General features: G+C 71.3%; 429 protein-coding genes, 2 tRNA genes, 1 other RNA gene, 6 pseudogenes and 2 riboswitches (2 of these 440 cut by a window edge). Of the genes and pseudogenes, 216 read left to right on the top strand and 222 right to left on the bottom strand.

From position 1 onward, the window contains the following. Nucleotides 1-80, top strand: the end of a protein-coding gene (locus H288_RS0104070; RefSeq protein WP_020091318.1) for a haloacid dehalogenase type II. Its footprint begins 598 nt before the window's first position; the window shows 80 of its 678 coding nt (coding positions 599-678); the start codon falls outside the window, past its left edge; its stop codon occupies nt 78-80. Nucleotides 81-346: 266 nt separating this feature from the next. Beyond that, the gene (locus tag H288_RS0104065; protein ID WP_091676443.1) at nt 347-694 is read left to right on the top strand and encodes a hypothetical protein; all 348 of its coding nucleotides are present in this window, start codon (nt 347-349) and stop codon (nt 692-694) included. A 54-nt stretch (nt 695-748) separates the two neighbouring features. Here the strand turns inward: H288_RS0104065 and H288_RS0104060 are convergent, their stop codons facing one another. The 3 genes from H288_RS0104060 to H288_RS0104050 form a co-directional block, all read right to left on the bottom strand. Beyond that, nucleotides 749-2506 carry a carbamoyltransferase C-terminal domain-containing protein gene (locus H288_RS0104060; protein WP_020091316.1) on the bottom strand — a complete coding sequence of 586 codons (1758 nt, stop codon included), beginning with the start codon at nt 2504-2506 and terminating at the stop codon, nt 749-751. 177 nt (nt 2507-2683) lie between these two features. Then, on the bottom strand, nt 2684-3886 hold the full coding sequence (gene nhaA / locus H288_RS0104055; RefSeq protein WP_020091315.1) for a Na+/H+ antiporter NhaA: 1203 nt from the start codon (nt 3884-3886) through the stop codon (nt 2684-2686). Nucleotides 3887-3940: 54 nt separating this feature from the next. Continuing rightward, complete coding sequence (locus H288_RS0104050; RefSeq protein WP_020091314.1) at nt 3941-4582, bottom strand: TlpA disulfide reductase family protein; 642 nt, start codon at nt 4580-4582, stop codon at nt 3941-3943. Between the two features lie 42 nt (nt 4583-4624). Between H288_RS0104050 and argH the strand changes: the two genes are divergently transcribed. From argH to H288_RS0104035, 3 genes are all read left to right on the top strand, one after another. Beyond that, nucleotides 4625-6004, top strand: coding sequence for an argininosuccinate lyase (gene argH, locus H288_RS0104045; protein ID WP_020091313.1), 1380 nt, complete (start codon nt 4625-4627; stop codon nt 6002-6004). A gap of 250 nt (nt 6005-6254) precedes the next feature. Next, the gene (locus H288_RS0104040) at nt 6255-6536 is read left to right on the top strand and encodes a hypothetical protein (RefSeq protein WP_020091312.1); all 282 of its coding nucleotides are present in this window, start codon (nt 6255-6257) and stop codon (nt 6534-6536) included. A gap of 108 nt (nt 6537-6644) precedes the next feature. Then, complete coding sequence (locus tag H288_RS0104035; RefSeq protein ID WP_020091311.1) at nt 6645-7373, top strand: hypothetical protein; 729 nt, start codon at nt 6645-6647, stop codon at nt 7371-7373. Between the two features lie 8 nt (nt 7374-7381). Here the strand turns inward: H288_RS0104035 and H288_RS0104030 are convergent, their stop codons facing one another. Together H288_RS0104030 and H288_RS0104025 are read right to left on the bottom strand one after the other, a co-directional pair. Beyond that, a complete protein-coding gene (locus H288_RS0104030) occupies nt 7382-7669 on the bottom strand; it encodes a hypothetical protein (protein WP_020091310.1) in 288 nt (95 codons plus the stop codon). A gap of 407 nt (nt 7670-8076) precedes the next feature. After that, nucleotides 8077-8754 (bottom strand): HAD family hydrolase, encoded by a 678-nt coding sequence (locus H288_RS0104025; protein WP_020091309.1) that lies wholly within the window; start codon nt 8752-8754, stop codon nt 8077-8079. Between the two features lie 199 nt (nt 8755-8953). On the opposite strand from H288_RS0104025, the gene H288_RS0104020 reads away from it, so the two are divergent. Beyond that, the gene (locus H288_RS0104020) at nt 8954-9274 is read left to right on the top strand and encodes a hypothetical protein (RefSeq protein ID WP_020091308.1); all 321 of its coding nucleotides are present in this window, start codon (nt 8954-8956) and stop codon (nt 9272-9274) included. Nucleotides 9275-9315: 41 nt separating this feature from the next. Here H288_RS0104020 and H288_RS0104015 read toward each other — a convergent pair. The 3 genes and pseudogenes from H288_RS0104015 to H288_RS0104005 all read right to left on the bottom strand — a co-directional run. Beyond that, a pseudogene (locus H288_RS0104015) lies at nt 9316-9798 on the bottom strand (PAS domain-containing protein); the annotation flags it as partial. Between the two features lie 333 nt (nt 9799-10131). Further along, nucleotides 10132-10296: a hypothetical protein gene (locus H288_RS35550; protein WP_020091306.1), complete on the bottom strand. Its 165-nt coding sequence runs from the start codon at nt 10294-10296 to the stop codon at nt 10132-10134. Nucleotides 10297-10305: 9 nt separating this feature from the next. Then, nucleotides 10306-11832 carry an FAD-dependent monooxygenase gene (locus H288_RS0104005; protein WP_020091305.1) on the bottom strand — a complete coding sequence of 509 codons (1527 nt, stop codon included), beginning with the start codon at nt 11830-11832 and terminating at the stop codon, nt 10306-10308. Between the two features lie 55 nt (nt 11833-11887). Between H288_RS0104005 and H288_RS0104000 the strand changes: the two are divergent. Beyond that, nucleotides 11888-12542: pseudogene (locus H288_RS0104000) on the top strand (helix-turn-helix domain-containing protein). A gap of 26 nt (nt 12543-12568) precedes the next feature. Here H288_RS0104000 and mepA read toward each other — a convergent pair. After that, nucleotides 12569-13489: a penicillin-insensitive murein endopeptidase gene (gene mepA, locus H288_RS0103995; protein WP_020091303.1), complete on the bottom strand. Its 921-nt coding sequence runs from the start codon at nt 13487-13489 to the stop codon at nt 12569-12571. Nucleotides 13490-13609: 120 nt separating this feature from the next. Here mepA and H288_RS0103990 point away from each other — a divergent pair, with 120 nt between their 5' ends. Beyond that, nucleotides 13610-14026: a PRC-barrel domain-containing protein gene (locus H288_RS0103990; protein ID WP_020091302.1), complete on the top strand. Its 417-nt coding sequence runs from the start codon at nt 13610-13612 to the stop codon at nt 14024-14026. A 25-nt stretch (nt 14027-14051) separates the two neighbouring features. On the opposite strand, the gene H288_RS0103985 is transcribed toward H288_RS0103990, so the two are convergent. From H288_RS0103985 to fumC (H288_RS0103970), 4 genes are all read right to left on the bottom strand, one after another. After that, nucleotides 14052-14678: a ParB-like protein gene (locus H288_RS0103985; RefSeq protein WP_020091301.1), complete on the bottom strand. Its 627-nt coding sequence runs from the start codon at nt 14676-14678 to the stop codon at nt 14052-14054. Nucleotides 14679-14760: 82 nt separating this feature from the next. Further along, nucleotides 14761-14985, bottom strand: a complete 225-nt coding sequence (locus H288_RS0103980) for a ribbon-helix-helix domain-containing protein (RefSeq protein WP_020091300.1) — start codon at nt 14983-14985, stop codon at nt 14761-14763. 137 nt (nt 14986-15122) lie between these two features. Next, nucleotides 15123-15320 (bottom strand): DUF4169 family protein, encoded by a 198-nt coding sequence (locus tag H288_RS0103975; RefSeq protein ID WP_020091299.1) that lies wholly within the window; start codon nt 15318-15320, stop codon nt 15123-15125. A gap of 62 nt (nt 15321-15382) precedes the next feature. Beyond that, nucleotides 15383-16792: a class II fumarate hydratase gene (gene fumC / locus H288_RS0103970; RefSeq protein ID WP_020091298.1), complete on the bottom strand. Its 1410-nt coding sequence runs from the start codon at nt 16790-16792 to the stop codon at nt 15383-15385. A gap of 122 nt (nt 16793-16914) precedes the next feature. Between fumC (H288_RS0103970) and H288_RS0103965 the strand changes: the two genes are divergently transcribed. Further along, nucleotides 16915-18309 (top strand): cytochrome P450, encoded by a 1395-nt coding sequence (locus H288_RS0103965; protein ID WP_026604646.1) that lies wholly within the window; start codon nt 16915-16917, stop codon nt 18307-18309. Here H288_RS0103965 and H288_RS36215 read toward each other — a convergent pair. The 4 genes from H288_RS36215 to ssrA form a co-directional block, all read right to left on the bottom strand. Next, nucleotides 18306-18440: a hypothetical protein gene (locus H288_RS36215; protein WP_020091296.1), complete on the bottom strand. Its 135-nt coding sequence runs from the start codon at nt 18438-18440 to the stop codon at nt 18306-18308. The two genes, H288_RS0103965 and H288_RS36215, sit on opposite strands and share 4 nt — an antisense overlap. 4 nt (nt 18441-18444) lie before the next feature. Beyond that, nucleotides 18445-18705: a hypothetical protein gene (locus tag H288_RS0103955; RefSeq protein ID WP_020091295.1), complete on the bottom strand. Its 261-nt coding sequence runs from the start codon at nt 18703-18705 to the stop codon at nt 18445-18447. A 40-nt stretch (nt 18706-18745) separates the two neighbouring features. Then, complete coding sequence (locus tag H288_RS0103950) at nt 18746-19372, bottom strand: SspB family protein (protein ID WP_020091294.1); 627 nt, start codon at nt 19370-19372, stop codon at nt 18746-18748. A 64-nt stretch (nt 19373-19436) separates the two neighbouring features. Next, nucleotides 19437-19818: a transfer-messenger RNA gene (gene ssrA / locus H288_RS33775) on the bottom strand. Between ssrA and H288_RS0103945 the strand changes: the two genes are divergently transcribed. The 7 genes from H288_RS0103945 (at nt 19810) to H288_RS0103915 (ending at nt 26852) form a co-directional block, all read left to right on the top strand. Further along, on the top strand, nt 19810-20667 hold the full coding sequence (locus H288_RS0103945; RefSeq protein ID WP_043711994.1) for a type II CAAX endopeptidase family protein: 858 nt from the start codon (nt 19810-19812) through the stop codon (nt 20665-20667). The genes ssrA and H288_RS0103945 overlap by 9 nt on opposite strands. Before the next feature lie 146 nt (nt 20668-20813). Continuing rightward, entirely contained in the window at nt 20814-21608 is a 795-nt protein-coding gene (locus H288_RS0103940) for a thymidylate synthase (protein ID WP_020091292.1), read from the top strand. Further along, nucleotides 21605-22093: a dihydrofolate reductase gene (locus H288_RS0103935; RefSeq protein WP_020091291.1), complete on the top strand. Its 489-nt coding sequence runs from the start codon at nt 21605-21607 to the stop codon at nt 22091-22093. The genes H288_RS0103940 and H288_RS0103935 overlap by 4 nt, the downstream gene beginning before the upstream one ends. Nucleotides 22094-22375: 282 nt before the next feature. Beyond that, nucleotides 22376-23566: an FtsH protease activity modulator HflK gene (gene hflK / locus H288_RS0103930; protein ID WP_020091290.1), complete on the top strand. Its 1191-nt coding sequence runs from the start codon at nt 22376-22378 to the stop codon at nt 23564-23566. Continuing rightward, nucleotides 23563-24540: a protease modulator HflC gene (locus H288_RS0103925; RefSeq protein ID WP_020091289.1), complete on the top strand. Its 978-nt coding sequence runs from the start codon at nt 23563-23565 to the stop codon at nt 24538-24540. Before hflK ends, H288_RS0103925 begins: the two co-directional genes overlap by 4 nt. A gap of 113 nt (nt 24541-24653) precedes the next feature. Beyond that, nucleotides 24654-26204 carry a DegQ family serine endoprotease gene (locus H288_RS0103920; protein WP_020091288.1) on the top strand — a complete coding sequence of 517 codons (1551 nt, stop codon included), beginning with the start codon at nt 24654-24656 and terminating at the stop codon, nt 26202-26204. Nucleotides 26205-26345: 141 nt separating this feature from the next. After that, complete coding sequence (locus H288_RS0103915) at nt 26346-26852, top strand: coiled-coil domain-containing protein (protein ID WP_020091287.1); 507 nt, start codon at nt 26346-26348, stop codon at nt 26850-26852. A gap of 3 nt (nt 26853-26855) precedes the next feature. Here H288_RS0103915 and serB read toward each other — a convergent pair whose 3' ends face one another. After that, complete coding sequence (gene serB, locus H288_RS0103910) at nt 26856-27749, bottom strand: phosphoserine phosphatase SerB (RefSeq protein WP_020091286.1); 894 nt, start codon at nt 27747-27749, stop codon at nt 26856-26858. A gap of 14 nt (nt 27750-27763) precedes the next feature. Here serB and miaA point away from each other — a divergent pair, with 14 nt between their 5' ends. Further along, on the top strand, nt 27764-28690 hold the full coding sequence (gene miaA, locus H288_RS0103905) for a tRNA (adenosine(37)-N6)-dimethylallyltransferase MiaA (protein ID WP_020091285.1): 927 nt from the start codon (nt 27764-27766) through the stop codon (nt 28688-28690). 133 nt (nt 28691-28823) lie between these two features. Here the strand turns inward: miaA and H288_RS0103900 are convergent, their stop codons facing one another. After that, nucleotides 28824-29693, bottom strand: coding sequence for an NAD(P)-dependent oxidoreductase (locus tag H288_RS0103900; protein WP_020091284.1), 870 nt, complete (start codon nt 29691-29693; stop codon nt 28824-28826). A 289-nt stretch (nt 29694-29982) separates the two neighbouring features. On the opposite strand from H288_RS0103900, the gene H288_RS0103895 reads away from it, so the two are divergent. The 5 genes from H288_RS0103895 (at nt 29983) to H288_RS0103875 (ending at nt 36748) form a co-directional block, all read left to right on the top strand. Beyond that, nucleotides 29983-32043: a carbon starvation CstA family protein gene (locus H288_RS0103895; protein ID WP_020091283.1), complete on the top strand. Its 2061-nt coding sequence runs from the start codon at nt 29983-29985 to the stop codon at nt 32041-32043. An 8-nt stretch (nt 32044-32051) separates the two neighbouring features. Beyond that, complete coding sequence (locus H288_RS0103890; protein ID WP_020091282.1) at nt 32052-32273, top strand: YbdD/YjiX family protein; 222 nt, start codon at nt 32052-32054, stop codon at nt 32271-32273. A gap of 164 nt (nt 32274-32437) precedes the next feature. After that, a complete protein-coding gene (locus tag H288_RS0103885; RefSeq protein ID WP_020091281.1) occupies nt 32438-32638 on the top strand; it encodes a DUF3606 domain-containing protein in 201 nt (66 codons plus the stop codon). A 106-nt stretch (nt 32639-32744) separates the two neighbouring features. Continuing rightward, nucleotides 32745-33179 (top strand): tellurite resistance TerB family protein, encoded by a 435-nt coding sequence (locus H288_RS0103880; protein WP_020091280.1) that lies wholly within the window; start codon nt 32745-32747, stop codon nt 33177-33179. A 272-nt stretch (nt 33180-33451) separates the two neighbouring features. After that, nucleotides 33452-36748 (top strand): efflux RND transporter permease subunit, encoded by a 3297-nt coding sequence (locus tag H288_RS0103875; protein WP_020091279.1) that lies wholly within the window; start codon nt 33452-33454, stop codon nt 36746-36748. 97 nt (nt 36749-36845) lie between these two features. Here H288_RS0103875 and cynS read toward each other — a convergent pair whose 3' ends face one another. Then, the gene (cynS, locus tag H288_RS32100; protein WP_029358676.1) at nt 36846-37334 is read right to left on the bottom strand and encodes a cyanase; all 489 of its coding nucleotides are present in this window, start codon (nt 37332-37334) and stop codon (nt 36846-36848) included. A 306-nt stretch (nt 37335-37640) separates the two neighbouring features. Here cynS and H288_RS0103865 point away from each other — a divergent pair, with 306 nt between their 5' ends. The 5 genes from H288_RS0103865 to H288_RS0103845 all read left to right on the top strand — a co-directional run bounded on the left by H288_RS0103865 (nt 37641) and on the right by H288_RS0103845 (nt 43613). Further along, nucleotides 37641-39533 (top strand): sigma 54-interacting transcriptional regulator, encoded by a 1893-nt coding sequence (locus H288_RS0103865; RefSeq protein WP_026604645.1) that lies wholly within the window; start codon nt 37641-37643, stop codon nt 39531-39533. Nucleotides 39534-39619: 86 nt separating this feature from the next. Next, the gene (locus tag H288_RS0103860; RefSeq protein ID WP_020091276.1) at nt 39620-40900 is read left to right on the top strand and encodes an EAL domain-containing protein; all 1281 of its coding nucleotides are present in this window, start codon (nt 39620-39622) and stop codon (nt 40898-40900) included. 177 nt (nt 40901-41077) lie between these two features. Next, complete coding sequence (locus H288_RS0103855) at nt 41078-42640, top strand: bifunctional tRNA (adenosine(37)-N6)-threonylcarbamoyltransferase complex ATPase subunit type 1 TsaE/phosphotransferase (RefSeq protein ID WP_020091275.1); 1563 nt, start codon at nt 41078-41080, stop codon at nt 42638-42640. 19 nt (nt 42641-42659) lie between these two features. Beyond that, on the top strand, nt 42660-43412 hold the full coding sequence (locus H288_RS0103850) for a nucleotidyltransferase family protein (protein ID WP_020091274.1): 753 nt from the start codon (nt 42660-42662) through the stop codon (nt 43410-43412). 124 nt (nt 43413-43536) lie between these two features. Next, nucleotides 43537-43613, top strand: a tRNA-Arg gene (locus H288_RS0103845). Nucleotides 43614-43625: 12 nt separating this feature from the next. Here the strand turns inward: H288_RS0103845 and H288_RS32095 are convergent. The 5 genes from H288_RS32095 to H288_RS32090 form a co-directional block, all read right to left on the bottom strand. Further along, nucleotides 43626-44777: a tyrosine-type recombinase/integrase gene (locus H288_RS32095; protein ID WP_020091273.1), complete on the bottom strand. Its 1152-nt coding sequence runs from the start codon at nt 44775-44777 to the stop codon at nt 43626-43628. A gap of 180 nt (nt 44778-44957) precedes the next feature. Continuing rightward, nucleotides 44958-45509, bottom strand: a complete 552-nt coding sequence (locus H288_RS0103830) for a hypothetical protein (protein WP_020091271.1) — start codon at nt 45507-45509, stop codon at nt 44958-44960. A gap of 255 nt (nt 45510-45764) precedes the next feature. Next, nucleotides 45765-46019: a hypothetical protein gene (locus H288_RS0103825; protein ID WP_020091270.1), complete on the bottom strand. Its 255-nt coding sequence runs from the start codon at nt 46017-46019 to the stop codon at nt 45765-45767. Nucleotides 46020-46022: 3 nt separating this feature from the next. Further along, nucleotides 46023-46448 carry a hypothetical protein gene (locus tag H288_RS0103820; RefSeq protein WP_158684196.1) on the bottom strand — a complete coding sequence of 142 codons (426 nt, stop codon included), beginning with the start codon at nt 46446-46448 and terminating at the stop codon, nt 46023-46025. A 10-nt stretch (nt 46449-46458) separates the two neighbouring features. Next, a complete protein-coding gene (locus H288_RS32090; RefSeq protein ID WP_020091268.1) occupies nt 46459-46698 on the bottom strand; it encodes a hypothetical protein in 240 nt (79 codons plus the stop codon). Nucleotides 46699-46852: 154 nt separating this feature from the next. Between H288_RS32090 and H288_RS0103810 the strand changes: the two genes are divergently transcribed. The 3 genes from H288_RS0103810 (at nt 46853) to H288_RS33765 (ending at nt 48355) form a co-directional block, all read left to right on the top strand. Continuing rightward, complete coding sequence (locus H288_RS0103810) at nt 46853-47119, top strand: helix-turn-helix transcriptional regulator (protein ID WP_020091267.1); 267 nt, start codon at nt 46853-46855, stop codon at nt 47117-47119. Continuing rightward, nucleotides 47116-47361, top strand: a complete 246-nt coding sequence (locus tag H288_RS33770) for a hypothetical protein (protein WP_081636432.1) — start codon at nt 47116-47118, stop codon at nt 47359-47361. Before H288_RS0103810 ends, H288_RS33770 begins: the two co-directional genes overlap by 4 nt. Before the next feature lie 304 nt (nt 47362-47665). Then, a complete protein-coding gene (locus H288_RS33765) occupies nt 47666-48355 on the top strand; it encodes a sce7726 family protein (protein WP_158684197.1) in 690 nt (229 codons plus the stop codon). Here the strand turns inward: H288_RS33765 and H288_RS33760 are convergent. The 3 genes from H288_RS33760 to H288_RS33750 are packed head-to-tail and all read right to left on the bottom strand — an operon-like array spanning nt 48321 to nt 51152. Beyond that, entirely contained in the window at nt 48321-49412 is a 1092-nt protein-coding gene (locus H288_RS33760) for a beta family protein (RefSeq protein ID WP_081636431.1), read from the bottom strand. The genes H288_RS33765 and H288_RS33760 overlap by 35 nt on opposite strands. Beyond that, the gene (locus H288_RS33755) at nt 49399-50676 is read right to left on the bottom strand and encodes an XRE family transcriptional regulator (protein ID WP_081636430.1); all 1278 of its coding nucleotides are present in this window, start codon (nt 50674-50676) and stop codon (nt 49399-49401) included. Before H288_RS33755 ends, H288_RS33760 begins: the two co-directional genes overlap by 14 nt. A gap of 14 nt (nt 50677-50690) precedes the next feature. Continuing rightward, on the bottom strand, nt 50691-51152 hold the full coding sequence (locus tag H288_RS33750) for a hypothetical protein (RefSeq protein WP_026604642.1): 462 nt from the start codon (nt 51150-51152) through the stop codon (nt 50691-50693). A gap of 101 nt (nt 51153-51253) precedes the next feature. Between H288_RS33750 and H288_RS0103800 the strand changes: the two genes are divergently transcribed. Further along, entirely contained in the window at nt 51254-51970 is a 717-nt protein-coding gene (locus tag H288_RS0103800) for a thermonuclease family protein (protein ID WP_020091265.1), read from the top strand. A 100-nt stretch (nt 51971-52070) separates the two neighbouring features. On the opposite strand, the gene H288_RS0103795 is transcribed toward H288_RS0103800, so the two are convergent. Continuing rightward, nucleotides 52071-52322: a hypothetical protein gene (locus H288_RS0103795; RefSeq protein WP_158684195.1), complete on the bottom strand. Its 252-nt coding sequence runs from the start codon at nt 52320-52322 to the stop codon at nt 52071-52073. A 300-nt stretch (nt 52323-52622) separates the two neighbouring features. On the opposite strand from H288_RS0103795, the gene H288_RS0103790 reads away from it, so the two are divergent. After that, entirely contained in the window at nt 52623-52901 is a 279-nt protein-coding gene (locus tag H288_RS0103790; RefSeq protein ID WP_020091263.1) for a hypothetical protein, read from the top strand. On the opposite strand, the gene H288_RS32085 is transcribed toward H288_RS0103790, so the two are convergent. From H288_RS32085 to H288_RS0103690, 21 genes and pseudogenes are all read right to left on the bottom strand, one after another. Then, nucleotides 52898-53176: a hypothetical protein gene (locus tag H288_RS32085; protein ID WP_043712111.1), complete on the bottom strand. Its 279-nt coding sequence runs from the start codon at nt 53174-53176 to the stop codon at nt 52898-52900. The two genes, H288_RS0103790 and H288_RS32085, sit on opposite strands and share 4 nt — an antisense overlap. Before the next feature lie 274 nt (nt 53177-53450). Further along, entirely contained in the window at nt 53451-54017 is a 567-nt protein-coding gene (locus H288_RS0103780) for a MucR family transcriptional regulator (RefSeq protein WP_020091261.1), read from the bottom strand. 142 nt (nt 54018-54159) lie between these two features. After that, nucleotides 54160-57579, bottom strand: coding sequence for a phage tail tape measure protein (locus H288_RS0103775; protein ID WP_020091260.1), 3420 nt, complete (start codon nt 57577-57579; stop codon nt 54160-54162). A gap of 12 nt (nt 57580-57591) precedes the next feature. Beyond that, nucleotides 57592-58008, bottom strand: coding sequence for a hypothetical protein (locus tag H288_RS0103770; protein WP_106735894.1), 417 nt, complete (start codon nt 58006-58008; stop codon nt 57592-57594). After that, nucleotides 58005-58280, bottom strand: coding sequence for a hypothetical protein (locus H288_RS0103765; RefSeq protein ID WP_020091258.1), 276 nt, complete (start codon nt 58278-58280; stop codon nt 58005-58007). Before H288_RS0103765 ends, H288_RS0103770 begins: the two co-directional genes overlap by 4 nt. After that, nucleotides 58277-58744, bottom strand: coding sequence for a hypothetical protein (locus tag H288_RS0103760; RefSeq protein WP_020091257.1), 468 nt, complete (start codon nt 58742-58744; stop codon nt 58277-58279). The genes H288_RS0103765 and H288_RS0103760 overlap by 4 nt, the downstream gene beginning before the upstream one ends. After that, entirely contained in the window at nt 58741-59145 is a 405-nt protein-coding gene (locus H288_RS32080; protein ID WP_158684194.1) for a hypothetical protein, read from the bottom strand. The genes H288_RS0103760 and H288_RS32080 overlap by 4 nt, the downstream gene beginning before the upstream one ends. A gap of 117 nt (nt 59146-59262) precedes the next feature. After that, entirely contained in the window at nt 59263-60324 is a 1062-nt protein-coding gene (locus tag H288_RS0103750; RefSeq protein ID WP_020091255.1) for a hypothetical protein, read from the bottom strand. A gap of 11 nt (nt 60325-60335) precedes the next feature. Then, nucleotides 60336-60554, bottom strand: a complete 219-nt coding sequence (locus H288_RS0103745) for a hypothetical protein (RefSeq protein WP_020091254.1) — start codon at nt 60552-60554, stop codon at nt 60336-60338. A 139-nt stretch (nt 60555-60693) separates the two neighbouring features. Next, nucleotides 60694-60957 carry a hypothetical protein gene (locus H288_RS0103740; protein ID WP_020091253.1) on the bottom strand — a complete coding sequence of 88 codons (264 nt, stop codon included), beginning with the start codon at nt 60955-60957 and terminating at the stop codon, nt 60694-60696. Then, nucleotides 60954-61616 carry a hypothetical protein gene (locus H288_RS0103735; protein WP_026604639.1) on the bottom strand — a complete coding sequence of 221 codons (663 nt, stop codon included), beginning with the start codon at nt 61614-61616 and terminating at the stop codon, nt 60954-60956. The genes H288_RS0103740 and H288_RS0103735 overlap by 4 nt, the downstream gene beginning before the upstream one ends. A gap of 354 nt (nt 61617-61970) precedes the next feature. Further along, the gene (locus H288_RS0103730; protein ID WP_158684193.1) at nt 61971-63095 is read right to left on the bottom strand and encodes a hypothetical protein; all 1125 of its coding nucleotides are present in this window, start codon (nt 63093-63095) and stop codon (nt 61971-61973) included. Further along, nucleotides 63092-63865, bottom strand: a complete 774-nt coding sequence (locus H288_RS0103725) for a hypothetical protein (protein ID WP_020091250.1) — start codon at nt 63863-63865, stop codon at nt 63092-63094. The genes H288_RS0103730 and H288_RS0103725 overlap by 4 nt, the downstream gene beginning before the upstream one ends. Before the next feature lie 547 nt (nt 63866-64412). Next, nucleotides 64413-64535 (bottom strand): annotated as a pseudogene (locus H288_RS35840) (IS481 family transposase); the annotation flags it as partial. Nucleotides 64536-64755: 220 nt separating this feature from the next. Further along, on the bottom strand, nt 64756-65700 hold the full coding sequence (locus H288_RS0103720; RefSeq protein ID WP_020091249.1) for a family 16 glycosylhydrolase: 945 nt from the start codon (nt 65698-65700) through the stop codon (nt 64756-64758). A gap of 132 nt (nt 65701-65832) precedes the next feature. Next, entirely contained in the window at nt 65833-68463 is a 2631-nt protein-coding gene (locus H288_RS0103715; RefSeq protein ID WP_026604638.1) for an FAD-dependent oxidoreductase, read from the bottom strand. 552 nt (nt 68464-69015) lie between these two features. Further along, nucleotides 69016-70128, bottom strand: a complete 1113-nt coding sequence (locus H288_RS0103710) for a glycosyltransferase (RefSeq protein WP_020091247.1) — start codon at nt 70126-70128, stop codon at nt 69016-69018. 71 nt (nt 70129-70199) lie between these two features. Then, the gene (locus H288_RS0103705; protein WP_020091246.1) at nt 70200-71864 is read right to left on the bottom strand and encodes a Wzz/FepE/Etk N-terminal domain-containing protein; all 1665 of its coding nucleotides are present in this window, start codon (nt 71862-71864) and stop codon (nt 70200-70202) included. Nucleotide 71865: 1 nt separating this feature from the next. Next, nucleotides 71866-73896 (bottom strand): glycosyltransferase, encoded by a 2031-nt coding sequence (locus H288_RS0103700; protein ID WP_020091245.1) that lies wholly within the window; start codon nt 73894-73896, stop codon nt 71866-71868. 269 nt (nt 73897-74165) lie between these two features. Further along, nucleotides 74166-75473, bottom strand: a complete 1308-nt coding sequence (locus H288_RS0103695; protein ID WP_026604637.1) for a glycosyl transferase — start codon at nt 75471-75473, stop codon at nt 74166-74168. Then, nucleotides 75470-76315, bottom strand: a complete 846-nt coding sequence (locus H288_RS0103690; protein ID WP_245274464.1) for a hydrolase — start codon at nt 76313-76315, stop codon at nt 75470-75472. The genes H288_RS0103695 and H288_RS0103690 overlap by 4 nt, the downstream gene beginning before the upstream one ends. Before the next feature lie 625 nt (nt 76316-76940). Here H288_RS0103690 and H288_RS0103685 point away from each other — a divergent pair. The 6 genes from H288_RS0103685 to H288_RS0103660 all read left to right on the top strand — a co-directional run bounded on the left by H288_RS0103685 (nt 76941) and on the right by H288_RS0103660 (nt 86039). Continuing rightward, the gene (locus H288_RS0103685; RefSeq protein ID WP_020091244.1) at nt 76941-77963 is read left to right on the top strand and encodes a glycosyltransferase family 2 protein; all 1023 of its coding nucleotides are present in this window, start codon (nt 76941-76943) and stop codon (nt 77961-77963) included. 182 nt (nt 77964-78145) lie between these two features. Then, complete coding sequence (locus H288_RS0103680; RefSeq protein ID WP_020091243.1) at nt 78146-79207, top strand: glycosyltransferase family 4 protein; 1062 nt, start codon at nt 78146-78148, stop codon at nt 79205-79207. Nucleotides 79208-79451: 244 nt separating this feature from the next. Continuing rightward, on the top strand, nt 79452-80867 hold the full coding sequence (locus tag H288_RS0103675; protein ID WP_020091242.1) for a lipopolysaccharide biosynthesis protein: 1416 nt from the start codon (nt 79452-79454) through the stop codon (nt 80865-80867). A gap of 279 nt (nt 80868-81146) precedes the next feature. Further along, entirely contained in the window at nt 81147-82505 is a 1359-nt protein-coding gene (locus tag H288_RS0103670; RefSeq protein ID WP_026604635.1) for a polysaccharide biosynthesis/export family protein, read from the top strand. 150 nt (nt 82506-82655) lie between these two features. Further along, nucleotides 82656-84131, top strand: coding sequence for a hypothetical protein (locus H288_RS0103665; protein ID WP_020091239.1), 1476 nt, complete (start codon nt 82656-82658; stop codon nt 84129-84131). 564 nt (nt 84132-84695) lie between these two features. Continuing rightward, on the top strand, nt 84696-86039 hold the full coding sequence (locus H288_RS0103660) for an NAD(P)-binding protein (protein ID WP_026604634.1): 1344 nt from the start codon (nt 84696-84698) through the stop codon (nt 86037-86039). Nucleotides 86040-86157: 118 nt separating this feature from the next. On the opposite strand, the gene H288_RS0103655 is transcribed toward H288_RS0103660, so the two are convergent. Beyond that, complete coding sequence (locus H288_RS0103655; RefSeq protein ID WP_020091237.1) at nt 86158-87303, bottom strand: glycosyltransferase; 1146 nt, start codon at nt 87301-87303, stop codon at nt 86158-86160. Between the two features lie 1192 nt (nt 87304-88495). Between H288_RS0103655 and H288_RS0103650 the strand changes: the two genes are divergently transcribed. The 3 genes from H288_RS0103650 to H288_RS0103640 all read left to right on the top strand — a co-directional run bounded on the left by H288_RS0103650 (nt 88496) and on the right by H288_RS0103640 (nt 91282). After that, entirely contained in the window at nt 88496-89254 is a 759-nt protein-coding gene (locus tag H288_RS0103650) for a sugar transferase (RefSeq protein WP_020091236.1), read from the top strand. A 156-nt stretch (nt 89255-89410) separates the two neighbouring features. Continuing rightward, nucleotides 89411-89635: a hypothetical protein gene (locus tag H288_RS0103645; RefSeq protein WP_020091235.1), complete on the top strand. Its 225-nt coding sequence runs from the start codon at nt 89411-89413 to the stop codon at nt 89633-89635. 1134 nt (nt 89636-90769) lie between these two features. Beyond that, nucleotides 90770-91282 carry a hypothetical protein gene (locus H288_RS0103640; protein ID WP_026604632.1) on the top strand — a complete coding sequence of 171 codons (513 nt, stop codon included), beginning with the start codon at nt 90770-90772 and terminating at the stop codon, nt 91280-91282. 248 nt (nt 91283-91530) lie between these two features. Here H288_RS0103640 and H288_RS0103635 read toward each other — a convergent pair whose 3' ends face one another. From H288_RS0103635 to H288_RS0103605, 7 genes are all read right to left on the bottom strand, one after another. Beyond that, the gene (locus tag H288_RS0103635) at nt 91531-92058 is read right to left on the bottom strand and encodes a hypothetical protein (RefSeq protein ID WP_081636429.1); all 528 of its coding nucleotides are present in this window, start codon (nt 92056-92058) and stop codon (nt 91531-91533) included. Between the two features lie 676 nt (nt 92059-92734). Further along, nucleotides 92735-93742: a dienelactone hydrolase family protein gene (locus tag H288_RS0103630; protein WP_020091233.1), complete on the bottom strand. Its 1008-nt coding sequence runs from the start codon at nt 93740-93742 to the stop codon at nt 92735-92737. 115 nt (nt 93743-93857) lie between these two features. Then, nucleotides 93858-95669, bottom strand: a complete 1812-nt coding sequence (atzF, locus tag H288_RS0103625) for an allophanate hydrolase (protein WP_020091232.1) — start codon at nt 95667-95669, stop codon at nt 93858-93860. A 15-nt stretch (nt 95670-95684) separates the two neighbouring features. Continuing rightward, on the bottom strand, nt 95685-96599 hold the full coding sequence (locus H288_RS0103620) for a polysaccharide deacetylase family protein (protein WP_020091231.1): 915 nt from the start codon (nt 96597-96599) through the stop codon (nt 95685-95687). Then, the gene (locus tag H288_RS0103615; RefSeq protein ID WP_020091230.1) at nt 96599-97381 is read right to left on the bottom strand and encodes an ABC transporter ATP-binding protein; all 783 of its coding nucleotides are present in this window, start codon (nt 97379-97381) and stop codon (nt 96599-96601) included. The genes H288_RS0103620 and H288_RS0103615 overlap by 1 nt, the downstream gene beginning before the upstream one ends. Next, nucleotides 97374-98234, bottom strand: a complete 861-nt coding sequence (locus H288_RS0103610) for an ABC transporter permease (protein ID WP_020091229.1) — start codon at nt 98232-98234, stop codon at nt 97374-97376. The genes H288_RS0103615 and H288_RS0103610 overlap by 8 nt, the downstream gene beginning before the upstream one ends. Then, entirely contained in the window at nt 98231-99181 is a 951-nt protein-coding gene (locus tag H288_RS0103605; protein ID WP_020091228.1) for an ABC transporter substrate-binding protein, read from the bottom strand. The genes H288_RS0103610 and H288_RS0103605 overlap by 4 nt, the downstream gene beginning before the upstream one ends. 117 nt (nt 99182-99298) lie before the next feature. Between H288_RS0103605 and H288_RS0103600 the strand changes: the two genes are divergently transcribed. Continuing rightward, complete coding sequence (locus H288_RS0103600) at nt 99299-100195, top strand: LysR family transcriptional regulator (protein ID WP_020091227.1); 897 nt, start codon at nt 99299-99301, stop codon at nt 100193-100195. Between the two features lie 12 nt (nt 100196-100207). Here H288_RS0103600 and H288_RS0103595 read toward each other — a convergent pair whose 3' ends face one another. Then, nucleotides 100208-101785, bottom strand: coding sequence for a winged helix-turn-helix domain-containing tetratricopeptide repeat protein (locus H288_RS0103595; protein WP_020091226.1), 1578 nt, complete (start codon nt 101783-101785; stop codon nt 100208-100210). Between the two features lie 203 nt (nt 101786-101988). Here H288_RS0103595 and H288_RS0103590 point away from each other — a divergent pair, with 203 nt between their 5' ends. From H288_RS0103590 to phnE (H288_RS0103565), 6 genes are all read left to right on the top strand, one after another. Continuing rightward, nucleotides 101989-103038, top strand: a complete 1050-nt coding sequence (locus tag H288_RS0103590) for an alpha/beta hydrolase (protein ID WP_020091225.1) — start codon at nt 101989-101991, stop codon at nt 103036-103038. Nucleotides 103039-103103: 65 nt separating this feature from the next. Beyond that, nucleotides 103104-103616 carry a cytochrome P460 family protein gene (locus tag H288_RS0103585; protein WP_103984688.1) on the top strand — a complete coding sequence of 171 codons (513 nt, stop codon included), beginning with the start codon at nt 103104-103106 and terminating at the stop codon, nt 103614-103616. Nucleotides 103617-103806: 190 nt separating this feature from the next. Next, complete coding sequence (gene phnD / locus H288_RS0103580) at nt 103807-104829, top strand: phosphate/phosphite/phosphonate ABC transporter substrate-binding protein (RefSeq protein WP_020091223.1); 1023 nt, start codon at nt 103807-103809, stop codon at nt 104827-104829. Between the two features lie 8 nt (nt 104830-104837). Then, nucleotides 104838-105671 (top strand): phosphonate ABC transporter ATP-binding protein, encoded by an 834-nt coding sequence (gene phnC / locus H288_RS0103575; protein WP_199778761.1) that lies wholly within the window; start codon nt 104838-104840, stop codon nt 105669-105671. Beyond that, entirely contained in the window at nt 105668-106477 is an 810-nt protein-coding gene (phnE, locus tag H288_RS0103570) for a phosphonate ABC transporter, permease protein PhnE (protein WP_020091221.1), read from the top strand. The genes phnC and phnE (H288_RS0103570) overlap by 4 nt, the downstream gene beginning before the upstream one ends. After that, nucleotides 106474-107289, top strand: a complete 816-nt coding sequence (gene phnE, locus H288_RS0103565; protein WP_020091220.1) for a phosphonate ABC transporter, permease protein PhnE — start codon at nt 106474-106476, stop codon at nt 107287-107289. Before phnE (H288_RS0103570) ends, phnE (H288_RS0103565) begins: the two co-directional genes overlap by 4 nt. A 12-nt stretch (nt 107290-107301) precedes the next feature. Here phnE (H288_RS0103565) and H288_RS0103560 read toward each other — a convergent pair whose 3' ends face one another. Next, nucleotides 107302-108723, bottom strand: coding sequence for a M20 family metallopeptidase (locus H288_RS0103560; protein WP_020091219.1), 1422 nt, complete (start codon nt 108721-108723; stop codon nt 107302-107304). 321 nt (nt 108724-109044) lie between these two features. On the opposite strand from H288_RS0103560, the gene H288_RS0103555 reads away from it, so the two are divergent. The 12 genes from H288_RS0103555 to H288_RS0103495 all read left to right on the top strand — a co-directional run bounded on the left by H288_RS0103555 (nt 109045) and on the right by H288_RS0103495 (nt 123179). Beyond that, entirely contained in the window at nt 109045-110835 is a 1791-nt protein-coding gene (locus H288_RS0103555) for a peptide ABC transporter substrate-binding protein (protein WP_020091218.1), read from the top strand. A 16-nt stretch (nt 110836-110851) separates the two neighbouring features. Next, on the top strand, nt 110852-111811 hold the full coding sequence (locus H288_RS0103550; protein WP_020091217.1) for an ABC transporter permease: 960 nt from the start codon (nt 110852-110854) through the stop codon (nt 111809-111811). Further along, nucleotides 111777-112709 (top strand): ABC transporter permease, encoded by a 933-nt coding sequence (locus tag H288_RS0103545; RefSeq protein WP_012321500.1) that lies wholly within the window; start codon nt 111777-111779, stop codon nt 112707-112709. The genes H288_RS0103550 and H288_RS0103545 overlap by 35 nt, the downstream gene beginning before the upstream one ends. 2 nt (nt 112710-112711) lie before the next feature. Next, the gene (locus tag H288_RS0103540; protein ID WP_043711987.1) at nt 112712-114571 is read left to right on the top strand and encodes an ABC transporter ATP-binding protein; all 1860 of its coding nucleotides are present in this window, start codon (nt 112712-112714) and stop codon (nt 114569-114571) included. A gap of 200 nt (nt 114572-114771) precedes the next feature. Beyond that, entirely contained in the window at nt 114772-115326 is a 555-nt protein-coding gene (locus tag H288_RS0103535) for a SiaB family protein kinase (protein ID WP_020091215.1), read from the top strand. A gap of 13 nt (nt 115327-115339) precedes the next feature. Beyond that, nucleotides 115340-115729 carry a DUF1987 domain-containing protein gene (locus tag H288_RS0103530; RefSeq protein ID WP_012321503.1) on the top strand — a complete coding sequence of 130 codons (390 nt, stop codon included), beginning with the start codon at nt 115340-115342 and terminating at the stop codon, nt 115727-115729. Beyond that, the gene (locus tag H288_RS0103525) at nt 115726-116571 is read left to right on the top strand and encodes a GGDEF domain-containing protein (protein WP_020091214.1); all 846 of its coding nucleotides are present in this window, start codon (nt 115726-115728) and stop codon (nt 116569-116571) included. The genes H288_RS0103530 and H288_RS0103525 overlap by 4 nt, the downstream gene beginning before the upstream one ends. Nucleotides 116572-116625: 54 nt before the next feature. Next, nucleotides 116626-118434 carry a SpoIIE family protein phosphatase gene (locus H288_RS0103520; RefSeq protein ID WP_020091213.1) on the top strand — a complete coding sequence of 603 codons (1809 nt, stop codon included), beginning with the start codon at nt 116626-116628 and terminating at the stop codon, nt 118432-118434. Nucleotides 118435-118632: 198 nt separating this feature from the next. After that, nucleotides 118633-119763 carry a mandelate racemase/muconate lactonizing enzyme family protein gene (locus tag H288_RS0103515; RefSeq protein WP_020091212.1) on the top strand — a complete coding sequence of 377 codons (1131 nt, stop codon included), beginning with the start codon at nt 118633-118635 and terminating at the stop codon, nt 119761-119763. A gap of 635 nt (nt 119764-120398) precedes the next feature. Further along, on the top strand, nt 120399-121277 hold the full coding sequence (locus tag H288_RS0103505) for an ABC transporter substrate-binding protein (RefSeq protein WP_020091210.1): 879 nt from the start codon (nt 120399-120401) through the stop codon (nt 121275-121277). 24 nt (nt 121278-121301) lie between these two features. Then, on the top strand, nt 121302-122345 hold the full coding sequence (locus tag H288_RS0103500; protein ID WP_020091209.1) for an iron ABC transporter permease: 1044 nt from the start codon (nt 121302-121304) through the stop codon (nt 122343-122345). A 12-nt stretch (nt 122346-122357) separates the two neighbouring features. Then, nucleotides 122358-123179, top strand: coding sequence for a heme ABC transporter ATP-binding protein (locus H288_RS0103495; RefSeq protein WP_020091208.1), 822 nt, complete (start codon nt 122358-122360; stop codon nt 123177-123179). Here the strand turns inward: H288_RS0103495 and H288_RS0103490 are convergent. Both H288_RS0103490 and H288_RS32075 read right to left on the bottom strand, forming a co-directional pair. Next, nucleotides 123176-124108, bottom strand: coding sequence for a glycosyltransferase (locus H288_RS0103490; protein WP_020091207.1), 933 nt, complete (start codon nt 124106-124108; stop codon nt 123176-123178). The two genes, H288_RS0103495 and H288_RS0103490, sit on opposite strands and share 4 nt — an antisense overlap. 4 nt (nt 124109-124112) lie before the next feature. Further along, entirely contained in the window at nt 124113-125132 is a 1020-nt protein-coding gene (locus H288_RS32075) for a glycosyltransferase (protein ID WP_020091206.1), read from the bottom strand. A gap of 555 nt (nt 125133-125687) precedes the next feature. On the opposite strand from H288_RS32075, the gene H288_RS0103480 reads away from it, so the two are divergent. Next, complete coding sequence (locus H288_RS0103480) at nt 125688-125909, top strand: hypothetical protein (RefSeq protein ID WP_020091205.1); 222 nt, start codon at nt 125688-125690, stop codon at nt 125907-125909. A gap of 20 nt (nt 125910-125929) precedes the next feature. Here H288_RS0103480 and H288_RS0103475 read toward each other — a convergent pair whose 3' ends face one another. Next, nucleotides 125930-127006, bottom strand: a complete 1077-nt coding sequence (locus H288_RS0103475) for an acyltransferase (RefSeq protein ID WP_020091204.1) — start codon at nt 127004-127006, stop codon at nt 125930-125932. A gap of 174 nt (nt 127007-127180) precedes the next feature. After that, entirely contained in the window at nt 127181-127333 is a 153-nt protein-coding gene (locus H288_RS35545; RefSeq protein WP_020091203.1) for a hypothetical protein, read from the bottom strand. Nucleotides 127334-127544: 211 nt separating this feature from the next. Here H288_RS35545 and H288_RS32070 point away from each other — a divergent pair, with 211 nt between their 5' ends. Together H288_RS32070 and H288_RS0103460 are read left to right on the top strand one after the other, a co-directional pair. Further along, nucleotides 127545-128282, top strand: a complete 738-nt coding sequence (locus tag H288_RS32070; RefSeq protein WP_020091202.1) for a sugar transferase — start codon at nt 127545-127547, stop codon at nt 128280-128282. 54 nt (nt 128283-128336) lie between these two features. Further along, nucleotides 128337-128567 (top strand): hypothetical protein, encoded by a 231-nt coding sequence (locus H288_RS0103460; RefSeq protein WP_020091201.1) that lies wholly within the window; start codon nt 128337-128339, stop codon nt 128565-128567. 323 nt (nt 128568-128890) lie between these two features. Here the strand turns inward: H288_RS0103460 and H288_RS0103450 are convergent, their stop codons facing one another. After that, nucleotides 128891-129757, bottom strand: coding sequence for a glycoside hydrolase family 16 protein (locus H288_RS0103450; protein ID WP_020091200.1), 867 nt, complete (start codon nt 129755-129757; stop codon nt 128891-128893). A gap of 206 nt (nt 129758-129963) precedes the next feature. Between H288_RS0103450 and H288_RS0103445 the strand changes: the two genes are divergently transcribed. Then, entirely contained in the window at nt 129964-130989 is a 1026-nt protein-coding gene (locus tag H288_RS0103445; RefSeq protein WP_020091199.1) for a glycosyltransferase, read from the top strand. 31 nt (nt 130990-131020) lie between these two features. On the opposite strand, the gene H288_RS0103440 is transcribed toward H288_RS0103445, so the two are convergent. From H288_RS0103440 to H288_RS0103425, 4 genes are all read right to left on the bottom strand, one after another. Then, nucleotides 131021-131323 (bottom strand): hypothetical protein, encoded by a 303-nt coding sequence (locus H288_RS0103440; protein WP_234081760.1) that lies wholly within the window; start codon nt 131321-131323, stop codon nt 131021-131023. Between the two features lie 172 nt (nt 131324-131495). Next, nucleotides 131496-131801 carry a hypothetical protein gene (locus H288_RS0103435; RefSeq protein WP_020091197.1) on the bottom strand — a complete coding sequence of 102 codons (306 nt, stop codon included), beginning with the start codon at nt 131799-131801 and terminating at the stop codon, nt 131496-131498. Nucleotides 131802-132119: 318 nt separating this feature from the next. Next, nucleotides 132120-132347 (bottom strand): hypothetical protein, encoded by a 228-nt coding sequence (locus tag H288_RS0103430; RefSeq protein ID WP_020091196.1) that lies wholly within the window; start codon nt 132345-132347, stop codon nt 132120-132122. Nucleotides 132348-132447: 100 nt separating this feature from the next. After that, nucleotides 132448-132669, bottom strand: coding sequence for a hypothetical protein (locus H288_RS0103425; protein WP_020091195.1), 222 nt, complete (start codon nt 132667-132669; stop codon nt 132448-132450). Nucleotides 132670-133075: 406 nt separating this feature from the next. On the opposite strand from H288_RS0103425, the gene H288_RS0103420 reads away from it, so the two are divergent. Then, nucleotides 133076-134461, top strand: a complete 1386-nt coding sequence (locus H288_RS0103420) for a UDP-glucose/GDP-mannose dehydrogenase family protein (RefSeq protein ID WP_020091194.1) — start codon at nt 133076-133078, stop codon at nt 134459-134461. 369 nt (nt 134462-134830) lie between these two features. Here the strand turns inward: H288_RS0103420 and H288_RS0103415 are convergent, their stop codons facing one another. From H288_RS0103415 to H288_RS0103400, 4 genes are all read right to left on the bottom strand, one after another. After that, a complete protein-coding gene (locus tag H288_RS0103415) occupies nt 134831-135658 on the bottom strand; it encodes a response regulator transcription factor (RefSeq protein ID WP_020091193.1) in 828 nt (275 codons plus the stop codon). A gap of 785 nt (nt 135659-136443) precedes the next feature. Beyond that, entirely contained in the window at nt 136444-137682 is a 1239-nt protein-coding gene (locus H288_RS0103410) for a glycosyltransferase (RefSeq protein ID WP_020091192.1), read from the bottom strand. Beyond that, nucleotides 137679-140051, bottom strand: a complete 2373-nt coding sequence (locus H288_RS0103405; protein ID WP_020091191.1) for a polysaccharide biosynthesis tyrosine autokinase — start codon at nt 140049-140051, stop codon at nt 137679-137681. The genes H288_RS0103410 and H288_RS0103405 overlap by 4 nt, the downstream gene beginning before the upstream one ends. A 98-nt stretch (nt 140052-140149) precedes the next feature. Next, nucleotides 140150-141439 (bottom strand): polysaccharide biosynthesis/export family protein, encoded by a 1290-nt coding sequence (locus tag H288_RS0103400; RefSeq protein WP_020091190.1) that lies wholly within the window; start codon nt 141437-141439, stop codon nt 140150-140152. 354 nt (nt 141440-141793) lie between these two features. Between H288_RS0103400 and H288_RS0103395 the strand changes: the two genes are divergently transcribed. The 7 genes from H288_RS0103395 to H288_RS0103365 are packed head-to-tail and all read left to right on the top strand — an operon-like array spanning nt 141794 to nt 148406. After that, nucleotides 141794-142342: an acyltransferase gene (locus H288_RS0103395; protein ID WP_026604627.1), complete on the top strand. Its 549-nt coding sequence runs from the start codon at nt 141794-141796 to the stop codon at nt 142340-142342. Nucleotides 142343-142355: 13 nt separating this feature from the next. After that, complete coding sequence (locus H288_RS0103390; RefSeq protein ID WP_020091188.1) at nt 142356-143384, top strand: Gfo/Idh/MocA family oxidoreductase; 1029 nt, start codon at nt 142356-142358, stop codon at nt 143382-143384. Continuing rightward, nucleotides 143381-144496: a DegT/DnrJ/EryC1/StrS family aminotransferase gene (locus H288_RS0103385; RefSeq protein WP_020091187.1), complete on the top strand. Its 1116-nt coding sequence runs from the start codon at nt 143381-143383 to the stop codon at nt 144494-144496. Before H288_RS0103390 ends, H288_RS0103385 begins: the two co-directional genes overlap by 4 nt. Then, complete coding sequence (locus H288_RS0103380; RefSeq protein WP_020091186.1) at nt 144480-145511, top strand: NAD-dependent epimerase/dehydratase family protein; 1032 nt, start codon at nt 144480-144482, stop codon at nt 145509-145511. Before H288_RS0103385 ends, H288_RS0103380 begins: the two co-directional genes overlap by 17 nt. Then, complete coding sequence (locus tag H288_RS0103375) at nt 145508-146644, top strand: DegT/DnrJ/EryC1/StrS family aminotransferase (RefSeq protein ID WP_020091185.1); 1137 nt, start codon at nt 145508-145510, stop codon at nt 146642-146644. Before H288_RS0103380 ends, H288_RS0103375 begins: the two co-directional genes overlap by 4 nt. Then, nucleotides 146641-147441: a polysaccharide deacetylase family protein gene (locus H288_RS0103370; protein ID WP_020091184.1), complete on the top strand. Its 801-nt coding sequence runs from the start codon at nt 146641-146643 to the stop codon at nt 147439-147441. The genes H288_RS0103375 and H288_RS0103370 overlap by 4 nt, the downstream gene beginning before the upstream one ends. Then, complete coding sequence (locus H288_RS0103365) at nt 147438-148406, top strand: glycosyltransferase family A protein (RefSeq protein ID WP_020091183.1); 969 nt, start codon at nt 147438-147440, stop codon at nt 148404-148406. The genes H288_RS0103370 and H288_RS0103365 overlap by 4 nt, the downstream gene beginning before the upstream one ends. 285 nt (nt 148407-148691) lie before the next feature. Here the strand turns inward: H288_RS0103365 and H288_RS0103360 are convergent, their stop codons facing one another. From H288_RS0103360 to H288_RS0103350, 3 genes are read right to left on the bottom strand one after another with little or no spacing between them, the layout of a single operon-like run. Beyond that, nucleotides 148692-150380, bottom strand: coding sequence for a glycosyltransferase (locus H288_RS0103360; RefSeq protein ID WP_020091182.1), 1689 nt, complete (start codon nt 150378-150380; stop codon nt 148692-148694). Nucleotides 150381-150395: 15 nt separating this feature from the next. After that, nucleotides 150396-151631: an ABC transporter ATP-binding protein gene (locus tag H288_RS0103355; RefSeq protein ID WP_020091181.1), complete on the bottom strand. Its 1236-nt coding sequence runs from the start codon at nt 151629-151631 to the stop codon at nt 150396-150398. Then, nucleotides 151631-152524 (bottom strand): ABC transporter permease, encoded by an 894-nt coding sequence (locus H288_RS0103350; RefSeq protein ID WP_234082931.1) that lies wholly within the window; start codon nt 152522-152524, stop codon nt 151631-151633. The genes H288_RS0103355 and H288_RS0103350 overlap by 1 nt, the downstream gene beginning before the upstream one ends. 305 nt (nt 152525-152829) lie before the next feature. On the opposite strand from H288_RS0103350, the gene H288_RS0103345 reads away from it, so the two are divergent. The 4 genes from H288_RS0103345 to H288_RS0103330 all read left to right on the top strand — a co-directional run bounded on the left by H288_RS0103345 (nt 152830) and on the right by H288_RS0103330 (nt 158503). Next, nucleotides 152830-153897: a glycosyltransferase family 2 protein gene (locus tag H288_RS0103345; RefSeq protein ID WP_020091179.1), complete on the top strand. Its 1068-nt coding sequence runs from the start codon at nt 152830-152832 to the stop codon at nt 153895-153897. A gap of 270 nt (nt 153898-154167) precedes the next feature. After that, nucleotides 154168-155679: a 2,3-bisphosphoglycerate-independent phosphoglycerate mutase gene (gpmI, locus tag H288_RS0103340; RefSeq protein WP_020091178.1), complete on the top strand. Its 1512-nt coding sequence runs from the start codon at nt 154168-154170 to the stop codon at nt 155677-155679. A gap of 132 nt (nt 155680-155811) precedes the next feature. Then, a complete protein-coding gene (locus tag H288_RS0103335) occupies nt 155812-157227 on the top strand; it encodes an oligosaccharide flippase family protein (protein WP_020091177.1) in 1416 nt (471 codons plus the stop codon). A gap of 10 nt (nt 157228-157237) precedes the next feature. Continuing rightward, on the top strand, nt 157238-158503 hold the full coding sequence (locus H288_RS0103330) for a GNAT family N-acetyltransferase (RefSeq protein WP_020091176.1): 1266 nt from the start codon (nt 157238-157240) through the stop codon (nt 158501-158503). Here the strand turns inward: H288_RS0103330 and H288_RS0103325 are convergent. From H288_RS0103325 to H288_RS0103310, 4 genes are all read right to left on the bottom strand, one after another. Continuing rightward, entirely contained in the window at nt 158439-158795 is a 357-nt protein-coding gene (locus H288_RS0103325; protein ID WP_020091175.1) for a hypothetical protein, read from the bottom strand. The two genes, H288_RS0103330 and H288_RS0103325, sit on opposite strands and share 65 nt — an antisense overlap. An 18-nt stretch (nt 158796-158813) precedes the next feature. After that, nucleotides 158814-159041: a hypothetical protein gene (locus H288_RS0103320; protein WP_020091174.1), complete on the bottom strand. Its 228-nt coding sequence runs from the start codon at nt 159039-159041 to the stop codon at nt 158814-158816. Between the two features lie 364 nt (nt 159042-159405). Beyond that, nucleotides 159406-160833 (bottom strand): protein adenylyltransferase SelO, encoded by a 1428-nt coding sequence (locus H288_RS0103315; RefSeq protein WP_020091173.1) that lies wholly within the window; start codon nt 160831-160833, stop codon nt 159406-159408. 193 nt (nt 160834-161026) lie between these two features. After that, entirely contained in the window at nt 161027-161497 is a 471-nt protein-coding gene (locus H288_RS0103310) for a tRNA (cytidine(34)-2'-O)-methyltransferase (RefSeq protein ID WP_020091172.1), read from the bottom strand. Nucleotides 161498-161677: 180 nt separating this feature from the next. Here H288_RS0103310 and H288_RS0103305 point away from each other — a divergent pair, with 180 nt between their 5' ends. Beyond that, nucleotides 161678-162196 (top strand): PRC-barrel domain-containing protein, encoded by a 519-nt coding sequence (locus H288_RS0103305; protein ID WP_020091171.1) that lies wholly within the window; start codon nt 161678-161680, stop codon nt 162194-162196. Between the two features lie 108 nt (nt 162197-162304). Then, on the top strand, nt 162305-162886 hold the full coding sequence (locus H288_RS0103300) for an SCO family protein (RefSeq protein WP_020091170.1): 582 nt from the start codon (nt 162305-162307) through the stop codon (nt 162884-162886). A 27-nt stretch (nt 162887-162913) separates the two neighbouring features. Here the strand turns inward: H288_RS0103300 and H288_RS0103295 are convergent, their stop codons facing one another. Continuing rightward, nucleotides 162914-163555 carry a PilZ domain-containing protein gene (locus H288_RS0103295; protein ID WP_020091169.1) on the bottom strand — a complete coding sequence of 214 codons (642 nt, stop codon included), beginning with the start codon at nt 163553-163555 and terminating at the stop codon, nt 162914-162916. 229 nt (nt 163556-163784) lie between these two features. Then, entirely contained in the window at nt 163785-164384 is a 600-nt protein-coding gene (locus tag H288_RS0103290) for a PAS domain-containing protein (RefSeq protein WP_020091168.1), read from the bottom strand. A gap of 348 nt (nt 164385-164732) precedes the next feature. Here H288_RS0103290 and H288_RS0103285 point away from each other — a divergent pair, with 348 nt between their 5' ends. Both H288_RS0103285 and H288_RS0103275 read left to right on the top strand, forming a co-directional pair. Next, nucleotides 164733-165554 (top strand): rhomboid family intramembrane serine protease, encoded by an 822-nt coding sequence (locus H288_RS0103285; protein WP_020091167.1) that lies wholly within the window; start codon nt 164733-164735, stop codon nt 165552-165554. 151 nt (nt 165555-165705) lie between these two features. Next, nucleotides 165706-166137 (top strand): CBS domain-containing protein, encoded by a 432-nt coding sequence (locus H288_RS0103275; protein ID WP_020091165.1) that lies wholly within the window; start codon nt 165706-165708, stop codon nt 166135-166137. 171 nt (nt 166138-166308) lie between these two features. Here the strand turns inward: H288_RS0103275 and H288_RS0103270 are convergent, their stop codons facing one another. The 4 genes from H288_RS0103270 to folE form a co-directional block, all read right to left on the bottom strand. Further along, the gene (locus H288_RS0103270) at nt 166309-167880 is read right to left on the bottom strand and encodes an alkaline phosphatase D family protein (RefSeq protein ID WP_020091164.1); all 1572 of its coding nucleotides are present in this window, start codon (nt 167878-167880) and stop codon (nt 166309-166311) included. Between the two features lie 90 nt (nt 167881-167970). Beyond that, nucleotides 167971-168957 carry a patatin-like phospholipase family protein gene (locus H288_RS0103265; protein ID WP_020091163.1) on the bottom strand — a complete coding sequence of 329 codons (987 nt, stop codon included), beginning with the start codon at nt 168955-168957 and terminating at the stop codon, nt 167971-167973. Continuing rightward, nucleotides 168954-169376 carry a phosphoribosyl-AMP cyclohydrolase gene (hisI, locus tag H288_RS0103260; protein WP_020091162.1) on the bottom strand — a complete coding sequence of 141 codons (423 nt, stop codon included), beginning with the start codon at nt 169374-169376 and terminating at the stop codon, nt 168954-168956. Before hisI ends, H288_RS0103265 begins: the two co-directional genes overlap by 4 nt. Before the next feature lie 20 nt (nt 169377-169396). Then, entirely contained in the window at nt 169397-170215 is an 819-nt protein-coding gene (folE, locus tag H288_RS0103255) for a GTP cyclohydrolase I FolE (RefSeq protein ID WP_020091161.1), read from the bottom strand. Between the two features lie 240 nt (nt 170216-170455). Between folE and H288_RS0103250 the strand changes: the two genes are divergently transcribed. Beyond that, nucleotides 170456-170899, top strand: a complete 444-nt coding sequence (locus H288_RS0103250) for an iron-sulfur cluster assembly scaffold protein (protein ID WP_020091160.1) — start codon at nt 170456-170458, stop codon at nt 170897-170899. Between the two features lie 4 nt (nt 170900-170903). Beyond that, on the top strand, nt 170904-171236 hold the full coding sequence (yidD, locus tag H288_RS0103245) for a membrane protein insertion efficiency factor YidD (RefSeq protein WP_020091159.1): 333 nt from the start codon (nt 170904-170906) through the stop codon (nt 171234-171236). A 100-nt stretch (nt 171237-171336) separates the two neighbouring features. On the opposite strand, the gene pdxA is transcribed toward yidD, so the two are convergent. Together pdxA and H288_RS0103235 are read right to left on the bottom strand one after the other, a co-directional pair. Next, nucleotides 171337-172365 carry a 4-hydroxythreonine-4-phosphate dehydrogenase PdxA gene (gene pdxA / locus H288_RS0103240; protein ID WP_020091158.1) on the bottom strand — a complete coding sequence of 343 codons (1029 nt, stop codon included), beginning with the start codon at nt 172363-172365 and terminating at the stop codon, nt 171337-171339. After that, entirely contained in the window at nt 172362-173465 is a 1104-nt protein-coding gene (locus tag H288_RS0103235) for a four-carbon acid sugar kinase family protein (RefSeq protein ID WP_020091157.1), read from the bottom strand. Before H288_RS0103235 ends, pdxA begins: the two co-directional genes overlap by 4 nt. A 381-nt stretch (nt 173466-173846) precedes the next feature. On the opposite strand from H288_RS0103235, the gene H288_RS0103230 reads away from it, so the two are divergent. From H288_RS0103230 to H288_RS36385, 3 genes are all read left to right on the top strand, one after another. Further along, nucleotides 173847-174851 carry a 2-keto-3-deoxygluconate permease gene (locus tag H288_RS0103230; RefSeq protein WP_020091156.1) on the top strand — a complete coding sequence of 335 codons (1005 nt, stop codon included), beginning with the start codon at nt 173847-173849 and terminating at the stop codon, nt 174849-174851. 122 nt (nt 174852-174973) lie between these two features. Beyond that, on the top strand, nt 174974-175144 hold the full coding sequence (locus H288_RS33745) for a DUF3606 domain-containing protein (protein WP_020091155.1): 171 nt from the start codon (nt 174974-174976) through the stop codon (nt 175142-175144). A gap of 52 nt (nt 175145-175196) precedes the next feature. Then, complete coding sequence (locus H288_RS36385; RefSeq protein WP_020091154.1) at nt 175197-175496, top strand: DUF2934 domain-containing protein; 300 nt, start codon at nt 175197-175199, stop codon at nt 175494-175496. A 61-nt stretch (nt 175497-175557) separates the two neighbouring features. Here H288_RS36385 and H288_RS0103215 read toward each other — a convergent pair whose 3' ends face one another. From H288_RS0103215 to H288_RS0103185, 7 genes are all read right to left on the bottom strand, one after another. Beyond that, nucleotides 175558-176802, bottom strand: a complete 1245-nt coding sequence (locus tag H288_RS0103215) for a methyl-accepting chemotaxis protein (RefSeq protein ID WP_026604623.1) — start codon at nt 176800-176802, stop codon at nt 175558-175560. Nucleotides 176803-176972: 170 nt separating this feature from the next. Further along, nucleotides 176973-180119, bottom strand: a complete 3147-nt coding sequence (locus tag H288_RS0103210; protein WP_020091152.1) for a ribonuclease E/G — start codon at nt 180117-180119, stop codon at nt 176973-176975. A 590-nt stretch (nt 180120-180709) separates the two neighbouring features. Next, nucleotides 180710-182050, bottom strand: a complete 1341-nt coding sequence (gene glcF / locus H288_RS0103205) for a glycolate oxidase subunit GlcF (protein WP_020091151.1) — start codon at nt 182048-182050, stop codon at nt 180710-180712. Nucleotides 182051-182108: 58 nt separating this feature from the next. Beyond that, nucleotides 182109-183296, bottom strand: a complete 1188-nt coding sequence (locus tag H288_RS0103200; RefSeq protein ID WP_020091150.1) for an FAD-binding protein — start codon at nt 183294-183296, stop codon at nt 182109-182111. Nucleotides 183297-183425: 129 nt separating this feature from the next. After that, nucleotides 183426-184868 (bottom strand): polysaccharide biosynthesis C-terminal domain-containing protein, encoded by a 1443-nt coding sequence (locus H288_RS0103195; RefSeq protein WP_020091149.1) that lies wholly within the window; start codon nt 184866-184868, stop codon nt 183426-183428. 126 nt (nt 184869-184994) lie between these two features. Beyond that, nucleotides 184995-187094: a methyl-accepting chemotaxis protein gene (locus tag H288_RS0103190; RefSeq protein WP_026604622.1), complete on the bottom strand. Its 2100-nt coding sequence runs from the start codon at nt 187092-187094 to the stop codon at nt 184995-184997. Nucleotides 187095-187521: 427 nt separating this feature from the next. Then, nucleotides 187522-188028 carry a GNAT family N-acetyltransferase gene (locus tag H288_RS0103185; protein WP_042672356.1) on the bottom strand — a complete coding sequence of 169 codons (507 nt, stop codon included), beginning with the start codon at nt 188026-188028 and terminating at the stop codon, nt 187522-187524. 758 nt (nt 188029-188786) lie between these two features. Here H288_RS0103185 and H288_RS0103180 point away from each other — a divergent pair. The 5 genes from H288_RS0103180 to H288_RS0103160 all read left to right on the top strand — a co-directional run bounded on the left by H288_RS0103180 (nt 188787) and on the right by H288_RS0103160 (nt 194506). Then, nucleotides 188787-189953, top strand: coding sequence for a type III PLP-dependent enzyme (locus H288_RS0103180; protein WP_020091146.1), 1167 nt, complete (start codon nt 188787-188789; stop codon nt 189951-189953). Between the two features lie 253 nt (nt 189954-190206). Further along, on the top strand, nt 190207-190758 hold the full coding sequence (locus tag H288_RS0103175; protein ID WP_020091145.1) for an N-acetyltransferase: 552 nt from the start codon (nt 190207-190209) through the stop codon (nt 190756-190758). Nucleotides 190759-191016: 258 nt separating this feature from the next. Beyond that, nucleotides 191017-192030 carry an N-acetyltransferase DgcN gene (gene dgcN, locus H288_RS0103170; protein WP_020091144.1) on the top strand — a complete coding sequence of 338 codons (1014 nt, stop codon included), beginning with the start codon at nt 191017-191019 and terminating at the stop codon, nt 192028-192030. A 163-nt stretch (nt 192031-192193) separates the two neighbouring features. Next, the gene (gene dgcA, locus H288_RS0103165) at nt 192194-193177 is read left to right on the top strand and encodes an N-acetyl-D-Glu racemase DgcA (RefSeq protein ID WP_020091143.1); all 984 of its coding nucleotides are present in this window, start codon (nt 192194-192196) and stop codon (nt 193175-193177) included. A 279-nt stretch (nt 193178-193456) separates the two neighbouring features. Next, nucleotides 193457-194506 carry a 2-dehydropantoate 2-reductase N-terminal domain-containing protein gene (locus H288_RS0103160; protein WP_026604621.1) on the top strand — a complete coding sequence of 350 codons (1050 nt, stop codon included), beginning with the start codon at nt 193457-193459 and terminating at the stop codon, nt 194504-194506. A 141-nt stretch (nt 194507-194647) separates the two neighbouring features. Here H288_RS0103160 and H288_RS0103155 read toward each other — a convergent pair whose 3' ends face one another. After that, the gene (locus tag H288_RS0103155) at nt 194648-194986 is read right to left on the bottom strand and encodes a DUF1491 family protein (protein WP_020091141.1); all 339 of its coding nucleotides are present in this window, start codon (nt 194984-194986) and stop codon (nt 194648-194650) included. A 326-nt stretch (nt 194987-195312) separates the two neighbouring features. Between H288_RS0103155 and H288_RS0103150 the strand changes: the two genes are divergently transcribed. Then, nucleotides 195313-195603, top strand: coding sequence for a hypothetical protein (locus H288_RS0103150; RefSeq protein WP_026604620.1), 291 nt, complete (start codon nt 195313-195315; stop codon nt 195601-195603). Between the two features lie 66 nt (nt 195604-195669). Here the strand turns inward: H288_RS0103150 and H288_RS0103145 are convergent, their stop codons facing one another. Then, nucleotides 195670-196383, bottom strand: a complete 714-nt coding sequence (locus H288_RS0103145; protein WP_020091139.1) for a peptidoglycan-binding domain-containing protein — start codon at nt 196381-196383, stop codon at nt 195670-195672. Between the two features lie 23 nt (nt 196384-196406). Next, the gene (locus H288_RS0103140) at nt 196407-198299 is read right to left on the bottom strand and encodes a PAS domain-containing sensor histidine kinase (RefSeq protein ID WP_026604618.1); all 1893 of its coding nucleotides are present in this window, start codon (nt 198297-198299) and stop codon (nt 196407-196409) included. A gap of 252 nt (nt 198300-198551) precedes the next feature. Between H288_RS0103140 and H288_RS0103135 the strand changes: the two genes are divergently transcribed. Then, nucleotides 198552-198890, top strand: a complete 339-nt coding sequence (locus H288_RS0103135) for a hypothetical protein (RefSeq protein ID WP_020091137.1) — start codon at nt 198552-198554, stop codon at nt 198888-198890. Nucleotides 198891-198901: 11 nt separating this feature from the next. On the opposite strand, the gene H288_RS0103130 is transcribed toward H288_RS0103135, so the two are convergent. From H288_RS0103130 to H288_RS0103120, 3 genes are all read right to left on the bottom strand, one after another. After that, entirely contained in the window at nt 198902-200032 is a 1131-nt protein-coding gene (locus tag H288_RS0103130) for a DUF2336 domain-containing protein (RefSeq protein ID WP_020091136.1), read from the bottom strand. A gap of 148 nt (nt 200033-200180) precedes the next feature. Then, on the bottom strand, nt 200181-200537 hold the full coding sequence (locus H288_RS0103125) for a hypothetical protein (RefSeq protein ID WP_020091135.1): 357 nt from the start codon (nt 200535-200537) through the stop codon (nt 200181-200183). Nucleotides 200538-200606: 69 nt separating this feature from the next. Beyond that, nucleotides 200607-201068, bottom strand: coding sequence for a GNAT family N-acetyltransferase (locus H288_RS0103120; protein WP_020091134.1), 462 nt, complete (start codon nt 201066-201068; stop codon nt 200607-200609). Nucleotides 201069-201303: 235 nt separating this feature from the next. On the opposite strand from H288_RS0103120, the gene H288_RS0103110 reads away from it, so the two are divergent. Further along, complete coding sequence (locus H288_RS0103110; RefSeq protein ID WP_020091132.1) at nt 201304-201522, top strand: hypothetical protein; 219 nt, start codon at nt 201304-201306, stop codon at nt 201520-201522. Nucleotides 201523-201591: 69 nt separating this feature from the next. On the opposite strand, the gene H288_RS0103105 is transcribed toward H288_RS0103110, so the two are convergent. Beyond that, the gene (locus H288_RS0103105) at nt 201592-202101 is read right to left on the bottom strand and encodes a MucR family transcriptional regulator (RefSeq protein ID WP_020091131.1); all 510 of its coding nucleotides are present in this window, start codon (nt 202099-202101) and stop codon (nt 201592-201594) included. A gap of 472 nt (nt 202102-202573) precedes the next feature. On the opposite strand from H288_RS0103105, the gene H288_RS0103100 reads away from it, so the two are divergent. The 5 genes from H288_RS0103100 (at nt 202574) to H288_RS0103080 (ending at nt 207026) form a co-directional block, all read left to right on the top strand. Continuing rightward, nucleotides 202574-202987, top strand: coding sequence for a PaaI family thioesterase (locus H288_RS0103100; protein WP_020091130.1), 414 nt, complete (start codon nt 202574-202576; stop codon nt 202985-202987). A gap of 137 nt (nt 202988-203124) precedes the next feature. Continuing rightward, complete coding sequence (gene hemF / locus H288_RS0103095; protein WP_020091129.1) at nt 203125-204057, top strand: oxygen-dependent coproporphyrinogen oxidase; 933 nt, start codon at nt 203125-203127, stop codon at nt 204055-204057. After that, the gene (locus H288_RS0103090) at nt 204054-205172 is read left to right on the top strand and encodes an ATP-dependent RecD-like DNA helicase (protein ID WP_012321591.1); all 1119 of its coding nucleotides are present in this window, start codon (nt 204054-204056) and stop codon (nt 205170-205172) included. The genes hemF and H288_RS0103090 overlap by 4 nt, the downstream gene beginning before the upstream one ends. A 78-nt stretch (nt 205173-205250) precedes the next feature. Beyond that, nucleotides 205251-205340: transfer RNA gene (locus H288_RS0103085), tRNA-Ser, on the top strand. Between the two features lie 99 nt (nt 205341-205439). Beyond that, nucleotides 205440-207026, top strand: coding sequence for a DUF6538 domain-containing protein (locus H288_RS0103080; RefSeq protein ID WP_020091128.1), 1587 nt, complete (start codon nt 205440-205442; stop codon nt 207024-207026). A 101-nt stretch (nt 207027-207127) separates the two neighbouring features. On the opposite strand, the gene H288_RS35025 is transcribed toward H288_RS0103080, so the two are convergent. The 4 genes from H288_RS35025 to H288_RS0103070 all read right to left on the bottom strand — a co-directional run bounded on the left by H288_RS35025 (nt 207128) and on the right by H288_RS0103070 (nt 211457). Beyond that, nucleotides 207128-207640, bottom strand: a complete 513-nt coding sequence (locus tag H288_RS35025) for a hypothetical protein (protein ID WP_158684192.1) — start codon at nt 207638-207640, stop codon at nt 207128-207130. 8 nt (nt 207641-207648) lie between these two features. After that, nucleotides 207649-208686 (bottom strand): YaaC family protein, encoded by a 1038-nt coding sequence (locus H288_RS33740; protein ID WP_158684191.1) that lies wholly within the window; start codon nt 208684-208686, stop codon nt 207649-207651. Nucleotides 208687-208780: 94 nt separating this feature from the next. Continuing rightward, nucleotides 208781-210199 carry a reverse transcriptase domain-containing protein gene (locus H288_RS32065; protein ID WP_020091127.1) on the bottom strand — a complete coding sequence of 473 codons (1419 nt, stop codon included), beginning with the start codon at nt 210197-210199 and terminating at the stop codon, nt 208781-208783. Nucleotides 210200-210716: 517 nt separating this feature from the next. Then, nucleotides 210717-211457, bottom strand: coding sequence for a DNA-binding protein (locus H288_RS0103070; protein WP_020091126.1), 741 nt, complete (start codon nt 211455-211457; stop codon nt 210717-210719). 281 nt (nt 211458-211738) lie between these two features. On the opposite strand from H288_RS0103070, the gene umuD reads away from it, so the two are divergent. From umuD to H288_RS32060, 6 genes are all read left to right on the top strand, one after another. Beyond that, the gene (gene umuD / locus H288_RS0103065; protein WP_020091125.1) at nt 211739-212167 is read left to right on the top strand and encodes a translesion error-prone DNA polymerase V autoproteolytic subunit; all 429 of its coding nucleotides are present in this window, start codon (nt 211739-211741) and stop codon (nt 212165-212167) included. Beyond that, the gene (locus tag H288_RS0103060; RefSeq protein ID WP_020091124.1) at nt 212164-213450 is read left to right on the top strand and encodes a Y-family DNA polymerase; all 1287 of its coding nucleotides are present in this window, start codon (nt 212164-212166) and stop codon (nt 213448-213450) included. The genes umuD and H288_RS0103060 overlap by 4 nt, the downstream gene beginning before the upstream one ends. A gap of 145 nt (nt 213451-213595) precedes the next feature. Next, nucleotides 213596-214699 (top strand): hypothetical protein, encoded by a 1104-nt coding sequence (locus H288_RS0103055; protein ID WP_020091123.1) that lies wholly within the window; start codon nt 213596-213598, stop codon nt 214697-214699. Between the two features lie 143 nt (nt 214700-214842). Then, nucleotides 214843-215847: an ABC-three component system protein gene (locus tag H288_RS0103050; protein ID WP_020091122.1), complete on the top strand. Its 1005-nt coding sequence runs from the start codon at nt 214843-214845 to the stop codon at nt 215845-215847. Further along, nucleotides 215835-216344 carry an ABC-three component system middle component 2 gene (locus tag H288_RS0103045; protein ID WP_020091121.1) on the top strand — a complete coding sequence of 170 codons (510 nt, stop codon included), beginning with the start codon at nt 215835-215837 and terminating at the stop codon, nt 216342-216344. The genes H288_RS0103050 and H288_RS0103045 overlap by 13 nt, the downstream gene beginning before the upstream one ends. Then, nucleotides 216341-218242, top strand: a complete 1902-nt coding sequence (locus H288_RS32060) for a hypothetical protein (RefSeq protein ID WP_020091120.1) — start codon at nt 216341-216343, stop codon at nt 218240-218242. The genes H288_RS0103045 and H288_RS32060 overlap by 4 nt, the downstream gene beginning before the upstream one ends. Nucleotides 218243-218298: 56 nt before the next feature. Here the strand turns inward: H288_RS32060 and H288_RS35020 are convergent, their stop codons facing one another. After that, nucleotides 218299-218727: a hypothetical protein gene (locus H288_RS35020; protein ID WP_158684190.1), complete on the bottom strand. Its 429-nt coding sequence runs from the start codon at nt 218725-218727 to the stop codon at nt 218299-218301. A gap of 3 nt (nt 218728-218730) precedes the next feature. After that, complete coding sequence (locus H288_RS0103035; RefSeq protein ID WP_020091119.1) at nt 218731-219000, bottom strand: hypothetical protein; 270 nt, start codon at nt 218998-219000, stop codon at nt 218731-218733. A gap of 261 nt (nt 219001-219261) precedes the next feature. On the opposite strand from H288_RS0103035, the gene H288_RS0103030 reads away from it, so the two are divergent. The 3 genes from H288_RS0103030 to H288_RS0103020 all read left to right on the top strand — a co-directional run bounded on the left by H288_RS0103030 (nt 219262) and on the right by H288_RS0103020 (nt 222156). Next, on the top strand, nt 219262-219822 hold the full coding sequence (locus H288_RS0103030; RefSeq protein ID WP_245274463.1) for a metallophosphoesterase: 561 nt from the start codon (nt 219262-219264) through the stop codon (nt 219820-219822). Beyond that, on the top strand, nt 219819-220661 hold the full coding sequence (locus H288_RS0103025; RefSeq protein WP_051123707.1) for a metallophosphoesterase: 843 nt from the start codon (nt 219819-219821) through the stop codon (nt 220659-220661). The genes H288_RS0103030 and H288_RS0103025 overlap by 4 nt, the downstream gene beginning before the upstream one ends. Nucleotides 220662-221052: 391 nt before the next feature. Then, nucleotides 221053-222156 (top strand): metallophosphoesterase, encoded by a 1104-nt coding sequence (locus H288_RS0103020; RefSeq protein ID WP_158684189.1) that lies wholly within the window; start codon nt 221053-221055, stop codon nt 222154-222156. 169 nt (nt 222157-222325) lie between these two features. Here H288_RS0103020 and H288_RS0103015 read toward each other — a convergent pair whose 3' ends face one another. Further along, nucleotides 222326-224050: a sigma-70 family RNA polymerase sigma factor gene (locus tag H288_RS0103015; protein ID WP_158684188.1), complete on the bottom strand. Its 1725-nt coding sequence runs from the start codon at nt 224048-224050 to the stop codon at nt 222326-222328. 303 nt (nt 224051-224353) lie between these two features. Beyond that, nucleotides 224354-224479, bottom strand: a complete 126-nt coding sequence (locus H288_RS36210) for a hypothetical protein (RefSeq protein ID WP_020091114.1) — start codon at nt 224477-224479, stop codon at nt 224354-224356. Nucleotides 224480-225099: 620 nt separating this feature from the next. Here H288_RS36210 and H288_RS0103005 point away from each other — a divergent pair. From H288_RS0103005 to H288_RS35015, 3 genes are all read left to right on the top strand, one after another. Then, complete coding sequence (locus tag H288_RS0103005) at nt 225100-227061, top strand: AAA family ATPase (protein ID WP_020091113.1); 1962 nt, start codon at nt 225100-225102, stop codon at nt 227059-227061. Beyond that, entirely contained in the window at nt 227054-227281 is a 228-nt protein-coding gene (locus H288_RS0103000; RefSeq protein ID WP_081636437.1) for a hypothetical protein, read from the top strand. Before H288_RS0103005 ends, H288_RS0103000 begins: the two co-directional genes overlap by 8 nt. 2051 nt (nt 227282-229332) lie before the next feature. After that, the gene (locus H288_RS35015) at nt 229333-230952 is read left to right on the top strand and encodes a hypothetical protein (protein WP_158684187.1); all 1620 of its coding nucleotides are present in this window, start codon (nt 229333-229335) and stop codon (nt 230950-230952) included. Here the strand turns inward: H288_RS35015 and H288_RS35010 are convergent. Next, nucleotides 230949-232121 carry a hypothetical protein gene (locus tag H288_RS35010; RefSeq protein ID WP_158684186.1) on the bottom strand — a complete coding sequence of 391 codons (1173 nt, stop codon included), beginning with the start codon at nt 232119-232121 and terminating at the stop codon, nt 230949-230951. The two genes, H288_RS35015 and H288_RS35010, sit on opposite strands and share 4 nt — an antisense overlap. Before the next feature lie 398 nt (nt 232122-232519). Between H288_RS35010 and H288_RS0102990 the strand changes: the two genes are divergently transcribed. Further along, nucleotides 232520-233512, top strand: coding sequence for a hypothetical protein (locus H288_RS0102990; RefSeq protein WP_020091110.1), 993 nt, complete (start codon nt 232520-232522; stop codon nt 233510-233512). On the opposite strand, the gene H288_RS0102985 is transcribed toward H288_RS0102990, so the two are convergent. The 8 genes from H288_RS0102985 to H288_RS0102950 all read right to left on the bottom strand — a co-directional run bounded on the left by H288_RS0102985 (nt 233488) and on the right by H288_RS0102950 (nt 243847). Further along, nucleotides 233488-234018 carry an AAA family ATPase gene (locus tag H288_RS0102985; RefSeq protein WP_020091109.1) on the bottom strand — a complete coding sequence of 177 codons (531 nt, stop codon included), beginning with the start codon at nt 234016-234018 and terminating at the stop codon, nt 233488-233490. The genes H288_RS0102990 and H288_RS0102985 overlap by 25 nt on opposite strands. Before the next feature lie 11 nt (nt 234019-234029). Then, entirely contained in the window at nt 234030-234995 is a 966-nt protein-coding gene (locus H288_RS0102980; RefSeq protein WP_026604616.1) for a hypothetical protein, read from the bottom strand. Beyond that, on the bottom strand, nt 234973-235788 hold the full coding sequence (locus H288_RS0102975; RefSeq protein WP_020091107.1) for an ABC transporter ATP-binding protein: 816 nt from the start codon (nt 235786-235788) through the stop codon (nt 234973-234975). The genes H288_RS0102980 and H288_RS0102975 overlap by 23 nt, the downstream gene beginning before the upstream one ends. Next, nucleotides 235785-236831, bottom strand: a complete 1047-nt coding sequence (locus H288_RS0102970) for an iron ABC transporter permease (RefSeq protein ID WP_020091106.1) — start codon at nt 236829-236831, stop codon at nt 235785-235787. The genes H288_RS0102975 and H288_RS0102970 overlap by 4 nt, the downstream gene beginning before the upstream one ends. After that, nucleotides 236828-237661, bottom strand: coding sequence for an ABC transporter substrate-binding protein (locus H288_RS0102965; protein ID WP_026604615.1), 834 nt, complete (start codon nt 237659-237661; stop codon nt 236828-236830). The genes H288_RS0102970 and H288_RS0102965 overlap by 4 nt, the downstream gene beginning before the upstream one ends. 8 nt (nt 237662-237669) lie before the next feature. Then, the gene (locus H288_RS0102960) at nt 237670-239640 is read right to left on the bottom strand and encodes a TonB-dependent receptor (RefSeq protein ID WP_020091104.1); all 1971 of its coding nucleotides are present in this window, start codon (nt 239638-239640) and stop codon (nt 237670-237672) included. A 118-nt stretch (nt 239641-239758) separates the two neighbouring features. After that, a riboswitch (cobalamin riboswitch) is annotated at nt 239759-239968 on the bottom strand. Between the two features lie 640 nt (nt 239969-240608). After that, nucleotides 240609-241790, bottom strand: coding sequence for a heparan-alpha-glucosaminide N-acetyltransferase domain-containing protein (locus tag H288_RS0102955; protein ID WP_020091103.1), 1182 nt, complete (start codon nt 241788-241790; stop codon nt 240609-240611). Next, nucleotides 241790-243847, bottom strand: a complete 2058-nt coding sequence (locus H288_RS0102950; RefSeq protein ID WP_106735893.1) for a TonB-dependent siderophore receptor — start codon at nt 243845-243847, stop codon at nt 241790-241792. The genes H288_RS0102955 and H288_RS0102950 overlap by 1 nt, the downstream gene beginning before the upstream one ends. Before the next feature lie 181 nt (nt 243848-244028). Next, a riboswitch (cobalamin riboswitch) is annotated at nt 244029-244224 on the bottom strand. A gap of 821 nt (nt 244225-245045) precedes the next feature. Here H288_RS0102950 and H288_RS32055 point away from each other — a divergent pair. Then, nucleotides 245046-246222: pseudogene (locus tag H288_RS32055) on the top strand (IS3 family transposase). Between the two features lie 318 nt (nt 246223-246540). Here H288_RS32055 and H288_RS0102930 read toward each other — a convergent pair. The 3 genes from H288_RS0102930 to H288_RS0102920 all read right to left on the bottom strand — a co-directional run bounded on the left by H288_RS0102930 (nt 246541) and on the right by H288_RS0102920 (nt 251287). After that, complete coding sequence (locus H288_RS0102930; RefSeq protein WP_020091099.1) at nt 246541-249690, bottom strand: CusA/CzcA family heavy metal efflux RND transporter; 3150 nt, start codon at nt 249688-249690, stop codon at nt 246541-246543. 9 nt (nt 249691-249699) lie between these two features. Next, the gene (locus H288_RS0102925) at nt 249700-250938 is read right to left on the bottom strand and encodes an efflux RND transporter periplasmic adaptor subunit (protein ID WP_245274461.1); all 1239 of its coding nucleotides are present in this window, start codon (nt 250936-250938) and stop codon (nt 249700-249702) included. Between the two features lie 151 nt (nt 250939-251089). Continuing rightward, entirely contained in the window at nt 251090-251287 is a 198-nt protein-coding gene (locus tag H288_RS0102920; protein ID WP_020091097.1) for a polyhydroxyalkanoate synthesis regulator DNA-binding domain-containing protein, read from the bottom strand. 246 nt (nt 251288-251533) lie between these two features. On the opposite strand from H288_RS0102920, the gene H288_RS0102915 reads away from it, so the two are divergent. Both H288_RS0102915 and H288_RS0102910 read left to right on the top strand, forming a co-directional pair. Next, entirely contained in the window at nt 251534-252211 is a 678-nt protein-coding gene (locus H288_RS0102915; RefSeq protein WP_020091096.1) for a response regulator transcription factor, read from the top strand. Further along, nucleotides 252204-253622, top strand: a complete 1419-nt coding sequence (locus H288_RS0102910) for an ATP-binding protein (protein ID WP_020091095.1) — start codon at nt 252204-252206, stop codon at nt 253620-253622. Before H288_RS0102915 ends, H288_RS0102910 begins: the two co-directional genes overlap by 8 nt. 516 nt (nt 253623-254138) lie before the next feature. Here the strand turns inward: H288_RS0102910 and H288_RS0102905 are convergent. Beyond that, nucleotides 254139-255755 carry an FAD-dependent oxidoreductase gene (locus H288_RS0102905; RefSeq protein WP_026604614.1) on the bottom strand — a complete coding sequence of 539 codons (1617 nt, stop codon included), beginning with the start codon at nt 255753-255755 and terminating at the stop codon, nt 254139-254141. A 76-nt stretch (nt 255756-255831) separates the two neighbouring features. On the opposite strand from H288_RS0102905, the pseudogene H288_RS35540 reads away from it, so the two are divergent. After that, nucleotides 255832-256317 (top strand): annotated as a pseudogene (locus H288_RS35540) (IS481 family transposase); the annotation flags it as partial. Nucleotides 256318-256778: 461 nt separating this feature from the next. Here H288_RS35540 and H288_RS35535 read toward each other — a convergent pair. Together H288_RS35535 and H288_RS0102895 are read right to left on the bottom strand one after the other, a co-directional pair. Beyond that, the gene (locus tag H288_RS35535; RefSeq protein ID WP_165923179.1) at nt 256779-256952 is read right to left on the bottom strand and encodes a hypothetical protein; all 174 of its coding nucleotides are present in this window, start codon (nt 256950-256952) and stop codon (nt 256779-256781) included. A gap of 79 nt (nt 256953-257031) precedes the next feature. Continuing rightward, complete coding sequence (locus tag H288_RS0102895; protein ID WP_020091092.1) at nt 257032-257298, bottom strand: hypothetical protein; 267 nt, start codon at nt 257296-257298, stop codon at nt 257032-257034. Between the two features lie 984 nt (nt 257299-258282). On the opposite strand from H288_RS0102895, the gene H288_RS0102885 reads away from it, so the two are divergent. Then, nucleotides 258283-258507 (top strand): hypothetical protein, encoded by a 225-nt coding sequence (locus H288_RS0102885; protein ID WP_020091090.1) that lies wholly within the window; start codon nt 258283-258285, stop codon nt 258505-258507. A gap of 499 nt (nt 258508-259006) precedes the next feature. Here H288_RS0102885 and H288_RS0102880 read toward each other — a convergent pair whose 3' ends face one another. From H288_RS0102880 to H288_RS0102870, 3 genes are all read right to left on the bottom strand, one after another. Continuing rightward, a complete protein-coding gene (locus H288_RS0102880; protein WP_020091089.1) occupies nt 259007-260335 on the bottom strand; it encodes an HlyD family type I secretion periplasmic adaptor subunit in 1329 nt (442 codons plus the stop codon). Further along, nucleotides 260332-262056, bottom strand: coding sequence for a type I secretion system permease/ATPase (locus H288_RS0102875; RefSeq protein ID WP_020091088.1), 1725 nt, complete (start codon nt 262054-262056; stop codon nt 260332-260334). Before H288_RS0102875 ends, H288_RS0102880 begins: the two co-directional genes overlap by 4 nt. A 105-nt stretch (nt 262057-262161) precedes the next feature. Next, complete coding sequence (locus H288_RS0102870) at nt 262162-264750, bottom strand: hypothetical protein (protein WP_026604613.1); 2589 nt, start codon at nt 264748-264750, stop codon at nt 262162-262164. A 482-nt stretch (nt 264751-265232) separates the two neighbouring features. Between H288_RS0102870 and H288_RS0102865 the strand changes: the two genes are divergently transcribed. Next, nucleotides 265233-266513: a family 16 glycosylhydrolase gene (locus H288_RS0102865; protein ID WP_020091085.1), complete on the top strand. Its 1281-nt coding sequence runs from the start codon at nt 265233-265235 to the stop codon at nt 266511-266513. A gap of 202 nt (nt 266514-266715) precedes the next feature. Here the strand turns inward: H288_RS0102865 and H288_RS0102860 are convergent, their stop codons facing one another. From H288_RS0102860 to H288_RS0102830, 7 genes are all read right to left on the bottom strand, one after another. Continuing rightward, complete coding sequence (locus H288_RS0102860) at nt 266716-267663, bottom strand: hypothetical protein (RefSeq protein WP_026604612.1); 948 nt, start codon at nt 267661-267663, stop codon at nt 266716-266718. Between the two features lie 190 nt (nt 267664-267853). Beyond that, nucleotides 267854-271042, bottom strand: coding sequence for a multidrug efflux RND transporter permease subunit (locus tag H288_RS0102855; protein WP_020091083.1), 3189 nt, complete (start codon nt 271040-271042; stop codon nt 267854-267856). Nucleotides 271043-271173: 131 nt separating this feature from the next. Then, a complete protein-coding gene (locus H288_RS32050; protein WP_042672342.1) occupies nt 271174-272346 on the bottom strand; it encodes an efflux RND transporter periplasmic adaptor subunit in 1173 nt (390 codons plus the stop codon). A 65-nt stretch (nt 272347-272411) separates the two neighbouring features. Then, the gene (locus tag H288_RS0102845; protein WP_234081793.1) at nt 272412-272690 is read right to left on the bottom strand and encodes a hypothetical protein; all 279 of its coding nucleotides are present in this window, start codon (nt 272688-272690) and stop codon (nt 272412-272414) included. Between the two features lie 567 nt (nt 272691-273257). After that, nucleotides 273258-273533: a CsbD family protein gene (locus H288_RS0102840; protein ID WP_020091080.1), complete on the bottom strand. Its 276-nt coding sequence runs from the start codon at nt 273531-273533 to the stop codon at nt 273258-273260. 175 nt (nt 273534-273708) lie between these two features. Next, nucleotides 273709-274224, bottom strand: coding sequence for a hypothetical protein (locus H288_RS0102835; protein ID WP_020091079.1), 516 nt, complete (start codon nt 274222-274224; stop codon nt 273709-273711). Nucleotides 274225-274231: 7 nt separating this feature from the next. Next, the gene (locus tag H288_RS0102830) at nt 274232-276352 is read right to left on the bottom strand and encodes a M48 family metallopeptidase (protein ID WP_020091078.1); all 2121 of its coding nucleotides are present in this window, start codon (nt 276350-276352) and stop codon (nt 274232-274234) included. Between the two features lie 459 nt (nt 276353-276811). On the opposite strand from H288_RS0102830, the gene H288_RS0102825 reads away from it, so the two are divergent. Next, nucleotides 276812-277906: a DUF4272 domain-containing protein gene (locus H288_RS0102825; protein ID WP_020091077.1), complete on the top strand. Its 1095-nt coding sequence runs from the start codon at nt 276812-276814 to the stop codon at nt 277904-277906. Nucleotides 277907-277918: 12 nt separating this feature from the next. On the opposite strand, the gene H288_RS0102820 is transcribed toward H288_RS0102825, so the two are convergent. Beyond that, nucleotides 277919-279307, bottom strand: coding sequence for an FAD-dependent oxidoreductase (locus H288_RS0102820; RefSeq protein WP_020091076.1), 1389 nt, complete (start codon nt 279305-279307; stop codon nt 277919-277921). Nucleotides 279308-279394: 87 nt separating this feature from the next. Then, entirely contained in the window at nt 279395-279877 is a 483-nt protein-coding gene (locus H288_RS0102815) for a nucleoside deaminase (RefSeq protein ID WP_026604608.1), read from the bottom strand. Between the two features lie 1201 nt (nt 279878-281078). Between H288_RS0102815 and H288_RS0102810 the strand changes: the two genes are divergently transcribed. Next, nucleotides 281079-282035, top strand: coding sequence for an antibiotic biosynthesis monooxygenase (locus H288_RS0102810; RefSeq protein WP_020091074.1), 957 nt, complete (start codon nt 281079-281081; stop codon nt 282033-282035). 77 nt (nt 282036-282112) lie between these two features. Beyond that, nucleotides 282113-283237, top strand: coding sequence for a hypothetical protein (locus tag H288_RS0102805; RefSeq protein ID WP_020091073.1), 1125 nt, complete (start codon nt 282113-282115; stop codon nt 283235-283237). Between the two features lie 64 nt (nt 283238-283301). Here the strand turns inward: H288_RS0102805 and H288_RS0102800 are convergent, their stop codons facing one another. Both H288_RS0102800 and H288_RS0102795 read right to left on the bottom strand, forming a co-directional pair. Beyond that, nucleotides 283302-283667 carry a response regulator gene (locus H288_RS0102800; protein WP_020091072.1) on the bottom strand — a complete coding sequence of 122 codons (366 nt, stop codon included), beginning with the start codon at nt 283665-283667 and terminating at the stop codon, nt 283302-283304. A gap of 33 nt (nt 283668-283700) precedes the next feature. Then, nucleotides 283701-283982, bottom strand: a complete 282-nt coding sequence (locus H288_RS0102795; RefSeq protein ID WP_020091071.1) for an STAS domain-containing protein — start codon at nt 283980-283982, stop codon at nt 283701-283703. 319 nt (nt 283983-284301) lie between these two features. Here H288_RS0102795 and H288_RS0102790 point away from each other — a divergent pair, with 319 nt between their 5' ends. The 8 genes from H288_RS0102790 to H288_RS35005 all read left to right on the top strand — a co-directional run bounded on the left by H288_RS0102790 (nt 284302) and on the right by H288_RS35005 (nt 294059). After that, nucleotides 284302-285549 carry a methyl-accepting chemotaxis protein gene (locus H288_RS0102790; RefSeq protein WP_020091070.1) on the top strand — a complete coding sequence of 416 codons (1248 nt, stop codon included), beginning with the start codon at nt 284302-284304 and terminating at the stop codon, nt 285547-285549. 620 nt (nt 285550-286169) lie between these two features. Next, nucleotides 286170-288269: a chemotaxis protein CheA gene (locus H288_RS0102785; protein WP_020091069.1), complete on the top strand. Its 2100-nt coding sequence runs from the start codon at nt 286170-286172 to the stop codon at nt 288267-288269. A 98-nt stretch (nt 288270-288367) separates the two neighbouring features. Beyond that, nucleotides 288368-288778, top strand: a complete 411-nt coding sequence (locus H288_RS0102780; protein ID WP_234082945.1) for a chemotaxis protein CheW — start codon at nt 288368-288370, stop codon at nt 288776-288778. A gap of 63 nt (nt 288779-288841) precedes the next feature. Continuing rightward, nucleotides 288842-291034: a methyl-accepting chemotaxis protein gene (locus tag H288_RS0102775; protein WP_020091067.1), complete on the top strand. Its 2193-nt coding sequence runs from the start codon at nt 288842-288844 to the stop codon at nt 291032-291034. 128 nt (nt 291035-291162) lie between these two features. Next, nucleotides 291163-291636, top strand: a complete 474-nt coding sequence (locus tag H288_RS0102770) for a chemotaxis protein CheW (RefSeq protein ID WP_026604606.1) — start codon at nt 291163-291165, stop codon at nt 291634-291636. Nucleotides 291637-291649: 13 nt separating this feature from the next. Further along, nucleotides 291650-292498 carry a CheR family methyltransferase gene (locus H288_RS0102765; RefSeq protein ID WP_020091065.1) on the top strand — a complete coding sequence of 283 codons (849 nt, stop codon included), beginning with the start codon at nt 291650-291652 and terminating at the stop codon, nt 292496-292498. Next, nucleotides 292495-293580 carry a chemotaxis response regulator protein-glutamate methylesterase gene (locus tag H288_RS0102760; protein WP_020091064.1) on the top strand — a complete coding sequence of 362 codons (1086 nt, stop codon included), beginning with the start codon at nt 292495-292497 and terminating at the stop codon, nt 293578-293580. Before H288_RS0102765 ends, H288_RS0102760 begins: the two co-directional genes overlap by 4 nt. Nucleotides 293581-293621: 41 nt before the next feature. Then, complete coding sequence (locus tag H288_RS35005; RefSeq protein ID WP_158684185.1) at nt 293622-294059, top strand: hypothetical protein; 438 nt, start codon at nt 293622-293624, stop codon at nt 294057-294059. 226 nt (nt 294060-294285) lie between these two features. On the opposite strand, the gene H288_RS0102750 is transcribed toward H288_RS35005, so the two are convergent. Together H288_RS0102750 and alr are read right to left on the bottom strand one after the other, a co-directional pair. Continuing rightward, nucleotides 294286-295545 (bottom strand): D-amino acid dehydrogenase, encoded by a 1260-nt coding sequence (locus H288_RS0102750; protein WP_020091062.1) that lies wholly within the window; start codon nt 295543-295545, stop codon nt 294286-294288. 8 nt (nt 295546-295553) lie between these two features. Next, a complete protein-coding gene (gene alr, locus H288_RS0102745) occupies nt 295554-296687 on the bottom strand; it encodes an alanine racemase (protein WP_020091061.1) in 1134 nt (377 codons plus the stop codon). 147 nt (nt 296688-296834) lie between these two features. On the opposite strand from alr, the gene H288_RS0102740 reads away from it, so the two are divergent. The 7 genes from H288_RS0102740 (at nt 296835) to H288_RS0102710 (ending at nt 304682) form a co-directional block, all read left to right on the top strand. Further along, a complete protein-coding gene (locus H288_RS0102740) occupies nt 296835-297284 on the top strand; it encodes an Lrp/AsnC family transcriptional regulator (RefSeq protein ID WP_020091060.1) in 450 nt (149 codons plus the stop codon). A 13-nt stretch (nt 297285-297297) separates the two neighbouring features. After that, nucleotides 297298-298539: an amidohydrolase gene (locus H288_RS0102735; protein WP_020091059.1), complete on the top strand. Its 1242-nt coding sequence runs from the start codon at nt 297298-297300 to the stop codon at nt 298537-298539. Continuing rightward, complete coding sequence (locus H288_RS0102730) at nt 298536-299447, top strand: LysR family transcriptional regulator (protein ID WP_020091058.1); 912 nt, start codon at nt 298536-298538, stop codon at nt 299445-299447. The genes H288_RS0102735 and H288_RS0102730 overlap by 4 nt, the downstream gene beginning before the upstream one ends. Nucleotides 299448-299548: 101 nt before the next feature. Further along, nucleotides 299549-300433, top strand: a complete 885-nt coding sequence (locus H288_RS0102725; protein WP_020091057.1) for an NAD(P)-dependent oxidoreductase — start codon at nt 299549-299551, stop codon at nt 300431-300433. After that, nucleotides 300433-301971: an aldehyde dehydrogenase family protein gene (locus H288_RS0102720; RefSeq protein ID WP_020091056.1), complete on the top strand. Its 1539-nt coding sequence runs from the start codon at nt 300433-300435 to the stop codon at nt 301969-301971. The genes H288_RS0102725 and H288_RS0102720 overlap by 1 nt, the downstream gene beginning before the upstream one ends. Nucleotides 301972-302078: 107 nt before the next feature. Then, entirely contained in the window at nt 302079-303449 is a 1371-nt protein-coding gene (locus H288_RS0102715) for a DUF3100 domain-containing protein (protein WP_245274460.1), read from the top strand. 78 nt (nt 303450-303527) lie between these two features. Then, nucleotides 303528-304682 (top strand): M20 aminoacylase family protein, encoded by a 1155-nt coding sequence (locus H288_RS0102710; protein WP_020091054.1) that lies wholly within the window; start codon nt 303528-303530, stop codon nt 304680-304682. A gap of 61 nt (nt 304683-304743) precedes the next feature. On the opposite strand, the gene katG is transcribed toward H288_RS0102710, so the two are convergent. Together katG and H288_RS32045 are read right to left on the bottom strand one after the other, a co-directional pair. Beyond that, complete coding sequence (gene katG, locus H288_RS0102705; RefSeq protein WP_020091053.1) at nt 304744-307062, bottom strand: catalase/peroxidase HPI; 2319 nt, start codon at nt 307060-307062, stop codon at nt 304744-304746. A gap of 398 nt (nt 307063-307460) precedes the next feature. Further along, the gene (locus H288_RS32045) at nt 307461-307640 is read right to left on the bottom strand and encodes a hypothetical protein (protein ID WP_234081819.1); all 180 of its coding nucleotides are present in this window, start codon (nt 307638-307640) and stop codon (nt 307461-307463) included. Between the two features lie 223 nt (nt 307641-307863). Here H288_RS32045 and H288_RS0102695 point away from each other — a divergent pair, with 223 nt between their 5' ends. From H288_RS0102695 to H288_RS0102680, 4 genes are all read left to right on the top strand, one after another. Continuing rightward, complete coding sequence (locus H288_RS0102695) at nt 307864-308604, top strand: GntR family transcriptional regulator (RefSeq protein WP_020091051.1); 741 nt, start codon at nt 307864-307866, stop codon at nt 308602-308604. An 86-nt stretch (nt 308605-308690) separates the two neighbouring features. Then, on the top strand, nt 308691-309926 hold the full coding sequence (locus tag H288_RS0102690) for an MFS transporter (RefSeq protein WP_020091050.1): 1236 nt from the start codon (nt 308691-308693) through the stop codon (nt 309924-309926). Nucleotides 309927-309930: 4 nt separating this feature from the next. Next, nucleotides 309931-310836: an amidohydrolase family protein gene (locus H288_RS0102685; protein ID WP_020091049.1), complete on the top strand. Its 906-nt coding sequence runs from the start codon at nt 309931-309933 to the stop codon at nt 310834-310836. A 40-nt stretch (nt 310837-310876) separates the two neighbouring features. Beyond that, entirely contained in the window at nt 310877-312235 is a 1359-nt protein-coding gene (locus tag H288_RS0102680; RefSeq protein WP_020091048.1) for an MFS transporter, read from the top strand. A 12-nt stretch (nt 312236-312247) separates the two neighbouring features. On the opposite strand, the gene H288_RS0102675 is transcribed toward H288_RS0102680, so the two are convergent. Genes H288_RS0102675 through H288_RS0102665 form a run of 3 tightly spaced genes read right to left on the bottom strand, consistent with a single transcriptional unit; the run spans nt 312248 to nt 315146 of the window. After that, nucleotides 312248-313039 (bottom strand): ABC transporter ATP-binding protein, encoded by a 792-nt coding sequence (locus H288_RS0102675; protein WP_020091047.1) that lies wholly within the window; start codon nt 313037-313039, stop codon nt 312248-312250. Beyond that, a complete protein-coding gene (locus tag H288_RS0102670) occupies nt 313033-314037 on the bottom strand; it encodes an ABC transporter permease subunit (protein WP_020091046.1) in 1005 nt (334 codons plus the stop codon). The genes H288_RS0102675 and H288_RS0102670 overlap by 7 nt, the downstream gene beginning before the upstream one ends. A gap of 8 nt (nt 314038-314045) precedes the next feature. Continuing rightward, the gene (locus tag H288_RS0102665) at nt 314046-315146 is read right to left on the bottom strand and encodes an ABC transporter substrate-binding protein (protein WP_020091045.1); all 1101 of its coding nucleotides are present in this window, start codon (nt 315144-315146) and stop codon (nt 314046-314048) included. A gap of 489 nt (nt 315147-315635) precedes the next feature. Here H288_RS0102665 and H288_RS0102660 point away from each other — a divergent pair, with 489 nt between their 5' ends. From H288_RS0102660 to H288_RS0102635, 6 genes are all read left to right on the top strand, one after another. Then, nucleotides 315636-316781 carry an acyl-CoA dehydrogenase gene (locus H288_RS0102660; RefSeq protein ID WP_020091044.1) on the top strand — a complete coding sequence of 382 codons (1146 nt, stop codon included), beginning with the start codon at nt 315636-315638 and terminating at the stop codon, nt 316779-316781. 27 nt (nt 316782-316808) lie between these two features. Further along, on the top strand, nt 316809-317903 hold the full coding sequence (locus H288_RS0102655) for an LLM class flavin-dependent oxidoreductase (RefSeq protein ID WP_020091043.1): 1095 nt from the start codon (nt 316809-316811) through the stop codon (nt 317901-317903). Then, nucleotides 317903-318841, top strand: coding sequence for an ABC transporter substrate-binding protein (locus H288_RS0102650; RefSeq protein ID WP_020091042.1), 939 nt, complete (start codon nt 317903-317905; stop codon nt 318839-318841). Before H288_RS0102655 ends, H288_RS0102650 begins: the two co-directional genes overlap by 1 nt. Nucleotides 318842-318860: 19 nt before the next feature. Continuing rightward, nucleotides 318861-319409, top strand: a complete 549-nt coding sequence (locus tag H288_RS0102645) for a cupin domain-containing protein (protein WP_020091041.1) — start codon at nt 318861-318863, stop codon at nt 319407-319409. A 19-nt stretch (nt 319410-319428) separates the two neighbouring features. Beyond that, nucleotides 319429-320805, top strand: a complete 1377-nt coding sequence (locus tag H288_RS0102640; protein ID WP_020091040.1) for an LLM class flavin-dependent oxidoreductase — start codon at nt 319429-319431, stop codon at nt 320803-320805. A 128-nt stretch (nt 320806-320933) separates the two neighbouring features. Further along, nucleotides 320934-321314 (top strand): response regulator, encoded by a 381-nt coding sequence (locus H288_RS0102635; protein WP_020091039.1) that lies wholly within the window; start codon nt 320934-320936, stop codon nt 321312-321314. A gap of 15 nt (nt 321315-321329) precedes the next feature. On the opposite strand, the gene H288_RS0102630 is transcribed toward H288_RS0102635, so the two are convergent. Then, nucleotides 321330-322190, bottom strand: a complete 861-nt coding sequence (locus H288_RS0102630) for a hypothetical protein (protein WP_020091038.1) — start codon at nt 322188-322190, stop codon at nt 321330-321332. A gap of 57 nt (nt 322191-322247) precedes the next feature. Beyond that, complete coding sequence (locus H288_RS0102625) at nt 322248-322523, bottom strand: hypothetical protein (protein WP_020091037.1); 276 nt, start codon at nt 322521-322523, stop codon at nt 322248-322250. A gap of 154 nt (nt 322524-322677) precedes the next feature. Here H288_RS0102625 and ppk2 point away from each other — a divergent pair, with 154 nt between their 5' ends. The 3 genes from ppk2 to H288_RS0102605 all read left to right on the top strand — a co-directional run bounded on the left by ppk2 (nt 322678) and on the right by H288_RS0102605 (nt 324741). Continuing rightward, nucleotides 322678-323625, top strand: a complete 948-nt coding sequence (gene ppk2 / locus H288_RS0102620; RefSeq protein ID WP_020091036.1) for a polyphosphate kinase 2 — start codon at nt 322678-322680, stop codon at nt 323623-323625. A 78-nt stretch (nt 323626-323703) separates the two neighbouring features. Beyond that, entirely contained in the window at nt 323704-323952 is a 249-nt protein-coding gene (locus H288_RS0102615) for a hypothetical protein (RefSeq protein ID WP_128083267.1), read from the top strand. A 561-nt stretch (nt 323953-324513) separates the two neighbouring features. Next, nucleotides 324514-324741, top strand: coding sequence for a hypothetical protein (locus H288_RS0102605; protein WP_020091033.1), 228 nt, complete (start codon nt 324514-324516; stop codon nt 324739-324741). A gap of 7 nt (nt 324742-324748) precedes the next feature. Here the strand turns inward: H288_RS0102605 and H288_RS0102600 are convergent, their stop codons facing one another. Then, complete coding sequence (locus H288_RS0102600) at nt 324749-325717, bottom strand: helix-turn-helix domain-containing protein (RefSeq protein WP_026604602.1); 969 nt, start codon at nt 325715-325717, stop codon at nt 324749-324751. A gap of 121 nt (nt 325718-325838) precedes the next feature. Between H288_RS0102600 and H288_RS0102595 the strand changes: the two genes are divergently transcribed. Next, on the top strand, nt 325839-326282 hold the full coding sequence (locus H288_RS0102595; RefSeq protein WP_020091031.1) for a MucR family transcriptional regulator: 444 nt from the start codon (nt 325839-325841) through the stop codon (nt 326280-326282). Between the two features lie 51 nt (nt 326283-326333). Here the strand turns inward: H288_RS0102595 and H288_RS0102590 are convergent, their stop codons facing one another. From H288_RS0102590 to H288_RS0102525, 14 genes are all read right to left on the bottom strand, one after another. After that, nucleotides 326334-326852 carry a hypothetical protein gene (locus H288_RS0102590; RefSeq protein WP_020091030.1) on the bottom strand — a complete coding sequence of 173 codons (519 nt, stop codon included), beginning with the start codon at nt 326850-326852 and terminating at the stop codon, nt 326334-326336. Between the two features lie 31 nt (nt 326853-326883). Beyond that, nucleotides 326884-327420 carry a hypothetical protein gene (locus H288_RS32040; protein WP_020091029.1) on the bottom strand — a complete coding sequence of 179 codons (537 nt, stop codon included), beginning with the start codon at nt 327418-327420 and terminating at the stop codon, nt 326884-326886. A 165-nt stretch (nt 327421-327585) separates the two neighbouring features. Beyond that, nucleotides 327586-328524 carry a pirin family protein gene (locus H288_RS0102580; protein ID WP_020091028.1) on the bottom strand — a complete coding sequence of 313 codons (939 nt, stop codon included), beginning with the start codon at nt 328522-328524 and terminating at the stop codon, nt 327586-327588. A gap of 135 nt (nt 328525-328659) precedes the next feature. Beyond that, nucleotides 328660-329691, bottom strand: a complete 1032-nt coding sequence (locus H288_RS0102575; RefSeq protein ID WP_020091027.1) for an aldo/keto reductase — start codon at nt 329689-329691, stop codon at nt 328660-328662. A 92-nt stretch (nt 329692-329783) separates the two neighbouring features. Further along, a complete protein-coding gene (locus H288_RS0102570; RefSeq protein WP_020091026.1) occupies nt 329784-330779 on the bottom strand; it encodes an HlyD family secretion protein in 996 nt (331 codons plus the stop codon). A 1-nt stretch (nt 330780) separates the two neighbouring features. Then, nucleotides 330781-331005 (bottom strand): DUF1656 domain-containing protein, encoded by a 225-nt coding sequence (locus tag H288_RS0102565; RefSeq protein WP_020091025.1) that lies wholly within the window; start codon nt 331003-331005, stop codon nt 330781-330783. After that, nucleotides 331002-332858 carry an FUSC family protein gene (locus tag H288_RS0102560; protein WP_020091024.1) on the bottom strand — a complete coding sequence of 619 codons (1857 nt, stop codon included), beginning with the start codon at nt 332856-332858 and terminating at the stop codon, nt 331002-331004. The genes H288_RS0102565 and H288_RS0102560 overlap by 4 nt, the downstream gene beginning before the upstream one ends. A 47-nt stretch (nt 332859-332905) precedes the next feature. Then, entirely contained in the window at nt 332906-333892 is a 987-nt protein-coding gene (gene cydB, locus H288_RS0102555; RefSeq protein ID WP_020091023.1) for a cytochrome d ubiquinol oxidase subunit II, read from the bottom strand. A gap of 6 nt (nt 333893-333898) precedes the next feature. Continuing rightward, a complete protein-coding gene (locus H288_RS0102550; RefSeq protein WP_020091022.1) occupies nt 333899-335311 on the bottom strand; it encodes a cytochrome ubiquinol oxidase subunit I in 1413 nt (470 codons plus the stop codon). 107 nt (nt 335312-335418) lie between these two features. Continuing rightward, nucleotides 335419-336930, bottom strand: a complete 1512-nt coding sequence (mqo, locus tag H288_RS0102545) for a malate dehydrogenase (quinone) (RefSeq protein WP_020091021.1) — start codon at nt 336928-336930, stop codon at nt 335419-335421. A gap of 11 nt (nt 336931-336941) precedes the next feature. Next, nucleotides 336942-337340: a hypothetical protein gene (locus H288_RS0102540; protein WP_020091020.1), complete on the bottom strand. Its 399-nt coding sequence runs from the start codon at nt 337338-337340 to the stop codon at nt 336942-336944. 30 nt (nt 337341-337370) lie between these two features. Beyond that, on the bottom strand, nt 337371-339098 hold the full coding sequence (gene poxB, locus H288_RS0102535) for a ubiquinone-dependent pyruvate dehydrogenase (RefSeq protein WP_020091019.1): 1728 nt from the start codon (nt 339096-339098) through the stop codon (nt 337371-337373). Nucleotides 339099-339144: 46 nt separating this feature from the next. Further along, complete coding sequence (fumC, locus tag H288_RS0102530; protein WP_026604601.1) at nt 339145-340602, bottom strand: class II fumarate hydratase; 1458 nt, start codon at nt 340600-340602, stop codon at nt 339145-339147. A 269-nt stretch (nt 340603-340871) separates the two neighbouring features. After that, nucleotides 340872-342326: a CoA transferase gene (locus H288_RS0102525; RefSeq protein ID WP_020091017.1), complete on the bottom strand. Its 1455-nt coding sequence runs from the start codon at nt 342324-342326 to the stop codon at nt 340872-340874. A gap of 75 nt (nt 342327-342401) precedes the next feature. Between H288_RS0102525 and H288_RS0102520 the strand changes: the two genes are divergently transcribed. Further along, nucleotides 342402-343535, top strand: coding sequence for a citrate synthase (locus H288_RS0102520; protein WP_020091016.1), 1134 nt, complete (start codon nt 342402-342404; stop codon nt 343533-343535). A 67-nt stretch (nt 343536-343602) separates the two neighbouring features. Here H288_RS0102520 and H288_RS0102515 read toward each other — a convergent pair whose 3' ends face one another. Further along, nucleotides 343603-344466, bottom strand: a complete 864-nt coding sequence (locus tag H288_RS0102515; protein ID WP_020091015.1) for a class II aldolase/adducin family protein — start codon at nt 344464-344466, stop codon at nt 343603-343605. A gap of 129 nt (nt 344467-344595) precedes the next feature. Here H288_RS0102515 and H288_RS0102510 point away from each other — a divergent pair, with 129 nt between their 5' ends. Both H288_RS0102510 and H288_RS0102505 read left to right on the top strand, forming a co-directional pair. After that, on the top strand, nt 344596-345504 hold the full coding sequence (locus H288_RS0102510; RefSeq protein WP_020091014.1) for a LysR substrate-binding domain-containing protein: 909 nt from the start codon (nt 344596-344598) through the stop codon (nt 345502-345504). Nucleotides 345505-345722: 218 nt separating this feature from the next. After that, nucleotides 345723-347084, top strand: a complete 1362-nt coding sequence (locus H288_RS0102505) for an SAF domain-containing protein (protein ID WP_020091013.1) — start codon at nt 345723-345725, stop codon at nt 347082-347084. Nucleotides 347085-347088: 4 nt separating this feature from the next. Here the strand turns inward: H288_RS0102505 and H288_RS0102500 are convergent, their stop codons facing one another. Beyond that, complete coding sequence (locus H288_RS0102500; protein WP_020091012.1) at nt 347089-348003, bottom strand: AraC family transcriptional regulator; 915 nt, start codon at nt 348001-348003, stop codon at nt 347089-347091. A gap of 85 nt (nt 348004-348088) precedes the next feature. Further along, nucleotides 348089-348319, bottom strand: coding sequence for a hypothetical protein (locus tag H288_RS0102495; RefSeq protein WP_012321783.1), 231 nt, complete (start codon nt 348317-348319; stop codon nt 348089-348091). Nucleotides 348320-348871: 552 nt separating this feature from the next. Here H288_RS0102495 and H288_RS0102490 point away from each other — a divergent pair. Further along, the gene (locus H288_RS0102490; protein ID WP_026604600.1) at nt 348872-350188 is read left to right on the top strand and encodes an HlyD family efflux transporter periplasmic adaptor subunit; all 1317 of its coding nucleotides are present in this window, start codon (nt 348872-348874) and stop codon (nt 350186-350188) included. Then, nucleotides 350185-352329 (top strand): peptidase domain-containing ABC transporter, encoded by a 2145-nt coding sequence (locus H288_RS0102485; protein WP_020091010.1) that lies wholly within the window; start codon nt 350185-350187, stop codon nt 352327-352329. The genes H288_RS0102490 and H288_RS0102485 overlap by 4 nt, the downstream gene beginning before the upstream one ends. Before the next feature lie 19 nt (nt 352330-352348). Here the strand turns inward: H288_RS0102485 and H288_RS0102480 are convergent, their stop codons facing one another. Further along, nucleotides 352349-353308, bottom strand: coding sequence for a helix-turn-helix domain-containing protein (locus H288_RS0102480; RefSeq protein ID WP_026604599.1), 960 nt, complete (start codon nt 353306-353308; stop codon nt 352349-352351). 134 nt (nt 353309-353442) lie between these two features. Continuing rightward, nucleotides 353443-354741, bottom strand: coding sequence for an MFS transporter (locus tag H288_RS0102475; protein WP_245274458.1), 1299 nt, complete (start codon nt 354739-354741; stop codon nt 353443-353445). Nucleotides 354742-355121: 380 nt separating this feature from the next. Here H288_RS0102475 and H288_RS0102470 point away from each other — a divergent pair, with 380 nt between their 5' ends. Further along, the gene (locus H288_RS0102470; protein ID WP_020091007.1) at nt 355122-355583 is read left to right on the top strand and encodes a GNAT family N-acetyltransferase; all 462 of its coding nucleotides are present in this window, start codon (nt 355122-355124) and stop codon (nt 355581-355583) included. A gap of 160 nt (nt 355584-355743) precedes the next feature. Here H288_RS0102470 and H288_RS0102465 read toward each other — a convergent pair whose 3' ends face one another. The 4 genes from H288_RS0102465 to H288_RS35000 form a co-directional block, all read right to left on the bottom strand. Then, on the bottom strand, nt 355744-356583 hold the full coding sequence (locus H288_RS0102465) for an alpha/beta hydrolase (protein WP_020091006.1): 840 nt from the start codon (nt 356581-356583) through the stop codon (nt 355744-355746). Nucleotides 356584-356805: 222 nt separating this feature from the next. Further along, a complete protein-coding gene (locus tag H288_RS0102460) occupies nt 356806-357048 on the bottom strand; it encodes a hypothetical protein (RefSeq protein WP_020091005.1) in 243 nt (80 codons plus the stop codon). A 137-nt stretch (nt 357049-357185) separates the two neighbouring features. Beyond that, nucleotides 357186-357599, bottom strand: coding sequence for a MucR family transcriptional regulator (locus H288_RS0102455; protein WP_020091004.1), 414 nt, complete (start codon nt 357597-357599; stop codon nt 357186-357188). A gap of 70 nt (nt 357600-357669) precedes the next feature. Next, nucleotides 357670-357912, bottom strand: coding sequence for a hypothetical protein (locus H288_RS35000; RefSeq protein ID WP_199778762.1), 243 nt, complete (start codon nt 357910-357912; stop codon nt 357670-357672). A 73-nt stretch (nt 357913-357985) separates the two neighbouring features. Here H288_RS35000 and H288_RS0102450 point away from each other — a divergent pair, with 73 nt between their 5' ends. The 4 genes from H288_RS0102450 (at nt 357986) to H288_RS0102435 (ending at nt 359529) form a co-directional block, all read left to right on the top strand. Continuing rightward, nucleotides 357986-358336, top strand: a complete 351-nt coding sequence (locus H288_RS0102450; protein ID WP_020091003.1) for a hypothetical protein — start codon at nt 357986-357988, stop codon at nt 358334-358336. A gap of 129 nt (nt 358337-358465) precedes the next feature. Continuing rightward, entirely contained in the window at nt 358466-358726 is a 261-nt protein-coding gene (locus tag H288_RS0102445; RefSeq protein ID WP_042671974.1) for a hypothetical protein, read from the top strand. Continuing rightward, complete coding sequence (locus H288_RS0102440) at nt 358726-359133, top strand: hypothetical protein (protein WP_020091001.1); 408 nt, start codon at nt 358726-358728, stop codon at nt 359131-359133. Before H288_RS0102445 ends, H288_RS0102440 begins: the two co-directional genes overlap by 1 nt. Nucleotides 359134-359217: 84 nt before the next feature. Beyond that, nucleotides 359218-359529, top strand: a complete 312-nt coding sequence (locus H288_RS0102435) for a hypothetical protein (protein WP_026604598.1) — start codon at nt 359218-359220, stop codon at nt 359527-359529. Between the two features lie 16 nt (nt 359530-359545). Here the strand turns inward: H288_RS0102435 and H288_RS0102430 are convergent, their stop codons facing one another. The 6 genes from H288_RS0102430 to H288_RS0102400 form a co-directional block, all read right to left on the bottom strand. Beyond that, nucleotides 359546-360010 carry a hypothetical protein gene (locus tag H288_RS0102430; protein WP_020090999.1) on the bottom strand — a complete coding sequence of 155 codons (465 nt, stop codon included), beginning with the start codon at nt 360008-360010 and terminating at the stop codon, nt 359546-359548. Nucleotides 360011-360149: 139 nt separating this feature from the next. Then, nucleotides 360150-360368 carry a hypothetical protein gene (locus H288_RS0102425; protein WP_020090998.1) on the bottom strand — a complete coding sequence of 73 codons (219 nt, stop codon included), beginning with the start codon at nt 360366-360368 and terminating at the stop codon, nt 360150-360152. Nucleotides 360369-360625: 257 nt separating this feature from the next. After that, nucleotides 360626-361366 carry an ABC transporter permease gene (locus tag H288_RS0102415; protein WP_026604597.1) on the bottom strand — a complete coding sequence of 247 codons (741 nt, stop codon included), beginning with the start codon at nt 361364-361366 and terminating at the stop codon, nt 360626-360628. Beyond that, entirely contained in the window at nt 361366-362298 is a 933-nt protein-coding gene (locus H288_RS0102410; RefSeq protein WP_020090996.1) for an ABC transporter ATP-binding protein, read from the bottom strand. The genes H288_RS0102415 and H288_RS0102410 overlap by 1 nt, the downstream gene beginning before the upstream one ends. Beyond that, nucleotides 362295-363485, bottom strand: coding sequence for an ABC transporter permease (locus H288_RS0102405; protein WP_020090995.1), 1191 nt, complete (start codon nt 363483-363485; stop codon nt 362295-362297). Before H288_RS0102405 ends, H288_RS0102410 begins: the two co-directional genes overlap by 4 nt. Before the next feature lie 207 nt (nt 363486-363692). Next, nucleotides 363693-364625 (bottom strand): ABC transporter substrate-binding protein, encoded by a 933-nt coding sequence (locus tag H288_RS0102400; RefSeq protein WP_020090994.1) that lies wholly within the window; start codon nt 364623-364625, stop codon nt 363693-363695. Between the two features lie 442 nt (nt 364626-365067). Here H288_RS0102400 and H288_RS0102395 point away from each other — a divergent pair, with 442 nt between their 5' ends. Continuing rightward, nucleotides 365068-365283 (top strand): hypothetical protein, encoded by a 216-nt coding sequence (locus H288_RS0102395; RefSeq protein WP_026604595.1) that lies wholly within the window; start codon nt 365068-365070, stop codon nt 365281-365283. Between the two features lie 16 nt (nt 365284-365299). On the opposite strand, the gene H288_RS0102390 is transcribed toward H288_RS0102395, so the two are convergent. The 6 genes from H288_RS0102390 to H288_RS0102365 all read right to left on the bottom strand — a co-directional run bounded on the left by H288_RS0102390 (nt 365300) and on the right by H288_RS0102365 (nt 370403). Then, nucleotides 365300-366775, bottom strand: a complete 1476-nt coding sequence (locus H288_RS0102390; protein WP_020090992.1) for a protein adenylyltransferase SelO family protein — start codon at nt 366773-366775, stop codon at nt 365300-365302. A gap of 221 nt (nt 366776-366996) precedes the next feature. After that, nucleotides 366997-368055 carry a phosphatase PAP2 family protein gene (locus H288_RS0102385; protein WP_043712067.1) on the bottom strand — a complete coding sequence of 353 codons (1059 nt, stop codon included), beginning with the start codon at nt 368053-368055 and terminating at the stop codon, nt 366997-366999. Nucleotides 368056-368180: 125 nt separating this feature from the next. After that, the gene (locus tag H288_RS0102380; protein WP_020090990.1) at nt 368181-368441 is read right to left on the bottom strand and encodes a hypothetical protein; all 261 of its coding nucleotides are present in this window, start codon (nt 368439-368441) and stop codon (nt 368181-368183) included. A 192-nt stretch (nt 368442-368633) separates the two neighbouring features. Further along, on the bottom strand, nt 368634-369164 hold the full coding sequence (locus tag H288_RS0102375; RefSeq protein ID WP_020090989.1) for a MucR family transcriptional regulator: 531 nt from the start codon (nt 369162-369164) through the stop codon (nt 368634-368636). Nucleotides 369165-369525: 361 nt separating this feature from the next. Next, nucleotides 369526-369828, bottom strand: a complete 303-nt coding sequence (locus tag H288_RS0102370; RefSeq protein ID WP_020090988.1) for a hypothetical protein — start codon at nt 369826-369828, stop codon at nt 369526-369528. Between the two features lie 134 nt (nt 369829-369962). Continuing rightward, the gene (locus H288_RS0102365) at nt 369963-370403 is read right to left on the bottom strand and encodes a hypothetical protein (protein WP_020090987.1); all 441 of its coding nucleotides are present in this window, start codon (nt 370401-370403) and stop codon (nt 369963-369965) included. Nucleotides 370404-370499: 96 nt separating this feature from the next. Here H288_RS0102365 and H288_RS0102360 point away from each other — a divergent pair, with 96 nt between their 5' ends. Both H288_RS0102360 and H288_RS0102355 read left to right on the top strand, forming a co-directional pair. Further along, on the top strand, nt 370500-371258 hold the full coding sequence (locus tag H288_RS0102360) for a CDP-diacylglycerol diphosphatase (RefSeq protein ID WP_020090986.1): 759 nt from the start codon (nt 370500-370502) through the stop codon (nt 371256-371258). Between the two features lie 95 nt (nt 371259-371353). Continuing rightward, nucleotides 371354-371683 carry a hypothetical protein gene (locus H288_RS0102355; protein WP_244491794.1) on the top strand — a complete coding sequence of 110 codons (330 nt, stop codon included), beginning with the start codon at nt 371354-371356 and terminating at the stop codon, nt 371681-371683. A 43-nt stretch (nt 371684-371726) separates the two neighbouring features. On the opposite strand, the gene H288_RS35530 is transcribed toward H288_RS0102355, so the two are convergent. Then, entirely contained in the window at nt 371727-371894 is a 168-nt protein-coding gene (locus tag H288_RS35530) for a hypothetical protein (protein WP_020090984.1), read from the bottom strand. A gap of 154 nt (nt 371895-372048) precedes the next feature. Between H288_RS35530 and H288_RS32035 the strand changes: the two genes are divergently transcribed. Next, nucleotides 372049-372294: a hypothetical protein gene (locus H288_RS32035; RefSeq protein WP_020090983.1), complete on the top strand. Its 246-nt coding sequence runs from the start codon at nt 372049-372051 to the stop codon at nt 372292-372294. A gap of 15 nt (nt 372295-372309) precedes the next feature. On the opposite strand, the gene H288_RS0102340 is transcribed toward H288_RS32035, so the two are convergent. After that, entirely contained in the window at nt 372310-372498 is a 189-nt protein-coding gene (locus H288_RS0102340) for a hypothetical protein (RefSeq protein ID WP_020090982.1), read from the bottom strand. Between the two features lie 168 nt (nt 372499-372666). Continuing rightward, nucleotides 372667-372930, bottom strand: coding sequence for a hypothetical protein (locus tag H288_RS0102335; RefSeq protein ID WP_026604594.1), 264 nt, complete (start codon nt 372928-372930; stop codon nt 372667-372669). 217 nt (nt 372931-373147) lie between these two features. Between H288_RS0102335 and H288_RS0102330 the strand changes: the two genes are divergently transcribed. The 3 genes from H288_RS0102330 to H288_RS0102320 all read left to right on the top strand — a co-directional run bounded on the left by H288_RS0102330 (nt 373148) and on the right by H288_RS0102320 (nt 374130). Then, complete coding sequence (locus H288_RS0102330) at nt 373148-373537, top strand: hypothetical protein (RefSeq protein ID WP_020090980.1); 390 nt, start codon at nt 373148-373150, stop codon at nt 373535-373537. Between the two features lie 21 nt (nt 373538-373558). Further along, nucleotides 373559-373759 (top strand): hypothetical protein, encoded by a 201-nt coding sequence (locus H288_RS0102325; RefSeq protein ID WP_020090979.1) that lies wholly within the window; start codon nt 373559-373561, stop codon nt 373757-373759. 65 nt (nt 373760-373824) lie between these two features. Further along, a complete protein-coding gene (locus H288_RS0102320) occupies nt 373825-374130 on the top strand; it encodes a hypothetical protein (protein WP_020090978.1) in 306 nt (101 codons plus the stop codon). A 58-nt stretch (nt 374131-374188) separates the two neighbouring features. Here H288_RS0102320 and H288_RS0102315 read toward each other — a convergent pair whose 3' ends face one another. Next, nucleotides 374189-374593 (bottom strand): hypothetical protein, encoded by a 405-nt coding sequence (locus H288_RS0102315; protein ID WP_020090977.1) that lies wholly within the window; start codon nt 374591-374593, stop codon nt 374189-374191. Between the two features lie 208 nt (nt 374594-374801). Between H288_RS0102315 and H288_RS0102310 the strand changes: the two genes are divergently transcribed. Continuing rightward, nucleotides 374802-375047, top strand: a complete 246-nt coding sequence (locus tag H288_RS0102310) for a hypothetical protein (RefSeq protein WP_020090976.1) — start codon at nt 374802-374804, stop codon at nt 375045-375047. A gap of 42 nt (nt 375048-375089) precedes the next feature. Here H288_RS0102310 and H288_RS0102305 read toward each other — a convergent pair whose 3' ends face one another. Together H288_RS0102305 and H288_RS0102300 are read right to left on the bottom strand one after the other, a co-directional pair. Beyond that, nucleotides 375090-375830 (bottom strand): DUF4336 domain-containing protein, encoded by a 741-nt coding sequence (locus H288_RS0102305; protein ID WP_020090975.1) that lies wholly within the window; start codon nt 375828-375830, stop codon nt 375090-375092. A 103-nt stretch (nt 375831-375933) separates the two neighbouring features. Continuing rightward, nucleotides 375934-376518, bottom strand: coding sequence for a YgjV family protein (locus H288_RS0102300; protein WP_020090974.1), 585 nt, complete (start codon nt 376516-376518; stop codon nt 375934-375936). Between the two features lie 646 nt (nt 376519-377164). Between H288_RS0102300 and H288_RS0102295 the strand changes: the two genes are divergently transcribed. Beyond that, a complete protein-coding gene (locus tag H288_RS0102295) occupies nt 377165-378139 on the top strand; it encodes a methyltransferase (protein ID WP_026604593.1) in 975 nt (324 codons plus the stop codon). Then, entirely contained in the window at nt 378136-379095 is a 960-nt protein-coding gene (gene egtD / locus H288_RS0102290; protein ID WP_020090972.1) for an L-histidine N(alpha)-methyltransferase, read from the top strand. Before H288_RS0102295 ends, egtD begins: the two co-directional genes overlap by 4 nt. Nucleotides 379096-379165: 70 nt before the next feature. Here the strand turns inward: egtD and H288_RS0102285 are convergent, their stop codons facing one another. Beyond that, entirely contained in the window at nt 379166-379390 is a 225-nt protein-coding gene (locus tag H288_RS0102285) for a hypothetical protein (RefSeq protein WP_020090971.1), read from the bottom strand. A gap of 205 nt (nt 379391-379595) precedes the next feature. Between H288_RS0102285 and H288_RS0102280 the strand changes: the two genes are divergently transcribed. Beyond that, nucleotides 379596-380324: an SDR family oxidoreductase gene (locus tag H288_RS0102280; RefSeq protein WP_020090970.1), complete on the top strand. Its 729-nt coding sequence runs from the start codon at nt 379596-379598 to the stop codon at nt 380322-380324. 16 nt (nt 380325-380340) lie between these two features. Here the strand turns inward: H288_RS0102280 and H288_RS0102275 are convergent, their stop codons facing one another. Next, nucleotides 380341-380784 carry a DMT family transporter gene (locus tag H288_RS0102275; protein ID WP_020090969.1) on the bottom strand — a complete coding sequence of 148 codons (444 nt, stop codon included), beginning with the start codon at nt 380782-380784 and terminating at the stop codon, nt 380341-380343. A gap of 43 nt (nt 380785-380827) precedes the next feature. Continuing rightward, nucleotides 380828-381277 (bottom strand): DMT family transporter, encoded by a 450-nt coding sequence (locus H288_RS0102270; RefSeq protein WP_020090968.1) that lies wholly within the window; start codon nt 381275-381277, stop codon nt 380828-380830. A 216-nt stretch (nt 381278-381493) separates the two neighbouring features. On the opposite strand from H288_RS0102270, the gene H288_RS0102265 reads away from it, so the two are divergent. From H288_RS0102265 to H288_RS35525, 3 genes are all read left to right on the top strand, one after another. Further along, nucleotides 381494-383503 carry an oligopeptide transporter, OPT family gene (locus tag H288_RS0102265; RefSeq protein WP_020090967.1) on the top strand — a complete coding sequence of 670 codons (2010 nt, stop codon included), beginning with the start codon at nt 381494-381496 and terminating at the stop codon, nt 383501-383503. A gap of 83 nt (nt 383504-383586) precedes the next feature. Further along, complete coding sequence (locus tag H288_RS34720; RefSeq protein WP_234081888.1) at nt 383587-384144, top strand: DUF2243 domain-containing protein; 558 nt, start codon at nt 383587-383589, stop codon at nt 384142-384144. Next, entirely contained in the window at nt 384141-384296 is a 156-nt protein-coding gene (locus H288_RS35525; protein ID WP_020090965.1) for a hypothetical protein, read from the top strand. Before H288_RS34720 ends, H288_RS35525 begins: the two co-directional genes overlap by 4 nt. Nucleotides 384297-384330: 34 nt before the next feature. Here H288_RS35525 and H288_RS0102250 read toward each other — a convergent pair whose 3' ends face one another. From H288_RS0102250 to H288_RS0102240, 3 genes are all read right to left on the bottom strand, one after another. Beyond that, nucleotides 384331-385092, bottom strand: coding sequence for an amino acid ABC transporter ATP-binding protein (locus H288_RS0102250; protein ID WP_020090964.1), 762 nt, complete (start codon nt 385090-385092; stop codon nt 384331-384333). Further along, nucleotides 385089-385769 carry an amino acid ABC transporter permease gene (locus H288_RS0102245; RefSeq protein WP_020090963.1) on the bottom strand — a complete coding sequence of 227 codons (681 nt, stop codon included), beginning with the start codon at nt 385767-385769 and terminating at the stop codon, nt 385089-385091. Before H288_RS0102245 ends, H288_RS0102250 begins: the two co-directional genes overlap by 4 nt. Before the next feature lie 92 nt (nt 385770-385861). Beyond that, a complete protein-coding gene (locus H288_RS0102240) occupies nt 385862-386647 on the bottom strand; it encodes an amino acid ABC transporter substrate-binding protein (RefSeq protein ID WP_020090962.1) in 786 nt (261 codons plus the stop codon). 236 nt (nt 386648-386883) lie between these two features. Between H288_RS0102240 and H288_RS0102235 the strand changes: the two genes are divergently transcribed. Next, entirely contained in the window at nt 386884-387810 is a 927-nt protein-coding gene (locus H288_RS0102235; RefSeq protein ID WP_020090961.1) for a dihydrodipicolinate synthase family protein, read from the top strand. A 16-nt stretch (nt 387811-387826) separates the two neighbouring features. Here H288_RS0102235 and H288_RS0102230 read toward each other — a convergent pair whose 3' ends face one another. Continuing rightward, nucleotides 387827-389047: a pyridoxal phosphate-dependent aminotransferase gene (locus tag H288_RS0102230; protein WP_020090960.1), complete on the bottom strand. Its 1221-nt coding sequence runs from the start codon at nt 389045-389047 to the stop codon at nt 387827-387829. 258 nt (nt 389048-389305) lie between these two features. Here H288_RS0102230 and H288_RS0102225 point away from each other — a divergent pair, with 258 nt between their 5' ends. Genes H288_RS0102225 through H288_RS0102210 form a run of 4 tightly spaced genes read left to right on the top strand, consistent with a single transcriptional unit; the run spans nt 389306 to nt 392488 of the window. Then, on the top strand, nt 389306-390724 hold the full coding sequence (locus tag H288_RS0102225) for a cytochrome ubiquinol oxidase subunit I (RefSeq protein ID WP_020090959.1): 1419 nt from the start codon (nt 389306-389308) through the stop codon (nt 390722-390724). Between the two features lie 7 nt (nt 390725-390731). Continuing rightward, entirely contained in the window at nt 390732-391739 is a 1008-nt protein-coding gene (cydB, locus tag H288_RS0102220; RefSeq protein WP_020090958.1) for a cytochrome d ubiquinol oxidase subunit II, read from the top strand. Further along, nucleotides 391739-391861, top strand: coding sequence for a DUF2474 family protein (locus H288_RS0102215; protein WP_020090957.1), 123 nt, complete (start codon nt 391739-391741; stop codon nt 391859-391861). Before cydB (H288_RS0102220) ends, H288_RS0102215 begins: the two co-directional genes overlap by 1 nt. Nucleotides 391862-391909: 48 nt before the next feature. After that, the gene (locus H288_RS0102210; protein ID WP_020090956.1) at nt 391910-392488 is read left to right on the top strand and encodes a GbsR/MarR family transcriptional regulator; all 579 of its coding nucleotides are present in this window, start codon (nt 391910-391912) and stop codon (nt 392486-392488) included. A gap of 16 nt (nt 392489-392504) precedes the next feature. Here H288_RS0102210 and H288_RS0102205 read toward each other — a convergent pair whose 3' ends face one another. Further along, nucleotides 392505-393200 (bottom strand): GntR family transcriptional regulator, encoded by a 696-nt coding sequence (locus tag H288_RS0102205; protein ID WP_026604591.1) that lies wholly within the window; start codon nt 393198-393200, stop codon nt 392505-392507. 272 nt (nt 393201-393472) lie between these two features. Next, nucleotides 393473-394411, bottom strand: a complete 939-nt coding sequence (locus tag H288_RS0102200; protein ID WP_020090954.1) for a LysR family transcriptional regulator — start codon at nt 394409-394411, stop codon at nt 393473-393475. Between the two features lie 119 nt (nt 394412-394530). Between H288_RS0102200 and H288_RS0102195 the strand changes: the two genes are divergently transcribed. The 5 genes from H288_RS0102195 to H288_RS0102175 all read left to right on the top strand — a co-directional run bounded on the left by H288_RS0102195 (nt 394531) and on the right by H288_RS0102175 (nt 398580). Beyond that, the gene (locus H288_RS0102195) at nt 394531-395454 is read left to right on the top strand and encodes a ring-cleaving dioxygenase (RefSeq protein ID WP_020090953.1); all 924 of its coding nucleotides are present in this window, start codon (nt 394531-394533) and stop codon (nt 395452-395454) included. Between the two features lie 71 nt (nt 395455-395525). Beyond that, nucleotides 395526-396158, top strand: a complete 633-nt coding sequence (locus tag H288_RS0102190; protein WP_020090952.1) for an alpha/beta hydrolase — start codon at nt 395526-395528, stop codon at nt 396156-396158. 34 nt (nt 396159-396192) lie between these two features. Continuing rightward, nucleotides 396193-396603 carry a DoxX family protein gene (locus tag H288_RS0102185; protein ID WP_020090951.1) on the top strand — a complete coding sequence of 137 codons (411 nt, stop codon included), beginning with the start codon at nt 396193-396195 and terminating at the stop codon, nt 396601-396603. Between the two features lie 66 nt (nt 396604-396669). Next, entirely contained in the window at nt 396670-397491 is an 822-nt protein-coding gene (locus H288_RS0102180) for an alpha/beta hydrolase (RefSeq protein ID WP_020090950.1), read from the top strand. 111 nt (nt 397492-397602) lie between these two features. After that, nucleotides 397603-398580 carry a Gfo/Idh/MocA family oxidoreductase gene (locus H288_RS0102175; RefSeq protein WP_020090949.1) on the top strand — a complete coding sequence of 326 codons (978 nt, stop codon included), beginning with the start codon at nt 397603-397605 and terminating at the stop codon, nt 398578-398580. Nucleotides 398581-398598: 18 nt separating this feature from the next. Here the strand turns inward: H288_RS0102175 and H288_RS0102170 are convergent, their stop codons facing one another. The 3 genes from H288_RS0102170 to argJ are packed head-to-tail and all read right to left on the bottom strand — an operon-like array spanning nt 398599 to nt 401014. After that, nucleotides 398599-399051, bottom strand: coding sequence for a (deoxy)nucleoside triphosphate pyrophosphohydrolase (locus tag H288_RS0102170; protein ID WP_020090948.1), 453 nt, complete (start codon nt 399049-399051; stop codon nt 398599-398601). Beyond that, nucleotides 399048-399767: an SIMPL domain-containing protein gene (locus tag H288_RS0102165; RefSeq protein ID WP_020090947.1), complete on the bottom strand. Its 720-nt coding sequence runs from the start codon at nt 399765-399767 to the stop codon at nt 399048-399050. The genes H288_RS0102170 and H288_RS0102165 overlap by 4 nt, the downstream gene beginning before the upstream one ends. Next, nucleotides 399764-401014 (bottom strand): bifunctional glutamate N-acetyltransferase/amino-acid acetyltransferase ArgJ, encoded by a 1251-nt coding sequence (gene argJ, locus H288_RS0102160; protein ID WP_026604589.1) that lies wholly within the window; start codon nt 401012-401014, stop codon nt 399764-399766. The genes H288_RS0102165 and argJ overlap by 4 nt, the downstream gene beginning before the upstream one ends. 230 nt (nt 401015-401244) lie before the next feature. On the opposite strand from argJ, the gene H288_RS0102155 reads away from it, so the two are divergent. From H288_RS0102155 to H288_RS36380, 3 genes are all read left to right on the top strand, one after another. Beyond that, complete coding sequence (locus tag H288_RS0102155; RefSeq protein ID WP_020090945.1) at nt 401245-401679, top strand: histidine kinase; 435 nt, start codon at nt 401245-401247, stop codon at nt 401677-401679. A 552-nt stretch (nt 401680-402231) separates the two neighbouring features. Further along, complete coding sequence (locus H288_RS32025) at nt 402232-403695, top strand: HAMP domain-containing protein (protein WP_348529232.1); 1464 nt, start codon at nt 402232-402234, stop codon at nt 403693-403695. Beyond that, nucleotides 403695-404189, top strand: a complete 495-nt coding sequence (locus H288_RS36380; protein ID WP_348529237.1) for a methyl-accepting chemotaxis protein — start codon at nt 403695-403697, stop codon at nt 404187-404189. Before H288_RS32025 ends, H288_RS36380 begins: the two co-directional genes overlap by 1 nt. A gap of 9 nt (nt 404190-404198) precedes the next feature. Here H288_RS36380 and H288_RS0102145 read toward each other — a convergent pair whose 3' ends face one another. The 7 genes from H288_RS0102145 to H288_RS0102115 all read right to left on the bottom strand — a co-directional run bounded on the left by H288_RS0102145 (nt 404199) and on the right by H288_RS0102115 (nt 411148). Beyond that, nucleotides 404199-405047 (bottom strand): hypothetical protein, encoded by an 849-nt coding sequence (locus H288_RS0102145; protein ID WP_020090944.1) that lies wholly within the window; start codon nt 405045-405047, stop codon nt 404199-404201. A gap of 129 nt (nt 405048-405176) precedes the next feature. Next, the gene (gene proC / locus H288_RS0102140) at nt 405177-405980 is read right to left on the bottom strand and encodes a pyrroline-5-carboxylate reductase (RefSeq protein ID WP_043712057.1); all 804 of its coding nucleotides are present in this window, start codon (nt 405978-405980) and stop codon (nt 405177-405179) included. 26 nt (nt 405981-406006) lie between these two features. Further along, nucleotides 406007-406516 (bottom strand): YbjN domain-containing protein, encoded by a 510-nt coding sequence (locus tag H288_RS0102135; protein WP_020090942.1) that lies wholly within the window; start codon nt 406514-406516, stop codon nt 406007-406009. A gap of 290 nt (nt 406517-406806) precedes the next feature. Further along, nucleotides 406807-407091: an accessory factor UbiK family protein gene (locus tag H288_RS0102130; RefSeq protein WP_020090941.1), complete on the bottom strand. Its 285-nt coding sequence runs from the start codon at nt 407089-407091 to the stop codon at nt 406807-406809. A 148-nt stretch (nt 407092-407239) separates the two neighbouring features. Continuing rightward, a complete protein-coding gene (locus tag H288_RS0102125; RefSeq protein ID WP_020090940.1) occupies nt 407240-407485 on the bottom strand; it encodes a hypothetical protein in 246 nt (81 codons plus the stop codon). A 133-nt stretch (nt 407486-407618) separates the two neighbouring features. Continuing rightward, nucleotides 407619-408335 (bottom strand): PhoH family protein, encoded by a 717-nt coding sequence (locus H288_RS0102120; protein ID WP_012321860.1) that lies wholly within the window; start codon nt 408333-408335, stop codon nt 407619-407621. A 413-nt stretch (nt 408336-408748) separates the two neighbouring features. Continuing rightward, entirely contained in the window at nt 408749-411148 is a 2400-nt protein-coding gene (locus H288_RS0102115) for a UvrD-helicase domain-containing protein (RefSeq protein ID WP_026604588.1), read from the bottom strand. A 335-nt stretch (nt 411149-411483) separates the two neighbouring features. Between H288_RS0102115 and H288_RS0102110 the strand changes: the two genes are divergently transcribed. Then, the gene (locus tag H288_RS0102110; protein ID WP_020090938.1) at nt 411484-414924 is read left to right on the top strand and encodes an AsmA-like C-terminal region-containing protein; all 3441 of its coding nucleotides are present in this window, start codon (nt 411484-411486) and stop codon (nt 414922-414924) included. 96 nt (nt 414925-415020) lie between these two features. On the opposite strand, the gene H288_RS0102105 is transcribed toward H288_RS0102110, so the two are convergent. Then, complete coding sequence (locus H288_RS0102105) at nt 415021-417156, bottom strand: S9 family peptidase (RefSeq protein ID WP_020090937.1); 2136 nt, start codon at nt 417154-417156, stop codon at nt 415021-415023. 554 nt (nt 417157-417710) lie between these two features. Here H288_RS0102105 and H288_RS0102100 point away from each other — a divergent pair. The 3 genes from H288_RS0102100 (at nt 417711) to H288_RS0102090 (ending at nt 420625) form a co-directional block, all read left to right on the top strand. Continuing rightward, nucleotides 417711-419318 (top strand): porin, encoded by a 1608-nt coding sequence (locus H288_RS0102100; protein ID WP_020090936.1) that lies wholly within the window; start codon nt 417711-417713, stop codon nt 419316-419318. A 137-nt stretch (nt 419319-419455) separates the two neighbouring features. Then, the gene (locus H288_RS0102095; RefSeq protein WP_020090935.1) at nt 419456-419683 is read left to right on the top strand and encodes a hypothetical protein; all 228 of its coding nucleotides are present in this window, start codon (nt 419456-419458) and stop codon (nt 419681-419683) included. 93 nt (nt 419684-419776) lie between these two features. Beyond that, nucleotides 419777-420625, top strand: coding sequence for a DUF6456 domain-containing protein (locus tag H288_RS0102090; protein ID WP_020090934.1), 849 nt, complete (start codon nt 419777-419779; stop codon nt 420623-420625). A gap of 6 nt (nt 420626-420631) precedes the next feature. Here the strand turns inward: H288_RS0102090 and H288_RS0102085 are convergent, their stop codons facing one another. Both H288_RS0102085 and H288_RS0102080 read right to left on the bottom strand, forming a co-directional pair. Continuing rightward, nucleotides 420632-421060, bottom strand: coding sequence for a SufE family protein (locus H288_RS0102085; protein ID WP_020090933.1), 429 nt, complete (start codon nt 421058-421060; stop codon nt 420632-420634). Nucleotides 421061-421140: 80 nt separating this feature from the next. Further along, nucleotides 421141-422232 (bottom strand): PAS domain-containing protein, encoded by a 1092-nt coding sequence (locus H288_RS0102080; RefSeq protein ID WP_026604585.1) that lies wholly within the window; start codon nt 422230-422232, stop codon nt 421141-421143. A gap of 359 nt (nt 422233-422591) precedes the next feature. On the opposite strand from H288_RS0102080, the gene H288_RS0102075 reads away from it, so the two are divergent. The 3 genes from H288_RS0102075 (at nt 422592) to H288_RS0102065 (ending at nt 424957) form a co-directional block, all read left to right on the top strand. Then, nucleotides 422592-422894, top strand: coding sequence for a DUF3761 domain-containing protein (locus H288_RS0102075; protein WP_020090931.1), 303 nt, complete (start codon nt 422592-422594; stop codon nt 422892-422894). 115 nt (nt 422895-423009) lie between these two features. Further along, a complete protein-coding gene (locus tag H288_RS0102070; protein ID WP_020090930.1) occupies nt 423010-423684 on the top strand; it encodes a helix-turn-helix domain-containing protein in 675 nt (224 codons plus the stop codon). Next, nucleotides 423659-424957: a terminase family protein gene (locus tag H288_RS0102065; protein ID WP_020090929.1), complete on the top strand. Its 1299-nt coding sequence runs from the start codon at nt 423659-423661 to the stop codon at nt 424955-424957. The genes H288_RS0102070 and H288_RS0102065 overlap by 26 nt, the downstream gene beginning before the upstream one ends. A 378-nt stretch (nt 424958-425335) precedes the next feature. On the opposite strand, the gene H288_RS0102060 is transcribed toward H288_RS0102065, so the two are convergent. Together H288_RS0102060 and H288_RS34995 are read right to left on the bottom strand one after the other, a co-directional pair. Next, complete coding sequence (locus H288_RS0102060) at nt 425336-425578, bottom strand: hypothetical protein (protein WP_106735896.1); 243 nt, start codon at nt 425576-425578, stop codon at nt 425336-425338. A gap of 58 nt (nt 425579-425636) precedes the next feature. Then, a complete protein-coding gene (locus H288_RS34995) occupies nt 425637-426395 on the bottom strand; it encodes a hypothetical protein (RefSeq protein ID WP_026604584.1) in 759 nt (252 codons plus the stop codon). A gap of 390 nt (nt 426396-426785) precedes the next feature. On the opposite strand from H288_RS34995, the gene H288_RS0102050 reads away from it, so the two are divergent. From H288_RS0102050 to H288_RS0102040, 3 genes are read left to right on the top strand one after another with little or no spacing between them, the layout of a single operon-like run. Continuing rightward, on the top strand, nt 426786-427979 hold the full coding sequence (locus tag H288_RS0102050) for a phage portal protein (protein WP_020090927.1): 1194 nt from the start codon (nt 426786-426788) through the stop codon (nt 427977-427979). Nucleotides 427980-428020: 41 nt separating this feature from the next. Further along, nucleotides 428021-428575 (top strand): HK97 family phage prohead protease, encoded by a 555-nt coding sequence (locus H288_RS0102045; RefSeq protein WP_020090926.1) that lies wholly within the window; start codon nt 428021-428023, stop codon nt 428573-428575. Nucleotides 428576-428599: 24 nt separating this feature from the next. Next, nucleotides 428600-429886, top strand: a complete 1287-nt coding sequence (locus H288_RS0102040; RefSeq protein WP_020090925.1) for a phage major capsid protein — start codon at nt 428600-428602, stop codon at nt 429884-429886. A 15-nt stretch (nt 429887-429901) separates the two neighbouring features. Here H288_RS0102040 and H288_RS0102035 read toward each other — a convergent pair whose 3' ends face one another. Then, nucleotides 429902-430474: a hypothetical protein gene (locus H288_RS0102035; RefSeq protein WP_020090924.1), complete on the bottom strand. Its 573-nt coding sequence runs from the start codon at nt 430472-430474 to the stop codon at nt 429902-429904. A gap of 702 nt (nt 430475-431176) precedes the next feature. Between H288_RS0102035 and H288_RS0102030 the strand changes: the two genes are divergently transcribed. Continuing rightward, on the top strand, nt 431177-432832 hold the full coding sequence (locus H288_RS0102030; protein WP_026604583.1) for a porin: 1656 nt from the start codon (nt 431177-431179) through the stop codon (nt 432830-432832). 152 nt (nt 432833-432984) lie between these two features. Here the strand turns inward: H288_RS0102030 and dps are convergent, their stop codons facing one another. The 3 genes from dps to H288_RS0102015 all read right to left on the bottom strand — a co-directional run bounded on the left by dps (nt 432985) and on the right by H288_RS0102015 (nt 435501). Further along, nucleotides 432985-433530: a DNA starvation/stationary phase protection protein Dps gene (gene dps, locus H288_RS0102025; protein ID WP_012321876.1), complete on the bottom strand. Its 546-nt coding sequence runs from the start codon at nt 433528-433530 to the stop codon at nt 432985-432987. Nucleotides 433531-433678: 148 nt separating this feature from the next. After that, entirely contained in the window at nt 433679-434590 is a 912-nt protein-coding gene (locus H288_RS0102020) for a trypsin-like serine protease (RefSeq protein WP_020090922.1), read from the bottom strand. A 149-nt stretch (nt 434591-434739) separates the two neighbouring features. Further along, a complete protein-coding gene (locus H288_RS0102015; RefSeq protein ID WP_020090921.1) occupies nt 434740-435501 on the bottom strand; it encodes a S1 family peptidase in 762 nt (253 codons plus the stop codon). A gap of 25 nt (nt 435502-435526) precedes the next feature. Here H288_RS0102015 and H288_RS0102010 point away from each other — a divergent pair, with 25 nt between their 5' ends. The 7 genes and pseudogenes from H288_RS0102010 to H288_RS0101985 all read left to right on the top strand — a co-directional run bounded on the left by H288_RS0102010 (nt 435527) and on the right by H288_RS0101985 (nt 438488). Continuing rightward, a complete protein-coding gene (locus H288_RS0102010) occupies nt 435527-436090 on the top strand; it encodes a phiE125 gp8 family protein (RefSeq protein WP_020090920.1) in 564 nt (187 codons plus the stop codon). A gap of 23 nt (nt 436091-436113) precedes the next feature. Beyond that, nucleotides 436114-436467 carry a head-tail adaptor protein gene (locus H288_RS0102005; protein ID WP_020090919.1) on the top strand — a complete coding sequence of 118 codons (354 nt, stop codon included), beginning with the start codon at nt 436114-436116 and terminating at the stop codon, nt 436465-436467. Next, nucleotides 436464-436892, top strand: coding sequence for a DUF3168 domain-containing protein (locus tag H288_RS0102000; protein ID WP_020090918.1), 429 nt, complete (start codon nt 436464-436466; stop codon nt 436890-436892). Before H288_RS0102005 ends, H288_RS0102000 begins: the two co-directional genes overlap by 4 nt. Before the next feature lie 11 nt (nt 436893-436903). Continuing rightward, nucleotides 436904-437314: a phage major tail protein, TP901-1 family gene (locus H288_RS0101995; RefSeq protein ID WP_020090917.1), complete on the top strand. Its 411-nt coding sequence runs from the start codon at nt 436904-436906 to the stop codon at nt 437312-437314. A 5-nt stretch (nt 437315-437319) separates the two neighbouring features. After that, nucleotides 437320-437682 (top strand): gene transfer agent family protein, encoded by a 363-nt coding sequence (locus H288_RS0101990; RefSeq protein ID WP_020090916.1) that lies wholly within the window; start codon nt 437320-437322, stop codon nt 437680-437682. Between the two features lie 53 nt (nt 437683-437735). Then, a pseudogene (locus tag H288_RS33715) lies at nt 437736-437900 on the top strand (phage tail assembly chaperone); the annotation flags it as partial. A 9-nt stretch (nt 437901-437909) separates the two neighbouring features. Beyond that, nucleotides 437910-438488: a phage tail tape measure protein gene (locus tag H288_RS0101985; RefSeq protein ID WP_020090915.1), complete on the top strand. Its 579-nt coding sequence runs from the start codon at nt 437910-437912 to the stop codon at nt 438486-438488. A gap of 18 nt (nt 438489-438506) precedes the next feature. Here H288_RS0101985 and H288_RS0101980 read toward each other — a convergent pair whose 3' ends face one another. Next, the gene (locus H288_RS0101980; protein ID WP_020090914.1) at nt 438507-439424 is read right to left on the bottom strand and encodes a TauD/TfdA family dioxygenase; all 918 of its coding nucleotides are present in this window, start codon (nt 439422-439424) and stop codon (nt 438507-438509) included. A 384-nt stretch (nt 439425-439808) separates the two neighbouring features. Between H288_RS0101980 and H288_RS0101975 the strand changes: the two genes are divergently transcribed. Genes H288_RS0101975 through H288_RS32020 form a run of 3 tightly spaced genes read left to right on the top strand, consistent with a single transcriptional unit; the run spans nt 439809 to nt 441885 of the window. Beyond that, a complete protein-coding gene (locus H288_RS0101975; RefSeq protein ID WP_020090913.1) occupies nt 439809-440450 on the top strand; it encodes a DUF2460 domain-containing protein in 642 nt (213 codons plus the stop codon). Between the two features lie 14 nt (nt 440451-440464). After that, nucleotides 440465-441340 carry a DUF2163 domain-containing protein gene (locus tag H288_RS0101970; RefSeq protein WP_020090912.1) on the top strand — a complete coding sequence of 292 codons (876 nt, stop codon included), beginning with the start codon at nt 440465-440467 and terminating at the stop codon, nt 441338-441340. Beyond that, nucleotides 441337-441885: an NlpC/P60 family protein gene (locus tag H288_RS32020; protein ID WP_020090911.1), complete on the top strand. Its 549-nt coding sequence runs from the start codon at nt 441337-441339 to the stop codon at nt 441883-441885. Before H288_RS0101970 ends, H288_RS32020 begins: the two co-directional genes overlap by 4 nt. Here H288_RS32020 and H288_RS0101960 read toward each other — a convergent pair. Continuing rightward, on the bottom strand, nt 441816-442100 hold the full coding sequence (locus H288_RS0101960; protein ID WP_020090910.1) for an addiction module antidote protein: 285 nt from the start codon (nt 442098-442100) through the stop codon (nt 441816-441818). The genes H288_RS32020 and H288_RS0101960 overlap by 70 nt on opposite strands. Then, nucleotides 442100-442402: a type II toxin-antitoxin system RelE/ParE family toxin gene (locus H288_RS0101955; protein WP_020090909.1), complete on the bottom strand. Its 303-nt coding sequence runs from the start codon at nt 442400-442402 to the stop codon at nt 442100-442102. Before H288_RS0101955 ends, H288_RS0101960 begins: the two co-directional genes overlap by 1 nt. 75 nt (nt 442403-442477) lie before the next feature. On the opposite strand from H288_RS0101955, the gene H288_RS0101950 reads away from it, so the two are divergent. After that, entirely contained in the window at nt 442478-446386 is a 3909-nt protein-coding gene (locus tag H288_RS0101950; RefSeq protein WP_020090908.1) for a glycoside hydrolase/phage tail family protein, read from the top strand. 31 nt (nt 446387-446417) lie between these two features. Next, nucleotides 446418-447674: a DUF2793 domain-containing protein gene (locus tag H288_RS0101945; protein ID WP_020090907.1), complete on the top strand. Its 1257-nt coding sequence runs from the start codon at nt 446418-446420 to the stop codon at nt 447672-447674. 37 nt (nt 447675-447711) lie between these two features. Here the strand turns inward: H288_RS0101945 and H288_RS0101940 are convergent, their stop codons facing one another. Then, on the bottom strand, nt 447712-448272 hold the full coding sequence (locus H288_RS0101940; RefSeq protein ID WP_026604582.1) for a GDSL-type esterase/lipase family protein: 561 nt from the start codon (nt 448270-448272) through the stop codon (nt 447712-447714). 79 nt (nt 448273-448351) lie between these two features. On the opposite strand from H288_RS0101940, the gene H288_RS0101935 reads away from it, so the two are divergent. The 7 genes from H288_RS0101935 to H288_RS0101905 all read left to right on the top strand — a co-directional run. Beyond that, nucleotides 448352-448858 (top strand): phage tail tip lysozyme, encoded by a 507-nt coding sequence (locus H288_RS0101935; RefSeq protein ID WP_020090905.1) that lies wholly within the window; start codon nt 448352-448354, stop codon nt 448856-448858. Nucleotides 448859-448918: 60 nt separating this feature from the next. Beyond that, nucleotides 448919-449455, top strand: coding sequence for a hypothetical protein (locus tag H288_RS0101930; RefSeq protein ID WP_020090904.1), 537 nt, complete (start codon nt 448919-448921; stop codon nt 449453-449455). 54 nt (nt 449456-449509) lie between these two features. Continuing rightward, a complete protein-coding gene (locus H288_RS0101925) occupies nt 449510-449854 on the top strand; it encodes a hypothetical protein (protein ID WP_020090903.1) in 345 nt (114 codons plus the stop codon). Between the two features lies 1 nt (nt 449855). After that, entirely contained in the window at nt 449856-450074 is a 219-nt protein-coding gene (locus H288_RS0101920; RefSeq protein ID WP_020090902.1) for a hypothetical protein, read from the top strand. 197 nt (nt 450075-450271) lie between these two features. Beyond that, nucleotides 450272-450643: a PepSY domain-containing protein gene (locus H288_RS0101915; protein ID WP_020090901.1), complete on the top strand. Its 372-nt coding sequence runs from the start codon at nt 450272-450274 to the stop codon at nt 450641-450643. Between the two features lie 35 nt (nt 450644-450678). Beyond that, the gene (locus tag H288_RS0101910) at nt 450679-451356 is read left to right on the top strand and encodes a response regulator transcription factor (RefSeq protein WP_012321897.1); all 678 of its coding nucleotides are present in this window, start codon (nt 450679-450681) and stop codon (nt 451354-451356) included. After that, nucleotides 451353-451540 carry the start of a PrpF domain-containing protein gene (locus tag H288_RS0101905; protein WP_020090900.1) on the top strand. The gene runs 973 nt beyond the window's last position, so the window shows 188 of its 1161 coding nt (coding positions 1-188); its start codon is at nt 451353-451355; its stop codon lies off the right edge, out of view. The genes H288_RS0101910 and H288_RS0101905 overlap by 4 nt, the downstream gene beginning before the upstream one ends.

Raw genomic sequence — 451540 nt, 5'->3', positions numbered from 1 at the left:
TCAACCGCAGGGGCCTGCCCGACGAGTACGCGGATCTGGCGCCCACGACGGTGGTGGGATCTCTCGACGGGCTGCTCTGAAGGGGGATCTGCGGCAGCCGCGTCCGGCGCGGGAAATGCCCATTCCGTCCTTGCGAGCGCAGCGAAGCAATCCAGGGACACGGCTGCATCCGGGCAAAGCGCGCTGCCCTGGGTTGCTTCGCTGCGCTCGCAAGGACGAAGCGGATATCGCGCCGCCACGGGCCTCCGCCGCGGCTTATCTGGTACACGATCGAATTGGCCCACTTCGCGGATTCTTAATCCTCCCGGTGTTGGATCATCCTCAACACGAACGGGAGATGTTTCGCGTGTCCTTGAACGGTTCCTTCACGACGATCCGCGCTGGGGCCGCAGCCCTCGCGGTCACCCTGGTGCTCGGGGCGGTCGCCCCGGCCACCGCCCGCGACCAGACCGGCGCCATCGTCGGCGGCCTCGCGGCCGGCGTCGTCGGCGGCATGGTCGGCAGCGCCCTCGTCAACGGCGCGAACCAGCCGCCCCCGCCGCCGCCGGAGTACCGCCCGCGCCGGGTCGTGGTCGAGGAGCCCGAGACCATCGTGGTGCGCGAGCGCCGCGGCCCGATCTGCCACTACGAGCGCCGCAAGGAGTGGCTCGGCGACGGCGAGTTCACCTACCGCCGCGTCGAGGTCTGCGAGTAAATCGCGTCCGCGGTTATCGGACCGGCGCCGCGTCCCCCGGGGGCGCGGCGCGTCTCATTTCACGACCAGCCAGTCCTCGACCACGAGGGCGTCGAGGCCGGTGGTATAGAACATCAGGATCGCGTCCTCCGCGCCGTGGAGGATCGGCTTGCCCATCACGTTGAAGCTCGTGTTGAGCAGGATCGGCACGCCGGTGATCGCCGCGAAGGCGCCGATCAGGGCCGCGTAGGCCGGGTTGCGCGCCGCCGTGACGCTCTGGAGCCGGCCGGTGCCGTCTTCGTGCACCACCGCCGGCACCCGGGCGCGGACCGCCTCGCGCCAGACCAGGGTACGCTCCATGTAGGGGCTGTCGGCGTAATCCTCGAACCAGTCCGGCCCGGCCTCCGCCAGGATCGACGGCGCGAACGGCCGGAACGCCTCCCGGTACTTCACCTTGGCGTTGAGCGCGTCCTTGGCGCCTTCCGGCCGCGGATCGGCCAGGATCGACCGGTTGCCGAGCGCCCGGGGCCCGAACTCCGCCCGGCCCTGCACCCAGCCGACGAGGCCGCCCTCGGCCAGGATCCGCGCCGCCGCGCGGGTCGCCTCCGCGTGGCCGACGCGCCGGGCCCGGGGCTCCTGCTCGGCGAGCCGCTCCATCGGCGCCGTGGAGACCCGCGAGCCGAGATAGGGCGTGAGCGGCCGGGCGGCGGGCGGCGGACCGGCCCAGCCCGGATTGTCCTCCGCGTAGGCGAGCCACGCGGCGCCGACCGCGTTGCCGTCGTCCGCCGGGGCCGAGGGCACGTGCAGCCGGGTGAAGCCGGACCGGCCGAGCACCCGGCCGTTGTAGGAGGAGTTCAGCCCGCAGCCGCCCGCGATCACGAGGTTCTCTGACGGCGCCAGCGCGTGGGCCTCGGCCACCAGCGCGTCCATCAAAGTCGCGAACAGGTCCTGGCCGCAGCGGGCGAGGTCGGGCCAGCCGTTCTCCAGGGCATCGGCCGGGCGGCGGGCGCGGATCTCCGCGGCGACCGCCCGGATCGTCTCCGCGTCGGCGTAGCGCAGGCGGTGGCCCTCGACCGTGCAGAGCCGGCCGAGCAGGGCGGCGAGGTCCGGGTCGGGCCGGCCGTAGGGGGCGAGCCCCATGATCTTCCACTCCTCGCCCTTCACCTGATCGAAGCCGGCGAGGTCGGTGATCAGCCCGTACAGGAAGCCCAGCGAGCCGCGCCCGCGGTGGCGGCGCAGCTCCGTGATCCGGCCGCCCTCCAGGCGGTAGATCGCCGCCGCACCGGTCTCGCCCATGCCGTCGACCACCAGGGCAGTGGCCGTCTCGAAGGGGCTGCCCCAGAGGCCGTAGGCGGCGTGGCAGAGGTGGTGGGGGTAGCGCCGCTGCCCGGCGATCGTCGCCCGGGGCGCCGCGCCGGTGATCCGCGCCTCCTGGTTCAGGGCCAGCAGGGTGCCGTGGCCGGCCCGCTCCTGGGCGCCGTGGAGGTCGGCGATGAACACCCGCTCGGCCTGCTCGGGCACGAAGGAGCGGTTGAGCGCCGTGGTGTGGGCGGCGAGCGCCATCAGGTCGAAGGCCCCGGCACCGGCCTGGCCGCGCAGGAAGTCGGTGAATTGCGGGCCCCAGGTCGAGGCGACGACGAGTTCCGAGCCCGGCGGGACGTGCGCCTTCAGCAGTGCGGCCATCTGCGACGGGGCGTCCGGCTCGCAGTTCGGCGCGCGCTTGTACTGCAGGGCGCGCTCCGCCGCCTCGGCGAAGAGCAGGGTGCCGTCGGGCCCGACCAGGGCGAGGGCCGGGTCGTGGAAGGTGGTGGCGAGGCCGAGATAGAAGCGCATGCCCACGGGGGGTAGCGCATTTTCGCGCCGGACGGAGCCCGGCACGTGCGCGAGGTGCCGTCCTTGCGCCGCCGTCATTGCGAGCGGAGCGAAGCAATGACGGCGGCGCCACGCTTCCCGATGTTCCGCTGCACTGGGTTGCTTCGCTGCGCTCGCAATGACGAAGCGCGCCGCCCGCTAGTGCGGGGCGACGCGGCGCTTCGCGACGAGGAGGATCGCCGCGCCGGCGAGTCCCGACAGGGCCGAGCCCGCGAGCACGCCGAGCTTCACGGCGGTCTCGTGCTCCGGGTCCGGGAAGGCGAGGCCGCCGATGAACAGGCTCATGGTGAAGCCGATGCCGCACAGGACCGCGACCCCGTAGACCTGCCCCCAGCCGGCCCCGGCCGGGCGCTTGGCCCATCCCAGCGCCACGGCCAGCCGCAGGCTCGCGAACACGCCGGCCTGCTTGCCGAGGAACAGGCCCGCCGCGATGCCGAGCGTCACCGGCTGGAGCAGGGCCTCGGGGGTGAGGCCGGAGAGGTCCACGCCGGCATTGGCGAAGCCGAAGACCGGGACCACCCCGTAGGTGATCCAGGGGGCGAGGGCGTGCTCCAGCCGGTGCAGGGGCGAGTGCGCGTCCTCCGGCCGGCCCGGGCTGACCCGGATCGGGATCGTGAGCGCGAGCAGCACCCCCGCGATCGTCGCGTGGATCCCGGAGCGCAGCACGAGGACCCACAGCACGAGGCCGAGGAGCCCGTAGGCCGGGAGCCACCCGATCCCCGCCCGGTTGAGGCCGTAGAGGGCGGCCAGCACCGCGGCGGCGAGCGCCAGCATGGTGAGGTCGAGGCCGGAGCTGTAGAACAGCGCGATCACCACCACGGCGCCGAGGTCGTCGACGATGGCGACCGCGCTGAGGAAGATCTTGAGGGAGACCGGCACCCGCGACCCGAGGAGCGCGAGGACGCCCAGCGCGAAGGCGATGTCGGTGGCGGCCGGGATCGCCCAGCCCCGCAGGGTGCCGGCCCCGAGATTGGTGAGCGCGTAGAATGCGGCCGGGACCGCCATGCCGCCGAGCGCGGCGATGCCCGGCAGGACCCGGTCGGGCCAGGTCCGCAGCCGCCCGTCGAGGGCCTCGCGCTTGATCTCCAGGCCGACCAGCAGGAAGAACCCGGCCATCAGGCCGTCGTTGATCCAGTGCTGCACGCTCATCGGGCCGAGTTCGGCGTGGAGGGCGTGCGCGTAGGTGTCCGCGAGCGGCCCGTTGGCGACGACCAGCGCCAGGGCCGCCGCCGCCATCAGGATCAGCCCGCCCGCCGCCTCGCCGGCGAGCAGCGTGCGGATGATCGAGAGGGGGCGGGGCCTCCGCCTCGGAGGGGCGCGGTCAGGTGCGGGCGAGGTCATCGCGACACGCCTTGCCGCGCATCGGAGACGCGCGCAACCGCGCGGCCGCGACCGTTACGACGTCCGCCCCAGGGCCGCGCGGATCAGCGCCAGCCCGTCCGCGCTCGACCACGCGGCCGGCCCCTTCATCACCCCGATCGTGCAGCCCTGCGCGTCGACCAGCATCGTGGTCGGCAGGCCGGGCGATTGCGTGTCGCGCTGGAGGATCGGCAGCACGCGGCCGCCGGGATCGGCGTAGAAGGCGAGGTCGTGGATGCCCGCCTGCTTCAGCCATTCCGACGGCTTCTCGAGGTTGCGCGTGTCGACGTTGATCGCGACGACCTGGAAGTCGGGCCCGCCGAGCTGCGCCTGGAGCCGGTCGAGGGCCGGCATCTCGGCCTTGCAGGGCGCGCACCACGTCGCCCAGAGATTCACGAGGAGCAGCCGGCCCCTGAGGTCGGCGAGGCCGGTCTCGGCGCCGTCCGGCCCCTTGAACCGGATGTCCGGCGCGGGCCGGGCCTGCGGCGGGGCCTGCATGGCGGCGACCTCGCCCTTCGCGGCCGCATCGACCCGGGCGAGCGCCGGCTTGGCGGCGGCGCAGGGCTGAAGGGCGCCGCCCGTGTTGCCGGGCAGGAGACCGCTCCCGTATAGGGCGAGGCCGAGGACGGCGAGCGCGGCGACGCCCGCGCCGGCCAGGATGGGCGTGCGGCCGGGCATCAGGCTCGGGCCTCGGGACGGTCAGGGCGCGGAAGGATCGACATGAGCAACCGGATGTGGGGCGGCCGCTTCGCGAGCGGCCCGGCGGAGATCATGGAGGAGATCAACGCCTCCATCGGGTTCGACAAGCGCCTCGCGCCCCAGGATATCCGCGGCTCGCTGGCGCATGTGGCGATGCTGGGCCAAGCCGGCATCCTGCCGGCGGAGGATGTGGCCGCGATCGAGGCCGGGCTCAAGTCCGTGCGCGACGAGATCGAGGGCGGCACCTTCGCGTTCAAGCGCGAGCTCGAGGACATCCACATGTCGGTGGAGAGCCGGTTGACCGAGATCGTCGGCCCGGCCGCCGGCCGCCTGCACACGGCGCGCTCGCGCAATGACCAGGTCGCCACCGACATGAAGCTCTGGGTGCGCGACACCCTCGATTCCCTCGACCAGCAGGCCGCCGACCTGCAGCGCGCCCTCAGCCAGGCGGCGCTGAAGCACGCCGGCACCGTGATGCCGGGCTTCACCCATCTCCAGTCGGCCCAGCCGGTGACCTTCGGCCATCACTGCCTCGCCTACGTCGAGATGCTGGCCCGCGACCGGGGCCGGTTCCGCGACGCCCGGGCGCGGCTCAACGAGTGCCCGCTGGGCGCCGCCGCGCTCGCCGGCACCTCCTTCCCGATCGACCGGCACGCCACCGCGGCGGCCCTCGGCTTCGACCGGCCGACCGCCAACTCCCTCGACTCGGTCGCCGACCGCGACTTCGCCCTGGAGGCGCTGGCGGCGGCCTCGATCTGCGCCGTGCACCTGTCGCGCTTCGCCGAGGAGCTGGTGGTCTGGACCTCGGCCCAGTTCAACTTCGTGCGGCTGTCGGACGGGTTCACGACCGGCTCGTCGATCATGCCGCAGAAGCGCAACCCCGACGCCGCCGAGCTGGTGCGCGCGAAGAGCGGCCGGATCATCGGCGCGCTGACCGGCCTGCTCATCGTCATGAAGGGCCTGCCGCTCGCCTACTCGAAGGACATGCAGGAGGACAAGGAGGGCACCTTCGACGCCCTCCAGGCCCTGTCCCTGTGCCTCGCCGCCATGACCGGCATGGTGAAGGACTTGGAGCCCAACGCCGAAGTGCTCGGCCGCGCCGCCGGCTCCGGCTACGCCACCGCCACCGACCTCGCCGACTGGCTGGTGCGCGAGCTCGGCCTGCCGTTCCGGCAGGCGCACCACGTCACCGGCCGCCTCGTCGGCGCGGCCTCCGCCAAGGGCGTCGGCCTCGAGGCGCTGTCGCTGCCCGAGATGCAGGAGGCGGAGCCGCGGATCACCGAGGCGGTCTACGCGGTGCTGGGCGTCGAGAACTCGGTGGCGAGCCGCACCAGCTACGGCGGCACCGCGCCCGACAACGTCCGGCGCCAGGCGCAGGCCTGGATCGAGCGGCTGGGCTGAGCCGCCGCGGCCGACGGCGACCGGCGCCGGCTGGCGCTTCGCGCCGCTAGCCCCCGAGGGTTGCCGGGGGGCTGCGGCCCGCCGCTCCGACCGTGGGGTGGCCCCGGTCGCCTCGGACCGGGGATCGGGCCCCGCTCATCCACAGGACCGCTCAAAATTGTGCATTGCAACCCTCGGCCCGCCCGCGCGTTCACCGTCTGGCTAAGTCCGCTCAGCTACAAGCTTCGCCGTCTGGATCGGAGTTCGCAGGATGCCTGTCGAGAGTTGGCTGAACACGGAGGAGGTGCCGGATTTCGCGGCGCACGCCACGGCGATGATCGACGCCGCCCTGACCGGTTCGGGCCTAACGCGCGAGTCCTACTGGGCCGCCGTCCGCAAGGGCTACAACACCCCCTACAACGATCCGCCCCGCCAGCGCGCCGCGCCGGCCCGGCCGAACGCGATCGCGGTGCCCGCCGGCCCGGCGGTCGAGCCGCTGCCGGTCCCGGCCGGCGTCATCGCGGCCCGGGCGACGGAAGCCCGCGCCGTCTGATTGTCGACGGATCCCGCCCCGCCATCTTGCCGACGTTTTACGCAAGCTTCACTAATCCCGAACCCCGGTCCGGCTCCTGACGGAGCCGCCCGTCGTCAGGAAGTGAAGATGGTCCGCGTCCCCCGCTCGCTCCCGGTCGGAGCTCTCGCCCTGCTCGCCTCCGGGCTGGTTACCGGCCTCGTCGGAGGTGTTCTCGGCGGGACCTGCCTGGTCGCGACGGCGGCCCACGCCCAGGACGCGGCGGCGGCCCCGGACGCCGGCGGTGGCGACGCGGCCCCGTCGCGGCGCGGGCGGCGGCACGGCCGCGAGCGGAGCAAGCGCGCCGAGAAGAAGACCGCGACCCCGCCGGGGATGCAGCAGGCCACCCCGGTGGCGATCTTCGGCGACTGGAACGTGTTCGTGAACGGCGACGGCCGCAACAAGCTCTGCTACGCGATCGCGCAGCCGCAGACGCGCTCGCCCAAGACCCTGAAGCGCGACACCGCCTACCTGTTCGTGAGCGTGCGCAAGGGCGAGAACATCCAGAACGAGGTGGCGGTGATGCTGGGCTTCCCGTCGAAGCCCGCGGCCTCCCAGGTCAAGCCCGGCTCCGCGGCCGCGCCGACCGACCCGAGCCTCAACCTCGGCGCCAGCCGCTACGGCCTCGTGGTCAAGGACGGCAATGCGTGGCTGCAGAACCCCGCCGAGGAGGCGCGGGTCGTCTCCGAGATGAGCGCCCGCAACCCGAAGATCATCATCAAGGCCACGTCGCTGCGCGGGAACCCGACGAGCGACGAGTACGCGCTCGGCGGATTCGCGGAGGCCATGAAGCGCACCCGGGACGAGTGCAGCAAGTAGCGGGCGGGTCAGGCCCGCCGCAGCGCGGGCCGGTGCGCCCGGTCGGGGGGCCGGGTCCGGGCGCTCATGCGCGCGCGGGCCGCGCGGGCGGCCTGCTCGGCCGTGCGGAACACGGCGCCGTCGAGCCCGTCGAAATCGCGCGCGGACGAGAAGAACCGGACGCCGCGCCCCTCGGGAACGGCGATCCCGGCGGTGACCTCACCGATCTCGATCACCCGGGCGGGTTCGCTCGGGCCGAGGGCCGGGTCCGCGAGGTGGGGACGGTCTTCGGGTTTGTACTCTGCGAGGCTGTGCATCGGATCGGGAACTCCCTGGGCCGGCCGGTCGCCGTGCCGGATCGCGTTGGCTGCTGCGGAGGATCGACGGGGCTCAGCGTCGACAGCGCCGGCGGGCGGCGGGGCAGCAGGGGGCGATCGGGAGCGGGTATCGTAGGGACGATGTGCGAGTGACCATCGGACGTCCTCCAGACTGAAGGACCGCGCGGCGCGGGGCCGGCGCAGTGCTTTAGCGTTTGATCACGCGGCGCAAGCTACGCTTCTCAAAGGACCGCGGCCGGTCCTGTCGCGCACCCGAAGTGCGCGGCCGGGCCGGCATCCCTGAAGATGGGCGCGGCACGGCGCACCGTCAACGGAACGGACTTCCGATTTCGAGGGCCGGCCTGGCAGGAAGCCGGTCCCGGGCGCGCGTCCGGGAGGCGGATCGTTCAGGCCGCGGCGATCACCGCGGCGAGGTCGGAGAAGTCCGAGAAGATCCGGGCCGCGCCGGCCTCCGCGAGCCCGGCGCCCGCCGGGTCGTGACCCCAGTGGCCGCCGCCGGTGAAGCCCGCGACCCGCATGCCGGCGCTCCGGGCCGCCGTGACCCCGGGAACGCTGTCCTCGATCACGAGGCAGGCCGCCGGAGCGACGCCCATCCGCTCGGCGGCGAACAGGAACAGGTCGGGGAAGGGCTTGCCCCGCGCCACCTGCGCCGAGGAGAAGACGCGGTCGCCGAACAGGGGGAGCAGCCCGGTCAGCGTCAGGGAGTGGCGCAGCCGCACCGGGTCGCTGCTCGACGCGACGCAGACCGGCAGGCCCACGGCGGCGACCGCCTCGGCGACGCCGCGCATCGCCCGCAGCTCCGCGTCGAACAGCGCCAGGGTCTCGGCCTTCACCGCCTCGACGAACCCGTCGGGCGCGGTGACGCCGTAGTCGCGGGCGATATGCGCCATGATCGAGGGCATCGCGGTGCCGGTGAAGCGCGCCCGCACGGTGGCGAAGTCGATGTCCACGCCGATCCGGTTGAGCCCGGCCGTCAGGCAGGCGAGGCTCAGGGGCTCGCTGTCCACGAGGACGCCGTCGCAATCGAAGATCACGAGGCCGAGATTCGTCGCGCGCGCGTCCAAGGTCGACCGTTCCCCGCACGGCCCGCCGCCGCCGGGCGACCCTGTGGCACGGGCCCGAGGGCCCCGCAACCGCGCGGATCGACGCTCGCCCCGGGCACTGACCGGGTGCTTGCACCTTGCGGCGCGGCCCCATACTCCCGGGGCGGGCGCGCCGATCCGGCACCCACGGCCCGTAAGGCAAGGCTCAGAAGGCCCCGCGATGTTCCGCTTCCTGGCCCGCGTCCTGGGCTTCCTGCTGATGGCCGGCGGCTTCGTCGCGCTGGTCTACGACGGCGCCCGCTCCATCGCCAACAACGGGCTGCGGGTGACGCCGCTCTCCGACGTGATCGCCACCCTGTTCAAGGACAAGGCCAGCGCCCTGCAGGGCAGCGTGGAGGGGGCGGCGCCCTGGCTCTGGCACATCCTGGGCCTGCCGCTCACCCTGGCGCCGGCCTCCCTGATCGGCCTCGGCCTCGGCGCGGTCCTGCTCTGGCTCGGCCAGCCGGGCCGCGAGCCGATCGGGTTCCTGACGAAGCCCTGATCCGACGAAGCCCTGATCCTCCGGGCGGCCTAGCGGGCCGCGAGCTTGGCCTCGGCCTCGGCCAGGGCGGCCTTCAGCCGCTCGATCTCGGCGGTCAGCGCGTAGTGCTCGCTGACGTCGAGCTGCGAGGCGAAGAAGTAGACCACCCGTCCCGCCTCGTCCCGCACCGGGCCGACGTAGAGGGCGTTCTGGAAGGTCGAGCCGTCCCTGCGGTAGTTAAGGAGGTCGACCCGGATATCCTCCTCCCGCCGGACGGCCGCGCGGAGGCGGTCGACGGCCGCCGCCTCGGTGTCGGGCCCCTGCAGGAAGCGGCAATTGCGGCCGACCACCTCCATCCGGGTGTAGCCGGTGAGTTTCAGGAAGGCGTCGTTCACGAAGACGATCGGGTTATCGTGCTGGGCCGGATCGGTGATGATCATCGGCATCCGGGTCGCCCGCACGGCGGCCGCGAAGGGATCGCCCCGGTGCGCCTCCGCCTTGAGGTCGTCCGGCACGTGGCTCGTGGCGGTCCCGCCCGTCTCCATCCGGATCAGCCCCTCACAGCGCCGCGCAGGGCGGCCGTCCGACCCGCGTCGTCGGGGCACCAAGCCGGAATTTGCCCGCGCGGTCCAGTCTCTCGCGGCGCGGTTCGCGGAGGGCGGGCGCCGAACGTCGTCCGGCGGTCCCCGCCTTCCCGTGTCGGGCGGCGCCCAAGACCGGGAGGCGGGCCGCTGGCGCACCGCTTCGCGGGGGCATGCCACCAGCAGGCCCCGGCCAAGAAGCTGGCCAAGAAGCTGGCCAAGAACCGGGCCAAGAACCGGGCCAAGAACTCGGCCGGCTGTTGCGGCCCGGCGGGAACCGGCGGCGGCGCCCGAGCCTCACGGGCTCCGGCTGTCGGGCCGCGTCTGCGGGCCCGGCACCGGGGCGCCGGCGGCGCCCCGCAGGGGCGGCGTGCTGTTCGGGCTGCGCAGCACGATCAGGACGCTGCCGAGGACCGAGAGGGCGAGGGCGGTCACGAGGAGGATGAAGAGCCAGCGGGGCATCCGGGGCGGTTAGCACATCGGAGCCGGCGCGCCGAGCGGCCCGGCCGGTGACGGGCCGAACCAGCGGCCCACCGCCTCCCGCAGGCCGTCGAGGGCCGTTGCCGCGCCCGTCCAGGCGACGCAGCCGTCGGGGCGGACCAGCGTCGAGGGCCCGTCCGGGACCGCCACGCAGCTCACCCGGCCCGTCGCCGCGGCGACCATCCGGGAGGCCGCGCCGTCGGCGCTGCCGTCGACGAGGAGGCCCCGGCCGTCCTGCATCGCGCCGTAGAGCGTCGCGCCACCGGCGCCGAGCGGCCCGTCGCCGGCCATCCGGCCGACCGCGTCCTCGGGCGAGCCGAGATCGTACCGGGCGCTCAGGCCGCGCATCAGGCCGCCGAGGATCCGGCTGACCTCGTCGCTCTCCAGGAGCCGCGCCATCAGGTCGCGCAGCGCGCCCGATTGCGGATCGGGCCGCAGGATCGCCGCCTGGGCGCGGGTGTTGGCCGTGACGGCCTCGGCCACCGGGCGCCGCTCAGCCGTGTAGGTATCGAGCAGGGTCTCGGGCATCTCCCCGCGCAGCACGGCGGCGAGCTTCCAGCCGAGATTGGCGGCGTCGCCCAGGCCGAGGCTCAGGCCCTGGCCGTCGAAGGGCGCGTGGACATGCGCCGCGTCGCCGGCGAGCAGCACGCGGCCCCGGCGGTAGGTGTCGACGAGGCGCGTGTTGTCGGCCCACCGGTTCGCGACCGCGACCCGGGCGACGCGGACGTCCGTGCCGCTGACCCGGCGCAGCGCGGTCTCGATCTCGTCGCGCGTGACGGGCGCCTGCCGGTCGGCCGGCGGGCCGCTGAAATCCAGCATGAACAGGCGGCGCGGGAACGGCCCGTGGCCGTAGACGCCCCCCGGCCCGCGGTGCCAGCCGACCGGCAGCGCGCCGGCGGGATCGTCGAGATCGGCGATCGCCTGGTACATGGTGAGCGTCGGCGGCGTGCCGGGGAAGGCGAAGCCGGCCATCTTGCGGACCGCGCTGCGGCCGCCGTCGCAGCCGACGAGATAGGCGCAGCGGACGCGCGCGTCGCCCGTCGGCGTGGTCCAGGCCACCTCGACCCTGTCGGCCGCCTCCGTGAAGCCCGTGAGCGTGCAACCGCGGCGCAGGTCGATCCCGAGCGCCGCGGCGCGGTCGAGCAGCATGGCTTCGAGGCTCTGCTGATCGACCGCGCGCATGCGCCGGTCCGGCTCCGCCTGCGGGCCGCGGCGGATGAACAGGAAGCCGAAATGGCCGCTGAACTGCGCCCCGCGCGGGCCGCCGCCGACCTGACCCGGCAGGCGGTCCATCGCCGCGAGGCTCCGCGCCTCGGCGGCCTCGATCGCCGCGCCCATCCCCCGCCGCTGCAGCGCCTCGACGCCCAGGGGGCCGAGCCCCAGCGCCTTGATGGTGGTGCTCGGCTCGGTGAGGCGCTCCAGCACCCGGACGCGCGCGCCCCCGAGGGTCAGCTCGATGGCTGTGAGGAGCCCGACCGGACCGGCTCCAACCACGACGACGTCGACAGGCTCATCCATGGACTTAATCGATTTCTATACTCAGTCCATGAATGGATGTGGTATGAGGCGGCGCATGTCAACGCCTCCCGACCGCCGGTCCCGCAAGCGCCTCGCCACCCGGCAGGCCATCTCCGACGCCGCCACGCGGCTGTTCCTGGAGCGCGGCTTCGACGCCGTGACGGTGGATGAGATCGCGGCGGCTGCCGATGTCGGCCGGATGACCGTGTTCAACCATTTCCCCCCGCAAGGAGGACATGTTCTACGACCGCGACGAGGAGGGGCGCGCACTCCTGCGCGAGACCCTGCGGCAGCGCGATCCCCGGGTCGCGCCGGTCGAGACGCTCCGCCAGCTGGCGCACCGGCTGGTGACGGGCCGGAACCCGGTCGTGGAATTCTCGGCGCGCAGCGGCGCCTTCGTCGCGACGGCGGCCGGGAGCGAGACGCTCAAGGCCCGGGCCCGGGCGATCCGGGACGAACTCGCGGGCGTGGTGCGGGTCGCGCTCGCCGAATCCATCGGGCGCGGGCCGGAGGATCCCGACGCCGACCTGGCGGCCGGCCTGTTGCTGGCGACCTGGAGCGTGGCCTTCCTCCGGGCGCACCGGACCTTCCGGGCGACGCGGCGGACGGAGGCGGCGAATGCCGCCTTCCTGGCGGTCATCGACCGGGGGACGGCCGGCCTCGCGGCGGCGCTGGCCGGCACGCCCTACGCGGAGGCGGCCGCGCCCTGAGCGGCGACCATCCCCGGGGGCCCGGCCTACGGCGCCTTCAGCACCGCCCGGCAGGCGGCGGGCAGCGCCGCCATGGTCATGGCGGGCTTGGCCTTCGGCGGCGTCTTCGGGGGCTTCGGGTGGAGCACCGCGTCCGAGAACCAGTAGCTGAGGTCGTCGCAGCCGTCGCCCGGCGGCGGCGCGCCCTGGGGCTGGCAATCCTCCTGGCCGGCCGGGCAGGAAAGCCGGATATGGTAGTGGTAATTGTGCCCGTACATCGGGCGGACCTTGGACATCCAGCGGCTGCCCGCGGCGTCGCGGCAGAGGGCCTTCTTGATCGCCGCGTTGACGAAGATGCGCTCCACCTCCGGCTGCTCGGCGGTGATCTTGATCAGCTGCAGGTGCGTGGGCGTCCAGACCTGGGGATCGATGTCGAGGCGGTCGCGGCGGACCATGTCGGTGGCCGAGGTCTCCTCGCGCTCCGCCCGGCTCATGCGGTGGTCGGGCATCGGCGTCAGCCAGACGTCGGCGTCGATGCCGATCTGGTGCGAGGCGTGGCCGGTGATCATCGGGCCGCCGCGGGGCTGGGCCATGTCGCCCACGAGGAGGCCGGGCCAGCCGACCCGGGCGGCCTTCTGCGACAGCCGCTCGATGAAGTCGACGAGGTAGGGCGTGCCCCACATCCGGTTGCGGGACGGGCGCATGACCTGCCAGTTCGGCCCGTCGAGCGGCAGCGCCTCGCCGCCGGCGAAGCAGCCCTTGGCGTAGAAGCCGTAGATGTGGGCCGGACCGGAGGACGCCTTGGTGACCCGCCCGAACAGCGCCTTGGCGGGCGTCGAGGGCGCGTCCGGATGCTCCAGGGGCGGCAGCGGCTTCGGATTGACGCTGCCGCGATCCTGGGCCTGCGCGGCGGCGGGCAGGAGCAGGGCGGCGAGCGCGAGGCTCTGGGCGAAACGCGGCATCGGCATGCGGGGGCTGTTCGTCCGGCTGGAGAGGGCGGGCGCGGGCGCCCGCCGGAACGTGGCCCAGGGGCGGGGCGTTTTTCGGGCAGACGGCGCGCGTCGCGCGGAAACGGTCGGGAGGCGGCGATGACGGCCACGGGAACGGGAACGGACACCGGTCAGCCCGGCACGGCGAACCCGGCCGGCCGGGAGCCCCGCCGCCTGATCGCCAGCGATCGGGTCATCGGGACGGATGTCCGCCGGCCCGACGGGACACGGGTCGGACGGATCGAGCGGCTGATGCTCGACAAGGTCTCGGGTCGGGTCGCCTACGCGGTGATGAGCTTCGGCGGGTTCCTGGGCCTCGGCGAGGACTTCTACACGCTGCCCTGGTCGGTGCTGCGGTTCGAGCCGCAGCAGGACGCCTACGTGGTCGACATCACCGAGGCGCAGCTGCGCGCCGCCCCGGCCCGCACCCCCGAGGGCACCGATCCGGCCGCGGACGGCGCCTGGGAGGAGCAGATCCACCGCTACTACGACGCGGCGCCCTACTGGGGCATCTAGGCGGCGCCGCGACCGTCTGCGGGTCTCAGCGGACGTGGCGCGTGACCGGCCCGCACCAGCCGGGCAGGTAGTCGGCGTCCTTGGACTTGGCCAGCGACATCGCCCGCTCCAGGGCCGAGGAGAAGTCGTTCTCGATCCGCTTCTCCTTGATGTTCCGCCGCAGGAAGTCGGCCCAGAGAAACTCGCTGAACGGCGTCGTGTCCTTCGCGAAGCCGCCGGCCCGGCGCAACTCGCCGGCGAGGCTGCGATACGGGTCGTCCACCAGGGCGTCGACGGATTTCGGGATGTCGTCGAAGTGCTGGCGCACGCCGTCGGCGTCGTAGGGGTGGGTCCAGGATTTGTGGTCGCAGACCGTCCAGAACGCGTCCTTGTCGAGGTAGTGCAGGTCGGCCACCACGGTGACGAGCACGTTCTCGACGCCCTCCTCGTGCAGGGCGCGGGAGAGGTGGTGGTGATCGATGATGTAGTGGCGCTTCTTCGGCCCGAGCAGCGTCGGGATCATGTGGGCGCCGAGGAATTCCTTCTTCTTCTCGCCGTCGTACTCCCGCCAGCGCCGCCGCTTCTCCGCCACTTCCCGGTAGCCCACGGTCATCTGCGTCGGGCGCAGCTCCGCGATCGGGATGGTCTTGAGCAGCGGCTCTCTACTGGCCATGGGGTCTCCTTCGTGCGTGGATTTGTCACGCGATCGTCAGACACCTATTCAGGATCGGGAGAGCGGCCAGGGCGCGCGGCGCTCACGTTTCCGGCATCGCGCGGACGGCCTCCAGCACGAACACGCGGATCGCCGAGGACAGGTTCTGGCCGTCGCGGCCGGCGTCGATGTGCCCGATGAGGGCCTGGACCGACTGGCCCCGCGCCTCCGCGATCGCCCGCAGGGCCGCCCAGAACGGGTCCTCCAGGGACACGCTGGTCCGGTGGCCGGCGATCATCACGGAGCGCTTGGTGATGCCCGGGCTCATGGCGAGGCGGCTGCGCGTCCCGTCCTCGCGAGCGGAGCGAAGCGATCCAGGGCAGCGCGACCCTGGTCGGCGTGGCGCGACTGGATCGCTTCGCTCCGCTCGCGAGGACGGTGGGGCTGCTGCATCCGGATCTGCTCTCAGTCCGCCGGATCGGGCTCGCCCCGCTCCAGGCGGTGGCCCTCGTGCCGCTCGGTCTCCAGGGCCTTGCGGCGCTGCTGGAGGGTCCTGGCCTTCTTCGGCCGCCCGAAGGCGATCCGGTTGGCCTCGGCCTTCGTGTCGGCCTCGGCGCGGGCCTTCGCCTTGCGGACCTGACGCAGGTTGATGATCTCGGCCATGGATCGCCTCCCGGCAATGGCGGCCGGCGCAGGACACCCGCGCCGGCCAAATACCCAAGAAACTAATCGGCGCTGGGGGCCAGCATGGTCTCCGGCCGGACCACGCGCTCGAACTCCGCCTCGGTCACGTAGCCGAGGCGCAGGGCCTCCTCCTTGAGGGTCGTGCCGTTCTTGTGCGCGGTCTTGGCGATCTCGGCGGCCTTGTCGTAGCCGATCGAGGGGGCGAGCGCGGTGACCAGCATGAGCGACCGGCTCATCAGGTCGGCGATCTTGTCCTCGTTGGCCTTGATGCCGACGACGCAGTTGTCGGTGAAGCTCACCGCCGCGTCGGCGAGCAGGCGGATCGACTGCAGCACAGCGTTGGCGATCACCGGCTTGAACACGTTGAGCTCGAAATTGCCCTGGGAGCCGGCGAAGCTCACCGTGGTGCCGTTGCCGATCACCTGGGCGCAGACCATCGTCAGGGCCTCGCACTGGGTCGGGTTGACCTTGCCGGGCATGATCGACGAGCCGGGCTCGTTCTCGGGGAGCGACAGCTCGCCGAGGCCGGAGCGCGGGCCCGAGCCGAGGAAGCGGATGTCCTGGGCGATCTTGAACAGGCCGGCGGCGAGCGCCGAGAGGGCGCCCTGCGTGAACACCAGGGCGTCGTGGGTCGCGAGCGCCTCGAACTTGTTCTCGGCCGACGTGAAGGGCAGGCCGGTCAGCTCGGCGACCTTGGCGGCGAAGCGCTCGGCGAATTCCGGATGGGCGTTGAGGCCGGTGCCGACCGCCGTGCCGCCCTGGGCGAGCGCCAGCACCCCCGGCAGGGTCGCGGCGACCCGCGAGCCGCCGAGGGCGACCTGCGCGACGTAGCCGGAGAATTCCTGGCCGAGGGAGACCGGCGTCGCGTCCTGCAGGTGGGTGCGCCCGATCTTGACGATCGCGTCGAAGGCCTTGGCCTTGGCGTCGAGGGCGGCGTGGAGGTGGGAGAGCGCCGGCAGCAGGCGGCCCTGGATCTCGCGGGCCACCGCGATGTGCATGGCGGTGGGGAAGGTGTCGTTGGACGACTGGCCGCGGTTGCAGTGGTCGTTCGGGTGGACCGGCGACTTGCCGCCGCGCTGGCCGCCCAGGCGCTCGTTGGCGAGGCTGGCGATCACCTCGTTGGCGTTCATGTTCGACTGCGTGCCCGAGCCGGTCTGGTAGATGACGAGCGGGAACTCGTCGTCGTAGCGGCCCTCGACCACCTCGGCGGCCGAGGCCGCGATGGCGTCGGCGAGCTTCGGGTCGAGGGCGCCGAGATCCTTGTTCACCAGGGCGGCGGCCTGCTTCACGACGCCGAGGGCGTGGACGAGCGGCGCCGGCATCCGGTCGGTGCCGATCTTGAAGTTCTGGATCGAGCGCTGCGTCTGTGCGCCCCAGTAGCGGTGGGCCGGGACCTCGATCGGACCGAAGGTGTCGGACTCGGTGCGGGTGGCGGTCTCGGTGGGCGACATCGTGGCCTCTACGTCTGGTGCAGTGCGGTGCCTACTTAAATGAGGCGCGGGTGAATCGCGATGCCGGTTTTCCCCGGCGCGCCGACAAGGGCGGGGCTCTGTTCCCGCCGGACAAGGAGCCGATGAGCGCCACGATCGATCTCTCCGAACCGATGGCCGGCACCCGGTTCCGCCCCGTCGTGCCGCCGCCGCTGAAGGAGCCGCTCGGCCTGTTCGAGTTCCTGCGGGCGGCGCGCAAGAACCCGATCACCACCTGGATGGACGCGCATTTCAAGCTGCCGGTCGTGGCGGCCGAGGGCGCGATGGGCCGGATCACCCTGGTGAGCGACCCGGCGCTGATCCGCTACCTGCTCATCGAGAACCCCGACGGTTACCGCAAGGACGACCTCCAGCGCCGCGTGCTGGCCCCGGGGCTCGGCAACGGCCTGCTCAGCGCCGAGGGCGACGAGTGGCGGCTCCAGCGCCGGACGCTGGCGCCGATCTTCAACGCCCGCACGGTCCAGGGCTTCTCCGACGCGATGAACGCCGCCGGGGCGCGGCTCGGCCGCCGCCTCGTCCGCCGCGACGGCAAGCGGGTCGATGTCGCCCTGGAGATGACCCGCGTCACCCTCGACGTGCTGGAGCGGACGATCTTCACGCAAGGGCTGCCGAGCGATCCCGACGCGCTGGGCCGCGCGATCACGCGCTTCCTCGAGGCCGTCGGGCCGATCGACCCCCTCGACGTGTTCGGCGTGCCCGATTTCGTGCCGCGGATCGGCCGGTTGCGGGCGCGCCCGGCGGGGCGCTTCTTCGCCGAGGTGGTCGACGAACTGATCGCCCGGCGCAAGGCGCTGATGACGGGGGGCGAGGCGCCGCGGGACCTGCTGACGCTGCTGCTCGCCGCGCAGGATCCCGAGACCGGCAACGGGCTCTCGGACCTCGCCGTGAAGGCCAACATCGTCACCTTCATCGCCGCCGGCCACGAGACCACGGCCAACTCCCTGACCTGGGCGCTCTACTGCCTGTCGCAGGATCCCGCCGCGCAGGCGCGGGTCGAGGCCGAGGTCGACGCGGCCGGGCCGGGGGATTTCGCCGTCGAGCGCCTGCCCTTCACCCGGGCGGTGATCGAGGAGGCGATGCGGCTGTTCCCGCCGGTCCCGTTCCTCAGCCGGCAGGCGGTCCGCGACGACCGGCTCGGCCGGATCAAGGTGCCGCGGGGCTCGCTGGTGATGGTGGCGCCCTGGGTGCTCCACCGCCACCAGCTGCTCTGGGACGACCCGGAGGCCTTCGTGCCGGAGCGGTTCCTGCCCGAGAACCGGGACGCGATCCCGCGCTTCGCCTACCTGCCGTTCGGGGCGGGGCCGCGGGTCTGCATCGGCCAGAGCTTCTCGATCCAGGAGGCGGTGATCGTGCTGGCCCACGTGGTCCGGGCGGTGCGCTTCCGGCTGCCGGCGGATCACCCCGCGGTCACGCCGCTCCACCGGGTGACGCTCCGGCCGGAGCACGGCTTGCGCATGGAGGCGGCGGCGCGGGACTAGTCGCCCCGCCGCGCCTTGAGCCTGCGCGTGTTGCGGTCGTAGATCCGGCTCGCGATCCAGACACCGACGAAGATCGTCGCCGACATGGCGAGGGCCAGCGCGAGGATCTGGTTGGCATAAGCTTGGGTCATGCGATCAATCCTCCGGACGCAGGAATCTGATCATGAGCTGACCCATGAGATGTAGGACGATCGCCGCGATCAGCAAAGTCCAGCCGCCATCGGCGACCAGATCGAGATGCCGCTGCGCGAGGGGATTGATGACCGCGATGCCGATCGTCGCGATGGCCGACGAGTTCAGCAGGGTCGCGGCTAGCTTGAGACCCTCGTTGAAGCGCTTGGCGCGATGCTTCCGCTCACTCGCCGACAGCATCGGCTGCGCGACCGTGTCGTCCACCGCTTGAACCCCCCGGCCGTCGAGTCGGCCAGGGGCGATCTCAGCTCTTCTTGCGGAAGGCGTCCAGGCTCACGACCTCGGCGCTGCCCTCCTCGCCCTCCTTCTTGGCGGCGGGGCGGGGGGCCTTGTCGTCGGTCTTGCCGGCGTCCTTCTCGCCCGGGGCAGCGGGCGCGGGCAGCCCCTTCGGCGCGCCCGCGCCGATCGTCGCGAGACCGGCGCTCTTGGGCCGCACCTCGCCGGGTTCCGAGCCGGCGCCGCGGGGACCGGGCTTGGCCGGGGCGGCGTTCGCCTCCTCGGGGGTCTCGCCGGCCTCGCTGAGGTCGAACTTCAGGCCGAACTGCACGGAGGGGTCGAAGAAGCCCGACAGGGCGTCGAACGGCACCAGCAGGCGCTCCGGCACGCCCGAGAAGGACAGCCCGACCTCGAAGGCGTGCTCGGTGACGTTGAGGTCCCAGAACTGGTGCTGCAGGACGATCGTCATGTCCTGCGGGTACTTCTCGCGCAGGGCCTGCGACATCCGCACGCCGGGGGCCTCCGTCCGGAACGAGACGTAGAAATGGTGCTCGCCCATCAGCCCCTCGCGGGCCGCGTCGGTCAGGACCTTGCGCACCACGCCGCGCAGGGCGTCCTGTACCAGGAGGTCGTAGCGGATCAGGTCGTCTGCCATCTGCGGTCGCGCTCTCGCCCGGTCTGCCCGGCGCCCCGCCGCGGATGGCCGGACCGAGGACTGAAGTGGAGGCTTCTGTTGCCAGGCGCCTCCGAACCCCGCCTATGCGGAGCTACCCGCTAGGACTTCAGGTCGATATTGGGGGCCGCTTACGCGGCCACCGCCACCGGAGCAAAGTTGTCGTTGGCAACTATTGCAAAGGCCCGATAACGGCGGAACCATGCCGAGCGAAAGCTCAACCTTTACGCCCTCGTCGATCCTATTTCGCCCCCGCCGAAGCCCCGGTTCCGATCACGCCCCTTGCGGCAGCATGTCCTGGGCTCGGGTGGAGGCGCCGGGTACCGCCCCCGGGTCCGATAGGTTTATTGCGAAGAACGTTTATCGCCATAGCCGGCCTCGCGACCGGCTCCCGAGATATAGAGGGGATCGGTCCGGTTTTGAAGCCCGATCGTGTCGCGCCGCCGCCTCATTTGGAGCCTCCGGGGGAGGCTGTTGCCGGAAGTGCGCAGTCGCGCGCCGCCGTCCCCGACGCGCGGGGCCCGCTCGAGCGCGCCTGGGGCGCGACGTGGCGGCTCGGCGCCCTGGTCGCCCTCGTGGTCGTCTATCTCGGCGCGGCGAGCCTCCTGTCCCTCGCCTCGGTGCGCGTCGGCTTCGACCTCTGGAGCGGGATCGACCCGTTCCTGCCCCCCGAGCGGCGCCCGTTCCTGGGCGCGGTGGAACTCGCCCACCGGGCCTTCGCGATCGACGCCCTGCGCCAAGTCTACCTCGCCGCCCTGGTGCTCGGCGGCGCGTGGTGGCACGACCGGACCGGTTGGCGCCGCCGCCTCGCCCTCGACCGCGAGCGGCCGAACGGCATGCGGCCGGTCGCGCTGCTGGGCCTCCTCCTCGTGTGGCCGGTGCTGCACATCGCCTGGGTCACCGGCACGGCGGAGCTGTTCGGCGCGAGCTTCGGCCAGCACGTGCGGCTGTCGCCGTTCATGAGCCAGGCGGCGGTCGCGGCCTGGCTCGCCTATCTGGCGATCCTGGCGCCGGTGGCCGAGGAGCTGCTGCTGCGCGGCGAGGCCTTCGCCCGCGCCCGGGCGGCCGTCGGACCCGCGGGGGCGATCCTGGTCACCGCGCTCATCTTCGCCGCCGCTCACATCTCGTCCTGGGGGCTCGCCCGGCCGGTCTCGCTGCTGCCCCTCGCCCTGGCGCTGGGCTGGCTGCGCTGGCGCACCGGCCGGCTCTGGCCCGGCATCGCCCTGCACGGCTGGTCGAACCTCGCCCTGGTGACCTACCTGCTCTGGCCGGTCTGAGGGCCGGTCTGGGGCCTGTCCGAGGCCGGCCTGGCCGACAGGGGCGCCGCGCGCAGGCCTGCGCCGGAGCGGCTCCCGCGCGACGGCGGTGGACATATGGCGGCGGCGCGCTTGCCGGCCGGCGCGCCGGCGCGCAGGAATGGGCGATGGACGCTTATCACGACCTGCTCCGGCGCATCCTCGACGCGGGCGTCGCCAAGGACGACCGCACCGGCACCGGCACGCTCTCGGTGTTCGGCCACCAGATGCGCTTCGACCTGTCGGCGGGCTTCCCGCTGGTCACCACGAAGCGGCTGCACCTGCGCTCGATCATCCACGAGCTGCTCTGGTTCCTGGCGGGCGACACCAACGTGGCGGCGCTGAAGGCGAACGGCGTGACGATCTGGGACGAGTGGGCGGACGAGCGCGGCGATCTCGGCCCGGTCTACGGCAAGCAGTGGCGCTCCTGGGAGAAGCCCGGCGGCGGCACGGTCGACCAGATCGCCTGGGTGCTCGACGAGATCCGGCGCAACCCCGATTCCCGCCGCCTGATCGTGTCGGCCTGGAACCCGGCCGACCTCGACCGGATGGCCCTCGCGCCCTGCCACTGCCTGTTCCAGTTCTACGTCAGCGAGGGGCGGCTCTCCTGCCAGCTCTACCAGCGCTCGGCGGACGCCTTCCTGGGCGTGCCGTTCAACATCGCGAGCTACGCGCTCCTGACCCACATGATCGCTCAGGTGGCCGGCCTCGGGGTCGGCGACTTCGTCCACACCTTCGGCGACGCGCACCTCTACAGGAACCACTTGGAGCAGACCCGCACCCTCCTGGCCCGGGAGCCGCGCCCGCTGCCGCACCTGCGGCTCAACCCGGAGGTGCGCGACCTCTTCGCCTTCCGGTTCGAGGACATCGCCATCGAGAACTACGACCCGCATCCCGCCATCGCGGCCCCGGTGGCGGTATGAGCCCGATCGTTTCCCTGGTCGCCGCCGTCGCCCGCAACGGCGTGATCGGCCGCGACAACGGGCTCGCCTGGCATCTCTCCAGCGATCTCAAGCGCTTCAAGGCCCTGACCATGGGCAAGCCGATGCTGATGGGCCGGCGCACCTGGGATTCGATCGGCCGGCCCCTGCCGGGGCGCCGCACCCTGGTGCTGACCCGGGACACGGGCTTCCGCGCCGAGGGGGTCGAGACCGTCCACGACTGGGACTCCGCGCTGGCCGCCGCCGGGGCGGAGCTGATGGTGGTCGGCGGCGCCGAGATCTACGCGCTCGCGCTCCCGCACGCCGACCGGCTCCACCTCACCGAGGTCGAGGCCGAGCCCGCCGGCGACGTGCGATTCCCCGCCTTCGACCGCGCCCGCTTCCGGGAGACGTTCCGCGAGGCGCACCCGGCGGGCCCGCGGGACGAGCACGCCTTCGCCTTCGTCGACTGGGAGCGCGCACGCTGAGGCGCGCCGCCGCATTTGCGTTCCGCGCCGCGCATGCCCACCTGCCAGCCTTGACAGCACGGGGCGTGCGCCCGCAGGTGCCTGTCGGGTGCGCGCGCTCACGCCGGGCCTGCACATCCTGCGGGAAGATGCGCGTGCGGGCCCTCGAGGCCTCCAGCCGGGAGCGGTCGCGGTGCGATCGGTCCGGATGGTCGGGACTAGGCGGGCGAGCGTGGCCGTTCAGGCAGGGGGCGCCGGTCGGGACGTGGGCCGGGCGCGGACAGGCAGGAGACGACGGCTAGGATGCCTTGGAGCAATCAGAGCGGCGGCGGGGGGCCCTGGGGCCGGCCCGGCGGTAACGGCGGTGGTCCCTGGGGTGGCGGCAGCGGCGGCGGCGGTGGCAAGACGCCGCCGAACCTCGAGGACCTGCTCCGGCGCGGGCAGGACCGCCTGCGCGGTCTGATCCCGGGCGGCGGTGGCGGTTCGGGCGGCGGTTACGGCGGCGGCTCGACCGGCGTCGGCGGCGGCCGCAGCGCGGCGGTGATCGCCGTCCTGGCCGTCGCCATCTGGCTCGCGACCGGCTTCTACACCGTCTACCCCCGTCAGGTCGGCATCGAGACCATCTTCGGCCGCTACGTCGGCACCAAGGGCGAGGGCCTGCGCTACAACTTCCCCTATCCGATCGGCGGGGTGGTGAAGCCGGATGTCGGCTCCCAGAACTCGATCCAGATCGGCTTCCGCGCCGGCCCGAACGGGCAGGGCCGCAACCGCGACGTGCCGGACGAGAGCCTGATGCTCACCGGCGACGAGAACATCGTCGATCTCGACTTCGAGGTGCAGTGGCGGGTCAACCCGCTGAAGGCCTCCGACTTCGTGTTCAACCTCCAGAATCCGGAGGGCACCATCAAGGCGATCTCCGAGAGCGCGATGCGCGAGGTGATCGGCCGCCGCAACATCCAGGCGATCCTCACCAACGAGCAGTCGAGCATCGCCCAGGAGGTGAAGGAGATGGTCCAGAAGGCGCTCGACGAGTACGGCGCCGGCGTGCGCATCGAGGTGGTGCAGCTCGTCTCGGTCAACCCGCCGCCGGAAGTGCGCCCCGCCTTCATCGACGTGAACGCGGCCCAGCAGGACGCCGACACGGCGCAGAACGAGGCCAAGACCTACGCCAGCCGCGAGGTGCCTCAGGCCCGCGGTAAGGCGTCCCAGATCGTCCAGCAGGCCGAGGCCTACCGGACGAAGGCGACCGCCGACGCCACCGGCCAGGCCGCGCGCTTCAGCGAGGTCTACGCCTCCTACAAGGCCGCCCCGGCGATCAGCCGCGAGCGGATCTTCCTGGAGACGATGGAGAAGGTCCTGGGCTCCGTGAACAAGGTGATCATCGACCAGAACGGGACGCAGTCCGGCGGTGCCACCGCGGCCGGCGTGCTGCCGGTGCTGCCGCTCTCCGAGTTCGGCGCCCGCGCCCAGACCCAGACGGGAGCTGCCCGATGAAACAGGCTCTCCGCACCGGCCTGATCGTGGTCGCGGCCATCGTCGCGATCGGCCTCTACGCCTCGATCTTCACCGTCGGCCAGATGCAGCAGGCGCTCGTCCTGCAGTTCGGCCGCGTCCGGGCCGTCCTCAACGCCACCGGCGAGGACAAGCCCGGCCTGTACTTCAAGATCCCGTTCATGGAGAACGTGGTCGTCTTCGACAAGCGCGTGCTCGACCTCGACCTGCCGGTCCAGACGGTGCTCACCGCCGACCGGCAGAACCTGGAGGTGGACGCCTTCGCCCGCTACCGGATCGTCGATCCGCTGCGCTTCTACCAAGCGGTGGGCAATATCGGGCTGGCCAACCAGCGGCTCGCGAGCTTCACCAATTCCGGCCTGCGCAACGTGCTCGCCCGCTCGACCCGCGACGCGATCGTGAAGACCGATCGCGGGCAGCTGATGCACCAGATCCAGGAGGACGTGAACCGGCAGGCCAAGGCGCTCGGCATCGAGATCGTCGACCTGCGCATGACCCGCGTCGACCTGCCCGCGCAGAACTCGGCCGCCGTCTACCGGCGGATGAAGACCGAGCGCGAGCGCGAGGCCGCCGACATCCGCGCCAACGGTGACCAGATCGCCGCCACGATCCGCGCCAAGGCCGACCGCGAGGTCACGGTCATCCTGGCCGAGGCGACGCAGAAATCCGAGCAGCTGCGTGGACAGGGTGACGCGGACAAGAACCGCATCCTCGCGGACGCGTTCGGGAAGGACGCGGATTTCTTCAGCTTCTACCGCTCGATGCAGGCCTACGAGAGCGGGCTGAAGGGATCCGATACCCGCCTAGTGATCAGCCCGAACACGGACTTCTTCCGCTTCTTCAGCGATCCGCAGGGCCGGGCACCCGCCCCGGCCGCCCGCGGGCCGCGCGGGCCGGCCGATCCGAGCGCCACCACGGGCTCGACGACCGGCTCCACGGCGGGGACGGCGCGCTGAGGGGGCCCGTTGGCGCCCCGGCGCCCGGGGATTACCGTGCAGGACAACCCGCGGGCGATCGACCATCGGTCGAGGCCCGCGGGACCGGAAACGCGTTCTTGAAGAGGTCGACCATGCACCCCGTCGCGAGCGCTCCCGAGGCGCCGTTCGACCGCGCCCCGGCGCGGCCCCGCTCCCGCGCCCGCGCGGTGATGGCCTCGATCCTGATCGGCGCCTCGGTCACCGTCTCCGTGGCCGCGACCGCCCTGCCGGTGCCGGCCTTCGCCAAGGGGCCGGCCTCCCTCGCCGATCTCGCCGAGCAGGTCACCGACGCGGTGGTGAACATCTCCGCGTCCACCACCGTCGAGGCCCGCGCCGGCCGTGCCGGGCCGCAGGTGCCCCCGGGCACCCCGTTCGAGGACCTGTTCGAGGAGTTCTTCAACCGGCGCGGCGGCCGCGGCGGCGGCGGCGGCGACAGCGACGGGCCGCGTCAGCAGCGCAAGTCGAACTCCCTCGGCTCCGGCTTCATCATCGACTCCGCCGGCCTCGTGGTTACGAACAACCACGTCATCGGCGACGCCAACGACATCCAGGTCATCCTGCACGACGGCACGAAGCTGAAGGCCGAGATCGTCGGCAAGGATTCGAAGATCGACCTCGCCGTCCTGCGGGTGAAGCCCCCGGCCGACCGCACGCTGAAGGCCGTGCCGTTCGGCGATTCCGACAAGATGCGGCCGGGTGACTGGGTCATCGCCATCGGCAACCCGTTCGGGCTCGGCGGCTCGGTCTCGGCCGGCATCGTCTCGGCGCGGGGCCGGAACATCGAGTCCGGACCCTACGACAATTACATCCAGACCGACGCGGCCATCAACAAGGGCAATTCCGGCGGCCCGCTGTTCAACATGGACGGCGAGGTGATCGGCATCAACACGGCGATCCTGTCGCCGACCGGCGGCTCGGTGGGCATCGGCTTCGCGGTCCCGTCGGGCACGGCCAAGCCCGTGATCGACCAGCTCCGCGACTTCGGCGAGGTCCGCCGCGGCTGGCTCGGCGTGCGCATCCAGAACGTCGACGACACCACCGCCGAGGCGCTCAACCTCAAGGGCGGCGCGCGGGGCGCCCTGGTGGCCGGCGTCGATGAGAAGGGACCGGCCAAGACCGCCGGGATCGAGGTCGGCGACGTGATCCTGAAGTTCAACGGCGCGCCGGTGAAGGCCTCGGGCGACCTGCCGCGCATCGTCGCCTCGACGCCGGTGGGCCAGAAGGTCGACGTGGTCGTCATGCGCAAGGGCGAGGAGGTGACGAAGCCCGTCACCCTCGGCCGCCTGGAGGACGGCGACAAGCCGCAGCTCGCTAACCTGCGCCAGCCGGAGCCCGAGAGCGCGACGCGGCAGGCGCTGGGCCTCAACCTCTCCGGCATGACCGACGAGCTGCGCAAGAAGTACTCCATCAAGGACACCGTGAAGGGCGTGGTCGTCACCCGGGTCGACCCGAACTCGACCGCCGCCGACAAGCGGATCCAGCCCGGCGAGGTGATCGTCGAGGTCGGCCAGGAGTCGGTCAGCACCCCCGCGGAGGTGACCAAGCGGATCGACGCCCTCAAGAAGGATGGGCGCAAGTCGGTGCTGCTGCTGGTGGCGGGCGCCACCGGCGACGTGCGCTTCGTGGCCGTCGGCCTCGACTGAGCGGCCTCATCCGCGTTGCCGAGGGCCGTCGCTCCGCGGGGAGCGGCGGCCCTCGCGCGTTCAGGGGTCCCACATTGACGCTGCGCCGCGGCACGGCACACTGGTGCCGCGAGTCGGTGCGGCTCGGGCGAGTTCGGACCCATGACGGCCGTAGCGTTCGACACCCTGAAATTCGCCCGCGCCCTGCGGGAGAAGGCGAAGCTGTCGCCCGAGCAGGCGGAGGGCCTGGCCGACGCGCTGGTGGACGTCTTCGACGGGAATCTTGCAACCAAAGCCGACATTCGCGACGTGCAGGCCGAACTGCAGATCGTCCGCGGCGATATCGAAGCCCTCAAGATACAGACCCGCGGCGACATCGAGGCACTGCGACTCACGACCCAGGCGGATATCGAGGGGCTTCGCATCTCGACCAAGGCGGATTCTGACAGTCTTCGTCAGTCGACCAAGTCGGATATCGAAGCCCTCCGCCTATCCACAAAAGCCGACATCGACAGTCTGCGCCTTGAGACCAAGGCCGACATCGAGGCCGTGAAGGGCGCGATCGCCTCCGCGAAGGTCGAGACGGTGCGCTGGCTCGTCGGCGCGATCGGCTTTCAGACGCTCGCCGTGCTCGGCGCGGTCATCACCCTGACCCGCACCCTCCACTGAGCCTCACCCCACGAACTCCGCCGCCGCGTAGCCCTGCAGGTACAGGAGCGCGGTGAGGTCGCCGTGCTCGACCCGGACCCGCGCCGCGGCCGCGACCGCGGGCTTGGCCCGGAACGCCACCCCGAGGCCGGCCTCGCCCAGCATGTCGAGGTCGTTGGCGCCGTCGCCGACCGCGAGGGTCTCGGCGGCGCCGAGGCCCAGCTGCCCGCGCAGCGCGATCAGCGTCGCGCGCTTCTCGGCCTTCCCGACGATCGGGTCCTCCACCAGGCCGGTGAGCCGCCCGTCCGCCACGCCCAGCACGTTGGACCGGTGCTCGTCGAAGCCGATCATCGCGGCGATCGGGCCGGTGAACAGCGTGAAGCCTCCGGAGACCAGGCAGGTATGGGCGCCGTGCGCCCGCATCGTCCGCACCAGCGTGCCGCCGCCCGGGGTCAGAGTCAGGTGCTCGGCGATCAGCCCGTCGACCGCGCCGACCGGGATGTCCTTCAGGAGCGCGACGCGCTCGCGCAGGGCCGGCTCGAAGGCGATCTCGCCCCGCATTGCCCGCTCGGTGATCGCCGCCACGTGGTCCTTGAGGCCGAGCGTCCCGGCGAGCTCGTCGATGCATTCCTGCTCGATCATGGTGGAATCCATGTCGGCCAGGAACAGGCGCTTGCGCCTGTGCGCGTCGGCGGGCAGCACCGCGAGGTCGATCGGCTCGCCGGCCAGCGCCGCCCGCAGCCGCTCCGTGAGGGACGCCGCGGCCGCGGGCTCGCCCGGCACCAGCAGCTCGGCCGCCACCTCGCCGTGCAGGATCCGGGGCTGGTGCTCCGTCCGCAGCACGGCGCGCGTCTCGGCCAGCACCGCGTCGGTGATGGACGGCCGATCCGGGTTTGCTATCAGGACCGCGACCAGCATCGTGGAGTTTCGCCTTGCCGCCAGACCGGGAGGAGGCCGGGGCGCGCCCGGCCGCGGTCCTCATCGCAGGGCCCACCGCGTCGGGCAAGTCGGCGCTGGCCGCCCGGCTGGCGGAGCGTCACGGCGGCGTGGTGATCAACACCGATTCCATGCAGGTCTACGCGGACCTGCGCCGCCTGACCGCGCGGCCCGACCCGGACGAGGAGGCGCGCGTGCCCCACCGGCTCTACGGCCACGTCGACGGCGCCGTGAACTACTCCGCGGGGCACTTCTCGCGGGACGCGGCGGCGCTGCTGGCGACGCTCGGCGGGCGCCTGCCGGTCTTCGTCGGCGGCACCGGCCTGTACTTCCGGGCGCTGGAGCAGGGCTTCTCGGAGCTGCCGCCGGTGCCCGACGTCGTGCGGCAGCAGGTGCGGGACGCGGCCGAGGGCCGCCCGACCGAGGCGTTGCACGCCGAGCTCGGCCGGCACGATCCCGAGGGGGCCGCCCGCCTGCGGCCGAGCGACCGGATGCGGGTGATGCGCGCCCTGGAGATTTTTCTCGCGACCGGCCGCCCGATCGCGAGCTTCTACGGCGACCCGGTGCCGGGTCCGCTCGCCGGATGGAAACTCCAAAAAATCTTCCTGGCACCCGACCGCGCGGTGCTGCGGGCCCGGATCGACGCCCGCTTCCGGACCATGATCGCCGAGGGGGCGCTGGACGAGGTCGCCCGCCTGCGCGCGCGCGATCTCGACCCGATGCTGCCGGTGATGCGCGCCCACGGGGTGCCGGGCCTGATCGCCCACCTCGACGGGGCGATGAGCCTCGAAGCGGCGATCGTCCGGGGGCAGGCGGACACGCGGGCCTACGCCAAGCGCCAGGTCACGTGGTTCCGCCACCAGATGGGGGAGGCGTGGCGCTGGGTGGATCCGGAGGCGGCGGAGGTCGAGGCGCTGTTCTGAGGTGAGCGCCCGACCCGCCGGGCGAGCCCGGCGCGCCCGGCGCCGCGGCCGGTGCGGCCCCCTCTCGCGCGGGAGAGAGGGCCTGTCGCGTCCGTCTTGCCCGCGGTCCTCGGGCTCCGAAGGCTGAGAGCCCTCAGCGCTCCAGCCGCGCCACGAGGCTCGACGTGTCCCAGCGGTTGCCGCCCATGGCCTGCACCTCGGCGTAGAACTGGTCGACGAGGGCCGAGACCGGCAGCTTGGCGCCGTTGCGGCGGGCCTCGTCGAGCAGGATGCCGAGATCCTTGCGCATCCAGTCGACCGCGAAGCCGAAGTCGAACTTGCCCGCATTCATGGTCTTGCCGCGGTTCTCCATCTGCCAGGAGCCGGCGGCGCCCTTGGAGATCACGTCGAGCACCGCCTCGACGTCGAGGCCGGCGCGCTTGGCGAAGTGGACGCCCTCCGACAGGCCCTGGACGAGGCCGGCGATGCAGATCTGGTTGACCATCTTGGTGAGCTGGCCGGCGCCGGCCGGGCCCATCAGCCGGCAGGCGCGGGCGAAGGACCCGATCGCGCCCTCGACCTTGGCGTAGGTCGCCGCGTCGCCGCCGCACATCACGGTGAGCACGCCGTTCTCGGCGCCCGCCTGGCCGCCGGAGACCGGCGCGTCGATGAAGCCGAGCCCCTTGGCCTCGGCCGCCGCGGCGAGCTCCCGGGCGACCTCGGCGGAGGCCGTGGTGTGATCGACGAACACCGCGCCGGGCTTCATGCCGGCGAGCGCCCCGTCGTCGCCCAGCACGACGCTGCGCAGGTCGTCGTCGTTGCCCACGCAGGCGAACACGATCTCGGCGCCCTCGGCGGCCTGCCGGGGCGTGGGCGCGTGGGCGCCGCCGTAGGTCTTCACCCAGGCCTCGGCCTTCGGGGTGGTGCGGTTGTAGACGGTGACGTCGTGGCCACCCTTCTTGGCGAGGTGTCCGGCCATCGGGCCGCCCATCACGCCGAGACCCAGGAATGCGACCTTCGCCATTGTCGTGCGCTCCTCGCGGGCCCGACCGCGCCGGCGCCCTTCCATCTCCGACGGCGGGCGGCGACGGAGCTCGGCAGCCGGGCCGTGAAGGGGGTCGGGGCCGTGCCGGGGGACCCGATGTGACAGATTGGGCGTCGTGCCGCCGCCGACGCTGCATCACAGCTCGGATCGCTTGCGTCAACGGCGGACCAATAGGATAACCCGCCCGTGTAGCCCGGGACCACGAAGTCCCAGCCGGAGCCCCCCGCGCGTGGCCCCGCGCGCGAGGCGTTCGGTCAGGGAGTGGGACATGGGTTCGGCGATCGGCAGGCACGGGCCCTGGGCCCTCGTGGGGGCGCTCGGCGCCGCGGCGCTGGCGATCGTGGCGAGCCAGCGCGGCGAGACGATCAACGCCCTCTGGATCGTGGTCGCGGCGGTCTGCGTCTACCTCATCGCCTACCGCTACTATTCCCAGTTCATCGCCGACAAGGTGATGCGGCTCGACCCGAAGCGCGCGACCCCCGCGGTGCGCCACAACGACGGGCTCGACTACGTGCCCACCAACCGCGGCGTCCTGTTCGGCCACCACTTCGCGGCGATCGCGGGCGCGGGCCCGCTGGTCGGCCCGGTGCTCGCCGCCCAGATGGGCTACCTGCCCGGCATGCTGTGGATCCTGGCCGGCGTGGTCCTCGCGGGCGCCGTGCAGGACTTCATGGTCCTGTTCGTGTCGATGCGCCGGGACGGCCGCTCGCTCGGCGAGCTGATCCGGGCCGAGCTCGGCACCGTGCCGGGCATCATCGCCCTGTTCGGCACCTTCCTGATCATGGTGATCCTGCTCGCCGTGCTGGCGCTGATCGTCGTCAAGGCGCTGGCCGAGAGCCCCTGGGGCACCTTCACGGTGATGTCGACGATCCCGATCGCCATGCTGATGGGCGTCTATTCCCGCTACATCCGCCCGGGCAAGATCGGCGAGGTCTCGATCCTCGGCTTCGTCCTGCTGATGCTCGCCATCGTCGCCGGCGGCTCGGTGGCGGCGAGCCCGGTCTGGGGGCCGGCCTTCACCTTCACGGGCCCGCAGCTCTGCTGGATGCTGATCGGCTACGGCTTCGTGGCGTCGATCCTGCCGGTCTGGCTGCTGCTGGCCCCGCGCGACTACCTGTCGACCTTCCTCAAGATCGGCACCATCGTGGGCCTCGCGCTCGGCATCGCCTTCGTGGCGCCGCACATGCAGATGCCGGCGGTCACCAAGTTCGTGGATGGCACCGGCCCGGTCTGGGCGGGCAGCCTGTTCCCGTTCCTGTTCATCACCATCGCCTGCGGCGCGGTCTCGGGCTTCCACGCCCTGATCTCGTCGGGCACCACCCCGAAGCTGATCGCCAGCGAGTCCGACGCCCGCTTCATCGGCTACGGCGGCATGCTGATGGAATCCTTCGTGGCGATCATGGCGCTGGTCTCGGCCTGCGTGATCGACCCGGGCGTCTACTTCACCATGAACTCGCCCGCGGCCCTCGTCGGCACGACGCCCGAGACCGCCGCCGCCGCGGTGACCAAGCTCGGCTTCGCCACGACGCCGGAGGTCATCACCCAGACCGCCGCCGACGTCGGCGAGCACACGATCATCTCGCGGGCCGGCGGCGCGCCGACCCTCGCGGTCGGCATGGCCCACATCATCTCGTCCGCCATCGGCGGCAAGGCGATGATGGCCTTCTGGTACCACTTCGCGATCCTGTTCGAGGCGCTGTTCATCCTCACGGCGGTGGACGCGGGCACCCGCGCCTGCCGGTTCATGGTGCAGGATCTCGTCGCCTTGGCGATCCCGTCGTTCAAGAACACCACGTCGTGGGGGCCGAGCATCGCGGCGACCGCCATCTCGGTGGGGGCCTGGGGCTACTTCCTTTACCAGGGCGTGACCGACCCGCTGGGCGGCATCAACACCCTGTGGCCGCTCTTCGGCATCTCGAACCAGATGCTGGCCGCGGTGGCGCTGACCCTCTGCACGGTGGTGATCTTCAAGATGAAGCGCGAGCGCTACGCGTTCGTGACCATCATCCCCACCGCGTGGCTGTGCATCTGCACCCTCACGGCCGGCTGGCAGAAGATCTTCTCGGCCGACCCGAAGATCGGCTTCCTGGCCCACGCCGAGCGCTACGCGGCCGCCGCCGCCGAGGGCAAGATCCTGGCACCGGCCAAGAACGCCGACCAGATGAGCCAGATCATCCTCAACGACCGGATCGACGCGGTGCTGGCGGCCCTGTTCATCGGCCTCGTCGTCGCCATCGCGGGCTTCGGCATCGCCGCCTGCGTGAAGGCGTGGCGCGCGGACCGCTGGACCGCGCTGGAGACCGAGCCGCACATGGTCCCGGCGGAGTAGGAGGTCCCATGCTGCCGTCGTCGAACCTGCGGGACCGGATCCGGACGCTGTCCAAGTGCGTCTGCGACGGCGCCCGCCTGATGGTCGGGCAGGGGGACTACGCGGCCTATGCCGAGCATGTCCGCCGCACCCATCCCGACCAGGCGCCGATGAGCGAGGTGGAGTTCTTCCGCAACCGGGAGAACGCCCGCTTCGGGGTCGGCAACACCGCGGGCTTCCGCTGCTGCTGACAGGCGGCCGGTGAGCTTGGTCGTCCTTGCTTCGCTGCGCGCGCGATGACGGCGGCGTGTCCTCGCCGCGGACCGGGCCCCGCTCGCTGCGCGGACCCGATCGGGCCCGGCCGGCGTTCTCCACGCCGGAGGGCCGCCCGGCCCTCGCCAGATGCGGAAGGCCGATGACCGACCAGAGCGTGCAGGACCCGATCGAGCCCCGGGCCGTCAACATCGCCCATGCCTGGGAGCGGGCCTACTGGGCGCGCCGGTTCATGGTCCCGGTGGAGCAGGTCGAGGCCGCCGTGGCGGCGGTCGGCGACGATCCGGCCCGCGTGGCCGCCCATCTCGGGCGGGACTGGCCGGGCCACGAGCCCGCCACCTGATCCCGCCGCGCGAGGACTAGTCCTCCGCGATCCCGGGCTTAAGCTCGGCCGCATCTTGACTCCGCCGCCACAATATCCGCCATCTCAGGCCCGACGGGAGGTCGGCATGAGCATTTTCCAGGACGCCATCCTTCGGTTCGGCCGCACGATCATGTCGTACGCGGGCGACGCGGTCTTCCTGCAGGCCGCGGTCTCGTCCGCCGCCAACGTCATCGTGGCCGATGGCGACGTGGGCGAGGAGGAGATCGAGTCGGCGATCACCGGCATCCGCGCCAACCCGATCCTCGAGAAATCCTACGACACGCTGCGCGTCGAGCAGGAGCTCTACGAGGCGATCACCCGGGCCAAGACCCGGGCCGGGCGGCTGGAGAACCTGCGCCATGTCGGCGCCATCGCGGATCGGCCGATCGAGCAGCGCCAGGACGTGTTCCTGATCGGCGCGGACGTGGCCGATATCGACGGCATCAGCGAGGTCGAGCACAAGGCGCTCGACGAGATCGCCGGGGCGCTGCAGGTCGACAAGTCCGCCCTGCTGCGCTGATCCGGCCGGCCCGTCGCCCGGCAGACCCCGGGACGGCGCGCCGGGAACGCTCTCCCCGTCCGGCACCCGCATCCCGAGGTGACGCGGCCCGGCCCGCCGTGCCGGGTCTTCGCGGACGCCGGCACGGGCGCGAGGCCGCCGCCATCCCGAACCTGCGGCGACGCGGCCCGTCCCTTGCCTGACCGGACGTGATAGCGAAACAGTCCGGGTTTAGCCGGTGAGCCGGTATACAACGCGGAGTTGCCGGCCCGGGGCCGGACGGCGGAGACCGCATGGGCCTCGTCCTCTACGCGCTCAAGTTCCGGATCACGACCTACGTGCTCGCGGTCCTGATGATGCTCGGCGGCGTCGGGGCGATCGTCGTCGCGCCGAAGGACGTGCTGCCGGTCGTCGACATCCCGGTCGTCGTGGTGGTCTGGACCTATACCGGCCTCTCGGCGCCGGAGATGGAACAGCGCATCACGACCTACGCCGAGTACGGCATCTCCAACAACGTCAACAACATCCGCCGCATGGAGTCGACGACGCTCCAGGGCACGGCGGTGCAGCGGATCTACTTCGAACCCACCGTCAGCCTCAATCTCGCCATCGCCCAGGTGGTGTCCTCGACCAACTCGATCCGTGCCGTGATGCCCCCCGGCACGCAGCCGCCGGTGATCGTGCGCTACTCCGCCTCCTCGGTGCCGGTGATCCAGCTCGCCCTGACCTCGGCCAAGGAGAGCCTCAATCAGGTCTACGACTACGCCCAGTACCGGATCCGCCAGACCCTGGCGCAGGTCCCGGGCTCGACCCTGCCGTCACCCTTCGGCGGCGCGCCCCGGCAGATCATGGTCGACCTCGACCTCAACGCCCTCCAGGCGCTCGGCCTGACGCCGCTCGACGTCACCAACGCCATGACGGCCCAGAACCTGACCGTGCCGTCCGGCCTCGCCAAGATCGGCGAGCAGCAGTACCCCGTCCAGCTCAACGGCACCCCGCCGTCGATCGAGACCCTGAACCTCGCGCCGATCAAGGTGGTGGCCGGCCAGCCCGTGCTGGTGCGCGACGTCGCCTACGTCCGCGACGGCGGCCCGCCGCAGGTCAACGTGGTCAGTTCCGACGGCCAGCAGGCCGTGCTGATGCAGATCATCAAGAACGGCAACGCCTCGACCCTGAGCGTGGTCAACAACGTCAAGGCGGCGATGCCGACGATCCGCGCCGCCGCGCCCGAGGGGCTGGCGATCAAGCCGCTCTTCGACCAGTCGGTCTACGTCTCGAACGCCATCGAGGGGGTGCTCCACGAGGCGCTGACCGCGGCGGCCCTGACCGGCCTCGCCATCCTGCTGTTCCTCGGCTCCTGGCGCTCGACGATCATCGTGCTGATCTCGATCCCGCTCTGCGTCATGACCTCGCTCGCCGTGCTGGCGGCGCTCGGCGAGACCATCAACGTGATGACGCTGGGCGGCCTGGCGCTCGCGGTCGGCATCCTGGTGGACGACGCCACGGTGGCGATCGAGAACACCTACCGGCTGTTCGAGGAGGGCGAGGAGTTCCGCGAGAGCGTGGTCCACGGCGCCGCCGGCATCGCCAAGCCGGCGCTGATCTCGACGCTCGCGATCTGCGCGGCCTTCACGGCCGTGTTCGCGCTCACCGACACGCCGAAATACCTGTTCACCCCGCAGGCGCTCGCGGTCGTGTTCGCGATGCTGACCTCCTACCTGCTGTCGCGGACCCTGGTGCCCCTCCTGATCGACGTGATCGTGGCGCCGGAATACCGCCGGAAGCACGCCAAGGACCGGGACGCGCACCATGACGCGCACCCGGCGCAGCTCGCGGCGCCCCGGCGGGGCCGGATCGCCCGGGCCGTCGGCCTCGTGGGCGCCCCCGCGCTGCGGCTCGCCGGCCGGATCCACGGCGCGTTCGAGCGCGGCTTCGCGCGGTTCCACCGGGGCTATGTCGGGCTGCTCCACGCGGTGCTGCGCCACCGCGTCGTCACCGTGGGCGCCGTCGGCGGCGTGCTCGGCATGACCGGCGTGCTGTTCGTCTTCGTCGGCCAGGACTACTTCCCGCAGATCGAGGCGAGCCAGATGACCATGCATCTGCGCACCCGCGTCGGCATGCGCATCGAGACCGCCCGGCAGGTCTTAGCCGAGGTCGAGGACACCGTCCGCGAGGTGATCCCGGCGGGTGAGGTCGACCAGATCCTCCAGAACATCGGCCTGCCGTCGAACAACTACAACTTCGCGTTCTCGGACGGCTCGTTCGTCTCCTACAATGACGGGCAGATGCTGATCAGCCTGAAGGAGGGGCACGGCCCGGTGGCGGGCTACATGAAGCGCCTGCGCGAGGTGCTCATGAAGCGCTTCCCCGACGTGGTCGTCTACTTCCAGCCCGCCGACATGATCACCCAGATCCTGAACTTCGGCGTCCTCACGCCGATCGACGTGCAGGTCTCCGGCCGGCACAAGGAGAAGGACCTGGAGGTCGCCCAGCGCATCGTGCAGCGGCTGAAGCACACGAAGGGCCTCGTCGACGTCCACCTGCAGCAGATCGTCAACGAGCCGCAATTCTACGTCGACGTCGATCGGCGCCTCGCCTCCGAACTCGGGCTGACCGAGCAGCAGGTGGCGCAGAACATGAACATCTCGCTGTCCGGCAGCTACCAGGTCACGCCGAACTTCTGGCCGGACCCGAAGACCGGCATCCCCTACCAGCTCTGGGTGCAGACGCCCGAGTACCGCAACAGCTCGCTCACCGACCTGCGCAACACGCCGATGTTCGTGCGCGCCGCCGCGACCTCCGGCTCCGGCCCCGGGGTGCTGACCCTGCTGTCGAGCCTCGCGGACATCCGCCGGACGCCGACGCAGACCATGATCAGCCACGTCAACATCCAGCCGACCTTCGACATCTTCGCCTCGGTGCAGGACCGGGACCTCGGCTCGGTCGCGCGCGAGATCGACAGGATCGTCGAGGACGAGCAGAAGAACCTCGAGGCGCCGGACAAGATCGTCGTCCGCGGCCAGATCGAGAACATGCGCTCGGCCTTCTTCCGCCTGGAGATCGGCCTCGGCATCGCGCTGATCGCCGTCTACCTGCTGATGGCGGTGAACTACCAGAGCTGGGGCGACCCGTTCGTGGTGATCGCCGCCCTGCCGATGGCCTTCTGCGGCATCACCTTCGCGCTGTTCGTGACCGGCACGCCGTTCTCGATCCCGTCGATCTTCGGGGCGATCATGTCGGTGGGCATCGCCTCGGCGAACTCGATCCTGCTCGTCACCTTCGCCAAGGAGCACCGGGAGGAGACCGGGTGCAGCGCCCTGGAGGCGGCGATCACCGCGGGCGAGACCCGGCTGCGGCCGGTGCTGATGACCGCCTCGGCGATGTTCCTGGGGCTCATCCCGATGGCGCTCGGGACCGGCGAGGGCGGCGAGCAGAACGCCGCGCTCGCCCGCGCGGTCATGGGCGGCATCGCCTTCGCGACGCCCGCGACCCTGCTGCTGGTGCCCTTCCTCTACGTGCTGATGCGCGGCGGCCCGGCGCGGCCGGTGCAGGATTACCTGGAGCCGGAGGGCCGCCCGGCGGCGGCGTGAGGGACGGCGGCGCGTCGCGCGCCGCGGCCGGTGTCGCTGGCCCGATCCGGATGCCTGACCGTCGGATCCCGGTCGGGGGGATGCCCTTGCGGGTCGCTCACCCCTCCTTGAAGCCGTATTCCGGCGTGTCGTCGTCGTTGCCGTAGTACTTGTACGGCAGGAACTTGCCCGACATGGTGAGCTTCACGCGGTCGCCCTTGTTGTTGGCCTCCCGGGCCATGTCCATGTTGAAGTCGATCGCCGACATGATGCCGTCGCCGAACTCTTCCTGGATCAGCTCCTTGAAGGTCGTTCCGTAGACCATCACCAGCTCGTAGAACCGGTAGATCAGCGGGTCGGTGGGCGGCATGGACGGGATCGAGCCGCGATAGGGCGGCTCGTTGAGCATCCGCTCCTCGGCGGCGGTGAGGCCGAAGAGCTCGGCCGCCCGCTTGGCCTGGGCCTTCGGGAGCTTCATCTGGCCCATGCAGGCCGCGGTGATCAGGAACGGCGACAGGCCGCCGATCTCCGCGTGGATGTGCTTCCAGCTCCACCCCTTCTCGCGCTTGATGTCGAGAAGCTTCTCGGTGAGGTCTTCGCGCTTCATCGTCGGCTCCCGGATCTCGATCTGCGATGGGTCCGGTGAGGCCGCGCGCTCCGCGGCCCCACCCACCCGGTGTGGGTGCGCGTCCGGACCGCGACCGGTGAGGGGGGACGGTCGCGTCCGGACGCGGACATCCGCCGGGCGTCGTCGCGGCGCGCCTTCGGGAGCGGTGCCGGCCGACGGGCGGACAGCCTCATTCGGCAAAGGGTGTGCCAGAAGGGATGCCGGAGAAATCGCTCGGTCTGCCAGAGATTTGGTCGCCTGGAGATCGCTCACGACATCTCGTCGGAAACGAGATATCGTGAGCCAATGACGATATCTCGTGAGTCCGGTGCCGCCGGAAGCTTCGGGCCGGTCTTCGAGGCGAGCCCGGATCCCATGCTGGTCCTCGCGCCGGAGGAGGACCGGGTCGCGGACGCCAACCCGGCGGCGGCGCGCCTCCTCGGCTACGGCCGCCCGGCCTTGCGCGGCGCACGGGCGAGCGCCCTGTTCCCGGGCCAGCTCCCGGCGCTCACGGTCTTCACCGAGGCCGCGCTGGCCCGGGGGCACTGGTGGACGCGCACATTGGCGCCGCGCGACGCGGCCGGGCGCGACCTGCGGGTCGAGACCGCGGCCTTCCCGCTCCCGGGCGACGCGATGCGCCTCCTCGTCACCCTGGCGGACCCGGACACGCTCCACCGCCGCCAGGTCGACGGCGAGGCCGAGGCCCACATGCGCGCCGGCCTCTCGGAGTGGCAGCGCGTGGAGCGCATCTTCCGCGACATCGAGCGGGGCAACCAGCTGATCCTGCGCGCGGCCGGGGAGGGGATCTACGGCGTCAACGCGGAGGGCGTGACCACCTTCGTCAACCCGGCCGCCGCGCGCATGCTCGGCTGCGAGGCCGCCGACCTCGTCGGCCGGGACATGCACGCCGCCGTGCACCACACCCGCCCGGACGGGAGCCACTACCCCCACCGCGACTGCCCGATCTACGCGGCGTTCCGGGACGGGACCGTGCACCAAGTCGATCACGAGGTCTTCTGGCGCGCCGACGGCACCGCCTTCCCGGTCGAGTACACCTCGACGCCGATCCGCGACCGGGGGCGCCTGCTCGGCGCCGTCATCGTGTTCCGCGACATCAGCCAGCGCCGTGAGGCCGAGGCTCGCCTGACGAGCGCGCTCGCCGAGGTCGACTCCCTCCGGGAGCGCCTGGAGCTGGAGAACGCCTACCTGAAGGAGGAGATCCGGGCCGAGCGCCAGCACCAGGGCATCATCGGCCGCTCGCCCGCCATCGCGGCGACGCTCCGGCAGGTCGACCGCGTCGCCGCCACCGACGCCACCGTGCTGATCACCGGCGAATCCGGCACTGGCAAGGAGCTGATCGCCCGGGCGATCCACGAGGGCAGCCGCCGCAGTGCCCGCCCGATGATTCGCGTCAACTGCGCGGCGATCCCCCGCGAGCTGTTCGAGAGCGAGTTCTTCGGCCACGCCAAGGGCAGCTTCACGGGGGCGCTGCGCGACCGGATCGGCCGGTTCGAACTCGCCGACGGCGGCACGCTGTTCCTCGACGAGGTCGGCGAGATCCCCCTCGACCTCCAGGGCAAGCTGCTGCGCGTCCTGCAGGAGCGCTCGTTCGAGCGGGTCGGCGAGGCGCGCACGCGGGCGGTGGACGTGCGCGTGGTCGCGGCCACCAACCGGGACCTGCGCGCCGAGATCCGGGCGGGCCGCTTCCGGGAGGACCTCTACTTCCGCCTCAGTGTCTTCCCGATCCAGGCGCGGCCCCTGCGCGAGCGGCCCGAGGACATCCCGCCGATCGCCCAGCACCTGCTCCGGGTCGCCGCGCGCCGCCTCACCGTCCCGGAGCCGCGCCTCACGGAGGGCGATGTCCGCCGCCTCTGCCGCTATTCCTGGCCCGGCAACGTCCGGGAACTGGAGAACGTGATCGAGCGGGCGGTGATCCTCTCCGCCCGGGGGCGCCTCCGCCTCGACCTGCCCGACGGTGAGGCGACCGGACCCGCGGACGCGGCCAGCCCGGCCGCGCCGCCCGGCGGGCGGCCCGCCAGCGAGGCCGAGCGCCGGGCGCGCGACCGCGCCGAGATCGTCGCGGCCCTGGCGCTGGCGGGCGGCCGGATCTCCGGGCCGGGCGGCGCGGCCGCGCTCCTCGGCCTTCGGCCGACGACGCTGGCCTCGCGGATCAAGGCACATGGGATCCCGCGCGGCTGATCCGGCGGGCCCTTGATCCGATCTTAAGGCCGCTGTGCCAAAGCTCGCGCCGGGCTTTCCCCGCGAAGGCGCAGCGTCCCCGACCGATGCACGACCTCTCCGATCCCGTCACTCTCCCGGCCGGCACCGTCCTGTTCGAGGAGGGGGCGATCGGGCACTGCGCCTACCTGATCCTGAGCGGGCGCATCGCGATCTTCCGGCGGCGCGACGGCGGTGAGGCCGTGCTCGCCCGGCGCGGCCCCGGCGAGATCTTCGGCGAGATGGCCATCCTCGACGCCCTCCCGCGCTCCGCCGGCGCGCGCGCCGAGGCGGATTGCGTGCTCGTCCCGGTGGACGCGGCGCAGATCCGCCAGCGGCTCGCCGGCGCCGATCCGATCCTGCGCCTCTGCCTCGAGGGACTCATCGCCCGGTTTCGCGAGACCCTGCCCCGCCTCGGGCCGGCTTCCGCCGAGGGGCTTCAGGCGCCGCCGTCGCCCTCCGCCCGCGCCGATTTCGACGCGACGGTCGCGTCGCTCGCGCAGGAGCGCGCCCTGCGGCGCGCCCTGGCCCGGGACGAGTTCGCGCTGTTCCTGCAGCCGATCGTGCGGCTCGCCACCGGGCGCCTCGCCGGCTTCGAGGCCCTGATCCGCTGGCACGATCCCGAGCGCGGGCTCGTGCCCCCCGCCGCCTTCATTCCGGCCGCCGAGGCGAACGGCCTGATCCTGGCGATCACCGCCTGGGTGATCGACGCGATCGGCCGGATCGTGCCCCGCATCCTGCAGGCCGGCCTGCGCGCGCCCGCCTCCGTCGAGCCCTCCCTGTTCGTGAGCTTCAACGTCACGGCCCAGGATCTCGCCCGCGCGGACATACCGGGCCTCGTCGACGCGATGCTGCGCCGGACCGGCCTCGCGCCCGGCGCCCTCAAGATCGAGGTCACCGAGAGCGCGCTGATGCAGGATCCGGCCGGGGCCGCGGCCGCCCTCGCGCGCTGTCGCGCCGCCGGCCTCGGCATCGCGGTGGACGATTTCGGCACCGGCTACTCCTCGCTCAGCCATCTCAGCACCCTGCCGATCACCACGCTCAAGGTGGACCGGGCCTTCGTCCGGGCAATGCTGGCGGAGCCGCGCGATCGCCGGATCGTCCAGACCATCCTGCGGCTCGCCGAGGAGATCGGGGTGGCGGCGGTCGCGGAGGGCATCGAGGGCCGCGCCGAGGCGGAGGCCCTCGCGGCGATGGGCTGCGCCCTGGGCCAGGGCTACCATTTCGGCCGCCCGATGCCGGAGGCCGACGCCCTCGCGGCGGCGGCGGCCTGGAACGCCGACGCGTGGCGCGTCGGGCTCTCCGGGGAGGCTGATCCGGGGCGGCACGGGTTCCACGCCCGGGCCTGACGGATTCCCGGCCCCGGCGCGGTCTTTCGCCACCCCCGCGAGCGTGGTTTCGATGCACCGGGCGGGCGGGAAGCGCGCGGCTCCGGGCGGAAACGCTTGCATCCGGTGCGTGTTTTCGGACCATGCGTCTTCGGGTCTCGGAGGCGGGCTTTGGGCGGAGACGAGCGGGACGGGCAGATGGCCGAAGGGTCTGCGGGGGCATCCGCGCATCCGGCGCCCTGGGAATTCGTGCTGCCGGAGGAGACGGCCACCGAGGATCTCGGCCTGTTCCTGTCCGAGTTCCTGATGCCCGGGGACGTCGTGGCTCTGTCCGGCGGCCTGGGTGGTGGCAAGACCACGCTCGCCCGCGCGGTCATCCGCGAGCTCGCCGGCGACCCGCGCCTGGAGGTGCCGAGCCCGACCTTCACGCTGATCCAGCCCTACGCGGCCCGCGACGGCCAGCCGATCGTCCACGCCGACCTGTACCGGCTGCGCGACCCCGACGAGTTGGTGGAACTCGGCTTCGACGAGATGGCCGAGGGCGCGATCACCCTGGTGGAGTGGCCCGACCGGATGCCGCCCCGCGCCGGCCCGGTGCTGACCGTGGACCTGTCCCTGCGGGCGGAGTTCGGCCCCGAGGCGCGGCTCGCGCGGATCGACGGCACCGGCGGCATGCGCGCCCGCCTCGACCGGGCCCGCGCGGTGCGCCGCCTCCTCGACCGCAGCGGCTGGGACATCGCCGAGCGGACCTTGATGCAGGGGGACGCCTCCTCCCGCGCCTACGAGCGCCTGACCAAGCCCGACGGCACCAGCGCCGTGCTGATGATCGCGCCGCCGCGACCCGACGGGCCGCCGGTGCGGGACGGCAAGCCCTACAGCGCGATCGTGCACCTCGCCGAGAGCGTCCACGCCTTCGTGGCCCTCGACCGCGGCCTGCGGGCACTCGGCTTCTCGGCCCCGAAGATCTACGGCGAGGACCTGACCGAGGGCCTGCTCATCCTGGAGGATCTCGGCAGCGAGCCGGTGATCGAGGGGGGCGCCCCGCGGCCCGAGCGCTACGCCGAGGCCGTGCGCGTGCTGGCCAAGCTCCACGCCAACCCGCTGCCCCCGGTCCTGCCCGTGGCGGAGGGGATCGAGCACAGGCTGCCGCCCTACGACATGGAGGCGCTGCTGTTCGAGGCGGAGCTGATGCCCGAATGGTACGCCCCGGCGATCCGGAACGTCAGCCTGTCGGCGGAGGCGCGGGCGGCCTTCGTCGACCTGTGGCGGGGGGCGCTCCAGGGCGCGATCCCGGACCGGCCGACCTGGACCCTGCGCGACTACCATTCCCCGAACCTGATCTGGCTGCCCGAGCGCGACGGGCTGGAGCGGGTCGGTCTGATCGATTTCCAGGACGCCGTCATGGGCCACCCGGCCTACGACGTCGCCTCGCTGCTGCAGGATGCCCGGGTCGATTCCAGCGCGGAGTTCGAGCTGCGGCTCCTCGGCCTCTATGCCCGCGAGCGCCGCGGCCGGGACCCGACCTTCGACGTCGGCGCCTTCGCCACCGCCTACGCGCTGCTGGCGGCCCAGCGGGCCACCAAGATCCTCGGCATCTTCGCGCGCCTCGACCGGCGCGACGGCAAGCCCGGCTACCTCGCCCACCTGCCGCGGATCGAGGGCTACCTCGCGCGCAACCTCGCCCATCCGGCGCTCGCCGGTCTGCGGGCCTGGCACGCGGACCATCTGCCGGGCCTCGTCGCCCCGGCGCCCGACCCCTGACCACCGGATTCCCGACCGCATGAGCGATCCCAGCCCCGCCGTCAGCCGCGCCTTCGTCCTGGCCGCGGGCCTGGGCAAGCGCATGCGGCCGGTGACCGCCACCGTGCCGAAACCCCTGGTGGAGGTGTCCGGCAAGGCCCTGCTCGACCACGCCCTCGACCGGGTCGCCGAGGCCGGGATCGGGAGCGCAATCGTCAACGTCCACTACCTCGCCGACCTGATCGAGGGGCACCTCGCGCGCCGGGCCGAGGGGGCGGCCCCGGGACCGGCCACGACCGTCTCCGACGAGCGCGCGGCGCTGCTGGAGACGGGCGGCGGCATCCGCAAGGCGCTGCCGCTCCTGGGCGACGCGCCGTTCGTGGTGCTGAACTCGGATTCGTTCTGGCTCGAGGGGCCGGCCTCCAACCTGCGCCGGCTGATCGAGACCTGGGACGGGGACCGCATGGACGGCCTGCTGCTGGTGGCACCGACCGCCACCAGCCTCGGCTACGAGGGCGCCGGGGATTTCGTGATGGATCCGGACGGCCGCCTAGAGCGCCGCGGCGAGCGCGCGGTGGCGCCGTTCATCTACGCGGGGGTGGCGATCCTCACGCCGGGCCTCTTCGCCGACACGCCGGAGGGCGCGTTCTCGCTCAACCTGCTGTTCGACCGGGCGATCGCGGCGGGGCGGCTGTTCGGGATGCGGCTCGACGGCCAGTGGCTGCATGTCGGTACGCCGGAGGCGATCCGGGCCGCGGAGGAGCGCGTCCGCGCGAGCGCCCGGGCCCCGTAGAGAGCCGGATCCGGGGCACGACGCGCGGAGCGCGAAGTCCTTGTCCGAAGTGTCTTGCCAAGCCGGATCTGAGCCTCTAGAAGCCCCTTCACACCGGCGGGCCGAGAGCACGCCGCCGTGTCAGGCGCCCGTAGCTCAGCTGGATAGAGCACCAGACTACGAATCTGGGGGTCAGAGGTTCGAATCCTTTCGGGCGCGCCATCTAACCATCTGTCATCCATTAGCTTTTCCCTTTTCAGCTCTCGCGGCTGGATCGACAGTTTGCAGTTGGTTTGCAAACTTCGTTCGCGGTGAGTTCTCGAAATTGTGGATCGCCTGCTCGGCGAGCCCGCGGGTTCGCGCGAGGTAGCGCTCCAGGATCGCGTGCACGGTCTTGAGCGAGTGGCCTGTGATGGTCGCGATCTGCTGCGGCGTGCACCCAGCTTCCGACAGCAGCGTCACTGCCGTCCCGCGCAGGTCATGGAAGTGCAGCTTCACCGGCTCTTCGAGGCTCGGGAGCTCGACCTTCTCAAGCCCCGCCAGCTTGGCCGCCTTCTCCCAGGTCTCGGCGAAGTACCGCTTCAGGAATGGCTGCCCGGTCTTGGTGGTCAGGATCAGGGGCGATGCGCGATCCATGCCGTCCAGCATGACCCGGAGCGCCGAGGTGCACGGGATCGTCAGGAGCGGACCCGGCTTGCCGTTCCGGCGGCTCTTGCCCTGCCGAAGCCGTATGACCTGGCCGTCGTACGCGATCCACTTCAGGCTCAGGATGTCCGCCTGACGCTGGCCGGTGTGTAGGGCCAGGATCAAGGCTCGCTGCAGCTCGATTGGCGCCACAGCCATAAACGCGGCGATGTGCTCGGGTAGCCAGACGATCTCCGATCGGTCGGCGTGGTAGAGGCGCTTGAACCCCTTCAGGTGGTTCGCGGGGAGCCGGCTGCCGTCGACCGCCCAGGTCAGCATTGCCGAGATGGCAGAGAGCCGGTTGTCGGCCTCGCGATCGCCCGACGCCTTGGCCACTTTCTGTCGCCAGTCGAGGAAGTCGCGGCGGACCCGGGGATCTTCGAGCGCTTCGATCGGCAGGTCGCCGAACTGGGGCTCGGCCTTGGTCAGCATGCGCTTGTACTCGCGCTGCGTGGCCGCCCCAAGCCGATCGGTGAACTCTGGCGCCGTCGTGTAGGCGCGGACGAGTGCCGCGAACGTCTCACCGCTGTGCCGGGCCTTCAACGTTTCCTGGGCCCGAGCGTAGGAGGCGATGAACTCCGGCGACCCTGGCTCGCCCTCCAGGGGCAGGCCCGTGGCCCGGTGGTACCGGTAGACAGCCCGTGAGCCGTCCGCGAGCTGCTTCCGGACGGTGTTGATGCCCTTGAGCCTAACGCGCGTCACGGCTCGCCCTCCAGGCGTCCAGCTTCGACGTGGGCTCCGCGCGCGCGCTCTCGTCGGAGTGGACGACGATGCGACCGTCCTCGATCTCGACGCGGCTTACCTTGAGGCCAGCAGACTGGGCGCCTTTCACGGCTCGAGCGATGGCGGCTTGGGTGAAGACTGGGCGGCGAGCCATGGCAGCTACGCGTGCAACTGGAGGGGCGCGCGGCGGACGGTGCGGCCGCTCCTCGATTCGAGATAGCTCCGTGTCCGCTCAGCCAAGCCGATCGCGAGCCGGCCGATCGGCAGAACAATTGCCGAGGGGCAGCGCCGCAGCTCACGCGCTATGGCGTCTTGGTGGAACATCCCGACGCCGCTCGGGTCTGAGCCACCGAAGACCGCGAAGTACTGATCGGTCTCGTCGAGGGGAATGCCCCGCGGCCCCGGGTCGATCAGCGCCGGGTCGCAGAGGTCTAGCAGCAGGGCCTGGAAAGCCGCGCGCGACCGCTGCAGGGATACATGCATGGACATGCCCTGATCGATCAACGGCAACGCGCCGGCGATCGAGATCAGCGTGTCGCCATCATACAGACGGCGGCTGCCAACGATGCGGGACGGGATGAGATCTCGAGTATTCAGATTTTGCAGGAAGTTCGGCGTCAGGTTGTCGATCACGGCGAGTGTGCCTGCTTGACCCAGCAGCGGCTCGGTAACCCGCTTGGTCAGCCAAAGTAGAGGATGCTCGGATTTCATTGCTGTGGCTCCGATGTATGCTTTATCTGTAAGCAAGTACGGGCAACGTCAATCCAGATGGCGGCCCGGACATTTTTCGATCTTCGAAACTCCGACGCGGATAAAATTTTAAATGCCGCTAATAACGCTCAGGCGGGTCGAGATGTTTAGATTATCGAAACTTTGTTCAGATTATCGAAACATTCTCGGTCTCCGTGGCGGAAAGTGGCGACCGTTAAAATTTAGGCCGATAGGTGCGGCAGGACGCCGCAGCCTCTACTTGGCGTCCTCTAGATCGCGAGCGCCGCCGCGCAACCAGACGACCTGGGACTCGTGGCCCTCGGGAGCTCCCAGGCTCGGCTCCGCATCGGCGCCGTCCTCAAGGTCTGGATCGCCGTCCATCTCATCGAGCACGGCAACCAAGTTCTCGACGCAGTCGAGGGCCAACGCGAGCGCGCCCTCAATGCGGGTGCGCGTGTCCGGCATGCGGGCCGGCTTGGTGCGAAGCTGGAAACGGATCAGGTCACCCATAACTCAGAGCCTCGTCCTAAGGGCTTCAGCGGCGGTGGCGAGCAGTTCGGCAGCGCCGTCGTGGCGGGCAGTCTCGGCGACGTCGCCGAGACGATCGATGCACCTGTCCATCAAGCTCGTGCACAGGCCGAGTTGCCAGTGCGCCAGGCGACCGGAGGCGTTGGGCACCTCAGTGCCGTCCGGAGCGGTCTCAATGCTGCAGGGGCGGCAGGTCATCGCGACACAGACCTCGGCGAGGACCGAAGCTGTATCGTGCAACTCCACGAGCTCGGGGACGGACAGCGCGTCGAGCGCCACCGCGGCTGCCACGGCGCCCGGTGTCGGCATCACCGCCGGGGGCTTCGGCTTAGTGCGGCGGGTCGCGTTGTGGCGCAGCGCGGCCGCGCGCTGGCGCAGACCGGAGGGCTGGTAAGGGCGTGCTTGCTTCACAGGAGCCTCCTCAGGCGAGCGGCAGGTAGCCGTAGGCAGCGATGCCTCCGGCGATGATGATCACGGCCGTCAGCAGCTCGCCGGCGACATCCAGGAAGCGCGGGGCCCGGACGTGGGCGGTGTCCGGCCGCGTGGCGCGAATGACCGGGCCCCGGACGATGAGGTCCGGATCGAGCAAGGCGTCGGCTCTGGTCGGCGGGGTGGTGAGCCGGCGCTTGGCCGGGCGTGAGGCGAGCGGGGGCGTTGCCATACCGGGAATCTCCGGGGCTAAAGCTTCAGGGGTGTGCGTGGGACCGCGCTTTCGCGCAGGCGTCAGGCCTCGGCCGCGTTGCTCGTGCTGGCCGCGTCTGATACTATCGGTATTAAACGACGATGCCGGATGGCGTCAATACCGAAAGTATCAAATGGCCATCTCGACGCGTCAGGCGAAGGCGGCTCGGGCTCTCCTGGCGTGGTCACAGGAGGATCTCGCTCGCGAGTCGGGCGTGTCGATTCCGACAGTGAAGCGGTTAGAAGCAGAGGACGGCCCGATCGGTGGTCGCGCCGATACCGGGGCGAAGCTCCAGGCCGCCCTGGAGGCGGCCGGCGTCATCTTCATCCAAGAGAACGGCGAGGGGCCAGGCGTCAGGCTCCGCAAGACCGACGCAGGGGAACACCGGAGGCCGGCATGACGAAGCTGCCCCTCGGCATGCTGCCTCGAGGGCTTAGCCGTGAGCAGGCCGCAGAGTACTGCGGCTGCGGTTCGGTCTCTTCGTTCGACGATTGGGTCCGAAAGGGAATCGTGCCACGGGCCATGAGGGGCACGAATCGCTGGGACCGTAAGGCGATCGACCGCGCGCTCGACCGCCATTCCGGACTGGCTTCCGAGCCCGGTCGATCGTTCGAGGAATGGGCAGCCGAGCACATGAGCTGACGCGTCTTCGACGGTTGCGCGGCTGGACCCACCGCTGTTCCTGTAGGGGGGCTGCGCTGGTACGAGAGCGACGCTACGGGCTGATCTCGAAGCGGCCGAGGTCATCTTCATGCAGAAGAACGGCGATCCAGGAATCCGGCGTCCTGATAACGGCGCTCTGTGGCTTGGCCGCTGCTTCTCCGCGCAGTCACATCGTGACATTTTGCGGAAAGCTATCAGCGTGCCTCCTCGAAAAGTTCGCTTTTTGTTCTAAACTGCCGGTTCGAACAGATTACCGTTGGATACAGCCACCTGGACCGTCACTATGACACCCCCCAATGACGGACGCGGCTCACGCAGCCGTTCCGTCGAACGTACTCGGCCTGACATCTCCTTGGACGCCAGCGGAGACGAGGGCGTCTTGCGCTCCCGTTGCACCTTGTCCAGCAACGAAGGAGCCATCCGGGCTGCGCTCAAAAATAAGTGCCGACGTCAGCACTACGGGAGAGACGATGTGCTCGTCATTGATGAGCTCGGCTTGGCTCACGCGCGCAGCAGAATTGATCTAGCTGTGTTCAATGGTAGTTTGCACGGATATGAAATAAAAAGCGCGAATGACACACTATATCGGCTTCCGATGCAGCTCGATATTTATTCCTCAGCGCTCCAGAAACTTACGCTTGTGGTCGCTACCCGTCATGTATCCGCAACGTTTGCGCTGATACCCGATTGGTGCGGATTGATAGAAATTGTTGATGGTCCCCGCGGAGGTCTAAAATTTGAGACACGGCGGCGATCTTCCCTCAATCCAAAATTAGACCCTTTCGTATTTGCGCATCTCTTGTGGAGAAGCGAGGCGCAAGAGCTTTTGAAACTTTGTGGAGTAGCTTTGTCCGATCTTAATGCTCCCAGGAAGGCTTTGTACAGAAAATTAGTAGATGAATATTCTGTCCGCGAGCTGGCCTCTGCGATAAAATCTTCTATGGCGTCGCGTACAAGGTGGCGAGATCATTAGTCGCCATTGTGATATGGTGATTTATGCAGACGTCTTTCCACCGGGTTAGGCTGCTTGGGCTCTCAATCATTGCCGCACAGTCGGCAATATACTTGTCGCCGTACGAAAAGGCGGCCCCTTGGAATGAGAACGGCGCCTCGGCCATCACCTTCTTACAATGGCTGTGCATTTGGGCGGGATCATCGCGAAATGCGCCGCCCTTACGAGTCGCCCACGTCTCGGGCGTGGTGTAAATGATCTTGCCGGCTGCCTTTATTTTGCGCATATCCATCACTTTGAAATCAGGATGCACAATAGTGTGGTCGCCGTAAATAGGTCTGCGCATATCCGCCGGCAGCATTCCAATAAAAGTTTTGAAAAATAGCCAGTCGTGACGCGGTATTTCGTCTGATCCCTTCGCTATATTCACGAACGAGTCGGGTATCGCTGTCCCGAGCAAAACGACTGTTCTTATCTCATACAAATTGCCCAGCCGTTTAAGTGCCGTTATGAGCGCCTTTGCGAAGGCCGTATAGGGTTCGAAATTCGGCGCGCGTAAGTCGACTATGACGTCCAGTTCGTCTAACGGTATGTCAAGATTGGCCGCGAATGTCTCGATAGACTTGCGCGGATTGCCAATCATCAAGTCCTCTATCCGAAGCAAGACAGCGGCCCCCTGGCTGTCCTTAGCGACAGCGCGGGCGACTGCGTCCACTGTTGCCGCATCGGCTGCTAAGGGCAGCGCTGGAACCGCTAAGTGATCCTTGGGGCGCAGCCCATCGAAGATGAAGTCGAAAATATGAGTGCCGTCATTCATCCGACCGGCCGCGATCTCTGCATCTAACGCGATCCAGGCCGGCCGTCGTCCCCATTTAGCCTGAAACCGCGAGACGAAAGGATGCACGTGCTCATGGATCGACTTTTTGGGGCGCCAGAGCTCGAAGTCAAATTCGACCGGGGGTATTGTTATAAGTGGTACCACTTTATCTTTCACTGCTGGCGCCAGGCGGAGAAGGGCTTGATACTCCCCCTGGCGCCAGCGCAAAGCTGGCACATAGGTATCATCAAACAAGTTCATCGTTGTCGTCCTCGAACTGGTTAGAAACCCGTCCCTGACCCACAAGATTTGTTAGAATGGTGAAATCGTTCAGTTCTTTGCGGATCCGCCCTGCAATTATGCTGGGATCAATTCCGATGTTCTTGGCATCAATCTGTACGGCTTCCTCAGATAGGGCGAAGCGCGACAGGCACTCGTCCCATTTTGCTTCTGGTATCAGGCAATCGAGCGAAAACTTATCGGCTTCTCGTTCGACTACGTCATCGCCAGATGTCTTTTCTTCGTCAAAGAAGTCGTACCGAAGGCCTCGAGGAAGATGCAAAAATACATGCCCGAGTTCGTGGAATAGAACAAACCAGAAGTTATCAAGTCGATCAAATCTCAAGGTGACTGCTATGACAGGTCTATCTTTATCGTCCAGCATCGCGGCGCCGTCTAAGTAGGTGCCCGATAGATGCTTTTCGACAATCAAAACAATTCCTTTGGACAGAAGTAAATTTTGAGCTTGCCTGGGACCATCTGCGCGCCGTGTCAGTGCAATGAGATCTGGTAACCAGCGGTCATCCAACTCGAACTCTGGCGGATCGTGCGTCTCGACTACTTTTCGAGCGCGCTCTAGGATGCGCGCTTGCCAAGCAAGAAGAGCATACTCATTTGGCGCGGAGCTGCCGTGCATCTTTTTGCGATGGTACGCGGTCGCGAACTGTGGCCCTGCCGCACGCATAAAATAGTCGCGCGCAAGCGCAAATACGTCGGCCCTTCGTGGCAGATCAAACCACCCTCTACGTGCCATTTCGCGAGCAGGGAGCTGCTTCCAGACTATGTCGTCCACGTTGTCCCACGAAAATATAGCGCCTTTCGACTCGTCGCCGGCCTCAAATAGACCGGTGGTGTGCACATTCAGAGCTCTTGATACCTCGACTAATCTATTGAGGCTTGCGCCCATATATTCCGAAGCCTCATAGCGTTGAATTTGCTGAGGCTTCATCCCAAGTTTTTCGGCTAAGTCCGTTTGACTGAGTCCAGAAGCGATCCGCGCCTGAACTAGGACGGAGGGCAGGCTCTCCAGTGAGTGCGATTTTGCAAACGTTATTTCCCCTGCTTTCAATAATTCGTAGTGAGTAAGCTCAGCTTCTACACTGGCAATCTGGCTTTTGATCGCAGCCGCTTCGATCTCTTTCAGCCGAGTTTGATCAGTCGGCCGCACCTTCATTGCCGCCAGGGCGTCCCGTAGCTTGCTCAGCTGATCGGTAGAGATGCTGTACTGCTTGTCGCTGTAAATCATGGCGTCACCGTCATTCAAAGCATCGAGTCTACTGTCAGGTCGATCAGCAGAAGGCCTTTCGGAGCCCCCGTGAACCGATCCACTTGGAAAAACTCGATAAAAGTGGTGCCGACTTGGTCTGCCGGAACGGAGGAAGGGAAGAACTCCCCTTTGAATTTCGCCTTCTGCGCGGCGCGCTGATTGTCGAAGGTCAACAGCACCGGATCAAGCTGGGCGAGATCCACTCCGGCCGGGTCCCAGCACGCGTCGAAATCGCCCGGAGCGGGTTTGGCCGATACGAAACTGCCGTCGAGGAAAGCTCGTACGCAACCGGCGGCCCGCAGGCTCCGCAACGCAGCTATCAAGCCTTCGAACTGGGCGCGCCGGCTCACGTTGATTGCAAACCTGGCTTCGATTTCGCGCAGGCTCGCCGGGTGTAGCCCGGTGGGCAGTACGGCCCAAGGGGAGCCAGCCAAGGTGACTAGGGCGGGAATCATGTTACAACAATAGTGTTGTAAGTCGGTGCTGTCAATGAGGCGTTCTGCCCTTGTTCGCAGGACGGGCTGGCGCTGTTTCTTGAGTTAGCGGGATCGCCAGGATGCGCTATCGCTCACAGATGCGTACAGCCCTCGCCGCCCTCCTGCTGCTCACCAGCCCGGCCCTGGCCGCGGAGCCGATCGTCGGGCGCGCTTCGGTCATCGACGGCGACACCGTGGTGATCCGTGGGACCCGCATCCGCCTGCACGGCATCGACGCGCCGGAGAGCGCGCAGCTCTGCCAGGACGCGGCCGGCAAGTCCTACCGCTGCGGGCAAGTGGCGGCGCTCGCGCTGGCTGACCGGATCGGCGAGGCGAACATCTCGTGCGAGCCGCGCGACACCGACAGGTACGGCCGTACCGTCGCCGTGTGCCGGAAGGGCGACGAGGACCTGAGCGCTTGGCTGGTCGAACAGGGCTACGCCACGGCCTACCAGCGCTACTCCCGCGACTACGTCGGGGCGGAGACCACTGCGAGGGCGCTGAAGCGCGGGCTCTGGGCTGGCACCTTCGATCCGCCGTCGGACTGGAGGCGCGCCAAGCGCGCGAGCGGCGTCGAGACCCGGCCGGAGATGGAGAAGCCCCCGGCGGCCGCTCCGGCGCCGGTGCAGACCGCCTGCGCGATCAAGGGCAACATCTCGCGCAAGGGCGACAAGATCTACCATCTGCCCGGAACACGGGACTACGACCGAACCGTCATCACCACGAGCTCGGGCGAGCGCATGTTCTGCAGCGAGGACGAAGCGAAGGCAGCGGGCTGGCGGGCGGCCCGAGGCTGATCCGGCCTCGTCCACTCGGCGCCGCCCCGATCTGCTCACGGGGCGGGGGAGCGCCTGATCTCGCCGGCGCGCGGCTCCACTGCCTGGACACTCGGCGACCTCACCGGCGTAGAGAGAAGATTACGCGCGGCTCTTCTCGACCGTGGCCCTTAACGGTCGCGATTGGGATGCCGCTGCTGTCGCGGATCATAATAACGGCGTGTCGGTCACCGCCCAAGCGATCGATGTCGCCCAAGACGACTGCCAGCATGTATGTTGCGTGCGAGACAGCGTCGTCGAGGTCTTTCACAAAAATGCCGACGTCATCCCAGTCGGATAGACTGCCTGCGTGGACATCGAAGAAGTAGCGCAATCTGAGCCTCCCGAGCAGAGGCGAGGCCCGGCGGGCGCGACTGTGCAGCGAAGCCAACGCGTCAGAGACCATTTGGTGGCTGCGGATGCGCGTGTCATGGTGGGGTATGTCAGTTCCACTCCACCCCTTTGCCGTCGACGTGAGACGGTCCCGTTCGGGGAACGGTCGATTTATCTGGACTATTCGGCGATCGGGTGCGCTGATCAGCCAATCCATCCTTGACTACGGGACTTTCGAAGAAGCTCGGCTTGATATGAGGGCGGCTCTGACGAAGAGCGTTGCTGCGTGGGAGAGGTCAGAATGGCCGCTACAACACCCAAGCATCCGGACAAGCTCGGCGCCAAGAAACTGACGCCGCAGGAGCAGCTCAAACGCTTCCACGATGTCGTGGGATCAGAGGCTCATGGTGACGTGCCGAAAGTGAAGCACACCGAGCCCGGAGCGGAGAAGCTCGCCGCTGAGGAACAGCCCCGCCGGTTCATCGAAGCCGCGCGTGAGGCTGTAGCGGACCAGAATGAAGCCGACTTCGATGCCGCGTTGAGGCGGATCGCGAAGCCGGCCGCAAAGACCAATTCCTAGCTGAGAGTGTCTTCTTCCGGCTCGGGAATGGGACTATCGCCGATCCATAGCCCAGCGAACGTCAGAGCTGCGGTGTAGACGGTTCGGTTGTTACCATCGCGAACGAGCACGGTGAAAGCCTGCCTGTCCCCGTCTTTGGGGATCTCATCTCGGGCGATCGCCGGGAGTGAACGCATCGCCTCGTGACGGATGCCCTCCATGCCGTCGCACTCCGTGCCAACGGGGTCGCGTGAGAAGGTGGATCCAGTGTGGATGTCGAAGAAGTAACGAGACATGTCGCTCACCGCTAGCTGGGGCGGGAGCACACGCATCTTCCGGCCGCCGGCGCCCGGAAGGTCCTGCCAGCGATGGACGGTTCTTGCACAACCAGCGCCGGCCTGCATTCACATGTGTCAGCCCCGACGCACGAAAAGCCCGCGCCGGCGAACCGGGCGGGCTTCTCGCCGGAGGTCGTAGTGTCAACGCGGAGCCTCCGGCTTGGCGCCAGCGGTTGAGACGGGCACCCAGGAAGAGCGTTAGCACGCGGGCTATGAACAATGCCCGCCACTCTCACTCCGCAGCAGCAGCGGCCTTCTTACGACCACGAGTGGGCTTCTCGGCCAGCGCAGCCACCGCCTCACCCGCCTTCTTCGGGCCCCGGGCCTTGGGCGCCTCCGCAACCGTCTCGTCGGCGGCGGCAGCCTTCGGGGCCGCGTTGCGACGCTGCTGGCCCAAGCCCGCACTCTTTGCGAGCGCGGAGCGCTGGGCTGAGTAATTGGCCGCCGTAGACGGGTAGTCGCGCGGCAAGCCGAAGCGCTCCCGGTACTCCTCGAACGTTAGACCGGCGCCGGTGATGTGGCGCTTAAGCGTCTTGTACGACTTGCCGTCGAGGAAGCTGATCAGCGCGTCCGGCGAGATGGATTTCCGGATCTGAGCCGGGGTCGCTTTCTCCACCGTCGGCACGGCCGAAGCAGAGGTGCCGCTGAGGCCGGACAGAGCCGCGTGAACCTTGGCCAGGAGGGCCGGAAGGTCGGCCGGCTGAACCGAGTTCTTCGACACGTATGCCGCAACGATGTCAGAGGTGAGCTCGATGAAACTCGTCTGTTCCACCGCAGCAATTGCTGCGTTCTCGTCCATTTGCGTCTCCTCGATAGGCTGCCGCAACGAACGATGCCAACGCGATCATTAGTCAAGAGATATTTGCGTTTTTCTGAAAGAATATGGCGAATATCCGCCCTTTCGTAGAAGATTTCTGATTTGCATCGCCAGACACGCTCTCTCAACTCCAGTCGCTCAGGTCTTCCTTCGCGCCAGGGCACGTGATCCCCATATCTGCGGTGAGGCCACCACGGCTCCTCACCTTGAGCGAGGTGGCTCGCAGGCCTGCCTGCCGTAGCCCCGTCACTTCGATCTGACCGTGGAAGCCGGACTGGCCGAACTTCTCGATGTGCCGGCCCAGCTCGGCCACATGCTCGCGGAGCTCCGACATTCCTCGGCCGCCACCGCTTCCGATGCCGCCCGCCGGAGCGTCTGGGATCTCCAGGCCGCTGCGGGTAATCGACCGGATCGACCCGTCCGGCATCCGCATGGTCCCGTCGCCGAGGTCGAGCCCTTCCTTGCCGTCGAGCCCCCTGATCAGCTTGGGCTCGAGCGCAGCCGCATCCTTCGCGACACCGGCGCCCAACGGCGCCCGATCGCCCCGGCGGATGGCCGCACGGAGCGCCGGGTTGAAGGGGGCCCAGTCCTTCGGCCGGCCGCCGCTCGCTCGAAGCAGGGCCAGCGCGACCCGCGTCTGCTCCTCCAGGGTGGACGACATGGCGTTCCGCGTCTTGATCCCGAGGCCGGGCGCGAGCCGCCGCCAGTTCGAGTTCAGGATCTGGAAGTAGCCCTGCGCGGTAGCGCCCCGGGCCGTCATCGGGTCGAGGCCCTGGCGGGTGCCCACGTAGTTCAGGGTGTTCCGGCCGTGGCTCTCGTGCAACTGGATGAGGCCGAGCATGTTCCGCTCGGCGTCGGTCATGTCGACCGAGGCTGGGATGCCGGGTATCGACCCGCCACCGCCGGAGCTGCCCCCACCGCCGCGAACGCTCAGCCCGCCTCCACCGCCGCCGCCCGTACCGATCCCGCTGCCGATGCTGCCGTCGCCGCTGCCGGACCGGCGAATCATGCCGCTCAGGTCACCGCCGCTAGCGCCGCCGCCGAAACTGGCCTTCTGGATCAGGCCTGAACCTCCGCCGGCACCGCCGCCCATGCCCTCGCCCGGCATGAAGTGGATCGGAACGAAAATGCCCTGGCGGAACTGCTCGTTGAGCCGCTGGAACAACGTCTTGCCCTCGGCCTCGACCTCGGGGGCCTTCTCCTTCACGCCCTCCGCGATGCCCTTCCCGACTTTCGTCCCGGTGTCCTTGCCGACCTCGTCCGCCTTCTTGCCCAGCACCATGTCGGGCAGGTTCGGATCCAGGGCGCCGAGAAGGCCACGCCCGACGCCCTCCTTGCTGAACTCGGGCATCTGCAGGGTGTCGTACTGCTTCGCGAGCTCGGCCAGGCCGCCGATCGCCGTGATGCCCAGCGCCCCCTTCGCCAGCCCGGCCAGCTTGCCGCCCTTCCTCGCCGCGTCCGGCAGGCCGCCACCGTTCACCGCCAGCTTCGCGGCCGCCAGTTCCAGCGAGGCCGCCGACTTCGTGAGCGCCAGGGCCGATCCCATCAGGCCAAGCGTGCCGGCGGCCTCGGCGATCTTCCCGCCGGCCACGGTAACCGAGGTCCCCAGCGCGACGATCTTGGGGTCGAGCTCGGCGATGTGCTGCTGGAAGTCGGCGATGGCCGTGGCCGCCCGGGTCAGCAGGCCGCCGCCCTCGCCGTTGTTGTCGAGCGACCGACCCATGGCGGTCTCGACGTTGAGGCGGGTGTTCTCGATGCGCTTCTGCGCGCCGTAGAACCCGCCCATCACCGCGTCGCCGATCGACTTGGCGAACCCCTCGGGCGTGTCCGCGATCTTCTTGCGGTACTCGTCGAACAGCTCGGGCTTCTGGGCGATCGATCCCAGCTTGCCGCCGTGCTCCCGGGTCACCAGGGCGTTGAGCTGCGCCTGGGTCGGGTGGGCGTTGATCACGGCCCGGAGCAGGCCCTCGGTGTCCACCGACTCGGCCGCCATCTTGTAGAAGTCGCCGACCGTCTTTGCGATGGCGTGGGCGTCGGCCGCCTTGAGCTGCCCCTTCTTGTTCTTGTCGAAGCTCTGCCCGATGATCCCGGTCGCGCTGGCCGTGAACTTGTCCCGGTCCAGCAGGGCGTCAGGGTCATTCATCAGCGCCTGCAGGCGCTGCATCTGCCGGGGCGACATGTCCTTGCCGAACGTGCGCTTCACCGAGCTGCCGAGCCGGTCGGCGTTCAGCGCGTCCGGCATGCGCACGAAGTTCTGGTACTTCACGCCCATGGCGTCGAGGGCGGTCAGGCCTTGCTTGGACGGGGCGATGAACTTCGAGGAGATGCCGCGCGCCGCGGTGCCGGCCTCCTCGCCGGAGTAGCCGGACTTCCGCAGGAGCGCGAAGATGGTGTCCATGGTCTCGATCGAGAACCCGGCGCCGGTCGAGGTCGCGCCGCCCATCTTGAACGCGGCCTGGATGTCGTGGTCCTCCAGCCCGCCGACCTTCGCGGTCTTCACCGCCAGATCGACGTTGCGGCGCATGACCTTCGTGGCCGTAGCCGCGTCCTCGATGTGCTGATTGGTCGAGAACACGATGCCTTCGAGCGTCTTGGCCGCGCTCGGGAGCTCGACGTTCATCGCCTGGGCGTAGTTCAGGATCTCCTCTACGAAGGGCTCGACCAGATCCTTGCGCACGCCTCGGCCGGCGAGCGTCCGCTGGGCGTGCAGCACCTGGATGTCGTTAAAGGTCGAGGCGCCGCCGAGCCGCACGGCCTGGTTGATCCGGCTCGACCGCTCCTCCTTCGTGAGCCCCGCCATGGCAACCTGCCGGCGGATCTCCATGTCGAACTCGGCGTAGGTGTGCTCGGCCGCCTTGGCCGTCGCATCGATCTTGCCGCCGGCCACGACGGCCCCGGCGGAGACCAAGCCACGGCGGGCTGCGGTGCGCTCCTGATTGACCACGGCCCGCTTGGCCGCGAGGTCCTCGGCGGCGACCTGGCGCCGGAAGGCAGCGGCGGCCTGATCGGTGCTCCGCGCCAGGGTGCGCTGCTGCTGCTCGACCCGGGACAGGTCCACGCCATAGCGAGAGGCCGCACTCTCGGCCGCCCTGAGCGCCGCCGTCTCGGCGCTGAAGGCTGCCGTCAGGGCCTTGGTGTCGTTGACGGCCGCCCGATGCGCATCACCGAGGCGCCGAACCTCGGCGGCGAGCCGCGCGGCCTGCGCCGCCTGCTCGCTCCCCTTGATGAATGCCTGAGACTTGCCGTACTCGGCCGCCGCCTTCTTCGCCACGTCGTACTCGCGGGCCAGCCGCGTCGCCTGCGCGCCGACCCGCTGCATCCCCTGCACCGTCGCCTCGAGCGGCTTGCGGGCATCCATCACGGCCGCCGCGGCCTTGGCCGCCTTGGCTTGCTGCTCCCAGGCGCGGCTCAGCTTGGCGGCCTCGGCCGTGTACTTGGTCACGTCGAGGCCTTGCTGAATCGCCTTGGCGACCTTGGCCATCTCGGCCTCGACCCGCGACTCGGCTGTGATGAGGAGCTTGGCCTCGATGGTCTTGGACGCCATGGCGGGTGCTCCTCAGTGCGTTCCGGGGGCGGTCGGGATCGAGGCGCCGATCTCGGCAGTGGCGGCCTCCATGGCGAGGGTCGCTGCCGCCAGCGCTGCCGTCTGGCCGTTCACCGCGGCTTCGAGGTCGGTGAGGGCCTTGCGCGCCGCATCGGTGTCGATCTCGCCGAGCTGCCGGAACACCGTGCTCAGGATCTGCTGCGACGAGTTAGGCTCGGGCTGGGCCGCGAGCACGGCGGCTGCACGAGCCAGGGCCACCCCGACCTCGGAACGCAGCGCATATGTGGCGGGCACTTGGATGTTGCCGGCTACGTCGATCGAGAACACGGCCTGATCGCCTGCCAGCACGACCACAGCGAGGTGGTCCCAGGTCTCGGCCGGTGGCGGGCTCGCCTCGGCCTGTGGCGCGGATGCGGGGGAGTCGGTCAATGCCGTGTCTCCTCGTTGAGCAGGATCGGGATTAAAGCCACCCACGAGGACACCGCGTCGACCGTGCGCAGCTCCGGCGCGAGGCGAAGCAACAGCACCGCCGCGTCGGGCGAGATGTCGAGGCGCAAGGCCAGGGCAAAGGCAACGAGGCGGCGCTCCTCGGCGGCGGCCTCCGGCGCCCCCATGATCGCGTCGATCCGGGTGTCCCGGCGAAGACGATAGGCCTCCGCGCGGTCCGCGGCGTCGAGGTCGTGGAGCTCGGCAAGGGTCATCGCTTCGCCCGGAAGGCTGCGGCAAAGGCCAGATTGGACTCGTGGATCGAGGGGCCGGCCTCCTGAGCTGCGACTTGCTCCGCGTCAAAGGCGCTGATCGCCCGATCCAGCATGTCGAAGGCGAACTGTGCTTCGAAGGGCATCGAGCGGGCGCGGTAGTCCGTGGCGAGCTCCTGAAGGTCCCTGAGGGCTACAGCGCGATCAGCTTCGCTGCTGACTGTCCGGAGCGCCTTGAACTTGGCGGCGAGTGGCGGGTGTTCCGGCTCGATGCGCGCCAGCGGAGGCTCAGGCGGCGCTGGAGCCGGTCGGGCCGCCACCTCGGCATCGTAGTCGTCGATGCCCGCCGCGATGGCGTCGAACTTCGCCTGCTCCTCGGCGGGCATGGTGCTGGTGCGCCAATCCGCGACCATGGCCTGCAGCGCGTCGACGGCTGCTTTCCGGTCCGTGTCGGTGCGGACGATCATGCCTCGACCTCATCCGCCGGGGTGATGCCGGAGGCCTGCAACGTGCGTCGCATCGAGTCCTGAAAGGCCGCGTGGCCGGCGTTGCCGCTGGCGGCGGGCACGTGGGATGCAATCGACGTCTGCTCCTCGGCTGCCACGATGCGCTCGAACAGCTCGGCCCGGATCTCCGGCACGCTGTGGCCTTCGGCGAGCATGTTGGTGCCGAGGTCGGCCGGGATGCTCGGCTCCTTCCACCGCGCAATGGTCGACATCTGTCTGACCGCGGCCACGGCGCTGACGCGGGCCTTCACCTCATCGAGCGACAACCCCTCTCCGAGGAAGCCGGCGGCCAGGTGCGGAACGCCGCACGCATGGCAGTGCTCGGCGATCTGGGCGGCTTCGCTGCGGGTGATTTCGGCCATGAGCCTCACGTTCTTCATCGGGAAGGATGGGGTGGCGCCCGCGGTATCCCGCCCCACCACGAACGGCAGCGCGGGCGCCTCACCAGACGGTCGGAGGGGCCGCCCGGCGATCTCGGGTCAGGCGGCCTGCTGCCGCTCGGCGAGCCAGGCCTCCCGGCGGCGCTTCGTCTCCGCGGCGCGCCATTCCTCGAGGTTGAAGCCGAGGGGCGGCACCTCGAAGATGCTGTAGCTGTCGCCGGCCCGCGCCTGCGCGGCCCGCATGACGTTCGACCAGTTCGCCGGCATGTTGCGCTCGGCCACGCCCTGCTCGATCGCCGCCTCGGCGACGGGGATCGGGAGGTGCTGCTGACGGATCGACACGATCTCCGGGACGTAGCCGGTCTTCTTCAGGTAGGAGAACCGACTGGTCACGTAGACCTCGATCTCCTCCCGATCCGGCTCGAAATTCGGCTCGGGGCGGTGGTACTGCGCGAGGGTCGGCGGGGCCTCGCCGCCGCGCACGGCCGCCGCCTGAGCCCGCATCGGGCCGGTGAGGAGCGCCTTCGCCGGATCGTCGCCGGCCGTGGCCTCAATGGGTCGGGCGCTCACATAGCCATACTGCTCGTGCCGGCCGGCCTCGGAGACCTCGATCAGCGGCAAGGCGCCGGCGATCATGTGCCCGACCAGAAAGGCCGCGACCCGCTCGGGCGGCTCGCCGTCGCGCACGCCGTGCATGTCGCGCTTGGTGAAGAGTGGCGCGGCGGTGGGCGTGATGGCGGCGGCGAAGGCCTCGCTGGCCTTGGCCAGGACCTCGACGGCTCGGCGGACCTTCTCAGCGGCGGCGTCGATGGCGACGCTGTCCCTCTCCAGCTCGGCCGCGACGGCCTCGACCCGGGCGGCGGTGCGGTCCGCCTCGATCCGCTCCTCGGTGGCGAGGATGCGCCGGTCCAGTTCGGCCAGGGCATCGGTGATGCCGAAGGCCGTCCCCTCGATCTCGCGGCAGGCACGCTCGGCCTCGGCGGCCTCGGCGGCGGATGCCCCCTCGATGAGGGCCCTGCGGCGCGCGGCGAGGGCGGCCTCGACCTCGACCGCGACGGCGGACTGGCGGGCCTTCAGGTTCTCGCGGGTGAGGGTGAGGCCGGCGAGCTGCGCCTCCGGCGTCTGCTCCGATTTGGCGGTGGCGGTCGAGGTGCGGGGCATGAGATCTCCGATCAGAGGGCGCGGGACGGCCCGCGGCGGGTGGCGACGCGCTTGAGGTCCGGCAGGCGATCGAAATTGGCGCCGTCGAGCATCAGCCGAGCCTGCACGGCCCCACGGACGTAATCGGCGCCGGTCAGACCGCGGGCCGCGGCGACGGTGCGCACGGCCTCGGCAAGTTGGGCCGGGACGGCGACGGTGAGGCGGTCAGGGAAGGTGATCGCGTCGAACATGCCGGCAGTGTCCCCCGGGCGCGCGGCCTGCGGGAGTGGACAAAACCGGACAACGGACAAGGCAAACCGGACATCGAGGGCAGTCGGCGAGGATTCCTCGCCCAGACACCCATCCCGCTAGATCGCTATATCGCCTGGTCTACATATCGCGAGGATTGGGGCCTTCCTCGGCGAGCACCTCCAAGTCGATCACGGCCAGCCGGTGCAGCTCATTCATGGCGGCGATCTGCTCGGCGATCTTCGGCGCCATCAGTGTCCGCGCATCCTCGACGGTGATGCCCTGCGCCTCGGCGACCTGCCGAACGATTCCCTCGATGAGTTCGAGCCCGCGCTTCATCTCGGCGGCGTGTGCTTCGTCCAGGCGCCGCCGCGCCTCGGCGAAAGAGATCGTCCCGCCGGTCATTGCCCCGCCTTCCACTCAGGCTGCTCCGGCTCACCCATCTCGCTGAGCAGCTTATGCACATAGGCGCTCAACACCATCGTCAGCGAGCGGAAATCGACCTTGCCGGTGCCTGGGTCCACCCGGATCTCGTCGGCCATCTCGATGGCTACACGGGCCGGCCACGCCATCAGGGCGTCGCGGAACTCTCGAGCCTTGTCGAAGAACAGCGCCTCGGCCATTGCCCGATCCACGAGGCGCTTGTCGTTCTTCAGGACCTCCTGGCGACGATAGAGGCCGAGGAAGTTCTCCTTCCGACGAATGGCCTGCGCGGTCGGCAGGTCGTGCGCGTCCGCGTCGTAGTCGTCGGACCGATCGGGATCACCGGGGCGCATCGGGATCTGTTGTCGTCCGGGGGCGGGCTCGGCCGGCGGCTCGCGCCTGCCTTTGCTCTCGACGCGCTCCCGCGGGTCGGGCTCTTCCTCGGGCGCCTTGCGGATTGGCCGATGCGCCTTGCCGCCCCGGTACGTCTCAGGCCGCTGGTCGAGGTTCCACTCGGTCGCCTCGACATCCACGAGGCCGTCGGCCGTCAGGACCAGGAGCCCCTTGGCCTCCCACTTCGTCACCGTTGCCCGATGCACATCGTGCCGCCGCGCAAAGTCAGCCTTCGTCTCGGTCGGCATGTGTTGCCACCCCTGTTGCCTGTTGCCTGTTGCCGGGTTTTGCGACCCTGGCGCTAGGAAGGGGCCGCGCCTCTACAGCCCGTATCCCGATCGAGGTGGCAGGGTCCCTACGGTGTTGCCCATCTGCCACAGAACAGACGGGCACGTGCCATCGGCCGGCGATCTTGCGACCGAGACCCCGCTGAGCCCGCTTCAGTCCGGTCTCCTTCGAGACGCCCCAGACGCGACAGGCCACAGCCAAGGGCACCAGCTCGGTAGAGGTACGCTCGCTGGCGCCGAGCACTGCACGAAGGGTCTTAGCGGCCTGGTCGGCGGCTTCTAGGGCGGCGACACAAGCGGCGCGCTCGGCAGGAGTCATGCTCGCCCCCGATACTGCTTCAGCCGCGCCTCGCGCTCGGACCGCTCGCATGCATCGCGCTCGTACCGGCGGGCCTCTTCTACGCTGTAGTTGGGCTCGAACTCAGCGAAGCGCCTACGGAAGGCCTTGTCGGCTTCTGCGAGCCACGCCCAGTACAGATCATCGGGCTCGCGGCCGGGGTGGCGCGCGAGGGATAAGCGCTCGAGCTCCTTGATCGCATCCTGTCGGCGACCCAAGCCGGACCGCTTGTGATAGGTCCAGGCGAGGTGCCGACCAACCTGGGCACCACGGGCGCCCTCGATCCGCAGACGCAGGGCCGCAGGATCCGCTGCGGCCTCGGCCTTCATCCGACGGAACCGGGCGCGCCATTCCTCGTCGGTCTCGTCCTCCACACGGAACATCAGGTCGGTGTTCAAGTCGAGGTCGTACCACCACTCGTTGGTTGAGCCCTTGGCGTACTCGGCCACGATCAGCGGCTCCTCCGGGCACGGCGAGTACGCTGCCGCCTCCTGCGGGTCCGGGTCGCCGCCGGTGTGGTGCAGCGTCAGATGCACCGCCTTAAGGCGCTCGCGGTACAGATGGTGCCCGGCGTGCACGCCCTTGGCGTAGGCGCGCTTCTCATGGCAGCGCTCTACCACCTCGGCGATCGATGGGCGGAATTTTGAGGTCCGACGCAGCTCGCCGCATGCCGCAGCGATCGTGGCGTTCGCAAAGCCCATGTCTCCAAGGTCGAACACGAGCGCCTCGAAGAACACGCGCGGATTGTTCAGCTTGTCCGTCTGGAAGCAATCCAGCAGCTGGGCCACCAGCATCGAGATGACGTCCGGATGCGGAGGTCCAGAGAACGCGGCTCTGACGGCCGTGGCCGCCTTTTCGGCAGCCTGGGTGCTTAGAAGCTGCCGACGCTGCCCCAAGGCTCGCTCTCGCCAATGCTGGGCTGGTCCAGCCACCAAGGCGTGGGGCTTCGGCAGATCCGGCAGGTTGCGGGCGCGATCCTGGGCGGCGGCGTAGCTCGCCACCTGCCGGTTGGCTGCAATCAGGTCATTGAGAGTCGGCAGCGCTGCTCCAACCCGATCGGTCAGCGGATTCGCGCCGGGGTGCAGGTGTGTGACGTCGGTCATGCGCGCGACCTCCCTTGGGTCTGCCGTGCGTAGTCCATGAAGGAGAAGGGTTCGGATCGGCGGCCGCCGGCCGCGCGTGGCGGCGCAGGCTCGTCGAGCCAGTGCTCGCCGTTCAGCCAGTCGACCGGGTTCTTGGCGAAGCGGACTTCCTGCCCGGCTCGGTCCGCGGCGTAGCGTGCCGCCGCGGCCACCAAGTCGGTGGCCGTAACCTTGCCCGAGGCGACCACTGTCTGAAACGCGACCTTCGCGTCGCCGTGCCGCGTGCGCTTTGGGAAGGCGCGCCAGAACTCCACAAACCCGGGCCCACCGGGCCCGTGGGAGGGGTCATCTCCCCCCACCGGCGAAGCCGGTGGGTTGTTCTTCTCTGTTAGGGTGCACGCCTGTGCACCCATAATTACCGATCCGTGCACCCCAGGACCGTTCTGAGGTGCATGGGCGTGCACCTCAAAATTGGTGTCCTGGGGTGCATTAGTGTGCACCTCAGCCACACGCGAAAAGGCGAGGTGGAAGACGTTGGGCCGCCGATGGCCCCGCCGCTCTACCCTCACCCACTCGGCCGCTTCGAGATCCTGGACGGCTAGGATGGTGGCCCGCTTCTTCACTCCGCAGGCTTCGCCGAGCTGCTCGTAAGGCGGGTTGCAGCGGCCGGTGCTGGCGTTGTGGAAGTGGAGGAGCAGCACGGCTCCGACGTTCTTCGCGAGCGCCGGCAATGACGGGTCCGCCATGATGGCTCGGAACAGCCGCATCTTGTCGGCGAAGCTGACGCTCACGCGGCACCTCCCCGTAGGTAGGCACGTGCCGCTGAGCGGTCCGTGAAGACTCCACGGACCGATCCGTCGCGATCCAGAATGGCGACCAAGGCGCTTGTCAGAGCGGGGCTACCCACCCTATCTCTCTGGCTGGTTCTTTGGTCGGAGCCGTTCGAAACAGCGCCGTTGCGGGCCTTCACCCCCGCGACGGCGTTTTCATTTTCGGCACGCTCCAGCGACAGTTTGCGGTTTGTAGAACCCTCTCTAACCCCTTGATATCTTGTGGCCCGTTTCGACGCCGTTTTGCAGAAAACACCAACGATTCCAGTCGACCGGGTCAGCCTACGAATCTGGGGGTCAGAGGTTCGAATCCTTTCGGGCGCGCCATTCAAATCAAGTGCTTAGCGGATGCCCGGGCAATGCCCTTTCCCGCTGACGACTGTCGGACGACCAACCCACGCAGTCTCTGAACTCGCGACGAGAGCGTGTTTGGTCCCGGCCTTGGTGGAGCGGGTCGAGCCTGAAGTGCTCTGATTCTGCGGCCCAGGCTTTGCTGACAGCCTCGCAGCTCGACCGACAGCACGGTCGAATGCCGCTCCTTCGGCCCAGTACGCTGATCGAGGACGGACGTGCGCGTCTTCCACTTCGCCACGGATTTCAGGTCGATGCCGTAGCGCTCGGCCAGCGTTCGATCTGGCGCAGCCTCAGCACCACCTGCTCCCCGCTCGTCTTCTGACCTCGCCGCATGTCCGACGCCTTCGGCCCCAACTGACCCTCTCAATCAGCCCGGTCCAAAGCCAGCCGGTCAGGTCAGATTCGGAGCGACGCGCTTGGTGTGCCGTCCGCGATGAGAACAGGTCGCGGGCGCGAGCCTCGCCGCCCTCACGGATTCGTCGGCGCGGCGTCCGAGGCTACGCGTACACGCGAAAGTAATCGACGCGCATATGGGTGAGCTTCTGCGCTTCGGTCAGTTGAGGGGCCGGGACATCCGTCCGCAACGCCAATGTGAGGAGCGGCCAGAAGACGTCGCCGGCTTGTTCCATCTCCGACGCGCGGGTGAGTGTCCAGATATTGAGCTGGTTCGTCTTAGGATTGATAATTGGCTTGCGCTCAAAATAAGGAATGCATTGACCGTCCTGGATCAGCACGCCGTACCGGCAGTACTGTTCGGTCATGTCGACGGGCGTGGGAACGCCGGTGCCTTCGTTGTGCTCACCGGGCTGCCCCCATTCGTGCAAGTACGCGCCGTAGAGCTTCGGCTCGAAACCCTTGTGCTCGACGATATCAACCTCTATGCTCCGTTTAGCATTGGTGATGCCATCCCGGTTGAGAAGCCAGAAGGCCGGCCACGTGAGCGGATGCCGCGGAAATCTCATCCGCGCTTCGAGATAGCCTTGGCGCCAGCCGACCGATACGACACCGCTGCGGCTGCCGGTCTGCAAATTTCCGGAAATCCACTGATAGTCGGATGTGTTGTTTCCATAGTAATTCACGACGCTCATCTTGCGTCCGATGTATTTCGCGGAAATCTGGAGGGCCGTGCCGCCCGTGGCCTCCGCATCCGCGACGATCTCGTAGGGTTTGAAGCCTTCCGCCCCGGCAAGGGGAGCGAAGGCGGAACGGCCGTAGAAACCGGACGGCCCTGTCGTGGCCTTCGGTCCGCCATTCCAGATCCGTCCGTTGATCTCCGCGAAGGGCTCATCGAAGACGAGCGTGCGGCCCTGCGTCGGATCCACGGAGGCGTCGATCGCCGCGCTCGAGCCGCTGGTCGGCAGCAGGGACGCGGCCGCGCAGATCGGTAGATCCCGGAAGCACGATTTCAGCAGATCGCGGCGTACCCAGCGAGGTTTCGTCATGGCTCAAGCTCCGAGTTCCGGCGTGGCAAGTGAGAGAGAACTTCGCGGCACGAACCTTCCTTTCGCGGCGACGCCATGAGCTGGGACGTGCCGGTGCCCGGCGGCGCGCCGCTGTGGTGAGGCTGACGGCTTTCAGGACCGGTTTCGCTCCCGTGTTTCCGCTCGCAGGATGTCCAGCGCCATGGCGCGGGCCCTGGCCATTCCGTAGCGGTGTCGATACCCGGCCTGCCGCAGACGATCGTTGGGGAACCGCATCCTCCAGAGAGGATTGCGCAAGGGCAGCGTCCGGTTGCGCAGGAAATCGTGGAGCCAGTCGACGAGGGCCGGCATCGGGATGACCCGGAAGCGGGGATCGCGGCTTATCGTGAACGCCCGCCGCATGAAGTCGCCGATCCGCGCATCGCGCGCCTCTTGATCGGAGAGATTGAAGACCTGGACCTCGCCCGCCGGCCAAGCCCCGGTCAGGGACCGCGTCATCGTCCAGATCGCCGCGTCCGTGACGTCCCGGACGTAGACGTGATGGGAGGGCCGATGCGCTGCGAAGAGGCGCTTCGAGAGGCTCCAGTCGCGCAAGCCGATGAGATTATGGAGATCGACGACCACCGTCGGGCGCAGGATCACGTAGGGAAGGGTCGAGGCGATCCGCCTGATGGCCTCTTCGCCGGCGAGCTTCGTTCGACCGTAGGCGCGAACGTAGTCCAGGGCCCAGTATTCGGATTTGACGTCGACGCTGCTGGTGAGAACCGGCGCCGTCTCCGTCACGGTGCGCGCGCGGCCGCTGCCATACACGGAGACGGTGCTCATGTAGCAGAAGGCCCGGACGCCGTCCCGCTCGGCGGCTTCGGCCAGTCGCCGCGTCGCCTCGACATTGATGGCCTGCATCCGGTCCTGCTTCCCGAGCTCGGCGGCGAGATGCATGACGGCCGCGCAGCCGTGGACGAGGCCGGCGTAATCCTGATCCGCCGTGAAGTCGAAGGTCCGCCACTCGACCCGACCCGTGCGCGGCTGCGCCTCGGTCAGGGGCTGGGACGTGACGGCCCTGACCGCGTAGCCGCGTTCCTGCAGGTCCTCCACCAGGATGCGGCCGATCCGCCCCGTCGCCCCCGTCACGAGGACGCGGAGATCGCCCGGGACGGGCGGAGACGTTCGGAGGTCGGAGACCACGGTGTCGCGCTGCTCCCGGACCTTCAGCAGGTCGGCGAGGCGGATCGCCAGAGCGACGATCATCTGCGTGGGATTGCAGTGGCCTCCTGTCGGGAACACCGAACTTCCCGTGACGAACAGGCCGTCGATCCCGTGAACCTGGCCGCGCGCATCGACGACGCCCCTGGCGGCATCGTCGGACATGCGGGTGGTGCCGGTCGGGTGGGCGACATCGACGAAGCTGAGCGGGATCGGCGCCTCTTCGCGCACCCAGTCTGCCAGCTCGGGCACGGGCAGGCCCAGGCGGGCGAACTCGGAGGCGACGAGCCGCGCCGTCTCGCGCATCGTGCGGCCTTCATCTTCGTGACTGCGCCAGTCGATCAGGGGCAGCCGGCTGCCCAGGTGATCCCGCTGATCGGAGAGCATGACCCGGCTCTCGGGATCCGGCCGCTGCTCGACCATGCATTCGAGGCTCAGCTCGGAGAGCTTCCGCGGAAAGCCGTTGCGCGCGATGAAATGGTCCCAGCAGCCGCGCAGGAGCAGCGGCAGGTTCGACGTCAGCGTCAGGATGTCCTTCGCCCGCGGCTTGCCGACCAGGATCCTCCGGATCGCGTCGCCCGGGTCGTCGGGGGCGAGCGTCTCCCCGAGCCAGACCGCGCTGTTCAGGAGCTGGCGGCTTCGCTGGACGTCCGGGCTCAGGCGGAGCCCGCCCCGGAACAGCCGATCCTCGATGGTGTAGCGGCCGAACCGCCGCTGCAGCGCGCGCGATCGGTGAGGGTCGAAATGCGCGACCGGCCCGCGCAGGTGATCCATCAGGTAGCGACCCACGCGGTCGAACCTGTTGCCGAGGCCGCCCGGGACCTGATGATCGGAGGCGAGGAGGAGCCGCGCATTCTCGATCCCGCCGGCACACAGGACGACATGGCGGGCCGGCAGCTTGACGATCGCGCCGTCGGGCGCCGCGACTTGGACGCCCTGTACCTTGTCGCCCGTCCCGTTCACGTCGATCGCGACGACGGTCGCGCCGCTGATCAACGTGACGTTCGGGCCCAACTTCTCGTCCAGTTTCCGCCCGAAGCGCGTGTACTCGAACGGATAGGATTCCGCGTCGTCGCGGCTGAACTGCCAGAAGAAGGGCAGGAGCATCCGAGGATCCGGCTCGGACCAGCCCGGCTGCGAACCGAACAGGTCCCAGAAGCGCGCGTCGCTGAAATGGTTGCCGTAGGCGAGCCCGAGATACTTGGCCGTCCGCTCGAGATAAGGATCGAGTGCGTCGCGCTGGAACGGCCACCCACTCTCCGGGACCCAGGCACGCTGCTCGAAGTCGATCGTGTCGAAAGGGGCGCACCGGCCGCCCCACGTGTGCGAGCTACCACCCACGATCCGGTTCCGGACGGCCCACTGGGTCGCGCGCGGCCGGCCGACATTCACGATGGCGTCCAGCGCGTCCGCGCTCTCCATCCGGTCGAGGCCGCCGCTCTCCAGCAGCACGACCCTCAGGCCGCCGCCGGACAGCTCGCGCGCCAAGGTGCTCCCGGCCGGGCCCGTCCCGACAATGCAGACATCGCAAGCCGCATCCAGAAGACCCTCGATTTCACGTGCGGCACGCAGTTGGATCACGGTGGGCGGCTCCCGGGCTCATTCCATCGAGACTACCGTCGCGCACTTATTGCTGAAGCGCGGACGTGGACGATCGACGCGTTGAGGAGGCATGAATATGCTCAGTGTCCACTTGCCATGACGCCGGATCGTCAGTGATTCTTCGGGCACGACGCGGATATGGACCAGCGATAGATCCGTCGACGAGCGGGCGCGACGGTTGCGCGCGGTCGTGAGGACGGCGATCCATGACGCTCCGCGGCGCGGTCCGGACGTTGTCGGCCGGTGGTGCGGCTCTCCCGTGCGACGCGCGCCTATCGCCCCGTACCGGCCGGCCGGCGCATCGCGGCTGCGAACCCTGACGCGCTCGGCGGGCCGCCGCGTCGATGCTGCTTCCGCGGCGCGCGCGACGACTTAGAGCCGTGCCCGATCGCGTTGCAATCGGGCACGGCTCTAAACCTTTGTCTTGACGCGCTCTCTCACGCCGAACCGGTATCCACTTCGGCGGAGAGCGCTCTAGGGTCGAGGTGGAGGATGGGCCGGGCCGCTGCGCGACCGGGGGCTGGCCGAGGTTCAGCATGCCGATTGCCGAATCGCGTCGGCGTGAATGTGCACGATCCTCTCGGCACTGTACTGGTCGATGTGAAGCTTCCTGAATTCCGAAAACGATCTCTCCAGGATTATATTGTCGCAGTAATACTCCATGGATTCTATGAGCGCCTCCTCGTCGTCGGGTGGGATCAGGCGCCCGAGACGTCGGTCGACCAGGATGTCGCTGGGGCCGAATTCGCAATCGGTGGATATGACGGGCAGTCCGCACCGGAGGGCTTCGCAGATCGCCAGCGACCAGCCCTCCCATCGAGACGTCGCGACGAAGACATCACTCGCGAAGAGCGCCCGTTGCGGGTTGTCCGGGTAGTGGACGAGCCGAACGACCTCGGACAGGCCGAGCGCCTGAATCTGGTCCGCCAGCGCCGCTTTGTCGGATCCGTGGCCGACCAAGTTGAGCCGCACGTTCCTGCGCCGCTCGTACAATCGCGCGAACGCGCGCACCAGAAGGTCCTGACCCTTCTGGAAGGCGTAGCGTCCGACATTCACGAAGGTGATGACGGCGGGGTCGGGCCGGATGTCGGCGTCCGACGCTTCGAAGTGCCTGACCGGGTTGGGAACCCAGTACATTGGCCGTCTGCAGTTGAAATCGGCCTCGAACGCCCGGAGCTGCCGCGGCGACGTGCCGAAAACGGAAGCGATCCGCGGGAGGATGTAATGCTTCAGGAGGAAGAACTTGACCTTCGATTTCAGGCTGGCTGATTCGCGCCGCGGGTTGCCGTGCAGGTGCATCGTGATCCGCTGCGGGATGCCCAACCGGGCGAGCCAGAAGATGACGGTCGGCTCGATCTGCGGAACGATGATCAGATCGTAGCGGCCTCCTTTGCTGACATCCCTGAAGATCCGCAGGAGGTGCAGGCGCGATGTGACCGGCCGGAAGACGCTTCTGTAAGGCCGCGGTTCCGCCGGGTAGTTCGCGTGCTGCGTGACTCGCAGCACGTCGACGGCGAACTCGGTGCCGCACTTCTGCGCGAGTTCCCCGCCGATCGTGTCGACCACTCGCTCGATGCCGGCGAAGACGGAAGACCCCGGCTGTAGATAGAGGATCTGGACCTTCTCACGATCTCCGGCCGCCATCCCAACCAACTCCTTCCGTTCGAAGCTCCGGCGATCCGGGCGCGGGCCCGTCGACGATGCCGGAGTCCGACTCACGCGCGATTGAGGACGGCGCCGATCACGTTCGCGCCGGCACCGATCAGGCCGTTCACCGCGTCCGACAGTTCGTCGACGGTCGTCCGCCCGGCCTCGGCGACGATCACCACGACATCCGCTCGACGGGCCGCGACCCGGGACTCGGCCGAGACGGAGAGCGGCGGCAGGTCGAGGATGACGTAGCCCCCCCGGCGCATCTGGTCGATGACGCTCTGGAAGATCGAGGAGCTGAGGGAGATGCCGGTGCCGACCGCCGTGTACGGCGACCGCGACGGCAGGACCGAGACGCCCCCGAAATCCACGAACTTGGCGAGGGCCAGATGGCTCGGATTGATGATCATGTCGGCGAGACTCGCGCCGACCCCGGCCTTGGAGTCCGGGGTCAGGAAGAAGGTTCCGGCGCCGTGGATATTCGTGTCGATCAGCCGGGCGGTCCGGCCACCTTCCTGCAGCAGGCGCGCCAAGCTCAGGCCGATCAGGGTCGTGCCGGTGCGCGGGGTGCAGCCGACCAGGGCGATGACACAGTCGGAATCGTGGCCGCGCGCGGAGAGGGCCAGCTGGATCGACGTCCGAAGGTCGCGGACGCCCGTGGAGAATTTGACGTTGAGGAACCACGGCGCGTTGACGTTGCGCAGATCCACGGTCTCGCGGCGCCCCTCGGCCGTCTTGCGCAGGACCTCGGGCATCACGGCGAGGCAGGGGATGCCGGCCCTCTGGACGAGATCCTGCGGCGTCCGGATCCGGCGGTCGAAGGCCTGCAGCAGCGCCACGGCCAGGAAGCCGCCGACGAGGCCGATCATCGCGCCGAGGCCGAGGATCAGGGTCTTCCGCGGGGCCGAGGGTTTGAGGGGCTGCAGCGCCGCGCCGATCACCCGCGCGTCGGCATCGGGCGTCGGCGCGTCCGGCAGCGTGCCCTCGGTGACGGCCGCCGCGGCGGACCGCGCCTGGGAGGCGAGGGCATTGACGCGACCCTGGAGGAACTCGGCACCGTTCTTGGCCGCATCGGCCTTGGCAGCGATGGATTGCAGGAGATAGGCCGAGACGGCCGCGTTCGCGACGCGCCGCGCCAGGTTCGGGTCTCTGGACGTGTACGAGACCTCGACAACGTACGACTGTCCGACCCGCCTGACGGTAAATCGCTCGGCGAAGTTCTCGAACTTCCTCTGCTGCAGGATGGCTGCCGTCGACGGTGGGGCGGTCCGCAGCCCCGACAATTCGGACGCGCCCGGGCCCGGCTCCTTCGGGCTCTCGGCTTCCGGAGGACCGAATTCCGGATTGTTCGCCAGCTGGAGACTGTTGAACACGTTCGCCAGCAGCCGTTCCGAGCGGAGGACCTGGAGCTCACTCTCGGCCCGGCCCACATCGAGGCTCGGCATCAGGGCGCCATCGGAGGAGCCCGAGCCCACCGGGCGCCGCGGCTCGAGCAGCAGCACAGCGGTCGCCGTGTAGAAGGGGGTCGCGGTCACCGTGTAGAGCGCCGCGCAGCCGATGCAGAATACCACCCAGACGGCCACCGCCAGTTTGTGCCGGCGGGCCGCCTTGAGGGCCGCCGAGATGACGGCCAGCGGGCCGTCCTGCACGCCGATGGAGGTCGTCTCCGGAGAATGGGAGACCGATTGGGACTGGTCCGGCGGGATCCGGTTGGTGTTGTGGATGTTCATCTCACACTTTCCGTCGGATCTTCAGGGCCCGCTCGGGCTCCAGCCGTCCCAGGAGCACGTCCGCGGCGCCGCGCAGATTGCCGCGCAGCCGGCCGCGCCGGTCGATGAACGGCTCGGGGGCCGCGAAGCGCGTCACGTTGCTGAGAACGTTGCGGGTAATCTGGCCGAAGACTTGCGACAGGGTCATCGTGCCCTTGCGCAGCATGTATAGCGGGTTGACAATCTGCGAATAGCCGAGCCGATCGCCGGAGATGCGACCGCCTTTCACGCCCATATGGACGCCGCGGGCCTCCATGCATTTGACGAGCCGGCCGCCTCGGGCCGCCAGGGCCGCGCCGAAATCGCGGTCCTCGAGCCAGCCGTACAGGACGAGCCGCTCGTCGAAGCGCAGCGTGCCGATGGCCGAGCGACGGAACGCCATGTTGCAGCCGTACGGGCTGAAGGCCTCGACGGGCGCCGCCGGCTCGACCGGAGCCAGCGCGGCGAGCATCCGGTCGACCTCGGTGAAGCGCAGTCCGGGCCCCTTGATGCCGTCCGCGACGACGTCGCCCGTCAGGCCGACGATGTCCGGCTCGTCTTCGAAGCGCTGCGCGGCTGCCGCGAGCCAGCCGGCCTCGGGGACGAAGTCATCGTCGAAGAAGACCACGATATCGATCGCCTCCGGCAGCGCGGCGAGGGCGGCATTTCTCTGAGTGGCGAGGCCGGGACGCCCCGTGACCACCGTCACGCCGGGCCACGCGGCCGCCTCGCCGGCATCGTCCGGGGTGACGCAGGAGATCAGGATGGCGGCGGGCTTCAGGGTCTGCCGATCCAGGATCCGCCGCAGCGTGCCGGTCACCACCTCGGGACGGCCCAGCGTCGCGATGGCGACGGCGATGCTGGGCGGAGATGGCGGTGCCGCGGATCGCGCGGCAGGGCGCGCGGCGGGGCGCGCGGTCGGCCGCACCTTCGGCGCCCGCATGAGATCGAGGTAGCCCTGCGCCGAAGCCTCCCACGAGAAGAGGGCGGCCTGATCGCGACCGCGGCCGATCAGGTCCGATCGCAGGTCCGGGCTCGCGGCCAGGGCGCGGATCTGGTCGAGCCAGCGTTCCGGCCGGTCCGGCGGAGCGAGCAGGGCCGCCGACCCGCAGATCTCCGGCAAACTCGCGCGGTCGGTCGAGACGACGGGGCAGCCGCGTGCCATCGCCTCCAGCGCCGGAAGCCCGAATCCCTCCGTGAGGGAGGGGAAGGCCAGGCACAGGGCGCGCTCCATCAGGTAGGCGAGGTCGTGGTCGGTGACGAAGCCGAGGTGGCGGACATTCTCGCCGCGCCGCAGGTCCTCGGCGGCGTAGATGGTCGCCTGGCCGCCCGCCACCACGAGGTCGAGCCCGAGTTCGCCCAAGGCGGGCGCCAGTTTGAGCAGCAGATCGAGGTTCTTGTGGCGGGCGCGGGACCCGAGGGCCAGCACGAAGGGGCGCTCCAGGCCGTCGGCGTCCCGGTCCAGGGCCGCCGGCGCCCGGACGGCCTGTCGCGGATCCCAGGCGTGCACGTGCTCGTGCCCGTTCGGGAGCACGACGATGTCGGAGGCTCTCACCGAGAGATGGTTGGCGATCTGTCCGGCCGAGAAGCTCGAGACGGTGGCGATCCGCGCGGCACGGCGCGCCAGAAGCGGCTGGAGCGTCCTGTAGAAGGTCCGGAACGACACGCTGTAGCTCTCCGGCGCGTTGAACACGTTCGCGTCGTGGATGCAGACGACCTGATCGGCCTTCAGCGCGGGGGCGGTGTTGCAGAGGTTGAGCAATCGGCCGGACCAGGCGCGCGGCAGGACGAATTGCTCCCAGGCATGCCCACCCGCCGGTCCGACGGTGCGGAGCGGCGTGCCTGCGAGACGGGGATCCTCCGCATCCGGCACGGACAGCAAGGGGGCGCTCTCGCCACGAGCGGTCAGGGCCGCGCTCAGCGCCCGGGTGACGTTCATCGCGTAGCGCTGAACCCCGGTCATCGGCTGGGTGAGGAACCGACCGTTGATTCCGAACGATCCGACTGCCGTCATGCTGTCGCTCTACTCCTGTCGGAGCCCCGATTCGCGGATCGAATACGAGAACAAGAGTGTTCCACCTTTCGCGTGAGCGGCGCGGTCGGACCCGCGATCCCAGGAACCGGGATCGCGCATGACCCCGCGCGTGCGCAGAATTCGCGTACGTAATAGAGGCAAAAATCCGGGACGCTAATTATTTTATAGGCAGCATTCTGATTCTCGACAGGAAAATCCAAGTTCAGTAGCCGAGGCCCGAACGCTGCATTCGACGACACGGAGAGACCTCAGTTCGCGCCAGAGGCCTGCCGGCGCCACAGGGGCGGCTCCGCGCGCGCCTCGGGCGCGGGCTCGCGGCGGCGGACGAGACGGGACGTGGCCTCCCTTCGAAGGGCGCGACCGGCGTAGACGGCCTCGATCATGGGAAGCAGGAACCGGCCGGCCCGCGGGAAGAAGCGGAGAAGCGCGCCCTCGCGCCAGAGACTGTCGCGGATCTGCTGCGCGGGTCGGGCCGGCCGCGGTGTGGCGTACTGCGCGCTCAGCTCGACGCGTCCGAAATCGCGGGATCTGCCGCCGAGACTCAAGGTCGAGACGGTCCGGTCATCCGGCCAGATGATTGCCTTCTTCAGGGCCGCCCAACCCCGCGCCGCGTCGTCCGGGATCGCCGCGACGCTCTCGGAGCGAAGATCGTCGATGTGGGCCAGAACGCCGGTGAAGAGGTCCGGCCGCGTCGATGCGATCCGCGCCTCCCAGCCGTCGTCCTGAAGATTGGCCCGCGGCGGCGATCCCGGGACGGCCTGGGCGAAGGTGCGGACGCTCGGCAGGTCCGGTTCCAGGCAGGCCTCGATCAGGTGCCAGAAGCGCAGCACCGACGTGCGCGCGTCCCAGGGCTTGTACCAGTCGCTCTCGACACTCAGGCCGAACGTGCGGCGGAAATGCGGTGTGGCGAGGCGCTTGTAGTTGCAGCGGGCGAGCTGGAGCCCTGACCACGTCCGCTCCGGCAGGCCCTCCTGAAGCATGCGGACCGTGCTGCCGTAGAGCCCGGTATCGACCAGCACGCAGTGGCGCGCCGGGCCGGCGCAGGCCTCGAGATGCGTGCGGAAGCGGGCATCCTGTTGGGCGACCGCGGCGTGAAGGCGGGCCACGCCGGGCTGGTTGCCGGACAGCAGCGCGGTGAAAGCCCCCTCCTCGAAGGGCTCATCCCAGGACGCCGGAAGGGCCAGATCGTCGCGTTGCGCCAGCGCCGCCGCGATCTCCGCCATCGACCGGCCGCTGAACTCCCGACCGAGTTCGGAGAGCATGCCGGGGCTCGGCGGATCGAAGGCGGTGCGGGCGGCCACGAGGCGCGAGACCATCAGGGCCGCGCGCGGGAGGTTCTGTGGCAAGCCGGTTCGCTGGAGGAAGCGCTCGTAGACGAGTTGCAGGCGCAGGCCACCCCGGGCGCAGAACAGGAGGACGGTCCTGTCCGGCGCGAGGAAGCGTTCCGCGAGCCAGAGGCGCAGGCAGAACTCGGCGAGGATCGGGCCCAGCACGCGCTGGCCGAACGCGACCGCGTCGTCGCCCGCGGGGCCGCGTGCGGCGTCGGTCGCGCTCACGGCCCGATCCTCCTGGCCCCGCTGCGGGCGGCACCGATCCAGTGCCGGTGCATCACGCGAGCGCGGACGGCATCGAGGCGGCGACGCAGCACCACGTGGCGCGGCCGGAGCAGTTGTGCCGTCCTCAGGCCCGCGGCGGCGGCCATCGTCACGTCCGCCAGCGTGTCGTCGCCGAGGTGGAGGATCTCGGCCGGGGGCACTTTCTCGCTCCGGAGAACGACATCGAAGAGCGCCCGTGTCCGCTTGGTCGCGTCGTGGTCGGCACTGGTGTAGATGCGCGCGATGGGATGGTCGGGAGCCAGCGCGTTCAGCAGATGCGCGATCGTCTCGCCGCGGTGGTACGTATCGCTCACCGCGATGATCCTGCCTCCGGCCCGCGCCCGGCCCCTCAGCCACGTCATCAGCCGGGTGTTCGCGCGCAACTGAGCGCGTTCGACCGTGATCTCGGCCCGATACAGAATATCCGCGGCCCGATCATCGAGGCCGAGGACGCGCGTCATGGCCGCGAGCATGTCGGAGAAGCGCACGTCGCCCGAGGGATTAGCCAAGTCGAGCGCCCGGTAGGCCGCTCGCTGCACCTCCAGGCGCGCGGCGTAGATCGCGCCCGGACGGCGCGCCACGCCGTGCTCCGCCGCGAGCAGCTGCGACGCGACGGCCGCGATCTCGTGGAAGCGGCAGCGCTCGGACCGGTGATCGCGCAGGAGCAGCGTGTCGAAGACGTCGCAGGATACGATACGGGCTGCCGTCTCGGGTAGGTGCATGATGGCTAGATCTCTCCCGATCGATGGCGATCGAACCTGATGCCTGCCCGCCGGGCCGCGTCCGGCGGATCCCTTCTGCAATGACGGTGCCGTGACGGCACCACGCTGCGCGCGATGTCCATCCTCCAACGAGTATAGCAACAATCTGTCCCGTCCGACATCAATGAAGGCGTGCTGCTACGGCCATAAGAATTGACGAGGCGACCGCGCACCCCCCGAAAAGGCGGGTTGATCGGCCCGACCGAGGGGGAATTTCCGGGAAAGGGGGCCTTAGTGGAGCTTGGGGGCGCCCAACAAGACCGCCGTTCGGAGTAGGTCCGGGGGATCAAAGGTACGACCGCCCGCGCTGGGAGGGCGGCCGGCGCCGTCGGCCGCGACGGATCGACCGACAGGCTCGACTTGCCTGGATGTCACCTCGATCTCGCGCCTCATCCGGGGTTCAACACGTTCCTGGAAGCCCGGCTCGGGCCGGAAAGGGATGGACCTCGATCGATTCTCGATCACGGAGAATTGACTATTGTCATCGAGACAACGTGAAATGCTGAGCTCGTCAGCGATAAGTCCGGCAATTAGACTTGGGTTGTGACTGCGTCTTCATGTATCGATTGTGGATCTCGGCGGGATGCCGTGCTAGCCAACATCCTGTTGAGCGCTCGAGACAGTGAGAGACGGGAGCGCGGAGCGACGAGCGAGAAAGACGTCTGTCGTGGTCAAGGATCCTAAGCTCGCAGTCATTATTACATGTTTCAACTACGAAAGTTTTGTCGATAAAGCGATTCAGAGTGTCGTCGACCAGCACAACGATTCTTGTGAGATCGTCGTGATAGACGATGGATCGACGGATGACTCATGGTCGATTATCCAGCGGTCCGGCGTCGCGGCATTCCGGATCCCGAACGGCGGTCAGAGGGCGGCCTGCCTGTACGGATTGGCCAAGACTTCTGCCCCGTTTCTGCTCTTCCTCGACGCGGACGACGAGCTTCTGCCGGGTGCTCTCGACCGTATTCTCGCGGAACTAGATCCGACTGTCGCCAAACTTCAGTTCTGTCTGAGATGCGTCGACTCGACGGGGGCGATCCTGGCGGACCCATACCCCGCTCTCGGCGCGTTCCGCGGGCAGGACAGGACTGTCGGCGACATCCTGCGCTCAGGCGTCTACCAGACGCCGCCCACGTCCGGGAATGTCTTCCGCCGCGATGTCTGCGATCTGCTCCATCAATGCGCGTACGACCAAGCTGTCGATGGCGTGATCCTGTTGGCTGCCCCGTTCATGGGCGAGATCGTCAGCCTTTCCGAAAGTCTCGGGCTCTACCGTGTCCATGGCCGCAATGACTCCGGTCTGGGCCGCGTCCCGCAGGCGGCCACCGTCGAGCGGGATCTTCAGCGTTTCCAGTCACGTCTGAGGCATCTGCGCGGTCTTCTTCACGACTGGCGTCCCGGGGTCTCCCTCGTCGAGCCAGAGCAGACATACTATTTTCAGTTCCTCAAGTTCTGCATGGCGATCCTCCGGGGTGTCCGGTACGGTGGCAGGCCGTTCCTGGGCCTGATCAGATCTGTCCTGATCGAGCCGCGTTCCCTGAAGTGGAAAATGGCGAATGCGCTCTTCGTCGTCGCGACGTTTCTCGCGCCCGTTCGCTGTGCGCAGGCATTGCTCGCCTTCCGCTTCTCGCCCAAGCGCCGGCCGGTCCGACAGATCCTGCGCGCCACGATCGGTGCGGGGCATTGTTGAAAATCAGTAATGCGCCGGATTTTTCTGTTGCGCCCGGTCGCGCTTTTACACCTAGATGGCTCCGGAATATGTGGCGGCTCTCCTGTTCGGCCAGGGTCGTATCTCCCGCCTAATCGGCGCCGCGGCTTGCATGGAGTCCAGCGCAGGCCGGGGCTCGGATCCGACACGAGCGCTCGTAAGTCATGCGTATTCTCCATCTGCTGAATCACACGCGCCGACTGAACGGCCATGTCCACGCGGCCGTCGATCTCGCGTGCCAACAGGCGCAGGCCGGACACCGGGTCGCGATTGCCAGTCAGGGTGGGGATTTCGATGCGCTGCTCCGGTCCAACGGCGTCGAATCGATCTTCGCGAGCCACGCGCGCACGCCGGCCCGGATCCTGACGTCGTTCCTCGGATGTGGCGGTGTGCTCCGGCGTTGGCGTCCCGATGTCGTCCACGCCCATATGATGACCAGCGCCGTGCTGGCTTGGCCGACCTGCAAGCTGCTGCGCGTTCCCCTCGTGACGACCGTCCACAATGAGTTCGAGAAGGGGGCCGTCCTCATGGGCCTTGGGACCAGGGTCATCGCTGTGAGCGGTGCGGTCGCCGCGTCGATGCGGAAGCGCGGCATCGCGGCTTCCCGCATCGACGTCGTGCTCAACGGGACCATCGGCTCAGCCCGCATGCGCGGTCGGTCCGAGGAACCGCAGGCTCTGGATCATCCCGCCATCGTCTTCGTCGGAGGCCTGCATCCCCGGAAGGGATTGCCCGATCTGCTGCAGGCCTTCGACAAGGCGTTCCCCCACAATCGCGCCATGCGGCTCTACGTCGTCGGCGGCGGTCCTCACCGGGACGCCTACGAGCAGACCGCGCGCACGCTGGCCTGCACGGATGCCATTACCTTCGCCGGGCCGCGGGACGATCCGTACCGCTGGATGCTGGGCGCCGACATCTTCGTGCTCCCGTCCCACGCCGATCCGGCACCGCTCGTGCTCTCCGAAGCCCGGGAGGCGGGCTGCGCGATCGTCGGCACCGACGTCGACGGGATTCCCGAGCTGCTCGACGGGGGAAGGGCGGGCATTCTGGTCCCGGCAAACGATCCGGACAAGCTTGCGCAGGCGCTGATCACGCTCACGACCGATCCGAGCGCCCTGGGCGCTTTGAGAGCGAAGAGCCAGATCAACTTGGATCACCTGCGGATCGCACGGGTGGCCGACGAGACCTTGACCGTCTATCGGCGCGCTGCCGGCCTCGCGGGGTGATGCGCGTCCCGGTGCGCGGAACCCGGACACGGCTCCCACAACGCACCGCGGGCGCGGCTCGATCGCAAGCTGACCAAATTAGCTAGATTGATGCCGCCGCCGGATGCTGGTTCAGGACTGCCTTGCAGAGCGTGTCAGGATCGGAATCGCCATGTTGCTCAGATCCGGATCCATGTCGTGACCACGAGGCACGACGTCGTTCCGGGCCGGTGTGGCGCCGGTCAGTCCTCCGTGGGACACGTTCATGCTCGCCTCTAAGACGCTGCGCGGCGCCGGATGGAGTGTCGCCGCGCGGATCTCCGCGCGCGCGATCGATCTCGGCACGCTGCTCGTCCTCGCACGGATCCTGTCGCCCGCCGATTTCGGCCTGACGGCCATCGCCGCGTCCCTGATCTCGATCGTCGAGATGATCCTCGAGATCCCGCTGGTTCAGGCCCTGTTGCGTCTGCAGAAGATCGAGAAGTCGCATCTGGATACTGCATTCACGCTGGGCCTTCTCCGGGGCGGGGTCATCGCCGTCCTGATGATGGCCGCCGCTTGGCCGGTCGCCCACATCTACGACGATGTCCGACTGATCCCCATCACGCTCGCGCTCGCGTCGGCGCCGATCGCGCGAAGCCTCTACAGCCCGGCCATGGTACACCTGTTCCGCAAGATCGACTTCCGTGCGTCGTTTCTCGCGGATTTTTCCGGAAAAGTGGCCGCGGCCCTGATCTCGATCGGGTCTCTCTACTTGGGAGCCGGCTACTGGGCCCTGGTGATCAACCCGGCTGCATCCGCGATCCTGCCGACCATCCTGTCCTACGTGCTGGCGCCTTACCGACCGGGGCTCTCCCTGGCGCGGCTGAGTGCCTTCTCGGCGTTCACAGGTTGGTTCACATCCTCACAGATCCTCGCTGCCTTCAGTTGGCAGTTCGATCGCATGTTCCTCGGTTACCACGTCGACAAGGCCGTACTCGGCCGCTACGGGGTGGCGAGCGATTTCTCCGTCCTCCCGACCCAGAGCGTCATCGGTCCGGCTATGCGGCCGGTCATGGCCGCGTTCGCGACGATGGCCGATGACCGCCTCCGCTTACGAGCCGCCTTCCTGAAGGCGGCTCGACTCACGATGATCATCGCGCTCCCGGCTGGCGTGGGCATCGCACTGACCGCCGACCAGATCGTGAGCGTCATCCTCGGTGCGCAATGGATTTCCGCGGCACCCTATCTGCGATGGCTGTCGCTGGCCGTCATGTTCACCGCCTATTACCAACCTGTCTCAACGCTCTGCCTCGCGATGGACGAGCCGAACGTGATGCTCAAGATCACGCTCCTCGAGTCGGTGGCGAAGGTCTTGAGCATGACACTGGGATTCTATCTCGGCGGCGTGATGATGATGATCTACGCGCGCCTTGCCACGGCCCTGTTTCACTTCCTGATCAGCGCGATCTACGCGCGGCGTCTCGTCGGTGCCGGTGTGGCGGGGCAGATCCGTAATCTCTGGCAGATTGCCCTCTCGTGCGCGGTGATGGCGGCCGCCGTCCTCGCGCTGCGGGCCGCCTTGAGCCGCCTGGATATCGGCTCGGCCGGGCTTCTCGCGGCCCTGATCCTCGGCGGCGCGGCGGCTTACGGCGTGAGTATGCTGCTGCTCGGATTCCGCCTGCGGACCCTGCGTCCATGAGGCCGGTCGCGCGAGGGCCAGCGGCGAAGAACGCAGAACTTACAGCCGCCAGCGGGCTGATCCACGAGATTGCGGAGGGTATAATTTTGGCCGCGCTCACTTCAACGGCTCGGATGAGCAGCGGCCGCAAGACAGACCTCGGGTCGTTAAATCTTGGCTAACTTGGCGGCGTCTGCTACCTTTCGATGTGGCCTTCGGGATTCTGTGCTACGGATACCGTAGGGCGATCGCAGCGCGCAGACTTATACTCAAGATTTGGCTCTGGTCGGGGAGAATTTGATGCGTCTGCGTCTAGTTGCGGCGGCGTGCGTCCTGCTGTTCGGCAGCCCGCACGCGAATGCGGCCGCCGACGAAGCCGGTCGATATCTGCTCGGCCCTCAGGATCATCTGACGATCCGCGTCTATGATTTGCGTCGCAACACAGGCGAAGCGTACTCGTGGACGGCACTGAACGGTCAGTTCGTCGTTGCGGCGGACGGAACCGTGTCCATGCCACTGATCGGCCAGATCAAGGCGGCGGGCGGCACGCCGATCGATCTCGCGAACGCCATCGGTGTCGCTCTGAAACAGGTCGCCGATCTCGCGGAGAAGCCCGCGGCATCGGTCGAAGTCGCGACCTACCGTCCCTTCTACATCATCGGTGCGGTCCAGCAGCCCGGCAAGTACGAGTATCAACCCGGCCTGACCGTACTACAGGCCGTCAGCACGGCTCAGGGACTGATGCGCGGCACCGACCCGCGCAGTATCCAGCGCGACGCGGTCACAACGCGCGGCGAGTTGCGAAATCTGGCCGCGGAGCGGGTCGCCTTGGCCGCCAAGCTGGCGCGTCTCGAAGCGGAGGTCGGCGGCGCGGAGACGATCGCGTTCGGCGGCGAGCTAAAAGGCACGGTGGACAGGATATACGCGGAGCAGGCCGTCCGCGGTGAGCAACTCCTGTTCGACACGCGTCGGAATGCGCTGAAGGCCGAGATCAAGTCGATTGAACAGTCGATCGCCAGCTTTCAAAATGAAATGAGCACGCTCGATAATAAGTCCAAAACGCTGGACCGCCAGATCGAGCTCAGTCGCGGTGAGCTCGGCCTGATCAACGATCTGGTCTCGAAGGGGCTCACGATCGCGCCGCGCAAGCTGGCTGCGGAGCAGAGTCAGGCGTCGTTCGAGAGCAGCCGACTCGACGTGCAGGTCGCCATGCTGCGCGCTCAGCAGAGCCTCACGCGCGCCGAGCGCGACATCATCGACCTCAAGGCCCGGTTCCGCCGCGAAGCTCTGTCGGAGGCCGCGGATGCCCGTCAGAAGCTCGCCTCGATCGACGAGAAGGCGCGGACAGCCGAGCGGCTCGCGGCCGATGCCGAGTCTCAGATGGTCGGCAGCACCGACGACGCGGCAGAAGCCGTGAGCGCGCGCTACGAGATTACCCGGAAGCAGGGGGTGAAGGCGGGCACATGGCTCGCCTCCGAGGAGGCCGTCGTCGAGCCCGGCGACGTCGTGCGGGTGACGCTCGTGCGCCAGCCGGCCGACAAGGCCGGGGAGACGCGGCCGTCCCCGTCGCCGCGGCCCGGATCATCGGGCGCTCCGGTGAGCCGCGGTCCGGCCACTTCGGATGCGCCACTGCGGCCAACCGAGAGTGCGAATCGCTGAGATGGTCGATGCGTGCGCGTCGCATCGATCCGGGCGGTGACCAGACGACGCGATCGCCCGATCCCGGCCCGGCACGACCGCCGGGGGTGCCGGTGCGTCGCCTGAGTGCCACCGCCGCTCCGCCGTCGATCATGCCTGGATCAGCCTGACATGAGCTTCGAACCAATAGGCGCCATCGCGGTCGTCATCGGCCTGTTCTGTCTGCTGTTCGGCAGGGAATCGGTGGTGATCGCCTTCGTGGTGTTCTGCAATCTCGGCTCGGCCGCGGCACTCCTGCTGGGCGGCGCCAACGTGCAGCCGGCGCATCTCTTCCTCGTGTTCCTGATGATCGCGACTCTGTTCCATCGCAACATCTCGACACAGGTCCTGAGTTCGTTCCGCCTGCCTGAACCGGGTTTCTGGCTTCTCTGTCTCACTCTCTACGGGGTGGCGAGCAGCTACATCCTGCCGCGGCTCTTCGCGGGGCAGACCTATATCGTGCCGCTGGGAACGTCGTCACACCTGATCACGAGCGACGGCGTCGTTCCCCTGGGACCAGTATCCAGCAATTTCACGCAGCCGATCTATCTCATCGGTGATCTGGTCTGTTTCAGTATCATCACCGCTTTCGGATCCTCGAAGAACGGGATTGAGACGCTCGCGAAGGCGCTCATCCTCTACGCGGCTGCCAACATATGTTTCGGCATCATCGACGTCCTCACGGCGGCAACGGGCACGCAGGAGGCCCTGCAATTCATTCGCAACGCTCAGTACACGTTCCACGACGAGGAGAGTGTCGGCAGTATGCGGCGGATCATCGGGGCTTGGCCGGAGGCGTCGGCCTTCGCGGGAATGACACTGGGAGGTTGCGGGTTCACGGGCATGCTGTGGCTCTGTGGCCGCAAGCCCTTGGTGACGGGACCTCTGGCGTTGATCTCGCTGTTGTTCGTGATCCTGTCGACTTCCTCGACCGGCCTGGTCGGCGCCGCGGTGCTGATCCCGATGCTCTACACGATCGCGTTGCTGCGATGCAGCACGCGTCGTCAGGACCGCTTCAGCGCCTGGCTGGTGGTCGCGGGTCCGTTGGTCGCCTGCGTCCTCGTGCTCCTGGCCTTCTCGGTCGGCGGCGTGGCTGAGCGCATCTACGATTACGTCGATACGCTTGTCCTGAGCAAAGCCGAGACGAGTTCGGGTGTTCAGCGTTCGGCCTGGAACGCCTATGCGTGGCGGAACTTCATCGACTCGAACGGCCTGGGCGTCGGCCTCGGAACCAATCGCACATCGAGCTTTCCGCTCGCGGTGCTGTCGAATGTCGGGATTCCCGGAGCCGTCTTCTACGTGCTTTTCCTGGCGTCGGTGTTCGGATTTCGGCGCGGAGCGCCGCGGACCTACGCGAGCGACATCCGTGCTGCTGGCCGCGTCGCCTGCCTGTCCCTTCTCCCTGGCAGCCTCATCGCGGGCCCGACCGTCGATCAGGGCTTGATATTCTACATCTTCGCCGCCACCGCCTGCGCCTATCCCGCACGTCATCCAGTCGGGCGTATCGGTGTCTCCGCAACTCCGATCGAGCCGGCCGCGGTCGCGATACGGTCGCGGCTCGCCGAACCGGCTCGCCATTCGGCTCAGAACGTATCACTCGGCACGTGAGGGCGGCCCCGGAGGCCGATGGCCGGACCGAGGGCTGGGCGTTGCTGCCGTCCGGCACCGGGGACTGCCGTTCCGTGTTCCGCTCCGGGAGCAAAACCACGGGCCGCGCCGGCGCGCCGCGACGGCCGTGCAGGGACCTCGAAAATGGCCCGGGGGCGCGGGGGACGCTCAAGGTATGCTGGGTGGATCCACTGCCTCGAAGCCATTGATCAAATGGCTCATGGGACATCTGTCGTTTTCGTTGTTGACTTTACCCTGCTGAAGGGCGGCCAATGCTGCCTCTGTCGGCCGCAAGGCGCGGAGCGCCTGTCCGCTCGTTCAGAACGGGGACAGATCCATAGTGCGATCGTCAGGTGATGTTTCGGTCCGCGCGCATAGTGTGTTTGCAAATTCTGCTCAGTTAACGGTAGTCATGACTGGGTTCCGAACTGATCCTATGGTATCGATCCGCAACTTCCGATCTGATTCGAGTGTCGGCGATGATCATCGTGCTCGGCGCGGCCGACCATCATGCTCCGGCATCGTCCTCCATCGCCTGACGCCGTGGCCGATGCAAAGCGAATCATGACCGTTTCTTCAGCCTTCGATTGTCATGGGCACTCGGGAGACGAGATTTTCGATGCGATCGTATTAGGGGCCGGTATTACAGGCCTCGTATCGGCTTCAATTCTTCACGATCTCGGCTGTCGAAATATTGCCGTCATCGACGAATTCGAAAATATCGGCGGCAATCATATCGACCGGTCCATCAATGGATATACATTCGACATCGGAAGTCTAATATTTCAGGACGATTCGCCGCTGCTGAAGTATTTTCCAGAGTTGCTGGAACATTACGTTCCGATCAAGCCGACGTGGGGAAAGCTAACACCCCAGGCTTTCGTCACCTCCTACCCGCTGTCGATCCGGGACGACATCGTCCGGGCCGGTCCATGGGGCATCTTCAGGATCGTGCTATCGGCCGCTTTCTCGCGCGTGGCGCGGCGCAGAATCGGGAATGCGCGGGAGTTTGCTCGCTACTGGATCGGTGATTATCTGCTCAGAAGGTCCGGCCTCGAGAGCTACATGAAGCGGTTCTTCGGCGTTCCGGCCGACTGGGTCGATCTGGAATTTGCCGAGAAGCGGATGCTCTGGATCAAGGAGCACGCCAGCCCGCGCGTCTTGTTGCGCTATGTCCGCCGGCATCGCGCGCCGGGTCCGACCAACAGGCAGTTGGCGCGACCCCGCGAAGGCTTCAATGCCCTCTACGAAGTGGCCGCCCGGACCCTGCGGCAGCGCGGTTCGGTCTTTCATCTGGGCGAGCGGATCGAATCGATCACACGGCGCGGGACGCAATTCGATGTCCGCACAGGTGGCCGCCGTTTGACCGCCCAGCGACTCATCTCGACGATCCCCATTGCGCGGGCGTTGGCCCTCTGCGGAGTCCGAGAGGATCCCGGTCTCGCCTCGGTAACGCTGATCAGCCTGTATTTCAGCTTCGACGGGAATCGCGGCTTCGACTGTTCGATCCTCTACAACTTCGCGCATGACGGCGCTTGGAAGCGGCTCACGATGTATTCCGATTTCTACGGTCGGGTGGAGGGGCGCGAGTATTTTGGAGTCGAGGTCATCGCTGGCCACGCGAACGATTCCGTGACGATCGCCGAGCAGGATTTTCGGGCACATGTCGCCAAGAACGGGCTCTTCGCCGGTGATCTGGTTTGTGAGGGCAGCCAAGTGGTGCCCTGTGCCTATCCCATCTACACCGGGCAGGCCCATGAGCGGGTGTCGCGCGCGCTCGCCCAACTCGCCGACTTCGGGATCGAGTCGTTCGGACGACAGGGCGGTTTCGACTACCAGCCGACGGCCCGTGTTTCGACGCTCAACGCGGCGGCTCACCTGATGCCGACAAGAACATCGGACGCTTAGTCGAGTCGATTCTGCCGGCGGGCGCCGCGCGCCGCCCTCTGAGACCGGGGCCTCCCCCGCCTCGGTCGTGACCTCGGCGGTTCGGCGAGGAGGCCGGGGCCGCCGACGCGGGGCCGTCTCACTGGACCAGATAGGCGCGGCTCGGCTCACGCGGAGGACGAGGGGCCGCCAAGCGCTCGCGCGCGAGGACCCCGTCGACGAAACGGCTGATCTCGTCCGCGAAGCGGCCGACACCGAAGTCGGCTGCGCGGCGGACGAGGCGCTCTGGCTCCACCCCGATCGCCCGACAGCGCTGGACGGCATCGATCAGCGCGTCGACGGACTGCTCGTGGAAGAAGGTGCCGGTCACGCCGTCGATGACCGTCTCGGTGACACCACCCTTGCCGAACGCGACGACCGGCCGTCCGCTCGCCATGGCCTCGACCGGGACGATGCCGAAATCCTCTTCTCCGGGGAAGATCAGGGCTTGGCACCGTGCGTAGTGGTGTTTCAGGACCTCGAAGGGCTGCGGCCCGAGGATCTTGATGTGCGGACCGGCCATGCTGCGCAGTTCACGCAGCATCTCGCCGCCGCCGATCACCACGAGCGGCTGCCCCAACCGGTTGAAAGCCTGGATCGCCAGTTCCGGCCGCTTGTAGCGAACCATTTCGCCGACCATCAGATGGTAGTCACCGCGCTGGCCATCCGGAGCGATCTCGAAGGCCGCCGTGTCCACGGGCGGATGGATGACCTTGGCTTGGCGTCGATAGTAGGTCTCGATGCGTCGCGCGACCGTGTCCGAGTTGGCGATGAACTCGTGGACCCGGCCCGCCGAGACCGCGTCCCAGTTGCGCACGTAATGGGCCACCGGCGGCATCAGCAGGCGCGTGAGCAGCCCCGTCCGCTCGCGATAATCGTGGTACATGTTCCAGACGTACCGCATCGGTGAGTGACAGTAACAGATATGAAGCGCGTCGGATGGCGGGATGATCCCCTTCGCCGGACCCGATTCGCTGCTGATGATCAGATCGTATCCCCGCAGATCGAGCTGCTCGAGGGCCATCGGCATCAGGGGTAGATAGGATTTGTATCGGCTGGTCGCGAACGGCAATCGGCCGATGAACGAGGTCCTGACCCGGTGCGCCCTGATGGTCGGCGACATGGATTGCGGGGCGTAGGCGTGCGTGAAGATGTCGGCTTCCGGATAGAGGTCGCAGAGCGCCTCGACGACCTTCTCGCCGCCGCGCATCCCGATGAGCCAGTAATGGACGATCGCGACTCTCATCGCTCGGAACCTGCTTCCCCGATCGCCGCGCAGCTCTCACCGAGTCGCCCGGTGGATGTCCGATCGGTCGCTGGCAGGCAGCTGCTCCACAGGCAAGGGACCATGATTGCGCTATTCTCAGTCTTGATCGGAAACGTGCGCCTTCGGCTGGACCTGTGTGGTTCGAGCCTCGGGAGCCGCGGGGATTGATGACTTTCAGACGGGATCGACGGGTCTCACGCCATCCGCTGCGGATGGACGTTGCAGGCAGGCCCGGTCGACTTGGCGGGTATGCTCCGGGGCCGCATCAGGCTCCGCGCTCCCACCCGTCGGCCGAACAGGCGCAGACCACCCGGCGTGCCGCGCCACCCGGCACTCTGTTCTCTCTCGGCGCATGCATCATGAGTGGCCCCAATCCGTACTGGCTCCGGCATTGTGGCCGCTCCTGCACGTTGGATGCCGCTTAGCCATCCGCAGGATACTGAGTTCGCCCATCCGGGTCACGCTGCGGAACCCGCCGCCATAGGGATTAGTCCCGCGGCATCGCAATAGGGCCGCGCACGCACGGTCCGTCGCGGCGCGGCGGCCGATGCCACCGATCCGGCACGCGTCTCATCCCGCTGACCGCGCCTGAGGTACTGTATCGGAAGTCCATCCATAGAGCGCGCCCCGCACCTTGTCATGATCGCCCTCGGCGCGAAATTGATTTCGTCGCGCCATTCAGCAACATCCCGGCGATCGCCGCCGCAGCGATCTCCCGGAATGCCTGCGGCGGGACGTCTGGACATTGCACCGCGATCCCATGCGCGAGCGTCCCGGTCCGGACGGGTGGCCCGCGCGCGCGGGAGAAGCACAGAGCTGCAAGTGGCTCAGCTCTCGACCATCAACCGTGGGAACGCGCGGCATTCCTCGGGCCGGACGGACGCAGTGCACAATGATGGGTGAGCATCCGGCCAAGGTCGGTGTCTCGTGACATTGCTTGGATTGCGGCATCGAGGCGGATTCGTGTCTGGGTCGAGAGGCAGAGGCCCGGTGCCACTGTGCTTCATCCTGCGGGATCGAAATCTATTCTTGCATTTTTGGGCGGAAAATATACTGACATTTAGGGTACGGTTAAGCTTGAAACAGGCGCGATGATTTGATATCCCGTCGTTAACAATTGATTAACCGTTGCTGCGCCTGGCGGCCACCTGCCGTCACGAGGAGCCAGAACATGCTGCGCGACGTCGGCCCACCGCTTCAGCCTGCCTTGCGTGCGCCGCAGTACGGTGTCGAGCTGGCGGACCAAGTGGGCGATGCCGCGGAGGCTGTCGCGGAGGCCGTTCTGCCAACGGCGCCGTTCGTGGCGCGCGGCCTGCGGTTGGGTTGGGCGGCCAAGCGCGGGCTCGACATCACGGTGGCGGCCACGGCCCTCTTCCTCTTGCTGCCGTTGCTGATCCTGATCGCCGCCCTCGTGTATGCCGGTGATCGCAAGGCGCCGATCTTCCGCCACATGCGGGTGGGCCGGGACGGTCGCCGCTTCGGGTGCCTGAAGTTCCGCTCCATGGTGACGAATGGCGACGCTGTTCTGGCGGCCCATCTGGCCGCCAATCCTCTGGCCCGGGCCGAGTGGGCGGCGACGCACAAGCTCAGCGACGACCCGCGCGTCACCGCCGTCGGCTACGTGCTGCGCAAGACCTCGCTCGACGAGCTGCCGCAGCTCTGGAATGTGCTGCGCGGCGAGATGAGCTTGGTCGGTCCGCGCCCGATCGTGCCGGCCGAAGTCGCCCGCTACGGGCGGGCATTCCCCACCTGTTTCGCCGTGCCGCCGGGCGTGACGGGGCTGTGGCAGGTCTCGGGCCGCTCCGACACGACCTATGCCGAGCGCGTCGCGCTGGATCTGGACTATGCCACCCGGTGGACCTTGCACCGGGATCTCGCCATCATGCTGCGCACGGTTCCCGCGGTTCTGGCGCAGCGCGGGAGCCGATGAGGCGCGGGTGGTCCCCGAGCCGCCCCGCGCCGGGGCGCGGCGTGCTCTGGCCCTGCGCGACGGCGCAGCACGAACCGCGCTCCCAGATCCGGTTCGGGGCAGCACTCTGCTGGTCCGACAGATGAGGGCCGGATCGGATTGTGGCGGGTGCCAGCGATGACCGAACGAGACCCGTACCGGCACGAGGATCCGATCTGGTACGATCGGATCGAGGCGGATGAGCCGCCTGGCGTCATCCTCGATCTGCTGGCGCACGCGTTCGTGCCGATCGTGGCGGCTCTCGGTGCGGTGAGAGCGCTGTACTGGCTACCGACTCGACTGTGGTGCCGGGCCGCGCGCTCGATCCTGCGCGATCGGACCACCGCTGCGAAGCGGCTCTGAGCCGAGCGCAGCATCGTCACAGTCGAGCATTCGCCGGGCTCGAGCGGCCTGTCGTGATACGTCATCCGCCGACGGACCCGCGACGCGGCCTCCAGCCGTCCGAGCTCCGGTGAGCGTGATGCCACGCTGAACGCGCATCTGAGCGTCCGTTCACCGCCCACCTCTCGGGCACGCAGGCCGGTTATGTCCGGAGCATACCGAACTCGGAGCCGCGGCGCCGGTTGTGGGAGCTTCATCAGGTCGAGATTGACAATATTAACGCTATGAAGTAGCGCTATTGACTATTCTGAAAATTGACAGACGTGATGGATCCCGAACGGGATCAGATGTCATTTGCCCATATCGAGTGGCGAGTGCTTGTATGAGGTTCTCGGAGGCAGGGGCTGCCATTCGGCGCTGGCACTTTGGCTGGCCGCCGCGCACGCGCAGGATGACCGCCAGCGAGCGCTCCCTCTCGGTCGGTGCCTGCCAAACGTGCGGGGCAAAGGTGGAGATCTCCAACGCATACTGCGTTCCCTGCGCCACAGAATACGCCGACTGCGATGTCGCATATTTTGATCGATGGTTGCTGGTCTTTATCTGGGTTGCTGCAGGTGTAACGCTGTTCGGCGTAATCTATTTTATGTTGAGATTCTTCGGTGTCGTATCATAGAGATGTTCACGATCCTTCGTCGCTCGGCGTTCGCGTCATCGCCGACGTCGGATTGTGGAGCGGTCGGAAGGCTCACCGATCGGAGCGGAACGGCGCAAGCGGCATTCTCAGGATTCGGTGCGCGATGCCGCGCCATCGATTCCAGGTCTGGGACGTATAGGTCCCTGGTCAGGAAAGGTGGCACGTTCCCGGTATCGGATGGCGATCGCGTCGATGCGCCGGCTGTCAGGTTCGTGCACGCTCCTGTCCCGGACCCAGGGACCTGGCTCGGTGATCACGGGCGGGCCGGCGCTCGAGCGTTGGTATACGGTCCGTCCAGCTCGATATCCCGGTGGATGAGAGATCTGAGTACCTCTATCGGGTGATGGATGCTGGCCATTGCTCGGTAGAATGGCTGTGGGACCCGCTGTTCAGGGCGCGATCACGGCTGACGATACAATCGAGTCGGGTCTGAACAGGTTGCGGGTGAGGGTGAGGGCAGGATGCGCGGCTTGGTTTCGACGGCGACGCTCTCCGGAGTGCTGGCGCTTGTCTTCAGCATGCCCGCATCGGCGGCCTCCGATATCACGGTCGCTGCCATCGCCACCGGTCGCCTCTATGTTGTCGGGACAACCGATCGCCCGCACACGGCCGTGATTTTGGACAACCGGTTCAAAACGGAGTCCGACGAGAACAGGAAGTTTCAGTACGAGTTGGTGTACCATCCCGCCAATTGTGTGGTTTCCGCCGCAATCGATGGGACGATACATGAAGCGGTTGTCAGCAATTGTGGGCAGCAGGTGGTGCCCGGAACTTGGCTGGACCCGAAGCCCGCGATGACGAGGCCGACTCCTCTGGAACGGGTGCTCTCACCGACGGTCGAGGTGCCCTCCACCGTCTTCTGCCCCTCGGTTCAGACAGAGCGCTCGCAGGATCCGGCACGCATCGAGCTTGCTGACCGCACACCACCGGTCTTCACCGTCGTGACGGGGATGAATTTCTCGCCGCGCTACTGACGCTTGGCCGCAGGTGTGAAGAAGGCGGAGAGGATGGGTGCGGCGCATCGTCGGGATCCTCCCCGGAAGGAGTCCGCGAACGGACTTCTGTGCGGCGTCGGCTGACGGAGCGCACGGCGAAAGCGATGGCCGCTTCGCCGGCTTGGGGGCCGTAGTCGGGACCGGCGTGGCGGGTGAGAACGCACCAAGGCGTGCCGGTCGATACGGAGAACTTGCCGTTCACTCTCGAGCCGCGTCGAAGAGCGACGTCAGCATCCTGAGCATACGCTCTTCGCGGCGCCGCGTCCGCCCTTAAGGAGCGCCGCCATCGCCGCTTCGCGATTGTACTCCGACATGATCCTCTTGGTGGCGAGATCCTTATCGAAGCCGGGAATGTTGTCTTTCTGTGTGGCCGAGGCTTCTCCGACGCCGGCACCGTTCGACATGCGGGACAGGCCGGAATAGATCGGCGGCTTCGTCAGATTCTCCGGACGGAGACTCTTCCAGCTCATGCGGTTGCGCATCGAGGAATCGAGAACCGCCAGAGGGTTCACACCGTTCTGGCCGATCTGCGCGTCCGTGAGCTTCAGAGTGCCGGGAATGACGATGGGGAGCGGATCGATATCGGACTCAGCACGCGGCGCCGCGGCGCCCACGAGCGGGCCCGTCGACGCGGTTGCCGCAGGCATCGCGGTCGGGGGCGGCAAGGCGCTGTAGGCAGTCGGCATCAGCGGCGCGTGGGAGCACGCGCCTAGAGTGAGCACCGCCACGAGCGTTCCGATTCGTCTGAAAGCCATGGTCGCCCTCGCGCTGCGCCGGGCCATTCTAGCCAAGCTTGCGCATGACATACCAGTGTTGGGCGGGGCGAGTCCAACCCCTATAAACTGGCTACAGCAATCTCCGAAGTACGCAATGACCAAAAGTAGTATAGGGGCTCAGTGGCCATTCTTGCCGGCGGATCTCGGCGATGGGCTCCGTCTCGCGACAAGTGACTTTCGGCCCTGATATGAACAGCTCCGATTTCCGTGCACTTAAGACAAATCGAATTTCGATGATGTATCTAACGCAGTAGATTTGTCGATTGAAGCGCGCAGCTACGCCCTCGGTTGTCCCTGTCCTTCATGCGAAGTTGGTTGCGGTGTTCGGGTCGGAAGGTGTCCGTGCCCGCGAGAGCGGGGTCGCGGGTCTCCGGGCATTTAAAGATAGCCCCGATAGATCGTCCTCGCCGTCGAAGAGGCTGCGCCTACTGGCCCAGTTGGGCACGAGATCGCCACAGTTCGGCCGAGCACGTTCGATCTGTGAGCATTCATGACGCTGCCTGCAGGTAGGACGCCACGCGACACGCAGGTTGGGGGCGGCCCGGGCGGTGCGGGGCAAGCCGACGGCCGACGACGTCAATTGACCGAGTCGGCCGCCGCACGAGCGCGCGGCCGGCAGGCAGGGGCCGCGCAGATCCGCACCGCGCTCCGTCGGTCACCGTCCCCGGAACGCGGCGTCCAGCGCGTGCGAGACACGCGCCAGGATCCCGGCGCGGGCGGCGGCGTCGGAGCCAATATGCGGGTCGCGCTGCACGCACGGGTCCGCGTAGGTGAACGGCGTGGCGTCCGGGCCCGCCACGAGGGCGCCGTCCGCCGCCTCGCTTATCGCGCAGGCGCGGACGGTCTGCGCGCCCCGGGCGACCACGGGCTGGGTCGGCCCGGCCGGGTTGTCGAAGACGTGCTGCGCTCCGGGAAAGACGGTCAGGTCGACATCGGCGCCGGCCGCCCTCAGCCGCTCCGCGTAGGCCGCGCAGGTGGCGGCGGGATTGTAGTCGTCGCTGCCGCCACCGAAGATCCGGATCGGCCGATCCGCCACGGCCGTGTCGTCCCGGAAGCGGATGGAGCAGTCCGGGTAGACCGGCAGGTAGAGGGCGGGGATCACCCCGGAGCGGTTCCAGGCGGCGTCGAAGCGCTTGAGGCTGGCGTAGAGCGCGGCCTGCCCGCCGCGCGAGAAGCCCATTACGGCGATCCGCGCCGGGTCGACCCGCGGATGCTTCGCCAGCACGCCCAGCGCCCGGTAGATGTCGAGGATCAGGTTCGTGCGCGCCAGGAGGCTCTGGTCGGTGTTGACGCTGGTCAGGCCGCGCCCGGTGAAGCCGTCGATCGCGAAGGTCGAGATCCCGCGCGCCGCCAGCGCCCGCTGCCAGAACTCGATGTTGCCGCCCAGACCCCCGGAGCCGTGCATCAGGATCACGGTCGGCAGGCGCTCGGTCCCCGCCTTGGCGATGCGCAGGATCCCCGCGACCGTGACCGGCTTCGCTCCCTCGGACGTGCCGGTGAGGAACTGCCGGTCGGTCAGCGTCAGGCTCTCGAACGGGTGAACCTCCATGCGGGCGGCGTAGCTGCCGAGATCGGCGACGCCGTCCGCTGCGGGCCCGGCGGAGGCCGCCGGCGTGATGCCGGCCAGCAGACAGGCCGCCAGGAACAGGATCGATCGCCGCATCGGAACGCTCCGCCACCGGGCGGCAGCCTAGCAGCGGCGCGGGTGGCCTGTCGCCGCGGGAGGGACCGGAACCGGTTTCCTCTCGCTGCCCGATGTCAGGCCCCGGGGGCGAGGGCTACGCGGCCGCGCGGTCGGCCAGGTAGGCGCGCCAGCCGCCGAAGCGCGTGATGTCGGCCGCCCCGTCGAGGCCGGCTTGCTCGACCAGGAAGCCCTTGGGCGCCGTGCCGTCGGCGAGCCGCAGCGTGCCGATGCCGAGCGGTGCCGGGATGGCGGCGACGAAGCGTCCGAACGCGGCGGGCGGTAGGGCCCACACCTCGGTCTCGATGGGGGCGCCGTCCCCGGCCGCCACCCGGAGCAGCCCCGGGCGCTGCGGCGGGCCGCCCGGCAGGGCGTAGAGCCGATAGTCCCGGGCTGTCGGCACGGCGCGCAGGAAGCGCCCGCCGCAGCCGGCCAGCTCGCGGTTCAGCGGCAGTCCCGAGAGATGCGCCCCGACGACCGCCAGCTCGATCGCGTCCGGTCCGGCCGCAGCCGGCCCCGGCTCCACGACCGGCACCGGCATCGTGCCCGCGCCGATCCGCGGCGCCGAGGCCGCGTGCAGGCGTGCCCCGAGGGCGGCGAGGAGCCCGTCCGAGCCGCGCGGCGCCAGCAGGGTGATCCCGGCGGGGAAGCCGTCGGCGCGGGGCCGGCCCGGCACCGCCAGGGCGCACCAGTCCAGCAGGTTGACGAAGTTGGTGTAGGTGCCGAGCTCGCTGTTCGGCCCGATCGGGTCGGCCGCGACCGCCGCGCAGGTCTGCGGGCGCGGGTAGGTCGGCACGGCGAGGACGTCGATCCGGTCCCAGACCGCGTCCGCGGCCCGGCGCAGCGCCGCGAGGCGGTAGAGGCCCGCGAAGGCGTCGGCCGCGCTGTGGCGCTCGGCGGAGGCGATGACCGCCCGCGTCGTCGGGTGGAGGATGTCGGGGCGCGTCTCCATCACCGGGCGGATCGCCGCGTAGCGCTCGGCGACCCAGGGGCCGTCGTAGAGCAGAGCCGCGACGGCGAACATCGGCGCGAGATCGACCGGCGCCGCCGCCCCGGCGAGGGCTTCGAGATCGGCGACCGTCGCCGCGAAGGCCGCCTCGGAGAGCCCGTCGCCGCCGAAGCGGAGGCTCGCCCCGTCCGGGAGCCCGAGGCGCAGGCCCGGCGGGAGGGCGGCGGGGGCGGCCGGCACCGGCAGGGCCCGCGACCAGGGATCGGCGGCATCCGGACCCAGCATGACCCGGAAGGCCGCGTCGGCGTCGGCCACGGTGCCGGCGAAGACCGAGAGCGTGTCGAGGGTCCGGCAGGCCGGCAGCATCCCGCGGCTGGAGATCGCCCCGAGGGAGGGCTTCAGCCCGACGACGTTGTTGAGCGCCGCCGGCACCCGGCCCGACCCCGCCGTGTCGGTGCCGAGCGCGAAGGCGACGATCCCATGAGCCACCGCCACGGCCGAGCCGCTGCTGGACCCGCCGGGCACGTAGGCCGGATCGATCGCGTTGCGCGGGGCCGGGTAGGGGGTGCGCAGGCCGACGAGCCCGGTGGCGAACTGGTCGAGGTTGGTCTTGCCGATCAGGATCGCGCCGGCCGCGAGGAGCCGCGCCACCGCGGGCGCGGTCTCGGCGGGGGTGTGGGCGAAGTCCGGGCAGGCGGCGGTGGTCGGCAGCCCGGCGACGTCGATGTTGTCCTTGACGGCGAAGGGCACGCCCCAAAGCGGCATCGCCGCGGGGTCGAAGGGCGGGAGAGCCGCCGCGGCTTCGCGAGCATCCGCCTCCGGGACGAGCGCGAGGAAGATGCCGGGATCGTCCACCGCGGCGAGCCGCCGGTAGGCCTCGGCCACGACGGCGCGCGGGTCGAGGCCTTCGGCGTAGGCCGCGTGCAGGAGCGGGATGGTCGGGAAGGGGGGCACGGTCATTCCTCGCAGCGAGGCTCAGGATTCGTCGCCGGTGGCGCGGTACCAGTCGAGGATCTCGACCCCCTGCATGAACACCGCGTCGTCGCGGGCCAGGATGGCGTCGAGCAGCCGCTCCAGCAGGCCGATCCGGTGCGGCACGCCGGTGATGTAGGGGTGGATCGCGAAGCTCATCACCTTGGCCCCGCCGAGGGAGCCAGGGCCGGCGGCCTCGGCGGCGAGCCGGTCGAGATGGGCGAGCGCCCGTTCCACGAACTCGTCGGCCCGGTGGTGCTGGATGGCCAGCAGCGGGATGTCATTGAGCTCGACCGAGTAGGGGAGGGCGACGAGGTCGCCCGTGCGCGTCGCCACCCGGCAGGGGCGGTCGTCGACCACGAAGTCGCCGACGTACTCGAGGCCGGCCGCGCGCAGGTGGTCGGGCGTGTCGAGGGTCTCGGTGAGGCCCGGTCCCAGCCAGCCGCGCGGCGGGCGCCCCGTGGTCTGGGTGATCGCCGCGATGGTGCGAGCGATCATCGCCGGCTGGTCCGGGATCCGGTGCGTCGGGACCTGGTGGAAGCCGTGGGCCATGAACTCCCAGCCGGCCGCGTGGGCGGCCTCGGCGACGCGGGGATAGGCCGTGCAGACCGAGCCGTTGATCGACAGCGTCGGGCGGATTCCGCGGCTGGCGAAGGCCTCGAGGAAGCGCCAGAACCCGACCCGCATCCCGTACTCGTGCCACGCCCAGTTGGGGATATCCGGGAGCAGGCTCGCGGCGGTCGGCGGCACCAGGATCTGGCGCGGCATCGGGTTGTCGATCAGCCAGTGCTCGACGTTGACCACCGGCCAGACCGCGACGTGCTTGCCGCCCGGCAGCGTCAGGCGCGGCCGGTCGACGGCGGCGCGGTAGGCGAGGCGGTTCTCGGGCCGGCGGGGATCGTCGGGCGCGGTGTCCATCAGGCGGCGGCCCGCGGGGCGTGGTGGCTGTGGAGCTGGGCCGCCAGCATCCGGCGCAGGTCGTTGAAGGCCGGGCTCGACACGTCGCGCCGCCGCGGCAACTCGACCGGGTGGATCGCCTCGATCCGGCCGGGGCCGGGCGACATCATCACGATGCGGTCCGCGAGGAAGATCGCCTCCTCGATGGCGTGGGTGACGAACAGGATCGTCAGCCCCGTCCGCGACCACAGGTCGAGCAGCTCGTCCTGCAGTCGCTCGCGGGTCATGGCGTCGAGCGCCCCGAAGGGCTCGTCCATCAGCACCACCTCGGCCTCGTTGGCGAGCACCCGGGCGATGGCGACCCGCTGCTTCATCCCGCCCGAGAGCTGGTGCGGGTAAGCGTCGGCGAAGGCCTGGAGGCCGACGAGGGCGATGTAGCGCTCGGCGGTGTCGCGCACCTCGGCGGCGGGCCGCCCGCGGGCCTTCGGGCCGAAGCCGATATTGTCCCGCACCGTGAGCCACGGGAACAGGCCGTAATCCTGGAAGACCATGCCGCGGCTCGGCCCCGGCCCGGCGATCGGCTTGCCCCACATCAGGGCCTGCCCGGCGGTCGGGGCCTCGAAGCCGGCGGCGACCCGCAGCAGCGTCGACTTCCCGCAGCCCGAGGCGCCGAGCAGGCAGACGAACTCGCCGCGGGACACCGTGAGGTTCGCCTCGCGCAGGGCCTCGGTCCGGCGGCCGCCCGCCGTGTAGGTCTTGGAGACCGCCCGCATGTCGAGGATCGGGATCGTCGGATCAGCCATGATTCGGGCTCCAGGCGAGCAGCCGGCGGCCGAGCTGCATGACCAGCCAGTCGGAGACGAAGCCCGCGACCCCGATCACCGCCATGCCGCAGATCACGATCTCGGTGCGCGAGAGCTGGCGCGCCTCCATGATGATCGCCCCGAGGCCGGTCTGGACGCCAGTCATCTCGCCGACCACGATCACCACCCAGGCGAAGCCCAGCCCCAGCCGCAGGCCGGTGAAGATCGACGGCAGCGCCGCCGGCAGCACCACGCGGACGAACTGGGCCGGCCCGGTGCAGCCCAGCATCGCGGCCGCCTCGAACAGGCGCGGCTCAACGGAGCGGACCCCGAACACGGTGTTGACTAGGATCGGGTAGAACGCCCCGAGGAACACGAGGAAGAAGGCCGAGCGCGGCCCGAGACCGAACAGGATCATCGCCAGCGGCAGCCACGCGGTGACCGGCACGGGCCGCAGGACTTGCAGGACGGGATCGAGCAGCGCCCGGATCAGCGGCACGCGGCCGATCAGCAGGCCGAGCGGCAGGGCGGCGGCGGCCGCCAGCGCGAAGCCGCCGTAGACCCGGCTCAGCGACGCCGCGAGATGGGTCCAGAGCGTGCCGCTGAACGCGTCGTCGTTGACGCCGCCGACCGCGAGATCTCGCATCTCGGCCCAGACCTCCGCGGGGGGCGGGATCAGGCTGTAGGGCCGGCCCGCGGTGGTGACCTGCCAGACCGCGACGAGCGCGGCCGGCACCACGCAGGCGAGCGCCAGCCGGCGCAGGTGGGCGAGCCCGGGCCCGGATCCGGCCCGGCGGGAGGGCGCCGGCGTCACCGCCGCCGGCAGGGCGCCGGCCTCGATCCCGGTGCTCACGCCCGCCCCAGCGCGTCGACGAAGCGGGTATCGATGAAGCCGGGCTCCGGCAGCCGCTTGATCTGCTTGAGCGCGAGCATGTGCTGCGCGTAGGCGTCGGCCTGCCGGATCTCGTTCGGCCCGAGGCGCCAGGTCAGCTCGACGTTCGGGGCCGAGAGCTCGAGCGCCTCGCGCTTCTGGCCGAGCTTCGCCACCGCCATGGCGATCATCGCGTCGCGGTCGCCGGCCGCGAAGTCCGTCGCCTTGCGGTGGATCTCCAGCATGGTCCGGACGAGGTCCGGCCGCTCGGCCAGCGTGTCGCGGTGGGCGCCGAACACCATGTTCAGCGCGCCCATCTCGGTGCCGTAGGGGTACTCGACGAGCTGGCCGACGCCCGAGGCGAGGCTGACGCCGGGGCCCGGCTCGGCGCCGACATAGGCGTCGACGTCGCCGCGGGCGAGGGCGATGTGCATCTCCGAGAAGGAGACGCGCACGGGGGTGATGTCCTTCACCGAGAGCCCCTCCATGCGCATCCGCTCCAGGACGAAGACCTCCTGGGTGCTGCCGGGCCAGATCGCGACGCGCTTGCCGCGCAGGTCCTTGATGGCGTGGATGTCGGAGCCCTTCTTGGCGATCACCGCCATCCCGCGGTTGCAGGTGGAGGCGATGACCACGAGCGGCTCGCCGGCGGCGGCGCCCAGCGTCGCGGCGGCGATCCCGAAGGTGCCGAAATCCACCGACTTGGTGACCACGGCGTTCTTGCACTCGGTCGGGCTCTCGAAGGGCACAACCTCCACATTCACCCCGGGCGGGGTGAAGCGCGCGTAGAAGCTCGGCGCGATCGAGTGGATCAGCTTGAGGGAGCCCATCCGGATCGTGACGGGCGCGCCCTGGGCGCGGGCCCGGGCCAGGGGTCCGAGGGCGAGGCCGGCCCCGAGACCGGCCAGGAGGGTGCGGCGGCGGATCATCGAACGGCTCCTGAAGGGTCCCGATGTGCCGAGGCTACGGGCACCACCTGTTGCGAGGAAGTGCTATTTTCTGAGTATGCCGTTGCCATAAACGCAACGGCCGGGCAGGATAGGGGCGTGAAGCACCTGCGCACCGTCACCTACGTCGCCGAGGTCGCCCGCGCCGGCTCGATCCGGCGCGCCGCGGAGCGCTTGAACCTCACGCCCTCGGCCCTGACCCGGCAGATCCAGGATCTCGAGTACGAGCTCGGCACGCCGATCTTCGAGCGCCTGCCGCAGGGGATGCGGCTCAACGCGGCCGGCGAGCTCTTCGCCCGGCACATCCGCGACCAGGCCGCCGATCTCGACCGGGTCCGCTCGCAGATCGCCGACCTGTCGGGCGTGCGGCGGGGGCACGTGGCGCTCGCCTGCAGCCAAGCCTTCGTCACCCAGGTGGTGCCCGAGGAGGTCGAGGCCTACCGCGCCCGCTTTCCGCAGGTCGGCTTCACCGTGCAGGTCCGCGACCACGCCCAGGCGGTCACCGCGCTCGCGGCTTTCGAGGCCGACCTCGCCCTGATCCTGCAGCCGCCGCCCTCGGCGGAGCTGCACCCGCTCTATTCCGGCCATCAGACCCTGTGCGCGCTGATGCGCAGAGGCCACGCGCTGGCGGCGGAGAGCGGGCCGGTGCGGCTGCGCGACTGTCTCGCGCACGCCCTGGCGCTGCCCGACCGATCGCTCGCCATCCGCCACCACATCGAGCACGCGCTGGCCCGGCGGGGCGTCGAGCTGCGGCCCGTGGTGGAGTCGGGCTCGCTGGAGTTCCTGCGCAACCTCACCCTGCGGGAGGACGTGGTGAGCCTGCAGGTGCCCAGCGGCATCCCGGAGGATCCGCGCCTGCACAGCCGGCCGATCGACACCCGCGACCTCACCCCGATGACGCTGATCCTGGCGCAGCTGCGCGGGCGCTCGCTGTCGGTGGCCGCCGCCAAGTTCGCCGATCAGCTAGTCGTCCGGCTGAACCGGGAAGGGGCCTGACCGGCGCCCCGCTCAGGCGGGCAGGCCGGCTTCGGCCAGCGCCTCGGCGTATCGCTGCCCCAGGGCGGCGACCGGGAAGGGGATCCGCGCCAGGAAGCCCGAGACCGTCAATCCGGGCTCGATCGCCAGGAGCTCGGCGACCGCCGGCCGGGCGCGCTCCGGCTGGCCGAGCCCGACATGGGCCACGGCGAGCGCCCGCAGGGCGACGGCGAAGCGCCGGTTCTGCGCCAGCGCCCGCTCAGCCCACCGGATCGCCTCGGGATAGTCGGCCTCGCTGACCGCCGCGACCGCCATCACGCCCGACATCAGCCAGCCGCGCGGATCCCGCGGGTTGAGCTGCAGCGCCCGCTCGACCATGGCGCGTCCCGCCTCCGCGCGGCCGCACATGGTCTCGATCCAGCCCGCGAGGGTGAGCGCCAGGGCGGAGTTCGGGTTGACGAGCAGCGCGCGGCCGAACAGGTCGCGCGCCCGGTCCCGCCCGGTCTCCGACATGTTCCAGACCGCGAAGGCCGCCATCCACAGCACCTGCGCGTCCCCGGGCGCGCGCTCGACCGCGCCCCAGGCCAGCCGCACGGCCGCCGCGCGCTCCGCCTCGCCCTGCGCGATCCAGCCCTGGAAATGGCACTGCGCCCGGCAATAGGCCGCCGCGGCCATCGCCGGGGCGTAGCCCGGGTCGAGCGCCAGGGCCTCGTCCAAGTGATCGAGCGCCGCCGCCATGCCGGCGGCGGTGAAGTCGGCGAGCCGGGCATTGGCCCGGAGCAGCCGGTCGTAGGCGTCCGGATGGGCCGGCGCGTCGCGGCCGAGCCGGCCGATCTCCGCCAGCTGGAGGGTGGGCTCGATCGCGGCGGCGGCGCGCGCGGCGACCTTCTCCTGCAGGGCGAAGACGTCGTCGAGCCCGCCGTCGAAGCTGTCGGCCCAGAGATGGGCGCCGGTCCCGGCATCGACCAGCTGGCCGGTGATTCGCAGGCGCGACCCGCCGCGGCGCACGCTGCCGGCGACCACGTAGCCGACGCCGAGCTCCTGCCCGACCCGGCGCACGTCGATCGCCGCGCCCCGGTAGGTGAAGGTCGAGTTGCGCGCGATCACGAACAGGCCGCTAACGCGGGACAGCGCCGTGATGATCTCCTCGGTGATCCCGTCGGCGAAGTAGGCCTGCTCCGGATCCGCGCTCATGTTGGTGAAGGGCAGGACCGCCACCGCGGGTAGGCGCGGCCCGGTGCGCCACGTGACGCTCGCCTCCGCCGCGTCTTCCGGAGCGATCCCGGGCGAGACCTCCGATGCGGCCTCCCGCACGGCGCCGACGAAGCGCACGCCCTTGCGCGGGAGCGTCCGGATCCAGCGCTGCTCGGTTCCGGTGTCGCCGATCGCCGTCCGGGCCGCGTTGATCCGGCTGCCGAGGGTCGCCTCGGAGACGATGCGCCCGTTCCAGACCGCCTCCAGCAGGTCGTCGCGGCTCACCACCCGGTCGCGCCGCTCGATCAGCACCCGCAGGAGGTCGAAGACCTGCGGCTCGACGGCGATCTCGGCGCCGTCCCGGCTGAGCTCGCGCCGCGCAGAATCGAGGGTGAAGGGTCCGAACCGGTAGATCACGGGGCGTTCCTGGGCGGGGCCATGTCCGCGTTCCGCGCCCTGCTCACCGAACCGGTCTCCGCGGCGGAGGGCGCTCTAGCACGGGCCCGGGCGGGCATAAATCATGGGCCTCTGAAGGTGTCCTCAAGGTCCTCTCAAAGCGCGGTGTCGAGCATCGGGATAGATTTCGCTCCATCGAAGACTTTCCGACGAGGGAGCCGTCCATGGCCCGCGAGACCGATCCCGACACATCCGCCTGGAGCCGCCGCCGCCTCCTGAAGAGCGCGGTAGCCACCGCCGCCCTCGCCGAGCTCGGCCTCGGCGGGACCGCGCGGGCGCAGGGTGCCGCGGTCCCCGGCGCCCCGGTCCCCGGCGCCATGCCGGGCGTCCTGAAGCAGGTCGAGGCCGGCGTGCTCGACGTCGGCTACGTCGAGGCCGGTCCCGCCGACGGGCCGGCGGTCATCCTGCTGCACGGCTGGCCCTACGACATCCACGCCTTCGCGGAGGTCGTTCCGATCCTCACGGCGGCCGGGCACCGGGTGATCGTGCCGTACCTGCGCGGCTACGGCACCACCCGTTTCCTGGCGTCGGACACGGTCCGGAACGGCGAGCAGGCGGCACTCGCGGTGGACGTCATCGCCCTGATGGACGCCCTGAAGATCCCCCAGGCCGTCCTGGGCGGCTTCGACTGGGGCGCGCGGACGGCCGACATCGTCGCGGCGCTGTGGCCGGAGCGGTGCCGGGCGCTGGTGGCGGTCAGCGGCTACCTGATCGGCAACCAGGAGGCCGGCAAGAAGCCGCTGCCGCCGCGGGCCGAGCTGTCCTGGTGGTACCAGTTCTACTTCGCCACCAGCCGGGGGCGGGCCGGCTACGAGGCCTACCGCGCCGACTTCGCCAAGCTGATCTGGCAGACCGCCTCGCCGCGCTGGCGCTTCGACGACGCCACCTTCGCGCGGAGCGCCCCGGCCCTCGACAACCCGGATCACGTCAGCATCGTCATCCACAATTACCGCTGGCGGATGGGCCTCGCCGAGGGCGAGCGCCGGTACGACGCGCTGGAGAGCCGCCTCGCGCAGGCGCCCACGATCGGCGTGCCGACCATCACCCTGGAGGGCGACGCGAACGGCGCCCCGCATCCGGATCCCGCCAGCTACGCGGCCAAGTTCACCGGACGCTACGCGCACCGGCTGATCACCGGCGGGATCGGCCACAACCTCCCGCAGGAAGCCCCGCGCGCCTTCGCGCAGGCCGTGATCGACGCGGCCGCGGCCTGACCGCGCCGGCGCGGCCGGATCATCCCCGGACACACGATCATCCCGAGACGATGACGGAGGTTGCCATGCGGTTCCTGGCTGTCGCGCTGCCGGCCCTGCTCGCTGCGGGCCTGATTTTGGGAGGCTCCGCGGTGCGCGCCGTGGATGCCGGGACCGCCCCGGCGGCCTCGCCGATCTACGGCGTCACCGTCCCGGACGGGTACCGCGCCTGGCAGCTCGTCGGCGTCGCGCAGGAGACCGGGGCCCTCGACGAACTGCGCGCCGTGGTCGGCAACGCGCGGGCGCTGGACGCCTACCGGTCGGGCACCCTGCCGTTCCCGGACGGGACGGTGCTGGTGAAGCGCGCCTGGACGCGGGTGCCGTCCGCGGAGTTCGCCCCGGCCTTCGTGCCCGGCGGCGCCACGACGGTTCAGGTCATGGTGAAGGATTCGCGGCGCTACGCGGCGACGGGGGGCTGGGGGTTCGGGCGCTTCGTCGACGGCAAGCCCGCGGACGCGGCCCAGCACGAGACCTGCTTCGCCTGCCACAGCGCGAATGTCCGGGACCACGACTACGTGTTCACGCGGCTCGCGCCCTGAGGCTGGCTGCCACCCGGACGGCCGCCACGACGCCCCTGTCAGCGCGCGGCTTCCCTCAACGTCCGCTCGCTGTCGCGCCTTGCGTCTCCCGTCAGCCGGCGCCTACACCTTTGCCGGCTCAAGCTCGGCCCGGACCGGGCGGGACATGACGGCGCCGGCCCGAGGCACGGCCCCGCAGGGAGGATAGCGCGTGACGATCGCCCGATACGGCGCAGCCCTGGCGCTGCTCTGCGGCTTCGGTTTCCTGTCGCCCTTGAGGGCCGACGAGTGCCCCAACCGCGGCCAGCTCGACGACGCCTACTGCGACGCCAACAAGGACCTCGTCGCCGACGTTCCGGCCAAGACCCGCGACCCGAGCGTGATCGTCTTCGCCTACACGCCGGTGGAGGATCCCGCGGTCTACGAGAATTCGTTCAAGCCGTTCACGACCTACCTGAGCCAGTGCACCGGCAAGCGCGTCGTCTACTACCCGGTCCAGTCGAACTCCGCCGAGATCGAGGCGATGCGCTCCGGCCGGCTCACGGTGGCGGGCTTCTCGACCGGACCTCTCGGCTTCGCGGTGAACATGGCCGGCGCGATCCCGTTCGCCGCCAAGGGCACCGAGAAGGGCGCCGAGGGCTACAACCTGATCGTCGTGGTGAAGGCGAGCAGCCCGTACAAGACACTGGCCGACCTCAAGGGCAAGCGCGTGGCCCACACGGCGCCGTCGTCGAATTCCGGCAACCTCGCGCCCAAGGCGCTGTTCCCCGAGCAGGGGCTGAAGCCCGGCGAGGACTACAAGCTCATCTACTCGGGCGGCCACGACAAGTCGGCGCTGGGCGTCGGCACCGGCGACTACGACGCCGCCCCTGTGGCCTCCGACGTATTCTACCGGATGGTCGCCCGCGGGACGATCAAGGGCGACGATTACCGGGTGATCTACACGAGCGAGAAGTTCCCGACCTCGGGGTTCGCCTACGCCCACGATCTCAAGCCGGAACTCGCCGAGAAGCTGAAGCAGTGCTTCTACGACTTCCGCTTCCCGCCCGACATGGTGAAGGATTTCGAGGGCGACGACCGGTTCGCGCCGATCACCTACCTCAAAGACTGGGCGATCGTCCGCAAGGTCGCGGAGGAATCGGGCACGCCGTACAACAAGGTCGCCTACGAGCGCGAGGCCGCCCGCGAGGCCGAGGCGGCACGCAAGAAGGCCGCGGGCGCGCCCAAGCCGTGACTCAGGCGTTGACGTCGGCCGTGACGGCGAGGAGCGCGGCGCGCGCGGTGGCGGCCGGACTCGAGGGCGATCCCCGGGCGGAGGATCCGCGCGCGCTGGTGATCCGGGGGCTGACCAAGGCGTACCGGGCCGGCCAGCCGGTCCTGAAGGGCATCGACCTCGTGGTGCCGGGCACTGGGCTCACGGCGATCATCGGGCCGTCCGGTACCGGCAAGAGCACCCTGATCCGCTGCATCAACCGGCTGGTCCAGCCGACCTCGGGGGAGATCCTGTTCCGGGGCGAGGACCTCGCCCGGCTCTCCGGCCCCGCCCTGCGCCGGGCGCGCCGCCGGATCGGGATGGTGTTCCAGGAGTACAATCTCGTCGAGCGCCTCTCGGTGATGGAGAACCTGCTCTGCGGCCGCCTCGGCTACGTGCCGGCCTGGCGCGCGTGGCTGCGGCGCTTCCCCGAGGCGGACATCGCCCGCGCCTTCGACCTCCTCGACGCGGTCGGCTTGTCGGGCTTCGCCACCCGCCGGGCCGACGCCCTGTCGGGCGGGCAGCGCCAGCGCGTCGGCATCGCCCGGGCGATCATGCAGGAGCCCGAGATCGTGCTCGCCGACGAGCCGACCTCGTCCCTCGACCCGAAGAGCTCCGTCGAGATCATGGAGATCCTGTCCCGGCTCGCGGCCGAGCGCGGCGTGCCGGTGGTGGTCAACATCCACAACGTGGCGCTCGCCCAGCGCTTCGCCGCCCGGATCGTCGGCATGTCGGGCGGGCACGTGGTCTATGACGGGCCGCCGGACCGGCTGAGCGAGGCCGACCTGCGCGGCATCTACGGCGGCGAGAACTGGCTCGAATGAGCGCGCCCGCCCGCCCGGCCTCCCCCGACGCCTCCCCCGACCGCGTCGCGTTCCGGCCCAACTGGACCGCCCGCGCCGGCTGGGCGCTCCTCGCCGCCTACGCGGTCTACGCGGCGACCCAGCTCGGCTTCTCGCCCGAGCGCTTCGCCGGCGGCCTCGCCCACGGGCAGCAGTTCCTGGCCCGGATGTTCCCGCCGAACTTCTCCCGCTGGGAGCTGATCCAGTCGGGGATCCTCGAGAGCCTGCAGATCGCCGTGATCGCCACGGTGGTCGGCATCGCGGTCGCCCTGCCGATCGGATTCCTGGCGGCCCGCAACCTGATGCCGCCCTGGGTGACGTGGCCGACCCGCATCCTGATCGCGCTCTGCCGGTCGTTCCACCCGATCATCGTGGCGATCCTGTTCGTGAAGGCGATCGGGTTCGGGGCGCTCGCTGGCGTCATGGCGCTGATCGTCGCCTCGGTGGGCTTCATCGCCAAGCTGTTCGCCGAGGCGATCGAGGAGATCTCCCTGAAGCAGGTCGAGGCGGTGCGGGCGACCGGCGCCGGCTTCCTGTCGACCCTGATCATGGGCGTGCAGCCGCAGGTGCTGCCGCGCTTCATCGGCTTCGCCACCTACCAGCTCGATTCCAACCTGCGGAACTCGACCATGGTGGGCATCGTCGGCGGCGGCGGCATCGGAGCGACGCTGTTCACCGCCTACCAGCGCTTCGACTTCGACGTGGTGCTGGCGATCCTGATCGTCATCGTCGCCCTGATCATGGTGGCCGAGATCGTCTCCGGCTGGGCCCGCAAGGTGTTCCAGTGAGCGTCGCCCTCGCGCCCGCGTCCGCCGACCCGCGCCGCTGGCAGCGCTTCCCCCTGTGGAAGCGGCTGGCGCGGCTCGCCTTCACGCTCTGCGCGGTGGCGGCCTTCGTGGCGAGCCTGCGCACCATCGAGGTGATCCCGGAATTCCTCTACGACGCCCCCGACCAGCTCGCCGACCTGTTCGGCCGGATGTGGCCGATGGATGCCGGCTATGTCGGGCCGACCCTGCGGGCGCTGGTGGAGACGCTCCACATCGCGACGCTCGGCACCCTGATCGCCATCGCGATCGCGGTGCCGATCGGGCTGATGGCGGCCCGCAACGTCACGCCCAACCGCGCGCTGAACCTCTTCGCCAAGTTCGTGTTCGTGACCTCGCGCTCGGTGAACTCCCTGGTCTGGGCGCTGCTGTTCGTGGCGGTGTTCGGCCCCGGTCCGCTGGCCGGGACCCTGGCGATCGCGCTCCGCTCCGTCGGCTTCACCGGCAAGCTGTTCGCCGAGGCGCTGGAGGAGGCCAATCGCGGCTCGATCGAGGCCCTGCAGGCCGCGGGTGCCGGCCGGATGTCGACTTTGCTGCTCGGCTACTGGCCGCAGGTGAAGCCGGCCTTCTGGTCGATCGCGCTGTTCCGCTGGGACATCAACATCCGCGAATCCGCCGTGCTGGGGCTGGTCGGCGCGGGCGGCATCGGCGTCGCGCTCGATACCGCCCTGAACCTGCTCTACTGGGACCAAGTCGCCGTGGTGCTCGCCGCGATCTTCGGCGTCGTCATCCTGGCCGAGATCGTCGTGACGGCGCTCCGCGCCCGGACGCTCTGAGACGGGCCCCGGTCAGCGCCCCAGCGACATGCCGAGCGGCGGCTCGACCTCCGCCGGCAGCGGCGAGACGTAGCCCGCCGCGCCGACCCGGCGGGCGAGATCCGCCTTGGCGGCGTCGCGGAGGGCCGCGTCGGTCACCGCCCGGGCCCCGGTGGCGGCCATCGCCTTGGCGACCTGCACCATCGCCTTGTGGGCCGCGGGGGTCTTGCCCTGCGCCACCACCTGCCAGGTGTGGAACGGCGTGCCGATGGCCACCGTGGGCGCGTGGGCCTGGACGGTCGGCACCACCCAGCTGACGTCGCCGACGTCGGTGGACCCCACCGCCGGGTTGCGCAACGCGTCGAGGGGCACGAGGAAGTCGGCAAGCGGCGCCTCGGTGCGCGGCAGCCCGATGGCGCGAAATACGGCATCGATGTCGCCGTCGGTGAGCGTCGCGCGGATCTTCCCGGCGAAATCCCGGTCGGAATCGTCGAAATGCGGCGGCCCGAGCTCCTCCATCACGCCGTGCAGCGCCTGCTCCAGTGGCGTATTGCCCAGCAGGTTCGACACCGCGCTGACGATCCGCACCTCGACTGCGGTCTCGGTCATCAGGGCGGCGCCCTGCGCGATCTTCTTCACACGCTCGACCAGCGCCAGCATGCCCGGGAGGTCGCGGGCCCGGATCGAGTAGCGCACCGTCGCGCCGGCCTGGACGACGTTCGGGGCGATGCCGCCGGCGTCGAGATAGGCGTAGTGGACCCGCGCGTCGGACGGCATGTGCTCGCGCATGTAGTTCACGCCGACGCTCATCAGCTCGACGGCGTCGAGCGCCGAGCGCCCGAGATGGGGCGCGGCCGCCGCGTGGGCGGTGCGGCCGGTGAAGACGAAGTCGGCCCGGGTGTTGGCGAGGGCGACCGGCGGTGCCACCTCCCAGAAGCTGCCCGGATGCCAGGTGATCGCGATGTCGGCGTCCGCGAAGGCGCCGGCGCGGACCATGAAGGCCTTGGCGGCGCCGCCTTCCTCCGCCGGGCAGCCGTAGTAGCGCACGCGGCCGGGCGTCCCGGTCTCGGCGAGCCAGTCCTTCAGCGCGGTGGCGGCGAGCAGAGCCGCCGAGCCGAGGAGGTTGTGGCCGCAGCCGTGGCCGTGCCCGCCCGCCTCCACCGGCCGGTGCTCGGCGACGCCGGCCTCCTGCGACAGGCCCGGCAGGGCGTCGTACTCGCCGAGGAACGCGATGACCGGCCCGCCGTCCCCGGCCTCGCCCATCACGGCGGTCGGGATGCCGGCGACTGCCTCGGTGACCCGGAAGCCCTGGTGGCGCAGTTCGGCGACGTGCTCGGCGCAGGAGCGGCTCTCCGTGTAGCAGACCTCCGGCATGCCCCAGACCCGCTCGGACAGGGCGATCAGCCGTTCCGACTGCGCGTCGACGTGGCGCCACACGGCGTTGCGGTTGTCCATCGGGTCCACTCCGGGAAAGCTGCGCGTCGAGGTCGCGCCACCATAGCGGGCTCCGCGCCGTCTTCGCGAGCGCAGCGAAGCGACCCAGGGTTGCGCGCCCTCGTGAAGCGTGGCGCCGCTGGATTGCTTCGCTCCGCTCGCAAGGACGGACACGGCGCGAGCCCCGCTGCTGCCTGACCGCATGCACCGCCCAGGCCATGCTCCTGCCCGAACCAAGCATCCGTCAACACGTTCCGATTGAACCGTCACTGGCCCGCCCCTTGCCAAGGCCGCTGCCGGAATGTTGCTGTGCCTGTCACGGCGGTAAACGGGAAAGCGTACATGGACGAGCGGGATCTGCGCGGCCTCATCGGGCAGGTGAAGGACGGCCGCCTGTCGCGGCGCGCTTTCGTGCAGCGGATGGTGGCTGTGGGCCTCACCGCGCCCATGGCCGGGCTGATGCTGGCCGGGAACGGGGTCGCGATGGCGGCCGATATCCGGGCCGGCTACAAGCCGACCAAGGCCGGCGGCGGCGGCGCGCTCAAGCTGCTCTGGTGGCAGGCGCCGACGCTGATCAACCCGCATTTCGCCGTCGGCACCAAGGACCAGGACGCCTCGCGGATCTTCTACGAGCCGCTCGCCGCCTGGGACGCGGACGGCAACCTCGTGCCGGTGCTCGCCGCCTCGATCCCGTCCAAGGAGAACGGGGCGCTCGCCGCCGACGGCCGCTCGGTTGTCTGGACGCTCAAGCCCGGCGTGAAGTGGCACGACGGCAAGCCGCTCACCGCCGACGACCTCGTCTTCACCTGGGAATATGCCCGCGACCCCGCCACCGCGGCGGTGACGGCCGGCTCCTATAAGGATTGCAAGGTCGAGAAGGTCGACGACCTCAGCGTCCGGGTTCTGTTCGACAAGCCCACGCCCTACTGGTGCGACGCCTACGTGGGCATCGTCGGGATGGTGCTGCCCAAGCACCTGTTCGGACCCTACAGCGGCGCCAAGTCCCGGGACGCGCCGCAGAACCTCGCCCCGGTGGGCACCGGCCCGTACCGGTTCGTGGAGTTCCGGCCCGGCGACATCGTCCGCGGGGAGCGCAACCCCGACTACCACCTGCCGAACCGGCCGTATTTTGACACGGTCGAGATGAAGGGCGGCGGCGACGCGGTCTCGGCCGCCCGCGCCGTGCTCCAGACCGGCGAGTACGACTACGCCTGGAACATGCTGATCGAGGACGAGGTGCTGAAGCGCCTGGAGACCGGCGGCAAGGGCCGGGTTGACGTGGTCTACGGCGGCAAGCTCGAGTTCCTGCTCCTCAACGCCGCCGACCCGAACGTCGAGGTCGACGGCGAGCGCGCCTCGATCACCACCAAGCACCCCGCCTTCTCCGACCCGAAGGTGTGCCAGGCGATGAACCTCTTGGTCGACCGCAAGTCGATCCAGACCTACATCTACGGCCGCACCGGCAAGCCCACCGCAAACACGGTCAACGGCCCGGAGCGCTTCGTCTCGAAGAACACGAGCTTCGCCTTCGACCCGGTCAAGGCCAACGCGCTCCTCGACGAGGCCGGCTGGAAGAAGGGCTCGGACGGCATCCGCGCCAAGGACGGCAAGAAGCTCAAGCTGGTCTTCCAGACCTCGATCAACGCCCCGCGTCAGAAGACCCAGGCGATCATCAAGCAGGCGGCCGCCAAGGCCGGCATCGAGATCGAGCTGAAATCGGTGACCGGCTCGGTGTTCTTCTCCTCCGACCCGGCCAACCCCGACACCTGCACGCATTTCTACGCCGACATGGAGATGTACGCCTACAGCATGACCCAGGCCGATCCGGCGATCTGGCTGCTCATGTACGCCTCCTGGGAGGTGGCCCAGAAGGCCAACAAGTGGCAGGGTCGCAACGTCGTGCGCTGGCGCAACGACGCCTACGACAAGGCCTACAACGCCGCCCAGAGCGAGCTCGACCCGGTCAAGCGCGCGGCGCTGCTGATCACCTGCAACGACCTCGCGGTCTCCGAGAACGTGCTGCCGCTGATCCACCGCGCCGAGGTCTCGGCGGTGGGCGCGACGCTGACGGCGCCCCGCAGCGGCTGGGACAACGACCTGTCGTTCCTGCCCGACTGGTACAGGGAGGCCTGAGCGGGAGCGCCGCGCCATGGGCGCCTACATCCTGCGACGGCTCCTGATCGCGATCCCGAGCCTGCTCGGCATCAGCCTGATCCTGTTCACCGTCCTGGCGCTCGCGCCGGGCGACCCGTTCGGCGAGCTCGCCAGCAACCCGAACGTGCCCCCGGAGGTGCGGGCGGCGCTCCGCGTCAAGTTCGGCCTCGATGACCCGATCCTTACCCGCTACCTGCACTGGCTCACCGCCATGCTGCAGGGCGACTGGGGCTTCTCCTTCGCCAGCCGGGTGAACGTCGACACGCTGATCCTGCAGCGGCTGCCGACGACCCTGTTCATCGTCGGCTCCTCCCAGGTTCTGGCGCTGCTGATCGCCGTACCGGTGGGCCTCTACGCGGCGCGGCGGCCCTACTCGCTCGCCGACCAAGTCGCCAACACCCTGGCCTTCGTGGGCTTCTCGCTGCCGACCTTCTTCACCGGCCTGCTGTTCATCCTGCTGTTCTCGATCAAGCTCGGCTGGCTGCCCTTCGTCTACCAGGCCGACCTGCCGGGAACCGGGTTGCCCTGGGTCTGGGCGAATGTCCGGCAGGCGATCATGCCGGTGGCGGTGCTGGGCTTCTTCCAGGCCGCCTCCTACACCCGGTACGTGCGCGCCTCGGCGCTGGACGTCGCCCGCCTCGACTACGTCACCACGGCCCGCGCCAAGGGCCTGCCCGAGGGCACGGTGACCCGCCGGCACATCGCCCGCAACGCCCTGATCCCGGTGGTGACGCTCGTCGCCCTCCAGATCCCCGCGGTGTTCGGCGGCGCCATCGTCACCGAGCAGATCTTCCGGATCCCCGGCATCGGCTCGCTGCTGATCGACGCGATGCTGTCCAACGACACGCCGGTGGTGATGGCGGTGACCTTCGTGTTCGCCGGCCTCGTCATCCTGTTCAACCTCGTCGCGGACCTGCTCTATGGCTGGCTCGACCCTCGCATCGCCCTCCGATGAGGCGGTGCCCGTCGCCCGCGCGCCGGCCTCGCCGGGGCGGGAGACGTGGCGGCGCTTCCGGCGGCACCGGCTGGCGCTCGCCAGCGTCGGCGTGCTGGCGCTCCTCGTCGCCGGCGTGGTGTTCGGCGGCCTGCTCTGGCCGGTCGCCATCGACGACATCGACTTCGCGGCCCAGCTCCAGGGCCCGTCCTGGGACCACCCGTTCGGCACCGACGATCTCGGCCAGGACCTGCTCGCCCGGATGATCTACGGCGGCCGGATCTCGCTCGCGGTCGGCTTCGCCGCCATGGCGGTGGCGAGCCTGATCGGGGTGCTGGTCGGCGCGCTCGCCGGCATGTCGCGCCGGTTCCTCGACCCGGTGCTGATGTGGCTGACCGACCTGTTCCTGTCGCTGCCGCAGCTGCCGCTGCTGCTCCTCGTGATCTACCTGTTCCGCGACAGCCTGAAGGCCGTGTTCGGCAGCCAGGGCGGTGTGTTCCTGATGATCGTCGCGGTGATCGGGGGCCTGCGCTGGATGCCGGTGGCCCGGCTGGTGCGGGCGCAGTTCCTGTCCCTGCGCGAGAAGGAGTTCGTGGAGGCGGCCCGCTCGCAGGGGGCGACGACCGGGCACCTCGTGCGCCGCCACATCCTGCCGAACGCGCTCGGTCCGGTGATCGTGGCGGCCTCGATCGAGGTCTCGTCCGCGATCATCGCGGAATCGACGCTGTCCTTCCTGGGGCTCGGCTTCCCGCCCGACATCCCGACCTGGGGGCGGCTCCTGTTCGACGCCAAGGACCATCTCGACGTCGCCCCGCACTGGGCGCTGTTTCCCGGCGGCGCGATCTTCCTCACGGTGCTGTCGATCAACTTCATCGGCGACGGCCTGCGCGACGCCCTCGACCCGCGACGGGTTCTCTAGCGATGGCGGATCCAGTGGACCCGATCCTCTCGGTCTCAGACCTCACCGTCTCCTTCCGCTCGGACGGGCGCTGGCGCGAGGTCGTGCACGGCGTCTCGTTCGACGTGGGCCCGCGCGAGACCGTGGCCCTCGTCGGCGAATCCGGCTCCGGCAAGAGCGTCAGCGCCCTCTCGATCCTGCGCCTCCTGCCGCGGGACGCGAGCCGTATCGGCGGGCGCGTGCGCTTCGAGAGCCGCGAGCTGCTCGCCGCCCCCGAGGCCGAGATGCGGCGGGTGCGCGGCGATTCCATCGCCATGATCTTCCAGGAGCCGATGACCTCCCTGAACCCGGTCCTGACCATCGGCTTCCAGATCGCCGAGGCGCTGATCCGCCACCGGGGCCTGTCGCGGTCCGCGGCCGAGGCGGAGGCGCTCCGGCTCCTCGACAAGGTCCGGATCCCGGCCGCCCGGTCGCGCCTGCACGAGTACCCGCACCGCTTCTCCGGCGGCATGCGCCAGCGGGTGATGATCGCCATGGCGCTCGCCTGCCGGCCGAAGCTCCTCATCGCCGACGAGCCGACCACGGCGCTCGACGTCACGATCCAGGCCCAGATCCTCGACCTCATCAAGAGCCTGCAGGACGAGGAGGGCATGTCGGTCCTGTTCATCACCCACGACATGGGCGTGGTCGCCGAGATCGCCGACCGCACCGTGGTGATGTACCGGGGCCGCGCCGTGGAGGCCGGCCCGACCGCGCGGATTTTTTCCGAACCCACCGAGCCTTATACGCGGGCGCTGCTGGCCGCGGTCCCGCGCCTCGGGACCATGGCGGGCCGGGCCCGCCCGATGCGCTTCCCGGTGGTCGACCGGGCCACCGGCCTCGCGGCACCGACGCCCGAGACCCCCGACACCGTCAGGGCCGCCGAGCGCCCGGTGCTGGAGGTGCGCGACCTGACCACCCGGTTCGACATCCGCTCCGGGCTGCTCGGCCGCGTGACCGGCCGCGTCCACGCGGTGGAGCGGGTCTCGTTCAGCCTCGCGGCCGGCGAGACCCTGGCGCTCGTCGGCGAATCCGGCTGCGGCAAGTCCACCACCGGGCGCTCGATCCTGCGCCTCGTCGAGCCGCTCTCGGGCTCGGTCCTGCTCGACGGCGAGGACATCACGGGCCTCGATGCCGGCACCCTCCGCGCCCGCCGCCAGCGCATGCAGATGATCTTCCAGGACCCATTCGCCAGCCTCGACCCGCGCCTGAGCGTCGGTGCGGCGGTGGCGGAGCCGCTGCTGATCAACCGCATCGCCGCGCCTCGCGAGGCCCGGCGGCGGGCGGAGGATCTGCTCGCCCGGGTCGGGCTTCCGCCCGAGACCGCCGCGCGCTTCCCGCACGAGTTCTCCGGCGGCCAGCGCCAGCGCATCTGCATCGCCCGCGCGCTCGCCCTGAACCCCCGCCTGATCGTCGCCGACGAGGCGGTCTCGGCGCTCGACGTCTCGGTGAAGGCGCAGGTCGTGAACCTGATGCTCGACCTGCAGGCGGAGCTCGGCCTCGCCTACCTGTTCATCTCGCACGACATGGCGGTGGTCGAGCGGGTCAGCCACCGGGTGGCGGTGATGTATCTCGGCGAGATCGTGGAGATCGGCCCCCGGGCCGCGATCTTCGGCGATCCGCGGCACCCCTACACGAAGAAGCTGCTCGCCGCGGTGCCCGTGCCGGATCCGGCCCGGCGGGGCGAGCGGCACGCGCTGCCGGACGACGAGATCCGCAGCCCGATCCGGCCCCCCGACTACGTGCCGCCGGAGCGCCTCTACCGGGAGGTCGCGCCCGGCCACGTCGTGCAGGACTGGGGCACCGAGTGGGACGCGGGCGCCCGCCAGGGCGCGGCCGCCTGAAGCCGGCGGCCCGGACCCTCGCGCGCGATGCCGCGCGGTCCGCGACAGGATCCAGCGTAAAGCTTGCGGTACTGCTCGCAATACGGGCAATGTTGCTCAGAAAGCGATCAGTACCGGTAAGAAATCTTTGATTATTTCCGCATTAATGTCGGCCCTACACACGCGGTGTGTTGCCGCGATGAAGCGGTCGAGAGGCTTCCTTGCGCGCGAGCGATTTCCGATCCTTCCACGAGGCGTCGAAGCGCAGCGGCGTGATCCTGTCGTTCGGCGGAGATCTCTCGGAGAACATCCTGTTCTCGCTCGGGGAAGTGCTGAAGCTGCGCATGCGGCACGAGGAGACCGACGCCGCGGTCGCCAAGCGCGTCTTCTCGATCTTCGTCGAGCAGGCCCAGAACGTGATCCGCTACTCGGCCGACAAGGTCGCGCCCGCCGAGCCGCCGGGCCCCGCCCGGGTCAGCGCCGGCATGATCGCCGTCGGCACCGAGGAGGGGCGGTTCTTCGTGGTCTGCGGCAACGAGGTCGGCAGGACCGAGGTGCCGCGGCTGCGCGAGCGGCTCGACGAGATCGCCACCCTGTCGAGCGACGAGCTCAGGAAGGTCTACCGCGAGAAGCTGCGCCAGCCGCCGGACGAGGGCAGCCTCGGCGGCAGCATCGGACTGATCGAGATCGCCCGCCGGTCGAGCGCCCCGGTCGAGTACGACTTCCAGGATCTGGGCGCGGAGCGCAGCCTGTTCTGCCTCAAAGCCTTCATCTGAGGATCGCACGGACATGGACCGCATCACGCTGCCCCGGACCGAGCGCTCGCCCGAGGTCGATTTCGACTTCGCGTCGGGGCGGCTCGTCCTGCGCGGCGAATCCTACCCGGAGGACGCCGCCGCATTCTTCGGCCCGCTGCTGCAGGCCCTGCGCGGCCACCTCGCGGCGACCGAGGCGAGCCCGATCACCTTCGACGTCGCGCTCGCCTACTTCAACTCGTCGAGCGCCAAGGCGCTGATGAACCTGTTCATGCCCCTGGAGGACGCCGCCGCCGAGGGGCGCCCGGTGACGATCCGCTGGATGTTCGGCGCCGACGACGACGTGATCCAGGAGGCCGGCGAGGATTTCGCGGCCGACTTCGCGCATGCCCGGTTCGAGATGATCGCGAGCGTCCCCGCGTGAGCCCGCACCGGGCACCGGCCCACGATCTCCTGTCCGAGCCGGCGGACGCCTTCAGCCTGTTCGACACCGAGGAGGCCGTTCTCGGCCGATCCGAGGTGATGCTGGCCCGCCTCGCCGAGGTCGGCGACGGGGTGCGGGAGCTCGCCGGCGCCTACCGGCGCAGCTACCACGAGCAGCGCCGGCTGGTGCGGCTGAGCGACCGGATGCAGCTCGACCTGCACCGCGCCAACCAGCGGATGGCCGAGCAGCAGCGCGCCCTGCGACACCTCAACGACGCCCTCTCGGCGGAGATCGAGCACCGGGCGCGCCTCGAGGCCGAACTCCGCCGCCTCGCCGACACCGACCATCTCACCGACGCCCTGTCGCGCCGCCGCTTCCTGCAGATCTGCGAGGAGGTCTGGGCCCGGACCCAGTCGGGCGACACGCCCTCCAGCGTGCTGATGCTCGACCTCGACCGCTTCAAGCTGATCAACGACCGCTACGGCCACAGCGCGGGCGACACGGTCCTCAAGGCCTTCGTCGAGACCTGCCGCGACAGCCTGCGCGCGGTCGACGTGATCGGCCGCATGGGTGGTGAGGAATTCGCCATCCTCGTCACCGGCACCGTGATGGCCGAGGCGCAAGTCATCGCCGAGGCGCTCCGCCGCGCGGTGGCGCAGCGGCCGGTGCGCCTGGAGCACGGCCCGCTGCCGATCTCGGTGAGCATCGGCCTCGCGGCGTTCGGCCCGAGCGAGTCGATGTCGGCGACGCTCCGGCGGGCCGACGCGGCGCTCTACGCTGCCAAGCATGCCGGCCGCGACTGCGTGCGCTGCGCGGCCGAACCGGGCGCGTCCCTGATCTGAGGCGCCGCGCGCCCGGCCTCGGAGCGGAACCGCTGTGACACGGAGTGACGTCGCGTGAGCGGACCTGACACGGCCCTAGACAGCCCGCGTCCCGCCGGGGGGATCCGCGGCGCGCGACCGCTGCGGACCGGGGATGCCCTGGCGCGGCTCGGCTTCGCCGACATCGATCCGGTCCCGGCCGCCGGCGGCGCCGGGCGCGCGGGCGGCCTGCGCGGGGCCGGCCCGATCCGCCGGGGCGATCCCCTGTCGAAGCGCGGCTTCGCCGACGTGCTGGCCGCGGGCGCGCCCGCGGACGAGCTGATGAAGCCCGGCGCCCTGCGCGGGGCGGCCCGAGGCCGCGACCTCGACAGCCTGTCCCACACCCTGTTCCTGCGCATCTACCCGGTGATCGGCGCCCTCCTGCTGCTGACCCAGCTCGGGATCGCCTGGGTAACCTACACCGACCAGCTCCGGCTGTACGGCGACCGGGCGCATCTCCTCGCCCGGCTCACCGCCGCGGCGATCGCGCGGCCCGACTGGGCGCGCGACCCGGACGCCTACGACGGCCCGCTCAAGGCCCTGGCCGCCGAGCCCGATTTCACCCACGCCGTCCTGCGCGACGCCACGGGCCACGTCGTCGGAACGGCGGGCGCGGCGCCCCCCGCGCGGGGCTGGTCCACCCTCTCGGCCCAGGCCGACCTGTCGGTGCCCGGCCGCGCCGGCCCGGCGGGCAGCCTGACCGTCACGGTCTCCACGAAGGCGCTGCGGGACAACGCGGCGTGGCAGGTGATGCTCGCCCTCGGCGCCAGCGTCGGGCTGATGATCGCCTTCGTGGTCACCCTGCACGCCACCGTGCGCCGCCACGTCATGGCGCCGCTGATGCGGCTGCTGCTCGCCATGCGGGAGATCGAGCACAAGCGCTGGACGACCGTGGAGCTCGGGGGCGCCTACCGGCCGAGCAACGAGATCGACGTCATCAGCCAGGCCTTCAACCGCATGGTCGAGGGCCTGCGGAGCGGCGACGCCGCCAAGCAACTCCTCGTCGAGCTGGAGCAGGCCCACGACAGGCTGGAGCGCGCCAACCGCCAAGTGGTCGAGAGCATCGGCTACGCTCGGCGCATCCAGGATTCGGTGCTGCCGGACCGCAACGCCCTGGCGGGCGCGGGGGTCGAGGTCGCGGTGCTGTGGGAGCCGCTCCACGTCGTCGGCGGCGACTATTTCTGGCTGGAGGAGATCGACGGCCTCTGCGTGATCGCGGTGGCCGACTGCACCGGCCACGGCGTGCCCGGCGCGTTCCTGACCCTGATCGTCGCGACCGCCCTCGACCGGCTGCTGCACGAGCGCGGCCTGCGCGCGCCGGCGGCGATCCTGGCCGGGCTCGACGCGATGGTCCGCACGCAGCTCCGCCAGGACGGCCGCGGCGCCGAATCGGATGACGGGCTCGATTGCGGCCTGTGCGTCTGGGACCGCGCGGCCGGGACGCTGCACTTCGCCGGCGCCGGCCTGTCGCTCACGGTGGTCCGGGACGGCGTGGCCGAGCGCGTCCGCGGCGGCCGCCGGGGGCTCGGCTACCCGCGCCCCGCCCGTGACGGGCAGCCGGAGGACGTCGTCGCGGACATCGCCGTTCCGGTGGCGGGCGCCACCTTCTACCTGATGACGGACGGCATCACCGACCAGATGGGCCGCGCGGCGCCCGACCGGGCGCCGCGGCTCCTCGGCCGGCGCGGCGTGGCCGACAGCCTCCTGCGCCACGCCGACCTGCCCCTCGCCGCCCAGACCGTGGCCCTCGAGGCCGATCTCGACGCCTATCGCGGGACCGAAGCCCGGCGGGATGACATGACCCTGGTGGCGTTCCGGCTTCCTCCGGCGACGGCCGCCGGCTGAGACCGGCCGTCCCCCTCGGGGCCATCGATGCCAGGTGCGCATCGATCGATCCAACAATGACGTTGGACAGGCCGTCCGGCCTGCGCCACTCCTGGGCCCGGCCCCGGGAGAGCCGTCGCGGTCGCCGCCGAGAGGCACCGCCAAGAACCGCCTCCGGGGCTTCCAGCGCGCCCCCGCGGACAAGACCTGGAGGAAGCCATGGCTGAGGACGCCGTCACCGGGATCCGCCTGCGGTCCGTCGCCCTGCCGCTGAGGACCCCGATCAGCGACGCCAAGGTGCTCACCGGCCGCCAGAAGCCGATGACCGAGATCGCGATCCTGTTCTGCGAGGTCGAGAGCCGGGAGGGCCATCGCGGCCTCGGGATCAGCTATTCCAAGCGCGCCGGCGGGCCGGGCCAGTTCGCCCATGCCCGCGAGATCGCTCCGGCGCTGCTCGGGGCGGATCCGAGCGACATCGCCAAGGCCTGGGACACGCTCGCCTGGGCCGGCGCCTCGGCCGGCCGCAGCGGCCTCGCCGTCCAGGCGATCGGCGCCTTCGACGTGGCCCTGTGGGATCTCAAGGCGCGGCGGGCCGGCCTGTCGCTCGCCAAGCTCCTCGGAGCGCAGCGCGACTCGGTGCGCTGCTACAACACCTCGGGCGGCTTCCTGCACACGCCGCTGGAGGAGCTGCTCGTCAACACCGACCGCGCCCGGGCGAAGGGCATCGGCGGCATCAAGCTGAAGGTCGGCCAGCCGGACTGGGCCGAGGATATCCGCCGGGTCTCGCGGGTGCGCGAGCATCTGGGCGACGCCTTCCCGCTCATGGTCGACGCCAACCAGCAATGGGATCGGCCGACCGCGATGCGGATGGGCCGGACCTTCGAGCGCTTCAACCTGATCTGGATCGAGGAGCCCCTCGACTGCCTGGACGCCGCCGGGCACGCGGCCCTGGCCGCCGCCCTCGACACGCCGGTCGCCACCGGCGAGATGCTGACGAGCGTCGCCGAGCACTGGGACTTCATCCGCCAGGGCGGCGCCGACTTCCTGATGCCCGACGCGCCGCGGGTCGGCGGCATCACGCCCTTCCTCAAGGTGGCGGCGCTCGCCGAGTTCGCCGGGCTGACGATCGCGCCGCACTTCTCGATGGAGCTCCACATCCACCTCGCCGCCGCGCTGCAGCGGGAGCCCTGGGTCGAGCATTTCGAGTGGCTGGAGCCGCTGTTCAACGAGCGGCTGGAGCTGGAGGACGGCCGCATGCGCGTGCCGACCCGGCCGGGCCTCGGCCTCTCCCTGAGCGAGCAGGCGCTGGCCTGGACGCGCGAGACCGCCGGGTTCGGCAGCCTCGGCTGAGCGCACGGGGAGGGGACGCTCCGAGGCCGGCCGACCCGGATCGTCCGATCCTCCCCCCATCCCGCGGTGCGGTCGCGCGGCGGCCGCCTCGAAGGAGCTCTCTGCCGAGGCCGCGACGCGTCACCTCAGGACGAGGGTCGGACCTCGTCGTGCCGCGCTCCGCCCGAGCGGGCACAGCGAAGGCCCGTTCTGTCCCGACCACGCCGTCGGGCGGCCCACCGGAGCCGGGGACCGGCGCCGCCTGTACCAGTGTCCGCCGCCCGGAATCGACCGCCGGCGCGCGCGCGACGATATCCTGACCTGGAAAATGACATAGGCCGCTTTTTCAAGCCGGTCAGCGAAGTAAAACCGTGACTTTTTCGCGGGGTAGCGTCCGCGATCGATTACCGATACGCTGCGCTTCTGTCGTCGCGATCCTCTCATTTGAAAATTTATAAAGAACAGATCTGGAGTGACCGGTCCATGTCGTGTGTCGAAGGAGAAGGTCATCGCCGCGTCCCGGGCGGCACGCGCGCGGGGCCCGGCGCGACGCGGCCGGTCGCGCGTTCCGAGGCGGCGGGCAAGATCGTCAACCGCCACGGCGATCACGCCTGTCGCCTGCGGCTGACCGCCGGCGCCGCGCCGATGCTGACCCGATGAGCCCCCCCGGCCATCTGTCGCGCCGCGCGCTCCTGGCCGCCGCGGCGGCCGGGGCGCTCGCCCCGCGCGCCGCCGCCGCGCAGGCGGCCACCCGCATCGCCGCCCTGGGCGGGGCCGTCACCGAGATCCTCTACCGCCTCGGCGCCGGCGGCCGGATCGTCGCGGTCGACACGACCAGCCTCTACCCGCCCGAGGCGCTGCGCGAGAAGCCGAGTGTCGGCTACCTGCGGGCGCTCTCGGCCGAGGGCCTTCTGGCGCAGCAGCCCGACCTGATCATCGCCGCCGAGGGGGCCGGGCCGCCGGCCGTCCTGGCGCAGCTGCGCGAGGCCGGGCTGCGCGTCGAGACGGTGACAGAGCCGCCGAATCCCGAGGGCGTGCTGGACAAGATCGAGACGGTCGGGCGCCTCGCCGGCCTGGAGCGCGAGGCCGAGGCGCTCGAGACCGAGGTCCGCGCGCGCTTCGCCGACCTCGCGACCCGGCGCGCCCGGATCGCCCGGGCGGCCCGGGCCCTCGTCGTCCTGTCGGTCCAGGGCGGCCGGACCGTCGTCGGCGGCACCGGCTCCTCGGCGGACGGCATCCTGGCCCTGGCGGGCATCGGCAACGCGGCCGCGGGCCTGGAGGGCTTCAAGCCGATGACCGACGAGGCCATCGTGGCCGCCGCCCCCGACGCGGTGGTGATGATGCAGAACGGGCCCGAGCCGCCGAAGCCCGATAGCATCTTCGCCCCCGGCACGGCCCTCGGCCAGACGCCGGCGGCGGCGCGGGGGCGGCTGGTGGCCATGGACGGCCTCTACCTCCTCGGGTTCGGGCCGCGCACGCCCGAGGCCGCCACCGACCTGATGCGGGCGCTATACCCGGACCTGCCGCGTGACTGAGCCGCGCGGCGGCGGGCGGGGCGCGTGAGCCGCCGCGCGGCGCCCTGGGTGCTGGGTGTCCTGGCGGCCGTGGTGCTCGCCGCCGCCCTGCTCTCGGTGAGCCTCGGGGCGATCCCCATCCCGCCGGACCGGGTCCTCGCGGTCCTGATCGGGGAGGGGAGCGATCCGGCCCGCGCCCGCGACGGGCTGGTGATCCTCTCGATCCGCCTGCCCCGCACCCTGCTGGGGCTGCTGGTCGGGGCCGGGCTGGCGGTCTCGGGGGCGCTGATGCAGGGGCTGTTCCGCAACCCCCTGGCCGATCCGGCGCTGGTCGGGGTCTCGTCGGGGGCGGGGCTCGCGGCCGCGGTGATCATCGTCCTGGGCGACCGGATCCTCGCCGGGCTGGGGCTTGCCGGGCCGCTGCCCTACGCCGCGCTGCCGGCCGGGGCCTTCCTCGGCGGCCTGTGCGCGACCCTCATCCTCTACGCCCTCGCCACCCGGTCCGGGCGCACCGCGGTGGCGACGATGTTGCTCGCGGGGATCGCGCTGGGGGCGCTGAGCGGCGCGCTGACCGGCCTGCTGACCTTCGTCAGCGACGACCGGCAACTGCGCGATCTCGCCTTCTGGTCCCTGGGCAGCCTCGGCGGGGCCACCTGGTCCAAGGTCGCGGCCTCGGCGCCGCTGATCCTGCCGGTGCTGGCCGCGGTCCCGCTCCTCGGCCGCGGCCTGAACGCCCTCGTCCTCGGCGAGGCCGAGGCGTTCCATCTCGGCGTCCCGGTGGAGCGGCTGAAGCGCGCCTGCATCGTGCTGGTGGCGGTCGCGGTGGGCGCCAGCGTGGCGGCGGCGGGGGTGATCGGCTTCGTCGGCCTCGTGGTGCCGCACGCCCTGCGGCTGCTGATCGGCCCGGGGCACCGGCTGCTGCTGCCGGCCTCGGCACTCCTCGGCGGCGCCTTCCTGGTCCTCGCCGACGTGGTGGCGCGCCGCGTCGCCGCGCCCGCCGAGCTGCCGATCGGGATCGTCACGGCGCTGGTCGGCGCGCCGGTCTTCCTGTGGCTGCTTCTCGGCCGGGTGCGACCGGACGATGTCTGACAATGTCTGACAATGTCTGATCCGGCCCTGCTCACGGCCCGCGACCTGACCGTCACGGTGGCGGGGCGCGACCTCGTGCGAGACGTCTCCCTGGCGGTGGCGGGCGGCACCCTGCAGGTGATCGTCGGCCCCAACGGGGCCGGCAAGTCGACCCTCGTCCGCCTGCTCAGCGGCGCCCTGCGCCCGACCCGGGGCAGCGTCGCCTATGACGGTGCGCCCGTGGCGACGATCCCGCCCTGGCGCCTCGCCGCGACGCGGGCGGTGCTGCCGCAGGCGGCGCGCCTCGCCTTCCCGTTCGCGGCGGCCGAGGTCGCCCGGATCGGCCTCGACGGCATCGGCCGGGGCCTCGGGGCCCGCGACCGGGCGGCGATCCTGGCCCGGGCCCTCGCGCGGGCCGACGTGGCGCATCTCGCCGACCGGGCCTACCCGACCCTCTCGGGCGGGGAGCAGGCGCGAGTGCAGTTCGCCCGCGTGCTCTGCCAGCTTGAGGCCGGCCGCACGGTGGCGGACCGGCAGGTGCTGTTCCTCGACGAGCCGACCGCGAGCCTCGACCTCCGGCACCAGGGCGCGCTGCTCGACGCCGCCGCCGGGCTGGCGGCGACCGGCGTCGCCGTGGTGGCGATCCTCCACGACCTCAACCTCGCGGCCGCCTACGCCGACCGGCTGCTGGTGCTGGACGGGGGCCGGCTGGTCGCCGGCGGGCGGCCGGCCGAGGTCCTGACCGACGACCTCATCGCCGGCGTCTTCGGCGTCCGCTGGCCGGTCGGGCGGGTGCCGCCGGGCGGCCAGCCCTTCCTGCTACCGCACCGGAACGCGCCCGGTCGGCGCGGCTAGCGATAGCGCGACGGGTGGTATTCCCGGTAGCTCACGCCGATCACGGCCGCGAGCAGCCCGGCCCCGCGGCATAGCGTGTAGCCGCCGCCGATCAGGGTCGCCGGCCTGAGGGACAGGCCGGCGATCCCGAGCCGCAGAAGGCCGCCGCCGAGGCGCACGAAGCCGCGGCCCGCGTTGGCGAGACGGCCGCCCACCGTTTCCGGGCGGAGCCGGCCGAGATAGGCCTCGACGCTGCCGCTGCGGTACCAGCGCGCCAGCAGCCAGCGCACCCGCATCCGGTGCGTCGGGATGCTGTCGTAGACCACGGCCGTCTCGGCCCAGGCGACCCGGTGCCCGGCGAGCATCAGGGCCCGGAAGAAGAACGTGTCCTCGCCGCCCATCGTGTTGAAGCGCATGTCGAAGGACAGGCCCAGCGCCCGGATCACCCGCAGGTCCAGGAGCGCGTTGGCGGTGTAGCCGTCCTCCACGTAGCCGTCGCGGACCGGCAGGCGCTTGGCGAAGAAGCCCCCGGCGGCCGCCCAGGCGGGCGGAACCCGGTCGAAGAACGGCACGACCGGCCCGACGCAGGCCGCGACGCCCGCGGCCAGGGCGGTCTCGAGCAGGTTGTGGAGCCAGTCGCGGTCGGGAAACTCGTCGTCGTCGATCAGAGCGACCCAGTCGGCGCCGGCCGCGGAGGCCTCAGCGAGGCTGCGGTTGCGGACCGCGGCGAGGCCGCGGGTCTCCTCCCGGGCGTAGGTGACGGGGAAGCGGCCGGTCGCCCGGTAGGCCTCCACCACCGGGACGGCGGCGCGGCTGCGCCCGTTGTCGATGATCAGGATGCGCAGGGCGGTCTCGGCGAGGCTGCCGAGCCGCTGCTGGTCCAGGGCCTTGAGCAGGCGCGCCAGCCCCACGGGCCGCTCGCAGGTGCAGATGCAGATGCACAGGCGCATCGTCTTACCTCTGTCCGATCGGTTGGGCGTGCGGCCGCGGCCGCAGGCGCTTGCCCGCCGCCGCCAGCAGCGTCGCGGCCAGGAACCGCCAGATCCGGGGATGCCGGAGCGCCAGGGTCGCGCCCGCGCGCCAGCGGCCGGCCTGGGCCGCCTCGATGACCTGGGCGATCAGCCGCGTCACCGCGAGGCCGTCGCGGTAGGCGCGGCTGCCGTGGCGGATCTCGGCGGAGCGCGACCGCGCCTCGGCGAGGCGGCCGTGCTCGGCCCGGGCCGCGAAGGCCGCGTCGAGGCGCGCGATGTCGGCCTGGCGCAGCCGGTGCGACAGGGAGGTGGGCCCGCGCCGGTAGCCGTAGCCCGCGTAGGTGGTGACCACGAACCGCGCCCCCGCAGCGAGGGCTTCCAGGCACAGCAGGAAATCTTCCCCGATCCGGACGCCCTCGTCGTACCGGATGCCGTGCCGGCGCAGGATCTCGGCGCGCATCATGGGCTTGAGGTAGCCGAGCTTGGTCACCCGGCTGAGCAGCTGGTTGCTGGCGATGTACTTGGCGAGGTCGATCTCGAACAGGTACGGCTCCCGGCCGCCCTCCAGCATGCCCGGCCCCTGCGGGTCGAACATGTCGGTGAACGGGATCGGGTTGTCGGCGACGATGTCGGCATCCGCCGCGAGCGCGAGATCGAGCAGGGTCCGGGTGCGGTCGGGCAGGATCAGGTCGTCGGCGTCGAGGATCGCGATCCACCGGCCCCGGGCGGCGTTCAGCGCCGCGTTCCGGGCGCTCGACGGGCCCCGGGGCGTGCCCGGTCCGGCATCGGCGAGGGGAATGACGCGGACCCGCGGATCGGCTTCCGCCAGGCGCGCCAGCACGGAGGCGGTCCCGTCCCGCGAGCCGTCATCGACCGCCACCACCTCCACGGCGACGCCGGTCTGGGCGAGGGCGGAACGGATGGCCGTCTCGATCCAGGGCGCCGCGTCGTGCGCGGCCATGATGAACGAGACGTCCACGAAGGTGCCCCGAGCATCGGACAAGAGTTGATCCGCCATCGCGCTTCCTGGGCCGCCGGGCGCGGCCTCCGAGACCGCCCCCGACTTTGGCCGGAAGCGATCGGCGCGCACGACGCTCAAAGGGCGTAGGGCGGCCGCCATCCCCTCCCATTGCGGGGGATGGCCCCGACGGCCGGAACAGGTCAGTGCGTGTCGGGGGCTGTGTCGCCCGCGGGGCGGGAATTCCGGACGCTGAGGCCCTTCGCCAGAATCGTCCGGACGTGGGCGCGCAATTTTTGTTTTCTCTCCGCCGAGGCAGGAGAATCTTTTTTGAGGCTCGAATCGCCGGAGGCTGCCATGTCGAACGCCCCTGAGGCCCGTCACCGCGCGCCGCCATCGCCGAAGCGGCCGCAAGGGTGATCGGCGATACCTATAATGGATTATTTGGCTGGAATCTCGACATTATTGCAACGCAACCAACGAAAACAGTTTTGATGTTTGTTAAGGTTTATGTCTCCTACTGAGCATTGTCGGACGTGGGCGAACTACGTAGGTAGTATCCGAGGGCCCTCCCGAGGGCGGAAATCAGGGAGGAGATGAGTGCCCAGTCGCTTCTATTTCGACATCGAGAACGGCGAGGAGACGATCCGCGACGCGCAGGGCGTGGAAGCCGCGGACTTGGCCGAGGCGCTCGCGGAGGCCCGCAGCGTGATCGACGAAATGGCGGGTGAACTGGAGGTCGCGGGACCGGCCGGCGCGTGGACGCTCGTCGTGCGCGACGCCACCGGCGCGGAGGTCGGCCGGGTGCCGATCAAGGGCTGAGCCGGGGACGCGCGAGCGGATTACGGGCCGACCAGCGCGGAGGCGCCGACCCGCCGGCGCGGGGCCCGCAGCAGCCGGCGTGCGGGCCGCTCCAGGAGCCGCCACGACAGTTCGGCCAGCAGCAGCGTCAGCATCAGGTCGAGCGCCATGGAGACCGAGCGCGGTCCGGCGACGTCGAGGCCGACGAGGGCCAGCACCCGCTCCGCGTGGAGCGGCACGTGGAACAGGTAGGCGGCGTAGCTGATCACGCCGATCCGGCGCAGCCACGGGATCTCCAGGAGGGCGACCGCGCGGCCCTCTCGCGCCTCGACCACCTGCAGCAGCAGCAGCGCCGCCAGGACGCCGCTGAGGCGGCCGAGAACGAGCCACCAGCCGGTCGGCGCGATCAGGAGCGGCAGGGCCACGAACAGGGCCAGCACGCCGGCCAGGGCGGCGTCGCGGGCGAGCCAGGCCGGGAGCGGCCGGGTGCGCAGGCCGGCGAGGCCGCCCAGCGCGATCAGTCCGACATTGGCCAGGGTGTCGACGTCGAAGCACCGCGGCGCAGCGCCCGCCCGCCACAGGGCACCGTGCGCCAGGACGCTGATCCCGACCAGGAGCCAGCACAGCGTGCCGAGGTGGCGCCGCGGCAGGAACAGGGCCGCCGGCGCGAACAGCAGGTAGAATTGCTGCTCGACCGCGAGGCTCCAGAGATGGCCGAGCTCGGTGCCCCAGCCGTTCAGCTCGATGTAGATGTTGGTGACGTAGAACCACGTCGCGAGCTTGAACGCGTCGTTGCCGAGACTGGCCGGGTCGCCGGTCCGGACCGTGTAGAGCACGAACAGGAAGACGTAGTAGACCGGCACGATCCGGGCGACGCGATTCCGGTAGAACAGCCCGAGGCTGCCGAGCGGGGTCGACGCGCCCGCCTCCACGGCCGTGCGGGCCGCGGCGAGGATCCGGACGATCAGGAAGCCGCTCAGGACGAAGAACAGCCACACGCCGGCCGTGCCGAGGGCCTCGGTCCTCGGGCTCGGCGCCTTGTGGCTGACGAAGACCATCAGGAACGCCAGGGCCCGCAGGCCGTCGAACCCGTTGATGCGGCGCTCTGAAGGGGCCACGGCGCGTCCTGTCCGGTGATCGACCGCGCCGCGCCGGGGCAGAACGCGCCCGCGCGGCCGGGTCCGGCCGGGAGGGCCGGGCAGCCCGGTTTAGACCGGCCCCCGCGCGGGGGCCCTTACCTCGATCGGCGGACGGGACCTCCCCGAAAGCGGTCCCGCCGCCCGGTAGGGCCGTCAGCGGCGGCGGATGAGCAGGACGACGAGGCCGACGGCGACGGCCGCCCCGGCCTGGGCGGCCAGCAGCGCGAGCAGGAACCCCTTCGGTAGAACAACCGCGAAACCGATCGCTCCTCCAATCAGTGCAGCGAACACCAGCACGACCAGCAACGCCTTACCTCCATTGATGGATCGGCGGCCGTCTTGTTGCCGAACCGGTCGTGGGCCCAGTGTTGTCGCAAGGGTTCCGCCTGCGATCGACGCCCCTTCGGACCGGCCGAGCGCCGCCGAAGCCGGCTGCGGCGAGGCTGGCCGAACCGGCCGGCTGCGCACGTCGCTCCGCAAGTTCCGATCCCGTCTCACCCCGAGTCAAGGAGCCGACATGTTGCGCCCGGCTGGGACCCCGACGCCGATCGAGTCGTCGACGCCGCAGGATATGGTCGAGACGCTGAACGAGGCGTTGGTCAAGACATTGCCGGCCCCGCGGCAGGCCGGCCCCGGCCTCCGGGCGAGCTGGGCGATGAAGCGCGTCCTCGACGCGACGATCGCGCTGACGGCGCTCTTCCTGCTTCTGCCCCTGCTGCTGTTCATCGCCCTGCTGATCTGGGGCAGCGACGGCCGGTCGCCGATCTTCCGACACAAGCGCCTCGGCCGGCACGGGCGCCCCTTCGGATGCCTGAAGTTCCGGTCCATGGTCGCGGACGGCGACGCGGTGCTGGCGCGGCATTTCGCCGAGAATCCCGATGCTCGGGCGGAGTGGGAGGCGTCCTTCAAGCTCACCCACGATCCCCGCGTCACGGCGCTGGGCCATGTCCTGCGCAAGACGTCCCTCGACGAGCTGCCGCAGCTCTGGAACGTGCTGCGCGGCGAGATGAGCCTCGTGGGGCCGCGGCCGATCGTCCAGGCCGAGGTCGTGCGCTACGGCGCCGACTTCACCGCCTGCTTCTCCGTTCCGCCGGGCCTGACCGGCCTCTGGCAGGTCTCCGGGCGCAGCGACACGGGCTACGCCGAGCGCGTCGCCCTCGATTGCGCCTATGCCAGCCAGTGGAGCCTCCGCCGCGACCTCGCCATCCTGCTCAAGACGGTTCCGGCCGTGCTGAGCCAGCGCGGCAGCCGCTAGGGCCATGACCGGGCGGCCGCGCCGCGCCCGCCGCGCCCGCCGCGGAGCGCGCCGATGAAGGGCATGATGCTCAACGCCCTGCTGGGCGTGATGCTGGGCCGCTTCGGCTCCGTCTGGCGGCTGCTGGTCTTCGTCCCGATCGTCGCGGCCGAGGTCGGCTACGGCCTCCTCGTCTACAACCTGAGCGCCGGCGCGTGCCTGCGGCGCGGGACGGCGCTGCTGGTCTGCGGGCAACTGGCCTTCCTGCTCGGCGCCCTGCTGCGGCCCATCGCCAACGAGCGGTGAGCCGTCCGGGCCCGGTGCGGCCCGGCGCGGCGAACCGGACACGTCAGGCCGGATCCTCCTCGGCGGCCGGCGCCTGAAGGCAGAGCCGCCAGAACTCCACGAAGCCGGCGGCGTACGCGGCGATGACGAGGCTCGACCAATGCATCGCGTGGCTCCGGGCGCGTTCGAGGGCCCAGCCTGCCGCGGAGACGTTAAGATTTAGTCCGGCCCGGTGTCGGTTCCGGTGTCCGGAGCCCGGTTCCGGTGTCCGGAGTCCGGTGCGGTGTCATGTGTGGTCCGATGCCCGGGGCGGTCGCCGGTGCGGCGTCCGCCCGACGGTGCGGCTAGCGGCAGACGATCGATTCCTTGAAGCCGCACGGATCGCCCATCCGGGTGAACGCGACCCGCTCGAACAGCGCGGTGACCGGCTGTCCCGAATACTCCGTCGGTCCGAGCCACGACGCGAAGTCCGGGCCCTGTCCCGACCAGACGCTGAGCATGATCTTGCTCGGATGGGAGGGAAGCGGCCGGTCGGGCGTGCCGACGACCTCGCGCAGCAGGCGTCCGTTGACGTACCAGCGCAGGCGGTCGGGCAGCCACTCGAAGGCGTAGTCCGCGGTGGTGGTCGCGGCGTCGAAGCCGAGGGCGTCGAGGCTGACGTGCTCGCCGACGCCGCCGACGAAGTAGTTGAGCTGGACCTTGCTCGTGTCCTTGCCGAGCCACTCGAAATCGATCTCGTCGTTCGTCCGCCGGTCGCCGTTGTCGGGGCCGTTATAGGTGAAGAACGCCGAGACCATGCCGGACCCGGTGCCCGCCCGCATCCGGACCTCGTAGGTGCCGTAGCCGTAGCGCTCGCGGGTCTGGATCTCGGCGCAGCTGAAGGGGCGCTCCTTGTAGGTGATGTCCGTCAGGGACAGCGAGAGTTCGCCGGGCGTCGCGATCCGGGCGCGGTGCTTCGACCACGTGCAGCCCTGCCAGTCGCCGTTGACCCAGCCGTCCGAGACGTACCAGCGGCGTTCGTTCAGGGTGCTGAACAGCTCCACGAAGGATGCGCCGCCCTGGGCAGCCTGGGCCGCGGCGGGAGAGGCGGGAGAGGCGGCCTGGGCCGCGGCCGGCGGCGCGGCGGTCTCGCCCGCGCTCGCGGGATAGGCCTGCAGGAGAAGCGTCGCCGCCACGCAGAGGCGGCGGCCCGGGCCGGACCAGATCGTCATGCGCACGTCCTCAAACCAGTCGCCGCAGGATCGCGGCGGCGCGCATCGTAGCGGCGGGGGCGGCTCCGGCCGGGGATCATTCGGACGATCCGGCCCGGGGCCGGCCCACTCCTTTCGGACGATCTCGCGCGCCGCGCCGGGATCGCCCTACCGTGCCGGCGGACCGGCCGCGGTGCGGACCGGCCGGAGAGTCGCGGAGTCGTCCGGTGCGCAGCTTAGAGGCCTCGTCCCCCGTCCCGGAGGTCTGCGTCATCATCGCGGCCCGGGACGCCGCGGACACGATCGCGACCGCCGTCGCCTCGGCGCTCCGGCAGCCGGAGGTCGCCGAGGTCATCGTCGTGGACGACGCCTCCGCGGACCCGACCGGCGCGGCCGCCGCGGCGGCCGACGACGGTACCGGCCGCCTGCGGATTATCCGGCTCACCGAGAATGTCGGACCCGCCGAGGCCCGGAACCGCGCCATCGCGGCCGCCCGCGCCCCGCTGCTCTGCATCCTCGACGCCGACGACTACTTCCTCGAGGGCCGGCTCGGCCGGCTCCTCTCCGCGCCCCGGACCTGGGATCTGATCGCCGACGACATCGTCATGGTCCGCGGCCGCGAGGCGGCCTCCGCCGCCGGCCTCGTCACCGGACCGGGGCGGCCGCAGCGGCTCACCCTCGCGGCCTTCGTGACCGGCAACATCCCCCGTCCCGGCGCGAGCCGGCGCGAGCTCGGCTTCCTGAAGCCGATCATGCGGCGGGGTTTCCTGGACCGGCAGGGGCTGCGCTACGACGCGCGCCTGCGGCTCGGGGAGGATTACGCCCTCTACGTCGAGGCGCTGGCGGCCGGGGCGGTGTTCGCCGTGACCGCGCCCTGCGGCTACGTCGCGGTCGAGCGGTCGAACTCGCTGAGCGCGCAGCACCGGACGGACGACCTCGGGGCGATGCTGGCCTTCGACGACGCCATGCTGGGCCGGCCGGGTCTCGCCCCGGAGGCGCGGGTGGCCCTCCGGGCCCACCGCGCCGCCACGGCGCGGCGCTGGCAGCACCGGCGCGTCCTCGACCGGCGGCGCGCCCAGGGCTACGCGGCGGCCCTGCGGGAGCTGCTCGGCACGCCCCTGGCGTGGCGCCACATCCTGTCGGTGACCCTGGCGGACAAGCTCGCGCGCCTCGTGCCCGCGTCCGTGCCGGAGCGGGAGACCGGTCCGCGCCTGCTCCTCGGACCGGAGCGCCGCCTCGAGCCGGCGCGCTGAGCCGGCGCCGGGCCGGGCCGACAGCGGCGCGTCAGCGCTCCTCCCTGCGCGCCCGCACGGCCGCCACGTCGGACCGGACCTCGTCCAGCGCGCTGCGGACCCGCTCCAGGGCCGTCGAGACCGTCGCGTCCAGGTCCGGATCGACGGCGTCCGGCGCCGTGCCGTGACGGAAGCCGTCCAGCAGGTAGGGCATCATCTTGCCGTGGAGCGCCGTGTAGGCACCGGGACTGGACAACTCGTAGACGACCGCGAGAGCGTGATAGGCTCGGACGAGAACCTCGAGCGCGACATCCGCGCTGCGCGCCCCCCGATCGCAATCATCGTTGCCCATCATCGTGCTTGATAATTTATTGCTGCCCCGTCCGCCGGGTAACATGCCCACTTAAGACTGTCGACGTCGGGAGCCATTGCAATCTTCGATCCCCTATGGCGCGGGGCCGTTTATCCGCGCGCCATGGCTCGACTGCAACAGTCGCTGAATAGCGGGGGGCAATTCAAGGTCTCGTCTAGCCACGGAGCTGCCGCGTCGGCCGGATCATTGTGGCGATCTTGGTCTCGACCTCGACCAAAACGCTGTTCACAAGGTGAAGGGCGCCGTCAACTGTACCGGTTGTCAGGCTCTCGTCGCGGCTCGTCTCCTGGATGATGCGGAAATTGTCCTCGACGAACGCGCGGATCTTCTGCTGGACGTCGACGAACTCTCCCGGATGGGCCGTCTCGTAGAGGAGCGCCAGGGCCAGGTAGGCGCGCCCCACCATGTCCAGCGCCAGGGTCGTGCTGACCTCAGAATGTCCGGCGTCCGGGGGCGACACGACGACTGAATTTCCTGTCGGATGTTAGTTATTTACACTATCACGGACTTTATTCGGCGCCAACCGCGCCGATGATCGGTGATGTGGATTCTGCATTGATTCCCGTCGACCGTGGGCCGGTCCTCGGCGGGGCGGTCGGTGCCCGGTCGGAGCGCCGACACGACGCGCGCGGGCGCCGCGCCTGCCAGCAATCCTCGCCACAGTGATCAACGGACCGCCGGCAGGCCGGTCCGGGTAAGCCGGGCTCGGGTTGGTGAGACGCATCCCGTCGCGTGCGGCGCGGGCTCCGTGACCGTCCCGGGCCGATCGCGCGCGGCGTTAACGGCCGGCGGTGGCCCGGCGCTCGGCGCGGTCTTGGCCCGGCGCCAGATCCTGCGCGATCCGCAGCTTGAGCGCGAGGATCCGGTTGTGTCGCGCCATCGCGAGGAGCGACTCGGCGGTCCCGACATCGCCGCGCATCCGCAGCGCGTGGGCGGCCAGCGCCATCTGGGCAGCCATCGCGTCCGCCTGGCGGGCGGCGTGCGGGACGTTCTGGGAGAGGGGCATTCCGGATGGCCACGGTTCGAGGGCTCAGCCGATCCTCCGGACGATCCGTTAACGATATCTTAATGGCCGCACCCCCGCGCCGTCCGAGCGGCGCGGGCCGTCACTTCCGGATGGGCAGGCGGCCGACCAGCCAGCCCTCCTCGTTGCGCACGAGGAGGGTCCAGGGCGGCTCCCGGCCGTTTCCCGTAATCTCGTCGGCCATCTCGGCGATCACGCTACGCGCCTCGATCAGGGCTTCCTCGAGGCCAGCGGCCTCGACCCCCACGTGGTCGTGGATCGTCTCCTCGGCATTTGCGATCTCGAAGTAGAAACGCGCCGCCAACAGGGTTCTCCTCCGCCGGAACTCTTCGGGGAGTTCAGTTCTATAGACCGGTGTTAGCATCTTAGCCGTTCGCGCTCCCGGACAAAGCGGTCGGGAAAAAGCAGCCTGTCTTTGACAATTCGGGTGATGCGCCGGGAAAATGTTCGCGCGATCGTCGACCGGCGCCGCCGGATCAGCCGAATGGCGTAGCCGCCCGGCCGCCGCCATGGCCAGATGGCGATGTAAGGCGCGGTTCGGGGCGGCCCGGCTGCCGGTTCGGGACGGGCCGCGGCGGGGTCGGGCCGGTCGGGCCGAATCGTCGCCGCTACGCCCGATCGGCAGAGCCGCGTACGCCTAAGATATGATGTTGGTGGCCCTGTCGGGCCGCCGTAGACCCGAGCGTCGGTGCGATCGCGGCGAGGATTCCATGAACATCACGATGGTCGGGTCGGGCTATGTCGGTCTGGTCTCTGGCGCGTGCTTTGCGGATTTCGGCCACACGGTCGTGTGCGTCGACAGCAATCGCGGCCGGATCGACGCGCTGAATGCCGGCCGGATGCCGATCTACGAGCCGGGCCTCGAGGCCCTGGTCGCCGAGAACGTCCGCCAGGACCGCCTGTCCTTCATCACCGACCTGGAGACGGCGGTCGGTCAGGCTGACGCGGTCTTCATCGCGGTGGGCACGCCCTCCCGCCGCGGCGACGGCTTCGCCGACCTGAGCTACGTCTACGCGGCCGCCCGCAGCATCGCGCGCGCGCTGCGCGGCTTCACGGTGGTGGTGACCAAGTCGACCGTGCCGGTGGGCACCGGCGACGAGGTCGAGCGCATCATCCGCGAGACCAACCCCGAGGCGCAGTTCGCGGTCGTCTCGAACCCCGAGTTCCTGCGCGAGGGCGCGGCCATCGCCGACTTCAAGCGCCCCGACCGCATCGTCGTCGGCACCGACGAGCCGCGGGCCGTGGCGGTCATGGAGCAGATCTACCGCCCGCTCTACCTCAACGCCGCGCCGATCGTCGCGATGAGCCGCCGGACGGCCGAGCTGACCAAGTACGCGGCGAACGCGTTCCTCGCGGCGAAGATCACGTTCATCAACGAGGTGGCGGATCTGTGCGAGGCGGTGGGCGCGGACGTGCAGGCGGTGGCGCGCGGCATCGGCCTGGACAACCGGATTGGGTCGAAGTTCCTGCATGCCGGGCCGGGCTACGGCGGCTCGTGCTTCCCCAAGGACACGCTGGCCCTAGTCAAGACCGCGCAGGATGCGGGCACCCCGCTGCGGCTGGTCGAGACGGTGGTGGCGGTCAACGACCAGCGCAAGCGCGCGATGGCGCGCAAGGTGATCAAGGCCTGCGGCGGGTCGGTGCGCGGCCGGACGGTGGCGCTGCTGGGCCTGACCTTCAAGCCGAACACCGACGACATGCGCGACGCGCCCGCGCTGGCGATCGTGGCGGGTCTGCAGGACGCCGGCGCCGTAATCCGCGCCTACGATCCCGAGGGCATGGAGCAGGCGCGCCCGCTCCTGCCCGGCGTCGCCTTCGCGGAGGATGCCTACCACTGTGCCGAGGGCGCCGACGCGCTGGTCCTCGTCACCGAGTGGGACGCGTTCCGGGCCCTCGACCTCGACCGGCTGCGGGCGGCGATGCAGCGACCGGTCCTCGTGGATCTCCGCAACGTCTACCGGGCCGCCGACGTCCGGGCGCACGGCTTCGCCTACAGCAGCGTGGGCCGCCCTGACGAACCCGGTGACCAGCCCGGCGACGAGTCCGAGATCCCGCCGGCTCTGCCCCCCGCCGACGCCGTCGCCGGGACCGCGTGAGGCGGGGCCGGGCCCGCGGAACGCGGGCCCGTCGTCGCCCGGCGCCGGTGAGGGCGGCGGACGGGAGCCCCGCCGATCCGCTGGACGATCACCCGTACGAGCGACCCGGCGCGCGGCCGCTCCGGCCGCGGTGACCGCGCCGGCGCGCGGGGCGAGAGGACGGGGAGGCCGATCCGCGGCGTCGGGACCGGGCCGGTGGCGCCGCGCCGATCCGCCGACCGCTTGGCGGGACGGTCGGACGCGAAACGGGTCCCCTCGCGGGCCGCCCGGGCAGGCGATCCACGAGGAGACCCCGAAGCTCCGTCCGGCCGCGCCGGACCGAATTTCTGCCAGGGCGGCCCCGCCGCGGCGGGGCCGGCGCCCGAGCGATCAGGCCGCCGGAGCCTTCACGCTCGCCAGGCTGGAATCTTCCCGGAGGAAGTACTTGTTGGTCAGGTAGGCGACCTCGGTCCGGTTCTTGGCCTTGAGCTTCTTCATGATGTTGCGGACGTGAACCTTCACGGTGCTCTCGCACATGTTGAGTTCGTACGCGATGATCTTGTTCGGCGTCCCCTTCCGGAGCGCCCGCGCCACGCAGAGCTGCCGCGGCGAGAAGATGTCGTCGTCCCCGGCCTCGACCGGCTCGTCCACCTTGATGTTGGCCAGCAGGGGGAGGAGGCATTCGGCCGGGATGTAGACGCCGCCGGCCTGCACGAGCTGGAGCGCCTGCAGGGCGATGTCCACGGAGGTCGTCGTCGGGATGTAGCCTTTGACGCCGAGCTTGATGATCCGCACGATCTGGTCGAGGTTCTCGCCGTCCGAGATGACGGCCACCGGCGGAGCGCCGGCCTCGCCCTGCAGGAACGCCAGTTCCCGCGTGATCTCGGTCCATTCGGTCTCGGTCAGGTTGCCGTCGGGCCGGCAGAGCACGACCACGCTCGCGGCGACGAACGGCGTCTGCCGCTTCCACGATTCGATGTCCGCGAAGACTTCGAACGACGTCTGCCGGTCGGCCTCGCTGAGCGAGGCGGCGAGGCATCGGCCGACGAGCTGGCGTCGATCGATGATGACGATGCGGCTGGCGCGGCCCCGGGACTGGTCCCGTTGCTCGACGACGACCGGGTTGTCACCGGCATGTGCACCCGAAAAGCCGCGGCGGCTTTCGGCCGTGTCCCGCTCAACGAGGGTGAGCGCGTCTCGAGTACCAAGACTGGCCATAGAAAATTACCTCCTTTCGAAGGAAGCCGAATGTCAGCGATGACGGGATACCCAATGCGCTCGCCGACGGCGTGACACTGAGATACGCGGTGGCGCCGGTCGCCTTGGGGCGATTGCCGATGACCACGGATACAATGCTAGCTTTCGTAAAATCGTCTGTAAATACCCTATTTGAATCTTAACCCTTAAATTGCAGGGCTAAATACAATCATCGCGCACTACGTACGTACATAGTGATTTGTTTGATTGCGCACGACGGTGCTGGTGGAGAGATGCATTCGCAAGATCATTCGCCGTCTGTGGTGGTCCGATTCAAGATCTTTTCGAATGTAGTCGCTCAGATGTCGGTTTTAAGAATATCGAAACTTTGTCTTATTCGGAACTACTTGTTGCGTGGTCGTATCGGTGGGACTTCGAGGGCAATTCAATGATCTCGGTGCGATGTAGGTATTCGTGACGGGAGTATTCGAGGGATGAGGGCCCGCTGTACCTGACTGAGGCTAAAAGGCAACATGCGTACTCGGTTGTTTGCCCTGTTGGGGTCCGAGTACTGATTTCATCGGTGCGGCGCTGTACCAAACGGCACGCTCCGCGGGAGAAGAGGCCGCCCCGCGCGCCGTCCGACGCGACGGGCGAATCACTGGCGGATCCCTGCCGGGATCCGGAATCGCCGCGGCGGCGATCGAGAGCGCTCTCCGCCGAAGTGGATACCGGTTCGGCGTGAGAGAGCGCGTCGAGACAAAGGATTAGAGCCGTGCCCGATCGCAACGCGATCGGGCACGGCTCTAGTCCAGCCGGACCAGGAGATCGCGCATGCCGCCGACATCGACGAACGTGCCGAGGTCGCGGCCGAGCAGGCCGGCATGTCGCTCCGCGTAGGCCTCCGGCGTGAGCGTCCGCAGGAACGCCGTCACCGAATCGGCGAGCGGCTCGGGAAACGCCCAGCCCAGGCGCTCCGACACCGCGTAGCGTCCGGTCGCCGTCGCGGCGCGCGCCAGCGTCAGGGCGCCGCACAGGCCGCCCTCGTAGAGCCGGTTCGGCAGTAGCCAGTCCGAATTCAGTCCATCATCGAGGTAATCGACGGCCCAACTAAAGTGGATCCCGCTGTAGATCTCCGGAAGGTCGCGGGGATTGGCGTAGGGGCCGCGGAACGACATGTTCGGCCGGCCGTCCAGCGTGTCCGCCAGGGCGCGCGGGGCGATGTCCTCCTCGGAGAGGCGCCCGGCCAGGACGATCCGCACCGAGTCGCCGAGGGCGTCCGCGATGGCGGCGAGGATCGTCAGGCTCCGGCGGCAGCGCAGCGTCCCGAACCAGCCGATCACCCAGGGCGGTTCCGCCGTCCGGGTGCGGTCGAGCCGGGTCGTCACCTCGCCGAGGCGGTGGCCCATGACCTTGTTCTCGAGGAGGTGCCACGCGCCGGCGAAGCCCTGGACCGGCCGGAAGTACCGGTCGATGAAGTCCGGGGCACTGACGACGAGGAGGTCGCTGCGGCCGAGGATCCAGCGCTCGACCGCGCGGGCGATCCGTCCCGGCGCGTCCGGCCGCACCATCAGACGCTGGATGTCCAGCACCTCGTAGACGAGGCGCGCGCGGCTCCCGGCGAGGCGCGCCGCGGTCCAGGCCACGAGGGCCATGTCGAGGTTGCGCACGTAGATCACGTCCGCCCCGCGCAGGTCGCGCCGGCGGCGCAGCGCCCGGGCGATGCCGACGGCGAGGCGCGGCAGGCGGCGGGCGTAGTTGCGGTCGACGGTCAGGCCGAGGGGGACGATGTCGTCGGCCACCGGGGCCTCGGCCGGCACCGCGCCGGGGCGGTCCCGCTCGAAGGCGTACACGATGACCGACCACCCGGCGTCCCGGATGGCGTCGACCCGCTTCCGGACCGTGGGCTCGGCCCGGTCGTGCCCGAAGAAGGCGACGCGGCGGCCGCGCGGGGTCGCGGAAACCGCGAAGGCCGGGGTCGGGGCGGCCCGGGCCGGCACGAAGGCCGCCACCCGGTCGAGACCTTCGGCGCGCGGGCCGGTCACGAGGCTGCCTGGGTCGCGCCGCGGGCGCTGCGCCGGGCCGCGGTCCAGCGGCTCAGCGCGCCGCGGAATCCGCCGCGCCGGACCGTCTGGCCGTCGTTGGTCTTGTTGAGCACGACGCCCAGGACGGTGCTGCCGCTCGACTCGAGATCGTGCACGGCGGCGGCGACGTCGTCGATGCTGGTCCGGCCCGCCTCCACCACGATGATCAGGCCGTCGAGCGTGTCGAGGAGCGGCCGGAGCGTGGGGAGCTCGTCCACCGGGGGCAGGTCGACGACGACGCGGTCGAGGGCGGGGCGGTCGAGGGCGGGGCGTCCGTCCCCCAGCACCGCGGCGACGCCCTCCGCGGTCATCAGATCGCTGAAATGGGGATCGTTCGGGTGGCGGTTGCCGCAGGCGAGCAGGCGGACCTCGCCGGGCTGGGGGCGGACCGCCTCGGTGGCGCCGCAGCGGCCGGCGAGCACGTCGAGGAGGCCGCGCTGCTCGGTGGCCTGGCTGAGCCGCGAGAGCGTCCCCTGCCGGACGTCGGCGTCGATCATCAGCACCCGCCCGGAGCTCGCGCGGGCGCGGGCGAGGAGCTGGCCGAGATTGCTCGCGAACAGGGTCTTGCCCGCGCCGGCCCCCACGGACGTGACGCCGATCGCGAAGACCGGGCCGCGGCGGTCGCTGCCCAGGACGTGGGCCTTGAGGCTGTGCAGGCGCTCGACGAACACCGATTGCGGCATGAACCGCACGGCGCTCGCCCGGAACGCCTCGATGCTGGCCGGACGCTGCGCCTCGTTGGCGTGGGCCTGCGCCAGGGCGAGCGCCGCCCGGAAGCCGGGCTCGCGCCGCAGCTCGGGGAGGGCGGCGAGGCAGGTCAGGCCGTGGCCGGTCAGCTGCCGGGGCGTGCGGATCGTCCGGTCGAACCAGTGCCGCGCGAAGGCGCCGCTCACGCCGAACCCGGTGCCGACCAGGAGGCCGAGCAGCATGATCAGGCTGCCGCGGGGCGCGCTCGGGGATTCCGGCACGGTCGCGGGCGTGATCACGTGGGCGGAGGGCTGCGGATAGGATTGCTGGTTGACGGCGTCGATGTAGCGCTGGAGCAGGTTGGTGTAGATCTGGTCGTAGGTCTCGGCGGTGCGGTCGAGCTCCCGCGCCTTGACGCGGGCGTTGCTCATGATCAGCGTCTTCGAGATCAGGGCGTCGAAGGCCGCCGTCATGCTGTCCTCGCGGGCCTTGGCGACCTCGAAATCGTGGTCGAGGGACACGGCGAGGCGCTCGAGCTCGGTGCGCAGCGACTGCTTGGCCGCCAGGATGTCCCGCTGGATCGCCTGGACCGCCTCGTGGTCGGGGCCGAGGCGGCGCTTCAGGTCGTCGGCGCGCTGCACGAGGTCGACGTACTGCCGGCGCAGCTGGATGATGACGCTGTCCTTGAACGCCTCGGTGATCCCCGGATCGGCGATGTCGGAATCGAGGAGCCCGCGGATCTGATCGCGCACCGCGCGGGCGTCGACGGTCTTGGACCGGGCTGCGGCCACCGCGGTGTTGAGCTCCTCGACCTGCTGCTCGCCCACGAGGCCGCGCTTGCCCAGGTCGATGATGGTGTGCTCGGCCTTGTAGGTCTGGGCCTCGCGCGAGGCCTGGCTGGCGCGCTGCTGGAGTTCCTTCAGGCGCGGCAGCATCCACTCGCCGGCGACCTTCCAGACCTGGGCCCGGTTCTCCAGCTCGGTGCTGACATAGGCCCCGGCCACCGCGTTCGCGACAGCGGCCGCCGTGGCGGGATTGTCCGCGCTGTAGCCGACCTCGATCACGTAGGCGGCGCCGATGCGGCTGGCCTCGACGTTCTCGCGCAGCGTTCGCGCCTGGCGCAGGTCCGGGCTGACGGGGGCGGGTTCCTGGACCGGCCGCTCGGCCCCGATCAGCCGGAGGGGCAGCGCCTTGGCGGCCTTCACGAACTCCCGGACCTTCGCGACGAGCGGGTGCGTCGGCGCCGCCAGATCCTTCAGGGCCGACTCGTCGAGCCGGTGCACGGCGGCGAGCGCGATCTTCTCCGAGCGGATGTACTCGACCTGGCTCTCGACCTCGGCGATCTCGAGCGGCGTCCCGGCATTGGGCGTGTCGCGGGCCGTCACCGGGCTGGAGCGGCTCTCGATGTAGACGCGGGCCCGGGCCGTGAAGATGGCCGGCGCCGTCGCGACGTAGATCCCGGCGCAGACCAGCCCGACGGCGGCGAAGGCCAGGATCGACCGCCAGTTCTGCCGCGCGATGGTCAGGATCGAGACCTGGGACTCCGTCTCGGGCGAGAAGGGCTGGCCGCGCCAGGCTCCGGTCCCACCGGGGCGGGTCGCACCGATCGGCAGGAAGGACGCGCTGGTCGAGTGTCGGTTCATGGATCTCTCCTCACCGCGGCGGTCACCGCCTCGGGGCGCTATCCGTCAAAGGGGACGCCGGCTCGGCCCGATGGGCGCGTCGAGCCGGGGCGGGTGGGTCAGTTCTGGCCGGCCCCGTCGCCGACGCCCCGCATGGCGGGATCCGGCTTGAGCGCGATCTCCACGACGTCGCCCGGCAGCAGCTCCGTGTCCTCGGCGGCGTCGATCTGCGTCTTGGCCGGTCCGCTCTGCCGGAAGACCGCGATCGCCGCCTGCGCGCGGCTTCCGGACAGGAGCTGCGCCCGGAGGGCGCCGGTATAGACCAGCTTGTCGTTGATGCTGTTCAGGCGCGACCGGTACGTCGCCAGGTTGTTCTCCGCGACCTGGAGCTTCTCCAGGGCGTCCATGGCCTGCACGTCGTCGACCCGCTCGAGCTTGCGGGCGACGTCGCTCTTGTCGCGCTCGAGCTGGGTGAGCTGGACCGTCGTCTGCAGCGCGCGGGTCGAGGAGAGCAGGACGGCGCGCCGCGCGTCGGTCAGCCGGGTCGTGACCACGGCGCCGCGCTGGAAGAGCGCCCGCACGGTGTCGTAATCCTCGGCGTCGGCGGTGACGCCCTCCTTCTCCTTGACCTGCTGATCGCTGAGGCTGGTGAACTGCGTCTGCGTCCGGTTGAGGGAGCGCTGCAGATGGTCCTTCTCCTTGGCGATGTCGGTCATCTGTACCCGGAGCTGCTGCTCGGCGAGCTTCTGCGCCGGGGTCGCGCGGCTGCCCGGGGCGACGTCCGCCGGCGGCGGGGACTTGTCGCCCCGCGACGCGGCGACGACCGCCTTCAGGCGCCAGATCGTGGCGGATTCCCGCTGGATGCTCGCCCAGGTGCTGTCGTACTCGGCGCGCAGGTTCGCCGTCTCGACGACGGGGTTCTCCATCCTGAACCGCAGGAGGTTGTAGCCGCCCGCCAGGGCGATGGCCTGCCGCACGGTCATGCCCGGATGGAACGGGTGCTCGCCCTGCTTGGTCACGTCGCCGCTCAGGTAGACCGGCTGGTACTTCGAGATCCGCACCCCGATCTCGTCGGGCTCGAGCACGGCGATCGATTCCTTGCCCTCGGAGTTGCGCTGCCGCACCGCCTTGGCGGGCAGCGACTTCTGCAGGCTCTGGCGCAGCTCCGCGACGGTGAGCCCGGCGGCCGGGACGTCCCCGAGCAGCGGGACCATGACGGTGCCGTCGGTGGAGACCGTCGCCTCCTGCTTGAAGGTCGGGATGCTGAGGGCCGTGACCTCGATCGTGTCGCCGGGCCCGATGCGGTACTCCGCGGCCGCCGGCAGCGCCGACAGGGCGAGCAGGCACGCCGCGAGACCGGCGCGGCCGGCGCGGGCGGTGGCGCGGGTTGCCGCGGTCTTCGTCGACATCTTCGACACGCATCGTCCCCTTAAGGCTCGCCCTCGGAACCCGGGCGCGGCGGTCGAGCGGCAGGACCGCGCCGGCCTCACGGGCTCATGAGGGCTGAGACGGCATGATGCGTAACGGCCGAGCCAGCCGGGACTCCTCCAAATGGCGGGCGCGGGCATCCTTGCCGGGGCGGGGGCTTCGCCTTTCGACGTAGGCCCCCTGGCCCGAACGGTGCGCCGGGCCGGGGAGGGGTCACACCGGATGGGCGCCGTTCGCCTTTCGACGGACGAACCGCATCGAAAGCCTGGGTTCCCGGCCGTCCGCAGCTCTGTGCAGTTTTGACGCACAGAAGTTCGGCGGAAGGAGCGGCGGGCATGCCGATTACCGATGCAGATATTGGGGCGGATGTGGGGATCTTCTACCCGGATCTAGTCAATATTTATGGATGTCGAATCGAAAGCGGTTCGCGCATCGGCCCCTTCGTGGAGATCCAGCGCGGTAGCCGGATCGGCCCGCGCTGCAAGATCTCCTCGCACAGCTTCATCTGCGCGGGCGTCTCGATCGGGGCCGAGGTGTTCGTCGGCCACGGCGTGGTCTTCACCAACGAGCTCTACCCGGAAGCCACCAACGCGGACGGGAGCCTGAAGCGGGACGGCGAGTGGGAGCTCGTCGAGACCGTGGTCGAGGCCCGCGCCTCCATCGGCTCCAACGCAACCATCGTGGCGGGGATCACCATCGGCGAGGGCGCCCTGGTCGGCGCCGGTGCCGTCGTCACCCGGGACGTCCCGGCCTTCGCCATCGTCGCCGGATGCCCCGCGCGGGTCGTCGGCGACACCCGCACCAAGCGCGCCGAGAGCGCCGCGCGCGCCCGTTCCGTCCAGTCGCCGCGGCCCGAGCCGGCCGAGCCTCTGCAGGTTGCTTGAGGGGAATGCAGTCATGATCTCGATCGGTATCGTCGGATACGGCTACTGGGGGCCGAACCTCGCCCGGTGCACCTCGGAGAGCGAGCGCTGCCAGCTGGTGGCCATCGCCGACCAGTCGCCCGCCGCGCTCGGCCGGGCCGGCAAGCGCTACCCCGCCGTCCAGCTCCATCAGGACTGGCGCGACCTCGTGGCCGATCCCGCGATCGACGCCGTCATGGTGGCGACGCCGGTGAGCTCGCACTTCGAGATCGCCATCAACGCGCTGCGGGCCGGCAAGCACGTCTTCATCGAGAAGCCGATCACGCCCTCGGCCTTCGAGGCCCGGCTGCTGATCGAGGAGGCGGCCAAGCGCAACCTGCGGCTGATGGTGGACCACACCTTCGTCTACACGGGCGCGGTCGAGAAGATCCACGAACTCATCACGACCGACGCCATCGGCGACGTGTTCTACTACGACTCGACCCGGGTGAACCTCGGCCTGTTCCAGCGCGACGTGAACGTGATCTGGGACCTGGCGGTCCACGACCTCGCCATCCTCGACCACATCCTGGACCTCGCCCCGGTGGCGATCTCGGCGAGCGGCACCGGCCATTTCAGCGGCCGCCCCGAGAACATGGCCCACCTGACCGTCTTCTACCCGCGCGGCGTCGTCGCGCAGATCAACGTCAACTGGCTCGCGCCCGTGAAGGTGCGGCAGACGCTGATCGGCGGCAGCAAGAAGATGATCGTCTACAACGACCTCGACCCGATCGAGAAGGTCAAGGTCTACGACCGCGGCGTCACCGTCGGCGGCGGCTCGGACGACATCACCGAGCTGATGGTCTCCTACCGGACCGGCGACATGTGGTCGCCGCACCTGTCCTTCCGCGAGGCGCTGATCGTCGAGATCGAGCACTTCGCCGACTCCATCGAGAACGGCACCGCGCCCATGACCGACGGCCACAGCGGCCTGCGCGTCGTCGAGATGCTCGAAGCCGCCATGCGCTCCCTGCGCCAGAACGGCACCCCCATCGACCTCATGCCACTTGCGAGGGCCTCGTGATCCCCTTCCTCGACCTCAAGGCGCAGTACGCGGCGATCGGCGGCGACGTCGAGACCGCGGTCCTCAACGTCCTGCGCAGCGGCGACTTCGTCCTCGGCCCGGCGGTCAGCGCCTTCGAGGCGGCCTTCGCCGAAGCCTGCGGCGCCCGCCACGCGGTCGCCGTCAGCAGCGGCACCGCGGCCCTGCACCTCGCCCTCCTCGCCCTCGACATCGGTCCGGGCGACGAGGTGATCACGGTCTCGTCGACCTTCGTGGCGACGGTGGCGGCGGTGCTGTACGCCGGCGCCACTCCGGTCCTCGTCGACATCGACCCGGTCGACTGGACCATGGACCCGGCCCTGGTCGAGGCGGCGATCACGCCCCGCACCAAGGCGATCCTGCCGGTGCACCTGCACGGCCGGATGGCCGATCTCGACGCGCTCGGCGCCATCGCCCGGCGCCACGGGATCGCCCTCGTCGAGGACGCCGCCCAGGCGCATCTCGCCGAGCGCGGCGGCCGCAAGGCCGGCACGATCGGGGATCTCGGCTGCTTCAGCTTCTATCCCGGCAAGAATCTCGGGGCCTACGGCGAGGGCGGCGCCATCGTCACGGACCGGGACGACCTCGCCGAGGCGGCCCGCTGCCTGCGCGACTGGGGCCAGCAGGGCAAGTACAACCACGTCCGCCACGGCTTCAACCTGCGCATGGACGGCGTCCAGGGCGCGGTGCTGGGGGTCAAGCTCCCGCACCTGGAGGGCTGGACCCGCGCCCGCCAGGCGGTGGCGGCGGAGTACGGGGCGCGGCTCGCGGGCCTCGGCCTGGAGCTTCCGGCCCCCGCCGGCCTCGACCACGTGTTCCACGTCTACGCCGTGTCGACGGCGGACCGCGAGGGGCTGCGCCAGTACCTCAACGCGGCCGGCATCGCCACCGGCATCCACTACCCCGTCCCGGTCCACCGGCAGCCCGCTTACAGCCACCTCGACGACGGTGCCGGCCGCCTGCCGGTCACCGAGCGGCTGGCCGCCCGGACCCTGTCCCTCCCGATGTTCCCCGAGATGACGTCCGCGCAGATCGACACCGTCTGCCGGGCCGTCGCCAGCTACTGCGAGGTCGCCGATGCCCAAGCTGCGTGAGGTCACCAAGGGAAGCCGGTTCAGCGGCGACCTGCGCGGGACCCGGATCCTGGTCACGGGCGGATCGGGCTTCATCGGCTCCCACATCATCGACCTTCTGGTCGAGGCCGGCTGCGACGAGATCGTGGCCATCGACAACATGATCCGCGGCCGCCCCGAGAATCTCGGGGACGCCCTCGGCTCCGGCCGCGTCCGCCTCGTCCAGGGCGACATCCGCGACCGCGCCCTGATGGACACGCTGGTCAAGGGCACCGACGTGGTGTTCCACCAGGCGGCCCTCCGGATCACGCAGTGCGCCGCGGAGCCCCGCCACGCCTTCGAGGTGATGGCCGCCGCGACCTTCAACCTGCTGGAGAGCTGCGTCGAGGCCGGCGTCGCCAAGGTCGTGATGGCCTCCTCGGCCTCGGTCTACGGGATGGCGGAGGTCTTCCCGACGACCGAGAAGCACCACCCCTACGACAACCGGACCCTGTACGGCGCCGCCAAGTCCTTCGGCGAGGGCCTCCTGCGCTCGTTCAACGACATGCACGGGCTCGACTACGTCGCGCTCCGGTACTTCAACGCCTACGGCCCGCGGATGGACCTGACCGGCCGCTACACCGAGGTCATGGTCCGCTGGATGCAGCGCCTGGCCGAGGGCCAGTCGCCGATCGTGTTCGGCGACGGCCTGCAGACCATGGACCTCGTCCATGTCCGCGACATCGCCCGGGCCAACATCCTGTCGGCGATCTCGCCGGCCACCGACGTGGTGCTCAACGTCGGCACCGGCGTCGAGACCTCGCTGGTCGACCTCGCCGGCCACCTCACCCGGATCATGGGCCGGGACGGCACGCCGCTGGTCCACGAGGCCGAGCGGGCCGTGAACCCGGTGCCCCGGCGCCTCTGCGACACGAGCCTCGCCAAGGAGCTGATCGGCTTCGAGGCGAAGATCGGGGCGGCCGAGGGCCTCGCCGACCTCGTCGCCTGGTGGCAGGACGAATCCCGCTCGGAACACCTGCGGCGGGCGCTCGCATGATCCCGATCGCCAAGCCCGAAGTCGGCGCCCCCGAGGCCGAGGCCGCCGCCGCCGTCGTCCGCTCCGGATGGCTGACCCAGGGGCCGCAGGTCGCGGCCTTCGAGACGGAGTTCGCCGCGATCGTCGGCGCGCCCCACGCCTGCGCGGTCTCGAACTGCACGACCGCGCTGCATCTCGCCCTGCTCGCCGTCGGGGTCGGCCCCGGCGACGAGGTGGTGACGGTGAGCCACAGCTTCATCGCCACCGCCAACGCCATCGCCCAGTGCGGGGCGACGCCGATCTTCGTCGACATCGACCCGGCGACCTACAACATGGCCCCGGACGCCGCCGCGGCGGCGATCACCGAGAAAACGAAGGCGATCGTCTGCGTCCACCAGATGGGCATGCCCTGCGACCTGGAGGCGATCGCCGCGATCGGGCGCCGCTCCGGCATCCCGGTGATCGAGGACGCCGCCTGCGCCATCGGCTCCGAGCGGCTCCAGGGCGACGTCTGGCGGCCGATCGGCAGCCCGGCGGGCGACATCGCCTGCTTCTCGTTCCACCCGCGCAAGGTGCTGACCACCGGCGACGGCGGCATGATCACCACCGCCAACGCCGCGTGGGACCGGACCTTCCGGCTGCTGCGCCAGCACGGGATGAGCGTCTCCGACATCGCCCGCCACGGCAGCGCCAAGGTGGTGGTCGAGGCGTACTCCATCGCGGGCTTCAACTACCGGATGACGGACGTGCAGGCGGCCATCGGCCGGGAGCAGCTGAAGCGGCTGCCCGACCTGATCGCCCGGCGCCGCGCCCTCGCCGACGGCTACCGCGCGCGGCTCGCCGATCTCCCCGGGGTGACGCCGCCGCCCGAGCCGATGGGGCTGCGCAGCAACTGGCAGAGCTACTGCGTCCGCCTCCCGGACGACGCGGACCAGCAGGCGGTCATGCAGGCGATGCTCGACCGGGGCATCGCCACCCGCCGGGGCATCATGTGCGCGCATCTGGAGCCGCCCTACGCGGAGGCGCCGCGGCGGTTCGCCCTGCCCGAATCCGAGCGGGCGCGCGACCACGCGATCCTGCTGCCGCTCTACGCGGCGATGACGGAGGCGGAGCAGGACCAGGTCGTCGACGGCCTGCGCGACGCCCTGCGATGATCCCCGCACCGGTCAAGAGCCTCGCCCGGACGGTCGGCCTGACGCGCCCGCGCGTCGCCGCCGCACGGATGGCCTGCGAGCGCACGACGCTCGCCCTCGCCCGGATCCGGCGCCCGGCGCCGGGCGGCCGCATCCTCTGCTACCACTCGGTCGGCCAGTCGGAATGCGGCGTCAACGACGTCTCTCCCGCGCGCTTCCGCCACCAGCTCGAGCGCGCGCTCGGTCTCGGCTACCGCTTCGTGCCGGCGGCCACGATCGCCGACGGGCGCGGCGGCGCGCGGGATCTCGCCATCACCTTCGACGACGGCTGGCGCAGCGTCCTCAGCGGGGCGGCGCCGGTGCTCAGCGATCTCGGGATCCCCTGGACCCTGTTCATCGTGTCGGGCTGGCTCGACCGGCCCGAGAGCGCGCCGCCGGGCATCCTGGGCTGGCGCGCCATCGAGGCGCTGGCCGCCAACGGGGTCGAGATCGGCAGCCATTCCGTCACCCACCCGGATTTCGGGCGCCTCAGCGCGGAAGAGGCGGCCGAGGAGCTGGAGGAATCCCGGCGCGCCATCGGGGCCCGCCTCGGCGTCCTGCCCGACTCCTTCGCGATCCCCCTGGGGCAGTCGGCGAACTGGACGCGGGCGGCCGCCCACGCGGCCCGGGAGGCGGGCTACCGGATCGTCTACGCGCAGGCGGTGGAGACCCGTCCCGCCGGAACCGTGGCGCGCAGCTTCGTCACGCAGTTCGACAACGATCTCGTCTTCGGTGCCCTGCTCCGGGGCGCCTACGACGCCTGGGAGGAGTGGGTATGAACCGACCCGCGCGGCGCCGCGTCTCCGTCGTGGTGCCCACCTGCAACCGGCCCGCCTTCCTGCGCGAGGCCCTGGCGAGCATCCGCGCACTGGAGGGCCCCGACCTCGCCTTCGAGATCATCGTCGGCGACAACGGCGCGGCGGGCCCCGCCGCCGAGGTCGCCGCCGCGTTCGGCGCGATCCACGTCCCCGTCGACCGGCCCGGCGCCGGCGCGGCCCGCAATGCCGGCCTGACCCGGGCGAGCGCGCCCTACGTGGCGTTCCTCGACGACGACGACGTCTGGCAGCCGGCGCATATCCGGGAGCATCTGCGCCTGTTCGAGGCCGATCCGGAGCTCGGGGTCGTGTTCGGGCAGATCGTCACCGCCGACCACGACCTCGTGCCGACCTACGGCCCCTGGCCGCCGGAACTTCCGACCGACAAGGGCGCGCTGCTGCGCCGCATGCTGAGCGGCTACTTCCCGCAGATCGGGGCGACGGTGGTGCGCCGGACCGTCGTGGACGCGATCGGCCTGTTCGACGAGGCCCTGCTCGGCGATCAGGACTGGGACTGGCAGCTGCGCGCCGTCCGCGGCCACGGCGTCGGCTTCGTCGCCGCGCCCTGCGTGCATTTCCGGCAGCGTCCGGCCGGGACCTTCGACCGCCTGATCGCCCGCCGGATCCACTTCACCCGCCTCGTCTTCCGACGCCACGCGCCGGCGCTCGGCGTCTCGCGTCTCGCGGCCCTGCGGCTCTATTTCGGGACTGTGCAGGGCTACTACGACGCCCTGCTGGACGCCACCGAGGCCCACATGGCCCGCGGCGATCGCCGCGCCGCCGCGGGGGCGTTCCTCACGGCTGTCCGCCTGATGCCGCACCGGGCGATCCGGCAGGCCTTCCGGCCGACGCGCGTGCGCGCGGCCCTGCTGGCGCTGGCCGCCGGGGCGGCCGCGCGGCCGCTGACCGCCGACCCGAAGACGCGCTGAGCCGAGGACGAGGACGCGCTGAGCCCGACAAGGCTGTCGCTCCGCGGCGCGGACCCTCCCGGGGCCCGCGCCGCGGAGCGCGCTCGCGCTGTCCCTGTGGTGTTCGGCGGGCCGCCCAGAATTCCGCGCGGTCCTGGCGGCTCCGCCGCCCCTGCGGCGGCGCGCGGGCCTGCGTCACGCAGACCGGTGAGGGCTGTGGAGGCGCGGGCGGGCGAACCGGGCCTCCCGCGACGCGCGCGCCGTCCGGCGTGACCGATCCGCGGCCACCCGGGCCCGGGGGCGGCCTCAGGCGCCGGGGATCTGCGCCCGGAGCCGCATCGGGCCGAACCGGTCCTTCACGTTGCGGACCAGCCATTCCGGGAGGAGAAGCCGCACCGGCTCCCAGAGGCCGGAGAAGTCGCCGGCGCGACGCAGGGCCAGCCAGGAGGCGACGCGCTGGCGCAGCGGCAGCATGCCGATGTAGTTCTTGGTCATCTCCGACACGGGGAAGTCCGAGCCGAACATGTCCTGGTGGCGCAGGTCGGGCTCGCCGAGATGGGGCGCCTCGGCCGGGCCGGGCGCGCCGGCCTCCGGGAGCAGGCGGGGCAGGGCCAGCGCCTGCGCGTAGATCGCGTCGAGTCCCGCCAGCCAGGCGGCCGGCGCGTAGAGGCCCGCGACCGCGGCGGCGCTCTCGGCGCCCGCGGCGTCCCGCGCCGCGGCGTCGGTGATGAGCGCCGTGAGGTGGGCCTCGTAGGCGGCCTGGTCGTGGGCGACCCGGGCCGTGACGTCGAGCCCCGGATGGTTGATCGCCACGATCTCCGCCGCCGCGGGCGCCTCGAACCGCGTGACCAGCGGCAGCCCGTAGGCGGCGGCCTCCAGCATCGAGGTCGACGACACGAACGGGTAGGAATCGACGTAGATGTCGGCCGCCTCGAAGAAGACCCGCGGGTCCGACAGCTCGGGATGGGCCGTGATGCGCCCGCCGGTGGCGGCCCGGGCCCGTTCCCAGTCGGCCCGCTCGCCGGGGCCGACCACGATGAGCCGGGCCTGCGGATGTGCCGCGAGCAGGTCGACGTGGCGATCCGCGTAGGTGACCGGCCCGACGTTGCGGTACTTGGCCCCCCGGGCCACCGAGACCAGGAGGACGCTGTCCTCCGGGACGCCCAGGGCCTGCTTGGCCGCGCTGCGAGCGCGCTGGCGCTCGGGCAGGGTGATCAGGGTCGGCAGCAGGAGGCTGCGGGCCGGATCGACGCCGCGCCGCGTGACGGCGAGCCGGCGCGCGGCCTCGCGCAGGTTGATCACCGCGTGGCTGATCCGCGTCCCGATCCAGAACAGGTGGTCGGCGTGGTTGAGGAGCAGGACCGGCGGGCTCTTCGCCGGATCCGCGAAGGCGATCAGCGGGACCACGTCCTCGCAGTGGATGTGCAGGACGACGACGTCGTAGCCGCGCGCGATCTGGCGCAGCTCCCGCGCCCAGGCGAGCTTGTCGCCCTTGTGGTGGTTCAGGTGGTGGATCCCGCCGCCGCTCTCGCGCACCGCGGCGGTGATCCGCCCGTCGACCGGGCCGCGATGCTGGGTCAGGGCGACGCCGTTGACCCGGTTGCGGTCGGCGCCGATCCAGAGCGCGAGCATCTTGGTGAGGCCGCCCACCGGGGCGAGCTGCGTGCAGACGTGGAGGACGCGCCGGTACGGAGCCCCGTCGGCCCGCGCGCGGTCCGGGCCGCCGCCGTCGAGGGTCCGGCCGATCCCGGTCATCAACCGTTCGAGGCGCGGGCTCGCGAACACGCCGCAGTGCCGGTGCGCCGCCAGGGTCGCCGCGATGGCGGTCTCCACGGCCGCGCCGGCATGGTTGCCGGCCGCCGCGAGACGCTCCGCGTGCCGCACCCGGGCATCGAAGGCCGCGAAGTTCGACCGGATCCGCCCGGCGCGGGACGCCGTCCCGCCCGCGGTTTCGCCGTCGCTGTCACGGACGGGTTCAAACGCGCCTTTGACCATCACGCCCTCCGGGCCTCAGCGCTGCGACGCGGCGCCGTTCGTTGTCCAGGTCCCCGCCTCGTGGAACACGCCGAAGACGTCCGGCGCGAAGACGGGGTGCTCGATATGGAAGCGGCCGCCGATCTTGGCCGCGAGGAGCCGCTCGAAGCCGCGCTGCCGGACCACCATCGAGACCGTGTAGGTGTCGGCGGTCAGGGTCAGCGGCGGCGTCAGCAGCTCCACCTCGCCCTCGCCCGCGAGGGCGGTCAGGCCGGCGCCGTCCGCCTGGGTGCTGAAATTGCAGCAGAGCAGCTCGTCGGACCGGGTGATCGAGAACAGGACGTGCGGGTCGGCGATCGGCTCGGCGGCGCTGTAGCGGGCCCGGATCCGCATCCGCTCGCCGTGGCGGAACAGCGTCCGCGGCGCGCCGGATTCGTCGGCGATCGTCACGTCGCTGATCCGGACCGGCAGGTCGCCGGTGTCGGGGCGGAACCACGCGGTGTCGGCGAGGTAGCTGTCCCGCTCGTAGTGGGTCAGGCCCTCGTCGGTGGGGCCGTCATAGGCGACGCGGCCGCCCTTGATGTAGATCACGCGCTCGCACATGGTCTTGATGCTGAACATGTTGTGCGAGACCAGCAGGATCGTCGAACCCTTGCCCTGGAGGCGCCGGGCGAAGTCCATGCACTTGCGCTGGAAGGTGTAGTCGCCCACCGCCAGCACCTCGTCGAGGAGCAGGATGTCGGGTTCGAGATGCGCGGCGACCGAGAAGGCCAGCCGGACATACATGCCGCTGGAGTAGCGCTTCACCGGCATGTCGATGAAGTCGCCGATCTCCGAGAAGGCGACGATCGCGTCGAACTTCGCGGCGATCTCCCGACGGTCCATCCCGAGGATCGAGCCGTAGAGGAAGATGTTCTCGCGGCCGGTCAGCTCCCGGTGGAAACCGGTGCCGACCTCGAGCAGGGCCCCGACCCGGCCCTCGAGGCGGATCCGGCCGGTGGTCGGCGCGGCGATCCGCGACAGGAGCTTGAGGAGCGTGCTCTTGCCGGCGCCGTTGAGGCCGATGATGCCGACATTCTCGCCGTGCCGGATGCCGAAGCTGACCTCCTTCAGCGCCCAGAAGCTCTCCTGCGACGGGCGCGCCGCCGCGCGGCGGGTCACCAGGCCGCGGACGCCCTCGCTGAGCGCGTCGCGCAGCGAGTTCTGGTGCGCGGCGCGGGGGGCGCGCCAGTACTGCTTGCCGATATCCTGAACGCTGATTGCCATCGACATCAGATTACATCCGCGAAGGAGCGCTCCATGCGCTGGAAGAAGATCAGTCCGCTGATGAGCAGGGCGAAGGCGGCCGTGACCGAGACGGCGACCGCGAAGGCGTCGGGCGGCGTGCCGCCCAGGATGGCGAACCGGAACGCCTCGATCAGGCCGACCATCGGGTTGAGCGCGTAGATCCAGCGCACCGAGGCGGGCACGATGCTCGACGCGTAGACGATCGGCGAGGCGTACATCCAGATCTGGATCACGAACGGCAGCGTGTGCTTGATGTCCCGGAAGCGGACGTTGATCGGCCCGAGCCAGAGGCTCACCCCGAGGGCGAGCATCGCCGTCACGATCAGGGTCGGGACGGCCAGCACGAGGTGCCAGTCCGGCACCGCCCCGTACCAGGCCATCAGGGCCAGCAGCACGCCGAGCGCGATGGCGAAGTCGACCATCGGCGACACCACCGTCGCCAGCGGGATGACCAGCCGCGGGAAGTAGATCTTCCGGATCAGCTCGGCCTCCGCCACGAGGCCGTTGGCGCTGCGCCGCACCGCCTCGGAGAAGTACGTCCACAGGACGACCGCGCTGCCGGCGAAGAGTGCGTAGGGGGCGCCGTCGGTGGGGATCTTGGCGAAGTGGCCGAAGATCACCGTGAAGATCAGGACGGTGAAGAGCGGCTGCGCGATCGCCCAGGAGGCGCCCATGGCGGTCTGCCGGTAGAGCACCTTCAGGTCCCGCAGGATCAGGACGCGCAGCAGGTCGCGATACTGCCAGAGGCCGACCGCGTCGAAGGCGACGATCCGGTCGTCGGGCGCGATCTCGGTCACCCGCAGCGTCGACGGGTCGGTCCGCTGTTCGGTCGGCCCGCGTTCCGGCGTGCCGAGGGCAAGCGCATCCAAAGATTTCATCATTCGAGGCGGTCCCGCATGACGCTCTGAGCCCGTGGTCGAGCTCGGGGACCCGGTGCGAATCGGAAGTCGTGCCGCCCGGTCGTCCCGCCGGAACGGGCTATCATCGCGGTGCGGCGGTCCGAATTACACCTTTCGTCGTATCGGTCCGGCCGACTGAAGTGGTGGTTGTGATCAACGACCGTAATCGTAGCCAATCACGACAAATGAGACCTCGGGGGCGCGCCGCACGCGGCGTCGGTCCCCGTCCGGGACGACCGGCCCTCATCGGCCGGCGACCGGGACCAGGTTTCGGGAGAACCGCCATGCAGGACCCCGTGAGCGCCGCCGGCGCTCCGCTCGTGACGATCGCCATGCCGGCCCTGAACGAGGCCGCGCACATCGCCGACGCCATCGCGTCGGTGCTGCCCGACCGGGACGCCATCGCCTGCGAGCTGCTGGTGCTGGACGGCGGCAGTCGCGACGACACCTGCGCGATCGTCGCCGCCCTGAGCGCCCGCGACCCCCGCATCCGGCTCGTCCACAACGAGCGCCGCATCCAGGCGGCGGCGATCAACCTCGCCGCGCGACTCGCGCATCCCGCCTCCGCCTACCTTGTCCGCGCCGATTGCCACGCCGTCTATCCGAAGGGATTCGTGCAGAACCTCGTCGGCACGATGCGCCTGCGCCAGGCCGTCTCTGTGGTCGTGCCGCTCCGGACCGTCGGGGTCACGCCGCTGCAGAGGGCGATCGCGGCGGCGCAGAACAGCCGCCTCGGCAACGGCGGCTCGGCCCACCGGCAGGGCGGCATCTCGGGCTACGTCGCCCACGGCCACCACGCGGCCTTCGACCGGCGCGAGTTCCTGCGGGTCGGTGGCTACGACGAGACCTTCACCCACAACGAGGATGCCGAACTCGACCGGCGGCTCTGCGCGGCGGGCGGGCGGATCTACCTGGCCGCCGAGCTCGCCATCACGTACTTCCCGCGCGCCTGCCTCCGCAGCCTCGCCCGGCAGTACCTCCACTACGGGCGCGGCTGCGCGCGGACCCTCGAGAAGCACGCCAGCCTGCCGCGCGCCCGCCAGATCCTGCCGGCCCTGGTCCTGCTCTACGCCGTCGCGGCCCTGCCGCTGGCGGCCCTGATGCCCGCCCTGCTGATCCCGCTGCTGCTCTATGCCGGGGGCTGTGTCCTGAGCGGCCTCGCCCTCGCGCTGAAGGCGCGGGAACCCGTCCTGGTCATGAGCGGCCCGGCGGCCGTGACCATGCACCTGTCCTGGGCGGCGGGGTTCCTGTCCTATCCGGGCTACCGGCGGACGCTGCTCCGGGCCGCCCTGCGAAGGAAGCGCCGCCTGCTCGGCCTCCCGCCGGGATCCGACGCGGCGCGCGTCAACTGACCGCCTGAGTCCCCGTCGGCCGCGCCTTTCCGGCCGCGTCCCGCCAGCCGCGCCCCACCATGTGCGGAGCGCGGCCGGGGCATGTCAGAAGCCCGACGCTCTCTCGCATCCGTCGCCCATTGGCCCTTCGGGGCGGTGGTCTCGCGCGACCAAGGCGATTATCGACACGCGCAACGATCCGGCCGCGTCAGGGCCCGGAGACCGGCCGCGCGCCGCGCGCGGCAGCCCAGGAGAGTTGTGCCCGTGCCCGACAGTACCCCGCGTCCCGTGATGCTCGTGATCCTCGACGGCTGGGGTCTGCGGGACGCGGTGGCCGACAACGCCGTCCACCAGGCCAGGACGCCGGTCTTCGACGGTCTGATGCGGGAGCGCCCCCGGTCGCGGCTGACGACCTTCGGCGCCGATGTCGGCCTGCCCAAGGGGCAGATGGGCAATTCCGAGGTCGGCCACCTCAACATCGGCGCGGGCCGCGTCGTCCTGCAGGACCTGCCGCGGATCGACGCGGCGGTCGCCGACGGCTCCCTCGCCCGGAACCCGGCCCTAGTCCGGTTCATCGAGGCGCTGCGCGCGTCGGGGGGGACCTGCCACCTCGTCGGCCTGCTCTCGCCCGGCGGCGTCCACGCGCACCAGGACCATGCCGTCGCGCTGGCGCGCGCGCTGACGACGGCCGGCATCCCGGTCCGGCTCCACGGCTTCACCGACGGGCGCGACATGCCGCCCCGCTCGGCCGCCACCTGCATCGCCGACGTCGCGGCCGCCCTCCCGAAGGGCGCCCGCATCGCGACGCTGTGCGGCCGCTACTTCGGCATGGACCGCGACCGGCGCTGGGAGCGGGTCCAGACGGCCTACGACGCCCTCACGGAGGCGCGCGGGACCCGGTTCGAGCGGGCCGGGCAGGCGGTCGCCGCGTCCTACGCGCAGGACGTGTCCGACGAGTTCATGCGGCCCGCGATCATCGGCGACTACGCCGGCATGCGGGACGGCGACGGCATCCTGAGCTTCAACTTCCGCGCCGACCGGACCCGGCAGATCCTGGAGGCGCTGCTCGACCCGGCCTTCGCGGGCTTCGAGCGCGCGCGCACGGTCCGGTTCGCCGCCGCCCTGGGGATCGTCCAGTACAGCGTCGAGATCGACGCCTTCGCCGAGACCCTGTTCGGGGCCCTCGACCTGCCCAACGGCCTCGGCGAGACCGTGGCCCGGGCCGGGCGCGCGCAGCTGCGCATGGCCGAGACCGAGAAGTACCCGCACGTCACCTACTTCATGAACGGCGGCCGCGAGGAGCCCTTCGCGGGGCAGGACGCGATCCTCGTGCCCTCGCCGAAGGTCGCGACCTACGATCTGCAGCCGGAGATGTCGGCGCCCGAACTCACCGACCGCGCCGTGGAGGCGATCGGCTCCGGGCGCTACGACCTCATCATCCTGAACTTCGCCAACCCTGACATGGTCGGCCACACCGGCAGCCTCGCGGCCGCCGTGAAGGCGGTGGAGACCGTCGACACCTGCCTCGGCCGCGTCGTCGAGGCGGTGACGGCCCAGGGCGGGGCGCTGCTGGTGACCGCCGACCACGGCAATTGCGAGATGATGCGCGATCCCGAGACCGGCGAGCCGCACACCGCCCACACCCTCAACCCGGTGCCCGCCGCGCTCGTCGGCGTCGACGGCGTGACCCTGGCCGACGGACGGCTGGCCGACGTGGCGCCGACGCTCCTCGACCTGATGGGACTGGACCAGCCGGCCGAGATGACAGGCACGTCGCTGATCCGCCCGCGGGGCGAGGGCTGAGGGCCGGGGCCGGCGGCACGCCGCCTGCGAAGCCCGGGCTGTCATGCGCGCCGTCCCTGCGTTACCTCCCGCCACGGGCCGGTCTGTCCCAGCGTGGTGCGAGGTCGTGGTGCGTCTGACCGGTTCTAGGACATGATCGCCCGGCACAGCCTGATCTATGTCGGCTCGCGGGGCTTCGCGGCCGCCCTGAACATGGCCTCGGTGGCGGTGTTCACGCGGCTCGCGCCGGTGGAGAGCTACGGCACCTACCTGTACGTCCTGTCCTGGGCGCTGGTGCTCTACGGGGCGACCTGCCAGTGGCCGAAATTCGCGTTCTTCGCCCTCTACGACGAGGCGCGCGAGCCCGCGCAGGTCGGCACCGTGGTGCGGATCCTGGGCGGCACCTTGCTCCTCGCCGGGCTCGGCAGCGCGCTCGCCGCCGCCCTCGGCCTGATGCCGGCGCGGATGGCGGCCGCGATCCTGGCGCTGGCCTTCGGGACCACCCTGTTCGAGGGCTCCACCGAGATCGCCCGCACCCGCCTGCGGGCCGGGGCGGTGGCAGCCTCGGTGATGAGCCGCGCCGTCCTGATCCTGGCCCTCGGCAGCCTGGCGCTGCACCTCTCGCAGGATCCCCTGCACCTCGCCTTCGCGGTGGCGGCCGCGAACGCCCTGGCCTCCCTGCCGGCTGCGGCCACGATCGCCCCGATGATGCCCGGCCGCGGCAGCCGCGCGGAGGCGCTGCGGCTGTTCGCCTACGGCTGGCCGCTGGTGCTGTCCTTCGGGACTGCGGCGCTCGCCCAGAGCCTCGACCGGCTGATCATCGCCAAGACGGTGGGGCCGGCGGGGCTCGGCGCCTACGGCGCCCTGGCCGACTTCCTGAAGCAGAGCTTCATCGTGTTCGGCGAGGCGATCGCCCTGTCGCTGATCTCGATCGCCAAGCGCGAGGCGCGGGTGGGCGGGATGGCGGCGGCCTCCGGGGTGCTGCGCGACGCCGCACGGGCCATGACGCTGATCGCGGCCTTCGGGGCCGTGTTCTTCCTGTGCTTCGACGATCTGGTCGTGGCGGTGCTGCTCGGGCCCGACTACCGGGCCGAGGCGCGGGAGCTCGCCCCGGTGCTGATCCTGGCGAGCATCCTGATGATGTTCCGCGCCTACTATTTCGGGCAGGTGATCTACTTCGCCCGCTCCAGCGGCCTGGAGGCGGCCGCCGCGTTCGCGACCCTCGCCACCGTCGCCGCGCTGTCGCTCCTGCTGATCCCGCGCTTCGGCGCCGCCGGGGCGGCCCTCGCCTTCGCGGGCGGCCAGAGCGCGGCCTGCCTCGTGCTGGTGCTCGGCGCCCGCCGGACCGGCACGACGATGCCGCTGCCGCTCGCCGACATGGCCGGCATCGCCGGGATCGCGCTGGCCTGCGGCGCGGTGAATGCCGGCATCGCCCTGGTCCCCGGCGGGCTGATGCCGCCGGGACAGGCCCTGCGCCTCGTCCTGCTCACCGCCGCCGCCGGGGTGACGGCGTGGCGCTACGACGTGCTCGGCTTCGCCGGCGCGATCCGTCACCGTCTCGCGGCCTGACGGTCCCGCGATGGCAGGCCCCGCGTCGGACACCCCATCGGACACGGCCGCGCTTCCCGGCGGGCTCGTGGCGGCGGTCCGGCCCCTCGACGGGGCGGCGCCCTGGGTCCCGGCCTGGCGGGCCCTGGGTCGGGCGAGCCTGATGCGCAACCCGTTCTACGAGGCGGGCTACGCCCTGGCGGCCCGCGACGCCTTCGGGGCGGGCGTCCGGCTCCTCCTCGTCGCCGATCGGCCCCCCGAGGCGCCCGGGGCCCGGCTCCTCGCCGCCTGGCCGTTCCGGCCGTCGCGCCGCCGCTGGGGCGTGCCGCTGCCGCTGCTCGTGGGCTGGACCCACGGCTACGCCCCGTTCGGGGCGCCGCTCCTCGACGGCGCCGCCCCGGAGGCCGCCCTGGCGGGGCTGCTCGCCGCGCCGGGCGCCCTCGGCCTGCCGCCGCGTCTCCTCCTGCCGAACGCTCCGGCCGACGGCCCCCTGCCTGAACTCCTGACGGCGTGTGGCGGGCGCCGCGCCGCGTACTGGCCGCACGACCGCGGCCTGCTCGACCTGACCGGCCGCGGGCCGGAGGCGCGGGCCTCCTATCTCGGGCACCTCTCCGGGCAGCGCCGCCGCAAGCTCCGCCGCGCCCGCGCGCGCCTGGAGGCGGCGGGGCCCGTGACCTTCGAGATCCTCGCCGCGCCCGAATCCCTCGGCCCCGCCCTCGACGCCCACGTCGCCCTGGAGGCCGCCGGCTGGAAGGGTCAGGCCGGCACGAGCCTGGCGCAGCGGCCGGCGGAGATCGCCTTCCTGCGCGCCGCCCTGGCCGATCTCAGTGCCGATCTCAGTGCCGATCTCGGGGCCGATCGCGGGGCCGATCGCGGGGCCGCGGACGGCGTGCGGATCGCGCGCCTGCGCCGGGGCGACCGGCTCCTGGCCTCCCTGATCCTGCCGGTCACCGGCCGGGAGGCCTGGGTGCTGAAGATCGCCAACGACGAGACGCGGCCGGAGACCGCGCCGGGCGTCCAGCTCGTCCACCGGCTGACCGAGGCGGTGGCCGGGGGCGACTGGCCGATCGACCGGATCGATTCCTGCGCGCCGCCGGACTTCGCCCTCGGCACCACCTTCTGGACCGCGCGCCGGCCGATCGCCCATCTGCTGGTGGAGGCGGGCCGCGATCCGCTGTTCCCGGTGGCCCGGACCCTGGAGCGGGCCCGGGAGCGCGTTGCCCGGGCGCGTGTCACCATCCGAAGCGGGCGATCTGCTCCAGCCGCGCCCGCGTCGCCGCCGCGTCGCGGCCCGTGACGGCGATCCGCCCGGACAGGTCGTAGCAGGTCGCGCAGAACGGCAGCTGCAGCAGCGTGTACCCGTCGTCCCGCGCCCGGGCGACGGAGGCGATGAGGCAGGGCAGGACCGGCTCGTCGGGCGGCCCGGCGAGGCAGTCGGCCCGGGGGCTGCCGAAGGCCGGGCGGTTCGGCCAGGTCAGCAGGAGCGTGGTCCCGCCCCGGCGGTCCGGGGCCGGCGGCAGGGTGTAGCTGCGCAGGAACAGCGCGCAGGCCGCGAGGACGAGGACCGGCAGGATCAGGGCTGTGCGCATCGGCGGTGTCCTCGCGCCTCAATCCCCCGCGTCGAAGCGCGTCCGATAGAACACCTCGCGGCCGGCGCCGTCGATCACCCGGACCGCCTCGGCCGGCTCGCCCGAGCGCTGCGGCACCCGGGCGCGGGCGAACAGCCGCAGGGCCCGCTCCTGCGCGCTCTCCAGGCTGCCGACCCGCACGGAGATCCGCGTCTGGATCTCGTCCGGCTCCGGTCCGAGGACTTCGATGTGGAAGGTCTCGCGCACGGGTATCCGCCTGATCGAGGGATCTTCAGCGCCGGATATCGGGATCCGGCTGCCGGCCGCCATAGCATGTTCCGGCCGGGTATCCGGTCCGGCGCCGCGCGGCGAGCCCGGGACGACGCGCCGCGGGCTCGATCTCGGCACGAAGTCCAATTGCCCCGCGGCCCGCCTCGGCACTAAGAGGGCCGTTCCGCCCGAGGAGACATCACCGGAGGAACCCCGTGGACCCGCTCAAGGCCGCCGCCGCGACGCTTCTCTGCCTCGCCCTGTTCTGGCTGGCCTTCCGGCTGACCCGGCGCCTGGTCGATCTCGCCATCGCGGGGGGCTACGCCGAGGAGCGCCGACGGCTCGCCGAGGAGGAGGCCGCTCAGGCCGAGGCGGGCGCCGTCCCGCAGGCCTCGGCCATCCGGGCCACTCCCGCGAGCTTGGCCTCGAACAGGGACCAGTCATCCGCCGCGGCGATCGGCGCCCACAACGCCTCCACTTCGTCGATCAGGAGCGTGCAGGGCGCCTCCGCGAAGTAGGGATGGTCGAGCCGCGCGCCCGGGGCGGGCGCGAGCGGCTCCAGCGCGGCCCGCACCGGCGCGAAGGCCTCGTGCGCGTAGTGGCCGGCGGACGGCCCGGCCTGCGCGCGGGTCGCGCTCGCGAGGCCGCCGTACCAGTCGAAGAAGAACCGCTCGAAGGGCGCCCGCGTCTCCGCGAGGAACCGCCAGACCGCCGAGACCAGCCGGTCGGTCTCCGGCCGCGGCGCCGGGGCGAGGCCGAGCCGGCGGAACAGGGCCTCGGCGAACGCCTCCTGCAGGGCCGGCCCGAATCCGGAGAGCGCCGTTTCCAAGCGCGCCTGGGGGGCCAGCACCAGCAGGCAGTCGGCGAGCCGGGCGAGGTTCCAGAACAGGGCCTCCGGCTGGCGGCCGAAGCTGTAGAGCCCGGTCTCGTCGAAGTAGGCGGCCGTGAAGTCCGGATCGTAATGCGGCAGGAAGCGCCAGGGCCCGTAATCGAAGCTCTCACCGGTGACGTTGATGTTGTCGCTGTTGAGGACCCCGTGGACGAAGCCGGCCGCCGCCCACTGCGCGCCCATCCGGGCGACCCGGGCGACCACGTCCTCCAGCAAGCCGACGGCGCGATCCTCAACGCCGTCGCGCCAGAGCTCCGGCCGGTGGGTCGCGATCGTGTGGTCGAGGAGCCGGGCGATGTTGTCCGGCTCGCCGAGCGCCAGGAAGCGCTGGAAGCTGCCGATGCGGATGTGGCCGTGGGACAGGCGCACCAGCACCGAGGCGCGTGCCGGCGAGGGCTCGTCGCCGCGCACGAGGTCCTCGCCGGTCTCGATCAGGCTGAAGCTCTTCGAGGTGTAGACGCCCTGCGCCTCCAGGAGGGCGGTGGCCAGCACCTCGCGCACGCCGCCCTTGAGGGTGAGCCGCCCGTCGGCGCCGCGCGACCAGGGCGTCGTGCCGCTGCCCTTGGTGCCGAGGTCGAGGAGGCGCCCGTCCAGGCGGTCGTGCAGCTGCGCGAACAGGAAGCCGCGCCCGTCGCCGAGGTCCGGATTGTAGGCGCGGAACTGATGGCCGTGGTAGCGCAGGGCCAGCGGCGTCTCGAAGCTGCCCGGCAGGGGCTCGAACCGGCCGAAATGGGCGATCCACGCCGCCTCGGACAGGCCGCCCAGTCCGACCCGCTTCGCCCAAGTCTGGTTGCGGTAGCGCAGGATCGTCCGCGGGAACCGGGCCGGCGTCACCGGATCGAAGAAGGCGGGGCCCAGATCGGCGTGGCGCCGGGAGGGCGTGAAGGCGGTGTCGTCCATGCGGCGGCGCGTCTCGCGGGGTGAGGATGAGTCCCGTTGTACCAAGCGAGCCGGACGCGATCCGTTGCCGATCCCGTCCTCGCGAGCGCGGCGAAGCAACCCAGTGCAGCGGGACATCGGCCGAGCGTGGCGCTGCCTGGATCGCTTCGCTCCGCTCGCGAAGACGGCGGCCGACCCGAGAGGCGTCACGATCCTAGAGATCTGGTCGGGCCGTCCCGGACACCTGCCGCAGGGCCTCGCCGGCGATCATCGCGGCCGCGACCGCGACATTGAGCGAGCGCAGGCCCGCCCGGATCGGCACCACGATCCGGGCGTCGGCGGCCGCGTGCACCGCCTCGGGCACGCCGGCGGATTCGCGCCCGACCATCAGGCAATCGTCCGGGCGGAAGGCGAAGTCCGTGTAGGGCACGGCGCCCGCCGTGGTGGCGAGGACGAGCCGGATCCCGGCCTCGGCCCGCCACGCCGCGAAGGCCGCGAAGGAGCGGTGCCGGGTGATCGCCACGTGGTCGAGGTAGTCCAGGCCCGAGCGGCGCAGGTGGCGGTCCGAGACGTCGAAGCCCGCGGGTTCCACGATCTCCACCGCCAGCCCGAGGCAGGCGGCCATGCGCAGCATCGTGCCGGTGTTCTGCGGGATATCGGGCTGGTAGAGGGCGAGGCGGAGCATGGCGCCGGCCTTGTGCGGGGCGGAAGGCCCCGCCGTCAAAGGCCCCCGGCGCCGACGCGCAGCCGGCAAACCGCCGGGCCGGCCCCCGCCGGGGCCGAGACCGCGCGGAACTTAAGCCCCGCCAGAACCTTGAGGCGGCGCGACCCCCCTGTGCGGCCCCCGTCTGAAAGACCTGCTCCGATGCGCACCCCGCTCCTCGCCTCGGCCCTCCTGCTGGCCGGCCTCGCCACCGCTTCGGCGCAGACCGACGGCGCCAGATCGGACGGCGCCAAGCCGGACGGCGGCGCCGCCGCGACCCCGGTCCCCGGCCAGCCCGCCACCATGGCCGACAGCCTGCGCCCGACCTTCGTGGCCCAGGCCCCCGACGACATGGTCGCCAGCAAGCTGATCGGCTCCAGCGTCGTCAACGGCGCCAACGAGACCATCGGGCAGATCGCCGACTTCGTCCTCGACCAGAAGGGGGCCGTGAAGGCCTGGATCATCGGGGTCGGCGGCTTCCTGGGGATCGGCTCGAAATACGTCGCGGTCGACCCGTCCGTGCTCAAGCTCGACCGCACCGACGGCAAGACCCTCCAGGCGCGGATCGACACGACCAAGGACCAGCTCCGGGCGGCGCCGGAATACGTCTATCTCGGCAAGGAGCCGCCGAAGGGCGCCGCCCCGGCGAGCCCCGCGGGGGAGCCGGCCTCGAAGCCGTAGCGGTCGCGCCGGCGCGGCGCCGATCGGTCGGCCGGCGGCACCGCGCCGGCTTGCCTCCGCGCGCCGTTGTGTGCTGTGCCGGCCTCCCCGGAGGTCGGAACCCGTCCCATGCGCCGCGCCCTCGTCCCGCTCCTCGCCTTCTGCCTCGGCCTCATCGGCCTGACCGGGGCGGCGGTGTTCGCGTTCCTGCCCGACAAGGCACCGGTGGGCGTGCCGAGCGTCGGCGGCCCGTTCACGCTGGTGAACCAGGACGGGCGCACCGTCACCGAGCGCGACTTCGCCGGCGCGACGCACCTCGTGTTCTTCGGCTTCACCCACTGCCCGGACGTCTGCCCGACCACCCTGCAGCAGATCTCCGACGTGCTCGCCGCCCTGGGGTCGAAGGGCAAGACGATGCGGGTCGCCTTCGTCACGGTGGATCCCGAGCGGGACGATCCGGCGAGCCTCAAGACCTACCTGTCGAGCTTCGACCCGCGCATCACCGGCCTCACCGGCACGCCCGAGCAGGTCACCGCCACCGAGAAGGCGTACCGGGCCTATGCCCGCAAGGTGCCCGCCAAGGACGGCGACTACACGATGGAGCACACCGCCCTGGTGTACATCATGGACGCGCAGAACCGCTTCCTCGGCGCCCTCGACCTGACCCGGCCGGCCGACGAGGTCGCCGCGCAGCTCGCCAAGAAGATCTGACCGCCGGCCGATCCGGCCGCACGCCCGTCAGAGCGTCATCCCGGCGTGGAAGCGGTCGGGGGAGAGCGGCAGCAGGAACTGCACGCCGAAGCCGCCCTCGAAGTAGCGCACCAGCCGGCCCGGCGTGCTGCCCACCGTGACGGCGGCGCCGAGGGGCAGCGGCACCGGGCAGGAGATCGCCACGCCCGACATTGAGATGTCGATGAGGCGCGCCCGGATCTCGCGACCGCCCTCGACGCGCAGGACCACCGCCGTGTTGGTCGGCACGAGGCGCTCGTGCGAGCGTCCCTCCGGCAGCCCCAGCATCTCCCGGTTCGCCAGCCAGGTGAGCTGGGAGGCGAGCTTGTCCCGCTTGCGCGACGTGGCGTTGAGCTGGACCGCGAACCCGTCCGGGCAGGTGCGCGCGACGACGCCCTCGATGCGGCCGATATGCTCCAGGTAGAGCACCACGCGCTCGCCGACCGCGCCCTTGACCGCGCAGGTCAGCCGCACGCCGCCCGGCGACATGTCCACGGTCTGGCAGGGATATTCCCGGCGATCGGCCAGCATGTAGCGGCCGAGCACGGCGACCCGCACGCGCTGGTGGCGGCGCTGGTCGGCGGCACCGCGCGCCGGCTCGGCGGCGAGGCCGCGCAGATCAGTTCCAGCGGTGGCCTCGACCGCGATCATTCCGAGATTGGTCCTGCGCCGGAGAATGGCCGGTGCAGACTAGGCACGGACAGTTACGAAACCCTTTTTTCCTGCTTCGGGATCGATCGGCCTTGTAGAAACATCCATTGTCGAGCCCTGCCGCGTCGTGCGCGATCGACTTGTGCGCCGAAGCTTTCCTCGGGTGCACGCGCCGATTCGATCGAACTGGCCGTCCCGGACCGGGCGTAACCTTGGACGAATACGGTTCTCAGGCGCGCCCGCCGGCGTGGACGAGGAGGTGGCCGTGGCGCACCGGCCCGGGGTAGCCCGCGCTCGTGCGCACGGCGGTACGGGCGGGCGGGACCGGCTCGGTCCGGCGGCTGGGCAGGATGCGCAGGGAGGTGGTCTCCGCCTCCACCAGCGGGCGCAGGCCGAGCCAGTGCGGCGCGCCGTCGAGGCTCAGGGTGCCGAGGGCGCGGACCTGCGTCCGGCCGCGGTGGCGCAGGGGCAGGAGCAGGAGTTCGAGATCCGCCGCCTCGCCGGCCGCGTTGGTGCCGCGCAGGCCCGCGACGACGCCCAGCGTGTCGCTGGCCACGATCTCGACGATCCGCCAGGGATCCGTCGCCCGGGAGCCCCACAGCTTGGCGAAGGGCTCGCCCTTCAGCTCGCGGCCGTACAGGGCGCAGACCCGGGTCCCCGCGAGCCGGATGCTCGCGGAGCGGCTCGGCATGTCGAGTTCCAGGATCAGGCTGTCGGCGAGGAGGTGCCGGATCTCGCCCGGCTCGATCTCGGCGCGTTCCGGCGCGGCCCGTTCTCCGCGCAGGCGCTCCCAGTAGGCGTGGAGCATGCGGCTGGTGGGATGCTTCATCGGTGTCCCGATTCTCAACGCCTGTGGTTCATCCCCGGATCATTCTGGCACATCCGCGGGGGTGTGACCGGCCGATCCGGGCGTTCACCGCGTCCGGGCGCACGGGCCGTGCCGGCTCCCGCACCCGCGCGCCGCCGGTCCCGCCGGCGCCGCGCGGGGCGGGGGGTAGCGCGTCGTGGCCGGCGACACAATCGTCGCACCCCGCCGGGCGCGCCGCGGCCGTCCGGGACGGATCCGGACTGAAGACGGGGCGGTGCGCGATACGGACCGCGATCCGACCGGTATTTGCGAGCTTCAATACGTCGCCGGGGCTTGCCCGATCGCGCCGCGCCCCGACATGGTGCGCCGATGGACGCCTCCCCCGATTTCCCGCGGCAGAGCCGCGTGCCCGTGTTCAACATGCCGGGCATCGTCACCGCGTCGATCGGGCTGCTCCTGGCGATCCAGGCGGTGCGCGAGTTCCTGCTGCCGGACACCTGGGACATCCGCCTCGTCCTCGACCTCGCGCTGGTCCCGGCGCGCTGGACCCTCTGGTTCGATCCCGGCCGGGCCTCCGAGGTGATCCGCGCCGCCGCCGATCCGGGCGATCCCGGCCTGGAGGCGGCCCGCGAGGCCTTCGCCCGCTACATCGTGGGCGAGCACGCCCTCCAGCCCTGGACGCTCGTCACCTACGGGCTGCTGCACGGCTCGTGGATGCACGTGATCTTCAACAGCGTCTGGCTCGCGGCCTTCGGCGCCCCGGTGGCGCGCCGCTGCGGCGCCGTGCGCTGGTGCGTGCTCGCGCTGGCCGGCACGGCGGCCGGCGGACTTCTCCACATCCTGATCGATCCGCTGAGCGCGGGGCCGCTGGTCGGCGCCTCGGCGGGGATCTCGGCCCTGATGGCCGCCGCCGCGCGCTTCGTGTTCCAGCCGCCGGTCTCGGGCTACGGCGCGCCGGCCTGGCAGGTGCCGCCGCCCCGTCCCGCCGAGACGATCCCGGAGCTGCTGCGCAACCGGACCGCGGTGTCGTTCCTGGTGATCTGGCTGCTGACCAACCTGCTCTTCGGCCTCGTCAGCGTGCCGCTCGTCGGCGAGAACGCCGCCATCGCCTGGGACGCCCATCTCGGCGGCTTCATCGCGGGCTTCTTCCTGTTCCCCCTGGTGGATCCCCGAGAGCCGCGCCGGCACTGAGTCCCTGCCATCGACGCCCGGCACCTTGCCATCCGGCCGGATCGATCACACACTCGCCACAATGTGAACGAGCCGGGCCAACCCGGCCGAGAACGCCATCAGGGCGCCGCGGGCTGACGGCGCACCGGCCGCGTCACACAGGGAGAGAGCCATGACCGTCGCACGCATCCTCGCCGAGAAGGGCAGCTCCGTCGTCACCGTGGGCCCCGACAAGACCCTCGATGAGGTGATCCAGATCCTCGCCGACAAGCGGATCGGCGCCCTCGTGGTCGCCCAGGCCGACGGGACGGTGGCGGGCATCATCTCCGAGCGGGACATCATGCGGGCGCTCGCCCGGCACGGGGGCTCGGCCTTCGACGCGCCGGTCTCGGCCCACATGACCACCGCGGTCACCACCTGCGGCCGGACCACCACGATCGAGGAGGTCATGACCCTCATGACCGACGGGCGCTTCCGCCACGTACCGGTCTGCGAGGACGGGCGGCTGATCGGCCTGGTCTCGATCGGCGACGTGGTGGCGCGCAAGATCGCCACCGTCGAGGCCGAGCACCAGGCCCTGCGCGACTACATCACGATGGCGTAGGGGCGCCGGCACCGCGCGTTTCTCTCGCCCTCCGCCCCCGGGCCTCGCCGGTTCAGGACAGGCCGCCGGGGCGCGACGCGCTCCCTCTCCCGTGCGGGAGAGGGGACCCGCGCCCCTTCGTCGACGGGCGAGCAGGCCGACATCGCGAGCCCGTACCGCCCGCGGTCCGCCTCACGCCTTCACGGGATCAAGCGTGACGTGCCAGAGGTCGGTGTCGGCCGCGTCCTTGAGGGTCACCGTCATCTGCTCGGTGGCGCCGTCCACCGCCACGTGGCCGAAGAACTGGTAGCCGGCGGCCGGCGACAGGTTCACCTGGCCCTTGTCGGGCGCCTTCACGTAGCGCAGCTGCGGCCCGAAGGTGTTGTCCAGCGCGTTCGGCCCGAAGGTGCCGGCGTGCAGCGGCCCGGAGACGAACTCCCAGAACGGCTCGAAATCCTGGAACTGCGCCTTGTCGGGGTCGTAGTAGTGGGCGGCCGTGTAGTGCACGTCGGCCGTGAGCCAGACCGTGTTGCGGATCCCTGCGCTCTTGATGAAGCGCAGCAGGTCGGCGATCTCCAGCTCGCGCCCCAGCGGCGGTCCGTCGCCCTGCGCCACCGCCTCCGAGCCGAAATTGCGGTCGGTGTCGTAGGTCACCACGAGGCCGAGCGGCATGTCGGCGGCGATCACCTTCCAGGTCGCGCGGGACTCGAGCAGCGCCCGCTTCAGCCACGCGATCTGCTGCGGCCCGAGGAAGTAGGACTCGGGCCCGTATTCCGTCTGCCGGTTCTCGCCGTTCGGGCCCCGGTAGGAGCGCATGTCGAGCATGAACACGTCGACCAGCGGGCCGTAGCCGATCTTGCGGTAGACCCGGCCGGGCTCCGACGGCTCGAAGCGCATCGGCATGTACTCGTGGAAGGCCTTGGCCGCCCGCAGCTGCAGCGCCAGCACGTTCGGGTCGGCGTACTTCTTCTTCAGGTGCTCGGCCCGGGTCAGCGGCTCCCCCGGCCACCAGTTGTTGGTGACCTCGTGGTCGTCCCACTGGGCCAGGATCGGCACGGCGGCGTTCATCGCCAGGACGTTCCGGTCGGTGAGGTTGTACTTGTGCCGGCCCCGGAACTCCGCGAGCGTCTCGGCCGGCTTGGCCACCTCCTCGGTCACCCGATTGCACCACAGGCTGCCGTCGGGGAGCTTCACCTCGGACTGGATCGGCCCGTCGGCGTAGATCGTGTCGCCGGAATGGATGAAGAAGTCCGGTCGGTTCTTCAGGATGGCGGAGTAGATCGTCATGCCGCCGCGGGCCTCGTCGATGCCCCAGCCCTGGCCCGCCGTGTCGCCCGACCAGCAGAACGAGACCGAGCGCCGGTCCGCCGGCGCGGTCCGGAACCGCCCGACCTGGGCCGGCCCGACGATGGTCGGCGCGGCGACGTCCTCCAGGCGGACACGGTAGAACACGTCCTGGCCGGCCGGCAGCCCGGTCAGTGTCACCTTCACGGTGCCGTCGGTCTCCGGCAGGGCGTCGGCGAAGACGCCGCCGCGGATGTCGGCGAAGCTCTCGGTGGTCGCCCACTCGACGATCGCCCGGGCCGGCCGGTCGGACCGGGCCCAGACCACCGCCGAGTCGGTGCCGACGTCGCCCGACTGGAGGCCGTGGGTCAGGAGCGGCCGGTCGGCGGCGCGGCTCAGGCCGGGCCGTCCGAGGCCCGTGGCCAGCCCGACGAGGCCGGCGCCTCCGGACAGCAGGATCTGACGGCGACTCGTATACATTGGAGGTCCTCCAGCATGCACGGGCGCCCATCGCAGGCGGCCACGACAGCCGGATGACGGCCCCCTCCGGACGGAGCGCGCCCGGATCCCTCAGGCGCGCGCGGCCGCGCCCTCCAGCACGGCCCGGATCCGGGGCAGGGCGGCGCGGGCGGCGCGGTGCCCGAGGGCGATGCCCTCCGCGGCCCGGTGGAAGTCGAACAGCCCGAAGGCCGCCAGATCCGGGCCGATGGCCACGTCCGGCGGGTCGCGCTCCAGCCGCGCCCGCGAGATCCGGTCCTGGGTGGTGTTGAACGCGTCGAGCACCACTCGCGCGATGCCCGGCACGGCGATCTCGGGCTCGGGTCGGTCGAAGCCCGGCAGGCGCCCGCGCACGACCTGCAGGAAGCCCCGGCGCGGCGGGGCCGGGTGCGGCGCCTCGCGCACCACCGGTCCGCCGGTGTCGCCGTTGAGGTTCACGCAGATGACGAGGTCGGCCCCGAGCGCCCGGGCGAGGCCCACCGGCACCGGGTTGACCAGGGTCCCGTCCATCAGCACGCGGCCGTCATGGGCCACCGGCGGGAACAGACCGGGGATCGCGTAGGAGGCGCGCACCGCGTCCACCGCCGGACCCTCGGTCAGGCTGACCTCGTGGCCGGTCCCGTACTCGGTGGCGACGCAGCCGAAGCGGATCGGCAGCGTCTCGATGCGGCGCTCGCCGAGATCCGCGGCGAGGCGCTGGCGCAGGCGGTTGCCGGCGATCAGGCCTGAGCCCGGCAGGCGGGGGTCGATGAGCCCCACCACCCGACGCCGGGTCAGCGCCCGGGCGAAGGCCTCGAGCCGGTCGAGGCGCCCGGCCGCGTAGCAGGCGCCGACCACGGCGCCGATGGAGCAGCCGGCCACCACGGTCGGCGTGATGCCGCCTTCCTCCAGGGCGCGGATCACCCCGATATGCGCCCAGCCCCGTGCCGAGCCGCCCCCGAGGGCGAGCCCGACCTGCGGGCCGGGGCTCGGCGGCGCGCGGACCGGCTCGACGGTTCCGGGCGGGAAATGCGGGTCGGCGGACTCGTCTTGCCACCGCGTGGCAAGAGGGCGGCTCATCGCCCGGCGGCTTTCAGGACGACCCGGCCGTCCGCCTCCCGGACGACGCTGCGGTAGAAGCAGTCGCGCCGGCCGGTGTGGCAGCAGCCGCCGTCGCCGCCGACCTCGACGCGGATCAGCAGGGCGTCCTGGTCGCAGTCGACCCGCATCTCGACGACGCGCTGGATCTGGCCGCTGGTCGCGCCCTTGTGCCAGAGCTCCCGGCGCGAGCGCGACCAGTACCACGCCTCGCCGGTCTCGAGGGTGCGCGCCAGCGACTCGGCGTTCATGTGGGCGAGCATCAGCACCTGCCCGTCCCGCGCGTCCACCGCGATGCAGGCGACGAGGCCGTCGCGGTCGAACCGGGGCGTGAGGGCCGTGCCCTCCTCGATCTCGGCCCGGGTGCCGGGGGGAGCGAAGGCGGTGTCGCGCGCGGTCATGGTCGAGGCGTCGCCCGGGGCTACTTGGCGCCGCCGCGCACCAGGGTCAGGAAGCGGACCTGCTCGTTAGCGTTGTCCTTGAAGACACCGCGGAACTGGCTGGTGATGGTCGAGACGCCGGCCTTCTGGACGCCGCGCATCGCCATGCAGAGATGCTCGGCCTCGACCATCACGGCGACGCCGCGGGGCTTGAGGATGCTCTCGATCACGTCGGCGATCTGGGCGGTCATGGTCTCCTGCGTCTGCAGGCGGCGGGCGAAGGTGTCGACCACGCGGGCGAGCTTCGACAGGCCGACCACGCCCCGGGTCGGGTAATAGGCGATGTGGGCAAGGCCCATGAACGGCACCATGTGGTGCTCGCAGTGGGAGTGGAACGGGATGTCGCGCACCAGCACGATGTCCGAGTAGCCCTCCACCTCCTCGAACACGCGCTCCAGCAGCTTCTCGGCGTCGACCGCGTAGCCGCCGAACAACTGCTCGTAGGCCTTGGTGACCCGGGCCGGGGTGTCGAGCAGGCCCTCGCGGGTCGGGTCGTCGCCGGCCCAGCGCAGGAGGGTGCGCACGGCGGCCTCGGCCTCGGCGCGGCTCGGGCGGCCGGTCTCGATCCCGTCCGGGACGCGGGTCGCGGAGGCCGGCTCGGGCGCCACCTCGACGGGACGGCCCTCATCCACCGGCCGATTGTCATTGCGCATGCCGTTCAGCCCTTGCCCGTCGCCCCCGTTCCGGTCGAAACCCTGGCCGTCACCCTGGTAGGACAAGGATTTGAGCGCGGCATCCATGGCATCTCCGGCCCGCGCGATGCGGGATTTCATCGGGGTGCTGTCGGGCTTGGCGTACATCGTCGGATCGCGTCGGGCGTTCGAGGGAAGATCCCGGGCTCGAAAAGGTTTCAAGCCGGCGCCCCGGGATGGACGAAAGGCCGTGGGAACCACCGTGGCCGTTGGCGCGACCCTGGTCGACGGCCCGCCTCCTCGCGAAGCGGCCGTATGGCGCCTATATCATCGTTCGCGGGGTAACGCGCAATGCGCGATGCACGCGGCAGAGTCCCGATGGGAAGTGTGCCTCCGGCCGAGGACCCGATGCTCGACGACATCTACAACCGCCGTATCCTGGAACTCGCCGCCGACATCCCCCGGCTCGGCCGGCTCGAGAACCCGGACGCGAGTGCCACGGCCCATTCGCGCCTGTGCGGCTCGACCGTGACGGTCGACCTCGTCCTGGGCGAGGACGGCCGGGTCGCGGATTTCGCCCAGGAGGTTCGGGCCTGCGCCCTGGGACAGGCCTCCTCGTCGCTGATGGGCCGGCACGTGGTCGGCGCCAGCGCGGACGAGCTGCGCGGCGTCCGCGCGGCCATGCGGTCGATGCTCAAGGAGAACGGCCCGGCGCCCGGCGGCGCGTGGTCGGACCTCGCGGTGCTCGAGCCGGTGCGGGACTTCAAGGCGCGCCACGCCTCGACGCTCCTGACCTTCGACGCGGTGGTGGACGCCCTCGACCAGATCGCCGCCAAGCGGCAGGCCGCCTGACGGGATGGTCCGGCGCGCCGCCCACTGGGCGATCCGCGGCTACCAGCTGACGCTGTCGGGCCTGATCGGGCGCCAGTGCCGCCACTGGCCGAGCTGCTCCGAGTACACCGACACGGCCATCGCCCGGCACGGGCTCTGGCCCGGCGGCTGGATGGGCTTCGCCCGGATCTGCCGCTGCGGGCCGTTCGGCACCTACGGCATCGACCTCGTCCCGGAGCGCGTGCCCGCGCGGGCGGTGTGGTACCGCCCCTGGGCCTACGGCCGCTGGCGCGGCGTCGAGGCGCCGCCGTCTCCGTTCGCCTGCGAGGCCGTGGGGCAGGAGGCCGACGCGCGGTAGATTTCGTTCCTGCTTTGTTTCACGTGAAACACGGGTGCCGGGCGGTCGGGCTGGCGGATCGGAGATCGCTTTTCGGAGATCCCGTGCGCCTGCCCCGCGCTCAACCGGCCTGACGGTTCGCCGCCAGCTTCTCGGCGAACTCGATCGCCTCGATGAGGCTGCGCTCGTTGGCGACGCCGGTGCCGGCGATGTCGAAGGCGGTGCCGTGATCGACCGAGGTGCGGATGATCGGTAGCCCCAGGGTGATGTTCACCCCCGACAGGTCCATCCACTTGCCCGTGGCCGGGTCGATCTCGAAGCCCAGGAGCTTGACCGGGATGTGTCCCTGGTCGTGGTACATCGCCACCACCGCGTCGTACTGGCCCGCCCGCAGCTTCACGAACACCGTGTCGCCCGGCACCGGGCCGTGCACGTCGAGCCCGTCGGCGTTGGCCGTCTCGATCACCGGCGCGCTGACGTCGATGTCCTGGCGCCCAAACAGGCCGCCCTCGCCGGCATGGGGGTTGAGCGCGGCGACCGCGATCTTCGGCCGGGCGAGACCCAGTCCCTTCAGCGCCCTGTCGGTGAGGTCGATGACGAGGCGCAGGCGCTCCGGGGTCAGGCGCTTGGGCACGTCCTCCAGGGCGACGTGGGTCGTGACGTGGGAGACCCGCATGTTGCCGTGGGCCAGCATCATCACTGAGCCGCGCACGCCGGTCAGCTCCGCCAGCATCTCGGTGTGGCCGGCATAGTGGTAGCCGGCCTTGTTGAGCGCCTCCTTGTTGAGGGGCGCGGTGACGATGCCGCCGATCCGGCCGGCCAGGGCGAGGCGAACGCCGGCCTCGATCGCCTTGTAGGCGAAGCGGCCGCCGTCGGCCGAGAGCCGGCCCGGCTCGATCGGCGCGCCCTCCGCGTCGGCCTGGAGGCAGCACAGCGCCGGCCAGTCGCCGTCCTCGGCGACCTCGGGAACGGGATCGGGCAGGAGGCCGAGCGCCCGCTCCGCGCGGCGCAGGGAGGGGGCGCTGCCGATGACGACGAGCTTGAGGTCGCCCGCGTCGATCCGGTGCTTCAGCCGGGCGGCGGCCTTGACGATGATCTCCGGGCCGATGCCGGCCGGATCGCCCATGGTGATGGCGAGATGTGAGGTCACGCGTCGCTCCTGCTGCGCGGAAAGCCGTTGCCGTGAAGTAGATCGCGCCAGACGTCCTCTGTTCCGAAGGCGCCGGATTTGGACACGACCGCGAGCCCGTCCCAGCGTCCGCCTCGCAGGGTCGAGCGGGGCAGGCCCGGGGTGATCTGCCCGGTGACGTCGAGGCGCGCGACGGAGAGCGCGAGGCACAGCGCCTTCAGGGTCTCGCCGCCGGCCACCAGCAGCGTGCCGGGCCGCGGGATGCGGTCGATCACCCCCGCGAAGGTCTGGGCGATCCGCGCCGCGGCGTGCTCCCGGGCGGTGCCCTCGGGCAGCGCGAGGCTCGCCAGGACGACGCCGTCCCGGTCGAGGCGCGCGGCCACCGCGCCGGCATGGTCCGGATGGCGCGCCGACAGGACGAGGTGGTGGGCGCCGCAGGCCGCGAGCTGCGCCGCGGTCTCGGGCCGGTCCGAGCCGAACAGCCCGAGGACGGGGCCGGCGAGCCGGTCGTCGCCCGGCGCCGCCACGCCGCGCGCCAGGGCCGCCGCGAGGCCGCCGCTGCCGCACCAGAGCACCGGCCTGCCGCCGCCGAGATCCGCGACCCGGGCGAGGTCGGCGTCGCTCGCCGCGTCGTAGACGGCGACGCCCGCCACCGGCCCGTCGGACACGTCGGCCCGGCGCGCCGGCAGCCCGACCGCCCGCAGGGCCTCGGCGATGTCGCCCGAGACCGGCTCGAAGCCCGCGCCGCGCCGGGCGAGCTGCCGCCCGCCCTCCGTGCGGCGTCCCTGATACGGGAAGGCCGGCGCCACCACGCAGCGCCCCCAGGTCCCTGTGCGAAGCACGGCCGCGAGTTCGGCCGCCCAGGGGCCGCGCAGCAGGCTGTCGACCTTCTTGAAGGCGATGTCGGCGCCGTCCAGCCGGGGCGCGAGGGCGCCGACGATCCGGTCGGCCTCCGCGGCCGAGCCTTCCCGGGTGCCGGAATCGATCGCCAGGCAGCCGGGTCCATCCCCCGCCAGGAGCTCCGGCCACGCCACCGGGATCGCCCCGCACAGGCCGGTGAAGCCCGCGGCCGTGTCGAGGGTGCCGGTGAGATCGTCGGCGATGAGGCGCAGGCGGGTCATGTCGGGCGGATCATGGCGGGAGCCGCGCCGGCCGCGCCCCCGGCCGAGCGCGGCTCGCGTGCTCGTTGTCAGGTTGTCGCGCGGCATACCGACCGGCCGGCGCGGCGGTCAAGCGGGCAGCCTCGCGCCGCGGATCGGCCGCCGCCCGGGCAAGGCCGCCGGGTCCAGGGAGCCGGACAGGGACGGGGACGTCGCTGACGACATCCGGGCCGCCGCAGATCGTGCCGGGCCGCGCCCAGGCAGGGATGGGCCCGCGCAATTGTCACCATGTGCACCGGTCCGGCCGCGCGTTGCGCAGCCTCGTCGAAAGGTTGTAGCAGGCCGCCCGGGGGGAAGGCGGGTGCCAGGATCCGGAACGGGCCGGCACCGGAAGGGCGACCCATGCAGATTCCCATCAAGCGCTCCCTGGAGCGCGTGCCCGGCGGCCTGATGGTGGTGCCGCTGTTCCTCGGCGCGATCCTCCACACGCTCTTCCCGGACACCGCGACCTTCTTCGGCTCGTTCACCGGCGCGCTGTTCAACGGCGCGCTGCCGATCCTGGCGGTGTTCTTCGTCTGCATGGGCGCGGGCATCGACTTCCGCGCCGCCCCGGCGATCGCCCGCAAGGGCGGCGTCCTGTTGGCCGCCAAGGTCGGCGTCGCGGCGATCATGGGCGTGGTGTTCGGGCAGATCCTCGGCGAGGCGCCGGTGGCCGGGGGCGCCTTCGCGGGGCTGTCGACGCTGGCGATCGTCGCCGCCATGAACGACACCAACGGCGGGCTCTACCTCGCCCTGATGGGCCAATTCGGCCGCCCGAAGGATGCGGGCGCCTACGCGATCATGAGCCTCGAATCCGGGCCGTTCCTCACCATGGTGACGCTCGGGCTGGCGGGCCTTTCGGCCTTCCCGTGGCCGACCCTGGTGGGCAGCATCCTGCCGCTGCTGATCGGGATGATCCTCGGCAACCTCGACCGCGACATGCGCGCCTTCCTGTCGGGGGCGGCGCCGGTGATGATCCCGTTCTTCGCCTTCGCCCTCGGCTTCGGGCTCGACCTCGCCAAGATCTGGCAGGCGGGCCTCCTCGGCATCGGCCTCGGCGCGGCGGTGGTGGCGATCACCGGGGCCGCCCTGTTCGTCGCCGACCGCCTCACCGGCGGCAACGGCGTGGCGGGCGTCGCCGCCGCCTCGACGGCCGGCAACGCGGCCGCCGTGCCGGCGATCATCGCCGCCGCCAACCCGGCCTACAAGGAGGCCGCCGGCCCCGCCACCGTGCTGGTGGCGGCGAGCGTGGTGGTCACGGCGCTGCTCGTGCCGCTGCTGACCGCCTTCGTGGCGGGGCGGGTCCGCCCGGACGCGGCCGAGGAGGATCCGGCGCCGGTCCCCAGCCCCGCTCCGACCGCACCCTGACGTCTCGCGCGGTCTAGCTGCGCGTCCCGCGCGACCGGCGGCAACCGAAGTCTCCGAGTCCGGTTGTCCCTCCAGGAAGCGCGGCACGGCCGCGTCTCACGGCGAACCGGAGCGGGCACTGCATGTCGACCGAATCCAGAGGCAAGACGCATATCGACATCTACGACCGCGCCACCCGCGAGGAGTGGGCGCAGCGTTTCGGCGTCAGCGAGGAGAGGCTGCGCAAGGCGGTGACCATGGTCGGGAGCCGGATCACCAGCGTCGCCGCCTATCTCGACAAGCCGGCCGCCTGAGACCGGCGCCATGGAAGTGCCCCCCGATTTCCGTCCGCCTCCGGATCATCCGATGGCGGGGACACCGGCGCACGGATCCGCACTCGGGTCCGAGTCTGGGTCCGAGCCCGCGCCGGGACCCGCGTCCGGGACCGACGCGGCGGCACCGCAGCCTTCGGCGCGGTCGTCCGACACGATCACGTTCGAGCAGATCCGCGAGCGGGCCTACGAGCTCTGGGAGCGCAACCACAGGCCCGAGGGCTTCGAGATCGAGTTCTGGCTGCTGGCCGAGCGGGAACTGCGCAAGGAGCGCGATCGCCGAAAGGCCGACGCGGCGCCGGCAGCGCCGCGCTCCGATCCGCCGCCGGCCTGACGGTCTCCGACCTTCATCCGAGACGGTCCCGGGTCACGGCGGACCCGGGATCGGATGACCTTCAGGCCTCGATCGCCGCCCGGGTTTCCTTCACCGCCGCCTCGAAGGCGACGAACGCCGTGGTCGCCGAGTCCCAGGTCTGGCTGCGCACGTGGCGGACCAGGGCGGCTGCCTGCTCGCGGGCCTGCGCCAGGGGCTTCTCGATGGCGGCCGGCCGCGTCGCGTCGGCGGGGATGCCCTCCGGCGGCGTGTCTGTCGAGCGCATGCCGACCAGGGTCGCCGCGATGGCGCGCCGCCACGCGGCGCAGTCCGCCGACAGGCGGATCACCCGCTGATCCGCGGCGGTGCCGGTCTGCCGGTCGAGCAGGGTGCGGCCGAGATCCTCGATCCGTCCGAGCTGCGCGAGGGCGTCGCCGATCTCGCGGCGGGCCTTGTCAGTCCCTTCCGCGATGCGGCCGACGTTCTGGGCGATGTCACCGGTGGCCTGCATCTGCTGGCCGAGGATCTCGGAGGCCTCACGCATCTGCGCCGCGACGTTCGCGACGGCGCCGCTCTCGGCCTCGACGCGGGCATTGGCCCGAACCATCGCGGACGCGCCGGCCTCGACGGCGTTGCGGCTGCGCGTCACGGCGGCCTGCATCGCCGCCATCTCCTCGCGCAGGCCGCTGACCCGCGCCCGGATCTCGTCCGTCGCCTTCGCGGTCTGCGCCGAGAGCGTCTTCACTTCGGCGGCGACCACCGCGAAGCCGCGGCCGGCCTCGCCGGCCCGCGCCGCCTCGATCGTGGCGTTGAGCGCCAGCAGGTTGGTCTGGGCCGAGATCGCCGCGATCGTGCCGGCCATCTCCTCGATCCGCAGCGCCGCGGTGGAGAAGCTGTCGAGTCGGCTGCCGATCTCCTCGGTGCCTTCCTCGATCCCGCGCATGCCGTCGGTGGCGCGATGCAGGTCGCCCACGCAGGTGGCGATGCCGGCCCGGGCCGTCTCGGCCATCTCGGCCGCCGACGAGGAGCGGGCGGCGATCTCACCCGTGGTCGCGGCGAGCTCCTCGCTGGCGGCCGCGATGAGCCGGGCCTGCTCAGCGGTGCCGGAGGCGTCGTGGGTCATCCAGCCGATCGAGGTGCCGGCGTCGGACGCGGAGGCGGACAGGCGCGCCAGGAGAGTCAGCCATTCCCGATCGACGGCCGGCTCCGCGACGGGCGTCGGGGCCGTCTCGACTGGCAAGACCGCCGCCGTCTCGACCGGGGCGGTCGCCGTCACCGGGGTTGCTAGCGCGTCAGGGATCTGACGCTGCCGGCGCAAACTGAACATGCGGGCCTCTCCGACACTCTAATCGGGGCGCATGGTCACACAGAACCTTCAACCAATGGTGAAGGATAGACCAGTCTCTCGACAAGCGTTGCGGGGCATCGGTGCAGCGCAACACGTCTACTTCGAGAAGTTGCGCCCCCTGATAGCGCTCTATCAGGGGGCGCAATGCTTCATTCGCCGGTCAGGGCCGCCTTGGTGCGCGACCACCAGCCGGCGCGCTTCGGCCGGTCCGGATCGGACGGCGGCGTCAGCACGATCGCCACGGGCTCGGGCGCCGGCTCGGCGGGAGCGGCCTCGGGCGAGCCGGCCTCTGCCTGCGCGCCGACGGTCGCCCGATCGGCCGCCGGCGCCGCGGACTCGACCGGGGCCACCGGCAGGTCCACCGCGGTCTCGGTCCGGTCCTCGGCGGCCGCGGCCGGCGCCGCCTCGATCGCCTCGGCCACAGCCTGGGCGCTCACCGGCTCCTCCGCCGACAGGGCGACGACATCGCCCGCGGCTTCCGGCGCGTCGTCCGTCTCGGACGCCTCGCGGGTGCGGCCCTCGCTGCGACCGCGGCCGCCCCGGCGCCCGCGGCGGCGGCGACGGCCGCCCTCGTCCTCGGACCGCGCCACCTCGTCCGAACCCGCGACGGCCTCGTCGGCCTCGCCGGCCTCCGCGGCGACGGCCGCGGCGGGAGCCTCGGTCCCGGCCGGCTGCGCGCCGTCCCAGTCCCCATCGCTCCGTTCCGCGTCCGAACGGGCGTCGTCGCGGCCGTCGTCCTGCTGGTCGTCCTGATCGTCGTCGCCGCGATCGTCCTCGGCGCGCCCGTCCTCGCCGCGGCCCTCCTGGCGACCGCCGCGCCGGCGGCGGCGACGACGGCGGCGGCGGCCCTCGCCCTCCTCGCGCGACCCGTCCTCGCGGGCCTCGGCGCGGCCCTCGTCGGCCTCGCCCTCGGCGTCGGTCTCGGTCTCAATCTCGGTCTCGGCCTCGTCGGCCTCCTCGTCCTCGTCGTCGAACTCCATCGCGGGCGAGATCGCCTGGGCGCGCACGCCCGTGACCGGGCCCTCCGCCCGCTGGGCCGGCTCACCGCGGTCGAGCTGGAACGGTGTGGTCGCCGCCAGCCGCTCGTCGGCCGCGATCGTGATCGTCACGCCGAAGCGCACCTCGAGCTCGCGCAGGTGTCCGCGCTTCTGGTTGAGGATGTAGAGCGCGATCTCGGTGCGGGTGCGCAGGACGAGGTTGTGGGAGGCCGACTTGAGCAGCACCTCCTCGATCGAGCGCAGGATGTGCAGCGCCACCGACGCGGTGGCGCGCACGAAGCCCGAGCCGCCGCAATGGGCGCAGGGGATCGAGGAGGATTCGAGCACGCCGGTGCGGATCCGCTGGCGGCTCATCTCCAGGAGGCCGAAGGGCGAGATCCGGCCGACCTGGATGCGGGCGCGGTCGTTCTTCAGGCACTCGTTGAGCTTCTTCTCGACGGCGCGGTTGTTCCGCTTCTCCTCCATGTCGATGAAGTCGATGACGATCAGGCCCGCGAGGTCGCGCAGCCGGAGCTGGCGGGCGACCTCCTCGGCGGCCTCCAGGTTCGTCTTGAGGGCGGTGTCCTCGATGTCGTGCTCGCGGGTGGCGCGGCCGGAGTTCACGTCGATCGAGACCAGGGCCTCGGTCGGGTTGATCACGAGGTAGCCGCCGGACTTCAGCGAGACGTGCGTGGAGAACATCGCGTCGAGCTGCTGCTCGACGCCGAAGCGGGCAAAGATCGGCGTCGAGTCGCGGTAGGGCTTCACGACCTTGGACTGGCCGGGCATCAGCATCCGCATGAAGTCCTTGGCCTCGCGGTAGGCGTCCTCGCCGGCGACCAGAACCTCGTCCAGATCCTTGTTGTAGAGGTCGCGGATGGCGCGCTTGATCAGCGAGCCCTCCTCGTAGACGAGGGCCGGCGCCATCGACGTCAGGGTCAGCTCGCGGACCGACTCCCACAGGCGCATCAGGTACTCGAAGTCGCGGGCGATCTCGGGCTTGGACCGCGAGGCGCCGGCGGTGCGCAGGATGACGCCCATCCCCTCGGGCACCTCCAAGTCCTGCACGACCTCCTTCAGGCGCTTGCGGTCGGCCGCCGAGGTGATCTTGCGGGAGATGCCGCCGCCCCGGCCGGTGTTGGGCATCAGCACCGAGTAGCGGCCGGCGAGCGACAGATAGGTCGTGAGCGCCGCGCCCTTCGTGCCGCGCTCCTCCTTGACCACCTGCACCAGGATGATCTGGCGGCGCTTGATCACCTCCTGGATCTTGTACTGGCGGCGGTAGTGGCGCGGACGCTCGGGGATCTCGGCCAGCGCGTCGCCGTTGCCGCCGACCTGGGCGATCTTGGGCTCGGCGTCGGGATCGTCGGACTCCTCATCGGACTCCTCGTCCGAGTCGTCATCCTCGTCGGACTCGTCCTCGTCGTCCTCCGACTCGTCCTCATCCTCGTCGTCGTCGGATTCCTCGTCGTCCTCCTCGGAGGCCTCGTCCAACGCTTCGGCCGACGGGTCGGCGGCGGTCGGCGCGGTCTCCTCGGCCTCGCTCGCCCCAGCCTCGCTCTCCTCCGTCACGATCGCGTGCGCGGCGGTCTCGTCCGGCGCGTCGGACACGGTCAGCGCCTCCGCCACGGCGATGCGGGCCTCCGGCTCGGAGGGGGCGTCCTCGGACGGGGCGGAGGCGGCGGCGACCGGCTCCGACGCGGCGGGGGCCGCCTGCGCCTCGACCGGCGCGGTCTGGGGCTCGGCGGCCTGCGCCGGCTCACCCTCCGGGAGGTCGCCGGCGGCGGCCTCGGAGGCGAGGGCCTCCTGCACGGCCTCGGGGTTCTCGGACAGCGTGTCGGGCTGGACGGCCGGGTCGATCCCCGACTCGTTCCGGATCTCGGCCTGATCCTCGCTCTCGGACGCCGCGTGCGTGTCCTCGGCGCTCACGGTCTCGTCGGCGCCGCGGGCGCGGGCCTCGGCACGGCGGCCGCGGGACCGGCGCGACGACGACCGGCGGCGCCGCTCCTCGCGCTCGCGGTGCTCCTCGGCGTCGCGGGCCTCCTCTTCGAGGAGTGCCTGCCGGTCGGCCAGCGGGATCTGGTAGTAGTCGGGATGGATCTCGTTGAAGGCCAGGAAGCCGTGGCGGTTGCCGCCGTACTCGACGAACGCCGCCTGGAGCGACGGCTCCACCCGGGTGACCTTGGCGAGGTAGATGTTGCCGCGCAGCTGGCGCCGGTTGGCGGCTTCGAAGTCGAACTCCTCGACCCTAGACCCGTGGACCGTGACGACCCGGGTCTCCTCCGGGTGCATCGCGTCGATCAGCATTTTGTTGGCCATGTCGGACTCTCGGCATGGCGGCCGACGTCGTTCTCCGTGCCCGTGGTCCCGGCGGCGCCTCGCCCGACGTCAATGCTGTCGGGCGGGATGCCGGCCTCGTCGCCGAGGCGGATGGGTTCGAGGGGAAATTGCCGTCAACCGCCGTTCGGCGCCCTGGGCGCCTGGGGTTGAAACAGGCCGGGCGGACGGACGGACCGGCGTGACGCACCGTTTGCGCCTCCGGGGCACGCGCAGCCTTATGCTGGGCCGTGCGTCCGTCCATCGTGGTCCCGACCTCGCGAAACAATCTCGGCCGGCGGGGGACCGGCCGTGAATTCCTGGGTGCGGCGGAGGATCTCCGCCGCGTCGTGCGACACCTGCCCGATCGCGGGCGGCACATGCCGCCGCCAAGCGGACCGACAGGGCCCGCCGCGACACCGCGACCGCTTTCGCGAGGAATTCGGTCACGTCCGCGGGCCGTTGCGGCGACCGGCGGGACCGGAGAGGGGTCGACATCATTACAGACCGCTGCGCGGATTTGGCAAGGGTCAACGTGAATAGATGTCACGGGCCTGTCACGGTGCGCGCGGCGCCACGCGACAGGTGTGTGTCTACTCCGCCGCTTCGAGCCGCGGCGTCACCCCGGCGAGCGCCGCGGGCTTCGGGCCGCCGGTCGCCCAGTCGAGCAGCTCGACCGTGTGGACGATTGGGATGCCGGTGCCCTTCCCGATCTGCGTGGCGCAGCCGATGTTGCCGGTGGCGATCACGTCGGGGCGCACGCGCTCGATGTTGGCGACCTTCCGGGCGCGCAGCTTCGCGGCGAGCTCCGGCTGCAGGATGTTGTAGGTCCCCGCCGAGCCGCAGCAGATATGGCCCTCGGGCACGTCCTTCACGGTGAAGCCCGCGCGCTTCAGCAGCGTCTTGGGCTCGAGGCGGATGCCCTGGCCGTGCTGCATCGAGCAGGCCGAGTGATAGGCCACGACGAGGTCGGTCTCGGCCACGGGGGCCAGGTCGAGCAGGGCGAGGTACTCGGTCACGTCCTTGGCCAGGCTCGAGACCCGCAGCGCCTTCTCGGCGTAGGCCGGGTCGTCGCGGAACATGAAGCCGTAATCCTTGATGGTCGTGCCGCAGCCCGAGGCCGTGACCAGGATCGCGTCGAGGCCCTGGGCGATCTCGGCGTCCCAGGCGTCGATCGCCTGCCTGGCATGGGCGTGGGCCGATTCCTCCTTGCCCATGTGGTGGGTCAGCGCCCCGCAGCAGCCCTCGTTCGCGTGCACCACCTCGATCCCGTGCCGGTTGAGCAGCCGGATCGCGGCGGCGTTGAAGTCCGGCCGCAGGACGCTCTGGGCGCAGCCGCGGAGGAGGGCGACGCGCCGGGCGGGCGTCCCGGCCGCCTGACCGCCCGCCGGCGGGAACCGGCCGGGCCGGTTCGTCGGCTCGCGGGGCGGCGCCCCGGCCGGCGCGAGGTCGAGCATGGCCGCGAGGCGGTTGCCGACCCGCGGCAGCCGGGCCACCAGCCCCCGGAACGGCGCGCCGAGCTTGGCGGCGGTGAGCGCGAGGCGGAAGCGGCCCGGATAGGGCAGGACCTGGGCGAGGAGCGCCCGCAGGAACCGGTCGCCGGCGGGGCGCGCGTAGGTCTCCTCGATATGGGCCCGGGCGTGGTCGACGAGGTGCATATAGTGCACCCCCGACGGGCAGGTGGTCATGCAGGACAGGCACGAGAGGCAGCGGTCGACGTGCTTGACCACCTCCTGCGAGGCCGGCTTGCCGCCCTCCAGCATGTCCTTGATCAGGTAGATCCGCCCGCGCGGGGAATCGAGCTCGTCCCCGAGCAGCAGGTAGGTCGGGCAGGTCGCCGTGCAGAATCCGCAATGCACGCAGGTCCGCAGGATCTTCTCCGACGCCGCCATGGCGGGATCGGCGAGCTGGGCGGGGGCGAAGTTGGTCTGCACGGGTCGCGTCCTCGGCGCCACGGCTCCCCACGCTCGGGGAGGGGCGGGATCTGAAGCTTCAGAGTCCGGCGTACATCCGGCCGGGGTTGAGCACCCCGGCGGGGTCGTGCGCCGCCTTGATGCCGGCGGTGAGCCGCATCAGCGGCTCGGCCAGCGGCTCGAACACCGGCACGGCGGCGCGCACGGCGTCGGGGGCCCGCACCAGCGTGGCGTGGCCGCCCTGAGCCCGCACCGCCCGGCGCACCGTCGCGGCGCCGGCATCGCCCGCCGCGCCGGTGGCGAGCCAGATCAGGCCGCCGCCCCAGTCGAAGAACCAGCGCGCGTCGCGCTCGGCCGCGACCGCCGCCGCCAGGGCCGGCCCGCGGGTCGGCGCGGTGGAGATCCGCCACAGGGCGGCCTCCCGCGGCTCGGCGAGCGGCGCCGCGTCGCGCACCGTCCGCCACAGGGCGGCGCCGGCCTCGCCGTCGATGATCTCGGGCTGGCCGTAGCGCTTCAGCAGGCGCCGCAGCTCGCCCGTGCGGTAGTTGATGGAGTCGGAGAAACCCTCGAGGCGCATCAGGGTCCGCGCCTCCGGGGCGCCGATCCCCGCCGGCAGGTGCGCGGCGCCCGTGAGCTCGAAGGGCGAGCCAAGCGCCTCCGACAGGGCGGTCACCGCCCGCGTGTCGTCCAGGCCGGAGAAGACCAGGGTCGCCACCCGCTCGCAGGCGGGCAGCACCTTGAAGGTGACCTCGGTGAGGAGGCCCAGCGTGCCGTGGGCGCCGGCCATCAGCTTCACGAGATCGAGGCCGGTGACGTTCTTCATCACCCGGCCGCCCGACTTGATCGCCTCGCCGCGCCCGTTGACGAAGCGCACGCCGATCAGGCTGTCCCGGGCGGCGCCGGCATTGATCCGCCGGGGGCCGGCATTGTTGATCGCCGCCACGGCCCCGAGGGTCGGCTCGCCGGCGGTGCCGTACAGGCCGCGCAGGTCCATCGGCTCGAAGGGCAGCATCTGGCCGCGGGAGGCGAGCAGCGCCTCGACCTCGGCGAGCGGCGTCCCGGCCCGGGCCGCCACCACCATCTCGGCGGGCTCGTAGAGCGTGACGCCGATGAGCGCCTGCGCGGAGAGCGTCGCGCTGTCCTGCGCGGGCCGGCCGAGCCCCGCGGCGGTGCCGCCGCCGGCGAGGCGCAGGCCCTCGCCGCGCCCGGCGGCGGCCCGCACGATCTCCCCGGCCTCCGCCTCGGTGCCGGGCTCGTAGACGCCCATCGTTCCCGTCCCGGTCCTGTTTGTATCCATTCCAGGACGGGTGTCGCCGGATCCGGCGGCGGATTCAAGCGCAGGCGGAGTCGCGGGGTTTCAGCGGCGGGATTTCCACTGCGCCGCCTTCGCGTGAGTCTACTCCGCCGGCACGGTCCGCGCCGGGCGCAGGCGCGCCAGGACCTGACGGCGCAGGCCGGCGATGTCGAAGATCCAGACCAGGGCGCCGTAGAGAACCATCCCGGACGGGACCAGCACGGCCAGGGCGGTGGCGGGCGGCAGCTGCCGGAAGGGGGCGAGGGCGAGCCCCATCGCCGCGCAGGCGAGCGCGGCGACGCCGATCTCGCCCCAGGGCAGCGCGATGCGCCCCGGGCCGGTGAGGGCGCGCCAGCCGAGCCACGTTCCGGCGGCGGCGAGGCCCGCGGTCTGCGCCACCGCGACGCCGAGCCCGCCCATCCGGTCCGGGAGGACCAGCAGGCCGGCGCCGTTCACCGCGAGGCCGACCAGGGCGGCGGCGACCACCGGCAGGGTCTTGCGGCGGATCTGGAAGACCGGGTTGAGGGCGTAGAACATCATCGCGAGGCAGAACAGGCCCGGCATCAGCACGGTGCTGTAGGTCTCGAACGGTCCGCGATAGGCGTCCGGCACCACCAGGCCCTGGAGGGCCGGCAGCACCGCCCAGAAGCCGACCGCGCAGGGTGCCAGCAGGGCGAACACGGTGCCGGCATTGGCGGCGACCTGCGCCTCTGCGGCGGCGCGGCCGCTCTGCTCCTCGGCCTGCACGGCGAACTGGAACAGCAGCAGGTCGAGGGCGGTGCCCAGCGTCATCAGCGAGCGCGAGGTGACGTCGGCCGCCAGGGCGAAGTAGCCGGCCTCGGCGAAGCCGGCATGGCCCGCGATGGCGCCGCGATTGACGAAGGCGAGGCACTGGTAGGCGGTGTTGGCGGCGATCAGCGGCAGGCCGTAGCGCGCGAAGACCCGCCAGGTCGTCGACAGGCGCGGCCGCTCGAGGGGCGTGCGCGGGTCGCGCAGGGGGTGGCGCAGCACCGCCACCGCGAGGAGCTGGCTGAGCCCCGCCGCCGCCAGCACCCAGGCCGGCTGGGGCAGCCACCACGCCGCCGCGGCCATCATGGCGAAGGACAGGACGTTCTTCACCGCCACGAGGCCGAGATAGAGCTTGCCGTCGAACCGCGCCCGGGCGAGGGCCGCGTGGTAGTCGAACACGCCGATGCCCAGGGCCGCGAGGCCGGTGCCGCACAGGACCGCCTCGCGCCCGTCGGCGCCGCCGGCGAAGCCGAAGGCCCCGCACAGGGCCGCGGCGGCCAGGAGCAGCGCGCCGATGCGCAGGTAGGCCCGGTCGAGCCCGTGGCGGATCCACGGCTCGTCGACGCGCACGCGCCCCGAGTAGAACCGCGTCGCCGACAGGCGCAGCCACTCGAACAGCACCGTGTTCAGCACGATGGCGCCGGTGGTCGCGAGGGCGAACCGGCCGAAATCCGCCGGCCCCAGCAGCTTGGCGATCAGCAGGCCGAGGACGAAGTTGAGCCCCGCATTGATGACGAAGGCGACGATCACGGCCATGGACGGCGACTCATGCGCGGCGGGATTGCCCCCGCCCGTTGCGTACGCTGTAGCGCGCGAGCCGTAAGACTCCCCTAAACGGGCGAGATCGGGGCGGAGACCCGCGCGGCTCCCGGCACCGTCCGGTCACGCGGCCCGGACGGTGTCGAGGAAGCGCGCGACCTCGGCCGCGAGCGTCTCGGACTGGCGCGACAGCGCGGACGCCGCCGCGAGCACCGCGTTGGCCGCCCGGCCGGTCTCCTCGGCGGCCCCGGCGACGCCGAGGATCGTGCGGGTCACCGCGCCGGTGCCGACGGCCGCCTCCCCGATGTTGCGGACGATCTCCCGGGTGGCCGATCCCTGCTCCTCCACCGCCGCCGCGATCGCGCTCGCCACGCCGCTGATCTCCTGGATCCGCCCCGTGATCGCGCCGATCGCCGCGACGGCCCCGCCGGTCACGCCCTGGATGCCGGCGATCTGGCCCGCGATCTCCTCGGTCGCCCGGGCGGTCTGCGCGGCCAGGGCCTTCACCTCGCCGGCGACGACCGCGAAGCCATGACCCGCCTCGCCGGCCCGGGCGGCCTCGATCGTGGCGTTCAGCGCCAGCAGGTTGGTCTGCCCGGCGATCGCCGCGATCAGCCCGATCACGTCGCCGATCCGCGCGACCGCGTCGCTCAGGTCCCGGACCATCGCGCCGGTCTGCCCCGCTTCCGCGACGGCCCCCTGGGCGAGCCGGGTCGATCCCTCGACCTGGCGGCCGATCTCCTCCACGGAGGCGCCGAGCTCCTCGGCCGCAGCCGCCACGGTGCCGACGTTGGTGGCGGCCTCCTCGGCGGCGGCCGCCACGGTGCTGGACTGGCTGGCGGTCTCGGTCGCGGTGGCCGTCATGGTCTGGGCCGTGCCCTGCAGCGCGGTGGCCGCGTCCGAGACCTGGGCGATGATGCCGCCGACCGTCCGCTCGAAGCGCTCGGCCATCGCCCGCAGGTCGGACCGGCGCCGTGCCTCCGCCGCCTGACGCGCCTCGGCGGCCTCGGATTCGAGCTGGCGGCCGCGGATGAGGTTGTCCTTGAACACCTGGACGGCCCGCGCCATGGCGCCGATCTCGTTGCGGTAGGTGCGCGCCGGGACCGTGACGGAGGCGTCCCCGTCGGCCAGCGCCCCCATCGTGGCGGTCAGCACCCGGAGCGGGCGCAGCACGCCGCCGAACAGGGTCCACAGGCCGAGGGCCACCAGCAGGATCACCGCCAGCAGCGCCGCCCCGCTGCGCGCGACGTCGCCCCGCGCGTCCTCGGCGAGGGCCTCGGCGCGCGCCACCATCGCGTCGAGGGCCGCGTCGCAGAGGGCCACGAGGGAGCGCTGGTTCACCGTGTTGCGGTCGCGCAGCTCCGCGAAGGTGTGGCGCGGGGGCGCGTGCGTGCTGAGCGCGTCGAAGACCGCCCGCGCGATGGCCTCGGTGTCGCCCTCGAAATTGGCGGCCTTCGCCCGCTCGTACGCGGCCCGCACCGTCTCCGAGACGTCGACCGCTGCCTCGGTGGTGCGGCGCCACGCGGACAGAAGCTCGGTCCGCTCCGCCGCCGCCGCGACCGTCTCGGGCAGGGACCACGCCGTGCCGGCGACCAGCGAGGCCTGTACCCGGACCGCAACGTTGCCGCTGGCGACGCGCGTCTCCCAGGCCGCCTGCTTGAGGCCGAGATAGCGCTGCAGCACCGGATCGGACCGGGGAATGGCCGCGTCGACCGCCTTCAGCGTGGCCGTCAGCGCCTCGAGCAGGTCCTGGAAGGCGGCCATCGCGGCGTCCCGCAGCGCCGGGTCACGCCGGGCCAGCGGCAGCCCGAGGGCCGCGTCGATGCGGGGACGCAGGTCCGCCATCGCCGCCTGCGCGGTGCTCAGGCGCTCGAGCGTCGCGCTGACCGCCGGCTCTGCCAGATCGCCCAGGCTGCGCCGGGCCCGGCCGTAATGCTCGGTCAGCGCCTGCCGGCTCCCCGCGATGGTCGACAGGGTCTTCGCGTCCGCCGGCGCCTCACCCCCGAGGGCGAGGGTCGATCCGCGCTCGAGCCGCAGCGGCAGGATCGTCCGGAGGAGGCCCTGGCTCGCCTGCGTCAGGGTCAGGGCTCTCGCGGCGCCCGCCGCCCGCGCCCGCGCGTCGACGAGTGTCCGCACCGCGTTGCCCAGCGCCATGCAGGCCATGATGACGATCACCAGGCACAGCAAAGTCCGGATCGAGAAGCGTCCCAGCCAGCGAGTCATCGGTGAGATCTCATGTCCCGCGATGCTCTGTCTTAGAACGTAAGGTTTTGTCAGGCAATCGACCGAAATTCTTCGACAGAAATACGGATTTATAAGTCGACGATGGACCGAATTGTGAAGTAATATGAGACAAATACCGGAATTGGCGAGGATTGTCGGGAATTGGGCCGCATTCTCGCGTGACGATATCGGCGCGGTCGCCGGCCGCGCGGCGGGCTTGTGCCGGTCCGTGGCGCGGCGCGAGGGACCAGGTATCCTGCGGGCGCACTCCCGAAGAGCCGCAGGTTCAGCGCTGTCGGCCTGCCGGTGCCCCCGCGATGACGGAGTGTGGCGCGAGGACGCGCCTGGCCGGATCTCGCTATCGCCGGGACGGTGTGCGGGCCAGCCGGCGGCTGGGCGGCGGTCCGCGCGGCAGTCCGCGCGGCGACTACAGCGCGCGCTCGTAGCGCCACGCCTCCATCCCGTCCTCGTAATAGTCCGGCCGCACGGCGAAGCGGGTGTAACCCCGGCGCTCGTAGAGGCGGATGCCGGCGCCGTTGTCGGCGCGCACCTCCAGCCGGAGCCGGTCGCAGCCCTCGGCGCGGGCGCGGGCCTCCGCGGCGTCGAGGAGACGGCCGCCGAGGCCGAGGCCGCCGCGATTCGGCGCCACCGCGATCGAGGCCAGCCGGGCGATCCGGCTGCCGCGCCGCCGCTCCAGCACCGCGGCGCCGACGAGCACCGGAACGGGATCCCGGTCCGGCGGGTCGATCAGGGCCGCCAGCACGTCCATGGAGAGCGAGCGGATCGCGTGGCGGATCGCCCGGCGCTCGGCCCGGTCGGTGGCGAAGGCGGCGTGCTCCAGGGCGACGAGGGCGTCGAGATCGGCGAGCGTGGCGGTGCGAATCGTCGGCTCGGGGAGACCGTCGCCGACCGGGCTGCGCAAGGGGGCGCTCATGACCGGGCGCTCACAGGGAGGCGCTCACGCCCGCGCCGTCGCGGTGAATCTGGTCGGCCCGGCCATCGCTCGCTCGCCTGAGTACTCTGCCCCGTCCGGTCAGATGCCCGCTTCCGCCCCGCTTGGGAAGCCCGCACGGCCCCGTCGACGCGGTCGGGGCGCGTCGTCGATGCGTCGTTTTTGCAACGGAGCGCGCGGGGTGTGGATTGCGGGCGGAAAAGCGGGCGTTCCGGGGCGGTTTCCCCTTGTCGCGCGGGTCCCGTCTCCGTATATGCGCCGTGCCCAATTTCGCACGTGCCTGTGGCCGCGTGTCGGTTGGTGGGCATCCGGTCAACTGCCGGACAGCCGCCAGGGGTCTTAAAGGATCGATGGTCGCAAGGGTGGATCCCTACGGCCGGCATCCAGGTGGCAACACCGGACCCCGACAACAACCGGCAGCCGGAGGCGAAACCGGCGAACCCCGCTCTCCACGGGGGACGCAGCTTAAAGCAACGACGAACGGGCTTTTTTGGTCTCGTCGGCCCTCCACAGGCCGGCACCGAAGAGGCTTGTTTCTCTTTGCCCGGCGTGCGGTGGGGGTCCTCCCTTCCAATCCACGGCAGCTTCCGGGTGCTCTGCGCCCGCTCCGACGCACGCGTCTCCAAAGCGCGTGGGTCCGCGCGACGCATCGCCCCCTGACGCCGGCGGCCCGTTCGGGCCGTCATCTTCGACAGCGCGCCCCGCGTAGGGCGCTCGCGAACCCGTGCCGGGAGACGACCATGACCGACCGCATCCGTGACTTCCTGCGCGTGCGCCGCGACCTCGGTCAGGACGAGGGCCCCGTGATGGTCCTCGACCTCGACGTCGTGCGCGACAACTACACCGCCTTCGCGCGCTCCCTGCCGGACACCCGCGTGTTCTACGCCGTGAAGGCGAACCCGGCCCCCGAGGTGCTGCGCCTGCTCGCCGAGATGGGCTCCTGCTTCGACACCGCCTCGGTGGCCGAGATGGAGATGGTGCTGGCCGCCGGCGCCACCGCCGACCGGATCTCCTTCGGCAACACCATCAAGAAGGAGCGCTGCATCGGCCGCGCCCTGAAGCTCGGCATCCGCCTGTTCGCGGTCGATTGCCAGGCCGAGGTCGAGAAGATCGCACGGGCCACCGACGCGCTGGGCGTGCCGGCGGGCGAGGTGCGGGTGTTCTGCCGCATCCTGTGCGACGGCGCGGGCGCCGACTGGCCGCTCTCCCGCAAGTTCGGCTGCGTGCCCGAGATGGCCGCGGACGTGCTGGAGCACGCCCACCGCCAGGGGCTCGAGGCCTACGGCATCTCGTTCCACGTCGGCTCTCAGCAGGGCAACACCGAGGCCTGGGACGGGGCGCTCGGCTCCGCGGCGGCGATCTTCCGCGAGTGCGCGGAGCGCGGCATCGGCCTCTCGATGGTCAATCTCGGCGGCGGCTTCCCGACCAAGTACCTCAAGGCGGTGCCGGGCGTGGAGAGCTACGGCGAGGCGATCTTCCGGGGCCTGACCAAGCATTTCGGCAACCAGATCCCCGAGACGATCATCGAGCCGGGCCGCGGCATGGTCGGCAATGCCGGCCTGATCGAGGCCGAGGTCGTGCTCGTGTCGAAGAAGTCCGCCGAGGCCGACGAGGTCCGATGGGTCTACCTCGACATCGGCAAGTTCGGGGGGCTCGCCGAGACCATGGACGAGGCGATCCGCTACCCGATCCGCACTGCGCGGGACGGGGAGGCGACCGAGCCCTGCGTCATCGCCGGCCCGACCTGCGACTCGGTGGACGTGCTCTACGAGCGGCAGCTCTACCCGCTGCCGGTCTCGCTCTCGATCGGCGACAAGGTGCTGATCGAGGGGGCGGGCGCCTACACCACGACCTACGCGGCGGTGGCCTTCAACGGCTTCCCGCCCCTTCAGCAGATCGTCATCTGATCCTTCCTAGGATCAGGACGGGTTCCGGCTGAGGGACGCAGGCTCCTCCGTCCTCGCGAGCGGAGCGGAGCGATCCAGGGACGCGGGACGCCTTCCGACGTTTCGCTGCCCTGGGTCACGTCGCTTCGCTCGTGATGACGGGGAGGGCGACCCTGCCGGACGCTGACGTCCACCACCGCGTCGACCGAGGGCGTCCGGCTCTCGGTCACAGACAATCGCTTCTCCCGCTCGCCGGCCCGGGGAGGGCACAGCCATGATCGAGATCCGCGCGGAGCATCTCCACGACGTCCCGGCGCGCGAGCGCCTGCTCGACGCGTGCTTTCCCGGCAATCGACGCGCCAAGACCTCGGAGCGCCTGCGCGAGGGCCGCCTGCCGGCCCGCGGCCTCGCCTTCGCGGCGACCCGGGCGGGGCGGCTCGTCGGCACCCTGCGGCTGTGGCACGTCGAGGCCGGGCTCGGCCGCCCGGCGCTGCTGCTCGGCCCGCTCGCCGTCGATCCGGCGATCCAGGGCCAGGGGCTCGGCTCGGTGATGATGCAGGCGGCCCTCGGCCGGGCGGAATCCCTCGGCCACGGCGCCGTGCTGCTGGTCGGCGACGCGCCCTACTACGCGCGCTTCGGCTTCGACCGGGCGCTCGCGGAGGGCCTGACCCTGCCGGGGCCGTTCGAGCGCGCGCGCTTCCTCGGTCTCGAGCTGCGCGCGGGCGCGCTGGCGGGCGCCGAGGGGATGGTCCGGGCGACCGGCGTGCCGGCGCCGGTGGGCGCGGTGGCCAACGAGGCGGGGGTGGCGCGACGACGCGCCGCCTGAACGGGGCTTCGGCGCTCCGCCGATCTGAGGCGACGAACCGTCTTCGCGAGCGGAGCGAAGCAAGCCTGGGTCGCGCCCCGTTCAATGACGTCGCGCTGCCCTGGGTCGCTTCGCTGCGCTCGCGATGACGGCGTGCAGAGCCGGTATGCTCCGTGGGGCGGCCGCATCGACCGCCTTGGCCAGCCCCATGCATTGCGCACGCCGCCCGCGATCCCGCATAGACGGTCCGCCGGCCTCCCGGAGAAGGTTGCTCGACCGATGCAGATCGCCACGCCCTACCTGATGTTCCTGGGCGACGTGCCCGACACGCTGGCGGCCAAGACCGCCTACGGGATCAAGGACTGGCGCCCCGAATGGTGCGTCGGCCAGATGCGCCTGCCGGGCTGCGCCGCCGATCTCGGCATCCCCGACATGACCCTGCCCGAGGCCCTGGCGAAGGGCTGCCGGACCCTGGTGATCGGCGTCGTCAACGCCGGCGGCGTCCTGCCGGACCACTGGGTCAAGGAGATCGTCGCGGCGATCGAGGCCGGGCTCGACGTGGCGAGCGGCCTGCACGTGAAGCTCGGCGCGGTCCCGGCCATCGCGGAGGCCGCCGCCCGCCGCGGCCGCCAGCTCCACGACGTCCGCCACACCGACGAGCGCTTCCCCACCGGCAAGGGCACCAAGCGGGCCGGGCGGCGCTTGCTCACCGTCGGCACCGACTGCTCGGTCGGCAAGAAGTACACCGTGCTGGCCCTGGAGCGCGGCATGCGCGAGCGCGGCCTCGACGCCGATTTCCGCGCCACGGGCCAGACCGGCGTGTTCATCTCCGGCCGGGGCGTCGCCATCGACGCCGTCGTGGCCGACTTCATCTCCGGCGCCGTCGAGACGATCTCGCCCGAGGCCGAGCCGAACCACTGGGACCTGATCGAGGGTCAGGGCTCGCTCTACCACCCGTCCTTCGCGGGCGTGAGCCTCGGCCTGCTCCACGGCGCGCAGGCCGACGCCTTCGTGGTCTGCCACGAGCCGACCCGCACCAACATGCGCGGCGTGAAGCACCCGCTTCCGACCATCCGGCAGGTGATCGACCTCACCGTGCAGCTCGGCAGCCTGACCAATCCGGGAATCAAGCCGGTCGGCATCGCGGTGAACACCCAGGCGCTCGCCGAGGGCGAGGCCCGGGCGCTCCTCGACGCGCTCGGCTCCGAGCACGGCCTGCCCGCCACCGACCCGGTGCGCTTCGGCGTCGACGGGCTGGTCGACCGGATCGTCGCCGACTTCCCGGCGATCTGATACCGCTTCCCTGTGCCGGCTCTCACTCCGTCCCCGTGAGCCGAGCGAAGCGATCCAGCAGCGCCATGCCAACCGGCCGCTCGCTGCCCTGGGTCACTTCGCTCCGCCCGTGATGACGGAGCGGGCTGCATCGACCGCAGGCCTGAACCGGAGACCCTACGACATGGCCCGCCGCCTGACCCTCGCCGTCGAGCGCTTCCCGATCGCCGGCGCCTTCACGATCTCCCGCGGCAGCCGCACCGAGATCGCCGTCGTAGTGGCGACGATCGCGGACGGCGACGCGGTCGGGCGCGGCGAGTGCGTGCCCTATCCGCGCTACGGGGAGAGCGTCGAGAGCGTCAGCGCCCTGATCGAGGGCCAGGCGGAGGCGATCGCGGCCGGGATCGGGCGGGACGCGCTCATGACCCGCATGAAGGCGGGCGCCGCGCGCAACGCCCTCGATTGCGCGCTGTTCGACCTCGAGGCGAAGCGGCAGGGCCGTCCCGCCTGGGAGATCGCGGGTCTCGCCGAGCCCCGGCCGGCCATCACCGCCTACACGCTGAGCCTCGGCACGCCGGAGAGCATGGCGGAGGCCGCCCGCAAGGCCGCCCACCGGCCGCTGCTCAAGGTCAAGCTCGGCGGGGACGGCGATCCGGAGCGCATCGCCGCGGTGCGGGCCGGCGCGCCGGAATCGCGGCTGATCGTCGACGCCAACGAGGCGTGGCGGCCCGAGAACGTGGAGGCCAACCTCGCGGCCTGCCTGCGAGCGGGCGTCGCGCTGATCGAGCAGCCGCTGCCGGCCGACGCCGACGCCCTGCTCGCCGAGATCCCCCACCCGGTGCCGGTCTGCGCCGACGAGAGCCTTCACGACCGCGCCGGCCTCGACGCGCTGGCCGGGCGCTACGACGCGATCAACATCAAGCTCGACAAGACCGGCGGCCTGACCGAGGCGGTGCTCCTCGCCCGCGAGGCGCGGGCCCGGGGGCTCTCGATCATGGTCGGCTGCATGCTCGGCACCTCGCTGGGCATGGCGCCGGCGGCCCTGCTCGCCAACGACGCGGAGTTCGTCGACCTCGACGGGCCGTTGCTGCTGGCCCGGGACCGTGACCCGCCGCTGCGCTACGAGGGCAGCCTGATGCACCCGCCGATGCCGGACCTCTGGGGCTAGGGCCCGCGGCGGGGCGGTTGTCGTCCGCGGTCCCGAGAGGGTCCCGCGCGATGTCCCGGAGGCGCCACCCTGTGGAGATCCCGGGTGCGGAGGATAGGGATCGCCCCGCCTGTCACCGGCAGGGCCTCACAAAGGGTTTGGGATTAGGTATACCAGAAGGCTTGCCTTCCGCTCGCCCGGCTGCCATCCATCGCACGTGCGCTTGGGGCCGTGGCGTGGACGCGCTGTTCCCAGCAGCCAGACAACACACAGCAAGTCTCAATGCTGGGGAGGACCGACGTGGCCAAGAACATCCTGATCCTGGGGGCCTCCTACGGCTCGCTCCTGGGCACCAAGCTCCTAATGGCCGGTCACAACGTGACCCTGGTGTGCCGGCGGAAGACCGCGGACCTGATCAACCGCGAGGGGACCGAGGTCCGCATCAAGCTGCGCGACGAGAAGGAGCACCGCGCGATTCACTCGCGCGATCTGCCCGGCAAGGTCGACGCGATGCCGCCGGAGGACGTCGACGTGTCGCGCTACGACCTCGTCGGCCTCGCCATGCAGGAGCCGCAGTACAACAACCACACGATCCGCGTCCTCATGATCAAGATCGCGGCGGCGAAGCTGCCGTGCCTGTCGATCATGAACATGCCGCCGCTGCCCTACCTCAAGCGGATCCCGGCGCTCGCCGCCATGGACCTCGAGGACGCCTACACCAATGCCGGCGTGTGGGACCGGTTCGAGCCGGGTCTGGTGTCGCTCTGCTCCCCCGATCCGCAGGCCTTCCGGCCGCCGGAGGAGGAGGCGAACGTCCTCCACGTCGGCCTGCCGACGAACTTCAAGGCCGCGACCTTCGCGGACGAGGCCCATAACCGGCTGCTCCGGGAGCTGGAGGCCGACATCGACGCCGTGCGCCTCGACGGGCACGACGTGCCGGTGAAGCTCAAGGTGTTCGACTCGCTGTTCGTGCCGCTGGCCAAGTGGTCGATGCTGCTCACCGGCAATTACCGCTGCATCACCCCGGGCGAGCCGCAATCCATCCACGACGCCGTCCACGGCGACCTGGCGCGCTCGCGGGCGATCTACGACCACGTCGACGGTATCGCCCGGAAGCTCGGCGCCGACCCGGCCGATCAGGTGCCGTTCGAGAAGTACGCCAAGGCCGCCGAGAGCCTGCTGAAGCCGTCCTCGGCCGCGCGGGCCGTGGCGAACGGCGCGCCCTACATCGAGCGGGTCGACCTGCTGGTGAAGCTCATCTCGCACCAGCTCGGCGAGCCGAACGCCGAGATCGACCGCACCGTCGAGACCGTCGACCGCAAGCTCGACGAGCGCATCATCGAGGGCTGACGGGCGCTGCCCTCGCTTCGCTCCGTCATCACGAGCGGAGCGAAGTGACCCGGGGCGGCGCGCCATCGGTCGGCGTGGCGCCGCTGGATTGCGTCGCTGCGCCCGCAAAGACGGTGGCGAGGGCTCCAACCGGAAACGGTATCACTCCGCCAGATCCAGAAAATGCCGCCCCTGGCGGTCGTCGATCTCGACGATCCAGAGATCGGAATCGAACCGGATCTCCTTGGTCAGGCGCTCCTCCACGTCGAGCGGGCTGCCGCCGGTGACGATCGCGGCGAAGCGGCGGTCGCCGCTCTCCTCGGCCTCGAACAGCGCTTGCGGCGCCGGTCCGTAGAGGTCGGCGCTGCCGTCGAGCCGATCGACCTTCACGAAGATCGCGCCCGCCTCCGCGGATCCGCGCCGGCGCAGCACCGCCGGGATGCCCGCGACGTCCAGGCGCCGCAGATGGGCCGAGACCCAGAAATCGGAGCGCAGGCGCATGCGTCTGTAGCCCTGTGAATCGCGCGGCCCGCGCCGCGGGCGGGCGATCCGGCGCGGCGGTCTGCCCCTGAAACCCGGCCGGTTGTGAGCGGCGCAAGCCCCGCCATGCGTGAAAGCGCCGGCACGGGCAAGCGCGGATGCGCGACGCCGCACCTCTAGAGCAAACGACTCAGCGCGGCGAATAATCCGTCAAAAAATCCAGTATTCTTCGGGATTAAAAAAGAACTGAACGATGTGCGGCAGCGCACATCTATAGTATTTTCTGCTGCCTAACTGAGCAAAGGGCGCCCGAATTCGCATGCCACGATGATTTGAGGAGCAATCCGATGCGGAGAATGACCTCGCTCGCGACGCTGATCGTCGCCTGCCTGTGCTTTGCTGTGCCGTCGGCCCACGCCCGTCCGGAGACGCTCATGGATTTACTGGGCCACCGCGACTCCGCGTCCTGCCCGCGCTACCAGCGGACGCCGAGCGATGCCTGCAACATCGTCGTGCACCGGCCCGGCGGTAATCCCACGCAGGACATGACCGGATCGATCGGCCACGCGAAGTCCTGGCAGGCCAATGGCGGCCCGCGCTGCAAGACGATCTGCCGGTTCACCGGCACGCAGTACTGAGGGACGCGCTCTCACGACGACCGGCACCCGCACCGCTTCCGCGGAGCGGGCGCCGCTTCCGTCCCGCTAGCCGTGGCCCGCCCGCGCCATCAGCTCGCGCAGGGTCCGGCCCGTCGCCTCTCCAGTCACCGGCAGCTTGGCGCCGCGCTCGAACTTCTCGATCGCCGCGCGGGTGCCGGGGCCCATCGCGCCGTCGGGCTTCACCGCGTAGCCGAGCTTCGACAGCGCCTTCTGGGCGCGCAGCACCGGATCGCCGTCCTTCTCGGACTTTGCCGCCTTGGCGTCCGTCTCCTTCGCGGCCGGCTTGGCGGCCGGCCGAACCGGCGACGCCTTCGGGGTGACCGAGGCGGTGGTCTCCTCGGACCGGATCAGCTCGCCGATCGCGTCCCGGGCCGCCGGCTTGGCGGGGACCGGCGCGGCGGCGCGGTCGGCCTCGATGACCCGCACCGGATCCCGCGCGGGTTCCCGGAGGGCCTCCCTGGCGGCCGGCGCCGCCTCGCGGGGGGCGGGCGCCTTCTGGGCGAGCTTCGGCAGGATCGGCGCCGGGTGGCGCCCGGTCTGGTAGCCGAGGGCGTTGACGCAGACGAAGCCCGCCGCGCCGAGGGCGACGAGGCTGCCGAGAACGGCGCCCGGGCTGGTCCGGCAGGTGGCGCCCGTCGCCTTCAGCGCGCCGACGAGGACGGCGCGCCAGTCGCCCTGGACCGCGGGGTGGCGCGGCGCGGCGCGGCGCGCGCGGCCGGGTTCGCCCGGTACGGTGATCTCGCGGTAGCCTGACATCATGTCTCCTTCCGGGGATCTTCGGGTCAGCCGGTGCGGCGCAGGACCGGGTCGGCCGGGGCCGCGGCGAGGCCCGGCTCCGCGTCGAACAGGCCGAGCGGCAGGCGCACCACGCGGCGGGGCGCCGGGGCGCCGCGCACGGCCGTGCGGATCGGGGCCGGGCCGTGGGCGGCCGCGGGGGCCTGGCAGACGAGGGGCAAGGTGACGGTCACCACCGTCCCGGCCTGGGGCGCGCTCTCGATCAGCAGGGAGCCGCCGTGGAGGCCGACGAGGCCCTGGACCACCGACAGGCCGAGGCCGGTGCCCTCGTGCTGGCGCTTGTAGCCGCCGCTCCCGGCCTGGAAGAACGGTGTGCCGAGCTTGGGCAGGTCGTCCGCGCCGATGCCGACGCCCGTATCGGCCACGACGATGTCCAGGGTGCCGACGCCGCGCCGCAGGGACAGGTCGATGCGGCCGCCCGCCGGGGTGAACTTCACGGCGTTCGAGATGAGGTTGATCAGCACCTGCCGGCAGGCGGCGGGATCGGCCGTGATCTCCACCGGTCCCGACGGGGCGGCGGTGACGACGACGCCGGCGGCGTCGGCCTTCAGGCGCATCATGTCGCAGCAGGCCCGGAGCAGGTCCGCGATGTCGAACGCCTCGGGGGCGCAGTCGAAGTTGCCGCTCTGGATCCGGCTCATGTCGAGCAGCGTGTTGACGACGCCGAGCAGGTGGTGGCCGGAGGCGCCGATGATGCCGGCATATTCCCGCGCCTGGACCGGTCCGAGGCTGACGGCGCCTTCGCCGGCGAGGACCTCGGAGAAGCCGATGATCGCGTTGAGCGGCGTGCGCAGCTCGTGGGTGACGTTGGCCAGGAACCGGCCCTTGATCGCGTCGGCCCGCTCGGCCTCGGCGCGGGCGCGCTCCAGCTCGACGGCGTGCCGGTGGTGCTCGGTCATGTCGCGGGTGACCGCCACGACCGCCGTGGCGGCGTCGTGCGCGCCGTGCTCGATCCGGTGGGCGCGCATCTCGGCGTAGATCAGGCTCGCGCCGTCGGCGCGGCCGGTCTCGGGCTCGACGTGCAGGCGCAGGGGCAGGGTCGCGGGCCGTCCGGTCGCGGCGACGTCGCTCACCGCCTTGAGGAAGGCCGGGCGGTCGGCGACGTGGACGCGCTCCAGCAGGCCGTGGCCGCGCAGGCGGGCCGGGTCGCTGCCCAGGAGCCGGACGGCCGAGACCGAGGCCTCCAGCACGCGGCCGTTGCGGTCGTGCCAGGTCACGAGGTCGTCGATCGCCGAGAGCAGCAGCCGGTCGCGGGCCTCGTTGTCGCGCAGTCGCTCGCGCCAGACGCCCTCGTTGCGCATGTGCTCCAGGGCCTGGGCCGCGACGTGGCCGATCGCCGTGATGGCGAAGGCCGGCAGGGCGATCGCGGCCGAGATGTCCATGACCGGCAGGGAGCCGGCCCAGGCGCCGAGGGCCACCACGGTCAGGACGCCGAGGACCGCCATCGCGGCGGCCGCGATCGTCGCGCGGAGCGAGCCGGAGACCAGCGCCTCCAGGGGGATCGCCACGAGCCAGACCGCGGCGGGCGAGGTGACGCCGCCGGTGACGCCCGCCAGGGCGACGACGAGGCCGGTCAGGCCCGCCGACGAGACCGCGTGGGCGACCCAGAGGGAGCCGGTGCGGGTGAGGAGGACGGCGGCGAAGACCGGCAGCAGCAGGCTCGCGATCGCCAGGACCTCGAAGCCCGACGGCACCCCGCGCCACAGCAGGTAGGGCGGCAGCCCGGCCATCATCACGGCGCCGGTCGCCAGCCGCGACACCAGGAAGCGCTGGTGGCGCGCGCGGGCGGCCGGGTTGTCGGCCGCGGATTCGTGGACGAGGCCCGCGAGCCGGTCGTCGATCAGCGACGTCAGGACAGTCTTGATGGTCAAGGTTGGCACGCGTCGCGCTGGCTGCGTTCCCGCATCCGTCGCGCCTCCGGTTCGACTTCGAACGACTACCGGACGGTCGCAGAGCCGGCTTAAACGAGTGTTGCGGGACTTGTCCGAATGGTCGGGATGCTTTCCGCGAGGTAACCAGCCGATCGCGAACAAGCTTCATTCACCATCGTGCGGGAAAGCTCGGGTCGGTAGAGGCCCGGTTCACGAAATCCGTCGAATGCTTCGCGCGATCTCGAGCGGAGAAACCGTTCCATGACCGTCCTGCTGCGCGCCGCGCTGGTGATCGGTGTGCTCTCCTACTTCGCCATGCTTCGCACCGGAGCGGACCCGGCCGCGGAGGCCCGCAGGCTCGCCGGGGCGGTCCCGAGCGCCCAGGCGGTCGTGCCGGCCGCCCTGGAGGCGGTCCCGCCCGAGACCCGGGAGCGGGCGGTCCGCGCCGTGCTGGCCCGCGGCCTGATGGCGGAGCTGAGCCGCCGCGCCGCGGAGGCGCCCTCGAACGACACCCTGCAGGAGACGGACCGGCAGCCCGCTTGGCGGGGCGCCGATCCGGAGAGTGATCCGCAGAGCGATCCCCGGACCGGCCCGCGCTGACGGCCGGCCGGTCAGCCCGGCTCCCCGCCGCTCGCCGTCCGGGCCCGCGCCGGCAGGGGCGGCCGCTGCGCGGCGACGCGCTCGGCGCCCTGGCGCAGCTTGGCCTCCGGGCCGTGTGCCGGCTGATGGGCCTCGCTCCGACCGCGCTCGGCGAGCGGCCGGTCGAGGATCGCGGCGATCAGGTCCCGCGAGGCCGGACGGCTCACGGTGCGGAACAGCCGGACCAGATCGGCGACGCGCTCGGCCGAGCGCGCCACCCCCTGGTTGAGGGTCAGGAAGATGTAGACCGCCTCCTCCTCGTGCAGGCCGGCGGCCCGCAGGCCGAGGGTCAGGAGGTCGTAGCGGGTGCCCGCGTCGGCGACCACGGTCAGGAAATCGCGGGGCAGGCCGAGCCCGTCGGCCAGCGCCGCCATGAAGGCGGGAACGTCGCGAGCGGCGGACAGGCCGGTCAGGGTCTCGCCGAGGCCGCGGGGCGGCGGCGGGCAGGGGCGCAGGGCGGCGGTCGCCTCGACGGCCCGGCCGATCACCGTGCGGCGCATCGGGTCGGCGTGCAGGTACAGGGGCACGAGGTCGGCGGCCGAAACGTCGGGCCGGACCAGCAGCAGCCGGGCGAGGTCGGGGGCGGTGCGGCCGCGGTCCACGAGCCGCGACAGGGCCGCGCCCCGCAGGGTGTGGCCGAGATTGGCCGCCAGCGCGCGGTCGATCTCGGGGCGGCCCTCGCGGGAGAGTTCGTCCACCGCCTCCCGGCTCAGCCCGGCCCGGGCGGCGATGCGGGCGGCGATGTCCGACCCCTCGGCCAGGGCCGCCTCGATCAGGCGGTGGCTCAGGGTCGGGGCCAGCTCCACCACCGCATCGCGGGCACCGCCGCCGCGCAGGGCGAGCGCCTCCAGCACCGCGGGCGGCGTCTCGGGGCAGGGGGCCAGCTTGCGGGCCACGACCCGGGCCGTCTCCTCGTCCACCGTCGGGATGAGTCCGCAGGCCAGGGACTCGAAGATCTCGATCTCGGTCCGGTCCCGGGCCGCGGCCCGGACGAACAGGTCCGTCTGAACCCGGAGGATCACCGGCTTGAGATCGAGATTCTCGATGCGTGACAGTTCGAGGAGCCCGGACAGGTCCGGCGGAGCATCGACGGAAGGGGGCATGGAGGATCGGTTACGCAAGACTGCAGTAAGGTCACGCTAACCGCATCGACGTGAATCGACCTTTAAACCGCCTCCGCGGCGACCGTGCCGTCCTGCGCCAGGATGGCACCGGCGCGGTCCCGCCCCGGCCGGACCGTCAGCGCATCCGTCAGCGCGTCAGCCAGAGCACGAGGCCGAGCCCCACGGCGGCCGCGACGATGATGCCGGCGTAGAGCGGCAGGACCCAGGGCTGCCGCTGGTGCGGGTAACCCTTGGCCGCCCGCTCCGAGGGCGCCCGCTCGTTCTGCCGGGCGATCCGGACCTCCCGGGGCGTCGGCGGCGTCCCGCCGGCCTCCTCGCAGGTCCCGAGCGGGGCCGCGCCGATATCCATGTGCGGGGTCTTGTCGGCGGTGCGGCCGCTGTCGATGTCGCCCTTGAGCTGCGCGGCGGTCGGCGCCTCGGAATCCGGCGGCGGATCGCAGGGCAGGTTCGCGGGCGGTGGCGGGGTCTCGGATCGCAGCGTCATCGGGGGGCTCCACTCTCCGGGGGTAACGCCCGGTGAGCCCCGCCGGCTTCGGCCAGGATGTCGCGGATCTCAGCCGTCTCCGGTGCCCCGCTTCAGCAGCGGCCGCGCGAGCACGGTCCCTTCGTCGGCGAAGCCGGCGGCGGCGCAGAAGGCGCGCAGGGCGGCCTGGTCCGGCCCCGCGGCCAGGAGCAGCCGGTCGCAGCCCGCCTGCCGCGCCGCCCGGCCGGCCGCCTTCAGCAGGACCCGACCGATGCCCCGGCGGCGCGACTCGGCGGCGACCGCGAGGCCGGTGATCAGGCCGAAGGGCCGCGGCGCGTCCAGCGTCCGCACGGGGGCGACGGCGATGAGGCCACTCGGCGGCCCCCATTCCACGGCGACGAGGGCGATGCCGCCTTCCCGCTGCAGGGCCTCGAGCCGGGCCGCGAGGTCCGCGGCGCCGACCGCGACCCCGACCTCGCTGAGCAGCGCCGCGAGACCCGCGGCGTCCGGCCCCGCGGCGGCGCGGATCTCCAGCCCGTAGCGATTGCCCAAATCCCGCTCCCGATCGGCATGTCCGGCGCATGCATGTCCGGCGGTTCAACGCGTGGCGACGCCTCTCGACACGGCGCGTCGCGCTCCTGAGGCTCAAACGCGGCGCCATCCCGCAGATCGCGATCACCGCGGGATCGGCTCCGTCGCGCGCGGCGCCGTCGTGATGCGGCGCGCGCGGAACGCGCCGGGCCGTCCGCGCTTTGCTCTCCCGTCGGCGGATCGGGGAGCGCGCAGCATGGCGGGGCGGGTGACGGATCGAGCCTCCGAAGGGGAGGCCGGCCAGGCGCGGCCGGAGACAGCGCCGGCGCCCGAGGCGCCGGGCCCGCGGCCCGGCATGACCGAGGCAGAGGTCGGGCCGGAGATCGGGGCGGAGGCCGAGGCGGTCGAGCGGCACAAGGCCGAGACGGAGATCGCCGCGGGCGACGTGGCCGACGACCTCGCCGATTTCGCGTAACGGACCGGCGCGCGGGTCGCGCGCCGGCCGGTAACCACGAGCCCGGGCGTTGCCGGGCTCAGGCCGGGCTCAGGCCGTCTCCTTGGCCTTGCGGGTGCGGCTGGCGCGCTTCGGCTTCTCGGCCACTTCCGCGACGGGCTCGGGCTCGGGCGCCGGGGCGGCGGACTTGCGGCGCTGCTGGCCGAGGCCGAGGCTGCGGGCGAGTTCCGAGCGCTGGGCCGAGTAGCTCGCGGCCGTCGACGGATAGTCGCGCGGCAGCCCGAAGCGCTCGCGATACTGCTCGATCGTCAGGCCGTTGCGCGACAGGTGCCGCTTGAGCGTCTTGTACGGCTTGCCGTCGATGAACGAGATCAGGGCGTCCGGCGTCACCGACTTGCGGATCTGGGCCGGCGTCGGCTTGTCGGCCGCCTCGGTGACCGTCGCCGTGGGGGCGGACAGCTTCGTCAGCGCGGCGTGAACGCCGGCGAGCAGACCGGGCAATTCGCTGATCGGCACGGAATTGTTCGAGACATACGCCGAGACGATGTCGGACGCCTGCTCGATAAAGGTCTGCTGCTGCTCAGTGGCGTTGTCGTCCATCGATGATTCCCTCTATCCGACCGTCGTGAGACGGTTCTAACGTCTGTGCAGCAAAATCAAGTCGTCGTCGAGCATTTCCCTACACAATGCCCCCGCCATGAACACGCATATTATTCAAACCGTGGGTCGAGCTGAAATCGACCGTCGAGCAAACCGACACCCCGGAGCCGAAGTTGGACGAGACCGGGCGACGCGGACGGGCGCCGGTTATGCCTTCCGCCGCGATCTCGCCGCGGGCTTCCTCTGCGAAGATCCGTCTCCGGTCTGATGAGAGGCGCAGAACTTCACGCGGCGGCCCGCCGCGATGTCCCGTGAGCCTTCGGGACGGGACGAACGTTTCGGCCGGACTGTCACGTGATCTGCCGCGGACCGGTCATGGCCTCGGAGGCGGCCGGGCGATAAGGATCCGGGCGGGGCAGGATCCGGGGCGATCGGCGTGGACCAGCAAGGGGATCACCAAGTGGATCAGCAAGTGGATCAGCGCTCGGAGACGGGCACCGTCTTCGGCGCCATCATCCCGTTCGTGGATCACTGCGGGATCGAGGCGCTCGACGTGCGCGCGGGCCGGACGCGGCTGCGCCTCGCCCTGCGGCCGGAGCACGCCAACAACCTCGGCATCGCCCATGGCGGCGCGCTCTGCACCCTGCTCGACGTCGCCCTGGGGACGGCGGCGCGGCTGCGGGCGGGGCGCCCCGTGGTGACCCTCGACATGCAGACCCGTTTCCTCGCCCCCGGCCGCGGCGTCCTGACCGCCGAGGGACGGGTCACCCGGGCGGGGCGGTCGGTGATCTTCTGCGAGGCCGAGATCCGCGACGAGGCCGGGGAGCTGGTGGCGACCGCCACGGGGCTGCTCAAGCCCGTCGGCGAGCGGCCGGCGCTCGCGTAGGGGCCGCGTAGGGGCCGCGTAGGGGCGTTGTCGCCGGTCGGGACACCGGCGCGGGAGCCCTGCGCGCGAGCCCTGCGCGCCCGTGCGGGGCCGCGACCGCATTGACGTGCGCCCGGCAGGGTGGAAAAGCCTGTGTCATGACGATGCCGGACGACGCGCGCGCAGCCCTGGCTGCGCCTCCCTCCGAGGCCGACGTGACGGCCATGAAGTCCGAGGCCGCGGCGTGGTTCGAGACGCTGCGCGACCGGATCGTCGCCGCTCTGGAGACCCTCGAGGCGGAGGCGGCGGGCCCGTTCCACCCCGACGCGCCCGAGGGCCCCGGGACGTTCGAGAAGACCCCGTGGAACCGGACCGACCATACCGGGCGGCCGGGCGGCGGCGGCGTCATGGCGATGCTGCGGGGCCGCGTCTTCGAGAAGGCCGGCGTGCACATCTCGACGGTGCACGGCGAGTTCGCGCCGGAATTCCGCGCCCAGATGCCCGGCGCCGCCGAGGATCCGCGCTTCTTCGCCACCGGCATCTCGCTGATCGCCCATCCGTGGAACCCGCACGTGCCGACGGTGCACATGAACACCCGGTTCGTCGCGACGACGCGGGCGTGGTTCGGGGGCGGGGCCGACCTGACGCCGGTGCTCGACCGGCGCCGCACGCAGGACGATCCGGACAGCCGCCACTTCCACGCCTGCCTGGCGCGGGCCTGCGCGGCGCACGGCATCGACCACGCCCGCTACAAGGCGTGGTGCGACGAGTATTTCCACCTCAAGCACCGGAACGAGCCGCGCGGCATCGGCGGGATCTTCTACGATTACCTCTGGAGCGGGACGCCGCAGGCCGACCTCGCCTACACCCGCGACGTGGGCCGGGCCTTCCTGGAGGCCTACCCGAAGATCGTGCGCGACAATCTCGGCACGCCCTGGACCGAGGCGGACCGCCACGAGCAGCAGGTGCGGCGGGGCCGCTACGTGGAGTTCAACCTGCTCTACGACCGGGGCACGATCTTCGGCCTGAAGACGGGCGGCAACGTCGCCTCCATCCTCTCCTCGATGCCGCCGACCGTGCGCTGGCCGTGAGTGCGGGTCTGCCGGCCGCCTACGCGCCGCAGCAGGACGCGGCGCTGAAGGCGATCGCCGCGTGGCGGCGGGACGGGGGATCGCAGGTGTTCCGGCTGTTCGGCTATGCCGGCACCGGCAAGACGACGCTCGCCCGCCGGATCGCCGAGGATGTCGACGGCACGGTGGTCTACGGGGCCTTCACCGGCAAGGCGGCCTCGGTGATGCGCCAGAAGGGCTGCTACGACGCCGCCACGATCCACTCGCTGATCTACCGCACCAAGGAGGCGGAGGAGGGCGGGCCGACCTTCACGCTGAACCGCTCGGGCCCGGCCGCCAAGGCGGACCTGATCATCATCGACGAGTGCTCGATGGTCGATTCCGACCTCGGCAACGATCTCTTGTCCTTCGAGCGGCCGGTCCTCGTCCTGGGCGATCCGGCGCAGCTGCCGCCGGTGCGCGGCGGCGGCTTCTTCACCGAGGCCGAGCCCGACGTGATGCTCACCGAGGTGCACCGGCAGGCCAAGGACGACCCGATCGTCCGCATGGCCATGACCGTGCGCGAGGGCGGCCGGCTGGAGCTCGGCAGCTACGGGCAGAGCCGGATCGTGTCGCGCCGCGCCCTGGATCCGGCCGAGGTGCTCGAGTGCGATCAGGTGCTGGTCGGCTTGAACAAGACCCGCCGCCTCTACAATGCACGGCTGCGGGAGCTCGCCGGCCACACGGACCCGATGCCGGCGATCGGCGAGAAGCTGGTCTGCCTGCGCAACGACCGGGTGAAGGGCCTGCTCAACGGCTCGACCTGGACCGTGCAGGCCCTGCGCGCGCCGCCGCGTCCGGACCTGATCCGCCTCGACGTGGTGCCGGAGGACGACCCGGCGCTCCGCCGGAAGCCCACCGACATCAAGGTGCTGCGCGCGATGATCTCCGGCACGGACGAGGAGATCCCGCTGTTCCTGCGGCGCGAGACGGACGAGTTCACCTACGGCTACGCGCTGACGGTGCACAAGGCTCAAGGGTCGCAGTGGGATCGGGTCACGCTGTTCGACGAATCCTACGCGTTCCGCGAGCACCGGGCGCGCTGGCTCTACACCGGCCTGACCCGCGCGGCGCAGGCGATCACCGTGGTGGTCTGATCCGGCGCCGCGCGACGTCTCGCTTGTGAAGCGGGACCACGCGTGCTACGCACCGCCCGTCTCATCGAGGCACCTTGCGGAGAGGTGGCAGAGCGGTTGAATGCACCGCACTCGAAATGCGGCATGCCTGCAAGGGCATCGGGGGTTCGAATCCCCCCCTCTCCGCCAAGCACCCTTCTAAGTGCCTGATCTTCCAGAAGTGGTTGCACGGTAAGGCTTTCTTGATCCGCCTGTTGTACACACAGGTGGTACACAGTGCCTCTTCCGATGCCCCGACCCTGGAAGCACCCCAAGACCGGCGTCTACTACCTCCGCAGGCGCGTGCCCGCCGAGCTCGTTGAGGCTGTGGGCAAGAGCGAGGAGAAAGTTTCGCTCGGGACCAAGGATCCGACCGAGGCCAAAGCACGCCACTTCGCCGAGATCTACAAGCTGGAAGAGCGCTGGGCGAACCTGCGCAAGGGCCAGCAGCCACTCACCGGCAAGCAGGTCCAGGCCCTGGCCGGGGACATCTACCGCGCCAAGGTCGCGGAGCATGCGGACGATCCGGGATCCCCCGAGACCTGGCGCCGCCTCGCCGCCGCCGACCGACGCCTTCAGGATCTCAAAAGCCGTACGTCCGGCAAGCCGTCCGCCCTTCGGATGGCCACGGGCTGGTCAGAGGCGGAGGCCGTGATCCGCGCGCGTCACGGCGAAGCCGTCGATGCCTTCCTCGCGAATAAGGGGGTGGTCGTCTCGGACACGGACCGCCGCCGGATCGTTCTTGCGGCGGCCGAGGCAACCCAGATGGCGCACGAAAGCATCTTCCGGAACGCCCAGGGCGACTACTCTCCCGACGGCAACGCCGACCGCTTCCCGCCCTCCCTGTCAGCCGCCGGTCCCTTGAAGCTCGGGCCGGTTTGGATCGAGTACCAGCGGACTGCGAAGCTCGGTGCCGCGACGGTGAAGCGCTGGCAGCCGATCCTGCAAAAGTTCATTGAGTTCGTAGGCGTCGACGACCTGCGCCGCGTCACCACCGCCGACGTGATCCGGTGGCGCGACAAGATGCTGGCCGAGGGATCGGGGCTGAGCCCGCTGACCGTCCGGGACGTCTACCTAGCGGCGCCCAAGGCGCTACTGGGCTACGCGTCAGACCAGTCGAAGATCGGCGTCAACCCGGCCGCCAAGGTCACTGTCAGGGTCAAGAAAAAGGGGACCGTACGCGAGCCCGACTTCAGGACCGAGGAGGCCGAGATGATCCTGTCAGCGGCCCTGGCACCTCAGAACGATCTCACCTCGCGGGAACTCAAGGACGCGCGGCGGTGGATCCCGTGGCTGTGCGCCTACACCGGTGCCCGCGTGAACGAAATGACGCAGCTCCGAAAGGAGGACGTCATGCCCATCGACGGGATCTGGGTGGTGCACATCACCCCCGAGGCGGGCTCGACGAAGACCGGCATCGCGCGGGCGGTGCCGATCCACGACCACCTCATAGAACAGGGGTTTCTTACCTTCGCTCAGGGTAGGAAGGAGGGGCCGTTGTTCTATAATCTTGGACGCGCCAGGGGCGGCTCGCCGGGCAATCCGCCTCACGCCAGGATGGGCCAGAAGGTCGCCGAGTGGGTCAGAGCCATCGGGGTGGACGATCCGAACGTCCAGCCCAACCATGGCTGGCGGCATCGGTTCAAGACAGTCGGGCGTTCGGTCGGGATAGAAGAGGCCAAGCTCGACTTCATTCAGGGCCATGCCCCCGACACGGAAGGCAGGAAGTATGGGCGCTTTCTGCCCGCCGCGCTCAAGCCTGAGATCGACAAGGTCCCACGCTACGAGGTCGTGCCTGGCCCGGTTCTTGACCGGCGACGGAAGAAGCAGCTCTGACAGCTCTACCCTCGCTGCGGCGCGCGACTGAAGTAGCGTCTCCTTACCGGAAGCTTGTCTGCCTTGCTGTTTGATCAGAGAGCGTCCCCCAGGTGATGGCGTTACTGCGACGCTAGCCTCCCCACCGCATCACGCAGCAAACGCCGCGCCTCATCCGCTTCCTCGTAACCGAACACTGTGACCACGTTTGGTAGGCCAAGCGCCATTAGAGATACGTACCCTTCACCAACCTGAAGGCCGTGCACACTGTGATCAGGATTCTCGTATCGCACTGAGTCCGCCCGAAGGATGGGATCGCGCCGGAAAATCAACATCGCTGGCGTCCCAGCGGCTTCAGCAACTTGAAGCTCAATTCCAAGACCGATCGAAGGGTAAGAAGCTTCTCCAACTACAAGATCAGCGTCGGAAACCATCTCACGATCCCATAGGTAACAAAGCTTAGCTCGATCCTCGAAGGGCTTCTCTTCAAGCTGCGGATCGCTATCGACCAGTGCATACTTGACCGAATGACCACTGTCTCTGAGATCCTGAGCAAGAGCGTGGATTAACTGCACATATGATGTGAATTCATGGCGTGGAACATGGGTCAACCCGCAGGCGATGTAAATCTTCATTGTTCAGCTCAGGATGGTCCGCGAACGTTCGGGATTAAGAACTGGTGCCCAGTGATTTCAGATGCTATTTCGTCGAAGTATTGGACAGGAGACATCGTAACAAACTCGTTAAGCAGCCAATTTCGCTGCCCGTTCATGAATGCCATTAATTCGACCGGTCTATAACGGCAGATTTCGCTTAAGCGATGCATCGCCGCCAGAGTTAGGGTGGGCGTGCGCCGGTCTAGACGGTTTCGCCCAGTTGTCTTTATATACCAAAGCGTTTGTGCGCCATTAATGTAATATAGATCGGTTCTCAAGTTCTGATGCAGGCTAGCCAAAGCGCCGATCTCTTGCGCGCTCGCGGCATTTGCGGCGGCGAAAACGACATGATTTCGCGAACGAATGCCGTTATTTTCCGCTGGGTCAGGAACTATGGCATGAGGAAAATAGGCCTCCAAAGGCTGCCTAGACCAATCGCTGCCGATCTTCGCACGAAAATAGACCTGCCCATTATCGCTATCACGAACGTATTCGCAATCCCGCAGCGGGAAAAACATATCTTTCTTACTTTTGTAGCTTAGGCAAAAGGTGCGATGTACATAAGGCAGATTATAAAATATATCCTCCATTGAGTGCACTCTGCTCGCTTCGAGCTCCCCAAAATGGGCAGACAGACTTGGTACAATGCCGGTTTGCTTGATCCGTACTTCAAGGGTGGAAAGGGCTATCTGCCTTCGAGGTTGCCCGGGAGGATTTTCTCGCACTCCATGATGTGGCTGATACTGAATGCCTTTGACTTCGAGCAGAGCCTTCGCAGCGTTCATGAATGAGTAATAAAGCAGCAGCGGGGAAGATTGCATTGGCAGGTTAATGGACGCGTCGTAAAATTGCCTCGCTTGCTCCCAGAAAAGCACTGCATTTGCATGTTTTTCTCGTTTGAGCCATAGATCAACAAACGTCCATGGGGTATTAGTTAAAACATTTCTTTCAGTAAACCGCGGTCCAACAATGGCCTTGTGGAGGCCAATAGCTTTGGCGCCGATCTTTAAGCGCTCGATTGGCAACTGTCCCCTCCGCCCAATGTCGAACCTTGCGCTGCCATAGGCATCAAGCGCTGCTGTTTGTAGTGCAAGGGGAAATGCGCTTGTTTGCACACTGTCAGGCTGCCGCCACGTTCTCCGCGGCTTCGGGTGGGGGCACCGTCGGCACGACCACCAACGGCACGGCTGAAACCACCCCCGGACCGCCCTTGAGGTCTGGCGTGGGTTCCTCGACCGCGATGATGGTGCGCCTGACCTTCCGCTTGACCGGCCAGACAAAGGGATCCCGCCGCATCCCCGCGAGCGACTCGATGCCGAGCAGCGCGCGGCGGCCGTCGACGTCCGCTGCCTTGCGCTCGTCGGAGTAGATGCCGAGGTAGTCCCGGATCAGCCGCTCCACGGCGGCGTCGAGCGCAGCGAAGGTCGTCTCGTCATTGCAGAAGCGGTAGTGCCTACCCCAGCCCTGTATGGCCCCGTCGGCCCGACGCAGCGTGCCCAGCAGGGATTGGGCCTTCGGGAGCGGCATGCCCCTACGGAACGCCCGGAATGCGGCCGAGCCGTTGCCGAGCGTCTCGCCCAGTGAGGTGATGAACTTCTGCTGGGACTTGGCGGACGGACGGATGAGGCCGTTCCTCAGGTCGATGCCGAGGAACTCGAAGCCGTCGGCGACGCCCCTGGGCTCCGCGTGCGTCTTCTCAGGCGAGAGGCTCATCCCCAGGTCGGCGAGCAGGCGCCTCGCCAGCCGCATACGGGCGCCGGCCGCCCTTCGGGTGGGCGCGAGGACGATGAAGTCATCAATGTAGCGGATACAGCGGCAGTCGCCCTCGTTCATGATCCGGTCGAAGTCGCTGAGGATCACGTTCCCGAGGAGGGGCGACAGCGAGTTTCCCTGCGCCACGCCGATGTCGTGGATCGGAAATTTCTCCGCCCGCTCGCGTAGCTCGGCCATGTTGCTGAGCTCGACCCTAACGGCGTCCTGCAGCAGGGACATGAACGCGTCGTCCCGCACCACCCCCGCGATGATGTCGGTCACCGTCGTCTTCGAGATCCGCGTGAAGAAACCGCTGATGTCGGCGCAGGAGACGTAGGTCGCCCCGTCACCGATGGCCGACAGCACCTCCCGGATGGCGGCCGGCACGGCCGCGAGATCCTGGCCGTCCGCCTTCCGTATGCCCCCGAAGCTATTCGGGTTGCGGAAGTGGGGCTTGAGCTCTTCGACCTCGGTGAGCACCCCGAGGATCGACCTCTGGACGATCCGGGCCTCGACCGTCGCGAGCACGATGGGTCGGAAGCTCGCCCTGTCCTTCTTGTTGCCCTTCGGGATGGGCACCGCCCTGGCCGGCGGGAAGCGGAAGGTGTCGCGGCGCAGCCGGTCACCCAGGGACCGCAGCTTCGAAGATGCGTTTTCGCGGAATCCCTCGATCTCCGAGCGGACGGTCTCGGATTTGGAGAAGCGCCCGTTGTCCTCGATTACCCGCCAAGCGCGTTCGAGGCTTGCGCCCCTTCGGACCTCCTTGAGGAGCGCAGACCCGGCCATCCATCCGACCTCTAGTCTCAGGGCCCTGTTGTTTCACCCACACCCGTCCGACCAGGCTCTGCCCTCACCGGAGGTACCTTTCGGCCCGATCCGGACGGATGCGGTTGCGGCTGCCGCCACGACCGTTCCGCCGCTCCGCCACTGCGGGCCACCGGGCGAGCCGGTCCCCGTCGCGACGAGACGAAATTGCAAGACGGATATCAGAGCTTAGCAGCACGCTGATGGCAAGGCCCCAACCTCAGATGCCCACAGCCGGCAAGCGCTCGGACCTGAGCTCGTCGTCCCTTAGGGAATGGCGCCGCCGCAAACTTTGGAGCGTCCGGGAGGACCTCCCGCTGCAACAGTCGCGCGAGGGGGGCGGGTAACCGTCCGCTTCGGTCCCGGGCAAAAATCAGAAGTCGGACTGGTCAGTTCCGCATCGCAGCAGCCTAGAGTGTTCCGGGTCGCCGCTTAGAAGCGGCGGCCTCATTTTTTTACGGGCATTGAGCCGAGGTAGCCTTCGGGTCGGCTGGCGGCATCAAGCGGCATCGTCCTCTGGGCGCCGCCGTCGATACCGGGCCGTCCCTTCCTTCGCGAAGAGCTTCTTGAACTTGATCCGCTGGTCCATCACGCCCCGGATCAGGTCCACACCCCATTCCCCGGGATAGTCCTCGGCTTCCTTGACGAACTCATGCCCGATCCGGGGCACGATGTCGGCCAGGTGCATCGCCTCAGTTGCCGGGAGGATCTCCCAGATCTCCTGGGCCACCGTCCGCCAGAAGGCGCGCGATCTCACTAACGACAGGTGCTCCCTCACCCGGTCGAGCTCGGTCGCGTACCAGGCAAGCTCGTTACGTTGCGCGTCGATGACTGCCTCGCGGGCATCGAGCATCGCGAGCGCCTCGTCTCGCAACCTTCGTTCGGTCGCGACTTCCGCCTCAATGCGCTGGCGGTCGCGCTGGTAGATCCTGGCGGCCTCGGCCTGCGCCGCCCCCCAAAGGTCGACGCCGGCCTTCGCCAGCCGGGTCGAGACGGATTTGGGCATCCCAGACTGCTCGATGGCAGGGTCGTAGCACCGGTCGGAGGTCCACTCGGCAAGGTACCGGCCGATGGTCTGGTTGTTGCCAGCGACACCGTGATCGCGCTTCACCCGCGCCCAGACAGTCCGCAGGTTCACGCCATCCACGCCCTCCGCCCGGAGGTCGTCCGCCGCCTGGAAGACGGCCCGCCTCCGGCGTTCGTCGTCCGGCACCCGTCCGACGGTGGCTCCCCCCGCCATGATCGCCCTCTCTCCGTACGGTCTCAGTCGGAGGCCGTCATGGTTAAGGAAGCGTTTCGAGTCCGTAGCGGGTAGCAGGTAACGCTACGGATCTCGCGCTACGGGCCCAGCCGGGCCCCGCGCCGGACGAGATCCCGACGCTCGGCCAGGGACGTGCCGGCGAGCCCCTTCGAACAGCTATCCCCATCAATCCACAACGGCATGTCGTCGCAAGCTTGGCCGCTTGCGGACCTTGAAGCTTTTCGTTCACACTTTGTTCTATGAGGATTCGGAGGCCAGGCATGCAGGTCAGCGGCATCGTCATCGGGTTGCCAATGCCCATCCCGATGCTCGCCAAAGCCGTACGGGCCGGCTTCCCGAGCCCGGCCGACGACTTCGCCGAGGAGGAGGTCGACCTCCAGCGCCTGCTGGTCTCGAACCGGCCGGCGACCTTCATCGTCCGGGTTGCCGGCGACAGCATGCTCCTCGCCAGGCTGTTCGACGGCGACCTCGCCGTGGTCGACCGCTCCGTCACCCCTCGAAACGGGGACATCGTCGTGGTCGACGTCGACGGGGAGCGCAGCTTCAAGGTCTGGAAACGGGTCGGCCCGAGGGTGACGCTCTCATTCGCCAATCCCCGGTTCCCGTCATTCGTGCTGTCGAGCGACGCCGTGGTCGAGGTCTGGGGAGTGGTGACGGGATCCATCAACCCGAGGCGCCGCGGCGAATGACCGGCCGGGCCTACGCGCTGTCAGATGGCAACTCGTTCTACTGCTCGTGCGAGCGGGTCTTCGATTCCCGGCTCGCCAGGGTCCCCGTGATCGTCTTGAGCAACAACGATGGCTGCGCTGTGGCCCGCACCAGCGAGGCGAAGGCCCTTGGGATCAAGATGGGGGATCCCTGGTTCAAGATCCGCGACCTGTGCCGGTCGGGAGGCGTTCGCGCCTTCTCCTCGAACTACGCCCTGTACGGGGACATGTCGGCGCGCGTGAATGAGGTCTACGAGCGGTTCAGCCCCCGCATCGAGGTCTACTCCATCGACGAGAGCTTCCTCGACCTCACGGACGTGAGGGAGGCCGACAGGATGCCGCTCGCACGCGACATGCGCGCAACTGTCCAGGCCTGGACCGGCATCCCGACCTGCGTCGGCATCGGGCCGACCAAGACGCTGGCCAAGCTCGCCAACCACGTCGCGAAGAAGGTCCCGGAACTCGAAGGCGTGTGCGACCTGACCGACCCGGTCCAGTACGCCCATTGGATGGCGCGCATAGAGCCCGGCGAGATCTGGGGGATCGGGCCCGCCAACGCGAGGAAGCTTGAGGCGCTAGGCTGCGAGAGCGTCGCCGACGTGCGGGACCTGGATGCCCGGGTCGCCCGCAAGGCCATGACGGTGGTCGGCGAGCGGCTGGTGCAGGAACTGCGCGGCATCCCTTGCCTCGACCTGGAGGAGGTCGCGCCGACCCGGAAAGGCTGCGCGGTGACGCGGTGCTTCTCCGAGCGGGTGGAGGATCTCGCGACGATGGAGCAGGCCGTCGCCACCCATGCCACCAGGCTCGGCGAGAAGCTCCGTGCCGGCGCCCTGGGCACGGACCACGTCACGGTCTTCTTCCACACCTCGGAGCACGACAGGAACCGGCCGCAGCGGTCGGTCTCCACGGTGGTGTCCTTTCCGGAAGCCACGAACGATACCCTCGTGCTCGTGAAGGCCGCCGTGTTCGGCATGAAGAAGGTCTGGAAGCCCGGCTACCGCTACTCGAAGGCGGGCATCGTCACGACCGATCTCGTGCCGCTCGAAGCCTCGCAGCGGGCTTTCCCGGGCATGGGCCAGTTGGATCGCGAGAATGCGACCGCGCTGATGGCGGCGCTCGACGCCTGCAACCGGCGCTACGGCCGCGGAACGGTGGTGCCCGCTACCGCCGGCGTCGTGGAGAAGAGGGAGTGGGCGACCAAGTTCGAGATGCGCTCGCCCCGCTACACCACGCGCTTCGAGGAGCTTCCGGTCGTGGCGGCATGAAGGGGCAAGGCCATTGCCCCTGCCGCGCGGCGAGGCTTACCTCACGTTCTCGAATCCTCCACCGCCCGCCCGCAAGTTGGTTTCGACGACACGCCTCGTCGAGGATGGACACAGCCGCCCCTCCGTCGCTTTCCGGAGCCGCATCGTGAGTTCGAGATACGACCCGTTCCCGCCCGCCGTGTTCGAAGCGGCCCGCATGGTGCGCGAGGCGATGTCGCCGTCCAGCGCGCTCAACGCCCAGATGCAGGCCATCGGAAATGTGTCGGCCCTCCATCTAGTGGAGCGGGCGAGAATAGACGCGGCGATGCACCGTGCCGTCCTGCCCCCGCTGGGACTTATGGACCGCTTCAGCCTGATCGGCGATGCCGTCCTGCGCCGCGCAGAGGAGGAACGTCGGTTGGGCGCGCTCATCGCGCCCTCGGTGTTCGAGCATGCCAAGTCGATGGCGATGCTGGCCCAGAACCTCGCCCTGCCTTCCACCATGGAGCGGTTTCGGACGCCCATTCCCGACCTGACGAGCAGGATGCTGGGCCTGCGGAGCTTCGAGTTGCTCCGTCAGCCGGAATACATGGACGCGTTCAACCGCGCCGCCGCCATGTCGGATGTCCTGGCCGGCAGCATGCGGGTCGGGCGCGAGCTCCGTGAGGCCACGGAGGTGTTCGCGGCCGGTGCGGTGCCGGCGTTCCCCACCCTGGCAGGCTACCGTGAGTTTCTCGATGCCTCAGGCCTCCGCCTCCCTCGGTGGCCGCAGGTGCGCTTGCTCACGGCGGCCGAGAAGCGGCGACGCCTGAAGGCTCGGTTGAAGGGCCATGCCGAACCGGCCCATGTCAGAAGCGCCAGGTCCCTGAACCATCGCTACGAAGCGACCTTGCGGGACATCCTCGACGCGGCGATGGCCGATGCGTACGGCGAGGACTGGCCTGAGAAGCGACTGCCGCTGTGCGAGTGCAACGACCTTCTCGGCAGGTGGCGAAAGCGCGGGGGCGACGTGCTGGAACACGCCGACTACGCCCATTACGAGCGGATCATGGGCCATCCCGATCATTTCGCGACGGTGTTCGAAGCCGGGTTCGACGATCCGGCCGTCCTCGTGGACCTTCTGAAGCAGGCAGGCCGTCTCCGGGCCGCCTCGCACCATGGGCGCGCTTTCACGCAGGAGGACCTCCGCGATCTGCGTCTTACGTGGAGGACTATCGAGGCCGGCCTGATCGCCTTCACGGAGGATTACGAGGTCGAGTTGGCGAGCTGACCGCCATCCGCTCGGGTCGACGTTGCGCTACGTCATCGCTGGCATGCAACGTCGACCCGCAATCGGTTGAAGCGTGGCGGTTGACCCTTCCGGGCACGTCCCGACGCAGGCAAGATCGCAGGGAGCCCTACGCGTCCAAACCCATGATCAGCGACTACGTCACTGCCTTCTTCAAGATGGACCCCGCACACCTGGAAGCCTTCGTGGCCGACTGGCTGAACTTGCGGCGGCATGTCTACGTCGACTGGACCCGCTGCTCCGGCGCGGGCGATGGTGGGCGCGACGTCGTGGGCTTCGAGACGAACCAGCGATACGAGGGGCCCTGGACCAACTTCCAGTGCAAGCTGCTGCGCAGGAACCTGTCCGTCACGGATGCCGTACGGGAGCTGGGCAAAATCTTCATGCACGTCGCGGCCGGCAATTTCACGCTCCCGACGAAGTACGTCTTCGTGGCCCCCAAGGGCACGGTCCGCACCCTGTCCGACCTTGTCGGGCATCCCGAGAAGTTCCGGCGGACGGTGATCGAGCGATGGGACGCCGTGTGCCGCGACCACCTGGTCAAAGGACAGGCCACCCACCTGACGCCGGAGATCCGTGCCGTGGTCGAGGCCTTCGACTTCACCGGCGTGTCCGTCCTCGATGGCGCGAAGCTTGCCGCTCAGGAGGACATCGGTCCCGCGTTGGTGAGATGGTTCGGTGCCGATCCAGGCCCTCTCCCGTCACCCGAGGCGCTACCGGCGGTCAGTCTCGACGAGGCGCCCTATCTGGCCCAGCTCGCCGCGGCATACGGTGCCAGGGCGGAGCTCGTGGAGGCAACCACCGACGACATCCTTGCCCACCCGAAATACGGCGAGCAGCTCAGGGACCAGCGTCTCCGGTACTTCCACGCTTCGAGGTTTGGGCGCCTCTACCGCAAGCGCGTGTTCGAGGACGTCCTCGTCGCTTTCGACGAGGAAATCTACCATGGCGTCGTGGACACCCATCGTGACGACGGGCATCGCGACGCACTAGCCCAGGTCAACGCCGTCATGAGGGTCGCCCCCCTGCTGACACTGACCGGCCCCCTGCGAGATCACGCCTCGGCGCAGGTTAAGCAGGGTACCTGCCACCGATTCGCGAACGAAGGGCGCCTCCCGTGGGGGATCTGAGGCCGGCCGCCACCTACCCGTTCGACAGCCCGCTGGAGACCGGGCTGCGCGCGCTCGTCGTGCTTGAGGCCCTGCATCCGCGAGCCTGCGACCTGAGGGAGATGACTTGGTACGACCACCTCGTGGTGAACACCGCGGACGTGGTCGGCCGGGACGGCGACGAGGCGCCCCAAAGCCTGCACCCGGCCACCCCCGGTCGCCAGGACGCCCTGATCGTGCGCCGTGACGCGGTCGAGAAGAGCCTGCTGCTCATGCATCGGGTCCACCTCGTGGAGGTCGTCCACGGGGAGGACGGGATCCGGTACGCGGCGGGCGAGACGGCACCGAGTTTTCTGGACGCGCTCCAGGCCCCGTACATGATGCGGCTCAAGGATCGTGCCCGTTGGCTCGCCCAGCGGTTCGAGGGGATGCATACCGACGAGATCTCGGCCTTCATCGACGGTCAGTTCGGGCTGCATGCCATCCAGTTCCGGGCCGAGGAAGGCGACAGGCCGTGACCGGGCTCCTGACGCTCCGCCACCTCGCCTTCACGGGGCCCGAGGCCATGGGCGCGGGCCTCGCGTTCGATGACGGCCTGAACATCGTCTACGGCGCCTCGAACACCGGCAAGTCATACGCCGTGGAGGCCCTGAACTTCATGTTCGGCGGCTCGAAGCCTCCCGAGGCTATCGAGGAGGCGGCCCCCTACGACCGGGCCTGGCTCGGCCTGCGCCTGCCCGACGGTTCCGAGGTGACGTTGTCTCGCTCCCTCGCCGGGCACGCCTTCACGGTCTTCCCAGGGCTCGTTACGGCGCCCGGCGACGACGGCTTCGCGCTTGGCCACGAGCATGACCCGAAATCCGACGCCAACCTCTCGATGTACCTGCTCCGGCTACTCGGGCTCGGCAGGAAGGAACTCGTCAAGAACGCGAACGGCCAGAAGGACACGCTCAGTTTCCGTGACCTCGCGCCGTACCTCTTCACGCCCGAGGAGATCATCATCGCGAAGCGCAGCCCGATCCTGGCGTCCGGGCAGCACATCTTCGCCCCCTTCGAGCGCAACGTCTTCAAGCTGCTGCTGACGGGCATCGACGACAGCGCCGTCACGCCGTCGGTCCCGCCGAAAATGCTGGCGGCGGCGAAGGCGGGAAAGATCGAGCTGGTGGACGAGTGGCTGGCCGGCATCGACCGCGAGCTGGGAGAAGCGCCGCCATCACGGGAGGAGCTCGTCGAGCAGGCGGTCCGGCTTGAGGAATCGCTGGAGGGCGTACGAAACGACCTCGCCCATGCGCAGGACCGCCTCGACGGCCTCGTGACGGAACGGCGCCGGGCCAGGGATGCCAGGGATGAGACGCGGGCCAGGGCCGCGGACCTCGAACTGACGCTCGCGCAGTTCGCCACGCTCGACGAGGTCTACGTCTCCGACATTGAGCGCCTGCAGGCGGTCGAGGAAGGCGGTGCGTTGCTGCTCGCAATGACAGGGCACGAATGCCCGGTTTGCGGCGCGCCGCCCGACGCCCAGGTCCACAAGGCCCATGTCGAGGAGATCGGTCGCTCCCACGGTGCGGCGGCCGCGGAGATCCGGAAGATCCGTCGCGACCGCGCCGACCTTGCCGGGGTCATCCGTTCGCTCCGGGCCGAGGCGACCGGCCTGCGAGGCCGGGAGGCGTCGCTGGTCGAGGAGCTGTCGGACCTGGATGCCTCGCTCGATGAGGCTCGTCCCGCCGAGCGGGACTTCAGGCGCCGTTACGAGCGTTTCGGCGTCGAGCAGGACCGGGTGAACCGCCTCCTGGACCTCTACCAGCGCCGCGACCGGCTGATGGTCGAGCGCTCGCGCCTGGACGTCCCGGTGCCGCGTCGCAAGCCGGGCGAGAAGGCGGCCACGGGTCTGGACGGCCCGACCGCCCACGCCTTCGCGCAGGTCGTGCAGCGGGTATTGGAGGCGTGGGGCTTCCCCGGGAAGCCGGCCGTCAGCTTCGACCTCGAACGTCAGGACATTCGGCTGGACGGCAAGGAGCGCTCGGCCAACGGCAAGGGCGTGCGTGCCCTGCTGCACGCGGCCATGAAGGTCGCGCTGCTCGTTTACTGCCACGAGCGGGGGCGTGTTCATCCCGGCTTCGTCGTGTTCGACACGCCCCTGCTGACCTATCGCGAGCCCCTGCGCTCGCGACACGGCGCCTTGAGCGCGGACGAGCAGGCACTGAAGGACAGCGGCGTGGCGGGCCGGTTCTACGCGCACTTGGCGGGGCTTTCGGAGATCGGCCAGTTCCTGATCGTCGAGAACAGCGACCCGCCCGCGGACGCGCTGGCCATGGCGAATGTCCAGCTGTTCACCGGCGAGCCTGACGATGGTCGCTACGGCCTGTTTCCTCGCCGGACGGCAGGCACGGAAACGGATGGGGCGCCTCAGGCCTAGCGGAGGCCACATGTTCAGGGAGAAGGTGGCTTGCGCCTGACGTCGGCGCGAACGTCCTAGCGTCCCGGACCGGGAGCAGGTGCAAGGAGGTTGGTTCGCTCGATCTCGATGCCGGCCTCCGTCAGCTCTTCCAGCCTGCGTTCCACGACCGACGCGACATGGGTGTCATGTCCGTGGTTGGGAACGGCGTTGCCATCGAATTCTGGGAAGAAGGATCGGTTAACCGGGAGCAAGGCAATGCGTGAGACATCGATGTCGAACGCTTTCCGCTGACCAAGGGCAATGGCCTTGGTTTCATCGACATGGATCAGTTGCCTGGGGCGCTTCTCGCCCACGAAATCGGTTTGCGAGGTCGTATAGCAGACGGCAACGGCCGGGACCTTTCCAGCGAACACGCCGAAGACAAGCACAATGTGGGACGAAGGACCGGGTCCGCTGCTTTCCCGGAACGGAAACATGCAACGGACATAGTCACCCTTGCGCATGGCCTAGCGGACGCCGAACAGGTTTCCGTACAGCTTGCGCCGAGCGTCGAAGGACTCGTCGTCCTCCCCCGGCTCCCGTTCGAGCGTGAGGTCGTCCACCTCCTCTACCCCGACCATGGCCAGGATCGTCGTCGCCTCGACCGCGGGTAGCGCCTCTTCGAGGACCCCCTCCACGATCTCCTTCTCGCTGACACCGGTTTCCTTGGCCCGGACCCGGACCCTTTCCAGGACGGATCCGCGAAGGTCGAAGTGAAGCACGTCGTCGCGCATCATGATCTCCTAACTTCCCCAAGATAGCACCGATTGTGTCCCCGAACACTCTTGGCAGGCCAACCCAGCGCTACCCAACAGGTCGTGAAGACGGTCGCCAGCTACCGGTGGAGTTCCCCGGTGTCCCGGGTTGCCACCGCTAGGCGGCCAGGACAATGTGGCCCGAACCGAGGACATCCTGACATGAAACACGCGCGCCCGCACACGTCCGACTGATCCCGGAGTGCCCCGCCGCGTGCCGAGCCTCCGCGCATGGAGGCTCCCATGTCATCCCCTCGCACCCTGTTTGTCGCAGACACGCATTGGTCCCATAGGGCAACCTTAGTAGGCGGTCGCCTCAGCCTGAACCGGCCGTTCGCCACCATCGAGGAGCACGACGAGGCGCTGATCGCCCGCTGGAACGCGGCCGTGCGCGCCCAGGACACCGTCTGGCACCTCGGGGACGTCTTCTACCGTTGCCCTGAAGCCCGTGCGCGAGAGATCTTCTCGCGCCTTAACGGCCGACGTTTCCTCGTCAGGGGCAACCACGACCGTATCGGGCAACGGATGCCGTGGGATGGACCCGTCGTCGACGTCGCCCGGGTGCATGTCACTGGCGATGACGGCACCTCGGCCACCGTATTTGCCAGTCACTACGCGCACCGCGTGTGGCCGGGCATGCACCGTGGCGACATCCATCTCTACGGCCACTCGCACGGCACGCTGCCCGGCACTGCGATGAGCACCGACGTAGGGGTGGACTGCTTCGATTTCCGACCGGTCACCTTGAACGAAATTCGTGTGCGCCTCGCCGAGAACGCGAGACGCGAGGGAGGCGAACTGTGACTTGCCTCTCCCGACTCTGGATTTTCTCGGACCTCCATCAGGAATGGGGAGGGAACGCCTGGGATCCTGCCGCACACACTCCGGCCAACGGCTTCGACGTGGCGGTGGTCGCCGGCGACGTCCACATGCCCCTGACCCGTGCCCTGGCGTGGCTCGGTGAACGCCTGCCCGGCGTCCCGGTCGTCTACGTACCGGGGAACCACGACCTGTATTGGGATCGTGGAGAGGAGCGCTACACGATCTACGATCAGCTTGAACGCGGACGCGACCGGGCGGCGGCTCTCGGCATCCACCTGCTGCTCGACGCCGCCGTCGTCGTGGGTGGTATGCGGCTGGTGGGCGGCACGCTGTGGACCAGTTTCGACCTGAGCCCCCACGGCCGATCCCACGCCTTCAGGACCGCCCAGGGCCGTTTCGGCATGAACGACTACCGCCGGATCCGGACCGGCCCGAGGTCACGGAACAGGATCGAGCCAGGCGAGGTGCTGGCCATGCACCGCACGACCAAGGCTTTCATCGAGGGTGAGCTTGCCCGCCGTCACGATGGTCCAACAGTCGTCGTAAGCCACCACGCCCCGCATCCGGCGAGCCTGCCGGACCCGCATGCAGACTTGGCCTGGTGCTACGCTTCGGACCTGACGGACCTGATCCTGGACCGAGGACCGAACCTATGGGTCCATGGGCACATCCATCGGGCATCTGACTATCGCGTCGGACGCACCAGGATCCTGTGCAACCCGCGAGGGCACGCCGACGAGCGAACGGACTTTCAGCCGAGCTTGGTCGTCGAGCTGCGAGGTGACGATGCTGTCAGGCACGCGCGGTCGGGATCACAATAGCATCCGGTCGATCATGGACGGCCGGCGACCGATCTCGCATGCGTCGCGTTTCGGATCGCCTCACGTCGCCTTCCAGGCAAAACACCCGAACGGAGTCGCCGTCTTGGTGGCAAGATTGTAACCGCCTGACCCGGACTTTCGTCCGCACAGTCAACCCGAACGGACGGAGCCCTCGCAAGTCGGATATCAATGGCTCCCGGGCACCTCGACGCGAACTTTCGGATCATGTTCGGACCAGAGCCACAGAACCATGGCCCTGTTCGCGCATCGAGATAAGGAATGAGGGAACCTTGGCTGCGCGACCGGCGTCACACTAAACTGGCTCGACACCACCCGGTCCGGATGCCGGTTCCCGTCCTTTCCTCTCACCACGCGAACTGAGCCGATGCCGGTGGCCGACAGGACCCTCTACAAGCTTCTCCAGGTTTCGGACCTCCACTTCGGCGACATCCCCAAAGGGCTATCGAACAATCTAAACGCGCCATCGCCGCGCCTCATCGGGCTAAGTCCCTTGTTCGACGGGCAGCTCGGGCATCACGTGAAGGGCGTCCTGTCGCTCCATAATTTCATGGCTAGGCTTCGTCGGAGTGGCGAACCTTTCGACATGGTCATGACCGGCGACGTCACGGCCAACGGAGGCGTCGACCAGTTCGACCTGGCCGGGGATTACCTCGGGTCCGGCCCCTCGGCGTTCGGATACTGCCTCGGTCAGCCGAATTGGGCCCAGGACGGCATACCGGGCAACCACGACCAATGGAACGGCAACAACCTGATGGTCGGAGGCCCGACGCCGGGGTTGGCTCGGCACCTCGCGCGCCGGCTGCCCGCGCAACGGGCCAGGATCCTGCCGGACGGCACCATCCTGAGGTTCATCTTCATCGATACGGATGCGGACGTTCGGCCCTACAGCCAGAAACGTATCCTCGGCCGTGGCGCATTCCAGACCCAACTCCAGGAACTGGAATCGCTACCGGCCATCGAGGACCACGAGATCCGCGTGTTGGTCATGCATCACTCCATCGTGGGGCCCGCGCGGACGAAACCTCACCCGAAGCTGCCATATCCGGCCGTCCAGGTCGCTCGCGGCATCCGGCGGTTTCGTTCCTTGGAGATCACCAGTGCTTCAAGGCGCATGCTGGATCACTTCATCGTCGATCACTCGATCTCGGTCGTCCTGTCAGGGCACATGCACGTCGCCCTGTTGTCGGAGATGGAGGCCTCCAACGGCGCCTACACGCGCGGCTTTTTGGAAGCCCGCTGCGGCTCGACGACCCAACGCGACACGTTCGAGTACAAGGACCGTAGAGGGATGTCCCGGGGGCGCGCCCTGAGGCCAAACACCCTCCTGATGCACGAGATCGTGCGGGAGGGGGGTGATCTCGTCTGGAAGACCGACGTGCATTGGCTGTCTCCGAACAGGCGTTTCGGCACGAACCCGCCGACCGGCTCACCCGCTCCCAACACCGCCCCGCAAGCTCGGTTCGTCCTCCGTTGACCGGGCCTGACGGTCAGAGCGGATCCGGCCATCTTCCCGGGTCCCTCCGCCACTGAAGGGAGCCGTCGAGGCCGACCGGCGAAGTTCGCCGAAACTGCCTGGACGGCAGCGCCCAGGCGGCCGGAAGCCGTCTGGCCCCTTTGTTCCGGCCACCGCGCGGCGGCATGCATCAGCCTTCCTTGAGGAAGCCCTTGAAGGAGGCGTTTCCCGGCTTTCCATCCCTCATGGTTTCCATGAGGCGACCTGTGTCGGAACTCCCCCTCGTCCATGTCCGAATGGCCGCGCTGGCGTTCTCGTCACGAACGGGAACGCCCGTCACGAACGACACGTCGCTCTCCAGGGGTATCGCCTTCCAACGTAGGAGGAAGTCGTCCTCGGTCTCGTCGGTCAGCCGAAGTGCCAGTCCATCGAGGTCGGCCTCCGCGACGAAGTCGTCGAAGAGCAAGGGGACGAACCCGGCGACTTCCAGGAGCCATCGCGTCACCCGACGGGCGAGCTCGCCATCTAGTTCGGCCACGAGGGCCACTTGGTCGGTTGCTTGATCAAGGCTGACGACATCGCCGCCGGCCGCCACGTCGGCGATGCGGATCGCTGAGCCTAAGCCGAGGCCAATCCGGTCTCCCTCGCGCCGTGCGAGGCTGGCGATGGCATGGGCCGCAGTGACCAAGTGTGCCGGCGTGAGGCCGAAGGCGAGCAGTTCCTGGGCGCTCGGGCCGCCGTGCAGCACCGTCAGGTCCGACAACCAGGGTTCACGTTCCACCGGCTCCAAGACGGCGAGGCCCAGGAAGTACGTGCTGATGTCGCGCAGCCTCTTCGGGAGCCCCGGGACCAGCGATTGCCTGAATGCCTCCCCGATCAGGACCTCCTCCCGCTCGTACGCCGTTACGTAAGGAAGCTCGGCCTCCCTGAGCGCCTCGCCGTCTTCTTCGCCGGCCAGCGCGAAATAGATCTCCGCGTATGTCTCGGCGTCGGATGGGTCCATCGGCAGGTCGGCGTCCCTTCCCTCGAAGTAGGCAAGGACGGCATCCGCATGCCGCCTGATCTCGTCCATTGCCCGGTCGCGTGTCTCGGAAGACGTGCCGGCCACGCGTTCGAGGAGCGCCTGGACGTCGACTGCTTCCGACGCCCCGGTGTCCGGTGTCCGTACGGATTCAACGGCCATGTTGCCACTTCCCTTCATGGTCTCCGCGAGCAGGCGGAACATCCTGTTCCGCACGGCTTGCACCTCCGGAACGGTTATCTTGAGATAGCTGGCCGCTTCCTTGGCGGTTCTGTTATCGCGCCAGAGCGCGATCACGACGGAAGGGACCGGCTCGGGAAACGCGCTCATGTCACCGATCTTCACGGCGACGCTCCCGAAGATGTCGGCCAGCTTCGACCGAAGGCGGTACCTCGTGATCCCGAGGTGGCTCGCGATCTCTCGTTCCGAGCCTGCACCCTTTATATAGAAATCGAAAATGATCCTGTCATGCCGTGCAAGGGATCGCACGACGGCCTCCACGAGGTACGTGTCGGGGGATCGCTCCTGTTGCGCCTCCACGGAGTCGTCCCACCCATGCAGCCGCGGGATGTCGTGTGGGTCGACGAGGGTCGTCCGCCAGCGCGTCAGCTTGACGATCCTCGGCCGGGCGAAGCTCGCGAATGACAGGTGAAGGTAGGTCCGGAACTTGGCCTTGTCCGCGTCGTACCGCGTGATGACGGCCGGCCATGCCTCGACGAAGAAATCATGCACGAGGTCGAGACCGTCGTCCGGCGGCACGACGTATCCGTCGCGCGCCAGTCGTCCCAGCACCTGCAGCATCAACGGTCGGTAGGCGAGGTAATCCTCACCGCGGATGCGGGCGCCAGGTGAGGTCGTCTGCGTCTGGTCGTATCGTCCTCGTTCGTTGCGCATGCCCTTCTCGTGTTGGTCCATGCCGGGCTGCGGATGCGGCCCTGAGAGTCCTTATTGTCGGCGCGGATGCCCCGTGGTCGAAAAATCCCGAAAATAATTTCGCACGATTGCACGCCTTGCAGTCTCCGCGCCACGCCTCCCGCGAACCGCATGACCCTTGTCACCCACGAGATTTAATGTGCGCCTTTCGTCGAGGCTTTTCGAGGGCGGCGTGCGTGGCTTGTCGTCTCGCGGCAATGCAAGTCCGTGAACGCGTGACATCGACCGCGGACGAAACGGCCCGCGCCGTTCGCCAAGAGATCATCAAGAGATCACCGATCCGTCGAGCACCGTTTCCTCCACGACGACGGCGAACCAGCGCCACGGGAACATCGCGTCCCTGTCGCCGCCGTCGAGCAGGAGGCGCCAAGTGTCCTCGGTGACGGGCATGTGCCTGCGCGCGTAGACCGCCTCCTAAAGCGAGCCGGGGACGTCCTCCGCCACGATCCGCCTCGCGGCACGGGAGGTCGCGGATGAGTGTGTCACGGGCGAGGCGCGTGGCATGCGTCCATCACGGAACCAGTGGCCCTCCAGATGTGCCGGACCAAGGCAACCAACCTCGGTTGATCTCCGCCGCGTATCCGAGACGATCCTCAGAAGTGCGGCACCCGTTTGAGTACGATCCGCGGCCTGTCCAATTAAGCATACGCGGCGTTTGTCCCCGCAAACCTTTTCGGGACTACTTGCGAACCAAGCCGTTCACCCGCAATTATGGCGGCATGTTCGCGACGTTCAAACGCATGGCGAGCCGGACGGGGACCCCCGTGCCGGCCTGCGCCGATTCCTCCCGCGGATAGCCGCGCGCCCGATCTCGCGCGTCCCGGGAGCCCGTTTGACGAGAGCCTCCCGATGACACGATCCCAACGAAAACACGCTGCCGCGCCCGCGGCGGGGCTTGCCCCGTCCACTTGTCGTCACCGGCGCGTCGAGCGCCGCCCCGACCCCGACACCCGCGAGGGCTGACCCGGCGCCGAAGAGCGCGCCCGGCTGCCCCGCGTGCGGAGGCAGCAATGATCCATGACCTGAAGAGACGCTCCGCCCAGGCGGTGGAGCAGTACCACGCGATCCTCGACGAGGAGGACCGGCAGGCCGCCTCACCGGCGAGGCAGACGGCCCCCTCGGCCAGGCCCTACTCGCTCGTAATCCTGGGCCAGCTCCTGCTGGAAGCTTCCCTGACACCGGTCGAGCGGAAGCGGCTGGCCAAGACGCCCGGCCTGTCCGTCCTGATCGAGTCTCCGACCGCTGAGTGGGTGAGGCCGCTTCATCGGGCCATCGGTTACGTCGGTCCTTGGGTACACCACGAGATGCGCGACGGTACTCCTCGCAACCGTCGGAAGCCGGACGACGGGGCGGACGAGATCGCGGAGACCATGGCGCGGGGCGCCAGGGTTTGCATCGTCTGCCACGCTCCCTCCGCCCACTTGCATCGGTCGTTTCTCGGTGCCGTCGACATGCACGTCCGTGTCAGGCCCCCGAGCATCGAACTTGTGAGGGAAGCCATCAGGCAGGTGACGGGCAAGCCACCCAGGAACGGGCCAGCCACGGTCGCCGGGCTCGACTTCACCGACCTGGTGGCGGCGATCAGGGGCAACTCCGCGGCCCGTTGCGTGGCACGGATCGAAGCGGCGGTGCGAATGAGGTCCGCCGGATCTCAGCATCTTAGGAACGTGCCGGACGTGGAAAACGCACGGGGATATGGGGCCGCGGGCGAGTGGGCTGCACAACTCGTTGCGGACCTTAAGGACGGATCAGACGCCGCTTGGCGGGACGCGGAGAAGTCCGCCATTTTTTACGGTCCGCCGGGCACCGGCAAGACAAGCCTAGCCCACATTGTCGCCAAGTCGGCCAACTTAAGCTTGGTCGAAACTTCGGTGGCGGCCTGGTTCGAGGGATCCTCCTATCTCGAACGGGTCCTGGGCAGGCTGCAGGAAGCGTTCAGGGAGGCGCGGGCGAAGGCGCCGTGCGTGCTCTTCCTCGACGAATGCGAGGCCTTCCCGTCGCGCGATCTGAACGATGACAGGAACGCGTCGTACTACGGACCCCTCCAGGCGGCGTACCTGAAGGAGCTTGAGGAGACGGCGGCCGAAGGGTCCCGTGTCGTTCTCATCGCCGCCACGAACCACATCGCTAAGCTCGACCCGGCGGTTCTCCGGCCCGGGAGGCTCGGCCGCTCGATTTACGTCGGCCCGCCCGACAGGACGGCTCTCGCGGACATCATCCGGCAGCACCTCGGCGACGACCTGCCCGGCGCAGACCTGAGCGGCGTGGCGGTGCTCGGCATCGGCGGCACTGGCGCCGAGGCCGTGGCGTGGGTGCGAGGGGCCCGCAGGCGTGCTCGCGTGGCCGCTCGCGCTATGGAACTCGACGACCTCGTGCGCGAGGTCGCCCCGCCCGACGAGCGATCCGACGCCGCGCGATGGCGATGCGCGTGCCACGAAGCCGGTCACGCTACGGTGGCACATCATGGCGGCGAGGCCGTGCAGCGCGTGAGCATTGTCCCGCGCGGACGTGCCGGAGGTCATACGCTCACCGTAGCCGGCGACGAGGGCCCGACGATGACACCGTCAATCCTTGAGACGGTTGTCGCCGCGACCCTGGGCGGTCGCGCCGCGGAGGAGGCGATGGGCCTTGGCCTCTCGACGGGCGCGCACGACGACCTGCGCGTGGCGACCGGCCTCGCCGCCGCGGCTCGGGTCTCTTTCGGCATGTCCGGCAGCCTCGTGCACCGCGCGCCGTCGGACCGGGCGGCAGCGCTTTGCGAGACCGATCCTATCCTCCGTGAAGAGGTCTGTGCCGACTTAGCCCGGGCCTATTCAGTCGCCCTTGCTACAGTGACGAGACACAGGAGCTTCGTCGAGGCGCTCGCGAGGCTCCTGCTGGAGGTGAGGGTCGTCGAACGCGTGGATTTCCTCGCCCTGGCGGAAGCCCACGACCGTGCCCTGGCCGCTGAGGGAGGTCCGGACCATGGATGAGCGCGTGCTCTGCCTGCTCCAGACCTTCGCCGAGATCGAGCGCGAGCTCGGCGCCGAGGTGTTCGACGGCGTGATCGAGCGGGCCCGGTTGGCCGTCGCGGCCGAGGTAATGGTCGAGGCGGAAAGAAGGGCCATCCGCGCCAGGCGCGGGCCGCCGCCCGGCGGATGCGAGGTCATCGCGTTCCCGAGAGGCGGATGTCGCGTTGACGGGGACGGCTGACAGATGCGTCCGGCGATCCGTGACCAAATCCCTGGCCTCGCTGCCTTGCCTGTGGACAATGCCGGCGGCCAGGGACTTGTTAACCCGGCTTCAGGTGGGGCTAGGCCATTATCCCTTCACACCAGCACGGCAGGCCCCAGGCCAGCATCGAGCCGCCAATCAGGGAGGCGAGCCATGTACGACACGATCTCTCGCCTGTTTGCGGCCTGCCACCCGGCGATGGTGGGATCCTCCGAACGCAAATGACCGGCCGCGCCCTCCGGCGCCCCGAAGCCTCGCGCTTGCCCGATGGCCCGTTCCGCACGGGCCGCGGCGTCCTGCACTTGCCCGGGAGGTTAATCGTGTTCAGCAGACAAGACATACTCGCCGACCTGTGCGCCGGCCGTCCCACACTGTTCTCCGCCCCATTCGTCCTGCCGCCCAAAGGCTGACAGGCTAGTCCTCGCCAAGGGGGGACACGGGGGAACTCGCGCAATCGGCCCCCGATCTCGTCGGTGTCGACTTCGCCAGAACGGGCGCTTCACGGATCCCGAGAAGCAGCAAGGTCAGACCCTCGGCCGGGGACGTTCCCGATCACGTAAGGCGTTGCTGATACGGGTTCGAGAGCGAGAGCGAGCGGACCGTCATCACGGTGCTCTCCTCCTTCTCGACGGTCCGCGCGATCTACGAGCAGGTGAAGGTGACGTACATGCGCGACGGGGCGCGTCTACTTCATGGATTTGCAGGACTGCTTCCGCGCACCCGCTCCAATCGCTCGGAGATTTCCATGCCCGCTTCGATGAACATGCATCACACGAAAGCCCGTCGCCTTTCTGCATCCGCTCGACTTCGCCCGTCGCTTTCTCGCGCGACAGGCCCGCCAAACCTGGAAGGCCGCTCCGATGGATACATCCCTTCGAAAGCGCCGAAAGTCGACCCTCGTTCGAGAGGTCGCCACGGCCAGATCAGTCCAACACGCCTACGTCCGTCCTCTTTTCTGCGATGCTCTGCCTAAGATTGCACGCTCCGCGCGCTCGCATCTGGTGAGCAGCAGGCACTTCCTGTTGGGTGGCAACGCCCTTGAGCGTTTCGGTTCAACGGTAGTCGCGCTTGGTTTTTCGCTCGCTTTCAGCCCTGATGCTGGGACCACGGGCGGTGTACGATATCCCAGCCTAAATTCTTCTGAGGCGAGCCAAGCGCCCGTCACGATACCTGTCGGCGCCCGCGATATTGACGTCCCTCGCGCCAAGACAAGCCCCCGCAACCTCACGACCGTGTTCGTGGAAGGCCAACCCGAGCCCTGCGCTTCTCGGCGCATGAAAGGCCGTCCGGACCTTCGCTGACCCAGCCGGCGCAGCAGGACAATGCTTGCACGCCGCTTCGAACACGCGCCCGCAGACAGGGCTACCGCGAGGTTTGCAAGATGACCCAGAACTTTGAATGTGCGACCGAGAAGGCGCGCAACGTTGACGGCGTGCTGGCGACGGATCTCACTGTCTCCGTATCACCTACTCGCAAGGCTACTCTCACTGAGCTTGCTCAGAGGCTCGGCCTAACCTTTTGGCAGCACGCGCCCTTGCCTGGCGGCGACTTCATCGTCGTGAGCGTCGAGGCGCGCCCAGATCAGGGAGAATGTCGATGAATACGAAGCGGACCCCGCCTAGGGTCGCGGCCCGGCCGGATCCCCGTGACTGGGGAGAGGATGAATTGCTGACCTTGCCAGAAGCTGCCGCGCTGTTCTGGCCTAATGGCCCATTAACAACCCACTCGTTGCGAGTTGCTGTAAGAGATGGGGTTTTAGCTGTAGCCGTTGTTGCGGGGAGATATCTCACAAACCGACGCGCAATCATACAAATGGGAAATTGCCAGCCTTTGATTGTTCACGATCAAGTCGATCGCCGAATATAACTTCATGCATCAAACGTAGGTAGGGAATGCAATTATGCAAAACAATCCGAAAACTAAAATTAAGCCAGACATATAACCGTGGCGCCTAGGACACTTGAGGTGCGCCACTCCAATTCAGACCAAGTTTTATTTGGCCGAATGTTGGCTTTTGGGAGTTGCGTACGATGACCACGACCTACGCGGAACTGATGGCGAAGCTTGCTTTTGCAGGCGGAAACCAAATCTTGCTGAAGGCGGTCGAGGTCGCGCCCCCGAAGGTGCGCCGCGGTCGTCCTCGCAAGCCTCCGCGGGTAGTGATCCGCAAGGACCGCGGAGGCGAGCGGGGAATGGCTTACCTGGCTGGGGATGGCCCTAAGCGGTCCCTCGGTATTACGGGTGACAATTTGGCTGCGGCCGAAGTCTCGGCAACTGTCTCTCGTATTACTGCTGAGGCCGCTGCGTTGGGGATCTATGCCCCGGCGCAAGTGCCCCTCAAGGTTGTCTTCGAAGAATATAAGAAGTCAACCAATCCTGGCCATAAGGGTACAGTCGATCAAGTAAGAGACCACGAACAGATGAAGCGGCGTCTGGATCGTGTTCTATCCAAGTTTGATGAATGGGTGGGCGCTGGTGGAACTAAGATTGGCGATGTCAAGCCCAGACTTTGCCGGATGTACGATGAATGGCTGCAGACACAACCGGCCCATCCCCGCGGCAAGGGGAAGCGGACTTTGACTGTTGGTAGTTCGCGGATGGATCTGGGGTTCGCGCGAGCAGCCCTGAATTGGTATATATTCGACCAGGCGCTCTCAATAACCAGTAAGTTCTGGATACCACTTCGCCCCGAGCCACGCCAAAATTGGCTAACGCGTCGGCAAATTGCGCGTCTGCTTTGGGTTTGTTGCCGGGGGTACACTTGGGACAACCTTAGTAAGTCGTGGGTCACAGAGGTCGTGGTGGATCCGACCTCTGGACAAACTATAAAGCGCCGCAAGGTTTCGGAAGATTTTCAGGACCCAGGCATTAGAGAAAGCTTCCGGCAGGCTGCACGCGCCGTCTTGGTCCTCTATTACACCGGCACTCGCAGCACTAAGGCTTGCAACCTTGTTTGGGATGAGAGTAGGTACAAGGGATGGATTGATCCGGACCGTGGCCTAATCAAGCGGAGCGGAGTGCTGCTATCCAACAACTCTAACTCCAAGCGAAAGCCGAAGCCTGCAGGCACCGCGATCTTACCAGCTGCCTTGCGGCACCTGGCGCGACTTTGGCGCAAGCAGGACGCAAAGGTGGGCCTCTTGGTGGGCAATACGCATGTTTTTCGAAAGGCGGATGGCTCCGCTCATGACGCAGGTTCACTGCTGCGCCTCATGAAGCAAGTGGGCTCAAGATGTGACCTGGAAGACCTTATCGTGCATGAGTTCCGTCATAGCACGGTAACGAATTGCTTGCGCGCTGGCTGCTCGATATCTGATACGGCAGCCTTCGTGGATATGTCCGAAGAAATGGTTCGGACAACCTACGGTCACCTCGCCGAAGAAGCGACTTTGGCTGGCGCGCTGGCTATGGGAGATCGGAAGCATCAGCCGCGGTTCTCATCGCGAGACTTGGCTGCGGATAAGCCGCGCAACCTGCTTACGCCGGCTGAGGCAATGGCGTCGCGGACACGGATTGGGCAGAGAGGTGGATTAGCCTTTTTCGATGAAGGCCCCACGCCCGCGTTGATGCCAGTCCGGCGGAGGAGGCGCAAGCCCGAAGAACCCCTCTCGTCATCCAACTGCATCACCGAGACCGGATGCTCGGCCTAATCGGCCGCAACTGCTGAGCCTGGGAAGACGATTTGGGGCGGATACGTGAACGGAGCCACCCGCCCAGGCCCGTTGTAGTCGATCCATGTGACCTCGGTGAAGGGTTGAGCTCCAGTCGGGGCCGGCCCTAGATGCACTCTGTAAGTGGGCCCACTGTACAACCGGACGAGCCCTATAACTCGCGCTCCGTTGCTCGTGAGCGCCAAGACATGCACCTCCGGAACGGCGGCATCGATCTCCCGGATGCCGGTCGGCCCATCTAGCGAGCCGACGAACGGACCGTTGTCGGAAGCGTCGCGCCTGCCGAGACAGTAATCGAGAACAGGCCGAAAGACCTCGGCCGAGATCCAATCGGCCCCACGCGTTGCCACAGCGAAATTCACGGCCGTCTTTGCGATGGCTCGATGAACCTTGCCTACGTCGTAGGGTGAGCGGATAGCTAAACGATATTCTCCTCCCCGGTGAATGCCGCCCGGTTCCTCAATGCGACCTTGAGCGATAAGCGCTGCAAAAAACTGCGATACCTGCTTTAGGCCGGTTGCTCGGATGCGGAGTCGTCCATGGGCATCCACCGAGACGCGAGGGTCGCGCGCGACCGCCATGTTATTTGGAAAACGGTCGAGCCATGCGTCGACTGGCTGCCGCCTCATTTCGATGCGCTCGACGGCGAAGGTATCTGCGTCGGAGAGTATAGCGACCCTGAAGCGGGCTTCTCCCGGAAAGCGCCTCTTCTGTAGTGTGATCTCCCGCCGAGGGAGAAATGCATCCAAGGCAGTCTTGAAGCGGCCGACGTCCTCCATCGTCGAGGCCCTTTGTGTAAAGCCTGCACCAGAGAGTGCAATCTGCGGCCGAAAGCGTGGCTCAATCCCTCGAAGAATGTCTACCTCGTAGGATACCGGATCGTCCGGCGCGACGAAGTAGATGTGCTCCGATGGGTGTGCCTGATATGCTTGGCCGCCACGATTACGCCCGGCTGGCCCAAAAGCGATCCGCGCGACCGCCTCCCCTGGAGCGCTCGTCCAGGCCCGCTCGTAGGTCCGGAACAGTTTGTTGCAAGGATCGCAAACGGTATCGACAAGAACCCAGTCCTCTCCTCCACCGGAGAAGGCGCGGGTTAGGACGTGCTCGTCGCTGAACGGGCCTGGACGGTGGCAGTAGACGCAAGGCATCGCAGCTCCGAGGATCTGGCTCCCGCAGATAGGTGCGGACGCTCCGGATTTCATCGCCGGCTTAGACCGAACCGGAAACGGCCTTCGCGCCTAACTTGCCAGTGAATTTCGGAACCATTTCGGATCCAAAAAAGACCGTCACAGAGGGGAAAACGGCTGCGAAATTTGAGGCGGGGATTTCATTACGCGTTTGCTGCTCTCGGCGGTCGTTCGTTCTCATCGCGTTTGAGGCGGCTTAAAGCCGGCAAATTGCGCCCTGTCCGGGGAATTTCGACTACCATTTCGCAGCCGGGAAAACCGCCCCAATCCTTCTCATTCATGGTGCTGAACCGGGCTACGCGGCGCGCGCGAAATGGTTAGGTTTGAACGGTATCCACCAAACCGGCAGCAGGCCACTCATGCTGATTTCCGACATGATGCAGCCGGCCGGGCGCGTCTTCTTGAAGAGTGAGTGGGGGCCGATCAACGATTACTGGCCGTGCGTCTCCTTCACCAAGCCGTCGGTTGGGGCATGGCTTCGGAGGAAGTTCTTGCCAGGGCGTGACGTACTCATTTACGTCGGCACCACCAGCCCGACCTCCACGGAAAATCCCGACCACCGGAGTTGCCTGCTCTCGGCCGTCGTCATTGAGCCCAACCAGATCCTGGAGACGAAGAAGATCGTCCCGGTCGACAGCTGGAACAACTCAATCGAGCATCACGGGGACCGGTGGCCGCACGCCCTGGCCGCGATCCGCGCCGCGGACATCGTGGGCCCGCCCTATCCCGAGGCGCGGAGGGTGATGCCGAAGTCCTACCGGACCTTCTCCGAGATCGCCAACCGCGGCAACGTCATCGAGGCCCACCCCGACGAACGGGCGGCCATCATGGCGCTTGAGATCAAACCGCTGACGCTAACGCTGCGGGAGGGCGTCGCCGCCTACATCGGCCTCAGGGAGAGCACGAACCCCGCGATCGACAAGACGATCCGGCAGGAGGCATCACGGATGACCCAACTGATCTGCGAGCGGGTCAGCAGGGGAGGCGAGCAGAACGTACGGATCAATCCACAACGGTTCGCCCCTCCGTTCGCGGAGATGAACGCCTTGATCCTGCGGCTTTGGCTGGACGTGCAACGAGGCAAGTGCGCCCTCTGCAGAGGCCCCTTGGTCGCCTCCACCGGCAACCCGATGCTCAAGGCGTCAGCCGACCGCGTCGACAGCGCCAACGGCTCCTACGACGCGGCCAACGTCCAGATCACGCACCTCGCCTGCAACCTCGCGAAGAACCAGTACGGGCAGGAGCAGTTCGACGACTGGGTGCTCGCCGTTCGAGGCGTCCAGCCCGAGGCAAACCTTGACCCATCAACGCCTCGGGCGCGAGGTGATCAGGATCTTACGAATTCAACCTGACTTGGAGGTAGCGACCGCCACCATGCGTCTGGTGCCTGAAAGGCGTCATAGGTCAGCCGCAGGACGGTCTCCGGCTGCCGATGCGACTGGTCGATCCTGCCGCGATCCTCGTTGCGGGCGAGGAGCATCTCCCAGGGAAGGTCGAACACCTTCCACTCGACCGACAGGTTGTATCGCTCGATGACCCGTAGCTCGGCCTCGAACACCTCGCGGGTCAGGTGGGTGTCGGCCATCACGACGCTGAACCCCGCCGCAAGGGCCGCGTCCAGGGCGGCGACTTTCATGCCGTGGAGCAGTCCGCGTGCCTCCTCGTCCCAGCCCGTCCGTCGGACCTGCCAGTAGACGTGACGATCCGGTGGCCAGAACGTCTGGCGCAGGTCGTCCAGGGTGAGGTGCACCCACCCCTGCAACGGATCGTACCGCCGCGCGTAGGTGGTCTTGCCCGAACCGGGGCACCCGATCAGCCCTACCACCCGCTGCCGGCGCGGGGGTGCCTCAACGTCCATGGAGCACTGTGTCAGGCATGGTTGGCGGCGTCCTCGTCCTCGTCGAGCTCGGGGTCAGCCTCGACGGTCTCACCGCGCAGGTAGCGCGCCTGGACCTCGGCGACACGGCGGGCAGCCTGCGCGTGGCGGTTCGACACGAAGCTGTCCGGGCCGAGGTCTCCGCCGCGCTTGGCTGCGAGCAAGTCAGGATCACCCCACCGGTCGAGGAGGCTCTGAAACGCGTCGTGCCGGGCTACGTCGAAGGCGATCCGCTGGCCCATCATGTCCTTGTAGGGGTGGGCCGGATGAATGCCGGCGCAGGGGACCCAGCCTGCCGGGATCGGCGTGGTCGCCGCGTGCGTGCGGCCGCCGCGCAGGAGCTTGGGCAGGACATGAGTGTGAGGGCCCTCCGGGCTGGTGCCGCCGGGGCCCGGGATCGGTGCGTAGACCTCGATGCGTCCGATCCGAGCGATGAACACCCGGTGAGGGCTTAGCGCGACGAGTTGGCGGCCGATGGGGCTCGCAGGGTCGAACAGCGGCAGCCCGACACCGGACCGAAGACAGGCGATGGCCTCCGGGTCGCTCGTGCGCACGCAGGCATCGACCGCCAGGATGCCGAGGCCCAGATCGAACAGGATGGCATCGCGGTCCCGTTCGCGGGCGGCGTCCCGATCCGGACCGAGCTCCGTCACCACGCCGCGCCGGTTCATCGCGCAGCTCGCCTCAGGCAGGCACAGGGCGACGGCGTGGTTCCAGCCGGTCGCGACGGCGGTCTCGTAGGCCACCGGACGCAGGTCGGGACTGGGGGCGAGCGCGATGGCTCCCCGCTCAGTCGCCAGGCCCATGCGCCCGTCCGGCAACGGCGACGTAGCCTCGTCGGGATCGCGCATGAACTCGGCGATGGCCCCGAAGCTGCCGAGGCTCCAGGCGGTGCCGGGATCAGCCAACGCCTCGCGCAGCAGGGTCGTGACCGCGTCAGCACGTGATGGTGACGTCATCGCGTTCCTCCGTCTGAGCCCCGGACCGCGCCCAAGGCAGGATGTATCGTGTTCCGTCCGAAGCCCAGCCCCGCTCGGCTGTGACCCCGAACGCCTCGTTCAGTATGACGTCGGTCAGGGCCTCCTCCGGGGTGCCGTCCGCGACGAGGCGGCCACCGGCCAGCACGACAATGCGGTCGCAGAACCGGGCCGCGAGCGTCAGGTCATGCAGCACGGCGACGACGCCGGTGCCGTCCCGGGAGACGCTCCTCAGAAGCGCCATCGCGTCGAGTTGGTGCGCTGGGTCGAGGGCCGTGACCGGTTCGTCGACAAGAAGCCACGGCGCGTCGACCGCAAGCGCCCGGGCGAGCAAAGCGCGCATGCGCTCGCCCGAGGAGAGGGTCGGCTCGGCTCGGGCGGCGAGATGGACGATGTCGGTGCGCGCCATCGCCCGTTCGACCGCGGCATCGTCGGCCTCGGCCAGGGATGCGAACGCACGACGGTGCGGCAGCCGGCCGAGCGCCACGATCTCGCGAACGGTCATCGGCCAGCCGACGCCGGCCCCCTGGAACAGGGCGGCGATGCGGCGGGCACGCTCCTCGCGGGCTAAGCCGGACAACGGACGGCCGTCGAGAGTGACCTGCCCCTGCATCGGGACAATGACCCCTGCCAGAACGCGAAGGAGCGTGGTCTTCCCGGCCCCGTTCGGGCCGACCAGCCCGACGAAGCGGCCCGGCCGAAACGTCAGATCGATGTCCGAGAGGATGTCCCGGCCATCCAACGTCACCTGGGCGCCGTGCAGGCCGAGGCTCATGCCCGCCTCCCGCGGCTGCGCAGGAGCAGCACGATCAGGAATGGCGCCCCGACCAGCGCCGTCACGACGCCGAGCTTGAGTTCCGGCCGGGTGGCGAGCAGGCGCACGCCGATATCCGCCGCAAGGACCAGGACCGCTCCCGCGAGGCCGCTCGGCAGCAGGCAGGCGCCGGGGCGAGACCCGACCAGCGGCCGCATCAGGTGCGGCACGACGAGGCCGACGAAACCAATGGCTCCGGACACCGCGACCCCGCTGCCGACGGCCAGGGCCGCGCCCGTAACGAGACGCAGGCGCACTGAGACCAGGCCTACCCCGAGGCTTGCGGCGGTGTCCTCGCCGAGCGTCAGGGCGTCGAGGGCGGAGCCGGTCGACAGCATGAGGGCCCAGCCGACAGCCATCAGCGGCAGGCATAGGAGCACGTGGTCGAGGCTGCGGTCGCTGAGCGAGCCCATCAACCAGAACACGACCTCCAGGGCCGCGTAGGGGTTCGGCGACAGGTTCAGCGCCAGCGCGGTCAAAGCCCCGGCTAGGCTCGACAGCCCGACTCCTGCAAGGATCAACCCGAGGGTGCTGCTGCCGCGGGCGGCGAGCGCGTTCAGGAGGAGCGCTGCGACGCCGGCGCCGGCGATGCCGCCGAGCGGCAGGGCAAGGCCCATGGTGGCGGCGAACCCGCCGTAGAAGACGATGACAGCGCCCAGCGCCGCGGCGGACGAGATGCCGAGGATGCCGGGGTCCGCGAGCGGGTTGCGCAGGTATCCCTGCATGGCCGCGCCGGTCAGGCCGAGGCTGAAGCCGACCAGGGCTCCCAGTAGCGCGCGGGGAATACGAAGCTCCCAAAGGACCAGGGCCGGCAGCGTCGTGCGACCGGCGATGAGGTCCGCAAAGGCGGCGGGCACGTCGAAGGGCGCGTAGCCGATGGCGATGGAGGCGAGCGTCAGCGCGAGGGTGGTGAGGCCCAGGACGGCGATGACGGTTCGCCGGGCGCGCGGCGTGCCGAGGCGACGGGAGACCGTTGGATGGAGCGAGGTGACCGGCGCATTCATGGCCGGGGTGCCCGCTCGTTCGCCGCATCGGCGAGATGCGCCACGACCTCCGCGACCTGCGGCCCCGGACAGGTCCAGAAGCGGTTCGGGATGTCGACCGTCCGGTGCGCCCGCGCGAGGGCCCGGAAAACGGGATGGTACAGGAGCGTGTCCGCCAAGGAAGGCCAGCCCGGCGCACCCTCGTCGACGACGATCAGGTCCGGGTTCACAAGCGCCGCGGCTTCGAGGGGCACCTGCCCGAAACGGTCACGTCCGATCTCGGCCGAGACGTTGGCGAGGCCGGCGGCGCGGATCAACGCGTCACCCAGCCCCCCGGGCGCGACCGTGAACGCGTTCGGGCGCATGACGAGCGCGCGGAGGGGCTGCCTCGCCGGCACGATGGAAGCGAGACGCGCATCGAGCGCCGCGACCATCGCCTCGCCCCGTTCGGGGTGGCCCAGGGCCGCCGCGACCTGCCGGATCTGGGCACGAACGCCGTCGAGATCGGCCGGCACGCCGAGTTCGAGCACGGGGGCGCCGACGCGCTTGAGCATGCCCACCGTCGTGCGCGTCGTGAAGGCTCCGGCGATCACCAGGTCGGGCTTCAAAGCCACGACCTCCTCGGTAAGGCCCCGCGTCACCGGCAGCCCGATAGCCTCGCTCGCGACCGTCGACCCGCGCGGGTCACGGGCGAGATAGGTGACGGCCAGAACCTGGTTGCGGTCGGCCAGCCGCAGGACGAGCTCGTCGGCGCACAGGTTCATCGAGACGACGCGCACTGGACCCGCCGCCGCACCAGCGGATACGGCGGACAGGATCACCGCGAGGGCCATCGCGAGGCGCAAGGGCATCGGCGACCTCAAAACGAGGTCACGCGGACGCCGCCATAGACGGCGAGCCCCGGACCCTGGAAGCCAGTCGGGTTCTGGTAGCGCTGGTCGAACAGGTTATCGATCCGCCCGAAAACCGTGAGGGTCTCGCTCCAGGCGTAGTTGACCGACAGGTTCACCAGCGTGAAGCCGGGAGCCCTCAGGCGCGGCACGGAGAAGTCCCGGTTGCCGTCCACGAACGACCCCAGCACGATGAGCGTGCCGGTCATGGTCAGGCCCGGCATCAGGTTCCAGATCGCGGTCGCGCTGACCTTGTTGCGTGGCCGGCGCAGCAGTTCCTGGTGGGCGATCTCATCCTTCGTCACCGTGGTGGTCCAGTCCAGCCGCCCACTCCAGAACTCGTTGAAACGCAGGGCGACGAAGCTCTCGGTGCCGTAGGCGGTCGCCCGGCCGACGTTCACGTTGGTCGAGAAAGTCGGGAGGAAGGTCGTCTGGATGAGGTTCTTAAAGTCGGTCTCGTAGTAGGTCGCCCCCACCGTCATGAACCCGTCGAACAGCGGCTGCTCGAAGCCCCCGTCGAACCCGAAGCTCTCCTCCGGTCGCAGGTTCGGGTTCCCGAAGAAGCGGAAGCCCGGGTAGTCCTGGTAGAGCTGGCTCAGGGTCGGCGGTTTGAAGCCGGTCCCGACGCTGCCCTTTAGGCGGGTTCCGGTGCCGGGCACGATGTAGCTCGGCGCCACCCGGTAGGTGGTCGCGCCGCCGAATTGGTCGTTCGCGTCGTGGCGGATGTTGGCGACCAGCGCGGCCCCCGCGAAGGGCGTCGTCTGAAGCTCGGCGAAGCCGGCGGTGTTGCCGTTGGACCGGTCGATTCCGGTCGTCTCGAAGCGCTCGTCCTCGCGCTGGGCACCGAACAGGACGAGATTGTCGGGAGAGATCTGCCAGTCGCCGCGATAATCGAACCGGGTTCGCTCGCCGAGGTAGGTCGTCGGCGTCGGCGGCGCGAGGGGATCCAGCGGGCCGGCGAACAAGCGATCGAACTTGGAGTAGTTCGCCCCGAAGACGTTGTGGAAGCCCGGCACCGGCGTCCACTCGGCCTCGCCCCTCATGATCAGCTGCTGCTGATCGTTGAGGTTCCGGTACGGCAGCGGCACGTACGGGAAGCCGCCGTCGGCCTGGTCGAGATAAGTGCTGTCGGAGAAGCGAAGGACGTAGTTGAGGCGGAACTCGTCGGTGAGTTGCGCGCCGAGCTTGGTCGAGACCGTCTTGATGTCGGTGAAGGCGGTCCGCAGCGGCACGCCGCGGGGCAGCAGCTCGAACGGGGTGACCTGGACGGCGGATTGCCGGATGTGGCCGACCGACACCGAGTAGTCGAAGATCCCCTCCGAACCCGAGACGTTGCCGAACTGGTTGAAGGTGCCGAACGAGCCGCCCTCGACGGTCGCCGTCGCCCGGGCCGGTCCCTCGCCGCGCTTGGTCACGACGGAGATCACGCCGCCGATGGCGTCGGCACCGTAGAGGCCGCTCTGGGGCCCCCGGAGCACCTCGATCCGCGAGAGGTCGTAGGTCTGCAACTGGCTGAAGTCGAAGGCGCGGTTCGGGGTCGAGGGGTCGTTGACGTCGATGCCGTCGATCTGGACCTTCACGTGGTTCGAGTTGGTGCCGCGGATGAAGACTGAAGTCTGGCCGCCGGCGCCGCCGGTCTGCACGACGTTGAGGCCGGGCACCTGCTGCAGGGCATCCGGCACCGTCCGGCGCTGTTGCTCCTGAAGGAGGCGGTCGGTGAGCACGGTGACACTCGATCCTGTATTGGCGATCGGCGTCGGCACGCCGGTGGCCGACACCGAGATCTCGGACAGGGAGACCGCGGCCTGCGCGCCTCCCGGGGCATCGGCGAAGGGCGCGGCGACCTGCTGGGCAAGGGCGGGACTGGCGGCGAACAAGGCGGATGCGGCGCAGGACAGCGCCAGCACGCGGTGGAGCGCGTAGAGAGTGGAACAGGACACGGGACGGCCTCGGGGGACGGCTGTGGCACGTCACCGCGAACGAGGCCTCGGCGGTCGCGTCCTCAAGGGAACCACGGCGCCGCGACACCTCCCAGGACACCCCGCCCGGCAAGCTCCGCGTGTGACCACGGCTGACGGCAGGTCTCCTGGCTCGCGGGTCGTCGCCCTCTCATCGTCTTCCCGGGCGAGGCCGCCCAGTGACGTCGTGATGAAGGACTCGCCGCTTACAGTTGCGGGGGCAGCCGCGGCATCGGCCGAGCCCTCACGGGCGTGGCCTCACCGCGTTCCCTTTTGATCCCCGAGGGGAACCGTCACGCTCAAGCTAGGCTGCGATGCGTCCATCCGTCAACGCTGGGAAACACGTTGTTCAGATGTGTGGCGTTCGAGGGGGGCGGTCGCCGCCTCGATAACCCGTGCATGGATGGCCGCGGGGCACCAACGAGACCGCCCCGTCTAGGCCGCCTTTGGTGGGACGCCAGGCACGGCTACATCTCGGACGCACGTGCAAGTCTGAGTTAGGTGGACAGCGGACCTAGCTGGAACGCGCGCTGATGCAATCTCAATGGGTGTTTATGGGTCGTGGCGGCCTTGCACGCGTATTCCGTTCCGCAGATGATCGCTCGACCGTCTAGTAGGAGATCGCAATGAGTTCGGATCGGTCGGAACTTGAGTGGTTTTATCCGTACCAACAAGGACGTTTGAATTCTTCAAACAAATGGATCGCCTCGGGGCCATGGCCGACTAATAACAAGGCTATGGAACGACGAGAGTTCGATAAGGCTGACGGTAACGTAGGAACGCCTTTCCAGGCCGCATCACAGGTCGAGGCTCAAGAAGAAATCGACAAAGGCCGGACGTACTAGCGGCCATCCTCCATAAGGTTGCTTCCGATATATCGGCCCGCTCGGTTCAATGTCCGTGTTGGGTCGCAAGCAGACCGTCGTATACCGAAGCCGATGGGTTCGACCCTAGAGGTACTTGAGCCAGGCAATGTCGCGTCGCGACGCCTTGAGGCGCGAGAACCAGGCGGTCGGGAAGTATAGGGGCGGGATCAGCGCCGCGTACCACACCAGGACCCACGCGTAATTGCCGACGCCAAACACGGTGCCCTGGGTCGCGCCCCAGATCGCGAACGCGCCGTGGTAGAGCAACCGGAGAACGGTCAGATGGAGCAGGTAGAAGAAGAGCGGAGCACCGCCGAAAACCGCCAGCGCGGCGACGACCGGGCGGTCGCCCATCCGCTCCAGCGCGACGAGCAATAGCGCCCCGAGCCCGAGCGTCAGAAGCAGGAACAGCAGCGAGGGCGGATACTTCGTCAGCGCGAAGACGCTCATCGCGGTCCGCAGGACGCTGTCGTCGACAACGAACCAGGGCTTGTCCCCATAGTCGTTCGCCAGGCGCAGCAGCGCGAAGGCGACCAGCATCGTGATGCCGACGACAGCCAAACGGCGCTCGCGCGTGCCTGTGGCGACGCCCGGCAGGAACCACGGACCGATGGCATAGCCGAGCGCGATGACCCCGATCCAGGGAAGCACCGGGTAGGTCGTCTTGGCCACCAGACCGAACGGGAGCGCGATGACGTCGCGCTGGTGCAGCATGGCCCAGACGGTGAAGAAGGGATCATCGGGCCGGAGGTGGATCGGGTCGAGGAGGTTGTGCCCGCAAACGAGCAGCATCCCGACCGCGATGAGAAACGAGCGCGGCAGGCCGACCAGCGCCGCCAGGACGATCATGCACACGCCGATGCACCAGATCACCTGAAGCCAAAGCGTCGGGCTGGCCACCCCCCAGTACAGCTCCGAGAGGTAGAACACCTCCAGCGCCATCAGGACGAGCCCGCGCCTCACGAGGTAAGCGCGCGTCTCCGCCAGCGTGTGCCGGGTGCCGAACAGGTACGCGGCCACCCCCGTCAGCACGATGAAGATGGGCGCGCACAGGCTGACCGCGAGGCGTGCGAGATACAGGGCCGGCAGGGCGGTCCTGGCATCCATCGGGTCGGCGACCGGCACGTGCAGGAACCAGGTTTCCCGCAGGTGGTCGAGAAGCATCAGCACCATCACCAGCCCGCGCAGGGCGTCGATGGAGGCGATGCGTCCGGTCCTGGCCGATTCCTCGGTCGCCGCGTCCAGCGTGCCCGGATGGACGCCCATCAGAACCGCGCCGTCATGCTGATGGTCACCCGGCGAGGCTCGCCGACGCCGACCCAGAAGGCGTTGTAGGAGCGCTCGTAGTAGGTCTCGTCGAAGATGTTATCGACGTTCAGCCCGAAGCGCAGGTTCTCGTAGCGGTAGTAGGCCAGGGCATCGGTCAGCACGTAGCCGGGGAGCCGAAACCGCTCGTTGCCGCTGTCCCCGAGACGCGAGCCGACGGCCCGGACGCCTCCGCCGAGCCCGAAACCCTTCCAGTCACCGGCCTGGACCTCGTAGACGCCGAGCAGGCTGCCCGAGTGGCGCGGGATGTTGAGTAGCGGCGAGCCGACCCGCAGGACCTCGTCGCGGGTCACCGCGGCGTCGATGAAGGCGTAGCCCCCGATCAACCGAAACTCCGGCGTCACCTGTCCGACGAAGCTGAGGTCGAAGCCCTGGCTGCGCACCGCGCCGGCGGCGATCTGGAAGAAGAAGTCCCGCGGGTCGGTCGTGAGGACGTTCTCCTTCTCGATGTGGAAGGCCGCGCCGGTCACGCTCAGGCCGGTGAAGAGGTCGAGCTTGACGCCCGCCTCGTAGCCGAAGCCGGTCTCCGGGGCGAAGGGTCGGGTCGCGATGTCGAAGCCGGTATTGGGCCGGAACGAGGCCGCCACGTTGCCGTAGAACGAGAGGAAGGAGAGCGGCTGGTAGACGAGACCCGCGCGGGGCGAGAAGCCGGTCCGGTCCTGCTCCGTGCGCTCGTTGCCGACTTTGTCGCGGAAGGTCTGGTTGTAGAAGTCGGTCCGGTTGCCGAGGAGCAATTTCCATTCCGGGCTGAGCGCAATCTGATCCTGGACGTAGATGGCGGTGTTCCCGACGTTCTCGCTCGCGCTGTAGCGCCGCGTGAAGGGCGGCTTGGGCTGGCCGTAGACCGGGTTGAACAGGTCGATGGCGAACGGGTCGAGCCGCGGCGTCGAGCGCAGCAGGTTCTCGGTGCTGTTGTAGCGCTCGTGCTCAAGGCCGAGCAGCACTGTGTGCGCGAACGGCCCGGTATCGAAGTGCCCGACGAGCTCGGCCTGCCCGATGGCGACGCCCCAGGTGAAGTCGTGCCGGCGGAACTCGCGCAGCAGGGTGCGGCCGTCGTCGAGGAGGCCGGTCGCGCCGGTCTGCAGGCCGGTCAGGCTGCCGGTGTTGAAGTGGCCGGCAACCCTGAGCTGCCAGTCGGCATTGAAGGCGTGATCCAGGCGGATCTGCAGGATCCCGGCTGCTGACACCGAGTCGTCGCCCGGCTCACCAAAGAATCGCGAGCGCGGGACGAGGCCCAGGCGGTTGTTCACCGCGACCGTCCCGCGGTCGAAGGTCTGACGGTTGCGAAGGTACTGCGCCTCGACGGTGAGCTTGGTGTCTGGGCTAATCAGCCAACTCACCACGGGCGCGACCAGGACACGGTCGCCGTCGACGAAATCGCGAAAGCTGTCCTGCCGGGCGAGCGCGCCGTTGAACCGGTAGAGGACGGTGCCCTCCTCGTTCAGCGGTCCGCCGGCGTCGACGGTGGTGCGCGCCGTGCCGAAGCTCCCGAACAGGGTACCCATCTCGACGAAGGGCAGCGCCACGGGCTGCTTGGTCAGAATGTTGACGGTGCCGCCCGGGTCGCTGCGTCCATAGAGTGCCCCGCTCGGACCTTTGAGCACCTCGATGGACTGCACGTTCTGTGTGTCCGGCGCGCCGTTGTAGCCGCGGGCGATGTTGAAGCCGTTGAAGAAGATGTCTTGGGTAGCGAAGCCGCGCACCGAGTAGAGCGCGAGGTTCTGGGCGCCGAAATTATTCTGCTTGTTGACGCCCGGGACGTAGTCGAGCGCTCGTTCGACCCGGGTGGCGGCGGTGTCCCGCAGGACCTCCTGGGGCACGACGTCAACCTGCTGGGGCAGCGAGAGCCGCGGCGTCACCGTCTTGGTGCCGCTGTAGAGATCTTTGACCTGGTACGTGGGGGCGGCGGTGTAGCTGCCCTCGACCGAGAGTGGGTCGAGTACGACCGAGGCCGGAGCGGTGTCAGCTCGTAGGCCCTGGGCGGTCGCTGGGGCCAACCCAAGGGAGACGAGCGCGAGCGATGCGACGGATGCGCGAAGCCGCCATTGCGGAGCGGGACGGGACACGGGCCTGGGACCTCGGGACGGCAGTGGCACGTCACCGCGAACGAGGCCTGGGCCACCGCCTCACGAGGCAGCGCTTCGACACCCGTCAGGACACCCCGCCCGACGCGTTTCGCGTGTGACCACGGCTGACGGCAGGTCTCCTGGCTCGCGGGTCATCGCCCTCGCACCGTCTTCCCGGGGTGACCCAGTGACATGGTGGTGAAGGGCTCGCCGCTTACAGTTGCGGGGGCAGCCACGGCATCGGGCTGTCACCCTCACCGCGTTCCCTTTTGATCCCCCGAAGGGGAACCGTCACGGCCCAGCTACAGCCTCACGAACCCGTGAGTCAACGCGAGCCGATGATCGGTCCGGGGACCGCCAGGATCCATCCGCCGATAAGCGCTCCACCGTTTCAGCCGTCCCCAGAAGCTTGCGTTGAGGCGGGCTTCCAGCGCTTGCCGAGACGCATCCCGCAGGCCATTGTGGTGGTACACACGTTGACGAGGCGGATCGCCTAAGTCATTGCCGCAGAACGGAATTCTGGATCATACGGCGGAATCCCCCCCTCTCCGCCACGTACTTGAATTTAATCGTTGATTTAACTGAGTCTTCTGACGGGGTTGCAGTAGCCGGCCCACGTTGCGCCCTACATTTCGAAACGGCTTGTACCGGATGTAGATGGACGATGTGCCCGCGCGCGAGGGCGAACCCGTTGCTCGCTATCATCACCAAGGCCGATTTCTTCGAGAGTCATTCTGATAGCGCAGCCGGGGCGAGGACCCATGCGGCAGCGGTCATGCTCGCTGCCGGACACATGACTATAGTGATTGGGAGTTCAGATCCGCCCACCGACAGTCAGCGTGAGAGGGCGAGTCGCATCCCGATGACCGGCTCGATCTTGCCCCAGAAGAACGCCGAGTACTGCTCCGCGCGATCGGCCGGGCCGGCGTAGCCAAGTTGGTCAGAGGCCGACCTCGGCGAGTTTTGGCTCGCGACTGCCGATGGTACGCTGATAGGCGAGCGCGAGATGCTCGCCGAGCGCGTCGGCCAGTATCTTCTCACATCGAGTATGGGTGGTGTCTCGTGACCTGACCGGCTGGCTTTGGACCGGGCTGATTGAGAGGATCAGCCAGGACCGAAGGCGTCGGACATGCGGCGAGGTCAGAAGACGAGCGGGGAGCAGGTCGTGCTGAAGCTGCGCCAGATCGAGGTGCAGACGGCACAAGGCAAAAGCTTGGCGCTGGCGTGCGAGGAGGCGGAGATCTCTGAGCAGAGCTACGACCGCTGGCGCAAGGAGTACGGCGGCCTCCAAGTCGACCAGGCCAGGAAAATGAAGCAGTTGGAGCGCGAGAACGCTCGGTTACGGCGGCTCGTGGCGGACCTGTCTTTGGAAAAGCAGGTACTGGCGGACGTCGCCTCGGGAAACTTGTAGCCCCCGAGCGGCTCCGGCAGGCGGTCGATGGCATCCGGGAGAAGTACGGCCTCTTGCGAACGTCACGCCTGCCGGATCGTCGGCCTGCACCGGGGCACGCAGCGCTACGTGTCCACGCTACGTGCCCACACTGCTGGCCGACGCGGATGCGCTGACCCGCGCCATCATGGCCCTGGCGTCCGAGTACGGCGCGACAGATACCGCCGTGTCACCGCGCTGCTGCAGGCAGACGGCTGGCCGGTGGGCAAGGATCGGGTTCATCCTTCGAGAACCTCAGGACGAGGGCATCTGGCCTCGCGAGGGGCTGAAGGTCCCCCGGGAGCACCGGCCGCGCAGCCGTATCTGGCTGACCGACGGCTCATGCGTGCAACTACGGCCGCTCCGCCGCGGCCATGTGGGGAGCTTCGACTTCGTGCAGGCGCAGACACATGACGGGCGCAGCTTGCGCGTCCTGACGCTGATCGACGAGCACAGTCGGACATGCTTGGCGCTGAAGGTGGCCCGACGCATCAACAGCGTAGGTGTGATCGAGACGCTGGCCGATGCGATGTGCCTGCACAGCATCCCGGAGCACATCCGCCGCGATAACGGCCCCGAGATGATCTCGAAGGCGCTGCGCCAGTGGGTCGCCAAGACGGGGCCACAGATTCAGTACATCGCACCCGGCTCGCCGTGGGAGAACGTGTACTGTGAGAGCTTCAACGGTAGGCTGCGCGACGAGTGCCTGCGCCAAGAGATCTTCTACTCGCTGAAGGAGGCGCAGATCGTGATTGGTCGATGGCAATCTACCTACAGCCGCGTCCGACCGCATTCGTCGATTGGCTATCGGCCACCTGCGCCTGTCAGCTTCCTAGATCTGGCCTCCCGGCTCCCCGTGGCCGCCGGCATGCAGTAGCCTCGCAATCGGCTCGGTCCAAAATACCGGTCAGGTCAAGGAGACACCCGAGCCGAGGCTATGAAGATGGGGGCATATGCGGACGTTCCGCTGGCGACCCATGCCGGCCGCCCGGATCGCGGCCAAGCTTTCGCTCAAGGCGGTCATCTGCGACCGGCCGCGCACGGTCGGTAGCCATCGAAGTCGGCGGCGACTGTACCTGAGATTCCCTGTTCGAAGCAGTTCAACGCCGCGAACTCTTGAACTCGAGCAGTTTATGTCGCGAGCAACGTCGGTACTCTCGCCCCCCGGCGAACGCAGCCGTCGCCGTGAGTGCGCTCATCGACCGGTCCCCTGCTGCATCCGCTGGCGGGGCTTCGAATGCCGTCGCTTGCCCACCCTGCCGAAGGGCAGGCGCAACGTCGCGATCACCGGATAGACGGCGGGAAGAACGACGAGCGTCAGCAGCGTCGCGGTGATCAGGCCGCCGATCACCACTGAGGCGAGCGGGCGCTGCACTTCCGCACCCGCGCTGGTCGAGAGCGCCATCGGCAGGAAGCCGAGCGCTGCGACAAGGGCCGTCATCATCACCGGGCGCAGGCGCCTCTCGGCCGCCCGGGTGGCCGCCTCCCGCGGGTCGAGGCCGGAAGCCTCGAGGTCGCGGATGGTGCTCGTCAGCACCACGCCGTTCAGGATCGCGATGCCGAAGGTCGCGATGAAGCCGATCGCCGCCGAGATCGAGAACGGCATGTCGCGCACAGAGAGGGCAAGGATGCCCCCCGTCGCGGCCATCGGCACGTTGAGGAAGATCAGCCCGGCGCGGCGGATGTCGCCGAACATCACGACGAGGAGGACGAGGATCCCCGCCAGCGCCGCCGGCACCACCACCGAGAGGCGGGCGGTAGCCTCCTGCAGGTTCTGGTACTGGCCGCTCCATTGCAGCGCGTAGCGGGGCGGCAGCTTGACCTGATCGGACACGGCCTTCTGCGCGGCGTCCACGAAGCTCTGCACGTCGCGGCCGCGGACGTTGGCCTGGATCGAGATCCGCCGCTGCAGCCGCTCGCGGCTGATCTGGGCCGGGCCGGAGGTGACCTCCACCGAGGCCACCATCGCGAGCGGCACCGTCATGGCGGGACCGGTCTCCTTGCCCGGCCGCCCCACCGGCAGGGCGCGGATGCGCTCGATGTCGCTGCGGTCAGCCGGGTCGAGCCGGACCACGATGTCGGTGATGGAATTGTCGTCGCCGTAGACCATGCCGGCGGTGCGCCCGCCGATGCTCTCGACCACGTCGAGCACGTCCGAGACGTTGATCCCGTAGCGGGCGGCCCTGACCCGGTCGACCCGGATCGAGAGCGCCGGCATCCCGGCCTGCGCCTCGGCCTTCACGTCCGCCGCGCCCTGAATGCCTGAGACCACCCGCACGATGGAATCGGCCGTGTCCCTCAGGACCTTCAGGTCGTCGCCGTAGAGGTTGATCGCGACGTCGCCGCGCACGCCCTCCAAGAGGTCGTCCATCCGCATCTGGATCGGCTGCGAGAAGCTGTAGGCGACGCCCGGCACCTCCTCCCGGAGGCGCTTGTCGAAGGCCGCGACGAGCCCTTCCTGGCTGTCGGCGGTCCTCCAGGTCGAGGGGTCGGTCAGGGTGATGAAGCTGTCGGTCGATTCGACGCCCATCGGGTCGGTCGGGATCTCGGCGCTGCCGGTGAGGGAGACGATCCGCTTCACCTCGGGGAAGGATTTCAGCACCCGCTCGATGCGGGTCACGGTGGCGAGCGAGGCGTTCAGCGCGATGCCGGGCAGCTTCTCGGAGGTGATGACGATCGAGCCCTCCGACAGCTTCGGCAGGAACTCGCCCCCGAGCCGCGTGGCCATCGCGCAGGAGCCGGCGAACAGGGCGACCGTCGTGAGCACGGTGGCGAACGCGTGCCGCTCGGCCCAGCGCAGCACCGGCGTGTAGACACCCCGCACCGCGTGGACGAGACGCGTCTCGCGCTCATTGACACCGCGCCCGGCGAGAAAGAGCGCCGCGAGCGCCGGCATCAGGATCAGGGTGACGACGAGCGACGAGGCGAGCGCCAGGATCACCGTGAGCGCCATCGGGGCGAACATCTTGCCGGCCACGCCTTCCAGCGCGAGGATCGGGACGTACACGATGATGATGATCGCCACCGCGAAGATCACCGGGCGGGCCACCTCGGCGGCGGCGTCGCGGATCACGTCGTGGGCCGGGCGGTCCGGGTGCTCGCCCCGGGCGCGGAGCACGTTCTCGATCATCACCACCGCGCCGTCGACGATCAGCCCGAAATCGATCGCCCCGAGGCTCATCAGGTTGCCCGACAGGCCGAGCAGCCGCATCCCGGCAAACGCCATCAGCATCGAGAGCGGGATCGCGGCGGCGACGATCAGCCCTGCGCGCAGGTTGCCGAGCAGCAGGAGCAGCACCACGATCACCAGCACCGCCCCCTCGAGGAGGTTGTGCTCCACCGTGCGGATGGTTCGGTCCACCAGCGCGCTGCGGTCGTAGAACGGGACGATCTCGACCCCCGGCGGCAGTTGCTGGCGCAGGGCGGCGATCGTCTTCTTCACCTCCGCGACCACGGCGCTGGCATTCTCGCCGTAGCGCATCATCGCGATGCCGACGACGGTCTCGCCTTCCGCGTCGTGGGTGACGGCGCCGAGCCGGACCTTGGGGGCCTCCTGCACCGTGCCCAGCGTGCCGAGCGTCACCGGCACGCCGCCGGGGCCCGTCGCGACGACGATGTTCGCGATGTCCTCCGGGCCCTTGGCGAGGCCGAGGCCGCGGATCGTCTCCTGCTGGTCGTTGTGCTCGATGTAGGCGCCGCCCCGGGCGGCGTTGTTCTCGGCGAGCGCCGTGTAGACCTGGACCAGCGTCACGCCGTAGCGGCGCAGCGCGTCCGCCGAGACGCGGACCTCCTCGGTCGGCATCTGGCCGCCGTAGATGTTCACGTCGGCGATTCCGGGGGTGAGCTTCAGCTTCGGCGCGATGGTCCATTGCAGGATGCGCTTGAGCTGCATCGGCGTGTAGGCGGGCCCGCGCAGCTCGAACTGGTAGATCTCGCCGAGCCCGGTCGCCATCGGACCCATCTGCGGATCGCCGACTCCGGCGGGCATCAGGCTCTTGGCCTGGGGCAGGCGCTGGAATACCTCCGCCCGCGCCGCTGTGACCGACACGGATTCGTCGAAGGTGACGTAGACCGCCGAGACGCCGGCCCGGGACGTCGAGCGGACGTTGGAGAGCCCCGGCGCGCCGGCCATCGCGTTCTCGACAGGAAAGGTGACGAGCCGCTCGACCTCCAGGGGGCCGAGCCCCGGCGACAGGGTGAGGATCATCACCTGCTTCGGCGAGATGTCCGGCACCGCGTCGATCGAGAGACCTTCGAGGTTAGCGGCTCCGCCCGCCGCCGCGGCCAGCGCGATCATCAGCACGAGGAAGCGGCGGCGGACCAGGATGGCGAACCAGCTCTTCATCGCCGGCGCTCAATCCGTCGAGCCGAGAAGGCTGCGCAGCAGGATGGCCTTCAGGCCGAAGCTGCCCGCGGTCGCAACACTCTCACCCGCCGCCACGCCTCGGCGCACCTCCACCCAGTCGGTGCGCTGGATGCCCAGCGTCAGGGCCCGCCGCTCGAACCTGTCCGGGGCCGTGCGCACGAAGGCGATGGGGCCGGTGTCCGTCTGCTGCACGGCCGCCGCCGGGATGGTCACGCCGTCGCGACCGAGATCAGCCCCGACCGTCACCGAGACGAAAAGGTTGGCGCGCAGGAGATCCTGCGGGTTGTCGAGTTCGATCCGCGCCGGCGCCGTGTTCGTCGCCGGATCGAGGGCGGCGTTGACCGAGCGGACATGGCCCTCGAAGGGCGGATGGCCGGGCACCGGGCTCTCCACCGAGATCGCATCCCCGGCCTTCACCCGGGAGATGTCGGCCCCGTAGAGGTTCGCCAGCACGACGACACGGGTGGGATCGGCCACCGTGAAGGCGTCGCGCCCGGTATCGACGACCTCGCCCAGGGTGATGCCGACGCTCGTCACCACGCCGGCAATCGGCGTGACCACGGCGCTGGTGCCCGGCGCGGCGCCCTCGGCCGGTGCGAGGCGCTGGTACTGCGCCCGGTACATCTCCGCGTTCGCCTGCGCAGACTTCACCGCAGCCTGTGCCTTGGCGAGATCGACCTGCCGCCGCTCGACCTCGGCTTGCGCCACGCCCCCGAATTTCAGCTGCTCCAGCCCACGCTTCACCTGGAGCGCCGCCACCGCCTCGGAGGCCCGCGCCTCACCGAGGGCGGCTTCAGCCGCCTGAAGCCCGTTGCGGGCGTCGAGGAGGCCGGCGGCATCGAGGGTCGCGAGCGTCTGCCCCGCCGTCACCCGGTCCCCGGGCTGGACGGCGAGGCTCAGTACACGTCCCTGCGTGCGCGGCTTGAGATGCGTCACCCGCCGCTCGTCGAAGGCGACGGTGCCCGGCGCCCGCACCGGGAGCACGATCCGGCGGGTCTCCGCCGTGCCGAAGGCCAAGCCGATCCGCGTCTGCCCCGCCCCGTCGAGGGTGACGAGATCGGGGTTCGCCGGTGCGTCGTCGGAACGGTCCGCCTTCGCCTCGGGGACCGCGGGCGGGGCGAGGCCAAGGCCGGCGAGGAGTGGGCCGCGATAGGTCCAGCCCGCGAAGGCCACGGCGGCCAGCACCGCCAGGATGAGCAGCGCTCGCGGCGCGCGGCTCCGGCTCACAATCGGAGCCGGCGCGGAGGCATCCCCGCGCCCGAAGCCATCGGTCTCGGATGCCTCGGAGACCTCCGCGGGGCGCGCGGACGCTTCGGTGTTCAGCGACATGGACAGGCAGCTTGCCGACCGGTCGGGCCGGACGCTCCGCGGATGAGGTTCATGCGTCGAAGCCGGTGGGGAGCACCTCGTCGCTGACGAAGCGCCCGGTCTCGACCTCGCGGATCACAACCTCGAAGCCCTCGCCACGCCATTCCCGCAGTTGCTCGACGGAGACATAGGTGCGGGTCTTGACGTCGTAGAGCCGGCTCTGGGCGTAACGGTTGATGAGGCGGCGGGGCCGCCGCTTCCGGGGCATGTGTGGACTCCCTCAGCGGTGGGGGATCGCGGCGGATGCGGGGAAGCGGCGTAGCAGGAACAACATCGGAAGAGCCCGCTGAGGATCGCGCCCAGCCGAACAGGGCCCGAGGTGCGCGCTAGAGTCATTCTAATAAGTTGGACGAAGCCGATGGGGCGCCACTAAATTCTGGTTCACAGTTGCTTCCTCGCGCAGACCGCAGGGCCGACATGCGACACACTGGCAACGCGGGAGGACCGGGTTCACGTGGCGAGGCTGCTGCTGATCGAGGATGACGGGGACACGGCCGGGGACGTGCGCGACGACCTGCGCGGGCGCGGCCACGAGGTCGCCTGGGCCGCGACCGGGCCGGACGGCGCTCGCTCGGCGCGGCAGGGCGGCTGGGACGCGATCATCCTCGACCGGATGCTGCCCGGCCAGGACGGGCTCGGCGTGCTGCAGGACCTGCGCCGGGATGGGGACCGGACACCGGCCCTCGTCCTCAGCGCGCTCGGCGACGTCGACGAGCGCATCCGCGGCCTCCGGGCCGGTGGCGACGACTACCTCGCCAAGCCCTTCGCGCTCGGCGAACTCGCCGCACGGATCGAGGCGCTGCTCCGCCGCCCGGTCGACACCCGCGAGACGCTGCTGCGGGTCGGAAGCCTGGAGATCGACCTCATCGCCGGGACGGGCCGGCGCGGCGCGCGCGACCTCGACCTCCTGCCTCGGGAACTCAAGCTCCTCGCCTATCTGATGCGCGCGCCCGGTCGGATCGTCACACGGGCGATGCTGTTCGAGGAGGTCTGGAACTACCGCTTTACTCCGAAATCGAACCTCATCGACGTCCATCTCGGCCGCCTGCGCCGCAAGCTTGAGGCGGCCGGGGAGGCGCCCCTGATCCAGAACGTCCGCGGCGTCGGTTTCACCCTCACGCCCGATGACTGACCTCCTGCGCTCGACCACCCTGCGGTGGGCGGTGGGGATCGCCCTGTGGTCGGTGCTTCTCGCCCTGACGATGTTCGCCTTCATCTACTGGCAGACGGCCTCCTACCTGCGGGAGGAACTCGCCGAGACCCTGCGGCTGGAAGTCCGCGCGGCCGCGGCCGACCCCGCCGCCACGGCGTTGCGGGTCGACACCTGGACCGCCATGGACCCGCATGCCCGGCACTATGGCGGCGACTTCGCTCCGGACGGCGTCCGGCGCGCGGGTAACCTCGATGCGATGCCGAAGGGGCTGCCGCGGGACGGGGATGCCTACCGGGTGAACGCCACGGTGGAGGTCGGGGGCCGCAGCCTTGCCGACGAGATCTGGGCCGCGGCCCTGGCGCTGCCCGGCGGCGGCACGGTGGTGATCGCCCACGACACCGACGACATCGACCGGGTGCGGGTCACGACGCTGCGGGCGCTCGGCCTCGGGCTACTGCCGATGCTGGCGCTCTCCGGGATCGGCGGCCTCGTCCTCGCCCGCCGGGGCCGCAGGCGGTTCGCCGCCACCGAGGTGGCGCTCGCCGAGGTGATGCGCGGCAACCTCGGCAAGCGCCTGCCGGTCGGAGGCCGGGGCGATGAGTTCGACCGCCTTGCCGCCAACGTGAACCGCATGCTCGACGAGATCGAGCAACTGATGGGCGAAGTCCGCAGCGTCGGCGATGCCGTCGCCCACGACCTGCGGACGCCGTTGACCCGCCTGCGGGCCCGGCTGGAACGCAGCCGGGCGCAGGCGCGAACGGTGGCGGAATTGCACGAGGCGATCGATCAGGGCCTCGCCTGGATCGACCAGACACTCGCGATGGTGACGGCCGTGCTTCGGATCGGCGCGATGGAGGAGGGCCGCCGGACCGCCTTCGCGCCGGTCGATCTCGGGGAGGTCGCCGCTGCGGCGGTCGACTTCTTCGAGCCCGAGGCTGAAGAGAGGGGCGTCCGGCTCGTCCTGTCGGCGGTGGGGCCTTTCACCGTCCACGGCGACCGGGACCTCTGCTTCGAGGCCCTGTCGAACCTCATCGACAACGCCGTGAAGTTCACGCCCCCCAGAGGGACCGTCCGGGTCGGGGTCGCCTGGACCGGCCAAGCGATCGAGGTGGCCGTGGAAGATACCGGCCCAGGCCTGCCGGCGAGCGAGCACGAGAAGGTCTTCCGCCGCTTCTACCGCGCCGAGATGTCCCGCCAGACCCCCGGCAACGGCCTTGGCCTCAGCCTGGTCGCCGCCATCGCCAAGATTCACGCCGCAAGCGTGAGTGTTCGCACGTCGGAAAAGGGTGGTTGCCGTTTCGCGATGACGTTCCCGAATTTGACCATCGAAGACCGCACGTCTTCTACTTATTGGACGGCTTTGAGAAAAGATCCGCTTGTCAATTTTTGAATGAATTTCTGGCCCTGCCCGCTAAATGATCTGCCAATGGGCTCGCGTATCAAGAAATGTCGCGGCACGTCTGCTTCCATGTCTATGCCAGTCGAAAGCGGGCCGTTTCAGATCCACCCATCTTGGACGTTCAGAAGAGCGCGTCGTGGTGGTGACCTGGCCGGTCACTAGGTCGAGCGGGGCGCGTTAGTGCCGGTCCTGCAGAGCTTCGCCACTGAGCGCTCTGTGTTCACGGCGCTGTGGCCGGAGAGCCGACGCGGCGATCCAAACGTGAAGGCTTTCCTGGCATTCCTCGGTGGTATGCTCCCATCCCCGACACCTTGGGACAAGCTGTTCGAAGGTGCGGCGAGGGCGTGAGTGGTCCCCGTGGAGATGTCCGCTTCGGGACATCCGCCGGTCGGAAGCAGGCGGGCAATAAGCCACCCGAAACAGTCTGGCAGATAGTCAGCAGAGCTTCCCAGAAACGGCCGTTCGTCGATCCGGCGCTCCGATCGTGTGCGTCCCGGGCGGCGAACTCTACGACCGAACGTGCTCCCACACCTTGGAGATGACGACCGATCCCTCGCCGACCGAGGCTGCGACCCGCTTGACGGAGCTGGCGCGGACGTCGCCGACCGCGAAGATTCCCGGATGCGACGTCGCGTAAGGCGAATGCGCGCCGATCGCGTCTCCGGTCAGGACGAAGCCGTGGCCATCGAGCTCGACGAGCCCCGAGAGCCAGCCGGTATTGGGGGCGGCGCCCACCATGACGAACACGGCGCAGGTCGAGATCCTGCGCGTCGCTCCGTCGGCGCCGGTGCGGATCGTGACCGCGTCGAGATGGTCGTCGCCGTGCAGGTCGGTGACTTCGGCCCCGTACTCGATCGTGATCGCCGGGTCTGCCTCGAGCCGGCTCGACAGGTACCTCGACATGGAGGTGGCGAGCGATTGCCCGCGCACCAGGAGGCGAACGTGCCGCGCTGAGCGGCTGAGATACATCGCAGCTTGGCCCGCCGAGTTGCCGCCGCCAATAATGATTGCCTCGGCATTCCGGCAGTAGCGCGCCTCGATCTCCGTCGCAGCGTAGTAGATGCCGGCGCCCTCGAACGCTTCGAGGCGGTCGATCGGCAACCTTCGGTACTGGACGCCGGTCGCGACGACGACGGCCTGTCCCCGAACGCGCCGGCCGTTGTCAAACGTCGCACAGAACGATCCGTCCTCGAGCCGCTCCAACTTCGCCACCCGTCGCGGCATCGCGAAGCGAGTGCCAAACTTCATCGCCTGGATCTCGCCGCGCCAGACGAGGTCGGCGCCCGAGATCCCGGTCGGGAAGCCCATGTAGTTCTCGATCCGGCTCGATGTGCCGGCCTGACCGCCGATCGCCACATCCTCGATGACCAACGCGCGCAGCCCCTCCGCACCCGCATAGACGCCCGCTGCCACCCCGGCCGGCCCGCCGCCCACGATGAGGACGTCGAAGGCCTCGTCGTCGACGAGGTTGTAGTCGAGGCCGAGCAGCCGCGCGACCTTGGCGGGCGTCGGCTCGGTCACGACCACGTCCCGGCCGAAGATGACCGCCGGTCGGTTTGCCGAGATCGAGCAGGCCGTTGCGACGCTTGCCGCCTCCGGGCTGCCCAACGGATAGGTCCTGTAGGGAAGCCGGTTGCGGCTCGCGAACTCGGCGATCCGCCGTACGCTCCGGTCGTCGTCCTCGCCGATGAGCACGAGCGTGCCGTCGTGCGAGTCGAGCTGCCGCCGCCGCCGTGCGGCGAGGACTGTGATGATGATGTCCGACATCTCCGGAATCTCGGACATCAGTCGCAGCATCTCGGGGCGCGGCACCTCGGTGACGACCGTATCTGCGCTCGCCCGCATGGGCATCGACCAAACGCCGCCGTTCAGGAACGAGATTTCGCCCATGAACTGGGTCGGACCGAGGGTGGATGGGAGATGGCGCTCGTCCGTAAAGGGATTCACGACTTCGATCTCGCCGGCCTCGACATACACGAAGCGATCGGCTGGCTCACCGGCACGAACGAGAAAGGCGCCTGCGGAGTAGTGCTTCTCGGCCCCGATCGCCCGCAATGCGGCGACATGCGATGCAGCGAGGGGTATGCGCTGCATCTCCCGCAGGTCACGGCCGATCGTTTCCAAGGGTCGCTCCCGTCGTAGGCCATCCGCTGCGGCGCAGCATCGATGGCTCGGCCGCTACAGGCAAGACCCTCGATGTTTGATCCCGCGGTGTGGTGGTACGGTCGATCGTCATGCTGCGAGAGATGCCCCGCCGACAGTCCAGAAGTGGCGAACGCGGCAGACGACAGGTGATGCCGCTATGGGGTCGAAGCAGCCCCGTTCGACGGTTCTGACCCCAGCGGAGGAGGTCATCATCGTCGCCTTCCGCCGGCACACCCTGCTGCCGCTGGACGACTGCCTCTACGGCCTACAGCCCACGATCCCGCACCTGACCCGCTCGTCGCTGCACCGCTGCCTGGAGCGGCACGGCATCAGTCGCCTACCAGAAGGAAGGCGACAAGCCCAAGAAGAAGCGCTTCGACGATCATCCCACGGCTACATGCACATCGATATCGCCGAGGTCAGGACAGAAGAAGGCAAACTTGACCTGTTTGTGGCCATCGACCGAACCTCGAAGCTGGCTTTCGCCAAGCTGGAAGCAGAAGCGAACCGCTACACGGCATCGGGCGTCCTGCGCGCGCTGACGAGACGGAGGGACATGGGTTGCCGCTGCGAAAGCGCAGCGATCCTGCTACCCTGCGCACAGCCGTCGCCGCTCGGTGGCGCACCTCAGCGCGAGGCAAGTCGATCATGCATAGCGCGGCGATCAGGTGGCTCGTTGTCGCGCTTGCGGGCTTCGTGAGCACCGAAGCTGTCGCGCGGCGTTCTCGAGCGAGCAGCCCCGCCCCGCGCGGCGCGACTGCGTTCTCCCCCTTCGCTTTCCCGCGACCGCCCAATACCGCGCCGCGTCCCGCCGGCGACGGGATCATCCACTGGAACACGCCGAACAAGGACGGCAATCTCGGCGGACCCGGAACAGGGGGAGGTGGCGGCGGTGGAGGCTGACCCCGCTCAGCTTCGCCATCGGGCGCCCGCGGTCCCGCACTCCGTCGCGGAAGGGGCGGCTCGGAAGCAGTGGCGGCAACCCTCAGGCAGGGACGCCTGTCAGACTGCACTCAGGCCCATCAGCACGACGGCCATTTGCCAGCCGACCACCAGCATCGCGGCGATCCACACCACCGTCGCCACGCCGCCCGCGACCATGATCATCGTGAGGAAGCGATCCATCCAGGGACGCATGGATTGATCCTGAACCGACACTGTCTCGATGTGAGCCATGATTCACCGTCGCATCAGCGTACCGAGTCGATGTCCGCAAGCTTGGTTCCTGCGGCGGAGCACATAGCCCGCCCGCCAGTCAGGCATACAGGAGGTAGAGCACGGTCGCCGGAGCGATCACGACATTGGCTGCGCCGAGGCACACGAGAATCATCACGGCTGTCGCATGGAGGTTCGGCCTGTTCTTGAACATCCATTCCGCAGGGAATGCGAGTACTGTGATCGGCAGCATGCAGAGGACGATCGAGATCCACAGCAGTGCGCCCGGCACGAAAATGAGGAGACCGAGCCGGCTTCTGGGCAACCACTCCGTCCGTTGATCGCGTGCAAGGATGGCTTCCGACATCTGACGCGCCGCCCCCTCTTCCAGATGGCCAATGCAACTAAAAGTGGTATATGTCGGATCAGCGTCACCTCAACGGGAAATCCCCCGGCGCCTCGGGTTCGGATTACGCAGAACCTGAGCAGCACCCGCCGTTGCGTTGCCCACCTGCCGATGGGCCTGTGAACACAGCAGGATAGCGGCGCCCGACAGGGTGACCGGTAACGCGTTCTAGCCTCAGCGGCGGCGTGCGACCCTCGCCGCGACCCAAGGTGAGGCTGGCGCGGGTCTCAGCAGCGCATCGCCGGCCTCGAACCTCGCCACCTCATGGTCCGTGCCGCCCCCGGACCTGCTCTGAAGCGGGCTGTGGACCTCCTCAACACGGAGAACGCCCGATACCCGAAGACCGAAGACACGGAAGACCCGCGGAAGCTGCGTACGCTGCTGGGCGCGAGGCCCGCGTCGGTGCTGAGCGGCAGACCGCTCCTTCCGCCTGCTCCGGATGCGGCAGGGCTTGGCTGACGTCCCGGCGGTCGGCCTCTCGCGAAGGACCGCGATGAGAGCGTCGTCGCGAAGCGGGAGACCGGAATCCGAGCGCCCCGGCTGGCGCAGGTCGATCCTGCCAGGCTCATGCAACAATCGGAGCAATCCTCGCGACATCCAGCTTGACCATAAGGCCGCCTCGGAACAGCCGAGCTGACGGGGCCACGATGACCAAGCCGATCACCCTGACGAACCGTCTCGTCGACGCCGTCGTGACGGCCGCCATGGCGTTCAGTCTCGTCGTGCACGCCCAGGTCATGATCCTGCCGCCGCACTTCGTGTGACGGACGATCGAACGTGGAGGATGCCGAATTTTCTCACCCGCTGTCGCGCGCGTGAGAAGGGGCCGTCGGCCCCGGCTCGGCAGTGCCGAGCAGCTGATCCCTCGCGAACCCAGCAGTTTGCCACATTGAACCATCACCGTTTCATGCACGTATGCGTTGTATATGGAACTTGGAGGTTGTGATGCAGGCATCCGAATGCTGCATCATCCGGGTATCTATCGCCGCGAGCCTCGGCTGGCTCATCGCGATTACCCTGATGTGGAAGCATGGCGTGCTGGCCGCGCTGATCGTCAGCCCCTTGTTCGGGACCGCGGCGGCGATCGCCGCCATGACCCTGTTCTGGTTCGTGAGCCTGTTCGTCTCCTGCGAACCCATCGGGCCGCGGGCGTCTGACACCAACCGGTAGCAGGATCGGAGAAGGTCGCAGCGCCGAGCCATGTGCACCGGGATCGGCACGGCGCCGGCCGGCGCCCGATCGGAGCCGGGCGCGTCGGGGCGTGTCAGGTCCGCATCCTGCGAGGAGCAGGCGCAGCTGCTAAGACGTGGCCATGAAGCGGAGACCGCCTGACCGACTCACGACGATCGCGATTCTCGCGGTCACCGCCGCGCTCGCAGCCGTGCTCGTTGTGAGGCTTCGTGACCCCACGCCTCCGCACCGTGGCCCCCTGCCCAGTGCGTCCGCCGCCAGGCGATGAAGCTCCACAGCCCGCGTTGAACAAATGCAGCGGGTGGAAGCGGAATGGCTTCTCGCATGCGCGCCGCCCGCGAAGGCGGACGTGCGTTGGCCGGTGCTTCCCCGTGCTCGGACCGGCGTCTCGCCGAGCGCGACACAGTCGGTCCTGTAGGGATCGGCTCCGCGATCTCCGCAGGTTCCGTGACCGTCCATGCGGGCGACCGGGCGGATCTCACTTCTCCCGGAACGCCCGCCGGGCTTGATCGACGAGCGGCTTGGTGAGGTAGGACAGCACCGTTCGATCTGCCGTGCGGATGAAGGCCTCCACCGGCATGCCGGGCATCAACTTGGCCCCGTCCAGTCGCTTCATCTCCTCCTTCGTCACGCCCAGGCGAACGAGGTAGTAGAAGCTGCCGGTCCGCTTGTCCTCGCTCACATCCGCCGCGATCCGGGTCACGCGCGCGTTGAGTTCGGGTATCGTCCGCTGGTCGAAGCTCGGGAAGCGCAACCCCGCGGCCTGACCGGTCTGCAACCGGTCGATGTCCTGCGGCGCCACACGAACCTCCGCGACGAGGGAATCCGCGGTCGGCACGATCAGCATGATCGGCTCGCCCGGGGAGATCACACCGCCGCGGGTGTGGACCGCGAGTTCGTGCACGTAGCCGGTCTGCGGCGCGCGGATCTCGATGCGCTGCAGCTGGTCGAAGGCCGTGATCCGCTGCTCGGTCAGCGTCGCCGCCTTGGCGCGGTTCTCGGCCAGCTCCTTCGCGACGTCGCTGCGGAGATTCTGCTCGAGTTGGATGATCTGCAGCTCGGTCTCCGAGACCTTGCCCTTGGTCTGCGCGATGTTGGCGACGAGGACGCCGCGCTCGCCTTTCAGGCGGGACATGTCGCGCTGGAGGCTCGTGAGCCGGGTCAGCTGGATGAGGTTCTTCCGCCAGAGATCCTCGACACCCTCGTACTCCCGCCCGATGATCGCGGTCTCCTGCTCCTTCGCGGCGGCCTGCTCGGACAGGCCTTTGATCTCCTCGTTCAGCTGCCCGACCCGCTCGCGGAGCTGCGCCTTCTGGCCCTGGAGCGCGTCCTGTCGGAAGCGGAACAGCTTGCGCTCGCCGTCGACGATCCGGGCCACATCCGGTCCGGCTCCCTCGAGCTCGGGGGCGATGGCGAGGCTCGCGCGGCCGTCGCGTTCGGCCTCCAGCCGGGCGTTGCGCGCCGCGATCTCCCACAGGCTCTTGGTGACGCTGTCGTAGGTGGCCTTGGCGGTGGTCGCGTCCAGGCGGACCAGCAGGTCGCCCGCCTGGACGCGCGCGCCCTCCTGAACCGGCAGTTCGGCGACGACGCCGCCGGTCGGATGCTGGACCTTCTTGATGTTGCTCTCGACCACCAGCGAGCCCGTGGCGATGATGGCGCCGGACAATTCCGTCGCCGCCGTCCAGGCCCCCGCGCCCGTGGCGACCACGATCACGGCGGCGACGCCGGCGACGTGCCGCCGCAAGGAGCGGCGCGTCTCGTATGTCGGATCCGTAGCCGGCCCGTCGGGCGTGCGATCCGTCGTCATGCGACCCTCGTGGGCGTCTGCCGCGTCAGGGCGTTCAGCTTCGACAGAACTTCGTCGCGCGGGCCGTGCAGCTGCACGCGCCCGTCCCCGAGGACCAGGATGCGATCGACCGCCGCCAGCGCGCTCGGCCGGTGCGCGATCACCACGACGATGCCGCCGCGGGCGCGCACGCCCTGCACGGCGGCGGACAGGGCGCGATCGCCGTCGACGTCGAGATTCGAGTTCGGCTCGTCGAGGACCACGAGGAACGGATCGCCGTACAGCGCCCGCGCGAGCGCGATCCGCTGCCGCTGACCCCCGGAGAGGCCCAGGCCGCCGGTACCGACGCGGGCGTCGTAGCCGCCCGGCAGCCGGAGCACGACCTCGTGCACGCCGGCGGCCCGGGCAGCCGCCAGCAGGGCCTCGGGGTTGGGCTCGGGATCGAAGCGCGTGATGTTCTCGGTGATCGTGCCGTCGAACATCTCGATGTCCTGCGGCAGGTAGCCGACCGCGCGCCCGAGGGCATCGGGATCCCACTGATCGATCGCCGCGCCGTCGAGGCGGATCACGCCGCGGTTCGGGCGCGCCAGCCCGACGAGGGCACGGGCGAAGGTGGACTTGCCGGAGCCGCTGGCCCCGATCACCCCGAGGGCGCTTCCGGGCGCGAGGGCGACGTTGACGTCGTGGAGCACCAGGGTGTCGGTCCCGGGCGCCGCGATCGACAGGGCCGTCACGCGCACGCTCTCCCGCGGCGCCGGGAGCGGCGTGAGGGCGGCGGGATCCCGCCGGGGCAGGAACGCGACGAGGCGGCCCCAGGCCTGCCGGGCGCCCGAGAACGACTTCCAGTTGGCGATCGCCAGGTCGACCGGGGCGAGGGCGCGCGCGGACAGGATCGTGGCGGCCAGCATCACGCCGGCCGTCGCCTCCTCGCGCACCACGAGGAAGGCGCCCAGGCCGAGGATGCCGGATTGCAGCACCGTGCGCAGCAGGCGCGCCGTCGTGCCGAAGCCGATGGTCAGGTCGTTCCCGTACGCCGCGACGTCGAGGTTCCGCCGGGCCCGGACCTGCCAGAGCTCCGCGATGCGGGACCGCATCCCGAGCGCCGAGAGCAGCGGTGCCGTCCGGTGCGCCATGTCGGTGAAGGACCGGCGCTCACCGGCCGTTCGGACGGCCTCCTGGGTGGACGTGGACGAGGCCCAGTCCGTGAGGATCGTCAGCACGCACAGGAACAGGGCGCCCCCGGCCACCGCCGCGCCGAGCCAGGGATGGAACAGGAAGCAGACCGCGACGTAGAGCGGCACCCAGGGCAGGTCGAAGAAGGCGCTGACCGCCATGCTCGACACGAAGCCGCGGACGGTGTCGAGATCGCGCAGGGCCTGGGGCCCGTCATCGCTGCGCGGCATCTCGGCGCCGCGGACCAGGAGGGTCCGGAAGATCCGCGGACCGAGGCGCTCGTCGACGAGGCGCGCGAAGCGCGCCAGGATCCGGGCACGGAAGATCTCGAAGACGCTCTGGATCACGAGCAGCATCAGCGTGATGCCGGCGAGACCAACGAGCGTCGCGATGCTCCGGCTCGGCAGCACCCGGTCGTAGACCTGCAGCATGAAGATCGGGGCCGTGAGCATCAGCAGATTGATCAGACCGCTGACGATCATCACGGTGATCAGGCACGTGCGCCCGGCCCTGACGGCGGACCAGAACTCGCGCCGCTTCGCGACACGCAACACGCGTTCATCGGTCACAGGTCGATCCCTCGGCTTGGCACGTCAGCGGAGCGGTTCGGGCCGAAGCGGGTCGGGCCCCGGCGTCGCGGAAGCCCCCGCCGCGTCGGCGGCGGGGGCCGCGTTTCACAGGCCGAGCAGGTGCAGGCCGCTCGTGGCCGTGTGGGGTGTCGGGTCCGTGTGCTGGACTTCGGTGTGGCCGCCGAGATCGACGCTCACGCCCTGGGAGGCGCCCGCCTCGGCCGGCGCGGCGGAGGTCCCCGACACCGCGTCCACGAGGTGGCCGACGAGGGAGTCGGCACCGCCGCCCGTCTGCGGCAGGTGGATGCTGTCGCCGCTGAGCAGGTTCGCCGTGGCCAGACTCGGCTGATCGGCGCTCACCGCGACCGCGCTCACGTCGACGGTGTGGGCCGGATCGGCGGCGGGCGTGAGCACGGCGACGTCCGCCACCGGCGTCGAGGTCGTCGGGCCCGCCGACACGTCGATCAACGGGTGGGTCTCGGCTCCCGGCTCACCCGACGTGCCGCCGGTGAGCGTGCCGAGCAGGTTGCCGACGGCGCTGCCCGCCCCACCGGTCTCGCCCCCGCCCATGACCGTGGTCACGGTCGCGACGACGCCGTCGACCGGGGAGCCCGCCTGGTGGCCGTCCCCGCCGGCCGCGGGAAGGATCCCCGCCACCGAGCCCACGACGCCGCCGGCCGCCTCCGTCACGGACCCGAGATCGCTCGCGACCTGCGTCACCGCGGGGCCTCCGTCGCCGTTCAGGACCGCGCCCGGCAGGTTGACGACATCGGTCACGAGGTTGCTCGACCCGCCGAGCTCCCCCAGGCCGACCGTGGTTCCGAGATTGATCACGGCGTGGAGCGGATCGTTCAGGACCGGCACATCGTGGCCGACCTGTTCCAGGGCCGCATGGACGCCGTCGATCAGCGTGTTGGCGACGTCTCCGACCGGCTGCAGCGGCGCGTTCGTCCCGAGCAGCGCGCCGGCCGCGCCGGAACCCGGGCCTCCGTCCAGGCCGCCCAGGAGACCGTCGAGGGCTCCGGCACCCTGGTCCCCCGTCAAGCCGCCGAGGGCGGAGGTGACCGGTGCCAGGAGACCGCCGCCCGGCAGGCCGGATCCGAGACCGCCGCCGGCCGAGTCGAGGAGGCCGGTCGCCGAGCCGACGACGCCGCCCAGCGCGCCCGCCACGTGCCCGAGGTCGTCGACGACCTGCGCCACGCCTCCGGGCGCGTTCCCGGTCAGGATCGCGCCGGGCAGGTTGATGGTGTCGGTGAGCAGGTTGTGGCTGTCGCCGAGTTCCCCCAGTCCGACCGTGTTGCCCAGCGCGATCACCGCGTGGAGCGGGTCGTTGAGGAGCGGTACGTCGTGTCCGACCTGCTCCAGCGCCCCGTGGACGGTGTCGATCAGCGTGTTGGCGACAGCGCCCACCGGCTGCAGCGGCGCGTTCGGCCCGAGCAGGGTGCCGGTTCCGTCCGGAGCGCCGCCGGTCACGGTGCCGAGCAGACCATCCACCGCGGCGGTGACGGGGGTGAGGAGACTGCCCGCGCCCGGCGCGCCCGCTCCCCCCAGGTCGCCGACGATGCCGGTGACGCCGCCGAGCAGTCCGCCGGCCGCACCGGCCACCGCACCGACATCGCCGAGGATCGGGGACAATGCGCCGAGCCCCTGGCCGCCCAGCAGGGCACCGGGCAGGGCCGCGGCGTCGGTCAGCAGGTTTCCGCCCTCGGCCAGATGGCCGAGTCCGAGGGTCTCGCCGAGATTGGTCAGGCCGTGGACAGCGCCGTTCAGCAGCGGGACCTCGTGCCCGAGATTCTCGAGGGTCATGTGGACGTCGAGGACGGCGGTGTTCGCGAGATTCGCGACCGGGGCGAGAAGGCCGCCCGACGCGAGCAGCCCGCCGGCCGTCGCGGCCCCGGTGACGGAGGTGATCAGCGTGTCGGTCGCTTCGAGGATGGAACCGAGATCCGCGAGGACCGGCGTGGCCGAGCCGAGGCCGCCGCCAGTGAGGAGCGATCCCGGCACGGCGAGCGTGTCGGTCAGGAGGTTGCCCGCCTCGCCGATGCGACCGAGGCCGACCGTCTCGCCGAGGCCGGTGAGGGCGTGGATCGGCGCGTTGAGCACGGGGACCTGATGGCCGACATCCTCCAGCGTCGTGTGCAGGTCGAGGACGGCTTGGTTGAGAATCCCCACCGCCGGCGCGAGCGTGCCGCCGGAGCCGACAAGGCCGTTGCCGGCCACGGGCAGGGCCGTGACAGTATTCAGCAAGGTTCCGGCAGCCTCGGCGACCTGCCCGGCATCGTTCAACACCGGGACGACGCTGCCGGCATCGGTCGGGTTGGCGACGGCGCCCGTCAGGTCCGTGATCAGGTTGCCGGCCTCGCCGATATGACCGAGCCCGACCGTCTCGCCGAGATTGGTCAGACCGTGGAGCGGGCCGTTCAGCGCCGCGACCTGATGACCCGCGTTCTCGAGCTGCGCATGGGTGTCGAGGACGATCTGGTTCGCGGTATCGGCCAGCGCGCCGGGAAGCAGTGATCCGCCCTCGTCCGCCGCACCGACGTCGACGGCACTCTCGATGAGCGAGGTAATCGGACCGAGACTCGTCAATTGGCCGGTCGACAGTGCGGTGGAAGACAGTAGCGCGCTGGACCCGACCAGCCACTCGAGCGAGCGTGACGACGGGTTGAGCGCGGCGAGAGGGGACGACGACATGGGCACCTCCGGTTTTGATGCGTAACCGGCAGTACAATTATGGGTTGCAGACCCGAGCGTCGGTAAAGAATACCGAGCCTGCGGCCTGCCGTTGCTGCGTGCGGCCGGTCACGACACCGCCGAGGGAGGAGGTCCAACCGCGTCGCGCTTCGGTCGCGGACAGCAATATGCGTCGCAGAAATGACGTGCTCGACTATCATTTGTATTAGTATTTTGTATATAAAATCAGCCAGAATGGCAATGCTCGTTGTAATCCTAAAATCTCGGAGGATTACGGGATATACTTTCAAATATTCGCTGTCGATCGGCTCCTCCGTATCGATCTGCTCGGATCGACGGCGGCATCCCGCGCGTCGTGCCATCGACCAGACCGTGCCCGGCAATCATCGTCGGAACCCAGGCGCCCTGTTTTCCGATGCAGCTTATGATTGTATCGTGCGGCGCGGCCACTTCAGTGCGTGGCACGAATGGGCAGGTGATCCGTGGCCATTGATCCGAGGAATCTCGCCCAGACGGCGACACTCACCTACAGCCAGGACTTCAACACGCTGCCGCTCTGGGACGGCACTTCGGGTCTCGACACGTCCGGCGGCCCGCAGTGGAGCATCCACGTCACGTCGACCGGGACGCGGCCCTTCAATCAGGAGCAGCAATGGTATGTCCGCGCCGATCAACCCGACGGCAGCGCGCTCCCGAACCCGTTCCGCGTCCACGACGGCATCCTCACCATCACAGCCGCGCCGTCGGATCCGTCTCTGATCCAGGATCTGGGGGATCAGCCCTACACGTCGGGAATGGTCAATACCTTCCACAGTTTCAGCCAGACCTACGGCTATTTCGAGATGCGGGCCGAACTGCCCGCCGGTCAGGGCTTCTGGCCGGCGTTCTGGCTGCTCCCGGCGGACGGTTCCTGGCCGCCCGAGATCGACGTGATGGAGATGCTCGGGCACGATCCCGGCACGCTCTACACCACGGTGCACAGCCTGGCGCCCGGCCAGACACCCGGCAACCACACGATGAGCCAGGGGATCTCCGCAGTCGCCGACATGAGCGGCGGCTACCACACCTACGGCGTTGACTGGCAACCGGACACGCTGACCTTCTACTTCGACGGACAGGAGATCTATCGTACGCCGACGCCGGCCGGTCTGGACAAGCCCATGTACATGATCGCGAATCTCGCCGTCGGCGGCTCTTGGCCGGGCGACGCCGACGCGTCGACGCCATTTCCCGCGCAGATGAATATTGACTACATGCGGGCTTATCAGGCCAGTCCGGGCGCCGCGGCGCTTGAGCCGGTTTTTCACTTCTACGACGCCGCCTCAGGACGGCATTTCTACACGGCAAGCGCTGCAGAACGCGCGCAGCTTGAGAGCACCCCGTCGGGCTACGCCTATCAGGGCGTCGGCTGGGCCGCGCCAGTGTCATCGTCTGCCACGGCTGACGTCTTTCGATTCACCAACCCGACGACCGGCGACCACTTCTACACGACCAGCACCGCGGAGCGCGACGGGCTTCTCTCGGACGGTTCCGGCTACAACTATGACGGTGTTGCGTTCGACGCCTACGCGAGTTCGACCGCCGCGGGATCGCATGCGTTGACCGTCGAGCGGTTCGTCAACACCGAGAGCGGACGGCACTACTACGCTTCCAGCGCCGATGAGATCAGCTACATCGAGCAAGGTCACGCCGGAAGCGGCTGGATTGATGAGGGTCATGCCTTCACGTTGCATGCTCCGACTGCGAACATGTTCGGCATGTAATAGTCCTTCCGGAAGACCGGCTCCGGGGCAGCCAGTCCCACTTCTCGTCGCGACCGGGCCGCTTCAGCCGACATCCACGGCAGGCTCACCGCCCGTCGGCACGGGCGGTTCGGTCCCTCGACTGCTCCACCAGGGTCGCGTTCTCGGCGCCTGTCCGCCCACCCTGAGGCTCGCAGGCCGCGGTGCGGCGACAGGGCCGCGATCAGAAGCTGTACCCGACGCGCAACCGCATCTGATGGCGGTCGAAGCTCGACAGGTCGAGCGGGCCGGGCTCGCCCGTCGCCTGCCCGGCGACCTGGAAGCTCCAGGTGAACGAGGCCCAGGCCTGGGGTGACAGGGTCATGTAGGCGGTCGGTCCGAGATACACGGCCTCGCCCGCGAACCGGTCGAGCGCCAAGCCGTCGTAGGTCCGGGCATAGCGTGCCTCGCCGCCGAGGAAGAGGCCGGGCCGGACGCAGTAGGCCAGCGCCCCCGCCACCTCGATCCCCGATCCGCGCACGGGCGCGTCCATCACGGTCAGCCGCGTCGTCGAGAGCGCGAAGCCGACATTGACGGCGGCGATCAGCTTGCCGGGGATGATCTCGCGATCCGCCAGCAGGCCGATCTCGGTGGCGAAGCTGCGCGCCGGCACGCCCGTCCCGCTGTCGACGGTTCCGTAGCCCGGCACGATGTTGAGGGTCAGGCCGAGGGGGGCCGTCCGGCGATCCATCAGGCGCACCCGGGTCTCGAGGAAGCCGCCGTTGAAGCCGCCCGTGGTCCGGGCCGGGGTGCCCGGCGCGCCGATGTCGTAGGCGTTGAAGGTGACGCCCGGGGCCAGGCGGAAATCGTTGGTCAGCGGCACCTTCAGGGCCAGGGAACTGTCCACGGTCAGGAAGCGGGCGACGCGCCGGCCGAGTCGCCCGCTCGTCTCCCATTCCAGCTCCGCCTCCCCGGGAACGCCGAGGTCGCTCCCCTCGGTGAAGCCGAACAGATGCTCGCTGTCGAGGTCGCCCGGCGTCAGGTTCTCGGCGGCTGTGGGCAGGGACTGGGCCAGTGCCGGCCCGAGCGCTGCGGCCATCCAGAGCCCCGCGGCCAACCCGAGCGCCGCGGCGAGGCCGCACAGGACCGATCCTAGAGCCGAGAAGCGACGCGGAGCGCCGGTGTGCGTCATAGCCCTGACCCATCATTATAGCTAATGCTATATCTAATAGGGTGGGCGATGTAAGGCCGTCAACGGTCGAGCATGCCGGACGCGTGGTCTCCGGAGGTCCGGTCGCGGATCCGGCGCCGCGCGTCGGAGGGAACGGCGTCGCGCGGTGACGGCGGCGCGGGGCGGAACCGCGCCGCGTCCGCGCTCCGGCTCACGCCGGTCCGGTCTCGGGGGTTGTCCCGGCCGGGGGCGGGGACGCGACAGGCCCGGGCTGCCCCCGGCGCGCGCGGCGCTCCTCGATCCGCTGCAGGATCACGTAGAAGGACGGCACGAACAGCACCGCCAGGCAGGTCGAGGCGAGCATGCCGCTGAACACCGTGATGCCGATCGACTTGCGCGCCGCGGCCCCGGCCCCGGAGGCGGTGACGAGCGGCAGCACGCCGAGGATGAAGGCGAACGAGGTCATCAGGATCGGGCGGAAGCGCAGCCGCGCCGCCTCCACGGCGGCGGCCGCGATGTCGAGTCCGGCCTGCCGCTTCTCGCGGGCGACCTCGACGATCAGGATGGCGTTCTTGCTCGCCAGCGCGATCAGCAGGATCAGGCCGATCTGCGTGTAGAGGTTGTTGGCGACGCCGAGCAGCAGCAGCGCCCCGACCGTGCCCAGCAGCGCCAGCGGCACGCCGAGCAGGACCGCCAGCGGCAGGATCCAGCTCTCGTACTGGCCGGCCAGGACCAGGTAGACGAGGAGGATGGCCAGCGCGAACACGAGGTAGATCTGCGCGCCGACCGCCTTCTCCTGGTACGACATCGCCGTCCAGTCGTAGCCCGTGCCCGGCGGCAGCACCTTGGCGGCGATCTGCTGCATCAGGTCCAGCGCCTGCCCGGAGCTGAAGCCCGGCGCCGCCCCGCCCACGATCGTCGCCGTCGGGTAGAGGTTGTACAGGCTGATCAGGGACGGGCCCTGCACGGACTTGATCTCCACGACGGTGCCGAGCGGCACCATCACGCCGTTGCCGGCGCGCACCTTCAGGTTCTCGACGTCCTCGGGGCGGAGCCGGTAATCGGGCGCGGCCTGCACGTAGACCTGGAAGGTCCGGCCGAACTTGTTGAACTGCGTGACGTAGGACGACCCGACGTAGCTCGAGAGGGTCGAGAAGACCTGCCCGACCGTCACGCCGAGGGCCTCGGCCTTGACCCGGTCCACCGCGATCGCGATCTGCGGCACGCCGGCCCGGAACGAGGTGTTGAGCTTCCGCAGCCCGGATTGCGAGTTCCCGTCGGCGACGACCGTCCGGGCGAGGCTCTCCAGCAGGGGGTAGTCGAAGTCGCCGTTGCGCAGCTCGATCTGCATGGTGAAGCCGCTGGCGTTGCCGATGCCCTGGATCGGCGGCGGGATCAGCACGAAGGTCTCGGCGTCCTCGACGCCCGCCAGCATCGTGTTGAAGCGCTCGTAGAGGCTGCGCAGATCCTGGCCCCTCTCCTTGGCCCGGACATCCCAGTTCTTGAGAACCACGTAGGCGACGCCGGCATTGGGCAGGCTGGCGCTCGAATCGAGGACCGAGATCCCGCTGATCGAGAGCACGTTGTCGACGCCCGGCGTCGCCTTCGCCTGGACGCTGATCCGCTGCATCACCGCGTCGGTGCGCTCCTTCGAGGCCCCGTCCGGCAGCTGTGCGCCGATCAGGACGTAGCCCTGGTCCTCGGTGGGCAGGAAGGCGGTCGGCAGGCGGGTCAGCCCCCATCCGGCGAGCCCGATCAGCAGGAGCGCCACGGCGACCATGAGGCGGCTGCGCCGGACCATGGTGGCGATCAGCCGGGCGTACCAGCCCTCGAGGACCCCGTAGACGCGGTTGAAGCCGCGGTAGAACACGTTCCGCTTCTCCGGCGGCACCGGCTTGCGCAGCCACAGGGCGCACTGGGTCGGCTTCAGGGTGGCGGCATTGATCGCGCTGATCAGCGCAGTGGCGGCGATCACCAGGGCGAACTGCTTGTAGAGCTGCCCGGTCAGGCCGGGCAGGAACGCGGCCGGCACGAACACCGACATGAGCACCAGGGTGATGCCGATGATCGGGCCGAACAGCTCCTCCATCGCCTTCTCGGCCGCCGCCCGGGGCGAGAGGCCCTCGTCGATGTGGTGGGAGACCCCCTCGACGATCACGATGGCGTCGTCCACCACGATGCCGATGGCCAGCACGATCGCGAACAGCGTCGAGAGGTTCACGCTGAAGCCCATCGCCGCCATGGCGGCGAAGGCGCCGATGATCGTCACCGGCACCGTCGTCGCCGGCACCAGCATGGCGCGCCAGTCCTGGACGAAGACCAGGATGACGATCAGGACCAGGACGGCCGCCTCGAACAGCGTCATGTAGACCTCGTGGATCGAGGCCTGCACGAACTCCGTCGTGTCGAACGGGATGGCGTAGACGAGGCCCGACGGGAAGGTCTTCGCGAGCTCGGCCATCCGAGTGCGGACCGCGTTCGCCACCGTCAACGCGTTCGCCTCGGGCAGCTGGTAGATGCCGATGCCGGCGGCGGGCTGCCCGTTCAGCGTGAACGACTGGCTGTAGGTCTGCGCGCCGAGCTCGACGCGGCCGACGTCGCGCAAGCGGGTGATGCGGCCGCCGTCCTGCGCGTCCGCCTTGACGACGATGTTCTCGAAGTCCGGGGCGCTGTTGAGCCGCCCGTTGACGTTGAGCGTGTACTGGAAGTCCTGGCCGGCCGGGACCGGCGGCATCCCCACGGCGCCCGCGGTGACCTCCTGGCTCTGCTGCTGCACGATGTTGATGATGGCGTCGGGGGTGAGGCCCCGGGCCTGCACAAGGTCGGGATCCAGCCAGATCCGCATCGCGTACTGGCCGGCGCCGAAGACCGTGACGTTGCCGACGCCGGGCAGCCGGGCCAGCTCGTTCTGCACGTTGATGACGCCGTAATTCGACAGGAACAGGCTGTCGAACTTCCCGTCGCTGGCCGACAGTGTGACGAATTGCAGGACCGCGGTGGATTTCTTCTGGGTCGTGACGCCCTGGACCTGGACCGCCTGCGGCAGCGACGACATCGCGATCGCGACCCGGTTCTGCACCAGCACCTGGGCCTGATCGCCGTCCGTCCCGATCGCGAAGGTGACCGTGAGGGTGTAGGTGCCGTCGCTCGCGCTGGTCGACTGCATGTAGAGCATGCCCTCGACGCCGTTGACCTGCTGCTCGATCGGGAGCGCCACCGTGTCGACCACCGTGCGGGCGCTCGCACCCGGGTAGCGGGTGGTGACCTGGACCGTCGGCGGCACGACGTTGGGATACTGCGACACCGGCAGGTTGAAGAGCGACACCGCGCCGATCAGCACCATGACCAGGGCCAGCACGTTGGCCAGGACCGGCCGCTCGATGAAGAAGCGCGAGATCATGCCGTTGGCCCTCGGTGCCGGCGTCTCAGGGGCGGCCCGCCGCCAGGGCGGGACGCGGGGTGGCGGAGATCACTGTCCGATCGTCGGGCGTGTCGGCCTCGTCGGCAGCGCCGGGACTTCCGGACGACGGCTCACCGCGGGAGTGGCGCCGGGTCGGGCAAGGCTTCGGCCACCGCCACCTTCTGGGGCGCGACCTTCGCCCCTGGGATTGCCCGCTGGATGCCGTCCGTGACGACCCAGTCGCCGGGTGCGAGCCCGGTCTCGATCACCCGGTAGCGCCCGTCCCGGGGCCCGAGCGTCACCACCCGCTGCGAGACCGTGTCGTCGGCGCCGACCGTGAGCACGTAGCTGCCCTGCTGGTTCGTCCCGATGGCGTCGTCGCGCACCAGCAGGGCCTTGTCCTGGCGCCCGACCGGGACCCGGACCCGAACGAACAGGCCCGGGAGGAGCGCGTGGTCGCCGTTCTCGATGAGCGCCCGCGCCATCAGCGTGCCGGTGGACGGGTCGACCTGCGGCGCGAGGTAGTCGAGCTTGCCCGCATGCGGATAGCCGGTCTCGGTCTGCAGGCCGATCTCCACCGGGATCCTGGATAGGTCGCCCAGCGTCCGGTGCGTGGCGAGCAGGTGCTCCTTGACCAGCAGCACCTGCTGCTCGCTGATGTTGAAGTAGACGTAGAGCGGATCGATGCGCACGAGCTGCGCCAGCTTGGTCGGTCCGCTGATGCCGACGAGCGCCCCGACATCCGCGAGGTGGTTGGTGACCACGCCGTCGAACGGTGCGGAGACCTGCGTGTAGCCGAGATTGATGGCGGCGATGTCGAGGTTGGCCTGCGCCTCCATGACGGCGGCGCTGGCTTGGTCCTGCTTGGTCTTCGCGTCCTCGACGCGCGCCTGCGAGGCGAATTCCTGCCGGCCCAGCGTGGACTGGCGCTGATACTCGGACTGGGCATTCGCTAGGGCGGCCTGCTGCGCCGCCAGGGCGCCCTGCGCCTGCTTGAGCTGCGCCTCGTAGGTGTTGCGTTGGATCGAGAAGAGCGGCGTGCCCTTCTTCACGACGGCGCCGTCCTTGTAGGTGATCGCCTCTAGGAAGCCCTGGACCCGTGCCTCGAGCTCGACGGCCGCGAACGCCTTGGTGTTGCCGGTGAGTTCGAAGTAGCGCGTGACCGTGCGCACGAGCGGTTGCGCGACCGAGACCGTCGGCGGCGGTGGGGGAACGTACTGGTTCGCATCGCGGCAACCGGCGGCGAGGCCCGCGATGGCCGCCAAGGCGAGGAGACGGAGGGATCCGGGAAGCTGCAGCACGATCGGCACGGTCGACCCTCAACCTGAGAGCGTTACGGGACGGTCTTCGGTCTCGGTCCTGACGCGCACTACTGATCGTCCTCGGCCTTGGCTTCCCGGGCGAGGGTCAGGCACTCCAGCAGATCGACGTAGCTGGGCAGGCCGTCGAGCTGGGCCTCCGCCGCGCAGCGCGTCCGATCGACCGCCGGGAAGCTGGACCACTTCTTCGCCACCTCGGCACGGGCCGACCCCTCGTCCTGGAGGCAGAGCTTCTGCCGAACGGGATCGAGGGTCATCGCCGTCGTCGCCGCTCGGCAGCTGCCGTGAACGTCGAAGACCGGCATCTTGTCCGAGACCGGCGTCGTCAACGCCAGCTCCAACAGCAAGGCGGGGACAGCAAACATCATGATCGGCACACCCGCGCGTCGCGTCGACCGGACGGTCCGGTCGATCCTTGTTCTGGCGGCCCCACACGGTTGCCGTGCCCTGCAGCAATACAGGTTCGATACTCAAGACCGGCCCGATTCGGTCGCCTATCCTGTATCGATAGCATATGTCGCGGTTAAGTTGTTGCAGCAAAAATCGTTATCAACCACGGCGCACTACCTAAAGCGGTGGCGTCCGGCAGAGCGGCCGTATGATTTCTGTGATGTCTGCCAAGTGAGTAAGATAGAATGAAAAATTGGAAAGTTTGCTAAAATAATGAGAGCTTTCCCGCGTAATAGGTCGATTGGGCGAGTACGCAGGGCAACTGTACGATCGCTCGGGCCGCGGGCACCGGCGCCAGCCTGGCGCTGTCCGTCGCGCCCGGCGCGGCCAGTGGCTCCGGCTCCGGGACAGGCCGAGGCGTCGACGGTGTCCGTCATGCCGGCCGGCGAGGCCGTTTCGATCGGTGCGCCGGGTCCCGGCCATGGCGCGGCCGGGACCCGGTCCGCCTACTTGTCGAGGGCGTTCTCGACGGCGTCCTTGGCCTTGCCGCGCTCCTGCTGGGCCTGGCCCCGGAGCTTCTGGTCGCGTCCCTCGGCCTTCAGCGCCTCGTCGTCCGTCAGGTTGCCGACGCCGCGCTTGGCGCCGCCGACCGCCTCGTTGGCGAGGCCCTTGAGCCGGTCGACCGCGCCCGCCGTCGTCGGCGTGTCGTCGGCCAGCGCCGGGCCTGCGAGGGCGAGGCCGAGGAGGGCGCCACGAAGCGCCGTCTTGCGGGTGCTGCTCATCCGGTTCTCCCGAGAGGTTCGAGGGAGCGCGGTCTGACCGACCGTCCGCGCCGGCGCAATGACACACACGTACCGGATCGCCGGACCGGCAACCGGTACGGCACCGGTCCGCCGGTTCGGGCGTGTCCCGTGGCGCGGACGGCCCTGCGCGGCCGAGATCCCGGCGCGGGGCCGGTCAGGCGGCGGACCGGAACGCCGCGCGCCCGTTGCGGAGGATCGAGATCAGCGCACCGACGAGGCCGGCCAGGATCACCCCGTCGATCGCCAGGAGGGTGATCGCCCGGTTCCACAGCCGGTCGAGGCCGAGATCGGTGGTGACGGACTCGGGATGCGCCGGGTCGGCCATCACGCCGATCGTGTAGTCGCCCGTGTGCAGGCCGGTGAACACGTAGTTCACCCGGCGGGTCACGCTGCCCTGGGGCGTCCGCAGCGAGAGCGTCGCGTCGCAGATGTGGAACACGAGCTTGGTGCTGCACTTGCCGTCGCTCACGCGGGCGTTCGGGACGGGCCGGGCGGCCTCGCGGACCTGCCAGTCCGAGATCAGCACGGGCGCCGTGTAGACGGCGCTGGCTGCCAGGAGGCCGCCGAACAGCACGAAGCCAAACAGCACGCCCAGGATGACGGTCCAGCTCGCGCGGTCGGGCGGCAGGCGCAGGGTCTCGGCGGTCTCGGGCTTGGCGGGCGATCCCATGCGATCCTCAAGCAGGCAGGGCTTCGGGAGAGGGGGTGTGGGCGGCGACGGTCGCGCTCGCGGCGCGCTCGGCCAGGGCGCGGCGGGCGTGGTGCGCGGCCTGGTAGCGGGCGATCAGGTCGGCGAAATCCTGCGGCTTCATCCGGCGCGGCAGTCCGACCGTGAGCGTCACGATGCGGCGCTTCGGGTCGAGCTTCACGGGGTGTCGCCCCGGGGCCCGCTCCGGCCAGTCCGCGCCCGGCGGCAGCAGCAGGCGGGTGACGATGCCGCCGCGGCTCAGCGACATGTCGAGATCGGCGACGGCCTCCCAGGGGATCACCCTGTCGAGACCGGGCGCCGTCAGCCCCGCGGGGCTCAGGATCAGGGCGATCGGCTCGCCCCGCGACAGGACGAAGGCGCCCGCCGCGCCGAAGGCGGCCGCGAGGGTCAGCGCCACGGCCGACACGATCCGGGCCTCGTAGGGCGACAGCCCCGGGACGCGGAGCAGCACGAGCGCGAGCGCGGCGGCGGCGAAGAGGCCGGCGCTGGCGGACAGCGCGAGGCCGCGAGCGCGGTGGCTGGCGCGCAGCACCCGTTCCTCGGTTCCGACGTCCGCGGCGGTCGCCTCCAGATGCGCGCGGGCGGCGGCCTCCCGCGCGCGGACCGCGCCGAGGAAGTCCCGCGTCGCGGCCCGGCACAGGCCGTCGGGGTCGGCGAAGTAGGCGGCGAGCTGGTCGCGGGCCCGGGCCGGCGGCGCGGTTCCGGCCGCGGCGAGCAAGTCGGCGTCCACCGCCAGTCCGAGGGCCGCGACGCGGTCGCGGGTCGGCGGGTGGGTGTCGGTCGGGTGGGCCTGCTCGTCCTCGAGGCGCGCCGCGGGATCCTCGAGGCCGCGCGCGATCGCGCCGTCGAACGCCGCCGCCACGAGGTCGGCGGCGGCCGTCTCCGGCGCGTCGGCCGCCGCGTCCAGGGTCTCGACGACGCGCGGGCGCGCGGCGCCGTAGCGCAGGAGCGCCCGGGCCGAGGCGTCGGGGGAGGTCACGGCGGCGCCGGCCGCGTCGGCCGCGAACTCGCGCACCCGGCTCCAGTGGCGCACGGCGAGGTGGAACTGCTCCATCACGAACAGGCCGAGGCGGATCGACGGCCCGAGCACGCCGAGCGCGCCGCGTTCGCGCTCGGCCATCGCGTCGAGGGAGCGCCCGACGCCCGCGTAGATCGGCAGGAAGCGCTGGCTGTAGGCGGTGTCCCCGCCGGCGTAGTGGGCGAGTTCGTGCCCGAGGATCGCCGCCGTCTCGTCGACGCGCAGCAGGGCGAGATAGGGCAGGGGCACGTAGAGGATCCGGCCGTCGAGCCGCGCGCCGCCGGGCTCGAGCACGGCCGGGCCGGCGCTGACGAAGAAGCCCTCGGTGAGGCCGACGACCAGGGCCTCGGGCTTGAGCGCGCCCATCCGGTCGGCGAGCGCCTCGACGAGGCGCCAGAGACCCGGCGCCTCGGCCGGCGCGATCCGCCGCCCGAGGATCGGCAGCGGCTCGGGCGCGAAGGCGACGAGGGCCCGGCGCAGGCCGATCAGGGCGCCGCACGCGGCGAGGATCGTGGCGCCGACCGCGCCGGCCGCGATCGCCAGGAGCTTCACGCCGCCGCCGCTGAGGCCGCCGTCGACGAGCAGCCCGGCCTCGAACAGGACCACCGCGACGAGGCCGGCGGTCGCCGCCACGATCTGGGCGGCGAGGGCGGGCGGAAGCAGCCGCCGCACCAGCGAGAAGCCGCGGACCAGGGCGTCGCGCGACCCGCGTCCCAGCTGCCCGAGCAGGCCGCCGACGAGCAGAACGAGCACGGAGAGCGCCGCCGCGATTCCGCCGCCCGCGACCGCGACCGCCGGCAGCCTGCGCCGCCAGTCCATCACGGCGGCGAGGGTTCCCGCGTGGTCGCGGATCTCGCGGGCCTTCACCGCGGCGTAGGGGCCGCCGTAGAGGCGGCCGTCGTGCCGGAACTGCAGGCTGAAATCGGGGCGCCCGTCACGCGGAGCCCGCGCCTCCAGATCCGCCACGACCGCGCCGAGGCGGTCGCGCTCGGCCGCGAAGGCCCGCCAGTCGTCGAGGCCGCGCTGGCCCTGCCAGAGACCGATCAGCAGGATCGCGAGCGGCAGCAGCACGGTCGCTGCCAGGAGCCCGGCGAGGGCGCGCGGTCGCGTGCGGTCGCGCGGGGGCGCTGCTTCGGCGATGGTCGGCTCCTGATGGCGAGACGCGGGCGCGGCAAGGCGGGCGCGGCAGGATTGCGGTCGGGTCGGCGTCCCGGTATCGAGCCGGCGCAGCGAACAGTCTCGGTCCAGGAGGCTATAGATGCGGTCGAGCTACAGCTTCCGAGCGACAAAGATTGGGCGCAACCGGATCGATAACCGATTCGACGGCCGGTTTTCTAACCGGCCGAACGGCCACGTCAACCGAATGCTGCGGTCCGGCCTCCGAGGGCTCCGGGCGCGGCGCGCCTTGCCCGGCCGGTGCGCCCGCCCCACTCTGGGCGCTTCCGCGTTCGCGCGCCCGGCGCGACCGGGCCCGGTTTGGATGCCAGCCTCGGAGGCGCCGCTCCGCGGGAAGACCGGAAGGGAGAGACCATGAATCTGCTGAAGCGGTTGTTCGGACGCGCCGATGCTGCACCGGCGGAGGCGGCGCCGGAGGAACCGCTTCTCGTCAACGCCTACGCGACCGTGCGCGACCTGCCCGCGCTCTCCTTCGACCACGCGCTGAACGGCCGGCGGGACCTGTCCGACCCCGAATTGCAGCCGCATCTCGACGGGTTCATCGGCTACGTCATGGGACGGGGCGACGGGCAGATGACCGCCCACCGCTACCATCTCTGGCGCCACCTGCAGCGCGTCCGCAACCACGTCAGCTTCGCGGTCGCCGCGTCCGACCTGCCCCGCGTGGAAGCCTGGGCGCTCGCGGCGAACGCCGTCCTCTTCCTGCCCGACGGCTCCGTGCGGGCGCCCGACATGGCGCTCCTCCTGTCGGCCGCGGGCGAGACGGATCCGGCCGCGCGTCTGCCCTATCCGCCCGACGCCGTCGCGCGCCGCGCCCGGACCCTGGAGCGCCTGGAGGATCTGGACCCGAAGCCGCCCGCCGGCATGCCCCCCGCGCTCGGCGAGGCGGAACTCGCGCTGCGACCGCCGGCGGAGGTGCTCCGGCGGGCTCTGGCCCTGCTCTACATCGCGGCCTGGGGGCAGGCCTTCGGCGCCGGCACGACGCTGCGCGAGCCGGGGCAGAGGACGCTGAATCCGATCGGCTTCGCGGCCCTGTCGCCGGCCGAGCGCGCCCAGATCGAGGCGGCGGACCCGAAGGACGCCGCGGCGGCGTCCTGGCGCTACGAGGCCGCGAACACCCTGCTGTGGGCGCTCGGCGTGCGCGCGGCCCGGATCGCCGACAGCGACGCGACGGTCGACGTCGACGCGCTCTGGCGGGCGGTCGCGCCGCTCGCCCGGGACGCGGGCGCGGCCGACGCCGCGCGGCTGCGGCCGCCCGGCGAGATCCTGGAGGCGCTGGACCGCGCGTGGCGGGCGCACTGGGTCGTCCGGCAGGCGCGGCAGAAGGGGACAGCCCCCGCGGGGCTCAACGGCGACGTCGTGGCGGAGCGCCACGTCGCGCTGAACTGGCTGACCGGATTCCAGAACGACCGCGACACGCCCTGGGACGCGACCGACACGCCGACGTGACCGCGCCGCGGCTCAGCGCAGACCGTCGAAATAGTCGAAGAACACGCGGTCCGGATCGTGCTCGTCGCGCAGCGCGCACAGCCTCTGCCACTTCTCGGGCGTGAACGCCTGGGCGACGATCTCGGGCTGCTCGACCGTGTTGGTCTCGCCGATGTAGTAGCCGATGTTGAGCGGCTTCAGCGCGGCGGTCACCGCCCGATGCCAGGCGGCGTTGGCCTGATCGTCGTCCGCCGCGTGCCACATGGTCCAGGGGCCGCCATAGACCTTCGAGGTCATGGAGCGGGCCATGTTCCGCTGCGGCCCCGGGACGTCGGGTCCGCAGAAGATCGTCGACAGGAACACCGAGGTCGCCGAAGGCGCCCGCTGCCACAGGGGCAGGATGGCCGCCATCACCGCGCCGGGGCTGTGATTGGAGAAGGTGGCCTCGACCCGGGATCGCACGCCCTCCGGGAAGAGCGCGCCGGACGCGTCGAACAGCTGCTCGAAGTCGAGGGGCGTCACCCGCGCGCTCGACAGGGGCGCGACCGGTGCGTCATCGAGCGGCGCCAGCGCGCGCCGGGCCGCCTCCGGGGTGTCCTCGAAGGCGGTGGCGGTGACCATGCAGACCCAGCCGTTCCGGTCCGCCGCCGCCTCGGCCAGCGCGGGCGGCGCCTTCACGAGGAACTGGGTCAGCTCGACGCTCGGCGCGATCGTGGGCGCCGCCTCGCCGAGCCACGTGCCGACGGCCGGCGCATCCTCGAGGCGATAGAAATACTCGCTCCCGTGAATGGCCTTCGGCAGCGCGTGGAGCTTGAGGAAATACTTCGTGATGATCCCGAAGAAGCCCGGGCCGGCGCCGCGCGCGGCCCAGAAGAAGTCCGGGTTCTCGGTCTCGCTGGCCCGGATCCGCTCGCCCTGGGCGGTGACGAGCTCGATCGCCTCGAGGCTCTCGGTGCCGTAGCCCCAGACCGTGGGGTTCCAGGCCATGCCGCCGCCGAGGAAGTAGCCGCTCGCCTTGACCTGGGGGCAGTGGCCGGTCGGGAAGGCGAGTCCGTGGGCGTTGAGCGCCTTCTGGATGTCGCGGTTGCTGACGATCGGCTGGATGACGGCCCGGCGCTGCGCGACATCGATCGCCAGGATCCTGTCGAGGCTCCCGAGGTCGATCAGGATCCCGCCGTTGCGCAGGGTCGGCTGGCACCAGTTGTGGCCTCCGCCGCGGACGACGACCTTGAGGCCGTGCGCGCGGGCGAACTTCACGGTGGCGACGATGTCGTCCTCGTCGGCGGCCCTGACGATCATCTGCGGCGCCCGGTCGGGGATCAGCCTGTTCCACAGGTTCCCGTGAAGCGCCTCCCGGAACTGCGGGTCGCCCGCGTCGATGACCGGGCCCTTGCAGGCCGTCCTCAAGGTCTCAGCATTCATGACTGGGCACTGCGCGGGCGTGGAGGCCCGCTCGGGCGACGCGGCCTGAGCGGGCGGAGCAGGGCGGCCGGTCTCGCGATCCGGCCCTCAGTAGGGGACGCGGTCCGCCTTCTGGGCGTACTTCTTCCAGACCTCGACGGCCTCCGCGCGCATGATCTGCTCGGTCGGGATGGAGCGCTCGCCGACATCCTTCTTGAGCTCGGCGTAGATCATGCTGTCGTCGAAGCCGCCGTATTCCAGCGCGTCCTCGACCTGCGCCGCGTAGTAGACGTTCTTGACGCCGGCCCAGTAGGCGGCCGCCATGCACATCGGGCAGGGTTCGGCGCTGGTGTAGAGCGTCGCGTTCCGGAGCTTGAAGCTGCCCTGCGCCTTGCAGGCCTTCCGGATCGCCTCGATCTCGCCGTGCCAGGTCGGGTCGTTCTCGGCGACGACGCGGTTGGCGCCCTCGGCGATGATCTCGCCGTCCTGGACGATCACGCAGCCGAACACGCCGCCGGCACTGTCGACCAGCGACGTCTTCTCCGACAGGGCGATCGCCCGGGCCATGAACTTTTCGTGGTTGTCAGACATTGGAACCTCTGTCGTCGCGAAACGGGTCGGTTGGTCGGGACTATGAACCGCGGAGATTTCTTAATCGAGGGGCGGTCCGGATTGTTGTGTCGGACCGCACTAGACTTCGCGCGGCGTGCTTAACAACTCCGGGTCGGCCGACCGGCATTGGCTTCGGGTTGAGCGATGTCGCCGCGCGGTCCGGCCGAGCGGTGCGGGGTGTCACGGAGCGCGACCGCCGTCGAGCCGCGCGGGCAGGATCGGCGACGGGGCCGCGCGCGGATCGGGACGTTCCGCTGAAACCGTGCCTCCTGCGAACGCATGGTCGTCAGCCAGTAACGAGCGGCTACCCGCGGCTTGGCGACAGAATAGACAGGGGCGGAAGTGCCGCGTCAACGCCGGCCCGCGATCGTCGGCAGTCGAATTGTAAATATAGGGAAATGCAATAAAACGACCGTGAAGAGATGATCGATCAGGCTCTCCGGCCCGATCCGAGCAGCACATATGGCGCGTCGCGGTCACGGCGGCGGCTCCTGATCGGGACGGCGGCGCCCCGCCTGAGACGGACGGACAAGAAATAATCCGTCCCGTCATGGCAGGGCGCCCCGACCCTGCGCCCCGACCCTGCGCCCCGACCCTGCGCCCCGACCCTGCGCCCCGACCCTGCGCCACACCCGGCGCCACACCCGGCGCCACACCCTGCGCCGCGCCCGGCGACGATCGTCTCCGCCCCGTCTTTTCATTGTCGCTCCGTCCCAGCTCGGCGGGGCTCGGGCGGAGCGGGCGCCGAAAAAGTCCGGCATTCCGGGCCGCGCGCGGGGAAGATAAATATCGTGCAAGCGTTTCCGCTTAAAAGACGATCGCCGTAGAGAACGTGCTGTATTTACAATTAAAATATTCGACCTCCGCGCTGAGGTCTTGACTCCGGTCGTAGATTGCCCGCTGATACAGGCATGCAGAGCAGTGCTGCCAATGGAGTGGCGGGCGCTCGATGCAAGATCAATTTTCGGTTGTTTATCCTCGTGTTCCGCGGCGCGGCAGATCCCTGCGGGTCCGCCGCCGCCTCGGTGCCGCGGTCCACGGACCGGCCGTCCGGGTCGCCGGAGGTGGCGCCTCTCGGCACCGCCCCGGACCCGCCGGGCGGTGACCGGGCGCGGCACCGGGGGCCGCGCGAAGCCAACGCGCGAGTGCAGGCAGCCGTGCAACGGAAGCGCGTCGGTTCATGAGCGGTGCCACATCGTCCGTCAGCATCGTGACGCAGACGACCATCCGGCCGGAGAGCGCGGACGCCTTCGCCCGCTGGCAGGTCGACACCAGCGCCGTCGTCGCGGCCTTCCCGGGCTTCATCGAGCAGCAGCTGATCCCGCCGCGCCCGCCGCTGCAGGTGGACTGGGTGATCGTGCAGCGGTTCCACAGCCTGGAGCAGGCCAAGACCTGGATGGCCTCCCCCGAGCGGCAAGCCCGCATCCAGGGCGCCACGCCGATGCTCGTCGGCCGCGACGACGTCCACATCGTCAAGGACGACGCCGGCGCGGCCCGGACCTCGCCGGTCAGCGCGGTGATCAGCACCCGCGTGAAGCCCGGCATGGAGGCCGCCTACCTCCGGTGGGAGCAGAAGATCGCGGCCGCGCAGTCGCGGGCGCCCGGCATGCAGGGCTACCGGTTCGAGCCGGCCGTGCCGGGGGTGCAGGAGGACTACGTCGCGATCCTGCGCTTCGACAGCGAGGCGAACCTGCGCACCTGGATGGACTCGCCCGAGCGGCGGGCCCTGGTCGCCGAGGCGGCGCCGATGACCGCGGAATTCCACACGCGGACGGTGCAGAGCGGCTTCGAGCAGTGGTTCCGCAACGTCGCGCCGCCCGGAGAGGGCGCGCCCGCGGCGTGGAAGATGAACATGATCGTCGTGCTGACCCTCTACCCGACCGTGTTCCTGTGGGGTGTCCTGGTCGGCGCGCCGATCCTGGCCGGCATGCTGAAGGTGGATTTCCCGGTCGCCCTGTTCATCGGCAACGTGTTCAGCGTCCTGCTCACCTCGGTGATGGTGCCCTGGACGGCCAAGCGGCTGGGCTGGTGGCTGACGCCGGATCCGGCGCGGCGGACCCGGGTCAACCTGCAGGGCGCCGCGCTGCTGATCGCCGCCTACGGGCTCATGATCCTCGTGTTCTGGAAGCTGTTTTGACCGGCGGCGCGTCCGGGCGGTCGCGGCCCGCGCGGCGCCGTCGCGGGCAGGGGCCGGGCGCGGGGACAGGGCGCGCGATGCTCCGGTCGGTGTCCCGGGCGAGCCCGCGCGCGGCGGCCGGCCTGCTGATCCTGGCCTGCGGGGTCGGTCTGGCCGGGCCCGCCCGCGCCGAGCCGGCGCCCGCTCCGGCCACGGCCGCGGCCAGTTCGTCGGCCACGTCGGGGACGGGTGCGGCCGACGGGACGCCCGTCGCGGCCGCGGCCCGCGCGCGGCGCCAGGAGGCCGCCGTTGCCGTCGCGGCCGCCACCGTGATGGCGGCGCCGCCGCCGTCCTTCTTCAACTTCTCCGACACTGTGGTGAGCTACCGCTTCCAGGGACCCTCGGCGGAGCCCGGCCTCCGGGTCCAGCGTCCCGACGGCCAGTTCGTGGGGCGCGAGGTCCCCAAGACCGTCATCAACCTGTTCCACGCCAACGCGTGGGCCTACGGCACCAACCTGCTCTCCCTCGACATCCTCCGGTCCGGATCCCAGGATCCGGCCGGCAATCAGGTTGGCCGGTTCGAGGGCGTCGGCGCCACCGAGTTCTACCTGATCTACCGGGGCGTCCTGAGCCTCAACAAGGTCTTCGACACGCAGGCCCTGGCCATCCCCGGCTTCGTGAAGGATGTCGGCCTGTCGTTCGGGGCCGACGTCAACACCAAGGACACGACCTTCGATTCCGAGAAGCGCGCCGGGACCTTCGGGCTGAGCTTCGCCTTCGACGTGCCGGCCGGGTTCGTGAACCTGAAGGTCCAGGGCTACAAGGAGTTCTCCCGCAACGGCTTCGCCGGATACGGGCCGGTGCCGGGCTTCGACTACGCGCACTTCCGCAGCGTCGAGTTCAAGATGACGCCGGAATTCGAGATCACCTACACGATCCCGCTGCCGTTCACCGGGCTGCCGCTGTCGCTCGCCGGCTTCAACACGATCGTGCTGCCCAAGGGGCGCTACGGTCGATTCAACGAGAACGACACCCAGCTGGAATTCGTCTCCCAGACCAATCTCGTGCTCGATGTCGGGCAGCTCGTCGCCGGCACGCCCAACCGGGTCGAGGTCTTCGCCGGGTTCCAGTACTGGCACAACAAGTTCGGGGGCGACCCGCGGCGCACGCTCAACACCGAGGAGAAGGCGCTGATCGCCGGGGTGGCCTACCACCTGAAATGAGCCCGCCGGATCGGCGCGGTCGGGGACATGACGGGCCCTGCGAAGCGGGGCCTCGGTCGCGGCCTCAGGCGCGGACGAGCTTGCCCACGACGGCGAGCAGCTGCTCGGGCTTGAACGGCTTGGTGATCCAGCCGGTCGCCCCGGCCGCCTTCGCCTGCTGCTTGATCGCCTCGTCGGATTCGGTGCTCAGGAAGAGGATCGGCACGCCGGTGCAGCTCGGCAGCGTCCGCAGCTGCTTGATCATCTCCAGCCCGTTCATCACCGGCATGTTGAGATCGGTGATGACGAGGTTGACGCTCTCGCTCCTGGCCTTCGCGAGGCCTTCGGCGCCGTCGCCGGCCTCGATCACCGTGTGGCCGGCCGGGCCGAGCACCACCTTGATCATCTGCCGGATGCTGGGCGAATCGTCGACGGCGAGGACAGTGGCCATGACACGGATTCCGTTCTTGTGCCTGACGCGCGCCTAGAGGAGCGGCGCGCTGGGGTGTTCGATCGCGGCGCGCCGGAACGCGCTCTCGACCGCCGGGGGGACGTTGACCAGCGCGATCCCGGCGGCCCGACCCCGCGCCGTCCGGTCGGCCGCGAGCACGATCTGGACGAAGGTGACGTCCGCGCGCTCGACCGCCGCGCAGTCGAGGGTGAGGCGCGCCCCGCCGGCGAGCGCCGCCGCCAGCGTGTCCTGCAGCGCCCGGACGGTCCGGATGGTGCAGTCGGGACCGAGCGTGAGGACGGGAGCCTCGGACATGCGGGTTCGTGACCTCGACGACGGACGTGCGGGGCGACGCGCCGCCGCGCCCGAGTCAACACCGCGGCGGGTAAATTCTTCCTGAAGGTTCGGCCAATCGCGGACGGACGACGCGGCCGCGGGCTCAGCACAGGACGGATGTCTGCGCCGCCTGGAACAGTGTTGATTGGCTAATACTGTGATCTGTGCCGGTCGCTGCGGCCATCGGCCGGGCGATAACGCTTTCTTCAACGGCGTTCCTTAGCCTCGGTCGGGTGCCGACCGTGGGATTGTTGCATGACCCGCGCGCGTCGGACGACGCCGAGAGACCCGCCCGCCGATGGCCTTCCAAGTCGCCCACGACATCCTCAGGCAGGTCCCGGACCGGTTCCGCCGGCCCGGGATGCGGCCCGAGGTGGGGTCCGAGGTGGGGCTCGATGACCGGCGCGGATCGGGCGCGGCGATCCCGGCCGCCCCGCTCCCGGAGGCGGCCGCGTCGTCCAGCGAGCCCGCGCCGCCGCCCGCCGCGATCGTGGCCGAGCCGGCGCCCGCCGCGCAGGCGGCCGACCTGCTCCAGGCCTGGCTCGGCCTCTCGGCGCAGCAGCGGACGCTGCTCGACGCCCTCGTCGCCGAGCTCGGGATCGTCTCCACCGACGTGGAGGCCAACGTCCACGGCCTGTCCAACCGCTTCCAGAGCATCGCCGCCACGACCTGCGAGCAGTCGGAGATCGTCCGCGGGCTCGTCGCCTCGGTCCAGACCGTCCGGATCGACGACCGGACCCTGCAGCTCGGCGACGTCGCTGCCGGCCTCGGCGAGACGCTCACCGCCCTGATCGAGCGGATCACCCTGATGTCGTCCCGCGGGTCGACCCTCGCGCAGGGTCTGGCCGGGGTGCTCGAGGGCCTGTCGTCGGTCGAGGGGAGCGTCGCGCAGATCGAGCGGATCAACCGCCAGACCAACCTGCTCGCCCTGAACGCCAAGATCGAGGCGGCCCGGGCCGGCGCCAGCGGCGCGGCCTTCGCGGTGGTTGCCGACGAGGTGCGCGGCCTCGCCACGACGATCAACGCCCTGTCGGACGTGATCAAGCAGCAGATCGGCACCATGGCGGCCGGCCTGCGCGGCAGCCATGCCCTGCTGGGCGACATCGCGGCGATCGACATGTCCGAGGAGAGCCGGACCGCCGAGACGCGCGTCCGCATGGTGATGCGGGCGCTGGTCGAGCAGAACGCGCAGGTCGCGGGCATCCTGCAGCAGACCGCCGAGACCACGCAGGCCATCACGCAGGACGTGTCGGCGGCGATCGTGGCGATGCAGTTCCAGGACCGGGCCAAGCAGCGCATCCAGAACGTCGAGGGCCTGCTGCGCTCGGCCGGCGCGGAGCTCGGGCGGCTCGCCGACCACAGCGCGGACCGCGTCGCGGCGCCGGATGCCGCGGCCGATCCGGCCTGGATCGCGGCGGCGATCGCCGGCTGCACCCTGGGGGAGGTTCGCGCGCGCCTGACCGAGCGCCTGCTCGGGGGGGCTCCGGCCTCCGAGACGCCGGCCGACGCCGCCGCCGACGATCTGGACGGCATCGACCTGTTCTGAGCGCGCCGGCGCGCGCCGAGGGCAGCCCGTTCGGGCCCGGTCGGCGGTCGCGCCGCGGCCGGGCCTTCCCGCGCCGGACCGGCCGCGACCGGCCCCGTTCCCGGTTCCAGTCCCATCGCGATCCGCGCGCCGCCCGCAGGGACCTGCCGCGGCCCGCATCCGCGCGGCTGCGCGCCGGTGGACGTCGATGTTCGTCCACGCCCGTCCACGCCCGTCCGCGTCCGTCCACGTCCGACTGAGTCCATCGACGTTCGTCGACGCGCCGTGATGGCCGGAGCCGTGCCGCACCGCGCGCCCGAGATCCTGTGATCCGCGTCTCACACGATCGCAGTATCCGACAATCAAATTCTTCGAAACCGATGTGGATATACTTCCTGTTCAGGATTCAAATCTGTTCGTTAACCGAAAATTTCTGGTCCGATTATATACAACCCACGAAGTCAGGCGGCGGCTTCGCGTCGTGTCCCGTCACCGCGCGGTCGCCGCGCGCCGGGACAGTCTGTTCGACTGCTTGATCGCGAAAGACGCGGCCGGTCTCCGGTATCGGCGCGTCCGTTCGCGCTCAGGATCGGGCGGTTGGTTCTGTATCTGCGTTCTGTGTCCGGGGGTCCGTTCGTCCCATGACTGCTCTCGATCCCGCGGAGATCTTCCGCGCCGAGGCCGCCGAGCTGCTCGCCCGCCTGGAGACGACGCTGCTCGACCTCGGCGACCGGCCCGAGGACCGGGCCCTGATCGACACGGCCTTCCGGGCCCTGCACACCATCAAGGGCTCGGGCGCCATGTTCGGCTTCGAGCAGGTCGCCGCCTTCACCCACGATTTCGAGACCGCCTTCGACCGCGTCCGGCGCGGCGAGGTCCCGGTCGGCCGCGACCTCGTCAACGTCTCCCTCTCGGCCAAGGACTACATCCGCGGCCTCATCGAGGAGCCCGAGGCGAGCGCCCCGATCATCGGCGAGGCCATCCTGGCCGAACTCGAGCAGCTGCTCGGCGCCGCGTCCCGCCCGGCCGCCCCGTCCGCGCTCCTCCCGGAGCCGGCCGCCGAGCGCGCTGCGGCGGGGGAGGGCGGCTGGCAGATCGGCATCGCGTTCGCGCCCGAGATCCTCCGCAACGGGACCAATCCCCTGGCGCTCCTCGACGAGCTGCGCGACCTCGGCGCCTGCACGATCGTGCCGCGCCTCGACGCGCTGCCCGAGCTGCCGGCCCTCGACCCCGAGAGCCTCGCCATCGGCTGGGACGTCACGCTGCGCGCGGCCGTGCCCCGCGAGGCGATCGAGGACGTCTTCCTGTTCGTCCGGGACGAGATGACCCTGACGCTCGTCCCGGTCTCGGCCGCGCCACCGGACGCGGCGCCCGAGCCGGCCGAGGCCGCACCGTCGCCGTCGGGGCCGCCGTCGAGGCCGCCGTCGGGGCTGCCGTCCGGCGCGGTTCCGGCCGCCGATCTCGCCGGCCGCGGGTCCGGCGAGACCGGACCGGCCGGGCCGGGGGCGGTCGAGCCCGCGGGCCGGGCCGCCGAGCGCGTCCCGGCCCGGCGGGCCGAGGAGCGGCCGGCCAGCAGCGTCCGGGTCGAGGCCGAGCGGCTCGACGAGCTGATGGACCGGGTCGGCGAGCTGGTCATCGCCCAGGCGCGGCTCAGCCAGCTCGCCGGCCTGCATGCCGATCCCGGCCTCAAGGCCATCGCCGAGGAGATCGAGCGCCTGTCCGCGCGGCTGCGCGACACCACGATGAGCATCCGCATGGTCGCCATCGGCGCCCTGTTCGGCCGCTTCCGCCGCCTCGTCCACGACCTCTCGCGCGATCTCGGCAAGCCGGTCGAGTTCGTCACCGCCGGCGAGGAGACCGAGCTCGACAAGACCGTGATCGAGCGCCTGGCCGACCCGCTCGTCCACCTGATCCGCAACGCGATCGACCACGGCATCGAGGCGCCCGAGCGCCGCGCGGCCGGCGGCAAGGCCGCCACCGGGCGGATCACGCTCACCGCCGAGCATGTCGGCGCGCAGGTGCTGGTGAGCGTGCGCGACGACGGCGCCGGGCTCGACGCGGCCCGCATCCGCGCCAAGGCCGAGGAGAAGGGCCTGTGCGCGCCGGGCGCGGTGCTCACCGACCAGCAGATCTACCAGTTCCTGTTCGCGCCGGGCTTCTCGACCGCGCAGGAGATCTCGGCCCTGTCGGGGCGCGGGGTCGGCATGGACGTCGTCAAGAAGACGATCGAGAGCCTGCGCGGCACGATCGACATCGCGACCGAGCCGGGCGGCGGCACCTGCGTGGCGCTGCGCCTGCCGCTGACGCTGGCGATCATCGAGGGGCTGCTGATCCGGGTGGGGGAGGGACGCTACGTCATCCCGCTGGCCGCGGTGGAGGAATGCGTCGAGCTGCCCGCCAGCGAGCGCGGCGGCCGCGGGCGGGACTTCCTCAACATCCGCGGCGCGCTGGTGCCGTTCCTGCGGCTGCGCAGCCTGTTCGGGGCCGCGGGCGAGCCGGACCTGCACCAGAAGGTGATCGTGGTGGCCGCCGGTGAGGCGCGGGTCGGCCTGGTGGCGGACCAGATCATCGGCAACCACCAGACCGTCATCAAGTCGCTGTCGAAGCTGCACGCGGACGTGGCGACCTTCTCCGGGGCGACGATCCTGGGTGACGGCACGGCCGCGCTGATCATCGATGTCGGCCGCCTCGTGAGCGGCGGGCGCGCCGAGGGCGTGCGCGAGTACCAGGAGGTGGCGTGATGAGCGGCGGCGTGGCGCGCGGAGTCGTCGAGCCCGGCCCGCAGGCGGCCGCCGACGGCGGCCAGCGGGACGGTCGGCAGGGCGGCCAGCAGGTGGTGATGTTCCGGATCGGCTCGGAGAGCTTCGCGCTGGAGGCCGGGATGGTGCGCGAGATCATCGATCCGATCCCGGCGACGCGGGTGGCGGGGGCGCGCCCGCATATCGATCGGATCGTGAACGTGCGCGGCAACGTCGTGCCTCTGGCCGACATCCGCGAGCGGTTCGGGATGCCGGCGGCGTCGGCGAGCCCGGACACGCGCTTCCTCGTCCTGGAGGTGCCGGTAGCGGGCGACCCCGTGGTCGTCGCGCTGGTGGCCGACAAGGTGTTCGCGGTCACGGAGGTCGATCCGGCGCAGTGCGAGGCGGTGCCGCCCGTCGGCACGACCTGGCGCCCGGAGTACATCCGCTCGATCGTCAAGGCGGGGGACGAATTCATCATCGTCCCCGAGCTCGAGCAGATCCTCGACTGAAGTCTTTCCGAAGTCTTTCTGAAGTCCTGTCAGAATCTCGTGTTTGCGTAGGGGTAAAGGGCGATGCGTTTCTCGATCAAGGCCAAGCTCGGGGTGGGCTTCGGCGCGATCCTCGTTCTCCTGGGGACGGCCAGCGGGGTCGGCTACCAGAGGCTCACGGCCGCCGACGCGACGATGAAGTACGTCCTGAGCCGCGCCGAGATCCAGAAGCAGGTTCTCGAGGGCAAGGCGCACGCCATCCGCAGCGCGTTCAACGTCCGCGGAGCCCTGATCAGCCCGGACGAGACGCAGATGACGGAGTTCGCCAAGCGCTCGGCGACCAACCACGGTGACGCCATGGCGTCCCTGGCCAAGGTGAAGACTCTGCTCATGACCGACGAGGGCAGGAGGCTCTACGAGGACCTGTCGGCCAAGTACGAGAAGCAGAACGCGCTGGGGAACCGGGCTCTGGAGCTGACCCGCGACAATTCCAACGGGAAGACCTGGGCCGAGATCAATGCGGCGGGTCGCCCGGCGCTGGCCGCCCTGCGCACGGACCTCGACGCCCTGATCAACACGGCGACCGACGCCCAGAGCCCCGCCGGAGAGCGGCTCGCCCGGGTCGCCGCGGTGTTCAAGAGCCGGGTCGAGCGGGCCTGGGGGCAGCTGACCTCGGCCACCGGGACCACGAGCGTCGAGGCGCTCCAGCAGCGCGTGGCCCTCGCCAAGCAGTCGCGCGAGGAGATTAACCGGTCGGTGGACGAGCTCGCGGCGGCGTCCCAGGCGGCGGGAATCGCCGTGACGGCTGTCCGCGAGCGGTTCGGAACCTGGGCGTCCTCCTTCCAGCGGGCGCTCGCCCTTGTCGAGATCGGCAGCTCGGTGAAGGCGGCAGAAGTCGCCTCGGGCGAGTACGCCACGGTGAGCACGACCGCGATCAACGCGTTCGAGGCGCTGGCGGATCGGCAGAAGCGGTTCATGGACGACGCCGCGGCCCAGGCCACCGCGGAATCCGCCCAGGGTCAGACGATCCTGCTGAGCGTGGCGGCGGCCGCGCTCCTCATGGGCCTCGGCATCGCGACCTGGCTCGCGCTGTCGATCTCCCGCGGCCTCGGCCGTGCCGTCTCGCTCGCCGACGCGGTGTCGATGGGCGACCTGAGCCAGACCGCGACGGTCACGACCAACGACGAGCTCGGCGACCTCGTCGGCGCCATGGGCCGCATGACCGAGAACCTGAACGCGACCGCGGCGCTCGCCAACGCGATCGCCCAGGGCGACCTCACCGTGGAGGCCCGGCCGCTCTCCGACAAGGACACGATGGGCCTCGCCCTGCAGACCATGCTGTCGAAGCTGCGCACCGTCGTGGCCGAGGCGACCGCGGCGGCCGGCAACGTCTCGGCGGGGTCCCAGGAGCTCTCGGCCTCGGCCGAGCAGCTGTCGCAGGGTTCGACCGAGCAGGCCTCGTCGACCGAGGAAGCCTCGGCCTCCATGGAGGAGATGGCCGCCAACGTGAAGCAGAACGCCGAGAACGCCAGCCAGACCGAGACGATCGCCCGGCAATCGGCCCAGGACGCCGAGGCGAGCGGAATCGCCGTCGGCCGCGCCGTCGAGGCCATGCAGACTATCGCCCAGAAGATCACCATCGTGCAGGAGATCGCCCGCCAGACCGACCTGCTGGCGCTCAACGCCGCCGTGGAGGCGGCCCGGGCCGGTGAGCACGGTCGCGGGTTCGCGGTGGTCGCCAGCGAGGTGCGCAAGCTCGCCGAGCGCAGCCAGGCGGCCGCGGCCGAGATCGGCACGCTCTCGTCCGACACCGTCAAGGCCGCCCAGCAGGCCGGCGACATGCTCGGCAAGCTCGTGCCCGACATCAAGAAGACCGCCAGCCTGGTCGAGGAGATCACCGCCGCCTGCCGCGAGCAGGATGTCGGCTCGGGCCAGATCAACCAGGCGATCCAGCAGCTCGACAAGGTGACCCAGCAGAACGCCAGCGCCTCCGAGCAGGTCTCGGCCACCTCCGAGGAGCTGGCCACCCAGGCCGAGAAGCTGCAGGCGACGATCGCCTACTTCCGGATCACCGAAGCGGCCGCGCCGGTGGCCGGTGTCGACCAGGCGGTGACGCGGCTGCGCGCGACCGCGGCGCGGATGGGCACGCCCTCGGCGGCGATCCGCTCCCCGAGCCCGAAGCGGGCGGGCGCGCGCGGCCCGGCCGGGGGCGGCGGCTTCGCCCTCGACATGGGCGAGGGCGACGCGCAGGACGCCGCCTTCACCCGGGTCGCCTGACACCTCGCCCGAGGCCCGGATCCGCGCGGTGCCCGTGCCCGCGCGGATCCCGCCGCCGTCGTCAGCCGCCGTCGTCAGCCGTCGTCGCGAGCCGCCGTCGCGCGCCGCGCTCCAGCCGGAGACCCTGCATGTCCAGTGTGTGGCAGTACCTGACCCTCGGCCTCGGCGCCGAGACCTTCGGGATCGACGTCGAGCACGTCCACGAGATCCTCGACTACCGGGTCCCGGCCGCGCTGCCGCAGGCGCCGGCCTTCCTGCTCGGCATGATCGACGTGCGCGGGCAGAGCTACCCGGTGGTGGACCTGCGGACCAAGCTCGGCCTGCCGCCGGTGGCGCGCACGCCGGCCACCCGGATCATCCTGCTCAACGTGCCGATGCCCGGCCGGGCGCTGCGGGTCGGGTTCGTGGCCGACCGGGTGATCGAGGTGACCGAGCTCGACCGGGCCGAGATGGAGGCGGCGCCCGAGGTCGGCGGGCGCTGGAACGCCCGCTACATCGCGGGGATCGGCCGCCGGGGCGAGGCCTTCGTGGTGGTGTTCGACCTCGTCGCGCTCATGGACGGCGACGGCCCGGCCCTGGTCGCGACCCCGCAGGCCGCCTGAAGGATCCGCCACCATGGAGGCCGATCCGGGTCACCTGAGCGACCGGCATTTCCGCTCGGTCGCCGACCTCGTCCAGCAGCATGCCGGCATCCAGCTCCCGCCGGCCAAGCGCACCATGGTCGAGGGGCGGCTGCGCAAGCGCATGCGCGCCCTCGATCTCCCGACCCTGGAGGCCTACGGCCGCCACCTGTTCGAGGCCGGCCACCTCGCGGACGAGTTCCCGCACCTCGTCGACTGCGTGACGACGAACAAGACCGACTTCTTCCGCGAGCCCGCGCATTTCGACCTGCTGCGCGAGACGATCGTGCCGCGGCTGGCGGCGCGGGGCGACCGGCCGCTGCTCAAGGTCTGGAGCGCGGCGGCCTCGACCGGTGCCGAGGCCTACACGCTGGCGATGGTCCTGCACGACATGGCCGCCGACCGGTTCCGCTACGCCATCCTCGGGACCGACATCTCCTCGGAGGTCCTCGACCGTGCCCGGACGGCGATCTACCCGGCCGAGATGCTGGACGCCGTGCCGGCGGACCTGCGCCGCCGCTACGTGATGGTCGCGCGCGATCCGGCCCGGCGCGAGGGGCGGATCGTGCCGGAGCTGCGCGCCCGGGTGCGGTTCCAGCGGCTCAACCTGATGGACGAGACCTACCCGATCGACCGGGACGTCGACCTCATCTTCTGCCGCAACGTGCTGATCTACTTCGACAAGCCGACCCAGAGGGCGGTGGTCGCGCGCCTGGCCGGGCACCTGCGCCCCGGCGGCTACCTGATCGTCGGCCATTCCGAATCCATGGCGGGCGTCGGCGTGGCCGGCCTCGACCAGATCTCCTCGACCGTCTTCGGCAAGCTGCGGGAATCCGGCCGGTGAGCGCGTCCAGACCGATCCGCGTCCTGATCGTCGACGACTCGGCCTCCGTCCGCCAGACGCTGTGCAGCATCCTGGGGACGGCGCCCGACATCGAGATCCTGGGCACCGCCGCCGATCCGTTCATCGCGGCGCGCCGCATCCAGGAGGAGATCCCGGACGTCATCATCCTCGATCTCGAGATGCCGCGCATGGACGGCCTGACCTTCCTGCGCAAGATCATGGCGCAGAAGCCGCTCCCGGTGATCGTCTGCTCGACCCTGACCGAGGCCGGGTCCCGGATCCTGTTCGAGGTGCTGGAGGCGGGCGCCGTCGACGTGCTGCCGAAACCGCGCGTCGACACCCGCCAGTTCCTGCTCGAGTCCACGGTCCGGGTCTGCGACGCGGTCCGGGCCGCCGCCCGGGCCAAGCTGCGCGGGAGCCGGCCGTCCCGGCCGCTGGTGGAGGCGAAGCTCTCGGCCGACGTCGTCCTGCCGCCGCCCGTGCCCGGGCGCGTCGTGGCCGGGACCGACCGGATCGTCTGCATCGGCGCGTCGACGGGCGGCACGGAGGCGCTGCGCGACGTGCTCGAGGTGCTGCCCGCCGAGTCCCCCGGTCTCGTCATCGTGCAGCACATGCCGGAGCATTTCACGGCGGCGTTCGCCAAGCGCCTGAACGGCCTCTGCGCGATCGCCGTCAAGGAGGCGGAGGACGGCGATCCCGTGGTGCGGGGCCGTGCCCTGATCGCCCCGGGCGGGCGGCACCTCATGGTCGAGCGCCGGGGCGGCAGCTACGCGGTGTCGGTGAAGGACGGTCCCCTCGTCGCGCGCCACCGCCCGTCGGTCGACGTCCTGTTCCGGTCGGCCGCCCGGGCCGCGGCCGCGAACGCGCTCGGCATCCTGCTGACCGGCATGGGCGACGACGGCGCCAACGGCCTGCTGGAGATGCGCCGCGCCGGGGCGCAGACGGTCGCCCAGGACGAGGCGAGCTGCGTCGTGTTCGGGATGCCCAAGGAGGCGATCGACCGCGGTGCGGCCGCCAAGATCCTGCCGCTGGAGCAGATGCACCTGGAGATCCGGCGCTTCGGCCTGCCCGCGGCGCGCTGAGGCCGGGGCGAGCGCCGGGGCCGGGTTCAGGACTGGTCGCGTTGCCCGGGCTGCGCCTCGGCCTTCGCCCGGCGTCCGCGCGCGCGGCTGGATGGTTGCGCCGCGCCGCGCCGCGTCCCGCGGGGGCCAGCCTTTACCGGCCTGGCTCCGGGAAGCCCCACGCTCCCGCCCCGCCGCGCGCCGCGCTGGGCGACCTGACCGGGACGGTCACCCTCGTCCCGGGGTCCAGAATCCAGCAGGTCCTGAACACCGGGCGGATGCTCGGGCACGCGGAACAGGCGGGCCAGCCCGTCGGCGACGCCCCGGAGAACGGCATCGGCCTGCTCGTGATCGTCCTGGCCCTGTACGACGATGAAACTCATCTGCGCACCCGGATGGTTCGTTCAGGTCCTCAACTCGACACGTTGCGAAGGGTTGCCTGGGCCTGTCGGAAGTCATCCGACGATTATGCGAATCCGCACGTCATGAACGTCATGTAATCAACCGGTGGTCGTATATAGGTGAATAATGAATGATTGTGCCCGGTGGTGACGGCGACTCGCCACGATTCCCGGAGTCTTGCTCAACGCACGGTCGGATCGCGTTCGGGGCGATACCGGGCAGAGTTGTGCTGGTGCGCCACGGCACGCGCTGCGCAGCGCGACGGCGGTTCAGTGACCGGGCGACGGGGAGTCGGACCGGTCAGGGCCGATCCGGCCGGCCGGCTCACGCGGCGTAGCGGTCGAGGGCCAGATCGTCGCTCGCGATCTCCGGCGCCCGTCCGGACACGAGGTCGGCGAGCAGGCGGCCCGATCCGCAGGCCATCGTCCAGCCCAGCGTGCCGTGACCGGTGTTGGTGAACAGGTTCCCGACCCGCGTGCCCCCGACGATCGGCGTGCCGTCCGGCGTCATCGGCCGCAGGCCGGTCCAGAACGCGGCTCGGTCGAGGTCGCCGCCGGCCGGGAACAGGTCCTGCACCGAGCGCGCGAGGGTCTCGCGGCGCGGCAGGCGCAGGGCGCTGCTGAACCCGGCGAGCTCGGCGGTGCCGCCGACGCGGATGCGGTCGCCGAGCCGGGTGATCGCGACCTTGTAGGTCTCGTCCATCACCGTCGAGACCGGCGCGGCCGCCGGATCGGTGATGGGGAGCGTGAGCGAGTAGCCCTTCACCGGGTAGACCGGCAGGGCGATCCCGAGGGGGCGCAGCAGGGCCGGCGTGTAGCTGCCCAGCGCCGCCACGTAGGCATCCGCCCGCAGGAGGTCGCCGTCGGCGGTCTCGACCGCCGTCACCCGGTCCCCGGCGTGATGCAGGCGCGCGATCGCCGTGCGGTAGCGGAAGGTGACGCCGAGGCCCTCGCAGATCGCGGCGAGGCGCTGCGTGAACAGGTGCGCGTCGCCGGTCTCGTCGCCCGGCAGCCGCAGGCCGCCGACGAAGACGCCGCGCATGGCGGCGAGCGCCGGCTCGGCACTGACGCAGCCGGCCGGGTCCAGCACCGTGTAGGGCACGCCGTAGGCGTCGAGGACGCGGGTGTCGTCGCCGACATGGTCGAGCTGCTTCTGCGTCCGGAAGAGCTGGAGCGTGCCCTTCTCCCGGTGGTCGTAGGCGATGCCGGTCTCGGTGCGCAGGTCGCGCAGCGCGTCGCGGCTGTACTCGGCGAGCCGGACCATGCGGCCCTTGTTCCGCTGGTAGGCCTCCTCGGTGCAGTTCGCGAGCATGCGCGTGAGCCACGCGTAGAGGCGGGGCTCGAGCCGCGGCCACAGCACCAGGGGGCGGTGCCGCATCATCAGCCACTTGAGCGCCTTCACGGGGATCCCGGGCGCCGCCCAGGGGGCCGAGTAGCCGGGCGAGACCTGCCCGGCATTGGCGAAACTGGTCTCCAGGCCGGAGCCCGGCTGGCGCTCCAGCACGGTGACCTGATGGCCGGCCCGGGCGAGGTAGTAGGCCGAGGTGACGCCGACGACGCCGCCGCCGAGGATGAGGACGTGCATGGCGGGCCTCAGGCTCCGAGATAGACGCGGTGGAAGCGGTGGCCGAGGCTGGTCAGGACCTCGTAGCCGATCGTGCCGGCCGCCGCGGCGACGGCGTCGACGTCGCGCTCCGGCCCGACGATGTCGACGAGCGCCCCCGGCCCGAGGGTGCCGGGCGCCACGTCGGTGACGTCGAGGACGAGGCTGTCCATCGAGACGCGCCCGACCACGGGCAGCCGGGCGCCGCCGAACCACGCCGCGCCGCCCGCCGTGCTGCGGAAGAACCCGTCCGCGTAGCCGATCGCGACCGTGGCGAGGCGGCTGTCCCTGTCGACTCGGGCCGCGTGGCCGTACCCGACCGGCGTCCCCGCCGGGACGCCGCGCGTCTGCATCACCCGGGCCCGCAGCCCGATCACCGGCCGCATCGGGTTCTCCGCACCCTCCTGCGGGGCGATCCCGTAGAGGGCGGCGCCGGGGCGCACGAGGTCGAAGTGGAAGTCCGGACCGAGGAAGATCCCCGACGAGGCCGCGAGGCTCGCCGGCACCGTCGGCAGGCGCCGCCGGACCGCCCGGAAGACGGAGAGCTGCGCCGCGTTGACCGGGCTGTCCGGCTCGCCCGCGCAGGCGAGGTGGCTCATCACCAGCCGCAGGTCGAGGCCCGCGAGGGCGTCCGGCCGGTCGAGGAGCGCGCCGACCTCGTCCGGAGCGAGGCCGAAGCGGGCCATGCCGGTATCGACCTGGAGGATCGCCGGCAGGCGCCGCGCGCGCCGCCGGGCCAGGCCCTGCCAGCCGCTGAGCTGGGACAGGTCGTTGAGGACGGGCACGAGGTCGTGGTCCGCGCAGGTCGCCTCGCTGCCCGGGGCGGCGCCGTTGAGCACGGCGATCGCCGCCCCGGGCCCGAGGATGGACCGGAGGGCGACGCCCTCGCCGACCTGGGCGACGAAGAAGTGCCGGCAGCCCGCGGCGGCCAGGACCGGCGCGACCCGGTCGGCGCCGAGGCCGTAGGCGTCCGCCTTGACGACGGCCGCGCAGGCGGCCGTCCCGGCTCGCGCGGCGAGCAGGCGGTAATTCTCCGCGATGGCCGCGAGATCGATCGTGAGGAGGGCGGAGGCCGTCCCGGCCGGGCCCGCATCGGGCCGGAGCTCGCGGTCGATCATGCTCATGGCGGCCCTCGGAGCGGCGCTCGGATGCAGTGCCAAAAGGCTACACGAAGGATCGTCGAACGAGCGTGCATCCTGTCGAAGAGATTTGAATTTCGAGCTTGGCCGTGGAAATATCTGCGGCCAGTTCGAAGATCCTGCGAGGCGCGCGTGGACGCGATCGACCGCCGCATCATCCAGGCCCTGCGCGGCGACGGCCGGATCAGCAACGCGGATCTCGCCGCGGCGGTCGGCCTGTCGGCGTCCGCCTGCCATCGCCGCGTGCGGCTGCTGGAGGAATCCGGAATCATCCGGGGCTACACCGCGCTGATCGGCGGCGCGGTCGACGGGCCGGGCCTCGTGGTCCTCACGCAGTTCACCCTGGACCGCCAGACCGAGGACTATCTCAACCGGTTCGAGGCGGCCGTCCGGCGCTGTCCCGAGGTGCAGGACTGCTATCTGATGACCGGGACGGCCGATTACCTCGTGAAGCTCAAGGTGATCGACGCGGCCGACTACGAGCGGCTGCACAAGGATGTCCTGTCGCGGCTGCCGGGGGTCGCCCGGCTGCAGTCGAGCTTCGCGATCCGGACCGTCGTGGCCGCCGGCCGGCCGCTCTGAAGGAAGCCCCGCCATGACGCCGAGCACCGAACCGCGCTGGGACGCCTCCTGCGACCTGCGCCTCCACGACGCCGCGCTCGCCGAGGGAAGCCGGGCGACGATCGACATCCGGGGCGACCGCGTGGCGGCGCTGCGGGATCCCGGCGCGCCGCTCCCGCCCGCCGGCCGCACGATCGATCTCGGCGGCGCCCTGGTGCTGCCGGGCCTGTCGGACGGGCACGTCCACCTCGACAAGTGCCTGCTCGGCCTGCCGTGGCGCCCGCACGCGGCGGCGGGGTCCGTCCGCGCGATCATCGACGACGAGAAGGCGTTCCGCCGCGCCACGCGGATCCCGCTCGCCGAGCAGGGCGCCGAGGCGCTGCTCGAACGCCTGCTCCGCGGCGGCACGACGAGCCTGCGGACCCATGTCGACGTCGACGACGTCACGCGGCTCGACCACCTCGCCCAGATCCTCGACCTGCGGGCGCGCTGGGCCGACCGCCTGCAGATCCAGATCGTCGCCTTCCCGCAGAGCGGGATCCTGGGCTGCCCGCCGGTCGCCGACGACCTGGACGCGGCCCTGCGGATGGGCGCGGACCTCGTCGGCGGCCTCGATCCCGTCGGCATCGACGGAGACCGCGACGGTCACCTCGACATCGTCTTCGCCCTGGCCGAGCGGCACGGGCGGGGCATCGACATCCATCTCCACGAGGGCGGCGCGGCCGGACTCGCCACGATCGCGGCGATCGCGGCCCGGACAGCGGCGGCCGGGCTCGGCGGGCAGGTCACGATCAGCCACGCCTTCGCCCTCGCGGAGGCCGACGACCTGGAACTCGGCCGGATCGCCGAGGCCCTGAACCGGGCCGGCGTCGCGATCCTCAGCAGCGTGCCGGGCGGGGCCCGATGCCCGCCGATCCCGCGGCTGCGCGAACTCGGCGTCCCGGTCTGCCTCGGCACCGACAACGTCCGCGACTGCTGGAACCCCGCCACGGTCACCGGCATGGTCGCCCGCGCCCAGCTCGCCGCCTACCGGTTCGACCTGCGCACCGACGCGGACCTCGCGGCGTTGCTGGCGCCGATCACCGCCGTCCCGGCGCGGGTGCTGGGCCTCGGTCCGGGCGCGGTGGCGCCCGGCGCGCGGGCCGACCTGATCGCCTTCGCGGCCGGCGGCGTGCCGCAGGTGATCGTGGAGCGCCAGGAGCCCGTGCTGGTCGTGGCGCGGGGCGCCGTCGCGGTCGACCGGCGCGGCGCGGCCGCCGGGGACCCGCCGCCGTGAACGACCGCGCGCTGCGCTACCTGCTGGCCGTCGTGCGCGCGGGCTCGGTCCGGGCGGCCGCCGATGTCCTGAACGTCGCCGCCTCGGCGGTGAGCCGGCAGATCATCGAGCTGGAGGCGCAGGTCGGCGAGACCCTGCTCGAGCGCCTGCCCCGGGGCGTGGTCCCCACCGAGGCCGGCCGCCTCGTCGCCGAGCACGCGCAGCGGCAGGCCGACGAGGCGGCCCTGCTGGAGGACCAGCTGAAGCGCCTGCGCGGGGTGCAGCGGGGCACGGTCAGCCTGCGCTGCGGCGCCGGCTTCCTGATCGACCTCCTCGACAACGCCCTGGCCGGCTTCGCCCAGGACCATCCGGGCATCGCCTATCAGGTCGAGATCGGCACGACCGACGGGATCCTGGCGGCGATCGCCCGGGGGGACGCGGATATCGGCCTCGTCTACAACCCGCCCGCGCACCCGGACGTCCGCGGGATCGTCTCCGCCCGGCAGCCGCTCCTCGCCGTCCTGCCGATGGGGCATCCCCTCGCCGACGGGGCGGCGCCGGTCCCGCTGCGCAGCTTCGCCACCGAGCCCGCCGCCCTCCTGCCCCCCGACCACGGGGTCCGGCAGCTGATCGGCCGCGTCGAGGCCGACGGCGGATTCCGGCTGGTGCCGCGGCTGGAGACGGCGTCCTTCGAGTTGCACCGCCGCTTCGTGATGGCCGCCATGGGCGTCGCGTTCCTGCCCCGCTTCGTGGTCGCGGCCGAGCTGCGCGACGGCCTCCTCGCGGCTTTGCCGCTGCGCGACGCCATCCTGTCGGAGGCGAGCGCCCACCTCGTCGTCCGCGCGGGGCGGCGCCTGCCGGAGGGCGCGGCGCGGCTGCTCGGCTGGCTGGCCGACCACATGGTGGCGTTCCGGCCGCCGCCGGCGTGACGCGAGCGTGCGGATTTTCCGCACGCTTCGTGCAGAAATCGGTTGTTGTCGCAACGCTCGTTTGCCGGAACTATCGTGCCGCTTCGTGAGGACGGATCGGCATGACCATCGCAACGGTAGGCGTCGTCGGGCTCGGCAACATGGGTTTGGGCATGGCCGCGACCCTGGCCCGCAAGGGCTTCGCGGTCCTGGGCTACGACCTCAGTCCGGCCCGGCGCCCCGCCGCCGAGGCGGCCGGCGTCACCGTCCTCGACGCCCTCAACGACGTGCTCGGCCGGGCCGACGCCCTGGTGTTCTCGCTGCCGCTGGCGCGGGACGTGGAGGCGGTGGTCACCGCGGAGGGCGGGTTCCTGTCCCGGACCGACCGGAAGGTGGTGGTGATCGACACCTCGACCTCGGATCCCGGCACGACCCGCCGCCTCGCCGAGCGCCTCGCCGCGGCCGGTCACGCCCTCCTCGACGCCCCGGTGAGCGGCGGCCCGTCCGGCGCCGCCGAGGGCACCCTGACCATGATGATCGGCGGCGCCGCGGCGGATTACGAGCTGGCCCGCCCGGTCTTGGAGGCCATGTCGGCCCGCGCGCCGCATGTCGGGCCATCGGGCGCCGGCAACATCGTCAAGCTCGTCAACAACCTGCTGGTGGCGGCCCATCTGGTGACCACCGGCGAGGCCCTGCGCCTCTCCGAGGCGGCGGGCCTCTCGGCCGAGGAGGCCGTCAAGGTCGTCAACACCGCGACCGGCCGCAGCGCGATCAGCGAGGTCATGATCCCGCGCTGGGTCCAGTCCGGCACCTTCGACAGCGGCTTCTCGGCCGGCCTGATGCGCAAGGACGTGCGCCTCGCCCTCGAACTCGCCGCCGAATGCGGGATCGACCTGCCGCTCTCCGCCGAGGTGAAGCGGATCTGGCAGGCGACGCAACCCGCCATCCCCGACACGGCCGACTTCACCCGCATGGCCGATTACCGCGATCCCAAGGGAGCCCACTGATGTCCGGCACGCCGCACTCGCCCGCCGCCGACCGGGTCGCCGCCCTCCTGGCCGACCTGCTGCCGGGCGGCCGCATCGGCAGCGTCGTGGCCGGCGAGATCCTCGCCGGGACCGGCGCCGCCCTCGATCTCACCAACCCCGCCGACGGCGGCGTGCTCGCGACCTTCGCCGATGCCGGCCCGTCGGTCGTCGAGGCCGCCATGGCGGCGGCTCGCGACGCCCAGCGCGCGTGGTGGGGGATGACCGCTGCCGCCCGCGGTCGCGCGCTGTGGGCGGTCGCCGCCCTGGTCCGGCAGCACGCCGGCGCGCTCGCCGAGCTGGAGACCCTCTCGGCCGGCAAGCCGATCCGCGACACCCGCGGCGAGGTCGCCAAGGTCGCCGAGATGTTCGAGTACTACGCCGGCTGGTGCGACAAGCTGCACGGCGACGTCATTCCGGTCCCGACCTCGCACCTGAACTACACCCGCCACGAGCCCTTCGGCACCGTGGTGCAGATCACCCCCTGGAACGCCCCGATCTTCACCGCGGGCTGGCAGATCGCGCCGGCGATCTGCGCCGGCAACGCCGTGGTGCTGAAGCCCTCCGAGCTGACGCCCCTGACCTCGCTCGTTCTCGGCCTGCTCTGCGACCGGGCCGAGGGGATGCCCCGCGGCCTTGTCTCGGTGCTGGCGGGCGCCGGCCCGACCACCGGCGCCGCCGCGGTCGCCCATCCCGAGACCCGGCTCGTCGTGTTCGTCGGCTCGGCCGAGGCGGGCGCGCAGATCGCCGCCGCGGCGGCCCGCGCCATCGTGCCGAGCGTGCTGGAGCTCGGCGGCAAGTCGGCCAACATCGTGTTCGCCGACGCCGACCTCGACCGGGCGCTGATCGGCGCGCAGGCCGCGATCTTCGGCGGCGCCGGCCAGAGCTGCGTGGCGGGCTCCCGGCTCCTCGTGCACCGCTCGATCCACGCGTCCTTCGTCGAGCGCCTGTCCCGCGCCGCCGCGCGCATCCCCGTGGGCGCACCGACCGACCCGGAGACGCAGATCGGCCCGATCAACAACCGGCGCCAGCGGGACAAGATCGCCGACATGGTCGAGGCCGCCGCGGGGGCGGGGGCCACGATCGCGACCGGCGGGGCCTGCCCCGCCGCCTTACGCGACACGGGCGGCTTCTACTACGGCCCGACCATCGTGGACGGCGTCGCGCCGGACGCGGCGATCGCCCGGGAGGAGGTGTTCGGCCCGGTCCTGGCGGTCCTGCCGTTCGACGGCGAGGACGAGGCGATCGCGCTGGCCAACGGCACGCCCTACGGCCTCGCCGGCGCGGTCTGGACCGGCGACGGCGGGCGCGGCCACCGGGTCGCGGCGGCCCTGCGGGCCGGCACCGTCTGGGTCAACGGCTACAAGACCATCAACGTGGCCTCGCCGTTCGGCGGCTTCGGCCGCTCGGGCTTCGGCCGCTCCTCGGGCCGCGAGGCGCTGATGGCCTACACCCAGACCAAGAGCGTCTGGGTCGAGACCGCCGCCGCGCCGGCCGTGACCTTCGGCTACGTGGGCTGAGCCCGACGCCACGGGCGCAATGACCGAGACGATCTAACGCCAAGCCGGCGATCAAGACCGGCAGGCGGAGCAACGGGCAGCCCCGAGGGGGGCCAAGGAGGATGACGATGGCGGGGGAACTGTTTGCGACGAACACGCGGCCGGTCGCGCCGCCCGTCTCGGGCGGGGGTAAGCTGACGCTGTTCCTGCTCGCCCTCGTCATCGTCGTCATCGCGGAGGCGATCGGCAACGTCAGCATCCCGGTGGGCGCCGGCAAGATCGTGCTGCTCCCGCTGCTCTGGGCCCTGCTGCTGGGCGGCGCGCTGGGGCTGATGAGCCCGCGCCTGCCCGCGCCGCTGCGGCTGTCGACCGCCCTGCAGAATGCGGCCGGCGCCTACCTGCAGCCGGCGCTCCTGATCTTCATCGCCAAGCTCGGGCTGCTCGTCGGCGGCTCGCTGCCGAAGATCCTCGCCTCGGGCTGGGCCCTGGCCTTCCAGGAATTCGGCCACTTCTTCGGCACGATGGTGTTCGGCCTGCCGGTGGCGCTCCTGCTCGGCATCAAGCGCGAGGCGATCGGCGCGACCTTCTCGGTCGGCCGCGAGCCCAGCCTCGCCATCATCGGCGAGCGCTACGGCATGGACTCGCCGGAGGGGCGCGGCGTGCTGGCCGAGTACCTGACCGGCACGGTGTTCGGCGCGGTGTTCATCGCCCTGCTGGCCGGGCTGATCACCAGCCTCGGCATCTTCAACCCGCTGGCGCTGGCGATGGGGGCCGGGGTCGGCTCCGGCAGCATGATGGCCGCGGCCTCGGGGGCGATCGCGGCCCAGCAGACGCCCGAGGTCGCCAAGGACGTCGCCACCTTCGCGGCCGCCAGCAACCTCGTGACCACCACGATCGGCACGTACTTCACCCTGTTCCTGTCGCTGCCCTTCACGATCTGGGCCTACGGCAAGCTGGAGCCGATCCTCGGCCGCAACCGGCCGGACGCCGCCCGCCCGGCGGCCGCCGACCCGCAGGCGCCGGCCCATCAGCCGGCCCACGGGGAGGTGCGGATCGGCCTCGGCGAGACCGTGCTCGCCTGGATCCTGATCGGCGCCTACGGGCTGATCGGCAACTGGCTGACCTACGGAATCGTCCCCGACGCGAGCGTCGTGGCCGGGATGGCGATCATCATCGGCACCGTGCTCGCCGGCTGGGGCCTCTACCTGCTCCTCGGCCGGCGCCTGCCCGCCGTCCTCTGGGTGTCGATCATCGGCATGGCGCTGACCTATCCCGGGACGCCCTACGCCGCCGAGATCGCCGCCCTGACCGGCAAGCTCAACTTCCTGGCGCTCGCCACGCCGATCCTGACCTTCGCGGGGCTCTCGGTCGCCAAGGACGTGCCCGCCTTCCGCCGCCTCGGCTGGCGGATCGTCGTGGTCTCGTTCATGGCCAATGCCGGGACCTTCCTCGGCGCGGCCCTCATCGCGCAGTTCTTCATGCACCCACCGCTGGGGTGAACCGCCGCGCCGATCGGCGTAGGGTCCGGGCGGGGGATCGAGGCGCTTCGGCAGCCTCCCGTATCTGAGAGAGATCGCATGCGCATCGAGGCGGAGACCGTGGAGCGGATGGTCGCGTGGCGGCGCGACCTGCACGCCCATCCCGAGCTGGCCTTCCAGGAGGTCCGCACGGCGGATCTCGTCGCCCGGGAACTGGCCGCCTGCGGCCTGTCGGTGAAGACCGGGCTCGGTCGCACCGGCGTGGTCGGGACCCTGAGCCGGGGCGACGGCCCGACCATCGGCCTGCGCGCCGACATGGACGCCCTGCCGATCCAGGAGGCGACGGGCGCTGCTCACGCCTCCCGGACGCCCGGCGTGATGCATGCCTGCGGCCATGACGGCCACGTGGCGATGCTGCTCGGCGCGGCCCGGCACCTCGCGTCGCGCACCGACCTGTCCGGGACGGTCCACTTCATCTTCCAGCCGGCGGAAGAGTGCGAGGGCGGCGGGCGCGCCATGGTCGAGGACGGCCTGTTCCGGCTGTTCCCGTGCGATTCCGTCTACGGCCTGCACAACTGGCCGGGTTTGCCGCTGGGGACCTTCGCGACCCGGGTCGGCGCCATCATGGCCTCCCTCGACACGTTCGAGATCGCGGTCGCCGGGTTCGGCACCCACGCGGCCATGCCGGAGCGCGGCACCGACACGCTGGTGGTCGCCTCCGAGATCGTCCTCGCTCTGCAGACCATCGTGAGCCGCCGGATCGCCCCCACGGACCCGGTCGTCCTCAGCGTCACGCAGATCCACGGCGGCGACGCCTACAACGTCATCCCCGAGCGCGCGGTCATCCGCGGCACGGTCCGCTGCCTGGACGAGGCCGTGCGCAAGCGCGTGGCCGAACTCGTCGAGGCGATCGCGGGCGGGACGGCCGCCACGCACGGCGCCCGCGCGGAGGTGGACTACCGGTTCGGATACCCCGCCACCGTCAACACCGCCGACGCCGTCGGCACCGCCCTGGAGGCGGCCGGGGCCGTCCCGGACATCACCGCGCGCCGGGGCGAGGTCGGCCCCTCCATGGCGTCGGAGGATTTCGCCTACATGCTGGAGGCCTGCCCCGGCGCCTACGCGTGGATCGGGACCGACGGGACGCGCAAGAGCCTGCCGCTCCACAATCCGGGCTACGATTTCAACGACGAGGCCCTGCCGGTCGGCGCCGCCTACTGGGCCGCGCTGGGGGCGCACAGCCTCAGGCCGTGACGCGGCGCGCACCCTGAGAGATCGCCCGCGCCGGAGGCGCGGGCGATCTCGTTGGCGGCCATCAGGCCGCCATCGGCCCGTAACGCCGGTGACCCTTCACGTCGAAGCGGTCGAGCATCATGACCTTGTCCCAGGCCTTGACGAAGTCCGCCACGAAGCGCCGCTGGCCGTCGCTGCCCGCGTAGGCGTCGGCGATGGACCGGAGCTGCGCGTTCGACCCGAAGACGAGGTCGCTGCGGGTCGCCTCGAACTTCGTCTGCCCGCTCGCGCGGTCCTTGAGCGTGAAGGTCATCCCCTCCGCATCCGCCTTCTCCCAGACCAGATCGACGTCGGTCAGGTTGCGGAAGAAGTCGGTCGTCAGCGCCCCGACCCGGTCGGTCAGGACGCCCCGGCTCGACCCGTCGTGGTTGGCGTTGAGCGCGCGCAGGCCGCCGGTCAGGACGGTCCATTCCGGGGCCGTCAGCGTCAGCAGGTTCGCCTTGTCGAGGAACATCTCCTCCGGCGAGACGCTGCGCGTCATCTGCCCGAAGCCGTCGTCGACGTAGTTGCGGAACCCGTCCACCACCGGCTTCAGCCACTCGAACATCTCGAGGTCCGTGAGCGCCTGGGTCGTGTCCACCCGGCCCGGCGTGAACGGGACCGGCGTCTCGACCCCGGCATCGCGGGCCGCCTTCTCCACGGCGACGCAGCCGCCCAGCACGATCAGGTCCGCCAGCGAGATCTTCTTGCCGTCGCTGCGGCCGCCGTTGAAGGTCGCCATCACGCCGCGCAGGGCCTCGACCACGGGCGCGGCCCGCCGGTTGACGGCCCAGTCCTTCTGCGGCGCGAGGGCGAGGCGGCCACCGTTGGCCCCGCCGCGCTTATCGCTGTCGCGGTAGGTCGAGGCCGCCGAGAAGGCCGTGAAGGCGAGATCCGAGACCGACAGGCCCGTGCCGGAGATCGCCTGTTTCAGCGCGGCGATCTCCGCCTCGCCGACGAGGTCGTAGTCCCGCTCGGGCAGCGGGTCCTGCCACAGGAGCCCGTCCTCGATCACGACCTCCGGGCCGAGGTAGCGGTGCTTCGGACCCATGTCGCGGTGGGTAAGCTTGTACCACGCCTTGGAGAAGGCCTGGGTGAAGGCGTCGAAGTCGTTGAGGAACTTCTCGCAGACCTTGCGGTAGTCGGGATCGACCTTCAGGGCGATGTCGGACGTCATCATCATCAGCGGGTGCATCTGGCCGGCGACGTGGGCGTCCGGCGTCCTCGGCGCGGCGGGATCCTTCGGCGTCCACTGCAGGGCGCCCGCCGGGCTCTTGGTCTGCTCCCACTCGAACTTGAAGAGGTTCTCCAGGTAGGCGTTGTCCCACTGCGTCGGATCGGGCGTCCAGCTGCCCTCGATGCCGTTGGTCATCGTGTCCTTGCCGGAGCCCGCACCCTTCGGGTTGTGCCAGCCCAGCCCCATCGCCTCCATCGGCGCCATCTCGGGCGGCGGCCCGATCTCCTTGGCCGGCACCATGCCGTGGCTCTTGCCGAAGGCGTGGCCGCCCGCGATCAGCGCCACGGTCTCCTCGTCGTTCATCGCCATGCGGGTGAAGGTGATCCGGATGTCGCGCGCGGAGGCCAGCGGATCGCCGCTGGCGTAGGGGCCCTCCGGGTTCACGTAGATCAGCGCCTGGTGCGAGGCGGCCAGCGGGTTCTCGAGGTCGTAGTCTGCGTCGCCGTTCTTGCCCCGCCAGCGCTTGTCGCGGTTGACCATGTCGTCGAAGCTCGAGACCGAGCCCATCTCGACGACCTCCGGTCCCCAGTAGGTCGCGTCGTCCGCCTCCCAGGCGTCGAGGCGGCCGGCGGCGAAGCCGTAGGTCGGCAGGCCCATGATCTCGAGGGCGCAGTTGCCGGTGAGCACCATGAGGTCGGCCCACGACAGGGCGTTGCCGTACTTGTGCTTGATCGGCTGCAGGAGGCGCCGCGATTTGTCGGTGTTGCCGTTGTCCCACCAGCTCGAGATCGGGGCGAAGCGCTGCATGCCGGTGCCGGCGCCGCCGCGCCCGTCGGCGATCCGGTAGGTGCCGGCCGAGTGCCAGGCCATGCGGATCATCTGCGGGCCGTAATTGCCGTAGTCGGACGGCCACCACTCCACCGACGAGGTCAGGAACTGCTTGATGTCGTGCTTGAGCGCGTCGAAGTCGATCTTGGCAAACTCGGCCGCGTAGTCGAAATCCGGGCCCAGGGGATCGGCCGCCAGCCCGTTCTGGTGGAGCACTTCCACCCGCAGGCGGTGGGGATACCAGTTCTCCAGTGTCGGCCGGTTGCCGTGGGCGCCGCCGATCCGGTCGCCGCCGAACGGACACTGGCCTGCCATGTGAAACGACGTCGTGTCCGTCTTGTCGATCGTCTCGCTCATCGGGTGGTCCCCCTTGGTGTTGCGCGACGGCCGGGCGTGCGGGGCCCGGACGTCGAAGGCGGTGGGCGGTGCAGGCGGTCCGAACCCTCAGGCGATTCCCGTCGCGCTCGAGACTCGTGACGAAATGAGGCGGTCTCCGGCTGGATCAAGCGCGGGGCGTCGAAGTCTTGCCGGGCTTGCGGTGGAGGCTCCCGCAGAGACCGCGATGACGTTGTCGCGATCTGCCCTGTCGCCGCCGTCGCGGAGAGCCGGCATCGACTCGACGTCGACAACGGCCCGCGCCCGGGCATTGCCCTTCGTCTTGGAGCTGTGGGCCGACCGTCATGATGGTCGTCTCGCGGGGGGAGGTCCTGTCCCCGCGCGGACCGATCGAAACGGCCGGCGCCGGTCGACGTCGGTCAGGGCGTGGATCGCGTCCCGGCCGGCGGGGCGCTGATTGATCCGCTCTCGGAGCCGGTGACGACCTTGCGGGCGGCGGCCTGACTCTGGCTGGCGTAGTCGGGCGGCGCGGTCTCACCCTGCCAGATCATCAGGCCGGCCAGGGCGGCGACCATCAACCCCACACTCACGAGGAGCACGATCAGAACCGGCCTGCCGCGCCGACCCTGACGGGTCTCTCGAGACGTACGATATTCGACCATCCGCGCCTCGCTGGACCATGATCCCGGGAAATCCCGGCGGAAACCCGCGGCCCGGCGAATGGATCCTGTACTGCGACGCTGTGGACCACGGGATCAGCGCGCGCCGGCACCGCTCCGTCGCCCATTGGCGCCTGCCGGCGATAGTCATACAGTCATACACATGACCGTCGTGACCGCACCTCAGCCCGATCTCCGCTTGCCGCTCTACCAGCGCCTGCGGGACGAGATCGCCTTCCAGATCGCCCGCAACGTCTGGCGGTCGGGCGAACCGATCCCCACGGAGGCGGAACTGGCGGCGACCCACCGCGTCGCCATCGGCACCGTGCGCAAGGCGATCGACGTCCTCGTCGCCGACGGCCTCGTCGAGCGGCAGCAGGGCCGCGGCACCTTCGTTCGGCGGCCGCGCTTCGACCGGTCCCTGTTCCGGTTCTTCCGGCATCTCGGCCCGGACGGCACCCAGGCGGTGCCGGAGGGCCGGATCCTGTCGCGCGAGGCCTGTCCGGCCCCCGCGACCGTCCGCGAGGCCCTCGGCCTGGACGCGCGCGGCGACGCGATCCGGCTGATCCGGACACGCCACCTCCAGGGCCGCCCGATCCTGTCCGAGACGATCTGGCTGCCGGCCGCGCGGTTCGCGCCGCTCCTCCAGGCCCCGCTGACGGAGATCGGCGACCTCCTCTACCCCGCCTACGAGCGTCTCTGCGGCGAGATCGTCGCCCGCGCCGAGGAGACCCTGACCGTCGGCATCGCCGACGCGACCGATGCGGAGCGCCTCGCAATCGCCGACGGAGACCCGGTCGTCGTCATCGAGCGCCTCGCCTACGGCTTCGATGCCCGCCCGATCGAGTGGCGGGTGACGCGCGGCGCCGCCCGGGACTTCCGGTATCACGTCGACATCCGCTGAAAGGCGGGCGCCTTGACGCGCCGGCCCACGCGTGCTCATCTATTCATATAAATGACTAGTCCTCTTCAGAGGACGGAGGAAAGCCCGTGTTCCGCTGGTACCGAGAGGTCGGTCCGGCCGAGCGTCGCACCTTCTGGGCCTGTCTGGGCGGGTGGTCGCTCGACGCCCTGGACGTGCAGATGTTCAGCCTCGCCATTCCCGCGCTGGTCGCGAGCTTCGGCCTGAGCCGCTCGGAGGCCGGCCTGATCGGCGCGGTCACGCTCGTCGCGGCGGCGATCGGCGGCTGGCTCGGCGGCCTCGCGGCGGACCGGATCGGCCGCGTCCGGGCCCTCCAGATCACGGTGCTGTGGTTCGCGGTCGCGACCTTCCTGGCGGCCTTCGCGCAGAGCTTCGCCCAGCTGCTGACCCTGAAGGCGCTGCAGGGGATCGGCTTCGGCGCCGAGTGGGCGGCCGGCGCCGCGCTGATGGCGGAGGCGATCCGGCCCGAGCACCGCGGCCGGGCGCTGGGCGCCGTCCAGGGCGGCTGGGCGCTCGGCTGGGGCGCGGCCGTGCTCCTGTCCACGGCGGCGTTCTCGGTGCTGGATCAGGAGACGGCTTGGCGAGCCCTGTTCGCCTGCGGCCTCGCGCCGGCACTCCTCCTGCTCTACCTCCGCCGCTCCGTCCCCGAGCCGGTCCGATCCGTGGCAGGGCCGGCGCCGTCACGGGCCGGAGGGCTCGCGATCTTCGCGCCCGGCCTGCGCCGGATCACGGTGCTCGCGACGCTGCTCGGCCTCGGCGCCCACGGGGGCTTCCACGCCCTGTTCACGTGGCTGCCCACCTACCTGAGCGTCGAGCGCGGCGCCTCGGTCCTCGGCACCGGGCTCTACCTCGCCATCATCATCGCGGCCTTCGGTCTGGGCTGCCTCGTCGCCGGCGGCCTCGTGGACCGGCTCGGCCGCCGCCGGACCGTGGCGCTCTACGCCGCCGGCTGCATGGCCCTGGTCGTCCTGTACCTGCTGCTGCCGGTCGGCGGCACGGGCCTGCTCCTCCTCGGGGCGCCCCTCGGCTTCTGCACGGCCGGCATCCCCGCGAGTCTCGCGGCGCTGTTCAGCGAGCTCTTCCCGGACGGGCTGCGCGGGACCGGGATGGGCTTCTGCTACAACGCCGGCCGCCTCGCCTCCGGCCTGCTGCCCCTCGGCGTCGGCCTGCTCAGCGAGATCTGCGGCCTCGGCCCGGCGATCGGCCTGTCGGCCCTCGGTGCCTACGGGCTCGTCCTCCTCGCCGTCGCGCTCCTGCCGGATCGGCAGCCCGGCGGCGCGCTGATCCCCCAGACCGTGAGATGATCCGATGAACCGGCGCCTCTTCTGCCGCACCCTGCTCGCGGGCGGCGTCACGCTCGCGCTTCCCGCCCGCGGCCGCGCGGCCGGGACCGCCGACGCCGGCGTCGCTGCGGTGGATACCCACGCCCACGTCTTCACCCGGGCCCTCACCCTCACGGGCGACCGGCGCTACGCCCCCGACTACGACGCGAGCATCGCCGATTACCGCGCCATGCTGGACCGGAACGGCATGGCCCGCGGCGTGCTGATCCAGCCGAGCTTCCTGGGCACCGACAACGGCTACATGGTCTCGGCCCTGCGCTCCGCGCCGGAGCGGCTGCGCGGCATCGCCGTGCTGGCCCCGGAGGCCGAGACCGCGACCCTGCGCGACCTCGCCGGGCAGGGCGTCGTCGGCCTGCGCCTCAACCTGATCGGCCGGCCGGACCCGGATTTCGCCGGCCCGGTCTGGCGCGCCCACCTCGCGCGCGTCGCGGATCTCGGCTGGCAGATCGAGGTCCAGGCCGAGGCGCGGCGCCTCGCGCGGCTGCTGCCGCCGCTGGTCGCGGCGGGCGTCCCCGTGGTGGTCGATCATTTCGGCCGGATCGACCCCGCCCTCGGCATCGCCGATCCGGGCTTCGCCGACCTGCTCGGCTTCGGCCGCGGCGGCCGCGTCTGGGTCAAGCTCTCGGGCGCCTACCGCATCGGCAGCGGCGAGGCCGGCCGGCAGACGGCGGTGCAGGCCGCCGAGCGCCTGCGCGGCGCCTTCGGGGCGTGGCGCCTGCTCTGGGGCAGCGACTGGCCGCACACGCAGTTCGAGACCCAGGCCAGCCCCGCCGAGGCCCGGCGCGATCTCGACGCCTGGGTGCCGGACCCGGCCGAGCGCCGGATCGTCCTGGCCGAGACGCCCGCCGAACTCTTCCGCTTCGACCGCTAGGCCGAGGCGGCCCCGCCCGAATTCCAGCGAGGACAGGACCATGGCAACACCGACCACGCCACACGCGGCGGACGCGGCCGCCTTCGAGAGCCGAACGATGCGGAAGGTCGGCCTGCGCCTGATCCCCTTCCTCGTGCTCTGCTACTTCATCGCCTACGTCGACCGGGTGAATGTCGGCTTCGCGGCGCTGACCATGAACCACGATCTCGGCCTCTCCGCCGCGGCCTTCGGCCTGGGCGGCGGCCTGTTCTTCGTCGCCTACGTCCTGTTCGAGGTGCCGAGCAACCTCGCCATGGAGCGCGTCGGCGCGCGGATCTGGATCGCGCGGATCATGATCACCTGGGGGCTCGTCGGCATCGGCTCGGCCTTCGTCACCGGTCCGCTGAGCTTCGCCACCGCCCGCTTCCTGCTCGGCGCGGCCGAGGCCGGGTTCTTCCCCGGCGTGATCCTGTACCTGACCTACTGGTTCCCCAAGGCCTACCGGGCGCGGATCGTGGCGATGTTCATGGTCGCGATCCCGCTCTCCAGCTTCTTCGGCTCGCCGCTCTCGGCGGCGCTGCTCACCCTCGACGGCGCCGCGTCCCTGCGCGGCTGGCAGTGGCTGCTGATCATGGAGGCGGTCCCGGCCGTCCTGCTCGGCGTCGCCGCCCTCGCGCTGCTGCCGAGCCGGCCGGCCGAGGCGACCTTCCTGAGCCCGGCGGAGCGCGGCTGGCTGACGGACCGGCTGGAGACCGAGCGGCGCGCCGCCGAGGCGAGCGCCGGGCACCACGCCCACGGCCTCGCGGCGGTCTGGGCGGTGCTCGCGAGCCGGCAGGTCTGGCTGCTCGCCGTGATCTACGCGGGCAGCTCGGCCACCAGCAACACGCTGTCGCTGTGGATGCCGCAGATCCTCAAGGGGTTCGGCCTCAGCAACCTGCAGACCGGCCTGCTGAACATGATCCCGTTCGGCATCGCCTCGGTCTTCATGATCGTCTGGGGCCTGCGGGCGGACCGCAGCGGCGAGCGGATCTGGAGCACGGCCCTGCCGCTGGCGCTGACCTCGGTGAGCTTCGCCCTGACGCTCCTGACGGGCTCGCTCTGGATGACGCTGGTCCTGCTCTCGCTGGTCCTGCTCGGCAACTACGCGATCAAGGGCCCGTTCTTCGCCCTCGCCACGGAGACGCTGCCGCCGGCCCAGACGGCCGCCGGCATCGCGGCGATCAACACCCTGGCGCATCTCGGCACCGGGGCGATCACCTCGCTGATCGGCGTGCTGCGCGAGCAGACCGGCAGCTTCCCCGTCGCCCTGCTGCCGCTCTGCGCGCTCACCGGCGTCGGCTGCGCCCTGGTCTTCTGGATCGGACGGCACCAGCCGCGGGCGGCGACCGTCGGGGCGGCCCCGTCGATCGCCCGGGGCTGAGGCGGCGACCCGTCAGGTCGGCTGGCCGAGGATCCCCAGGATCTCCCGGCGCAGCCGCACGATCTCGGCATCGTCGCGGTGGCGCGGATAGGGCGCCGCGACGGGCAGCTCGGCCCGGATCGCGGCCGGGCGGTCGGAGAGCACGATCACGCGCTCGGCCAGCACCAGCGCCTCCTCGACGTCGTGGGTGACGAGGAGCGCGGTGAAGCGCTTCTCCTGCCAGAGCCGCAGGATCTCGGCCTGCATGGCGAGCCGCGTCAGGGCGTCGAGCTTGCCCAGCGGCTCGTCGAGGAGCAGCAGCCGCGGCGCGTTGACGAGCGCCCGGGCGAGGGCCGCCCGCTGCGCCATGCCGCCGGAGAGCTGGTGCGGGTAGACGTCGGCGAAGCCCGTGAGGCCGACGAGCCCCAGCGCCTGGTCGACGAGGGCCGCCCGCGACCGCCCGACGCCGCGGGCCTCCAGCCCCAGGGCGACGTTGCCGCGCACGGTCCGCCACGGATAGAGCGTCGGGTCCTGGAAGACGAGGAGCCGGGACGGGTCCGGCCCCTCGACGAGGTCGTCGTCGACCCGGATCGCGCCCTGGTCGGGCGGCTCCAGGCCGGCGACGAGCCGCAGCAGGGTGGACTTGCCGCAGCCCGAGGGGCCGAGCAGCGCCACGAAGGCGCCGGGCTCCACGTCGAGGCTCACCCGGTCGAGGACCGGCAGGGGCGCCCCGCGGATCGCGAAGGCGTGGCTGACGGCCTCGACCGCCAGGCGGGCCCCGGCGCTCTGGGCGGCGGGGCGTTCGAGGGTCGCGGCGGCTACCATTGCACCAGCCCCTTCTGCCACGCGAGCAGGCGGTCGCGCAGGCGGAACAGCAGCGTGATCAGGGAGGAGCACATCAGCGCCATCACGATCAGCGCCGCGTACATGTTGGCGTAGGCGGCCCAGCCCTGCGCCCACTGGAGGTACCAGCCGAGGCCGGACTTCACGCCGAGCATCTCGGCGACGACCAGCACCGCGAAGGAGCCGCCGAGCCCCATGAACAGCCCGACGAAGACGTGCGGCAGCGCCGCCGGGATCGCCACGCGCAGGATCAGGAAGCCGCGCGAGGCGCCGAGCGTCCGCGCCACGTCGAAATAGGCCTTGTTGACGCCCGCCACCCCCGACCAAGTCAGCACCGTGACCGGGAAGCCGGTCGCCAGCGCCACCAGGAAGGTGCTGGCCGACCACGAGGACGGGAAGACGAAGAAGGCGAGGGGCAGCCACGCCGTGGCCGGCAGCGGCCCGACGAAGCGCAGAACGGGATGGGCCCAGTAGCCCACCGCCCGGAAGGTGCCGATGGCGACGCCCAGGACGAAGCCGGTCGCCGCCCCGATGGCATAGCCGCCGGAGAGGAGGATCAGGGAGTTGAGGATGCTGCCGCCGAGCTTCGGCCAGTCGTCGAGGAAGACCTCCAGGATCGCCTGGGGCGAGGGGAAGAACGGCATCGGCAGCAGGGCGAGCTTCGCCGTGACCGCCTCCCAGACCAGCAGCGCCACCGCCAGCGCCGTGAGCCAGGGGCTCCCGTGCCGCAGCCGCGACCCGAGAGGGCCGAGGCGGGTCGCCACGGGCGCGAGGGCCAGGAGGGCGAGGCCGAGCGCCGCCGCGCCGGACCCGAGGGCCGCGGTCTCGGGCAGGTCGTCCGCCTCGGGCAGGCCGAGGGTCACGCCGGCCAGGGCGAGCCAGGCGCCGCCCGCGAGGACGATCCGCCAGGGCGGCCGCGGCAGCCTTCGGGACGGGGCGGCGGCCCGCGGGGCGACGCCGGCGGTGATGCTTCCGGACATGGCGCGCCTCAGCTCAGCACGTCGGCGTAGATCCGCTCGGCGAACTTCGCCGTGTCGGTGGACCGCCGCAGGACGTTCACCTGCTTCAACTCGTCCCCGTAGAGCGCGAGCTGCTGCTTGAGATCGCCGCCGACCGGGCTGTCGCCGTGCTGCTGGCTGCGCAGCATCGCGGCGAGATCCGCGATCGAGCCCTTGCCGCCGTAGCCGGAGAAGGCCCGGGCCGCGGCCTCGGGATCCCGGTGGACGGCGTGGCCGCCCTCCAGGATCGCCCGGGTCAGCGCGCGCGCCACCGCGCGGTCGTTCCGGATCAGGCTGCCGCGGGCGGCCACGACGCAGCAGGTGCGGGTGGCGAACTCGCCCGACAGGTTGGTGGCGACCTCGGTGAAGCGCGGGTCCTTCAGCCAGATCCAGGTCCGCGGGTCGGAATCGGCCAGCGCCTGCGCCTCGCCCTTCTCTACCGCGAGGTTGAGCAGGTCGGCCGGGTACTGCCGCCACTCGACCCCGCTCTCCGGGTCGATCCCCGCCTTGGCGAGCAGCAGGCCGAAGAAGTTCTTGGCCGGGCTCGCCTGGTCGCTGATCGCGATCGTCTTGCCCTTCAGCCCGGCGATGTCGGCGATGCCGGAGGATTTGGCACTGAGCAGCCGCAGGCAGCCGCCGTGCAGCCCCGCGGTGATCTTCACGTCGAAGCCCTGTTCCAGGGGCTTGAGCCAGCGCAGGGCCATGCCGATCCCGGCATCGGCCTTGCCCGTGGCGATCGCCTCCAGCAGGGCCTCGGTCGAGCCGCCGAAATTGACGAACTCCACGTCGAGGCCGTGCCGGGCGAAGATCCCCTGCTCCTTGGCGAGCGGCGCGGCCGCCGTGCAGATGGCCGTGGCGTTCCAGGCCAGCTTGACCGTCCGGAGCGGGCCCGCGGGCGCCTCCGCGGCGGCGGGTCGGCAGAGCGGGCCGGGGTCGAACGGCGCCCCCGGTCCGGGTGCCCAGGCGCGGCCGGTGCCCATGCCGAGGCCGAGCGGCAGAGCGGCCGCCGCGGCGCCGACCTGCAGCAGGCGCCGCCGGGAGGGCGAGGGATCGGAGGAGGGGCTGCCCGGTCGGGAGGGCGCGTCGGTCATCTCGGGTCTCCGGGCCGCGCGACCGCGCGGCGGGAACGGCGCGCGTCACCGCACCGGTGGCGCGACCGGGCGGATCTGGCGTCCTCGTCTTCGGAAATGATCCGTCGAGGGATCAAGGTGCCGAGTATTCGATCGCTGCAGGACCGAGTCAACGAAAGCGTTTCCTCTATTTTCGCGCGATCGGGTAAGATCATTCACGGATCGGCGCCGTCGCACAGCGCTAAGGCGCCCCGGCTCATCGGCGAGAAGCGTCGCTCGTCTGTCTCTCGATGACGGGATCCCGAACGACGACCGGGAGAACGATCGATTCCTGCCCCCGGGGGCGGAAACACGTTCTTCTTCACCGTCCGACGACGCGGCAACATCCTCCTTCCGATCCATGAATATTCGGAACGGCATTCCGTTGACGCGACCCGGGTCCCGGCGGACCATCGCAGCTCCCGGGATGGCGCCGCGCGGCCGCCCGCCGATCACGTCGCCGAACACCCCATGACCGTCGCCGTCCCGCCCCCCGACATCGTCAGCAGCCTCGCCGGACGGCTCGCCGCCCGCGCGGCCGACCACGACCGCGCGGGGACCTTCCCGCACGACTCCCTCGCGGCGCTCCGGGAGGCCGGGCTCCTGGCCGTCACCGTGCCGCGGCGTCTCGGCGGCGGCGGCGCGGGTCTCGCGCGGGCCGCCGCACTGGTGCGCGCGCTCGGCGCCGCCGACCCGGCGACCGCCCTGGTCGTGGCGATGCAGTACCTCCAGCACGGGCTGATCCACCGGCCCGACACCCCGTGGCCGCGCGCGCTCGCCGACGCGGTCGGCGCCGCGGCGGTCGCGCGCGGGGCGCTGATCAACGCCCTGCGGGTCGAGCCCGAGCTCGGGACGCCCTCGCGGGGCGGCCTGCCGGCCACGGTCGCCCGCCGCGACGGCGCGGGCTGGCGGATCTCCGGGCACAAGATCTACGCGACCGGGGCGCCGGGGCTCGCCTACGGCCTCGTCTTCGTCCGCACCGACGAGGCGGAGCCGCGCACCGGCACCGTCCTGGTGCCGTTCGACGCGCCGGGCATCCGCATCGCGGAGACCTGGGACCATCTCGGCCTGCGCGCCTCCGGCAGCCACGACGTCCACTTCACGGACGTGCCGATCCCAGGGGACCACGCCGTCGACCTGCGGCCGCCGGGCGGCTGGTCGGGGCCCGATCCCTGGCAGCAGGCCTGGAGCTGCACCCTGCTCGCCGCCCTCTACGACGGCGTGGCCCGGGCGGCGCAGGACTGGTTCACCGGCTTCCTGCGGGCGCGCCGGCCCGGCAGCCTCGGGGCGCCGCTGGCGAGCCTGCCGCGCTTCCACGAGGCGGTCGGCGAGAACGAGCGGCTGCTCGCCGTCAACGCGCGCCTCGTCGCCGGGCTCGCCGCCGAGGTCGATGCGGGACATCCTCCGCCGCCGCGCGAGTCCGGCTTCGTGAAGCTCACCGCCACGGAGAACGCCGTCGCGGCGGTCCAGCGCGCCGCGGAGCTGTCCGGCAACGCCGGCCTGTCCCGGGCGAACCCGCTGGAGCGGCACCTGCGCGACGTCCTGTGCGCGCGCATCCACTGGCCGCAAGGGGACGCCGTCCGCGCCGCCGCCGGCAGGGCCACCCTCGGCGCCTGAACCCGCCCTCGACCCGGAGATCGCACCATGAGCCTGCTTCCCCCCGATGCCGTCGAGTTCATCGGCTTCGTCGCCCCCCGCCACACCTCCGAGATCCACCCGGCGGCGGGGCCGTCCATCGACCGCGACTACCTGAAGCTCCTGGCGCAGGCGCACGAATGGGGCGGGTTCGACCGGGTGCTGGTGGCCTTCCACGCGACCACGCCGGACGCGCTCCTGCTCGCCGGGCAGGTCGCCGCCGTGACCGAGCGGCTGGGGCTGATGATCGCCCACCGCACCGGATTCACGGCGCCCACCGTGGCGGCGCGGCAATTCGCGACCCTCGACCAGCTCACCGGCGGCCGGGTCGCGATCCACGTGATCAGCGGCGGCGACGACCGGGAACTCGCCCAGGACGGCGACCACCTCACCAAGGACGCGCGCTACGCCCGCACCCGGGAGTTCCTCGACATCGTCCGGCAGAGCTGGACCGCCGCGGAGCCGTTCGACTACGCGGGCGATCACTACCGGGTGGAGCGCGGCTTCTCCGAGGTGAAGCCGGTCAACGCGATCCCGGTCTATTTCGGCGGCGCCTCGCCGGCGGCGCTGGCGGTGGCCGGCCGCCACGCCGACACCTACGCCCTCTGGGGCGAGACCCACGCGCAGGTCGCCGAGCTGATCGGCCGGGTGCGGGCGGCGGCCGCGGCCCACGGGCGGGCGCCGCGCTTCAGCCTGTCGGTCCGGCCGATCCTCGCCGAGACCGAGGCGCGGGCCTGGGAGCGCGCCGAGGACATCCTGGCCCGGACCCGGGCCGTCCGGGCCGCCAAGGGCCTCGGCCCGGCGGCGACGCCGCAGAACGAGGGCTCCCGGCGGCTCCTCGCGGCCGCGGCCGCGGGGCCGCGCCACGACAAGCGCCTGTTCACCGCCATCGCGGCCGAGACCGGGGCGGCGGGCAACTCGACCGCCCTGGTCGGCACCCCCGAGCAGGTCGCCGACGCCCTGCTCGACTATCACGACCTGGGCGTGCGGACCTTCCTGATCCGCGGCTTCGACCCGCTGGAGGACGCGCTCCAGTACGGCCGGGCGCTGCTGCCCGCCGTCCGGGCCGCCCTCGGGCGCCGCGGCGCCGCCGAGGCCGCCTGATGCGCGCCGTCATCCTCGCCCTGCTGGCGCTCCTGGCGGTCCGGCCGGCGCACGCGCAGGAGGTGCTGCGGGTCGGCGACCAGCGCGGCAACGCCCGCGCGCTGATGGAGGCGGCCGGCGTGCTCGACGGGCTGCCCTACCGGCTCGACTGGAGCGAGTTCCCGGCGGCCGCGCCCCTGCTCGAGGCGCTGAACGCCGGCGCGATCGACGCGGGCGGCGTCGGCGACGCGCCCTTCACCTTCGCGGCGGCCGCCGGGGTGCCGGTGAAGGCGTTCCTGGCCTTCCGCAACCGGCAGGACGGGCTGGCGATCCTGGCGCTCAAGGAATCGCCCCTCCGCACCGTGGCCGACCTGAAGGGCAAGCGCGTCGCCACGAACCGCGGCTCGATCGGCCATCAGGTGGTCCTGGCGGCGCTGGAGGAGGCGGGCCTGCCCGCCGACAGCGTGACCTTCAGCTTCCTGCCGCCGGCCGACGCCAAGATCGCGCTGGCTTCCGGGGCGGTCGACGCCTGGGCGACCTGGGAGCCCTACACCTCCACGGCGGAGCTCGCCGGCCTCGTCCGGGTGATCCGCGACGGCAACGGCATCACCCCGGGCCTGACCTTCGCGGTGGCGAGCGACGACGCGATCCGGACCAAGCGGGCGCTGCTCGCCGATTTCGGCGCGCGCCTCGCCCGCGCCCGGGAATGGGCCCTGAAGGATCCGGCGCCCTACGCGTCCGTCTGGTCGAAGCTCATCGGCCTGCCGGAGGCGGTGCCGCTGCGCTGGTTCGGCCGCGCCGCCTACCGGGCCGTCCCGATCGACGCGTCCGTGATCGCCGACGAGCAGCGCAACATCGATCTCTACGTCCGCGCCGGGCTGATCCCGAAGGCCCGCGCGCCGCGGGCCGAGGCGATCCTCGACACGAGCGTCTCGCAAACCGCCGCCGCCGTGCAATGATGGCGCGGGAGGACCCGACATGCACGACCACGGCGACGACCACGGCCACAGCCACGATCATGGCCACGCCCACGATCACGCCCACGATCACGCCCACGACCACGGCGCGTCCGAGCGCTGGAAGCACGACGGCGTTCGGGTGATCCCCGGCGACCGGCTCGACGCCAACACCGCGCAGACGCCCGGCATGTACCGGCAGGCCGCGATCAACGCCGCCCGGGTCGGCGCCCAGAAGATCTGGGCCGGCACGGTGGCGATCCAGCCCGACGCCAAGACCGGCGTGCACCACCACGGCGAACTGGAGAGCGTGATCTACGTGGTCTCGGGCCGCGCCCGGATGCGCTGGGGCGACAGGCTCGAATACGTCGCCGAGGCCGGGCCGGGCGACTTCATCTTCGTGCCGCCCTTCGTGCCGCACCAGGAGATCAACGCCTCGACCGACGAGCCGCTGCACTGCGTGCTGGTGCGCTCCGACAACGAGGCGGTGGTGGTCAACCTGCCCGACGTCGAGGCCGCCGAGGCGCCCGAGACGGTGTACTGGGTCGACCCGATCCACAAGCATCCGTGAGAGACCGGAGACGGCAGCGATGAGCCGGGACCGCCAGCTGCATCTCGGCGCCTTCATGCGCCCGGTCGGCATCCACACCGCGTGGTGGCGCTATCCAGGCAGCTATCCGGACGCGAACTTCAACTTCGAGCACCTGGCGCACTTCGCCCGGCGGCTGGAGGCCGCGAAGTTCGACGCGTTCTTCATGGCCGACCACCTCGCGGTGATGAACATGCCGGTGGCGGCGCTCCGCCGCTCGGCCACCGTGACGTCGTTCGACCCGCTGACCCTGCTGCCGGCGCTCGCCGTGCTCACCGATCGGATCGGCCTGATCGCCACCGCGTCGACCACCTACAACGAGCCCTACCACGTCGCCCGCAAGTTCGCCTCGCTCGACCACATCTCGAAGGGGCGGGCCGGCTGGAACCTCGTCACCTCCGGCAACCCGGACGAGGCCCTGAACTTCGGCCGCGACGCGCATCTGGAGCACGCCACCCGCTACGCCCGGGCGCGCGAGTTCTTCGACGTGGTGACCGGCCTGTGGGATTCCTTCGCGGACGACGCCTTCACGATGGATCCGGCGAGCGGCCTGTTCTTCGACCCGGCGAAGATGCGCGTCCTCGACCACCGCGGCGACTTCCTGAAGGTGAAGGGCCCGCTCAACGTCGCCCGGCCGGTGCAGGGCTGGCCGGTGATCGTCCAGGCCGGCGCCTCCGAGGCCGGCAAGCAGATCGCCGCCGAGACCGCCGAGATGGTGTTCGGCGCGGCCTCGACCGTGGAGGCGGCCCGGGCCTTCTACGCCGACGTGAAGGGCCGGATGCCGGCGGCGGGGCGCGACCCGGACCAGCTCAAGATCCTGCCCGGCTGCTTCATCGTCCTGGGCGAGACGGAGGACGAGGCGCAGGCCAAGAAGGCGCGCCTCGACGACCTCGTCCATCCCGACAGCGGCCTCGCCAACCTCTCGGTCCGCCTCGGCGTCGACGCGACCGGCTTCGCCCTCGACGCGCCGCTCCCGGAGCTCCCCGAGAGCAACGCCAGCAAGAGCGGGCAGGCCCAGATCGTCGACTACGCCCGCCGCACCGGCGCGACCGTGCGGGAACTCGCCCGCAAGGTCGGCGGCTACGGCGGCCTGCAGATGGTCGGCACGCCCGCGCAGGTGGCCGACCGGATGGAGGAGTGGCTGGAGACCCGCGCCTGCGACGGCTTCAACGTGATGTTCCCGTTCGTGCCCGAGGGTCTCGACGACGTGGTCGACCGGCTGGTGCCGGAGCTGCAGCGGCGCGGGCTGTTCCGCCGGGACTACGCCGGGACGACGCTGCGCGACCATCTCGGCCTCGCGCGGCCGGCCAACCGCTTCTTCCCGCCCGACGCCCCGCCCGACGCCCCGCCCGACGCCCCGGCTCGGCCAGGGGGCTGATCGACCCGCCGCGCGGGCCGGCGCGGTCCCGCGCCGTCGGGGTGCGTGGCGGATCATGCGAACGGCGCGAACCTCCGGTCGTGTCGCGCGGTTATTCTCGGATCGTCGCGCGCCGATGGGAGGGGATCGTGCCCGAGGCTGTTCCGCCCCTGTCCGGGTGCCGCGTCCTCGTCGTCGAGGACGAGTATCTCATCGCCAGCGAGGTCAAGCGCTGGTTGCACAGCGCCGGGGCCGAGGTGATCGGCCCGGTCCCACGCGCGGATCTCGCCCTGGACCTGATCGCCGAGCAGACGCCCGACGCCGCGGTGCTCGACGTGAATCTGGGCGACGGGAACAGCGTCTATCCGGTCGCCGAGCGTCTCGGCGTCCTCGGCGTGCCGTACCTGTTCGCCACCGGCGACGTGCGGGTCACCGGCGCCCCGGCCGAGGCGAGCCGGCCCATCCTGGAGAAGCCCTTCGTGGCGGCGGAGCTGGTCCGGGCCGTGACCCGACTCGTCGCGGCCGCCTGAGGCCGCCGCGCCGCCTCAGAGAGGGCCCGGCCCGGGATGCGGGCCCATGCGCCGGCGGTCGTGCTCGATGGCGAAGACGTGGGCGTAGAGGTTCGCGACCCAGCCCCGCCCCTCGACCGTGAGGTCGAGGAACCGGATCGCGTCCCCGATCACGGGCTCGATCTTGCCCCAGAAGAACGACGGGTAGCGCTCCGCGAGGTCGGCCGGGCTGTCGTAGCCGAGTTCCGCGTTGACGCCGATCTCGGCGAATTCGTGGAACAGGGCGTTCAATTTGCGCGGGTAGAGCGGGTCGCCGAGCTGACCGATCAGGTCGGCCGCCCGCAGCAGGCCGGCCTCGGTCCCGGTCTCGCGATGGGAATCGTCCTCGGGGACCGGGAAGCGGGTCAGCTCAATCGCCCGGATGACCCGGGACGCGTCGACGAGATCGTGCGTGCCGAAGCGCTCCTGCACGGCCAGCTTCGAGCGCTCCACGTGGTAGGGTGCCAGCGCCGCGTCAGAGGCGCCCCGGGGCAGGCTGACGGTCGTGCCCTGCGCGTCGATGACGAAGGCCTGCAGCCGGTCTCCGGCGCAGACGCCGCGCACGTAGCCGATGTCGTGGTAGAGGGCGGCCAGGATCATGTGCAGCCAGTCCTCGGGCGTGATGCCCTGCTGCAGGAAGCGGCCGCGGAGGATGTCCTGGGCGACCAGGGTGACGAGGGCCGTGTGGTCGCCGTCATGGTAGAGGGCGTCGCTCCCGACGATCCGCTCGATCGTCAGGCGCGCCGCGGCCTCGATGATCTCGGCGTAGCGCGGCTCCCGGCTGCCGAAGGTCCGCTGGTAGGTCAGGGCCAGGTGCTCGCCGAGGGCGTCGGCGAGCATCTTGGTCGCGTCGAACATGGGATCCTCGCCGTCAGCTGCGTCGGGCGGCGCCGCGCCCGGCCGGGTCGATGGAGATCACGCGGATCGCCCCCCGCGATCGACGAGCCGCTCCTCGAGATAGGCCGCCGCGTCCGCGTAGAGTTCGTAGCGGCGCAGCAGCACCGCCCGCTTCTCGGCCTTCGTCGCCGCGTCGAGCTTGGCGCGGGCCCTGTCGGCGCGGGCGCGCAGCTTCCCGGCGAGCTTCTCGAAGGCGGCATCGATGCGCGCGCCGACCTTCTCGCCCTCGGCGCGCGCCGGATCGGGGTCGTCCCGCCGGCGCTTCGGCCCGGCCCTCTTCGCTTCTCCAGCCATGACGCATCTCCGGTCGCCCCGATCGGTGGCGGAACCGTATGACGGAACGATCACGGGCGCGACATGGGATCGGCCGCCGCGGGCGCGGCGCTTTCTCAGGCGTGTCACGGAACGCTGCTCTAGGTCGGCCCCGCGACGCGCAGGAGAACCGGCGATGCGGCCCGACGACAGCTCTGCCCCGGATGCCACCTTGAATGCCAACGCGGATGCCACCCTGGAGGCGATCCGGCGTGACCTCGCCGACAGCTACGACGAGGAGCTGGAACTCGGGCTCGAGGAGGATCGCCTCGACCGGCTCGCGGCCGAGCTCGGCGGCGCGCCGCCCGATCATCTCGACCGCAAGGTCTATTTCCGCGCGCTGCTCCGGCTGCAGCACGAGCTGGTCCGGCTCCAGGACTGGGTGCAGGACCGGAAACTGCGCGTGGTCGTGCTGTTCGAGGGCCGCGACTCGGCCGGCAAGGGCGGCGTGATCAAGCGGATCACCCAGCGCCTCAATCCCCGCGTCTGCCGCGTCGCCGCCTTGCCCGCCCCGAGCGAGCGCGAGCGGACGCAATGGTATTTCCAGCGCTACGTCTCCCATCTGCCCGCCGGCGGCGAGATCGTGCTGTTCGACCGCTCCTGGTACAACCGCGCCGGCGTCGAGCGGGTCATGGGCTTCTGCACCGAGGCGGAGGTCGAGGAGTTCTTCCGGTCGGTCCCCGAATTCGAGCGCATGCTGGTGCGCTCCGGCATCGTCCTGGTAAAATACTGGTTCTCGATCACCGATGCCGAGCAGGAATTCCGCTTCCGGATGCGGATCCGCGATCCGCTCAAGCAGTGGAAGCTGTCGCCCATGGACGTCGAGTCGCGGCGCCGCTGGGAGGACTACACCCGGGCCAAGGAGGACATGCTGGCGCGGACCCATATCCCCGAGGCGCCCTGGTGGGTGGTCGAGGCGGTCGACAAGCGACGGGCCCGCCTGAACTGTATCAGCCACCTGCTCGACCAGATCCCCTACGGCAGCGTGGAGCACCCGGCGGTCCACTTGCCCGAGCGCCTGCGGCACGCGGACTACGTGCGCGGCCCGGTCCCCGCCGCGATGCTCGTTCCGGCCGCGTTCTGATCGCGGCGCGGAGACGGCGCGGGAGTCGTGATCCTGTCGCGGTGGCGCGGCTATAGCGCCGCCATGGCGAAGCGCCCCATGACTCTCGACCTGTTCACGACCCTGGATATCGTCGATGACGACGTCTCGGCCGTCGTCGACGCCTATCTGGCCGATCCCACGCCCGGTTCGGTGGCGTTCGGGGACGGCTTCCGCATCGATCCCGCGGCCGCGGTGGCCTCGCATCCCTTCGCCCGGACGCTGATCGATCAGCCCTGGGCCGATGCCGGGCTGCGCCGGGCCGCCATCCGCGCCGCCATCCTGCTGGCGGAGCCGGAGCGGGTCTGACCGGATCGGCCGCCTGTCGCGCGATATTCGTGGGGCTGGCATGCCGCTTCCATCGCGCTGGCATACCGCTGTCATGCGGCCGTCATGGGCGGGATGGCAGGTCGCCGCCACGGCGAACCTCCCGACCCTATGCCGCCACTCCGCCCGCCCGGTCCTGCCGTGGCGGGCTTTTGTATGCCCGCGGCTCGGCCATCGCGACGACGCGCGTCGGATCCTACGCCTAAAACGGTAGGTGTGCCGGCCTCCGACCACACGACGCCCGGTTGTAATCTGAGGCGGAGACGGCGCGGATGAACGGCGCGCCTTCACGGTGAACGATCGGTTTACCCAAACCGCACAATTGCGCCGACCGCCCCGATCCGGGCGCGATCGGCGGGCGTTCTACGGGCAGGTCCACCGGAGACGTGCTGACATGCTGATCCTCAACCCGATGACCGGCCAGATGGTCGAGGTGCGCGTGCCCCGGCCGAAGCCGAAGGCCGCCTGAGCGCGCCAGCTCTCCGTCCGCTTCCCCGCACGCCCGCGGCCCAGGCGGCGTGCCCCTCCAGCCCCGCACGACCAATGCTGCCGACCGATCTCGACCGACCCGCCGAACTGACCCTCTGGCCGGGCTACGCGCCGGCCCGGGTGGCCGTGTCGCACAGTTTCCCGACGCTGCGGGCCGCCCTCGCCGCCGCGGTCGCGGCGATCGACGCCGAGGATGCCAATCCCTGGATCATCACCGAGGGCGGCGACATCCTCGCTCCGGGATGGATCCGCGCGAACACCGCGGGCGCCGTCCTGCAGTAGCCGGACGTCAGCCGGCGAGCTGGTCCGCGCCGCGGTTGCGCCACCGGTACTCGCTCGGCGAGATCCCGTAGCTGTCCTTGAAGCGGCGGCTGAAATGGCTCTGGGTGCAGAAGCCGCAGCTGTAGGCCAGCTCTCCGACGGCCAGATGGGCGAAGCCGGGATCGGCGAGACGCTGCGCGGCGGTCTCCAGCCGCCGCCGCCAGATCCAGTCGGCGATGTTGCGGTCCTGCTCGCGGAACAGGGCCTGGAGGTGGCGCAGCGACACGCCGACGGCCGCCGCGAGCCGGGCGGGGTCGAGGTTCAGGTCGCCGAGATGGGCCTCGATGTGGGCCAGCGCGCGCTGGAAGATCAGGACGCCCTGGATGTTCTTGGGGGTCTCGTGCGCGAGGCGTTCCGCGATGCTCGCGACGATGAGATCGACGCCGACCGACGCCATGCGGTTCGACATGTCCGGCGTCAGGCGCTCCGCGTTGCGGACCAGTTCCTGGAAAAAGGTCGTGACCATCGACGTGCCGACTTGATCCGCGCCGATCGTGAGGCACGTGAACCGGCGCGTCGAGCCGAGGGCGCGCTCCAGGGCCGCGCGCGGCAGCTCGACGAACAGCGTCTGCGTGTCGACGTCGGAGGCCATCGTCGCCGGCCGACGGTCCATCACGACGATGTCGCCGGGATTCTGGATCGCGGTGCGGTCGTCCTGCGCGCTGAACACGCGGCCCTTGAGCGTGATGGCGACGTTCAGGGTCTCGTACTTGCCGTGCCGGCGGATCGTGTCCGGGGTCGCGACGGTGGTGACGGCGCTCTGCGTCACGCGCGTGATCAGCAGCGGCCCGACCTCCGCGGCCTCCAGCGTGCCGGTGAAAGCGTGCGCCACGGCAGGCGTAAGTTCGACCGGCACGATCCGCTCGAAGATCGTCTCACGCCAGAGGCGGAAACTGTCTTTCGGCTTGAAATCCGCCGTAGAGAACAAAGTCCTCATAGAAAATTCTTGTATTCATGCTTCGCCGCGCGCGCTCGGGAAAACGGTAGCACGCTTTCAGGCAAGCGCAACGGCGCCGACCAACCTAAGAGGGTTCTCGACCTTGTCAGGAGCCCATAACGTGTCCGATTCGTCCCTCGTCAGCCCCCAATCCAATATCGTGCTGACGGCGGGGCTCGTCGCTGCCTATGTATCGAACAATCGGGTTCCGACCGCCGACCTTCCGACCCTCATCGCGCAGTGTCACGACGCGATCACCGCGCTGGCCGCCAACGGGGCGGCGTCGATCGAGGCGGCGGGGGACACGGACGCGCTGCGCGACCGGCCTACCGCCGCGCAGATCCGCAGCTCGATCCGGCCCGACGGCATCGTGAGCTTCATCGACGGGCGCCGGTACAAGACGCTCAAGCGCCATCTCACGGCCCACGGCCTGCACCCGCAGAGCTACCGCGAGCGCTACGGTCTGCCGGCCGATTATCCGATGGTCGCGCAGGAATATGCCGAGCGCCGGTCCGCGCTGGCGCGCTCCATCGGCCTCGGCGTGCCGGGCGAGCGCGCCGCCTGAGCCGACCCGCCTCGGCAGGCCGCGGCTGATTCGTGGCTGGCGCTCCGGGCCTCAGGCGGCCGCGTGCCGTCCGTCGGGCAGCAGATCCCGGCTCGCCTGCTCGATCCGTTTGAGCCAGTCCTCGGCCGCCGCCGCCCGCAGGGTCGCGGCCTCGGCCCGCGCCTGGGCCTCCCGGACGCGCCGGTCGGCTTCCGCCTCGCGTTCGAGGACCTGCCGCGCCGCCTGCGCCCGCGCTTCCTCCAGGAGCGCCCGCAGGGTCCGGATCTCCTGCTGGGCGGCCTCCAGATCCGCGGCCAGCGTCTCGCAGGCGGTCGATTGCTGGTGCAGGCGCTGATCCTGCGCCTGCTTCGCAACGGTCGCGGCCGACAGGGTGTCGAGGATCTGGCTCCAGTCCGCCACCGGCCGCGACGGCGTCTCCGGATCGGGTTCGGGGGACGCTTCGGAACGCGCCGCCGGGCTCGGTGCGTCGGCCACGAGGGGGCCGTCGGCGATCCCCGGAGCCGGCTCCGTCGGTTCTCCGCGCTCGCGCGCGATGCGGGCGTCGAGCTGGGCCCAGAACGTCGCGTTCATCGCCGTGGCGGTTCCGCAGGGCCCGCGCCGGTCACGAAGCCGCCCGCGTCGCGGAAGCCCGAGCGCTGCCCGCCTGGCCGGTCACCTGTCCGCCCGGCTGCATCACGAATTCCGCGTCGATCGTCTCGGCGATGCGCTGGAGCATCTGCTCCGCTGCCGCGGCCCGCTCCTCGGCGGCCGCGGCCCGGTCCTCGGCGGCCTGGATCAGCTTGATCGCCTGCGCGTGGACCTCGTGGGTCTCCCGCTCGGCCGCCAGCACCTGGGCGCGGGCCGCGTCCATGTCGGCGCGCACCTGCCGCAGCAGGTCCTGGACGTGCGTCTCCTGCTCCTGTGCCCGGTCCTCGACGTTCCGGATGTAGCGCGCCGCGCCCTGCACCCGCTCCAGCAGGTCGGGCCACCGCTCGACCGGCGACGGGTTCTGGTTGCGCCCCTGCGCCGAGACGCGCTCGTCCGCGGCGAGCAGGACGAGGTTGCCGGTGCGGATCCGGGTCGTCGGCTCGCGGGCGTCGCGCGCGACGGCATCGATCTGGTCCAGCGCCTCGGCCTTGGGGTGCTTCGTCTGTTCCATCACGCGTCCTGCCGACAGGGTGCAGCGCAAGCCTTCGGTGAGGCATCGGCGTCCGCCTCACACCGACGGAAAATGGTTAACAACTCCTTAATGTTCGCGCTAGGGTTGCGCTGCCGCGGCGATACCCGCGCGACGTCGCGCGGGACCGCCGGATCGCGGGCCGTCTCACGGGTAGCGGACGGGCTGCGGGTCCTCCGGCAGCGGGATGAACTCGGCGTCGTTCGGCACGGTGTCGAACCGGCCCTGGCGCCAATCCTCCTTGGCCTGCGCGATCCGCTCGGGCCGGGACGAGACGAAATTCCACCACAGGTGGCGCGGCCCGTCCATTGGCTCGCCGCCCAGCACCATGAACCGGGCCGATTCCGTGGCGCGCACGCTGATGCGGTCGCCGGGGCGGAACACCAGCAGCTGGCCGGGGCCGAAGCCGTCGCCGGCGATCTCGATGGCGCCCGCGACCGTGTAGATCGCCCGCTCGTCGTAGGTCGGATCGAGGGGCAGGACGGCGCCGGCCTCGAGGGCCACGTCGGCGTAGACCATCGGGCTCGAGGTCCGGACCGGCGAGCGCGCGCCGAAGGCCTCGCCGGCGATCAGCCGGACGGTCTTGCCCTCGCCGGTGAGGACAGGTAGCGCGGCGGCGTCGTAGTGCTCGAAGGCGGGGGCGTTCTCCTCGTCCCGGTCCGTCAGCGCGACCCAGCTCTGGATGCCGAACAGGCGGGAGCCGGTCTGACGCAGCGTCGGGGCGGTGCGTTCCGAGTGCGTGATGCCGCGGCCGGCGGTCATCCAGTTCAGCTCGCCCGGCCGGATCGGCAGCTCCGTGCCGAGGCTGTCGCGGTGCATGATCTCGCCGTCGAACAGGTAGGTGACGGTGGAGAGGCCGATATGCGGGTGCGGCCGCACGTCCATGCCCTGCCCGAGGAGGAATTCCGAGGGGCCCATCTGGTCGAAGAAGATGAAGGGGCCGACCATCCGGCACTCGGTGGAGGGCAGCGCCCGGCGCACCGCGAAGGAGCCGAGATCGCGCGAGCGGGGCACGATCAGGGTCTGGATCGCGTCGCAGCTGAAATGGTCGCCCGGGATCGGGTCATCGGCACTGTGCCAGCTCATCGCCTTGCTCCTCCGCGCGGGGATCGGCCCCCCATCCGCAGGCATCCTGGACCGGGAGCGTCCGGGTTGGAACAGAAACGATCGAAACGCATCGTTTCTGAAAAATCGCTCGATCGTCCCGGCCGGGGCGACGGCCTACCAGCGCGTCGGCTTGGGGTTGCGCTCGTCGAAGCCGCGCTGGTGCCAGTACGGGTAGATCGGGGTCTCCTGGCTCGCCGCGTCGAGCCGGGCGACCTGCTCGGCCGTCAGGGTCCAGCCGAGGGCGCCGAGGTTCTGCTTCAACTGCTCCTCGTTGCGGGCGCCGACCACGATGTTGCAGACGGTCGGCCGGGTCAGCAGCCAGTTGAGCGCCACCTGCGCCACCGTCTTGCCGGTCTCGGCCGCCACGGCGTCGAGGGCGTCGACCACGCCGAACAGGTAGTCGTCGGAGACCGGCGGCCCGCCCTCGGCGCCGCCGGCGGCGATGCGGCCGCTCTGGTTGGCCTGTCCGCGGCGGATCTTGCCGGTGAGACGGCCCCAGCCCAGCGGGCTCCAGACCATCAGGCCGACGCCCTGGTCGAGGCCGAGCGGCATCAGCTCCCACTCGTAGTGGCGGCCGATCAGCGCGTAGTAGCCCTGGTAGGCGACGTAGCGGGCGAGCCCGTGGCGCTCGGAGGTCGCGAGCGCCTTCATCAGCTGCCAGCCCGAGAAGTTGGAGGCGCCGATATAGCCGATCTTGCCCGCGCGGGTGAGGTCGTCGAGCGCCCGCAGCGTCTCGTCCACGGGGGTGAGGGCGTCGAAGCCGTGCATGAAGTAGACGTCGATATGGTCGGTGCCGAGCCGCTTCAGACTGGCCTCGCAGGCGCGGACCAGGTGGTAGCGCGAGGAGCCGACCTGGTTCAGCTCGTCGTTGAACCGGAAGGTCGCCTTGGTGGAGATCAGCGCCCGGTCGCGCTTGCCCTTCAGGGCCTGGCCCAGGATCTCCTCCGAGGCGCCGCCCGAGTAGATGTCGGCCGTGTCGAAGAAGTTGACGCCGGAGTCGAGGCAGAGATCGACCATGCGGGTCGCCTCGGCGACGTCCGTCTGCCCCCAGCGCTGGAAGAATTCGTTCGTGCCGCCGAAGGTGCCGGTGCCGAAGCTGAGCACCGGCACGGTGAGGCCGGAGCGTCCGAACTGCCTGTAGTCCATCGGGTCCTCGTCGCGATCGCGGCCGCCGCGCGGCGGCGCGCCTGCCGGATCAACGCGCCGCGCCGCCCGGTTTTCCCGGCCGGCGCGCGTCGTCAGCGCCGCGACTCGACGACCGGCGCCCCGTCGCAGCGCTGGCCGGCGGCCGCGCCCGTGCGCCGGCCGGGCGGCAGTGCGTCCGGCGACCCGGCTGTCTCGGCCAGGATCGCGACGTTCGCCGTCATCCCGGCCGCCAGCACGATCGGGCAGGGCACGTCGTCGAGGTCGATCCGGATCGGCACCCGCTGCGCCAGCCGGACCCAGGTGAAGATCGGGTTGACCGTCGGCAGCCCCTGGACGCCCGGGGCGGCGTCGGCGACGCTGATCCCGCGGCCGAGGCCGGTGACGCGCCCCCGGATCGGACGGTCCGGCCACGCCATCAGCGACACGCGCGCGGCGTCGCCCGCGCCGATGCGCGGGAGCTGCGTCTCCTCGAAATAGCCCTCGATCCAGAAGCTGTCGCCGTTGACCAGCGTCAGCGCCGGCTGTCCCGTGGCGGCGAACCCGCCCTCCTGCAGCAGCAGGTTGGTGACCCAGCCGTTCACGGTCGCCCGCAGGGTCGTGCGCTCCAGGTTGAGCCGCGCCTGCGCGAGCGCACCCTCCGCCTGGACCACGTCGGCCTGGGCGGCCTGCGCCTGGCCGCTGGTCGTCTGCTTCTGCTGCGGCGTGGTGGCGAGGTCGTCGAGGTCGGCGGTGCGCTGCGCGATCCCCGCGAGGTACCCGGCCCGCGCCCGGGCACTGGCGAGGGCGCCCTCGGCCTGGGTCACGGCGTTCCTGAACGTGCCGGGATCGATCGTGAACAGCACGTCGCCCTTGCGGACGAACTGGTTGTCGCGGACCCGGACCGCCACCACCGTGCCGGAGACCTCGGGCGCCACCTGCACGGTGTAGACGCGCACGCGCCCGTCCCGGGTCCAGGGCGTGTAGGCGTAGTAGAGGAAGGCGAGGTAGGCGAGGCCCACGGCCGCCGCCAGCGCCAGCAGGGTGGCGGCGACGTTGTAGGCGGGCGGCGGCTGCCAGTCGCGCAGCGACGGTCGCGGTTTCAGGGCCATCTCACGGGCCCTGGACGCGCAGGGACAGGATCAGCAGCGCCGTCACGGCGGTCAGGAGGCTGAAGTCGAACAGGGCGCGGTTCCAGACAAGGTGGTTGATGCCGATCCAGTCCAAGATCCAGCGCAGGGCCCAGGTGATCACCAGGGCGGCGAGCAGGCAGATCACCGCGGGCTCGACGAAGAGCCCCAGCACGTCGACCGCCCGCAATCCGACCACGCCGATCACGCCCGCCCTCCCGGATCGAGGTTCGGCCAGCCCGCGCGGTCGAGATCCGACACGAGGGCGGCCAGCGCCCCGATGCGCTCCGCCTGGAGGGGCAGGGTCGCCCGGTCGGCGAGCGCGCGCAAGGGATCCGGCACCGTCTCCGGCCCCGCCGGACGGGACGCGGCGAGCCGCGCCCAGACCGCCCGGCCGACGCGGCGGCCCTCCCGGTCGTCCGTCTCCCGCAGGGCGAGCAGCAGGAGCCCGATGACGAGCAGGCGCTCGCCGCTCCGGGCCGCCGCGTCGTCCGCGCCGATGAGGGCGAGTCGGCCGAAGCCCCGGGCGAGGTAGCGGTCGAGCGGCGGCAGCAGGAGCGCCGGGTCGAGGGCCGCGCCGCGCACCGACCGGACCAGCCGGCGTCGGGCCCGCAGGCGCAGGGTCGCGGCGCTCACCGGCGGCGGCAGGGCGGCGAACGCGATCGCCGCCACCGCCATGCCGAGCAGCTCGGCCAGCACGGTGTTGAGCGAGTCGGCGAGGTCGTAGGTCATCGGGTTCTTGGGATCGAGCACGCCGAAGACGAAGAACCCGAAGCCGATCCCGTAGATCGCGCGCTTGTCGGCGCGGCCGACCACCGCCAGCATCGCCACCGGCAGCAGCACCGCGGCCAGCAGCGCGAAGCTCCCGGTGGTCGTCAGCAGGGTGTAGCGGACTGTGAGCCCGACCACGCCGGCGAGCAGCGCGCCAACCAGGAAGGCGCGGGATTCCGCACGCGGGTCGGCATGGGCGGCGAGCAGGACGCAGACGAGGCTCGCCCAGGTCGCGGCGCCGGCCCCGTGCGACCAGCCGGTGACGTACCAGAAGCCGTTGACGAGCAGGACGGCGGCGGCGGTGCGCAGGGCGTTGTCGAAGGCGTGCCAGCCGTCCCAGTCCAGGTCGTTCCACAGGAGCAGGTGCGGGCGGAACGGGACGCGCCGCCGGCCCACGCGCCCGCCGGCCCGCAGGAGCCGCGCCGAGACCCGGACGCGCCCGACCTGCCGGACGGCGATCGCCCCGCCGGCCCCGATCAGGTCGGTCGAGCGCGATCCCGGCCGGTCCGGCAGCAGCGCCCGCAGCAGGCCCGCGGCGAGCACCCGCCGCAGCCGGGGGGCGGCGTTGCGGATGCCGCGGCCGCCGGAGCGCAGGGAGGGCTGCTCGGTGAACGTGTCGGTGACCTCCTCGCCCAGGGTCATGACCGCGGCGATCGGCATCGGGCCGGGCCGCTCGCCCCGCCGCAGGGCGGCCATCCAGGCGTCGCAGGCCTCCGCGGCCGCCTCGAGCCGCCCCGCCAGGGCGCGGCTGACGGCGGGGACGCCCGGCGCCACGAACACGTTCGACGCGTAGGCGCAGCCGATCCCGAGCAGGATCGTCGAGCAGCGGTCGACGCCGATCTGGAACACGGCCTCCGGGTTCTGCACGTCGGCCAGCGCGATGATCGGCACGGTGAAGCCCATCGAGGCGAAGCCGTAGGCGCGCTGGCCGCTCTCGACGCTGGAGGCCGCGGTGAGCAGGCCCATCCACAGGGCCAGCGCGAGGTCGAAGGCCAGGGTCGCCTGGGCGAAATTGGCCACCAGCACCATCGCGACGGTGACGCCCACCAGCGTGCTGCCGGCGCGCCACAGGCTCTTGCGCAGGGAGGCCGCGCGGGTGGCGAGCGTCACCGAGATGACCGTCCAGCCGGCCCAGTGCGGCAGCGCCAGCTCGAGCCACATGGCGAGCCAGATCGCCGCGATGGCGGTGAGCGCGATGCGCACGGCCTCGGCCGCCTCGCGCGGCCACCACGCCGCGAGGCGCTGCAGGAGGCCCGGCGCGTCGTCGGAAAGGGCCACCTCACCGGCCATCGCGCGGCCTCGCCGGCCGGGGCGGGTCCGGGAATCCGGCTGCAGGCTCAGTCATAGTGCTCGGCGATGTCGACCTTCCCCTTGAACACCCGGTAGACCACCAGGGTGTAGATCAGGGTGATCGGCAGGACCACGATGCCTGCGCCCCAGAACATGAAGGACAGGCTCGCCTCCGGCGCCGCCGCCTCGGTCACCGTCACGCTGAACGGCACCATGTAGGGCAGGAACGAGGCGGCGAGCGTCGCGAAGGCGGCGGCGAAGATCAGCGCCACCAGCGGGAAGGGCAGGGCATCGATCCGGCGCCGCGCCGCGTAGAGGAGCCCGGCGCAGGCCACGGCCCCCACGAGCGGCAGGACCAGCATCTCGGGCCGCTCGACCCAGCGGTGCAGCACCCGCAGGTTCATCGCCAGCGCGTACGCGAAGGCCGCGCCGAGGAAGACCAGGACGCCCAGCAGGAGCCGCGGCAGCAGCCGGAAGCCGAGGTCGCGCACGTCGGACTCGGTCTTGCCGCACAGCCACGCGGCGCCGAGCAGCGCGTAGCCGAGGCACAGGCCGAGCCCGCAGAGCAGCGAGAACGGCGTGAGCCACGTGAACGCCCCGCCGGCGTAGAGCCCGCCCTGCACCGGCAGCTCCTGCACGAGCGCCCCGACCGTCACGCCCTGCACGAAGGCCGCGCAGTAGGAGCCGCCGACGAAGCCCGCGTCCCAGACCCGCCGCAGCCGCCGGGACTTGTAGCGGAACTCGAAGGCGACGCCGCGCAGGATCAGGGCCGCGAGCATCAGGAGGAGCGGCAGGTAGAAGGCCGAGAGCAGCAGCGCGTAGACCGTCGGGAAGGCGCCGAACAGGATCGTGGCGGCGAGCACCAGCCAGGTCTCGTTGCCGTCCCAGACCGGGGCGATCGCCTGCATCATGTGCCGGCGCGCCGTCTCGTCCGGGGCGATCCCGAACAGCATGCCGACGCCGAGGTCGAACCCGTCGAGCAGCACGTAGAGCATCAGGGTGAGGGCGAGGGCGGCGGCCCAGAATTCGATCACGGCCGCTCACTCCGCCGGATTGCTGCTGGGGGTGCCGGGACTGTCGCCCGGCACGGCGAGCGGCCGCTTGGGGTTGGCGGCGCTCCCCGCACGGGCCGGGGTCGGCAGGATGCCGGCCTTGAGCATGCGGTAGATGTAGACGGTGCCGGCCGCGAAGATCAGCGCGTAGACCGCGCCGAACACGGCGAGCGAGGTCGCAACCTGCGGCGCGGCCAGGAACGGCGTCGCCGCGTCGGCGGTGCGCAGCTGGCCGTAGACCGTCCAGGGCTGGCGCCCGACCTCGGCGGTGAACCAGCCGGTCAGGGTTGCGACGAAGCCGAGCGGGAACGACAGGAAGATCGCCCATTGCAGCCAGCGCGCCCGCTCTAGCCGCCCGGTGGCGTAGAAGGCCATCCCGCCCCAGGCCAGCGCCAGCATCAGCAGCCCGCAGCCGACCATGATGCGGAAGGCGAAGAACGGGATCAGCACCGGCGGCCGGTCGGCCTTGGGGATGTCCTTGATGCCGATCACCTTGCCGGTGAGGGTGCCGTCGTCGATCAGGCTGCCGATCGGGGCGGGCAGCGCGATGACGAAGTGGTTCTTCTCCTGCGCCTCGTCGGGCCACGCGAACAGGATCTCGCCGGCCGGCGCCTGGCTCTCCCAGTGACCCTCGATCGCGGCGATCTTCGAGGGCTGGTGCTTGACGACGTAGTCGCCGGTGAGGTGGCCGAAGAACAGCTGCAGCGGCACCAGGATCGCGGCGAGGCCGAGCCCCATCCGGATCATGGCGCGGGCCTCGATCCGGTCGCTGCCGCGCAGCATGTACCACGCCCCCGTCGCGGCCACGCAGAAGCTGGTGGTGACGTAGGCGGCCAGGACCATGTGGGGGAAGCGGACCCAGACGACCCCGTTGAAGATGATCGCCCACCAGTCCGTCGGTACGAACACGCCGTCCGGGCGCTGGGCGAAGCCGGTCGGGTACTGCATCCACGAGTTGTTCACGAGGATCCAGAAGGACGACAGGCTGGTGCCGAGGCAGACCATCAGGCAGGCGAACAGGTAGAACCAGCGCGGCACCCGCCTGCGGCCGAACATCAGCACCCCGAAGAACGAGGCCTCGAGCGCGAAGGCCGTGAAGCTCTCGTAGCCGAGGAGCGGCCCCTGGATCGGGCCGGTGCGGCGGGCGAGCTCGCTCCAGTTGGTGCCGAACTGGAACGCCATGACGATGCCGGAGACCACGCCGAGCCCGAAGGCGACGGCGAAGATCTTGAGCCAGAAGGCGAACAGGCGGTCGTAGACCGGCTCGCGCGCGATCATCGCCCGCGCCTGCAGGAAGGCGAGCCAGGCCGCCAGCCCGACCGTGAAGGCCGGGAAGATGATGTGGAACGACACCGTGAAGGCGAACTGGATGCGCGAGAGCATCAGGGCGGAGATGTCCATCGTTCCTCTCTCCGGCCGAAGCTCGCCGGTCCGCCGCCGCGGGCCGGGCGCGCCGCACCCTCAGATGTCCGCCGGCGAGGCGCGGGGAACCGCGCCTCGCGAACCTGTCAGACGTTCTCGATCCTCAGGACCGGCGCCGTCTCGGCCCGGGTGCGGCGGCAGGCCTCGGCGTCCCGCTTGAGGTCGATGCCGTAGGTCGGGATCACCGCCTTGAGGCGGGGCAGCCAGGCATCCGGCGTGAGCCGGTCGGCGAAGCACTTCTCCAGGACCTCGACCGCGATGAAGGCCGCCGTCGAGGCGCCGGGCGAGGCGCCGAGCAGCGCGCAGATCGAGTTGTCGGCCGCGGCCACCAGCTCCGTGCCGAATTCGAGGTAGCCTTCCTCCAGCGGGTTCGCCTTCCCGGTCGGCTTGATCGTCTGCACCCGCTGGCCGGCCACCGCCGAGGTCCAGTCCTGCTTCAGCGCCTTGGGGAAGAAGTCCTTGAGGGTCGCGAACTGGTGGTCGGAGCTCTGGAGCACCTGGCCCACGAGGTACTCGGTGAGCGCGACGTTGTCCTTGGCGACGTCCAGCAGCGGCACGATGTTGTGCGGCGTCAGCGCGGTGAACAGGTCGGTGAGCGACCCGTGCTTCAGGAAGCGCGACGAGAAGCCCGCGTAGGGGCCGAACAGCAGCGAGCGCTTGCCGCCGATGATGCGGGTGTCGAGGTGGGGGACCGACATCGGCGGCGAGCCGGAGGCCGCCTTGCCGTAGACCTTGGCGTGGTGGCGCGCGCTGACCGCGTCGACGTCGCAGCGCAGCCAGATGCCTGAGACCGGGAAGCCGCCGTAGCCGCGCCCCTCCGGGATCTTGGAGGCCTGCAGCAGCGGCAGCGAGCCGCCGCCCGCGCCGATGAACACGAACTTGGCCGTCACGGTGCGGCGCGTGGCGTCGTAGGTGTCCTCGACGGTCACGGCCCAGCGGCCGTCGTCGACCCGGTCGAGGGCGACGACCTTGCGGTTGTAGTGGACGGCGAAGCCGGGCTGCGCCGCGAGCTGCTTCACCAGCAGGTGCGTCAGGGCGCCGTAATCGACGTCCGTCCCGGTGACGATCCGGGTGGCGGCGATCGGCTCGCCGGGGGCGCGGCCCTCGATGATCAGCGGCGCCCAGCCGGCGATGACCTGCGGGTCCTCGCTGTACTCCATGCCGTGGTAGCAGTGGTGCGCCGACATCGCGGCGTAGCGCGCCTTGAGGAAGGCGACGTTCTCGGCCCCCCAGACGAAGCTCATGTGCGGGCAGGGATGGATGAAGGCGCGGGGGTCCGGGATCGCGCCCTTCCGCACGAGGTGCGCCCAGAGCTGGCGCGAGATGTCGAACTCGGTGTTGACCTCGAGCGCCTTGGCGATGTCGACGCTGCCGTCGGGGCGCTGGGGGGTGTAGTTCAGCTCGCAATTGGCCGCGTGGCCGGTGCCGGCGTTGTTCCAGCCCTCCGAGCTCTCCTGCGCGCAGTCGTGCAGCGTCTCGAACATCGCGATCCTGAGCGACGGCTCCAGTTCCTTCAGGACCGTGCCGAAGGTCGCGCTCATGATCCCGGCGCCGATCAGCACCACATCGGGAGCGTCGTCGAAGCTGATCTCGGCCATCGGGCCCCTCCTCAGGCGGTCTTGTTCGGAACGAAGGGGAGCCGGGCCTCGGCGCCGGGGGCGAGGATCACGTAGGCCCGGCACCAGGGCTCGTCGTCGACGAGGCGCCAGGAATGGCCGGAGCCGGCCGTGTCCTCGGCGATGAGGATGTCGCCGGGGCGGATCGTGAAGTGCGCGCCGGCCCTCGTCTGGAAGTCGAGGGTGCCGCGCAGGGTGATGACGAACTGCCGGGTCGGCGCCGCGTGCCACGCGTAGGTCCCGCCGGCCTGGGTCTCGCGGAAGGAAATCGAGACCACGTCGGTCGTGCCGCTGAGGATGTCGCCGCGCTCGCCGTGGGGCAGGTCGATGACGCCTTCCTCGAAGTAGGAATTGTCGTCGTCACCGGTCCAGATGCGTACGCAGCGGATCATCGGGCAGAGCTCCGGCTTCGGAAGGGCGCCTCAGCGCCAGAGGTTGGTCTTGGCGAGGTCGATGATCTCGGTGCCGCGCCCGTCGATGACGGCTCGGGCGAGCCACATCCCGAAGCCCGTCACCTGCTCGAGGCCGACCTTCGGCGGCATCGACAGCTCCTGGCGGGCCGACACGACGTCGAGCAGCGCCGGGCCGTCATGCGCGAGCATCGCGGCCATCGCGTCCGGCAGCGCGGCCGGATCCTCGACGCGCCGGGCGAAGATGCCGGCCCCGCTCGCCATGGCGGCGAAGTCCGGGTTCACCAGCTCGACGCCGGTCTCGAGGAAGCCCGCCGCCTTCATCTCCATCTCGACGAAGCCCAGCGTGCCGTTGTTCAGCACCACGATCTTCACCGGCAGCTTGTGCTGGTTGAGGGTCAGCAGGTCGCCCATCAGCATGGCGAAGCCGCCGTCGCCGGAGAACGAGATGATCTGCCGCCCGGGATAGGCCGCCTGCGCGCCGATCGCCTGCGGCAGGGCGTTGGCCATCGAGCCGTGGTTCAGCGAGCCGATCAGCCGGCGCTTGCCGTTCATGGCGAGGTAGCGCGCCGCCCAGATCGTCGGCGTGCCGACGTCGAAGGTGAAGACCGCGTCCTCGGAGGCCGCCTCGCTGAGTGTCCGGGCGACGTATTGCGGGTGGATCTTGCCGCCGGGCTTGCCGACCGCCAGCGCGTCGAGCCCGGCGCGGGCCTTGCGGTAATGGGCGAGGCTGTCGTCGAGATGCGCCCGGTCGGTCTTCGCCTGCAGCTTCGGGAGCAGCGCCGCGATCGTCTCCCCGACGTCGCCGATCAGGCCGAGATCGATCCGGCAGTGGCGCCCGAGGCTCCCGGCCCGCAGGTCGACCTGCGCGACCTTGGCGTCGTCCGGGTAGAACTGGCGGTAGGGGAAGCCGGTGCCGAGCAGCAGCAGGGTGTCGCAGTCGAGCATCGCCCTGTAGCCCGACGAGAAACCGATCAGGCCGGTCATGCCGACGTCGTAGGGATTGTCCCACTCGACGTGCTCCTTGCCGCCGAGCGCGTGGACGACCGGCGCCTTCAGCGCCTCGGCGAGTTGCAGCAGCTCCGCGTGGGCGCCGGCGCAGCCGCGGCCGCAGAACAGGGTCACGCGCCCGGCCGCGTTGAGCATCCCGGCGAGCGCGTCGAGGTCGGCCTCGCGCGGGCGCACCACGGGCGGGGGCGGCACCAGGGCGGCCGAGAGCTCGGGCGCGTTCCCCGGCATGACCATGAGGCCGACATCGCCGGGGATCACCACGACGGCGACCCCGCGCTCGGCGACGGCGACGCGGATGGCGGTCTCCATCACGCCGGGCAGCTGGGCCGGCGAGGAGACCAGCTCGCAGTAGTGGCTGCATTCCTGGAACAGGTTCTGCGGGTGCGTCTCCTGGAAGTAGCCCCGGCCGATCTCCGCCGAGGGAATCTGGGCCGCGATGGCCAGCACGGGCACGCGGGAGCGGTGCGCGTCGAACAGGCCGTTGATCAGGTGCAGGTTGCCCGGCCCGCAGGAGCCGGCGCAGACCGCGAGCTCGCCGGTCAGGTGCGCCTCGGCGCCGGCCGCGAAGGCGGCGCTCTCCTCGTGGCGCGTGTGGATCCAGGCGATCGAGCCGTCCTGGCGCAGGGCCTCGGTCAGGCCGTTGAGGCTGTCACCGACCACGCCGTAGATGCGCTTCACGCCGGCCTGCGCCAGCGCCCGGACGAACAGATCGGCGACCTTCGTGCTCATGGTATCTCGCTCAGCTGAGGGGGCGGACGAACGGTCCCGGCGCGCTTCAGGCGCCGGCCAGCCCGTGGCCGATCATGGTCCTGGGATCGCACACCGCGTCGAAGCGCTCGGCCGGGACGCCCTCGGCCAGGGCGGCCGCGCGCAGGGTCGTGCCCTCGTCGTTGGCGCGGTGGGCGATCTTCGAGGCGAGGTCGTAGCCGATCACCGGCGACAGGGCCGTGACCAGCATCAGCGACTGGTTCACGGTCTCGTCGATCCGCGTCCGGTTGAGTTCGGTGCCCTCGACCGAGTAGGTCCGGAACTTCTCGCAGGCGTCGCCCAGCACGCGGATCGAATGCAGCGTGTTGTTGATGATGATCGGGCGCATCGCGTTGAGCTCGAAGTTGCCCTGCGAGCCCGCGAAGGCGACCGCGTTGTCCTCGCCGATCACCTGGATGCAGACCATCACCAGGGCCTCGCACTGGGTCGGGTTGACCTTGCCGGGCATGATCGAGGAGCCCGGCTCGTTGGCGGGCAGCAGCAGCTCGCCGAGGCCGCAGCGGGGCCCCGAGGCGAGCCAGCGCATGTCGTTGGCGATCTTCATCAGCGCGACCGCGAGCCCGCGCACCGCCGCCATGGCGGCGACCATGGCGTCCAGCGACCCCTGCGCGGCGAACTTGTTGGGCGCCGTGACGAACGGCTTGCCGGTGAGATCGGCGATCCTGGCGGCGATCTCCGCGCTGAACCCCTCCGGAGCGTTGAGGCCGGTGCCGACCGCGGTGCCGCCGGCCGCCAGCTTGTACAGCCCGGCGCGCGACGCCTCGACGAGGGCCAGCGCGTCGCGCATCTGCGCCACGTAGCCCGACCATTCCTGGCCGACGGTGAGCGGCGTCGCGTCCTGCAGGTGCGTCCGGCCGGTCTTGACCACGTCCATCCAGGCCCGCGCCTTGGCGTCGATCGCGTCGGCCAACGCCCGCGCCTTGGGGAGCAGGACCTCGTCGAGTTCGAGCACCGTGGCGACGTGCATCGCGGTCGGGAAGGTGTCGTTCGACGACTGGCCCATGTTGACGTGGTCGTTCGGGTGGACCGGGCTCTTGGAGCCGAGCACACCGCCGAGGAGCTGGATCGCGCGGTTCGACAGCACCTCGTTGACGTTCATGTTGGACTGGGTGCCGGAGCCGGTCTGCCAGACGTAGAGCGGATAGTGCGCGTCGAGCTTGCCGGCGATCGTCTCGTCGGCGGCCTGGACGATGGCCTGCGCGCGCCAGTCCTCCAGGCGGCCGGCGGCGGCGTTGACCAGGGCGGCGGCCTTCTTGACGTAGCCGTAGGCGTGGTAGACCCGCTTGGGCATGCGATCGTCGCCGATCGAGAAGTGCTGGAGCGAGCGCTGCGTCTGCGCGCCCCAGTAGCGGTCCGCCGGCACGTCGATCCCGCCCATCGAGTCCGTCTCGTGCCGCATCCCGGTGGCGGCGATGCCGATCGGAACGTCGCGCAGGATGGGGTGGCCCGGGGCAGACTCGTTCATCGTCATCCTTCTCGGTGTCGGACCGTCTGGCACAGTGCGAGACGGGTTCGGCGAACCGGGTGCGCTTTGACGTAAACGGTGGTATTATTTTCGGTCTTCGGTCGATATGTGCAGATTTTAAGAAGACTGACTATTAAATCTTCACTTAAACCTAGTATTAAAAACGCCGACAAAACGCATTACAGATCATGGAGGCGAATTGCCAGATAACATAGATCGGTGTCAAGCGTTCCGCCGCGCGGAGGCTGCAAAAACATTCCCGCGATTGGTCAATTTATAGCGCTTCTGCTCCCCGGAGCGGCTTTCGAGCCGGACAAGCGCGCGCCGCCGAAATGTCTGACTTGTGCGGCCTCCGCCGTGCCGAGATCGCAGGCCGGGCGATCCCACCGCAGCGGCGCGCCCTCGATCCGCACGGGCGCGTGCAGCCGGAGGGCAGGTCCCCACGCCGTGTCCTCGATCTCCGGGGCGTAATCCGCGTCCCGATATCCGCCGAAGGCGGGCCCCGGCGCGCTGCCGGGATGGTCCGTGAGCAGGCGCGCGGTCCGGGCCAGGGAGAGCCGCGCGATGACGGCGTGCCCGTCGCGCTGCCGGGCGATCAGGCCTCGCACGGCCGCCGCCGCCATCAGGTAGCCGGTGGCGTGATCGAGCGCCTGGACGGGCAGCGGCACCGGCCGGTCGGCCTGTTTCCACCGCTGCCCGGCCGCCGCGATGCCCGTCGCCATCTGGACGAGGCTGTCGAAGCCGCGCCGTCCGGCCCAGGGTCCGGTCCAGCCGTAGGCGCAGAGCGCGACGTCGATCAGGTCCGGGTTGAGTGCCCGGCGTCGCGCCGCGCCGTAGCCGAGCCGCTCCAGGGCGTCCGGGCGGTACCCGTGCACGAGGATGTCGGCCTCGGCGAGCAGGGTCTCGAAGTGCCGGCGGTCGTCGACCTGCCGGAGGTCGAGGCGCGTGCAGACCTTGCCCAGGGTGACGTCGGGCGCCAGGGACGGTTCGTCCCAGCCGGGCGGGTCGATCCGCAGGACGTCGGCCCCGAGGCCGGCCAGGACGCGCGTGGCCACCGGCCCGGCCAGGATGCGGGTCAGGTCGAGGACCCGGATCCCCGCGAGGGGACGGGCCGGGTCCGGGCGCCACGGCGACCGGTGCTGGACGGGCCGTTCCGCGACCGCCACGAGGGGCTCGGCCCGGACCGCCCGGCCCTGGTCCAGGCCTTCCCAATCGTCCGGACCGCGCATCGCCGCGGCGCAGCCGCCGGCGCGCAGGATCGCCCCTTCCAGGTCCTCGGCCGCCGTGCGGGCCACGGCGGCCGTGACCGCCTCCCGCTCGCCCGGGCAGTCGAGGATTGCGAGGGCGGCGGCGCGGTGATGGGGCGCGTTGGTGTGCAGCCGGATCCAGCCATCCGCCGCCTGGTAGTCGCCGGCGATCGGGTCCCAGGCGGCCGGCAGCTTCCAGCCCTGCGGCCGCACGGAGGTGCCGAACCACGCTGAGGCCAGGTGCCGGTCGACCGTGACGGCGGGCGCGGGGCCGGACAGGCCGAGGAGTTCGGAGACGGCGAGGCCGGCGGCGCCGATCGACGCCGTCGCCAGCGCGGTGACCGGGAAGCAGGAGGGCAGGCTCCCGGTGCCGGTCACCGCCAGCCGGTCCCCGGCCTCGGGCGGCAGCGCCAGGGCGGCCAGCGCCTCCGCGAGGATCGGCGCCAGGGCGTAGTGGTCGGCGTGTCGTTCGCGCATGGTCCCGGCCCTCGATCGGTTCGCGCAGGCTGCCGGCCATCGACGGATCGATCAATCTTGATACATCTGATCAACATGACGGAATGGCTGGACCGCGCCGAAGCCCTCGACGCCCTCGGGATCCGGGCCCAGACGCTCTACGCCTACGTCAGCCGCGGGCTGATCGAGGCGCGGCGGGCGCCGGGCCGGCGCCACAGCCAGTACCGGGCTGCCGACGTCGCGACGCTCGCCGACCGGCGCGGCCGGAGCCGCGCCAGCGCAGCGATCGCCGCGGGGGCCATGGCCTGGGGCGAGCCGTCGGTCGTCACTGCGATCAGCACCGTCCACCGGGGCAGCCTGATCTATCGCGGCCGCGACGCCGTGGCGTTCGCCCGCGACGCGAGCCTGGAGGCGACCGCCGACCTCCTGTGGGACAGCCCGGAGGCGACGCTGTTCGACGTTCCGGCCGACGCGGCCGCGACGCCGTTCCTGGCGCTGGCCGGGCTTCTGCAGGAGGCCGAGGCCGCGCTGGGCCGCGGCCACCACCGCCTGTGCCGCGACGCGCGCCGCGCCGTCGCGCATCTCGCCGCGTCCTGCGGCATCCCCGAAGGCCGGGCGCCCCTGCATCAGGGCCTCGCGCGGCTCTGGTCCCTCGATGCCGCGACCGCCGACCGGGTCCGCCAGGCGCTGGTGCTGCTGGCCGACCACGAACTGAACGCCTCGACCTTCGCGACCCGGGTCGCCGCCTCCACCGGCGCGCCGATCGCGGCCTGCCTCATGGCCTGGTTGAGCGCCCTGTCGGGACCGCGCCACGGCGGCGCCGCGGCGGCGGTGCTGCGGCTCGTCGACGAGGCCGCCGCGACGGGCCCGAGGGCGGCCGTGCGCGCCTGCCTGGATCGGAGCGGCGCGCTGCCGGGCTTCGGCCACCCGCTCTACCCGGACGGCGACGTCCGCGCCGCGGCCCTGGGCGCGGTCCTGCCCGCCGACCCCCTGCTGGACGCCGTCCGGGACTGCGCCGAGGCGGCGACGGGGGCGCGGCCGAACATCGACTTCGCGCTGACGGCGCTCGTCCGGACGGCGGGCCTGCCGCGGAGCGCGCCGTTCACGATCTTCCTGCTCGGCCGGAGCCTGGGCTGGGCGGCGCACGCCATGGAGCAGGGCCGCCAGGGGACGCTGATCCGGCCGCGGGCCCGGTACGAGGGGCGGCGCAGCCCGGCGGACCGCCCATAGCGAGAGGGCCGGCCTCGCGGCCGGCCCTCGATCTGTCGCGGCCCCCCGCGCGGGGCGGGCGCCGGCCTCAGGCGAACATGTCGGGCTGGGTCTCGGCGATGTGGCTGTACAGCGTCTGGAAGTGCAGCCAGCCGATGTAGTCGCTGCCGACGTGCTCGCGGCTGTAGCGGGCGGTCTTCTCCGACAGGAGCTGCGGCTTGATGCCGGAGGCCTCGACCAGGAGCTGCTGCTGGCAGGCCCGCTCCAGGGCGATGAACCAGAAGGCCGCGTCGTCGATGCTGTGCTGCGAGCAGGTCAGCAGGCCGTGGTTCTGGTGCAGCACGCCGCGGTTGCGGCCGATCTGCTGGGCGACCGACAGGCCGCTCTCCTTCTCCACCGCCACGGCGCCCGCCGAGGCGCCGATCACCGCGTGGCTGTTGTAGAAGGCCGCCGCGTCCTGGCTGATCATCTCCAGCGGTCGGCCGGTGGCGCACCACGCGGTGCCGTAGGTGGTGTGCGCGTGGCACATCGCCATGACCTCCGGGTACTCCTCGTGCACGGCGGCGTGGAGGACGAAGCCCGCCCGGTTGATGGCGTGGCGCCCCTCGACCACCCGGCCCTTGTGGTCGGCCAGGATCAGGTTCGACATCCGCACCTGCGAGAAGTGCACGCACATCGGGTTGGTCCAGTACAGCTCCGGACGCTCCGGGTCGCGGATCGTCAGGTGGCCGGCGAAGCCGTAGTCGAAGCCGTGCATCGCGAAGGCGCGGCAGGCGGCCACGAGGTGCTTCTTGCGGTAGTCCCGCTCCTCGGCGTGGTCGGCGAAGTCCGGGATCTCCGGGAAGATCAGGCCGGCCTGCTCGGGCTGGTAGATCGAGGTCCGCCTGCGGCCGGCATCGTCGTTCGGCAGGTCGAGGGCGACGGCCGCCTCGTGGGCGTGATCGTCGAGCATGGCGTCTCCTTTCGTCGGGGTACGGACCGGCCCGCCGATCGCGTCGTGGCCGGCACTATCCTGCCGGATCCGCGCGTTGACAAACGACGATTTTTCACGCTTTCCATGAATTCAATTCACGGATTGCGCATGCGCCGGATCCCGAGCTTCTCCGCCCTGCGGGCCTTCGAGGCGGCCGCGCGCCTAGGCAGCTTCGCCCGCGCCAGCGCGGAGCTGCACCTCACGCCCTCGGCGGTGAGTCACCAGATCCGGGCGCTGGAGCGCTGGTTCGGGCGCGCCCTGTTCCGGAGGGCGAACCGCCAGGCGCTCCTCACCGCCGACGGCCAGCGCCTGCTGGCCGGGCTCTCGAGCGCCTTCGACGCGATCGAGGCGGTCTGCGCCGACCTCAGCCCGCCGTCGCCCGCGTCGCTGGCCGTGCACTGCACGCCGAGCTTCGCGGCGAAGTGGCTCGGGCCGCGGCTCCCCGCCTTCGTGGAGGCGCATCCCGGCATCGCCATCCGCCTCTCCACCAGCGCCGACCCGGTGGATCTCGGGCGGCACGAGGAGATCGACATCCTGATTGCCTACGGCCGGCCGCCGCACGGGCCCGGCCTGACCGTCGAATCCCTCGGCCCGGAGGAGATCGCCGCCCTCTGCGCGCCGGAGGTCGCCCGGGCCGCGCAGCCGGACGCGGCCGGATCGATCGGGCCCTTCACCCGGCTCGACTCGTCCTTCAGCCCCGTCCGCTGGCCGGACTGGTTCGCCCATAACGGCCTACCCTTGCCGACCGGGGCAGCCGGAGCGGCTTTCGACCGGGGCTCGCTGGTGATCTCGGCGGCCGTTCAGGGGCTCGGCGTGGCGCTGGAGACCCTCCGGTTCGCCCGGGACGAGCTCGCCGCCGGGCAGCTGGTGCGCCTCGGCGGCGATCGGGTCGCGAGCCTGACCCGCGACCTCCACTTCATCTGCTACCGCGAGCGCGACGAGGCCCTGGAGAAGATCCGGGCCTTCCGGCACTGGCTCCTCGACGTGGAGGCGCAGAGCCGGACCGAGGCGGCCTGAGGCGGCCCGAGGCGGCCCGAGGCGGAGAGACCCGATCCCTCACCCCGCCCCGCTCCCGCACGGGAGAAGGGAGCGGCGCGTCGCCCGAACAGACCCCCCGTCTTTTTATTCGGTGGGCCTCAACGGCATCGGGAACCGCGCTAGGTCCCCGTCCAACGACGCGGCGAGCGCGGCGGGGTCCGGTCCCGACCGCGCGCCACCCAGGGAGAGAACGCCCCATGTCCCTTTCCGCCAAGCTGCAGCGGCGCGCCGACGAGGGCCGGCCCGTCCGGGTCGGGCTGATCGGGGCCGGCAAGTTCGGCTCGATGTACCTGTCGCAGGCGCCGCGCACGCCCGGCATCCACCTCGTCGCGGTGGCCGACCTGTCGCCCGACCGGGCGCGCGAATCGCTGCGCCGGGTCGGCTGGGACGATTCGCGGTTCGCCGCGCGGGGGCTGGAGGAGGCCGCGCGCGGCGGCACGACCCTCGTGACCGAGGATGCCGACGCGATGATCGCGAGCCCGTTCGTGGACATCGTCATCGACGCCACCGGCAGCCCGGCCGCCGGCATCCGCCACGCGCTCAAGGCCTTCGCGCACGGCAAGCACATCGTCATGGTCAACGTCGAGGCCGACGTGCTGGCCGGGCCGCTGCTGGCGCGCCGGGCGGCCGAGGCCGGGGTGATCTACTCCATGGCCTCTGGCGACCAGCCGGCGCTCATCGCCGAACTGGTCGACTGGGCCCGCACCATCGGGCTGGAGGTGATCTGCGCCGGCAAGGGCACCAAGTACCTCCCGGCCTACCACGCCTCCACGCCCGACACGGTCTGGGGCCATTACGGCTTCAGCGAGAGCCAAGTCGCGGGCGGCGACTTCAACCCGCAGATGTTCAACTCCTTCCTCGACGGCACCAAGTCGGCGCTGGAGATGGCCGCGGTGGCCAATGCCTGCGGGCTCACCCCGCCGCGCGACGGCCTCGCCTTCCCGCCCTGCGGCGTCGACGACCTGCCGAGCGTCCTGAAGCCCGCGGCGGATGGCGGCCTCCTCACCGAGCGCGGCACCGTCGAGGTGGTCTCGTCGGTGGAGCGGGACGGGCGGCCGGTCTTCCGGGACCTGCGCTGGGGCGTCTACGCGGTGTTCGAGGCGCCGAGCGCCTACGTGCGCGACTGCTTCGCGCAATATGGCCTCAAGACCGATTCGAGCGGCCGGTTCGCCGCGACCTACAAGCCCTATCACCTGATCGGGCTCGAGCTCGGCATCTCGGTCGCCTCCATCGCGGTCCGCGGCGAGGCCACGGGGGCGACGGGCGACTGGCGCGGCGACGTCGCCGCGACGGCCAAGCGCGCGCTGCGGGCCGGGGAGCGGCTCGACGGCGAGGGCGGGTTCACCGTCTACGGCAAGCTGATGCCGGCGGCGGATTCCCTGGCGCAGGACGCCCTGCCGATCGGCCTCGCCCACAACATGGTCCTGAAGAACGACGTGCCCGCGGGCCGGGCCGTGCGCTGGAGCGACGTCGCCTTCGACGCCGATCAGGAGGCGATCCGCGTCCGGCGCGAGATGGAGGACCTGTTCCGCGGGGCGGCGGGGCGGGCTGCCGGGTAGCGCCTCAGGCGCGCCGGCCGGCCGTGCGCCCGGTCGGCGAGCGCCCGACGAGCTTCCGGAACGTGCGGCTCATGGCGCTGGCGCTCGTGAAGCCCGATCGCGCGGCGACCTCCGCCATCGATCCCGCGCCGGAGCGGATTAGGGCCTCGGCCCGGCCGACGCGCTCGCGCATGATGTACTGGTAGGGCGTGACCCCGGTGGTCTGGCGGAAGGCTCGGATGAAGTAGCCCTCGCTGAGCCCGACGATGCCGGCCAGGGCGGAGACGGTGATCTCCCGGTCCAGGTGCTCCCGGATATACGCGCAGGCCCGCCCGGCCTGCGACGCCGAGAGGTCGGGCGCCGCCGACCGGCCCGGAGCGCGCGCGGCGACGACCGAGCGCAGGATCGCCAGGTGGAGGCTCTCGATCAGCAGCGCGTCGGGCGACGGGTCGTCCCGGTGCGCGCAAGCCAGCGCGTCGAGGATGTGCCAGGTGCTGCGGCAGGCGCGGAGATCGCGCCCGTCCGCCGCGAAGGCGATCTTGCCGATCGGCGCCTCGGCCAGCCGCTCGACGGCGGCGGCCGAGAAGGAGAGGACGCGGCCGGCATACGGGCCCTCCCAACGGGTCGTGCCGTTCAGGCCGGGACGCCGGACCAGCAGGCCTTCGCGCTCGGTCAGCCGCGCCGCGACCTCGTAATCGACCGCGTGGTGCGCCCCCGCGGGCTGCGTGCTGGCGGCGACCTCGAGGCCGGTGACCGCGTGCGTGCTCCACCCGCCGGTGGGGAAGCGGAAATCGATGAAGGCGACCTCCGGGAGGCCGCGGTCGCTCGGTGCGTAGCAGGTCAGCTCGGGGCGGCCGGAGAGATGCCCGGTGCTGCCGCTCGTTGCGTACGCGATCGTCTCGGCTGTGGTCGCGGCTGAACTCTCGGCTGTGCTGTCCATGCGGGCCCGTGATTCCGGTGTCGTCGCGGTCACGCCCCGCGACGGAGGAGGGCGGCCCCGCGGCCGCCCTCCCGGTGTCAGACCGTCAGCGCAGGGAGCCGGTCACGCCGCCGACGACACCGCCGACCGCGCCGAGCACGCTGCCCACCAGGCCGCTCACCAGACCGCCGACCTGGCCCACGACCCCCGAGACCGCACCGAGCTCCTGGCTCGCGTCGACCCCGAGGCCGACAGTGAGGCCGACCCCGAGGCCACCGCCGACCTGGTCCAGCTCGGCGGCGCTCAGCTCGCGGACGGTATCGATGCTGTCCTGCATGATCGTTCTCCAGATTGAGATTCAGGTAGAAGGTTATTTGCTTCGATCTATTGCCTGATCGTAGCGTCTAGGCGCCTTGGACGTCGGCACCTGCCTTTAGGATTACAGAGATGTGCTTCGTGTCAATCGGTCATGGCCAGCCGATAATGCTCGCGGACGATCGAGCCCGGCCAATGCGCAAAAACTGACAGGCCTTGTCTTTCCCAGGCCGCGCTCCAGACGCTGTCGGCACCGCGGCCGCCCGCGCTGCGAAGCGGCGCGTCTCACCGCGTCTCACGCCGTCGAGTTTTCGCAACGCAGCACGCGATGATGCAAAAACTGACGTCCTGCTGCGCTGCAAGGCAAGCTCGACGGCGAATTGGAATAAGCCGTTGGAAATCAGACGGTTTTCAACGCAGGCGCGACGTTCTGACGCGGGCAGGATTATTCAAAATTCGCCGTGTCGGCAAGTGTTGACATGAAACTCCCGCGATGCGACCGAGTAAGGTGGCAAATGCGCTGAGCATTGTCCTCGAATACGGCTGTCTCCTTCAGGAAGGTTGCTTTCTCCGGGTGCCAAGTCCGCTCTTTCGACTTGAGGTTATAGAGGCGCGACGCAACGCGTGGCTGGGCGAGGCGCAGATCATCCAGCCTCTGCCGGTCCGCATCGTGGCCGCGGCCTGCGTGATCATGGTGGCGGCGGTCGGCCTGTATGCCTGGCAGGGCACCTACACGCGCCGCATCCACGCCGTCGGCCTTCTCGCGCCCGATATCGGGCTGATCAGCCTCGCCAGCCCGGTGGCGGGGCGCGTCGGCTCGACCGGCGTCCGCGAGGGCGACAAGGTCGCGCGCGGGCAGCTCCTGTACACGATCGACCTCGACGCCGTGTCGGCGAGCGGCCCCACGCAGGAGCGCGTGATCGCCGAGCTGGAGCGCCAGCGCCAGAGCGTCGAGCGGCAGCGGACCGCCCGGGCCGATCTGGCCGGCACGGAGCGGCAGGCGCTGCGCGAGCAGGTGGCGAATCTGAGCGAGCAGTCGGCCCAGCTCGCCAAGCAGATCGACCTGCAGGACAAGCTGGTTCCGCCGCTCCGGGCGCGGGTCGAGGAACTCGCCGACGCCGTGGCGCGCGGCTACGCCCGCGCCGCCGACTTCCAGAGCCAGAACTACCTCTACATGCAGGCGAGCGCGCAGCTCGCCCAGTTCCAGCAGAGCCGCCTCCAGATCGACGGCAAGCTCGCCGAGACGAAGTCCCAGCTCGCCGCCTACGACGACCGGTTGGCCCGCGACCTCGCCGACCTCGACCGGACCGCCGCCCAGCTGGCGCAGCAGAAGGCCGAGAGCGAGGCGCGCCGCGCCATCGAGGTCCGGGCGCCCGAGGCCGGGACCCTGACGTCGATCCGCGCGCAGGTCGGCCAGACCGTGGCGGCCGGGGCGACGCTCCTGACCCTGCTGCCGAGCGCCGGGCGCCTCCAGGCCAACCTGTTCGTCGATTCGTCGGCCATCGGCTTCGCCGAGGCCGGCGCGCCCGTGATGCTGCGCTACGCCGCCTTCCCGTTCCAGCGCTTCGGCCTGCACCGCGGCGTCGTCACCGAGGTCACGCGGGCGCCGCTGGGCAGCGACGACGCGCCCGACTTCGCGCGGCGCGCCGCCGCCCGGGGGGAGGGGACCGACCTCTACCGCATCGTGGTCCGGCCCGATTCCGACACCGTGCTGGCCTACGGCGAGCGGCGCAGCCTCGAGGCGGGCATGCGCGTCGAGGCCGACATCGCCCTGGAGAAGCGGTCGCTCTACCGCTGGCTGCTCGATCCCGTGACGCATGTCCGGGAGAGCCTCGCCCTCGTCACGCGCGGCGGCCTCGACGCCCTGCCGGTCCGGAAGGCCGCCCCGTGACGGCGCCGTCCCTCGCCGCCCGGCTGGATTTCGGGCTCCGCCGCCGGGTGCCGGTCGTCCTCCAGGCCGAGGCCGCCGAGTGCGGCATGGCCTGCCTCGCCATGGTCCTGGCCTATCACGGGCGCCAGATCGACCTCGCGACGCTGCGGCGGCGCCATCCCCTGTCCCTCAAGGGCATGACCCTGCGCAACCTGATCGACCTCTGCGGCGCCCAGGGCCTGACCGCCCGCGCGCTCCGGGTCGAGCTCACGGACCTGCCCCGCCTCCGGTTGCCCTGCATCCTGCACTGGGGCCTCAACCACTTCGTGGTGCTGACCCGGGTCGAGCGCGGCGGCCTCGTCATCAACGATCCGGGCCGCGGCCGGCGGCGGGTCAGCCTCGCGGAGGCCTCGCGGGAATTCACCGGCGTCGCCCTGGAGGCGGTGCCCAATCCGGGCTTCCGGCGCGAGCGGGCCGCCCCGGGCCTGCGGCTGCGCGACTTGTTCCGCAACATGGCCGGCATCCGCGCCGCCCTGGCCCAGGTCCTGGCCCTCTCCCTCGGGATCGAGCTCGTCGCCCTCCTGATGCCCATCGCCTCGCAGGTCGTCATCGACGAGGTGATCGTGAACGCCGACCACGATCTGCTCCTCGTGGTGGCGATCGGCCTCGCGCTGCTGCTGCTGCTCCAGCTCGGCCTCAGCATCGCCCGCACCTGGGCGATCATGCTGGCCGGAACCCGGCTGAACTACCAGTGGTCGGCCGGCCTGTTCGACCACCTGTCGCGGCTGCCCCTCGACTACTTCGAGAAGCGCCATGTCGGCGACGTGATCTCGCGGTTCGGCTCCCTCGCCACCATCCAGAAGGGCCTGACGACCGATCTCGTCCAGGCCATGCTCGACGGGCTCATGGCGGTCGGCATGCTGGTGATGCTGACGGTCTACGGCGGCTGGCTGGTCGCCGTGGTCCTGGCCTCGACGGCGCTCAACGCGGTCCTGCGGGTCTTCGCCTACGGCGCCTACCGGGAGGGGAGCGAGGAGGCCCTCGTGGCCGAGGCCCGCCAGCAGACGCACTTCATCGAGACGGTCCGCGGCATGGCGAGCGTCAAGCTCCTCGACCTGCGCGAGCGGCGCGGCGGCGCCTGGATGAACCACTTCGTCACGGCCCTGAACGCCCGGCTGCGGCTGCAGCGCCTCGACCTCGTGTTCGGCCGCGCGAACGAGTTCCTGTTCGGCCTCGACCGGCTGATCCTGCTGGTGCTCGGCGCCCGCGCGGTCATCGGCGGCTCCCTGTCGCTCGGCATGCTGGTGGCGTTCTTGGCCTATCGCGACCAGTTCGCCACCCGGATCGGCAGCCTGATCGACGCGTGGTTCAAGCTGCGCATGCTCGACGTGCAGACCGACCGGCTCGCCGACATCGTGCTGTGCGAGCCCGAGGAGCAGGATCTCGCCGCCGGGGCGCAGCCGGGGGCGCCCCCGGTCGTCGCCCTGAAGGCCGGAACGCTCGCCGGCGCGGGCCTGGCGCTGCGCTACGGGGCCGACGAGCCCTGGATCTTCCGCGGCGTCTCGCTGTCCGTCCGGGCCGGCGCGTGCTTCGCGATCACCGGTCCCTCGGGATGCGGCAAGACCTCGCTCATGAAGGTGATGATGGGGCTGACGCCGCCCAGCGAGGGGATCGTCACCGCCGACGGCCAGGACATCCGCACCGCCGCCGGGTCCTACAGGCGCCGGATCGCCGGCGTGATGCAGAGCGACGGCCTGTTCGCCGGCTCGATCGCCGAGAACATCGCGGCCTTCGACGAGCATCCGGACGCGGGCTGGATCGCCGAGTGCGCCGCCCGGGCGGCGATCCTGGACGACATCCGCCGCATGCCCATGGGCTTCGAGAGCCTCGTCGGCGACATGGGCTCGACCCTGTCGGGCGGCCAGAAGCAGCGCATCGTGCTGGCGCGCGCCCTCTACCGGCGGCCCGAGATCCTGTTCCTCGACGAGGCCACGAGCCACCTCGACGAGGCCACCGAGGCGGTGATCGCCCAGGCCCTGCGCGACCTGCGGATGACGCGGGTCATCGTCGCCCATCGCCCGGCGACGATCGCCCACGCGGACGCGGTGTTCGATTTCCCCGCCCAGGTCCGCGACCGGGCGGATCTCGCCGCCGCGGGCTGACGCGCCTGACGCGCTTCGCCTAGGGGAGCGCGGGCCGCAGGTCGCCCGGGGCCAGGCCGAAGCGCTTGCGGAAGCCGCGGTTGAAGGTCGGCACGTCGGTGAAGCCGCACGCGTAGGCGATCGAGGCGATCCGCATCTTGTCGTCGCGGCGGGCCTCGAGGCGCCGGCGCGCGAGGTCGAGGCGCGCGTCGCGGATCGCCGCCGCGATGCCGCCGGTCTCCGCGAAGGCGCGGTACAGGCTGGTCCGGGAGAGACCGAGCGCGCGCTGGATGTCCTGCGGGTTCAGGTCGGGGTCGTGCATCCGCCGCGCGATGTGGGCGCGGGCGAGCGACACGACGGCCGCCTGCGAGACCGCCTCCGGATCGCCGCGCCGGGCCGCGCCGTCGACGAGGTGGCCGAGGAGGTGGAGCACGCCCTCGACGGCCGCCTGCGCCTCGTCGGCGGACATCCAGGCGACCGAGCCGGCCACCCCGCGCAGCCGCGCCCGGACCTCCGCCCCGGCCGGGAGCGGGCCGAGGCTGCGGCCCGCGAAGGCGTCGGCGTCGCCGACGAAAGCCTCGAACATCTTGCGCGGGACGGCGAGGCGGATCTCGCCGTAGGCGCTCTGGGTGCCGGCCACCAAGGGCCGGTTCCGCGTCAGGAAGCTGATGTCGCCGGGGGTCAGCTGGGCCCCGCGGCCGTTCTGCTCCTGGTAGCCGACGCCGTCGAGCGCGAGGCCGATCACCACCATCCCGCGGGCGTTCCGGTCGACGTGGCGGGAGCGGAACTCCACCGCGACCGGGCTGCTCACCGTGTGGGTCAGCGACCAGCCGGCCGAGGCCACGCTCAGGCGCTTGGCCGCGAAACGCTCCCGAGGGTGCTGCCGGCCGATGTCGCCGAACCCGGCCAGGGCCGTGCAGCGCCAGAACTCGAAGGCCTGCTTGGGGTCGACGTGGCTGGTCGTCTCGACGAGGCTCGGGACGAGCACCGGGCTAGACACGTGTGACACCCCCGGCGTGCCCGGCGGTTCCGTCCGGCTGCCTGCGCAACTTTATCGGGTGAATCTTGCCGGATTGGCAACCGACGCCATCCGGCGCGGCGCCGTGGTTCGGAGACCCGCGCTTCCGGGTTTCCCTAAGCAAGGGCCTGCCCGGACAGGCCGCGCGGTCCGGCGAGGAGCAGGGCCGCGCTCGCCGCGAGGACGAGCGTGATCACCGCGAACATCGCGTGCGGCCCGTAGGCCGAGAGGATCGGCAGGAGGATGATCGGCGCCAGCGCGGCCCCGACCCGGCCGCCGGCCCAGGCGCAGGTCATGGCCGAGGCCCGCAGCGGCGTCGGGAGCAGCTCCGTCGCGTAGACGGCGAGGATGCTGCCGTAGGTCGCCGCCGCGGTGTTGAAGGCGATGCCGACCAGGACCAGGGTCAGGAACGTGCCGCTCGCGGCGAAGGCCGTGCCGAGGGCCGCCATCGCCGCCGCCAGGGCCGTCAGGACGGCGCGCCGCTCGAGCCGGTCGATCGCCAGCGCGGTCAGCAGGGTACCCAGGGGCGGGCCGAGCATCGACAGCGCGGCGAAGACGAGGGATTGATCGACCTTGAAGCCCTTCTCCACCATCACGACGGCGCTGAGCAGCGGGAAGGCGATCGTCGCCAGGGGGGCGAGGGTGTAGAGGCCGACGAACAGGGCCGTCCGGCGCAGCTGGCGCGTCTCGGCGAACAGGCCCCGGAACCCCGCGGGCCCGGTCGCGGGCGGGTCCGTGTCCGGGTCGGTGGGGGCGGCGACCCGGACCCGGCCGGCCGCGCGCTCGAACCGGCGGCAGGCGGCGTCGGCCTCGGCGGAGCGCCCGACCGAGGCGAGCCACCGCGGCGATTCCGGCAGCCGCGCGAACAGGACGCCGCCGAGCGCCGCCAGGGCGCCCCCGAGGATCAGCGCCCAGCGCCACGGCTCGATCCCGAGCGGCGCGGCCGGTGCCATCATCTGGACCAGGCCGATGGCGGCCAGGCCGCCGAGGAGCCCGAGTCCGGCGCAGACCAGCAGCGTCGCGCCGCGTCGGCGCGCGGGCGTCACCTCGGCGAGGTAGGTGGCGACCAGGGGCGGGAACCCGCCGATCGCGAACCCCGAGACCGTCCGGGCGATCGTCAGCGCCGTGAGCCCCTGGCTCGCGGCGGCCGCCAGCGATCCGGCGGCCATCAGCGCGAGGGAGGCCTGGAGCGCGCGCCTGCGGCCGAGGCGATCCCCCAGCATCCCGAAGACGGGTGCGCCCACCGCCCCGCCGGCGAACACGGAGGCGAGGAGCAGCGAGAGGCTGCCCCGCGGCAGGTTGTGGGGCGGCGCGAGGAAGATGGCCGCCAGGGCGTTGCTCAGGGCGACCTCGGCGATGTCGGTGAACAGGCCCAGCGTGCAGACGGCGAGCGCCGCCGCGTGAAGCCGCGTCATCGGAAGGGAATCGAGCCGCCGCGTGACGGCCGCGATCGACCCGGCGACCGATGCGGCGGCACCGGAGGCACTCGCGGTCTGGCTTCCGGCGTCGATCAAGCGTGTGAATCCTCTCCGGCCGGAGCGTGCCCGCAACCGGTGACGCACCGCCACGGCAGCGTGTTCCCCACCGGGGAACGTGACGGCGTTCACAAATGCACCATGCGCGCCATGGTTGCGGGTCGCAGGGAGGTCGGCGGTCCGCGGGTCTTGCGGAGCTGTCGATCCGCCCTCCGCCGGGAGCCTCGGCGCGGGGGCCGCACCGCCGTTCCGCGCCTTGCTGATCGTTGATCGGGAGGACATCCTGCGCGGGGGATGTCGGGGCGGATGGCCGGGGCACGATGTTCGAGATCGCGCGGGACGATCTGTCCGATACGCAGACACGAGCGCTGCTGGCGCTCCATCTCGCCGGCATGCACGCATCCTCGCCGCCGGGCAGCGTGTTCGCTCTCGACCTGTCAGGCCTGCAAGCACCGGACGTGACCGTCTGGACGGCGCGCCGCGGCGGGCGGGTGGCGAGCGTCGGGGCGCTCAGGATGGCGACGGACGGCACCGCGGAGGTGAAGTCCATGCGGACGCATCCGGATTTCCTCCGCCTGGGAGCCGGCGCGGCGATCCTCGACACCATCATCGCGGCCGCCGCCGCCCGCGGCGCGCGACGCCTCAGCCTCGAGACCGGATGCGGACCCGCATTCGCGCCCGCGCTCGAACTCTATCGGCGTCGGGGCTTCGTGAACGGCCCCGCGTTCGGGACCTACGTGCCGAGCGAATTCAACCAGTTCCTCCATCTCGAGATCGCCTGACGGATCGGGTCGGCGTCCTCGTCGCGCCGCCGTTCCCGAAGCGGCCCGCGCCGCGCGTCCGCGAACCGTACGTCCAGGCGCAGAGGCCGACTGGGTTAGGGTCAGCAAGGCTGGCTGTCGGCCCGGTGAGTCGCGCGCGTCAGGGGGCCGCTCAGGACCCTCAAGGCCCGTCCAGGAAGCCGAGGAGCGCCGCGTTGAAGAGCGCCGGATCCTGGAGGAACGCGAAGTGGCTGGCGTTCGGCAGGATCAGCAGCCCAGCCCCGGGAATCGTGGCAGCGAGGTACTCGGTGTGCGCGCGTTTGATACCCTCGTCGTGGTCGCCGTCCGCGATGAGGACCGGCGCGCGGATCCGCTTCAGATCGGCTTCGGTCCAGCGCGGCTGCCCGCCCCACATCCGGCCAACCGCGTCGACGAAGGCGGCGTAGTCCTTCGGGGTCGGCGAGAGGGCCTCGTACTCCTTGCCGGCCCGGTCGATGAAGGCGGCGAAGGTCGGGTTCGTCTCCACACCCTCGATCAGGCCCGACGGGTCGGCGTTGGCGCCGAACGCGAACACCTTGCCGACGCGGTCGGGGTGGCGCATCGCCATGTCGAGACCGAGGATCGCGCCGTCGCTCCACCCGACGATGTCGGCGCGCGGGATCTTCAGCACGTCGAGCAGCCCGACCACGTCGTCGGTCATCAGGTCGTAGCCGAATGGCCGATCGTCCCGGGTGCTGCGGCCGTGCCCGCGGCTGTCCACGAGGATGACCGTGCGGCGGGCGGCGAGCGCCGCGACCTGGTGGCCCCAGTAATCGGAGTTCGACAGGCCGCCGTGCAGCAGGACGACCGGCGGACCGTTGCCGATCGTGGCGTAATACAGCCGAATGCCGTTGACAGCGGCGCGCCCGGAGACCGTGCCGGCGACCGGCGCGGGGGTCGGCGGCAGGTCCTGCCAGCGCGGTCCGGCCCAGGCCGGGGCTCCGGCCAGCAGAAGCGTCAGGGTGATCGCAGTCCGAAGCATCGAGCACCTGTCGTCGTTGCCGGGGCCGGGCTGCCGGGGCGATCCGGTCCAGCGCGACCCGCCGCGACCGCGAGCTGCGGTCGACCTGCGCGCGGACCGTGACCAGCTCGGATTACAGAACGATTTCAGGCCGTGGCCCGCGGGCGGCGAGCGCCGTCTCCGCCGGCGCCCGGGCGCCGAAGGCCGGCGCGCAGCGCGGCGCTCGCGCGAGGAGCGGGGCCTCTAGAAGCGCGGGCTCGTGCGGCGGGGCCGGTCCGGCCGGGGCGCGGGGGCGGCTGGCGCATGTCGATGGCCGACCACGTCGCCGTTGCGGTAGGCCTCCTGGATGTTGCGTCGCGCGGCCCGCCCCGCCGTCCCACCGAGCTGCGTCACGGCCGAGTCTCCGGACGGGGCCAGGACGGTCTGCGCCGAGGCCGGTCCGATGCCGAGGAGAAGGAGGGCGACGCAGCCAGACAGACCCTTCATGGCCAGATCCCTCTCACCCGATCGCGTTGCCAGACGGGCCAACCCGCAGTGCCGGCACGCGCGCGCCGCCCCGCCCAGCGCATCTACGTCCGTGCGGGCCATCGGTTCACGGGGGCTCGGCGGACGGGCTGCGTCGATCAGGCGGCCTTGCTGCCGAGCCGGATCGCCTTGGCGATCTCTGACCGGCGCTCGGCGTAGCCCGGCGCGGTCATCGGGTAATCGTCCGGCAGCCCGTAGCGCGCGCGGTAGAGTTCCGGCGTCAGCCCGTGCGCCGTGAGATGCCGCTTCATGGTCTTGTACGACCGGCCGTCGATGAAGCTGACGATGCCGTCCTGGCGGACCGAGCCGCGGATCTGAGCGGCGTCGGGCTGCTCGGGCGGCGCCTCGACGACCGCGGGCCGGTCGGTGAGCGCGGAGAGCGCGCCGTGCACGGTGAGCAGGAGCGGCGGTATGCTGGTGTGCGGCAGCGCGTTGTTCGACAGATAGGCGGTCACGACGCGCAGGGCCACGTCGCTGATGGTCGGCTCGAGCTGGTCCTGGTTCTTGCGCAAAGCGATCGACCCCTTCTTCGACCCTGCCAACACCTATTATAGACCAGGAATACTCGGACATTATCGTCTGTCAATGCAGAATGACATGCTTGGCAAGTAACGAATTTTGAATGCAGAATTTCGATGCGACGCGCGCCGTCCGGTTGGTCAATGGCATGGCCATGGTCCTGGCCGAGATTGGGAGAGCGCCGCCGGATTTTTCGGGTCGCGCCTGCCGGACACTTCGCCGGCGCGGTTCCGACGCTTCCACTTCGCAGATCTTCGTGATCCAATACGCTTCGAGCGCATCGCGAAGTCCGTTCATGGCCGCCACACGCCGCCCGTCCGTGCCGAGGTCGAGGGTCCGGAAGTCCCGCACCGTGCCTGGGGCGGGATGGGGACGCGCGATGCTGGCGGCGCTCCTCGGAGGCATGCTCGCGGCGCCGTTCGCCCACGGGCAGGGCGCCGACGATCTGGAGGCCGAGATGCGGGCGCGGGTCGCCGCGGCCTTCCCGGATGCGGGCCTCGTGAGATTCCGCAAGATCCGACCGATCCCCGCCGAGGCGGAGTCCGCCGTGGCGTTCTGCGGCCAGGTCAGCAGCGGCCCCGTCGGGCAGGGGCGGTCGGATTTCCAGGTGTTCCTGTACGACCGCACCGCGTCGGCCGAGACCGTCCGCATCCTCGGATCGGAATCCCTCAACGGCTACCGCGTCGGCCGGAAGCTGATCGGCGCCCTGCGGCGGGTCGGCTGCCTGTGAGGCGTGCGGCCGGGGTGGTCTGTCTCACACGTGACGAAAATGTGGCAGAAGCTTGACTATTGCTCCAAGGTCGGTTTATAGCTTGACCGTGGCGTTGCGGTTACACCCCCGAGTCCCATGGAGGTTCGGATGTGCGCGCGGAAGACCTTCTACATTTTCGTTTCGGCCTCGGACGAGGAGCAGTTCTGCGCCGTCCGACAGGACCAGCCCATCCCGTCGCTCATCGACGGTGTCCGATGGATGTATGTCGGCTGCATCGATACGACCCGGGACAGGCCGTACGGATTCGACGTGGACGCGGCGCACGCGGCGATGCGCCACCGCGGCGTCTACTTCTACCGGCGCGAATTGATGTTCCGCCGGGCCAACTTCCTCCTCGAAGCCGCCTGATGGTGGCTGCCCCCGGACCGATCCTGGCCGGCGCCCTCGTGGTCGCCGGTCTCGGGTTCGCGTCCGCCGCCGAGGCGCAGGTGCCGACGCGGGTCGGCACCTGCGCGGCGACCACCATCGCGCGGATCGGGACCCGGTTCAGCGACACGCTCGTGAAGCCGAAGGGCGACGGGATCGGCGACGGGACGAGCGTCGATCTCAAGAACGGCGTCTACGGCGTCTCCTACGCGTATGTCGAAGCGGTCGCGCGGTCGCGGGTCGGCGACCGGGTCATGACCTGCCTCGTACTCGTGCCGACGGGCTGCCCCAAGGGCGACGATCGCGGCAAGATGTACACGACGACCAACCTGCGCACGCTGGATTCCTGGACTTTGCCCGACTCCCAGCACATGTGCGGCGGGGCCTGATCGGGCGTCCGTGAACCCGCCGCCCGGAGGGGCGTGCTGCCTCAGGGGGTGGGATCCGGGGCTCGGTGAAGAGGAGAGGGATCCGTGTCGCTCAGGAACGCTCTTGCCGCCCTCGCACTGGCGGTGGCGGGCTCCGCGCCGGTCCCCGCCTGGGCGTGGGGCGTCCCCGGATGCATCAACCTTCCCGAGTACAACCGCGCCCTGGGCGCCCTGCAGGGCATGACGAGCGCCTGCGACATGAGCGTCGAGGAAGCCCGCCGGATCGTCGCCGCCCGTGACGGCGTCGCGCCCGGGCCCCCGGTCGCCGCCGCGGAGCCGCCGGCGGCGCCGCGGGTCGCGCCGCGGCACCGCAGGGCGCGGGCGCACCGGAGCGCGCGGCCGCGGCATCACCGCTGAGCCGGCCGACCGGCGCTCAGGTCCCGTCCTCCGGCGCCCCCGGGGGATCCGCGCGGGTGCGCGCCCAGTCCCGGTCGCGCTCCGCCTGCCGGGCGCGCTGCTCCGCCACGTAGGCCTCCTGGTCGGCGCGCTCCCGCTTCCGGCGGCGGTCGGCGGCGGCCGCGCTGCGCTTGCGCCACGCCTCCGTCTCGGCCTTCTGGCGCAGCAATTCCTCGACCGTGACGGGTGTCACCGGTTCCTTGGGTTGCGCCCAGGGATAGGACCGCCGGGGCGGGGGCGGGCGGGCCGCCCGATCGGCGGAGGCCTGCCCGCTCCGCCGGAGCGCCTCGGCCGCCGCCGCGAGGGTCAGCCCGGCACCCCGGGCGATGCGCTCGGCGGCCGCCCGGGCGGCCGCGCGCTCGCCCGCCGTGGCCCCCTGATCGGCGAGCGCGAGGCACTTCTCGAACCGGTCTCGGTCGGCGGGCGTCATGGGCGACGTCATGGGCAGCGTCTTATCGCCGAGTCGACCCGCCTGTCCCGTCGCACCGGATCCGTCGATCCGGTTTCGCGCCAGCCTCCGTGCCGGTCAGGCCGCCGCGGCCGCGCGTCTCGCCGGCCGTCCGGCGCCGCGACCCGCGCGGCTACGTCTGGGCGCGTCCGTTCCCGCCCGGACCGATCGCCGGCAGTCCGGCCCCGTCCGGCAGGCCGCCGAGCACCACGAGGATCCGTCCCAGGAGCACCCGCGAGTGCCGCGCACCGCTGCCGATGGCCGTGAGGTCCGGCCGGCCCGCGCGGGCCTCGTAGGCCGCGCGCAGCCGGTCGAGCTGCCGCCTGCGCGTCTCGGGATCGCTGGAACCCATGGCCCATCCTCCCGGCGGGCCCTGGCTCGCGGTGCGCCCCCGCGAGCGAGCCTTCGACCATCCCGAGTCGGGGAGTTGGAAAACCGTGTCTGAACGGTCCCTACGACCTTTAGCGCCGGAACGCCTGGACATACGCCGCAGGCTCCCCGACCGTGTGGCCAAGGATACGGGTGCCGTTGTGGTCGGCACCGACCATCAGACAGGGGGTTCCACGCCCCAGGGCCGCGCGTACGGCCCCGCTGGCCTTCTAGTCGCCTCTAGGAAGGAAATCCAGCCCGGCGTGCCGCGCCGCGCTCGAGTCGGCGGAAACCGCCGTCGATCAGGAGCGCCAGCGCGGACACGACGAGGCCGCCCTGCAGGACGTAGGCGGTGTTGCCGGTCAGCAGGCCGGAGATGATCACCTCGCCGAGGGTGCTGGCGGCGACCGTGGAGCCGATGGTCGCCGTCGCCAGCCCGATGATCGCGGCGAGGCGGATCCCCGACAGGATCATGGGCAGCGCCAGGGGCAGCTCGACGCGGACGAGTCGCTGCCGGTCGGTCAGACCCATGCCGCGGGCGGCCTCCATCAGCGCCGGGTCGAGATCCTCGAGCCCGGTGAGCGCGGTCTCGAAGATCGGCAGGAGCCCGTAGAGGACGAGGGCGATCAGGGTCGGGACCGCGCCGAACCCGAGGATCGGCACGGCCAGGGCCAGGACCGCGACGGGCGGGAAGGTCTGCCCGATTCGGGCCACCGACCGGGCGAAGGGCAGCACGTCGCGGCCGGCCGGCCGCGTGGCCGCGACCGCGAGGCCGAGGGCGATCGCGGCCGCGGTCACGGTCGCGGTGGCGACGAGCAGGAGGTGGTTGACGGCGAGCGTCAGCAGCGGCGTCTGGGCGTAGATCGGCGGCGTGTCGCCGGGGGCGAAGGGCCGGAACAGGGGCGCGAACCACCCCGGAGCGACCAGGAACGCCCCGAGCAGGGCGAGGAGCGCGGCCCGGGCGATCTGCGGGGCGCGGATCACGGCCGGGCGCCCCGCGCCTCGAGGGCCTCCCGCGTCACCCGGCCCAGGACGACGCCGTCGCGGCTGACCGGCAGCGCCGGGCGCCGGGACCACAGGCTCTCGGCGAGGGCGGCCCGCACCGTGGTCCCGGCCGGGATGGGCGGGCCCGGCGCCGGGCCGGGCTCGATCAGATCGTCCACGGCGCGCAGGGCCATGAGCTGGAAGGCCCGGTCGCCGCTGCCGAGGAGGGCGCCGACGAAGGCGGTGGCGGGCGCGCCGACGAGGTCTGCCGGCGCGGCCTCCTGCACGAGGCGCCCGCCATCCATCACGGCGACCCGGTCGCCGAGATGCAGGGCCTCGGTCATGTCGTGGGTCACCAGCACGATCGTGGTGCCGTAGCGCGCCTGGATCGCCAGAAGGTCCGCCTGCGCCCGCCCGCGGATGATCGGATCGAGGGCGCCGAAGGGCTCGTCCATGAGCAGGATCGGCGGCTCGGCCGCGAGCGCGCGGGCGACGCCGATCCGCTGCTGCTCGCCGCCGGAGAGCGCCGCCGGCAGGCGGTCCCGGTAGATCGCCGGATCGAGGTTGAACAGGCCGAGGAGCTCGTCGACCCGCGCGGCGATCCGCCGGCGGTCCCAGCCGACGAGCCTCGGCACCACCGCGATGTTCTCCGCGACCGTGCGGTGGGGGAACAGCCCGTGGCCCTGGATGGCGTAGCCGATCCCGCGCCGCAGCAGGTGCGGCGGCACCTCCCGGACGTCCCGGCCCGCGATCCGGATCGTCCCGGCGCTCGGCTCGATCAGGCGGTTGATCATGCGCAGCAGGGTGGTCTTGCCCGATCCCGAGGTGCCGACCACCGTCAGGATCGTCCCGGTCTCGACCCGCAGGGTGACGTCCGCCACCACCGTGCGCCCCTCGAAGACGCGGCTCACCCCGGCGAGGTCGATCATGGGATCCGCTCCGCCGCGCGGCTGCGGCTCAGGTCGATGACGGCGTCGAGCAGCACCGCGGCGCCGGTCGCCATGGCGACGGTCGGCAGCGCGCCGAGCAGGACGAGGTCGCCCGCGTTCTGGCTGATGCCCTGGAAGACGAACACGCCGAGGCCGCCGCCGCCCACGAGACCCGCGATCACCGCGAGGCCGATATTCTGGACGAGGACGATCCGGATCCCGGTCAGGATCGCCGGCAGGGCGAGGGGCAGGTCGACCTGGAACAGCCGCTGGCGCGCGGTCATGCCGACGCCCCGGGCGGCGTCGCGCACCGGCCGGGGCACCGCGTCGAGGCCCGCGACGGTCGCGGCGGCCACGGGCAGGAGCGCGTAGGCGAACAGCGCCACGAAGGCCGGCGCGGCGCCGATCCCCGCGATGCCGAGGGCGGCCGCGCCCGGCACCTCCCGGCCGATCCAGGCCAGGGGCGCGATCAGCATGCCGAACAGCGCCATGGACGGGACGGTCTGCACGACGTTGAGGCTCGTGAGCAGGCCCGCCCGCAGGGGCTGGACCGGGCGCGCCAGCACGGCCGCCGGGATCCCGACCAGGGCGGCGGCCGCCACCGATGCGAGGGCGAGGGCGGCGTGGGTCCGCAGCTCCCGGCCGAACGTGTCGGAGCGGCCGGCATATTCCCGCAGGACCGAGAGGTTGTCCCAGAAGCCGGTGCGCAGGGCGAGCCCCGTCGCGGCGACCAGCAGGGCGAGCGCGGCGATCCGCAGGACCGGCCCCGGCCGCAGCCGCGCCAGCCCGTCGCCGGCCGCGAGGGCCGCCGTCCCGGAGGCGAGCCACCAGCCCGCGTCCGGCGAGACCCGGCCGTACCGGTCGCCCGGCGCGGTCAGGTGATCGGCCGCCCAGCCGGCCGCGAGGCCGAGCAGCAGCAGGACCGCGGCGGCGGCAGCCAGCCGCAGGATCGGCGCCGACCGCAGGACCAGCGGCGGCAGCGCGAGGGCGACGACGCCCCCGAGGAGGAGCGCCGCGCCGGGAGGGAGCGCCGACCACGCCGTCAGCGCGGTGCCGGCCGCGATCCGGTTCGGCCGGGTCGTCATCAGCGGCAGGGCGAGCAGGCTCAGTGCCAGGACGGCCGCGAAGGCCGCGCCCAGCGGATCGACGCCCGGGCGAAACCGCCCGGTCGCGAGGGATTCCCCCATCCTCACGCTGCGGCGGCGCCCGGGGGCGCGACGATGGACGGAAATGCGGCGGGTCTCATGAGGCGGGTCACCGGCGTCGCGACGCTCTCGGGCGCCCCGCCGCGCATCCTTGCCGGCGGAGCCCCGGCTTGTCGACGCGGGATCCCGCGGGCCGCGGACGGCTCCGCCGGTGAGGGCGCGTCGCGCCGCGCTGTCCGCGCGGCCGGCTCACCGCACGAACCCGTTTTGCCGGAGGAAGTCCGCCGCGACCGCAGAGGCCGGCTCGCCGCCGATCTGGACGCGGCCGTTGAGATCCCGGAGCGTGGCCAGATCGAGCTTGCGGAAGATCGGGTCCAGCACCGCGGCGATCTCCGGATGGGCCTTGAGGACCGCGCCGCGGACCACCGGCGCCGGCTGGTAGACTGGCTGGACGCCCTTGTCGTCGTCCAGCATGACGAGGCGCGCGACCGCCATGCTGCCGTCGGTGCCGAACACCATGGCGGCGTTCGTGCCGGAGGTGCCCCGCGCCGCCGCCGCGATCGTCGCGGCCGTGTCGCCGCCGGCCAGGATGACGAGCTGGTCCGGCCGGAGGGTGAAGCCGTAGGCCCGGCCGAAGGCCGGCAGCGCCCCCGGGCTGGTCACGAATTCCGACGAGGCGGCGAGCTTGATCGCGCCGCCGCCCGCCACGTAGCGCCCGAAGTCGCTCATGGTCCTCAGGCCCGCGGCCCGCGCGACCTCCTCGCGCACCGCGATCGCCCAGGTGTTGTTGGCCGAGGCGGGCGTCAGCCAGACGAGGTCGTTGGCCGCGCGATCCAGGTCCCGGGCCGTGCGGTAGGCCGCCTCCGGGTCCTTCCAGACCGGGAGATCGGCCTTCCCGAAGAAGAACGCCGCGTTGCCGGTGTATTCGGGATAGATGTCGATCTGCCCCTCGATCAGGGCCTGGCGGACGATCGCGGTGGCGCCGAGCTGGATCTTGTCGACGGTCGGCAGGCCTCGGGCCTGGAGCGCCTGCAGGATGATGTTCCCGAGCACCCCGCCCTCCGTGTCGAGCTTGGAGGCGACGACGATCCCGGCCGCCGGCGCGCCGGGCGTGGGCGCGCACTGGGCTGTCAGCAGCGCGAGCCCTGCCGCGACGAGCCCCGCCCGGATCCGCTTCACCATGGCCTCCGGCTCTGCCCTGCGCCCCGTCGGTCCGGTCGGGCGCCCGCTTTCCGACATCTAGGGCCGGTCCCGGTCAAGTTGAGGCGGAGGCGCACCGAGCCTGTGCCGCACGGGAGAGGGGAATGGCGCGACTGACTCCGCCCGAATCGTCGTCCGTCGAGACCGCTGCGACACGATTGGGCACGGCTCTCGGGCCGGCGCCGCGGCGTGATTCGGTGCCCGAACCCGGTCGACAGCCGCGTCTCCCGCACCGGACCGATCCGGCGTCGCGGGCCGCGCGACCCCCGCGAAGACCTGCGCGCCCGGCGAGTCCAACCGGGGCCGTATCAAATCAACACATTCCCGTTAACGTTGTTTAACCTTTACACGATCCTTCCGCGAACGATCCTGGCTTTGACGATATAATCTTGAGTACATGCTTTGTGTCGAAAGGAGGGGGGATATGTCGTATTCGATTCTGGTTCGCGATCTCACCCGCGAGACCGACGGTACTCCCAAACTTCTGGCCTACGACATTCGCGACCGCTCGGCGGCCGAGACTCTCGTGTCGGTGATCGCCACTTCGTACCAGGATCACGGTTTCAATCCAGCGACCCGCGTCCACTGGTTTCGCCACGCGGGCGGGCTGCGCGAGATCTTCACGTGGCCGCGGTCCTGACCGGCGGCGCGCGGGCTCAGGTGCCGCAGAAGGTCCGGTAGCCGACGCCGCCGCCCGCGGGCGCCTCCGCGAAGGCGGCGTGGTCCGGCTGGTCGTCGTAGGGGCGGGCCAGGACGGCGAGGAGCGTCGCGAACGGCGCGAAGTCGTCCCGCTCCACGGCGGCCTCGATCATCGCCTCGACCCGGTGGTTGCGCGGGATGAAGGCCGGGTTCTCCCGGCGCATCGCGGCGGCGGTCTCGACCGGGTCGCGTGCCTCCTGCGCCAGCCGCGCGCGCCACGCGGCCGCCCAGGCATCGTAGCGCGTCGGGTCGACGAACAGGTCGCGCACGGCGGCGTCGGCCTCAGGCCGCGCCGCCGCGTCGCAGAGCCGGCGGAACGTCAGGGTGAAGTCGGCCTGGTTCTCGGCCATGCCCTTGAGGAGGTCGCCCGCCAGCTCGGCGTCGCCGTCGCGGGTCTCGGCGAGGCCGAGCTTGCGGGCGAGGCCGCCGTGATAGGCCGCCTCGAAGCGCGGCGCGAAGGTGGCCAGCGCCGCTTCGGCCTCGGCGACGGCGGCGTCCTCGCCCTCGGCGAGGAGCGGCAGCAGGGTCTCGGCGAGGCGGGTCAGGTTCCAAAGCGCGATCCGCGGCTGCTGGCCGTAGGCGTAGCGGCCGTTGCGGTCGATGGAGCTGTAGACCGTCCGGGGATCGTAGGCGTCGAGGAACGCGCAGGGCCCGTAATCGATCGTCTCGCCCGCGACCGACATGTTGTCGGTGTTCATCACCCCGTGGACGAAGCCGACGTGCAACCAGCGGGCGACGAGGGCCGCCTGGGCCGCGACGACGCCCTCCAGCAGCGCCCGGTAGGGATTGCCGGCCCCGGCCGCGTCCGGATGGTGCCGGGCGACGACGTGGTCGGAGAGCGCCCGCAGGCCCTCGACGTCGCCCCGCGCCGCGAAGAACTGGAAGGTGCCGACCCGGATGTGGCTCGCCGCCACGCGCGTGAGGACCGCGCCCGGCAGGAGCGTCTCGCGCACCACCGGCTCGCCGGTCGTCACGGCGGCGAGGGCCCGGGTGGTCGGGATGCCGAGCGCCGCCATGGCCTCGCTGACGAGGTACTCGCGCAGGACCGGGCCGAGCGCTGCCCGCCCGTCGCCCCGCCGGGAGAACGGCGTCGGGCCCGCGCCCTTCAGCTGGATGTCGCGGCGGCGCCCGTTCCGGTCGACGACCTCGCCGAGCAGGACCGCGCGGCCGTCGCCGAGCTGGGGCACGAACTGGCCGAACTGGTGCCCGGCATAGGCCGCGGCGATCGGGTCAGCGCCGTCCGGGACCGCGTTCCCCGCGAGCGCCGCGACGCCGTCCGGGCCGGCGAGCCAGTCCGGATCGAGACCGAGCTCCTCGGCGAGCGCACGGTTCAGCCGGACGAGGCGCGGCGCCGCCACGGGCGTCGGCGGCCGGCGGGCGTAGAAGCGCTCCGGCAGGCGGGCGTAGCTGTTGTCGAAGGGGAGTGCCGTCATCGTCGGGATCTATGGAGCGCGGGGTCGGGGGGCAAGCGGGGCCGTCGGGGCCGCGGGATCCGGGCGGTGCCGTCGGCGCCCGTGGGCCTCTCGGACATCGACCGGAGCCGCGCGGCGGCGACGGAACCGCGGATCGTCCACCGGGTCCGGGTCATCGTCGCGCCTTCCCCGCCCCCTGGCCCATCCGCCGGGCGCGGGGATGTTCGCGGCCCGACCCGTTCTCAGGCGTCGGCGGGCCGGATCGCTTCGAGCGCCTCGATCCTCCGGGTGGTGGGATCGCGCGCGGCGGGATCGGCCGTCGACCCGCGCCGCCGGGCGCGGCAGGCCAGGGCCGCGAGGGCCAGGAGACCGCCCGCCAGCACGTCCGGCAGGTAATGACCGCCCGACCCGACGGTCGCGACGATCACGGCGGCGTTCAGCAGGACGGCCAGGGGGCCAAGGAGCGGCATCGGCGCCAGCGCCCAGGCCGTGAGGATCGCGAGGCACACGTGGAAGGACGGGAAGGTCGCGAGGCCGCGCAGGTCGCCGAGCGCCAGCGTGTGCAGGGTGCCGGCCCGCAGCCGCGCCACCGGCTCAAGGTGCCAGAGCGCGCCGACCGTCTCCAGGGGCTCGGACGGGACGACCCGCGGGGCGTAGTGGGCGTAGGGGCCGAGGGCCGGCAGCAGGGCGGCGAGGACGATCACGCACAGCAGCGTCGCGGAAAACAGCCGGATGTAGGTCCAGAGCCGGCCGAGGCGGCGGGTCGCGCTCAGCGCGATCACCACGAGCCCGACCTGCGGGCCGCTGGAATGGTAGGCGAGCGCCAGCCACCACGACAGCGTCGGGTGCCGCGCCAGGAACGCCACGTGACCGGTCCAGTCGAAGCCGAGGGCGGCCTCGATGCGGGCCAGCGCGGGATCGACGAAGGGCAGCCCGATCCCGGCGGCGAGGAAGTGCAGGACCGCCACCGGCACCGTGAAGGCGATGAGGAACGCGCTCGCCAGGGCCATGCCGCGCAGGGGCGGGTCGGACTTCACCGTGCTCAGGCAGGAGGCGGCGCTCAGCAGGACGAGGACGGCGAGGCCCGCGAGCGCGAAGCCCAGGGGCGCGGCGGCGATGCCGGACGCGGCCATCCAGACGGCGTCGACCGCGACGATCGCCAGGGTCAGGGCCCAGAGACGCGGGTCCGGCGCGGCGATGCCGGTGCTGTGCCGGCGCAGCAGGCGCCACCAGGGACGTGCCGGGTTTCGAGCGCGGACGATGGGCGCGCGGCCGGCGTGAACGGCCCGGTCTGGACGCATGATCCGGCTCACCTCGCCCGACAGGGCCAATGCGCGGCCGGGACGAGGCTCGGCCGCGACGGGGATGTGGCCGCCGGCCGGGGGTGGCGGCGGGCGGACAGGGTTGGGGGTGAGGGGGGCGGACTCTACCGGCCGGTCGTCGGGGCGTCGCCCGTGGCCGGTGGCTTGCCGGTACCGACCGCGCCCTCGGTCGGCGGCACGGCGGAGGGATGCGTGACGGCCTCCGTCGCGGTCTTGCCCGGGTCCTTCGTGTCGGCCGCCGGCTTCGGCGCGGTCTCGGCCGGTGGCGCCGCCCCGGGGCCGGGCCGATCCTGCGCCCGGGCCGCGGCCGGAAGGGCGGCCAGCGTGGCGGCGGCGAGGACGAGGGCGGGGATCGATCGGGTCAAGCGTGGCTCCGTCGCGCGGTCGGGCGTTCAACCGGCCCAACGGCTGGCCGCAGGGGTCGTTCCGACGCGCGCCGGTCCGGGACCGGCCGGGAGGTGACGGGTGGGTCCGGCGAGGCCGTACCCGGTCCCGTCATCTCAGGTCCTGGCGCGCGGGGCGCCGGCAGTGCGCGCCGGTGCACGCGGCCGGGGGCCTCACGCCTCCGCGGCGGCCTTCCGGGTCTTGCGGCCCTTGGGAGCCTTCGTGCCGGCGCCGGCCTCCGCCGCGACGGTCTCCGCGGGCTCGCTCCGCTTGGCGGCCGGGCCGCGGCGCTTGTGGCCGAGGCCGGCGTTGCGGGCGAACTCGGCGCGCATCGCCGAGTAGTTGGACGCGGTCGTCGGGTAGTCCGGCGGCAGCCCGTAGCGCTGCCGGTACTGCTCGATCGTCATGCCGTTGCCGGTGAGATGCCGCTTGAGCGTCTTGTACGGCTTGCCGTCGATGAAGCTGATCAGGGCGTCGGGCGTGATCGACTTCTTGATCTGCGCGGGCGTCGCCTTCTTGAATTCGGGCTCCGACGTGACCGTCGCGTGCCCGAGACCGGCCAGCGCGGCGTGGACGCCGGACAGCAGCGACGGGAGGTCGGGAACCGGAACGGAGTTGTTGGCGACATAAGCCGAAACAATGTCGGCGGTCAGCTCGACGAAATCGATCGGGTCCTGATGCGGTGCAGGATTGCTATCTTCCATGGGCGCCTCTCACGTGTGAGTGATCCATGAACGTGCATTCGCTTCTCGGCAGTCAAGTCCTTATCTGCACGAAGATAACCCATTATGCCTGTTATCTACCGAATGGAGTGGCGAATACCAACATAGATCAGTGGCGCATTTCGCGCCGGATCTTTCGCCCGCCGGCACCCCGACTGCCGGATCCTCGGGCGCCTTCGGCCGCAGCCGACCAGCCGGACCGGGCGGGGCTCTTCACAAAGCGTTAACCCTGACCGTGGTCACTGACAGGGTCGCTCCGGCTTTGGGGGTAAGAAGCCGAACGACAGGCGGGCCGAGCCCTGCCCCTCCATGCTCGGCCCGCGCCCTCGCGCCGCGGCGACGCTCAGGCGTTGGCCGCGGTCCCGATCGGCGTGGCGATCGCGCCCCGCGTCCCGGGCGGGATGACGGCCTGCAGGACCCGCGCGGGCCCGGCCGCGTAGTCGGCGCGGTAGCTGCGCTCGAGGGTCATCAGGGTGCGCATCGGCGCCTCGGCCAAGTCGAGCAGGCGGGCGTCGCGCCAGCGGAGCTTGGTGAGGCCGGTGCGGCTGAACCACCGCGGCCTCTCTTCCTCGACGAGCAGGACCAGCTTGCCCGTCCACGTCTTGCGGAACCAGAACCGTCCCGTGAGCTTGGCCGCGCCGAACATGCAGCACCTCGCGTGAGAGCCCCTTCAAAGCAACGCGGGTCAAGCTCGGCGGTTTCCGCGCGCGGCCCGTCGTCCGGCACCGGACCGGCGCCGCGGCCATGCGCCGGCGGCATGGGCGCGACGGCGGACACGGCTCAGCCGCAGGTGCGGTCGCCCAGATCGCGGTCGCCCAGATCGCGGCCGGCCAGGGTGGTGCCGGCCGCGGTGCCGCCGGCGAGGGCGCGGTCGGCCAGGATCGCGAGCGGGCGGCCCGCCAGGGCGCCGACGAGCCCGGCGGCGGCCTTGATCAGGAAGTCGTCGAACCGGCCGTGGCGGGTCGCGGTGAGGGTCTGGCCGGCTTCCAGGCCGCCGGCCAGGACGACGCTGCCCGCCAGGATCCAGAGCCAGTGCCGCGGGTAGGCCACCGTCATGAGCAGCCCGGCCAGAGCGTAGGCCGCGACGCGCTCGTAGCTGGGATTGGCCGTGACCACCGGGCGGAGGCCGATCGGCACCAGCGTGATCGCGGCGATCAGCACCACCAGGATCCAGGCCGCGACCCGTATCAGGCCGTGCCACTGCGCGTTCGATCTCAGCATCGCGGAAACGTAACCTCGCGGCGACGGCGGCCGCGTACAACGATGGCGCGCCGCCCGACGTATCATAACGTCGGGCGGGGACCGGAACATCTGATCATGCGTGGTACTCTGGTCGTCGCGACCCTTCTCGCCTTCTCGGTGATGCCGGCCGCCATCGCGGCCAATCCGGTGCGGGACGTGCTCTGGGTGGCGCTGCAGGGCTGCGTGCTCGCCAAGAAGGCCGCGGGCCGGAGCTTTCCCTGCCTCGCGGTCGATCTCGGCGACGCGGCGCGCCCGGGAACGGCGGTGCTGCGGGCGCCGGGCCAGCCCACCCACACGGTGGTGATGCCCACCGACAGCGTCTCGGGCATCGAGGCGCCCGTGCTCCAGGGACCGCTGGGAGCGGCCTACTGGCGGGCGGCGCTCGCGGCCCGGCACTACGTGTCGGACGCGCTGCAGGGCCGCCTGCCGCCCTCCGCGGTAGGCCTGGAGGTGAATTCCGTGGGCGGCCGCAGCCAGGATCAGCTGCACATCCACCTCGACTGTATGCGCCGGAGCGTCACGGCGGCCCTGAAGGCCCACGGCGACGCCGTCGGCGACAGCTGGGCCCCGTTCCCGGTGCCGCTGGCGGAGGTGTCCTACCTCGCCATGCGGGTCCCGGCGGACGCGGTCGCGGCGTTCAACCCGTTCGCCGCTCTGGCCCGCGTGCCGGGCTGGCAGGGCCACCTGCACGACGCGAGCTTCGCGGCGGTGGAGGCCGATCCCGGGGATCCGCGGGGCGGGATGATCCTGCTCGCCTATCGGGAGCCTGAGGCCAGTGCCGAATACCTGATGGATCACGGCTGCCGGGTGGCCAGGCACGGCCGGGCCGGCTGACCGGCGGCCGAGCCCAGCCGTGCCGAGCCGTGGCCACTGTTGCTGCTACGTTCTATCTCTCGGGGGCACGAATCGGGCATAGAGCGAGCATGCGCATGCCGGTGCTCAGCTTGTCCGCGATGCTCCTCCTGACCACCGGACCTGCGGTTGCGGGGCCGGCCGCCGGAGCCACCGATCCGGCCGAGCTGGAGCGCGCGTGGCACCGCTGCCTGCGGGACGCCACGGGGCATCAGCCGACGGGGCAGAGCCGCGCCGGCGACGAGCGCAACGCCCTCGACGAGTGCAAGGCCCGCGAGGATGCCCTGGTGGCGGCCCTGATGTCCGGCGCGCGCCCGGCGGACGCTCGCACCGGCACGGTGTGGTCACGGACCTGGGCGGCGTTCGTGGAGCCGCTCACCGCGTGGCTCGGCGCGCTGCGGCGCTGAGCGCGTCGCGGTCTCCGCGCCGATCGTGCCGGGTAATACGGCGTCAGGCGCCGCCGATGCCGGTCGTCACCGTGCCGCTGCCCCGGCAATCGGAGCACTGCGCGTCGGCGACCTTGCCGGTGCCGCCACAGGTCCGGCACAGGTTCTCGCCGGTGCCCGGCGTGCCGGGCGGGGCCTCGTCCCCGGGTTTGCGCGGATCCGCCTCGGCCATCGTCAGCCCTCTCCGGACGCTCGTTCCTGACCGGCAAACCGTGTCGGTCCGGCGCTGTTCCCGGTCGCGTGCGTCGTCGAGGCTCGGTGCCGTCCGCGGCGTCGCACCGCGCACGGCCCGGCGAACCGCGGCCCGCGCGGACCGTTGGCCGGCCATGAGCGATCAGACATCCAAGCCGCACCCGGATCTCGTCACCGAGGCGCGCCGGCGCGAGATGGCGACCGAGCACCTTCTGTTCGGGACGATGCGGTTCCTGGCGCGGCAGAACCCGGAGCTGCTGGACAAACTCGAGGGCAGTCTCGTCCACCTGTGGGATACGGTCGAGGGCGAGGCGCGGGACGATGAGGCCGTGCGGACCATCGCCCGGCGCATGCTCAAGGGGCTGCGGGCCGAGCGATGATCGGCCCGGCCCGGCTCACCGCTGGGCGGCGTCGGTCACCTTGATGGTCGGGATCATCGCCACGGCCTGCGCGGTCACGCGGTCGAACGTCTCCCCGGTCAGGCCCCGCTCCGTCGCGAGCTTCCGGATCCGGTCCGCGTGCTGCGAGAGGGTCAGGCCGAAATAGGTCTTCTCTGCCGCCTGTTCGACAGACTCGTTTGCCACGTGTTCACTCCTGTTCATGGTCGGTGAGGCGCGCTGATTTGGGCCAGGGCGGCCGGGGCTTCAACCCCCGGCCGCGGCCACCGCACCCCGGCCATGAATCGCGGTCATGGCCGGGACGCCGTAGGCGCGCGGTGTTGCCGACGCCCTGCAGCCGCCGGCCCGCCGCTATCAGCGGTTGCAGCCGATGCAGATGCCGCGGGTGATCGCGTCGTTGCGCTCCTCGACGGCGTCGCGGCGCTCGATGCTGCCGGTCTCGTTCGGGCCGAGGGCGCCGGGATTGGGCACCGTCTGGCCGGTCGCGGCGGTATGGGGCGCCTTGGCGGTGGTGGCGGGCCCGCCGCCGGTGCCCGTCTGGCTCACCGGGTCAGCCCAGGCGGTGACGGAGGCCAGGGTCAGGGCGGCGGCCATGGCGAGAGTCGCGGATCTGCGCATGTGAAGCTCCCAGCACTGCGTGCGTCGGTCTGTGCGAAACTGACGCACGCGCGCGCGAGAAGTTCCCGCCTTCGCGCGCGATCGGCACCCCGGCGCGAGTCGTTCGGCGGCTGAATGCGGCCGTTCACCTTCGGGCGTAACGGCTAAGCCATTTTGAGAACTGTCTTCGCTTCCGAATTGGGGAATCGTGGTGCTGTAACATTCGGAGGCGTACGTCATGAACCCGACCGTCAAGGCCGTGCTGCTGAACGAGCGGGCCTCTGTGCTCTCGGCGATCGCGGCGCGTCAGGGCACCGTCTCCGACCTCCTCGTGCAGATCAACGGCGTCGAGAACGATATCTGGCGGCTGCGCCACCGCCTCATCGATATCGAGGCGTACCTGGTCGGGCATCGCGTCGAGCTGCCGGATCTCGGCGAAGGGCAGACGGAGAGTGCGGACGGGACGGAGGTTCTCGTTCCGCGCCATGCGGCGCCGCAGGCCGCGACCCGGTCGGTCGAGGTGATCGGCCTGCCGACCTGCAAGCCCCTCGGCGATTTCGTCCGCCCGAAGACGTCCGCGCGGAAGGCCCAGGCGGCCGCCGGGCCCCGCCAGGTCGAGACCGCCTGAGGTCGTCCGGGGATCACGCCCATGCACCGCATCCGCCTGGCCCTTCGGCGGAGGGCCCCCGTGCCGCCGGCGCCGGCGCTGCCCGAGAGCCTGACCCGCTACGTGTCGCCGCCGGCTCCCGAGGCCGGCTTGATCACCGCGCCGCTCCGGGACATCGGCATGGCGCTGCTCGTCGGTGTCGTCGTCGCGCTCGTCGGCGGCCGGATTCTCGAAGCCTGGTAGCCGGTCCTGACTGTGTCCCGGCCATGGCCTATGAGGATCGGTGAGGATCCCGAGGGGGTGGACGGATGGGCAACGGCGACGGCAGCGGCGCGCCGAGCGCGAAGATCGCGGAGGTTCAGCGCCTGGCCACGGCGCTCGCGGCGCGCGTGCGCTACGCGCAGCTGGTAGGCCGGCCGGTCTACGAGCCGCAGATCTCCGCGCTGGTCGGCGCGGCCCGCCTGATGGATGAGGAGAGGGCCCCCTGGCCGCCGATGGTGGAGGAGGTGCTGACCGAGCTCGCCCGCGCGATCGAGGGGACCGAACCCGCCGCGGAAGGCGAGGCGGACGATTCTGGGGGAGACCCGGCGAAGGACGCGCCCGGACAGCCCTGAGCGCACCGCTCCCGTCGCCACACCCCCGTCGCCACCCCCGTCGCCACCCTTGTAACGGTCATCGCGCGATCGCGCCGGACCTCCGGCCGGGATCGCCCGGAGATGGGCCGCGCCTGTCGCGCGCTCTCAGCCAGATGGCGGCATCCAGCATGACGACGGGCGCCACCGCCAGGGCCGCGGCCAGGGTGCGGTTGCGCCGCGGGTTCGAGGGCGTGGCGCGGGCCGCCAGCAGGCCGGCATCGAGGAGATCCCCGCCCACCCGCAGGCCGAGATGCCGCTCCGGCTCGGCGGCAGCCAGGATCGCCGCGCCCGAGGCGATCTCGCGCAGGCCGTAGAGCTGGATCAGGCCCTCGTGGCCGTCGAGGCCAGTCGCGGCGGCGACGCGCCGGGGCGCAAAGGTCTCGGCGAGGCCGAGCCCGATCCCGAACCAAGCCAGCCCGCGGGCCATCTGCCTGTCATCCATCTGCGATCCTGCTCCGCGCGGCCACCGGTCCATGGTTGGCCAACCGGGCGGTTCCGGCCGTGTTCCGGACCGCCGCGAGGCCGGAACTTCGGGGCGAAGGGCTGATTGATCAGTGTGCCGGCACGGAGATCCGCGCCGTCGCCGCAGTGCGACGATCGCCTCCGGTCGCACGCCCTCAACCCGCTCGCGTCGTGAAGGCGATGGCCGCATGATCCTGAGCCTGCAAGCCGTGCAGGTCGCGACCGGCAGCGACGATGCCGAGAGTCAGCTCGTCTTCGCCGACGGGTTCCTGGTCGCGGTCCTGGTCCGTCTCTCGGCGCAGCACGGGGCCGATGCCGGGAAGTGGTTCCTCGAAGCCGGGTTCGGCCCGATCGATCCCCTCGCGCCGCCGCTGTTCGCGGACCTTCCGGCGGCCCGGGCCTGGATCATGCGGCAGCTGATCGCCGCGGCCTGACGGCGGCGACGGCGAAACTCGGGGCGATCCTCGGGGCGATCCTCAGGATGGCGTCCCGAGCCAGCGGAGCGAGCGTCTAAGCCGGGCCGCACCGTCCGCGGCGAACCAGAGTCCGTGCGCGAACACGACCCGTTCCGGCGCCAAGCCGACGAGATCCGCGGCCGCCCGCGCGGCGTCGCGCCGCCGGAGCCTGATCACGAGGCGCAGGTAGGGCGGCGGCTCGCCGTGCGGCGGCGTCATGCGGGCGAGGCGCAGGAGCGGACGCAGCAGCGCCGGCATCTTCGCGGGCTCCAGGTTGAGGACGAGGTCGGTCAGGATCAGCGTGCGGCTCGCGCCGTGGAAGAACGCGACTTCCCGGAAGCCGAACCCGCCCGGCACGACGACCTGGCGCAGGTCCGCCGCCCAGTCGGGCGGCGGCGCATCCTCCAGAACCCGGTCGACGCGCAGGCCGGCGCGGCGGACCTGGCGACGCTCGCGGAGGTTGGGGGCTGCCCAGGTCAGGGCCTCCGGACACTGCGCCTGCCAGTCCTTCAGGAAGGTCCAGTGGGCGATGTTGGGCGCGACCAGGTGGCGGATCGGTCCGAGCGCGGCGATCGCGCGGTGCAGGCCCGCGTCGTAGCGCGTGGGGGAGTGCAGCCAGACCGATCCGTCCCCGAGACGGACGACGGTCATCCGGACGGGCAGGGGGATGCCGAGGGCGCGGAGCGGCCCGCTGTCGACGATCCAGACGCCCTCGGCCACCGGCTTGAGCACGTCGAGGGGTGGATAGGTCGCGTCCGGCAAATCCCGCTCTCTTCCTCGGCCGCGGGACGTCACGCGCCCGCTCCCGTGCAACGGCGGGGCCGCGGCGGGTTTCCCGGATCCATCGCCGCAGGCCCGGGGCGTCTCACGCCCGCGCGCAGTCGGGCGCGACCGGCTCCATCGGCGGAACCGGGGCGGCGCGCAGCAGCGCGATCGCGAGACCGAGGATCGTCAGCACGTCGCAGGTCAGTCCGAAGACCGAGCCGACCAGGAGATTGTGCCCGGCCCAGCACAGGGAGGCGCCGAGGAAGAGCTGGCGCATCGCCTGCGGCGCCGCCTGGAGCCGCGCGCCGGTGGCGAGCAGCGAGCCCGCGGCCGCGCAGGCCGACGGCCAGCCGTTCCACGTGGCCGCCGTCAGGCACGCCGCCGCGAGGGTGCTCGCGGCGAAGACCGGCGGCACCCAGCCGCCCCGGCCGGGCGCGCCGACGCAGCGGAGGGAGACGAGGCTCTGCAGCACCGAAATGGCGCACATCGCCGTCCCGGTGAGCGCCCCGAGCGTCAGGTAATGCGCGCCGAAGCAGGCGGCACAGGCCGCCGAGGCCGCGAGGATCCAGGCGCGCCGCGGCATCACCCCCGCAGTAAAGCCCAGGATCAGGCCCAGCGACCCGAACAGATCGAGGTGCGTCGCGGCGGCGGCGGACCAGGAATACAGGAATGATGCGGCGTTCATCGTGCGCGACCGGCCGGCGCGGGGGCGCCGTTTCAGTCGATCGCGCTAGGATCGCCCGGTAATCGGATGGTTAACGCCGCCTCCGGCGACGATCGCGACCCGGCGAGCGTGTCCGCGCCGCCGCACCGCGGTCCCGCGCGGCGACCAGCCGTGCCCACATGTCGGTGGGCCCGATCATCGGTCATTCCGTGTGTCGATCTACATCATGTGAGTATTAAACCAAAACAAGATGTTTGAAATCCGGGATTAACATAGATCAGGGGCCGATCTGCGCGTATTGCGCAGGGAACAACGCCTGCGGCTTCCGGTTCTCCGGGCATTCGAGTCGGGACGACACCGCGGCCGGTCGGGCGGGGGTGCGCGCGCCGGCTACCGGTGGTGTGAACCGACGCTCCGATGCAGCTTCCCACGTATGACGATCACCATCCCGTCGCCGCGCGGTTCCGGGACTTCATCGGGCCTGGACGACGCCCGCATCTACCTGGCCCTGCTCGCCTTCCTCTGTCGGTACCGCGCGGTACCGCGCGCAGCCGGGCCTGTTCCGGAGCTTCGCGGTGCTGTTCGACCGGGGACGTCCGCCAGGTCGCCGCCGGTCGCGCGTCGTGCGCCTTCGTGATGCACCGGATGGACAGCTGAGGGCCGACCGATGACGCGTTCCGTTTCGACTGCCGCTCCGTTTCCCGCGGACGAGGAGGCGGTGCTGGCGCTGGCGCGCGCCCTGCGCGAGACCGGCTACACCTTCACCACCGTGACTCCGGCCACCCACGCCCACGTCAACGCCCGGCCGCGGCACGCCGAGGCGCGCAGCCTGCGCGACGTGTTCGGTTGGAGCCGGCCGTTCCGCGCCGACCTGGTCCCGGAGCCGATCCTGCGCCTGATGCGGGCGGCCGGCGCCGTGATCGAGGACGGCCCGCTGCTGCGGCCGACGCTGCGCGTCTCCAGCCTCGACGGCGAGCTGTTCGCCCATTCCGCGTATCCCCCGAGCGCGGCCGACGCGGTGTTCTTCGGTCCCGACACGATGCGCTTCGCCGCGGGGGTGATCGCGCATCTCGAGGCGCGGTCGCGGCCGGTGCGGCGCGCGGTCGATATCGGCTGCGGCTCGGGTGCGGCCGGGATCTGCGTCGCCAAGCGGGCACCGGGCGCCGAGGTGGTGCTCGTGGACATCAACCCGGCGGCCATGCGGGCGGCGCGCGTCAACGCCCGGCTCGCCGGGACCGACGGGGTCGATGTCCGCCGCAGCGACCTGCTGCGCGACGTCGAGGGCCCGTTCGACCTCATCGTGTCCAACCCGCCCTTCATGATCGACACGGCGGAACGGGCCTACCGGCACGGCGGCGGCCCCCTCGGGGCCGGGCTTCCGCTCGCGGTGGCCGAGCAGGCGGCCGGGCGGCTCGCGCCCGGCGGCAGCCTCGTCCTGTTCACCGGCGCGGCCATCGTCGACGGGGCGGACCCGTTCCGCGACGCCGTGGCCGACCTCTGCGGCTGGGCCGGGCTGGACTGGACCTACCGCGAGTTCGATCCGGACGCGTACGGCGAGGAACTCGCGACGCCCGCCTACGACGCGGTCGAGCGGCTCGCCCTCGTCGTCCTGACCGCCACGCGCCCGGTGACCCGGCCATGACCGACAGCATGACCGACAGCTCGACCGACAGCTCGACCGACACCTTCCTCCGGGACGCCCTCGCGGGCCTCTCCGCCGAGCCGAAGACGCTGCCGGGAAAGTATCTCTGGGACGAGACCGGCTCGGACCTGTTCGACAGGATCTGCCACAGCGCCGACTACTACCCGACCGCGCAGGAGATGACCGTCCTGCCGCAGGTCGCCGCAGACGTGGCGCGCCGGGTGACGCCGGGGGTGACCGTCGTCGAGTTCGGCAGCGGCGCGAGCCGCAAGATCCGCACGCTCCTCGACGCGCTGCCCGAACCGGCGGCCTACGTGGCGATCGACATCTCCGGGGCGTACCTGGAGGCCGCGATCCGGCGGCTCGCCGCCGATTACCCCGGCATCCCGATGATCCCGGTCTGCGCCGACTACTCGCAGCCGGTCCAGCTGCCGCGAGGTGCCGGGCCGGGGGGCATCCTGGGCTTCTATCCGGGAACGAGCATCGGCAACTTCGACCCGCGCGGGGCCCGGCAGTTCCTCGAGCGCGCGCGCGCCACGCTCGGGCCGAGCCTCTTCCTCGTCGGCGCGGACGGCACCGCCGACCCGGATCGCCTGCAGCGCGCCTACGGGCGCGCCGACGGCCTCATGGCCGCGTTCCACCGCAACATCCTGATGCGGCTGAACCGGGAACTCGGCGCCGATTTCGACAGCGACAATTTTCGGCACGCCGTGCGGATCTGCCCGGACCCGCTGCGGGTCGAGGCCCACCTCGTCGCGACCCGGCCGGCGAGCTACCGGCTGGGCGACCGGACCATCGCGTTCGCGGCGGGGGAGAGCGTCCGGACCGACACGTCGCACAAGTACCCGGCGGACGCCTTCCGGGCGCTCGCGGCCGAGAGCGGCTGGCAGCCCCGCGCCCTGTGGACGGGGGACGGCGGAGATTTCAACCTCCACCTGCTGCAGGCGGAGGCCTGACTCGGCGCGGAACTCTTCTCCCGACACGCTCGCGCGCGCCGGGCCAGTAGTTGATCCGGCGGCGGGCGCTCTAGACGGCCTCGATCGGCGCGTGCTTGCCGTCGTGGGCGGAGCCCGACTCCATGCTCCGCGTCTCGCCGGCCTGCCGCTGGTCCCGGGCCGGCGGCGGGTAATCCGTCAGCGGGCGCCAGGGGGCGGACGGAGTGCCGAGGCGCGCGCCGGACGGCCGCATCGACATCCAGATCGCGACGGCCATCCACGGGACGACGAAGAAGACGAAGGCGGCGAGCCCCACGGCGATCCTCCTTAGGTACGGTGACGCCGGGAGAACGCCGGAACAGCGGCCGCGGATCCGACGCGATCGGGCCTGGAGCCCGGCGCGGTCAGAACCTACAAGGATGGGCCGCTCGGCCGGGCCCACCGGGCCTGATCGGCGGCCCCGCCGGGCGCGGCCCGGTCCGGACGCCCGCGCGGCGCCGCGCAGCCTGCTGGAGCGAGCAATGGCAGATCTTTCCGGAAAGACGGTCCTGGTCACGGCGGCGGGTCAGGGGATCGGGCGCGCCAGCGCGCTCGCCTTCGCCCGCGCCGGGGCGCGGGTCCACGCCACCGACATCAACGCGGACGCCCTCGCCGACCTGCGCGCCGACAACCTCAGCACCGCGACCCTCGACGTGCTGGACGCGGAGGCGGTCGGGGCCCTGGTCGCGCGCATCGGCGCGGTCGACATCCTGTTCAACTGCGCCGGCACCGTCCACGCCGGCACCATCCTGGAGATGCGCGACGACGAGCTCGACTTCGCCCTCGACCTCAACGTCAAGGCGATGATCCGCACGATCCGGGCGGTCCTGCCCGGCATGCTGGAGCGCCGCGACGGCGCCATCGTCAACATGGCCTCGGTGGCCTCCTCGGTGAAGGGCGTGCCCAACCGCTTCGCCTACGGGGTGACGAAGGCGGCGGTGATCGGCCTGACCAAGGCGGTGGCCGCCGACTATGTCGGCCACAACGTCCGCTGCAACGCCATCTGCCCCGGCACGGTGGAGAGCCCGTCGCTGCAGGAGCGCATCCGCCAGCAGGGCGACTACGAGCAGACCCGCGCGGCCTTCATCGCGCGCCAGCCGATCGGCCGGCTCGGCACGCCTGAGGAGATCGCCGACCTCGCCGTCTACCTCGCGGGCGCGACCTACACGACCGGCCAGGCCGTCGTGATCGACGGCGGCTGGACGATCTGATCCGCCGGGGCGGGCCTCAGAACCGGGCGACCAGCGCCACGCCGCCGATCATCAGGGCGCCGCCGAGGATGCGCCACAGGCCGGCCTCGTGGACCTTGAAGCCCACGAGGCCGAAATGGTCGAGCAGGATCGACGTGACGACGCCCGCCGTCACGATCAGTCCGAGAAAGGTGGCGGCCCCGATCCGCGCGGAGACGGAGAGCTGCGCCATCGTCAGGCCCGCGCTCATCACGCCGCCGAGCCACGCCCACCAGGGCACCTGCGCGAGGCGGTCCAGCGTCGGCCACCCGTACTGCCCCGTCACCAGCATGGCGACGCAGATCGCCGCGACGCTGACGACGAGGCTCACCACGCCGGCGAGCAGCGGCCGCGCGAGGGACTTGGCGAGGCCCGCGTTCTGGCCCGGTTCGATCGCGGTGGCGATGCCCGCGAGCAGCGCGAAGCCGTACAGGAAGAGCATGCTGGGATCCTGAGGGTGCGAGGCGTTCGGATCGACGGGTCCGTCAGAACGCCGCCACGAGGGCGACGCCCGCGACCATCAGCGCGCCGCCGAGGATGCGCCAGCGCCCGGCGCGGTGGCGCGCGAAGCCCACGAGGCCGTGATGGTCGAGGATGATCGAGCCGACCACGCCCGCGGTGATCACGCAGCCCAGGAATGGCGCCGCGCCGACTTTCTCGGAGATGTAGAGCTGCGCCAGGACGACCGCCGCCCCGAGCACGCCGCCCGGCCAAGCCCACCAGGGCACGGGCGTGGCCGCTTCGGCCTGGGAGCGGCCGCGCAGCCGGGCGACGGCCATCGCGGCGAGGAAGCAGGCGATCGCGAGGCCGAAGCAGAACAGGCCGGCCAGCATCGGCTGCCCCGTGACCTTCGCCAGCGTGGCGTTCTGGCCCGGCTCGATGGCGTTCGCGACGCCGGCCACGAGGGCGATGCCGTAGAGATACCACTTGGACAAGGCGGCGCCTTCCCGACGAGGAGCGGATCGCACCCGGACGGGGCGGTCTGCTGCCAAACCCGCCGCCGCGCCGGGTGACTGCATCACAGGCCTGGTCGGCGCCGGGACACATCGCCCCAGGGCGGGGCGGGGCAGGGTGAGGCCGGGCGGGCCGGGCGCGGCGCGGGAACGTTTCCGGCCCCTCGCGTGCTGTGCCTGTGGCAGCCCGAGTGGACGATGGACGCCCGCAGCCCGACGATCACGCCGACGACGCAGGACCGTCAGGCCGAGCTGACCCTGCGGGGGATCGCGCTCGGCGCGGCCATCACGGTCGTGTTCATGGCCGCCAACCTCTACATGGGCCTGAAGACCGGGATGACGTTCTCGTCCTCGATCCCGGCCGCGATGATCTCGATGGGCGCGTTCCGGCTGATGGGCGGCGCCGGCATCCTCGAGAACAACATCGTGCAGACGCAGGCCTCGGCGGCCGGCACCCTGTGCAACGTCATCCTGGCGCTTCCCGGGCTCGTCCTCGTCGGCCACTGGCACGGCTTCCCGTTCTGGCAGACCACGGCGGTCTGCCTGCTGGGTGGCCTGCTCGGCGTCGCCTTCTCGATCCCGCTCCGCCGCGCGCTCGTGTCGGGCAGCGATCTCCCCTATCCCGAGGGCATCGCCGCCGCGGAGGTGCTCAGGACCGGCCACGAGGAGCAGGGCGGCCACGGCCTGCGGGACCTGCTCGGGGCCGCTGCGGCCGCCGGGACGATCGGGCTCGCCACCACGGGGCTGAAGGTCCTGGGCGAGGGGCTCAACGGCGCGGTCAGCCTCGGCGGCGCGGTGTTCCGCACCGGGACCGGCTTCTCGCTGGCGCTGGTCGGCGTCGGCTACCTCGTGGGCATCGGCGCCTGCCTCGCGCTGCTGACCGGCGTCCTGATCGCCTGGGGGATCGCGGTCCCGATCCTCACCGCCCTGTCGCCCGATCCCGCCAAGTCGGCGGGCGCGGCCGCCGAGGCGGTCTGGTCGGGCCAAGTGCGCCTCATGGGCGCCGGGATCATCGCGGTGGGCGGGCTCTGGACCGTGGGCTCGCTGGCGCGCCCGATCCTCGGGAGCATCCGCGCCGCCCTGTCGGGCAGCGGCGGTCTCGGCAAGGATCACCCGCGCGAGGACCGCGACCTGCCGATCACCTGGGTGGCCGCCGCGACCCTGGGCCTGTGCGTGCCGCTCGCGCTGCTGTTCTGGGCCTTCGCCGGGGCCGCCGACCTCGGCGGCCTGACGATCGTGCTGGCGGTGGCCGCCACCCTGTTCACCGTCCTGTTCGGCTTCCTGATGGCGGCGGCCTGCGGCTACCTCGCGGGCCTGCTGGGCTCCTCGTCGAGCCCGATCTCGGGGATCGGCATCCTGACCACGATGGCGACCGCGCTGCTCCTGCCCCTGGTCCTGGGGCATTCCGCCGGGCCCGAGGGAGACCGGTTCGTCACCGGCATGGCGCTGCTGCTGACGTCGGTCATCATCACCACCTCGTCGATCGCCAACGACAACCTGCAGGACCTGAAGACCGGGCAGGTGCTCGGCGCCACGCCCTGGCACCAGCAGGTCGCGCTCATCCTCGGCGTCGGGGTCGGCGCCGTGGTGATCGCCCCGCTCCTGTCGCTGCTCTACGAGGCCTACGGCTTCGTCGGTGCCCCCGCGCGGGACGGGCAGGACGCGGGGAGCGCCATGCCGGCGCCCCAGGCGGCCCTGATGACCCAGATCGCCAACGGCATCACGCACGGCGAGTTGCCCTGGACCATGGTGCTGATCGGCGCCGGGCTCGGGGTGGTCCTGGTGGCGGCCGAGACGTGGCTGAAGCGGCGCGACCTCACCTTCCCGGCGCTGACGGTCGGCATCGGCATGTACCTGCCGCTCTCGGTGGAGATGACGATCGCCATCGGCGGCATCCTCGGCTGGGTCGCCGAGCGCCGGCTGCGCGCCCGGGTCGGCGCGAAGGGCGACGCGAAGGCTGACAGGACGGTCGGCACTGCCCGCCGCCGGGGTGTCCTCCTCGCGTCCGGGTTCCTCGTCGGCGAGAGCTTCGTGGGCGTGCTGCTCGCCGGCACCGACCTCCTGGCGGGCCACAGCTCGGCGATCGCCGTGGCCGGCAAGGATTTCGCGCCCTACGCCACCGGGCTCGGCCTCGCGGTCTTCCTGGCGGGGCTCGCCGTCTACCTGCGGATGGTCTCGCGACCGGAAGCGGTCCCGCGGGAGGCGTGACGGATCCGCCGGCGCCCCGGGCGGGTTCCCCGCAGGACGCCGTCGCCCGCGCGGCCGCGGCCTCCGCCACGCCGGAGTTGCGCATGAGAGCGGCTGACAGAGCGGCTGACAGAGCGGCTGACAGGGCGGTTGAGAGAGCGGCCGACACCCGGGAGCGCGTCTTCCCCGTGAGCGCCGGCATCCTGTTCGGGCTCGGCCTCGGCGGCTTCTTCGACGGGATCGTGCTGCACCAGATCCTGCAATGGCACCACATGCTGAGCAGCTGGTACCCGATCGACACGATCCCGAACCTCGAGCTGAACACCCGCTGGGACGGCTTCTTCCACAGCGCGACCTACGTCTTCGTGGTCCTCGGGCTGTTCCTCCTCTGGCGCGCCGCGCACCGCACGCACCTCTACTGGTCCAGCAAGCTGCTCGCCGGGTCGCTCCTGATCGGCTGGGGCCTGTTCAACCTCGTCGAGGGCCTGATCGACCACGAGATCCTCGGCGTGCACCACGTCAACGAGCGGGCACCGCCGGAGCAGTGGCTCTACTGGGACATCGGCTTCCTGCTCTGGGGCGGCGCCATGCTGGCCGCGGGTCTGGGCCTCGTGGTGGTCGGCAAGGGCGAGGAGGCGTCGCTGGCGCGGAATCCCGCGTGAGGGCCGCCGGTCCCGGCCTGCGCCCGGTCCTGCCCTGGCTCGCCCTGGCGGCCGGCCTGATCCTCGCCACCCTGCCGGCCTGGCGGCCCCTGGTCTTCGGGACCGCGCTCACCGTCGAGGATCTTCTCACGCTCCGCTGCCTGACGCGCTGAATCCCGCGTCCCGGCCCGTTCCGTAGGCCCCTTCTCACGCCCCTTCGGCCGCCTCGCCGAGCAGCGTCCGGACGAACCGGCGGGTGCGCGGGTCGGCCGGCCGGGCGAAGACGTCGGCGGCCGCGCCCTGCTCGACGATATGCCCCCCTTCCAGGAACACCACCGTGTCGGCGACGCGCCGCGCGAGGCGCAGGTCGTGGGTCGCCATCAGCATGGTCGTGCCCTCGCCCGCGAGGCCGGCCAGCACGTCCACCACCTCGGCGGCGAGTTCCGGATCGAGGGCCGAGGTCGGCTCGTCGCAGAGCAGCAGGCGCGGGGACGGGGCCAGCGCCCGGGCGATCGCCACCCGCTGCTGCTGGCCGCCCGACAGGCTGGCGGGCCAGTCCGCGGCCTTGTGGGCGAGGCCGACGCGCTCCAGCAGCTCCAGGGCGCGCGCCCGGGCCCGGGCCTGCGGCCACTTGCCGACGGTGACGAGCCCCTCGGTGACGTTCTCCATCACGGTCCGGTGGGGGAAGAGCTGGAAATTCTGGAACACCATCCCGGTCTGCCGGCGCACGGCGAGCACGTCCCGCCGCGCCGGCGGGCTGCCGGGCCGGAAGGTGAGGCGGATCTCGCCGAGGGTCAGCGTCCCGGCCTGCGGGACCTCCAGCAGGTTCGCGCAGCGCAGGAGCGTCGACTTGCCCGAGCCCGACGGGCCGATCAGCGCCGTGACCCGCCCCTCCGGCACCGCGAGGTCGACGCCGCGCAGGACCGGGTTGTCGCCGAACCGCTTCTCGATGGCCGACAGGGCGATCACGCGCGGGCCTCCAGGTAGCCGCCGTAGCGCCCGAGGCGTCGCTCCAGCAGCGTCTGGAGCCAGGACAGCAGCGTCGACAGGACGAGGTAGATCAGCGCCACCTCGATGTAGAGGATCAGCGGCTCGTAGGTGACGGCGACGATGCGCTGGGCCGCCTGGAACAGTTCCGGCACCGTGATGGCGGCCGCGAGCGAGGTGTCCTTCACCAGGGCGATGAAGGAGTTGGCGAGCGACGGCACCGCCACCCGCGCCGCCTGGGGCAGGATCGTGCGGCGCAGGGCCTGGACCGGATTCATGCCGGTGGCGTAGGCCGCCTCCCACTGCCCCTTCGGGATGGAGGCGATGGCCGCGCGGACGATCTCCGACGTGTAGGCGCCGACGTTGAGGGTGAACCCGATCACGGCGGCCGGGAAGGCGTCGATCAGGATGCCGGCGCTCGGCAGGCCGTAGAAGATCACGAACAGCTGCACGAGGAGCGGCGTGCCCCGGAAGATCCACACGTAGAGCCACGCCAGCGCGGCCAGCGGCCGGGGCGCGAACAGGCGCACGAGGGCGGTCCCGAGCCCGAGCGCGAGGCCCAGCGCGAAGGCGATGAGCGTCAGCGGCACGGTGAAGCGCAGGCCGGCCGCGAGCAGCGGCCCCAGCGACTGGAGCATGAGGTCGAGCCAGTGCGGCACGGGGCGGCGTCTCCTACCGGGCGATCGAAGCGTGGGGCTGTACGGGGCGGCGCCCGGGCGAGATCCGTCCGGGCGGGCCCTCTGCGGACGGTCTACTTGGAGACGTCGGCCCCGAAGTACTTCTGGGCGATCGCCGCGTAGCTGCCGTCGGCCTTGATCGCCTCCAGCGCCTTGTCGATCGCCGCCTTCAGCGCCGGGTTGTTCTTGCGCATGATGATCCCGGAGGCGTCCGCGTCGGCCTGCTCGGCGGCGATCTTCACGGGGGCGTTCGGCTTCTGCTTGTGGAAGTCCAGGAACGACAGGCTGTCGTTGACGGTGGCGTCGGCGCGGCCGGTGAGGACGAGCTGGATCGACTGGTCGAAGCCGTCCGTCCCGACGAGCTCGGCGCCGGACTGCTCGGCGAGGCGCGCGAAGTTGCTGGAGAGGCTCTGGGCGGCCTTCCTGCCCTTGAGATCCGCGAAGGACTTGATGTCGGACCGGTCCGCCCGGGTGATCAGCACGGCCCGCGCCCGGATGTAGGGCTCGGAGAAGTCGAACTTCGCCTGCCGCTCCTTGGTGATGCCGACCTGGTTGATCACCACGTCGTAGCGCTTGCCGTCGAGCCCGGCGATCAGCCCGTCCCACTTGCCCTCGAGGAATTGCGGCGTGACGCCCAGCTGCTCGGCGACCTTTCGGCCGATCTCGACGTCGAAGCCGACGAGTTGCCCGGACGCGTCGTGGAACGTGAAGGGCGCGTAGGTGCCCTCGGTGCCGATGCGCAGGGTCTTTGCGGCGCGAATCGCGTCGAGATCGTCGGCCCGCGCGGGCGCGGCGAAGGGCACGGCGAGAAGCGTAGCGACGACGAGCGCCGCGACGCGGCTGGCAGAGAAGAATCGCATTACAGTAGCTCCGAAAAGAAAACGCCGTTCTCGTGCGGCCGCCGCGCCCGATCTCGGCTGTCGATGGACAAAGCAAAGAAGATCTCGGCCGTACAGGAAAGCCGGTGGGCTTGTCGACAGCGCGCTGCGCGCCCCGGAACGCGCCAGGATCGAGGCCGCGTGCTAAGAGGCGGCCGGATCCCGCCCGCGGACACCGTCGTCCGCCGGGATGCGCGATCCCGGCAGAAGGACCGCGCATGACCTCGTCCGTCCCCGCCTATCGCGGCGTCTTCCCGGTCGCCCCCACGGTCTTCGACGCCGCGGGCGCCCTCGACCTCGACGGGCAGCGCCGGGCCGTCGACTTCATGATCGACGCCGGCAGCCAGGGCCTGTGCATCCTGGCCAACTTCTCCGAGCAGTTCGTCCTCACCGACGACGAGCGCGAGCGGGTGATGCACGCCGTGCTGGAGCACGTGGCCGGCCGCGTGCCGGTGATCGTGACGACGACGCACTTCGCCACGCAGGTCTGCGCCGAGCGCTCGCGCCGCGCCCAGGAGGCCGGCGCCGCGATGGTGATGGTCATGCCGCCCTATCACGGCGCCACGATCCGGGTGCCGGAGCTCGGCATCGTCGACTTCTTCCGCGCGGTCTCGGACGCGATCTCGATCCCGATCATGATCCAGGACGCGCCGGTGGCCGGCACGCCGCTCTCGGCACCGCTCCTGGCGCGCATGGCCCGGGAGATCGCGAACGTCGCCTACTTCAAGATCGAGACCGCGGGCGCCGCGTCCAAGCTCCGCGAGCTGATCGCGCTCGGCGGCGACGCGGTCGTGGGCCCCTGGGACGGCGAGGAGGCGATCACCCTGATGGCCGACCTCGATGCCGGCGCGACGGGTGCGATGACCGGCGGCGGCTACCCGGACGGGATCCGCCAGATCACCGACGCCTACGCGGCCGGCCGCCGGGACGAGGCGATGGACGCCTACGCGCGCTGGCTGCCGCTGATCAACTACGAGAACCGGCAGTGCGGCCTGCTCGCCTGCAAGGCGCTGATGGCCGAGGGCGGGGTGATCGCGAGCGAGACCGCGCGGCTGCCGATCCAGCCCCTGCACCCGGCGACGCGGGCCGGCCTGATCGAGCTCGCCCGGCGGAACGACGCGCTGGTCCTGCGCTGGGGCCGCTGAGCCGCCCCCGCCCGGCTCAGTGCGCCGCCGCGGCCGGCGGCCGGGTCCCGAGCACGCCCGCGAGCCGGCGCACCGCCTCCCGCGCCAGGTCCGGGCTGATGGCGAAGCACATCCGCACCAGGCCTTCGCCCTCGGGCCCGAAGGCGGTGCCGGGCGCCACGCCGACCTTGGCCTCCCGCAGAAGGCGCAGCGCCAGGTCGAGGCTCGGCTCGTCGCCGCCCATCCGGGCCATGAGGTAGAAGGCCCCGTCCGGCGGCGCGACCGTGACGCCCGGGAGGCGCGACAGCCCCTCCACCAGGATCGCCCGGGCCTCGGCGCAGCGGTCCACCATCGTGCGGATGAAGCCGTCGCCCTCCTCGAGGGCCGCGATGCAGGCGTGCTGGACGAAGGTCGGGATCGAGGTCGTGCTGTACTGCCCGAGCTTGGCGAAGGTCGGCGCGAGGCCGCGGGGATAGATCACCCAGCCGGCCCGCCAGCCGGTCATCGCCCAGTTCTTCGAGAAGGTGTTGGTCACGATCAGCCGGTCGTCCTCGGTGCAGATCTGCAGGAAGGACGGCGCGATCCGGTTGCCGTAGGTGAAGTGGGCGTAGACCTCGTCCGAGAGGATCCAGAGGCCGCGCTCCCGGGCGAGGTCGCGCAGGGCCGTCATCTCGGCGCGCGGCATGGTCCAGCCCGTCGGGTTCGAGGGCGAGTTCACCATGATCACCCGGGTGCGCGGCGTGATCGCCGCCGCGATGTCGGCGAGCGGCAGCGCGAAGCGCCCGTCCGGCAGGCGGCGGTACGGCACCGTCACCGGCACGCCGCCGGCGATGCGGACCGCCTCGCCGAGATTGGGCCAGGCCGGGGAGGGGATGATCATCTCGTCGCCCGGCTCCAGCAACACCTGGGCCGCCTGCATGATCGCGTTCATGCCGCCCGCCGTGACGCCGAACCGGTCCGGCGGGATCTCCACGCCCCAGTGGCGGGCGTGGTAGGCCCCGAGCGCCGCGCGCAGCGCCGGCAGCCCCAGCGACGTGGTGTAGCGGGTGTGCCCGGCCAGCATCGCCCGGTGTGCGGCCTCGACGATGAAGGGCGGCGTCGGCAGGTCGCCCTCGCCGATCCACAGCTTCACCACCTCCGGATCGTCCCGCCCGCGATCCGCCACGAGGCCGATCTGGCTCGTGCCGATGCCGCGGATGCGCGCCGACAGCGCGGCGGCGAGGTCGACGGGCGCGGCGGAGACGAGGGTGTCGGCCATGGCGGCGCGTGCTCTCCGTGCGTCGGGACGCGGCGTCCCGTCGCGCGGCGCGCGTCCAGGGGCCCGCGTGGTCCCGACCTGTGAGGAATCCGGCGACCCTGACGCGTTCGGGGGCGGACGTCCAGACCCCGAGGCCGGATCGACCCCGGACGCCGGCGCATGGTCGGGGCGCCGCACCGGCCGCGCAGTGTCTTTTGACTTTTCAGAAATTTCTGAAATTGCTATACGCCGAGTCGCGCACAGAGCCGGAGGCACGACGTGCTCGCCAACCTCGATCCCCTGATCCTCGCCCGCATCCAGTTCGGGTTCACGGTGGCCTTCCACATCGTGTTCCCGGCCTTCTCAATCGGCCTCGCGAGCTTCCTCGCCGTGCTGGAAGGGCTCTGGCTCGCCACCGGGCGCCAGGTCTTCATGGATCTGTTCAAGTACTGGCTCAAGATTTTCGCCATCGCCTTCGCGATGGGCGTCGTGTCCGGCCTGGTGATGTCCTACCAGTTCGGCACGAACTGGTCGGTCTTCTCCGACAAGACCGGCCCGGTGCTGGGGCCGATGATGGCCTACGAGGTGCTCTCGGCCTTCTTCCTGGAGGCGGGCTTCCTCGGCGTGATGCTGTTCGGGATGCGCAAGGTCGGGCCGCGGCTGCACTTCGCGGCGACGCTGATGGTGGCGGTCGGGACCTGCTTCTCGGCGTTCTGGATCCTGGCGGTGAACTCGTGGATGCAGACGCCGGCGGGCTACGGCACGAATGCCGAGGGCCAGTTCGTGCCGCTGGACTGGTGGGCGATCGTGTTCAACCCGTCCTTCCCGTACCGCCTCGTGCACATGGTCCTGGCCGCCTACCTGACGACGGCCCTGGTGGTGGGCGCGGTCGGCGCGTGGCACCTCCTGCGCGACCGGGCCAACCCGGCCGCCCGGACGATGTTCTCGATGGCGATGTGGATGGCCGCCCTGGTCGCGCCGGTCCAGATCCTCGCGGGCGACGCGCACGGCCTCAACACCCTGGAGCACCAGCCCGCCAAGGTCATGGCCATGGAGGGCCACTTCCGGAGCCACCCGGACGGCGCGCCGCTGGTGCTGTTCGGCCTGCCCGACCAGGAGGCCGGGACGGTGCGCTACGCGGTCGAGATCCCGAAGCTGTCGTCGCTTGTGCTGAAGCACGCCCTCGACGCGCCCCTGAAGGGGCTCGACAGCCTGCCGCGGTCGGAATGGCCGCCGGTGCCGATCGTGTTCTGGTCGTTCCGCATCATGGTCGGCCTCGGGATGCTGATGCTGCTCCTGGGCGCGCTCAGCCTCCTCGCCCGCTGGCGCGGCACCCTCTACGCGTGGCGCCCCCTGCACCGGTTCGCGGTGGCCATGGGCCCGGCGGGCTTCGTGGCGGTGCTGGCCGGGTGGATCACCACCGAGGTCGGGCGCCAGCCCTACACGGTCTACGGCCTGCTGCGCACGGCGCAGTCGGCCTCGCCGCTGCACGCGCCGGCGGTGGCGGCCTCGCTCACCGCCTTCGTGGTGATCTACTTCGCGGTCTTCGCCATGGGCACCGGCTACATGCTGCGCCTGATGGGCCAGCCCCCGCATGCCGGCGAGAGCGGGATCGAGCCCGGCGCGCCGATCCGGACGGCCGGCATCACGCCCGCCCCGGCGATCGACCCCGACCGCCACCTCCAGCCGGCCGAGTGAGGGACCCATGGCCTACAGCTTCGACCTCACGGTGGTCTGGGCGCTCGTGATCGCCTTCGCGGTCTTCGCCTACATCGTCATGGACGGCTTCGATCTCGGCATCGGCCTCCTGTTCCCGGTCCTGCCGCCGGGCGCGGAGCGCGACACCGCCATGAACTCGGTCGCGCCGGTCTGGGACGGCAACGAGACCTGGCTGGTTCTCGGCGGCGGCGGCCTGTTCGCCGTCTTCCCCCTGGCCTACGCGGTGATCCTGCCGGCGCTCTACGCGCCGATCATCGCGATGCTGCTCGGGCTGATCTTCCGCGGCGTCGCCTTCGAGTTCCGCTGGCGCGATCCCCGCCACCGCGCCGCCTGGGACGTGGCCTTCGCGGGCGGGTCGCTGGTGGCGGCCCTCGCCCAGGGCATCACGCTGGGCGCCCTCCTGCAGGGTATCGCGGTCGAGGGGCGGGCCTATGCCGGCGGCTGGTGGGACTGGCTCACGCCCTTCAGCGTCCTCGTCGGCGCGAGCCTGGTCGTCGCCTACGCGCTGCTCGGGGCGACGTGGCTGGTGATGCGCACCGAGGGCCTGCTCCAGCTGCGGGCCCGGCGCCTGGCCCTGCGCCTCACCGCGGCGACGGTGGCGGCCATCGCCCTCGTCAGCGCGGTGACGCCGTTCCTCCAGGGCCGCTACTACGAGCGCTGGTTGGCGATGCCCAACGTGCTCGTCACCGCGCAGGTGCCGCTGCTCGTGGCGCTCGCGGCCTTCGCCCTCTGGCGCACCCTGCGGGGCGGCGCCGAGCGGGCCCCCTTCCTGATCGCGCTGGGGCTTTTCGCCCTGACCTTCCTGGGGCTGGGCATCAGCATCTTCCCCGACATCGTGCCGGGCCGGATCACGATCTGGCAGGCGGCCGCCCCCGAGGCGAGCCAGTTCTTCCTGCTCGCCGGCGCCTCGGTTTTGATCCCGATCATCCTGTCCTACACCGCGTACGCGTACTGGGTCTTCCGCGGCAAGGTCGACGCGCACGGATATCACTGATGGCACCCGCAGCATCACAGCCCCTCTGGAAGCGCCTCGCGTGGTTCGCGGGGCTCTGGGCCTCCAGCATCGTCGGTCTCGGCTTCGTCGCGACGGTCCTCCGGTATTGGCTCAAGAGCTGATAGACCGGGGGGCGCCCGCCTGACCTCTCCCCGCGTCGGATCCCTGCCGTGCAGCTGCCCCCGCTCGTCCAGACCTTCGTGCTGCATTTCGGCGAGATGGGCTCGCGCTGGGGCATCAACCGGACCGTGGGGCAGATCTACGCCCTGCTGTTCGTGGCCGAGCGGCCGCTCAACGCCGACGAGATCGTCGAGCGGCTCGGGGTGTCGCGCTCCAACGTCAGCATGGGCCTGAAGGAGCTCCAGGCCTGGAACCTCGTCCGGCTCCAGCACCGGCCCGGCGACCGGCGCGACTACTTCACGACGCCCGAGGACATCTGGCAGATCGTCCGCACCCTGGTCGAGGAGCGCAAGAAGCGCGAGGTCGACCCGACGCTGACCCTCCTGCGCGAACTCCTGATGCAGGAGCCGGCGACCGAGGAGGAGCGGCACGCCCAGGCGCGCCTGCGCGAGATGCACGACCTCTTCGAGCTGTTCGCCGGCTGGTACGCGGACGTGCGCCGCCTCGACACCGAGCGCCTCGTCCAGCTCCTGACCCTCGGCTCGAAGGTCCAGAAGGTCCTGGAGATGAAGGATCGCCTGACCCGCCTGCCGGGCCGGATCGGCGGCCGGTCGGCCAAGTCGGACTGAGCCGCCTCGCGGCCGATCAGGCCTCGGCGAGCGCCCCCCGGTAGAGGGCGATGAGCGAGGCGCCGACATGCTCGATGTGGCGCCGCAGGCACGCGGCCGCCGCCTCGAACGCGCGGTCCTCGCACAGGGCCAGGATCTGCGCGTGCTCGCTGACCGCGCGGGTCGCGTCCTCGGAGGTCGCGATCTGCAGCCGCGTCGGCCGCTCGCAATCCTGCAGCAGCGCGGACACGATCGCCAGCGACCGCGGCCGGCCGGCGTGCCGGATCAGGTCGAGGTGGAAGCGGCTGTTCAGGTCGCCCCACCGGAGGACCTGACCGGTCTCCAGCGCCGCGCCGTACTCCTTCGAGAGGGCGTCGAGATCGCGGATGTCGTCGGGGGTCAGGTGCGGGGCGGAGAGCAGGAGCAGTTCCGGCTCGAGCTGGACGCGCAGCTGGAAGATGTCCTCGACCTCCTGCAGCGAGAGGCCCGTCACGACCGCCCCGCGATGCGGCACGATCCGCACGAGCTTGCTGGCTTCCAGCTGCAGCAGGGCCTCGCGCACCGGGATCCGGCTGATCCCGAACTCCTCCGCCAGGGCGTCCTGGCGCAGCTGCACCCCCGGCGGCAGTTCACCGTTCAGGATCTGCTCGCGGAGCGAGTCCGCGACGGCCGCCGCCACGGTCTTGTGCCGCAATCGGTCGGGTGCGGGACGTCCGGGGACCACAGGGGACATCAACGCCTCAGAAGAATCGTATACATTTATACGCGGCACGCTCATGCCCGGAAATTCCGTGGCTGTCCAATGCCAGATTGCCTTCGATAAACTTGAAGTTGGCTCACCCGGGGTTCGCAACCGCGCGGTAGGTCTCGGCGGTTCTCCCGGAGACGGAACAGCAAGGAGCAGGCCGTTGCCGGAGGCGCACGTGCTCGCCGGTAACGCACCTTCGTGAATACGGCATTGATCCAAGTAAATGACGCGCTCGGATCGAGCGCGCCGGCGCGGATTCACCGATTCGTCGAATCGTGCCGGAGGGGCGGCGCGGCCCAGGGTGCCTGGCCGAGGGTCTGGGCGAGATGGGCGATCAGGGCCGTCACCCGCGCCGGCCGCGGATCGCCCGGCGGCATGACGAGGTGCAGGGCGATCGGCGGCGGCGACCAGTCCGGCAGCACCCGCTCGAGGCGCCCGGCTTCGAGGTCGTCCCAGATCATGAAGTCGGGCTGCAGGGCGAGTCCGAGGCCGGCCCGCAGCGCCGGCGCCAGCGCCTCGGCGTTGTTCGCCCGGAGCTGGCCCGCCGGAACCACGACGGCCTCCGCGCCGCTCCCGTCCACGAAGCGCCAGCGGTCGGGTGTCGGCAGGTAGGCGTAGCCGAGGCAGGTGTGGCGGACGAGGTCGTCCGGGTGCCCGGGCCGGCCGTGCCGGTCGAGATAGGCGGGCGTGGCGACCAGCGAGCGGCGGATCTCGCAGAGCCGGCGCGCGCGCAGGGAGGAATCGGGCAGGGCCGCGATGCGCAGCCCGATGTCGAACCCGCCGCCGACGAGGTCGACGACCGCGTCCGACAGGTGGAGATCCACCGACACGGCCGGGTACTCCCGGAGGAAGGCCGGCAGGGTCGGGGCCACGTGCATCACCCCGAAGGTCATCGGCGCCGCGAGCCGCACGAGGCCGCGCGGCTCCGCGGCGCCCGCCGTCGCCAGCGCCTCCGCGGCCTCGCCCTCGGCGAGGATGCGCGCGGCGCCGTCCTTGGCGGCCTGCCCGGCCTCGGTGAGGGCGAGCTTCCGCGACGTGCGGTTGAACAGGCGGGCGCCGATCCGGAGTTCGAGCCGGCTCACCGCCTTCGAGACCGTGGCCTTCGACAGGCCGAGCTCCGCGGCGGCGCGGCCGAAGGAGCCGGTCTCCACCACCTTGGCGAACACGGCCCAGGCCCCGAAATCGGGCAGTCTCATCGATCAGATCCGGAAACGATAGGTTTCCACCGTTTCTATTTTCGCCGCCCATGGCAAGGGGCACATTCCCGTCATCGCAACAGGCCGCCCGCCGCGGCCTTCCGTCGGGAGACATCGCCATGGTTCAGACCGGCCTCCACCACGTCACGGCCTTTTCCGGGCCGGCCCTGCGCAACCTCGACTTCCACACCCGAATCCTCGGGCTGCGTCTGGTGAAGAAGACCGTCAATTTCGACGATCCGGGCACCTACCACCTGTACTACGGCGACGCGGCCGGGCGGCCCGGCACGATCCTGACCTTCTTCCCCGTCGAGCACGCCGCGCCGGGCCGGGTCGGGATCGGCGAGACCCAGGAGACGGCCTTCCGGGTTCCCCGCGCCTCCATCGGCTGGTGGACCCACCGGCTCATCGAGAAGGGCGTGGCCCACGAGCCGCTGGTCCAGGTCTTCGGCGCGCCGACGCTGCGCTTCCGCGACCCGGACGGCATGATGCTCGCGCTGGTGGGCGTCGATGTCGGCGACGCGGAGGGCTGGGCGTCGAGCGAGGTGCCGGCCGAGCACGCGATCCGCGGCCTGCACGGCGTCACGCTCCTCCTCGACAGGGCCGAGGCGACCGCCGCGATCCTCACGGAGGTGCTCGGGCTGGAAGAGGTCGGCCGCGAGGGCAACCTGATCCGCTTCGCGGGCAGCGCCGAGCTCGGCGGTCTCGTCACCCTGCGGGCCGTCGGCGGGTTCCTGCCCGGCCGCCCGGGGGCGGGCTCGGTCCACCACATCGCGTTCCGGGCGGCGGACGACGCCGCGCAGGCCGCGATGGGCCGGGCGCTCGCGACGCGGGGGCTCCACGTCACCGAGCAGCGCGACCGCCAGTACTTCCGCTCGATCTACTTCCGCGAGCCCGGCGGCGTGCTGTTCGAGATCGCCACCGACGCGCCCGGCTTCGCGGTGGACGAGCCGATCGAGGCCCTCGGCCAGGCCCTCAAGCTCCCCGCCGGCCTCGAGCCGCACCGGGCCGAGATCGAGGCCGCCCTGCCGAAGGTCGCCTGAGCCGCGACACCACCATGCCCGCCCCGCGCCCGCGCGGGGCGGGACCTCTCCCCGTCACCCGTGAGGCCATCATGACCCAGGACACCGCCGGCTTCATCCACCGCTTCGAGCCCGGTCCCGACACCGCCCGTCCCCTGCTGCTCCTGCACGGGACCGGTGGCGACGAGACCGACCTCCTGCCCCTCGGCCGCACGGTCGCGCCGGAGGCCGCCCTGCTGGCGCCCCGCGGCGCCGTCAGCGAGAACGGCATGCCGCGATTCTTCCGGCGCCTGGCGGAGGGCGTCTTCGACGAGGCGGACCTGCGCCGCCGCACCGGCGACCTCGCGGCCTTCGTGGCGGCCGCCCGGACGCGGTACGGGCTCGGGACGCCGGTGGCGCTGGGCTTCTCGAACGGCGCCAATATCGCCGCGTCGCTGCTGCTGCTGCGGCCGGAGACCCTGGCGGGCGCGGTCCTGATCCGCCCGATGGTGCCGTTCGCCGAGCCCCCGGCCGCGGATCTCGCCGGCCGGCCGGTCCTGATCCTCTCCGGGGCGATGGACCCGATCGTGCCCGTCGAGAACGCGCGGCGCCTCGCGCAGCAGCTCACCGCGGCCGGAGTTCGCGTCGAGCACCGGATCCTGCCGACGGGCCACGGCCTGTCGCAGGCCGATATCGGCCTGGCGCTGAACTGGCTTCGCGGCCTCACACTTCCCGAAGCGGCCTGAGCCGGCCGCGCACGACAGGACGGAGCGTTCGACGATGCCCCCGATCTATTCTTCCAGCGCGACCGCCCTGTTGCCGGTGACCGGCCGGGTCCTGATGAGCGCGATCTTCCTCGTGAGCGGCGCCGGCAAGCTCGCGGCCCCGGCCGCGACGCTCGCCACCATCGAGGCCGCCCACCTGCCGCTGCCGCCGCTCGCCTACGCGGCGGCGACCTCCGTGGAGGTCGTCGGCGGGCTGCTGCTCGTCGCCGGCTACCGCACGCGGCTGGTCGCCCTGGCCCTCGCGCTCTTCGCGGTGGCCACCGCGGTGACCTTCCACGCGGCCCTCGGCGACCAGAACCAGATGTTCCACTTCCTGAAGAACCTCGCCATGGCCGGCGGCTTGCTTCAGGTCGCGGCCTTCGGGGCCGGCCCGCTCAGCCTCGACGCGCGGCAGGGCCGAGCCTGACCGGTCCGTCGGTCCGCGCGACCCCTCCTTCTCGCCCTCTGCCTTCTCGACCCTCGGGAGACCACGATGCCCTACTTCACCGCGCAGGACGGCACCCAGATCTACTACAAGGACTGGGGCGCCGGGCAGCCGGTGGTCTTCAGCCACGGCTGGCCGCTCAACGGCGACGCCTGGGAGGACCAGATGCTGTTCCTCGCGGAGCGCCGGTTCCGGGTCATCGCCCATGACCGGCGCGGGCACGGTCGCTCCGGGCAGCCCTGGTCGGGCAACGACATGGACACCTTCGCGGACGACCTCGCCGGGCTGATCGCCCATCTCGACCTGCGCGACGCGGTGCTGGTCGGCCACTCCACCGGCGGCGGCGAGGTCGCCCGCACCATCGGGCGGCACGGGACGGCGCGCATCGCCAAGGCGGTGCTGGTCGGGGCCGTGACGCCCCAGATGGTCCGGACCGACGCGAATCCGGGCGGCCTGCCCCGGGACGTGTTCGACCGCATCCGAGACTCGGTCCTGCGCGACCGGTCCCAGTTCTTCAAGGACCTGAGCGGCCCGTTCTACGGCGCGAACCGCGCCGGCGCCGCGGTCAGCGAAGGCCTGCGGGACACGTTCTGGATGCAGGGCATGATGGCGGGCCTGCGGAACGTGCACGCCTGCGTGGCGGCCTTCTCGGAGACCGACTTCACCGAGGACCTGAAGCGCATCGACGTGCCGACCCTGCTCGTGCACGGCGACGACGACCAGATCGTGCCGATCGACGCCACCGCGCGCGCCGCCGTCAAGCTCGTGCCGGGCGCCGTGCTGAAGGAGTATCCGGGCGCCCCGCACGGGCTGGCCGCCACCCACAAGGACCGGCTCAACGCCGACCTGCTCGCCTTCATCCAGGGCTGAGATCCCGGGTCGCGTTGACCGGCGGCCTTCCCCGCGCCGGTTCGGGCTCCTAAAGCCTGCGACGGGCCGCGCCGCGGCTCGTCAGACGCCAGAAGCCGCACGGATCCCCGCATGCCGACCTCCGACGCACCGCTCACCATCGGGATCATCGGCGCGGGAATCATGGCCGAGCGCCTGCTCGGCGCGATCCACGGGGCGACGGACTCGCCCGTGCGGGTCGCGGCGATCTGGGATCCGGCCCCGGCGGCCCTGGACCGGATCGGCGCGGCCTTCCCGGCGGTGCCGCGGGTGGCCGATTCCGCCGCCGTCGTGGCGGCGAGCGACTGCGTCTACGTCGCCTCGCCGCCCGCCTCGCATCTCGGCTACGCCCGCGCCGCCCTGGCCGCCGGCCGGAGCGTCTTCTGCGAGAAGCCGCTGGCCATCGATCGCGCCGATGCCCGCGCCTTCGTGGCGGAGGCGAGGGGCGCGGGCGCGGTCAATTTCCCGTTCGCCTCGTCGCCGGGCGTGGCGACGATCGAGCGCTGGATCGCGGCCGGCGCGGTCGGCACGCCACGGGCGCTCACCGTCGCGGTGGCGTTCGCCCGCTGGCCCCGGCCCTGGCAGGCCGACGCCGCCCGCTGGCTCGACGCGCGGGGCGAGGGCGGCTTCACCCGCGAGGTGGTCTCGCACTTCCTGTTCCTGGCCCGCCGCCAGCTCGGCCCGCTCGCCGGGCTCGCCGGACGGATCGCCTTCCCGGAACCGGGCCGGTCCGAGCGCGCGATCGACGTGACGCTCACGGCGGGCGGGATCCCCGTCACCCTGACCGGCCGCGTTGGCGGCGTCGCGGCCGACGACCACAACACGTGGACGCTGGAGGGCGACGCGGGCGCCGTCCGGCTGCGCGACTGGGCCATCGCCGAGCGGCGGGGCGCCGACGGGCGCTTCGAGCCGGAGCCCGACGCGATCCCGAACGAGAAGCTGCGGCCGATCACGCTCCGGCGCCAGCTCGAGGGCGTCGTCCGCATGGCGCGCGGCGAGCCCCACCACCTCGCCACCTTCGCGGAGGCGCTCGACGTGCAGGAGGTCGTCGAGTCGATCCTGACCCTGTGAGGGCGGCCCGCGACGGGGTCAGGAATCCAGCAGGTCGATCAGGAACGGGATCAGCGGCGCGTCGGCGGGCGGCATCGCGAGGTCGCGCAGGGCCTTGGGGCGCACCCACTTGAGCGCCTGCCCCTCCATCGACCGCGGCGTCCCCGTCCAGCGCCGGCAGATGTAGAGCGGCATCAGCAGGTGGAAGTCCGGGTAGGCGTGGCTCGCGAAGGTCAGCGGCGCGAGGCAGGGCTCCTCGACCCGGATGCCGAGCTCCTCCGCCAGCTCGCGGATCAGCGTCTGCTCGGGGCGCTCGCCGGGCTCGACCTTGCCGCCTGGGAACTCCCACAGGCCGGCGAGCTGCTTGCCCGCCGGGCGCTCGCTCACGAGGACGCGGCCGTCGACGTCGACGAGGGCGACGGCGACCACGAGGAGCAGGCGCAGGGGCGCGGCAGCGGGGGCGCCGTCGGGGGCGTTCTCGGGCGCGCTCACTGCGCCACCGCGAAGGTGGCCGAGACCTCGGAGGACATCGGGATCGTGCCCGCCTCCAGCGGCACCCGCCGTCCTTTGGCCGCCATCGGCGCCGCCCGGGCCATCTCCAGCGCCGGGCGGTACGGCGTGCCGGCCGCGGCTGTGCTCAGCGTGCAGAGCGGGCCGAGCTTGGCGCCGACCGCCTCCGCGAGGGCCTCGGCGCGGCTCCGCGCGTCCCGGGTCGCCGCCACCTGGAGGGCCGCCTCGCTCTTGTCCGGGTCGCGCAGCCCGAAGCTCACGCCGTCGATTCGGTTCGCGCCGGATTCGAGGGCCTGCCGGAGCAGGTCGCCGAGGCGGTCCATGTCGGCGAGCCGGACGGTGACGAGGTTGCTGGCGCGGTAGCCGTCGGGCTCCTCGGTGACGGCGCCCCCCGGCCGGGCGACGGTGCGGGTCGCGGTCTGCAGGGTGACGGCGGCCGTGCCGAGATCGGCGGGCGGGACCCCGAGGGCGCGGGCCTGCGCCGAGACCCCGGCCACCGCCTTCGAGGCCGCGTCGAGGGCGGCCGCCGCACTCGCCCCACGCGCCTCGATCCCGACGGTCACCTCGGCGAAGTCCGGCGCCCGCGTCTCCGACGCGCGCCCGACGACGCTGATGTGGCGCTTGCACGCCGCGTCGTCGGCCCGCGCCGCGGTCGCCAGGCTCAGGACGAGGAGGGCGCCGGACAGGACCGCCCTCACGAGCGGTAATCCCCGTTGATCTCGACGTAGGCCTTGGTCAGGTCGCAGGTCCAGACGCGGGCCGTGCCGTCGCCCAGGCCGAGATCGACCCGGACCGTGATCTCCGGCGCGCGCATCACGGCGCTCGCCGCCGCCTCGCTGTAATCGGGGTCGCGGGCGCCCTGGACCGCCACCCGCACGTCGCCGAACCAGATCGCGAGCCGGTCGCGGTCGGCGGGCTCGCCGGCCTTGCCCACGGCCATCACCACACGGCCCCAGTTGGCGTCCTCGCCGGCCACCGCGGTCTTCACCAGTGGCGAGTTGGCGATCGACATCGCGATGCGGTGCGCGGAGGCGTCGCTCTCGGCGCCGGTGACCCGCACGGTGACGAACTTGCGCGCGCCCTCGCCGTCCTTGGCGACGAGCTGGGCCAACTCGACCAGCAGGTCGTCGAGCGCCTCCCGGAAGCCGGCGAGGCGCGGGTCGGCGGGATCGCTGATCGCCGGGTTGCCGGCCCTGGCGGTGGCGAACAGCATCAGCGTGTCGGAGGTGGAGGTGTCGCCGTCCACGGTCACGCAGTTGAAGCTCGTCTTCGTCCCGGCCGAGAGGAGCGCCTGCAGCACGTCCTGCGGCAGGGCCGCGTCGGTGAAGACGAAGGACAGCATCGTCGCCATGTCGGGGGCGATCATGCCGGCGCCCTTGGCGATGCCGTTGATCGTCACGCGCACGCCGTCGATCTCGGCCGTGCGCGTCGCGAGCTTCGGGAAGGTGTCGGTGGTCATGATCGCCCGGGCCGCCTCGGTCCAGGCGGCCGGCCCGTCCTCGGCGCGGGCCGCGCAGTCCGCCAGCACGCCCGCGAACCGCTCCGCCGGGAGCGGCTCGCCGATCACGCCGGTCGAGGCGACGTAGACCTCGCGCGCGCCGCAGCCCGCCGCCTCCGCGGCGATCTCGACGGTGCGCGCCACCGCGTCGCGCCCGAGCCGGCCCGTGAAGGCGTTGGCGTTGCCGGAATTGACCACGAGCGCCCGCGCCGACCCGTCGGCCAGGGCGTCGCGGCACCAATCCACCGGCGCCGAGGGACACTTCGACCGGGTGAACACCCCCGCTGCCCGGGTCCCGGCCTCCAGCGCCACGTAGAGCACGTCGGTGCGGCCGCTGTAGCGGATCCCCGCCTGGGCGGTCGCGATTCGCACGCCCGGCAGGGGCGGCAGATCGGGCATCGCGGTGGGCGCCAGCGGGGAGACGGGAGGGGCTTTCGCGGACGACATCGGCTCGGGCTCCGGCAGCGCGCGGCTCAGGTCCCGCGGCGGCCCGGTGTTGCCCGCGCGACCCCGCCGGCGTCAACTCCGTGCCCAGCCTATGATCAGGCCGCCGGAGTGCTTCGCCATTGTGCAACGGCGGCGCCGAATGCGGCGTGATGACGGCGCCGGGCTTGCGTGTGGATTGCATCCCAGCTTAGCATGCTGCATCGCAAAGCCAGCGCGAAGTCGAGTGCGGAATGCCCCCAGCCGACGACGAGACTGCCTCGAGCAGCCTTCCCCAGGGCAGCTGCTACCGGATCCAGGTTCTGGTCGTCGGCCGCCACAAGCGCTGGCGCGACGAGGTCTCGGCCCAGGTCCGGATGCTGGGCTACCAGGTCACCGCCTGCGACCGCGGCGTCGACGCCATGACGGTGCTGGCCCTGGGCCTGCCGGTGGACGTGCTGGTGGTCGATACCGCGCTCCAGGGCGGCCTGTGCTGCGCGCAGCTGGCCGTCGAGGCCCGGGCCCTGCGCCCGGCCCTGCGCATCATCCTCGCCAGCGACCCGGTCGACGCCATGGGGCCGGAGGCGTCGGTCCGCGTGCCCGACGCGCTGCTGGTCCCGCGCGACCAGTTCCAGAACGGGATGATCGCCACGACCATGCGCGAGGCGCTGGCGAGCCGCGCCGCCTGAACTCCGGCGCGAGGCCTGATCGACCCGGACGGCCCGCGAGCCGGGGGTCTGCGCGACCCGTCGATCGAATCGCGGCCGACGCGCTTCAGGCCGTCGCCATGTCTCCCCGAAGGTCGGGACTGTAGCGCGGGTCTTCCTGCCCGATGTCAGCAACGCGGGCCGGACCGTGCCGCAATGCAAGTGCATCGCCCGCGTGATCCAGCGCGAGCGTGTACCGCGCGAAGTCTCGACGCCGCTCGGCAGCGGACACGCGCAGGGCGAAGCTTCCGGGCGGACCGGGAGGCGCCGTCAGAACTGATCCATCGCGACGAGAACGCACCGATTGCCGTTTGCGCGCGCAGCCCGGCAGGTTTGGTCACCTCGAGCGCCCGAGATATCGGGTCTGTCTCTAAGTATTGTCGTCTATCATCTATAATACAAGTTGAACTTGATCGCGCGACACGATGTTGTCATGATCGTATCGTCTATCGTAAGGCCGAAAGTCTGGCCTCTTCTGTGGAAGATACGTCCGTGAGAACTGGGATACGCGCTCGTCTCTACGCGGGATTTGCGATGCTCGTCATGATCACGGGCATCATCGGCGCATTCGCGATCTACCAGCAGGCTGTCATCGGCGCGGACCACGCGCTTCAGGAGCGCGTGGAGCGGGGGGCGCAATCGGTCCTGATGATCGACGGTCACGCCGCACGCCTCGTCGGGACGGCCGAACGGTACCGGCTCCAGCCGGATCCCGACCTGATCGCCGCGATGGAGCAGGCCCGGCAGGCGATCGAGCAGACCTGCGACCGGTACTTCTCGCTGGCCATGACGGACGGGGGGCGGAAGCTCTACGACGACGTGCGGGAGGCCGCCCGCGCCATGAAGCCGGAACTGGAACGCCTCGCGGCGTCGGGGGCGAGCCTGCGCGAGGCCAGGACGAAGCTCTACGAGACCGGCAACGCGCTCACCACCCTTCTCGCGAGCTTGCTCGCGGACGTGCGCGCCCGGGCCGGCGAGGCGATGCTCGCGCGTGTCGAGCACGTCGAGAACGCCGTCCTGCGGTCCCGCATCGCGTCGGCCCGCTTCGTGATCGGCCTGGACGCCCATGACCGCGACGCCTTCGAGCAGCGGGTCGAGCAGGCTCTGGCGGCCCTGGACGCGTTCAAGGACGCGCAGGGCGGCGCGGTCTTCGGGCAGCAGGTCAGGTCCGTCCGCGACGCGCTGATCGCCGCCGCGGCCGGCTTCCGCACGTACGATCGGGCGGTGGCGTCGGCGAAGGCGACGTTCGAGACCGGGATCAAGCCCCACGCCGACGCGATCGACCGGCTCGGCATCGCGCTGCGCGACCGGATCGTGGCCGCCGGCGAGACGATTTCCCGGGAGACCGCCCTGGCGGCGAGGCGGGCCCGGTACATCCTGATCGGCCTGGTCGCCGCGGCCCTGCTCCTCGGGGGTATCCTGGCCTTCGTGCTGGCCCGCAGCGTCATCCGACCGGTCGCCGGCATGACGGAGGCGATGACGCGGCTGGCCGAGGGCGATCTTCACGTCGCGGTGCCGTACCGCGCGGCGACCGACGAGATGGGCGCGATGGCCAAGGCCGTCGACGTCTTCCGCCAGAACGCGGTCGCGCGGGCGGAGCTCGAGGCGGCGCAGGCCGCCGAGCGGGAGGCCCGCCTGCGCCGGGCCGAGCGGGTCGAGCAGCGCGTCCACGCCTTCCAGGCGAAGATCGCCGCCTCGCTCGACATCGTCACGGCGGCGACCAGCGAACTCGACGCGACCGCGCAGGCGATGACCCGGGTGGCCGACAACACCAACAGCCAGGCCGTGACGTCGAGCTCGGCCGCTGCCCAGACCTCGGCCAACGTCCAGACCGTCGCGGCCGCCGCCGAGGAGATGGTTTCCTCGCTCCAGGAGATCGAGCGGCAGGTCGTGCGCTCGAACGCGGTGGCCGGTCACGCCGCCCACGAGGCCGAGGCGACCAACGCCGCCATGGCGCGAGCCTGCACGCCGCCGCCGAGCAGATCGGGGCCGCCGTGATGATGATCTCCGGCATCGCGAACCAGACCAACCTGCTCGCCCTCAACGCCACCATCGAGGCGGCGCGGGCCGGCGAGGCGGGACGCGGCTTCGCCGTCGTGGCCTCCGAAGTGAAGGAGCTCGCCGCCCAGACGGCGCGGGCGACCGAGGAGATCGGCGGCCAGATCGCCGCGATCCAGGCGGCCTCCGGGCAGGCCGCGGAGGCGATGGCGCAGATCGCCCGCACGATCGCCTCCGTGAACGAGATCAGCGGCGCCATCGCGGCGACGGTGGTGCAGCAGACGGCGGCCACCGGCGAGATCTCGCGCAATGCCGGCGAGGCGGCGCGGGGGACGGAGGGCGTCTCGGCCAACGTGGCGCGCGTGCTGGCCGCCGCCCGGGAGGCCGGGAGCGCCGCCGCGCAGGTTCAGAGCGCGGCGGCCGAACTGGCGACGCAGTCCCTGACGGTCAAGCGCGAGGTCGACAGCTTCCTCAGCGACATCCAGGCCGCTTGAGCGACCGGTCTAGATGGCGGCAGCGGGGTCGCTCTCGTCACCGTCGCCGTCGCGGCTCCGCCGGTCGCGCGGCCGCCGGTCCAGGAACGAGCGGCCGATGGCGCGCAGGGGCGCCGTCAGGCGGCGAACGTCCTCGGCCCGCTCCATGATGCGCTCGCCGTTGCGGATCTCCTTGTCGAGCCGCGCCATCGTCCGGGCGAGCGCCGGATCGTCGTCGTCCAGCCAGACCTGGGTCACGCGGGCGAAGGCGATGACCACGCCCTGCAGCTTGAGCTGCCCGAGCGACCCCTCGGTGTCGATCCCGGCCGCCGCCAGCATGTAGCGGTGCGAGTTCAGCATGACGCCGTTCAGCGCCAGCATCGAGAGCGGCTCGCCCCGGAGCGCGTAGGCGATCCGGCGCAGCGCCGGCTTGTAGGGCTCCATGGCGTCGAGGCGGCGCATCAGCACGTCGAACAGCCGCTCGCGGGTCGGCTCCTCCTCGAGACCCGTGAGATCGCCCTCCAGAACCTTGCGGTCGATGATGCGGGTCAGCCCGCCGAGAACCGCCCCCTTCGACGGGAACAGGTCGCGCAGCTCGGCGAGCGTCAGGCCCGCCTCCCGGGCGATGTCGCTGACCTCGATGTCGTTCCAGGGCTGCTCGGCGGCGAGGCGCATCAGGGCCTCGACGGCGGCCTCTCGGGGCGACAGCTTCGGCGACCCGCCCTGCGTCCCCGAGTCGTCGGCCCCGGTCTTGTCGCTCTCCTGCGCGACGCTCGCGTGGGCAGCGCTCTCTCGGGCAGCGCCTTCCTGCGCGTCGCCCGCCTTGGCGGGGCTCGCGGCCTTGCGGGGCCGCTTCGAGGGGGCTTTGCTGTCGGTCATGGATCGGTCGCCCGGTCTGATCGGTCGTGTGGCCTCATGTAGGCGGGCGGGCCGCGAAGGGCAGGTCCGTCGCGCGGCCATGCCGCACGGACGCCGCCCGATGTCAGCCCTTGATGCCAACGCCCGATGTCAGCCGGACAGTTCCCCCGCCCGCCGACGGGCCGCGGCCACGGCCTCGCGCATCAGCGCGCTGAGGCCGTCCTCCCGCATCAGCACGTCGAGGGCCGCCGCGGTGGTGCCGCCGGGCGACGTGACGTTGCGGCGCAACTCCGCCGCCTCGGCCGGGCTGGCATCGAGGAGCGCGCCGGCTCCCGCCACGGTCGCCCGGGCGAGGCGGCGGGCGACGTCGGGCTCCAGGCCGGCCGCGATGCCGGCCTCCGCCAGGGTCTCGGCCAGGAGGAAGACGTAGGCCGGTCCGGAGCCCGAGACCGCCGTCACGGCGTCGATCTGCGCCTCGTCGGCGAGCCACGCCACGGCGCCGTTGGCCGCGAACAGGGCCTCGGCGGCCGCCCGCTGCGCGGGGGTGACCTCCGAGCTCGCACAGGCACCGGTGGCGCCCCGGCCGATGCTCGCCGGCAGGTTGGGCATCGCCCGGACGATCGCCCGCGCCCGCGGCAGCCGGCCGCGGAGATCCGCGACGGTCTTGCCCGCCAGGATCGAGACGAGGAGCGTGTCGCGGCCGATGAGCCGATCGAGCCCGGGGGCCGCCTTGTCCAGGCCCTGCGGCTTGATCCCGAGGACCAGGACGTCGCCGGGCTCGGGATCGGACGGGTTCAGGGCGATGCCCCGCTCGGCGCAGAGATCCACGATCGGGCGCACGGGTACCGGGTCGATGATGGTGGTGCGGCGGGGATCGAGGCCCGCCTCCAGCCAGCCCGCCAGCATCGCGCCGCCCATCTTGCCCGCCCCGGCCAGGACCAGGGAGGCGGGCATCCGCGCCGTGGGGGCGCCCGGGGCGGTCACGCCTCGCCTTCGGTCTCGAACAGGACGGCGTCGAGGGCCTCGCGGGCGCTCTTGCCGGCCCAGAGGACGAACTGGAACGCCTGGAAGTATCGCTCGCAGGCGTCGACCGCCGTCTTCATCATCGTGGCGCATTGCGGGTGGGTCGGGACGGCGCCGCCGGTCAGCAGGAGCGCGTGCCGGAACATCACCACGCTGTCGGTCGTCCAGAGGTCGAAATGGCCGACCCAGAGCTGCTCGTTGATCAGCGCGATCAGGCGCATCACCTCGGTGCGCTGCCGCTCCGGCACCTTGAGGTCGAAGGCGCAGGCGACGTGCAGCGCCTCGACGTCCTCGATCCACGTGAAGGCGACGTTGTAGTCGGTCCAGCGACCGGGGCTCGTGACCGACATCTCGTCGGTCTCGGCCCGGTCGAAGATCCAGTCGCGCAGGGAGGCCAGCCGCTCGACGACGTCGAGCGGATGCTCGTTCCGGTCCGGGTCGTGGAAGTCGACGTTGAGAAGCGGCATGACGATCCAAAAGGACGACCCGGACGAGATCCGGCCCGACGTGGCGGTGACGCGAAACCGGAGCGCGAGAACACTCCGAGAACTGGAACGACCGGCAGATCTAGGCCGGCGGTGACGCGATCGACTGTCGAAGCTCTGCGGACATCGCCCCGCAGCCCCCGAATCACCCTATGCCCGACTATAGACCGGCCGTGACTCGCGACACAAAGTGCAGGTCACATTCAGTGAACAGGAAACCGGATCGTCGACGCCGCTTCCTGTGTAAAAGCCCGCGGCGTTGCCGCGGAGACTCAGACCACCTCGCTCAGGCCCGCGGCGCCCGCTCCGGCGCTCCCGGATCGCGCCTCCAGGGCCGCCACGCGGGCCGTCAGGGCCTCGTTCTGCGCCTGGAGCTGGGTCACGAGGTCGCGGAGCACGTCGAGCTCTTCGCGGGAGGCGATGTCGAGGTCGCGGACGACGCGCTCGAGCTGCGCCCGGACCACGGTCTCGGCCTCGCGGCGGACGCCCTGGGCGGCGCCGGCGGCGTCCGTCATGAGGCGGGCGAGGTCGTCGAACAGTCGATTGGAGGGGGGCATCGGGGTCTCCCGGATCGGCCGGCTGCCGCGGCGGCCGCCTGACGGCGCGATTCGAGACGACGAGATAGGAATCTTCGGAACGGGGAGCAACGCCCGGTTCCGGCCGGGCGAGCGGAGCGGGGCCGGAAGACCCCACTCCGCCGTTCAATCACATGCGGTGCATGCGGCGGTGCATGCGGTGATGCATCATCCGGCGCTCCATGCGGCGGTGCATCATGCGGCGCTCCATGCGGCGATGCATCATGCGCCGCTCCATGGGAGTCATCCGGACATGCGTCACCGCGTCGGGCGCCGACACGGCGCCGGGCATCGCGGGGGCGGCCGAGGCCGGCTGGACGAGGGCGGCGCCGCCGAGCGAGGCCAGCACGGCGAAGGCGAAGGTCAGTTTCCTCACGAGGAGACTCCAGTTCTCTGAAGGCCGGGCTCGGCGCCCGGTTCATCCTCCCGAAAGGGAGGTGCGGAGAGTCGTCTCGTGCCGGGGGACGGCACGGCGGGTCTGCGAGGACCCGCCGCCATCAACTTCCGATTTAGAGATTCGTTTCCTCGAACGCCTTCACCCACTCGGCGCAGATGCCGGAGCGGACGATGTCGTTGCGGGTGAACTCCACCACGGGGATCGGCATCATCCGGCTCTTGACCATGTGCATGACGGTGCGCAGGCCCGAGGTCTCGCGGAGGTCCGTCTGCGAGACGTCGCCGTTGATGATGACCTGGCAATCGTCGCCGATCCGGGTCAGGAACATCTTGATCTCGTTGATCGTGGTGTTCTGCGCCTCGTCGAGGATCACGAGGCAGTTCTTGAAGGTCCGGCCGCGCATCACCTCGAAGGGGACGATCTCGATGTCGCCGGTCTTCAGGGCGATCTCGAAGGCGGCGGCGCCCATGCGCTCCTTCATGGCCTCGGTGAGGGGGGCGACCCAGGGGGCGATCTTCTCTTCCAGGGTGCCGGGGAAGTAGCCCAGCGACCGGCCCGAGGGCACGTTCGGGCGGGTGATGACCACCTTGGCGATGCGGCGCTGGCGGAGCTGGTCCGCCGCGCGGGTGCCGGCGATGAAGGTCTTGCCGGTGCCGGCGGGCCCCAGGACGATGACCTGCGGCGAGCGGGCGAGGGCGTCGAGATACTCGGCTTGGCGTTCGGTGAGCGGCTGGATGGGAGCGAGATTGCGTTCTTCGTCGAAGCGTGTGCGATGAATGCGGGACGTGCGGTCTTCAACCAGTTCAAGTCGTGCGCGGCGTCTCTTCATGGATGTACACTCCAACGGGACTTGCCAACCTGGATCTGTCTCTGAACTGCCGTTTACCTGCTTGCTCCCGGTTCTACTCGCTTGCGGAACTTAATACCGGCCCCAGGCCGAAGGTTCCGCCCCGCGCTCGTCCGCCTGTGGAGAGCGTCACGACGTTCCGTGCGCGGCCGAATACGCGATGCAACTGGCGCACCAGTGCGATTCGCGCCCGACGATTGCGCGCCGGGTGTGACTAAGGGGTGACGGTCGGTGAAGGGGCTTCGAAAAAGCCGCGCGGCTGGCGCGCACGCATCAGGTTCGGGACGGTGGTGTCGCGGTAACGCGGCATCCGGCACGGTCGCGATCCTCCCCGCCCGCGCGGGCGAAGCCGGCCGACCCTGCCGCCCTGACACGTCCGGGCTTGGTCGGCGGGACTAGCTCGATCCGGCCTGGACGAAGCTGTCGAGGACCATCTTCCGGCCGGCCTTGTCGAAGTCAACGGTCAGCTTGTTGCCGTCGACCGCCGCGACCGTTCCGGGGCCGAACTTGGTGTGGAAGACCCGCTGGCCGCCCTGGAAGGCCGAGGGCGCGCCCGTCGACTTGGCGATCAGCTCGCCCTCGATCTGGCGGGGACCGCCGGACTGGCCCCCGGACCGGCCGCCCGGACCCGCCGAGCGGAAGCCGCTTCCGGACCCCGATCCGAACCCGGACCGGCCGCCCGGCGCGGTGTTGGCCTGCGCGCGCTGCCAGCCCGGCGTGCCGTAGCTCGATCCGAACGGCGTCGGGTTGCGGTCGAACCGCGAGGCGCCGGCGGAGAAGTGCGCCGGGGCCTCGACCACGTCGACCGCCGTCTCGGGCAGCTCGTCGATGAACCGGGACGGGATGGTCGAGGACCAGAGCCCGTGGATGCGCCGGTTGACCGCGAAGGACAGCTTCGCGCGCTTGCGCGCCCGGGTCAGCCCGACATGGGCGAGGCGCCGCTCCTCCTCCAGGCCCGCCCGGCCGCTCTCGTCGAGCGCCCGCTGGTTCGGGAACAGGCCGTCCTCCCAGCCGGGGAGGAACACGGTGTCGAACTCGAGCCCCTTGGCGGCGTGGAGCGTCATCAGCGAGACCCGCTCGGCGCCCTCGGCCTCGGAGGCCTCCATCACCAGGGAGACGTGCTCCAGGAAGGCCGCGAGGTCAGGGAACTCCTCCATCGAGCGGACGAATTCCTTCAGGTTCTCCAGCCGGCCGGCGGCGTCGGCGGAGCGGTCCTTCTGCCACATCTCGGTGTAGCCGGACTCCTCCAGGATGGTCTGCGCGACCTCGCTGTGCGGCTGCGTCTCCGCGAGCCGCGCCCATCGCGAGAAACTCTCGGTCAGCGCCCGCAGGGTCGAGCGGACCCGGGGCTTCAGCTCGTCGGTCTCGCACAGGCGCGCGGCGGCGATGCGCAGAGGCAGCCGGTTGGCGCGGCCGTAGGTGTGGAGCTGCTGCAGAGTGGCGTCGCCCAGGCCGCGCTTGGGCGTGTTCACGATCCGCTCGAAGGCGAGGTCGTCGCTGACGTTCACGGTGGCGCGCAGGTAGGCCAGCGCGTCGCGGATCTCGGCGCGCTCGTAGAAGCGCGGGCCGCCGATGACCCGGTAGGGCAGCCCGAGCTGGACGAACCGGTCCTCGATCTCGCGCATCTGCGCCGAGATCCGCACCAGCACGGCGATCTCCGACAGGGGATGCTGCTTGGACTGGAGGGACTCGATCGACTCGGCGAGCATCCGCGCCTCCTCCTCGGAATCCCACGCGCCCGTCACGGTGACGCGCTCGCCCGGCTCGTCGTCGGTGCGCAGAGTCTTGCCGAGGCGGCTCTCGTTCCTGGCGATCAGCCCGGAGGCGGCGGCCAGGATGTGGCCCGTGGAGCGGTAGTTGCGCTCCAGGCGCACCACCACCGCGCCCGGGAAGTCGTGCTCGAAGCGCAGGATGTTGTCGACCTCGGCCCCGCGCCAGCCGTAGATCGACTGGTCGTCGTCGCCGACGCAGGCGATGTTCTTCCGGGACTGCGCCAGGAGGCGCAGCCACAGGTACTGGGCGACGTTGGTGTCCTGGTACTCGTCGACCAGGATGTAGCGGAACCGGTCCTGGTAATTGGCCAGGACGTCGGGGTTCTCCCGCCAGAGCTTGAGGCAGAGCAGCAGGAGATCGCCGAAATCGACGGCGTTCAGCGTCGCCAGCCGGGCCTGGTAGGCGGTGTAGAGGGCGCCGCCCTTGCCGAACGCGAAGGCCGAGGCCTCGCCCGGGGGCACCTGCTCGGGGCCGAGGCCGCGGTTCTTCCAGCCGTCGATGGCGTGGGACAGGGCCCGGGCCGGCCAGCGCTTCTCGTCGACGTTCTGGTCGGCGATGACCTGCTTCATCAGCCGGAGCTGGTCGTCGGTGCCGAGGATGGTGAAGTCGGATTTCAGCCCGACCAGCTCGGCGTGGCGGCGCAGGATCTTGGTGCCGATGGCGTGGAAGGTGCCGAGCCACGGCATGCCCTCTCCGGCCGGCCCGATCAGCGCGCCGATCCGGTGCTTCATCTCCCGGGCGGCCTTGTTGGTGAAGGTCACCGCCAGGATGTCGAAGGGGCGCGCCCGGTTGGTGGCGATCAGGTGGGCGATGCGGGTGGTCAGCACCCGGGTCTTGCCGGTGCCGGCGCCGGCCAGCACCAGGACCGGGCCCTCCGTGGTCTCGACGGCGCGGCGCTGCTCGGGGTTGAGCCCCTCGAGGTAGCCGGCCGCGTCGCGCCGGAGGGCGCCCATGGCGCGGGCGGCGATGGACGTGGCGGGCGCGCCGTCCCCGGTGGGTTGCGGATGCGGGCGGTTCTGCATCCCGCTTCCCTGGACCAAATCGCGAACGGCGTCGAGGCCGTTCGCGCCGCGGCGGGGGCGCGGAGCCATGAAGCGCGGCTGTCCGCGCCGGGGTGATCCGCGTCCTTCGGGCTGGTCGCGTTCCGCGGCCGATCGCGCGATCCATAGGCCGCGGGCCCGGGATGCCCGAGGAACCTCGCGCGTGCCCCGACCGCCGCTCGGGACCGTGGCATCGCCGCTGGCGCCCCCGGCGGCTTATCGTGCTATGGCCGTGGCGACTGACTCGCGGGGGCACGCGGGGCACGGCGGCCCGGTGAGGTCGCGGCCTCGCGCAGAGATGGTGCGGAACGGGACCATTGCGTGATCTTCTGACCGCGCTGGCGTGCGCCGTCATCCTGGTTCTCGTGGCGGCGCTCGCGGTCCCGCCCTTCGTCGACTGGCAGGCCCATCGCGGGCTCGTCGAGCGGGCGCTCGCCCGGTCCCTGGGCGTTCCGGTCCGGACCGACGGCCGGATCGAGGTCCGCCTGCTGCCGTCGCCGCGGCTGCGCGTCGACCGCCTCCACCTCGGCGCCGATCCGGACCGCCCCAGCCTCGATGCCCGGTTCGTCAAGGCCGAGATCGCCCTGGCGCCGCTCCTCAAGGGCGAGTTCCGCTTCACCGAGACCCGGATCGGCCGGGCCGAGATCAAGCTCCCGGTCGCCGGCCCGGACACGCTGAAGCTGCCGCCCGATTTCGGCGGGGCCCTGCGCGACCGCGACCTCGCCATCGAGAACCTGCACATCCAGCAGTTCCTCGTCACCACGCAGGTCCCCGCCACCGGGCGGACCGACCAGCTCTACGTCCAGGACCTGCGCCTGCAGGCGCCGGCCCTGGTCGGGCCCTGGCGGATCGAGGGGACGAGCGGCGGCGTCCCGTTCCGGGCGGTCAGCGGCACGCCGGGACCGGACGGGCGCCTCGCCGCCAAGATCTCCGGCGGCGGCGACGCGACGCCGCGCTTCGAGGCGGACGCGCGGTTCGGCCTCGTCCCCGCCGAATCCGGCGGCGCCCAGGTCGAGGCCGAGGGCTCCGCCCGCCTCGTCGTCGGGCCGCCGACCCAGGCGGCCGGCGCCTACCTGCCGTTCTCGCTGGCCGGCACCTTCAAGGCCCGGGGCACGCAGGTGCGCTTCGAGGCCGTCGACCTCGCCATCGACCCCGGCGGCCGGGCCCTGCGGCTCGGCGGCACCGGACGGCTCGACCTGCGCCAGTGGCGCGCCGGCCTGACCCTGGACGCCCGCCGCCTCGACCTCGACGCCTTCCTGGCCTCGGCGGAGGGGCAGAACCTGATCGCCCGCGGCCTGCCGCGCTCGACGGGCAGCCTGCCGGCGATGCTCGACCTCGACCTCACGGTGGGCAGCGCCGTGCTGGGCGGCGAGGAATGGTCGAACCTCGCCCTCACCGGCACCCTGGAGCGGGCCGGCGGCCTGCTGCTGCGCCGCTTCGCGGTGACCGGCCCGGCCGAGTCCACCGTCACGGCGAGCGGGCAGGTCGAGACGGCGCCGCTGCGCTTCTCCGGCCCGGTGGCGCTCGCCGCCCCCGACTCGGAGGCGCTCGGCCGCTACCTGCGCCGCCTCGGCGCCGAGGGGCCGCTCGTCGCGCTCCTCGACGGGCGGAAGATCGAGGCCGCCGCCGACCTGTCGGCCGCCGGGACCGGCCTATCCCTGCGCAACATGCGCCTCGGCCTCGGGCCGGCGCGGATCACCGGGAACGCCCGCTACACCGCCGCCGAGGGCGCCGAGCGCGGGCGGTTCGAGGCCCAGATCCGCGCCACCGGCCTCGACATCGCCGGCCTGCCGCCCCTCGGGACGACCCTCGGCACCCTGCGCGACACCGACCTCGCCCTGACGCTCGAGGCGAAGGACGTCCGGTTCGGCACCGCGGGCTCCGGTACCGGCACGATCGCGGCGCGGATCCAGTCGGACGGCGCCGGCCTGGCGGTCGACAGCCTCGACGTCACCGACCTCGCCGGCGCCAGCGCCCGGCTGTCCGGGCAGATCGGCGCGGACGGGACCGGCCGCGTCTCCGGGCGCCTCAAGGCGCCGGCGGCGGCGCCGCTGCTTGGCCTGCTCGAGCGGGTCTGGGTGGGCGAGATCCGCCTGCTGCCCGCCTTCCTGCGGGACGCGCCCCTCGACCTCGCCGTCACCCTCGACCGGGAGGGCGGCGCGGCCGCGGCCCTGCGGACCCAGGCCCGGGGCAGCGCCGGCGGCGGCACCCTCGACCTGACGCTCGCGAGCCGTGGCACGCGGATCGAGGGCGGCACCGCCACCCTCACGGCGCCGCGGGCCGGACCGTGGTTCGGCCGCGCCGACCTCGCCGGCCTGCAGCAACCTGCCGAGCTTCGGCTGACCGCCGAGCGGCCGGACGGCCAGTCCCTTGCCCTGACGGCGAGCGGCACGGTCGCGGGCCTGCGCCTCGCCACGGGCCGCCCGATCCTGGTCGGTCCCGACTTCGTCCCCACCGGCGGCACGCTCCGCGGCGAGACGGCCGATCTGGCGCCGTTCCTGACGCTGGCCGGCGCCGCGACCCTGGCACCGGGCGCGTGGCCGGCCGACCTCACCGTCACGCTGTCGCGGCAGCAGGGCGAGGCCGCCGCCGCGCTCGCCGGCACGGTCGCGGGCGCGGGGGTGAACGGGACGCTGCTGCGGTCGGCAGGCGGTGCCCTGCACGGCCGCCTCGCCCTCGACCGGCTGTCGATCCCGCAGCTCGCGGCCGCCCTGGTGATCCCGCCGGGGGCGAACGGCGCGTTCGGCCCGCCGACCGCCCACCCGGCCCTGTCGCTCGACGCCCGCGTGGCCAGCCTGGATCTCGGCCGCGGCCTCGTCGCCACCGACGCGACCGCTGCCCTCGGCCTCGCCGACGCGGGCCTGACCCTGCGCGACCTGACCGGCAAGCTCGCCGGCGGCCGCCTCGCGGGCTCGGTGACGATCGCCCGGCTCGGGGCCGGCGCCTCGGTCTCGGGCTCGGGCAGCCTCGACGGCGCGGCGCTCCCCACCCTGGCCGGCGGCCCGTTCGGCGGCCGCCTGAGTGCCGACCTGCGCTTCGCCGCCACGGCCGAGACCCTGCCGGGCCTCGCCGACAGCCTCTCGGGCAGCGGCGCGCTCACCCTGACGGACCTGAGCCTGCCCGCGGCCGATCCCGCGGCGCTCGGCCGCGCTCTCGCCCGCGCGGCCGAGATGGACGACCCGCTCCGCGAGGGCCGGCTCCAGGCGCTCGTCACCGAGGAACTCGCCCGGGGCGGCGCGCAGGCGCGCGGATCCGCCCGGGCCGCCGCCACGATCGTGGGGGGCGTGCTGCGGGCCGGGCCGTTCGACCTCGATCTCGGGCCGGCCCGCTGGGTCGGCACCGTCGGCTACGACCTGCGCGCCGGGCGCCTCGACGCCCGCGGCACGCTCGCGGGCGGCCCGGTGCCCCGCGGCTGGAATGCCGGGCCGCCCGCGGTCCAGTTCGGCCTGACCGGGCCGCTCGGCGCGCCCGAGCGGGTGCTCGACGTCGGCACCCTGTCGAACGGCCTCGCGGCCTTCGTGCTGCAGCGCGAGCTGGAGACGATCGAGCTGACCGAGGCCGACCAGGTGGAGCGGCAGCGCCGCCGCGCCCGGATCGAGATGGATCGGGCCCGCGCGGCGGCCCTCAAGGCCGCGGCCGAGAAGGCCGCTGCGGACAGGACTGCCGCCGACAAGGCCGCCGAGGAGGCGGCGAGGCGGCCGCGCAACCCGGAGGAGGGTGCTGCCCAGCCACCGGCGCCGGCCGAGGCCCGGCCGTGAGGCCGGCCGCGTCCTGAGGGCGGGGGTGGGGCTGGCCAGCGTGACGGCCTCAGGCGCAGCACCCCTTGGAGCGCCGCGCCCGCACGGGCGGCGGCTCTACGCCTTCCCCACCGCCATGAGCGCGAAGGCGTAGATCAGCGCCACCTCCTCCAGCCGGTCGAACCGGCCGGCGGCGCCGCCGTGGCCGGCCTCCATGTTGATCCGCAGGAGCACCGGCCCGCCGCCCGTCATGGTGGCGCGCAGCCGCGCGACCCACTTGGCCGGCTCCCAGTAGGTCACCCGCGGGTCGGTCAGCCCGCCGAGCGCCAGGATCGCCGGGTAGTCCTTGGCGGCGACGTTGTCGTAGGGCGAGTAGGACAGGATCGTCCGGAAGGCGGCCTCGCTCTCGCCCGGGTTGCCCCATTCGGGCCATTCCGGCGGCGTCAGCGGCAGCTCCGCGTCGAGCATGGTGTTGAGCACGTCGACGAAGGGCACGTCGGCGACGATGCCGGCGAACAGCTCGGGCGCGAGGTTGGCCACAGCCCCCATCAGCATCCCGCCCGCCGACCCGCCATGGGCGACGATGCGTTTCTCGGCGGTGTAGCGCGCCGCGATCAGGGCGCGGGCGCAGGCGATGAAGTCCGTGAAGGTGTTGGGCTTCTTCTCGCGCTTGCCGTCGAGGTACCAGCGCCAGCCCTTCTCGGTGCCGCCGCGGATATGCGCGATGGCGTAGACGAAGCCGCGGTCGACGAGGCTCAGCAGGTTCGTGCGGAACGCCGCCGGCATCAGCGTGCCGTAGGAGCCGTAGCCGTAGAGCAGCAGCGGCGCGCTGCCGTCGAGGGCGAGGTCCCGCCGGTGCAGCAGCGAGATCGGCACCTGCTCGCCGTCGGGCGCGGTGGCGAAGAGCCGCCGGGTCACGTAGGCGGCCGGGTCGTGCCCGCTCGGCACCGCCTGCCGCTTGCGCAGGAGCCGGGTGCGGGCCGCGCAGTCGTAGTCCCAGGTCTCCGACGGGGTCGTCATCGACGAGTAGACGAAGCGGATCGTGGCCGTGTCGAAGGCGAGCCCGGCCCGCAGGCCGAGGGAGTAGGCCTCCTCGGCGAAGGCGACGCTGTGCTCGGTGCCGTCAGCGAGGTCTCTCACGACGATCCGCGGCTTGGCGTTCTCGATCTCCAGCCGGACCAGGTGGCCGGCCAGCAGGTGCAGGTGGCGGATCATCACCCCGGGCCGGTGCGGCACGAGGTCGGTCCAGTTGGCGCGGCCCGGATCGTCGAGCGGCGCGGTGACGATCTTGAAGTCCTCGGCGCCGTCCGCGTTGGTGCGGATGAACAGGCGGTCGCCGCGGTGCTCGACGCCGTAGATCAGCAGCGGCGTGCGCGGCTCGACGAGGCGCAGGGGGGCGTCTTCCGCGTGCCGGTCGAGCAGCCGGACCTCGGAGGTCTCGTGGTCGCTCACCGTCACGTCGAGGAAGGCGCCGGACTGCGTCTTGCCGATGTGGACGAAGTAGCCGGCATCGGCCTCCGTGTAGACGGTCTCGTCCTCGCTCTGCCCCGTGCCGACGCGGTGGCGCATCACCTTGGCGGGGCGGTGGTTGGCGTCCACCGCCACGTACCAGAAGCTCGCGCCGTCCGCGGCCCAGACCGCCTCGCCGGAGGTCGCCTCGACCCGGTCGTCGAGATCGAGGCCGGTGGCGACGTCGCGCACCCGGATCGTGTAGAGTTCCGAGCCCTTGGTGTCGGCGCTCCAGGCGAGCCGGGCGTGGTCGTCGGAATGCACCGCGGCGGCGATCTCGAAGAACGGCAGGCCCTCACCCTCGCGGTCGCCGTCGATGAGGATCGTCTCGTCCGGGTCCAAGCCCGACTCGGGCACGTCGGGTGATGTGGCCGGCCGCCGGCAGATCAGCGGGTGCTGCCCGCCCTCGCGGTGGCGGGTGTAGTAGGCGAAGGGCCCGTCCGGCTCGGGGACGCCGCTCTCGTCCTCCTGGATCCGCCCGCGCATCTCGGCGACGAGCTGCCGCCGGAGCTCCGCGCTCCCGGCGAGCGCCGCCTCGGCGAAGGCGTTCTCGGCGTTCAGGTAGGCGGCGATGTCCTCCGGCAGCGCGGCCGGGTCCTTCAGGACCGTCTGCCAGTTCTCGGCCTTCAGCCACGCGTAGTCGTCGGTGATCTCCTGCCCGTGGACGCTGAAGCGTCGCGGCCGGGCCTCGGCCACCGGCGCGCCGGTCCTGTGAGCGAGCAAGCCGTGGCCGATCTCCGTCATCGTCTCTCCCGTCGGGTCCCGTCGCGCGCGGGTGTCGCGTCCGGGTGAGGGGATGTGTCCCGCCGGGCGCGCGGATGCAAGGCGTCCGGGGGCGCGGCCGGGGCGGGCGGCGCGTATCGCCGGCCGGGACGGCGCGGCCACGGGACCGGGGCCGATCCGTTGCTTTCCGGCATCGGTGGCGCGGGAAACGGTCCGGCCGACGACGCGATCCGCCGGCGCGGTTCCGCGCCGGAGCGGCGTCTGGAGCCGCGCCGGGGCGGCCCGATCGTGCGGTCTCGGCGAAGGTCCCGAACCCGCCAGGGACTTGGCGCAGCGGCCGATTTCGGCCTCAACGCGGCACCGGAACGCCGCGGGTGCGCCACAGATCCTGACAAGTCGAGCCGAGCACAGGCCCGAGAAAATCGCTCTGGGATTATCCGGCTCCGCGATCCGTCCGACATGAAGGGGGACTTGCGGATGGTGGAATGGCCGATTCGATGCATGTTGTGTGTGCGGAGTACCGGAAACATCGTGCGAAGCGGGGGACAACGGGCGTACTGGCGGGTGTTGCGGGGTTGCTGAGTCTGCCGGCGGAGGCGGCGGAACTTCCCGATCGGCGAAAATCGCAGCTCATCGAGCACGTGCGGATCTGCTCGGCCTACGGCCAGGCCTTCTTCTTCATCCCCGGCACCGATACCTGCCTGCGCCTCTCCGGCCGCGCGCGCTACGAGTACGCCTACCAACCTTCCTACAGCCGTTCGGGGAGTGCGACCGCCACCCCGGGGGATTACAGCGGCTACCAGGGCCGCCTCCGGATCAACCTCGACGCCCGGTCCCAGACGTCCTACGGCACCCTGCGCGCCTTCCTCCGCCTCGACGCCGGGAGCCGGACCGGTTTCGCCACCATGCATGCCGGCGCGCTGAACCGGATCGGCGGCGCCTTCCCGGCCCTGGGCGTCGACCAGTTCGGGCGGGCCCAGCAGCAGTTCAACGTCGACAAGGCCTTCATCCAGTTCGCCGGCATCACCGCCGGCCGCGCCTCCTCGTTCTTCGATTTCTACGCTCACGACTTCGAGTTCATCGTCGCCTCCATCGGCTCGGACAATCCCTCGACCAACCTCGCCGCCTACACGGCGACGCTGGGCAAGGGCCTGTCCGCCTCGCTGTCGATGGAGGACCCGGTATTCCGCCGCACGCCGGTCTACGCGTCCCAGAACGCCGCGGCCTCGGCGTTCCCGAATCCCGGCGCGATCCTCTCGCCCGGGAACCCCGTCGCCCCGGTCTTCGTCGGCTACGACGCCGCCGGCCGCCCGACCGGGGTGGGCTTCGTGGACACGGTCCAGCGCAGCCGCATGCCCGACATCGTCGGCGTCCTGCGCTCCGACCAGTCCTGGGGCTCCGCGCAGCTCTCGGGGGCCGTGCACGAGGTCAACCACGGCCTGCTCAGCAGCGTCTCGTTCGCCGGCACCAACCTGGGGGCGCCCGTCTCGGTGGGCAACAACCGCACCCCGGGCGGCGCGGCCTCCGCCCTCGGCTGGGCCGTGCAGGGGGGCGTGAAGATCAACCTGCCAGCGATAGCGACCGGCGACACGCTCTACCTGCAGGGCGCCTACGGGGAGGGCACCGCCCTGTATACCGGCCTGCCGGCCTATAACGGCCCCTGGGCGCAATCGGCCACCGCGGTGCAGGGGGCGGCCTTCTCCCAGTTCTTCAGCGACGGCGTGATCAACCCCTTCACGCAGCGCCTGGAGCTGTCGACGAGCTACTCGTTCACGGCGGCGATGCTGCACTACTGGACGCCCGCGGTCCGCTCCGCCTTCTTCGGCTCCTACGGCGCCCTGAGCTTCGCCCGCGGCGCCCGCGCGGCGCAGGGCGCCTATTTCGGCGTGACCGGGACCGGGCCGGGCACCCCCGGCACGCGGTTCTTCGACCTGAGCCAGGTCCTGCGGGACAGCTACCGCTTCGTGGTCGGCGGCAACCTGATCTGGTCGCCGGTGAAGGAGTTCGATATCGGCGTCGAGGCGATCTACACGCGCTACGGGCCGCAGAGCGGCCGCATCCTCGACCTGGGCCGGTATCCCAACCAGAACGCGGCCTACGTCAACAACCTCGCCAACCCGGTCTCGACCGCCCGCCACGTCGACGTCATCCAGGTGCGCGCGCGCGTGCAGCGGGACTTCTGAGGGCGGCTGCGGATCCGGGGCGATCCGGGACAGCGGGCGGCTATGCCGGCTCGGCCGGGAGCCGGTTCCGGCCTGGGGCGTTGAACCGCGGGCCGTGGCGTCGACCACGGTCACCGGTTCGATCCCGAGGTGCCGACATGGACGCGATCCCCGATCCGCAGCCGGATCCGCAGGACGATCACCCCGCCGCGGACCTGGAGCGGGTGAACGACATCCTCGCCGCTTGGGCGGCCCGCTCCGCCACCGAGAGCGCCGCGCTGATCGACCGGTTCGAGGCGATGGGCTACGAGGTCCGCGGCAAGTCGGAGGGCGAGATCGCCGACATCCTGCACCGGCCGCCGACGCGCGCGGCCGTCGCTAGATAGCTGTGGGTTGTAGGTAAAAAAGCCTTGACCTTCTGATTTTTCCTGAGAGACTGGAGGCTTCGGACGTCCGTCGTAGCACACACGGAACAAAACATGAACATGCGAGTGAAGGGCGGCCGTTCCGCCTCCGCGGGGACGCGTCACCGCGGCGCCGCTCCGGGGGATCTCCCGGCGGAGGCGGTGCGCCTGCTGGCGCGGCTCGGGGAGCCCGGCGCCTACGCGCGGCCCGACCCCCTGGTCGAGGACGCGCTGGTCGCCCGGCGCGGCGGCGACGGGATCTCGGTGGGGAGCGGCCGCTTCGCGGCCACCTCCGGGCGCGCCCTGGCGGCGGCCGATCTGGCGACGTGGAACGCGGCCGGCACGCGCCTGACGATCAGCGAGGCCGGGCGGGCGCGCCTGCGCCGGGAGGCCCGGCCGGGCGACTTGGCCTTCGCGGACCAGCACCGCGACCTCGCCGTCGTGGAGGGCGGCGCCGGGCCGACCCTGCGCAACGCCGCCGAGAATCCCCTGGCCTGGATGGTGTGCCGACGCGACCGGGACGGCGCGCCGCTCATCGACGCGGCCGCCTTCGAGGCCGGGGAGCGGCTGCGGCGGGACATGACCACCGCCGCCCTGCTGCCGCGGATGGGCGCGGATCTCGGGGCGCCCCGGATCGACGGCGGCGGCCCGCGCGACCCGGCCTCCGCGGCCGACCACGTGATCGCGGCCCGGCAGCGGGTGCGCGGCGCCCTCGACGCGGTCGGGAGCGACCTCTCGGGCCTGCTGATCGACCTCTGCGGATTCCTGAAGGGCCTGGAGCGGATCGAGGCCGAGCGCCGCTGGCCGGCCCGCTCCGCCAAGGTCGTGGCCCGCATCGCCCTGGGGCGGCTCGCCGAGCATTACGGGCTGGAACGGGAGGCGACCGGTCCGGACCGGGCCCGCCTGCGCCTCTGGCGCGGGTGAGGCCGCTCAGGCCTCGGCGGCGAGCCGGACCGCGTCGCGGTGGATGCGCTCCGCCATCGCCCGGACGCCGTTGGAGCGCTTCGACGTGACGTGGGCGCCGAAGCGGAGCTGCCGGAACAGGTCGAGGCCGTCGGTCTCGGCGGCCTCCTGGGGCGTCTTGCCGGTGTAGAGCGCGATCATCAGCGCCACGAAGCCGCGGACGATGAATGAGTCGCTGAAGCCGTGCAGGACGAGGCGCGGCGTGCCGTCCGCCGGCTCCGCCCGCGTGTCGATCCAGACCTGGCTCTCGCAGCCGTGGACACGGTTCGCCTCGGTCCGCTCCGATTCGGGCATCGGCGGCAGGGCGCGGCCGAGCTCGATCAGGTATTCGAGCCGCATGTCGTCGTCTTCGACGATCTCGAAATTCTCGATGATGGTGTCGATGGGAGGGAGCATGCTCGGCCGGGTCCGGAAAGGTCTGGGCCGCTATAGGCCGGCCGCGCCGTTGTGGCGACGGGGTCCGGCGCCGCGGGCGCTCATTGCGGGCCGGGGCGCGCCGCCGGCAGGGTCAGCCACAGGGGATCGCCCGGGCTGGCATCGCCCGCGACGCTGATCTCCGCCTGGGCCGCGTAGGCGGCGATGAGGCGGGGGCCGAGCTTCGGGACGTTCGGTCGGCCCGACTCGGCCGTGTCGCTCACCTTCGAGACGATCGAGAGGCGCAGCGGCGCGGCGGCCTCGATGTCGATGGCGATGGCGCAGGCGACGTGCTCGGCGGTGGCGTCCAGGCACTCGGCCACGATCTCCGCGACGATCATGCCCAGGGCGTTGGCGGTGCGCGGCTCCACGAGACCGTTCCCCGAGCCGCCGACCTGGACGCCGATCCGCCCGGCCCGCCGGAGCTGCCCGAGCCCGGAGGCGAGGCGGTGCAGGTAGTCCTTGAGGTCGATCGACGCGATGTGCGGCGCCTCGTGGAGGTGCTGCTGCACCAGCGCGATCGCCCGGACCCGCTGGCCCAGCGCCTCGAAGCTGCCGCGGCAGGGGTCGGGGGCGGCCCGCCCGTAGAGGCCGATCAGGCTGACCATCACCTGGAGGTTGTTGCGGACCCGGTGGTAGACCTCGGCCAGCAGCGCCTCCTTCTCGGCCAGCGCGTGCTCGATGTGCTCCTCCGCGTGCTTGCGGTCGGTGATGTCGAAGCAGGAGCCGAGATAGCCCTGGAACCGGCCGTCCTCCACGAGGGGGCGGGCGGTGTCGAGCAGCCAGCGGTACTCGCCGTCGTGCCGCCGGAGGCGGAACTCGACGGTGAAGGGCGCCCGCGCCTCGAAGGCCTCGGCGACGATCCGGGCGTGCCGCTCGAAATCCTCGGGATGCAGCCCGCTGCGCCAGCCCAGGCCGAGCTCCGCCTCCAGCGGGCGCCCGGTGAATTCCAGCCAGCACTCGTTGTGGTGGATCGCCTGACCGGCCTCGTCCGAGCGCCACATCATCAGCGGCACCACGTCGGCGAATCGCCTGAAGCTGTCGCTGAGGGCGGCGGCTTCCGCGGTGCCCTGCGCCGGGCCCCGACCAGGATCCCCCGCGGGGCCGTTGCCCAGCGGGTCTTCCGCGCCGGACCCTGGTGGCTCACCGACCATTCTGTACCCGATTCACTCTGACGAACTGCGTGAAAGGCGACGCCTGCGTGCGGATGGCGCCGGTCAACGTGTCGACCGGACGGCCGTTCCGGTCCTGAACCGCGTTCAGATCTGCCATTCACCGGGACATTAGCGGCAATACCTTTCGAGCCCGTTCAGCATCCCGCCGACGTGCGGGGCCGCACCGGGCGCGCGGACGCGGCGGAGAGCCGGTCGGGCGACCCCGGCCGAGGTCCGGCCCGCGCGCAGCCCGTGACCCGCGCGCACAACCTGTAGCTGGCTTTTGGATAACCACAGATAGTTCGTGACGCCCCGATCCGGTTGTGTCTCTTGGCAGATGATACAACCTTGAGGGTGCCGTGCTGCCTGTCCCGACCGCGACGAACGCCGCCCGCTGGCCGGTGCTCGCCGGCCTCGTCCTCCTCGGCCTGTCGGGCGGCGCCGTCGCCCGGCCGTTCTCGGAGCCCGACGACCGGAACCTCGACCGCCACGGCCACTACCGCAGCCGGGACGGGTCCGACGTCCACCGGCCGGCCAAGAGCCTCGACGGCAGGAAGCCCGCGGGCGCCACGGCCAAGTGCCGGGACGGCACGTGGAGCTTCAGCCACACCCGTCGAGGCACCTGCTCGGGTCACGGCGGCGTGGCGCACTGGGAGGGCTGAGACAGGACTATGCCTTAAGTCCTATATCGCCCGAGAAATAGGAATTTGCGCTTGACACCGGCGCGCTGCCGGGGTATCAACCAGGCACGGTCGAGACGTGTGCGGAGAGACCCCGATGTGGCCACCCCCTCCCAGCAGGGCGGACAGCCGCGCCGAGGCCCTGACGCTCCTGCGCGAGACCGACCTGACGTGCGACGCGATCGCGGCCCGTCTCGGCGTCCACCCGAAGACCGTGCACACCTGGAACGCCCGGGCCGGCTGGCCGAGGCCGCGGCAGCACCGGCCGCGGCTCCTGACAGGGCGCTGGCCGGCGGCGCGCCGGGCCGCCCTGATCCGCCTGCTGTGCACGCCGGGCGCCGATCCCGGCGACGTCACCGAGATCCTCGGTCTCGGCCGGCTCGACCCGGCGATGATGGCCACGGCCTTCGGGGCTGACCTGCCGCCGGCGGTCACCGGTCGCGGCGACCCCGCGGCCGACCCGGCGACCCTGCGGGCGCGTCTGCGCGCCCACATCGCCCGGCAGATCGCCGCCTTCGACGCGGCTCTGAGCGGGGCGGGGGCGGGCGCGGGCGACTCCGCCCGAATCCTGCGCGACCTCGGCGGCCTCAAGCGGCTCCTCGACACGGTGGATGCGGAGGGCGCGCGCGGCGCCGCGGGGGAGGGGGGCGATGGCACCGGACGCGACACTGGACGCGACACCGAACCCGACACCGAGCCCGACCTGCCCGCCCTGCGCGCGGAGATCGCGCGACGCGTTGCTGGCTTTGTCGGCGGCGGGGCGGCTGCCTGACTTCCTCGAGACGCTGCCGCCGGACCTCCTCCGGGCGCTCGCGGGCGACTGGCTGCACCAGGCCCGGCCGGACCAGCTGCCGCCGCCCGACGCGGCGCCCTGGACCACCTGGGCGGTGATCGGCGGCCGCGGCAGCGGCAAGACCCGCACCGGGGCCGAGTGGGTCGACGCCCTCGCGCGCGGCGACCCGGCCTTCGCGGGCGCGCCGGTCGGGCGGATCGCCCTGGTGGGCGAGACCCATCTCGACGTGCGCGACGTGATGGTCGAGGGGCCCTCCGGCCTCCTCGGCCTGCCGGCGCGGGGACGGGCCCGGCCCGCCTGGTCGCCGAGCCGCCGCCGGGTGGAGTGGAGCAACGGCGCCGTCGCGCTCGCCTTCTCGGCGGAGGAGCCCGACGCGCTGCGCGGCCCGCAATTCGGCGCCGCGTGGTGCGACGAGGCCGCCAAGTGGCGCCGGCCCGAGGCGGCCTTCGACATGCTGCAGTTCGGCCTGCGCCTCGGCGCCCGGCCGCGCAACCTCGTGACGACGACGCCCCGGCCGGTGCCGCTGATCCGCCGCCTGCTCGCCGACCCGCGCACGGTGGTGAGTCGTGCCCGGACCCACGACAACGCCGCGCATCTCGCGCCCGACTTCCTCCAGCAGGTGGTCGGGCGCTACGCCGGCACGCGGCTCGGCCGGCAGGAACTCGACGGCGAGCTCATCGCCGACCGGGACGACGGCCTGTGGACGCGCGCGGCCCTGGAGGCCGGCCGCCTCGCCGCGGCGCCCGATCTCGGGCGGATCGTCGTGGCGGTGGATCCCCCCGCCGCCTCGGGCGCGCGCTCGGACGCCTGCGGGATCGTGGCGGCCGGGCGCGCGGGCGGGCACGCCTACGTGCTGGCCGACGCGAGCCTCGCCCGCGCCACCCCGCAGGCCTGGGCGGCCGCGGCGCTGGCGCTCTACCACCGGCTCCGGGCCGACGCCCTCGTGGTCGAGGTCAACCAGGGCGGCGAGATGGCCGCCGCCGTGCTGGGCCAGTGCGACCCCGCCGTGCCGGTGACCCGGGTCCACGCCACGCGGGGCAAGTACCTGCGCGCCGAGCCGGTCTCGCTGCTCTACGCCCGCGGGCTGGTCCACCACGTCGGCGCCTTCCCGGCGCTGGAGGACGAGCTGTGCGATTTCGGCCCGGACGGCCTGTCCGGCGGGACCTCGCCCGACCGGCTCGATGCCCTGGTCTGGGCGCTCACGCACCTGATGCTGGAGCCCCGGGCCGAGCCCCGGATCCGGCGGTTGTGACAGCGGTCGCCGGAAACAATTCGGCGCGCTTCGGGTGAAGCGCGCCGGAGTCGGTTCGTGGTCTCTGGAACGAACTGCATGCTGTATACACAATGTCGTGCGCCAAATCTGTAGCGATCAGGCCACGGCACGCGGTCCTGAGCTGGGAATCCCCACCGTAATTCTCCGTATTGCGCGGCGACGGTGGGCGGATTGAGCGGCGCATCTGTCGGGTTGATCCCCGCCGTCCTTCCCGGGCGCCGCGGCCCGGCTCCGATTCCCGAACCGTCGTCGCTGCCCGACCCCGGCACATCGGCATGCCGGGTTCTTGGGCGTGCCGGGTTCCTGGGCGTGCCGGGCTCCTGGGCGTGCCGGGCTCCTAGGCGCCCGAGCGGTCGCTCAATCGCCGCCGCCACCGCCATCACCGCCGCCGCCGCCGTCGCCGCAGCTGCCGCCGTCGCTGCCGTGGCAGCCGCCATCGCCGAAGATCGCGCCGCCGTCGCCGCCGGAGCCCGAATCGTAGCTGAGGGAGCCGGAGCGGCGGGTCCCCCGGGAGCGCGTCGCGGAGGGCATGAGGCAGCGGAGGAAGGGGACGAGCGCGATGACGAAGATCGCGAGTTCGAGGGCCTGCTTCCTGTCCATCGGAACCTCCATCGGTTCGTCGGTCCGGACAGTCTAGCACAGGTCGGCGCCGGGCCGGTCAGGGCGGCGTGGTCAGGCTCCGAAGGGCGGCCCGGACGTCGGCGAGGGTGCCGACCAGGGCGTAGCAGGCGAAATCGTGCGCGCCCGCGGCGGCGTTCGCCAGCCGGAAGCGGCAGCTCAGGCGGTTCGCCCCGGCCTCGGGCGCGACCGCGAAGCCGGGCCGCGGCGCGTCGGGTTCCTGCTCCGGCGGACCCGGGGCCCAGACCGCGAGGGCGTGCGAGCCCTCCGGCGTCGCCAGGATCACCGGGTCCGGCCGCTCCCCCGCTCCAGGGCCGAGGGGCGCGAGCCCGCCGGTCGACGGGTCGAAGCGCCAGGCCGCGGAGAACTCCGCCGGCACCGCGGCGGCGAGGGGTTCGAGACGCAGCGCCGCCGCGGGCTCGGTCAGGTTGAAGCTCGCCTGCACCTCCACGGCGTTGCCGAGGCCCGGCAGGCCGAGCGCGACCCGCTTGCGCAGGAGCGGGGCCGGGGCCGGGATCGCGGGGCTCGCGGAGGCGGTCGGGCAGTCCGCGGGCGGCTCGTCGGCCGGGTCGGTGGGGCCGTCCCAGGCCATGCGGGTCTCGGTCTCGGCCCAGCTCCGGCCGGCGCGCAGGGCGCGGAGCCGGCGGGCCGCGGGCGCGCCGGACCCGTCCTGCGGGGTGCCGGCCTCGCTCGCCCGGCGGCAGGCGGCGCCGGAGCCGATCTCCGCCCGCGCCTGCAGGGCGTCGCCGGGCTCGGTGTCGGCGAGGAAGGTGACGCCGTCCCAGGTCAGCGTGTCCACCGCCCCTGCGACCCGCCGGGACAGGCGCAGGCTGATCTCGGACCGGCCGAAGGGGCGCGCCAGGATCAGGGTCCCGTCGGGCTCCGGCCACAGGGGCGCGGGTGCGGGCGCATCCGCGGCCCGGGCCGGCGCGGCCGGGGGCGCGGCCAGGGGCCCGGCCAGAGGCCCGGACAGAGGCCCGGACAGAGGCCCGGACAGAGGCCCGGACAGAGGCCCGGACAGAGGCCCGACGACGAGCGCTGGGACCAGAGCCGCGACCCGCGCCGCGACGCGGGTCCCCGCCCGGACCCGTCCCCGGACCCGTCCCCGGAATCGCGCCTGGGGCCGCGCCTGGGGCCGTGTGGGGATCCGGGGCTGCATCGCGTGACCATAGCTCAGGAACGGACCGGCATGTCGACCCTCCTCGAACGCCTGGCGCGGGTCGCGCGCCGCGCCGCCGGCGGCCCGGCCCTCGCCACCAAGGCCGCCGCGGCCCCGGCCTTCGCCCTCTACGCCGAGGGACGGGCCAGCTGGACGCCCCGCGATCCGGCGGCGCTCGCCCGGGCCGGCTACCAGGCCAACCCGGTCGTCCACCGGGCGGTGCGGCTCGTCGCCGAGAGCGCCGCCGGCCTGCCGCTGATCGCCACCGGCCCCGGCGCCGAGCGCGCGGGCGACCTGCTCGCCCTGCTGGCGCGGCCGAACCCCCGGGAGAGCGGGCCGCACCTCCTGGAGACGCTCTACGCCGACCTCCTCCTCACCGGCACGGCCTACCTGGAGGCGGTGAGCCTCGACGGGCGGGTCGCCGCGCTCCAGGTCCTGCGTCCCGGACGGATGCGGGTGCTGCCGGGCCCGGACGGCTGGCCGGCGGCCTATCTCTACACGGCGGGCGGGCGCAGCCGCCGGTTCGACCTGCCCGAGCCGGGGATCGCCGTGGCGCCGATCCTGGCGCTGACGCTGTTCCACCCGGAGGACGAGACCGGCGGGCTCGCCCCGATCGCGGCCGCCGCCGCCGCCCTCGACATCCACAACGCCGCGAGCGCCTGGAACAAGGCGCTGCTCGACAACGCCGCCCGGCCGTCCGGCGCCCTGGTCTTCGCCGGGGCGACGCTGTCCGAGCCGCAATTCGACCGGCTGAAGGCGGAGCTGGAGGCGAACTACCAGGGTTCCGCCAATGCCGGCCGGCCGCTGCTGCTGGAGGGCGGCCTCGACTGGAAGCCGCTCGCGCTCTCGCCGCGCGACATGGATTTCGTGGCGGCCAAGGACGCGGCCGCCCGGGAGATCGCCCTGGCCTTCGGCGTGCCGCCGCTGCTGCTCGGCCTCCCCGGCGACAACACCCACGCCAACTACGCCGAGGCCAACCGCGCCCTCTACCGCCAGACCCTGATCCCCCTCGCGGCCCGCACCGCCCGGGCGCTGGCCGGCTGGCTGGAACCCGCCTTCGGGGCGATCGACCTGGAGCCCGACCTCGACCGGATCGAGGCGCTGGCCGGCGAGCGGGAATCCCTGTGGCGCCGGGTCCAGGCCGCGGACTTCCTGTCGGCGGCGGAGAAGCGGGAGGCCGTGGGCTACCCGCCCGCGATGCCGGGGGCGCCGGGCACACCCTGAGGCGCGGGGCGCGCCCTCACTGTCCCATCCGAGGATCCCCCATGGACGGCCACTTCTCCGGCTATGCCAGCCTGTTCGGCGTGCCCGATCTCGGACGCGACGTGGTGGTGCCGGGCGCCTTCGCGGCGAGCCTCGCCCGCCGCGGGGCCGCGGGCGTGCGGCTCCTGTTCCAGCACGATCCGGCCGAGCCGATCGGCCGCTGGCTCGCCCTGCGCGAGGACGGCCGCGGCCTGTTCGCGGAGGGCGCGCTCAACCTCGCGGTGCAGCGCGCCCGCGAGGTCGACGCCCTGATGCGCGGCGGCGGCCTCGACGGGCTCTCGATCGGCTTCCGCACGCTGCGCGCCCGGAAGGGCACCGGCGGCGAGCGCCGGCTCCAGCAGGTCGACCTCTGGGAGATCTCGCTCGTGACCTTCCCGCTGCAGCCGGGGGCCAGGGCGAGCTCCGCGTCGATCCCGGCTCCGGACCCGGAGGCCGACGCGATCCGCGGCCTCGCCGGCCTGATCGCGCCGCCGGGCGCCCTCGGACCCGCCGCGAGACCCGCCGCGAGACCTGCCGCGAGACCTGCCGCTTGGCCGCTGCCGGCCGCGCGGTCCTGACTTCCACCCCCGACGAGGCCCATCATGGACGCCCAGACCCCGATCGCCGATCCCGCCCCGCTGGGCGGCCTGCCGCCGCTGGAGAACAAGGCCGCCCATTCCGACGGCGGCCCGGTCCGCTCCGCCCTGGACGAGCTCGCCGCCGCCTTCGCGGCCTTCAAGGAGACGAACGACGCGCGGATCGACCGGATCGAGGGCCGCCTCGGCGTCGACGTGCTCACCGAGGAGAAGCTCGCCCGGATCGACGCGGCCCTCGACGCCGCCCGCACCCGGCTCGACCGGATCGCCCTGGAGCGGGCCCGGCCGCCCCTCGGCCAGCCGGACGTCCGGGAGACGGGGGCCGCGCACGAGCACAAGGCCGCCTTCGACCTCTACGTCCGGGCGGGCGAGAGCGCCGGGCTCAAGCGCCTGGAGGCCAAGGCGCTCTCGGCCGGCTCCGGGCCGGACGGCGGCTACCTCGTCCCCGACACGATCGAACGGACCGTGCTCGCGCGCCTCGGGCAGGTCTCGCCGATCCGGTCGATCGCCAGCGTGCAGCCGATCTCGGGCGCCCAGTACAAGCGCGCCGTCTCGGTGGGCGCGCCGGTCACCGGCTGGGCCGCCGAGACCGCGCCGCGCCCCGAGACCGCCGCGCCGGCCCTGTCGGAGATCGCGTTCCCCGCGATGGAGCTCTACGCGATGCCGGCCGCCACCCAGACGCTCCTCGACGATTCCGTGGTCGATCTCGACGCGTGGCTCTCGGCCGAGGTGGAGACCGCCTTCGCCGAGCAGGAGGGCGTCGCCTTCGTGTCCGGCAACGGCGCGAGCCGCCCGCGGGGCTTCCTGAGCTACGACACGGTCGCCAACGCCGCCTGGGTGCCGGGCAAGATCGGCACGGTCGCCACCGGGACGGCGGGTGCGTTCCCGTCGGCGAGCCCGGGGGACGCGCTGTTCGACCTGATCTACGGGCTGCGGGCGGCCTACCGGCAGAATGCCGGCTTCGTCATGAACCGGCGCACCCAGAGCACGATCCGCAAGTTCAAGGATTCGGAGGGCAACTATCTCTGGCAGCCGCCCCTCGCCGCCGGCCGGTCCGCGACGCTGGTCGGCTTCCCGGTCACCGAGGCCGAGGCGATGCCGGACCTCGCCAAGGACAGCCTGTCGGTGGCCTTCGGCGACTTCCGCCGGGGCTACCTCGTGGTCGACCGGACGGGGATGCGGGTGCTGCGCGACCCGTACTCGGCCAAGCCCTACGTGCTGTTCTACACCACCAAGCGCGTCGGCGGCGGGGTGCAGGATTTCGACGCGCTCAAGCTCCTGAAGTTCTCCTGACGCGCGGCGGCGACCCTAGCCGGGGCAGCCCGCGCGGTCGCCGCAGCTCGCGAGCCGCCCGGCCTGCTGCTTGGCCCGCTCGAGATTGGTGCGGGCGGTGACCAGCCGCTCGCTGGCCTCCCGGCGGATCCGCACCGAGGTGCCGGGCTTCGCCTCGCGGACGTCCACGGCCTCCCAGTAGGCCATCGCGGCCTGCAGCTCGGCCTGCGCCTCCTTGAGGGTCGGAACCGGCGGCTGCGGCATCTCGGGCATCTCGGTGAGGCGGCCCTCCAGCACGGCCCGCGCCACGGCGATCTCGAACCGCCGGTCGACGCCGAACTGCGCCATCCGCTCCAGGTTCGGCTCGATCATCTCGAGGAGCGCCAGGGTCGGGACGGCCAGCGCGTGCGCGTCCCCGCCCCAGCCCGGATCGCATTTCTCGCCGTTGACCGCCCAGAAGATCCCGCGCGCGGTGGCGATGCGGCCGTTCCGCACCTCGCGGACGCGCAGGAAGAAGAAGCGCTCGCCGTAGATCGGGTCGAGCGAGCGAATACAGGCCAGACTGCCGGTTCTGGCCGCCTGATAATATGTCTCAAGATCGATTTCCACTGACGTCTCACAATTTCAAGGGCTGCATGACGCGGATCCGCTCGGGCGGACGCGCGGAAATCATGGAAACGCTGAAACAGTACGCGGACGACTCGGGCGTGGGACGGGATGAAACGAAGCGCTGCGCATGGGCGGCTCGCCTAGGGCCGATCGGCCGTGCCGGTCGACCCGATGGGGTGAGAGGGGACCGGGACCCCGGCGCCGCCTCTCGATACCGAGCAGTCCGGGTCCGGTCCCGTCGGCAGACGTCCGTCGCTGCGGGGCCCGCGCACCGCCCGGCGCGGCGCCATCCTGCAGGGCGATCGGATCCGCGTCCGAGCCGGCCCGTGAGGGCTCGACGGCCGAATACCCCTTCGTTTCCGGTAGATCAATACGATCTGTCAGGGAAGTACAGTGTTTCTGATAGAAACATGGTCTGTTAGTACGCTTTACAGCCGAAACGCTCGTGCTGTGTCTGTTTCCGTCGGACAAACAAGATCATTTTTATGTGGCCGCGTGGCCACCGAATACATTGGCACGGGTGGCCGTTCCGATTTGGGATTGATGGCTGCGGCCATTTGCGGGAACTTATTCGAACAAGAGCTCGAAAGAACCAGAGCTCATCGGCAAGACGAATCAATTCGGCCGAAACAAATAATAGCAGCGCGGCCTGCGTGGCTGAATGCTGTCTCCAATATGGGTCTCGACGTTTTGGGGAAATCGATGAGGATCTTGAAGCACACGCTCCTCTGTTCCGCCGCGGCTCTGTCCGCGGCGAGCGCAGCGCAGGCGGCTGATCTGCCGGTCAAGAAGGCTGTCCCGATCGAGTACGTCCGCGTCTGCGGCGCGTACGGCGCCGGCTTCTTCTACATCCCCGGCACCGACACCTGCCTGCGTCTCTCCGGCCGCGCCCGGTTCGAGGGCGGCTACATGACCAGCTACTCGCGGCAGAACGGCTCGAACGTCGGTGATACGTCGGGCTACCAGGGCCGGATGCGCATCAACCTCGATGCCCGCACCCAGACCGCCTACGGCACCCTGCGCGCCTTCGTGCGCCTCGATGCCGGATCCCGCACCGGCTATTCCGGCGTCGGCCAGTCGGGCACCCAGCAGCGCATCGGCCAGGCCTTCCCGGCTCTCGGCATCGACCAGTTCGGTCGCGCCTCGCAGTTCGTGAACGTCGACAAGGCCTTCATCCAGTTCGCCGGCATGACCGCCGGTCGCGCCTCGTCGTTCTTCGACTTCTACGCCCACGACTTCGAGTTCTCCGGCGCGACGGTGGGCTCGGACGTCTCCTCGACCAACCTGCTCGCCTACACGGCCACGCTCGGCAACGGCCTGTCCGCCACGATCTCGGCCGAAGACCCGGTCTTCCGCCGCAGCCCGATCTTCTCGCAGACCAACAACCCGGCCGGCGTGACGAACAACTCCAACATCGTCAATTTCGCTCAGACGAACGCTCCGGCCGAGGTGTTCATCGGCTACACCGGCGGCGTGCCGACCCGGTACAGCTTCGTCGACGTGATCCAGCGCTCGCGCATGCCCGACGTCGTCGGCGCCCTGCGCCTCGACCAGGCCTGGGGTTCGGCGCAGCTGTCGGCGGCCGTCCACGAGCTGAACGTCGGCAACGTGGCCAACGGCGCCGGCACCGGCACCGGCTCGAACATCAGCATCCCCCACACCAGCAACTCGTACGGCTGGGCGGTGCAGGGCGGCCTGAAGATCAACACGCCGTTCATCGCGCCGGGCGACGCCCTCTACCTGCAGGGCGCCTACGGCTCCGGCTCGCAGATGTACACCGGCTACTGCGCGTTCAGCGGCTGCTACTCGCAGAACCCGACGACCATCCAGGGGCAGAAGTTCGCGCAGTACTTCAACGACGCCACGGTGAACCCTTTCACGGGCCAGATGGAGCAGTCGACGAGCTTCACCGCGACGGCCTCGTACCTCCACTACTGGTCGCCGGAGTGGCGCTCGGCCTTCTTCGGGTCGTACGGTGAGATGAGCTACGGCAGCGGCGCCCGTCTGGCCCAGGGCGCGGCCTTCGCGCTGGCGAACAACACCGGTGGCAACTCGTTCGGTGTGAACGGCGTCGGCGTGCCGGGCACCCGGTTCTTCCAGCTGAGCGAGGCGCTGCGCGACACCTACCAGTTCGTGGCGGGCGGCAGCATCATCTGGTCGCCGGTCAAGGACCTCGATATCGGTGTCGAGGGCTTCTACACCCAGGTCGGCGTCAAGAACGGCCGCGTGATCGACCGCGACAAGAGCCCGACGGCCTACGCGAACGTCGCCGGCATCAACAACGGCACCTTCGTGCCGCGGACCACGACGGCGGACAGCGTGTCCACCTTCCGCTTCCGCGTCCAGCGCGACTTCTGATCCCCGATCGGGACCGGTTCGCCCTCCAAAGCTTCCCGGTCCTGATGTCCCCGTGCAAAGGGACCCCACTGAGCCCGGCCTCGCGGCCGGGCATTTTCGTATCCCCGATCGCGTCGAGTCGCGCCCCGCCCGAAGGCGGGGCGCCGCGATCCTCAGCGGCCCGCGTTGCCGTCGCGCAGGGTGCCGGTCGGCTCCTGCACGTGCGCCTCGAGGAACCAGAGGTGCTTGTCGACCGCCCGCGAGATCTCGGTGAACAGGTCGGCCGTGTCGGGGTCGCCCGCCTCGTCGGTCTCGTCGATGTTCTGCCGGACCGCGTTGGCGTAGGCGGCGTAGCTGTCGATCAGCGCGGCGATGTGGTCGGCGATGGCGTAGATGCCGGTCGGGTAGGCCGGCAGCTTGGTGCGCTCGGCGACCGCCTGGGTCGAGCCGAAGGCCGTGGCGCCGAGCTGGACCGCGCGCTCGGCGACGCTGTCGTTCAGCTCGTCGAGCTGGGTGCGGAACCCGTCGAGCATCTCGTGGACGCCGATGAACTGCGGGCCCTTGAGGTTCCAGTGGGCCTGCTTGATCGCCAGGGCGAGGTCGATGCCGTCCGCGAGCCGGGCGTTGAGCGCCTCGATCGAGACCTTCTTGGCGTTCGAGTCGGTGTTGTTGCGGGTCTTGTGCGTCCGCGGGGTGTTGCTGGTGCCGGTGTCGGCCATGCTCTCGCTCCGTGAGCCGGGAAGGTTCGGATGCGAAAAGTGCCGATCGGCCTCCGGGTTCCCGCAGGCGCGAAGGATCCGGGAGCGGGCAGCGGCTTTGCGGCGGTCAGGCCGCGGCCGGGCCGCGGCCCGACTGCGGTGAGGCCCCTCAGCGGCGGCGGCCCGGGCGGGCCATCCAGTCGGACCGGTTGCCGCGGGGCAGGGCGTCGCCGACCTGGATGCGCGACAGTTCCGCCGTGCGCGCGGCGATCCAGCCGGCATGCTCGGCCACCGGGGTCACGGCGGTGAAGCCGCCGCAGGCGGTCCGGCGCGCGCCCTGCTGCAGGGCGCCGCTCGACCAGCTCACCACGCCGACGATCCGGTAGCCGCCGGGGCCGCCGGTCAGGATCGGGCCACCGGAATCGCCCAGGCAGGCGCCGGCGCCCGAGGTCTCGGCCATGCGCCGCCGGTCGGTGACGACGGTCACCCGGTTGGCGACCTGGAGCGAGCCGATCGACACGAGGTGGGCGAGCCGCAGGATGCGCGCCGAGTTCCGCCGGTTCTCGGCCACCACGCCGAAGCCCGCGATGTCCACGGGCTGCCCGTCGGTGATCGAGCCCGCGCCCCGGGGATCGAGGGGCACGTAGTCGTTGCCGAGCGGGCGCTCGAGCTTGAGCAGCGCCAGGTCGACGCCGGGCTGGTCCTCGGGGGTCGTCCCGGGCACGAAGTCCGGGTGCATGGAGGCGGTGATCACCGCGGTCCGGTGCTGGCGGAAGTTCCGGTCGACGCTGATCACCGTGTAGCCGGCCGGCCGCATCACGCAGTGGGCCGCGCTCAGCACGAGGTCCGGGGCGATCAGGGTCCCCGAGCAGATCTCGCCCTCGGTGCTCTCGATCCGCACCACGAAGCTGCGCGCCCCGTTCGGGTCCCGCGTCGTCGTGCCGTTGATCACCGCCGCCGCGGGCGTGGGCAGCAGGCCTCCGAGGGCGCCGAGCAGCGACAGGCCCAGGAACCCGCCCCACAGGCCGCCGCGCAGGCTGCGCTCGCGGGGGCCGGCCTTTCGGATCGGGCGAGGGGACATCGGGAACTCCGGGCGCGCGCGGGCGCGGGTGGGGGACGCCGGAGGCGGCGCCGAGGGAGCCTGGGGCGAGGGGCCCCAGATCGAGTGAGCCTAGAGCAAGGCAATAGCCCGGCCAAGCTGAGGTTCCCTGCGCACGCGGCGCCGCGCCGCTACTGCACCCAGCGCGCCGTCCGGTCCCAGCCGTCGAGCACGCGGTCGATCCAGCCCCGCTGCGGCCCCACCAGGACGCCCTGGGTGAGGCCGCCGCAGGCGCCCCCGATCCAGGCCGACAGGGCCAGCACCGCCCCGTCCGGTCCCGCGATCGGGCCGCCGGAATCGCCCTGGCAGGCGCCGCCGCCCGCGCCCTTCAGCCAGACCAGGATGCGGCTCGGCCCGTAGGGCTCGATCACCGGCAGGCCGAGGCTGCGGTAGGTGCCGGTGGAGCGCGGGTCGCCGGGCTTGGCCGCGCCGTAGCCCGACAGGGTCAGGGTCTCGCCCGCCCGCGCCGGGGCGGCGCTCAGGGTCACGGGCGCGAAGCGCGGCGGCAGCGGCGTCTCGGTGCGCAGCAGCGCGAGATCGACGGAGCGCCGCCGGGAAGCGGCCGCGCCGGCGTCGTAGCCCGGATGGACCGCCTGGGCGGTGACGTCGACGAGCACCGGCGCCCCGGCGGCGTCGCGGAAATGGACGCGGTGCTCCTTGGCGTCGGCGAGGCAGTGGCCGGCGGTCAGCACCGTGTCGGGGCCGAGCACCACGCCGGTGCAGACACCGCCCTTCGACGACAGGACCATCACGGCCCCGCCGGCCGGCGCCTCGGTGCCGCCGACGATCGCCCGCGCCGGGACGGCCGCGAGCACCGGGATCGCCATCAGGATCGCCGTGACGGTCGCTACCCGCGCGGCGCGGGCCGCCGGGCGGCGCTTCGAGATCGGCATCGGACCACCTGCAGAGAGACGTGCGATGATCCCGTTACGCATCGCCGCCGCCGCCGTCGAGCCGGTGGGCGTGCCCGACCTGCGCGCCTACCTGCGCGTCGACTCCGACGCGGGCGCCGACGAGGACGGCCTGCTCCAGGCCCTGATCGCGGCGGCCCGCGCGAGCCTGGAGATCGAGACCCGGCGGATCCTGGTCCCGGGCCGGTACCGGATCGCCCTGACGGCCTGGCCGCCGGACGGGCAGGTGCCGCTGCCCCTGAGCCCGCTGGTCGCGATCCTCCGCGCCGGCCTCGCGGACCCGTCCGGAGGCGTCACCGACCTCGACGCCGGGCTGGTGCGCCTCGGCCCCGACCCGGACGGGGCACCGTCCCTGCAGGTGGATCCGGCCGCGCCGGATCCCGCCGGCCGCACGATCCTGATCGAGGTCGCGGCCGGGTACGGCGGCGACGGTCCGCCGCTTCCCGAGCCCCTGCGCCTCGCGATCCTGCGCCTCGCCGCCGCCCGCTACGAGCGTCGCGGCGACGAGCCCGACGCCGCCCGCACCGACGCCGCCGCGCTCGGCGCGCCGTTCCGGCGCCTGCGGCTGTGATCCTCGCACCCGGAGCTTCCCCGATGGCGACCTCGTTCCAACGCCCGCCCCTCGGCGCGCGGCGGCGCCGCTTCGTCCTCGAGCGGCCCCTGGAGGAGCCCGACGGGTTCGGGGGCGTGCTGCGCCGCTACGTGGCCGGCCCGGTCCTGTGGGGCGCGATCGCCCCGGCGGGACTCGCCGACCGACCGGCCGGCGGCCGCACCGACACGCGGCCCGCCTACCGCGTCACCCTGCGGAGCCGGGCCGCGCTCGACCCGACCATGCGGCTCGCCGCCGGGCCGCGCCGCTTCGCGATCCGCGCCGTCGCCGAGCCCGACGCGCGGGGCCGCGACCTGATCTGCCACGTCGAGGAGCTGCCCGGGGAGGGGCGGTCGTGAGCGATCCGGGCCCGCTCCTGGCGCTCCGCGCCGGCCTGATCGCCCGCTTCGCCGCCGACGCCGCCCTGGCCGCGCTGCTGGGCGGCCGCGTCCGGCTCTACGACGAGCCGCCGCGGGGCACGCTCCCGGTCTACGCGCTGTTCGGCGACGCCGAGATCGCGGACGAATCCGTCGACGGCGCCGAGCGCCACCGGCACAGCCACGCGATCGCGGTGATCGCCCAGGCGGGCTCGGTGCGCACCGCCCTCGACGCCGCTTCGCGCATGGCGGCGCTCCTCCGGGACGCCCCGACGCCCCTCGTCCTGCCGCTGGCCGGCTGCCGGCTCGTGACCCTCCGGGTGCGGGCCGTCCGCGCCCGGCGCGACGCCCGGACCGGCGAGGCCAGGGCGACCCTGACGGTCGAGGCCGTCACCGAGAACCTGTGAGGAGGGTGCCGATGGGCGCGCAGAAGGGCAAGGACCTGCTGATCCGGGCCGGCGACGGTGCGGGCGGCTTCGTGGCGGTGGCGGGCCTGCGCAGCCGCCAGATCACCCTCAACGCCGAGACCGTCGACGTCACCAACGCCGATTCCGCCGGGCGCTGGCGCGAGCTGCTCGCCGGGGCCGGGGTGCGGCGGGCCGCGATCGCCGGCTCGGGCGTGTTCCGCGACCAGGCCTCGGACGCGCGCCTGCGCCTGCTGTTCTTCGAGGGCGCGGTCGAGGTGTTCCAGATCGTGATCCCGGCCTTCGGGATCCTGGAGGGGCCGTTCCAGATCGCGAGCCTGGAGTACCGGGGCGACCATGCCGGTGAGGTCACCTTCGACATGAGCCTCGAATCCGGCGGCGCGCTCGCCTTCGCGGCGGTCTGAGCGCCGTGGCCAACCGGATCCGCGGCGAGGTGCCGCTCACCCTCGGCGGGCGGCGCTACACGCTCTGCCTCACCCTCGGCGCGCTCGCCGAGCTGGAGACCGCGCTCCAGGCCGGCGACCTCGCGGGCCTCGCCGCGCGCTTCGCCGGCGGGCGCGTCTCGGCCCGCGACCTGATCGCCCTCCTGGGCGTCGCCCTGCGGGGCGGCGGCCACGACCTCGACGACGCGGCGGTGGCGCGGCTGCCGCTGGCGGGCGGGCTCGACGCCGTCTCGGCCGCCCTGGGCGACGTCCTGGCGGCGGCCTTCGGGGAAGCGCCGGGCGGGGAGGCGGCGGGCGGGGAGGTACCGGGCCCGGCAAACCCTCCCTAGGGCCGGACGCGGAGCCGCCGCCGCGTCCGGCCCCGGAGCGCTTCCCCTGGGACGACGCCCTCTCCCTCGGCCTCGGCGCGCTGGGTTGGCGGCCCCGCGACTTCTGGTCGGCGACCCCGCGGGAGTTCGCCGCGGCGCTCGGCCGGCGCGCCGGCCCGGAGCCGCTGTCCCGCGCCGCCTTCGCGCGGCTCCTCGCCGCCCATCCCGACCCACCGTGAGGCACCGCCATGGCCGAGACCGACCCGCAGGCCGACTCGCTGTCCGACGACCGGATCCGGCAGCTCGAGACCCTGGACCGACTGGCGCAGAGCTTCGGCCGCAGCCTCGACACTGCCCTGACCCGCGGGGCCGCGTCCGGCCGCAGCCTCGACGGCGTGCTCGGCACCATTGGGGCGCGCCTCGCCGGCGTGGCGGCGCGGGCGGCGGCCGGGCCGATCCAGTCGGGCCTCACGGGCCTGATCGGCGCGATGCTGGGCTCCGGCGCGGAGACGGGCTTCGCCCGCGGGGGCGTGTTCCGGGGCGGCCGCGTCCAGCCCTTCGCCGCCGGCGGCGTCGTGGCCGCGCCGACCTACTTCCCCATGGCGGGCGGCGCCGGCCTGATGGGCGAGGCCGGCCCGGAGGCGATCCTCCCCCTCGGCCGCGGGCCGGACGGTCGCCTCGGCGTGGCCGCGGGCGGCGCCGCGGCGCGGCCGGTCTCCGTGACGGTCAACATCGCGACCCCCGATCCGGGCGCCTTCCGCCGCTCGGAGGCGCAGGTGACCGCGAGCCTCGCCCGGGCGGTGGCGCGCGGCCAGCGGGCGACCTGAGGCGCGCGCGGCCACAGCTCACGCCGCCCTGCGCGCCTCCGTCTCCCGCGCCCGGCTGGTGCGGCCGTCGACGCTCACCGGCGCGACGCCCTGGATCGTCACGCGGCGGACCACGCGGGGCGCCTCGCCGTAATCGTCCACCGCCCGGTGGACCGTGGCGCGGTTGTCCCAGATCGCCACGTCGCCCGTCCGCCACGACCAGCGCACGGTGTTCTCGGGCCGGGTCGCGTGGTCGTGGAAGATCGCCAGCAGGTGCTGCGAATCCGCGGTGGTCAGGCCCAGGATCCGCTGGATGAAGTGGCCGACGATCAGCGAGCGCTCCCCGGTCTCCGGGTGGACGTGGACCAGCGGGTGCTCGGTCTCGAACACGGTCCTGGTGAACACCTCGTCGTAGCGCCGCCGCCCGGCCTCCGACACGTTCACCCGGCCGCCGACATAGTCGTAGACGTTCGAGTGCAGCGCCCAGAGCTTGTCGGCGAGGTCGCGCAGGGGCTCGGGCAGGTCCGCGTAGGCCGCCGCCGTGTTGGCCCAGAGCGTGTCGCCGCCGTGGGGCGGCAGCGTCACGGCCCGCAGGATCGAGAGCGCCGGGTAGGCCGGCACGAAGGTCACGTCGGTGTGCCAGGAACTCGCCCGCTCGCCCCGGCTGCCGTCGATGTCGAGGATTCCCGCCGTGCCGGCGAGGGAGGGCACGGTCGGATGCGGGACGAGGTCGCCGAGGCGCCGGCCGAACGCCTCCTGCCCGGCCTCGTCGAGGTCCTGGTCGCGGAAGAACACCACTTTGTGGGTGTTCAGCGCCTGCCGGATCGCCGCGACCGTCCCGTCGTCCAAGTCACCCGAGAGGGTGACGCCGCGGATCTCCGCGCCGATGCGGCCGGCGACGCGGCGGATGTCGAGGGCAGGGGCGGATGCGTGCAGGGGCTGGGGGATGGCGCTCATCGGAAGGTTTCCCTGGCAGAACGGCGCCGCGTCGTGCGGATCGCGCGGTGAACCGAGATGTGCGGACCGAGAGGACTTCGGAGAACATCCGCTTCGGTGCGGCGATCTTCGATCAACTGCCGTCCCGTGTCGATGAACGGCGCTTTTGATTTTCCGGCGCCTCTCGGAAGACTTTTTTCAGCTGCTCCGATCCGGCAGCGATACCGTTCCCCGGGCGTCGCGCGGGATCTGCGGCCCGGCCTCCGTCCTCGCGGGCGGAGCGAAGCGATCCCGGAGTGCCACGGTCACGGATGTCGCGCTGCCCTGGGTCGCGTCGCTGCGCTCGCGAGGACGCCCCGGAAGACCGGCGCGGCCCTGTCGCCACCCGAACCGGAGAGGCCCGCCATGGCCGACGATTTCCACGAGGTGCTGTTCCCACTCGACGTCTCGCTGCGCGCCGGCGGCGGCCCGCAGCGGCTCACCGAGATCGTGACCCTGGCCTCGGGCCGGGAGCACCGGAACGGCCGCTGGGCCGATTCCCGCCGCCGCTACGAGGCCGGGTTCGGGATGCGCGGCCTCGACGCCCTGCACGCCGTGCTGGCCTTCTTCGAGGAGCGGCGCGGGCGGCTCTACGGATTCCGGTTCCGCGACCGGGTCGACGACCGCTCCGGGCCGCCCGGCCGGCCGACGGGTCCCTTCGACCAGCCGCTCGGCACCGGCGACGGCGCCACCGCGTCCTTCCCGCTGGTCAAGACCTACGGGGCCGGCTTCGCGCCCTACAGGCGCCGGATCGCCAAGCCGGTGGCGGGCAGCGTCCGGGTCGCGGTGGCGGGCCGGGAGGTCGAGCCCGGCGCCTTCGCGTGCGACCCGACGACCGGCCTCGTCACCTTCGCGCCGGGCCGCGTCCCGCCGCCCGGCGCCGCCGTGACGGCGGGCTTCGCCTTCGACGTGCCGGTCCGGTTCGACACCGACGCGCTGACCATCGACCTCGCCGCCTTCACGGCCGGGGAGATCCCGAAGGTGCCGCTCGTCGAGATCGTGCCCTGAGGAGGCGTGACGCCATGCGCGACATCCCGGAGGCCTTCGCGGCGCATCTCGCCGGCGGGGTGACCACCCTGTGCCGCTGCTGGTCCCTGCGGCGGCGGGACGGGCTCGCCCTCGGCTTCACCGACCACGACCGCGACCTGACCGTCGCGGGCCTCGTCCACGCCGCCCGCACCGGGCTGGAGGCGGCCGAGGCCAGCGCCGAGCTCGGCTTCGCGGTCTCGGGCGGCGACGTGGCGGGAGCGCTCAGCGGCCTCGGGCTCACCGAGGCGGACATCGCCGGCGGCCTCTACGACGGCGCCGCCGTGGAGACCTGGCTGGTCGACTGGAGCAGCCCCGAGACCCGGCTCCTCCTCGACGTCGCCACGATCGGCGAGGTGCGCCGGGACGGTGACGCCTTCGTGGCGGAGCTGCGCGGCCTCGCGCACCGGCTCGGCGCCGAGCGGGGCCGCACCTACCGGGCGACCTGCGGCGCCGATCTCGGCGATGCCCGATGCCGGGTGGACCGCGCCGCGTGGACGACGGCCGGCCGCGTGACGGGCGTCCCGGAGCCGGCCACGCTCGCGGCGGCGCTCGCCGGGTCCTTCGCGGACGGCCTGTTCACCGGCGGGCGCCTGACCTGGACGACGGGCGCCAATGCCGGGCTCGCGGCGGACGTGCGCCTCCAGCTCGGGCCGCTGATCGAGCTCTGGACGGTGCCGCCCCGGCCGGTCGCCGCCGGCGACGGGTTCAGCCTGACGGCCGGGTGCGACAAGCGCCTCGCCACCTGCCGCGACCGCTTCGCCAACGCGGTCAATTTCCAGGGCTTCCCGCACATGCCCGGCAACGACGCGGTCATGCGGGCGGTCCCCGGCTCGGACACCATCCTCGACGGCGGGAGCCTCTTCCGATGAGCGCGATGCGGCGCGAGATCGGCCGGGATATCGGTGTCGCGGCGCTCGGCGAGGCGCGGCTCTGGCTGGGCACGCCCTACCGCCACCAGGCGTCGCTGCGCGGCGTGGGCTGCGACTGCCTGGGCCTGCTGCGCGGGGTCTGGCGCGGGCTCTACGGCGCCGAGCCGGAGGTGCCGCCGCCCTATTCCGGCACCTGGGCGGAATCGGCCGCGCCCGGGACCGACCCGCTCACCGAGGCGGCCGCCCGCCACCTCGTGCCGGTGCCCGGACCCCTGGCGGACCTGGCGCCGCGGCCGGGCGACGTCCTGCTCTTCGCCTTCCGCCGCCACCTGCCGGCCCGCCACTGCGCCATCGCCACCGGCGCCGGCGCGATGATCCACGCCCACGACGGGGCCGCCGTCACCGAGGTCGCGCTCACCGGATGGTGGCGGCGGCACGCGACGGGGGTGTTCCGGTTTCCGGCGCGCTGCGGCGCCTACGAGGAACGCGTCGATACGGTGAGCTTGACGCCGAGCACGTCCATGATCTTGCGGACTGTCTCGTAGCGGAGCTTCGAGCCCGGCGTCAGCGCCTTGTAGAGGCTCTCCCGACCGACACCCGCTTCCCGGGCGATCTGCGCCATGCCGCGTGCCTTCGCGACATCGCCCAGGGCCGCGATGAACAGCTCGGGGTCGGGGGCGTCGAGCGCCGCCGCCAGGTATTCGGCAATCGCCTCCTCACTGTCGAGGAATTCCGAGGCGTCGAACGGTGTGAAACGCATCAGGTGATTCCGTCGAGAGAGGCGGCCATGGATTTGGCCCTCTGAATGTCCCGGGTCTGGCTGGACTTATCGCTTCCGCACAGGAGCAGGTACGTTACCTCGCCGCGTCGGACATAGTAGACGCGAAAGCCCGGGCCATACGGGATCCGCATCTCGAACACACCTGCCCCGACCGGTTTGGCATCCCCGAAATTGCCGAGCCCCGCGCTGCGGATACGTGCCGCGATGCGCGCCCGGGCGCGGTGATCCTTCAGGCCCGTGAGCCAAGTCCGGAAGGTGTCGGACAGCAGGATCGTCGTCACAGGTCGAACGTATCCGATCGGATACGGACCGGCAACCCGTCCACGCGATACCGCCATCAGATCCGGAGCCCCGCCATGGCGACGCTGATCCTGTCCTCGGCAGGCGCGGCGGTCGGCACCGCCCTCGGAGGCCCGATCGGCGGCCTGGTCGGGCGCGCGCTCGGCTCCGTCGCGGGCGCGGCCCTCGGCGGCGCCCTGTCGGGGGCCGGGCGGCACGCGCGCTTCGTCGAGGGGCCGCGGCTCGCCGACGTCGCCGGGCTCACCTCCACCGAGGGCGATCCGATCCCGCGGGTCTACGGGCGGGCGCGGATCGGCGGCACCCTGATCTGGGCGACCCGTCCGCTCGAGGTCGCCAACACCACCGTCGCCCGCGCGGCCGCGCCCGCCAAGGGCCTGGGCGGGCTCGCGGGCGGCCCGAGGACCGTCACCACCCGCTACAGCTACTTCGCCAACCTCGCGGTCGGCCTGTGCGAGGGCGAGATCGCCTGCGTCCGCCGGATCTGGGCGGACGGGCGGGAGATCGACCAGGCCGGCCTGACCCTGCGGGTCCATACCGGCGGCCCCGGCCAGGAGCCGGACCCGCTGATCGTCGCCAAGGAGGGCGCGGAGAACGCACCCGCCTATCGCGGCCTCGCCTACGCGGTGTTCGAGAACCTCGCCCTCGCGGCCTTCGGCAACCGCGTCCCGCAATTCGCCTTCGAGGTGATCCGCCCGGTCAACGGCCTGTTCGACCGCGTGCGCGCCGTCGACCTGATCCCCGGCGCCAGCGAGTTCGGCCTCGATCCGGACCGCGTCACCGTCGATCTCGGGCTCGGCCGCACCGAGGCCGCCAACCGGCACCAGCTCCAGCGCGGCACCGACGTGATCGCCTCCCTCGACGCGCTCCAGGCGCTGTGTCCGAATCTGCGCCGGGTCGCCGTGGTGGCGACGTGGTTCGGCACCGACCTGCGGGCGGGATCCTGCCGGGTCGTGCCCAAGGTCGAGGCCGCCGACAAGCGCGCCCGGCCGGAGGATTGGCGCGTCGCCGGGATCGCCCGCGACCGGGCCGAGACGGTCTCGACCCTGCCGGACGGCAGCCCGGCCTACGGCGGCACGCCGGCGGATGCGGGCCTGACCCGGCTGATCGCCGAGCTGGCGCGCCGGGGGCTGGCGGTGTCGCTCTACCCGTTCGTCATGATGGACGTGCCGGCCGGCAACGTGCTCCCCGATCCGCACGCCCCCGGCGCCGCGCAGCCCGCCTATCCCTGGCGCGGCCGCATCACCTGCGATCCGGCCCCGGGCCTTCCGGGGAGCCCGGACGGGACCGCCGCGGCCGACGCGCAGGTCGCGGCCTTCTTCGCGGGTGGCTACCGCGACGCGGTCCTGCACTACGCAGACCTCGCGGCCGGCTGGGCGGCCTCGGGCACGCCCCTCGCGGCCTTCGTGATCGGCAGCGAGCTCGTCGGCCTGACCCGGGTGCGCGGCGCGGCCGGCTACCCGGCGGTGCGGGCCCTGCGCGACCTCGCCGCCGCGCTCCGCGACCGCCTCGGCCCGGCCGTCACCCTGGTCTACGCGGCGGACTGGACCGAGTACGGCGCCCATGTGGGCGACGGCGGCGCCACCGTCCGCTTCCCCCTCGACGACCTGTTCGCCGACCCGCATATCGGCGCCGTCGGGATCGACTGGTACCCGCCCGTCTCCGACTGGCGCGACGACCCGGACCACGCCGACCTCGCGGTGACGGGCGACATCGCCGACCGGGCCTATCTGAAGGCCCGGGGCGCGTCCGGCGAGGCCTTCGACTGGTACTACGCCGACGCGGCCGACCGCGCCGCCCAGGCCCGCCGGCCGATCACCGACGGCACCGCCGGCAAGCCCTGGATCTACCGGGCCAAGGACCTCGTCGCGTGGTGGTCGAGCCCGCACGTGGAGCGCGACGGCGGCGTCGAGACCCGCACCACCACCTGGGTGCCGGCCGGCAAGCCGATCTGGCTCACCGAGATCGGCGTTCCGGCGGTGGACAAGGGCACCAACGGCCCCAACGTCTTCCCGGACCCGAAATCGTCCGAGAGCGCCTTCCCGCCGGAATCCCGCGCCCTGCGCGACGAGCTGATCCAGCTCCGCGGGCTGGAGGCCGTGATCGCGCGGTTCGACCCGGCCGTGCCGGGCTTCCGGGAGGCCGACAACCCGGTCTCGCCGGTCTACGGCGGCCGCATGGTCGATCCCGACGGGATCTTCGTCTGGGCCTGGGACGCGCGGCCCTTCCCGGCCTTCCCGACGGTGCGGGGCGTCTGGGCCGACGCCGCCAACTGGCGGGTCGGCCACTGGATCACCGGCCGGATCGAGGGCTGCGACCTCGACCTGCTGGTCCAGCGGATCCTCGCGGATTTCGGGTTCGACGCGCCGGTCTCCGTGGAGGCCGCCGCCTATCTCGACGGCTACGTGATCGACCGGCCGCTCACGGCGCGGGGCGCCCTGGAGACCCTGGCGGAGGTCTACGGTCTCGACGTCTCGGCGGTGGCCGGCACCCTGCGGCTGCGCGGTCCCCGGCGCGACCGGCCCGTGATCCTGGCCGAGGCCGACCTCGTCCGGCTGTCGGAGGAGCGGCCGGTCCTGCACCAGGTCCGGGCCGAGGAGAGCGCCCTGCCGCGCTCCGTGGAGCTCGGGATCACCGATTCCGAGAGCCCGGATTACCGGCGCGCCGCGGCCTCGGCCGTGCGGCCCGCCGGCCTGCGGCGGCGCGAGACCCGGATCGAGGCGGCGATCGTCACCCGCCGGGAGACCGCCGACGGCCTGGCCGAGGCGCTGCTCGACCGGCTGATCGCGGCCCGCGACACCGCGGTGTTCACGCTGAGCCCGCGCCGGGTCGAGCTGGAGCCCGGCGACCTCCTGGCGGTCCCGGCCGACGTGCCCGGCGGCGCGGTCCTGCGCCGGATCGACCGGATCGACGACGCGCCCACGGGCCGCCGGATCGAGGCGAGCGGCGTGCCGCCCCGGGCGGGGCCCGGGCGCGGGCTGCCCCGCGCGATGGCCCAGGCGGCGGTGGCGCCGCCCGCCTTTCCCGGACCGCCGCTCGCCGTCGCCCTCGACCTGCCGATCGATCGCGGCGAGCCCACGGTCCTTCAGTCCTGCGCGGTGGCGGCCGAGCCCTGGCCCGGCGCGGTCGCGATCTGGCGCGCCGCGGGCGACGGGCCGCTCGCCCTGCACCGCCTCGTCGACTACCCGGCCTGCCTCGGGCGCACCCTGTCGGCGCTGCCGCCCGGCCCGCTCTGGCGGATTCAGCGGGGCGCGCATCTCGACGTCGCCCTGCGGCGCGGCGCGACGCTGGCCTCGATCGGGGCGGGCGCGATGCTGGCCGGGGGCAACCTGTTCGCCCTGCTCGGCGCGGACGGGACCGTGGAACTGCTCTGCGCCGCGTCCGCGGTCCTGACCGGGCCCGACACCTACCGGCTGTCCGGCTTCCTGCGCGGGCTCGCGGGCAGCGAGGCGGCGGCGGGGCGGGTCTGCCCGGCGGGGAGCCTGATCGTGCGCCTCGACGACGGCGCCGTGACGCCCCTGGTCGACCGGCTGGACGAGGTCGGCCGCGCGTTCCGCTACCGGATCGGGCCGGCGGATCGCGATCCGGCCGACCCGGCCTTCGCCGAGATCACCGCCACGGCCGGCCTCGCGGCGCTGACGCCGCTGCGGCCGGTCCACCTGCGGGCGCGGCGCGCGGCGGACGGGGTGCGGCTCTCTTGGATCCGGCGGGCCCGCCGCGACGGCGACGCCTGGGAGCCGGCCGAGATCCCGCTCGACGAGCCGGAAACCTACGCCGTGACGGTGTTCTCGGACGCCGGTACGGCCCTGCGCACGCTCCGGGCCGAGGCCCAGCACTGTCTCTACGCGGACGAGGCGGCCGATTTCGGCGGCGCCCAGACGCATGTCGACGTCGCGGTGGCGCAGATCGGTCTCGTCGCCGGGTCCGGACCCGCCTGCCGCGCCCGTATCCCCGTCCGCTCGGCCTGACCGCTCGACCTGACCGCCCGGGAGCCGCCCCATGTCCGACGCCACGCCCCATCTCGGCCTGCCGCTGATCGCCGCCAGCCAGGCGCAGAAGCACGTCACCCACAACGAGGCGCTCGGCCTTCTCGACGCGCTGGTCCAACTGGCGTGCCTGGACAAGGACCTCGCCGCGCCGCCGCCGGGCCCCGCGGAGGGCGACCGTTACCTCGTGGCCGCCGCCGAGCCCGGGGGGGCCTGGGCGGGGCTCGCGGGCCAAGTGGTGCGCTACGCCGACGGGGTCTGGACCGGCGCCGCGCCGCGGGCCGGCTGGCTCGCCTGGCTGATCGACGAGGCCGACCTCTACGTCTTCGACGGCGCGGCCTGGACGAGCCTCCGTCGCGCGCTGACCGCGCTCCAGAGCGTCGGCCGCCTCGGGATCAACACGGCGGCCGACGCCACCAACCGTCTCGCGGTGAAGTCCGACTCCGCGCTCCTGACCTGGGACGACGCCACGCCGGGCACCGGCGACATGCGGATCTTCGTCAACCGGAAATCCGCCGCCCGCGACGCCGCCCTGGTCTTCGAGACCGGCTACGCGGCGCGGGCGCTGCTGGGCACGCTCGGGAGCGACGACTTCACCCTGAAGGTCTCGCCCGACGGCGCCGCCTTCGCCACGGCGCTCACCGCCTCGGCGCGGACCGGCGGGATCGACTTCGCCTCGGCCGAGACCGCCCTCGCGGCCGCCCCCACCACCGACCTCGGCGCGGCCGGTACCCGGCGGGTGCTCGTCACCGGCGCGGCCCGGATCGCGAGCTTCGGCGTCGCCGCCGACCGGGAGCGGTTCGTGCGCTTCTCGGGCGCCGCGACCCTGGTCCACGATCCCGAGGCGCTGGTGCTGCCGACCCGCGCCGATCTCGTGACGGCCGCCGACGACACCTGCATCGCCACCTCGGACGCGGCGGGCCGCTGGCGCGTGCGCCACTACCAGCGCGCCGACGGGACGCCGCTCGCGACCGGCGCGCAGGTGCTCGGCGCGAACGGGTCGATCCGGCTCCCGGGCGGCCTGATCGCGCAATGGGGGCTCGTCACCGCCGCCGAGGCGGATGTCGCGGTGGCGTTCGGCATCGCCTTCCCGGGGAGCTGCCTCGGCGTCTGGGCGCAGCCGGTCGCCGGCGCCGGCGACGCGCTCCACGCCGCGCAGGTCAGCGACGTGGCGGCCACCGGGTTCACGCTCCGCACCCGCCGCGCGACGGCGGGCGCGGTGGCGGGGGTCGGGTCGGTGCCGACCTACTGGCTGGCGCTGGGCGCGTGAGCGCCGTGGATCCGCAGGCGGCGCCTCGCGGCCGCTCTCAGTCCGGAACGGCGTCGAGGGCCCGCAGCATCGCCGGCTCCACGGCCGCGTAGCCCGCGCCGTTCAGGTGGATGCCGTCGTCGGTGAAGTCCCGCCGGAGCGCGCCCGCCTCCGTGGCGAGCGGCGGCCCGTAATCGACGAGGCGGGCCGGGCCCGCCGCGCAGTAGGCGCGCAGCCACCCGTTCAGGGCGCGGATCCGCGCCACCGGCCGCAGCTCGGGGCGCCAGCCCCAGAAGTCGCTCGGCATCACGGTGCCGATCGTGAGCGGCAGCCCGGCCGCGAAGGCCATCCGCCCCATGGCCATGATGTTCCCGGCGATCGCCCGGTCCGGCACCGGGCCGCCGATCTCCGCGATGTCGTTGATCCCGCACATCAGGTGCACGGCCCGGGCGCCGGCCGTATCCCGCAGGAAGCGCGCGCGGATCTGCCCGCTCGTCTCGCCCGGGACGCCCCGGGCGACGAAGCCGTGGAGCGCGAAGGTCTCGGCCCGCACCGCGCCCCAGGCGGCGGTGATCGAGTCGCCGATGAACACGAGCGGCCGGTCCTGTCCGCGTCCCACGCTTCCCCCTCGGCGCCGCCCACGGCGCGGGCCGCCTTAGCCCGGCGCGCCCGGGGAGGCCAGTTTCCGGAGCACGCCCATGCCGCCTCCCGTTCCGGCCGCGCAGGAGCCCTTCGCCGCCGCCTGCCGCCGGCTCGGCCCGCGGCTGATGCGCGATCTCGGCCTGAGCGACGTCCAGGCCGCCGGCCTGCTCGGCAATCTCGGCCACGAGACCGGCGGGTTCCGCCACCTCCAGGAGGTCGCCCCCGCGGTGCCGGGCTCCCGCGGCGGCTGGGGGCTCGCCCAGTGGACCGGGCCCCGGCGCGTCGCCATGGAGGCGTGGTGCCGGGCGCGCGGCCGCGATCTCGCCGACCCCGAGGCGGGCTACGGCTACCTCTGCGCCGAGCTGCGCGGTCCCGAGGCGCCGGCCCTCGCGGCCCTGCGGGCCACCACCACCCTCGCTGCCGCCACCGAGGCGGTCTGGCGCCGCTACGAGCGGCCCGGCGTCGTCGCGCCCGCGCGCCGCCTCGCCTGGGCGCGCCGGGCCCTCGCCGCCCTGCGCGCCGGTCCCGCTGCGATGCCGGCTCAGCCGCCGGGCCGGCCCTGACCCGTCATCACCCGATCCCGAGCCGGCCGGGTCCGCCGCGCGCTGAGAAGGAGTTCCACGATGATGCACCCGATCCGGGCGGCCGTCGCCCTGGCCATCACGGGCCTGCCGCTCGCCGCCCTCGCCGCGCCGGCCGGCGGTGCCGCGCCCGCCGTTACTCCCGTCGCCGGCTTGGCGCTGCCGTGGGGCGACTGGCTCTCCGGCCTGCTCCAGCCGGTGACGGCCGCCCTCGTGCCGCTCGCCGCCGCCGCCGTCACCGCCGGCATCGCCCGGGTCGCGCCCTGGGCCGCCTCGGTGCTCACCCGCGACCGGATCGAGGCCGCGATCCGCGCCGGGGCCGAGTTCGGCCAGAACGCCGTGGCCGGGGCCGCCCGGGGCCGGACCGTCAGCGCCGATCTCGGCGCCGCGGTGGTGGCTGCCGGCGCCCGGCACGTGCTCGCCACCGCCCCCGCGCACGTCGTGCGGAAGGCGGGCGGCCCCGAGGGCGTGGCCGCGCGGATCTTCCGGGCGCTGCCCCTCGACCCGCAGGCGAGCGCCGCCAACGTCCTCGCCCCAGCGCTCGCGCAGCTGCGCGGGGCGGACAAGCACCCGGCCTGAGGCCGGGCCTCGCCGCTTCGGCGGCGCGGGGGCCGTGTAACAGGGATCGTCACCATGAAGCCCCTCCGCATCGAGGCACGGCAATCCGCGCCCCCCCAGGACGCCGAGGGCGCGGGTGTCGCCCTCGGCGGGCGGCCCCGGACGATCCGCTTCCCGCCCGTCTGGCACGCGTGGTTCGCCCGGCAGTCCGAGCCGCGCCTCGCCGCCCTCGACGAGCTGGTCGACGCGCATCTCGAGCGCCGCGCGCTGCGCCGCTACCTGCGCCGGCTCAAGCACGCGACGGTGCTCGCCTTCGTCGCCGCGGCGGCGGCCGCGCACTGGTTCTCCGACCAGGTCGCGTGGCTCGCCGCGCATATCCCGGCCCTGCGGACCCTCTGGAAGCTGCTGACGGGAGGGTGAGATGCGCCTGCTCTGGGACAGGGTTCTCGACCGGGCGTGGCTCGGCCTGGCGGCCGCCGCGGCGGTGACGGTCGCCGTCCACGAGGGTGCGGCGGTCGGCCGGCTTGCCTGGACGCTGGGGTCCGGCGGCGTCGCGCAGGCCGCGCCGGCGGGGACCGGCCGGGCCGGGCCGCCGGCCCGCGCCGCGGCCTGCGGTCCCGCCCCGGCGCCGTCACCGTGAGACCGGCCGCGGCGCCTGTGGGAAGCGGCGCGCGGCGTGGAACCGGGCGCCGCCTCGGCCGTCATGTCCGCACGATGCCGCCCGCCACCGATTCGACCGCGAAGGGACTGTCCGGACCGCCGCCGACGAATGCCGGGGGCGACGCACGGCCACGTATTCAGGACGCATTCAGTGCCCTGGGCTCACATCGTCTGCCAATGCGCTACGCCATCGCCCTCGTCGCCATCAGCCTGACCGCCGCGGCCCTCGCCGCGGGCGGCCTCGGCTCCATGGCCGACGACGGGCCGGCCCCTCAGACGGGCGCGGTGTCGAGCCAGCCGCCGCTGCGGATCGAGAGCTGCCTGTCCCCCGCGGACCTGCGCGAGGAGGTCGGCGAGCGCCGGGTGATCCCGCCGGTCGCGGCGATCCGCGCGGCCCGGACGGTGATCCCCCGCGCCGAGATCCAGCGGGCGAGCCTCTGCCGTCACGCGGACGGCCTCGTCTACATGCTCACCGCCTTGCGCCGCGACGGGCATTTCGTGCACGTGATCGTCGACGCGCGCACCGGCACCGTGGCGGGACAGTATTGAGCGGGCGCGGGGACCGTTTCGGAGGGGAGTGAGCCGTGCGTCTGCTGGTCGTGGAGGATGACAAGGACATCAACCGGCAGGTCGTGGCCGCGCTGGAGGAGGCCGGCTACGTCGCCGACAAGGCCTATGACGGCGAGGAGGGCGGCTATCTCGGCGAGAGCGAGCCCTACGACGCCATCATCCTCGACATGGGCCTGCCCAAGGCCGACGGCGTCACCGTGCTGCAGAAGTGGCGCCGGGCCGGCGTGAAGACCCCGGTGATCATCCTCACGGCCCGGGACCGCTGGTCCGACAAGGTCGACGGCTTCGACGCCGGCGCCGACGACTATGTCACCAAGCCCTTCCACATGGAGGAGCTGATGGCCCGGGTGCGCGCCCTGCTGCGCCGCGCCGCCGGCCACGCCACCAGCCAGATCGCCTGCGGGCCGGTGACCCTCGACACCCGCTCCGGCAAGGTCTTCGTCGACGGCGCCCAGGTGAAGCTGACGAGCCACGAGTACCGGCTGCTCTCCTACCTGATGCACCATACCGGCCGGGTCGTGTCCCGCGCCGAACTCACCGAGCACCTCTACGACCAGGATTTCGACCGCGACTCGAACACGATCGAGGTGTTCGTGGGCCGCCTGCGCAAGAAGCTCGCGGTGGACTTGATCCAGACAGTCCGCGGCCTCGGCTACCTCGTGGACCCCAACCAGCCGCCGGCGCGGATGTGAGCGCGGCCGCGCGTTCCGGCACGCTGCCGGCCGTCTTCATGCGCGGCGGCACCAGCAAGGCGCTGATGCTGCACCGCCGGGACGTGCCGGGGGATCTCGCCGCCTGGGAGCCGGCCTTCCTCTCCGCCATGGACAGCCCCGACCCGTTCGGGCGGCAGCTCAACGGCATGGGCGGGGGCGTCTC

It is taken from the genome of Methylobacterium sp. 285MFTsu5.1 (assembly GCF_000383455.1).
GTDB lineage: Bacteria > Pseudomonadota > Alphaproteobacteria > Rhizobiales > Beijerinckiaceae > Methylobacterium.
The sequence above is the reverse complement of the archived record's forward strand: the minus strand, read 5'-3'. Positions and strand labels throughout refer to the sequence as shown.

Bases quoted from the DNA above. Each gene is read 5' to 3' on its own strand.
- H288_RS0104060 (WP_020091316.1), bottom strand. From the start codon at position 2,506: ATGCGCTTCTATCTCGGCCTCGCCACCACCTTCCACGACCCGGCCCTC.
- nhaA (WP_020091315.1), bottom strand. From the start codon at position 3,886: ATGACCTCGCCCGCACCTGACCGCGCCCCTCCGAGGCGGAGGCCCCGC.
- H288_RS0104050 (WP_020091314.1), bottom strand. From the start codon at position 4,582: ATGCCCGGCCGCACGCCCATCCTGGCCGGCGCGGGCGTCGCCGCGCTC.
- argH (WP_020091313.1), top strand. From the start codon at position 4,625: ATGAGCAACCGGATGTGGGGCGGCCGCTTCGCGAGCGGCCCGGCGGAG.
- H288_RS0104040 (WP_020091312.1), top strand. From the start codon at position 6,255: ATGCCTGTCGAGAGTTGGCTGAACACGGAGGAGGTGCCGGATTTCGCG.
- H288_RS0104035 (WP_020091311.1), top strand. From the start codon at position 6,645: ATGGTCCGCGTCCCCCGCTCGCTCCCGGTCGGAGCTCTCGCCCTGCTC.
- H288_RS0104030 (WP_020091310.1), bottom strand. From the start codon at position 7,669: ATGCACAGCCTCGCAGAGTACAAACCCGAAGACCGTCCCCACCTCGCG.
- H288_RS0104020 (WP_020091308.1), top strand. From the start codon at position 8,954: ATGTTCCGCTTCCTGGCCCGCGTCCTGGGCTTCCTGCTGATGGCCGGC.
- H288_RS35550 (WP_020091306.1), bottom strand. From the start codon at position 10,296: ATGCCCCGCTGGCTCTTCATCCTCCTCGTGACCGCCCTCGCCCTCTCG.
- H288_RS0104005 (WP_020091305.1), bottom strand. From the start codon at position 11,832: ATGGATGAGCCTGTCGACGTCGTCGTGGTTGGAGCCGGTCCGGTCGGG.
- mepA (WP_020091303.1), bottom strand. From the start codon at position 13,489: ATGCCGATGCCGCGTTTCGCCCAGAGCCTCGCGCTCGCCGCCCTGCTC.
- H288_RS0103990 (WP_020091302.1), top strand. From the start codon at position 13,610: ATGACGGCCACGGGAACGGGAACGGACACCGGTCAGCCCGGCACGGCG.
- H288_RS0103985 (WP_020091301.1), bottom strand. From the start codon at position 14,678: ATGGCCAGTAGAGAGCCGCTGCTCAAGACCATCCCGATCGCGGAGCTG.
- H288_RS0103980 (WP_020091300.1), bottom strand. From the start codon at position 14,985: ATGAGCCCGGGCATCACCAAGCGCTCCGTGATGATCGCCGGCCACCGG.
- H288_RS0103975 (WP_020091299.1), bottom strand. From the start codon at position 15,320: ATGGCCGAGATCATCAACCTGCGTCAGGTCCGCAAGGCGAAGGCCCGC.
- fumC (WP_020091298.1), bottom strand. From the start codon at position 16,792: ATGTCGCCCACCGAGACCGCCACCCGCACCGAGTCCGACACCTTCGGT.
- H288_RS0103965 (WP_026604646.1), top strand. From the start codon at position 16,915: ATGAGCGCCACGATCGATCTCTCCGAACCGATGGCCGGCACCCGGTTC.
- H288_RS36215 (WP_020091296.1), bottom strand. From the start codon at position 18,440: ATGACCCAAGCTTATGCCAACCAGATCCTCGCGCTGGCCCTCGCCATG.
- H288_RS0103950 (WP_020091294.1), bottom strand. From the start codon at position 19,372: ATGGCAGACGACCTGATCCGCTACGACCTCCTGGTACAGGACGCCCTG.
- H288_RS0103940 (WP_020091292.1), top strand. From the start codon at position 20,814: ATGGACGCTTATCACGACCTGCTCCGGCGCATCCTCGACGCGGGCGTC.
- H288_RS0103935 (WP_020091291.1), top strand. From the start codon at position 21,605: ATGAGCCCGATCGTTTCCCTGGTCGCCGCCGTCGCCCGCAACGGCGTG.
- hflK (WP_020091290.1), top strand. From the start codon at position 22,376: ATGCCTTGGAGCAATCAGAGCGGCGGCGGGGGGCCCTGGGGCCGGCCC.
- H288_RS0103925 (WP_020091289.1), top strand. From the start codon at position 23,563: ATGAAACAGGCTCTCCGCACCGGCCTGATCGTGGTCGCGGCCATCGTC.
- H288_RS0103920 (WP_020091288.1), top strand. From the start codon at position 24,654: ATGCACCCCGTCGCGAGCGCTCCCGAGGCGCCGTTCGACCGCGCCCCG.
- H288_RS0103915 (WP_020091287.1), top strand. From the start codon at position 26,346: ATGACGGCCGTAGCGTTCGACACCCTGAAATTCGCCCGCGCCCTGCGG.
- serB (WP_020091286.1), bottom strand. From the start codon at position 27,749: ATGCTGGTCGCGGTCCTGATAGCAAACCCGGATCGGCCGTCCATCACC.
- H288_RS0103900 (WP_020091284.1), bottom strand. From the start codon at position 29,693: ATGGCGAAGGTCGCATTCCTGGGTCTCGGCGTGATGGGCGGCCCGATG.
- H288_RS0103895 (WP_020091283.1), top strand. From the start codon at position 29,983: ATGGGTTCGGCGATCGGCAGGCACGGGCCCTGGGCCCTCGTGGGGGCG.
- H288_RS0103890 (WP_020091282.1), top strand. From the start codon at position 32,052: ATGCTGCCGTCGTCGAACCTGCGGGACCGGATCCGGACGCTGTCCAAG.
- H288_RS0103885 (WP_020091281.1), top strand. From the start codon at position 32,438: ATGACCGACCAGAGCGTGCAGGACCCGATCGAGCCCCGGGCCGTCAAC.
- H288_RS0103880 (WP_020091280.1), top strand. From the start codon at position 32,745: ATGAGCATTTTCCAGGACGCCATCCTTCGGTTCGGCCGCACGATCATG.
- H288_RS0103875 (WP_020091279.1), top strand. From the start codon at position 33,452: ATGGGCCTCGTCCTCTACGCGCTCAAGTTCCGGATCACGACCTACGTG.
- cynS (WP_029358676.1), bottom strand. From the start codon at position 37,334: ATGAAGCGCGAAGACCTCACCGAGAAGCTTCTCGACATCAAGCGCGAG.
- H288_RS0103865 (WP_026604645.1), top strand. From the start codon at position 37,641: ATGACGATATCTCGTGAGTCCGGTGCCGCCGGAAGCTTCGGGCCGGTC.
- H288_RS0103860 (WP_020091276.1), top strand. From the start codon at position 39,620: ATGCACGACCTCTCCGATCCCGTCACTCTCCCGGCCGGCACCGTCCTG.
- H288_RS0103855 (WP_020091275.1), top strand. From the start codon at position 41,078: ATGGCCGAAGGGTCTGCGGGGGCATCCGCGCATCCGGCGCCCTGGGAA.
- H288_RS0103850 (WP_020091274.1), top strand. From the start codon at position 42,660: ATGAGCGATCCCAGCCCCGCCGTCAGCCGCGCCTTCGTCCTGGCCGCG.
- H288_RS0103830 (WP_020091271.1), bottom strand. From the start codon at position 45,509: ATGAAATCCGAGCATCCTCTACTTTGGCTGACCAAGCGGGTTACCGAG.
- H288_RS0103825 (WP_020091270.1), bottom strand. From the start codon at position 46,019: ATGGGTGACCTGATCCGTTTCCAGCTTCGCACCAAGCCGGCCCGCATG.
- H288_RS32090 (WP_020091268.1), bottom strand. From the start codon at position 46,698: ATGGCAACGCCCCCGCTCGCCTCACGCCCGGCCAAGCGCCGGCTCACC.
- H288_RS0103810 (WP_020091267.1), top strand. From the start codon at position 46,853: ATGGCCATCTCGACGCGTCAGGCGAAGGCGGCTCGGGCTCTCCTGGCG.
- H288_RS33770 (WP_081636432.1), top strand. From the start codon at position 47,116: ATGACGAAGCTGCCCCTCGGCATGCTGCCTCGAGGGCTTAGCCGTGAG.
- H288_RS33765 (WP_158684197.1), top strand. From the start codon at position 47,666: ATGACACCCCCCAATGACGGACGCGGCTCACGCAGCCGTTCCGTCGAA.
- H288_RS33760 (WP_081636431.1), bottom strand. From the start codon at position 49,412: ATGAACTTGTTTGATGATACCTATGTGCCAGCTTTGCGCTGGCGCCAG.
- H288_RS33755 (WP_081636430.1), bottom strand. From the start codon at position 50,676: ATGATTTACAGCGACAAGCAGTACAGCATCTCTACCGATCAGCTGAGC.
- H288_RS33750 (WP_026604642.1), bottom strand. From the start codon at position 51,152: ATGATTCCCGCCCTAGTCACCTTGGCTGGCTCCCCTTGGGCCGTACTG.
- H288_RS0103800 (WP_020091265.1), top strand. From the start codon at position 51,254: ATGCGCTATCGCTCACAGATGCGTACAGCCCTCGCCGCCCTCCTGCTG.
- H288_RS0103790 (WP_020091263.1), top strand. From the start codon at position 52,623: ATGGCCGCTACAACACCCAAGCATCCGGACAAGCTCGGCGCCAAGAAA.
- H288_RS32085 (WP_043712111.1), bottom strand. From the start codon at position 53,176: ATGTCTCGTTACTTCTTCGACATCCACACTGGATCCACCTTCTCACGC.
- H288_RS0103780 (WP_020091261.1), bottom strand. From the start codon at position 54,017: ATGGACGAGAACGCAGCAATTGCTGCGGTGGAACAGACGAGTTTCATC.
- H288_RS0103775 (WP_020091260.1), bottom strand. From the start codon at position 57,579: ATGGCGTCCAAGACCATCGAGGCCAAGCTCCTCATCACAGCCGAGTCG.
- H288_RS0103765 (WP_020091258.1), bottom strand. From the start codon at position 58,280: ATGACCCTTGCCGAGCTCCACGACCTCGACGCCGCGGACCGCGCGGAG.
- H288_RS0103760 (WP_020091257.1), bottom strand. From the start codon at position 58,744: ATGATCGTCCGCACCGACACGGACCGGAAAGCAGCCGTCGACGCGCTG.
- H288_RS32080 (WP_158684194.1), bottom strand. From the start codon at position 59,145: ATGGCCGAAATCACCCGCAGCGAAGCCGCCCAGATCGCCGAGCACTGC.
- H288_RS0103750 (WP_020091255.1), bottom strand. From the start codon at position 60,324: ATGCCCCGCACCTCGACCGCCACCGCCAAATCGGAGCAGACGCCGGAG.
- H288_RS0103745 (WP_020091254.1), bottom strand. From the start codon at position 60,554: ATGTTCGACGCGATCACCTTCCCTGACCGCCTCACCGTCGCCGTCCCG.
- H288_RS0103740 (WP_020091253.1), bottom strand. From the start codon at position 60,957: ATGACCGGCGGGACGATCTCTTTCGCCGAGGCGCGGCGGCGCCTGGAC.
- H288_RS0103735 (WP_026604639.1), bottom strand. From the start codon at position 61,616: ATGCCGACCGAGACGAAGGCTGACTTTGCGCGGCGGCACGATGTGCAT.
- H288_RS0103730 (WP_158684193.1), bottom strand. From the start codon at position 63,095: ATGACCGACGTCACACACCTGCACCCCGGCGCGAATCCGCTGACCGAT.
- H288_RS0103720 (WP_020091249.1), bottom strand. From the start codon at position 65,700: ATGACGAAACCTCGCTGGGTACGCCGCGATCTGCTGAAATCGTGCTTC.
- H288_RS0103710 (WP_020091247.1), bottom strand. From the start codon at position 70,128: ATGGCGGCCGGAGATCGTGAGAAGGTCCAGATCCTCTATCTACAGCCG.
- H288_RS0103705 (WP_020091246.1), bottom strand. From the start codon at position 71,864: ATGAACATCCACAACACCAACCGGATCCCGCCGGACCAGTCCCAATCG.
- H288_RS0103700 (WP_020091245.1), bottom strand. From the start codon at position 73,896: ATGACGGCAGTCGGATCGTTCGGAATCAACGGTCGGTTCCTCACCCAG.
- H288_RS0103680 (WP_020091243.1), top strand. From the start codon at position 78,146: ATGCGTATTCTCCATCTGCTGAATCACACGCGCCGACTGAACGGCCAT.
- H288_RS0103675 (WP_020091242.1), top strand. From the start codon at position 79,452: ATGCTCGCCTCTAAGACGCTGCGCGGCGCCGGATGGAGTGTCGCCGCG.
- H288_RS0103670 (WP_026604635.1), top strand. From the start codon at position 81,147: ATGCGTCTGCGTCTAGTTGCGGCGGCGTGCGTCCTGCTGTTCGGCAGC.
- H288_RS0103665 (WP_020091239.1), top strand. From the start codon at position 82,656: ATGAGCTTCGAACCAATAGGCGCCATCGCGGTCGTCATCGGCCTGTTC.
- H288_RS0103660 (WP_026604634.1), top strand. From the start codon at position 84,696: ATGACCGTTTCTTCAGCCTTCGATTGTCATGGGCACTCGGGAGACGAG.
- H288_RS0103655 (WP_020091237.1), bottom strand. From the start codon at position 87,303: ATGAGAGTCGCGATCGTCCATTACTGGCTCATCGGGATGCGCGGCGGC.
- H288_RS0103650 (WP_020091236.1), top strand. From the start codon at position 88,496: ATGCTGCGCGACGTCGGCCCACCGCTTCAGCCTGCCTTGCGTGCGCCG.
- H288_RS0103645 (WP_020091235.1), top strand. From the start codon at position 89,411: ATGACCGAACGAGACCCGTACCGGCACGAGGATCCGATCTGGTACGAT.
- H288_RS0103640 (WP_026604632.1), top strand. From the start codon at position 90,770: ATGCGCGGCTTGGTTTCGACGGCGACGCTCTCCGGAGTGCTGGCGCTT.
- H288_RS0103635 (WP_081636429.1), bottom strand. From the start codon at position 92,058: ATGGCTTTCAGACGAATCGGAACGCTCGTGGCGGTGCTCACTCTAGGC.
- H288_RS0103630 (WP_020091233.1), bottom strand. From the start codon at position 93,742: ATGCGGCGATCGATCCTGTTCCTGGCGGCCTGTCTGCTGGCCGGCATC.
- atzF (WP_020091232.1), bottom strand. From the start codon at position 95,669: ATGACCGTGCCCCCCTTCCCGACCATCCCGCTCCTGCACGCGGCCTAC.
- H288_RS0103620 (WP_020091231.1), bottom strand. From the start codon at position 96,599: ATGGACACCGCGCCCGACGATCCCCGCCGGCCCGAGAACCGCCTCGCC.
- H288_RS0103615 (WP_020091230.1), bottom strand. From the start codon at position 97,381: ATGGCTGATCCGACGATCCCGATCCTCGACATGCGGGCGGTCTCCAAG.
- H288_RS0103605 (WP_020091228.1), bottom strand. From the start codon at position 99,181: ATGATCCGCCGCCGCACCCTCCTGGCCGGTCTCGGGGCCGGCCTCGCC.
- H288_RS0103590 (WP_020091225.1), top strand. From the start codon at position 101,989: ATGGCCCGCGAGACCGATCCCGACACATCCGCCTGGAGCCGCCGCCGC.
- H288_RS0103585 (WP_103984688.1), top strand. From the start codon at position 103,104: ATGCGGTTCCTGGCTGTCGCGCTGCCGGCCCTGCTCGCTGCGGGCCTG.
- phnE (WP_020091221.1), top strand. From the start codon at position 105,668: ATGAGCGCGCCCGCCCGCCCGGCCTCCCCCGACGCCTCCCCCGACCGC.
- H288_RS0103560 (WP_020091219.1), bottom strand. From the start codon at position 108,723: ATGGACAACCGCAACGCCGTGTGGCGCCACGTCGACGCGCAGTCGGAA.
- H288_RS0103555 (WP_020091218.1), top strand. From the start codon at position 109,045: ATGGACGAGCGGGATCTGCGCGGCCTCATCGGGCAGGTGAAGGACGGC.
- H288_RS0103550 (WP_020091217.1), top strand. From the start codon at position 110,852: ATGGGCGCCTACATCCTGCGACGGCTCCTGATCGCGATCCCGAGCCTG.
- H288_RS0103545 (WP_012321500.1), top strand. From the start codon at position 111,777: ATGGCTGGCTCGACCCTCGCATCGCCCTCCGATGAGGCGGTGCCCGTC.
- H288_RS0103540 (WP_043711987.1), top strand. From the start codon at position 112,712: ATGGCGGATCCAGTGGACCCGATCCTCTCGGTCTCAGACCTCACCGTC.
- H288_RS0103530 (WP_012321503.1), top strand. From the start codon at position 115,340: ATGGACCGCATCACGCTGCCCCGGACCGAGCGCTCGCCCGAGGTCGAT.
- H288_RS0103515 (WP_020091212.1), top strand. From the start codon at position 118,633: ATGGCTGAGGACGCCGTCACCGGGATCCGCCTGCGGTCCGTCGCCCTG.
- H288_RS0103505 (WP_020091210.1), top strand. From the start codon at position 120,399: ATGAGCCCCCCCGGCCATCTGTCGCGCCGCGCGCTCCTGGCCGCCGCG.
- H288_RS0103495 (WP_020091208.1), top strand. From the start codon at position 122,358: ATGTCTGATCCGGCCCTGCTCACGGCCCGCGACCTGACCGTCACGGTG.
- H288_RS0103490 (WP_020091207.1), bottom strand. From the start codon at position 124,108: ATGCGCCTGTGCATCTGCATCTGCACCTGCGAGCGGCCCGTGGGGCTG.
- H288_RS32070 (WP_020091202.1), top strand. From the start codon at position 127,545: ATGTTGCGCCCGGCTGGGACCCCGACGCCGATCGAGTCGTCGACGCCG.
- H288_RS0103460 (WP_020091201.1), top strand. From the start codon at position 128,337: ATGAAGGGCATGATGCTCAACGCCCTGCTGGGCGTGATGCTGGGCCGC.
- H288_RS0103450 (WP_020091200.1), bottom strand. From the start codon at position 129,757: ATGACGATCTGGTCCGGCCCGGGCCGCCGCCTCTGCGTGGCGGCGACG.
- H288_RS0103440 (WP_234081760.1), bottom strand. From the start codon at position 131,323: ATGATGGGCAACGATGATTGCGATCGGGGGGCGCGCAGCGCGGATGTC.
- H288_RS0103430 (WP_020091196.1), bottom strand. From the start codon at position 132,347: ATGCCCCTCTCCCAGAACGTCCCGCACGCCGCCCGCCAGGCGGACGCG.
- H288_RS0103420 (WP_020091194.1), top strand. From the start codon at position 133,076: ATGAACATCACGATGGTCGGGTCGGGCTATGTCGGTCTGGTCTCTGGC.
- H288_RS0103415 (WP_020091193.1), bottom strand. From the start codon at position 135,658: ATGGCCAGTCTTGGTACTCGAGACGCGCTCACCCTCGTTGAGCGGGAC.
- H288_RS0103405 (WP_020091191.1), bottom strand. From the start codon at position 140,051: ATGAACCGACACTCGACCAGCGCGTCCTTCCTGCCGATCGGTGCGACC.
- H288_RS0103400 (WP_020091190.1), bottom strand. From the start codon at position 141,439: ATGTCGACGAAGACCGCGGCAACCCGCGCCACCGCCCGCGCCGGCCGC.
- H288_RS0103395 (WP_026604627.1), top strand. From the start codon at position 141,794: ATGCCGATTACCGATGCAGATATTGGGGCGGATGTGGGGATCTTCTAC.
- H288_RS0103390 (WP_020091188.1), top strand. From the start codon at position 142,356: ATGATCTCGATCGGTATCGTCGGATACGGCTACTGGGGGCCGAACCTC.
- H288_RS0103380 (WP_020091186.1), top strand. From the start codon at position 144,480: ATGCCCAAGCTGCGTGAGGTCACCAAGGGAAGCCGGTTCAGCGGCGAC.
- H288_RS0103375 (WP_020091185.1), top strand. From the start codon at position 145,508: ATGATCCCGATCGCCAAGCCCGAAGTCGGCGCCCCCGAGGCCGAGGCC.
- H288_RS0103370 (WP_020091184.1), top strand. From the start codon at position 146,641: ATGATCCCCGCACCGGTCAAGAGCCTCGCCCGGACGGTCGGCCTGACG.
- H288_RS0103365 (WP_020091183.1), top strand. From the start codon at position 147,438: ATGAACCGACCCGCGCGGCGCCGCGTCTCCGTCGTGGTGCCCACCTGC.
- H288_RS0103360 (WP_020091182.1), bottom strand. From the start codon at position 150,380: ATGGTCAAAGGCGCGTTTGAACCCGTCCGTGACAGCGACGGCGAAACC.
- H288_RS0103355 (WP_020091181.1), bottom strand. From the start codon at position 151,631: ATGTCGATGGCAATCAGCGTTCAGGATATCGGCAAGCAGTACTGGCGC.
- H288_RS0103350 (WP_234082931.1), bottom strand. From the start codon at position 152,524: ATGAAATCTTTGGATGCGCTTGCCCTCGGCACGCCGGAACGCGGGCCG.
- H288_RS0103345 (WP_020091179.1), top strand. From the start codon at position 152,830: ATGCAGGACCCCGTGAGCGCCGCCGGCGCTCCGCTCGTGACGATCGCC.
- gpmI (WP_020091178.1), top strand. From the start codon at position 154,168: ATGCTCGTGATCCTCGACGGCTGGGGTCTGCGGGACGCGGTGGCCGAC.
- H288_RS0103335 (WP_020091177.1), top strand. From the start codon at position 155,812: ATGATCGCCCGGCACAGCCTGATCTATGTCGGCTCGCGGGGCTTCGCG.
- H288_RS0103330 (WP_020091176.1), top strand. From the start codon at position 157,238: ATGGCAGGCCCCGCGTCGGACACCCCATCGGACACGGCCGCGCTTCCC.
- H288_RS0103325 (WP_020091175.1), bottom strand. From the start codon at position 158,795: ATGCGCACAGCCCTGATCCTGCCGGTCCTCGTCCTCGCGGCCTGCGCG.
- H288_RS0103315 (WP_020091173.1), bottom strand. From the start codon at position 160,833: ATGGACGACACCGCCTTCACGCCCTCCCGGCGCCACGCCGATCTGGGC.
- H288_RS0103310 (WP_020091172.1), bottom strand. From the start codon at position 161,497: ATGCTCCGCCTCGCCCTCTACCAGCCCGATATCCCGCAGAACACCGGC.
- H288_RS0103305 (WP_020091171.1), top strand. From the start codon at position 161,678: ATGCGCACCCCGCTCCTCGCCTCGGCCCTCCTGCTGGCCGGCCTCGCC.
- H288_RS0103300 (WP_020091170.1), top strand. From the start codon at position 162,305: ATGCGCCGCGCCCTCGTCCCGCTCCTCGCCTTCTGCCTCGGCCTCATC.
- H288_RS0103295 (WP_020091169.1), bottom strand. From the start codon at position 163,555: ATGATCGCGGTCGAGGCCACCGCTGGAACTGATCTGCGCGGCCTCGCC.
- H288_RS0103290 (WP_020091168.1), bottom strand. From the start codon at position 164,384: ATGAAGCATCCCACCAGCCGCATGCTCCACGCCTACTGGGAGCGCCTG.
- H288_RS0103285 (WP_020091167.1), top strand. From the start codon at position 164,733: ATGGACGCCTCCCCCGATTTCCCGCGGCAGAGCCGCGTGCCCGTGTTC.
- H288_RS0103275 (WP_020091165.1), top strand. From the start codon at position 165,706: ATGACCGTCGCACGCATCCTCGCCGAGAAGGGCAGCTCCGTCGTCACC.
- H288_RS0103270 (WP_020091164.1), bottom strand. From the start codon at position 167,880: ATGTATACGAGTCGCCGTCAGATCCTGCTGTCCGGAGGCGCCGGCCTC.
- H288_RS0103265 (WP_020091163.1), bottom strand. From the start codon at position 168,957: ATGAGCCGCCCTCTTGCCACGCGGTGGCAAGACGAGTCCGCCGACCCG.
- hisI (WP_020091162.1), bottom strand. From the start codon at position 169,376: ATGACCGCGCGCGACACCGCCTTCGCTCCCCCCGGCACCCGGGCCGAG.
- folE (WP_020091161.1), bottom strand. From the start codon at position 170,215: ATGTACGCCAAGCCCGACAGCACCCCGATGAAATCCCGCATCGCGCGG.
- H288_RS0103250 (WP_020091160.1), top strand. From the start codon at position 170,456: ATGCTCGACGACATCTACAACCGCCGTATCCTGGAACTCGCCGCCGAC.
- yidD (WP_020091159.1), top strand. From the start codon at position 170,904: ATGGTCCGGCGCGCCGCCCACTGGGCGATCCGCGGCTACCAGCTGACG.
- H288_RS0103235 (WP_020091157.1), bottom strand. From the start codon at position 173,465: ATGACCCGCCTGCGCCTCATCGCCGACGATCTCACCGGCACCCTCGAC.
- H288_RS0103230 (WP_020091156.1), top strand. From the start codon at position 173,847: ATGCAGATTCCCATCAAGCGCTCCCTGGAGCGCGTGCCCGGCGGCCTG.
- H288_RS33745 (WP_020091155.1), top strand. From the start codon at position 174,974: ATGTCGACCGAATCCAGAGGCAAGACGCATATCGACATCTACGACCGC.
- H288_RS36385 (WP_020091154.1), top strand. From the start codon at position 175,197: ATGGCGGGGACACCGGCGCACGGATCCGCACTCGGGTCCGAGTCTGGG.
- H288_RS0103215 (WP_026604623.1), bottom strand. From the start codon at position 176,802: ATGTTCAGTTTGCGCCGGCAGCGTCAGATCCCTGACGCGCTAGCAACC.
- H288_RS0103210 (WP_020091152.1), bottom strand. From the start codon at position 180,119: ATGGCCAACAAAATGCTGATCGACGCGATGCACCCGGAGGAGACCCGG.
- H288_RS0103200 (WP_020091150.1), bottom strand. From the start codon at position 183,296: ATGGGCGTCTACGAGCCCGGCACCGAGGCGGAGGCCGGGGAGATCGTG.
- H288_RS0103195 (WP_020091149.1), bottom strand. From the start codon at position 184,868: ATGGCCGTGATCGTCGCCTTCGTCATCAATGCGGGGCTCAACTTCGTC.
- H288_RS0103190 (WP_026604622.1), bottom strand. From the start codon at position 187,094: ATGACTCGCTGGCTGGGACGCTTCTCGATCCGGACTTTGCTGTGCCTG.
- H288_RS0103185 (WP_042672356.1), bottom strand. From the start codon at position 188,028: ATGAGCGCCCCCTTGCGCAGCCCGGTCGGCGACGGTCTCCCCGAGCCG.
- H288_RS0103180 (WP_020091146.1), top strand. From the start codon at position 188,787: ATGACCGACCGCATCCGTGACTTCCTGCGCGTGCGCCGCGACCTCGGT.
- H288_RS0103175 (WP_020091145.1), top strand. From the start codon at position 190,207: ATGATCGAGATCCGCGCGGAGCATCTCCACGACGTCCCGGCGCGCGAG.
- dgcN (WP_020091144.1), top strand. From the start codon at position 191,017: ATGCAGATCGCCACGCCCTACCTGATGTTCCTGGGCGACGTGCCCGAC.
- dgcA (WP_020091143.1), top strand. From the start codon at position 192,194: ATGGCCCGCCGCCTGACCCTCGCCGTCGAGCGCTTCCCGATCGCCGGC.
- H288_RS0103155 (WP_020091141.1), bottom strand. From the start codon at position 194,986: ATGCGCCTGCGCTCCGATTTCTGGGTCTCGGCCCATCTGCGGCGCCTG.
- H288_RS0103150 (WP_026604620.1), top strand. From the start codon at position 195,313: ATGCGGAGAATGACCTCGCTCGCGACGCTGATCGTCGCCTGCCTGTGC.
- H288_RS0103145 (WP_020091139.1), bottom strand. From the start codon at position 196,383: ATGATGTCAGGCTACCGCGAGATCACCGTACCGGGCGAACCCGGCCGC.
- H288_RS0103135 (WP_020091137.1), top strand. From the start codon at position 198,552: ATGACCGTCCTGCTGCGCGCCGCGCTGGTGATCGGTGTGCTCTCCTAC.
- H288_RS0103130 (WP_020091136.1), bottom strand. From the start codon at position 200,032: ATGCCCCCTTCCGTCGATGCTCCGCCGGACCTGTCCGGGCTCCTCGAA.
- H288_RS0103125 (WP_020091135.1), bottom strand. From the start codon at position 200,537: ATGACGCTGCGATCCGAGACCCCGCCACCGCCCGCGAACCTGCCCTGC.
- H288_RS0103110 (WP_020091132.1), top strand. From the start codon at position 201,304: ATGGCGGGGCGGGTGACGGATCGAGCCTCCGAAGGGGAGGCCGGCCAG.
- H288_RS0103105 (WP_020091131.1), bottom strand. From the start codon at position 202,101: ATGGACGACAACGCCACTGAGCAGCAGCAGACCTTTATCGAGCAGGCG.
- hemF (WP_020091129.1), top strand. From the start codon at position 203,125: ATGACGATGCCGGACGACGCGCGCGCAGCCCTGGCTGCGCCTCCCTCC.
- H288_RS0103080 (WP_020091128.1), top strand. From the start codon at position 205,440: ATGCCCCGACCCTGGAAGCACCCCAAGACCGGCGTCTACTACCTCCGC.
- H288_RS35025 (WP_158684192.1), bottom strand. From the start codon at position 207,640: ATGAAGATTTACATCGCCTGCGGGTTGACCCATGTTCCACGCCATGAA.
- H288_RS32065 (WP_020091127.1), bottom strand. From the start codon at position 210,199: ATGGCCGGGTCTGCGCTCCTCAAGGAGGTCCGAAGGGGCGCAAGCCTC.
- H288_RS0103070 (WP_020091126.1), bottom strand. From the start codon at position 211,457: ATGGCGGGGGGAGCCACCGTCGGACGGGTGCCGGACGACGAACGCCGG.
- umuD (WP_020091125.1), top strand. From the start codon at position 211,739: ATGCAGGTCAGCGGCATCGTCATCGGGTTGCCAATGCCCATCCCGATG.
- H288_RS0103060 (WP_020091124.1), top strand. From the start codon at position 212,164: ATGACCGGCCGGGCCTACGCGCTGTCAGATGGCAACTCGTTCTACTGC.
- H288_RS0103050 (WP_020091122.1), top strand. From the start codon at position 214,843: ATGATCAGCGACTACGTCACTGCCTTCTTCAAGATGGACCCCGCACAC.
- H288_RS35020 (WP_158684190.1), bottom strand. From the start codon at position 218,727: ATGCGCAAGGGTGACTATGTCCGTTGCATGTTTCCGTTCCGGGAAAGC.
- H288_RS0103035 (WP_020091119.1), bottom strand. From the start codon at position 219,000: ATGATGCGCGACGACGTGCTTCACTTCGACCTTCGCGGATCCGTCCTG.
- H288_RS0103030 (WP_245274463.1), top strand. From the start codon at position 219,262: ATGTCATCCCCTCGCACCCTGTTTGTCGCAGACACGCATTGGTCCCAT.
- H288_RS0103015 (WP_158684188.1), bottom strand. From the start codon at position 224,050: ATGCGCAACGAACGAGGACGATACGACCAGACGCAGACGACCTCACCT.
- H288_RS36210 (WP_020091114.1), bottom strand. From the start codon at position 224,479: ATGCCCGTCACCGAGGACACTTGGCGCCTCCTGCTCGACGGCGGCGAC.
- H288_RS0103005 (WP_020091113.1), top strand. From the start codon at position 225,100: ATGATCCATGACCTGAAGAGACGCTCCGCCCAGGCGGTGGAGCAGTAC.
- H288_RS0103000 (WP_081636437.1), top strand. From the start codon at position 227,054: ATGGATGAGCGCGTGCTCTGCCTGCTCCAGACCTTCGCCGAGATCGAG.
- H288_RS35015 (WP_158684187.1), top strand. From the start codon at position 229,333: ATGACCACGACCTACGCGGAACTGATGGCGAAGCTTGCTTTTGCAGGC.
- H288_RS35010 (WP_158684186.1), bottom strand. From the start codon at position 232,121: ATGCCTTGCGTCTACTGCCACCGTCCAGGCCCGTTCAGCGACGAGCAC.
- H288_RS0102990 (WP_020091110.1), top strand. From the start codon at position 232,520: ATGCTGATTTCCGACATGATGCAGCCGGCCGGGCGCGTCTTCTTGAAG.
- H288_RS0102985 (WP_020091109.1), bottom strand. From the start codon at position 234,018: ATGGACGTTGAGGCACCCCCGCGCCGGCAGCGGGTGGTAGGGCTGATC.
- H288_RS0102980 (WP_026604616.1), bottom strand. From the start codon at position 234,995: ATGACGTCACCATCACGTGCTGACGCGGTCACGACCCTGCTGCGCGAG.
- H288_RS0102975 (WP_020091107.1), bottom strand. From the start codon at position 235,788: ATGAGCCTCGGCCTGCACGGCGCCCAGGTGACGTTGGATGGCCGGGAC.
- H288_RS0102970 (WP_020091106.1), bottom strand. From the start codon at position 236,831: ATGAATGCGCCGGTCACCTCGCTCCATCCAACGGTCTCCCGTCGCCTC.
- H288_RS0102965 (WP_026604615.1), bottom strand. From the start codon at position 237,661: ATGCCCTTGCGCCTCGCGATGGCCCTCGCGGTGATCCTGTCCGCCGTA.
- H288_RS0102955 (WP_020091103.1), bottom strand. From the start codon at position 241,790: ATGGGCGTCCATCCGGGCACGCTGGACGCGGCGACCGAGGAATCGGCC.
- H288_RS0102930 (WP_020091099.1), bottom strand. From the start codon at position 249,690: ATGAAGAGCTGGTTCGCCATCCTGGTCCGCCGCCGCTTCCTCGTGCTG.
- H288_RS0102920 (WP_020091097.1), bottom strand. From the start codon at position 251,287: ATGCCCCGGAAGCGGCGGCCCCGCCGCCTCATCAACCGTTACGCCCAG.
- H288_RS0102910 (WP_020091095.1), top strand. From the start codon at position 252,204: ATGACTGACCTCCTGCGCTCGACCACCCTGCGGTGGGCGGTGGGGATC.
- H288_RS35535 (WP_165923179.1), bottom strand. From the start codon at position 256,952: ATGGCTCACATCGAGACAGTGTCGGTTCAGGATCAATCCATGCGTCCC.
- H288_RS0102895 (WP_020091092.1), bottom strand. From the start codon at position 257,298: ATGTCGGAAGCCATCCTTGCACGCGATCAACGGACGGAGTGGTTGCCC.
- H288_RS0102885 (WP_020091090.1), top strand. From the start codon at position 258,283: ATGCAGGCATCCGAATGCTGCATCATCCGGGTATCTATCGCCGCGAGC.
- H288_RS0102880 (WP_020091089.1), bottom strand. From the start codon at position 260,335: ATGACGACGGATCGCACGCCCGACGGGCCGGCTACGGATCCGACATAC.
- H288_RS0102870 (WP_026604613.1), bottom strand. From the start codon at position 264,750: ATGTCGTCGTCCCCTCTCGCCGCGCTCAACCCGTCGTCACGCTCGCTC.
- H288_RS0102860 (WP_026604612.1), bottom strand. From the start codon at position 267,663: ATGACGCACACCGGCGCTCCGCGTCGCTTCTCGGCTCTAGGATCGGTC.
- H288_RS0102855 (WP_020091083.1), bottom strand. From the start codon at position 271,042: ATGATCTCGCGCTTCTTCATCGAGCGGCCGGTCCTGGCCAACGTGCTG.
- H288_RS0102840 (WP_020091080.1), bottom strand. From the start codon at position 273,533: ATGAGCAGCACCCGCAAGACGGCGCTTCGTGGCGCCCTCCTCGGCCTC.
- H288_RS0102835 (WP_020091079.1), bottom strand. From the start codon at position 274,224: ATGGGATCGCCCGCCAAGCCCGAGACCGCCGAGACCCTGCGCCTGCCG.
- H288_RS0102825 (WP_020091077.1), top strand. From the start codon at position 276,812: ATGAATCTGCTGAAGCGGTTGTTCGGACGCGCCGATGCTGCACCGGCG.
- H288_RS0102820 (WP_020091076.1), bottom strand. From the start codon at position 279,307: ATGAATGCTGAGACCTTGAGGACGGCCTGCAAGGGCCCGGTCATCGAC.
- H288_RS0102815 (WP_026604608.1), bottom strand. From the start codon at position 279,877: ATGTCTGACAACCACGAAAAGTTCATGGCCCGGGCGATCGCCCTGTCG.
- H288_RS0102810 (WP_020091074.1), top strand. From the start codon at position 281,079: ATGAGCGGTGCCACATCGTCCGTCAGCATCGTGACGCAGACGACCATC.
- H288_RS0102805 (WP_020091073.1), top strand. From the start codon at position 282,113: ATGCTCCGGTCGGTGTCCCGGGCGAGCCCGCGCGCGGCGGCCGGCCTG.
- H288_RS0102800 (WP_020091072.1), bottom strand. From the start codon at position 283,667: ATGGCCACTGTCCTCGCCGTCGACGATTCGCCCAGCATCCGGCAGATG.
- H288_RS0102795 (WP_020091071.1), bottom strand. From the start codon at position 283,982: ATGTCCGAGGCTCCCGTCCTCACGCTCGGTCCCGACTGCACCATCCGG.
- H288_RS0102790 (WP_020091070.1), top strand. From the start codon at position 284,302: ATGGCCTTCCAAGTCGCCCACGACATCCTCAGGCAGGTCCCGGACCGG.
- H288_RS0102785 (WP_020091069.1), top strand. From the start codon at position 286,170: ATGACTGCTCTCGATCCCGCGGAGATCTTCCGCGCCGAGGCCGCCGAG.
- H288_RS0102780 (WP_234082945.1), top strand. From the start codon at position 288,368: ATGTTCCGGATCGGCTCGGAGAGCTTCGCGCTGGAGGCCGGGATGGTG.
- H288_RS0102775 (WP_020091067.1), top strand. From the start codon at position 288,842: ATGCGTTTCTCGATCAAGGCCAAGCTCGGGGTGGGCTTCGGCGCGATC.
- H288_RS0102770 (WP_026604606.1), top strand. From the start codon at position 291,163: ATGTCCAGTGTGTGGCAGTACCTGACCCTCGGCCTCGGCGCCGAGACC.
- H288_RS0102765 (WP_020091065.1), top strand. From the start codon at position 291,650: ATGGAGGCCGATCCGGGTCACCTGAGCGACCGGCATTTCCGCTCGGTC.
- H288_RS0102750 (WP_020091062.1), bottom strand. From the start codon at position 295,545: ATGCACGTCCTCATCCTCGGCGGCGGCGTCGTCGGCGTCACCTCGGCC.
- alr (WP_020091061.1), bottom strand. From the start codon at position 296,687: ATGAGCATGATCGACCGCGAGCTCCGGCCCGATGCGGGCCCGGCCGGG.
- H288_RS0102735 (WP_020091059.1), top strand. From the start codon at position 297,298: ATGACGCCGAGCACCGAACCGCGCTGGGACGCCTCCTGCGACCTGCGC.
- H288_RS0102725 (WP_020091057.1), top strand. From the start codon at position 299,549: ATGACCATCGCAACGGTAGGCGTCGTCGGGCTCGGCAACATGGGTTTG.
- H288_RS0102720 (WP_020091056.1), top strand. From the start codon at position 300,433: ATGTCCGGCACGCCGCACTCGCCCGCCGCCGACCGGGTCGCCGCCCTC.
- H288_RS0102715 (WP_245274460.1), top strand. From the start codon at position 302,079: ATGGCGGGGGAACTGTTTGCGACGAACACGCGGCCGGTCGCGCCGCCC.
- H288_RS0102710 (WP_020091054.1), top strand. From the start codon at position 303,528: ATGCGCATCGAGGCGGAGACCGTGGAGCGGATGGTCGCGTGGCGGCGC.
- katG (WP_020091053.1), bottom strand. From the start codon at position 307,062: ATGAGCGAGACGATCGACAAGACGGACACGACGTCGTTTCACATGGCA.
- H288_RS0102695 (WP_020091051.1), top strand. From the start codon at position 307,864: ATGACCGTCGTGACCGCACCTCAGCCCGATCTCCGCTTGCCGCTCTAC.
- H288_RS0102685 (WP_020091049.1), top strand. From the start codon at position 309,931: ATGAACCGGCGCCTCTTCTGCCGCACCCTGCTCGCGGGCGGCGTCACG.
- H288_RS0102680 (WP_020091048.1), top strand. From the start codon at position 310,877: ATGGCAACACCGACCACGCCACACGCGGCGGACGCGGCCGCCTTCGAG.
- H288_RS0102675 (WP_020091047.1), bottom strand. From the start codon at position 313,039: ATGGTAGCCGCCGCGACCCTCGAACGCCCCGCCGCCCAGAGCGCCGGG.
- H288_RS0102670 (WP_020091046.1), bottom strand. From the start codon at position 314,037: ATGTCCGGAAGCATCACCGCCGGCGTCGCCCCGCGGGCCGCCGCCCCG.
- H288_RS0102665 (WP_020091045.1), bottom strand. From the start codon at position 315,146: ATGACCGACGCGCCCTCCCGACCGGGCAGCCCCTCCTCCGATCCCTCG.
- H288_RS0102660 (WP_020091044.1), top strand. From the start codon at position 315,636: ATGACCGTCGCCGTCCCGCCCCCCGACATCGTCAGCAGCCTCGCCGGA.
- H288_RS0102655 (WP_020091043.1), top strand. From the start codon at position 316,809: ATGAGCCTGCTTCCCCCCGATGCCGTCGAGTTCATCGGCTTCGTCGCC.
- H288_RS0102650 (WP_020091042.1), top strand. From the start codon at position 317,903: ATGCGCGCCGTCATCCTCGCCCTGCTGGCGCTCCTGGCGGTCCGGCCG.
- H288_RS0102645 (WP_020091041.1), top strand. From the start codon at position 318,861: ATGCACGACCACGGCGACGACCACGGCCACAGCCACGATCATGGCCAC.
- H288_RS0102640 (WP_020091040.1), top strand. From the start codon at position 319,429: ATGAGCCGGGACCGCCAGCTGCATCTCGGCGCCTTCATGCGCCCGGTC.
- H288_RS0102630 (WP_020091038.1), bottom strand. From the start codon at position 322,190: ATGTTCGACGCGACCAAGATGCTCGCCGACGCCCTCGGCGAGCACCTG.
- H288_RS0102625 (WP_020091037.1), bottom strand. From the start codon at position 322,523: ATGGCTGGAGAAGCGAAGAGGGCCGGGCCGAAGCGCCGGCGGGACGAC.
- ppk2 (WP_020091036.1), top strand. From the start codon at position 322,678: ATGCGGCCCGACGACAGCTCTGCCCCGGATGCCACCTTGAATGCCAAC.
- H288_RS0102615 (WP_128083267.1), top strand. From the start codon at position 323,704: ATGACTCTCGACCTGTTCACGACCCTGGATATCGTCGATGACGACGTC.
- H288_RS0102605 (WP_020091033.1), top strand. From the start codon at position 324,514: ATGCTGCCGACCGATCTCGACCGACCCGCCGAACTGACCCTCTGGCCG.
- H288_RS0102600 (WP_026604602.1), bottom strand. From the start codon at position 325,717: ATGAGGACTTTGTTCTCTACGGCGGATTTCAAGCCGAAAGACAGTTTC.
- H288_RS0102590 (WP_020091030.1), bottom strand. From the start codon at position 326,852: ATGAACGCGACGTTCTGGGCCCAGCTCGACGCCCGCATCGCGCGCGAG.
- H288_RS32040 (WP_020091029.1), bottom strand. From the start codon at position 327,420: ATGGAACAGACGAAGCACCCCAAGGCCGAGGCGCTGGACCAGATCGAT.
- H288_RS0102580 (WP_020091028.1), bottom strand. From the start codon at position 328,524: ATGAGCTGGCACAGTGCCGATGACCCGATCCCGGGCGACCATTTCAGC.
- H288_RS0102575 (WP_020091027.1), bottom strand. From the start codon at position 329,691: ATGGACTACAGGCAGTTCGGACGCTCCGGCCTCACCGTGCCGGTGCTC.
- H288_RS0102570 (WP_020091026.1), bottom strand. From the start codon at position 330,779: ATGGCCCTGAAACCGCGACCGTCGCTGCGCGACTGGCAGCCGCCGCCC.
- H288_RS0102560 (WP_020091024.1), bottom strand. From the start codon at position 332,858: ATGGCCGGTGAGGTGGCCCTTTCCGACGACGCGCCGGGCCTCCTGCAG.
- H288_RS0102550 (WP_020091022.1), bottom strand. From the start codon at position 335,311: ATGGACATCTCCGCCCTGATGCTCTCGCGCATCCAGTTCGCCTTCACG.
- mqo (WP_020091021.1), bottom strand. From the start codon at position 336,930: ATGGCCGAGATCAGCTTCGACGACGCTCCCGATGTGGTGCTGATCGGC.
- H288_RS0102540 (WP_020091020.1), bottom strand. From the start codon at position 337,340: ATGATCCGCTGCGTACGCATCTGGACCGGTGACGACGACAATTCCTAC.
- poxB (WP_020091019.1), bottom strand. From the start codon at position 339,098: ATGAGCACGAAGGTCGCCGATCTGTTCGTCCGGGCGCTGGCGCAGGCC.
- fumC (WP_026604601.1), bottom strand. From the start codon at position 340,602: ATGAACGAGTCTGCCCCGGGCCACCCCATCCTGCGCGACGTTCCGATC.
- H288_RS0102525 (WP_020091017.1), bottom strand. From the start codon at position 342,326: ATGCGCGAACGACACGCCGACCACTACGCCCTGGCGCCGATCCTCGCG.
- H288_RS0102520 (WP_020091016.1), top strand. From the start codon at position 342,402: ATGACGGAATGGCTGGACCGCGCCGAAGCCCTCGACGCCCTCGGGATC.
- H288_RS0102515 (WP_020091015.1), bottom strand. From the start codon at position 344,466: ATGCTCGACGATCACGCCCACGAGGCGGCCGTCGCCCTCGACCTGCCG.
- H288_RS0102510 (WP_020091014.1), top strand. From the start codon at position 344,596: ATGCGCCGGATCCCGAGCTTCTCCGCCCTGCGGGCCTTCGAGGCGGCC.
- H288_RS0102505 (WP_020091013.1), top strand. From the start codon at position 345,723: ATGTCCCTTTCCGCCAAGCTGCAGCGGCGCGCCGACGAGGGCCGGCCC.
- H288_RS0102500 (WP_020091012.1), bottom strand. From the start codon at position 348,003: ATGGACAGCACAGCCGAGAGTTCAGCCGCGACCACAGCCGAGACGATC.
- H288_RS0102495 (WP_012321783.1), bottom strand. From the start codon at position 348,319: ATGCAGGACAGCATCGATACCGTCCGCGAGCTGAGCGCCGCCGAGCTG.
- H288_RS0102475 (WP_245274458.1), bottom strand. From the start codon at position 354,741: ATGACGCGGCTTCACGCGGCGGCGCTCGCCGTCTGCACGCTGGGCCTG.
- H288_RS0102470 (WP_020091007.1), top strand. From the start codon at position 355,122: ATGTTCGAGATCGCGCGGGACGATCTGTCCGATACGCAGACACGAGCG.
- H288_RS0102465 (WP_020091006.1), bottom strand. From the start codon at position 356,583: ATGCTTCGGACTGCGATCACCCTGACGCTTCTGCTGGCCGGAGCCCCG.
- H288_RS0102460 (WP_020091005.1), bottom strand. From the start codon at position 357,048: ATGAAGGGTCTGTCTGGCTGCGTCGCCCTCCTTCTCCTCGGCATCGGA.
- H288_RS0102450 (WP_020091003.1), top strand. From the start codon at position 357,986: ATGCTGGCGGCGCTCCTCGGAGGCATGCTCGCGGCGCCGTTCGCCCAC.
- H288_RS0102445 (WP_042671974.1), top strand. From the start codon at position 358,466: ATGTGCGCGCGGAAGACCTTCTACATTTTCGTTTCGGCCTCGGACGAG.
- H288_RS0102440 (WP_020091001.1), top strand. From the start codon at position 358,726: ATGGTGGCTGCCCCCGGACCGATCCTGGCCGGCGCCCTCGTGGTCGCC.
- H288_RS0102430 (WP_020090999.1), bottom strand. From the start codon at position 360,010: ATGACGTCGCCCATGACGCCCGCCGACCGAGACCGGTTCGAGAAGTGC.
- H288_RS0102425 (WP_020090998.1), bottom strand. From the start codon at position 360,368: ATGGGTTCCAGCGATCCCGAGACGCGCAGGCGGCAGCTCGACCGGCTG.
- H288_RS0102410 (WP_020090996.1), bottom strand. From the start codon at position 362,298: ATGATCGACCTCGCCGGGGTGAGCCGCGTCTTCGAGGGGCGCACGGTG.
- H288_RS0102405 (WP_020090995.1), bottom strand. From the start codon at position 363,485: ATGGGGGAATCCCTCGCGACCGGGCGGTTTCGCCCGGGCGTCGATCCG.
- H288_RS0102400 (WP_020090994.1), bottom strand. From the start codon at position 364,625: ATGGTGAAGCGGATCCGGGCGGGGCTCGTCGCGGCAGGGCTCGCGCTG.
- H288_RS0102395 (WP_026604595.1), top strand. From the start codon at position 365,068: ATGTCGTATTCGATTCTGGTTCGCGATCTCACCCGCGAGACCGACGGT.
- H288_RS0102390 (WP_020090992.1), bottom strand. From the start codon at position 366,775: ATGACGGCACTCCCCTTCGACAACAGCTACGCCCGCCTGCCGGAGCGC.
- H288_RS0102385 (WP_043712067.1), bottom strand. From the start codon at position 368,055: ATGCGTCCAGACCGGGCCGTTCACGCCGGCCGCGCGCCCATCGTCCGC.
- H288_RS0102375 (WP_020090989.1), bottom strand. From the start codon at position 369,164: ATGGAAGATAGCAATCCTGCACCGCATCAGGACCCGATCGATTTCGTC.
- H288_RS0102370 (WP_020090988.1), bottom strand. From the start codon at position 369,828: ATGTTCGGCGCGGCCAAGCTCACGGGACGGTTCTGGTTCCGCAAGACG.
- H288_RS0102365 (WP_020090987.1), bottom strand. From the start codon at position 370,403: ATGCTGAGATCGAACGCGCAGTGGCACGGCCTGATACGGGTCGCGGCC.
- H288_RS0102360 (WP_020090986.1), top strand. From the start codon at position 370,500: ATGCGTGGTACTCTGGTCGTCGCGACCCTTCTCGCCTTCTCGGTGATG.
- H288_RS0102355 (WP_244491794.1), top strand. From the start codon at position 371,354: ATGCCGGTGCTCAGCTTGTCCGCGATGCTCCTCCTGACCACCGGACCT.
- H288_RS35530 (WP_020090984.1), bottom strand. From the start codon at position 371,894: ATGGCCGAGGCGGATCCGCGCAAACCCGGGGACGAGGCCCCGCCCGGC.
- H288_RS32035 (WP_020090983.1), top strand. From the start codon at position 372,049: ATGAGCGATCAGACATCCAAGCCGCACCCGGATCTCGTCACCGAGGCG.
- H288_RS0102335 (WP_026604594.1), bottom strand. From the start codon at position 372,930: ATGCGCAGATCCGCGACTCTCGCCATGGCCGCCGCCCTGACCCTGGCC.
- H288_RS0102330 (WP_020090980.1), top strand. From the start codon at position 373,148: ATGAACCCGACCGTCAAGGCCGTGCTGCTGAACGAGCGGGCCTCTGTG.
- H288_RS0102325 (WP_020090979.1), top strand. From the start codon at position 373,559: ATGCACCGCATCCGCCTGGCCCTTCGGCGGAGGGCCCCCGTGCCGCCG.
- H288_RS0102320 (WP_020090978.1), top strand. From the start codon at position 373,825: ATGGGCAACGGCGACGGCAGCGGCGCGCCGAGCGCGAAGATCGCGGAG.
- H288_RS0102315 (WP_020090977.1), bottom strand. From the start codon at position 374,593: ATGGATGACAGGCAGATGGCCCGCGGGCTGGCTTGGTTCGGGATCGGG.
- H288_RS0102310 (WP_020090976.1), top strand. From the start codon at position 374,802: ATGATCCTGAGCCTGCAAGCCGTGCAGGTCGCGACCGGCAGCGACGAT.
- H288_RS0102300 (WP_020090974.1), bottom strand. From the start codon at position 376,518: ATGAACGCCGCATCATTCCTGTATTCCTGGTCCGCCGCCGCCGCGACG.
- H288_RS0102295 (WP_026604593.1), top strand. From the start codon at position 377,165: ATGACGCGTTCCGTTTCGACTGCCGCTCCGTTTCCCGCGGACGAGGAG.
- egtD (WP_020090972.1), top strand. From the start codon at position 378,136: ATGACCGACAGCATGACCGACAGCTCGACCGACAGCTCGACCGACACC.
- H288_RS0102280 (WP_020090970.1), top strand. From the start codon at position 379,596: ATGGCAGATCTTTCCGGAAAGACGGTCCTGGTCACGGCGGCGGGTCAG.
- H288_RS0102275 (WP_020090969.1), bottom strand. From the start codon at position 380,784: ATGCTCTTCCTGTACGGCTTCGCGCTGCTCGCGGGCATCGCCACCGCG.
- H288_RS0102265 (WP_020090967.1), top strand. From the start codon at position 381,494: ATGGACGCCCGCAGCCCGACGATCACGCCGACGACGCAGGACCGTCAG.
- H288_RS34720 (WP_234081888.1), top strand. From the start codon at position 383,587: ATGAGAGCGGCTGACAGAGCGGCTGACAGAGCGGCTGACAGGGCGGTT.
- H288_RS0102240 (WP_020090962.1), bottom strand. From the start codon at position 386,647: ATGCGATTCTTCTCTGCCAGCCGCGTCGCGGCGCTCGTCGTCGCTACG.
- H288_RS0102235 (WP_020090961.1), top strand. From the start codon at position 386,884: ATGACCTCGTCCGTCCCCGCCTATCGCGGCGTCTTCCCGGTCGCCCCC.
- H288_RS0102230 (WP_020090960.1), bottom strand. From the start codon at position 389,047: ATGGCCGACACCCTCGTCTCCGCCGCGCCCGTCGACCTCGCCGCCGCG.
- cydB (WP_020090958.1), top strand. From the start codon at position 390,732: ATGGCCTACAGCTTCGACCTCACGGTGGTCTGGGCGCTCGTGATCGCC.
- H288_RS0102215 (WP_020090957.1), top strand. From the start codon at position 391,739: ATGGCACCCGCAGCATCACAGCCCCTCTGGAAGCGCCTCGCGTGGTTC.
- H288_RS0102205 (WP_026604591.1), bottom strand. From the start codon at position 393,200: ATGTCCCCTGTGGTCCCCGGACGTCCCGCACCCGACCGATTGCGGCAC.
- H288_RS0102200 (WP_020090954.1), bottom strand. From the start codon at position 394,411: ATGAGACTGCCCGATTTCGGGGCCTGGGCCGTGTTCGCCAAGGTGGTG.
- H288_RS0102195 (WP_020090953.1), top strand. From the start codon at position 394,531: ATGGTTCAGACCGGCCTCCACCACGTCACGGCCTTTTCCGGGCCGGCC.
- H288_RS0102190 (WP_020090952.1), top strand. From the start codon at position 395,526: ATGACCCAGGACACCGCCGGCTTCATCCACCGCTTCGAGCCCGGTCCC.
- H288_RS0102185 (WP_020090951.1), top strand. From the start codon at position 396,193: ATGCCCCCGATCTATTCTTCCAGCGCGACCGCCCTGTTGCCGGTGACC.
- H288_RS0102180 (WP_020090950.1), top strand. From the start codon at position 396,670: ATGCCCTACTTCACCGCGCAGGACGGCACCCAGATCTACTACAAGGAC.
- H288_RS0102175 (WP_020090949.1), top strand. From the start codon at position 397,603: ATGCCGACCTCCGACGCACCGCTCACCATCGGGATCATCGGCGCGGGA.
- argJ (WP_026604589.1), bottom strand. From the start codon at position 401,014: ATGTCGTCCGCGAAAGCCCCTCCCGTCTCCCCGCTGGCGCCCACCGCG.
- H288_RS0102155 (WP_020090945.1), top strand. From the start codon at position 401,245: ATGCCCCCAGCCGACGACGAGACTGCCTCGAGCAGCCTTCCCCAGGGC.
- H288_RS32025 (WP_348529232.1), top strand. From the start codon at position 402,232: ATGCTCGTCATGATCACGGGCATCATCGGCGCATTCGCGATCTACCAG.
- H288_RS36380 (WP_348529237.1), top strand. From the start codon at position 403,695: ATGATGATCTCCGGCATCGCGAACCAGACCAACCTGCTCGCCCTCAAC.
- H288_RS0102145 (WP_020090944.1), bottom strand. From the start codon at position 405,047: ATGACCGACAGCAAAGCCCCCTCGAAGCGGCCCCGCAAGGCCGCGAGC.
- proC (WP_043712057.1), bottom strand. From the start codon at position 405,980: ATGCCCGCCTCCCTGGTCCTGGCCGGGGCGGGCAAGATGGGCGGCGCG.
- H288_RS0102135 (WP_020090942.1), bottom strand. From the start codon at position 406,516: ATGCCGCTTCTCAACGTCGACTTCCACGACCCGGACCGGAACGAGCAT.
- H288_RS0102130 (WP_020090941.1), bottom strand. From the start codon at position 407,091: ATGCCCCCCTCCAATCGACTGTTCGACGACCTCGCCCGCCTCATGACG.
- H288_RS0102120 (WP_012321860.1), bottom strand. From the start codon at position 408,335: ATGAAGAGACGCCGCGCACGACTTGAACTGGTTGAAGACCGCACGTCC.
- H288_RS0102115 (WP_026604588.1), bottom strand. From the start codon at position 411,148: ATGCAGAACCGCCCGCATCCGCAACCCACCGGGGACGGCGCGCCCGCC.
- H288_RS0102105 (WP_020090937.1), bottom strand. From the start codon at position 417,156: ATGACGGAGATCGGCCACGGCTTGCTCGCTCACAGGACCGGCGCGCCG.
- H288_RS0102095 (WP_020090935.1), top strand. From the start codon at position 419,456: ATGGACGCGATCCCCGATCCGCAGCCGGATCCGCAGGACGATCACCCC.
- H288_RS0102090 (WP_020090934.1), top strand. From the start codon at position 419,777: ATGAACATGCGAGTGAAGGGCGGCCGTTCCGCCTCCGCGGGGACGCGT.
- H288_RS0102085 (WP_020090933.1), bottom strand. From the start codon at position 421,060: ATGCTCCCTCCCATCGACACCATCATCGAGAATTTCGAGATCGTCGAA.
- H288_RS0102080 (WP_026604585.1), bottom strand. From the start codon at position 422,232: ATGGTCGGTGAGCCACCAGGGTCCGGCGCGGAAGACCCGCTGGGCAAC.
- H288_RS0102070 (WP_020090930.1), top strand. From the start codon at position 423,010: ATGTGGCCACCCCCTCCCAGCAGGGCGGACAGCCGCGCCGAGGCCCTG.
- H288_RS0102060 (WP_106735896.1), bottom strand. From the start codon at position 425,578: ATGGACAGGAAGCAGGCCCTCGAACTCGCGATCTTCGTCATCGCGCTC.
- H288_RS0102050 (WP_020090927.1), top strand. From the start codon at position 426,786: ATGTCGACCCTCCTCGAACGCCTGGCGCGGGTCGCGCGCCGCGCCGCC.
- H288_RS0102045 (WP_020090926.1), top strand. From the start codon at position 428,021: ATGGACGGCCACTTCTCCGGCTATGCCAGCCTGTTCGGCGTGCCCGAT.
- H288_RS0102040 (WP_020090925.1), top strand. From the start codon at position 428,600: ATGGACGCCCAGACCCCGATCGCCGATCCCGCCCCGCTGGGCGGCCTG.
- H288_RS0102030 (WP_026604583.1), top strand. From the start codon at position 431,177: ATGAGGATCTTGAAGCACACGCTCCTCTGTTCCGCCGCGGCTCTGTCC.
- dps (WP_012321876.1), bottom strand. From the start codon at position 433,530: ATGGCCGACACCGGCACCAGCAACACCCCGCGGACGCACAAGACCCGC.
- H288_RS0102020 (WP_020090922.1), bottom strand. From the start codon at position 434,590: ATGTCCCCTCGCCCGATCCGAAAGGCCGGCCCCCGCGAGCGCAGCCTG.
- H288_RS0102015 (WP_020090921.1), bottom strand. From the start codon at position 435,501: ATGCCGATCTCGAAGCGCCGCCCGGCGGCCCGCGCCGCGCGGGTAGCG.
- H288_RS0102010 (WP_020090920.1), top strand. From the start codon at position 435,527: ATGATCCCGTTACGCATCGCCGCCGCCGCCGTCGAGCCGGTGGGCGTG.
- H288_RS0102005 (WP_020090919.1), top strand. From the start codon at position 436,114: ATGGCGACCTCGTTCCAACGCCCGCCCCTCGGCGCGCGGCGGCGCCGC.
- H288_RS0101995 (WP_020090917.1), top strand. From the start codon at position 436,904: ATGGGCGCGCAGAAGGGCAAGGACCTGCTGATCCGGGCCGGCGACGGT.
- H288_RS0101985 (WP_020090915.1), top strand. From the start codon at position 437,910: ATGGCCGAGACCGACCCGCAGGCCGACTCGCTGTCCGACGACCGGATC.
- H288_RS0101980 (WP_020090914.1), bottom strand. From the start codon at position 439,424: ATGAGCGCCATCCCCCAGCCCCTGCACGCATCCGCCCCTGCCCTCGAC.
- H288_RS0101975 (WP_020090913.1), top strand. From the start codon at position 439,809: ATGGCCGACGATTTCCACGAGGTGCTGTTCCCACTCGACGTCTCGCTG.
- H288_RS0101970 (WP_020090912.1), top strand. From the start codon at position 440,465: ATGCGCGACATCCCGGAGGCCTTCGCGGCGCATCTCGCCGGCGGGGTG.
- H288_RS32020 (WP_020090911.1), top strand. From the start codon at position 441,337: ATGAGCGCGATGCGGCGCGAGATCGGCCGGGATATCGGTGTCGCGGCG.
- H288_RS0101960 (WP_020090910.1), bottom strand. From the start codon at position 442,100: ATGCGTTTCACACCGTTCGACGCCTCGGAATTCCTCGACAGTGAGGAG.
- H288_RS0101950 (WP_020090908.1), top strand. From the start codon at position 442,478: ATGGCGACGCTGATCCTGTCCTCGGCAGGCGCGGCGGTCGGCACCGCC.
- H288_RS0101945 (WP_020090907.1), top strand. From the start codon at position 446,418: ATGTCCGACGCCACGCCCCATCTCGGCCTGCCGCTGATCGCCGCCAGC.
- H288_RS0101935 (WP_020090905.1), top strand. From the start codon at position 448,352: ATGCCGCCTCCCGTTCCGGCCGCGCAGGAGCCCTTCGCCGCCGCCTGC.
- H288_RS0101930 (WP_020090904.1), top strand. From the start codon at position 448,919: ATGATGCACCCGATCCGGGCGGCCGTCGCCCTGGCCATCACGGGCCTG.
- H288_RS0101925 (WP_020090903.1), top strand. From the start codon at position 449,510: ATGAAGCCCCTCCGCATCGAGGCACGGCAATCCGCGCCCCCCCAGGAC.
- H288_RS0101920 (WP_020090902.1), top strand. From the start codon at position 449,856: ATGCGCCTGCTCTGGGACAGGGTTCTCGACCGGGCGTGGCTCGGCCTG.
- H288_RS0101915 (WP_020090901.1), top strand. From the start codon at position 450,272: ATGCGCTACGCCATCGCCCTCGTCGCCATCAGCCTGACCGCCGCGGCC.